This window comes from Limisalsivibrio acetivorans (assembly GCF_000421105.1).
GTDB lineage: Bacteria > Chrysiogenota > Deferribacteres > Deferribacterales > Geovibrionaceae > Limisalsivibrio > Limisalsivibrio acetivorans.
The window spans coordinates 749728-1211100 of the sequence record NZ_ATWF01000001.1 but is presented as its reverse complement, the minus strand read 5'-3'; the positions used below and the strand labels follow the sequence as shown (position 1 = coordinate 1211100).

434 protein-coding genes and 9 tRNA genes (1 of these 443 only partly in view) are annotated in these 461373 nt (G+C 49.2%); 319 read left to right on the top strand and 124 right to left on the bottom strand.

Translation table 11 applies throughout. The features are described from left to right. Positions 1-40: 40 nt before the first annotated feature. The gene (locus tag K300_RS14735) at positions 41-1330 is read right to left on the bottom strand and encodes a TIGR04013 family B12-binding domain/radical SAM domain-containing protein (RefSeq protein WP_022850726.1); all 1290 of its coding nucleotides are present in this window, start codon (positions 1328-1330) and stop codon (positions 41-43) included. A gap of 48 nt (positions 1331-1378) precedes the next feature. Further along, on the bottom strand, positions 1379-1993 hold the full coding sequence (locus tag K300_RS0105800; protein ID WP_022850725.1) for a protein-L-isoaspartate(D-aspartate) O-methyltransferase: 615 nt from the start codon (positions 1991-1993) through the stop codon (positions 1379-1381). A gap of 83 nt (positions 1994-2076) precedes the next feature. Here K300_RS0105800 and K300_RS16050 point away from each other — a divergent pair, with 83 nt between their 5' ends. The 6 genes from K300_RS16050 to K300_RS0105770 all read left to right on the top strand — a co-directional run bounded on the left by K300_RS16050 (position 2077) and on the right by K300_RS0105770 (position 10228). Beyond that, on the top strand, positions 2077-3732 hold the full coding sequence (locus tag K300_RS16050) for a sensor histidine kinase (RefSeq protein WP_022850724.1): 1656 nt from the start codon (positions 2077-2079) through the stop codon (positions 3730-3732). Positions 3733-3735: 3 nt separating this feature from the next. Further along, a complete protein-coding gene (locus K300_RS0105790; RefSeq protein ID WP_022850723.1) occupies positions 3736-5097 on the top strand; it encodes a sigma-54-dependent transcriptional regulator in 1362 nt (453 codons plus the stop codon). After that, positions 5094-5996 carry an ABC transporter substrate-binding protein gene (locus tag K300_RS0105785; RefSeq protein WP_022850722.1) on the top strand — a complete coding sequence of 301 codons (903 nt, stop codon included), beginning with the start codon at positions 5094-5096 and terminating at the stop codon, positions 5994-5996. The genes K300_RS0105790 and K300_RS0105785 overlap by 4 nt, the downstream gene beginning before the upstream one ends. A 174-nt stretch (positions 5997-6170) precedes the next feature. Further along, positions 6171-7172: a TAXI family TRAP transporter solute-binding subunit gene (locus K300_RS0105780; RefSeq protein ID WP_022850721.1), complete on the top strand. Its 1002-nt coding sequence runs from the start codon at positions 6171-6173 to the stop codon at positions 7170-7172. Between the two features lie 68 nt (positions 7173-7240). Further along, entirely contained in the window at positions 7241-9310 is a 2070-nt protein-coding gene (locus K300_RS0105775) for a TRAP transporter permease (protein WP_022850720.1), read from the top strand. A 120-nt stretch (positions 9311-9430) separates the two neighbouring features. Beyond that, positions 9431-10228 (top strand): DUF362 domain-containing protein, encoded by a 798-nt coding sequence (locus tag K300_RS0105770; RefSeq protein ID WP_022850719.1) that lies wholly within the window; start codon positions 9431-9433, stop codon positions 10226-10228. 32 nt (positions 10229-10260) lie between these two features. On the opposite strand, the gene K300_RS14725 is transcribed toward K300_RS0105770, so the two are convergent. Then, on the bottom strand, positions 10261-11823 hold the full coding sequence (locus K300_RS14725) for a 4Fe-4S dicluster domain-containing protein (protein WP_022850718.1): 1563 nt from the start codon (positions 11821-11823) through the stop codon (positions 10261-10263). Beyond that, positions 11820-12719 carry a DUF362 domain-containing protein gene (locus K300_RS0105760; protein WP_022850717.1) on the bottom strand — a complete coding sequence of 300 codons (900 nt, stop codon included), beginning with the start codon at positions 12717-12719 and terminating at the stop codon, positions 11820-11822. Before K300_RS0105760 ends, K300_RS14725 begins: the two co-directional genes overlap by 4 nt. Before the next feature lie 225 nt (positions 12720-12944). Here K300_RS0105760 and trhA point away from each other — a divergent pair, with 225 nt between their 5' ends. The 3 genes from trhA (at position 12945) to K300_RS14720 (ending at position 16329) form a co-directional block, all read left to right on the top strand. Further along, positions 12945-13619: a PAQR family membrane homeostasis protein TrhA gene (gene trhA, locus K300_RS0105755; protein ID WP_022850716.1), complete on the top strand. Its 675-nt coding sequence runs from the start codon at positions 12945-12947 to the stop codon at positions 13617-13619. 51 nt (positions 13620-13670) lie between these two features. Continuing rightward, the gene (locus K300_RS0105750; RefSeq protein ID WP_022850715.1) at positions 13671-14294 is read left to right on the top strand and encodes a cyclase family protein; all 624 of its coding nucleotides are present in this window, start codon (positions 13671-13673) and stop codon (positions 14292-14294) included. 88 nt (positions 14295-14382) lie between these two features. After that, positions 14383-16329 carry a copper-translocating P-type ATPase gene (locus K300_RS14720; RefSeq protein ID WP_022850714.1) on the top strand — a complete coding sequence of 649 codons (1947 nt, stop codon included), beginning with the start codon at positions 14383-14385 and terminating at the stop codon, positions 16327-16329. On the opposite strand, the gene K300_RS0105740 is transcribed toward K300_RS14720, so the two are convergent. From K300_RS0105740 to K300_RS0105730, 3 genes are all read right to left on the bottom strand, one after another. Then, positions 16326-17084, bottom strand: coding sequence for a sulfite exporter TauE/SafE family protein (locus tag K300_RS0105740; RefSeq protein ID WP_022850713.1), 759 nt, complete (start codon positions 17082-17084; stop codon positions 16326-16328). The genes K300_RS14720 and K300_RS0105740 overlap by 4 nt on opposite strands. 110 nt (positions 17085-17194) lie before the next feature. Continuing rightward, entirely contained in the window at positions 17195-17641 is a 447-nt protein-coding gene (locus tag K300_RS0105735) for a sll1863 family stress response protein (protein ID WP_022850712.1), read from the bottom strand. A 25-nt stretch (positions 17642-17666) separates the two neighbouring features. Next, positions 17667-17954 carry a sll1863 family stress response protein gene (locus K300_RS0105730; protein ID WP_022850711.1) on the bottom strand — a complete coding sequence of 96 codons (288 nt, stop codon included), beginning with the start codon at positions 17952-17954 and terminating at the stop codon, positions 17667-17669. A 214-nt stretch (positions 17955-18168) separates the two neighbouring features. Here K300_RS0105730 and K300_RS0105725 point away from each other — a divergent pair, with 214 nt between their 5' ends. The 5 genes from K300_RS0105725 to K300_RS16045 all read left to right on the top strand — a co-directional run bounded on the left by K300_RS0105725 (position 18169) and on the right by K300_RS16045 (position 22254). After that, positions 18169-18564 (top strand): PA2779 family protein, encoded by a 396-nt coding sequence (locus tag K300_RS0105725; RefSeq protein WP_022850710.1) that lies wholly within the window; start codon positions 18169-18171, stop codon positions 18562-18564. Between the two features lie 6 nt (positions 18565-18570). Next, on the top strand, positions 18571-19512 hold the full coding sequence (locus K300_RS14715) for a PA2778 family cysteine peptidase (RefSeq protein WP_022850709.1): 942 nt from the start codon (positions 18571-18573) through the stop codon (positions 19510-19512). After that, positions 19493-19612, top strand: coding sequence for a desulfoferrodoxin (locus K300_RS16515; protein WP_022850708.1), 120 nt, complete (start codon positions 19493-19495; stop codon positions 19610-19612). The genes K300_RS14715 and K300_RS16515 overlap by 20 nt, the downstream gene beginning before the upstream one ends. Before the next feature lie 110 nt (positions 19613-19722). Further along, positions 19723-20679, top strand: coding sequence for a YitT family protein (locus tag K300_RS0105710; protein WP_022850707.1), 957 nt, complete (start codon positions 19723-19725; stop codon positions 20677-20679). A gap of 60 nt (positions 20680-20739) precedes the next feature. Further along, complete coding sequence (locus K300_RS16045) at positions 20740-22254, top strand: sensor histidine kinase (RefSeq protein ID WP_022850706.1); 1515 nt, start codon at positions 20740-20742, stop codon at positions 22252-22254. Here the strand turns inward: K300_RS16045 and K300_RS0105700 are convergent. Then, entirely contained in the window at positions 22220-22591 is a 372-nt protein-coding gene (locus K300_RS0105700; protein WP_022850705.1) for a YbaN family protein, read from the bottom strand. The two genes, K300_RS16045 and K300_RS0105700, sit on opposite strands and share 35 nt — an antisense overlap. 121 nt (positions 22592-22712) lie before the next feature. Here K300_RS0105700 and K300_RS0105695 point away from each other — a divergent pair, with 121 nt between their 5' ends. Then, positions 22713-23117: a hypothetical protein gene (locus K300_RS0105695; protein ID WP_022850704.1), complete on the top strand. Its 405-nt coding sequence runs from the start codon at positions 22713-22715 to the stop codon at positions 23115-23117. Here the strand turns inward: K300_RS0105695 and K300_RS0105690 are convergent. Continuing rightward, positions 23114-23905, bottom strand: a complete 792-nt coding sequence (locus tag K300_RS0105690; RefSeq protein ID WP_022850703.1) for a 4Fe-4S dicluster domain-containing protein — start codon at positions 23903-23905, stop codon at positions 23114-23116. The two genes, K300_RS0105695 and K300_RS0105690, sit on opposite strands and share 4 nt — an antisense overlap. A 250-nt stretch (positions 23906-24155) precedes the next feature. Between K300_RS0105690 and typA the strand changes: the two genes are divergently transcribed. The 5 genes from typA to proX all read left to right on the top strand — a co-directional run bounded on the left by typA (position 24156) and on the right by proX (position 29905). Next, positions 24156-25994: a translational GTPase TypA gene (gene typA, locus K300_RS0105685; RefSeq protein ID WP_022850702.1), complete on the top strand. Its 1839-nt coding sequence runs from the start codon at positions 24156-24158 to the stop codon at positions 25992-25994. 301 nt (positions 25995-26295) lie between these two features. Then, positions 26296-26748: a MarR family transcriptional regulator gene (locus tag K300_RS0105680; protein ID WP_022850701.1), complete on the top strand. Its 453-nt coding sequence runs from the start codon at positions 26296-26298 to the stop codon at positions 26746-26748. 20 nt (positions 26749-26768) lie between these two features. Further along, positions 26769-28001, top strand: a complete 1233-nt coding sequence (gene proV, locus K300_RS0105675; protein ID WP_022850700.1) for a glycine betaine/L-proline ABC transporter ATP-binding protein ProV — start codon at positions 26769-26771, stop codon at positions 27999-28001. Between the two features lie 2 nt (positions 28002-28003). Continuing rightward, complete coding sequence (locus tag K300_RS0105670; protein ID WP_022850699.1) at positions 28004-28840, top strand: ABC transporter permease; 837 nt, start codon at positions 28004-28006, stop codon at positions 28838-28840. 30 nt (positions 28841-28870) lie between these two features. Further along, positions 28871-29905 carry a glycine betaine/L-proline ABC transporter substrate-binding protein ProX gene (proX, locus tag K300_RS0105665; protein WP_022850698.1) on the top strand — a complete coding sequence of 345 codons (1035 nt, stop codon included), beginning with the start codon at positions 28871-28873 and terminating at the stop codon, positions 29903-29905. A 63-nt stretch (positions 29906-29968) separates the two neighbouring features. On the opposite strand, the gene K300_RS14705 is transcribed toward proX, so the two are convergent. After that, positions 29969-30307: a carboxymuconolactone decarboxylase family protein gene (locus tag K300_RS14705; RefSeq protein ID WP_022850697.1), complete on the bottom strand. Its 339-nt coding sequence runs from the start codon at positions 30305-30307 to the stop codon at positions 29969-29971. Between the two features lie 106 nt (positions 30308-30413). Between K300_RS14705 and K300_RS0105655 the strand changes: the two genes are divergently transcribed. The 6 genes from K300_RS0105655 (at position 30414) to K300_RS0105630 (ending at position 35192) form a co-directional block, all read left to right on the top strand. Continuing rightward, the gene (locus tag K300_RS0105655; RefSeq protein WP_022850696.1) at positions 30414-31253 is read left to right on the top strand and encodes a LysR substrate-binding domain-containing protein; all 840 of its coding nucleotides are present in this window, start codon (positions 30414-30416) and stop codon (positions 31251-31253) included. A gap of 87 nt (positions 31254-31340) precedes the next feature. Further along, the gene (locus tag K300_RS14700; protein ID WP_022850695.1) at positions 31341-31790 is read left to right on the top strand and encodes a Fur family transcriptional regulator; all 450 of its coding nucleotides are present in this window, start codon (positions 31341-31343) and stop codon (positions 31788-31790) included. Positions 31791-31986: 196 nt separating this feature from the next. After that, entirely contained in the window at positions 31987-32325 is a 339-nt protein-coding gene (locus K300_RS14695) for an ArsR/SmtB family transcription factor (RefSeq protein WP_022850694.1), read from the top strand. Positions 32326-32655: 330 nt separating this feature from the next. Continuing rightward, positions 32656-33057 (top strand): rhodanese-like domain-containing protein, encoded by a 402-nt coding sequence (locus K300_RS14690; RefSeq protein WP_347336504.1) that lies wholly within the window; start codon positions 32656-32658, stop codon positions 33055-33057. A gap of 238 nt (positions 33058-33295) precedes the next feature. Beyond that, a complete protein-coding gene (locus K300_RS0105635) occupies positions 33296-33628 on the top strand; it encodes a YegP family protein (protein WP_022850692.1) in 333 nt (110 codons plus the stop codon). Positions 33629-34085: 457 nt separating this feature from the next. Beyond that, positions 34086-35192, top strand: coding sequence for a tyrosine-type recombinase/integrase (locus tag K300_RS0105630; RefSeq protein ID WP_022850691.1), 1107 nt, complete (start codon positions 34086-34088; stop codon positions 35190-35192). Positions 35193-36814: 1622 nt separating this feature from the next. Here the strand turns inward: K300_RS0105630 and K300_RS0105625 are convergent. Together K300_RS0105625 and K300_RS16040 are read right to left on the bottom strand one after the other, a co-directional pair. Next, positions 36815-37255, bottom strand: a complete 441-nt coding sequence (locus K300_RS0105625) for a WYL domain-containing protein (protein WP_162139855.1) — start codon at positions 37253-37255, stop codon at positions 36815-36817. Positions 37256-37367: 112 nt separating this feature from the next. Next, positions 37368-37796 carry a helix-turn-helix domain-containing protein gene (locus K300_RS16040; protein ID WP_022850689.1) on the bottom strand — a complete coding sequence of 143 codons (429 nt, stop codon included), beginning with the start codon at positions 37794-37796 and terminating at the stop codon, positions 37368-37370. 210 nt (positions 37797-38006) lie between these two features. Here K300_RS16040 and K300_RS0105615 point away from each other — a divergent pair, with 210 nt between their 5' ends. From K300_RS0105615 to K300_RS14640, 44 genes are all read left to right on the top strand, one after another. Next, positions 38007-38261: a hypothetical protein gene (locus K300_RS0105615; protein WP_022850688.1), complete on the top strand. Its 255-nt coding sequence runs from the start codon at positions 38007-38009 to the stop codon at positions 38259-38261. Positions 38262-38347: 86 nt separating this feature from the next. Further along, positions 38348-38821: a helix-turn-helix domain-containing protein gene (locus tag K300_RS0105610; RefSeq protein ID WP_022850687.1), complete on the top strand. Its 474-nt coding sequence runs from the start codon at positions 38348-38350 to the stop codon at positions 38819-38821. Continuing rightward, the gene (locus K300_RS0105605) at positions 38818-39000 is read left to right on the top strand and encodes a hypothetical protein (RefSeq protein WP_022850686.1); all 183 of its coding nucleotides are present in this window, start codon (positions 38818-38820) and stop codon (positions 38998-39000) included. Before K300_RS0105610 ends, K300_RS0105605 begins: the two co-directional genes overlap by 4 nt. 1 nt (position 39001) lies before the next feature. After that, a complete protein-coding gene (locus K300_RS14680; protein ID WP_022850685.1) occupies positions 39002-39328 on the top strand; it encodes a helix-turn-helix transcriptional regulator in 327 nt (108 codons plus the stop codon). Positions 39329-39489: 161 nt separating this feature from the next. After that, positions 39490-40164 (top strand): hypothetical protein, encoded by a 675-nt coding sequence (locus K300_RS0105595; RefSeq protein WP_155827565.1) that lies wholly within the window; start codon positions 39490-39492, stop codon positions 40162-40164. A gap of 235 nt (positions 40165-40399) precedes the next feature. Further along, on the top strand, positions 40400-41857 hold the full coding sequence (locus tag K300_RS0105585; RefSeq protein WP_022850682.1) for a primase-helicase family protein: 1458 nt from the start codon (positions 40400-40402) through the stop codon (positions 41855-41857). Beyond that, positions 41857-42225 carry a hypothetical protein gene (locus K300_RS0105580; RefSeq protein ID WP_022850681.1) on the top strand — a complete coding sequence of 123 codons (369 nt, stop codon included), beginning with the start codon at positions 41857-41859 and terminating at the stop codon, positions 42223-42225. Before K300_RS0105585 ends, K300_RS0105580 begins: the two co-directional genes overlap by 1 nt. Continuing rightward, positions 42215-42886, top strand: a complete 672-nt coding sequence (locus K300_RS0105575) for a hypothetical protein (protein WP_022850680.1) — start codon at positions 42215-42217, stop codon at positions 42884-42886. The genes K300_RS0105580 and K300_RS0105575 overlap by 11 nt, the downstream gene beginning before the upstream one ends. Further along, positions 42883-44781, top strand: a complete 1899-nt coding sequence (locus tag K300_RS0105570; protein WP_022850679.1) for a terminase gpA endonuclease subunit — start codon at positions 42883-42885, stop codon at positions 44779-44781. The genes K300_RS0105575 and K300_RS0105570 overlap by 4 nt, the downstream gene beginning before the upstream one ends. Then, positions 44762-44980: a helix-turn-helix domain-containing protein gene (locus K300_RS17155; protein ID WP_081646892.1), complete on the top strand. Its 219-nt coding sequence runs from the start codon at positions 44762-44764 to the stop codon at positions 44978-44980. Before K300_RS0105570 ends, K300_RS17155 begins: the two co-directional genes overlap by 20 nt. Then, a complete protein-coding gene (locus K300_RS0105560) occupies positions 44964-45530 on the top strand; it encodes a helix-turn-helix domain-containing protein (RefSeq protein WP_022850677.1) in 567 nt (188 codons plus the stop codon). The genes K300_RS17155 and K300_RS0105560 overlap by 17 nt, the downstream gene beginning before the upstream one ends. Then, positions 45530-45781, top strand: coding sequence for a hypothetical protein (locus K300_RS0105555; RefSeq protein WP_022850676.1), 252 nt, complete (start codon positions 45530-45532; stop codon positions 45779-45781). The genes K300_RS0105560 and K300_RS0105555 overlap by 1 nt, the downstream gene beginning before the upstream one ends. Further along, the gene (locus tag K300_RS14670) at positions 45778-46800 is read left to right on the top strand and encodes a DNA-methyltransferase (protein WP_022850675.1); all 1023 of its coding nucleotides are present in this window, start codon (positions 45778-45780) and stop codon (positions 46798-46800) included. The genes K300_RS0105555 and K300_RS14670 overlap by 4 nt, the downstream gene beginning before the upstream one ends. Before the next feature lie 159 nt (positions 46801-46959). After that, a complete protein-coding gene (locus K300_RS0105545; RefSeq protein ID WP_022850674.1) occupies positions 46960-47148 on the top strand; it encodes a hypothetical protein in 189 nt (62 codons plus the stop codon). Next, positions 47132-48025, top strand: coding sequence for an SDH family Clp fold serine proteinase (locus tag K300_RS0105540; protein WP_022850673.1), 894 nt, complete (start codon positions 47132-47134; stop codon positions 48023-48025). Before K300_RS0105545 ends, K300_RS0105540 begins: the two co-directional genes overlap by 17 nt. Before the next feature lie 295 nt (positions 48026-48320). After that, positions 48321-48527 carry a DUF6148 family protein gene (locus K300_RS0105535; protein WP_022850672.1) on the top strand — a complete coding sequence of 69 codons (207 nt, stop codon included), beginning with the start codon at positions 48321-48323 and terminating at the stop codon, positions 48525-48527. After that, complete coding sequence (locus tag K300_RS0105530; protein WP_022850671.1) at positions 48527-49960, top strand: phage portal protein; 1434 nt, start codon at positions 48527-48529, stop codon at positions 49958-49960. Before K300_RS0105535 ends, K300_RS0105530 begins: the two co-directional genes overlap by 1 nt. Continuing rightward, positions 49953-51122: a S49 family peptidase gene (locus tag K300_RS14665; RefSeq protein WP_022850670.1), complete on the top strand. Its 1170-nt coding sequence runs from the start codon at positions 49953-49955 to the stop codon at positions 51120-51122. The genes K300_RS0105530 and K300_RS14665 overlap by 8 nt, the downstream gene beginning before the upstream one ends. Then, complete coding sequence (locus tag K300_RS0105520; RefSeq protein WP_022850669.1) at positions 51119-51469, top strand: head decoration protein; 351 nt, start codon at positions 51119-51121, stop codon at positions 51467-51469. The genes K300_RS14665 and K300_RS0105520 overlap by 4 nt, the downstream gene beginning before the upstream one ends. A gap of 10 nt (positions 51470-51479) precedes the next feature. Then, entirely contained in the window at positions 51480-52511 is a 1032-nt protein-coding gene (locus K300_RS0105515) for a major capsid protein (RefSeq protein WP_162139854.1), read from the top strand. Positions 52512-52513: 2 nt separating this feature from the next. Beyond that, the gene (locus tag K300_RS0105510; RefSeq protein ID WP_022850667.1) at positions 52514-52723 is read left to right on the top strand and encodes a hypothetical protein; all 210 of its coding nucleotides are present in this window, start codon (positions 52514-52516) and stop codon (positions 52721-52723) included. A 48-nt stretch (positions 52724-52771) separates the two neighbouring features. Beyond that, positions 52772-53035, top strand: coding sequence for a hypothetical protein (locus K300_RS0105505; protein WP_022850666.1), 264 nt, complete (start codon positions 52772-52774; stop codon positions 53033-53035). 10 nt (positions 53036-53045) lie between these two features. Next, positions 53046-53504: a YcbK family protein gene (locus K300_RS14660; RefSeq protein WP_162139853.1), complete on the top strand. Its 459-nt coding sequence runs from the start codon at positions 53046-53048 to the stop codon at positions 53502-53504. Positions 53505-53515: 11 nt separating this feature from the next. Then, positions 53516-54073 carry a hypothetical protein gene (locus tag K300_RS0105495; RefSeq protein WP_022850664.1) on the top strand — a complete coding sequence of 186 codons (558 nt, stop codon included), beginning with the start codon at positions 53516-53518 and terminating at the stop codon, positions 54071-54073. Then, positions 54070-54393: a hypothetical protein gene (locus K300_RS0105490; RefSeq protein WP_022850663.1), complete on the top strand. Its 324-nt coding sequence runs from the start codon at positions 54070-54072 to the stop codon at positions 54391-54393. Before K300_RS0105495 ends, K300_RS0105490 begins: the two co-directional genes overlap by 4 nt. Next, positions 54390-55022, top strand: a complete 633-nt coding sequence (locus K300_RS0105485; RefSeq protein ID WP_022850662.1) for a phage tail protein — start codon at positions 54390-54392, stop codon at positions 55020-55022. Before K300_RS0105490 ends, K300_RS0105485 begins: the two co-directional genes overlap by 4 nt. Next, positions 55019-55501, top strand: a complete 483-nt coding sequence (locus K300_RS0105480) for a hypothetical protein (protein WP_022850661.1) — start codon at positions 55019-55021, stop codon at positions 55499-55501. The genes K300_RS0105485 and K300_RS0105480 overlap by 4 nt, the downstream gene beginning before the upstream one ends. 14 nt (positions 55502-55515) lie before the next feature. Beyond that, a complete protein-coding gene (locus K300_RS0105475) occupies positions 55516-55809 on the top strand; it encodes a hypothetical protein (RefSeq protein WP_022850660.1) in 294 nt (97 codons plus the stop codon). A 59-nt stretch (positions 55810-55868) separates the two neighbouring features. Further along, positions 55869-57254 carry a phage tail sheath family protein gene (locus K300_RS0105470; RefSeq protein WP_202898560.1) on the top strand — a complete coding sequence of 462 codons (1386 nt, stop codon included), beginning with the start codon at positions 55869-55871 and terminating at the stop codon, positions 57252-57254. Positions 57255-57263: 9 nt separating this feature from the next. Then, complete coding sequence (locus K300_RS0105465; RefSeq protein WP_022850658.1) at positions 57264-57770, top strand: phage major tail tube protein; 507 nt, start codon at positions 57264-57266, stop codon at positions 57768-57770. 11 nt (positions 57771-57781) lie between these two features. Continuing rightward, a complete protein-coding gene (locus tag K300_RS0105460; protein WP_162139852.1) occupies positions 57782-58033 on the top strand; it encodes a phage tail assembly protein in 252 nt (83 codons plus the stop codon). Between the two features lie 352 nt (positions 58034-58385). After that, complete coding sequence (locus K300_RS0105455; protein WP_022850656.1) at positions 58386-61127, top strand: phage tail tape measure protein; 2742 nt, start codon at positions 58386-58388, stop codon at positions 61125-61127. Beyond that, positions 61120-61326: a tail protein X gene (locus K300_RS0105450; RefSeq protein WP_022850655.1), complete on the top strand. Its 207-nt coding sequence runs from the start codon at positions 61120-61122 to the stop codon at positions 61324-61326. Before K300_RS0105455 ends, K300_RS0105450 begins: the two co-directional genes overlap by 8 nt. Then, entirely contained in the window at positions 61323-62330 is a 1008-nt protein-coding gene (locus tag K300_RS0105445) for a phage late control D family protein (RefSeq protein WP_022850654.1), read from the top strand. Before K300_RS0105450 ends, K300_RS0105445 begins: the two co-directional genes overlap by 4 nt. Further along, positions 62331-63038: a phage baseplate assembly protein V gene (locus K300_RS16035; protein WP_022850653.1), complete on the top strand. Its 708-nt coding sequence runs from the start codon at positions 62331-62333 to the stop codon at positions 63036-63038. Beyond that, the gene (locus K300_RS14650) at positions 63035-63478 is read left to right on the top strand and encodes a phage tail protein (protein ID WP_022850652.1); all 444 of its coding nucleotides are present in this window, start codon (positions 63035-63037) and stop codon (positions 63476-63478) included. Before K300_RS16035 ends, K300_RS14650 begins: the two co-directional genes overlap by 4 nt. Continuing rightward, a complete protein-coding gene (locus K300_RS0105430) occupies positions 63475-63786 on the top strand; it encodes a GPW/gp25 family protein (protein WP_022850651.1) in 312 nt (103 codons plus the stop codon). Before K300_RS14650 ends, K300_RS0105430 begins: the two co-directional genes overlap by 4 nt. Continuing rightward, the gene (locus K300_RS0105425; RefSeq protein WP_022850650.1) at positions 63776-64894 is read left to right on the top strand and encodes a baseplate assembly protein; all 1119 of its coding nucleotides are present in this window, start codon (positions 63776-63778) and stop codon (positions 64892-64894) included. The genes K300_RS0105430 and K300_RS0105425 overlap by 11 nt, the downstream gene beginning before the upstream one ends. Then, positions 64887-65552 carry a phage tail protein I gene (locus K300_RS0105420; protein WP_022850649.1) on the top strand — a complete coding sequence of 222 codons (666 nt, stop codon included), beginning with the start codon at positions 64887-64889 and terminating at the stop codon, positions 65550-65552. Before K300_RS0105425 ends, K300_RS0105420 begins: the two co-directional genes overlap by 8 nt. A gap of 1 nt (position 65553) precedes the next feature. Next, positions 65554-66054, top strand: coding sequence for a phage tail protein (locus K300_RS14645; protein ID WP_022850648.1), 501 nt, complete (start codon positions 65554-65556; stop codon positions 66052-66054). Next, positions 66054-66359: a hypothetical protein gene (locus tag K300_RS0105410; protein ID WP_022850647.1), complete on the top strand. Its 306-nt coding sequence runs from the start codon at positions 66054-66056 to the stop codon at positions 66357-66359. Before K300_RS14645 ends, K300_RS0105410 begins: the two co-directional genes overlap by 1 nt. Further along, complete coding sequence (locus tag K300_RS0105405) at positions 66359-67324, top strand: Kelch repeat-containing protein (RefSeq protein WP_022850646.1); 966 nt, start codon at positions 66359-66361, stop codon at positions 67322-67324. Before K300_RS0105410 ends, K300_RS0105405 begins: the two co-directional genes overlap by 1 nt. Next, positions 67324-67827, top strand: coding sequence for a hypothetical protein (locus tag K300_RS0105400; RefSeq protein WP_022850645.1), 504 nt, complete (start codon positions 67324-67326; stop codon positions 67825-67827). Before K300_RS0105405 ends, K300_RS0105400 begins: the two co-directional genes overlap by 1 nt. A gap of 64 nt (positions 67828-67891) precedes the next feature. After that, positions 67892-68089, top strand: a complete 198-nt coding sequence (locus K300_RS14640; RefSeq protein ID WP_022850644.1) for a hypothetical protein — start codon at positions 67892-67894, stop codon at positions 68087-68089. A gap of 166 nt (positions 68090-68255) precedes the next feature. Here K300_RS14640 and K300_RS16690 read toward each other — a convergent pair whose 3' ends face one another. The 4 genes from K300_RS16690 to K300_RS16880 form a co-directional block, all read right to left on the bottom strand. Further along, positions 68256-68465 carry a hypothetical protein gene (locus K300_RS16690; RefSeq protein ID WP_155827562.1) on the bottom strand — a complete coding sequence of 70 codons (210 nt, stop codon included), beginning with the start codon at positions 68463-68465 and terminating at the stop codon, positions 68256-68258. Between the two features lie 76 nt (positions 68466-68541). Beyond that, positions 68542-68841, bottom strand: a complete 300-nt coding sequence (locus tag K300_RS0105380; protein ID WP_022850641.1) for a HigA family addiction module antitoxin — start codon at positions 68839-68841, stop codon at positions 68542-68544. 9 nt (positions 68842-68850) lie between these two features. After that, complete coding sequence (locus tag K300_RS0105375; protein ID WP_022850640.1) at positions 68851-69150, bottom strand: type II toxin-antitoxin system RelE/ParE family toxin; 300 nt, start codon at positions 69148-69150, stop codon at positions 68851-68853. A 71-nt stretch (positions 69151-69221) separates the two neighbouring features. Then, positions 69222-70028, bottom strand: coding sequence for a hypothetical protein (locus tag K300_RS16880; RefSeq protein ID WP_022850639.1), 807 nt, complete (start codon positions 70026-70028; stop codon positions 69222-69224). 409 nt (positions 70029-70437) lie between these two features. Between K300_RS16880 and K300_RS0105365 the strand changes: the two genes are divergently transcribed. Next, positions 70438-70731 carry a hypothetical protein gene (locus K300_RS0105365; RefSeq protein WP_022850638.1) on the top strand — a complete coding sequence of 98 codons (294 nt, stop codon included), beginning with the start codon at positions 70438-70440 and terminating at the stop codon, positions 70729-70731. A gap of 59 nt (positions 70732-70790) precedes the next feature. On the opposite strand, the gene K300_RS0105360 is transcribed toward K300_RS0105365, so the two are convergent. Then, positions 70791-70874, bottom strand: a tRNA-Leu gene (locus tag K300_RS0105360). A gap of 434 nt (positions 70875-71308) precedes the next feature. On the opposite strand from K300_RS0105360, the gene K300_RS17055 reads away from it, so the two are divergent. The 55 genes from K300_RS17055 to K300_RS14615 all read left to right on the top strand — a co-directional run bounded on the left by K300_RS17055 (position 71309) and on the right by K300_RS14615 (position 108070). After that, entirely contained in the window at positions 71309-71737 is a 429-nt protein-coding gene (locus K300_RS17055; RefSeq protein ID WP_022850637.1) for a type IV pilin protein, read from the top strand. Between the two features lie 270 nt (positions 71738-72007). Further along, entirely contained in the window at positions 72008-72451 is a 444-nt protein-coding gene (locus K300_RS17050; RefSeq protein ID WP_022850636.1) for a type IV pilin protein, read from the top strand. Positions 72452-72512: 61 nt separating this feature from the next. Next, on the top strand, positions 72513-73373 hold the full coding sequence (locus K300_RS14625; RefSeq protein WP_022850635.1) for an ABC transporter ATP-binding protein: 861 nt from the start codon (positions 72513-72515) through the stop codon (positions 73371-73373). After that, entirely contained in the window at positions 73373-74173 is an 801-nt protein-coding gene (locus K300_RS0105340) for an ABC transporter permease (RefSeq protein ID WP_022850634.1), read from the top strand. Before K300_RS14625 ends, K300_RS0105340 begins: the two co-directional genes overlap by 1 nt. Continuing rightward, positions 74170-75000, top strand: a complete 831-nt coding sequence (locus K300_RS0105335; protein WP_022850633.1) for a tetratricopeptide repeat protein — start codon at positions 74170-74172, stop codon at positions 74998-75000. Before K300_RS0105340 ends, K300_RS0105335 begins: the two co-directional genes overlap by 4 nt. Positions 75001-75145: 145 nt before the next feature. After that, positions 75146-75218, top strand: a tRNA-Thr gene (locus K300_RS0105330). Positions 75219-75333: 115 nt separating this feature from the next. Continuing rightward, positions 75334-75416: transfer RNA gene (locus tag K300_RS0105325), tRNA-Tyr, on the top strand. 24 nt (positions 75417-75440) lie between these two features. After that, positions 75441-75514 (top strand) — tRNA-Gly (locus K300_RS0105320). A 57-nt stretch (positions 75515-75571) separates the two neighbouring features. Continuing rightward, positions 75572-75645: transfer RNA gene (locus K300_RS0105315), tRNA-Thr, on the top strand. A gap of 26 nt (positions 75646-75671) precedes the next feature. Next, positions 75672-76862 (top strand): elongation factor Tu, encoded by a 1191-nt coding sequence (gene tuf / locus K300_RS0105310; protein WP_022850620.1) that lies wholly within the window; start codon positions 75672-75674, stop codon positions 76860-76862. Positions 76863-76872: 10 nt separating this feature from the next. Then, positions 76873-77022, top strand: coding sequence for a 50S ribosomal protein L33 (rpmG, locus tag K300_RS0105305; protein ID WP_026836312.1), 150 nt, complete (start codon positions 76873-76875; stop codon positions 77020-77022). 15 nt (positions 77023-77037) lie between these two features. Next, positions 77038-77113: transfer RNA gene (locus tag K300_RS0105300), tRNA-Trp, on the top strand. Between the two features lie 26 nt (positions 77114-77139). After that, a complete protein-coding gene (secE, locus tag K300_RS0105295; RefSeq protein WP_022850631.1) occupies positions 77140-77319 on the top strand; it encodes a preprotein translocase subunit SecE in 180 nt (59 codons plus the stop codon). 14 nt (positions 77320-77333) lie between these two features. Next, positions 77334-77858: a transcription termination/antitermination protein NusG gene (gene nusG / locus K300_RS0105290; protein WP_022850630.1), complete on the top strand. Its 525-nt coding sequence runs from the start codon at positions 77334-77336 to the stop codon at positions 77856-77858. A gap of 13 nt (positions 77859-77871) precedes the next feature. Then, the gene (gene rplK / locus K300_RS0105285; RefSeq protein ID WP_022850629.1) at positions 77872-78297 is read left to right on the top strand and encodes a 50S ribosomal protein L11; all 426 of its coding nucleotides are present in this window, start codon (positions 77872-77874) and stop codon (positions 78295-78297) included. 101 nt (positions 78298-78398) lie between these two features. Beyond that, entirely contained in the window at positions 78399-79100 is a 702-nt protein-coding gene (rplA, locus tag K300_RS0105280) for a 50S ribosomal protein L1 (protein ID WP_022850628.1), read from the top strand. Positions 79101-79217: 117 nt separating this feature from the next. Further along, on the top strand, positions 79218-79736 hold the full coding sequence (rplJ, locus tag K300_RS0105275; protein WP_026836311.1) for a 50S ribosomal protein L10: 519 nt from the start codon (positions 79218-79220) through the stop codon (positions 79734-79736). Between the two features lie 11 nt (positions 79737-79747). Beyond that, entirely contained in the window at positions 79748-80128 is a 381-nt protein-coding gene (gene rplL / locus K300_RS0105270) for a 50S ribosomal protein L7/L12 (RefSeq protein ID WP_022850626.1), read from the top strand. Between the two features lie 104 nt (positions 80129-80232). Continuing rightward, a complete protein-coding gene (gene rpoB, locus K300_RS14620; RefSeq protein WP_051135315.1) occupies positions 80233-84240 on the top strand; it encodes a DNA-directed RNA polymerase subunit beta in 4008 nt (1335 codons plus the stop codon). A gap of 2 nt (positions 84241-84242) precedes the next feature. Beyond that, entirely contained in the window at positions 84243-88313 is a 4071-nt protein-coding gene (gene rpoC, locus K300_RS0105260; RefSeq protein ID WP_022850624.1) for a DNA-directed RNA polymerase subunit beta', read from the top strand. Positions 88314-88710: 397 nt separating this feature from the next. After that, positions 88711-89082: a 30S ribosomal protein S12 gene (gene rpsL / locus K300_RS0105255; protein WP_022850623.1), complete on the top strand. Its 372-nt coding sequence runs from the start codon at positions 88711-88713 to the stop codon at positions 89080-89082. Positions 89083-89092: 10 nt separating this feature from the next. Further along, on the top strand, positions 89093-89563 hold the full coding sequence (rpsG, locus tag K300_RS0105250) for a 30S ribosomal protein S7 (RefSeq protein ID WP_022850622.1): 471 nt from the start codon (positions 89093-89095) through the stop codon (positions 89561-89563). Between the two features lie 11 nt (positions 89564-89574). Then, complete coding sequence (fusA, locus tag K300_RS0105245) at positions 89575-91650, top strand: elongation factor G (RefSeq protein WP_022850621.1); 2076 nt, start codon at positions 89575-89577, stop codon at positions 91648-91650. A gap of 20 nt (positions 91651-91670) precedes the next feature. Continuing rightward, on the top strand, positions 91671-92861 hold the full coding sequence (tuf, locus tag K300_RS0105240; RefSeq protein WP_022850620.1) for an elongation factor Tu: 1191 nt from the start codon (positions 91671-91673) through the stop codon (positions 92859-92861). 15 nt (positions 92862-92876) lie between these two features. After that, positions 92877-93185: a 30S ribosomal protein S10 gene (gene rpsJ / locus K300_RS0105235; RefSeq protein WP_022850619.1), complete on the top strand. Its 309-nt coding sequence runs from the start codon at positions 92877-92879 to the stop codon at positions 93183-93185. A gap of 17 nt (positions 93186-93202) precedes the next feature. Further along, on the top strand, positions 93203-93835 hold the full coding sequence (gene rplC, locus K300_RS0105230) for a 50S ribosomal protein L3 (RefSeq protein WP_022850618.1): 633 nt from the start codon (positions 93203-93205) through the stop codon (positions 93833-93835). Between the two features lie 17 nt (positions 93836-93852). Then, positions 93853-94476 (top strand): 50S ribosomal protein L4, encoded by a 624-nt coding sequence (rplD, locus tag K300_RS0105225; protein WP_022850617.1) that lies wholly within the window; start codon positions 93853-93855, stop codon positions 94474-94476. A gap of 2 nt (positions 94477-94478) precedes the next feature. Continuing rightward, positions 94479-94757 (top strand): 50S ribosomal protein L23, encoded by a 279-nt coding sequence (locus tag K300_RS0105220; RefSeq protein WP_026836310.1) that lies wholly within the window; start codon positions 94479-94481, stop codon positions 94755-94757. A gap of 11 nt (positions 94758-94768) precedes the next feature. Next, complete coding sequence (gene rplB / locus K300_RS0105215; protein ID WP_022850615.1) at positions 94769-95596, top strand: 50S ribosomal protein L2; 828 nt, start codon at positions 94769-94771, stop codon at positions 95594-95596. 12 nt (positions 95597-95608) lie between these two features. Next, on the top strand, positions 95609-95890 hold the full coding sequence (rpsS, locus tag K300_RS0105210) for a 30S ribosomal protein S19 (protein ID WP_022850614.1): 282 nt from the start codon (positions 95609-95611) through the stop codon (positions 95888-95890). A gap of 2 nt (positions 95891-95892) precedes the next feature. Next, a complete protein-coding gene (rplV, locus tag K300_RS0105205) occupies positions 95893-96231 on the top strand; it encodes a 50S ribosomal protein L22 (RefSeq protein WP_022850613.1) in 339 nt (112 codons plus the stop codon). Beyond that, complete coding sequence (gene rpsC, locus K300_RS0105200; RefSeq protein WP_022850612.1) at positions 96232-96891, top strand: 30S ribosomal protein S3; 660 nt, start codon at positions 96232-96234, stop codon at positions 96889-96891. It begins immediately after the preceding gene. Continuing rightward, complete coding sequence (rplP, locus tag K300_RS0105195) at positions 96892-97314, top strand: 50S ribosomal protein L16 (RefSeq protein WP_022850611.1); 423 nt, start codon at positions 96892-96894, stop codon at positions 97312-97314. Then, positions 97311-97514: a 50S ribosomal protein L29 gene (gene rpmC / locus K300_RS0105190; RefSeq protein ID WP_022850610.1), complete on the top strand. Its 204-nt coding sequence runs from the start codon at positions 97311-97313 to the stop codon at positions 97512-97514. The genes rplP and rpmC overlap by 4 nt, the downstream gene beginning before the upstream one ends. An 11-nt stretch (positions 97515-97525) precedes the next feature. Then, on the top strand, positions 97526-97813 hold the full coding sequence (gene rpsQ, locus K300_RS0105185; protein ID WP_022850609.1) for a 30S ribosomal protein S17: 288 nt from the start codon (positions 97526-97528) through the stop codon (positions 97811-97813). Further along, complete coding sequence (gene rplN / locus K300_RS0105180; RefSeq protein ID WP_022850608.1) at positions 97810-98181, top strand: 50S ribosomal protein L14; 372 nt, start codon at positions 97810-97812, stop codon at positions 98179-98181. The genes rpsQ and rplN overlap by 4 nt, the downstream gene beginning before the upstream one ends. A 10-nt stretch (positions 98182-98191) precedes the next feature. Continuing rightward, entirely contained in the window at positions 98192-98521 is a 330-nt protein-coding gene (gene rplX, locus K300_RS0105175; protein WP_022850607.1) for a 50S ribosomal protein L24, read from the top strand. A gap of 14 nt (positions 98522-98535) precedes the next feature. Continuing rightward, on the top strand, positions 98536-99093 hold the full coding sequence (rplE, locus tag K300_RS0105170) for a 50S ribosomal protein L5 (protein ID WP_022850606.1): 558 nt from the start codon (positions 98536-98538) through the stop codon (positions 99091-99093). Beyond that, entirely contained in the window at positions 99083-99268 is a 186-nt protein-coding gene (locus K300_RS0105165) for a type Z 30S ribosomal protein S14 (RefSeq protein ID WP_022850605.1), read from the top strand. The genes rplE and K300_RS0105165 overlap by 11 nt, the downstream gene beginning before the upstream one ends. 13 nt (positions 99269-99281) lie before the next feature. Then, positions 99282-99680, top strand: coding sequence for a 30S ribosomal protein S8 (rpsH, locus tag K300_RS0105160; protein WP_022850604.1), 399 nt, complete (start codon positions 99282-99284; stop codon positions 99678-99680). 11 nt (positions 99681-99691) lie between these two features. Continuing rightward, positions 99692-100231, top strand: a complete 540-nt coding sequence (gene rplF / locus K300_RS0105155) for a 50S ribosomal protein L6 (RefSeq protein WP_022850603.1) — start codon at positions 99692-99694, stop codon at positions 100229-100231. An 11-nt stretch (positions 100232-100242) separates the two neighbouring features. Then, positions 100243-100608, top strand: coding sequence for a 50S ribosomal protein L18 (rplR, locus tag K300_RS0105150; RefSeq protein ID WP_022850602.1), 366 nt, complete (start codon positions 100243-100245; stop codon positions 100606-100608). 12 nt (positions 100609-100620) lie between these two features. Beyond that, on the top strand, positions 100621-101112 hold the full coding sequence (gene rpsE / locus K300_RS0105145; RefSeq protein WP_022850601.1) for a 30S ribosomal protein S5: 492 nt from the start codon (positions 100621-100623) through the stop codon (positions 101110-101112). Positions 101113-101125: 13 nt separating this feature from the next. Then, complete coding sequence (gene rplO, locus K300_RS0105140; protein ID WP_022850600.1) at positions 101126-101575, top strand: 50S ribosomal protein L15; 450 nt, start codon at positions 101126-101128, stop codon at positions 101573-101575. Between the two features lie 6 nt (positions 101576-101581). Further along, positions 101582-102895 (top strand): preprotein translocase subunit SecY, encoded by a 1314-nt coding sequence (gene secY, locus K300_RS0105135; RefSeq protein ID WP_022850599.1) that lies wholly within the window; start codon positions 101582-101584, stop codon positions 102893-102895. Continuing rightward, complete coding sequence (locus K300_RS0105130) at positions 102892-103539, top strand: adenylate kinase (RefSeq protein ID WP_022850598.1); 648 nt, start codon at positions 102892-102894, stop codon at positions 103537-103539. Before secY ends, K300_RS0105130 begins: the two co-directional genes overlap by 4 nt. A gap of 2 nt (positions 103540-103541) precedes the next feature. Further along, positions 103542-104294, top strand: coding sequence for a type I methionyl aminopeptidase (gene map / locus K300_RS0105125; protein WP_022850597.1), 753 nt, complete (start codon positions 103542-103544; stop codon positions 104292-104294). Further along, positions 104291-104515: a translation initiation factor IF-1 gene (gene infA, locus K300_RS0105120; RefSeq protein ID WP_022850596.1), complete on the top strand. Its 225-nt coding sequence runs from the start codon at positions 104291-104293 to the stop codon at positions 104513-104515. Before map ends, infA begins: the two co-directional genes overlap by 4 nt. A gap of 12 nt (positions 104516-104527) precedes the next feature. Further along, positions 104528-104641: a 50S ribosomal protein L36 gene (gene rpmJ / locus K300_RS16495; protein ID WP_081646890.1), complete on the top strand. Its 114-nt coding sequence runs from the start codon at positions 104528-104530 to the stop codon at positions 104639-104641. A gap of 10 nt (positions 104642-104651) precedes the next feature. Continuing rightward, entirely contained in the window at positions 104652-105020 is a 369-nt protein-coding gene (gene rpsM / locus K300_RS0105115) for a 30S ribosomal protein S13 (protein ID WP_022850595.1), read from the top strand. Positions 105021-105036: 16 nt separating this feature from the next. Then, positions 105037-105426 carry a 30S ribosomal protein S11 gene (gene rpsK / locus K300_RS0105110; RefSeq protein ID WP_022850594.1) on the top strand — a complete coding sequence of 130 codons (390 nt, stop codon included), beginning with the start codon at positions 105037-105039 and terminating at the stop codon, positions 105424-105426. A 15-nt stretch (positions 105427-105441) separates the two neighbouring features. Next, positions 105442-106068: a 30S ribosomal protein S4 gene (gene rpsD, locus K300_RS0105105; RefSeq protein ID WP_022850593.1), complete on the top strand. Its 627-nt coding sequence runs from the start codon at positions 105442-105444 to the stop codon at positions 106066-106068. A 29-nt stretch (positions 106069-106097) separates the two neighbouring features. Continuing rightward, entirely contained in the window at positions 106098-107102 is a 1005-nt protein-coding gene (locus K300_RS0105100) for a DNA-directed RNA polymerase subunit alpha (protein ID WP_022850592.1), read from the top strand. A gap of 1 nt (position 107103) precedes the next feature. Beyond that, positions 107104-107457: a 50S ribosomal protein L17 gene (gene rplQ, locus K300_RS0105095; RefSeq protein ID WP_022850591.1), complete on the top strand. Its 354-nt coding sequence runs from the start codon at positions 107104-107106 to the stop codon at positions 107455-107457. A gap of 49 nt (positions 107458-107506) precedes the next feature. Beyond that, complete coding sequence (locus tag K300_RS14615; RefSeq protein ID WP_162139851.1) at positions 107507-108070, top strand: class II aldolase/adducin family protein; 564 nt, start codon at positions 107507-107509, stop codon at positions 108068-108070. Here K300_RS14615 and K300_RS0105085 read toward each other — a convergent pair. Beyond that, on the bottom strand, positions 108063-108821 hold the full coding sequence (locus K300_RS0105085) for a hypothetical protein (protein WP_022850589.1): 759 nt from the start codon (positions 108819-108821) through the stop codon (positions 108063-108065). The two genes, K300_RS14615 and K300_RS0105085, sit on opposite strands and share 8 nt — an antisense overlap. Then, the gene (locus tag K300_RS0105080) at positions 108818-109405 is read right to left on the bottom strand and encodes a hypothetical protein (RefSeq protein ID WP_022850588.1); all 588 of its coding nucleotides are present in this window, start codon (positions 109403-109405) and stop codon (positions 108818-108820) included. Before K300_RS0105080 ends, K300_RS0105085 begins: the two co-directional genes overlap by 4 nt. Positions 109406-109611: 206 nt before the next feature. On the opposite strand from K300_RS0105080, the gene K300_RS16680 reads away from it, so the two are divergent. Together K300_RS16680 and K300_RS0105070 are read left to right on the top strand one after the other, a co-directional pair. Continuing rightward, positions 109612-109761: a hypothetical protein gene (locus K300_RS16680; protein ID WP_022850587.1), complete on the top strand. Its 150-nt coding sequence runs from the start codon at positions 109612-109614 to the stop codon at positions 109759-109761. A 120-nt stretch (positions 109762-109881) separates the two neighbouring features. Next, positions 109882-110565 (top strand): flagellar brake protein, encoded by a 684-nt coding sequence (locus K300_RS0105070; protein ID WP_155827561.1) that lies wholly within the window; start codon positions 109882-109884, stop codon positions 110563-110565. On the opposite strand, the gene K300_RS0105065 is transcribed toward K300_RS0105070, so the two are convergent. The 3 genes from K300_RS0105065 to mnmA are packed head-to-tail and all read right to left on the bottom strand — an operon-like array spanning position 110562 to position 112907. Beyond that, on the bottom strand, positions 110562-111182 hold the full coding sequence (locus K300_RS0105065; protein ID WP_022850585.1) for a 3'-5' exonuclease: 621 nt from the start codon (positions 111180-111182) through the stop codon (positions 110562-110564). The two genes, K300_RS0105070 and K300_RS0105065, sit on opposite strands and share 4 nt — an antisense overlap. A gap of 2 nt (positions 111183-111184) precedes the next feature. Next, entirely contained in the window at positions 111185-111889 is a 705-nt protein-coding gene (locus tag K300_RS14610; RefSeq protein WP_022850584.1) for an adenine nucleotide alpha-hydrolase family protein, read from the bottom strand. Next, positions 111873-112907, bottom strand: coding sequence for a tRNA 2-thiouridine(34) synthase MnmA (mnmA, locus tag K300_RS0105055; protein ID WP_022850583.1), 1035 nt, complete (start codon positions 112905-112907; stop codon positions 111873-111875). Before mnmA ends, K300_RS14610 begins: the two co-directional genes overlap by 17 nt. Positions 112908-113008: 101 nt before the next feature. On the opposite strand from mnmA, the gene K300_RS14605 reads away from it, so the two are divergent. The 4 genes from K300_RS14605 to K300_RS0105035 are packed head-to-tail and all read left to right on the top strand — an operon-like array spanning position 113009 to position 116153. After that, on the top strand, positions 113009-113605 hold the full coding sequence (locus K300_RS14605) for an HAD family hydrolase (RefSeq protein ID WP_040463049.1): 597 nt from the start codon (positions 113009-113011) through the stop codon (positions 113603-113605). Positions 113606-113628: 23 nt separating this feature from the next. Beyond that, complete coding sequence (locus K300_RS0105045) at positions 113629-114177, top strand: hydrolase (RefSeq protein WP_022850581.1); 549 nt, start codon at positions 113629-113631, stop codon at positions 114175-114177. Then, entirely contained in the window at positions 114167-115252 is a 1086-nt protein-coding gene (locus tag K300_RS0105040) for a PAS domain-containing sensor histidine kinase (RefSeq protein ID WP_022850580.1), read from the top strand. The genes K300_RS0105045 and K300_RS0105040 overlap by 11 nt, the downstream gene beginning before the upstream one ends. Before the next feature lie 19 nt (positions 115253-115271). Further along, positions 115272-116153, top strand: coding sequence for a DMT family transporter (locus K300_RS0105035; RefSeq protein ID WP_022850579.1), 882 nt, complete (start codon positions 115272-115274; stop codon positions 116151-116153). Here the strand turns inward: K300_RS0105035 and K300_RS0105030 are convergent. After that, a complete protein-coding gene (locus tag K300_RS0105030; protein WP_022850578.1) occupies positions 116125-116619 on the bottom strand; it encodes a hypothetical protein in 495 nt (164 codons plus the stop codon). The two genes, K300_RS0105035 and K300_RS0105030, sit on opposite strands and share 29 nt — an antisense overlap. 129 nt (positions 116620-116748) lie before the next feature. On the opposite strand from K300_RS0105030, the gene K300_RS0105025 reads away from it, so the two are divergent. The 3 genes from K300_RS0105025 (at position 116749) to K300_RS16025 (ending at position 121074) form a co-directional block, all read left to right on the top strand. Then, positions 116749-117747 carry a hypothetical protein gene (locus K300_RS0105025; RefSeq protein ID WP_022850577.1) on the top strand — a complete coding sequence of 333 codons (999 nt, stop codon included), beginning with the start codon at positions 116749-116751 and terminating at the stop codon, positions 117745-117747. Between the two features lie 13 nt (positions 117748-117760). Then, complete coding sequence (locus tag K300_RS16030; RefSeq protein ID WP_022850576.1) at positions 117761-120520, top strand: fibronectin type III domain-containing protein; 2760 nt, start codon at positions 117761-117763, stop codon at positions 120518-120520. Between the two features lie 113 nt (positions 120521-120633). After that, positions 120634-121074 carry a GNAT family N-acetyltransferase gene (locus K300_RS16025; RefSeq protein WP_022850575.1) on the top strand — a complete coding sequence of 147 codons (441 nt, stop codon included), beginning with the start codon at positions 120634-120636 and terminating at the stop codon, positions 121072-121074. A gap of 184 nt (positions 121075-121258) precedes the next feature. Here the strand turns inward: K300_RS16025 and K300_RS0105010 are convergent, their stop codons facing one another. Genes K300_RS0105010 through K300_RS0104995 form a run of 4 tightly spaced genes read right to left on the bottom strand, consistent with a single transcriptional unit; the run spans position 121259 to position 124455 of the window. Beyond that, the gene (locus K300_RS0105010; protein WP_022850574.1) at positions 121259-121966 is read right to left on the bottom strand and encodes a succinate dehydrogenase iron-sulfur subunit; all 708 of its coding nucleotides are present in this window, start codon (positions 121964-121966) and stop codon (positions 121259-121261) included. A 16-nt stretch (positions 121967-121982) separates the two neighbouring features. Beyond that, positions 121983-123752, bottom strand: a complete 1770-nt coding sequence (gene sdhA / locus K300_RS0105005; RefSeq protein WP_022850573.1) for a succinate dehydrogenase flavoprotein subunit — start codon at positions 123750-123752, stop codon at positions 121983-121985. Between the two features lie 25 nt (positions 123753-123777). Next, positions 123778-124086: a succinate dehydrogenase, hydrophobic membrane anchor protein gene (locus K300_RS0105000; protein ID WP_022850572.1), complete on the bottom strand. Its 309-nt coding sequence runs from the start codon at positions 124084-124086 to the stop codon at positions 123778-123780. 12 nt (positions 124087-124098) lie between these two features. After that, the gene (locus K300_RS0104995; RefSeq protein WP_022850571.1) at positions 124099-124455 is read right to left on the bottom strand and encodes a succinate dehydrogenase, cytochrome b556 subunit; all 357 of its coding nucleotides are present in this window, start codon (positions 124453-124455) and stop codon (positions 124099-124101) included. A 280-nt stretch (positions 124456-124735) separates the two neighbouring features. Here K300_RS0104995 and K300_RS0104990 point away from each other — a divergent pair, with 280 nt between their 5' ends. The 9 genes from K300_RS0104990 to K300_RS0104950 all read left to right on the top strand — a co-directional run bounded on the left by K300_RS0104990 (position 124736) and on the right by K300_RS0104950 (position 135931). Beyond that, positions 124736-127153, top strand: coding sequence for a FapA family protein (locus K300_RS0104990; RefSeq protein ID WP_022850570.1), 2418 nt, complete (start codon positions 124736-124738; stop codon positions 127151-127153). Positions 127154-127164: 11 nt separating this feature from the next. Next, positions 127165-127716, top strand: a complete 552-nt coding sequence (gene amrA, locus K300_RS0104985) for an AmmeMemoRadiSam system protein A (RefSeq protein WP_022850569.1) — start codon at positions 127165-127167, stop codon at positions 127714-127716. A gap of 86 nt (positions 127717-127802) precedes the next feature. Next, positions 127803-128963, top strand: a complete 1161-nt coding sequence (locus K300_RS0104980; protein ID WP_022850568.1) for an aspartate aminotransferase family protein — start codon at positions 127803-127805, stop codon at positions 128961-128963. Continuing rightward, entirely contained in the window at positions 128960-129895 is a 936-nt protein-coding gene (argF, locus tag K300_RS0104975) for an ornithine carbamoyltransferase (protein ID WP_022850567.1), read from the top strand. Before K300_RS0104980 ends, argF begins: the two co-directional genes overlap by 4 nt. A 28-nt stretch (positions 129896-129923) precedes the next feature. Then, on the top strand, positions 129924-131135 hold the full coding sequence (locus K300_RS0104970; RefSeq protein ID WP_022850566.1) for an argininosuccinate synthase: 1212 nt from the start codon (positions 129924-129926) through the stop codon (positions 131133-131135). A gap of 49 nt (positions 131136-131184) precedes the next feature. Beyond that, positions 131185-132054, top strand: coding sequence for a glycine--tRNA ligase subunit alpha (gene glyQ / locus K300_RS0104965; protein ID WP_022850565.1), 870 nt, complete (start codon positions 131185-131187; stop codon positions 132052-132054). Positions 132055-132181: 127 nt separating this feature from the next. Beyond that, positions 132182-133114, top strand: a complete 933-nt coding sequence (locus K300_RS0104960; RefSeq protein WP_022850564.1) for an AAA family ATPase — start codon at positions 132182-132184, stop codon at positions 133112-133114. Then, positions 133111-134016, top strand: a complete 906-nt coding sequence (locus tag K300_RS0104955) for a DUF58 domain-containing protein (protein ID WP_022850563.1) — start codon at positions 133111-133113, stop codon at positions 134014-134016. Before K300_RS0104960 ends, K300_RS0104955 begins: the two co-directional genes overlap by 4 nt. Then, positions 134009-135931 carry a transglutaminase TgpA family protein gene (locus K300_RS0104950; RefSeq protein WP_022850562.1) on the top strand — a complete coding sequence of 641 codons (1923 nt, stop codon included), beginning with the start codon at positions 134009-134011 and terminating at the stop codon, positions 135929-135931. Before K300_RS0104955 ends, K300_RS0104950 begins: the two co-directional genes overlap by 8 nt. Here the strand turns inward: K300_RS0104950 and K300_RS0104945 are convergent. Further along, on the bottom strand, positions 135919-136467 hold the full coding sequence (locus K300_RS0104945) for a DJ-1 family glyoxalase III (RefSeq protein ID WP_022850561.1): 549 nt from the start codon (positions 136465-136467) through the stop codon (positions 135919-135921). The genes K300_RS0104950 and K300_RS0104945 overlap by 13 nt on opposite strands. Positions 136468-136572: 105 nt before the next feature. Between K300_RS0104945 and K300_RS0104940 the strand changes: the two genes are divergently transcribed. From K300_RS0104940 to uvrC, 22 genes are all read left to right on the top strand, one after another. Next, complete coding sequence (locus K300_RS0104940; RefSeq protein ID WP_022850560.1) at positions 136573-137922, top strand: TrpB-like pyridoxal phosphate-dependent enzyme; 1350 nt, start codon at positions 136573-136575, stop codon at positions 137920-137922. After that, the gene (locus tag K300_RS0104935; protein ID WP_022850559.1) at positions 137919-138485 is read left to right on the top strand and encodes an epoxyqueuosine reductase QueH; all 567 of its coding nucleotides are present in this window, start codon (positions 137919-137921) and stop codon (positions 138483-138485) included. The genes K300_RS0104940 and K300_RS0104935 overlap by 4 nt, the downstream gene beginning before the upstream one ends. Continuing rightward, positions 138485-138697 carry a DUF2905 family protein gene (locus K300_RS0104930; RefSeq protein WP_026836306.1) on the top strand — a complete coding sequence of 71 codons (213 nt, stop codon included), beginning with the start codon at positions 138485-138487 and terminating at the stop codon, positions 138695-138697. Before K300_RS0104935 ends, K300_RS0104930 begins: the two co-directional genes overlap by 1 nt. Positions 138698-138716: 19 nt before the next feature. Next, complete coding sequence (locus K300_RS0104925; protein WP_022850557.1) at positions 138717-139136, top strand: secondary thiamine-phosphate synthase enzyme YjbQ; 420 nt, start codon at positions 138717-138719, stop codon at positions 139134-139136. Between the two features lies 1 nt (position 139137). Then, entirely contained in the window at positions 139138-139989 is an 852-nt protein-coding gene (locus K300_RS0104920; RefSeq protein WP_022850556.1) for a DHH family phosphoesterase, read from the top strand. After that, a complete protein-coding gene (yihA, locus tag K300_RS0104915; protein WP_022850555.1) occupies positions 139979-140554 on the top strand; it encodes a ribosome biogenesis GTP-binding protein YihA/YsxC in 576 nt (191 codons plus the stop codon). Before K300_RS0104920 ends, yihA begins: the two co-directional genes overlap by 11 nt. After that, positions 140532-141089: a phospholipase D-like domain-containing protein gene (locus tag K300_RS0104910; RefSeq protein ID WP_022850554.1), complete on the top strand. Its 558-nt coding sequence runs from the start codon at positions 140532-140534 to the stop codon at positions 141087-141089. The genes yihA and K300_RS0104910 overlap by 23 nt, the downstream gene beginning before the upstream one ends. Next, a complete protein-coding gene (locus K300_RS0104905) occupies positions 141086-141775 on the top strand; it encodes a DUF554 domain-containing protein (protein WP_022850553.1) in 690 nt (229 codons plus the stop codon). Before K300_RS0104910 ends, K300_RS0104905 begins: the two co-directional genes overlap by 4 nt. Before the next feature lie 32 nt (positions 141776-141807). Beyond that, a complete protein-coding gene (locus tag K300_RS0104900) occupies positions 141808-142044 on the top strand; it encodes a c-type cytochrome (RefSeq protein WP_022850552.1) in 237 nt (78 codons plus the stop codon). 8 nt (positions 142045-142052) lie between these two features. After that, entirely contained in the window at positions 142053-142556 is a 504-nt protein-coding gene (locus tag K300_RS0104895) for a flavin reductase (protein ID WP_022850551.1), read from the top strand. Between the two features lie 23 nt (positions 142557-142579). Next, the gene (locus K300_RS16675; protein ID WP_155827559.1) at positions 142580-142750 is read left to right on the top strand and encodes a hypothetical protein; all 171 of its coding nucleotides are present in this window, start codon (positions 142580-142582) and stop codon (positions 142748-142750) included. Next, complete coding sequence (locus K300_RS0104885; protein ID WP_022850549.1) at positions 142747-143886, top strand: HD-GYP domain-containing protein; 1140 nt, start codon at positions 142747-142749, stop codon at positions 143884-143886. Before K300_RS16675 ends, K300_RS0104885 begins: the two co-directional genes overlap by 4 nt. Positions 143887-143918: 32 nt before the next feature. Beyond that, the gene (locus K300_RS0104880) at positions 143919-144659 is read left to right on the top strand and encodes a lipoprotein intramolecular transacylase Lit (RefSeq protein WP_022850548.1); all 741 of its coding nucleotides are present in this window, start codon (positions 143919-143921) and stop codon (positions 144657-144659) included. Between the two features lie 23 nt (positions 144660-144682). Then, entirely contained in the window at positions 144683-145834 is a 1152-nt protein-coding gene (locus K300_RS0104875) for an MFS transporter (RefSeq protein ID WP_022850547.1), read from the top strand. A 276-nt stretch (positions 145835-146110) separates the two neighbouring features. Next, positions 146111-147595, top strand: coding sequence for an anthranilate synthase component I family protein (locus tag K300_RS0104870; RefSeq protein ID WP_022850546.1), 1485 nt, complete (start codon positions 146111-146113; stop codon positions 147593-147595). After that, on the top strand, positions 147579-148127 hold the full coding sequence (locus K300_RS0104865) for an anthranilate synthase component II (RefSeq protein WP_022850545.1): 549 nt from the start codon (positions 147579-147581) through the stop codon (positions 148125-148127). The genes K300_RS0104870 and K300_RS0104865 overlap by 17 nt, the downstream gene beginning before the upstream one ends. 1 nt (position 148128) lies before the next feature. Next, a complete protein-coding gene (gene trpD, locus K300_RS0104860) occupies positions 148129-149115 on the top strand; it encodes an anthranilate phosphoribosyltransferase (RefSeq protein ID WP_022850544.1) in 987 nt (328 codons plus the stop codon). A 1-nt stretch (position 149116) separates the two neighbouring features. Further along, a complete protein-coding gene (locus tag K300_RS0104855) occupies positions 149117-149866 on the top strand; it encodes an indole-3-glycerol phosphate synthase TrpC (protein ID WP_022850543.1) in 750 nt (249 codons plus the stop codon). Further along, entirely contained in the window at positions 149857-150399 is a 543-nt protein-coding gene (locus K300_RS16020; RefSeq protein WP_022850542.1) for a phosphoribosylanthranilate isomerase, read from the top strand. The genes K300_RS0104855 and K300_RS16020 overlap by 10 nt, the downstream gene beginning before the upstream one ends. Beyond that, complete coding sequence (trpB, locus tag K300_RS0104845) at positions 150389-151537, top strand: tryptophan synthase subunit beta (protein WP_022850541.1); 1149 nt, start codon at positions 150389-150391, stop codon at positions 151535-151537. Before K300_RS16020 ends, trpB begins: the two co-directional genes overlap by 11 nt. Next, the gene (trpA, locus tag K300_RS0104840; RefSeq protein ID WP_022850540.1) at positions 151534-152226 is read left to right on the top strand and encodes a tryptophan synthase subunit alpha; all 693 of its coding nucleotides are present in this window, start codon (positions 151534-151536) and stop codon (positions 152224-152226) included. Before trpB ends, trpA begins: the two co-directional genes overlap by 4 nt. Positions 152227-152301: 75 nt before the next feature. Next, positions 152302-154101, top strand: a complete 1800-nt coding sequence (gene uvrC, locus K300_RS0104835) for an excinuclease ABC subunit UvrC (RefSeq protein ID WP_022850539.1) — start codon at positions 152302-152304, stop codon at positions 154099-154101. 346 nt (positions 154102-154447) lie between these two features. On the opposite strand, the gene K300_RS0104830 is transcribed toward uvrC, so the two are convergent. Beyond that, positions 154448-157891 carry a pyruvate carboxylase gene (locus tag K300_RS0104830; RefSeq protein ID WP_022850538.1) on the bottom strand — a complete coding sequence of 1148 codons (3444 nt, stop codon included), beginning with the start codon at positions 157889-157891 and terminating at the stop codon, positions 154448-154450. Positions 157892-158270: 379 nt separating this feature from the next. On the opposite strand from K300_RS0104830, the gene K300_RS0104825 reads away from it, so the two are divergent. Beyond that, positions 158271-158864: a LolA family protein gene (locus tag K300_RS0104825; protein WP_022850537.1), complete on the top strand. Its 594-nt coding sequence runs from the start codon at positions 158271-158273 to the stop codon at positions 158862-158864. Between the two features lie 6 nt (positions 158865-158870). On the opposite strand, the gene selB is transcribed toward K300_RS0104825, so the two are convergent. Then, positions 158871-160697 (bottom strand): selenocysteine-specific translation elongation factor, encoded by a 1827-nt coding sequence (selB, locus tag K300_RS0104820; RefSeq protein ID WP_022850536.1) that lies wholly within the window; start codon positions 160695-160697, stop codon positions 158871-158873. Further along, positions 160694-162043 carry an L-seryl-tRNA(Sec) selenium transferase gene (gene selA, locus K300_RS0104815; RefSeq protein WP_026836303.1) on the bottom strand — a complete coding sequence of 450 codons (1350 nt, stop codon included), beginning with the start codon at positions 162041-162043 and terminating at the stop codon, positions 160694-160696. Before selA ends, selB begins: the two co-directional genes overlap by 4 nt. 73 nt (positions 162044-162116) lie before the next feature. On the opposite strand from selA, the gene K300_RS0104810 reads away from it, so the two are divergent. The 7 genes from K300_RS0104810 to K300_RS0104780 all read left to right on the top strand — a co-directional run bounded on the left by K300_RS0104810 (position 162117) and on the right by K300_RS0104780 (position 170679). Beyond that, the gene (locus tag K300_RS0104810) at positions 162117-163232 is read left to right on the top strand and encodes a M20 metallopeptidase family protein (RefSeq protein WP_202898559.1); all 1116 of its coding nucleotides are present in this window, start codon (positions 162117-162119) and stop codon (positions 163230-163232) included. 4 nt (positions 163233-163236) lie between these two features. Beyond that, positions 163237-164346 (top strand): DNA-processing protein DprA, encoded by a 1110-nt coding sequence (gene dprA / locus K300_RS14585; protein ID WP_022850533.1) that lies wholly within the window; start codon positions 163237-163239, stop codon positions 164344-164346. After that, on the top strand, positions 164339-164755 hold the full coding sequence (locus K300_RS0104800) for a DUF494 family protein (RefSeq protein ID WP_022850532.1): 417 nt from the start codon (positions 164339-164341) through the stop codon (positions 164753-164755). Before dprA ends, K300_RS0104800 begins: the two co-directional genes overlap by 8 nt. Before the next feature lie 19 nt (positions 164756-164774). Next, on the top strand, positions 164775-167126 hold the full coding sequence (topA, locus tag K300_RS0104795) for a type I DNA topoisomerase (protein WP_022850531.1): 2352 nt from the start codon (positions 164775-164777) through the stop codon (positions 167124-167126). Beyond that, entirely contained in the window at positions 167123-168427 is a 1305-nt protein-coding gene (gene trmFO, locus K300_RS0104790) for a methylenetetrahydrofolate--tRNA-(uracil(54)-C(5))-methyltransferase (FADH(2)-oxidizing) TrmFO (protein ID WP_022850530.1), read from the top strand. The genes topA and trmFO overlap by 4 nt, the downstream gene beginning before the upstream one ends. A gap of 2 nt (positions 168428-168429) precedes the next feature. Beyond that, complete coding sequence (locus tag K300_RS0104785) at positions 168430-169335, top strand: tyrosine recombinase XerC (protein WP_022850529.1); 906 nt, start codon at positions 168430-168432, stop codon at positions 169333-169335. Between the two features lie 63 nt (positions 169336-169398). Further along, positions 169399-170679, top strand: coding sequence for a diguanylate cyclase (locus tag K300_RS0104780; protein ID WP_022850528.1), 1281 nt, complete (start codon positions 169399-169401; stop codon positions 170677-170679). 836 nt (positions 170680-171515) lie between these two features. On the opposite strand, the gene pckA is transcribed toward K300_RS0104780, so the two are convergent. Continuing rightward, positions 171516-173105, bottom strand: a complete 1590-nt coding sequence (gene pckA / locus K300_RS0104770; RefSeq protein WP_022850526.1) for a phosphoenolpyruvate carboxykinase (ATP) — start codon at positions 173103-173105, stop codon at positions 171516-171518. A 176-nt stretch (positions 173106-173281) separates the two neighbouring features. On the opposite strand from pckA, the gene K300_RS0104765 reads away from it, so the two are divergent. The 7 genes from K300_RS0104765 (at position 173282) to K300_RS0104735 (ending at position 186247) form a co-directional block, all read left to right on the top strand. Further along, the gene (locus K300_RS0104765) at positions 173282-173593 is read left to right on the top strand and encodes an HNH endonuclease (protein WP_022850525.1); all 312 of its coding nucleotides are present in this window, start codon (positions 173282-173284) and stop codon (positions 173591-173593) included. Then, positions 173590-176220: an alanine--tRNA ligase gene (gene alaS / locus K300_RS0104760; RefSeq protein WP_022850524.1), complete on the top strand. Its 2631-nt coding sequence runs from the start codon at positions 173590-173592 to the stop codon at positions 176218-176220. The genes K300_RS0104765 and alaS overlap by 4 nt, the downstream gene beginning before the upstream one ends. Next, positions 176213-176773, top strand: coding sequence for an NUDIX hydrolase (locus K300_RS14580; protein ID WP_022850523.1), 561 nt, complete (start codon positions 176213-176215; stop codon positions 176771-176773). Before alaS ends, K300_RS14580 begins: the two co-directional genes overlap by 8 nt. A gap of 47 nt (positions 176774-176820) precedes the next feature. Then, positions 176821-177288 (top strand): chemotaxis protein CheX, encoded by a 468-nt coding sequence (locus K300_RS0104750; protein WP_022850522.1) that lies wholly within the window; start codon positions 176821-176823, stop codon positions 177286-177288. A 295-nt stretch (positions 177289-177583) separates the two neighbouring features. Further along, entirely contained in the window at positions 177584-182290 is a 4707-nt protein-coding gene (locus K300_RS0104745; protein WP_022850521.1) for an NAD-glutamate dehydrogenase domain-containing protein, read from the top strand. Positions 182291-182337: 47 nt separating this feature from the next. Beyond that, positions 182338-183573 (top strand): M16 family metallopeptidase, encoded by a 1236-nt coding sequence (locus K300_RS0104740; protein ID WP_022850520.1) that lies wholly within the window; start codon positions 182338-182340, stop codon positions 183571-183573. Positions 183574-183589: 16 nt separating this feature from the next. Beyond that, positions 183590-186247: a tetratricopeptide repeat protein gene (locus tag K300_RS0104735; RefSeq protein WP_022850519.1), complete on the top strand. Its 2658-nt coding sequence runs from the start codon at positions 183590-183592 to the stop codon at positions 186245-186247. 102 nt (positions 186248-186349) lie between these two features. Here K300_RS0104735 and feoB read toward each other — a convergent pair whose 3' ends face one another. The 4 genes from feoB to metH form a co-directional block, all read right to left on the bottom strand. Continuing rightward, the gene (feoB, locus tag K300_RS0104730; RefSeq protein WP_022850518.1) at positions 186350-188470 is read right to left on the bottom strand and encodes a ferrous iron transport protein B; all 2121 of its coding nucleotides are present in this window, start codon (positions 188468-188470) and stop codon (positions 186350-186352) included. Further along, the gene (locus K300_RS0104725; protein WP_022850517.1) at positions 188467-188703 is read right to left on the bottom strand and encodes a FeoA family protein; all 237 of its coding nucleotides are present in this window, start codon (positions 188701-188703) and stop codon (positions 188467-188469) included. The genes feoB and K300_RS0104725 overlap by 4 nt, the downstream gene beginning before the upstream one ends. A gap of 192 nt (positions 188704-188895) precedes the next feature. Beyond that, a complete protein-coding gene (locus K300_RS0104720; protein ID WP_022850516.1) occupies positions 188896-189285 on the bottom strand; it encodes a class II SORL domain-containing protein in 390 nt (129 codons plus the stop codon). Positions 189286-189413: 128 nt separating this feature from the next. Continuing rightward, entirely contained in the window at positions 189414-192764 is a 3351-nt protein-coding gene (metH, locus tag K300_RS0104715) for a methionine synthase (protein ID WP_022850515.1), read from the bottom strand. 84 nt (positions 192765-192848) lie between these two features. On the opposite strand from metH, the gene phrB reads away from it, so the two are divergent. Beyond that, positions 192849-194171 carry a deoxyribodipyrimidine photo-lyase gene (gene phrB, locus K300_RS0104710; protein WP_022850514.1) on the top strand — a complete coding sequence of 441 codons (1323 nt, stop codon included), beginning with the start codon at positions 192849-192851 and terminating at the stop codon, positions 194169-194171. A gap of 106 nt (positions 194172-194277) precedes the next feature. On the opposite strand, the gene K300_RS0104705 is transcribed toward phrB, so the two are convergent. After that, positions 194278-196206 carry a M3 family metallopeptidase gene (locus tag K300_RS0104705; RefSeq protein WP_022850513.1) on the bottom strand — a complete coding sequence of 643 codons (1929 nt, stop codon included), beginning with the start codon at positions 196204-196206 and terminating at the stop codon, positions 194278-194280. A gap of 73 nt (positions 196207-196279) precedes the next feature. Here K300_RS0104705 and K300_RS16490 point away from each other — a divergent pair, with 73 nt between their 5' ends. Further along, positions 196280-196468: a uracil-DNA glycosylase gene (locus K300_RS16490; protein ID WP_081646885.1), complete on the top strand. Its 189-nt coding sequence runs from the start codon at positions 196280-196282 to the stop codon at positions 196466-196468. Here K300_RS16490 and K300_RS0104700 read toward each other — a convergent pair. After that, positions 196443-197108 (bottom strand): Crp/Fnr family transcriptional regulator, encoded by a 666-nt coding sequence (locus K300_RS0104700; protein WP_022850512.1) that lies wholly within the window; start codon positions 197106-197108, stop codon positions 196443-196445. The genes K300_RS16490 and K300_RS0104700 overlap by 26 nt on opposite strands. A 227-nt stretch (positions 197109-197335) precedes the next feature. Here K300_RS0104700 and K300_RS0104695 point away from each other — a divergent pair, with 227 nt between their 5' ends. After that, positions 197336-197833, top strand: a complete 498-nt coding sequence (locus K300_RS0104695; RefSeq protein WP_022850511.1) for a hypothetical protein — start codon at positions 197336-197338, stop codon at positions 197831-197833. 1 nt (position 197834) lies between these two features. On the opposite strand, the gene K300_RS0104690 is transcribed toward K300_RS0104695, so the two are convergent. The 3 genes from K300_RS0104690 to K300_RS0104680 all read right to left on the bottom strand — a co-directional run bounded on the left by K300_RS0104690 (position 197835) and on the right by K300_RS0104680 (position 203031). Beyond that, positions 197835-200399 (bottom strand): putative bifunctional diguanylate cyclase/phosphodiesterase, encoded by a 2565-nt coding sequence (locus tag K300_RS0104690; protein ID WP_022850510.1) that lies wholly within the window; start codon positions 200397-200399, stop codon positions 197835-197837. A 153-nt stretch (positions 200400-200552) separates the two neighbouring features. Next, entirely contained in the window at positions 200553-201611 is a 1059-nt protein-coding gene (gene ispG, locus K300_RS0104685) for a flavodoxin-dependent (E)-4-hydroxy-3-methylbut-2-enyl-diphosphate synthase (protein WP_022850509.1), read from the bottom strand. After that, positions 201604-203031, bottom strand: coding sequence for a phosphomannomutase/phosphoglucomutase (locus K300_RS0104680; protein WP_022850508.1), 1428 nt, complete (start codon positions 203029-203031; stop codon positions 201604-201606). The genes ispG and K300_RS0104680 overlap by 8 nt, the downstream gene beginning before the upstream one ends. A 67-nt stretch (positions 203032-203098) precedes the next feature. On the opposite strand from K300_RS0104680, the gene K300_RS0104675 reads away from it, so the two are divergent. Together K300_RS0104675 and K300_RS0104670 are read left to right on the top strand one after the other, a co-directional pair. Beyond that, the gene (locus K300_RS0104675) at positions 203099-203911 is read left to right on the top strand and encodes an ATP-binding protein (RefSeq protein WP_022850507.1); all 813 of its coding nucleotides are present in this window, start codon (positions 203099-203101) and stop codon (positions 203909-203911) included. Next, complete coding sequence (locus K300_RS0104670; protein ID WP_022850506.1) at positions 203911-204723, top strand: MBL fold metallo-hydrolase; 813 nt, start codon at positions 203911-203913, stop codon at positions 204721-204723. The genes K300_RS0104675 and K300_RS0104670 overlap by 1 nt, the downstream gene beginning before the upstream one ends. A gap of 302 nt (positions 204724-205025) precedes the next feature. Here K300_RS0104670 and K300_RS16015 read toward each other — a convergent pair whose 3' ends face one another. Next, positions 205026-206213, bottom strand: coding sequence for a GGDEF domain-containing protein (locus K300_RS16015; protein WP_081646883.1), 1188 nt, complete (start codon positions 206211-206213; stop codon positions 205026-205028). Positions 206214-206749: 536 nt separating this feature from the next. Between K300_RS16015 and K300_RS0104660 the strand changes: the two genes are divergently transcribed. From K300_RS0104660 to K300_RS16010, 11 genes are all read left to right on the top strand, one after another. Further along, positions 206750-207172 (top strand): F0F1 ATP synthase subunit B, encoded by a 423-nt coding sequence (locus K300_RS0104660; RefSeq protein WP_022850504.1) that lies wholly within the window; start codon positions 206750-206752, stop codon positions 207170-207172. 9 nt (positions 207173-207181) lie between these two features. Continuing rightward, the gene (locus tag K300_RS0104655; RefSeq protein WP_022850503.1) at positions 207182-207760 is read left to right on the top strand and encodes a F0F1 ATP synthase subunit B; all 579 of its coding nucleotides are present in this window, start codon (positions 207182-207184) and stop codon (positions 207758-207760) included. Further along, positions 207757-208296 (top strand): ATP synthase F1 subunit delta, encoded by a 540-nt coding sequence (gene atpH, locus K300_RS0104650; protein ID WP_022850502.1) that lies wholly within the window; start codon positions 207757-207759, stop codon positions 208294-208296. The genes K300_RS0104655 and atpH overlap by 4 nt, the downstream gene beginning before the upstream one ends. 39 nt (positions 208297-208335) lie before the next feature. Further along, the gene (gene atpA / locus K300_RS0104645) at positions 208336-209847 is read left to right on the top strand and encodes a F0F1 ATP synthase subunit alpha (protein ID WP_022850501.1); all 1512 of its coding nucleotides are present in this window, start codon (positions 208336-208338) and stop codon (positions 209845-209847) included. A gap of 13 nt (positions 209848-209860) precedes the next feature. Further along, positions 209861-210724 (top strand): ATP synthase F1 subunit gamma, encoded by an 864-nt coding sequence (gene atpG, locus K300_RS0104640; RefSeq protein WP_022850500.1) that lies wholly within the window; start codon positions 209861-209863, stop codon positions 210722-210724. A gap of 101 nt (positions 210725-210825) precedes the next feature. Beyond that, positions 210826-212232, top strand: a complete 1407-nt coding sequence (gene atpD / locus K300_RS0104635) for a F0F1 ATP synthase subunit beta (RefSeq protein WP_022850499.1) — start codon at positions 210826-210828, stop codon at positions 212230-212232. Positions 212233-212234: 2 nt separating this feature from the next. Further along, the gene (locus tag K300_RS0104630) at positions 212235-212651 is read left to right on the top strand and encodes a F0F1 ATP synthase subunit epsilon (RefSeq protein ID WP_022850498.1); all 417 of its coding nucleotides are present in this window, start codon (positions 212235-212237) and stop codon (positions 212649-212651) included. A gap of 63 nt (positions 212652-212714) precedes the next feature. Then, the gene (locus tag K300_RS0104625) at positions 212715-213422 is read left to right on the top strand and encodes a tRNA1(Val) (adenine(37)-N6)-methyltransferase (protein ID WP_022850497.1); all 708 of its coding nucleotides are present in this window, start codon (positions 212715-212717) and stop codon (positions 213420-213422) included. Next, positions 213419-214600 carry a class I SAM-dependent RNA methyltransferase gene (locus K300_RS0104620; RefSeq protein ID WP_022850496.1) on the top strand — a complete coding sequence of 394 codons (1182 nt, stop codon included), beginning with the start codon at positions 213419-213421 and terminating at the stop codon, positions 214598-214600. The genes K300_RS0104625 and K300_RS0104620 overlap by 4 nt, the downstream gene beginning before the upstream one ends. Positions 214601-214766: 166 nt before the next feature. Beyond that, positions 214767-216482 carry a methyl-accepting chemotaxis protein gene (locus K300_RS0104615; RefSeq protein ID WP_022850495.1) on the top strand — a complete coding sequence of 572 codons (1716 nt, stop codon included), beginning with the start codon at positions 214767-214769 and terminating at the stop codon, positions 216480-216482. 9 nt (positions 216483-216491) lie between these two features. After that, complete coding sequence (locus tag K300_RS16010) at positions 216492-219254, top strand: sensor domain-containing protein (protein ID WP_155827558.1); 2763 nt, start codon at positions 216492-216494, stop codon at positions 219252-219254. A 4-nt stretch (positions 219255-219258) separates the two neighbouring features. On the opposite strand, the gene K300_RS0104605 is transcribed toward K300_RS16010, so the two are convergent. Both K300_RS0104605 and K300_RS14565 read right to left on the bottom strand, forming a co-directional pair. Further along, positions 219259-220224, bottom strand: coding sequence for an SLAC1 anion channel family protein (locus K300_RS0104605; protein WP_022850494.1), 966 nt, complete (start codon positions 220222-220224; stop codon positions 219259-219261). A 63-nt stretch (positions 220225-220287) separates the two neighbouring features. Next, positions 220288-220674 carry a hypothetical protein gene (locus K300_RS14565; protein ID WP_022850493.1) on the bottom strand — a complete coding sequence of 129 codons (387 nt, stop codon included), beginning with the start codon at positions 220672-220674 and terminating at the stop codon, positions 220288-220290. A 139-nt stretch (positions 220675-220813) separates the two neighbouring features. On the opposite strand from K300_RS14565, the gene K300_RS16005 reads away from it, so the two are divergent. From K300_RS16005 to K300_RS0104575, 5 genes are all read left to right on the top strand, one after another. After that, positions 220814-222850 (top strand): PAS domain-containing sensor histidine kinase, encoded by a 2037-nt coding sequence (locus tag K300_RS16005; RefSeq protein WP_022850492.1) that lies wholly within the window; start codon positions 220814-220816, stop codon positions 222848-222850. Positions 222851-222895: 45 nt separating this feature from the next. Further along, on the top strand, positions 222896-224116 hold the full coding sequence (locus K300_RS0104590) for an HDOD domain-containing protein (RefSeq protein WP_022850491.1): 1221 nt from the start codon (positions 222896-222898) through the stop codon (positions 224114-224116). 249 nt (positions 224117-224365) lie between these two features. Continuing rightward, positions 224366-225472 (top strand): class II glutamine amidotransferase domain-containing protein, encoded by a 1107-nt coding sequence (locus K300_RS0104585; protein ID WP_022850490.1) that lies wholly within the window; start codon positions 224366-224368, stop codon positions 225470-225472. Continuing rightward, positions 225460-227103 carry a glutamate synthase-related protein gene (locus K300_RS0104580; RefSeq protein ID WP_022850489.1) on the top strand — a complete coding sequence of 548 codons (1644 nt, stop codon included), beginning with the start codon at positions 225460-225462 and terminating at the stop codon, positions 227101-227103. The genes K300_RS0104585 and K300_RS0104580 overlap by 13 nt, the downstream gene beginning before the upstream one ends. Positions 227104-227115: 12 nt before the next feature. Then, positions 227116-229446: an FAD-dependent oxidoreductase gene (locus K300_RS0104575; protein WP_022850488.1), complete on the top strand. Its 2331-nt coding sequence runs from the start codon at positions 227116-227118 to the stop codon at positions 229444-229446. A 180-nt stretch (positions 229447-229626) separates the two neighbouring features. Here the strand turns inward: K300_RS0104575 and K300_RS0104565 are convergent, their stop codons facing one another. Beyond that, the gene (locus K300_RS0104565; protein ID WP_022850487.1) at positions 229627-229944 is read right to left on the bottom strand and encodes a nitrous oxide-stimulated promoter family protein; all 318 of its coding nucleotides are present in this window, start codon (positions 229942-229944) and stop codon (positions 229627-229629) included. A 65-nt stretch (positions 229945-230009) separates the two neighbouring features. Here K300_RS0104565 and K300_RS0104560 point away from each other — a divergent pair, with 65 nt between their 5' ends. From K300_RS0104560 to K300_RS0104545, 4 genes are all read left to right on the top strand, one after another. Then, the gene (locus K300_RS0104560; protein WP_022850486.1) at positions 230010-230621 is read left to right on the top strand and encodes a trimeric intracellular cation channel family protein; all 612 of its coding nucleotides are present in this window, start codon (positions 230010-230012) and stop codon (positions 230619-230621) included. An 88-nt stretch (positions 230622-230709) separates the two neighbouring features. Further along, the gene (locus K300_RS0104555) at positions 230710-232398 is read left to right on the top strand and encodes a 2-oxoacid:acceptor oxidoreductase subunit alpha (RefSeq protein ID WP_022850485.1); all 1689 of its coding nucleotides are present in this window, start codon (positions 230710-230712) and stop codon (positions 232396-232398) included. Then, complete coding sequence (locus tag K300_RS0104550) at positions 232395-233228, top strand: thiamine pyrophosphate-dependent enzyme (RefSeq protein WP_022850484.1); 834 nt, start codon at positions 232395-232397, stop codon at positions 233226-233228. Before K300_RS0104555 ends, K300_RS0104550 begins: the two co-directional genes overlap by 4 nt. A gap of 124 nt (positions 233229-233352) precedes the next feature. Beyond that, a tRNA-Pro gene (locus tag K300_RS0104545) sits at positions 233353-233426 on the top strand. Positions 233427-233780: 354 nt separating this feature from the next. On the opposite strand, the gene K300_RS14555 is transcribed toward K300_RS0104545, so the two are convergent. After that, positions 233781-234215, bottom strand: coding sequence for a DUF3795 domain-containing protein (locus K300_RS14555; protein WP_022850483.1), 435 nt, complete (start codon positions 234213-234215; stop codon positions 233781-233783). 451 nt (positions 234216-234666) lie between these two features. Here K300_RS14555 and K300_RS0104535 point away from each other — a divergent pair, with 451 nt between their 5' ends. The 12 genes from K300_RS0104535 to K300_RS0104480 all read left to right on the top strand — a co-directional run bounded on the left by K300_RS0104535 (position 234667) and on the right by K300_RS0104480 (position 252494). Next, complete coding sequence (locus K300_RS0104535; RefSeq protein WP_022850482.1) at positions 234667-235728, top strand: cytochrome c; 1062 nt, start codon at positions 234667-234669, stop codon at positions 235726-235728. Further along, a complete protein-coding gene (locus K300_RS0104530) occupies positions 235725-236621 on the top strand; it encodes a formate dehydrogenase subunit gamma (protein WP_022850481.1) in 897 nt (298 codons plus the stop codon). The genes K300_RS0104535 and K300_RS0104530 overlap by 4 nt, the downstream gene beginning before the upstream one ends. Next, the gene (locus tag K300_RS0104525; RefSeq protein ID WP_026836299.1) at positions 236618-237451 is read left to right on the top strand and encodes a hypothetical protein; all 834 of its coding nucleotides are present in this window, start codon (positions 236618-236620) and stop codon (positions 237449-237451) included. Before K300_RS0104530 ends, K300_RS0104525 begins: the two co-directional genes overlap by 4 nt. Before the next feature lies 1 nt (position 237452). After that, positions 237453-238304, top strand: coding sequence for an NHL repeat-containing protein (locus K300_RS0104520; protein ID WP_026836298.1), 852 nt, complete (start codon positions 237453-237455; stop codon positions 238302-238304). Further along, positions 238304-241417 (top strand): cytochrome c3 family protein, encoded by a 3114-nt coding sequence (locus tag K300_RS0104515; protein WP_022850479.1) that lies wholly within the window; start codon positions 238304-238306, stop codon positions 241415-241417. Before K300_RS0104520 ends, K300_RS0104515 begins: the two co-directional genes overlap by 1 nt. Next, positions 241414-242223 carry a hypothetical protein gene (locus K300_RS0104510; protein WP_022850478.1) on the top strand — a complete coding sequence of 270 codons (810 nt, stop codon included), beginning with the start codon at positions 241414-241416 and terminating at the stop codon, positions 242221-242223. Before K300_RS0104515 ends, K300_RS0104510 begins: the two co-directional genes overlap by 4 nt. After that, positions 242220-243200, top strand: coding sequence for a cytochrome c3 family protein (locus tag K300_RS0104505; RefSeq protein WP_022850477.1), 981 nt, complete (start codon positions 242220-242222; stop codon positions 243198-243200). The genes K300_RS0104510 and K300_RS0104505 overlap by 4 nt, the downstream gene beginning before the upstream one ends. Before the next feature lie 3 nt (positions 243201-243203). Then, complete coding sequence (locus tag K300_RS0104500) at positions 243204-245363, top strand: cytochrome c3 family protein (RefSeq protein WP_022850476.1); 2160 nt, start codon at positions 243204-243206, stop codon at positions 245361-245363. Next, entirely contained in the window at positions 245363-246586 is a 1224-nt protein-coding gene (locus K300_RS0104495; protein WP_022850475.1) for a hypothetical protein, read from the top strand. The genes K300_RS0104500 and K300_RS0104495 overlap by 1 nt, the downstream gene beginning before the upstream one ends. Before the next feature lie 22 nt (positions 246587-246608). Then, a complete protein-coding gene (locus K300_RS16000; RefSeq protein WP_022850474.1) occupies positions 246609-247175 on the top strand; it encodes a cytochrome c3 family protein in 567 nt (188 codons plus the stop codon). Positions 247176-247188: 13 nt separating this feature from the next. Further along, positions 247189-248202 (top strand): cytochrome c3 family protein, encoded by a 1014-nt coding sequence (locus K300_RS0104485; RefSeq protein WP_022850473.1) that lies wholly within the window; start codon positions 247189-247191, stop codon positions 248200-248202. Between the two features lie 893 nt (positions 248203-249095). Further along, complete coding sequence (locus K300_RS0104480) at positions 249096-252494, top strand: DUF7151 family protein (RefSeq protein ID WP_022850472.1); 3399 nt, start codon at positions 249096-249098, stop codon at positions 252492-252494. A 1718-nt stretch (positions 252495-254212) separates the two neighbouring features. Here the strand turns inward: K300_RS0104480 and K300_RS0104475 are convergent. Continuing rightward, positions 254213-255166, bottom strand: coding sequence for a 4Fe-4S binding protein (locus K300_RS0104475; protein ID WP_022850471.1), 954 nt, complete (start codon positions 255164-255166; stop codon positions 254213-254215). Between the two features lie 132 nt (positions 255167-255298). Between K300_RS0104475 and K300_RS0104470 the strand changes: the two genes are divergently transcribed. The 3 genes from K300_RS0104470 to K300_RS0104460 all read left to right on the top strand — a co-directional run bounded on the left by K300_RS0104470 (position 255299) and on the right by K300_RS0104460 (position 259650). Then, entirely contained in the window at positions 255299-257413 is a 2115-nt protein-coding gene (locus K300_RS0104470) for a VTT domain-containing protein (RefSeq protein WP_022850470.1), read from the top strand. Continuing rightward, on the top strand, positions 257414-258091 hold the full coding sequence (locus K300_RS14545) for an endonuclease/exonuclease/phosphatase family protein (protein ID WP_022850469.1): 678 nt from the start codon (positions 257414-257416) through the stop codon (positions 258089-258091). A 71-nt stretch (positions 258092-258162) separates the two neighbouring features. Beyond that, positions 258163-259650 carry a hypothetical protein gene (locus K300_RS0104460; RefSeq protein WP_022850468.1) on the top strand — a complete coding sequence of 496 codons (1488 nt, stop codon included), beginning with the start codon at positions 258163-258165 and terminating at the stop codon, positions 259648-259650. Positions 259651-259775: 125 nt separating this feature from the next. Here the strand turns inward: K300_RS0104460 and thpR are convergent, their stop codons facing one another. The 3 genes from thpR to K300_RS0104445 all read right to left on the bottom strand — a co-directional run bounded on the left by thpR (position 259776) and on the right by K300_RS0104445 (position 262064). Further along, positions 259776-260318, bottom strand: coding sequence for an RNA 2',3'-cyclic phosphodiesterase (gene thpR / locus K300_RS0104455; RefSeq protein WP_022850467.1), 543 nt, complete (start codon positions 260316-260318; stop codon positions 259776-259778). Next, positions 260315-261439, bottom strand: a complete 1125-nt coding sequence (locus tag K300_RS0104450) for a pyridoxal phosphate-dependent aminotransferase (RefSeq protein WP_022850466.1) — start codon at positions 261437-261439, stop codon at positions 260315-260317. The genes thpR and K300_RS0104450 overlap by 4 nt, the downstream gene beginning before the upstream one ends. 274 nt (positions 261440-261713) lie before the next feature. Beyond that, positions 261714-262064, bottom strand: a complete 351-nt coding sequence (locus K300_RS0104445) for a hypothetical protein (RefSeq protein ID WP_022850465.1) — start codon at positions 262062-262064, stop codon at positions 261714-261716. A 101-nt stretch (positions 262065-262165) separates the two neighbouring features. Here K300_RS0104445 and K300_RS0104440 point away from each other — a divergent pair, with 101 nt between their 5' ends. Both K300_RS0104440 and K300_RS0104435 read left to right on the top strand, forming a co-directional pair. Beyond that, the gene (locus K300_RS0104440) at positions 262166-263071 is read left to right on the top strand and encodes a sensor domain-containing diguanylate cyclase (protein WP_026836296.1); all 906 of its coding nucleotides are present in this window, start codon (positions 262166-262168) and stop codon (positions 263069-263071) included. Between the two features lie 68 nt (positions 263072-263139). Then, on the top strand, positions 263140-263418 hold the full coding sequence (locus tag K300_RS0104435; protein WP_022850463.1) for a hypothetical protein: 279 nt from the start codon (positions 263140-263142) through the stop codon (positions 263416-263418). A 2-nt stretch (positions 263419-263420) separates the two neighbouring features. Here the strand turns inward: K300_RS0104435 and K300_RS0104430 are convergent, their stop codons facing one another. Next, positions 263421-264689, bottom strand: coding sequence for an NAD(P)/FAD-dependent oxidoreductase (locus tag K300_RS0104430; protein WP_022850462.1), 1269 nt, complete (start codon positions 264687-264689; stop codon positions 263421-263423). A 90-nt stretch (positions 264690-264779) separates the two neighbouring features. On the opposite strand from K300_RS0104430, the gene K300_RS14540 reads away from it, so the two are divergent. Next, entirely contained in the window at positions 264780-265406 is a 627-nt protein-coding gene (locus K300_RS14540; RefSeq protein WP_022850461.1) for a YkgJ family cysteine cluster protein, read from the top strand. On the opposite strand, the gene K300_RS0104420 is transcribed toward K300_RS14540, so the two are convergent. From K300_RS0104420 to K300_RS0104410, 3 genes are all read right to left on the bottom strand, one after another. Beyond that, the gene (locus tag K300_RS0104420) at positions 265377-266609 is read right to left on the bottom strand and encodes an MgtC/SapB family protein (protein WP_022850460.1); all 1233 of its coding nucleotides are present in this window, start codon (positions 266607-266609) and stop codon (positions 265377-265379) included. The genes K300_RS14540 and K300_RS0104420 overlap by 30 nt on opposite strands. A gap of 139 nt (positions 266610-266748) precedes the next feature. Beyond that, positions 266749-267576 (bottom strand): CRISPR-associated endoribonuclease Cas6, encoded by an 828-nt coding sequence (gene cas6, locus K300_RS0104415; protein WP_162139850.1) that lies wholly within the window; start codon positions 267574-267576, stop codon positions 266749-266751. A gap of 151 nt (positions 267577-267727) precedes the next feature. Then, on the bottom strand, positions 267728-269704 hold the full coding sequence (locus K300_RS0104410; protein ID WP_022850458.1) for a methyl-accepting chemotaxis protein: 1977 nt from the start codon (positions 269702-269704) through the stop codon (positions 267728-267730). A gap of 382 nt (positions 269705-270086) precedes the next feature. On the opposite strand from K300_RS0104410, the gene K300_RS0104405 reads away from it, so the two are divergent. The 4 genes from K300_RS0104405 to K300_RS0104390 are packed head-to-tail and all read left to right on the top strand — an operon-like array spanning position 270087 to position 276590. Continuing rightward, entirely contained in the window at positions 270087-271355 is a 1269-nt protein-coding gene (locus K300_RS0104405) for a hypothetical protein (RefSeq protein ID WP_022850457.1), read from the top strand. A gap of 2 nt (positions 271356-271357) precedes the next feature. Continuing rightward, the gene (locus tag K300_RS0104400) at positions 271358-271801 is read left to right on the top strand and encodes a hypothetical protein (protein ID WP_022850456.1); all 444 of its coding nucleotides are present in this window, start codon (positions 271358-271360) and stop codon (positions 271799-271801) included. Between the two features lie 3 nt (positions 271802-271804). Further along, entirely contained in the window at positions 271805-273421 is a 1617-nt protein-coding gene (locus K300_RS0104395; protein WP_022850455.1) for an FtsZ/tubulin family protein, read from the top strand. A gap of 16 nt (positions 273422-273437) precedes the next feature. After that, on the top strand, positions 273438-276590 hold the full coding sequence (locus K300_RS0104390) for a cell division protein FtsA (RefSeq protein WP_022850454.1): 3153 nt from the start codon (positions 273438-273440) through the stop codon (positions 276588-276590). Here the strand turns inward: K300_RS0104390 and K300_RS15995 are convergent. The 5 genes from K300_RS15995 to K300_RS0104365 all read right to left on the bottom strand — a co-directional run bounded on the left by K300_RS15995 (position 276587) and on the right by K300_RS0104365 (position 282877). Next, on the bottom strand, positions 276587-279574 hold the full coding sequence (locus K300_RS15995) for a cache domain-containing protein (RefSeq protein WP_022850453.1): 2988 nt from the start codon (positions 279572-279574) through the stop codon (positions 276587-276589). The genes K300_RS0104390 and K300_RS15995 overlap by 4 nt on opposite strands. Then, positions 279575-279964, bottom strand: coding sequence for an STAS domain-containing protein (locus K300_RS0104380; RefSeq protein ID WP_022850452.1), 390 nt, complete (start codon positions 279962-279964; stop codon positions 279575-279577). A 61-nt stretch (positions 279965-280025) separates the two neighbouring features. Then, complete coding sequence (locus tag K300_RS0104375) at positions 280026-280997, bottom strand: sodium:calcium antiporter (RefSeq protein WP_022850451.1); 972 nt, start codon at positions 280995-280997, stop codon at positions 280026-280028. Between the two features lie 3 nt (positions 280998-281000). Next, entirely contained in the window at positions 281001-282233 is a 1233-nt protein-coding gene (locus K300_RS0104370; RefSeq protein WP_022850450.1) for a glycerate kinase type-2 family protein, read from the bottom strand. Further along, the gene (locus K300_RS0104365) at positions 282230-282877 is read right to left on the bottom strand and encodes a Crp/Fnr family transcriptional regulator (RefSeq protein WP_022850449.1); all 648 of its coding nucleotides are present in this window, start codon (positions 282875-282877) and stop codon (positions 282230-282232) included. The genes K300_RS0104370 and K300_RS0104365 overlap by 4 nt, the downstream gene beginning before the upstream one ends. A gap of 76 nt (positions 282878-282953) precedes the next feature. On the opposite strand from K300_RS0104365, the gene hcp reads away from it, so the two are divergent. Beyond that, positions 282954-284579: a hydroxylamine reductase gene (gene hcp / locus K300_RS0104360; protein WP_022850448.1), complete on the top strand. Its 1626-nt coding sequence runs from the start codon at positions 282954-282956 to the stop codon at positions 284577-284579. A gap of 174 nt (positions 284580-284753) precedes the next feature. Beyond that, the gene (locus K300_RS14530; protein WP_022850447.1) at positions 284754-285143 is read left to right on the top strand and encodes a response regulator transcription factor; all 390 of its coding nucleotides are present in this window, start codon (positions 284754-284756) and stop codon (positions 285141-285143) included. A gap of 318 nt (positions 285144-285461) precedes the next feature. Here the strand turns inward: K300_RS14530 and K300_RS0104350 are convergent, their stop codons facing one another. From K300_RS0104350 to K300_RS0104330, 5 genes are read right to left on the bottom strand one after another with little or no spacing between them, the layout of a single operon-like run. Continuing rightward, positions 285462-286145 carry a TIGR04283 family arsenosugar biosynthesis glycosyltransferase gene (locus K300_RS0104350; RefSeq protein ID WP_022850446.1) on the bottom strand — a complete coding sequence of 228 codons (684 nt, stop codon included), beginning with the start codon at positions 286143-286145 and terminating at the stop codon, positions 285462-285464. Further along, the gene (locus K300_RS0104345; protein ID WP_022850445.1) at positions 286142-286807 is read right to left on the bottom strand and encodes a TVP38/TMEM64 family protein; all 666 of its coding nucleotides are present in this window, start codon (positions 286805-286807) and stop codon (positions 286142-286144) included. Before K300_RS0104345 ends, K300_RS0104350 begins: the two co-directional genes overlap by 4 nt. Next, positions 286804-288237: a dihydrolipoyl dehydrogenase family protein gene (locus tag K300_RS0104340; protein WP_022850444.1), complete on the bottom strand. Its 1434-nt coding sequence runs from the start codon at positions 288235-288237 to the stop codon at positions 286804-286806. Before K300_RS0104340 ends, K300_RS0104345 begins: the two co-directional genes overlap by 4 nt. After that, positions 288221-288895, bottom strand: a complete 675-nt coding sequence (locus K300_RS14525; RefSeq protein WP_022850443.1) for a TIGR04282 family arsenosugar biosynthesis glycosyltransferase — start codon at positions 288893-288895, stop codon at positions 288221-288223. The genes K300_RS0104340 and K300_RS14525 overlap by 17 nt, the downstream gene beginning before the upstream one ends. Next, positions 288892-289407, bottom strand: a complete 516-nt coding sequence (locus K300_RS0104330) for a YqiA/YcfP family alpha/beta fold hydrolase (RefSeq protein WP_022850442.1) — start codon at positions 289405-289407, stop codon at positions 288892-288894. The genes K300_RS14525 and K300_RS0104330 overlap by 4 nt, the downstream gene beginning before the upstream one ends. Positions 289408-289567: 160 nt before the next feature. On the opposite strand from K300_RS0104330, the gene K300_RS0104325 reads away from it, so the two are divergent. Beyond that, positions 289568-290473: an AEC family transporter gene (locus tag K300_RS0104325; protein ID WP_022850441.1), complete on the top strand. Its 906-nt coding sequence runs from the start codon at positions 289568-289570 to the stop codon at positions 290471-290473. 42 nt (positions 290474-290515) lie between these two features. Next, positions 290516-292633, top strand: coding sequence for a Tex family protein (locus K300_RS0104320; RefSeq protein ID WP_022850440.1), 2118 nt, complete (start codon positions 290516-290518; stop codon positions 292631-292633). Between the two features lie 143 nt (positions 292634-292776). Here K300_RS0104320 and K300_RS16670 read toward each other — a convergent pair whose 3' ends face one another. The 11 genes from K300_RS16670 to K300_RS0104265 all read right to left on the bottom strand — a co-directional run bounded on the left by K300_RS16670 (position 292777) and on the right by K300_RS0104265 (position 305477). Then, positions 292777-292935, bottom strand: coding sequence for a hypothetical protein (locus tag K300_RS16670; RefSeq protein ID WP_022850439.1), 159 nt, complete (start codon positions 292933-292935; stop codon positions 292777-292779). Between the two features lie 350 nt (positions 292936-293285). Continuing rightward, the gene (locus K300_RS0104310; RefSeq protein ID WP_022850438.1) at positions 293286-293606 is read right to left on the bottom strand and encodes a hypothetical protein; all 321 of its coding nucleotides are present in this window, start codon (positions 293604-293606) and stop codon (positions 293286-293288) included. Between the two features lie 225 nt (positions 293607-293831). Then, on the bottom strand, positions 293832-296738 hold the full coding sequence (locus K300_RS0104305) for a PAS domain-containing hybrid sensor histidine kinase/response regulator (protein ID WP_022850437.1): 2907 nt from the start codon (positions 296736-296738) through the stop codon (positions 293832-293834). 65 nt (positions 296739-296803) lie between these two features. After that, positions 296804-297790: a tRNA dihydrouridine synthase gene (locus K300_RS0104300; protein ID WP_022850436.1), complete on the bottom strand. Its 987-nt coding sequence runs from the start codon at positions 297788-297790 to the stop codon at positions 296804-296806. Beyond that, positions 297765-298748, bottom strand: coding sequence for a tRNA (adenosine(37)-N6)-threonylcarbamoyltransferase complex transferase subunit TsaD (gene tsaD, locus K300_RS14520; RefSeq protein WP_022850435.1), 984 nt, complete (start codon positions 298746-298748; stop codon positions 297765-297767). The genes K300_RS0104300 and tsaD overlap by 26 nt, the downstream gene beginning before the upstream one ends. A 1-nt stretch (position 298749) precedes the next feature. Beyond that, complete coding sequence (locus K300_RS0104290; RefSeq protein WP_022850434.1) at positions 298750-300024, bottom strand: divergent polysaccharide deacetylase family protein; 1275 nt, start codon at positions 300022-300024, stop codon at positions 298750-298752. Continuing rightward, positions 300017-301261, bottom strand: coding sequence for a S41 family peptidase (locus tag K300_RS0104285; protein ID WP_022850433.1), 1245 nt, complete (start codon positions 301259-301261; stop codon positions 300017-300019). The genes K300_RS0104290 and K300_RS0104285 overlap by 8 nt, the downstream gene beginning before the upstream one ends. 10 nt (positions 301262-301271) lie before the next feature. Continuing rightward, positions 301272-302447, bottom strand: a complete 1176-nt coding sequence (locus tag K300_RS15990) for a murein hydrolase activator EnvC family protein (RefSeq protein ID WP_022850432.1) — start codon at positions 302445-302447, stop codon at positions 301272-301274. Further along, positions 302437-303333: a cell division protein FtsX gene (locus tag K300_RS0104275; protein ID WP_022850431.1), complete on the bottom strand. Its 897-nt coding sequence runs from the start codon at positions 303331-303333 to the stop codon at positions 302437-302439. Before K300_RS0104275 ends, K300_RS15990 begins: the two co-directional genes overlap by 11 nt. Next, positions 303330-304025 (bottom strand): cell division ATP-binding protein FtsE, encoded by a 696-nt coding sequence (ftsE, locus tag K300_RS0104270; protein WP_022850430.1) that lies wholly within the window; start codon positions 304023-304025, stop codon positions 303330-303332. The genes K300_RS0104275 and ftsE overlap by 4 nt, the downstream gene beginning before the upstream one ends. A 135-nt stretch (positions 304026-304160) precedes the next feature. Further along, a complete protein-coding gene (locus K300_RS0104265; protein ID WP_022850429.1) occupies positions 304161-305477 on the bottom strand; it encodes a GGDEF domain-containing response regulator in 1317 nt (438 codons plus the stop codon). Between the two features lie 309 nt (positions 305478-305786). Here K300_RS0104265 and argS point away from each other — a divergent pair, with 309 nt between their 5' ends. From argS to elbB, 5 genes are read left to right on the top strand one after another with little or no spacing between them, the layout of a single operon-like run. Then, positions 305787-307436, top strand: coding sequence for an arginine--tRNA ligase (argS, locus tag K300_RS0104260; protein ID WP_022850428.1), 1650 nt, complete (start codon positions 305787-305789; stop codon positions 307434-307436). Between the two features lie 2 nt (positions 307437-307438). Further along, positions 307439-308146 (top strand): SPOR domain-containing protein, encoded by a 708-nt coding sequence (locus K300_RS16665; RefSeq protein ID WP_022850427.1) that lies wholly within the window; start codon positions 307439-307441, stop codon positions 308144-308146. Continuing rightward, positions 308143-309315, top strand: coding sequence for a poly-beta-1,6-N-acetyl-D-glucosamine N-deacetylase PgaB (locus K300_RS0104250; RefSeq protein ID WP_022850426.1), 1173 nt, complete (start codon positions 308143-308145; stop codon positions 309313-309315). The genes K300_RS16665 and K300_RS0104250 overlap by 4 nt, the downstream gene beginning before the upstream one ends. 3 nt (positions 309316-309318) lie before the next feature. Further along, the gene (hemG, locus tag K300_RS0104245; protein WP_022850425.1) at positions 309319-310680 is read left to right on the top strand and encodes a protoporphyrinogen oxidase; all 1362 of its coding nucleotides are present in this window, start codon (positions 309319-309321) and stop codon (positions 310678-310680) included. A 46-nt stretch (positions 310681-310726) separates the two neighbouring features. Next, positions 310727-311389: an isoprenoid biosynthesis glyoxalase ElbB gene (gene elbB / locus K300_RS0104240; protein WP_022850424.1), complete on the top strand. Its 663-nt coding sequence runs from the start codon at positions 310727-310729 to the stop codon at positions 311387-311389. Positions 311390-311496: 107 nt separating this feature from the next. On the opposite strand, the gene K300_RS0104235 is transcribed toward elbB, so the two are convergent. Beyond that, entirely contained in the window at positions 311497-312243 is a 747-nt protein-coding gene (locus tag K300_RS0104235; RefSeq protein ID WP_022850423.1) for a flavodoxin family protein, read from the bottom strand. A 137-nt stretch (positions 312244-312380) separates the two neighbouring features. Here K300_RS0104235 and K300_RS0104230 point away from each other — a divergent pair, with 137 nt between their 5' ends. Next, entirely contained in the window at positions 312381-313184 is an 804-nt protein-coding gene (locus tag K300_RS0104230) for a TOBE domain-containing protein (protein WP_022850422.1), read from the top strand. Positions 313185-313261: 77 nt separating this feature from the next. Here K300_RS0104230 and K300_RS0104225 read toward each other — a convergent pair whose 3' ends face one another. Then, the gene (locus K300_RS0104225; protein WP_022850421.1) at positions 313262-314614 is read right to left on the bottom strand and encodes an FAD-dependent oxidoreductase; all 1353 of its coding nucleotides are present in this window, start codon (positions 314612-314614) and stop codon (positions 313262-313264) included. 201 nt (positions 314615-314815) lie between these two features. On the opposite strand from K300_RS0104225, the gene K300_RS0104220 reads away from it, so the two are divergent. From K300_RS0104220 to K300_RS0104180, 9 genes are all read left to right on the top strand, one after another. Continuing rightward, a complete protein-coding gene (locus tag K300_RS0104220; protein ID WP_022850420.1) occupies positions 314816-315730 on the top strand; it encodes a tetratricopeptide repeat protein in 915 nt (304 codons plus the stop codon). Between the two features lie 96 nt (positions 315731-315826). Further along, complete coding sequence (gene surE / locus K300_RS0104215) at positions 315827-316594, top strand: 5'/3'-nucleotidase SurE (protein ID WP_022850419.1); 768 nt, start codon at positions 315827-315829, stop codon at positions 316592-316594. Then, complete coding sequence (locus K300_RS17045) at positions 316581-316709, top strand: hypothetical protein (protein ID WP_022850418.1); 129 nt, start codon at positions 316581-316583, stop codon at positions 316707-316709. The genes surE and K300_RS17045 overlap by 14 nt, the downstream gene beginning before the upstream one ends. Next, positions 316706-319369, top strand: coding sequence for a tetratricopeptide repeat protein (locus K300_RS0104205; protein WP_022850417.1), 2664 nt, complete (start codon positions 316706-316708; stop codon positions 319367-319369). The genes K300_RS17045 and K300_RS0104205 overlap by 4 nt, the downstream gene beginning before the upstream one ends. A gap of 10 nt (positions 319370-319379) precedes the next feature. Next, the gene (locus K300_RS0104200) at positions 319380-320003 is read left to right on the top strand and encodes a MotA/TolQ/ExbB proton channel family protein (protein ID WP_022850416.1); all 624 of its coding nucleotides are present in this window, start codon (positions 319380-319382) and stop codon (positions 320001-320003) included. Next, positions 320000-320401 (top strand): ExbD/TolR family protein, encoded by a 402-nt coding sequence (locus K300_RS0104195; RefSeq protein ID WP_022850415.1) that lies wholly within the window; start codon positions 320000-320002, stop codon positions 320399-320401. The genes K300_RS0104200 and K300_RS0104195 overlap by 4 nt, the downstream gene beginning before the upstream one ends. A gap of 3 nt (positions 320402-320404) precedes the next feature. Further along, on the top strand, positions 320405-321115 hold the full coding sequence (locus K300_RS0104190) for a hypothetical protein (protein WP_022850414.1): 711 nt from the start codon (positions 320405-320407) through the stop codon (positions 321113-321115). Then, on the top strand, positions 321115-322239 hold the full coding sequence (locus K300_RS0104185) for a class I SAM-dependent methyltransferase (RefSeq protein ID WP_022850413.1): 1125 nt from the start codon (positions 321115-321117) through the stop codon (positions 322237-322239). The genes K300_RS0104190 and K300_RS0104185 overlap by 1 nt, the downstream gene beginning before the upstream one ends. A 95-nt stretch (positions 322240-322334) precedes the next feature. Further along, entirely contained in the window at positions 322335-322802 is a 468-nt protein-coding gene (locus K300_RS0104180; protein WP_022850412.1) for a hypothetical protein, read from the top strand. Here the strand turns inward: K300_RS0104180 and bioD are convergent. Beyond that, positions 322799-323389 (bottom strand): dethiobiotin synthase, encoded by a 591-nt coding sequence (bioD, locus tag K300_RS0104175; RefSeq protein WP_022850411.1) that lies wholly within the window; start codon positions 323387-323389, stop codon positions 322799-322801. The two genes, K300_RS0104180 and bioD, sit on opposite strands and share 4 nt — an antisense overlap. After that, positions 323386-324714, bottom strand: coding sequence for an adenosylmethionine--8-amino-7-oxononanoate transaminase (gene bioA, locus K300_RS0104170; RefSeq protein WP_022850410.1), 1329 nt, complete (start codon positions 324712-324714; stop codon positions 323386-323388). The genes bioD and bioA overlap by 4 nt, the downstream gene beginning before the upstream one ends. A gap of 59 nt (positions 324715-324773) precedes the next feature. On the opposite strand from bioA, the gene K300_RS0104165 reads away from it, so the two are divergent. Genes K300_RS0104165 through K300_RS0104155 form a run of 3 tightly spaced genes read left to right on the top strand, consistent with a single transcriptional unit; the run spans position 324774 to position 327230 of the window. Further along, a complete protein-coding gene (locus tag K300_RS0104165) occupies positions 324774-325919 on the top strand; it encodes an aminotransferase class I/II-fold pyridoxal phosphate-dependent enzyme (RefSeq protein ID WP_022850409.1) in 1146 nt (381 codons plus the stop codon). Between the two features lies 1 nt (position 325920). Then, complete coding sequence (locus tag K300_RS0104160) at positions 325921-326487, top strand: alpha/beta fold hydrolase (protein ID WP_022850408.1); 567 nt, start codon at positions 325921-325923, stop codon at positions 326485-326487. Next, positions 326484-327230, top strand: a complete 747-nt coding sequence (locus tag K300_RS0104155) for a methyltransferase domain-containing protein (RefSeq protein WP_022850407.1) — start codon at positions 326484-326486, stop codon at positions 327228-327230. The genes K300_RS0104160 and K300_RS0104155 overlap by 4 nt, the downstream gene beginning before the upstream one ends. On the opposite strand, the gene def is transcribed toward K300_RS0104155, so the two are convergent. The 3 genes from def to K300_RS0104140 all read right to left on the bottom strand — a co-directional run bounded on the left by def (position 327217) and on the right by K300_RS0104140 (position 329713). Then, the gene (gene def, locus K300_RS0104150) at positions 327217-327750 is read right to left on the bottom strand and encodes a peptide deformylase (protein WP_022850406.1); all 534 of its coding nucleotides are present in this window, start codon (positions 327748-327750) and stop codon (positions 327217-327219) included. The two genes, K300_RS0104155 and def, sit on opposite strands and share 14 nt — an antisense overlap. A gap of 90 nt (positions 327751-327840) precedes the next feature. After that, positions 327841-329403: a sodium:solute symporter family transporter gene (locus K300_RS0104145; protein ID WP_022850405.1), complete on the bottom strand. Its 1563-nt coding sequence runs from the start codon at positions 329401-329403 to the stop codon at positions 327841-327843. Positions 329404-329419: 16 nt separating this feature from the next. Next, complete coding sequence (locus tag K300_RS0104140; RefSeq protein ID WP_022850404.1) at positions 329420-329713, bottom strand: DUF485 domain-containing protein; 294 nt, start codon at positions 329711-329713, stop codon at positions 329420-329422. 635 nt (positions 329714-330348) lie between these two features. Here K300_RS0104140 and K300_RS0104135 point away from each other — a divergent pair. After that, positions 330349-332238, top strand: a complete 1890-nt coding sequence (locus tag K300_RS0104135) for a putative nucleotidyltransferase substrate binding domain-containing protein (RefSeq protein WP_022850403.1) — start codon at positions 330349-330351, stop codon at positions 332236-332238. On the opposite strand, the gene K300_RS0104130 is transcribed toward K300_RS0104135, so the two are convergent. Continuing rightward, entirely contained in the window at positions 332229-332633 is a 405-nt protein-coding gene (locus K300_RS0104130) for a MarR family winged helix-turn-helix transcriptional regulator (RefSeq protein ID WP_202898558.1), read from the bottom strand. The two genes, K300_RS0104135 and K300_RS0104130, sit on opposite strands and share 10 nt — an antisense overlap. A 139-nt stretch (positions 332634-332772) precedes the next feature. On the opposite strand from K300_RS0104130, the gene K300_RS0104125 reads away from it, so the two are divergent. The 4 genes from K300_RS0104125 to K300_RS0104110 all read left to right on the top strand — a co-directional run bounded on the left by K300_RS0104125 (position 332773) and on the right by K300_RS0104110 (position 336408). After that, entirely contained in the window at positions 332773-333213 is a 441-nt protein-coding gene (locus tag K300_RS0104125; RefSeq protein WP_022850401.1) for a hypothetical protein, read from the top strand. Continuing rightward, positions 333210-333716, top strand: coding sequence for a DUF2269 family protein (locus K300_RS0104120; RefSeq protein WP_022850400.1), 507 nt, complete (start codon positions 333210-333212; stop codon positions 333714-333716). Before K300_RS0104125 ends, K300_RS0104120 begins: the two co-directional genes overlap by 4 nt. Positions 333717-333787: 71 nt before the next feature. Next, positions 333788-335053 (top strand): flippase, encoded by a 1266-nt coding sequence (locus K300_RS0104115; RefSeq protein WP_022850399.1) that lies wholly within the window; start codon positions 333788-333790, stop codon positions 335051-335053. Then, on the top strand, positions 335050-336408 hold the full coding sequence (locus K300_RS0104110; protein WP_022850398.1) for a hypothetical protein: 1359 nt from the start codon (positions 335050-335052) through the stop codon (positions 336406-336408). The genes K300_RS0104115 and K300_RS0104110 overlap by 4 nt, the downstream gene beginning before the upstream one ends. Here K300_RS0104110 and K300_RS0104105 read toward each other — a convergent pair. Further along, complete coding sequence (locus K300_RS0104105) at positions 336399-337274, bottom strand: DUF6731 family protein (RefSeq protein WP_022850397.1); 876 nt, start codon at positions 337272-337274, stop codon at positions 336399-336401. The genes K300_RS0104110 and K300_RS0104105 overlap by 10 nt on opposite strands. Before the next feature lie 114 nt (positions 337275-337388). On the opposite strand from K300_RS0104105, the gene K300_RS0104100 reads away from it, so the two are divergent. The 5 genes from K300_RS0104100 (at position 337389) to K300_RS0104080 (ending at position 342043) form a co-directional block, all read left to right on the top strand. Next, the gene (locus K300_RS0104100; RefSeq protein ID WP_022850396.1) at positions 337389-338474 is read left to right on the top strand and encodes an ABC transporter substrate-binding protein; all 1086 of its coding nucleotides are present in this window, start codon (positions 337389-337391) and stop codon (positions 338472-338474) included. 12 nt (positions 338475-338486) lie between these two features. Further along, the gene (locus K300_RS0104095) at positions 338487-340664 is read left to right on the top strand and encodes a PAS domain-containing sensor histidine kinase (RefSeq protein WP_081646878.1); all 2178 of its coding nucleotides are present in this window, start codon (positions 338487-338489) and stop codon (positions 340662-340664) included. Positions 340665-340726: 62 nt separating this feature from the next. Beyond that, positions 340727-341026 (top strand): MTH1187 family thiamine-binding protein, encoded by a 300-nt coding sequence (locus K300_RS0104090; protein WP_022850394.1) that lies wholly within the window; start codon positions 340727-340729, stop codon positions 341024-341026. A 137-nt stretch (positions 341027-341163) separates the two neighbouring features. After that, a complete protein-coding gene (locus K300_RS0104085) occupies positions 341164-341346 on the top strand; it encodes a hypothetical protein (protein WP_022850393.1) in 183 nt (60 codons plus the stop codon). A gap of 292 nt (positions 341347-341638) precedes the next feature. Next, complete coding sequence (locus K300_RS0104080) at positions 341639-342043, top strand: hypothetical protein (RefSeq protein ID WP_022850392.1); 405 nt, start codon at positions 341639-341641, stop codon at positions 342041-342043. 165 nt (positions 342044-342208) lie between these two features. Here the strand turns inward: K300_RS0104080 and K300_RS0104075 are convergent, their stop codons facing one another. The 5 genes from K300_RS0104075 to K300_RS17040 all read right to left on the bottom strand — a co-directional run bounded on the left by K300_RS0104075 (position 342209) and on the right by K300_RS17040 (position 345707). Next, positions 342209-342901: an RES family NAD+ phosphorylase gene (locus K300_RS0104075; RefSeq protein WP_022850391.1), complete on the bottom strand. Its 693-nt coding sequence runs from the start codon at positions 342899-342901 to the stop codon at positions 342209-342211. Further along, on the bottom strand, positions 342895-343293 hold the full coding sequence (locus K300_RS0104070; protein WP_022850390.1) for an antitoxin Xre-like helix-turn-helix domain-containing protein: 399 nt from the start codon (positions 343291-343293) through the stop codon (positions 342895-342897). The genes K300_RS0104075 and K300_RS0104070 overlap by 7 nt, the downstream gene beginning before the upstream one ends. A 151-nt stretch (positions 343294-343444) precedes the next feature. Then, on the bottom strand, positions 343445-344569 hold the full coding sequence (locus tag K300_RS0104065) for a metallophosphoesterase (protein ID WP_022850389.1): 1125 nt from the start codon (positions 344567-344569) through the stop codon (positions 343445-343447). A 137-nt stretch (positions 344570-344706) separates the two neighbouring features. Beyond that, positions 344707-345588 (bottom strand): ribosome small subunit-dependent GTPase A, encoded by an 882-nt coding sequence (gene rsgA / locus K300_RS14510; RefSeq protein ID WP_283804757.1) that lies wholly within the window; start codon positions 345586-345588, stop codon positions 344707-344709. Continuing rightward, a complete protein-coding gene (locus K300_RS17040; protein ID WP_283804752.1) occupies positions 345585-345707 on the bottom strand; it encodes a hypothetical protein in 123 nt (40 codons plus the stop codon). The genes rsgA and K300_RS17040 overlap by 4 nt, the downstream gene beginning before the upstream one ends. A gap of 239 nt (positions 345708-345946) precedes the next feature. Between K300_RS17040 and K300_RS0104055 the strand changes: the two genes are divergently transcribed. Further along, positions 345947-346174, top strand: a complete 228-nt coding sequence (locus K300_RS0104055; RefSeq protein ID WP_022850388.1) for a DUF2188 domain-containing protein — start codon at positions 345947-345949, stop codon at positions 346172-346174. A 3-nt stretch (positions 346175-346177) separates the two neighbouring features. On the opposite strand, the gene K300_RS0104050 is transcribed toward K300_RS0104055, so the two are convergent. The 5 genes from K300_RS0104050 to K300_RS0104030 all read right to left on the bottom strand — a co-directional run bounded on the left by K300_RS0104050 (position 346178) and on the right by K300_RS0104030 (position 354848). Then, positions 346178-347281 carry a radical SAM protein gene (locus K300_RS0104050; protein WP_022850387.1) on the bottom strand — a complete coding sequence of 368 codons (1104 nt, stop codon included), beginning with the start codon at positions 347279-347281 and terminating at the stop codon, positions 346178-346180. Then, entirely contained in the window at positions 347281-350235 is a 2955-nt protein-coding gene (locus K300_RS0104045) for a UvrD-helicase domain-containing protein (protein ID WP_022850386.1), read from the bottom strand. The genes K300_RS0104050 and K300_RS0104045 overlap by 1 nt, the downstream gene beginning before the upstream one ends. Further along, the gene (locus tag K300_RS0104040) at positions 350232-352835 is read right to left on the bottom strand and encodes a PD-(D/E)XK nuclease family protein (RefSeq protein ID WP_022850385.1); all 2604 of its coding nucleotides are present in this window, start codon (positions 352833-352835) and stop codon (positions 350232-350234) included. Before K300_RS0104040 ends, K300_RS0104045 begins: the two co-directional genes overlap by 4 nt. Before the next feature lie 23 nt (positions 352836-352858). Continuing rightward, complete coding sequence (locus K300_RS0104035) at positions 352859-353758, bottom strand: sensor domain-containing diguanylate cyclase (RefSeq protein WP_022850384.1); 900 nt, start codon at positions 353756-353758, stop codon at positions 352859-352861. A 97-nt stretch (positions 353759-353855) separates the two neighbouring features. Next, a complete protein-coding gene (locus K300_RS0104030) occupies positions 353856-354848 on the bottom strand; it encodes a glycosyltransferase family 9 protein (protein WP_022850383.1) in 993 nt (330 codons plus the stop codon). Between the two features lie 236 nt (positions 354849-355084). Here K300_RS0104030 and K300_RS0104025 point away from each other — a divergent pair, with 236 nt between their 5' ends. Next, the gene (locus tag K300_RS0104025) at positions 355085-356353 is read left to right on the top strand and encodes a cytochrome ubiquinol oxidase subunit I (RefSeq protein ID WP_022850382.1); all 1269 of its coding nucleotides are present in this window, start codon (positions 355085-355087) and stop codon (positions 356351-356353) included. A gap of 14 nt (positions 356354-356367) precedes the next feature. Continuing rightward, a complete protein-coding gene (locus tag K300_RS14505; RefSeq protein WP_022850381.1) occupies positions 356368-357504 on the top strand; it encodes a hypothetical protein in 1137 nt (378 codons plus the stop codon). A 100-nt stretch (positions 357505-357604) separates the two neighbouring features. Here K300_RS14505 and K300_RS0104015 read toward each other — a convergent pair whose 3' ends face one another. Both K300_RS0104015 and K300_RS0104010 read right to left on the bottom strand, forming a co-directional pair. Beyond that, on the bottom strand, positions 357605-358417 hold the full coding sequence (locus K300_RS0104015; RefSeq protein ID WP_022850380.1) for a ZIP family metal transporter: 813 nt from the start codon (positions 358415-358417) through the stop codon (positions 357605-357607). 83 nt (positions 358418-358500) lie between these two features. Continuing rightward, positions 358501-361341 carry a PKD domain-containing protein gene (locus K300_RS0104010; protein ID WP_162139849.1) on the bottom strand — a complete coding sequence of 947 codons (2841 nt, stop codon included), beginning with the start codon at positions 361339-361341 and terminating at the stop codon, positions 358501-358503. A gap of 241 nt (positions 361342-361582) precedes the next feature. On the opposite strand from K300_RS0104010, the gene K300_RS0104005 reads away from it, so the two are divergent. From K300_RS0104005 to K300_RS0103975, 7 genes are all read left to right on the top strand, one after another. Beyond that, a complete protein-coding gene (locus K300_RS0104005; RefSeq protein ID WP_022850378.1) occupies positions 361583-362653 on the top strand; it encodes a hypothetical protein in 1071 nt (356 codons plus the stop codon). Next, complete coding sequence (locus K300_RS0104000) at positions 362650-363528, top strand: PfkB family carbohydrate kinase (RefSeq protein WP_022850377.1); 879 nt, start codon at positions 362650-362652, stop codon at positions 363526-363528. The genes K300_RS0104005 and K300_RS0104000 overlap by 4 nt, the downstream gene beginning before the upstream one ends. Next, entirely contained in the window at positions 363521-365683 is a 2163-nt protein-coding gene (locus K300_RS0103995; RefSeq protein WP_022850376.1) for an HAD-IIB family hydrolase, read from the top strand. Before K300_RS0104000 ends, K300_RS0103995 begins: the two co-directional genes overlap by 8 nt. Then, on the top strand, positions 365667-368048 hold the full coding sequence (locus K300_RS0103990; protein WP_022850375.1) for a sucrose synthase: 2382 nt from the start codon (positions 365667-365669) through the stop codon (positions 368046-368048). The genes K300_RS0103995 and K300_RS0103990 overlap by 17 nt, the downstream gene beginning before the upstream one ends. Positions 368049-368088: 40 nt before the next feature. Further along, entirely contained in the window at positions 368089-369918 is a 1830-nt protein-coding gene (locus K300_RS0103985; protein ID WP_081646874.1) for a sensor histidine kinase, read from the top strand. Further along, positions 369899-371185: a sigma-54-dependent transcriptional regulator gene (locus K300_RS0103980; RefSeq protein WP_022850373.1), complete on the top strand. Its 1287-nt coding sequence runs from the start codon at positions 369899-369901 to the stop codon at positions 371183-371185. Before K300_RS0103985 ends, K300_RS0103980 begins: the two co-directional genes overlap by 20 nt. A gap of 183 nt (positions 371186-371368) precedes the next feature. Beyond that, positions 371369-373291: a cytochrome c3 family protein gene (locus tag K300_RS0103975; RefSeq protein ID WP_022850372.1), complete on the top strand. Its 1923-nt coding sequence runs from the start codon at positions 371369-371371 to the stop codon at positions 373289-373291. 175 nt (positions 373292-373466) lie between these two features. Here the strand turns inward: K300_RS0103975 and nifA are convergent, their stop codons facing one another. Continuing rightward, positions 373467-375125: a nif-specific transcriptional activator NifA gene (nifA, locus tag K300_RS0103970; RefSeq protein ID WP_026836285.1), complete on the bottom strand. Its 1659-nt coding sequence runs from the start codon at positions 375123-375125 to the stop codon at positions 373467-373469. Between the two features lie 312 nt (positions 375126-375437). On the opposite strand from nifA, the gene fdxB reads away from it, so the two are divergent. Both fdxB and K300_RS14500 read left to right on the top strand, forming a co-directional pair. Then, positions 375438-375722, top strand: a complete 285-nt coding sequence (gene fdxB / locus K300_RS0103965) for a ferredoxin III, nif-specific (RefSeq protein ID WP_022850370.1) — start codon at positions 375438-375440, stop codon at positions 375720-375722. A gap of 8 nt (positions 375723-375730) precedes the next feature. After that, positions 375731-376051, top strand: a complete 321-nt coding sequence (locus tag K300_RS14500; protein WP_022850369.1) for a nitrogen fixation protein NifZ — start codon at positions 375731-375733, stop codon at positions 376049-376051. Here K300_RS14500 and K300_RS0103955 read toward each other — a convergent pair. Next, positions 376045-376833, bottom strand: a complete 789-nt coding sequence (locus K300_RS0103955) for an NAD(+)--dinitrogen-reductase ADP-D-ribosyltransferase (RefSeq protein ID WP_022850368.1) — start codon at positions 376831-376833, stop codon at positions 376045-376047. The genes K300_RS14500 and K300_RS0103955 overlap by 7 nt on opposite strands. Before the next feature lie 34 nt (positions 376834-376867). On the opposite strand from K300_RS0103955, the gene draG reads away from it, so the two are divergent. From draG to K300_RS14495, 9 genes are all read left to right on the top strand, one after another. Beyond that, positions 376868-377761, top strand: a complete 894-nt coding sequence (gene draG / locus K300_RS0103950) for an ADP-ribosyl-[dinitrogen reductase] hydrolase (protein ID WP_022850367.1) — start codon at positions 376868-376870, stop codon at positions 377759-377761. A gap of 139 nt (positions 377762-377900) precedes the next feature. Next, complete coding sequence (gene nifH / locus K300_RS0103945) at positions 377901-378773, top strand: nitrogenase iron protein (RefSeq protein WP_022850366.1); 873 nt, start codon at positions 377901-377903, stop codon at positions 378771-378773. A gap of 15 nt (positions 378774-378788) precedes the next feature. Continuing rightward, entirely contained in the window at positions 378789-380252 is a 1464-nt protein-coding gene (gene nifD / locus K300_RS0103940) for a nitrogenase molybdenum-iron protein alpha chain (protein ID WP_022850365.1), read from the top strand. Then, entirely contained in the window at positions 380252-381772 is a 1521-nt protein-coding gene (nifK, locus tag K300_RS0103935) for a nitrogenase molybdenum-iron protein subunit beta (protein ID WP_022850364.1), read from the top strand. The genes nifD and nifK overlap by 1 nt, the downstream gene beginning before the upstream one ends. A 9-nt stretch (positions 381773-381781) precedes the next feature. Next, a complete protein-coding gene (gene nifT / locus K300_RS0103930; RefSeq protein WP_022850363.1) occupies positions 381782-381988 on the top strand; it encodes a putative nitrogen fixation protein NifT in 207 nt (68 codons plus the stop codon). Positions 381989-382229: 241 nt separating this feature from the next. Beyond that, positions 382230-383600, top strand: coding sequence for a nitrogenase iron-molybdenum cofactor biosynthesis protein NifE (nifE, locus tag K300_RS0103925; protein WP_026836284.1), 1371 nt, complete (start codon positions 382230-382232; stop codon positions 383598-383600). Further along, the gene (gene nifN / locus K300_RS0103920; protein ID WP_026836283.1) at positions 383597-384919 is read left to right on the top strand and encodes a nitrogenase iron-molybdenum cofactor biosynthesis protein NifN; all 1323 of its coding nucleotides are present in this window, start codon (positions 383597-383599) and stop codon (positions 384917-384919) included. The genes nifE and nifN overlap by 4 nt, the downstream gene beginning before the upstream one ends. After that, positions 384916-385287 (top strand): nitrogen fixation protein NifX, encoded by a 372-nt coding sequence (nifX, locus tag K300_RS0103915; protein WP_022850362.1) that lies wholly within the window; start codon positions 384916-384918, stop codon positions 385285-385287. The genes nifN and nifX overlap by 4 nt, the downstream gene beginning before the upstream one ends. A 4-nt stretch (positions 385288-385291) precedes the next feature. Then, a complete protein-coding gene (locus K300_RS14495; RefSeq protein WP_022850361.1) occupies positions 385292-385756 on the top strand; it encodes a DUF269 domain-containing protein in 465 nt (154 codons plus the stop codon). A gap of 47 nt (positions 385757-385803) precedes the next feature. Here K300_RS14495 and nifV read toward each other — a convergent pair whose 3' ends face one another. After that, the gene (gene nifV, locus K300_RS0103905; RefSeq protein WP_022850360.1) at positions 385804-386946 is read right to left on the bottom strand and encodes a homocitrate synthase; all 1143 of its coding nucleotides are present in this window, start codon (positions 386944-386946) and stop codon (positions 385804-385806) included. A 217-nt stretch (positions 386947-387163) separates the two neighbouring features. Between nifV and nifB the strand changes: the two genes are divergently transcribed. The 7 genes from nifB to K300_RS0103870 all read left to right on the top strand — a co-directional run bounded on the left by nifB (position 387164) and on the right by K300_RS0103870 (position 393943). Continuing rightward, complete coding sequence (nifB, locus tag K300_RS14490; protein ID WP_022850359.1) at positions 387164-388093, top strand: nitrogenase cofactor biosynthesis protein NifB; 930 nt, start codon at positions 387164-387166, stop codon at positions 388091-388093. After that, complete coding sequence (locus K300_RS0103895; protein WP_022850358.1) at positions 388090-388374, top strand: hypothetical protein; 285 nt, start codon at positions 388090-388092, stop codon at positions 388372-388374. The genes nifB and K300_RS0103895 overlap by 4 nt, the downstream gene beginning before the upstream one ends. 60 nt (positions 388375-388434) lie before the next feature. Further along, positions 388435-390654: an ammonium transporter gene (amt, locus tag K300_RS14485; RefSeq protein ID WP_022850357.1), complete on the top strand. Its 2220-nt coding sequence runs from the start codon at positions 388435-388437 to the stop codon at positions 390652-390654. Between the two features lie 124 nt (positions 390655-390778). Further along, positions 390779-391873 (top strand): ABC transporter substrate-binding protein, encoded by a 1095-nt coding sequence (locus K300_RS0103885; RefSeq protein WP_026836281.1) that lies wholly within the window; start codon positions 390779-390781, stop codon positions 391871-391873. Next, the gene (locus tag K300_RS0103880) at positions 391848-392909 is read left to right on the top strand and encodes a FecCD family ABC transporter permease (protein WP_022850355.1); all 1062 of its coding nucleotides are present in this window, start codon (positions 391848-391850) and stop codon (positions 392907-392909) included. The genes K300_RS0103885 and K300_RS0103880 overlap by 26 nt, the downstream gene beginning before the upstream one ends. After that, entirely contained in the window at positions 392909-393667 is a 759-nt protein-coding gene (locus K300_RS0103875) for an ABC transporter ATP-binding protein (RefSeq protein ID WP_022850354.1), read from the top strand. The genes K300_RS0103880 and K300_RS0103875 overlap by 1 nt, the downstream gene beginning before the upstream one ends. A gap of 75 nt (positions 393668-393742) precedes the next feature. Beyond that, positions 393743-393943, top strand: a complete 201-nt coding sequence (locus K300_RS0103870) for a YjfB family protein (protein ID WP_022850353.1) — start codon at positions 393743-393745, stop codon at positions 393941-393943. A 48-nt stretch (positions 393944-393991) separates the two neighbouring features. Here the strand turns inward: K300_RS0103870 and K300_RS0103865 are convergent, their stop codons facing one another. Then, positions 393992-394459: a YajG family lipoprotein gene (locus tag K300_RS0103865; protein ID WP_022850352.1), complete on the bottom strand. Its 468-nt coding sequence runs from the start codon at positions 394457-394459 to the stop codon at positions 393992-393994. A 136-nt stretch (positions 394460-394595) separates the two neighbouring features. On the opposite strand from K300_RS0103865, the gene K300_RS15985 reads away from it, so the two are divergent. Next, complete coding sequence (locus K300_RS15985) at positions 394596-395252, top strand: YdcF family protein (protein WP_022850351.1); 657 nt, start codon at positions 394596-394598, stop codon at positions 395250-395252. Between the two features lie 353 nt (positions 395253-395605). Here K300_RS15985 and K300_RS0103855 read toward each other — a convergent pair whose 3' ends face one another. Together K300_RS0103855 and K300_RS0103850 are read right to left on the bottom strand one after the other, a co-directional pair. Continuing rightward, positions 395606-395959, bottom strand: coding sequence for a cupin domain-containing protein (locus K300_RS0103855; protein WP_026836279.1), 354 nt, complete (start codon positions 395957-395959; stop codon positions 395606-395608). Beyond that, the gene (locus K300_RS0103850) at positions 395959-396417 is read right to left on the bottom strand and encodes a hypothetical protein (protein WP_022850349.1); all 459 of its coding nucleotides are present in this window, start codon (positions 396415-396417) and stop codon (positions 395959-395961) included. Before K300_RS0103850 ends, K300_RS0103855 begins: the two co-directional genes overlap by 1 nt. A 77-nt stretch (positions 396418-396494) precedes the next feature. Between K300_RS0103850 and K300_RS0103845 the strand changes: the two genes are divergently transcribed. Together K300_RS0103845 and K300_RS0103840 are read left to right on the top strand one after the other, a co-directional pair. Further along, positions 396495-396662, top strand: coding sequence for a hypothetical protein (locus K300_RS0103845; protein WP_162139848.1), 168 nt, complete (start codon positions 396495-396497; stop codon positions 396660-396662). Between the two features lie 71 nt (positions 396663-396733). Then, positions 396734-397135, top strand: coding sequence for a thioredoxin family protein (locus tag K300_RS0103840; protein WP_022850347.1), 402 nt, complete (start codon positions 396734-396736; stop codon positions 397133-397135). A 35-nt stretch (positions 397136-397170) separates the two neighbouring features. Here K300_RS0103840 and K300_RS0103835 read toward each other — a convergent pair whose 3' ends face one another. Together K300_RS0103835 and K300_RS0103830 are read right to left on the bottom strand one after the other, a co-directional pair. After that, positions 397171-397689 (bottom strand): hypothetical protein, encoded by a 519-nt coding sequence (locus K300_RS0103835; RefSeq protein WP_022850346.1) that lies wholly within the window; start codon positions 397687-397689, stop codon positions 397171-397173. A gap of 89 nt (positions 397690-397778) precedes the next feature. Further along, positions 397779-399407: a multiheme c-type cytochrome gene (locus K300_RS0103830; RefSeq protein WP_022850345.1), complete on the bottom strand. Its 1629-nt coding sequence runs from the start codon at positions 399405-399407 to the stop codon at positions 397779-397781. A gap of 175 nt (positions 399408-399582) precedes the next feature. Between K300_RS0103830 and K300_RS0103825 the strand changes: the two genes are divergently transcribed. From K300_RS0103825 to K300_RS0103815, 3 genes are read left to right on the top strand one after another with little or no spacing between them, the layout of a single operon-like run. Then, positions 399583-400272 (top strand): response regulator transcription factor, encoded by a 690-nt coding sequence (locus tag K300_RS0103825; RefSeq protein ID WP_022850344.1) that lies wholly within the window; start codon positions 399583-399585, stop codon positions 400270-400272. Next, positions 400269-401801, top strand: a complete 1533-nt coding sequence (locus K300_RS0103820) for a sensor histidine kinase (protein WP_022850343.1) — start codon at positions 400269-400271, stop codon at positions 401799-401801. Before K300_RS0103825 ends, K300_RS0103820 begins: the two co-directional genes overlap by 4 nt. Positions 401802-401855: 54 nt before the next feature. Next, positions 401856-404255, top strand: coding sequence for a cache domain-containing protein (locus K300_RS0103815; protein ID WP_347336503.1), 2400 nt, complete (start codon positions 401856-401858; stop codon positions 404253-404255). A 193-nt stretch (positions 404256-404448) separates the two neighbouring features. Here K300_RS0103815 and K300_RS0103810 read toward each other — a convergent pair whose 3' ends face one another. After that, entirely contained in the window at positions 404449-404919 is a 471-nt protein-coding gene (locus K300_RS0103810; protein WP_022850341.1) for a hypothetical protein, read from the bottom strand. Between the two features lie 211 nt (positions 404920-405130). After that, a complete protein-coding gene (locus K300_RS14475; protein WP_022850340.1) occupies positions 405131-408481 on the bottom strand; it encodes a chemotaxis protein CheB in 3351 nt (1116 codons plus the stop codon). A gap of 112 nt (positions 408482-408593) precedes the next feature. Here K300_RS14475 and K300_RS0103800 point away from each other — a divergent pair, with 112 nt between their 5' ends. From K300_RS0103800 to K300_RS0103790, 3 genes are all read left to right on the top strand, one after another. Continuing rightward, complete coding sequence (locus tag K300_RS0103800) at positions 408594-410000, top strand: PAS domain-containing sensor histidine kinase (protein WP_162139847.1); 1407 nt, start codon at positions 408594-408596, stop codon at positions 409998-410000. 84 nt (positions 410001-410084) lie between these two features. Then, positions 410085-411077, top strand: coding sequence for an aldo/keto reductase (locus tag K300_RS0103795; protein WP_022850338.1), 993 nt, complete (start codon positions 410085-410087; stop codon positions 411075-411077). Positions 411078-411252: 175 nt separating this feature from the next. Beyond that, a complete protein-coding gene (locus K300_RS0103790; protein ID WP_022850337.1) occupies positions 411253-412221 on the top strand; it encodes a calcium/sodium antiporter in 969 nt (322 codons plus the stop codon). 128 nt (positions 412222-412349) lie between these two features. Here K300_RS0103790 and K300_RS0103785 read toward each other — a convergent pair. The 4 genes from K300_RS0103785 to K300_RS0103770 form a co-directional block, all read right to left on the bottom strand. Next, positions 412350-412420, bottom strand: a tRNA-Cys gene (locus tag K300_RS0103785). Positions 412421-412437: 17 nt separating this feature from the next. Continuing rightward, positions 412438-412510: transfer RNA gene (locus K300_RS0103780), tRNA-Gly, on the bottom strand. Between the two features lie 130 nt (positions 412511-412640). Beyond that, a complete protein-coding gene (locus K300_RS15980) occupies positions 412641-415190 on the bottom strand; it encodes a hybrid sensor histidine kinase/response regulator (RefSeq protein ID WP_022850336.1) in 2550 nt (849 codons plus the stop codon). Continuing rightward, positions 415191-416015, bottom strand: a complete 825-nt coding sequence (locus K300_RS0103770) for a phosphate/phosphite/phosphonate ABC transporter substrate-binding protein (protein ID WP_022850335.1) — start codon at positions 416013-416015, stop codon at positions 415191-415193. A 119-nt stretch (positions 416016-416134) separates the two neighbouring features. Between K300_RS0103770 and K300_RS0103765 the strand changes: the two genes are divergently transcribed. From K300_RS0103765 to K300_RS15975, 6 genes are all read left to right on the top strand, one after another. After that, positions 416135-416704 (top strand): hypothetical protein, encoded by a 570-nt coding sequence (locus K300_RS0103765; protein WP_022850334.1) that lies wholly within the window; start codon positions 416135-416137, stop codon positions 416702-416704. Positions 416705-416824: 120 nt separating this feature from the next. Further along, positions 416825-418780 (top strand): monovalent cation:proton antiporter family protein, encoded by a 1956-nt coding sequence (locus K300_RS14465; RefSeq protein ID WP_022850333.1) that lies wholly within the window; start codon positions 416825-416827, stop codon positions 418778-418780. 8 nt (positions 418781-418788) lie between these two features. Continuing rightward, on the top strand, positions 418789-419055 hold the full coding sequence (locus K300_RS0103755; RefSeq protein ID WP_022850332.1) for a hypothetical protein: 267 nt from the start codon (positions 418789-418791) through the stop codon (positions 419053-419055). Between the two features lie 4 nt (positions 419056-419059). Beyond that, positions 419060-419443, top strand: coding sequence for a diacylglycerol kinase (locus K300_RS0103750; protein ID WP_022850331.1), 384 nt, complete (start codon positions 419060-419062; stop codon positions 419441-419443). 128 nt (positions 419444-419571) lie between these two features. Beyond that, the gene (locus tag K300_RS0103745; RefSeq protein ID WP_162139846.1) at positions 419572-425250 is read left to right on the top strand and encodes a choice-of-anchor D domain-containing protein; all 5679 of its coding nucleotides are present in this window, start codon (positions 419572-419574) and stop codon (positions 425248-425250) included. A gap of 16 nt (positions 425251-425266) precedes the next feature. Then, a complete protein-coding gene (locus tag K300_RS15975) occupies positions 425267-428146 on the top strand; it encodes a response regulator (RefSeq protein WP_022850329.1) in 2880 nt (959 codons plus the stop codon). Here K300_RS15975 and K300_RS15970 read toward each other — a convergent pair. From K300_RS15970 to K300_RS0103725, 3 genes are read right to left on the bottom strand one after another with little or no spacing between them, the layout of a single operon-like run. Further along, positions 428143-430866: a PAS domain S-box protein gene (locus tag K300_RS15970; protein ID WP_022850328.1), complete on the bottom strand. Its 2724-nt coding sequence runs from the start codon at positions 430864-430866 to the stop codon at positions 428143-428145. The two genes, K300_RS15975 and K300_RS15970, sit on opposite strands and share 4 nt — an antisense overlap. After that, complete coding sequence (locus K300_RS0103730; protein WP_022850327.1) at positions 430856-431479, bottom strand: hypothetical protein; 624 nt, start codon at positions 431477-431479, stop codon at positions 430856-430858. The genes K300_RS15970 and K300_RS0103730 overlap by 11 nt, the downstream gene beginning before the upstream one ends. Before the next feature lie 6 nt (positions 431480-431485). Next, a complete protein-coding gene (locus K300_RS0103725) occupies positions 431486-431851 on the bottom strand; it encodes a response regulator (RefSeq protein ID WP_022850326.1) in 366 nt (121 codons plus the stop codon). Positions 431852-432030: 179 nt separating this feature from the next. Here K300_RS0103725 and K300_RS15965 point away from each other — a divergent pair, with 179 nt between their 5' ends. The 8 genes from K300_RS15965 to K300_RS0103685 all read left to right on the top strand — a co-directional run bounded on the left by K300_RS15965 (position 432031) and on the right by K300_RS0103685 (position 440345). Beyond that, positions 432031-434238 (top strand): bifunctional diguanylate cyclase/phosphodiesterase, encoded by a 2208-nt coding sequence (locus K300_RS15965; RefSeq protein WP_022850325.1) that lies wholly within the window; start codon positions 432031-432033, stop codon positions 434236-434238. 102 nt (positions 434239-434340) lie between these two features. Beyond that, complete coding sequence (locus K300_RS0103715) at positions 434341-435684, top strand: Na(+)-translocating NADH-quinone reductase subunit A (RefSeq protein ID WP_026836276.1); 1344 nt, start codon at positions 434341-434343, stop codon at positions 435682-435684. Then, entirely contained in the window at positions 435684-436883 is a 1200-nt protein-coding gene (locus tag K300_RS0103710; RefSeq protein ID WP_022850323.1) for an NADH:ubiquinone reductase (Na(+)-transporting) subunit B, read from the top strand. The genes K300_RS0103715 and K300_RS0103710 overlap by 1 nt, the downstream gene beginning before the upstream one ends. Next, entirely contained in the window at positions 436873-437655 is a 783-nt protein-coding gene (locus tag K300_RS0103705; RefSeq protein WP_022850322.1) for a Na(+)-translocating NADH-quinone reductase subunit C, read from the top strand. Before K300_RS0103710 ends, K300_RS0103705 begins: the two co-directional genes overlap by 11 nt. Then, on the top strand, positions 437648-438262 hold the full coding sequence (locus K300_RS0103700; RefSeq protein WP_022850321.1) for an NADH:ubiquinone reductase (Na(+)-transporting) subunit D: 615 nt from the start codon (positions 437648-437650) through the stop codon (positions 438260-438262). Before K300_RS0103705 ends, K300_RS0103700 begins: the two co-directional genes overlap by 8 nt. Then, positions 438263-438871, top strand: a complete 609-nt coding sequence (nqrE, locus tag K300_RS0103695; protein ID WP_022850320.1) for an NADH:ubiquinone reductase (Na(+)-transporting) subunit E — start codon at positions 438263-438265, stop codon at positions 438869-438871. Between the two features lie 12 nt (positions 438872-438883). After that, the gene (nqrF, locus tag K300_RS0103690; protein WP_022850319.1) at positions 438884-440110 is read left to right on the top strand and encodes an NADH:ubiquinone reductase (Na(+)-transporting) subunit F; all 1227 of its coding nucleotides are present in this window, start codon (positions 438884-438886) and stop codon (positions 440108-440110) included. Position 440111: 1 nt separating this feature from the next. After that, positions 440112-440345, top strand: a complete 234-nt coding sequence (locus K300_RS0103685) for a hypothetical protein (RefSeq protein WP_022850318.1) — start codon at positions 440112-440114, stop codon at positions 440343-440345. Between the two features lie 265 nt (positions 440346-440610). Here the strand turns inward: K300_RS0103685 and K300_RS14445 are convergent, their stop codons facing one another. The 6 genes from K300_RS14445 to K300_RS0103655 form a co-directional block, all read right to left on the bottom strand. Beyond that, entirely contained in the window at positions 440611-440976 is a 366-nt protein-coding gene (locus K300_RS14445) for a response regulator (protein ID WP_022850317.1), read from the bottom strand. After that, positions 440963-443341 carry a PAS domain-containing sensor histidine kinase gene (locus K300_RS15960; protein WP_022850316.1) on the bottom strand — a complete coding sequence of 793 codons (2379 nt, stop codon included), beginning with the start codon at positions 443339-443341 and terminating at the stop codon, positions 440963-440965. Before K300_RS15960 ends, K300_RS14445 begins: the two co-directional genes overlap by 14 nt. Positions 443342-443457: 116 nt before the next feature. Then, positions 443458-444957, bottom strand: coding sequence for an MASE1 domain-containing protein (locus K300_RS15955; RefSeq protein WP_022850315.1), 1500 nt, complete (start codon positions 444955-444957; stop codon positions 443458-443460). A gap of 76 nt (positions 444958-445033) precedes the next feature. Beyond that, entirely contained in the window at positions 445034-446827 is a 1794-nt protein-coding gene (locus tag K300_RS15950) for a sensor domain-containing protein (RefSeq protein WP_022850314.1), read from the bottom strand. A 110-nt stretch (positions 446828-446937) separates the two neighbouring features. Next, complete coding sequence (locus tag K300_RS15945; protein WP_022850313.1) at positions 446938-447672, bottom strand: PrsW family intramembrane metalloprotease; 735 nt, start codon at positions 447670-447672, stop codon at positions 446938-446940. Next, a complete protein-coding gene (locus K300_RS0103655; protein ID WP_022850312.1) occupies positions 447627-448112 on the bottom strand; it encodes a L,D-transpeptidase family protein in 486 nt (161 codons plus the stop codon). Before K300_RS0103655 ends, K300_RS15945 begins: the two co-directional genes overlap by 46 nt. Before the next feature lie 203 nt (positions 448113-448315). On the opposite strand from K300_RS0103655, the gene K300_RS0103650 reads away from it, so the two are divergent. Continuing rightward, on the top strand, positions 448316-448678 hold the full coding sequence (locus K300_RS0103650) for a response regulator (protein WP_022850311.1): 363 nt from the start codon (positions 448316-448318) through the stop codon (positions 448676-448678). 495 nt (positions 448679-449173) lie between these two features. Here the strand turns inward: K300_RS0103650 and K300_RS0103645 are convergent, their stop codons facing one another. From K300_RS0103645 to K300_RS0103630, 4 genes are read right to left on the bottom strand one after another with little or no spacing between them, the layout of a single operon-like run. Beyond that, positions 449174-449860: a tRNA (5-methylaminomethyl-2-thiouridine)(34)-methyltransferase MnmD gene (locus K300_RS0103645; RefSeq protein WP_022850310.1), complete on the bottom strand. Its 687-nt coding sequence runs from the start codon at positions 449858-449860 to the stop codon at positions 449174-449176. Beyond that, a complete protein-coding gene (gene nadB / locus K300_RS0103640) occupies positions 449832-451391 on the bottom strand; it encodes an L-aspartate oxidase (RefSeq protein ID WP_022850309.1) in 1560 nt (519 codons plus the stop codon). The genes K300_RS0103645 and nadB overlap by 29 nt, the downstream gene beginning before the upstream one ends. Next, on the bottom strand, positions 451391-452113 hold the full coding sequence (locus K300_RS0103635; RefSeq protein WP_022850308.1) for a hypothetical protein: 723 nt from the start codon (positions 452111-452113) through the stop codon (positions 451391-451393). Before K300_RS0103635 ends, nadB begins: the two co-directional genes overlap by 1 nt. 39 nt (positions 452114-452152) lie before the next feature. Continuing rightward, a complete protein-coding gene (locus K300_RS0103630; RefSeq protein WP_022850307.1) occupies positions 452153-453445 on the bottom strand; it encodes a radical SAM family protein in 1293 nt (430 codons plus the stop codon). A 114-nt stretch (positions 453446-453559) separates the two neighbouring features. Between K300_RS0103630 and eno the strand changes: the two genes are divergently transcribed. The 3 genes from eno (at position 453560) to K300_RS0103615 (ending at position 457111) form a co-directional block, all read left to right on the top strand. Continuing rightward, on the top strand, positions 453560-454846 hold the full coding sequence (gene eno, locus K300_RS0103625) for a phosphopyruvate hydratase (protein ID WP_022850306.1): 1287 nt from the start codon (positions 453560-453562) through the stop codon (positions 454844-454846). A gap of 76 nt (positions 454847-454922) precedes the next feature. Next, a complete protein-coding gene (locus tag K300_RS0103620; RefSeq protein ID WP_022850305.1) occupies positions 454923-456020 on the top strand; it encodes an aminopeptidase in 1098 nt (365 codons plus the stop codon). A gap of 2 nt (positions 456021-456022) precedes the next feature. Continuing rightward, positions 456023-457111, top strand: coding sequence for an iron-containing alcohol dehydrogenase (locus tag K300_RS0103615; RefSeq protein ID WP_022850304.1), 1089 nt, complete (start codon positions 456023-456025; stop codon positions 457109-457111). Here K300_RS0103615 and K300_RS0103610 read toward each other — a convergent pair. Beyond that, on the bottom strand, positions 457108-457695 hold the full coding sequence (locus K300_RS0103610; protein WP_022850303.1) for a lytic transglycosylase domain-containing protein: 588 nt from the start codon (positions 457693-457695) through the stop codon (positions 457108-457110). The two genes, K300_RS0103615 and K300_RS0103610, sit on opposite strands and share 4 nt — an antisense overlap. 79 nt (positions 457696-457774) lie before the next feature. Here K300_RS0103610 and metF point away from each other — a divergent pair, with 79 nt between their 5' ends. The 4 genes from metF to K300_RS0103590 form a co-directional block, all read left to right on the top strand. Next, positions 457775-458623: a methylenetetrahydrofolate reductase [NAD(P)H] gene (gene metF / locus K300_RS0103605; RefSeq protein WP_022850302.1), complete on the top strand. Its 849-nt coding sequence runs from the start codon at positions 457775-457777 to the stop codon at positions 458621-458623. Beyond that, positions 458623-459504 carry a radical SAM protein gene (locus K300_RS0103600; RefSeq protein ID WP_022850301.1) on the top strand — a complete coding sequence of 294 codons (882 nt, stop codon included), beginning with the start codon at positions 458623-458625 and terminating at the stop codon, positions 459502-459504. The genes metF and K300_RS0103600 overlap by 1 nt, the downstream gene beginning before the upstream one ends. Positions 459505-459506: 2 nt before the next feature. Next, positions 459507-460133, top strand: a complete 627-nt coding sequence (locus K300_RS0103595; protein WP_022850300.1) for a phosphorylase family protein — start codon at positions 459507-459509, stop codon at positions 460131-460133. A 288-nt stretch (positions 460134-460421) separates the two neighbouring features. Next, positions 460422-461373 carry the 5' portion of an acyl-CoA carboxylase subunit beta gene (locus tag K300_RS0103590; RefSeq protein ID WP_022850299.1) on the top strand. The gene runs 593 nt beyond the window's last position, so the window shows 952 of its 1545 coding nt (coding positions 1-952); its start codon is at positions 460422-460424; its stop codon lies beyond the right edge, outside the window.

Below are 461373 nucleotides of genomic sequence, written 5' to 3'. Positions count from 1 at the left end.
TTCCTACCATGATAGAAGGATAACTTCAACAGAATGAGGTTCAGAGGATAGAGCTCACCTCTTCTGCGTAGGCTTTGGAGGCGTGTGTATCTCCTGTTTCAAGGAAACGTTTGCGGAAGTGGTATATCATGCTGGCGGCGTTCCTCTGTCTTCTCCATTGGCCAAACTCAAGCCCCTTACCTGTGAGTCGGTTAAGCGCCTTGAGCGTTTTTTCAGAGAAAACCGGCGGCGGTGAATGGGAGAGCGGGGTGCCGGCCAGCGGCATAAAGGCGTGGGCGTGGATCCTTGCACCCATGGTGGTGAGCTCCTCCATAAGTTTGAGACTGAGTATTTCGTCCTCTTCGGTTTCCCCCGGGAGTCCGAAGAGGAAGTCCACATTGGTTATATAGCCCGCTTCCCGTATTATCCTCACTGCGTCTATGACATCCTGCACCGTGTGCCTGCGGTGGAGGTGTTCAAGCATCCTTTCGCTGCCCGTCTGGGCTCCGATTACGATGTTGCTGTTGGCGCAGTATCTTTTCAGTAATCCGATCCCCTCTCTGCTCACCGAGGCGGGCCAGATCTCTGCGGGGAAGGTTCCCATATAGATGTTGCGATCTTTGGCGGTTTCGCTCATCGTTTCCAGAAGCCTTTGAACTATGTCCAGATCGGGGCTCTCCCCTTTATGGACGCCGTAGGAGAGGCAGTCGGGGGTGGAGAATCGGATATCCTTCATCCCCACATCCACAACCCTTTTGAGGTGGTAGTTGATATTTTCGATGCTCCTGTGCCTGTAGCTGTTTCCGAAAAGGTAGCTGGCCTGACAGTACCTGCATGCGGCGGGGCATCCCCTTGTTATTTCGATATATGAAAAGTTTTTAGGCCGGACAGGAAAGGGTGCGTGCTTATCGAGTTCAACCTTTGGGGAATAGCCGCTAATCACCGCCTCGCCGTTTCTCCAGCCGCTCACCCCTTTTACGGAGAGGGGGTCGTCCCCTCTTATGAGCGAGTTTATGAACCCGGGGAAGCTTATCTCCCCTTCACCACGAATAACATAGTCCGCACCGAGCCTGAGGGTTTCTTCCGGTTCAGCACTGGGGTGGGCGCCCCCTGCGATTATGGTTATCTCCTCACCGCACCGTTCCCTTATGGAGTGAACCGCCTCGGCTGTCTCTAATATATTAAGCGTTGTGAATGATATTACAGCAACGGAGCCGGCGGTGATCTCCTCCGGTGTTTTTGCATAGGTGAAGGGAACCTCTGAGGTTAACGGGTTCTCCTCCATTGCGGCGGCCAGAGCGGACACGCTGGCACGGTTATGTTTGGTTACAAGGAATATAACGTTCGGCATGGGTGGAATATATCGTCTAAAACGGAAAAGTGGAATAGCAAAATGCCGCTACGGAGTATGCCCCATGATCCGTCCTGTCATAGGCACGAAACGGACATAGCCAGCCGTGAAGTGCTTGAGTTTGCCGTCCTTTTTGATGGTTATCACAAGCTCCTGAACTCCCCCCTGCTTACCCAGAGGGTACACCATCCTGCCTCCGTCCTTGAGCTGATCCAGAAGCTCATCGGGGAACTCGGGGGCGGACGCCGTTATGAGTATTGCATCGAAGGGGGCCTCATCGATCCAGCCGTCGTATCCGTCGGAATGCTTCACGTGCACGTTGTCATACCCAAGCCTTTCGAGCCGTTCCGAAGCCTCTTCGGCGAGATCCTGAATGATCTCTGTGGTGTATACCTCGCCGAAAACCTCACCAAGGATTGCAGCCTGATAACCGGAACCTGTGCCGATTTCAAGAATCTTTGCCTCCGATCTGGGGAGGGTGTACTGGGTCATCATGGCCACGAGCGAGGGCTGGCTTATGGTTTGATGGGAGCCGATGGGGAGGGGGCCGTCATAGTACGCACTCCCCTTAAGCTCCTCGGGTACGAAATGCGCTCTGTCCACTCGGTTTACGGCATCGATGACCCTCTGGTCCTCAACGCCTGAAAGGTCATAGCTCCACATAACCTATTTTATCAAATACCGTTCTGAAAATTCCAGTCTATTTTATGTTTTCCAAAAATCATGATTCGTGCTTATATTAACCTATGGGAGTAAACAGCCTTTCATTCAGAGCCCGAATTCTGCTTTTCTACTTCATCTTCGGATTCCTTCCGATGCTTATCATATCGTATTTCTCATTTACTGCGGCATCGGGTTCCATCAGCCGAATCACTGAGAAACAGCTTACGGAGCTCGTGCAGAGAATCTCTCAGCAGACCGAAAGCTCCTACGAGAAAACGAGGGGGGACATACTTGAACTCTCGAATAACCCTCTTATACAGCTCTCATTCCTCCAATTCTCCTACGGCCAGAGGATGGAGGCGGTTTACAGCAAGCTGAACGTTTACAGGGCAAACTCCGACCTTTTCAGCGGGATCAGCCTTTATACCCCCGATGGTCAGGCGGTTATGTCCGTTCCGCCGGACAGAGAGCCCGAACACCTCAAAACCACGGTTCTCGACGGCTTTCAGGATGACTTCACCGTAAAACAGCAGTTCGGACGTGATAAGATACTTATGATGAAGCGTGTTTACGATTTCGAGGACGAAACCGTTCCCGTAGGCCTGCTTGTTTTTGATATACCGCTGAATGTTTTTACAGAGTTTGTTGATTCCGCAGACCTCGGCGAGGGGATCCATAAGCGCATAACATCCGGAGAGGGTGCTGTTGTTTATGATAACGGCGAGGTTTTTGAGAACTATGAGAAGGAGATAAAGGTCTACCGCACCGAGATCCTCCCCCTTGACTGGCAGGTCTCCATAGAGATCCCCGAACGTGTCCTTTTCAAGGATATATACGCCCTGCGTGAGAAGAGCATCCTCTTTGCGATGATAATCGCCGCCATCGCCCTCGGTGCGGCATTGATGTTCGTGGGGAGGATCCTCACCCCTGTCCGTTCCATCCTTGAGGGGATACGTCGTTTCTCCAAAGGGGATATGGATTACCGCATAAAACTTCGCACAGGTAAGGAGATGCGGATGCTTGCCGATGCCTTCGACCAGATGGCGGAGGATCTGCAGAAACGCCAGAACGAGCTTATGCAGGCGAACAAGCTCGCCTCCCTCGGGTTGATGTCCGCAGGTATCGCCCATGAGATCAAGAATCCGCTGGCCGGCATAAAGACGAGTATTCAGGTTCTGCTGAAGCGAATACGCACCGAATCGAATGTGTCCCTTGCCACAGGCGTTCTTGAGGAGGTGGACAGGCTGAACAAGATCGTAGGTGATCTGCTGAATTTCTCCAAGCCGGGGCCCTCCAACAGGATCGAATACCCCTTGAAGAAGATTACGGACAACTGTATACAGCTTATGAATAAAGACCTTAAGGATAAAGAGGTTACACTCTATGACGAGGTGGAGGAGATAAACGTTAATGTGGATCCCTCCCAGACACACCAGATAATCGTGAATCTCCTGCTGAACGCCCTTGCCGCCGTCGAAAGAGGGAAGGGGAAGATATGGGTGAAGAGCTGTATGGATCCGGAAACGGGGAGGGCGTGTCTGAGTATCAGGGATAACGGCAAAGGTATCCCCGAAGACAAGCTGGACAGGGTATTCGACCCCTTCTTCACCCTCTCAAGCGAAGGTACAGGGCTTGGGCTCTCGGTGGTTTTCACGCTCCTCAAGCAGAACGAGATATCCTATAAACTTAAAAGCAGAGAGGGGGAGGGGACGGAGTTCCGCCTCCTCTTTAAGGAATAGATAATGCCCCATATAGCTATTGTTGATGACGAAAAGGTTCTTGTTAACTCCCTGAGCATAGCCCTCACCGATGAGGGATACTCTGTGCAGAGCTACCATAACGGAACTGATTTTTTGAGCGCACTCCCCGGCATATCACCGGATATAGTCCTGCTCGATCTCCGTCTACCCGATATGAGCGGCCTTGAGATATTGGACAGGCTGGACACCTCCACAATGCAGGTGATCATGATCACTGCCCACGGCGATATGGACTCCGCCATAAATGCAATGAAATCAGGAGCCTACGACTTCATAAACAAGCCCTTCGAGCTTGATGAGATAATCCTGCTTGCGGAGAAGGCGTATCAGGAGATGCGGCTCACCAGCGAGGTGGAGCATCTGCGCAGGCGGAATGTGGAGGGACTTCATCAGATTGTGGGTGAGAGTACACCCGTTGCCGAACTCCTTTCCCAGCTGGAGAGGCTGGGGAATATCCCCGAATGCACCGTTCTTGTACGTGGGGAGAGCGGAACTGGTAAGGAGCTGGTTGCCAAGGCTGTGCACACCCTCGGCGGCGGCGAGGAGACACCGTTTATAGACATAAACTGCTCCGCCTTTCCAGAGCATCTTCTTGAGAGTGAGCTTTTCGGCCATGAGAAGGGAGCCTTCACCGATGCCAAAGAGAAGAAGGTGGGGCTAATTGAGATGGCGGATGGCGGAACACTCTTCCTCGATGAGATAGGTGAGTTTCCACTCCCTCTGCAGGCTAAGCTTCTCCGTTTTCTGGAATCGAAGACCTTCCGGCGTGTGGGGGGGAACCGTGAGATAAATGTGAGCGTGCGCATAGTGGCCGCCACAAACAGGGATCTTGAGCGTTCTATCCGTGAGGGGGAGTTCCGTGAGGACCTCTATTACAGGCTGAATGTAATCCCTGTTTTTGTTCCCCCTTTAAGGGAGCGGGAAGGGGATGTGCTTCTTCTGGCGGAGCATTTTCTGCAGGAGTATGCGAAACGCTTCGGGCGTGAGAGGCTTATCCTCTCCGGCGGCGTTAAAAATATATTCTCAAACTACGCCTGGCCGGGTAACGTTCGTGAGCTTAAGAACCTCATTGAGCGGCTTGTTATAATGTCTGCGAACCATGTTATCGATGTGGGACAGCTCCCGCCGGAAATGCAGAAGAGCGCTGTCTCCGAGCCTTCGGTTAAAAGGCCCTTCAGCGCAGATATGAACCTTGATGTCTATCTGGCTAAGATCGAGTACGAGCTTATTCAGGATGCAATTATAAAAGCGAAGGGTGTTAAGTCCGAGGCGGCCAAGCTTTTGGGCATAAGCAGGCATTCCCTCAAAAGAAGGCTCCAGAGGCTGGGTCAGGAGGATGAATGATTATCCGAATACTTCTCTTCTGCCTCCTCCTGAGCTTCAGTGCCCATGCCAAGAACTTCCTTCTCTTCTCTTGGGAGAACGACAGCCTGATAGAAAAAGGCTTTCGTGACGGCATAATACGTGAATTCCCCGAGGCGAGGTTCTACACCTTCGGTTGCAACCGTGACGAAGAGCTTATGGAGCAGTATCTGGATTACGCCGTAACCATACCGGATCGTTTCTACCTCGCCAGCAGTCTGGAGGCTATCAAGGCTGTGCGCCGTAAGGATCCCGATGCGCCGAAGGTGTTTGTGATGGTGCAGGACCCTGTGGAAGAGGGGATCGTGGCAAGCCGTAAACAGCCCTCCGCAAAGGCCACGGGTGTCAGTACGAAGATCCCCATTCAGGAACAGCTCAACGCACTCAGGAATATAACAGACTTCAAAACCCTCGGCATCCTCAAGCAACTGGAGGATCATGATTATCTTTACAGCCTCTCCGAGCTTGAGCGTCTATCGGACTTCCTCGGCTATCATGTGGTGGAGATACCGTATCCCTACTTCGGCAACGTGAACGAGCGTCTTGAGGAGTATAAGCCGGATGTGGTCTATATACCGGGGAGCGTCAGGGTTAGCAGTGAGGTGCTGGCGAGTATACACGCCAAGGGGATACCCACCATATCCGAGAACGCCTCCCTAGTGGAGAAGGGCGTTCTCCTTGCACTCGTTATAGACCAATACCGTGCCGGACGCTTTGCCGCAAGGCTCAGTACAGAGGTAATCAACGGCAACCCCATAGAGGAAACCCCCGTTCTTGCCATCGAGCATTTCATGGTTGCCCTCAACATACGCACAGCCGAACGCATCGGCCTGAATATCCCCATATCCCTCCTGATTATCGCAGACCGTATTATCCGCTGAATGAATCTTTTGTTCATCTCCGCCAAAGAACGTTTGGGATAACATCCATGAGCGGTATCCGCTCATGGAGCGGTTAAGGCTCACTCTTCTGATCCCTGCATCCTGTATTATCAGTGGTTTGTGATCTGGCATTATAATTGCGTTTGAAAATCCAGATTAATTAGGAGGAACGTTATGCTTAAAAGAATTGCCGCATTTTTACTGGTTTTCTGTATGGCAGTGGGCTTCACTGTCTCACAGGCTAAGGCGGATGAGAAAAACCTTATTATCGCCACAGCCACAACAGGCGGAACCTACTATCCCGTAGGTGTTGCCATTGGAACACTTATCAGCATCAAGCTTGCAAAGAGCAAGAACATCACAGCCACTGCAATCAACTCTGCAGGTTCCGGCGAGAACATCCAGATGCTCAAGAACAGCGAGGCGGACTTCGCTATCCTTCAGGCTCTTTTCGGACTTGAGGCTTATAATGGAACAGGTAAATACGAAGGCAAGCCCGAGAAGGACTTCCGCTCGGTTACAATGCTCTGGAAGAACGTTGAGCATTTTGCCGTTCTTCAGGATGCTGTTAAATCCGGCACCGTTACAGACCTCAAAGGTCTCGACGGCAAGTTCTCCATCGGTAAAAGGGGAAGCGGTACCGAAGGTTCCGGACGTACTATCCTAAAGGCACTCGGCATAGATCCCGAAAGCCTCAGCCTCGAATACCTCGGCTACAACCCCTCTGCTCAGGCTATGATGGACAAGCGTATTGTCGGCGCAAACATCCCCGCAGGAACTCCCGTTGCAGCTATCACTCAGCTCTATGCACAGCTCGGCGAGAAGAACGTTGAGATCCTTGATTTCAGCGATGAGCAGCTTGCAGAGATCCAGAAGGAATACCCCATCTGGACCAGAGAGGTTATCAAGGCTGGTGTATACCCCGGTCAATCCAAGGATATCAACACCATCGCCCAGCCCAACCTTCTTGTTGTACGCAAGGATGTACCCGAAGAGGTTGTTTATCTCGTAACCAAGACTATCTATGAGAACCTCCCCTTCCTTAACAACATCCACAAGGCGACCAAGGTTATGAACATCAAGGAAGCTGTAAACGGTCTCCCCGTTCCGCTTCATCCCGGCGCCCTTAGATACTACGAAGAAGTGGGTCTCGATATACCCGCACACCTTAAGTAAAAAAACAAAACTGTCCGGGAGGGGGTTACTCCCCTCCCATTTTTTGACCTCTGGTAAGGAGAACTGAAATGAGCAAGGAAGAATTAAACATAGTTCCGGACAACAGCCTGCAGGAAGAGGACAGCGGGGAGGTTCTTGTCGCCCAGCGCGACCTGAATCAATGGCAGACCAAACTGATATACGGTTTCGGTATCCTGACATCACTCTTCCACCTCTGGATTAATACGGTCGGCATCATGCCCGAGATCCAGAGAAACGCAGTACACTTCGGACTCATTCTTTTCATGGGTTATATCCTTTATCCCATTAATAAAAAGGTTGAAAAGAAGACTTTGCCGCTGGATTACATACTCTCACTGCTTTCATTGGCGGTGGCATTCTATCTCGTATTATTTGAAGACGCTCTGCATGCACGTAATGAAGTGACAACAACCGTGGATCTTGTATTTGCCGGTATCGCCATAGTGCTGATGCTCGAGATAACAAGGCGAACCACCGGCTGGCTCATACCCACGTTATCCATATTATTCCTCTCATACGCACTCTATTTCGGTCAGTTTTTCGGTGGGATGTGGAACTTCCCCGGCGTAACTGTGGACCGTATGCTCTACCGTATGTATTTTGCTCCCGACGGCATATTCGGAACCATCGCAACGATATCATCGACCTTTGTGTTTCTCTTTGTGCTGTTTGGAGCGTTCCTCATAAAGTCCGGAGCTGGTGATTTCATCATCAAGCTCGCAGTGTCCCTGCTCGGGCACACCACCGGGGGACCTGCAAAGATGGCGGTATTTGCCAGCGGTATGATGGGCTCCGTATCGGGAAGTGCCGTTGCCAACACCGTTGGAACCGGTTCCATCACCATCCCGATGATGAAGAAGATAGGATTCAAGCCTAAATTCGCAGGTGGTGTTGAGGCTGCAGCGAGTACGGGCGGACAGCTTATGCCCCCGATTATGGGTGCGGGAGCCTTCATCATGGCCCAGTGGACGCAGATATCGTATCTTGTGATCATCGGCGTTGCGCTCATCCCCGCCCTTATGTACTTTCTCTCGGTAACCTTCTTTATCCATCTCAGGGCGAAGAAGAGACGGATTCAGCCGATACCCAAAGAGGATCTCCCTCGATTCAGGGATGTTATAAAGGAGGGGTGGAACTTCTTCATCCCCATAATTGTTCTGGTAACACTGCTTATGAAAGGCTTCACACCCACTTTTGCGGCAAGCCTCGGTATACTCTCCATCATCGCCGCAAGCTGGGTAAACAAGAATACACGCATGAGCTTCCGTGATGTTATGGACGCCCTCGCCCTCGGTGCAAAGAACATGGTTACCACAGGTGTAATCCTTCTCTGTTCCGGTATCGTTATCGGCGTTGTTCTCATGGTGGGAATGGGTATCAAGTTCTCCATGATGATCACAACCATCGCAGGGGGCTCCATATTCCTCACCATCGTTCTCATCGCCCTTGCCTCACTCGTTCTCGGTATGGGTCTTCCCGTTACCGCATCCTATATCGTACTTGCGGTTCTTGCGGCTCCCTCCCTCGTATCCCTTATGATGAAGGACTACATCATTGCAAATATGGGCATGACAGCGGAGATGCTCGCCAATCCGCAGGTGTTGCAGAATATGACGGCTCTAGTGCCGAACGAGGTGGCCCAAGGGGCCCTGCTGGCGGCGCATCTGTTGATTTTCTGGTATTCCCAGGATGCGAACGTTACGCCACCAGTTTGTCTGGCCGCCTATTCTGCGGCGGGTATTGCGGGGAGTAAGCCCCTTGAAACCGGTGTTGAATCTTGGAAGCTGGCCAAAGGGCTTTATATCATCCCCATCATGTTTATCTTCGAGCCTGCTATACTCTTCCAGGGCCCGCTTATTGAAACGGTGGAGTTTGTCATTGCGGGGGTGCTGGGCCTTTTTGTGTTTGCCATATTCTTCGAAGGCTACTTCGTGCGGGATCTGAACTGGATGTTCCGCATATTCTTTGGAATAAATGCATTCTTCCTGTTCTGGCCCTCTCATACGATGAACTTCATCGGTATAGGAATATTCATCGCACTTTTTGTCTTCCTTAAGTTCACCAATAAGAAGGTGAACGGAGAGGGGAGGGCTGGTGAACCGGCATATAGTGAGTAACAAGCCTCCTATAGATGTTTGTACCCTCTATCTGAATCTGCGGCGGGCCCTGGTGCCCGCCTTTTTTTGTGTAAATTCGCCGCCTTGAAAATGGAATACAGATGCTGTAGTTTAGTAATTATGAGCAAAGTATACGTGGAAAAATTCGACAACTGGCACGACACCGTGGAGCGTCTGCTCGATAAAACAGACGTGGTTAAGCAACTTCAAAACAGGCGGATTCTCCTGAAACCGAACCTTGTGGAGCCCAGAAAACCGCCGATAACAACCCCGGCTGAGCTTGTGGGGGAGGTTATAGACTACCTGCGCAGGACGGTGGAAAATTGTGAGATTATCATAGCCGAAGGTACAGGCTCGGCCAGTAACGAAACAGCGGATGTATTTCGTGAACTCGGATACGAAGAGATGGCCAAGCTTAAGGGTGTCCACCTGATGGATCTGAATCATGAGGAGTGCATAACACTGGAGAAGCCCGAATGTACACGTTGGCCGGAGATGACCCTTCCGAAGATACTTTTTGACAGCTTTATATTCAATATCCCTGTCCTCAAGGCGCACACTCTGGCGGATGTTACCCTATCCATGAAGAATATGATGGGTGCCGCACCACCCTCCCACTATCAGAAAGGGGGGCACTGGAAGAAGGCGGAGTTCCATAAGGGAATGCACGAGGCTGTGTTCGACCTGAACCAGTACAGACAAGCCGATTTCACCCTCCTTGACGCAACGGTGGGGATGCAGGAGGCGCACCTATACGGGCCGGAATGCGACCCGCCGAAGAACAGGCTTGCGGCATCCTTCGATCCCGTTTCCATCGATGCATGGGGTGCGGATCTACTCGGATTCGGCTGGAAGACTGTTGAGCATATTAAGCTTGCCAACGGAGTCCTCGGCGAGGCTGAATATACAGAATATTAGACAGTACGCCCCTTGGAAGAGGGGCTTTTTTATTATCCGTAGGGACTTCCTGAGGGCATCTCGAAATCGGGGAGCATACGGTTGTCCGGATCCCTCGTTTCACCAACGGATGTTACGTATATGGCCGGGCTGTCCACAACGGGGCACTTCGCCTGACATATGGCACAGCCGATGCAGAGGTCGGGGACAATCACAGGCTCCTTTATGACCTGCCCGTCCGTTGCTTTCCTGTCGGTTTCACGGAAGATGATCGCCTTTTCAGGTGTGGGGCAGTGTTCCTCGCAAACTATACAGTTACGGTCGAAGGCGAAGGGGAGGCACCTGCCCGGGTCGATAAAGGCTGTTCCGATGGAGATCTTTTTCTTTTCCGCAACAGGATGGAGTTCTATGGCACCGGTGGGGCATACCTCGGCGCATATGTTGCAGCTGTATTCGCAGTATCCGGTGTTGCCGTTGCCAATGGGTGTCCAGAGACCCTCAAGCCTCCCCTCAAGGAGAGCGGGCTGTAGAAAATTCTCCGGACATACACGTATACACGCTTCACACCGGACGCATCTATCAAGGAAATCCTTCTCCGCAAGAGCTCCGGGGGGTCTTATAAGTCCTGGTACGGGTCGAGTATCATGGAGCCCCAGACGGAAGAGAGGAGCGGCTGCAAACCCAGCGAGAAGAGCGGTTCCAGTATGCCGTTTACTGAGATCTATCTTTGCAGGCTTTGTCTCCATACCCCACCCTATGGCGCTTTCAGGGCATGCCTCCAGACAGTTAAGAACCATAAGACACTCCTCCGTACGCACATCCCCCATGGGGTCCGCCGCACCCTCGCAGTCGTTCAGGCACTTACCGCAGGAGGAGCAGGGGGCGGATTTAATCCTGAAAAGGGAGAACTTCGATATGAGCCCCAGCAATGCCCCGAGAGGGCACAGAAATCTGCACCAGAAGCGTCTGTGGATAAAGTTCATACCGAGAAGGGTGAGGAATATAAGGCCGATGAGAAAGGCCTGTCCAATATATACGTAGTCCGTGCCGAAAACGTGGTCCGCAAGATAGAACATCATAGGATCCGCATTGATGCCGGCGGTACCTAATATGTTGTGAAGCCCCTCCGCACTCCACTGTAAGAGAGGTATGAAGAAGGAGCCGAGGGAGCGGACAAGCAGGGACAGGGGATCCATGTATCCTGCCAAATTAACACCCATGATTGCAGAAACCAGAAGCGCAACAAGTATATAGTATTTTAGTCTCTGCTTTGGGGAATAGGAGTATGAGGGGGAGAAGCCCATCCGCTCTGCCAGCTTGCCTGTGATATGGTGGAGTGTGCCGAAGGGGCAGAACCATCCGCAGAAAACACGGCCAAAGAGCAGTGTTATCCCCACTGTGATTAGCGAAAACCACAGCAGAGGGAATACATCCCCTGCGGAGAGGAGGGTTGAAACAGCGTGCAGAGGATCTATGGCGAAGAACGCCTTCATGTTGCTTTTGAGGCTCACCGCACTCGTGAAATCACCCGTGTCCAGGCGGGTTTGCAGAAAGATATATACGAATAGAATCAGGACTGTGAGCTGGGAAATCCTTCTCAGATTACGTAGATTCATACCTTCTCTTGATTGATATTAATCTCGTCCAGATTCATCGTGCCCAAACCTTTCTTTGTTGCATAACGTAGGAAATCGATATCTTCCGGCTTTGCACCGAGCAGTTTAGCCGTTACAGCATCCAGAGCAACGGGGTCAAGGGATGCCATAACCATATCGAGCCTGCGGACATCATCCAGATCACCGCCAGTGGGGCCCCCCTGCATCAGAACCCTTGTGCAGTCGATAATGGTCAAGTCCGGCTTGAAGAAGGCGGCGAGGTCTGCAATGCATCTATGTATGTCCTGATGCATAAAGCCCCGGTTGCCCCCCACTGCACCGAGCCAGTTCTTCATCCCCGCAGTTATCCGGGAGGAGCCGTGCTGTTTGGCTATGGGTATGTTAATGAGAACATCCGCCTCTATGACAGGTTTCATGACCTCCCATTCATCGACGAAATCTCCGTTGATGCGCATCTTTTCATAATGCTGTCTTCTGGGGTAAAACACCTCTGCACCAGCGTTTGCCGCTGCTTCGGCGATGCCGCTTATGGAGTACACGCTCTTCATGCTGTTGCAGGAGTTGTCGGTAACCTGTACCTTTCCCGCTCCAGCCTCAAGGCAGAGCTTCACCACAGCCGCCACGACATCGGGGTTAGTGTTCGCCGCATACTCCGGAGCTCTGGACCATGCCATATTAGGCTTGAGCAGAACTGTATCACCTTTCTTAACGAAAGCACTCATTCCGCCCAGTTTGTTCATAAGTGCTCTTATAGACTTTTCAGTGTCCTTCGATTCAATGACGAAAACATCAGCCTTCTTTTCAGCCGCCGAGGCTTTAACCAGTCCGGAACTGTATGCACCCACCGTTAATCCGGCGGCCAGTCCGGCCTTAAGGAATCTTCTTCTGTTAATCATTTTTGTTCCTCACAATGCAATTATACAGTACTCATGGAGTCAGTCAAATCAGTGTCACAATTATGGATAAATTATATCAAAGAGTAATATCAATGACAACAGTATGTCATTATGACAAGGATAATTCGTAATAATGTTAGAAATTTAGCAAATATGCGAAAAACTGTTTATTATTGAAGCACGGGTGATATATTTAGGATCACAACACTAAAGAGGGCAGCAGTAATGGAGAATAAAACAAGAGCAAAAGCTATTCGATTCAAGGAACCTGTGAGCGGTTTTTCCCATCTCGTGGGAGCGTTTCTTTCGCTTACAGCTTTAACGGTGCTTGTGGCTATGTCCGTATACCGTTCTACGCCTTGGCACACAGTATCTTTCTCTGTTTATGGAACCTCTATGACACTCCTCTATCTCGCCAGTGCGCTTTATCATCTGCTCCCGTTGAATGAGAAAGGAACGAGGCTCCTGAAGCGTTTCGATCATGTAATGATATTTCTTATGATTGCGGGAACCTATACACCCTTCTGCCTTGTTCCTCTAAGGGGTGCATGGGGATGGAGCATCTTCGGCGTTGTGTGGGGGCTTGCCGCTGCAGGGGTCTTTTTCAAGATTCTCTGGATAACCGCCCCCAGGTGGTTCTCCACGATAATATATCTCCTTATGGGCTGGGTGTGCATCGTTGCTATATATCCCATAGTTCAGACAGTTCCACTCGGCGGTGTTATATGGCTCGCTTCGGGGGGGATGCTCTACAGTGTCGGTGCAGTAATCTACGGCATGAAGAAGCCGAACCCCTGGCCCGGAATCTTCGGTTTCCATGAGATATGGCACTTCTTTGTTCTGGGCGGGAGCTTCTGCCATTTCATGGCAATACTGCTCTATATTCTTCCCATGGCATAATATTGACAATATGCAATCCTCGCATTAAAGTATCTTTTTTGCGAGGATGCGATGATTGACCTGACACATATAATTTCCCCCTCCATGCCCGTTTATCCGGGCACAGAGGCTCCTGTTTTTATCAAAGAATGCGCCTATGAAGATGAGGGCTTTGTGGAAACAAGGCTTAATCTCTTTTCACATACCGGAACCCATGTTGATGCACCATACCACCTTATAGAGGAGGGAAAGCGGCTTGAGGAATATCCGCTCTCCCATTTTACAGGTAAGGCTTTTATCTGTGATGTTCCGGCCAATACCCTTGTTATCACCGGAGATATGCTGAGAAGCCTTGATCTCTCCGATATCGATTACTTCATCCTTAAAACCGGATGGGACTCAAAGTGGGGGCGTGATGAATACTTTGAAAACTTCCCTGTGATGGATGAAGATTCGGCAGGCATACTCGCAGCGGCGGATCTCAAGGGTGTCGGTGTTGATGCCATATCCGTAGACCCTGTGGATACTAAAGATTTTGCAGTTCATAAAATCCTGCTCGGCTCTGGGATGGTTATTGTGGAAAATCTCAAAAATCTTAATGAAATATCCTCTCCAGTGTTTGACTTTTACTGCTTTCCGTTAAAATTTGATGATTCAGACGGTGCGCCAGTACGTGCCGGAGGAATTTTTCGCTGATTCACCCTTGATGAATACTTCTATCCTCCTATTCATATGAGTATGATTCCTACCCCGATGAGGGGTATTTGACTGTGAGGAGGATAAGATGGCACACGGCGGTCATGAACATCATATTCAGATGTTCAAAACACGTTTTTGGATAAACCTTGTTCTGACAATACCCGTACTTTTACTTTCAGATTTTATACAGAAGCTGACACTCGGTCAGGTTCTGCATATACCCTTTGCACCTTGGATTCAGGGTGCGATCGGTGTATTCATGTATACATACGGGGGCTTTCCCTTTACCAAAGGGGCGCTTGATGAGCTCAAGTCACTCCGCCCCGGAATGATGACTCTGATATCCCTGGCAATTACTGTGGCCTTCGTCTACTCGGTTGTATCTCTTTTTATCCCCAATGTGACACCCTTCTTCTGGGAGCTTGCGACACTGCTTGATGTTATGCTCCTCGGTCATTGGATCGAGATGCGCAGTGTAAGCTCCGCATCCTCAGCCCTTGAAGAGCTTGCAAAACTGTTGCCGGATGAGGCACATAAACTTGATGGGGATGATGTTAAGTCGGTATCAGTAAACGATCTAAAGAAAGGGGATACGGTTCTTGTGAAGCCCGGTGAAAGCATCCCTGCGGACGGTAAGATCGTTAAAGGGGAATCGGAGGTTAACGAATCCCTCGTATCCGGTGAATCAAAGCCCGTTGCCAAGGGGAAGGGTGATGAGGTTGTGGGTGGTTCCATAAACGGTAACAGTTCCATACATGTTAAGATCACCGGTGCCGGAGAGGAGAGCTTCCTCAACAGTGTTATTGAGTTGGTCGAAAAGGCACAGGAGAGTAAATCAGATAGACAGCTATTTGCGGACAAGGCAGCCGCCTTTATCTTCTATCTGGCTCTTGGTATATCCATTGCCGCCTTTGTTTTCTGGGCATCTTTTACAGGTCTTGAGACAGGGCTTTCAAGGGCGGTTGGTGTTCTTGTTATCGCATGCCCCCATGCCCTTGGCCTTGCCATACCCCTTGCAGCATCCATTGCAACATCCAGAATGGCTTCTGAAGGGGTTATCATTCGAAACAGAGAGGCCTTCGAAGCGGCAAGCGAACTTAAGGCGGTTATCTTCGATAAAACGGGAACCCTTACCACCGGTGAGTTGAGCGTTGACGATACTTACTTTCCGGAGGATGAGGATGAGAATCTGCGCATTGCCGCCTCCGCAGAGAAGGGCTCTGAGCATGGATATGCCGCCGCAATACTTTCCCACACTAAGGAAAAGGGGGTTAGCCCCTTGGATCCGGACAGCTTCGAAGCTGTCTCAGGTAAGGGTGTGAAGGCCTCCGTTGACGGGAAAGAGGTGCTTATCGGTAAGATGGACTTCGCCGCAGAGAATGCAGGAGAGGAGTTTCTGTCCCATTCGGAGGAGTGGGGGAATGCGGGTAAAACCGTAATCGCCCTTAACGTGGATGGTTCTGTGAAAGGGCTTTTTGCCGTGGGTGATACCATCAGAGAGGATTCCTACGATGCTGTATCAAGCCTTAAGAATATGGGTATAAAGGTTATCCTGCTTTCGGGGGATTCCGAGGATGTCAGCCGTGATGTATCCGATGAGCTTGGTATAGATGAATATTTTGCAGAGGTACTACCCGATGAAAAAGAGGATAAGGTGAAGCGTGTTATGGAGGAGGAAGGAACCACAGCCATGGTTGGTGACGGTATCAACGATGCACCATCATTAGCTACAGCGGATATCGGTATCGCTATTGGCGCTGGAACGGATGTCGCCGTTGAAAGTTCAGATATCGTTCTCAGCGAGAACAACCCTTCAAAGATGGGGAGAATCATTGACTTCTCAGGTAACACAGGCTCCAAGATGGTGCAGAACCTTTGGTGGGCGGCTGGATATAACGTTGTGGCTATGCCCTTGGCCGCAGGTCTTGCAAAGCCGCTTGGTATTGTTATTACGCCGGCATTCGGTGCGGCTGTTATGTCGCTGAGCACGGTTATAGTCGCCCTTAACGCCCAGCTTCTGAGGAAGGCCTAGCGCATATCGAGTAGTAGAAGAACTGCAAAGGATATTACGGCTACAACAACGAATCGCTGGATGAATTTGTTCCCCTTCTTCACGGAAAGTGATGCTCCGGTATGGGCACCGAGGACGCTTCCCACTCCCAGTACGAGACCGAGGAAGAAATTTACCTTGCCGCTGGCTATGAAGATTATCAGCGAGAAGGTGGTGAGCACCAGAACAACGAACATCTTGAGTGCGTTACCCCTGAGCAGGTCGTAGCCTGTTATGCTCATGGCGGCGAGGAACAGGAAACCGACCCCGGCCTGTATGAATCCGCCGTAGATGCCAACGATGAACATCGCAACGGTGAGAAAGACCCACTTAGCAGGACTTATGGGAACATCCCTGCTCTCGAGCATCTTTCCCGGGTTAAGGAACGTAAGCAGGGTCATAAGGACCATGAAAACGGCCAGATACTTCTTAAAGGCGACATCGCTCACGATGGTGGCCATGTATGCCCCCATGAGTGCACCGACGGTGGCGGGTATCGATATTATGAGCCCGAACTTGAGTGGGAGAACCTTGTGCTCACGGAACTTCCGAAGGCCGGAAAGGGACTGCATGAACACCGAGAGCCTGTTTGTGGCGTTGGCAACTGTCGGGGGAAGACCTAAAAAAATAAGTATGGGTATTGTCAGGAAGGAGCCCCCGCCGGCGATGGTGTTTATGATCCCCGCAATATAACCGGATACAAAAAGAAGAATCAGCTTAAGAATATAGAAGTCCATACTGCGTTATATTTCTATTTCGGCGACTTGTCCATTATTTATAAGAGATAGGGGCATAAAAAAGGCCGGATAATCACCCGGCCCTGGTTATTCATAGTAACAGATTGTACCTAGAAGTTATCGGCAACATCCTCTGCATACTCCTTGGTATCCTCGTAGGAATCGGCAATGCTGCCTTTTACATCTTCCCAAGCTTCACCTGTGGAATGTTTCAGCTCGCCTATCCATTCGGATATCTCATTCTGCTGGTGTCTCAGCTGGCGCATCTGTTTGCGGTATTTTGTCTTAGCGTCCGAGGACATATTGTCCCATTCCTCATCCGCTCTATTCTCCAGCGTATCAATTCGCCTGTCGATATCCTCCCTGAGTTCTCTGGCTGTTTCCACAGCCTCACCCTTATGGGTCTCGGAGTATTCCTTAAGAGCTTCGTACTTCTGCTCTATTTTATCATCATAATGATTGTCTGCGTATGCTTTCTGCGGTCCTGCTGTTAAAAAAGCAGATGTTATCATAACCGCAAAGGTGTACATAAACGCATATTTCAAGATGGTTCTCAAATGAACCTCCTTGTAAGGCACTGCCTTACTTATATTTTTCGTAGGCGTTGGCTACTGCATTCTTGAGGTCGTTCCAAGCCTGCTCTGTTCCAACTTTGAGCTCTTCCCAGGCACTGGAAGTGGATTTGTTCAGATCCTCCAGCTTAATGCGCATTTCATCACGCTTTGCCTCAAGCCTTCCCATTGCCTGCTCAAACTCTATCTTGGCATCGGCTGATTTGCCCTCACCCTTTGCCTTGAGTTTATCGATTTCTGCCTCAAGCTCTCTAAGCTTGGCTTCCAGTTTTTCGATGTAAACGCTTCTTTCTTCCATTATTTTTCCTCCTCTTAAATAATAGTTCATATGTGAATCTTCGTGGTTCTCAATATAACTTAAATGGTATGATTATCAACCCTGTGTACAAAAAAAACTTAGGTATCCGTTATTTAACCGTATTAAACATGAAAGGTTGAAATAGGAGGGGGGAGGGCTTATCATTCAAGAGGGAGACATTTGACCCTGTTATTATATTATTATGGAGGAAAGTATGATTGCATTTAAGAACTGGATGCTGGCACTTTTTATGGCCGCAGTGATGTTCTCTGTTTCGGGGCCTCTTCAGGTTGCTTCGGCGGGGATGGTTAGCACTTCCGAGTTTTCCATGTCTGTGAAGGCGGAGGAAGCCAGGGAGTATGTATCATCCGTTATGGCGAGGGATGATTTCAGGAATGAGCTGATGAGTATGGGAGTTGCACCTGAAGAAGCTGAGAAGAGGGTTCAGGGACTAAGCGATGCTGAGGTTATAGCACTTTCGGGCAAGCTTAAGAATGCACCCGCAGGTGGCGATCTCGGCGGTATAGTCGGCGCACTTGTTCTCATCTTCCTTGTACTTCTTTTCACAGATATCATGGGTTATACAAACGTTTACAAGTTTACAAGATAAAGAGAATTGGAAACATCAAGCTTTAAGGCGGCGCTCTTATGCGCCGTCTTTATTTTTTTAAGCGCCTGTACGGCGAAGGTAAGCCCTGTTTGGGAGAGTGAGGTAACCTCTTCTGTAAGTGTGGAGAACGTTCCCTTCTATCCGCAGGAGGAGTACCAGTGCGGTCCAGCCTCTCTGGCGGCTGTGCTCGACTATAGCGGTGTTGATGTTCAGCTGGATAACCTCACCGGTGCAGTGTACACCCCTTCAAGAAAAGGGAGCCTGCAGACGGCGATGCTCTCCGGAGCCAGACGTTTCGGACGTGTTCCCTATAAGATAGGCACTCCCGCAGAGCTGAGGGATTCCCTTGCTATGGGCTATCCTGTGGTTGTTCTGCAGAATAACGGGCTCAGGTTCGCCCCTGTATGGCATTACGCCGTGGTAACTGGGCTCTATCCCGATGAGAAAAAGGTTCGCCTGCACTCCGGTCTGGAGAAGGATCTTATCCTTGATGAAGCCACCTTCGAGCATACCTGGAACCGTGGGGGGAAATGGGGCTTCATACTCCCTGAGCCCTATGGTATACCCGGTTTTGTGTCAACGTCATCCTATGTGGATTCCGTAACAGCCTTTGAAAAAGTTGGAGGTGACCCTGCGGAGTACTACAGAGGGGCGTACAGTGAATGGAGTGATAATCCCCTTGCAGGCATGGCCTATGCGAATTATTTGTATGGGGAGGGTGAGCTTGCTCATGCTGCAGAGGTATATGAGAACCTTGTGGAAGCAAACCCCGATAGGGGAGTTCTCTGGAATAATCTGGCAAATATTCTTCTGGAAACGGGGGATTACGATAAGGCATTGGATGCCGCCGAGAGAGCCGTGTCCCTTGGGGGAAGGTTTAGTAAACAGGCGGGGCAAACATTAAACGAGATAAAGGAAGAGGTGCAGAATGGCCACAAAGAAGAATGAGATCTACAAGTGCAAGGTGTGCATGGCAGAGGTTAAGGTGGAGCAGGGGGGAAGCGGCGCCCTGATGTGCTGTATGACTAAGATGGATAAGATAGGCTAGTCTTTACTGATTTAGTAATTAACTCTGATTTATTATTGTAATCAGCCCGCAGGTCATATATGTAGTTTCGGGACATTATTGATGCGGTCTTATTTGAAGGGGGTGCGCAGGTGAAGGGAAAAAATGAAAAATCTGTTCCTGTAAACGGAAGCAGGAGAAGACTTAAATACCTGATCCCCAAGTGGCAGCTTGTTACAAGGTTTTTATCACAGCAGTCCGGTATTGTGATAGGTAGTGCCCTTGCAGCTCTGGGATATGTTTTGTTCCAGCTCCCTTTCCAGATCGCAGCCGGTGGTATAAGCGGTCTTATAATTGTTATAAATAACTATATTCCCGTATCCGTCGGTCTCCTCTACATGCTGATCAATATTCCCCTCATTATATGGGGTTATTACTCCCTCGGCGGGTTGAGGTTTATCTTCTCCACATCCGTATCCGTTGTGAGTTTCTCTGTGTTTTCCGATATATTTGTAAGGTATCTGCCTGATATGATGCGGAGATATCCCGTTTCCGAGGATCTGTTGCTTAACACCATATACGCAGGCGTTGTGTTCGGATTTGGTGCCGGACTAATATACAGAGCGGGTGGAACAATCGGCGGAACGAGTATCCCCGCCCGTATCCTCCAGAAACATACCGGCTTTCCCCTCTCCCAGTCCTACATGGTTACGGATATGGCGATCATCCTTCTTGCTGGATTCGTTTTTAGCTGGGAAAAGGCTATGCTCGCAACACTGGCCCTGCTCCTGGGCGGTATGGTTTCCGACTTTGTCCTTGAGGGCGTTAGTCAGGTACGTATCGCCATGATAATAACCGAGCATCCTAAGATGATGAGCCACACGCTGATGAACGAGCTCCAGAGGGGGGTCAGCACATGGTCTGTCACGGGAGCTTATACCGAACAATCACGCTCCATGCTCTACTGCACGGTACGGAGATCCCAGGTTTCGGATCTTAAATATATCGTCTCTGCCGTTGATGAGAAAGCGTTTCTGGTGATAGGAAATGCCCAGCAGGCATACGGGGGGTTCGGGTTCACACACCTGAAACCAGCTAAGAAAACATAGTCTTTGCCCAAGGCTTCTTTTTTGTGATATTATCAGGAATATCCAAGGAGGCCTTGTTTAATGGTATTTTCAAAATATCAGGAAGAGACTAAGGTTAGTAAAGCATACAGCTCTTTGTTCTGGCTGTTTACTCTGGTTGCGCTTTTCTTTTCCAGCAGATATAACTATCTCCTGTTCCACAGCCTTTCAGAGCTGTTCAGTATAGTCATTGCAGGTGGTATCTTCCTTATCGGCTGGCACTCGCGCAGCTTCATAAAGAATAATTACCTCCTCTTCATCTCCGTTCCCTATCTTTTCATCGGGCTTTTGGATATGCTGCATACGCTAAGCTACCCGGGGATGGAGATATTCACCGATTATGACTTTTACGCAAACCAGCTCTGGATTGCGGCAAGGTATATGGAGAGCATAACTCTCCTCATCGCCTTCTTTGTTATCAAGAAGGAAGAGAATGTTGATGTCTTTAAGCTCTTTGTAGTCTATTTCATCATAACAGGGCTTATCATCCTCAGTATATTTGTTTGGCGCATCTTTCCTGTCTGTTTTATTGAAGGAGAGGGGCTTACCACCTTCAAGAAGGTGAGCGAGTATATTATCTCCGCTGTTATACTCTTCTCCATCTTTCTGCTCTATAAACGCAGGGAGTATTTCGATTCCTACGTTTACAGGTATATGATGTACTCCTTCTTTTTCACCATAGGTGCGGAGCTTGCCTTCACCTTCTATATCGATAATTACGGCATATCCAACCTTATAGGGCATTACTTCAAGCTTTTCTCCTTCTACTGCATCTACCGTTCTGTGGTTCGAACCGGGCTGGAGGAGCCGCATAGGATAATCTTCCACGAGCTTGTGACCAAAGAGAGAAGGCTGCAGGAGGCAAACGCCACAAAGGATAAGCTCTTCTCCATACTCCTCCATGACCTAAGAGGACCCATCGGAGGTCTTGCATCCTTTCTTGATGTGTTTAAGAACGATTTCGACAGCTACGACAAGGACTTCCTGCGTAAATTCATCATTCAGGCGCAGAAGGATACCCAGAACCTCTATGAGCTTCTGGAGAATTCATTCTCATGGGCCAGGGCGCAGACCGGACTAATTAAGCCGAATATCCGTGATGTCGATACCATGGACCTGCTTAAGGACACAGCTGATCAGTTGTCTGTTCTGGCCGTTAAAAAAGGAATCCAGATGGATGTTGACGGCTCACCCTGCGGTAGGGTGAAAACGGATCCGGATCTTCTTATAACCATCGTGAGAAACCTGGCCGGAAACTCGCTGAAGTACACCCCGGAAGGGGGAAAGGTGACTCTGGCATGCGGCAGGAAAGGGGAGTCTGTTTTTGTTAGTGTTATCGATACCGGAATGGGGATGAGCGAGAAGAAGCAGGAAGGTCTCTTCGATATCACAAACAAGGAATCCAGACCCGGAACCGATGGGGAGAAGGGCACAGGACTTGGTCTTGTTATATGTAGGGAGTTTGCGGATCTTCTCGGCGGAAGTTTGAAAGTTGAAAGCGAAGAGGGTAAAGGGACAGCTATTACACTCTTTCTTCCCGTTTCACAGGAAGCCTGAGTATATAAATACTAACCCCTGTGCCTATGCAGAAGAGTAGGACAGGGAGCCATATCCTCTGATACGTTAAGGCTGAGGAGAGGGCTATGGAGAGCCACAACATAGCTATTGCCCTCTTTTTAACGCCCATAGGCAGGCCTTCGCCAGCTGAATAGCTCTTTATGTATCCGCCGAATCTGGGATGCTCCAGAAGCCATTTGTGGAATCGCTCCGATGAGCGGGCAAAGAAGAAGGATGCCAGCAGAATAAGGGGTACGGTGGGGAGTACGGGTAGAAACATCCCCGCAACGCCCAGCCCGAGGGAGATAAAGCCCGCTCCCGTGAGGATCAGCTTCATCAAGTCCAGCAACCTCTGCGGCGATATTTAAATCGTTTTGTTCGTTCACTTACCCCGATAAACCCTTTCATTTTATCTCCGTTTCAGCTATTAAATCATATTCCCAACACAGGAGGAACCTTTGGAAGCTCTTCTGAGACTTGCGATACTGTTTATAGTCGGAGTACTGCTCTTTGCGGCATCAATCCCCGTACAGGCATTTGTGCTCAGGATAGTTGCAAAGATCGCCGCCGGCTTTGCGCCCGGCTATAAAAACATGATGGTAATAACACTTATGACATGGGTGTTCAGCTTCCTCACATGGGTTACCGTAATCTCCTTCTGCAGGGCATTCAATATAAATATGCTCTTTTCCATCTATCTATCAACAGCTCTGGCCGCATGTATACCTCCGCTCACCTTCGGGCGGATGATTAAACCCACACCTAAAGATCCACCTATAGGTATATGGCGGGGTGCGGCAATGTTCATAATATACATGACGATCCTTACAGCATCATTCTATGCGGCTAAACTGATAGTTTAGAAGTATATCTCGGGCTCTTTCCTATCTGCGCAGTTCTCATGGAGCCATTTTGACCACTGCTTTACCTGCGGTATATCAAGGTATCTGGCACCCGTGGGGCATGTTTTCACACATGCGTTGCAGAGTATGCACCCCTTTGGGCGGGACTGTGCGGCATCCCTCATCATTATTATATTAACCGGGCATCTATCTGCGCATTTGCCGCACTTCGCACAGCGGTTATAGTCGGTATCCGGAGATACTCCTGCGGGGGTTTTACGCTCCTTGTAAGGTCTGTTCCCGGGGACTTCGGGATCCGCATCCTCCGGGGAATCGAGCTCGCCAGCTCTGGCCATGAGGCTTCGACCGTACTCCACAGCCTTCTTTTTGTCCTCTTCATCGGGTCTCCCTTGGGCTATGGGTGTTTCCTCGGTGGAGTATGAATGCTCGCCGATGAAGGCAGCGGCGGATATTACATGAAAGCCGAGCTCCTCCGCAAGGTCTTCCAGCTCCACAAGGGCATCATCGAACTCCCTGTTGCCGTAAAGGCATACAACCGCACAGGGGGAGCCGTGGGCGGTTATGTCTTTGAGCCTGTTCACAGCTGTCTCAGGTACCCTGCCTGCATATACGGGCACCCCTATTATCGTCAGGCTGTCCTCGGGTATGCGGTAGTTTTCGTTAACCGGGTTTGTAAGATCGATTTCTATGGTGTCCCCGAGGGGTATACCCTCTGCGGCGGCTTGCAGTACGCTCCGGGTTGTTCCTGTGGGTGAGAAGTATATGATAACGGTCCGTTTTAAAGTCATGGCTCCTCCATATTATAATCGTTGAGTTATTTTTTAAGGATATATCGTTGAAGGAAAATCTTCAATAGGTTAAAAGCTGTATATTAGCAGGATGATGGGTGTTTTTATCCCCCCTTTGTGCCTTGCAGGCAGGGCTTTTCTCAAGAATATTTAACACATAAACCAGTAACAATTCCTTTACTTTTGTGCAAAAGACTACTAGAAGATTCAGTCCTCCCTTATACAGTAACAGAATCCGGAGAAAATTATTATGGCTCAGACTAGAAATCAGCGGCTGAGAAATATTGCCGTTATAGCCCATGTTGACCATGGGAAAACAACCCTTGTGGACGCCCTGTTCAGGCAGAGCGGACTTTTCAGGGAGAATCAGGAAGTGGACGACCGTCTTATGGACAGTATGGACCTTGAACGGGAACGTGGTATCACCATCGCCGCCAAGAACTGCTCCGTAAACTGGCAGGATATAAAGATTAACATCCTCGATACACCCGGCCACGCCGATTTCGGCGGTGAGGTGGAGCGAGCTCTGTCTATGGTTGATGGCGCTATCCTCCTTGTGGATGCCTCCGAAGGACCCCTCCCCCAGACACGATTTGTTCTCGGAAAGGCGTTTGAGGCGGGCTTGAAGATTATCGTTGTTGTAAACAAGATCGACCGTGCCGATGCCCGTGTAGATGAGGTGTTGGATGAGATATACGACCTCTTTATCGATCTCGGCGCAGATGACGAGCAGATCGAGTTCCCCGTTCTTTACGCCATCGGCAAGCAGGGTATCGCTAAGGAAAACCTTGAAGACGAGGGAACGGATCTCCGACCCCTCTTCGACAGGATCGTCAGCGAGATTCCCGGGCCCGCCTACGATGATGCGGAACCCTTCCAGATGCTGGTAAGCGATCTGGGATATTCCGACTACCTCGGCAGGCTCGCCGTAGGTAAGGTTATCAACGGCTCTGCCAAATCGAACGAGACGCTTGTCCGTATCGGGAAGGAGAACGACCTCCAGACACTTCGTGTGAGCAAGCTCCAGATATACGAAGGTATGGGTATGGTTGAGGTGAACGAGGCGGAACCGGGGGAGATCGTGATCGTCTCCGGCCTTGATGATATAACCATCGGTGATACCATTTGCACCAAGGATGCGCCCAAGGCTCTCAAGCGTATACAGGTGGATGAGCCCACGGTCTCCATGCGCTTCTCCACAAATACAGGCCCCCTTGCAGGAAAAGAGGGGAAGTTTGTTCAGGCTTCCAAGATCAAGGAGCGGCTCACCAAAGAAACGCTCATGAACGTCGCCGTTAAGTTCGAGGAAACAGAAGATAAGGATTCCTTCGTTGTTAAAGGTAGGGGTGAATTCCAGATGGCTATCCTCGCCGAAACCATGCGCAGGGAGGGTTTTGAGCTGTGCATCGGAAGGCCGGAGGTTATCTTCAAAGAAAGGGACGGCCAGCTCTGCGAGCCCATCGAGAGCCTTTATGTGGACTGCGAGGAGATCTTTGTGGGTGTTGTTACCGAGAAGCTTTCCCTGCGTAAGGGCAGGCTCACCAATCTCATAAACAACGGTACCGGCCGTGTCCGCATGGAGTTCTCCATACCCAGCCGGGGGCTTATCGGCTACCGTGATGAATTTCTCTCTGACACAAAGGGAACCGGCATCATGAACTCCCTCCTTGCCGGATACGAACCCCACAGGGGTGAGATACCCTCAAGGTTCACAGGCTCCATCGTATCCGACAGGGCTGGTAAGGCTGTTACCTATGCTCTTTTCCACCTTGAGCCCAGGGGTAATTTGTTCACAAGACCCGGCGATCCGGTATACGAGGGTATGATTATCGGCGAGTATAACAAAGAGAATGATATGAATGCCAACCCCTGCAAAGAGAAGAAGCTCACAAACGTTCGTGCTTCGGGCAAGGATGAGGCTGCTGTTCTCACACCCGTTCCCCCCATGACGCTGGAGAAGGCTATTCATTTTATCGCAGAGGACGAGCTGGTGGAGGTTACTCCTGAGTCGATTCGCCTCAGAAAACAGGTTCTTTCAGCCCAGGAAAGGCACACCAACAGGGCGAAGAAACTTTCAGGTAAAAACTAGTTGATACACCAAATAGAAATATAAATTTCACCAAGGCGGTCTTTTCAGGGCCGCCTTTTTTATTGTCTGTACCATAACAGAGCCAAGGTTTTGCAACTGTCTGATATAAATTGTAACTAATTGCTAGAATGTAGAAAACAGGCTCAGGAAAACTGTTTTCGTTCCATTAGAATAGATAATTCTGCAAAAATGTTTTGCAATTATTTTAGATATGAAATATAAATATATAAGTAATACATGCTAAGAATATATAGGCAGGAATGATTGATGCTGAAAAAGCAAATAACAAGGGGTATTTCAGGTGGAAAATATTGATGCAGTAATCGGTTCACTTGAGCAGATAACCCGGATCTTTAAGCAGTTTGAATCTCAGACAGTTGAGGTGGACGGGTACAAGCTGAGTGCTACCCAGATGCTTTTTTTGAAGATTATTAACGAAGAAGAGTGCATTTATGTCGGCAGACTTGCCCAGATGATGGGACGTTCCGCCGCCTCGCTTACAGCCATACTCGACAGGCTCGAGGAGCGGGGTCTGGCTGTGCGTGACAGAAATAAGCCCGATAGAAGAAAGGTTTTTGTTAGGCTGACAGAAACCGGTAGGATCGTTGTCGAAAAGCTCCCTGCCACTTCAAGAGACGACTTTCTTATGGAGTTTTCAAAACTTGATGATGATAAAAAGAAACAAATCAGCCTATCTATGCAACAGGTTATTGAACTCATGCAGAAAAGTCTGGACTACCGTACAGACGACTAAGTTTAAAACAGAGGAGACAAATGGAAAACGTTGAAAAGATCAGGGTTGAAAATCTGTTTAAGGTTTTTGGTCCTAAACCTCAAAAAGCTATAGAGCTTACTGAGGAGGGTTTCAGCAAGGAAGAGATTCTTGAAAAAACTGGCTCCACTGTGGGTGTTTGTGATGCATCATTCACTGTGAATCAGGGTGAGATCTTCGTTGTTATGGGGCTTTCCGGATCAGGAAAATCAACCCTTGTCAGGATGCTCAACAGGCTTATTGATCCCACAGCCGGGCATGTTTACATAGACGGTGAAGATGTTGCATCCATGCCCAGGGATGAGCTTGTGGAGATTAGAAGACACAAAATGAGTATGGTATTTCAATCCTTTGCACTGCTCCCCCATATCACAGTTCTACAGAACGTAACCTTCGGCCTTGAGCTAGGTGGAATAGATAAACAGCAGCGTGAGGAGAGGGCGATGAAGGCTCTGGAGCAGGTTGGGCTCGATGCCTGGGCTTCCAGCATGACAAACGAACTCTCTGGGGGTATGCAGCAGAGGGTCGGCCTTGCACGTGCACTGGCGGTGGATCCGGACATTATGCTCATGGACGAGGCGTTCAGCGCCCTTGATCCCCTTATCCGTACAGAGATGCAGGATGAGCTTGTTAAGCTGCAGGCGAAATCAAAAAGAACCATCGTCTTTATCTCCCATGACCTGGACGAAGCTATGCGTATTGGTGACAGGATCGCAATCATGGAAGGTGGACGTGTTGTTCAGGTTGGAACGCCGGAGGAGATACTTCAGAACCCCGCAGACGACTACGTTCGGGCATTCTTCCGTGGTGTTGACCCCACAAATATCCTCACAGCAGGGGATATCGCCAGCAAAACTCAGGTAACCATCCTCAGACACCCCGGGGAAGGACCCAGAGGGGCTCTGCAAAGACTTATCTCCCACGACAGGGAGTACGGCTATATTGTTGATGCTGATCAGAAGTTTATTGGAATGGTCTCCGCAGATTCACTCCGTGAAGTTTTGGATAAAAACGAGAAAGCTTCAATCGATGAAGCGTTTATCGATATGACACCCGCAGGGGCAGGGGACTCAATGCAGGATATCCTCCCCGAAGTGACAAACAAACCTTTCCCCATTCCCGTCCTCGATGAAGAGAGCAGATATATGGGAGTTATTTCAAAGAACAGGTTCCTCAGAACGCTCCATAGAAGCAACGAGCAGGCTGAGGAACAGCAGCAAGAGGGGGTTAAATAGTAATGGAATGGCTTAACTTTGACAAAAGACTGATCCCCATGGACCAGTGGATCCAGCAGGCCGTTGACTGGCTTGTTATGAACTACAGGGACATCTTTCAGATTATAAAGCTTCCTGTGGAAAAAACACTCGACAGTTTCGACTGGGCGCTTAATACCGTACACCCGCTTATCATTATAGCGTTATTCGCCTTTCTCTCATGGAAGTTCTCAGGAAAAAGGCTGGCGGTGTTTACGGTGTTTACCATGTTTCTCATAGGTTGGCTTGGCCTCTGGGAGGATGCGATGACAACCCTTGCCATGGTGCTCTGTGCGGTACTCTTCTGTGCTATTGTGGGAGTCCCCCTCGGGATTGCCTCAGGAAGGAGCGATAAGTTTGAGTTTGCGCTCCGGCCAGTTCTGGATGCGATGCAGACAACCCCGGCATTTGTTTACCTCGTTCCGGTGGTAATGCTTTTCAGTATCGGTACGGTTTCGGGTGTTCTTGCAACGATTATCTTCGCCATGCCCCCCATAATACGCCTTACCAGCCTTGGTATCAGACAGGTTCACCCGGAGCTTGTGGAGGCGGCGGAGGCCTTCGGCGCAACATCATGGCAAACTCTGCGCAAGGTGCAGATTCCGCTGGCCATGCCCTCCATTATGGCAGGGCTTAATCAGACGATCATGATGTCACTCTCCATGGTTGTTATAGCCGCCCTCATTGGTGCGGGCGGGCTTGGAACCCCCGTGTTCCAGGGACTTAATACGCTTGATATAGGACTTGCGACCATAGGCGGTCTTGCCATCGTTCTTATGGCCATGGTTCTTGACAGGATTACCCAGGGACTGGGTAAATAAAACATAGGAAAATATGATTAGGAGGATGTTATGAAAGCACTTTTACGTTTAGCAGCAGTTGCAGTACTCGCAGCAGCTCTCGCAATCCCCGCGATTGCAGACAACCACATGAAACCCGGAAAAGGGGTAGATGTGAATCCCGCAAGGGCAACATGGAACACAGGTTTCTTCCAGGCAAAGCTTGTCAGGATGGGACTTGAGGAACTCGGGTTCGACGTAGGAAGGAATAAAGACCTTCAGAACCCCATCTTCTACAAGACCGTTACCCTTGGCGATGTTGATTACTGGCCTAACGGCTGGTTCCCCATCCACAACGCTCAGCTCCCCTCAAATTTCTATGATCACGCTGACACCTACGGATACGTAGTTAAGGCCGGTGGTCTTCAGGGTTACCTTGCCTCCAAAAAGTACGTTGAGCAGTATAACATCAAGTCCCTTGAGGACTTCAAAAGGCCCGAAGTCAAGGAAGCCTTCGATGCAAACGGCGATGGCAAAGCTGATATGGTAGCATGCCCTCCCGGATGGGGATGTGAAAAGGTTATCGCTTTCCATATGGACGCATACGACCTTCACGACCACGTTAACCTTATCAAAGCTACATACGAGGCGAGCATGGCAGATGCCCTTGCACGTCATCAGAATGATGAGCCCGTTCTCTTCTACACCTGGACACCTAACTGGACCGTGTTCAAGTTCAAGCCCGGTGAGGACGTTCTCTGGATTAACGTTCCCGAAATCGTTCCCACAGACGCTCAGAAGGGAAGCGAAGACAAGATGGTTGCTTCCGGTGTTAAAGGTACCGTTACCGATCCCCTTAAGTTCGGTTTCATCGCCAGTGACATCCGTATAGTTGCAAACAAAGAGTTCGCAGAGAAGAACCCCGCAGCTAAGGTATTCTTCGAGAACTTCAAGCTTACCCTTACAGACATCGCCGCTCAGAACACTAAGATGAACAACGGCGAGAAGTCCGAAGCTGATATCGAGCGCCACGCTAAAGAGTGGATCAAGGCTAATCAGGATATGTGGGACTCATGGCTCGACAAGGCCAGAGCTGCAGCTGAGTAATTAAGCCTTTTACCTGAAACAAGTTAAACACAGGGGCGCATCCTTTAAGGGTGCGCCCTTTTTTTACATCATCCCCTTTTCCTTCATGAGCTGAATAACAATGGCTATCTTAGAGCCGGCCATGGTTCCGCCGAGGGAGAAAGCCACGGAGCATGCCTCAAGCACCTCCTCCTTTGTTGCCCCATTCTCGATAGCCTTGGAAGCCTGCCCGAGTATGCACCCCTCACAACCGGCAGCCAGTGCGCCGACCATCGCCATAAGGCGCTTTGTTTTTGTGTCGAACAGGCCCTTCTCGTAGGTTTTTGAATAATGCTCTTTAAATAGGGGCCCCTTGTCATTCTCCTCTTCAAGGTATCTCCAGAATGCGGATGATATTCCTTCATACTTCTCTGTAATTGTCATATGCACCTCCTTTGAAATTGACTTCAAGATGATTGTTGTATATTCTCGCCCATTAGTCCAGCGAATAGATGTGATGAGTACTATGAATATAATTGATGGGTGAGTGATGAACCTCTCTATAGAGAACCTGAGAACCTTTGTAAGCATTGCGGAAACAAAGAATTTTACTAAAACATCCCGGCTTATGAATATGTCTCAGTCTGCTGTGAGCATGCAGATGAAAAGGCTTGAGGAGGAGATAGGGAGGCCGATTTTCCGAAAAGAGGGGAGGAGCCTTGACCTGAGTGAAACAGGAAAGGTACTTCACAATCATGCACTCCGTATACTGAAGGCCCACGACAGTGCATGCTCTGAGCTGAACGAACCGGATATGCAGGGGACGATAACAATCGGAACATCGGAGGATTATTCAACACTCCTCCTCCCCGAAGTTCTGGGGAGGTTCGCAGAGATATATCCTCATATAAGGGTAAATACCTATTGTGACAGCAGTCATATACTGCGGGATAAGGTGGAGGAGGGACTTTTGGATCTTGCTGTTCTGTTTGGGCACTTTGAAGGGGGACGCCACGTATGCAGCGAAAGGATCGTCTGGATAAGCTCAAAAAACTTTGTACATACAGAGAATGAGCCTGTTCCGCTTGCTCTTTATCCAGACTACTGCGCCTGCAGGAATGCCGCCATGGACAGCTTGAACAAGACGGGACTGGATTATCGGATTGCCTATGAAAGCCCGAGTACTTCTGTTCTCAAGGCCGCTGTTAAATCAGGTCTGGCAATTGCGCCGGTCGCTGAAAGGATATACAGCGAGGAATTCAAAAAATTAGGCGCGGAATGTGACCTGCCGGAGCTTCCGTATATACCTGTATCTATCCATGTTAGAAACAAAAGCAGGGTAGCGCTTAAGCTGGAAGAGTATATTGTAGAGGCTTTTAGAAAGGAATAGTCATAAAATAGGATTCTTAGTGGATTTTACCTTTAAAATTAAGACAAGATTGGTATACTAAACAAATCAAGCTGAAAAAGGTGAAATATGAAGCTGTCAGATAAGTCTGATATATCGATGCAGGAGAGTGTTAAGAGGCTCGAGAAAGAATGCAGCAGAGCAGGACTGAAGCTTACGCACCAGAGAATTGAGATATACCGTGCCCTGCTTGCCAGTGATGAACATCCCACTGTTGAGATGCTCCACAAAAGGTTCAAGGAGACCATGCCCAGAATCTCATTTGACACCGTATATAGAACGCTCGTTACCTTCTCCGAGGCTGGTATTGCCAGAAGGGTTTATACATCGGACAGCCAAGCCAGGTATGAGGTTGAATCGGTAAGGCACCACCATCTTGTCTGTTCAAAGTGCGGCAGTATAACGGATTTTATTCCGGCAGAGGATCCGGAAACACCTGCTGGTGTTGAGAAATGGGGGGACGCCTCGAGGGTGTGTCTAGTGGTTGAAGGTGTCTGTCACGACTGCAGTGCAGGATAATCAATTCTGTGTTTTACTGTTCTGAAATAAAGCAAAATGACACAAATGAGTCGTCTAGATATTAAGTTTATTTATTATTATAGTGAGCAAATACTCACATAAAAATAGTCCGGTAATAAGTTTTATTCCAGTCTGGATGAAATAGAACATTAAAATAGTAATTGCTCATTTTTAAAGAAAAGCGTATAAAAAAAATATGGCACTTAGAGACTGCAACGAAGAAGAGATAGATAACCTGTTGGAGCTGTTTAAGGCTCTTTCAAATCCGCTCAGGCTTAGAATAGCCAGGGAAATCTGCAAGAATCCGAAATACAGCTTTGAATTGGAAGAGCTTTTCAATTGCGATCGTTCCAATATTACCAAACATTTAAACATACTTAAGGATGCCGGCGTCATAAAGCCGTATAAAGAAGGGCGCAAAACCCTTTATGTTATGCAGGCTAAGTATGTTAAATCACTTCTCAACTGTCTGGACCAGGAAAGATATCTGCAGTTTCGAAAGGAAGCCGAAGAACAAAGCTCTGATGTAATATGACTAAAGGTCAGTAAACGCCTTGATGTCATAAGCTTTTGTTCATATTTACTATTTGTACCCAGTAGTCATTTTAACCTAAATTTTACCTTCCAATGTTTTCAGAAAAATAATAACTTTGAATACTAGTGGTATAGTAGAATAATGACATGTGGAACCATTTAACAAGTGAGCAAAACTTCACCTTATAGTTGGCATTGTTGTATCATGGGAGCTATTTTTCTATATGCAATTAATTGGAGGTAGTAAGGAATGAAAAAGCTTACGGTATTTATTTTCGCAGTTGTATTTGTTGTTTCCAGTCTGACAGCGTTTGCGGCATAGCCCGTATCAATCGGTACAGCTCGTGATGCCCTTGTAGCAGAAGCACTTAAATGTATTACAGAGGTAAACGTAGATGATGTTCAGTCTATGATGGATAAGGGCGAGGATTTCGTTCTCCTCGATATCAGAGAAGCTGTTGAGCAGGGCTTTGTTATAGCTGGCGGGGTTGTTAAGCGCATCCCCAGAGGCCTCCTTGAGTGGGTAGCCGGCAAGCAGATCGGCCTTGATGAGAAGGTAGTTGTATACTGTAAAACCGGCCTTAGAGGCGCCTTCGCAACTAAGAGACTTCAGGAACTCGGATATAAGAACGTTGTAAACCTTAAAGGCGGAATCGTTGCATGGATGGAAGCTGGCAAGCCCATCGCTACCTATATCGGCAACGTAGTTCCCAAGGACTATAGCTTCAAGTAGAACACTCCAATATAAACACGCATTACACCAAATTACGCGCAAGACCTCTAACAAAAAAAGGCACCGAAAGGTGCCTTTTTTTGATCGTGACAGTTTTAACCGGATGAAATCTTTTAAGCTCATTTACCAGTTACAAAATACTAATTATGCAGTATTGCAAAATGTGGACAATGATAACATTATGTAATGATGCGTTACTGTATGTAGCGTAAATATAATATTATGGAGAGATGCAGTTATGCCTGGAAAGTTCGTAATTCAAAATTCAATTGATGGGCAAGTCTACTTTGTCCTCAAGGCCGCTAATGGGGAAGTGATACTCAATAGTGAAACATACCGTTCAAAGCAGAGCTGTAAAGACGGTATTGAGTCTGTAAGAGAGAATTCGCAGTATATAAGTAATTTCGAGAAAAAAGTAAGCATAAGAAATGATCATTATTTCAATCTGAAAGCAATGAATGGGCAGGTTATTGGGACAAGTGAGATGTATACCACCAGTGCTGCCAGAGATAAAGGAATTAGTTCTGTAATGAATAACGCACCTGATGCCAGCATTTCTGACGAAACCTGAGAGCATAAAAATTGTGCCCCAGCCTTAGCTGGGGCAGATTTATTTATTCTGCTAGTCATTTCTGAACAGCTGCAATGATTATTGGGAATCGCTTTTTCCTCCCAAGCATCGTGCTTGCTCGTCAAAAGGCCAGTGAATTTGCTTCCGCTCACGTCCTGTTCGCTCTTCCTCGCTTTTCGCTCGGCGCAAATTCCCGTTCGATTCCCGCTACATCCGTGATATTAAAAAACCCGGCAAAAGCCGGGTTTTTTAATATGCCGAAGGGGGGAATCGAACCCCCACAGTATTGCTACTAACGGATTTTGAGTCCGTCACATCCATTTTTATATTGTTTACCTCGTTTTACTAGCAAGCACATTCTTACTTATTAACAATGTATTACGTGCTATAAGTTGACAAGCGTGTTACCCATGTTTACACTTGTTTATTACTTTACGAGTGTAAAACGAGTGTAAAAATGATACTGATTAAGACACAAAAACAAGGAGTATACTACTACGAATCAGCTAAAAAAAAATACAAAGGGAAGCCGGATCGTTGCTTTTACATAAAATACTACTATAAGAATAAGCAGATACAAGAGAAAGTAGGTTGGTTGTCAGACGGGTACTCAGCTTTATATGCTTCGCAGAGACGTTCCGAAAGATTACTGGGTAGTGTCAGAAAGGTAGATGTACTGACAGTAGAAAAGGCATCAGAGCTATATGTTATTAACGCAAAAGAAAATAAATCTTCATGGATAGATGATAAAAGAAGACTGGGTCTGTTTGTGAAAATGTATGGTTCTCTTCATATTGATGAAATAACTCCGCGTGATATTGAGATATTTATTACAAAAGTCAGAGCGAGAACGCACACAAGGAAGGGAGGAGGGACAGTTGCTCCGGCGACTGTTAGGCAATACAAGCAAGTTGTGCATCGCATGTTTAACTATCTTGCGGAAAATGAACTCTATAATCAGCGTAATCCAGCTTCTTTAGTGACTGTGAGTGTCCCAGATAATACAGTCGTTGAAGCGCTTACAGATGAAGAGTGCGCTGCTCTTGTTCAAGCATGCACACAGAATGAGTATAGGGATAACGGTGGCGAGCTTATACTTCTCGCATTATACACTGGGCTAAGGCTTTCATCACTCTTTAGGCTTAAATGGTCAGATGTAAATTTGGCAAAAAATACTCTTACTCTTGGGGAGACAAAGAATCGTCGTAAAGATTATGTATTGCTCTCTAAGAAAGCATTGAGAGTGCTTGAGAAGGTAGGAGAGAAAGGGGATTGTGAGTATGTATTTCCTTCGCGTATGGGGGGGCAGAGAAAGGATATAAGGACTCTCTGGGCAAGAGTTAAGAAGGATGCAGGTATTCGTGAACATGTCAGGTTTCACGACATTAGACATACATTTGCGACAAAAATGCTTGAGGCTGGGGAATCACTCACTGTAATCTCGAGGCTACTGCATCACAGCAGCGTTACTGTGACACAGAAGTATGCACACATTAGAGATCGGCAGCTACAGGCAGCAGCAGCAAGGGTTGATTCAATGTTCAGTGAGACAGAGAACACGTAGTGACGTGATAATAAGAGAGCCGGCTTGTTGAGTCGGCAATGCTTCACTGTAGGTAGTTGTTGGTTGCTGCAACTGCCGGCTCACATCAGAATATACATTTTCTGACCGCTTTTTTTCCTGACGAAGTTGGTTCTCGCCCTTATTTTGTAAGGGTAACATTACACATCGTTTTAATTTAACACCATAATCGGGTGACGGGTCCTCTGCAGGGGGGTATGCCCTGTAGCGGGACGCAAGACACGCGGGTTTTGCGTGTTTTTGCAGTTGTTTTTCCGTTGCGGTGCAGGTTGATAAGGGTTATCAGGCAATTAGCCGGATAGCCCTTTTTTTGTAAGGTGCCGGCGAATGTCTGATAGAATACGGCAATATGGGGTGCTTTGCCATCTGCTTGGCGGCGTTGGGTGGGTTGCCAAGCAGATGGCAATTCTAATCTCGGTTAAAAAAAGGCGTTTACGCTTCCAGGCAGGACGTAAGTTATTGATGATTGTTTGAGCTAAGAGGAGAACAGCCCCAAAACAGCCTCAAAACAGCCCCAAATTTCTGATTGTGTCTGTGGGGTTAATACACTATGTATCAGTAATATTAAAGGTTTTATAACGGTGTTTTCGGCTCAACAGCCCAAAATTTTCGAGCCTTGCCAAATTATTTTCTGGGAATTTTAAAAACACTCGATTTGGCGCTGTTGAGGCTGTTATTTTTGTGAAAATTGCTTAAAATTAATCTATAAATAATTGATAATCAGTACTGTTTACTTGTACAAATTTGTTATTTTAATCTATACCTTTTGGGGCTGTTTTGAGGCTGTATAAAATAAGGCAATATTCATTATATATCATGTAAGTGATTTTACAATATATGAAATTTAATAAGGCAATATTCTTTTATTTGAGGCTGTTTAAATGTATGCATGCAATAAGTAGTGTATTAACAATAATATATGATAGAATTTATAATGCTTTAAATGTTTCGAAAAAGTACGAAATAAGCTTACTACCTGCAATTTACAGCAACATTTAGACAATCATAGTTGGGGCTGTTTGAAAATCAACGTTGTGCAATACAATTAATAAAATAATTATAGAAAATACATGGTAGTAAGCGATAAAATGAATAATCTTAAATTATAAGTTTATGTTTAGTGAATAATAAAAGGGGGTTGAAATTGGTACTTTTGCTTATAGTTAAAGGCTAAAAATGCATTCATGAGTGTATCTGATGTTCTGTATTAGCAATTTGCCTTATATTATAAGGCTAACATGACTATGAACGTCGAAATAATGACGGTCATATTGCATAAAACGTCTAGAATTGAGCTCGTAAATTTACCAAGCAGATGGCTATGAGAAAATAAGTTAATCATTAGAAAATACAGAATCCAGAATATAGTACTATAAATAACACGTGTAGAATGCAATAAGGGATTCAGTAAGCAGTAAACAGATATAGCATATCAATGCTTATTCAGTCTTATAAGTGTATGAAGTATAGATTGTTAACAAGCATAAATAGTATGTTTAATGCATTTATGCCAAGAGGTGTCAGATAGCACGATTGGTGTGATAGGATTGAACCCTGGAGGCAATGTGTTATTCTGTCTGCATATTAAAGAACTGTGCCGGCACTTATAGGTTTTTGTAGATAAGCATCTGTATCCACTCTGTGGGTTCAAAGACTTCGCCTGTATTGAGGTCTATGATTTCACCTATGATACTGTTAATTTTGAAAGTTCTCATGTCATTTCTTAGCTCGCAGAATGTGTTGATATAATAGAAGTCTGTGCGATATACATAAACATCTCTTTCGGTAATTTCTCCATGATTAGACCTATACTTAAAGTGGATGTGTTCTTTAAGTCCATGCAGGCTTTCAATACCAATGTCAGGCGGTAAATCAAAATCATATTCAGGAGGTAATTCATTACTGGACCAGTCACTAGATTCGTTCTTGTTATTGTCTATATTGTTCTTGGTATTGCTTGAATTGATAGGGTTAAGAAAAAATGCAATTATGAAAGAGGCAATGGACAACAACCAGCTCTTATTGAAAAGAAATAGAACGGCCATAATGAATAGGAAAGTCCCGCTTACGATGCGCAGTTTGTACATAACATTACCCTGCATGATAATTGATTATATATAACATTATGTAACAATATACCACACTTTAGAGATATGGCTATAGATTGTAGTTCTTTTTTATTTCGAGGAGTCTGTCTTTGATTTGCTTGACCATAGTCGGCGGTGCGTAATCGTTCAGCAGCTGAATGAGTTCAGCGACATCTTTTCTCATCTCTGGCTCTTGTCCAGCTCCGTTTATGTTGATTGTGTTTGAGCCGCCGGCTTCCATCCGGTTATTACTACCGATTGATACATTATTATTAGCATTGAGATCTTGGGAATATATTTCTCCTTTCCCTGTAATGAGCCATTCTTTGTTTACTTTGAAAAGTTTGCACATCTTATCGATATCACGCTTAGGTGGCTTTGACTTATTAGCTTCCCAAAACTGAACAGCTGTGTGAGTTTTATTGAAAATATCTGCAAATTGAGACTGTGTTAACTTGCTATCATTCCTGATAAATTTGATTCTCTGCCCGAAGTTCATAATATCCTCTTGCATGATCTACACAAAACAATGTTGACATATGCATAATGAGTGCATAATATCTACATTATAGATTATATAACATTACACATCATACAGAATATGGTTGGAATGAGCAATCCAATACTATGAGTATAGGTATATCAACTTGAGTTCTGTATGCCCCGGGCGCTGATGTAAGTACATGAGCAAGATAAGAGGAGCTGAACAGTGAGAAAGAGAGCGAGACTTTTGCGTGAGCGTATTCCTGCCCTGCAGGCACGGATAGCAAAACTTGAAGAATATCTAGGCTGCGGATTCAGCCAGGCGGACCTTGCTAGACGTACTGATGTGCCTACTCCGCATGTTAGCCTGTATTTCAGCGGAAAACTCGACAGCGAGATGCTCGAAGCTGCAATAGAAGAGATGATATCAGAGAAGAGGGAGAGCAGTGATGCTGAAGAAGATCTTGAACATGTTTCTTAGACCGAAAGAGAGACCAGTGCAAAGGGTAATGGAGCTAGATGGGCAGCGAACCGTGTTGGGGTGTCGAGTAGTGGAGGTTGATAAGAATGATATCGGTTAAGAAAAGGACATGCGAACAGGTGATGAGGCTTTTGATGTTTGAGCTTTCCGCTGCAGGGCATAAGCACAAAGATATTGCCGAGATGCTTGGCGTATCTGTAAGCGCAGTAAAAAAATACAGTCTTGGCGAGCAGACGCCGAAGCTTGAGTCATTCCTCCATCTCATCAGAGAAGTACATCCCCGCGAGACATTAGAGAAAATAGCTGCAATTGGAGGTGGGCTCTATATCCCTCTTCCAGCCTATGAGGGGGAGACTGCTGCTATCATGAGCTGTATGAGCGACTTGGGGAGGGAGTTCTCCGATGTAGTTGACCATGTATCAAAAGCTGTACACCCCGATTCAGACGGCGGAACAAATGTATCCAGAAAGGAAGCTACTGAGCTCCTTAGAGAGATAGAGGATGTACTCGAAAAAACGCTGTTGATGAAGCAGATAGTAGAGGAGGCAAAGAAGTCATGAACATTCAGTTCGACTGCATGTATCTGGTATACAAGAATAAGAGGCTTCATGCGAAGAAGAAGGTGAGAGTATCTGCAGAGACCTGCAAAGAAGCAGAGACAGCTTGTATACGAGCTGGAAAAAGACTCTATCCTGAATGCTATATCGACGTGAGAAGTATAAAAACTGCGGGGTACTGAGATGTCCGGAAGCATAGACAGTTATATTACAGCAGCGGTATCAACAGCTTTGAAACCTGTTATAGAGGACCTGACGAAGCAGATCGATTTGCTTGTGTATATATCAACTCAGGCATCGGAAAAAAAGTACAGTGATGACCAGCTTCTGGATGACCGGGAAGTGGCCAAACTGACTGGGATGTCGACATCGACATTGAGGAACATGCGAACTGCGAAAACAGGTATACCCTACACGAAGGTAGGCAACAGTGTGCGGTATCGAATGGGAGATATACGAAGGTACGTTGCCGGCAACTTACAGCGTGTTATAGGCGACGAGGCATTGTGATGCGTCTTTCTGTATCAACGGATATTACATATCGCTTTAAAGAAGTGAATGTCCCTTTTTTGCGGCTGCATGAGATAACTTCTAGCGTGAACTATTCCGTAGGTATTTTTGAGGGGGGGCATCGTCACCGTGATCATATGAAAGGTGTGTCTGAGTTGTTTATGTTTGATTTCGATGACGGATATCCTCTTGAAGAGACGCGCAAACGAATGCTGTCACTTGGTATTACATCTCTGGTAGTAACGTCAAAGAGTCATCAGAAAGAAAAAAAAGATAAGCCGTCATGTGATAGATATCGTCTTCTTATTCCCCTCACATCTCCTGTGAACCTAGAGTTTGGGGAATACCAGCTATTTTATGACTATCTCGCTGATTTGCTCGGGATACTGCAGAATATAGATAAGACAAAGGATCCGACACGCTTTTTTTTCCCTAACCCTAACCAGCAAGTACATTATTTGCTGACTGGGAAAGTACTTGATTTTCCCGTGTTATATAAAAACTTTGGTGCTGTGCAAGAAATGAAACAAGCAGAGGAGTGCAAGCAGCAGAGGAAAATTAAAAAGAGATATAAGAAGGAGACGGGCAGAACTGCCGGGCTAAAAAGGAATGAGCTCCCCCGAACGACATTGATAGAGGTAAAAAAGGGTAGAGGGCTTGAGTCTGTGCCTTTCGAGGATCTTGAGTACATAACAAGCGAACGGGTCTCTGTGCGGTGTCCTAGTCCTACTCATCCTGACAAAGATCCATCGGCCTTTGTAGCCAGGCATAAAAACGGGTCACTTATGGTTAAATGTATGTCCTGTGATTATCTCGCATATATCGGGGATGTGTGATGTATAGAGTCTTTATCCCAGTTCCGGAGAGTTGCATTGAGATAACAGACCAAGCGGTAGTGCGGTATCGGCTCCAAGAAGGATCATGCTATGCATTGTCTTATGACACTATATCACTTCCCGATTACTTTAGCGAACTAGGTGTAATATCCTTCGATGGACTTGAGAGATACTCGATACGGGAAGGGATTAGTATTGAGCAGATAGCAAAAAACATACAGAGCAGGGATGAGCTATGAGCGAAGAGAAGCCGAAACTCAAGGATGAGCTGCTGCCTCTTGAAAGGGAAAAAAAATACATACTGGACACGAAAAACAGGCCTGACTACCGCAACTTCATAGAGAATAACTGGGTACGTGAAGTGATTGAATCACATAAGAAAATCGAAGATATCGAAAACAGAGCAATAAAAAAGATATATCAGGCGGGTGCAGCTATATGGCTATCACCCCAGGGTAGGGTCGTATATCGCAGAAATGTCGAAGCTGATCCCACTGAAATAGCAGATGACGAGAAGGTAGGCCGGGTTCTTTGTTCCGATTTTAAGCTCGATAAGATACAGCTTTTCCGCAACAAAGGCTCCGGAGATACGTTTGTGCGAGCTGACATAGCAGCGAAGGATCTGCTTGTTGTACACGAGGATTTCACCCCTTTTGCCCCTTCCGAGTTTTATTATCATAAGGGGATTTGGAGACGTACAAGCTTTCGCCCAAGTGAGTATATGAAGGTATCCCTCCAAGGGTACAAGCGCAAGCAGCATCTATGGATTGAAAAGCTCCTCATAAATCTGGCAAATGAGAATCACGACTATTTTGAGTGGATCGAGAACTGGTTAGCCGGTTTTTTTCAGACACTTGAAAAGAGCAATGTAGCATTAGTGCTAAGAGGGGACCAGGGCTCCGGTAAATCGATGTTTTTTGAATATGTCTTGAAGCCACTATTCGGAGAGCGACATTGCGTTGTAGTGGACCAGAGCAGGATTGAATCTCAGTTCAAAAGCTGGGTCAACGAGATGCTTTTCTTTAATTTGAACGAGGTTGCAGTAGATATGAAAGGGCGGAAGCATCACAAAAACTTTCTAAAGCAACTCGTGACTGACCATTCTATTCAGCTGGAAGAGAAGTTTACTGATGCAGAACAGGTGCAGGTTTACGGGAATATATACATTACATCGAACGAAGCTTTGCCGGTTGAGATCGAACCTACAGACAGGCGATTTACTGTACTAAAGACAGGCGGACCGATTAAGGAGAAGCTTAATACATTTGAGCTTGTGGAGAATATCGAAAAAGAGCTGGAGAATTTTGCGAAGTATCTGAAAGCTTACGATGTCGACTGGGAGATGTATCACACTGCTCTTGACACCCCTGAAAAGCGAGCGATTGTCAGCGGAACGAACAGCAAGCTTAGTATGTATGTGAAAGCAATACTAGAGCGGGATCTTTCGCTTCTGATTGAGTTAAAAGACAGCGACCGTGGCGGGTTATACCACTCAATTGTTGCAGATTTTGAAAGGGATGAGATAGCACAGACTGATTTAATCGAAGCGTATAAAGTTATATTTGATGTAGACCACAGCTCGAGGAAAGTAATGGAAAGCATCAGAATGATAGAGCCGACAATATTTTCGAAGGAAAAGATGCAGAAAGGAATGGGCGGCCAGAGAAAATATAAGCTGCCGAAGGTGCGCTAATGAACAAGCTTGAGCAAATAGCAGCAGATTTCTGCACAGAGCTGATGAATGATACATCGGCAAAGGAGTATTTATTCCGGATGTTTAATGCTGACTGTCGCTGCCCCCAGTGCGGGAAAACCGCCCCGGATAGATTTGAGACACTTAATGCTGGCAAGAAGATATCGTGTGCCAGCTGTGGAAAATGGTACAGCTGGAACTCAGGGACCCCTTTGGCAGGGTCAAAGTTACCTCCGAGCTCCCAGCTGCTGCTGCTGGCATTGCTGGGGGCAGGAACTACCGATGAGAGTACCGCAATGCTTACCGGTGTATCTGAAGAGACTGTACGCATCTGGCGCTACAAAATGGAGATGGAAGATGACGCTTGAAGACAAGGTACTTGAGATAATCGACAATCTTGAACTTGAGGAGTCTGAGCTCCTGCAACTAGCGCTTGAGTCATACATGAGTGCGAAGGAAGAGGCAAGGGCAGAGAAGACGCAGCGTGCCCTCAAAGCAGCTGAGAGCGCAAAAAGGCATCTTGAGTCCACGCTTGTGAAATATAAAAAGAATGCTGAAGAAGAATCGTTCAAAACCATCGTTAGTGTACATAAATATCTGACCGGAGTGGGTTATAAAGTATCCGAACGCACAATTTCTAACCATATAAAAAATGGGTATTTTTCCCCAAGGGATGGGGTATATCGACGCACAGACGTAGACGCATACGCAGAGAAGCATCTCCAGCAGATGGATGATGACGGCTATGTCGGTGAAAAGATGAAAGCTGATATACACCAGAAACATTTACGCTCTCAGATGCTCGAAGTTGAGCTACAGCGAAAGCGAGGGGAGCTCATTGAGCGAGAAAAGGTAGGGCGTGAATTTGCTGCGAGAATAGTTGCTCTCCGCCAAGACCTTGATGATGTTTTCAGCACACTGCCAGACCAGCTTGATGGGAAGTCGAAGAATGAACAGAGGCAAATACTGTCAAAGCAGAAAAGTTTTATACTCGCCCGCTATGCCCGAGCTCTAGAGGCAGTCAAATGAGAGTGCTTGCTGAAGATGCGGTACTGAAAGATGTTTATTTGCAATTCCCTTCTCTTGCTGATGCTGATCTGAGTATTGAAGAATACTTCGAGATTGAGTATGTATCAGCTCTACCTTCTGACAGTCTCACTTGCTCAGAATGGGCGGCTAAGTATCGTATTTTGACCTCGCAAACAACGAGTGTCGCAGGCCCCTGGCGAAAAGACCTCTTCCCGCATACGAACGGGATAATGGATGCTATGTCGTCCGGAGCATGTGCTGAAATCATTATAGTCGGGGGGACGCAGGTTGCAAAGACAGAGTCGTATCTAAACGGCATAGGGTACTTTATACACAAATCTCCTGGACCGATGGGGCTACTTGCTCCTAATGAGGCAAAAGCAGTCGAGCTGTTTAATGACCGTGTTCTACCGATGATTGAGAATACTCAGGGGGATATACTCAAGAAGATATGTACTGCCGAAGGTCGTAAAATCCGCAAGAAGGACCTCTCTTTTGTTGGCGGAAAAATGTACCTGGCCTGGGGCGGTTCCGAGAATACTTTGTCATCCCGCCCCCTAAAGATTGTCTTTGTTGATGAAGAGGATGATATGCCGGCCCTCAGAAAATACGGCAGTGTTATATCTCTGATAAAAGAAAGGGTTAAGGGTTTTATTAATTCTCTCATCGTTAGAGTTGGCAAGCCGATGCATGAGGGGGGGATATGTGATGATGCAGAGAATGCAGACTATGTATTTTATCCTTATGTGCCTTGCCCAGATTGCGCTGAAGAGTTTGTTTTTGACAAGAAGCATCTGCACCCCAAAGATATTGAGCCTGATGACGCTAGGGAGCTTGCATATTATGAGTGCCCTGCATGCTCATACCGTATCAAAGAGAAATCGAGGCGACAGATGCTTGCAAGTCTCGTGTGGAAGACACGCAAAAATGAAGAACTCTACAGTGTGCTCGAAGCCGGCGAACGACTTGTAATATCTTTTCGTGTCAGTAGTTTCTACAGCCCTCATGTCACATTCGGTAAGATGCTTTACGAGTATATCATTGCAAAAAGAAAAGGGGCAGACGCTTTGCGCGTGTACTACAACGGCTACCTGGCTGAGCTCTACAAGCCGTCGGTAACCGTTGAAGAAGAACAAATAGCAGCAATACGCCGGAATCTCGGGTCATATAGCCCTGAAGAGAGGCTTCCTGTCGGTGTATGCGTGCTTACAGCTGCTGTAGATGTGCAGAAGGACAGGTTGGAAGTGTTGGTACAGGGTTGGGGAGTAAATCTACAGAGATGGCATATTCAGCATCGTGTACTCTACGGGAGTCCCTTGTCGGATATACCATGGAATCAGCTTGACCATGTTCTATCTAAGAAATACACCCACCCATCTGGTGCATCACTGCCTATTATTTGCACTGTTGTGGATTCCGGTTATGAGACAGAAACAGTCTACGCATATACAGCGAAAAGGGAAGCGCTAGGTGTGTATGCGATTAAGGGAGCTAGTACAACGAAGGCTCCGATGATAAACGGCCCGACTCGAAAAGGCCTGGCGAAAGCTCAGCTCTATACTCTGAATGTACATATACTCAAAAAAACAGTCCAGGCATGGCTGAGCGAAACTGGAAAAGTACTGATAGAAAGAGAGTCATCAGAAGGCGCAATCGGTTATATGCATTTTAACGAAGAATGTGATGAGAGTCATTTCCGGCAACTTACGGCGGAAACGCTTGTGAACGAAGGAAAGAAGGATGAGCATTTTGAAATAGAAGAGCACGCACGGAACGAAATATTTGACCTGTATGGTTATAACTATGCAGCACTGCATATATCACGTGTGAATATCGATGAATGGGCAGAAGGATTAAGAGAATTAATGAATAAGAATGGGGGCAGTGATGACTAGAGATGTAATGTATACAGTCAAAGAAGTGGCTGACTATTTAGGTGTAAGTGCGAGCAGTGTGTATCGCTACATTAATGAAGGTTATCTTGTAGCGAGAAAGAATCCTGGAGAAAAGGGCTCTTACAGCATTACGAAGGTAGACCTGCAGCGCTTTGTCAGCAGCTGTATTTGTGGAGGTGAGCATGCTTCTCAGAAGTAGCTGCCCTGTTTGCAGTGCATATATTGAAATAAAAATAGACGGAGAAATAGAGAAAAGCGGCAGTCTTAAAAGGTTGGAAGAAGTCACCTGCGAGTGCGGTATGAACCTTATACTGAAGGCGAGCGCTAGGCTGGTTTCAGAGGTGTACACACCGGGAATAATTAAGACCTCTCGACTGGTAAAAGAAAGACAGCCTGTATTGACTTCTGAAGCAGATGCTTCAGAGAGGCAACAACCAAAAGCTCCTACTCAACACTGCGAGGAGCTTAAGCCTGGAGAGGTTGCCGCAAAGATGACATATACCAACAGAAGAACCCTAAAGCCTACTGCGCAGGCTGTCTCAATTTTTGAGAGGCTCAGAGCTAAATCTCAGCTTAGCACAACAGACCTTGAAGCGAAGACGGGTGTAAGTCGTCAAAAAGTAGCGAACTGGAAAGCGCTGATAGCTGGTATGTCTAAAAAAGATTTAGAGGCGCTTGGTAAGGTGCTTGGATTCACAATAGTTGGGTCTGAGCTGCGAGCAGTACCACCGGAAAGCGGAGTAGCATAATGTGTAGAACTTACGAAAAGCAGTTTGCAGAAAAAATTGCGAGCGGCAAGTTTACAAGAGAACATTATGCTCAACTTTATGTGGAAGCGATGTATTTTGACGTAGCTCAAAAGCATAAGAAATCAAAGCGAGTTGATTTCAAAATGATAAATCAAGAATTGTTAAAGCGTTATGCCCCCAGCGGGCTGGAGTATATAAAAGAACTGGCTTGGAGGATTGTATACAAAAAAAAAGGGGGGGGAGTGAAGTGAAGACATATTACAGTTCAGCCCTGGGTGAGCTATACAACTGTGATGTTCTTGAGGGGTTACGAAACCTCGAGGACTCCAGTGTTGATCTTATCGTAACGAGCCCTCCGTATTGGGGGCTACGAGATTACGCTGTAGATGGTCAACTTGGTTTAGAAGAAGTATTCGACTGTAGAGTTCATACCTGCGGAGAGTGTTTTATCTGCCGGCTTGTATCTGTATTTTCAGAGTTGCAAAGAGTGTTGAAAGAAACAGGGAGTCTCTATCTTAACATAGGAGACTGTTACCTACAGCAGCAGGGAAAAGGATTTAACGGCAACAAACGGCTAGATGAAGGAAGCCGGAATATAAAAGTAAAAAGGCCGATTCCGCATAAGAGTACATTGGGACAACCCTGGCGCCTTGCATTTGCTCTGCAAGATGCAGGCTGGTTGCTCAGGCAAGAAATAATCTGGCACAAGCCCAACCCCGTTCCAGAGTCAGTTAAAGACAGGTGCACAAAGGCTCATGAGCAGGTGTTCCACTTTGTAAAAACTCCGAACTATTTTTATGATACAGATGCAGGAAAAGAGCCATACACAGAAAATACACATCAGAAAACATGTGCTCAGGATAATCGCAAATATAGAGGATACCCTGCCGGTGCACCTTCTCGAGGAGGATATGGAATTCCTGGATCCCACGATAAAATGGCCAATAAACGCTCGGTGTGGAGCATACCTCCCCAGAGAAATATCGAAGGTCATTTTGCAACCTTTCCTGAAGAGCTTGTTGACTATCCAGTCCGTGTTGCTTGTCCCCCAGGAGGGACTATCCTTGATCCGTTTTTTGGTTCTGGCACGGTCGGTGTAGTTTCGGAAAGGCACCAGAGGGTCTGGAGGGGCATTGAGCTAAACCCTGAATACTGTAGCATAGCTGTCCGCCGCCTTAAATCTAGTAACGGAACCGAGTTCGTAGTATATAAAGGAGAGGTATACGAGCAGCCGTCTATTGAAGACTTTTTAAAAGAGCCATCTTTTTAGAGCAATATGTAAAATATTGTAGCATATTTGTTCTTCCATTGTTGTATGTTTGGCATGAGCATTGCAAGTTGAACTATAAAGAAAATATTCCCATTTGTGTAACACGATGTTGCTTATGTTACATATATGGTATATGTTTTGACATGACAGGAGGACGGTATGGAATACAGGAAGACAGAGGAAGAGATTAGAGACTATATCGCTGAAAGAGCTGATTCGACATTATTTATTAATCCTTTTGAAACCGAAGAACTCAAAGAGCAAACCGCTGTTATTGAGTTATCAAAGAGTGAAAAAGATGTTGAGTATACTTCTTATGCGAGTGAGTTAAATGCCTACATGGGATGAGATACTGCAAAACATCGCAAAGCCTTACCATGAGAATTTATTGAAGCAGTATGTAAAAGACATGTCAGACTTGACGGGTCATACAACAATTGCTTATATATCTGCTTTTACTCTATCTAGACCAAGAGTACCATCTAATAATATTTCTATTGTTGACCAGGATATGCAGGGCTTTATGACATGTGCAAATGGTGTCACAAAAGAGAATCTCGATCTGATAATTCACACGCCTGGCGGTGAATATGAGGCAACAAAGAGGCTTGTAAGCTACCTTCACCGTATTTTCGGAAGAATAAGAGTTTTTATCCCTCACCTGTGCTTCAGCGGGGGGACTATTATTGCATGTTCTGCAGATGAAATATATATGGGTCCTTATTCTAGTTTAGGCCCTACAGATCCTCAAATATTCAATGATGGCGCAATGGTACCAGTAGGGGCACTAATAAGTGAATTCGAGGAAATATTTAACAAAGTAAAAGCGGATCCGGCCACAGCTCCCCTTTGGAACGAGAGATTAAAGTCTGTAAAATTCGGTGTATATAATTCGGCTTTAGGCCTCAAGGAAAGATCCGAAGAGGAGCTAGCAGGTCTGCTCCAGCAACGAAACTGCAAAAATAAAGAGAAGGCTGAAGAAATCGCAAAGTATCTAAATTCTCATGATAAGCACTCTACTCATGGTAAAGGTATAAACCTTGAAAAAGCTCAAGAACTGGGTCTTAATGTGTATGACTTATCTGAAAACAAAGAACTCGAAGATAAGGTTCTAAGTATATATCACGCTGCTATAATAACATTTCAATATTCGCCCAACACTCATAAGTTTATAATGAATAATCAAGGTAAGTCATACTTCTATAACTTCCAAGTCCAACAGTAAGGTTTATGGACTAACTAGTTCTCATCTGCATAGCTTTGATAAGTTTTCAAAATCTTCAATTGCTCTATCTTCTAAGAGTTCAGTAGCAGATATGTATGTATTATTGCTAATGAACGGTTTAACACAAATCAAGTCACCATCTTCTCGCCATCTTCATTGATAACACCAGTCCATGCATTAGACATACGACACCTCCGCTTACTATATTTACTATTATCACTAATATTTCCAGTATCTCCAGCATCGCTGGAGTAATCCATAATCATAGGTATCTTCTGAAAAAAGGAGATATTGCATGACACTACAGACAGCAGAAGAGTTACTCAATTTGTGGATTGCAGCCGACAAAGCGGTGGCGCTTGGACAAAGCTACAAAGTCGGCAGCAGAGAAGTTACGAGAGCAGATGCTGATATAATCACAGAAAAAATCAACTATTACAGTTCGATAGTGCGTGCTCTTTCTGCACCTCCTTCTCCCAGAGCCCGGACAGTGGTGTATTGATGGCAGATGTTGTGCACATCTCAGACTACTTCAAAGGCTCATCATACTCAGACTCTGCAGGCAGGATGTGGGTTACGCCTGATCTCACCGCAGAAGAAGAGATTGACAACCATCTCCCTACTTTAATATCCCGATCGAGAGCTCTGTGCCGCAACGATGTTGCCGGCGGCATTATCGAAAACATAGTCACAAATGTAATAGGAACAGGGCTAACTCTTGATGTAACGCTCGATGCAGAGCTATTGAATATTACTGACGAACAGGCGAATAGCTGGGCCCGTGCAGTAGAGCGCAGGTTCAAACTTTGGGCAAAATCACAAGATGCCGATAATGAAGCTAGAAAAAGCTTTGCTGCGCTACAGCAGCTTGGATTTACGTCACAGCTGAGAGACGGTGATGCATTTGCACTGCTGACAAATTATGACCGCCCCGGCAGCATATCAACGCTCAGAGTAGGGCTTATAGATGCATCCCGAGTTGGCGGTGCATACAGCATATATACATCATCCTCGGGGTCAGGGATAATCAAAGATAAAAACGGAACTCCTGCATATGTGCAGATGGTTACCCCCGAAGGCAATGAGCGAAAAATAAAAATACATCAGAAAGAAACAGGCCTTAGAAATATTGTGCACTCATATGTAGAATTGCGCCCCGGGCAGCCCAGAGGGCTGCCTTTCATAACCTCAATAATCCAGAAACTTAGGAAGCTTGAAAAATACAGTGATGCAGAACTTGGTGCCGCTGTAATATCTGCATTCTTTGTTCTGGCTTTCAAGAAGACCCCGTCAAAAGGAGGCCCAACACCTCCTTCATTTAAAGACATTATAGGTAATACCAAAGAGACAGATAATCCGACGACGGGCAGCAAAAATTTACACCTTGAGGAAGGTCAACAGGTAGACCTGGAAGAAGGTGAGGAGCTTGATTTTGTGCGCTCTGACCGCCCCAATTCTGGTTATTCTGCGTTTATCGAGGCGATGTACAGAGAAGTCGCGATATCACTGAATATCCCGTATGAGCTGCTTGTGAAACAATTCGGTCGGTCATATTCAGCATCCCGTGGTGCAATACACGAAGCCTTCAAGTTTTTTTTGAAGCTACGAGAAAATTTTGCTGATGAGTTTTGCCAACCGATATATGAGCGATGGCTCTACGAGGAGGTTGCTGAAGGAAGAATTTCAGCCCCCGGCTTTTTTACAGATCCACTTATCCGGCGCCTCTGGTGTGGTACCCGATGGATTGGCCCACCCAAGGGCATACTCGACGAATATAAAGAAGCAAATGCATCGAAAGTGCGCATAGAGACAGGTATAAGCACTCGTAAAAAAGAAGCTGTAAACTATGACGGCGGAAATATCGAAGACGTGCACAAGCAGCAGAAAAGGGAGAAGGAGATGAAGAAAGAGCTTGAGGAAAATATAGATGAGTAGGGCGATAACAGCAATTATGGCAACGTCTTGGGCGATTAAACAGGAATCGCTCGAATCGATGTATAAAATAGCTGACCGCAGAGATATCACAGAGGCATTACAGACACGCTCTGGGGAACCAGTGGCTGAGTCTATGACAGTAGAGAAGAGGGGGAATGTCGGCATTGTGCCGATCAGGGGTCCGATATTCCGCTATGCGAACGTATTGACAGATCATTGCGGGGCAACATCTCTACAGCGCCTGGCGAAAAATCTGCAAATTCTTGCTGATGATGAATCTGTAGACACAATAATCCTCGAAATAGATTCGCCTGGCGGACAAGTGGACGGCATCAGTGAGGTTGCTCGGCATATAAAGTCTATGAGAGCCGCAAAGAAAGTTGTTGCATATGTCGGCGGGTCGGGGTGTTCCGCAGCTTACTGGATAGCATCATCTGCAGAAGAGATTGTCATTTCTGATACTGCAGAGCTCGGCTCAATCGGCGTCGTAGCGACGTATGTGAAAGAAGATGCTGCGAACGAAGTGCAGATAGTCTCGTCTATGTCACCGAATAAGCGTCCTGATCTTGAGACTGATGAGGGCCGTAAGATTGCACAGGCGAATGTTGATGATCTTGCTGAAGTATTTATAGCAACCGCCGCTGCGAACCGTGGGCTTACATCAGAAGAGATGGTTGAGGCGGGCAACAAAGGGGGGCTCCGTGTTGGTAAAAAAGCTGTAGATAGCAAGCTTGCTGACCGGCTTGGAACATTAGAATCACTTATAGCTGAATATAAAAAAGAAACTACGGAGGAAAACATGGATATTGAGACCCTGAAAAAAGAGCATTCTGAAACTTATGCGGCCGCTGTCGCAGATGGTGTAATGAGAGAAAACAAGAGGGTGAGTGCAATTATCAAAAAAGCAAGTCTGCCTGGTTACGAGTCTATTGTTCAGGAAGCCCTCACTGATCCAAATACTTCTCTCTCGGATGTACTCGAGAAAGTTGTTGAAAAGCAGAGAACAGAAAACGCATCTGCATTGAAGGATCTTAAAACCGAAAGTGAGGCCCCCATCCCTGGCGGCGACACCTCTCCCGGAGATGAAGAGAAACACAGAACAAAAGTGTCTGCTGTAGCTGCTGAAGTCCTTAGCGAAATGACAGGAGGTATCGAGAAATGAGCATGAGCTTGTATGAAAACGATACTCTCGTATCTGCACAGCGTATCCCGATTATGAGATCAGTTGTAATAGCCTCTGGCGAGGTCCTTGAAAAGGGAAGCGTTCTCGGCCGCATTACCGCTACCGGTAAATATGTGCTCTCAGAGAGCGCCTCCGCAGACGGTAGTGAATCACCGGATGTTGTGCTTGCATCCGCTGTCGATGCCTCAACGGGCGACACCGCAGCGGATGTATACATTGCCGGTGCGTTTATTGACAAAGCTCTGAAATTCGGAGCAGGGCACACAGCAGAAAGCACATGGCACGGCTTGAGAGCAAAATCAATCTATATAATGAGAGGTGTATAAAATGGAATACATGAGTATAAGAGCGCTCTCTGAAGTTATTTCAGCTCGCACAAGAAAGAGTACGTTTCTTGCAAGGAAATACTTCGGATACGCTACCCCTCGGATAAAGCGTGTTACAGCAATCCGTATCGACGTAAAGAAAGGGAGTGAAAGGCTTGCTCCCCTTGTAAATCCTCTTTCAGGGAACCCGGTGTTTCAGCGTGATGGCTACAAGAGCATAAATATTGATATCCCCTTAATCGGCGGTGCAGTAGAGACTTCTATCGAAGAGATGTTCCGCTCGATGGAAGGGCAGCCTGAGGTTGTAAAAGATGACATCAGAGATATCTACAATACATTCCTTGACGAAACATCATTAATAGATGATGCGATCACAAGGACGGAAGAATACATGGCTGCACAGCTACTTAAGACTGGAAAATGTGTAGTAGAGGGTGTCGGGCCAGAAGGTACTAGAATACAGTTCGAGTTCGACTTCCAGCGTGATGTAAATCATCGTCTGATTCTTACATCAGGTTCCCAGTGGGGCGAATCTGATGTATCTCCATTTGATGACATCAAAACCGCAAGAATAGCATGTAGTGAGACGGGGGGCTTACTGCCCAATGTTGTCACAATGGGTGATACTGCCGTTGAGCACTTCCTTGCTGACCCGAAAGTTGCTAACCGTCTTGATAACAGAGGAATGGACTACGGTAAGCTTGCTCCTCAGGAACTCGACAACGATGTAACATACATCGGTTATGTAAGAGAGATCGGGCATATCTACACGTATGTAGCAAGCTATACTGACACCGACGGCTCGACCCAACGCTATATCCCTTCAAACGGTGTCGTACTGGGCAATGACAAAGCAGAAAACCGTACATACTACGGTGGTGTTGCTGTCAACCAAAACGATAAACCTGTCATCAAAAGCGGTCGCCGCATTGTAACTCCCTACATATCAAAACGCCAGCCCGTTACTCAGTCTGTTGATGTGAATTCCCGGCCCATGCTTACGCTGTCTGAGCCTGATACGACTTTTTATATGGAGGTGTAATCATGATCAGAGCTAAGTGCAGAGTTCGTATAAACAAAAAAGAATACAAAGCTGGCGCAGAAATACCTGGAAAGATTAAGCCGGCTGACAAGGAAAAGCTCCTCAAGGCAGATGCTATCGAAGTAATAAGATCTGTAGAAAAAGCCTCAGCTGAACCGGAAGAACCTGAAAATACTAAAGGAAAGGAACAAGAAACCCCTGTAAAGAGCTGAAGCTCATAACCCCTCCTAGCCGCCCCTGCGGGGCGGTGTGGAAAGCTTATGAGAGGTGAAACAGTGGAGATAGTGCAGATATTTCTGATGATTATACAGCTCACCGCCGCCGTTGTGCTTTTCCCCATCTGGCGGGCTATAACACGCCTGCAAGAGAGCATCGGCGAGCTGAAAGTCTTGCTTGCAAGAGACTACGTTACGAGAAAAGAGCACGATGCCTTGACTGAGAAAGTCTCAACTGAGTGGCGCCGTCTCTATGCGAAGATAGACGAGACGAGCTGTGACACATGCAAGAATTTCGAGAGGCGCTAACATGCTTACAGTGAGCCCATTTTTTGACGCAAAGATAGTCCAGCACTTTTCAGATACCGACTGGGACGCAGACCGCTGGCCGGACTTCTCCCCGGTCGAATTTGCATGTTCATGCTGCGGGGAGCTGTACTATGCACCTTATTATTTCGACTGCTTCCAAGCCCTCCGCTCCCGCCTCGGCGAGCCTGTGCGACTGAACAGCGCACACCGCTGCCCTTTACACAACGCACGTGTCGGTGGCGGGCTACGCTCACAACACAAGCGCCTCGCCGGCGACATTAGCCTCCGCTCCCTCTCAGACCCTCATAAACTTCTCCGCCTTGCATTAGAGACGGGCTTTCGGGGGTTCGGCTTCTACGGAACATTCCTGCATATAGATATGGGTCGCCCCCGGAAGTGGTGGAGTGATAGCGCCGGGCAGACATGGGGAGAGACCCCGTACACCTTTACCCCCCGCCTGGCGGCATAGGAGTAATAACGATGGAAGTGATGGATATAATAAAAGAGGGCGTAAATATCGGCGGAAACGCCATCGCCGGCGGCATATTCGGAGTTATTGGCGCCGTATTTACGGGTTTTCTTGAGTACTTGACACGCAAGCAGAAGCTCGAAGAGAAACGCCTGGATCACGAGCACAGGATGCAGATGCAGGACAAAGAGATAGAGATGTATAAACTGACGAGAGAAGCGGCAGATGACGAGCACGAACACGAGCTTGAGATAGCCGCCTCCGCCGCCTCCGCCGCCGGTATGACACTCGCATATAAAGACCAGATGACAGCCGGGAAGAGCTACAGATGGGTAGAGGCTGTAAAAACTCTTTTCCGCCCGGCTGTAACGCTACTACTCATCGCCGGCACATTCTACACGCTCTACAGCATAGTAACATGCCGTGCCTGGGTGAATGTACTCTCCGGCTCGACCGTCTCCGCCATTGCCGTAACTATCGTTGAATCAAACGTGTTCCTCGCAGCGACAGCGGTCGGCTGGTGGTTTGGCGACCGGGGTATGAAGCATACAAAAGGGGGGGTCAGATGACACTGAAAGACTTGATTAAGCACGATACAGCTTCGCTGATGAACACCTCCGAGTTTGCAGAGACAATAGACTGGAACGGCAAAGAGATTACAGTCGTATTTGATACAGACGAAGGAAACCCGCTCAAGTCTCTGAACGACATGAGTTCTCACGGCATAGTAAGCCGCAGAATCCGTCTCTATACCCCCGCCGACTCTTTTGATGAGAAGCCGGCGGAGCGCACGGCAGTGCAGATAGACGGTCGTTATTTCTACGTTGAAGCTGTCATCGAGAACATGTCCATGCTCGAAATCGAGCTGAAGATCGAGGAAGGGAGATGAACGTTAGAGACAAAGCCCTCCAGCTGAGGCTTGACGAAAAGGAGCTGGATCGGTTCCAGGCACTCATCGATAAATACCCCGAGCGTGTCACGAAAAGCACAATACGTGCTCTAAACCGTGCTGGGCAGGGCATAGTTACCGACACTAAGCGTGCGGTATCAAAAGAGTATACTGTCACATCTAAGGTAATCAAAGAGTACAGCGACTATAAAATCAGAAAAGCGAAATCTACAGAGCTCGAATACGAAGTACAGATAGGACGCAAAGGGCGGGCACGCAGAATCCCGCTTATCCTTGCAAAACACTACCCCCGGGGCGTGCGGAGAGGAAAGAACGCCCCTCCCATTGGCCTCACAGTAGAGTGGAAGAAGGGGCAGAAGTACAAGATCCCCGGGTCATTCACCGCCGATACCCCCGTCCGGGGGCTGAACATCTTCTCCCGTCAGCATGAGCGTGCAAGCCAAAGAGCTCACGGCAGAGAGCATATATACAAGCTTGTCGGGCAGTCGGTAGCGCAGATGATAAGCGGGAATATTGCTGATAAAGCGATGGAGAATGCCCGCACTCGTTTCGATAAAGAGTTCCGCCACAATATGGAAAAAGGGCATAAGTACGGGGGGAGCAAATGACTGTGTGGCGCCTTCTCACTGGGCTAAAAGAATTGATAGAAGAAGAGTTCGCAGACTGCGAGCTTTATTTCTATGACGAAAACTCAGGTGATAAAACAGCGACACTCAACGTGCACATTGGCACACTCAGCGAGCGTGACACAGACAGAGACTGGCCCCATGTGATAATCGGCCTCCCCGACGATGCAGAAGAGGGGGAAGAGACACACGATATTCCCCTGGTCATCGCCTGTGGAGCTTGCTCAGAGCCGCAAGCTGGCGACAAGGAGGGCGCTCTCTATGAGGCATTGCGTCTTGTCGAGCGTGTCAAGCTCGTGCTTATGCGTAATCTCATCGTTGCAAACTCCTTCCGCCTCCAGCTCCCCTTAAAATGGGGAGTAGAAGATATATCAAGCAGAACAACCGGCTACGCCCTCGCCGGCATCGAAGCAAAGTACAGAAGCGGGTCGAGCTATCCCGCTCTTAATACAGCAGAATAAAAACGGAGGAATAAATGTCTAAAACAGATGAAAAGAATGAAACGGCTAAAACATCAGCCAGGGCGAAGCCCAGACCTTCCGCTAAGGCGCCTGAGAAGGTCGTATATATCGGGCCGTCCCGCCCCGGCATCATGAACGGCAGTGCGCTCATCGGCGGGTACACGCCGGCGGCGCAGCGGCTCATCGATGCGGACAAGCGCCTTAAGCGGCTTTTTGTCCCCGTCTCCGGCGTGGCCAAGGCAAGGCAGGATATCAAAAAAGGCGGAGCGCTTAGTGAGCTCTGCAAAATCGCCCAGGGGGTTGAATAATGGCAGGGTATAAACACGGTATATACGTATCTGAAGAGCAGACGAGCCTCACCCCTCCGGTGACTGTCGATTCGGCAATGCCGGTAGTTTTCGGCACAGCTCCGGTCACCCTTGGCAACAGAGATAACGTTAACAAGCCCGTCATTTGCTACAGCTTCGAAGAAGCGGTTAACGAGCTTGGTTATGTAGATAAGTTCGATGCAGGCTACACGCTCTGCGAGATGATGTACGCTCAGTTCCGGCTCTATAATGTAGCGCCGGTTGTGTTCGTCAACGTCCTCGACCCTGTATCACACACAGCAGACGTAACCGGCACAGACTACACCCTGGCCGGCGGCGTTGCCACAGTCGAAGCTTACGGCATCATGCTTGAGACGGTCACAGTAAAGAGCTCTGATGAAGTCACTACATATGTGCTCGACACAGATTACTCTCTGAGCATCGACTCCGACGGATATATGCTCGTTACAGCACTCGACGGGGCTATAGCAGACACAGACACTGTAAAGATAGCATACACAAAGCTTGACCCCTCAGCTGTAACATCGAGCGATGTTGTCGGCGGTGTCGATGTGTCGACCGGCAAGAAGACCGGCCTCGAGCTTGTTGATGAAGTATTTCCCCGCTTCCGCATTCCCCCCGGCCTTTTACTCGCCCCCGGATACAGTCAGGACCTCGAGGTCGCTGTAATGCTCTCTGCGAAGGCAGAAGGGATAAACGGTGTTTTCCGGGCAACTGCGATAGCTGATCTTGATGATGTGTCTATTGAGAAGTACTCAGACCTCCCCGCTTATAAGCAGACTAACGGCCTGGTCGATGAGGACCTCGTGCTCTGTTGGCCTAAGCTCGCCGTCGGCGGGCGTGAAATGTGGTACTCGACCCACCTTGCCGGGCTCATCGGCTACACTACTGCGCAGGATGACGGCGTACCGTATCGATCTCCGAGTAACCAGAACCTCAGCATCACCGGCGCAGCACACCACGGCGCTGAGGTTATCCTCACGCCCGAAGAGGCAAACTATCTCAACGGTCAGGGCATTGTAACAGCGCTGAACTGGACAAACGGCTGGGTTGCGTGGGGCAACAGGACAGCGGCATACCCTGGTATTACAGACCCGAAGGACACGTTCATCCCCGTCCGTCGCATGTTCAGCTGGAACACAAACGTCATAACGCTTACGTACTGGCAGCATGTAGATTTCCCAATCCGCCGGCGTGACATAGAACGCATAGTCGACAGCGAGCAAGTGAGGCTTAACGGCTTGACGTCAAGGGAGTTCATCCTCGGCGGGCGCATCCTCTTCCGCCCCGAAGAGAACCCCATTACTGATCTCATGGACGGAATCATTCGCTTCCGTCTCATGCTCGGCATAGCGACACCGGCACGTGATATCGAGTTCATACTCGAATACGACCCCGGCTACCTCGAAACCCTTTTTGCATAAGGAGATAAAATGGAAAGAGTAACAGCATTCAAAGTATATGATAAAGGCGATGAGCTTCTCGGCGTCGTCGATGCAACACTGCCCAGCGTTGAGGCGATGAGCGAAACTGTCAAAGGCGCAGGCCTCGCCGGCGAGATAGATACACCCTCCGTCGGACTCTTCGGCTCGATGACGCTTGCGCTGAACTGGCGTACTGCTGAGAAGCAGGCGGCAAAGCTCAACGAACCGAAGACCCAGGAGCTCACCCTCCGGGGCTCTATACAGGACTTCGACAAGGCGACCGGCGAATACCGCCATGTCCCGTATAAAGTGTATGTGAAGGGCCAGCCGAAGAAGCTGGAAGGCGGGAAGTTCGAGCCTGGGGCATCGATGGATGTACCCCAGGAATTCGAGGTCATCTATGTCAAGAAAGAACTCGACGGCGTCGAAACCCTCGAGCTTGACAAGTACAACTATATATACAGGGTAAACGGCGTTGACTATCTCGCAGACATCCGCACAAATCTGGGCATGTAGGGGGTAAGATGATGGCAGAAGTAATCAAGCTTGAGCATCCTGTTGTTGTCGAAGACAAGACGATAACAGAGATTAGTATCAGGCGGGTAAAAACTGGGGATGTAATAGCGACAAAAGATGCCGGAGATGAAACAGACATCACATTCGCACTGGCTGAACGCATTACGGGACTCAAAACTAACGAGCTTGCTGAACTCGATATCGCAGACTACAGCAAGGTCTACAAGAGGCTTTCCGATTTTTTGGCACCGTTGATGGCATAGAGAGGGGTTTCTTCGGGCTCGTTACAGCTGATATCTGTGACGAGCTTCTGGAGGCTCTGCTTCGTCTCTCTATGCTTACTTACACAAGCGCAGAGTTCTACGCAGATATGACTCCGGAAGGCTTTAGGAAATCGCTTGAGATATGTTCTATTGCTTTAAATCGTTGACCCCTTCAAGGAAAAAGTAAATTGCATGTAAAGGTATCGAAAGACAGGGGAATACAAGTAATGCTGAGAAAAAGGCTCCCAAGGGTATTAAGTGCAACGGTGTTACATTGTCTGTGTGGTTAATAAGAAGGGCGCAGAGCGCAATTATATAGCTGAAAAAGTAGATAAGATAAGGATTTGTGAGAATGGAAAATCTTTCACTTACAGTAGCCATAGGCGCCTCCGTGGGCGGTTTTATTAAAAATATAAGCCGGGCGGGACGCTCTGTCAAGCAAATGGGCTTCGACATTGACAAGCTGAAAGACAAGCGTCTTGATATCGATAGATATCGTGATCTCGGAAGCTCGATACAGAAATCAAAGCACAAGATAGCCGACATGGTGGCAGAGCACGCTAAGCTCACAGCTGAGATCAAAGGGGGCGGACGTGTCACGATGTCGCAGATAACTAAACAGAAAAAGCTATCGCGGGAAATCGGCGACACTAAAAGAGAGGTAGAGAAAAAGAAAAACGAGCTCAACGAGCTTACTGCGTCGATGAAGAAGAACGGCATAAGCGTTGATAATCTCGATAAAGAGTACGACAAGCTCGGCCGGAGTGTAAAAGATCTTGAGGTTAAACAGAATCTAAAACTTGAAAAACAGCAGTTCGGCAAGGATCTGCGGGCGGAGCGTGAGAGCATTCTCAATGATGCATTCTCGCTCGGCGCTCTTGCGATGACAGTCTCTGCTCCTGTCAATTTATCTATAGACAAGCAGGAGTGGATGAATGAAATCGGCAAAAACGTAAAAGGCCTGGACACAGAGAAGGATGTAAAGCAGATGGAGCTCGCAGTCCGTGGGATAGCGACGGAGTCGATACTCTCAGCCCAGGCTGTGGCCCGTCTTGCATCAGAAGCGGGCAAAATCGGGATGGGAAAAGACGAAGCTCTAGAGTTTGCGAATGTTGCCGGCAAAATGGCGGTAGCGTTCGATCTCACAGAAGATCAGGCAGGGAGCTCAATAACAAAGATTATTTCAACGATGGGGCTTTCTATAGACGAAGTTTCAGAGCTGGGCGATGCAATCAATCATGTCGGCGATAATACCGGCTCAAATGCAGCAGAAATAACAAAGATAATACAGCGTAACGGAGGGCTCATACGTTCTACGACGGGCCTTGCGGCCAACGAGATCGCCGCCCTTTCCGGCGCCTTTGGAGCCGCCGCTCCGAATACTGAAGCCGGCGCAACAGCGCAGAAAAACTTTGTACTTGCTCTTACTTCAGGCTCCTCGGCTACTGCTGCACAGCAAAAAGCACTTGAGCAGCTTGGTTTCAGCGCAGAAGGCATGGCGAGCAGGATGCAGAATGACGCAAAGGGAGCTATACAAGATCTTCTATCGAGTCTTTCTGCACTTGACGATAATCAGCGAAGTGCTGTCATGTCAGACATGTTCGGCAAAGAGAGTGTTGCGCCTATTGCCGGCTTAGTGTCAAATCTCAGCGAGCTTGAAAAGACCTTCGGGCTCGTGTCGGATGAAGCGTCGTACGCAGGGAGCATGCAGGGCGAGCTTAACAGAAAAAACTCTACAGCTGCTGCAAGTATCGCTAAGCTTAAAAATAATCTAACAGAGCTGGGATACATAATCGGCGATGCTTTTCTGCCGGTTCTCAATAAAAGTGTAAGTGCACTAAAATTTTTCATGAGCATTGCACAAGATACATTAAACAAAATGCCTCTTTTCTCAAAAGCTTTTGTTGTCGGCGCAACAGCGCTTCTTGCTTTCAAAACAGGAGCACTGGCCGGGCGAGTTGCGGCAAATCTTTACAAAGAATCGATTAATGCAATCAAATCAACTATGTATCTGACTGGCAAAGCATATGCTGTACTATCTTCTAAGCAGACATATCTCACAGCAAAGACATGGCTCGCTACAGTTGCGATAAAAGCACAGAATATTGCACTCAAATTTGGAGGCTGGGTAAAAGCAAGCACACTCATGAGTGTGTATCGTGCCAAGACTGTTACTGTAACAGCTGTGACAAAGGGTCTTACTGCCGCCCAGCGCATGCTGAATTTTGCTATCCTCTCAAGCCCTATCGGATGGGTTGTCGGCGGTATAGCCGCCCTCGCCGCCGGCATCGTCTACGCTTACAAGAAGTTTGATGTATTCCGAAGCTTCATAAATTCAACATGGGAGCGCATCAAATCCTTCGGTGCGGGGATAAAGAACCTGGCCGGCATAATCTGGCAGTATCATCCGGCCAATCTACTGATGATAGGCTTTGATAGAATGAGGGAATTTATATCTAGTATCAACTTGTTCGAATCCGGCAAAAAGATACTATCTACACTCACCGCCGGCATTAAATCGACTCTTTCCGCACCTATTGATGCAGTTAAGGGTGCATTCGGCAAGATGCGTGAGTTCCTTCCTTTTTCCGATGCGAAGAAGGGGCCCTTATCAGATCTCACGGCCTCCGGCTCATCGATACTTTCGACCATCGCTGCCGGCATGGAGAAAAAAGCCGGTGTGCTCCCCGTCATCTTGAGCAAAGCATTCACAGCAATAGAGAAGGCCGGACTTGATATTGAGACGCCGCTTTCCGCCGTTTTTAACAAGAATGTCACGGAAGAGCGGAAATACAGCAATACAGAAGAACATATATCAAGACATACAGAAGAGCTGAAAGAGAAGCATATAGAAGAGCAGCAGAGTGTATCACCTCGTTCCCTCCCCCTCGCCGTGCCCCCTTCTCGGGGGCACGGTGCCTCTTTTACGGTGAACTATTCCCCGCATATTACAGTAAGCGGCACGGCAGAGAAAGAGGATATCACAGCGGCTCTTATAGAGAGTGAAGGACGCCTCAAAGGCGTGCTCCCCGAGCTTATCAGGAAGCTGATAGCAGAGATGGAGATAGACACGGAGAGGCGCAGCTATGCGTAGTGTAATCACCTCTGCGGGTGAAACGTGGGATATCATAGCCCGCCGTGAGCTCGGCTCAGAAAAGCTAATGCACAAGCTTCTGGAGGCAAACCCTGAACATGCAGATACAGCCGTTTTCTCCGGCGGCGTTCAGCTGCGCATCCCTGAGGCATCCCTCCTCCCATCTACTCCAGTCCTCCCCCCATGGAGGAGAAAATGAGGAGAGTAAGGGTACAGCTGAAGTATGACAACAGCGATATCACAGCAGACATTGCACCGATGCTGCTGTCTTTTACTTATACTGACCAGGCTTCCGGTTCTGCCGATGATATCTCTATCACCCTTGAAGATACCGCCGGCCTCTGGCGCAACGGTTGGTTCCCCGAAAAGGGCGCAACGCTCACTGCCGGCCTGCACTGTTTTGAGTGGCTCCGCAACGGTGACGATGCATATCTGAGCTTCGGCGAGTTCAGCATCGATGACATCACACTCTCCGGCCCTCCCTCTACTGTACAGATAAAAGCTGTTTCGGCGCACATCGACAAGTCATTCAGAACAGAGAAAAAAAGCAGTTCACACGAGCAGATAACGCTAAAAGAGATGGCCGGGAAATACGCCGCAGAAAGCGGTTTTTCTCTATTCTACGATTCAGAGTATAACCCTCGCTTCGAGCGCATCGACCAGCGGAGTGAGAGCGACCTCGGCTTTCTCGATAGAGTCTGCCGGGCAAACGGCCTGAGACTGAAAGTAACAGAGAAGCGTATAGTCATCTACAGCGCCGCTCTCTACGATGCCCGCTCGCCGGTCCTCATGCTTTCCCCTTCTCACCCGCTTACCGGCTGGAGCTTTCGGAGCAAAGCACATGACGTGTATTCAGCATGCGCAGTAAAATATTGGGATGCTGAAACAAAGTCATCAAAGTTCCATACCTTCACCCCCTCCTCCCCGCCACCGGTGGGGAGTACGTTGTATGTCAACGCCAGGGTCGAATCCCTGGCCGAGGCGGAGCAGAGAGCAAAGAAGGAGCTCAGAGCAAAGAATAAGGAAGAGGTCGCAGGAGACATCAAAATGATAGGCGAGCCTGCGGCGGCCGCCGGGCAGAACGTTCAGTGCGCCGGCTTCGGTGCATTCGATGGAACATACTCTATTGAGAAAGCAGTGCACTCTGTAACACGTTCTGGCTACACGACAAGCTTAAGCATCAAGAATACACTGGAGTATTAAATGGATACAGATACACGCAGGCGCATAGAAGAGCTTGAATCACTTGTAAAGAATATAGCCCGCCCCGGGCGTGTGACAAACATATACCCGGCAAAAGGTACGGTGCGGGTTGAGTTCGCAGAAAGCTACGGTCTTCTCAGCTACGAGCTCCCCGTTCTCGTCGGCAAGACGCAGGACGACAAGCACTATCATATGCCTGACATCGGCGAGCATGTCCTTTGTGTTTTCCTCCCCTCGGGGCTTGAGCAGGGCTTTGTCATCGGCTCCTTCTACTCATCTGTAGACACTCCCCCCGCCGCCACGGAGAACAAGCATCATATACGGTTCAGTGACGGCACATGGCTTGAGTACGACCGTGCGTCTCATCATCTGCGTGCAGATGTTGTCGGAGATGTAACGATACGCAACGATGGCAACACTCTTGTAGACTCCGGCGGAGATATAACCATGAAAAGCCCGTCTCTCGTTACTATAGACGCCCCTGAAACTGTAACGACAGGCAAACTAAGGGTGGAAGGCCTTCTAGAGTATATGGCGGGGATGATGGGCTCCGGCGTGGCCGCCACCGGCGCACTCGGCCCCGTCTCTGCCAAGATAACAGGATATCTTGAAGCAACAGAGATAAACAACGAAGAGGGCCTCGTATTCAGCCAGCACCGCCACGGCGGTGTAATGTCCGGCGGTGATGAATCAGGAGGGCCGGTATGATAGGCAGTCTCGGCGATGTAGTCTTTGAGGTCTCATCAACCCGTGTGCGCACTTTCGATGCTCTGCGCAGAGAGCACTCTGCGAAATATGCGAAACACGAAATCCTCTCCGGCAAGCCCGTGCTGGAGCATACCGGTGGCGGCAATACAAAGATAAGCTTTACGATGCAGTTTGTATCCTCCCTGGGTGTGAACCCCATCGATGAACTCGCCCGCCTCCGCTCCCTCCTCGATGCCGGCGAACCACTCCCTCTGTTCTTCGGTGATAAGCAATACGGAAAGTACTGTATCGAGAGCATCTCAGAGACTCATAAGACGATAGACAACCAAGGGCGTACTCACACGGCAGAGGCGCAGGTGTCGCTCATCGAGCACACAGAGACAGTCATCAAGTCCCGTGCAAAGGGAGACGACGAATACATAGACGGATGGAGACGATGAAAGAGATATCACGCTTCAGCATCAAAGATATAGCGTTCTTTCCGGGCGGCCATCACGATATATTCCAAAACGTTGCCACGATTATTACGACAACTAAAGGGTCGGTTCCACTCGATAGAGATTTCGGCATCTCGGGAACTTTCCTCGATTCACCCGCCCCTGTCGCACAGGCAAAACTCCGGGGGGAGATCGTCTCAGCTATAGAGATGTACGAGCCCAGGGCGTATGTAACCGGCGTGTCGTTCCGGGGGGATGATGACGGCCGGCTCTGGCCGGTCGTACAAATAGGAGTGAAAGATGAATATTAAGGACCTGACAGATATAACATTCTGCGAGACTAATCCCGGGGAGATAGAGAAAGAGATAATCAGCACATTTGAGCAGCTCGCAGAGTCTACGCTGTACCCCGGCGACCCCGTCCGCCTCTTTCTCGAGGGACTGGCATACGTCATTACTCAGCAGAGATATCTGATAGACGCCACAGCGAAGCAGAATCTTCTTGCGTATGCGGGGGGTGATAATCTTGAGCACCTGGGCGCATTTCTCGGCGTCTCCCGCCTTCCTGAGGCCTTCGCAGAGGTCGATGTAGAGTTCAGCAAGAGCCCGAATTACGCCGGCGCTGTCACTATCCCCCAGGGCACGAGAGTATCGCCGGACAATCAAATATTCTACGAGACAATCGAGTCCGGGGAGATAGCAGCAGGTGAGAGTACTGTCACACTCCGCTGCCGCTGTCAGATGCCCGGCAGTGCGTATAACGGCTTCTCAGCCGGACAGATAGCTCTGCTTGTCGATCCCGTGGCATACGTTGCCTCGGCAGTGAACACGACAACTAGCCTGGGCGGAGCGGACGCAGAGACAGATGAGCATCTGCGTGACAGAATACGCATCGCCCCCGAGCAGTTCAGCAACGCCGGCCCTACCGGCGCATACGTATATTATGCAAAATCTGCACACCCCGATATTGTTGATGTTTCTGTCACATCCCCTTCCCCCGGGGTGATCAACGTTTATCCCCTAAAAGCCGGCGGCGAACTGCCCGATGCGGCTGTTATCTCCGCCGTTGAGGACCTCCTCTCCGGCGAGAAAGCCCGCCCCCTGACAGACAGTGTATCTGTGCTTACGCCGACAGCCGTGAACTACGATATCGATGTCACATACTATATAGAGACCTCAAAAGCAGGGCTCACAGAAAGCATCACAGCCGCCGTTGAAAAAGCGGTAGACAAATACGTTGAGAATCAATCAGAGAAGCTCGGACGAGATATCAACCCCACTGAACTGATATACCGGCTCTATTCCGCCGGCGTTAAGCGTGTCGAGGTAACATCGCCTGTATTTGCGATTCTCACAGCTGAGCAGGTAGCCCAGCTCGGCACACGTACGGTAGCTTTTGGGGGCTACGAAGATGAGTAAACGACACACTGAAGTGAGCCTCCTCTCCCTTCTCCCCGGCTCTATTCGCCGTGACGGAAGAGTAAGCGCCGCCGCCTCTGCCGTTGAGCGGCTCTTGAAACAGACGGGGGCGGATATCTCTGCTGTCAGCATCTATCCGGCAATTGACAGTCTATCAGAAGAGGTCCTCGACTATCTTGCGTGGCAGTTTAATCTGTCCGGCCCCGAAGGCTGGTCCCTCGCCCTCGATGTCGAGCCGAAGCGCAGGCTCATCAAAGAAGCAATCGAGCTGCACCGACACAAGGGGACACCATACGCTGTCCGGCGTGTCCTCGAGATCCTCGGTCTCGAGGGGCGGATAGAAGAATGGTTCGATTACGACGGAGAGCCGTACACATTCAGAGTGCATATAGACGTCAGCGACAGGCCGTACACCGAGGAGCTGGACGCAAAGCTCGATGAGCTCATCACGGCGCTTAAGAACGTCCGCAGTTGGTACACAGTGCTTGTCTACGTCACATCCCGCTCATCTGCATTCTTCGGTAGTGCGCTCATCGGCGGGGAGGCTGTAACAGTCTGGCCATGGATCGCTGCCGGCAAAAGCGTTCAGAGCCCGCTTTATTTTGGCGCAGAATTTATAAGCACAGAAACAACAGCGGTTTACCCGCCGGGAGGATAATATGTCATACTACACGATTTTAACAGATGTCGGCCGGGCTAAGATAACAAACGCCCACGCCACCGGGGGCTCAGTCGTCATCACAGAGCTCGCCCTCGGCGATGGGGGCGGAAGCTACTACGAGCCTGCAGAGACGCAGACAGCTCTTGTCAATGAAGTACACAGAGGCACAGCGTTGCTCACAGTCGATGCTGAGAACCCGTCCTGGCTTATCGCAGAGCTTGTAGTCCCCGCCGGGACGGGCGGCTTTACCGTCCGGGAGGCGGCCATATTTGATGATGCCGGGGATATGCTCGCCGTCGGCAAGTACCCCGAAACTTACAAGCCGACGCTTGATGAAAACAGCGGTAAAGACCTGCACATAAAGATGATAATCGAAGTTAGCAATACATCGAATATCACGCTCAATATCGACCCGTCTGCGATCTTTGCGACTGTCGAGTATGTTGATAACAGAGATAATGAACTGATAAGCCGTATATTTTACGCAGGAGGTAGATGATGGAAAAAATATTAGGACAAGTCCGTCCGGCGGCGGATACTGACACAACGCTTTATACGGTACCGGCTGGAAATAAAGCGCAGGGTGATATCTTTGTAATAACGACCGACGGAGGCGGGACTGTATCTATTGCGCTTGTACCGTCGGGTGAGTTATTGAGCGATAAGCACTGGATAGCTTACAGTGAGCCGGCATCTGAGTTAAACGGCATTTCAAGAGTATGTCTCGGCTCGGGGGACAGCGTTGTCGTGCATGCTAGTACAGATACTATATCTGTCACCTTGTGCGGCCTGGAGATGTCATAATGAGTATAATAAAAGCACCCGCCGGCGGCGGAACTTTCAGATATATCAAGAAAAAAGATTACGACCCGGTAAAGCATATACTTTTTGATCTATCTACTCTTGGTCTCTCAGCAGGAAATCTGCACAATTACGCATGGCAGAAGAACGGCTCTGTGCCGACGACTGCACCTCACCCCCTCGCCGCATCTGTCAATGATAAGTATTATCACATCAGGCAGGCGACCGGCGATCTTGAAGAATACGACCCACAAACTGGGGTTTGGGCAATTAGAGCAAGCATGCCATCTCCCAGCGATGGCTGTGCTGCCTGTGCCCTTGGTGATAAGATATACGTCTCAGGCGGCTTCGATGACAGAAATGCAATGCGTATCTATGATACATCGACAGACACCTGGACTATCAACTCTACAGCTCTCGACAAAATGCGTATGGAGCATACTATGGCAGCTGGTAGTGACGGCAGACTATATCTGTTCGGACACTATCATCTTGATGCAGAGGATATTAACAATACTGTCTACGACCCGACTACTGACACATCGTCAGCTATCGCTCCGCTCCCGATTAGTAGTGATATACGTTATTCTGCCGCCGTCTCAATCGGAGACGATATATATATCGTCGGAGGCGAAGGGTCGAGTAATTCGAGCTTATATGCTTACGTCTGGAGATATGCCCCCACATCGGACACTTATGAAACAGTATCTGCGATGCCGGGAGCAAAATACCAGCATGCGCTTGTTGCCGTATCCGGTAAATTAATTGCGATCGGCGGTGTAAGCACATCTGATGTCTATGAGTATGACCCGGCTGGAGATCGATGGATAAAGGCCTCAAGTCTAGTGAGCGCCGGCACAGAGCATGCAGCTGCAGTTATCGCTGATCGTATATATATGACAGACAGCTCAGGCTCATTCTACGAACACGATTCTGAGCGAAATATATTAGTAATGGAGGTCGCATAATGTACACATATACAATTGATGCTCAAAATCAGATACACATATCAGGCGCAGTTGAAGCGGTTATACCTAAGGACCCTGGGACCGGTGATTTTTTCGCAGATGCGGCATCTGCCCAATCCTTCGCTGAGGACTGGATTGCGGCTCGTACGCCTCAGCCCAGGCCGGCGCTTGTTGTAACTTCTGTCAGTTCTGATGATTCAAGCGCTCAGGTGGAAGAGGGAGAAATCACTATTTTACAGGGGCATTCTGTCACTGCAGGTGTCGAAATACAGCTGTCCGGGGCTCTCTACACAAACTTCTCCGGCACTTTTCGGATGCCGGTGCGGACTAAAGACGGCAGGGAGATGTTTGCGCTTGTCAGTATTTCTGCCGGGACGGGACAAGTGACGATACCTTTCGACTCATCAGGGCACTACGAAATTACAGAAGCAGGGATAAACGAGCGGCTTCCGGCGTCTCAACAGCTCTCGTTTGAAGGCTTCTCTGTATACGTAGTAGTCTAATATCACGCCCGCTCAGCTCTTCGCTGAGAGGTTCTGAGCGGCTCAAAAAAGGAGTAATATAATAATGAATGTCAATGTAATGATACCTGTTCTTATCTTTATCGCCGGTGCTGCGCTTCTTGTTTCTGTCGCCCTGGCTGTGCTCAAAACAACCGGTGTTATCGCCGCCGGCTGGGCCTGGGTTCTTATGCCCTTTTTATCGGCATTCTTTCTGCTCGTGCTGTACTTCGGCGTCGCTGTCTTGGTCGGAAGGAGGCGGTAACTATGCGGGTTCTTATCGTCTTCGCTTTTATGTTGTCAGTGCTCCTGAGCGCAGTATTTGCCGGCTTTAAACTTGCCGGCACGCTGCCGCTCTGTTGGGGGTGGGTTCTTATGCCGGCAGTCGCCGGCTGGCCCTTTGGCGCTCTCATCGTGCACAGCGCGAGGCGTTAGCGATGAAGCAGACGCTCATCGCTCTCGATCAGTTCATCAACACGCTCATCCCCGGCGGCTTCGCAGACGAAACAATCTCTGCCCGCTCCTGGCGTCTCCGCCGCCGCCCCGGCTGGGGCCTCCTCCGCCTTTTCATAGACGGTCTGTTCTTCTGGCAGGATGAGCACTGCAAAGCATCGTATCTTGGCGAGCGCATGCGTGCACACTTCCCGCCGGAGTACAGAGAACGGTTGCGGAGAGAACAGCGGCTTAATTAGCAAGATAGGTATCCATCAGGGAAGGCTAAACCGCTGCCGGCTTTATATGACTTGTGTCGACTGAGCGTTGCGCCTTCTGAAGATCATAAGACATCTGGAGGTTAAGCCATAGCTCAGGGCTTGTACTGAAATACTTTGCAAGCCTTACAGCCACTTCGGGGGTTATCCCTCTGCGCATGTTGCATATCTGGTTAACAGTGCGGAATGAAACGCCTATGGATTCTGCAAGTTTTTTCTGCGACAGCCCTTCTGTTTCATCTATATACAGCTCTTTCAAGATTTCGCCGGGGTGGCTTTTGGTTCTATTCACTTTTATACGCTCCATATCAGCCTCCTAATGATAGTCAATTATCCTTACATCCAGGGCGTTCTCGTCCTCAAAGCGGAATATAATCCGCCACTTTTTATTTATACTTATGCTCCAGAAACCCTGAAGCTCCCCCGACAGCTTATGAAGCCTTCGCCCTCCCAGGGCGCCAAGGTCTTCCACCACAGATGTCTCATCTAAAAGGTCAAGCAGGAGCAGTGCCTTTCGTATAATCTCCTGAGGAAACTTCTTGCTGTAACCGTCAACATAGAGCTTCCTTGTTTCTTTATCGGCAAAATTGACTATCATAAGTAAAACTATAACCATACAGGTTATATGTCAACAGGTATCCGGAGACAAAGAAGGCTCCCTTATAAGGAGCCTTCTATCTCTATACTTCAGCCTAAGAGGTCACTCTTAAACAGCAGGATGAGCCCGTCGTCTGTTGTCACCATTGGTTTTAGCCTGCCGAAGGAAACCTCCCTGAGGAGCTCCGCCATGCTCTTCCCTGTGGCCTCCGCCGCCTCTGCAAGGGTAAGAATCTCTTCGCCCTCCTTCCGTCCGTATGCGTCAGCGATGTCCGAGTATATTTTGTTAATTATTTTGTCTCTCAGGTGGGGAGATGTGCACTGGTCGATGAAGTAATGGAGCTTGCGCAGCCTTTCGGGGGACTGTCCGAGATACTTGCTGTAGTCGGGTTTCGGCGCATCGGGCAGAGGACCTCGCATCTCTTCGGAAATGGGGGCATCATCTCGTCTCAGGATGGGCTCCATGTATTCCCTCATGCCGGGATGGCAGCTCTCCAGAAAAGCATCCACAGCACTCTGCCCCCGCCTAATAACAAATTCATCTTTATTCTTCGATTCCAGCTTGTTCAGCACCAGATCGGCGGCAAACTTGCGGAACTCTTTCGCACGTTCAGACTTGATGAAAAAGCCGAGATAGATTACGCCGAGTTTTGTCCAGTAGGTGAACTTTCTTGAAGGTATCTTTCCTGCGTTTGATTTTGTTGCGCAAGATATAAAATGGATACCTTCAGTTAATTCATCTTTGTGGCGGATCTTTTGGTTTCGAATATTGCTAGGGGCTACCCCATAACCTTTAGCCACTTCTTTAGTTGGCATCAGGTACGTATGCTGCTGATCTTTGATAACGTTAAGGTCGATACTTCCGTATGATACGGTGATAGGGCTGGATTCTCTCATATTGAGCCTCCTACGTGATTTAATCCGGAGGCTCATCTGCTTGTCAGACAGAAAAAGCCCCGGTGTTGACAATGGCCTCACGTAGGAATAGCCACCCCGAACCTTACGGACACGGGACACCGGAGCATCTTTAACCCTGATTTTAATCAGGGGTAACTTGGCAAATGTCGTTTTGAGCTGCCGTAAGGAACGGAAACGGCATCCGCCTACGTGAAGGTTTTTGTCACCCTCAGTATATGCGGAAATAATTATTCATGTCAAGAATACTTCACGAGGCGGCTCAGCACCAGATCGGCGGCAAACTTCCGAAACTCCTTTACTCAAATACAGCAGTATTTCAATACTGACTTCTTTCAGGTATTTACATAAAGGAGTTAGATGCTTGTAAACTATATCTGGAGGGTCGCAAATGAACGCTGACAGCATCAATACAATAGTGCGTATATTCAATGACAATAACATCACAAGCAAGGGGAATATCACAATTAATATCTATGCTAACACATCAAGGTGTAGTAAAGCCCAGCGAATCATAGATGATATCAGGGCACACCTGGACAAAATCGGCCGCTCAGAACTCTGGCTTCGCGAGTTCTGGCAGAGAGAGTCAGGTGAGCTTTACCCTCCCCTTGAGGCATGCTCATACGACGAGCTATGTATACTCTACTCGTTCGCTACATCATTCCAGCGGCACGATATTTAAGTGTAATACGAGTGTAAATCATGTGTGCAAGTGTAATGTCATGTTCTTTAAATTACTAATGCCGAAGGGGGGAATCGAACCCCCACAGTATTGCTACTAACGGATTTTGAGTCCGTCGCGTCTACCAATTCCGCCACTTCGGCTCCAAGGAAAAGCATTCTATGTTCCTCTTATAACACTGTCAAGAAAAAGCAACTTATCTCTAATTATATATGCTTAGATAAAACGTATGCTATAATAACATACATATTAACTGTAAAACTTGAGAGCGCTAAATACCTATTCGAATGACAACAATGTTACATTTAGACTGTAAACCGGAAAGTTAGTCAATATATGCAGGAAATAATATTTATTCAATTACCACAAGAAATTAACATAAATTTTTATGGCACTCAAACCCCTGATATGCAAGGGATACAGAGCAGTGTAGCACGCTTGGTTAAAATTACCTTGAATAAGCTGTGCGAAGGGCTTAGAGTTATGTTAGAGTAAAAGTAGAGAAGTTACTCTTTTTTAAGAAAGCGCATTTATCGTGCTAAAAAAATACTAGACGAATATCTTTAGGAGGTTCCTTATGATGAGGACAAACAAAAAAGGCTTTACGCTCATTGAACTTCTTGTGGTTGTAGCGATCATTGGTATACTTGCCGCAATTGCTATCCCTCAGTTCTCCAAGTACCGTACAAGAGCTTATAACTCTGCAGCTAACTCCGACCTTAAAAACCTTCAGACTGCCTGGGAAGGTTTCTACACAGACTATGCTCAGTATCCTGATGCTCAGGCTGTAAACGACAAAGCTTACGATAACGCAGACTTTTCACCCTCAGCAAACGTGTTGTGGGGTAGCACTGCCGGCGCTAACAACCAGTCTTATGGTGCTGCTGCTAAGTCCACTCCCGGCGACATTCTTTATGATGTTACTTCAGATGACTCTATTATCGGCTCCACTGACGACACTAAGGGTGATAAACTTGTAGCCGGCGATATTCCCGCTGCTCCCTAATCGTAACTTTATCAACATGCTAAACAAACCGAGCCGGGCTTTATGCCCGGTTCTTTTTTTATACTTATTCAATTGATAATAATTATCATAAGGTAAGCCGCAATAACTGTGTTATTATTTATATAAGTATCCAAATATCGAACTTTAACTACTATCTATATACCAGACCGTCCGGTTACTCTGAACCTTATCTGAAGCATCTATCTGTGCGGGTGTGTATGTACCGTGTTATCAACAACTATCCGGCTTATAGCCTTCAGGAGGCAGAGTATGTTTGCTAAATCTAAAGGTTTTACACTTATTGAACTACTTGTTGTAGTTGCTATAATCGGCATTTTAGCAGCCGTTGCAATACCCCAGTATGCCAAGTTCAGGGCAAGAGCGTATAACACAACTGCAAAATCCGACCTCAGTAACTTCCGTACTGAAGTTGAATCCTTTTTTGGTGAGCATGACAGGTATCCCGATCCCTTCGCCCCTGCCGCAGGAACATTGACACTCACCGACGGTGTTAATTCTTCTGAGTTTGTGGCATCAAGCGGCACCTATATCGGTATGAAGACTGCGAACAGCAACCAGTCCTGCGGTGTTGGCGTTAAGAGTATGAGAGGGGATTATATATTCACCTATAAAACTCCCAGCCCTGCAATCACCGAAACAGCATCGCTGATAGGCTATGTTATTCAGAATATCGACGTTCCGGATCCGTCATAATTATGTAGATTAGAGTTTCACAGGCTTTTGCAAGTGTAGCTGATTGGTGTATAATATTCTCATGATAAGGATAGAATCGCTGAAGAAGCGCATTAAAAAGAAGACGGTTGTGGACGGTCTGGACCTTCATGTGGGGAAGGGCAAGGTTTTCGGCCTCCTTGGGCCGAACGGAGCGGGCAAGTCCACAACCATTAAAATGATCCTGGGATTTCTACGCCCGGATGAGGGTACACTTGAGGTTGGACAGGCTAAGATCGGCTATCTGCCCGAGAATCCTTATTATTACGACCATCTAACCATGCGGGAACTGCTCATGTTTTCCGCAGAAACCTTCAAGATACCCCGAAATGAATGCAGAGAGCGCGCCGAATCAATGGCAGAAAAGGTGGGGATGGCTGAGAATCTGGATAAGAAACTCCGCAGTTTCTCCAAGGGTATGGTGCAGAGGAGCGGTATCGCAGCAGCGCTGGTGCATTCCCCTGAGCTTGTTATCCTTGATGAACCGATGAGCGGGCTTGACCCGCTGGGGCGCAGGATGGTTGCCGGGCTTGTGGACGAGCTCCGCAGGGAGGGGCGGACCATACTGTTCTGTTCCCACATACTCAGCGATGTGGAAAGGCTTTGCGATGAGGTGGGTATAATGCACAAGGGTAAGGTGCGCAGACACCTCTCCAGTGAAGAGCTGGGTCTCGCCTCAAAGAATATAGAGATATATCTGGACAAGGGGACCGACCTAGGTTCCCTAAGTGATAAATATGAGATACGCCAGTATGATAAAAGCATCGGCCTCCTTGTTTCCTCCGATGAGCTTTCCCATGTGCTGGATACTCTTAACAGCGATGGTCTCAAGCCAGTTAATATCAAATCATCGGATACCGCTCTGGAGTCGATATTTGAGAAGACCGTAAAGGGGGAGCAGTAATGTGGGCAGTGGCCAGAATAACCTTCCTTGAGGGCCTAAGAAACCGTGTGCTTCATTCTATCTTCGTCTTCGCCCTTATTATAATGTTCATGAGTATTGTATTTACAAACTTCTTTATGCAGGATCTTGGCAAAGTGGCGGCGGATTTCAACCTCAGCGCAATCTCGCTGGCGGGCCTGCTCATATGTTTCTCCATATCGGTTAATCTTATCTCTAAGGATCTGGACAGACGTACTATCTATTTCGTCCTCGCTAGACCCCTCAAGCGTAGTCATTATATATACGGCAAGTTTATAGGCCTTATGTTTATCCTCGCCTGCGCCTATGCTCTTCTGTTTGTTATGACGCTGATACCGCTCATCGCGCTGAAGATGCAGAGTGCACAGTACTTCAGAAGCTTTTCATGGACAGCTTATTTTACGGCAGTATTGGCAGATTTTGTGAAGGCCGGGATGCTGAACGGTGTGATTATATTCTTCAGCTCCTTCGTAACGAACGCCTTCACTGCCCTGATATTTTCCATACTGGTCTATATAACAGGGCAGTCCATCGCCGAGGTGGTGCAGTATATCTCCATACCCTCCATTGCGGAGAAAACGGCTGGTACTGTGAGCGTTACGATGGATGTGGCTAAATATATTATGCCGAACTTCTCCGTATTTGACATTAAGGTGAGGGCGGCAAACGGGATTATGCCCCCAGCCGGAGAGCTTACCCTGATGTTCTCCTACGGCGCAGTCTACACCATTATCATGCTTATCATTGCCGGAATAATCTTCGATAGAAGGGAGTTTCCATGAGCATTATCCGCTATGGCCTTATCGTACTCCTCATACCCGTCCATATCTGGCTTACCCAGGCAAGCGTTGAACTCACGGGTGGAGACATTGAGCGGGGTGCCCATGGAATGAGCGGAAAGCTTATCAGCCTTTTATCCCTTGATTTCAGAGGACTGGCGGCGGATTCCAAGATGCTCGATGCCGTTTTCTATGTGGGGGGTAAGATCGGCCGGAAAGAGACGCTCACCGAAAGTGACTGGGACTACTACGGCCATCTTATTAATGCTTCACTGGAGATAGACCCTTACTTTTTCGATGTCTACTACTTCGCCTCCTCCATGCTCGCCTGGGAGGCAAAGAGATACGAAGAGGCGGTGGCTGTATTGGAGAAAGGCGCAGAGAAGCTCCCTTCAAACAAGCGTATCCTGTTCAATCTTGGATTCATACATTACTATTTCCTCGGTAACAACCTAGAAGCGGCTAAATATATAGGTGAAGCGGCAAAGCTTCCCGGAGCCCCTCCCCATTATGCAACCCTTGCCTCCCGCCTTGCGTATGACTCCGGTTCTCATCAGATGGCGATGGGTATGATTTCTGAGATGCTCGACAGAACATCGAACGAGTCCGTGCGAAGATACTACATGAAAAGGCTTACTGCTCTTGACAGAGCCGTTACACTTGAGAAGAAAGCACATATATATAGAGAGAGAAACGGTAGTTTCCCCGAAAGGCTTTTGGAGCTGAAAAAAGCTGGACTTATTGATGAAATACCCGCCGATCCCTACGGCGGTGAGTACTATATTAATGACAGGGGCAGAGTTTACAGCACAAGCAAATTTGTTGATTGACAAATCCATGATCCTTAGTTATTATTTCGCTCCCGATTGAGGGAAAAGCAAAGTCTACAGGTGACTTAGGGCACTTAAACAGTTCTTGACAAAAAGTGCTTGACAATTGATGGTCTCTTGTATACTATCGCTACTCGCTCAAGACGCTGGTGTAGCTCAATTGGTAGAGCAACTGACTTGTAATCAGTAGGTTGTGGGTTCAATTCCTATCACCAGCTTATAGCCGGGTCTTCGGGCCCGGCGTTATAAAGAACGGCTAAGAGGCCCTACTTCGCTGGTACATGTGTCGGCGGAAGCTGTTGTTGTTCTGGTTCTACAGTTAAAAATATTTAAGGGGAGATACCCAAGCGGCCAAAGGGGGCAGGCTGTAAACCTGTTGTCGTTAGACTTCGGAGGTTCGAATCCTCCTCTCCCCATATATAATGCTTCTTTTAACAAATGCGGGTGTAGCTCAGTTGGCTAGAGCATCAGCCTTCCAAGCTGAGGGTCGCGGGTTCGAATCCCGTTGCCCGCTTTTGAAAATTAACGAGGCGGCAAACCCATACCAGTTTGCCCCTTTTTTTGCGTTTTTGCCCACGTGGCTCAGGCGGTTAGAGCGCGTCCTTGGTAAGGACGAGGTCAGCGGTTCAAGTCCGCTCGTGGGCTTTTCATCACTCAGGAGGAATACCAGAATGGCCAAAGAGAAGTTTACCCGTTCAAAGCCCCACGTCAACGTGGGAACGATTGGTCACGTAGACCATGGTAAGACAACGCTTACAGCAGCAATAACAAACGTTCTTGCTCAGTCCGGCGGTGCGTCATTTGTTGATTACGGCAACATTGACAAGGCCCCTGAGGAGCGTGAGCGTGGAATTACAATCGCCACCGCACACGTAGAGTACGAGAGTGCAAACCGTCACTATGCACACGTAGACTGCCCCGGACACGCAGACTATGTAAAGAACATGATCACCGGTGCAGCACAGATGGATGGAGCAATCCTTGTTGTAAGCTCCGCAGACGGTCCCATGCCCCAGACCCGTGAGCACATCCTGCTCGCTCGTCAGGTAGGCGTGCCCTGCATCATCGTATTCATGAATAAGGTAGATATGGTGGATGACGAAGAGCTTCTCGAGCTTGTAGAGCTTGAGGTAAGAGACCTTCTTTCCGCCTATGAATTCCCCGGCGACGATCTTCCCGTAGTAAAGGGAAGCGCCCTTAAAGCTCTTGAGAACCCCACCGACGACCAGTGGGCAGGAGCAATCCACGAACTCGTACAGGCAATGGACGACTACATTCCCGAGCCCGAGCGTGATATCGACAAAGAGTTTATCATGCCTATCGAGGACGTGTTCAGTATATCCGGTAGGGGAACAGTAGTGACCGGCCGTATTGAGCAGGGTAAGATCAAAGTTGGTGAGGAAATAGAGATAGTTGGAATCCGCGACACAATCAAGACAACGGTAACAGGCGTAGAGATGTTCCGTAAGATCCTTGATGAAGGCGAGGCGGGTGACAACGTAGGAGTACTTCTCCGTGGAATCAAGAAGGACGACGTAGAGCGTGGTCAGGTACTTTGCCGCCCCGGCACAATCAAGCCTCACAACAAGTACAAGTGCGAGGCTTACATCCTGACTAAAGAGGAAGGCGGACGCCACACACCTTTCTTCAGCGGTTACCGTCCTCAGTTCTACTTCCGTACGACGGACGTTACAGGCGTAATCACTCTTCCCGAGGGAACCGAGATGGTAATGCCCGGTGACAACATCAGCGGTGAAGTAGAGCTTATCACTCCTGTTGCCATGGAGCCCGGTCTTCGTTTCGCTATTCGTGAAGGCGGACGTACAGTCGGTGCAGGCGTGGTTACAGAGATAGTTGAGTAAGGAATATAAAATGAGAGATAAGATAATACTTGCTTGTACCGAGTGCAAAAGACGTAACTACAGCACGACCAAGAACAAGAAGACCATGACTGGTAAGCTTGAGCTTAAGAAGTACTGCAAGTGGGACAGAAAACATACTCTTCACAAAGAGACTAAATAATATATTAAGAATCGCAGGCCAATAGCTCAACTGGCAGAGCATCGGTCTCCAAAACCGAAGGTTGGGGGTTCGATTCCCTCTTGGCCTGCCATTTTTTTATACTCAGGACGTGTTTTAATGGGAAATCTTTCCAACTTCCTTGGTGAAGTAAGAGAGGAACTGAACAAAGTTGTATGGCCCAGCAAGGACTCCACCGTAGGAACAACAATAGTTGTTATCATTATCTGCCTGCTGTGCGCTCTTTATCTAGGAGTCGTTGATTTCGGCCTCTCCAAGCTCACTCAGTTCATATACTAGGATAGGCGATTTATATGGCGAAAAAGTGGTATGTTGTGCATACCTATTCAGGTTTTGAAAAACGGGTAAAGACCCTCCTTGAGGAGAAGGTCCGCAACTCTAATCTTCAAGATCAGATAGACGATGTTCTTATCCCCACAGAGGATGTGGTAGAGCTTAAAAAGGGTAAGAAGAAAGTCAGCAAGAAGAAAACTTTCCCCGGTTATATCCTTGTACACATGGAGATGAGCACCGAGAACTGGCACGTCGTAAAGAATATCCCCAAGGTCACCGGTTTTGTCGGAGGTATCAACCCTGTACCGATCCCTGAGGATGATGTTAAGGCGATGATCGATCTTGCCAGGTCACAGGCGCCCAGAATCGTTGCTAAGTATGTTAAGGATGACAGGGTTGAAGTTATAGACGGACCCTTCAACGGCTTCACTGGAACCGTTGATGAAGTGAACCCGGAAAAAGAGAAGGTCAGGGTTGTTGTCAGCATCTTCGGCAGACAGACACCCGTTGAACTGGATTACCTTCAAGTTAAAAGAATCGGATAACCGGAGGTTATAGATGGCCAAGAAAGTATCAGGGCAGCTTAAACTGCAGATCCCTGCCGGTAAAGCAAATCCCTCCCCTCCTGTTGGTCCCGCGCTCGGTCAGAGAGGAATCAACATCATGGAATTCTGCAAGGCTTTCAATGCAGCTACGCAGAACGTGGGAGACTTCAAGGTTCCCGTAATCATCACCGTTTACGAGGACAGAAGCTTTACCTTTATCACAAAGACTCCCCCCGTGTCAGAGCTTATTATGAAAGAGATCAAGCTCAGCAAAGGGAGCAGCAGCCCCAAGGCTGAAAAGGTGGGCAAACTCAACAGAGAGCAGATCGAAAGGATCGCCGAGGTTAAGATGCCCGACCTTAATACAAAGGAAATGGAGCAGGCTATCAAGATTGTAGCAGGTTCCGCCAGAAGTATGGGAGTTCAGGTTGAGCTCTAAGCTCAATCTTTGAGCACTGTAAATTTATGTCATTGCAAAAAATGTTGGTCAGCCCATAAGGCTCTCCAACATTTTTTAGTCTGAAAGACAGGAGACGTCAAATGGCTAAAAAAGGGAAGCTGTACCAGGCAGCTCTCGAGAAAATCGACAGAACCAAGCTTTACGACCTGGAAGAGGCCGTAGGTCTCGTTAAAGAAACAGCATTCGCCAAGTTCGATGAAACTGTGGATATAGCTGTTAAGCTTGGTGTCAACCCGAAACACGCAGACCAAATGGTCCGTGGTTCGGTGAGCCTCCCCAACGGAACCGGTAAGGATGTCCGTGTACTTGCCTTCGCTAAGGGGGAAAAAGCGAAGGAAGCTGAGGAGGCTGGTGCAGACTTTGTTGGAGAAGACGATATGGTCGAGAAGGTGCAGGGTGGCTGGTTCGACTTCGACAAGGTAGTAGCGACTCCCGATATGATGGGAAGCGTTGGTAAACTCGGCCGTGTACTCGGCCCCAGGGGTCTCATGCCCAACCCCAAAGTGGGCAGCGTAACAAACGATATCGGCAAGGTTGTCGGCGAACTCAAAGCGGGACGTATTGAGTTCAGAGTAGACAAGAATGGAATAATCCATACCGTTGTCGGAAAGAAGAGCTTCGATGCAGACAAGCTTACACAGAACATCAGAGCACTTCTTGATACCCTTATGAAGCTTAAGCCTTCCTCAGCGAAGGGTCAGTATGTTAAGGGAATCTATGTGTCCACAACGATGAGTCCCGGCGTTAAAGTGGATCACCAGAAGCTGGTAAACGAACTTTAAAGTACGAAAGCAATCTGGTTAAAGAAGCAGGTGCTCCGTTTCGATTCTTCGACTCGGGCGTAAATCCTGCGGAGATCGGTTGATACATATACCTCAACCGGAAAAATGGAGGGCAGCGTGACAAGAGAAGAAAAAGAAGCTTATGTCAGTGGTCTCACAGAAGAGATTAAGGAGTCCGATGCGCTGTTCTTGGCTAACTATAAAGGACTGACCTTCCCGCAGCTTACGGCTATCCGCTCTGCGGTGAAGGAGAAGGGCAGCGATTTTAAAGTCGTCAAGAACACGCTTGTTAAAATCGCCCTGCACAACAATGAAATATCCGAGCTTGATGAATTTCTCAAGCAGCCTACGGCCTGCACCATCGTAAGCGGCGACCCCGCAGCTGTAGCCAAAGATATGAAGAATTTCGCCAAGGATTTCGAAAAGCTCGAGATCAAGGCTGGCTTCCTCGACGGCTACATGCTTTCAGCGGGAGACGTTGAAAAACTGGCGGATCTTCCCTCTAGGGATGAACTCCTCGCCAAGGCTCTCGCATCGATGAATGCACCCGTATCGAACTTTGTATCACTTCTGGGCAACATCCCCCGCAGCCTGCTGAATGTGCTTACAGCAATTAAGGATCAAAAAGAAGCTTAATGGAGGACGAAATGTCTGTTACTAAAGAGCAAGTTGTAGAATTTATCGAAAACATGACCGTTATCGAGCTTGCAGATTTCGTTAAAGAGCTCGAAGACAAATTCGGCGTATCAGCAGCGGCTCCCGTTGCAATGATGCCCGGTGCGGCTGCTGGCGGCGAAGCTGCTGCGGCTGAAGAGCAGACTGAATTTGACGTAGTGCTTACTGGCGCTGGCGATAAGAAGGTTCAGGTTATTAAAGTAGTTAGAGAAATCACTGGTCTTGGTCTCAAAGAAGCGAAGGCTCTCGTTGACGGCGCTCCCAGCCCCGTTAAAGAAGGCATCCCCAAGGAAGAGGCTGAAGAACTTAAGACCAAGCTTGAAGAGTCCGGTGCTTCTGTAGAAGTTAAGTAAGTACCTCTCATAATAGCAAAAATTGTTAGAATTACACAGGGGGAGTTTCTATGCTCCCCCTGCCTTCATATATAATTGGATATATATCCGCGCAGGTGATAAATATGGATTCAACCAGGAAACCCGTTGAAAGAGTAAGCTTCTCAAAGATTCCCAAAGTAATCGATATGCCCGACCTCATTGAGGTACAGAAGAGCTCATACGTTGAGTTCCTCCAAGAGGGAATATCCGAAGAGGACCGCACGGTCAAGGGTCTTGAGGAAGTATTCAGGGAAATATTCCCTATAACTGATTTCAACGAAACTTCAGTGCTCGAGTATCTCAGCTATACCCTCGAGAAGCCTAAGTACACCCCGAGGGAGGCAATCGACCGAAGCACGACCTTTGCTGCTCCGTTAAAAGTAAAAGTTCGACTTGTAAACTATGACGTTAACGAAGAAACAGGTGAAAAACTGGTCGTTTCCGCCAAAGAATCCGAGGTATACCTCTGCGACGTTCCATTGATGACCGACAGAGGAACTTTCGTAATCAACGGTGTTGAAAGGGTTATCGTAAACCAGCTCCACCGTTCACCCGGAATCTTCTTCGAAGACATTACTGCGTCGAAAAGTGTTGTCGAAAAGCACCTTTTCAGTGCAAGAATCATACCCTACAGGGGTTCATGGATAGATTTTGACTTCGATGCGAAGAACATCATGTATGTCCGCATCGACAAGAAACGTAAGATACCGGTAACCGTTCTACTCAAAGCCCTCGGTATGAGCGAGAAGCAGATCCTTGAGACCTACTACGATATGGTACATATAGTAGTGGCCCAGGACGGTTCCATGACTAAGGAATTCAACCAGGAGAGGCTGATTGGTCAGCGTAACTCTCTGGATATTAAAGACGAAAACGGCGAAATCGTTGTTAAGGCAAATCATAAGATAACGAAGGCCGCAAGAAAACGTCTTATAAAAGCAGGCATCTCCCGTATCCCCGTACAGTTCGAGGATATCCAGCACACCTTCTTCTCCGATGATCTTGTTGATTCGGACGGCGAGGTTGTTATCGAATCAAACTCTCCTGTTACAGAGGAAGCGCTTGAGAAGCTTGCGGAAAGCGGAATCAATGAGTTCAGACTGCTTTTCATTGATAAAGCTACAGCGGACAGTGTAATCCGCGACATCCTCGCCACTGACAAGGTTAAGAGCGAAGAGGATGCTCTCATTGAGATATATAGAAAGCTCAGACCCGGAGAACCCGCCACTGAGGATACCTCCAGAGCACTCTTCGATAACCTCTTCTTCAACCCTAAAAGATACGACCTTTCAAGGGTTGGTCGACTTAAGATCAACAAGAGGCTCGGCCTTGATACAGACCTCGACCATACAACGCTCAGCAAGGATGATATCGTGGAAACGGTACGAGTCCTTGAGAATATCCGTAAGGGCACAGACAACGTTGATGATATCGACCACCTCGGCCACAGACGTGTTAGGGCAGCGGGCGAGCAGCTTCAGAACCACATCCGCATCGGACTCTCCAGAATGGAGAAGACGGTTAAGGAGCGTATGAGTATCCAGGATATCGAGGATCTTACTCCCCAGGACCTTCTCAATGCGAAGCCCCTTTCAGCCTCCATTAAGGAGTTCTTCGGAAGCTACCAGCTCTCGCAGTTCATGGACCAGACGAATCCGCTGAGTGAGATTACCCATAAGAGAAGGCTTTCAGCCCTCGGACCCGGCGGTCTGAACCGTGATAGAGCGGGCTTCGAGGTACGAGACGTTCATACATCTCACTACGGACGTATCTGTCCCATTGAGACACCTGAAGGACCGAACATCGGTCTTATTACGTCCCTTACAACCTTCGCCAAGATCAACGAGTTCGGTTTCATCGAAACCCCTTACAGGAAGGTTGAGGACGGCCACGTAACCGAAGAGGTTGTGTACATGTCCGCCATCGAGGAAGAGGATTACACCATTGCTCAGGCGAACGCCCCCCTTGATGAAAACCGTAACTTCATTCGTGAGTACGTAGCGGCGAGACATAAGGGTGAATCACTCCAGACGCCCAAGGAAAATATCGACTATATGGACGTTTCTCCTAAGCAGATTGTATCCGTATCTTCGGCTCTTATCCCCTTCCTTGAGCACGATGATGCGAACCGGGCACTTATGGGTTCAAACATGCAGCGTCAGGGTGTTCCGCTCATCCGCACAGACTCCCCAATAGTGGGAACGGGCCTTGAGCGCAAGGTTGCTGTGGATTCCGGTGCGGTTGTTATTGCAGACCACGAAGGTGTTGTGGACTATATTGATGCTGTTAAGATTGTTGTTCGATACGAGGACGGCAGGGACTTCGGTGTTGATGTCTACGACCTCGTAAAATACAGAAGATCCAACCAGGACACATGTATCAACTTCAAGCCCATCGTGGACAAGGGTGAGCATGTGAAGAAGGGAGCCATACTTGCAGGCGGGCCCGCCACTCAGGGTGGTGAGCTTGCCCTCGGCAAGAACGTGGTCCTCGCCTTCATGCCCTGGATGGGATACAACTATGAGGACTCCATCCTCATATCTGAGAAGCTTGTTAAGGAGGATGCATACACCTCCATTCATATTGAGGTATTCGAAGTTGAGGCGAGAGACACCAAGCTCGGACCCGAAGAGATTACCTCGGATATACCCAACGTAAGTGATGAAGCACTCAAGGATCTTGATGAGAGCGGAATCATCCGTGTGGGTGCAAAGGTACGCCCCGGCGACATCCTCGTGGGTAAGGTTACGCCCAAGGGTGAAACACAGGCCACGCCAGAGGAGAAGCTCCTCCGTGCCATCTTCGGTGAGAAGGCCGGCGATGTTAAGGACGCTTCCCTCAGAGTTCCCCCGAGCATAACTGGAACCATCGTTGATGTTCAGGTTATGACCAGAAGGGGCATCGAGAAGGATGGCCGTACCGAAGAGATCGAAAACCACGAGCATGAGGATCTGAACAAAGAGTACGAAAGGATGCTCAACTCCCTTGAGAAGGCTAGAAAGTCGAGGATTATACACCTTCTGGCCGGCCGCAAGGTCACCGAGGACTACACCTCCGGCGACTGCTCCATCAAGGAGGGCACAGTTCTTGAGGAGGATTTCCTCACAGAGCTCGACTACTCCGACTTTATGAACCTCCCTGTGGAGGACAAGCGTTCCTTTGAGGAAGAGCTTGTTACTATTAATAACGTATATTTCGAAAAGGTCAGGGACACCGAGGATCTGTACAAGGACAAGAAGAAGAAGGTGGAGAAGGGTGATGAGCTCCCCGCCGGCGTTCTTAAGTCCGTAAAGGTGTATGTTGCTATTAAGCGTAAGCTCAGTGTTGGTGACAAGATGGCGGGACGCCACGGTAACAAGGGTGTTGTTTCTCGAGTACTACCCGAAGAGGATATGCCCTATCTTCCCGATGGCACACCCGTTGAGATAGTGCTCAACCCCCTCTCGGTTCCCTCGCGAATGAACATCGGACAGGTTCTTGAAACCCACCTCGGCTGGGCTGCGAGGGCTCTCGGCTTCAAGGTTGCCACCGAGGTATTCGATAGCGCAAGGGAGGAGGACATCAAGGAGATGCTCGCCCGTGCCGGATTCCAGGAGGACGGACAGACCATCCTCTACGATGGAAGAACCGGAGAGCGTTTCGACCAGGAAGTTACGGTGGGAATCATGTACGTGCTTAAGCTCCACCACCTCGTTGATACGAAGATCCACGCACGTTCCACCGGACCATACTCACTCGTAACCCAGCAGCCCCTCGGCGGTAAGGCCCAGTTCGGAGGCCAGCGTCTCGGAGAGATGGAGGTTTGGGCGCTTGAGGCATACGGCGCAGCCAACATACTCCAGGAGATGCTCACCGTTAAATCCGATGACGTCGAAGGAAGAACAACGGTGTACGAGGCAATAGTTAACGGCAACTTCAGCTTCTCACCCAGCATGCCCGAATCGTTCAACGTTCTTATCAAAGAGCTTCAGGGTCTTGCCCTTGATATAGAGCTCAAGACAGGAAAGGACATTGAGGAAGAAGAGGCAGCGGCTAGTGAGGAAGATGACATTGATATCGATGTAGACGCTTCTGGCAGGGAGGACGTATAGGTATGAAGACTAATCCTATAGATGATAAGACCCCGGTATTCTTTGATGCAATCGCAATACGCATAGCATCACCGGATAAGATAACAGACTGGTCCTCCGGAGAGGTTACAAAACCGGAAACCATAAACTACAGAACATTTAAGCCCGAGCGTGACGGCCTCTTCTGCGCCAAGATCTTCGGCCCCGTTAAGGACTGGGAGTGCCTCTGCGGTAAATACAAGCGTATGAAGCACAGAGGAATAGTCTGCGAGAAGTGCGGTGTTGAGGTTATCCAGTCCAAGGTAAGAAGGGAGAGGATGGGGCATATCGACCTCGCATCCCCCGTTTGTCACATATGGTTCTTCAAAGGTACGCCCAGCCGTATCGGCTCGCTCCTTGACCTCAGCATTAAAGATATTGAAAGGATCATTTACTTTGAATCATATATAGTGACCGACCCCAAGGATACACCCCTCAAAGAGAAGGAACTTCTCACAGAGGATCATTTCCGCAGGGCGGAGGAGGAGTACGGTCCTGCATCCTTCACAGCGAAGATCGGTGCAGAGGCGATTAAGGACCTCCTCAAAAAGGTAGACCTTGATATACTTCTCCTCGAACTCAAGGAGGAACTCAGGGACACCACCAGCATGCAGAAGAAGCTTAAGCTTGCTAAGCGTCTCCGTGTTGTGGAGGCCTTCCGCAAGAGCGGAAACAAGCCTGAGTGGATGGTTCTGGACGTTGTACCGGTTATTCCGCCGGAGCTTCGCCCCCTTGTTCCCCTTGATGGAGGACGTTTCGCCACAAGCGACCTGAACGATCTCTACAGAAGGGTTATCAACCGTAACAACAGACTTAAGAAACTCATGGAGCTCTCCGCTCCCGAGATCATTATACGAAACGAGAAGAGGATGCTCCAGGAATCCGTGGATGCGCTCTTCGACAACGGAAGAAGGGGCCGTGTTATCCGCAGCTCCAACAAGCGTCCGCTTAAATCCCTCTCCGATATGATCAAGGGTAAGCAGGGACGTTTCCGTCAGAACCTTCTCGGTAAACGTGTGGACTATTCCGGACGTTCGGTTATCGTTGCCGGTCCCCATCTTAAGATGCACCAGTGCGGTATCCCCAAGAAGATGGCTCTGGAGCTCTTCAAACCCTTCCTTTACTACAAGCTAGAGAAGGAGAAGGGTATCGCATCCACAATCAAGCAGGCTAAGCGCATGGTTGAGGAGCAGCGTTCCGAGGTATGGGATGTATTGGAAGAGGTTATCCAGGAACACCCTGTGATGCTCAACCGTGCACCTACGCTCCACAGGCTCGGTATCCAGGCGTTTGAACCGATGCTCGTTGAGGGTAAGGCGATCCAGCTCCATCCCCTTGTCTGCCCCGCTTTCAACGCAGACTTTGATGGTGACCAGATGGCCGTGCATGTGCCCCTCTCCTATGAGGCGCAGCTTGAGGCGAGAACTCTCATGCTCGCATGCTACAATATACTTTCACCCGCCCACGGAAAGCCGCTCGCCGTACCTACACAGGATATGGTTCTTGGTATCTACTACCTCACAAGGGGTATGATAAACGCCATGGGTTCCGGCAAGACATACTCTTCACCCGAAGAGGTGCGTATTGCATACGATCAGGGGAGGCTCGATCTCCACGCTGAGATAAAGGTTCGAATCAACGGCAAGATGTACGATACTATCACAGGCCGTGTGGTTCTCTACGAGATAGTTCCCGAAGGGATCGAGTTCGACGCAGTGAATCAGGTATTCACCAAGAAGGACCTCGTTAAGCTCGTTGACTATATATATAAGCAGCTCGGAAACTGGTACACAGTACGCTTCCTTGACGACCTCAAGGACCTCGGCTTCCGTCAGGCATGCTCCGCAGGTTTCTCCATATGTGTGGATGACCTTATAATCCCCGATGCAAAGTATACACTCATCGATGAGGCTATGCAGAAGGTCAGGGAGATCGAGGAGCACTACCGTGAGGGTGCCCTGACTGCGGGAGAGCGCTACAACCAGATCATTGACGTATGGTCGACCACCAACGACAACGTTACCGGCGAACTTATGAAGACCATCGAAGGTCAGGGTGGCGATAAGTCAAAGGATTATAAGCGTGACCGCTTCTACAACTCAATCCATGTAATGGCGCACTCAGGTGCGAGGGGTTCAAAGGCTCAGATAAGCCAGCTTGCCGGTATGAGGGGTCTCATGGCGAAGCCCTCCGGTGAGATTATCGAAACACCTATTACATCAAACTTCCGTGAGGGTCTTACGGTTCTGCAGTACTTCATCTCCACCCACGGTGCGAGGAAGGGTCTTGCGGATACAGCCCTTAAGACGGCGAACTCCGGTTACCTCACAAGAAGGCTCGTGGACGTTGCCCAGGATGTTATCATATCCGAAGAGGACTGCGGTACGATCAGGGGTATTGAGATATCTGCACTCATGGAGGGTAGCGAGGTTGTTGAGCCCCTTGGTGAGAGGATATATGGAAGATACACCCTTGAGGATATCTTCGACCCCGTTACCGATGACCTCATCGTGGAATCCAATGAGCTTATCACAGAGGATATAGTTAATAAGATAGAGATGGCCGGTATCGACAGGGTGAATGTACGTTCGGTTTTCACCTGCGAGAGCGACCACGGTATATGCCGTAAGTGCTACGGTCTTGACCTTGCAACCAGAAGGGTTGCAGAGGTTGGCGAAGCTGTTGGTATCATCGCTGCCCAGTCCATTGGTGAGCCCGGTACACAGCTTACGATGAGAACGTTCCACATCGGTGGTGCGGCCTCATCCTCCGCCGAACAGTCCAGTCTTAACGCAAAGTACGGCGGAACAATCAAATTCCATGATATGAAAGTGGTTGTGAACAGACACGGTTTCCCCGTTGTTCTCAACCGTAACGGCTCCCTCCAGATTCTCGATTCGAGCGGAAGGGTGCTGGAAAAATATAATATTACCTACGGAACCAAGCTGATAGTAAACGAGGGTGATGTTGTTAAGCAGGGTGACCTCATTGCAGAATGGGATCCCTATGCGGCGGTAATCCTTACAGAATATGAAGGAACCGTTGCCTTCGGCGACATCATTGAAGGTGAGACACTTAAGGAGGAGATCGACCCCATTACCGGTCTTTCCCAGAAGGTTGTCATCGCAAATACCCGTGGTAAAAAACAGCCCAGAGTATCCGTAAAGGGTGAAGACGGCAAAACCATACAGCGTTACGTCCTGCCGGTTGCAGCCATGTTGATGGTTGAAGAGGGGGACGAGGTTAAGCCGGGAGATATCGTTGCAAAGATCCCCAGAGAAACCCAGAAGACCAAGGATATTACGGTTGGTCTTCCTAGGGTTGCAGAGCTCTTCGAGGCGAGAAAGCCGAAGGAGCCTGCAGTAATTGCGGAGATCGACGGTGTTGTTAGCATCGAGAACACAGCGAGAGGAATGAGAAAGCTTACCATCGAAAACATTGAGACAAAGGTTAAGAAGACCTACAGCATCTCTGTCCAGAGATACATCAATGTTCACGAAGGCGACAGGGTTAAGGCGGGTGAGGCACTCATCGACGGCCTTGTGAATCCCCACGATATCCTCTCGGTTCTCGGAGAGGAAGCACTCCAGCGTTACCTTGTGGATGAGATCCAGGAGGTTTACCGTAAGCAGGGTGTTTCCATCAACGACAAGCACATCGAGATCATCGCAAAGCAGATGCTGAAGAAGGTTATTATCGAGGATCCTGGTGAATCCGAGTTTATGCCCAACGAAGAGGTTTATAAGCACGAATTCCAGGAAGCCTACCAGCAGTGCCTTGCAGAGGGAATTAACCCCCCTGCGGGTAAACCGATTCTTCAAGGAATCACGAAGGCGGCCCTTAATACGCAGAGCTTCATCTCTGCAGCGTCCTTCCAGGAGACCACAAGGGTTCTCACCGATGCCGCATGCTCCGGTAAGGTGGATAATCTCAGAGGACTCAAGGAGAACGTTATCATGGGTAAACTTATCCCCGCGGGAACAGGCTCCAAGCATATCCAGACCGCCGAGTATGAGTTCCTTAAGCCTTCCGAGGCGGAAGCAGGCGCAGAGTAAACGTATACATTATATATAGGGTGCGGGTCGTAAAGGCCCGTACCCCATTATGTACTTAACGTTTATTTTGCAAATAATTTTCTGCAGATCCCATCCTGGGAGATCTAACTTCCTGAGAACAGAACGTTTTCAGGTCAACGATCTTTTCATGTCCTCTCCCCTGAAAGTGCTTGACATACTTGTAAAGCATTGTTAGTATTTTTGCTCGTTTCGCCTATTTATAAGTGCGCCCAAATCCGCACAATTCGGGAGTTTCGGCAGTTTAGGAAGCCCCGTTTGCATAAATCGGAAACCGCATTGTGGAATAGAGCACACGGCAAGAAAAAAAGTTGGCCGGTGCGATTTTTAAAGAATTAACAGGGACAAAGAATCCCTCAAGAATTTTGGAGGTGCTAGGTTGCCCACTTTGAACCAGCTGGTGAGAAAAGGAAGAAAGAAGGTCACCAAAAAGACCAAATCTCCTGCACTGCAGAATAACCCCCAGAGAAGGGGCGTTTGCACTAGGGTTTATACAACAACCCCCAAGAAGCCCAACTCGGCTCTTCGTAAGGTTGCGAGAATCAGGCTTACTTCAGGAATCGAAGTAACTGCGTACATCCCCGGTATCGGACATAACCTTCAGGAACACTCCGTTGTTCTCGTTAGGGGCGGAAGGGTGAAAGACCTTCCTGGTGTTCGTTATAAGATCGTAAGGGGCGCACTCGATTCCGAAGGTGTGCAGAACAGGAAACAGTCACGCTCCAAGTACGGCGTGAAGAAACCTAAGTAAGGTGTAGAAAATGGCTAGAAGAAGGGTTGCAAAGAAGCGTGTAGTGATACCGGATCCTGTATTTAAGGATGCGGTTGTTACCAAGTTCATAAATGCGCTTATGCTCGACGGCAGAAAGTCCGTCGCAGAAAGATTGTTCTACGAAACAATTGAGATCATCGGTCAGCGTACCGGTGAGGATGGTATTGAGGTCTTCAGAAAGGCGGTAGAGAATGTTAAGCCCACCCTTGAGGTTAAGTCCAGAAGGGTTGGTGGTGCTACATACCAGGTTCCCGTTGAGGTCAGACCGCTCAGGAGACAGGCTCTCAGTATAAAGTGGCTTATAACCGCTGCAAGGGCCAAGAAAGAAAGAACTATGGTGGAGAGGCTTGCAGGCGAGATTATGGATGCCGCAACTAACAAAGGAACCTCCATTAAGAAGAAGGAAGACACCCACAGAATGGCTGAAGCCAACAGGGCTTTCGCACACTTCAGATGGTAGGGGAGGCTTAAGTGGCAAGAAAAGTAGCTTTGGAGAAACAGCGGAATATCGGTATCATGGCTCACATCGATGCCGGAAAGACTACGACGACCGAGAGGGTCCTTTTCTACACCGGTATCAACTATAAGATCGGTGAGGTTCATGACGGCGCAGCCACCATGGACTGGATGGAGCAGGAGAAGGAACGCGGTATCACCATCACTTCCGCTACAACCCAGTGCTTCTGGGGCGACTACAGGATTAACATCATTGATACTCCCGGGCACGTTGACTTCACCATTGAGGTTGAGCGTTCCCTGAAGGTACTTGACGGTGCCGTTGCGGTATTCTGCGCAGTGGGCGGCGTTGAGCCCCAGTCTGAAACCGTATGGAGACAGGCGGATAAATACAAGGTTCCCCGTATGGCCTTCGTTAACAAGATGGACCGTACTGGTGCGGACTTTTTCAACGTTGTAAATCAGGTTAAAGAAAGGCTTCGTGCAAAGCCCCTTCCTATCCAGATTCCGATTGGAGCCGAGGACAAATTCGAGGGGATTATCGACCTCGTTGAGATGAAGGCTTATATCTGGAAGGGTGAGGAGCTCGGCGCTAAGTTTGATATAACTGATATCCCCGAAGATTACGTGGACCAGGCTAACGAGTACAGAGAGAACCTCATCGAGACCGTTGCAGAAAGCGACGAAGAACTCATGAACAAGTATTTCGAAGGTGAGGAGATCACCAACGATGAGCTTATCATGGGAATCCGTATGGGATGCCTCAACCTCGAGTTTGTTCCTATGCTCTGCGGAACAGCGTTTAAGAACAAGGGTGTTCAGCCCCTCCTTGACGCTGTAGTAAACTACATGCCCAACCCCACTCAGGTTCCCGCTGTTAGAGGAACCGATATGAATGGTGAGGGCGAGATCGTTAGAAAGTCCAGCGATGATGAGCCCTTTGCAGGACTCGCATTCAAGATTATGACCGACCCCTACATGGGTCAGCTCACATACTTCAGGGTTTACTCCGGTAAGCTCGAGTCCGGAAGCTATGTTCTTAACTCCACTAAGAACAAGAAAGAGCGTGTGGGCCGTCTTCTTAAGATGCACGCAGATAAGCGTGAGGAGATTAAGGAGATCTACGCAGGTGATATCTGCGCCACCGTTGGTCTCAAGTACACCACAACCGGCGATACCCTCTGCGCAGAGGACAAGCCCGTTATTCTTGAGTCCATGGAGTTCCCCGAGCCCGTTCTTTCAGTTGCTATTGAGCCCAAGACCAAGTCCGACCAGGACAAGCTTACTGTGGCTCTCGGCAAACTCGCTTCCGAAGACCCCTCCTTCCGTGTGAAGGTGGATGATGAAACAGGGCAGACGATCATCTCAGGAATGGGTGAGCTTCACCTTGAGATCATCGTTGACCGTCTCCTTAGAGAGTTCAAGGTTGAAGCGAACGTTGGTAACCCTCAGGTTGCTTACCGTGAAGCATTCAAGAAGACTGTTAAGGGAGAGGGTAAATACATCAAGCAGACAGGTGGTCGTGGACAGTATGGGCACGTATGGCTTGAGCTTGAGCCCCTTGAAGCGGGCAGCGGTTTCGAGTTCGTAAACAAGATTGTCGGTGGTGTTGTTCCTAAGGACTACATCCCCGCAGTTCAGAAGGGTGTGGAAGAGGCAATGGAGAGCGGTGTATCCGCAGGATTCCCTGTTGTTGACTGCCGTGTAACCCTTTTCGACGGCTCATACCACGATGTTGACTCCAACGAGATGGCATTCAAGATCGCCGGCTCCATGGCTTTCAAAGATACCATGAAGAAAGCTGATCCTATCATCCTTGAGCCTATCATGAAGGTTGAGGTTGTTTCCCCCGAGGAGTACACAGGGGATGTTATGGGCGACCTTAACTCAAGAAGGGGCCGTGTTGAAGGAATGGATATGAGAGGCGGAGCACAGGTTATCAAGTGCTGGGTGCCACTCAAGGAGATGTTCGGTTACACCACTACACTTCGCTCAATTACACAGGGTCGTGCTACATCAACCATGCAGTTTGACCACTACGAGCAGGTACCGAACAACATCGCAGACGAAATAATGAAATCTAACGCATAGAGAATCAGGAGGAATCCAGAATGGCTAAAGAGAAGTTTACCCGTTCAAAGCCCCACGTCAACGTGGGAACGATTGGTCACGTAGACCATGGTAAGACAACGCTTACAGCAGCAATAACAAACGTTCTTGCTCAGTCCGGCGGTGCGTCATTTGTTGATTACGGCAACATTGACAAGGCCCCTGAGGAGCGTGAGCGTGGAATTACAATCGCCACCGCACACGTAGAGTACGAGAGTGCAAACCGTCACTATGCACACGTAGACTGCCCCGGACACGCAGACTATGTAAAGAACATGATCACTGGTGCAGCACAGATGGATGGAGCAATCCTTGTTGTAAGCTCCGCAGACGGTCCCATGCCCCAGACTCGTGAGCACATCCTGCTCGCCCGTCAGGTAGGCGTGCCCTGCATCATCGTATTCATGAACAAGGTAGATATGGTGGATGACGAAGAGCTTCTCGAGCTTGTAGAGCTTGAGGTAAGAGACCTTCTTTCCGCCTATGAATTCCCCGGCGACGATCTTCCCGTAGTAAAGGGAAGCGCCCTTAAAGCTCTTGAGAACCCCACCGACGACCAGTGGGCAGGAGCAATCCACGAACTCGTACAGGCAATGGACGACTACATTCCCGAGCCCGAGCGTGATATCGACAAAGAGTTTATCATGCCTATCGAGGACGTGTTCAGTATATCCGGTAGGGGAACAGTAGTGACCGGCCGTATTGAGCAGGGTAAGATCAAAGTTGGTGAGGAAATAGAGATAGTTGGAATCCGCGACACAATCAAGACAACGGTAACAGGCGTAGAGATGTTCCGTAAGATCCTTGATGAAGGCGAGGCGGGTGACAACGTAGGAGTACTTCTCCGTGGAATCAAGAAGGACGACGTAGAGCGTGGTCAGGTACTTTGCCGCCCCGGCACAATCAAGCCTCACAACAAGTACAAGTGCGAGGCTTACATCCTGACTAAAGAGGAAGGCGGACGCCACACACCTTTCTTCAGCGGTTACCGTCCTCAGTTCTACTTCCGTACGACGGACGTTACAGGCGTAATCACTCTTCCCGAGGGAACCGAGATGGTAATGCCCGGTGACAACATCAGCGGTGAAGTAGAGCTTATCACTCCTGTTGCCATGGAGCCCGGTCTTCGTTTCGCTATTCGTGAAGGCGGACGTACAGTCGGTGCAGGCGTGGTTACAGAGATAGTTGAGTAATCAAGGAATCAGGTGATGGAAAGTCAAAAGATTCGTATCAAGCTCAAGGCATTCGATTTCAAAATTCTCGACAAGGCAGTGAAGGATATTGTTAGCACTGCCATGAGGACAGGGGCAAAGGTCGTAGGACCTATCCCCCTTCCCACCCGTATAGAGAAGTTTGCAGTGCTTCGTTCTCCGCACGTCAATAAGAAGGCCAGGGAGCAGTTCGAGATCAGGACCCACAAGCGTCTTATAGATATCTTCGAACATAACCCCCAGACTATTGACGCGCTGATGAAGCTAGAACTCTCAGCCGGCGTAGATGTCGAGATAAAACTTTAACTTGAAGGTTTAACGAGATGGCAAAAGCGATAATCGGAAAAAAAGTAGGGATGACACAGGTATTTACCGAAGACGGTACAGTCATCCCTGTCACAGTGGTTCAAGCTGGACCTTGTGTAGTAGTGAACAAAAGAACCGTAGAGCAGAACGGTTACAGTGCCATCCAATTGGGATTTGAAAAGATCCTGAAGGAAAAGAGAGTCAACAAACCGATGGGTGGCTACTTCAAGAAACTGAACGTTGATCCCCACAGATATCTCAAAGAGTTTCGTCTTGATAACGAAGCGGATTACGAGATTGGGCAAGAGCTTAACGTTCAAGTATTTGAAGCTGGCGACAAGATAGATGTTCAGGGAACATCGATCGGTAAAGGCTTTCAAGGTGCAGTGAAGAGATATGGTTTCGGCGGCGGACCCAAGACACACGGTTCGCACTTCCACAGAGCCCCTGGTGCAGTGGGCATGTGTGAGTTTCCGGGTGAAACGCCTAAAGGCAAAAAGATGCCCGGAAGAATGGGCGGTAAGACAGTTACCGTTCAGAAGCTCGATGTGGTTAAAGTAATCCCTGAAACAAATCTTCTTCTTGTAAAAGGTGCGATTCCCGGTCACGACGAATCTATCGTGTACATAAGGGAAGCGGTTAAGAAGTAAGGCTGACAGAGGAAAAGATGGCATCTTTCGAACTTAAAAACGTAAAGAATGAGAAAGTGGGAGAGGTGGAGATAAACGATTCCATCACGAGCTATCCCGTCAAGCCCGAGCTGATGCATGAGGTCGTAACCATGCAGCTCGCCGGCAGAAGAGCGGGAACCCACGCAACCCTTAACAGGGCAAAGATAACGGGCGGAGGAAAGAAGCCTTACAGGCAGAAAGGAACAGGCCGTGCGAGAGCCGGTACTATCAAGTCCCCCTTGTGGCGCGGCGGTGCGACCATTTTTGGTCCCCAGCCTAGGGACTACTCCTACTCAATGCCTAAGAAAAAGGTTAAGAACGCCCTCAAATCAGCAATCAATGCTAAGCAGGAAGATGGCAGCCTTGTTTTTGTTGACGAGATAACCGTTAAAGACGGTAAGACCAAGGAAGCGGTTGAAATTCTTAAGAATTTTGACGCTAACAGAAAGGTTCTCGTTGTATACAAAAACCTTGATGAAAAGGTTGTCAGGGCTTTCAGGAATATCCCCTATGTGGATCTGCTTAATGTGAACGGTCTTAATGTTTACGACCTTATCAACTCCCGCAAGGTGATCGTTGTTAAGGACGCAATCGACCGTATAGAGGAGGTTTTAGTATAATGATAACAGTATATGACGTTATAAAAAGACCCCTTGTCACAGAGAAGGCAGTAAGCCTCAAGGAAGATGAGAACAAGATCAGCTTCGCAGTTGATCCCAGAGCCAACAAGCAACTCATCAAACAAGCTGTTGAGAAGCTTTTTGATGTGAAGGTTTCATCAGTTTCGACCATGAATTTTAACGGCAAGAAGAAAAGGTTTGGCACTCGCTACGGCAGACGTCAGGACTGGAAGAAAGCTGTTATAACTCTGGCCGAGGGTGAAAAACTCGAGTTCGTATAAGAGAGGCTTAAATGGGAATGAAGAAATATAAACCCACCTCCGATGGTGTTCGCTTCAGAACAGGAAGCGATTTTGCGGAGGTAACCACCGATAAACCGGAGAAAAGCCTGGTTGAGCCCATAAAGAAGAAGGGCGGAAGAAACAACCATGGCCGTATAACGGTTAGACATAAAGGTGGCGGACAAAAAAGAAAGTACCGTCTTATTGATTTCAAGAGGAACAAGGAGGACGTTTCAGCGAAGGTCACTACCATTGAGTATGACCCCAACAGAAGCGCCCGCATCGCTCTTGTAAACTACGAGGACGGCGAGAAAAGATATATCCTTGCACCTGTCGGCATTAAGGTCGGCGACGTTGTACTCAGCGGCAAGAGTGCGGATATCAAACCTGGCAACGCCAAGATGCTCAAAGATATGCCCGTGGGTACTGTTATCCACAACGTAGAGCTTCGCCCCGGAAAGGGTGGTCAGCTCGCAAGATCAGCCGGAACATATGCCCAGCTCCTGGCAAAAGAGGGCACATACTGCCACCTTAGGCTTCCCTCCGGCGAGATCAGGCTTGTCAAGGCCGAGTGCAAAGCAAGCATCGGTCAGGTGAGCAACCCCGAGCATGAGAACAAGAGTATCGGTAAAGCGGGTAGAACCCGTTGGATGGGTGTGCGTCCCACCGTTCGCGGTGTGGCAATGAACCCCATCGATCACCCCCATGGCGGTGGTGAAGGTAGAACTAGCGGTGGTCGTCACCCTGTTACCCCCTGGGGTAAGCCTACTAAGGGTTACAAGACCAGAAGCAAGAAGAAGCCTTCTAACAAATACATAGTTTCCGCCAGGAAGAAGTGATAGGAGGAAAGCGTGCCTAGGTCATTAAAAAAAGGACCGTTTATAGATGAACACCTTGAGAAGAAGGTCACCGCAGCGGCTGAAACCGGTGATAAAAAGGTCATCAAAACATGGTCAAGAAGAAGCACAGTTATACCCGAGATGATCGGCCTCACACTGGCGGTTCACAACGGTAACAAATTCATCCCCGTGTATGTGACTGAGAACATGGTTGGTCACAAGCTGGGCGAGTTCTCCCTCACAAGAACTTTCCGCGGACACAGGAAGGATGACAAAAAGGTTAAGGGTAGATAGAGATGGATGCAGTAGCACGTGCCAAATACGTCAGGGTTACACCCAGAAAGGCGCGCCCTGTGGCCGACCTTGTCCGGGGCAAAAATGTAGACGATGCGCTTGCCCTGCTGAAGTTCACTCCCAAGAAAGCGGCCGACTTCATTTACAAGGCCATTAAATCCGCAGCGGCTAACGCTGAGGAAAACAACGACTACAGGGATGTGAGCAAGCTTTTTGTAAAAGAGATCAGGATCGATGAAGGTCCGTTCTGGAAGAGGTACAGACCCAGAGCCTACGGCCGGGCCAGCCTCATCCGCAAGAGGACCAGCCACATCACGGTCGTCCTTTCTGAGGAGGTTTAAGTGGGACATAAGGTACACCCCTACGGATACAGACTCGGCGTAAACAAGAACTGGAGTTCAGTCTGGTTCGCCGGTAAAAAGACATACAGGACACAGGTTCTTGAAGATATCAAGATCAGAGAGTTCCTTAAGAAAAGGCTTTTCCAGGCCGGTATTGCAAACATCGGCATTGAGCGCATGGGAGCAAGGCTCCGCATTACTCTCAACACCAGCAGACCCGGTATCGTCATCGGTAAGAAAGGTGCTGAGATCGAAAAGCTTAAAAAGGAACTCAAGAAGTTTACGGACTCTGAGGTTCTTCTCGTAATACGCGAAGTGAAGAAACCCGAAATCAATGCCCAGCTCGTTGCTGAGAACATCGCCATGCAGATTCAGCGCAGGATCGCATTCAGAAGAGCGATGAAGAAAGCAGTTCTCCAGGCTATGAAATCCGGAGCTCTCGGTATCAAGGTTGCTTGTGCCGGTCGACTCGCAGGTGCTGATATGGCCAGGACAGAGTGGTACATCAAGGGAAGGGTTCCCCTTCAGACTCTCAGGGCAGATATAGACTACGGTACAACCGATTCGCTCACTACCTACGGAATCATCGGTGTCAAGGTCTGGGTCTTCACAGGCGAAATCGTTGAAGAGCGTAACAGGAACGCCGCAGGAGTTGAGTAAATGTTGATGCCCAAGAGAATGAAATACAGAAAGCAGTACAAGGGGCGCATAAAGGGCAAGGCTCATAAGGGTAACTACGTTGCCTACGGAAGATATGGCCTCCAGTCCACAACAAAGGGTAAGATCACCAGCCGCCAGATTGAATCTGCGAGGATTGCAATCAACCGCTACATTAAAAGAGGCGGTAAGGTTACAATCAGGATCTTCCCCCATAAGCCCGTTACCAAGAAACCCCTCGAAACGAGACAGGGTAAAGGTAAAGGTGCTGTGGAATACTATGTTGCTCCTGTGAAGGAAGGGACAATCCTTTACGAAATAGACGGTGTTAGTGAAGAGCTCGCAAGAGAGGCTTTCCGCCTCGCAAGCCACAAGCTTCCCGTTAAAACAAAGTTCGTATTCAGAAAAGAGGAGGTTGATCAGTGAAAACTTCCGAATTCATAGAGATGAGCACTGATGAGCTTATCGCCAAGCAGAACGAGCTTCGTGAGGATCTTTTCAGAGCAAGATTTAAGCTTGCCACAGGAGATCTTGAGGATACATCAGTACTGAAGAAGATGAGGAAAGATATCGCAAGAATCAAAACCCTCCTTCATCAGCGCGAAACAGAAAAGGCTGAGAACTAAGAGGACTTAAGATGAACGAAAAAGGAAGAACAAAAGTAAGAAGGGGCGTTGTTGTCAGCGACAAGATGGATAAAACCGTTGTTGTCAAGGTTGAGAACCTTAAGCTCCACCGCAGGTATCAGAAGTTCATCAAGACCAGCAAGAAGTTCAAGGCTCATGATGAATCAAACGAATGCAGAATCGGCGATACTGTGGAAATCTTTGAAGTAAAGCCCCTCAGCAAGGACAAGTGCTGGATGCTTAAACGCATCATCGACCGCTCCGAAGAGGTGGCAGCAGAGCAAGAGGTTAAAGGATGATACAGGTTGAATCACGGCTTAAGGTCGCTGACAACTCAGGGGCAAGAGAGCTCCTTTGTATTAAAGTACTCGGCGGTTCTAAGAAGAGATACGGCTCCATTGGCGATGTTATAGTTGCCAGTGTTAAAGAATCTGCACCCGATGGAAACATCAAGAAGGGTCAGGTTGTTAAGGCAGTCGTTGTTAGAACAGCCAAGGAAAACCGCCGTAAGGACGGTACATACATCAAGTTTGATGATAATGCAGCCGTACTTCTTAATAAGAACAACCTGGAGCCGATAGCTACCCGTGTATTCGGACCTGTTGCTAGGGAACTCAGGGGGAAAGGCTTCCTCAAGATAGTTTCCATGGCTCCCGAAGTGCTCTAGGAGGATGGCGATGCAGGCAAAATTTAAGATAAAGAAGGATGACAAGGTTATCGTAACCACTGGTAAGGACAAGGGCAAGGTTGCCCGCGTGCTTAAGGTGGACAGAAATGGCGGTAAGGTCTTCCTTGAGAACACAAACGTCGTAAAAAGGCACACAAGGCCCAACCCCCTCAACCCCGAGGGTGGGATAATCGAGAAGGAGATGCCCGTTGATATCTCCAACGTTATGTACTACTGCGATAGCTGCAAGAAAGGTACAAGACTCGGTATTAAGGTTCTTGAGTCCGGCAAGAAAGCCCGGTTCGCCAAATGCGACGGCGAAGTCATCGATAAGGATTGACGGAGAATTGTCAAATGGCTGAACTGAAAGAAAAATATCAGAAGGAGATTATCCCTCAGCTGAAGGAAAAGTTCTCCTACAAAAACGTTATGCAGGTACCCAAGGTCGTTAAGGTTGTAGTAAACATGGGTCTTGGTGAAGCTGTAACCAACTCAAAGTTAGTTGAGCACGCAGTATCCGACATGACGAAGATTACCGGTCAGAAGCCGGTGGTAACCAGAGCTAAGAAGTCCATTGCTACGTTCAAACTCAGAGAGGGGATGCCCATCGGGTGCAAGGTTACTCTCCGAGGTGAAAAGGCCTACGAGTTTCTCGAGAGGCTTATGAACATTGGTCTTGCCCGTGTTAGAGACTTCAAGGGTGTTAACCCCAAGTCCTTCGACGGCAGAGGAAACTACGCGCTTGGTCTTAAGGAGCAGATTATCTTCCCCGAGATTGAGTTCGACAAAATCGACAAGATCAGAGGCATGGACGTGATCATCGTGACTACAGCCGATACTGATCATGAGGCGAAGGAACTTCTCCGCGCCATGGGAATGCCTTTCGCTGAGGAGGGTTCTGGTGGCAACTAAAGCAAAGTACAACAGTGCTTTTAAGAAGAAAAAGTTCAAGGTTAGAGAATATAACCGCTGCCCCATATGCGGCAGGCCCAAGGCCTTCATCAGAAGGTTCAACATGTGCAGGGTATGCTTCAGGAAATTCGCCCTTAGAGGCGAGATCCCGGGCGTGAGAAAATCAAGCTGGTAGAAGGAGAACGGAAATGAGTGTAACAGATCCCATAGCCGATATGCTTACCAGGATGCGCAACGCCCACATGGTTAACAAAACTGAGGTTGTTGTACATCATTCCAAGATGAAGGAGGCGATAGCCGCCCTTCTCAAGGAAGAGGGCTACGTAAAGAACTACCGCGTAGTAGCAGACGGCAATTTAAAGAAGGTTATCGTATACCTTAAGTACACTGAAGACGGCCAGCCCGTTATCAGAGGACTGAAAAGGGTGAGCAAGCCCGGCAGAAGGGTATACATAAACACGAAGAAACTTAAGCCCGTGCTTGGCGGTCTCGGAAACGGAGTTATCTCCACATCTCAGGGTGTTAAGACCGTTAAGCAGTGCATTCAGGAAAAGATCGGCGGAGAATATATCTGCCAGGTCTGGTAGAGGAGTATCAAATGTCAAGGATAGGCAAACTTCCTATAAAAATACCCTCCGGTGTGAATGTTTCGCTCAGCGGAACTGTATGCAAGGTAGAGGGTCCTAAGGGTAAGCTTCAGCAGAACATCCATACCAAGGCTGAAGTTAAGATTGAAGACGGTGTTGTAACCGTTTCCAAGAAGGATGAAACGATCCTTGCCCGTCAGATGTACGGGCTTACCCGTACGCTTATCAACAACATGGTACTCGGCGTAACCACAGGTTATGAAAAGAAGCTTGAGATACAGGGTGTGGGTTACAGAGCTGTTATGAAGGGATCGAATCTCGATCTCTCCCTTGGCTACTCTCACCCCGTTGTTGTTGAGCCCCCCGAAGGTATCGAGTTCGCCGTTGAGGGTCAGAACAAGATCGTTGTGAAAGGTATAGACAAGCAGCTTGTCGGTCAGGTTACAGCGGACATCAGAAAGCTCAGAGCTCCCGAACCTTACAAGGGTAAAGGAATCCGCTACGATGGCGAGCACATAACCAGAAAGGCCGGTAAGGCTGGTAAGAAGTAAAGGAGTGCCAAGTGAGCAGGTTTGATAAACGCACTGCTATTAGAAGAAAACACGCCAGGGTAAGAAGAAAGGTTTCCGGCACAGCCGCAAGACCTAGACTGGCAGTGAATAAAAGTAATAGCTACATATATGCCCAGGTGATCGACGACGAGACCGGAACAACCCTCGCTGCCGCCAGCTCTCTCGAAAAGGACTTTAAAGCCAAGTTCAAAGGCATCCTCAACAAGGAAGCCGCTCAGGAAGTTGGCAAGGTTCTTGGCGAGCGTGCCAAAGAGAAAGGTGTTGAGGCAGTCGTATTCGACAGAGGCGGCTACATATACCACGGCAGAGTGAAGGCTCTTGCAGATGCCGCTCGCGAAGCCGGCCTGGATTTCTAAGGGAGGTATGTTTTGAACGGTAACGAACGTCAACTCGTAGATAAGGTTGTACATATTGGTAGGGTTACCAAAGTCGTTAAGGGCGGAAGGATCTTCAAATTCACCGCAACTGTAGTTGTTGGTGATTATGAAGGAAACGTCGGAATCGGCTATGGTAAAGCCAGGGAAGTGCCGGATGCCATTAAAAAGGCTCTGGAGTTCGCCAAGAAGAACATGGTGAGCGTACCCGTTGTTAACGGTACTATCCCCCACGAAATAATCGGAAAATACGTTTCCACTGAGATTATCATGAAGCCCGCTGCCCCCGGTACGGGTATCATTGCAGGTAGTGTAACCCGTTCTCTGCTTGAGCTTGCAGGTATCCAGAATATCCTCTGCAAGTCCACAAGAAGCAGAAACCCCTACAACTCCCTCTTTGCAATCATGGACGGATTCAGAAATATCCGTACCCTTGATGAGGTTGCTGCGGTTCGTGATAAATCCATTGAAGAGATAATCCGCTAAGGAGCTGGTTGATATGGAACTTCATGATCTTAGACCCGCACCCGGGTCCAAAAAGAATAAAAAGCGTGTAGGTCGAGGCAGCGCCAGCGGTCTCGGTACAACTGCAGGCAGAGGAACAAAGGGACAGAAGGCCAGAAGCGGAGGCGGGGTTAGACCCGGTTTCGAAGGCGGTCAGATGCCCCTTACAAGAAGACTTCCCAAGAGAGGCTTCAACAATGCTCGTTTCGCAACTGTTTACGAGATCGTCAACCTCACTGACATCGAGAAGAAGTACAGTGATGGTGAAGAGGTAAACATCAAGACCCTCAGTGATAAGGGTCTTGTAAAGGTGAAGAGCAATGGTGTTAAAGTTCTCGGAAAAGGCGAAATCACTAAAAAGCTGAAATTCGAGGTTGAGAAGGTGTCCGGCTCAGCGGCAGAGAAGATTAAAGCCGCAGGCGGAGAAATCGTAACTCCGGAGTAATCTGATATGCTGCAAAAGATCGAAGACATTTTCTCGATACCCGAACTGAGGAAAAGGATACTGTACACCCTCTTTTTCCTGTTTGTTTACAGGATTGGTGCACATGTTCCTACCCCAGGAATCGATGGCGGCGCACTGGCAGAGTTCTTCGCCCAGCAGTCTGGAAACCTTCTTGGTTTCTTCGACATGTTCACAGGCGGAGCCCTCTCCAGACTCACCGTCTTCGGGCTGGGTATCATGCCCTACATTTCTGCAGCGATTATACTGGAACTGCTCACCGTAGCAGTTCCCCACCTTGCCGAGCTTAAAAAGCAAGGCAAGGAGGGCAGGGATAAGATCACCCGCTACACAAGATACGGAACCGTACTCATCAGCTCCATACAGGGTATGGGTATCGCCATCGGACTAGAGGCGATGACCTCCCCCAGTGGAGCTCCCGTTGTTATGTTCCCCGGTTGGGGATTCCGTCTGGTTACCATGATAACCCTTACAACCGGTACCGTATTCCTTATGTGGCTTGGTGAGAAGATCTCTGAGAAAGGTCTCGGAAATGGTATATCAATTATCATTTTCGCCGGTATCGTGGCAAGCTTCCCTGCTGCTGTGAGCAAAACTGTTACACTGATGAAAACAGGGGAACTGCAGATTATTACACTCATCCTCGTTGTAGCGATTATTCTCGCAGTGACGGCAGCGATAGTGTTTATGGAGACATCCCAGCGAAGGCTACCCATCCAGCATGTTAAGCGGGCGGGTACCACCATAAGAGGGAACGCAGGTTCATCCTACCTCCCTCTCAAGCTGAACCCTGCGGGTGTTATCCCTATCATCTTTGCGATGTCGATCCTTGCAGTGCCCAGTACGCTCGCTACTTTCTCCACCAATGATCTGGTGCAGAAGATAAGCTTCATGTTCTCACCGAACAGTGCATTCTATTATCTTCTCTCAGTGGCAACCATTATATTCTTCACCTATTTCTATACATCCATCATCTTCAACCCGGATGACATAGCGGAGAATATCAATAAAGGCGGCGGTGTTATCCCCGGAAAACGCCCCGGTCAGGCCACTGCGGATTTCATCGATTATACACTGTCAAGGCTCACCTTCGTTGGAGCTATCTACCTTGCGGCTGTGGCGATTCTTCCCCAGCTTATCATCAAGGGATTCAACGTTCCGTTCTACTTCGGTGGAACAAGTCTTCTCATCGTTATCGGTGTTGGTATGGATGTTATTAATAAGATTGAGACCCATCTCGTTTCCCATAACTACGATGGTTTTCTCAAGAGCGGAAGAGTTAAAGGGAGAAGCCTGATATGATAAATATGGTTTTCCTCGGTCCTCCCGGGGCTGGGAAAGGAACACAGTCAGCATATATAATCGAAGACTACGGTCTTGTTCAGATCTCAACCGGCGATATCCTCAGGGCTGCCGTTAAGGCGGGTACTGAGCTCGGCAAAGAGGCGAAGGTATATATGGATGGTGGACAGCTCGTTCCCGATGAGCTCATCGTCGGCATGATGAAGGAACGCCTTAAGCAGGATGACTGCAAAAACGGCGTAATCTTCGATGGCTTCCCCAGAACCATAGCCCAGGCGGAAGCCCTTGATAAGATGCTCAATGAAGATCTTAAAACAGAAGTGACTCACATAATCAGCCTTGATGTGGCGGATGAACTCCTTGTGGAGCGTGCCGTGGGAAGAAGAAGCTGCCCCGAGTGCGGAAAGGTATACCACATCAAATACAACCCCCCGAAAACCGGTGGTGTTTGCGATGCTGATGGAGCAACACTTATACACAGGGACGACGACCAGGAAGATACCATCAAAAACCGTCTTAAGGTTTACCATGAAACCACTTCTCTCCTTAAGGGATATTATAATGAGAGCGGAAAGTTCCATGAAATTGATGGTGAGGGCGATCCCAAAGATGTATACAAGAAGATCAAGGGTATTCTCGGCTGATTATGGTTATCCTTAAATCACGCAATGAGATAGAGCAGATGAAGGTCCCCTGCGGAATCGTATTTGAGGTTCTGGACAGTTTACGGGAATTCATCAAGCCCGGAATTACCACAAAAGATATTGACAAATTTGCGGAAGACATTATACACTCTCGGTCTGCTGTGCCGTCCTTTAAGAATTACAGAGGATTTCCAGCATCTGTTTGTTCTTCCGTAAACGAAGTAGTTGTTCACGGCATCCCCGGAAACAGAGCCCTCGAAGAGGGAGATATAGTAACTGTGGATGTCGGTGCATATAAAAACGGCTTTCACGGTGATGCTGCGAGAACATATCCTGTCGGCGTCATCAGTGAGGAAACCGAAAGGTTGATAGTAGTTACGGAAAAATCATTCCACGACGGAATCAGAAATGCAAAGGTGGGTAACCGCCTTGGCGACATCTCACATGCCGTTCAAAAAACGGTGGAGGAGAACGGATTCGGCGTTGTACGGGATTTTTTCGGCCATGGTATTGGCAGGGAAATGCACGAAGAGCCCACCATACCCAACTTCGGCCGCCCCAACAGAGGGGTGAGGCTGCGGTCAGGTATGGTTATTGCCGTTGAACCCATGGTTACTGCCGGCTCTTATGAGATTCGAACCCTCTCTGACGGCTGGACTGCAGTTACCGCGGATGGCAGTCTGGCGGCACATTATGAGAATACCGTTGCCATAACGGATAACGGGCCGGAGATACTTACGATAGGGAGTATATGAGCAAAAAGGACGATGTAATCGAGATCATCGGTACTGTGAATGAGGCGTTGCCGAACGCTATGTTTAAGGTGGAGCTGGAGAATCAGCATGAAATACTGGCCCACCTTTCTGGTAAAATGAGGATGCATTTCATCCGTATCCTCCCTGGAGACAAGGTAACCGTTGAGCTGTCCCCATACGACCTTTCAAGGGGCAGGATAACCTATCGTCACAAGAAGTAACGGAGTAGAGAGATGAAAGTAAGGGCTAGCGTTAAGCCTATGTGCGCAAAATGCAAAATTATCAAAAGAAAAGGCATTGTCAGGGTTATCTGTGATAATCCCAGACATAAGCAGAGACAAGGCTAAGGAGGAGTAAGTGGCTCGTGTTGCAGGTGTAGACATACCTAACAATAAAAAAGTTGAAATCGGCCTTACTTATATCTTCGGAATTGGCCGCAACATCGCCGTTGAGATCGTTGAAAGCACAGGCGTAGACCGCAATAAGCGTGTAAGCGATCTCACAGAGCAGGAGATCTCCTCCATCAGGAACTATATCGATGACAGGCTCGTTGTGGAGGGTGACCTTCGTAAGGAAGTTTCACTCAACATCAAGCGTCTCATGGAGATCAACTGCTACAGAGGTCAGAGGCACAAGATGCACCTCCCCTGCAGAGGCCAGAAGACCAGAAGCAATGCAAGAACCAGAAGGGGTCTTGCAGGTAAACGCGGTATCAAGAAGAAGTAAGAGGGGTTAACGAGTAATGGCTAAAGCAAGAAGAAGTAATAAAAGACGTGAAAAGAAGAATGTACCCAAGGGTATAGCTCACATCAGCTCAACCTTCAACAATACCGTCATCACATTTACAGACCTTAACGGAAACGCCCTCTGCTGGTCCGCTGGCGGATGTGTTGGTTTCAAGAACTCCCGTAAATCCACACCCTTTGCCGCACAGCTCTCCTCAGAGGCTGCTGCTAAGAAGGCACTGGATAACGGCATGAGAGAAGTGGAAGTAAACGTGAAAGGACCCGGTTCCGGACGTGAGAGCGCCATCAGGGCGATCGTGGCTGCCGGAATCAAAATAACTCTTATCCGTGACGTTACACCCGTTCCCCATAACGGTTGCAGACCCAGGAAGAAGAGAAGAGTATAGGATTGGAGGTCGAAGTTGGCTAGATATACAGGCGCAGTCTGCAAGCTTTGCAGGCGTGAAGGTATGAAGCTCTACCTCAAAGGTGAGCGGTGCTACAAAGATAAGTGCGGATTCGAGAAAAAAGGATATCCCCCAGGCCAGCATGGTCAGGGTAGGAAGAAGGTCAGTGACTACGGCCTTCAGCTCCGTGAGAAGCAAAAGGTAAAGAGGCTTTACGGAGTTCTTGAGACTCAGTTCCGCAGGTATTTCGATAAAGCGACAAGAATGGAAGGCATTACTGGTGAGAACCTTCTCCAGCTTCTTGAAAGAAGACTGGACAACTTTGTCTACCGTGCAGGCTACGCAGGAAGCCGCAAGGAAGCAAGGCAGATGGTTCGCCACTCCCACTTTATGGTGGACGGCAGAAAGGTAAACATACCTTCTTTCCTTGTTAAGCCCGGTATGGTTGTTGAGCTTCGTGAGAAGTCCGATAGCCATCCCAGAGTTGTTGAGTGCATAGAAACTGCTGAGGGGAGAGGCATTCCTGAGTGGATAAGCCTTGAGAAGGAAAACAAAAAGGCTTCCATACACAGACTCCCTGAAAGGGGTGATGTCCAGTACGAGATTCAGGAACACCTCATAGTGGAGTTGTACTCCAAGTAGTAGTTAGAGTTAACCGGAGGCAGTTCGTTATGATCATCATGAACTTTCATGAAATAATAAAGCCCAAGAAGATCGAATCGGTCGGCGAAGTAACCAGCAGGTTCGGCAAGTTCGTCGCTGAGCCCTACGAGAAGGGTTTTGGTATCACTGTGGGCAACGCCCTGCGCAGGGTTCTCCTCTCATCCATAGAGGGAACAGCGGTAGTAGGCGTTAAGATAGAGGGTGTTAGCAACGAGTTCAGCACTCTTCCCGGAGTGTATGAGGACATCGTTGACGTTATCCTCAATCTTAAAACCCTGAACCTTAAACTCCACGTACACGAGGAGAGAAGGGTATACATCAAGAAGAAAGGGGAAGGCCCCGTTACAGCTGGCGATATCCAGGGTGATTCACAGCTTGAGGTTATGGATCCCGACCAGGTTATCTGCACAGTGACCGATCCCGAGATCGATTTCTATATGGAGCTTCTTGTTAAGAGAGGCCTCGGCTATGTCCCCGCTGAAGACTTTGAGGCAGATTACGACGAGGTGGATCTCATCCCCGTAGATGCTATCTTCTCCCCTATTAAAAGGGTTAACTACTCTGTGGAGAACGCCCGTGTCGGTCAGAGTACCGATTACGACAAGCTCATCATGGAAGTTGAGACAGATGGTTCTATCAAACCGGATGACGCAATTGCCTTTGCTGCCAAGATAGTTAAGGACCACATGAACCTCTTCATCAATTTTGAGGAACCCGAGGTTGAAGTGGAATCGGAAGATGAGGCCGGAAAGCACGACCAGCTCTTTGATATGCTCGATAAGAGCATTGAGGAGCTTGAGCTCTCCGTTAGGGCATACAACTGCCTTAAGAACGCCAACATCAAGACCCTCGCCGAACTTTGCAGCAGAACCGATGCGGAGATGCTGAAAACCAAGAACTTCGGACGCAAGTCCCTCGAGGAGATCAAAAAGGTTCTCAACGAGCTTGGACTCAGCCTCGGCATGGACTTAGAGGCGATCGGCTACGCTAATTCAGATTCGGAGGAAGAATAAAATGCGTCATAGAAAGAAGGGAAGCAAACTCGGAAGACCCACGGCGCACAGATACTCCATGCTTAGGAGTATGGCTGGTTCTCTCGTGGAGCACGGCAGGATAGAAACTACCGTGACAAGAGCAAGAGCTCTTCGTTCCTTTATAGAGCCCCTTATAACCCTCGGAAAAGATGGAGACCTCTCCTCAAGAAGGCTTGCAATGCGCAAACTTCCTAACAAGCAGGTCGTCCATAAGATTTTCGATGAAGTGGCTCCCAGATTCAAGGAGCGTCCCGGCGGATACACTCGTATCATTAAGACGAATATCCGTAAAGGTGACCAGAGCCAGATGGCGATTATAGAATTTGTAGACTAACAAACGAAGGGGAGCTGAAAGGCTCCCCTTTTTAGTTTCAGGGTGGATGATGGACGAAGCCAGAAACGATATCGTGAGATTCGGCAGGAAGCTCGTGGAACGTGGGATGACAACATCCTTCTTCGGTAATCTCTCTGCAAAATACGAAGACCGTCTTTTCATAACAGCAACAGGATCCATGCTGGATGAGCTGGAGGGTGATCAGGTTGTGGAGGTTCCGCTCCATGGCGAGGGTGAGAACGACAGCCGTGCTTCAAGCGAGCTCTGCGTCCACAGGTTAATCCATCAGAATGTCGACTGCACATCGGTTATGCATGCCCACACAGTTTATTCAATTCTTTGCGGCGAGCTGTTCGATAGTGCCGCTTCATTCGCTGTTGCAGAGGTACTGCCGTTCCTCGAGTATGTGCCTGTGGTAACAGGTAAAAGCGGTTCGTTGGATCTTGCAGAGAACGTTACTGAAGGATTGAAAAGGAACAGAGTGATCATAGTGAAAGACCACGGTGTGTTCGCCGCCGGGGAAACTATGAAGGAGTGCTACATATACGTCTCTAGCCTTGAATTTCATGCCAAGGAACTCGTCCTCAAGCGAATCTTGAACTCATCTAAGTAAAATATATAAACAGCATAAGCAGAACAAGTGCACCCACCACATTAAGCAGAATGCTTATGAACTTATCCTTGTCCATTACATCCATATACTTTTCCTGCCGGTTGTGTACAGCAGTCTGATTGCGCAGTCTGTCCTCCATCTGATAGCGCTCGATGAGAAGCTGGCGGATAAACATAGCTATATCTAGCTCGTCCACTTTTGTACGGTTGTGGTGTTCGTGGAGGTTGAGGGCGAGTGGGACGTTAAAGCGCCCCTTTTCGTTACTCCCTTTGTCGAATTCGAAGCGGAAACCGAAATTTTCCAGAAATCGAACAGCACGCTCACGCGCTGATTCGGTGGGAACATCCAGGAAATTCAGGTGTATGGAGTCTATGAGATAGTTTGGGTAGCGCATAATCATCCAGCGAATGATCTCGTTGAAAGCAAAAGTTCCGATGCCGTATCCTCTGATGTTCTCGTTAAGCATCATCTTGGCGCCGTGGGTTATGGTTATGATCTCCGAAGCGTAGTCCGCCCTTGCGGAGAAGCGGTTTACGTGTTTCTCCCTGTTGAATTCCTCCTGCTGGGTTTTCTCGCCGAACTCATCGTTATTAGAGATCAGCTCATCCTTTACAATGGGAAGGATCTCCACTGATATGGATTCAGAACGTTCCATCTTCTGGGTTACTGTAGTGATCATGCAGTAGGCAAAAACCCTCTCCCTGTCGCCGGGGAGTTTCTGTTTCGCCCTTATCAGTTTTGTGGTTTTCATCTTCTTTTAAAGAGCCTTTTCATCCTTCCGGTGATTGAAGCATCGCCGAATTCTATGGGTATCATTAGATTACGGAGCTCATCATTCTTGCGGATATCGAAAACAGTTGTAGAAACAGCATTCAGGTAGTGCATTGCAAGGGAGCTGTCCAGCCTGTTTGTACTGACACCCTTCTCCATGAGCTCGCAGATGTACTTCTTGATTATAGCACTTAAGAGCTGAAGATTTTTACTGTTTTCATCAATAATAATATTTAGATTCTGCTTATTGGTGAAAAACTGCCTGAGGTGTTTGTTTTGGAGATATTTCTTAGTATGTGACTTGAAGCGGCCCGGAGCATGCCCGAGAACGTTGTTCATGAGAAGGTTGAAGTAGGATATATAAAAAAGCTTCCTGAACAGTGCCATAGGGTCAGTTTCTGCACTGTTGTAGACCGAGGGGAGATCCGGCTTATCGGGCAAGGCCTTCATCGCCTCATCCTCCAGGACATCCCAAAGATATTTTGCAAAATCACTAAGGGTCATAAGGACTTCGGTGTCCAGCATATCGTCAAAATCGAATTCGTAACCTGCGTTGATACTCATCAGCACCTCAAAAAAACTCGTTATGGGAGATAGAAAAGTTAGTTTCAAAGACGGGTAAAGTCAAGCCCGTAATAAGCGTTGCCGAAGCATACACCCCAATGGGGGTGTCTCATCTATATTTCATAACAGTTATTATATACTTCATGGGCAGAAGTGGAATTAATATTTTCGAAAAATGTACGATAATTTTAGTACAGGAGGATCTTATGAATGTCTCCGATACAAAGAAACTGGAAGTAATCCTCTCACTATGCGCACTGAACGACTTTATCTCCTGCTGTTCAAAGCAGTTCCAGGAGAAGCAGGCCGCAGAAGCCAAGGATGGAGCGGAGGAACAAAAAACTTCCAAGGGGTAGAAGGTTTTGGGATTCGCTGAAAAGGTGTTGAGCATACGGAGGAAACCTCGTACATTAAAAAATGAAGGGGCTGTTGATAAATATATCAGCCTTATTACTGGCGATGCGGGGAAAGACTCTGTGGCAGAAAAGATAACAGACATTGAGAAGGTTCTAACCGTAAACACGAAACTGAGCATGGGCGTTCCCGACGGCGATTATGCCGGCATGTACGATTCCCGTGTGGAGGATTTCGATCGTGACGGTGGTATCCTTACAGCAATGCCTTCAGACAGCGGGGTTCCGATACCTCTTCTTCCTGGAACCGTTGTGGATGTGAGCTTTGTTGGTGGAGAAGGGCGCTTCCGCTTTATGAGCCGTGTTGAGGGGAGGGTTCGTTCGGGCAAGGTACAGATGCTGAAGATCGCCCGTCCCGCTGAGATAAAGAAGGAACAGCTGCGTGAGTTCTTCCGTGTGTCCACCAGGTTTAAGGCCGGGTTGATCGTGTATTACTCCAAGGTACCGGATAATAACCTCAAGATCCCCCATGAAAACCATACTGCTACACTGATAGATATCTCCGGCGGCGGATGCCGTCTGCTGACCAACGCAAAGGTTAGCGAAGGACAGCAGGTCGCCGTTGACCTTAGTGAGAAGGTAGAGATGGAAAAGCCTGTTCAGGCAAAGGTAGTGCGCATTTTCAAAAATCAGGAATCGAAGAATGAGGTCAGCTTGGAGTTTCTTATAAAAAAGGAATCAGAGCGCAATCCGATAATAAAGTACGTCTTCCAGAGGCAGATAGAGCTTCGTCAGCTGAGGGGCTAGCGCAGGAACTCCGTAAGCTCACCGAGAAAGTAGCACCGCTCCTCAAAAACCTTTCTTATCATAATACGAAAAGCATTCGCCGTACTCTCTGCATCGAAGAGCGCCCTGTGGCGTGAGAAGCGTGTGGAGCTTTTGAAGTTGAACTGTTCGTTTATGGCATCGAGGTTATGGCTCTTCCAGTGGGGGTAGAGCATGCGGGAGAGCTTGAGGGTATCTATGGATATCTCGAAGGGGTTTCGGATGGAGTAATCCCTCATCTCACGGCGCAGGAAGGCCATATCCTTGGGGGCATCGTGGGCTACGAGTACCGTTCCTCTGGCGAAATCGAAGAAGTCGTATAAAACACTGCAGGAATCGGGTGCTCCGCTGATATCCTGCTGGGTTATGCCGTGTATCCCTACGGAACGCTCGGGTATGTCCACACCGGGATCTATGAGGCTCTGAAACTTTTCCTTCCGGTCTATTCTGAAGCCTGGCTTAATCCTCACAGCCCCCAGCTCGATGACACGGTCACCCCCTTCGGGGTTTGTTCCTGTGGATTCGGTGTCGAAAACTGTATATGTAATCTCGTTCAAAGGAGCGTCGATAAGCTCCAGTGTCTCCTTCGAGTATCGCATTGTTATCCTTTAATTCTTTCGAGTGCATCGCCTATATCCGTAAAATCGTCAAGTTTGAGTGCCATAGGTTTTTTGAACCGGACGAAGGTTCCATTCTCTCCGGTTTTAAGGCGTATGCCGGGGAACCGCTCCCGAAGGGCATCCTCCTCCCGCTCGATACGCCTTAGCATGGGGATATCCGCCATACCCTCGACCCTTGTGGCGATGCACGATTCATCGTGGAAGGATAGATCGGCCTCTTCGGCAATCTTTGCCGCTTCTTCTATGACAAACTGATCACCCAGATTGTTCTCAAGCAATGGGGAGCGTATACCGTATTCCTCCAGAGCCTTCAGCCCGGGGCGGTGTTCGGAGGTGTCATCGATATTGGTTCCGTCGAAGACTGCATCGTAACCCCGCTCGATGGCAAGCTCGGTGAGGGCGTGCATCATCGCTCTCTTACAGAGATAGCACCGCTCCGGTGTTCCGGCGAGTATCTCTGCATCATCAACGGGGAGCTTCCTGTTCTCCCATTTGATGTCGAGATGTCTGGCCAGTTTTCTGGCGTTCTCTGTCTGATACCAGAAGATGTGGGGGGCTTCAAAGGTTACGGCGAGAACATTTTCCGCACCAAGGTGCTCAGCGGCGAGTTTGGCAATAACAGCGCTGTCCGAGCCTCCGCTGAGGGCGATTATGCAGTTTTCATACCTTTTAAAATACAGATTCAATAAAGCCGCCGCCAATTACTCTCTCCTTGTCGTATATTGCGGCAACCTGCCCGGGTGCTGGTGAGAACTGCGGTTCGTCAAAGAGCAGGACCGCCTTGTGTTCGGGTAGAATCTCCACACTGCAGGGTGCGTTCTTCATTCTGTAGCGAAGCCTCGCCTCCGCTCTGCGCATGTGTTTTGTGCTGTCTGCGAAAACCGCATCCTTGAGTTTGACTCCCTTGAATGCGGCCTCCTCCTTACGTCCCAGGGTTATGTCACCGGATTTCGGGTCTATATGTTGTACGTAGAGTGGTTCGTGGTAGCCGATATTAAGCCCCCGCCGCTGGCCTATGGTATAGAACACGATCCCCTCGTGCTCCTTAAGCCTCTTGCCGTCGAGTATGAACCATCCCTTCCTTATATCGCTATCTTTAAGCTTTTTGGATAGAAACTCCCGATAGTCATTCCCCATGAGAAAGCATACGTCCTGGCTGTCTTTCTTATCGGCAACCGATAGGCCGTGTTCCCGGGCAAGCTCACGAACGTCATCCTTGCGCATGGCACCGAGGGGGAAGTTAAGAACCTCGATCTGGTAACGCTCCATAAGGGAGAGGTAGTAGGACTGGTCCTTGGTTTCATCAAGCCCTTTGGCAACGTATTTTAAGCCGTTATGTTCGGTTATCCTGGCATAGTGCCCCGAGACGACCTCTTCACAGCCTGCGGAGCACATCTCCCTGTACAGGTAGTTAAATTTTGCCGTATGGTTGCAGTGACAGCAGGGGTTTGGGGTTTTGCCCAGTTTATAAGTTCTAATGAAATAGGATATGACATCCTCGCTGAAAAACTTGCGACAGTCCGCCACATACCACTTGATCCCCAGCTCATCGGCCACCCTCTCCGCTCCGGCCAGCATCTCCTCCTGACCTTCGAAGAGCTGGAGTGTAACTCCTGTGACATCATGCCCCTGTTCAAGCATCAGTTTGGCACAGAGCGTGCTGTCCACGCCGCCGCTCATAGCGATTAATAGCTTCTTCTTCATCCCGACTTTGTACCCCGAATACACATGTTTGTAAACTGTCCGCTTTACTTTTGCCCCCCGGGATGGTAGCAAATATTCATAATTCCCGTTATGGAGATGATATGATTACCACAGTTATATTCGATTTCGGCGGCGTTATAGCCGAGGAGGGCTGGGCAAAAGGTGTTCGTGTAATTGCAGAAAAATGCGGGCATGAGCCCGAGGGCTTCTTTAAGTTATGTGTGGATACACTTTTCGAAACCGGCTTTGTGACTGGAGCGGTCCGGGAGGAGGAATACTGGGAGGCTGTCTCAAAGAAGACGGATCTCTGCATGAGCGTTGCCGAGATGAAGAATGAGATCCTCGGCCGATTCGTTGTACGCCCCGAGGTTATCGAGCTGGTTAAGGATATCAGAAAACATTACACCACCGTAATCCTGAGCGATCAGACCCACTGGCTCGACGAACTTAACGAGCGTGACGGCTTCTTCGAGAACTTCGACCATGTTTTCAACTCCTACCACGACAGAAAGAGCAAGAGGGACGAATCCTACTTCACCGACACATGCAGAAAACTGAACATTAGACCGGATGAGGCTGTCTTTATAGATGACAACCCGGGCAACATCGAGCGTTGTGTTAAGATGGGGCTTTACGGGATACTTTGTACAAACTTTGCCGATGTGAAGGAAAAGCTCGGCACTATGATCAGAATATAAACTTAGCTATCTGGAGGTTGTTTATGTATCAGCTTAAGGCATATGAAAGCGCCCTTGTTGTTGTTGACGTACAGGAGAGGCTTGCTCCCGCCATGGACAATAAGGTCTATGAGAGGATAAAGCAGAATATAATCAAGCTTATCAAAGGGTTCAATATCGTAGATGTACCCGTCTTTCATACCCAGCAGTACAGCAAAGGGCTTGGGAACACAGTGCCCGAGATCGCTGAACTCATCGAAAACCAGCATTTCGAGAAAGTGACCTTCTCATGCTGCGGTGAGAAGAGCTTTATTGAGGAGCTTAAAAACGCCGGTGTAAGCTCTGTTGTGCTCACAGGTATGGAAACCCATGTCTGCGTTCTTCAAACAGCCATAGACCTCCTTCAGGAGGGCTTTAAGGTGCACATAGCCGCCGATGCAGTATGCTCAAGGGCAAAGTTCAACTGGGAGATAGGTTTGCGCTACATGGAGAAGGCCGGAGCCATCGTTACTGTAACCGAAACCGTTCTGTTCCAGCTTCTGGAAAAGGCGGGAACAGACGAATTCAAGCAGGTATCAAAGCTTGTCAAATAAAGACTGGAACGCCGCAGAAGCCGAAAGCTTCTACCATTACCGTTGCCTTGTGCAGAGTGTTGCCGAGGCTATAGTCACCACCGATGCCCGTGGAAGTATCATCGATGTGAATGACGGTTTCTGCAGGATGTTCGAGTACTCCGAGGACGAGGCTCTTGGTCTTAATATAATAGAGATGATGCCCGAGCGGTTCCGTGAAAGCAGGCGTGATTATATACGCAAAGCCGCAGAAACAGGTGTTATGGATATACACAGCAGAACTATCGTGGCCTCAGGCAGAAGGATCGATGGTACAGAGTTTCCTATGGAGATGTCGCTGACCCAGTGGGAGCGTGAAGGGAATATTCTTTTCACAGCGGTCATACGTGATGTAACCGAAAGGGAGCGCTACGAAAAGCTCCGTAAGGATACCGAGCGTATTGTCCGCCATGACCTGCGCTCACCCCTTAATGGCATACTTGGGGGCGCCGAGCTTCTTTCCCTTGAGGAGGGGCTCACAGAAGAGCAGCGTGAGTATGTGGACTATATAATGCGTAGCGGCAAGCAGATGCTCAGGCTCATTGAGCACTCCCTTGATATTATAAGGATGGAGGAGGGGACCTACGAGCTAAAGCCCGCTCCCTGCAACGTTTGCGAACTCCTTGGGGATCTCTCTAAGGAGTTTGAGAGGCTCGCCGGGAAAAAGGGGTGCCGCATCAACTTCCTTATAGACGGAATCCCACTTGGTGAGGCTCCATGCCCCGTTTTCAGGGGTGAGTATGAGCTGATCTCCCTTATGATGGCAAACCTTATCAAGAACGCTGTGGAGGCCTCTCCGGAGAGGTGTGACATTACGGTTAAAACCTTTGTCTACAGGGATGTACGTCGTTTTGAGGTACATAACTTCGGCGTGATCCCCGAAGAGGTTCAGCCCGTTTTTTTTGAGAGGTACTCAACCTCCGGCAAGGAGGGGGGGACAGGGCTTGGGACCTATTCCGCAAAATTGATGGCAGATGTCCATGGTGGCGAGATAGGTTTCGAGAGCACCATAGAGAGGGGAACCACCGTATGGGCGGAGATACCCCTTAACCTTTAATATTTGAGGACATTATAATATGAACAATACCCTGCTTCTGCTCCTAATGCCCGTTGTTATGCTCTCCTGGGGAGGTTCATGGGTAAACGGGAAGATCCTGGTGGATTTCACCACCCCAGAGGAGCTTGTTTTCTGGCGTTTCTTCCTTACAGCATTAACATTTCTCCCTGTTATGTTATGGCTGAAGGAGTCGTTCAGGTTTCGCCTCCCCGGCTTTCTGGCTGCTCTTGCGGGGGCGGCTCTACTTATCATATACAACGAGCTTTTCTTCACAGGCCTTCGAACGGGGCTTGCAGGGGCTGGAGGTGTACTAGTCACAACCCTTGTGCCTGTTCTGACTTTCCTGATAAATGCTTTGATAACACGAAAGAATCTTCGCTTGCCCGACTATATGGGTCTGCTTATGGGGGTTACGGGTGCGCTTATAATCCTTCGAATCTGGGATATGGATATAGCTACACTCTACCAGAGCGGAAATATCTTCTTTCTTCTGGCTGCACTGACATGGGCTGTACTCACAAACCTGAGTGCAAGGGTTCGCAGTGTGATGAGCCCCATGGCATTCAGCTTCTATCTTTTTGCCTTTACGGCGCTTCTGGACTATGTCTTTGTGCTCGGCGGCGAGCTATCAAACCCTGCGGAGTTCGGCGTACTGTTCTGGAGCAACGCCCTGATGATATCACTCTTTGCCACGACCTTCGGAACATCCGTATACTTCCTCTGCACCGACAGGCTTGGTTCCGCCAAGGCTAGCAGCTTCATATTCATGGTTCCCGCCAGCGCACTTTTTTTGAGCTGGTTCTTCATAGGCGAACCGGTTCATATGAGCACAGTTATCGGTGGGCTTACAGCAATTACAGCGGTATACATCATCAATAGGCGGCAGGCTTTACGCCGTTGAGGCATTCATCCCTCACCAGTTCAACGGCCTCCTCCACGATCTCTTCCCTCGCCTTTAAGGTTTTGCCGTGGTGTATGTTCAGCATGAGGTATTCCTCATCTATCTGATACCCCTGGGGGTTGAAGAGCTGAACAGCTATCTCAATGGATCCCCTTCCCGCCATGCCCAGTGAGAGTTTATTTGTGTATTTTGACGGGTCGGAGTACGTAACGCACTCCATCTTCACTATCAGGTCTATCTCTTCAGCATTCTCTCCCCTCGTTACCCTGTAGCTGGGGAACTCCTTTTTCAGCGTCTTTTCCATATCATATTCGAGGGCTGTGAGGAAGGGGACACCTGCCGAGGCATCTACTCCGTAATGTACTGGTACGATATGTAAGTTTTTGGAAAGACTGCATGTTTTTGCTTCTGAACATCCGATGATAATTGGTATCAATAACACCATTATAAAAAGTGAAAATCTCACAGCATATCCTCCATATGAGTGTTAGAATATATATTAGATTAGCAAATACCAGGGAGCAAATCAAAGTTTATAAAAAGATATAGCACAATGTTATATCTTTGTTAACAAGCATGGAACCAGGAGGATTTGATGAAGCGTTTTCTTTTTGCAGCACTCTGTTTTGCCCTCCTCTCTACTCAGGCCTTTGCCGGTGATCTGATAGTCAATCTGGATTATTCAGACGGTGATGTCAGCCAGCATGAGTACGAAGGGGGAACGGACGAACTCGTTTACGGCGGTGACGACATTAACACCGGAGTTATCTCCGACCAGCCTTACTTCGAGGATGATGAGGCACAAACAGGAGATGGAAACACCGTAGAGGTAACGCCCCAGTACAACAGGGGTAGCATTGCCCTTAACACATTTATTACTCCCAATACACAGATTATCTCTGTGCCCGTGTCCTATAAGCTTGTACCCAGATTCAAGCTCAAGGCATCCTTCCCCTACGTAAGGCGTACTATTGAGGATGATGACGGTGAAGAGTACACCAGAAGCGGAATTGGAGACATATCCGCAGGCTTCAGCTGGCTCTCCTATAAAACCAGCAAAACAGAATCCGTAACCGACCTGATGGTAACCCTCCCCACCGGCGATGCAGACGGTGAGGACAGCGAATTTGCCGTTCCCGTGGGCTCAGGTGGATACTCCTTGTATGTTTCGCAGAAGCTGAGCCACAGAGTTGGGACAAGCAGGTTTACCATCCTTGGTGATGTTGCTTACAGGCACTTCTTCAGCTCCGACTACGCAATCGGCGACACGGATCAGGAACGTGAAAGGGGCGGACAGATAACCCTTTCCGGCGGAACCAGATATAAATTCAACGACCGCATAAGGGCAGCGGCGAGGATACGCTATCTTCGTGTTGCAGAGGGTCAGATAAAGCAGGGTGATGGCGACTGGGAGGATTCAGACGACTACATGGCCGCTACGGATCTCATTCTCACCGTGCAGACAAGGTTCTATAAAAGGAACTGGTTTGTGGCAGGAGTGGTTATCCCCGTTGCCACGGATTACGATGATGATGTCGAGGATGAAGAGGGCAGAAAGTGGGCCTTCCTCGCCTCCGTATCAGCACCTTTCTAAGGGGGACTGAAGCATGATTAAATATACTAAAGCATTGATAATGGTAGTCCTTTCCCTGTTCCTTCTCACAGCGTGCGGAGGGAGCGGCGGAACGTCCGATTCGGATAATAAGGCGCAGTCGCTCAGCATAAGCCTGAACTTTGAACAGCCGGAGCAGAGGCTCATTGAGGAACTACACATCCTCAATTTCGAGGTTCTTCCCGCCTCGCCCGATCTCTCACCCCAGACCATCGATATCCTCTCCTACTTCAACGAGGGGAAGAGCAGCTTCACCGTTGAGGATCTTGTAGACGGAGAAGAGTATTACTTCAAGGTGAAGGGATACGATAATGAAATGGTTCTGGTTTATATCGGCTCCGGTAAGCTTACCATCCAGCCGGGGAACAACTACCTTGATCTCATGGTCTATGCGAACGAGAGCGAGTATAAGCTGCCTTCGCCAAGTATAGGCTCCCTTCGTGAAGGTGAGACGGGTGAGTTTATGGTTTATGCAGAGTGTACAGATTCAATCGATAAATTCTACATTTACGAGTCATCAAATACTGGTACTTTTATCGATGGCGATGATAATGAGGTTCAGTTCAATAACGGCTATTCTGTACCGGTAAGCGATTTTAAAAAGTATCACTATCAGGACTTTACACCCAGTGATACTTTAAGTATCGGCGATACATTCAGTGCCAGGATACACTTTACTAACACATTCGGTCAAAAGGACATGTTCGATGCAGAGTTCAGTATTGGAACGATCTTCAGCCAGTATCCTGAGTTTATAACAGAGTTCTCAACCCTTGATCCTGGCGTTGAAACTACTTTCCAGTGGACACTTCCTGAGAATACAGGGGTTAATTCCTTTGATACCCTCTATTTTGAGGTTATTAATAAAACTTCGGGTGCGAGAGAGAAGAAAACTATCGGTGTATCCGATACCTCCTATACGATTCCCGCAGATCAACTTAGCCACTCTAGTACTTACAGGGTGAGAGTTACAGCAGCAAGCGGTGATGACCTCTCCAATGATAGTTTTATGTTCACCACAACAGGCGAGCCCGTTGCCCCCACAGCTCCCCAGAACGTTTTCGCCAGCGGCGGCGGAAGCACGATCTACATAAGCTGGGATACGGTTCAAGATGCCTCCACCTATAACATCTACTGGTCTACATCCCCCGGGGTGACAACCTCCAACGGAACGAAGATAAGCGGTATAGTGAACCATTACTATGAGCACACAGGGCTCGAAAGCGGAACAACATACTACTACATCGTGACCGCAGAGAACGCCCAGGGTGAGAGCCCTGCTTCCTCTGAGGCTTCTGGCTCAACGCTGGGTTCAGTCCCCCCCGTAGCACCCATTAACGTATCGGCTGCAGGCGGTCATGGCGAGATTGGCGTGTTTTGGGATTTCGTTGACAATGCAACATCCTACAACGTTTATTACTCCACAAGCTCCGGAGTAAGTACTGAAACGGGAACCAAGGTTGCCGGAATAACGAATCACTACTATTACCATACTGGCCTCGCTGATGGCGCGACCTACTACTACATCGTCACAGCGGTTAATGCTAATGGTGAAGGCCCTGCTTCCGTTGAGGTTTCAGCAACGACTGATGACAACTTCCTCCCCGCAGTACCGGCAAATCTTTCGGCAACGGGGGGTGATCAGCAGGTGAACCTCAGCTGGGACAGCGTTGCAGATGCAACCTCTTATAACGTTTACTGGAGCATAAGCTCGGGGGTTACTACTACAAACGGTAACCAGATAAGCAGTATAACGGATACTATGTACACCCACAGCGGTCTCGATGCCGGAACAACCTACTACTACATCGTTACGGCCGTTAACGGAAACGGTGAGGGTATGCCCTCTGCAGAGGCGAGTGCATCGACCACAGCTGTAACACCCCCAGCCTATCCGGCCAATTTCGATGTGGACAGTGGCGATACAGATATGCAGATGTCATGGGACAGCGTTGCGGATGCGGACAGCTATACCATCTACTGGAAAGAGGGAACCGGTGTAACCGATGCTGACAATGCCATAACGGGCATAACCGATACCCTCTATACACACAACGGCATCAGCAACGGACCCGTATACTGCTACGCCATTGCAAGTGTTAACGCCGGCGTAACGGGTCCCCTCTCTGCGGAACAGTGCAACGTGGCATACCCCAAAACCGCCATGCTGAGCTACTACAGCTTCGATGGAACAGATTCGAACTTTATTGTTAATGCAACACCCACAACGGATCAGTTCGGTACCGCAAATGAGGCTTACAGTTTTGACGGATCAAGTGAGTACATTGGTTTCACCAACGACCATAACATCGGAGCCATGGGTAATGAGCTCACAATAGCTTTCATGATAGACCCTTCAAGCAACGGGGTTATCATAGACCATGCGAATGGCTCGAAGACAAGCTACGAGGCCTTCCTTGAGCCCGACAACTCTATCTACTTCTTCATCGATGACGGAACAAACCACGACTACATGTTCTCCACCTCCAAGCTTACCCCTGGGGTGTGGGCTCATGTTGCTGTTGTGTATACGCCCGGTACGATGGAGGTTTACATAAACGGAGCGCTTGACAATACAAAGACCGTTACCCTCACAGGGCTTGCCTCCGTAACGGATGGTGATACCACCCTTGGCTCATATATGGGTACGTCAAGCTTTATGGGCGGCTCCCTTGATTCGCTCATGATGTACTATACAGCCGTTGATGCGGCGGGTATCCAAGCAATATACAACTACACAACGCTTGACAAATAAGCCGATAAAAACCTAATATTTCAAGGCCCCCTTTTGGGGGCCTTTTTTTATTTCAGTAGCTCAGCCGATTGAATATGATATGATCCATATATCAGCACAAGGTGGAATATAAGATGATAACCGTAGATGAGATGGGTCCGTGTGAAGCGGAGAATGTTTCGGAGCTGATCCAGAAGGTTTTTAAGGAAGAGGTTGCCCCCCTTTTTCCAGAGGAGAGATGGGGAGAATTTCTTAGCCAGAGCCCCAGCCACGAGATACTTTCGAGGCTTGAAGAGGATAGTCGTATGTTCGTTGCAGTGGACGGCGATGATATTGTTGGAGCGGCGGAGCTGAAAAAACCGTCACATATCAGTCTAATATACTCAGCCAGAAAGGGTGAAGGTGTTGGGAGTGCTCTTCTCAATAAGATTGAAGAGGAGTCCGAAGGGGAGGAACTTGCCATTGTTGCAACGGAGAACTCTAAGGGCTTCTTCGAGAAGCATGGGTTTGTTCCGGCCCAAGAGGCTAAGGACGGATGCGTACTCATGAAAAAGAGCCTCGCAACGGGGAGCTAGTCCTGAAGTTTTCCAGTGAGATATAGTACTTGCGGGCAATCTTCCTCTTTTTTGGGTTTGAGATCAGTTTGTTTTAAATCGATGTGATTAACCGCACTGCCTGATATCAGAGATACAGCTTAATCAATAAAAAAAGCCGCCCAAAAGGGCGGCTTTCTCTTTATAAGGTCATTCCAAGGATTTCTTAGAACTGGGTGTCCAGAAGCATCTTTCTTATCTTCACGATGGCATCGGTGGGGTTGAGTTCCTTGGGGCATGCCTCTACACAGTTGTAGATTGTGTGGCATCTCCAAACACCGTGCTGGTCGTTGAGGATGGGAAGACGCTCTTCTGCACCTTCGTCTCTGGAGTCTGCAAGGTATCTCCATGCTCTGAGGAAAGCGTTGGGGCCGAGGTACTTCGCATCCGCCCAGTAGGAGGGGCAGGAGGAAGAACAGCAGCCGCATGCGATACACTCATAGAGGCCGTCAAGGAGCTTTCTGTCCTCGGGGGACTGATAGAATTCCTTGTCGGGAGTGGGAGACTTCCTTATAAGGTAGGGCTTAACGGTGATGAACTTGTTGAAGAAGTCATCAACGTCTGTAACGAGGTCTCTCATAACGTTCATTCCGGGGAGGGGCTGAACGATGATGTGGTCGCTGTTAAGATCCTCTACCTTTGTCATGCAGGAGAGCATGTTAACACCGTTTACGTTAAGACCGTCTGAGCCGCAAACACCTTCGCGGCAGGAACGGCGGTAGGTAAGGGTGGGGTCCTGCTCCCATTTGATCTGGTTGAGGGCATCGAGCATAAGGTAACCTGCTCTGCGTATCTCAACCTCGTATGTCTGATAGTACGCCTCGTTATCTTTGTCGGGGTCGTACCTGAATATTTCGAATGTTACCTTCTTCATCTGTCGTGTCCTCCCGTTAATATACTCTGGGTTTAGGCGGGAAAGTTTCCACAGTGAGCGGCTTCATACGCACAGGTCTGTGAGTAACTCTGGGGTTCTTTCCGTCTTCTTCAAGGTAAACCTCGGTGTGCTTCAGGTATTTCTCGTCATCCCTTTCAGGATAGTCGTCCCTGTAGTGACCACCGCGTGATTCCTTTCTTTCCAGAGCAGCCTTTGTGGCGGCCTTGGCAACGAGAATCATGTTGTTAAGCTCAAGTGCTTCGATGAGGTCGAGGTTGTAAACGGTGGACTTGTCCACAACTTTGAAGTCGTCCATCTTAGCTTCGATTTCATCAAGCTTTTCAATCGCCTCTGTCATGAGCTCCTCGGTTCTGAACACGCCCACGTTTTTCTGCATGATGTTTGTGAGCTCGTTCCATACAGTACCGAAGGTGTGGGTTCCGTTAGCGTTGGCGAACTTCTCGAGAAGCGCCTTGCCTTCCTTGCCCGCATCCTCTTCAAGCTCAACGAAGTTGTTCTCTTTGGCGTATTTAGCGGCCTCTTCGCCGGCTGTACGTCCGAAAACAACGAGGTCGAGAAGGGAGTTTGTTCCGAGACGGTTAGCACCGTGTACTGAAGCTGATGCGCACTCGCCTGCGGCGAAGAAACCGGGAACGAGAGCCTCGCCGTCCATATCCCCTTTGATAACCTGAGTAAGGTGGTTTGTGGGGATACCGCCGTTCTGGTAGTGGGCGGTGGGAACAACGGGGATGGGCTCCTTAGTACAGTCAACGCCTGCGAAAACGAGTGCAAGCTCGTGGATACCGGGGAGTTTCTCAAGGATAGCGTCCGCACCGATGTGGTCGATCTTGAGGAGGATGTGATCAGCGTTGGGGCCTACACCTCTTCCCTCGAGGATCTCCTTCATCATGGAGCGTGAAACGATATCTCTGGGTGCGAGGTCCTTAATAGTGGGTGCGTAACGCTCCATGAAGCGCTCGCCGTCTTTGTTAAGGAGGATACCCCCCTCACCGCGGACACCCTCTGTGATAAGGTTTCCTGCACCGTATATGCCGGTGGGGTGGAACTGGAAGAACTCTGCGTCACTCCAGCTCATGCCCTTTCTCATAGCGAGGGCAAGGCCGTCACCGGTGTTGATGTGTGCGTTTGAGTTGGTCTGGTAGATACGGCAGTTACCGCCTGTGGCGAAGATGATGGACTTCGCATGGAAGACGTGAAGACCGCCGTTCTGGATGTCGTAACAGATAACGCCGTTTACGTGTCCGTCGTTTTCAAGAAGCTCAAGGGCATAGAACTCGCTGTAGAAGTGAGTACCCTGCTCAACGGACTTCTCATAAAGGTTTTGAAGCATAGCGTGGCCGGTTCTGTCGGCTGCGTAGCATGCTCTTTTTACGGCTCTTTTACCGAACTCCGCTGTGTGTCCGCCGAAGGGACGCTGGGCGATCTTGCCCTCGGGAGTACGGCTGAAGGGGAGACCGATGTGCTCAAGGGCGATGATCATCTCAGGCGCCCTTCTGGTCATGTATTCACATGCGTCCTGGTCGGCGAGGTAGTCGCTTCCCTTGACGGTATCGAACATGTGCCAGTGCCAGTGGTCTTCTTCAAGGTTTCCGAGTGAGGCGGAGATACCGCCCTGAGCGGAAATAGTGTGGCTTCTTGTGGGGTAAACTTCGGAAACGACAGCGGTTTTAACGTGCTGAGACGCTACCTGCGCTGCGTTGAGGCCAGCACCGCCAGCTCCCACAACAACCACGTCGAACTTATGATATTCTACATTAACAGACATAGGTTTAACCTCTTGTTCTTTTTTCTCAGATTACCTTGAGGGCGAGCAGTGCGAGAGTTACACCTGCAACCCAGTATACGCCAAGGAGAATTCCTCTCCAGCCGGAGCTAGAGACGTAGTCGTCGGTTATCATCTTGAAACCATTAAAAGTATGGAAGAATCCGAAGGCGATTACCGGAGCGAGAACGAGCTGCATCATTCCAAGAGCTCCACCCTTCAGCATAGAGAAGAAATGGATGAAGACGGCAACGATGAGAACGATGCCGGATATTCTCTGCATGAGCCATGAGAGGGTTCCGGTATTGCTTGCGCCCATAAATTTGTAGTTATTCATCTTCGTGCCTCCTTAGGATGAGAAGATCGGAATTGCGCCGATTACTGCGATAACGACTGTTATGAAAACAACCGCCATATAGTACTTCGAGAAGTTCTCCCTCTCTGCGCCTGCGCCGAACTCCATAAGAACGATCCTAACGCCGTTAAAAGCGTGGTAAGCGAAGCTTACGAGGAACAGAGCCTGAATCACAGCACTCCCTGTTACGGCAAGGAGGGGTGAAAACGTACCGGAAACGCCGAGAACGTGCATAATGAGATAAGCACCGATTATAACGCCAGTTATTCGGTGCAGCAGCCATGCGACCATCCCGGTGTGCTTGCGGTACCCGGTTTTCTTCGGGTAGGTTACAAGGTCTTTCCTTGGCATTTGACACTCCTGTGTGTTTTTTTAAAACAAACATTGTTAAATTATTCCAAAAATTATCTATCACAATTACCATTCCATGTCAAACATATTGTATACAATATACATTGGCAAATCATAATGTTCTGGAAGAAAATGCGATTTTTTCTAAGCCGAAGTTCAGCTCAAAAATGAAAACCCTGTTATATTGCGATTTTAGACGCCGTGTTATTATTGTCCTGTTGCCATACATTATAGCTTTAGTTTATGCTGATAAAAAAGAAAAATGGATTAATCTATAATTATGGCAAGAAGGCTTAAGGACAGGTACCTCCTCGGAGGCTACATTGCAAGAACTCCGGGCGGTGGAGCTTACGAAGGTTTCGACTCAAAATTTGACAGAAAAACAATAATCCGGATCGTCGAAAACGGAGCCTCCGGCGACCTCAACTCCCGCTTTGTCCGCTTCATGAAAAGTGCCGGACGACTTGGGCATCCGGGGATTCTCTCGGTTCTGGATTACGGCACCGACGGCGATGATGCCTTCAGCGTCCATGAATATATCGATACCCCTGACAGCGTCCTCTCCCTTTCGGCTGTGGAGGATCTCGAACCGGAGGAGAAAACGGGGATAGTCCGCAGTATGCTCGATATCCTTTCCTATGCCCATTCCGCAGGGATTCAGCACAGAAACCTTTACACCGATTCCGTTTATATCCTCGATGACGGCCGTGTTAAGCTCGACTTCTTCGATCTGCGCAGATACTTCGTCAAGGAGGCCCTGCTCAGCGAGTTCGGTTTCTCCAGTGAGGCGCCCCTTTTTATAACACCCGAAGAACTGCGTGGAAGGCCCGATGCGAAGAAGGGGGATATCTTTCAGTTCGGTTGCTGCGCCTATATGATTCTTACAGGGACAGTACCCTTCAAGGGGAAAAAGGTGGAGAAGACTATCCGCAACATCCTCAGCGGAGAGCTCGTTAAGCCCGATTATATCTCCCCCGAGGCGGGCAAATACTCCCATATCCTTGAAAAGTGTCTCAGCATAGCACCGGAAGACAGGTACGCATCCTTTGATGAAGTGATAGACGACTTCCGCCTTGCGGACTCCGGAGGGAGACAGAGGGTCAGTCACAGAGCCCCCTATAAGTTCGAGATGCGGGATGATGAGGCGTACATGACCATCAGCCCCATCATGGCCTCCAAGGCAAATATTGAGGAGATAGAGAAACGCTTCCTCGAGGAAAACATCTTCAACTACGACCTGGAGCGCATCGCCGATTGTATACGCCATGCGGACGGCAAGGCGCACCCCGTGGGGCTGGCCTTTAAGAAATGCGATCCGGTTTCACTCAGCGATATAGATATCGAGGTAACGGCGGATTCCATGGAAGCGTACCTTAAGTTTTCCATACTCCCTGCCGTGAGCGTTGACGAGGCTGTATTCCATCTCAAAAAGAACGGTGTACGTTTCGGGATAGACCGGCAGGCCGTTAGACAGGTTCTCGATACAGGCAGGCAGGATATACCTGTTGCCAGAGGTGTTAAGCCCGTGGACGGCGAGGACGCATGGATACACTACTTCTTCGAGAAGGAGAACCTCCTCCGCCCCAAGGTTCTTGAGGATGGGGACGTGGATTTCAAGGAGATCCACTCCATTCAGGAGAGTGCGGCGGGTGATGTGCTCTGCCTTAAGATACCAGCCACAGAAGGTGCACCTGGCAAAACCGTTTTCAACACACCCATTGAGGCGAAGAAAGGGCGTGACAAAAAGCTCCCCATCGGCGCAAAAACCTACGTTTCCCAGGATGGCCTTAAGCTTCTCGCCTCCATAGACGGGCAGATTATGATGGAGCACGGCAAGGTCCATATCAAAGAGCTTATAATAATAAACGGCGATGTGGACTACAGCACAGGCAATGTCCGCTACCGTGGTGATATCATCATACGAGGCAACGTCCTCCCCGATTTCATGGTATCCGCCGGGGGGGATATAAAGGTCCATGGAGTTGTGGAAGGAGCATATGTGGAGTCCTTGAGAGGCTCTGTATTCGTGAAGTCCGGCGTGTTTGGTAAGGAGAAGGGGGAGATCCACGCCCTCAGGGATATAAAGGCGGATTTCCTGCAGGACGTAACCGCCGAGGCGGGGAGAAACATCACCGCATTCAACTATATACGAAATTCCGATGTGAAATGCGGGCGCCACCTGAAATGCAAAACCGGAAACGGGAGCGTTGTGGGCTCGACCATACAGGCGGGAACTTCAGTTGAGGTGAATATAGCCGGGACTAATCCCTACGTAAGAACATCCATAACCGTGTTGGTAAGGACTGCATTGGAGCTTAAGCAGAGAATGGAGGAGCTCCAGCACCGTAATGAAGAGACGGAGGCGGCTCTGGCATCTGTTAAGCGGCAGATGAAGCAGATCGTGATACGGTGCGGTTCCGAGGATAACGCCGCCGATGACAGGGAATACAGGCTGTTGACCGATAAGATGAAGCACCTTGAGGAGTATATAGCCGAAACAGAGGTTCGCCTTGAGAATGTTACGGCGGACTACGACGAACGGGATGATGATTTTCGTGAGACTGTAAAAGTACGCAGGTTTCTCTACGGCGATGTGTCTGTTAGAATAGGTAACAGTGTTTTCGTTTCAAAGGAGGAGTACGAAGGGAAGATGGAGTTCTTCTCCGATGGCGGAAAGGTTGTTATCAAAGGTATATAGGAGGCTGTTCAATGAAATTTACACTTTCGGATGAAAGCAGAAAGGTACTTCTAAAAACAGCCCGAGAGGCTGTTTCCGCAGAGCTGGAGGACAGAAAGCCGGAATATCCGGAGGTTCCCGAAGAGCTGGGCTTCAACAGCGGCTGTTTCGTAACCCTCCACAGGGACGGCCGTCTCAGGGGATGCATAGGCAACTTCCGGGACGATATTAAGATAGACCAGAATGTAAAGGAGATGGCGTATCAGGCTGCCTTCTCCGATCCCCGCTTCCCCTCTTTGGAGGCGGATGCACTTCCATTCATAGATTTCGAGATCTCTGTACTCAGCCCTATGATGCCCTTAAACTCTGTTGAGGATATCCACGTGGGGCGTGACGGCCTTTATGTGGTAAAGGGTCATAGCAGAGGCGTTCTGCTCCCCCAGGTTGCTATTGAGCAGGGGTGGGATGCAGAAACCTTCCTCTCCCAGACATGCGTCAAGGCGGGGCTGTCACCCGACACATGGAGGAATGAGACGATCGAGCTCTTCCGATTCGAGGCTGTGGTTTTCGGCGAAAACGACTGAAACAGCCTGCGCAGAGGGCATCCAATAACCTCTTGAAGAAATCTTTGTAATATGCTTTTATACTCTTTTGCCCGGGGGTAATATATATGTCTCAACTTATAGGCAATTACGGCAGATACGGCGTATCCTTCGTAAAAGGCGAGGGGTGCAGGCTTTATGATGAGCAGGGGAGCGAGTATCTCGACTTCGGCTGCGGTATCAGTGTCGTGAATCTTGGGCATTCCCATCCGGCGGTTTCAAAGGCCGTTGCGGAGCAGGCGGGAACGCTCATCCACACCTCCAATCTATACGGGAACCCGCTTCAGGAGGAGCTCGGCAGACGTCTGTCAGAGCTATCCACCGGCGGACGTGTTTTCTTCTGCAACTCCGGAGCGGAGGCGAACGAGGCGGCGATAAAGCTGGCCCGCATTTACGGAAACCGCAGATACGAAGGCCTGCGACACCGTGTAATCACCATGAAGAACTCCTTCCACGGCAGAACCTATGCGACACTTTCCGCCACCGGTCAGGAGAAGATACACGAAGGCTTCCGTCCCATTGCGGACTTCTTCACCCATGTGCCGATGAACGATTTCGAATCCGTGCGCCGCATTGCGGACAGCGGAGATGTAGCCGCCATTATGGTGGAGCTGTGGCAGGGTGAAGGGGGCGTTATCCCCATAGAGAGGGGCTTCCTTGAGAGGCTTCGGGCATACTGTACCAAGAAGGATATACTCCTCATCTTTGATGAGATACAGACCGGCATAGGAAGAACCGGAAGGATGTTCGGTTATGAGCATTTCGGTGTTGAGCCGGATATAATGACCGTGGCGAAGGCACTCGGCAATGGTGTGCCCATCGGTGCGGCTGTTGCTAGGGGTGATGTTGCGGAGTATTTTATCCCCGGAACCCACGGCACAACCTTTGGCGGGAATTATCTCGCCTGTGCGGCGGGTATTGCTGTTCTGGATGCTATGGATGAGGATTTTCTTAAAGGTGTTCGTGAAACGGGCAGATACATGAAGGACAGGCTAAAGGAGATTTTCCCCTCACCGAAATTCACCGTTCGTGGGGAAGGGATGCTTCTGGGTGTTCAGTTTGAGGAAAGAATGGCGGACTTCGTCAAGGCCTGCATGGAGGAGAAGCTCTTGGTTCTCCCCGCAGGGCATGAGACTATGAGGGTCTATCCGCCTCTTAATATAGACCGCAGGGATCTTGATGAGGGTCTTGCCCGTATGGAGAAGGTCCTTGCCGGAGGAGAGTTTTGAGTAAAAGAGATTTTTTAACCCTTAAGGACTGGAGCAAGGAGGAGCTTAAGAAGCTCATCGATGATGCTGTGCGCCTTAAGAAAGAGAGAAACGAGGGCGTTAAGCATCACCACCTCGAGGGGCAGAAGCTTGCGCTGATATTCGAGAAATCATCCACAAGAACAAGGGTCTCCTTTGAAGTGGGATTCTATGAGCTTGGGGGATATCCCCTTTTCCTCAGCAAGAACGATATACAGCTGGGGCGGGGAGAGACTGTTGCAGACACAGCCCGCACACTCTCCCGTTATGTGGACGGGATTATGATACGTACCTTCGAGCACTCCAAGCTGGAGGAGCTTGCAAGGCATGCCAGCGTGCCTGTGATAAACGGTCTAAGCGATGATTTCCACCCCTGCCAGGTTATGGCGGATGTTCAGACTATATACGAACGCTTCGGCACTTACGACGTTAAGGTCGCCTACCTGGGCGATGGAAACAATATGGCGAACTCATGGCTCTTCGGTGCGGCAAAGTTCGGCATCGATTTCGCAGTGGCAACCCCCAAGGGGTACGAGTGCCCCGCTGGTGTTGTGGAAGAGGCGAGGAAGGAAGCGGAAAAGAACGGCTCCGTGATAATGACCACCAACGACCCCCTTGAGGCGGTTAAGGATGCGGATGTTATCTACACCGATGTCTGGGCGAGCATGGGTCAGGAGGATGAGGCGACTGAAAGGGTCAAGGCATTCTCCGGCTTCACCGTGGACAAAAAGCTCATGGAAGCCACAGGGAAGAAGAAAACCGTTTTTATGCACTGCCTCCCCGCACATCTCGGCGAAGAGGTGAGCGAAGAGGTTTTTGAGTCTGAGCAGTCGATTGTCTTTGATGAGGCGGAAAACAGGCTCCACGCACAGAAAGCTATCATGGTTGAGCTTATGGCTCAGCGCAGTAAGTGATATACTCAACTTTGGAGGAAATAAAGTTATGAGCAGGGAAAAGGTTGTTCTCGCCTATTCTGGCGGCCTTGACACATCTGTAATTCTCAAGTGGCTTCAGCTCAAAGGTTATGACGTTGTGGCCTATGTGGCAGACCTCGGTCAGATAGATGATCCCGAACCAATCAGGGAGAAGGCAATGAGCTCCGGAGCAGTGGATTTCCACTGCCTCGATCTTAAAGAGGAGTTCGTGAAGGATTTCGTTTATCCTTCCATCAAATTCAACGCACTCTACGAGGGTCGCTACCTTCTGGGTACATCCCTCGCAAGGCCTATCATCGCCAAGGGTATGGTGGATGTCGCCCACAAGACGGGCGCCAAGTACCTCTCCCACGGTGCAACGGGCAAGGGTAACGACCAGGTTCGCTTCGAGCTTTCCATGGCTGCACTCGATCCTGAGCTTGAGTGCATAGTTCCGTGGCGTATCCCCGAATTCTTCAATAAGATCAAGGGTCGTAAAGAGGCTATGGAGTTCGCGGAGGAGCACGGTATCCCCGTTAAAGCCACAGCCGAACAGCCCTGGAGCAGTGACGACAACCTCATGCACATCAGCTTCGAGGCAGGCGTCCTTGAGGACCCCGCAAAATGCCCCCCCGAGGAGATGTTCGAGTATACAACGGACCCCAAGAAGGCCCCCGATGAGGCTGAGGTTATCGAGCTTGAGTTCGATAAGGGTGAGGCCGTTAAGCTTAACGGCAAGGCTCTCTCCCCCGCAGATATGCTCACAGAGCTTAACCGCATTGGCGGCAAGCACGGTGTGGGCAGGGTTGACATCGTTGAGAGCAGATACGTGGGCATGAAGTCCAGAGGCGTTTATGAAACCCCCGGCGGAACCATCCTCATGGCCGCCCACAGGGATCTCGAAGGGCTCACCGTTGAGGGAAGCCTCATCAACCTCAAGGACACCCTTATGCCCAGATTCGCCCAGCTCGTTTACAACGGATACTGGTACTGCAGTGAGATGGACTGCCTCATGGCGTTCCTCAACGAATCCCAGAAGTTCGTAACAGGAAAGGTGAAGCTCGAGCTTTACAAGGGGAACATCACCTGCACAGGAAGAGAGAGCGAGCGTTCCCTCTACGACATGATGGTGGTTTCCATGGATGATGATAAGGGCGCATACGACCAGACCGATGCGAACGGTTTCATCAAACTCCATGCACTACCCCTGAGAACCCACGCCCTCAGGGCAAAAAAATAAACAGCTAGGGGAGGACTATCTCCCCTTTTTCTTTAAATAAGGAGCAGATATGTACTTTCAGGACGTAATACTGAATCTGCAGAAATTCTGGAGCGAAAACGGCTGTGTCCTTTATCAGCCCTACGATATAGAGGTGGGCGCAGGTACATTCAACCCCGCAACCTTCCTCTACTGCCTCGGCCCCGAGCCATGGAATGTGGCATACGTTGAGCCCAGCAGGAGACCCACAGACGGACGCTACGGCGAGAACCCGAACCGTCTTCAGCACTACTACCAGTTTCAGGTTATCCTCAAACCCTCACCGGACAACATTCAGGAGCTTTATCTGGAGAGTCTGCGCTACCTCGGCATCAAGCCCGAGGAGCACGACATACGCTTCGTTGAGGATGACTGGGAATCCCCCACCCTCGGCGCATGGGGGCTAGGCTGGGAGGTATGGCTGGACGGAATGGAGATCACCCAGTTCACCTACTTCCAGCAGGCAGGCGGTATTGATCTCAAGCCCGTTTCAGGTGAGATAACCTACGGCCTTGAGCGGATCTGCATGTACCTGCAGGGTGTGGAATCGGTGTTTGACCTCCAGTGGAACAAAAACGTTACCTACGGCGATGTTTATCACCGCAACGAGGTGCAGTACTCCGGCTACAACTTCGAGATAGCCGATACGGATATGCTCTTCAAGCTCTTCGATATGTATGAGAAGGAGTGCCTCCGTGTGGTGGAGCAGGGCTACCCTCTGCCCGCCTATGACTACTGCCTCAAGTGCTCCCACACCTTCAATCTTCTGGATGCGAGAAACGCAATCAGCGTTACCGAGCGTACCGGCTATATCGGCAGGGTGAGAAACCTTGCGAAGAGCTGTGCCGAGAGCTATCTGGAACTTCGGGAGAGCATGGGCTTCCCCCTCATAAAGAAATAAGCGAACAAAAATATCCCGGAGCCCTCTTTCTAGGAAGAGGGCTTTTCTATTCCCCCTTTAACTCATTTTCATTTGTCTTAAATTTGTGTTTATACATGTTAGAATTATCGAAAGGGGGAATCCGCCAATGAGCATACATAATCAGAAGATAAACTCCATAATGCAGTTCCTCGGCCAGTATCTACACGGGAAGGACGAAGGGTTGCGCCTTTCCCTGCTCACCTTCTTCACCAGAGGACACCTTCTCATTGAGGATTTGCCCGGTCTGGGGAAGACGACTCTGGCCATCGGCATCGCCAAGTCGCTGGGGCTGAGCTTCGGGCGTATCCAGTGCACCAACGACCTTCTCCCCACAGATGTTACGGGACTTTCCGTATTCAATAAAGATACCAGCAGGTTCGAGTTCCAGCCCGGACCCATATTCCACAACATTGTCCTTGTGGACGAGATAAACAGAGCCACCCCCAAAACCCAGAGTGCTCTCCTTGAGGCGATGGGTGAGAAGCAGGTTACAGTGGAGGGTATAACCCACAAGCTCCCCAGCCCTTTCTTCGTTATCGCCACCCAGAACCCCCTTGATCAGTTCGGAACCTTCCCGCTGCCGGAATCACAGCTAGATCGTTTTATGATGAAGATAAGCCTCGGCTACCCCGGCAGGGAGGCGGAGCGGATAATCCTCAAAGGGGGGAGCAGGCGGAGTGATCTTTACGGGATAGAGCCGATGACAGCCCTTGAAGAGATTCTGGAGACCCAGAAAGAGATAGAGACAGATGTGGATCTTTCGGATACGATGATGGACTACATCCTCGATATCGCCGATGCCACAAGGGGGAGCAAGTTCCTCCGTGCGGGGCTTTCCACAAGGGCGACGCTGTTTATGACACGTCTGGCAAGGGCAAATGCATGGTTTCAGGGGCGTGATTACGTTATCCCCGAGGATATCAAGGAGCTTTGCACCAATATCATAACCCACAGGGTTCTGTTCAGCGATGAGTTCACCGGTCAGAGCCGTGAGAATTTCATAAAAGCGCTGGTGGACGAGGTGGAAATACCCGTATGAAGAAAAGGGTGAAGAAGCCCGGAGCCCCCGGTGTTATACGGATAAAGAAGGCAGGGTGGATATATATTACCCTCACCATCATAATGGGCTTCGGAGCTGTTAACACCGCCAACAACCTTGTTTATATAATAGTTGCCATAATGCTCGGCTTTATGGGTGTTTCCGGTTTCTTCGGGGTGAACAACCTTAAGGAGCTGGAGATAGAGCTTATCTTCCCCGATGAGGTCTATGCAGGAAGAAGCACACCCGTGGAGGTTCGTCTCAAAAACAACCGGAAGTTCCTCCCGGTTTTTCTCATACGCATCCATGTGAACGATCAGAATGTCCTCTTCCCCTTTGTGGAAACGGGTGCATCCGATTCCCGGTTTATGGAGCTTAACTTCGAAAGAAGGGGGGAGGTGAAGCTCCATGATGTCTGGATATCTTCGGTTTTTCCTTTTAACTTCTTTATAAGGTTTAAGAATTTCGATGATGACTCAAAGCCCTCCGCTCTGGTGTTCCCCGCTCCCGTAAGCTGTCCGGTTCCGGCGGATGCCCGCTGGAAGAGGGAGGAGAAGGGTGAGACAGATTCAGAGACAAGGGGGTTTGACTCCGAACTGCTGTCCATAAGGGATTACATCTCCGGCGATCCCCTACGTTATATCCACTGGAAGGCGACCGCCAGAACAGGGGTTGTTAAGGTGAAGGAGCTTTCAGCCCTCACGGTTCCCCCTGTAATCATTGATTTCTCCTCGATTATGGGGGATCTGGAGCACAAACTCTCCTGCGCCGTATGGATTATAAACGGACTGAGCGCAAAGGGTACACCTGTGGGGCTCAGGATGCCTTCGAAAACCTTTCCCCCCGTTTCAGGGAGAACCCACAGGCTGAGCATGCTCAAGGAGCTGGCACTCTATGATTGAGGCTTCAAGGATAGTCTACCTCCTTACATACATGATCGGCGCAGTATCTGTAATACCGCTGATACCACACGTTAACGCCGTCTATACGGTGATATTCTTCTTCTGCCTCGGCCTCTCTGCATGGCTTACGGAGCTCGGCAGAACGGTGCTACCCCGCTATCTGCTTAACACAATCTCCGTAATCGTTATCGGTTTCACTCTGCTGCGGATCAATATGGACAACATGGTGCTTCCATCGCTAGAGGCGCTCATACTGATACAGGCGGTGAAGTTCATAGAGACGGACAAGAAATTTCGTGACTACATGCAGATATATATGATCGCAGTATTCATGCTTGCCGGTTCCGCCCTTGTAAGCCTTTCTATCATGTTCATTATCTATCTGGCTGTGGTTTTCTTCCTCGTCTCCGCAGCCGTGGTTTTTCTCACATATATGGCCGAGGATGTGCGAATAGCTCTGAGAAAGGGGGAGGTTATGCGGATTATCCTCAGAACCCTTCCAATCCCCCTTATATCCATCCCCGTAGCGGCGCTCCTCTTCGTTGTACTCCCCAGAACGAACTACCCGCTCATGAATTTCCTGAACAACAAAGGCGCCGGCATGACAGGCTTCTCGGACAGTGTGGGGCTTGGAGATGTATCGGATATACAGGATGATTCAAGGATCATCATGCGTGTGAAGATGGATAAGACAGCCAATAATGATCTTTACTGGCGGGGTGTTGTCCTTGATGAGTATGACGGCATCAACTGGAAATCCTCCGGCGGCAGAGGGGGGATAACCCTGCGAAGCCCGAAGAGGGTAGTTGAGCAGAAGGTTTATCTAGAGCCCTACGGGGAACGTTACCTCTTCGGTCTCGACAGACCTTATACGATGGTGATCGCCCACCGTAACCGCTCCCACGACCTTACTTTCATAAACAGGCGTGAGATAACGAGGCGGATCGAGTACGACGTTTTTTCGTCTCTGGACAAGTACCTCCCAGACGAAAATATTGACAATGAGAGGTACACCGCACTCCCCGATACCCTCAGTGAGGATGTACGCACCTTTGCCCGGAAGGCCGCCGGCGGCAGGAATGGTGAGGAACTTATAAAGCACGTGCAGAGCTATTTCATAAGGAATGGCTACGAGTATGCCACAAGGGATCTCCCCTCCGGCTATAATGCGCTCAGCTCCTTCATCTTCGATGCAAAGAGGGGCAACTGTGAGTTCTACGCCTCCACAGCGGGCCTCATCCTCCGCAATGCGGGCGTTCCCACAAGGCTCGTCGGGGGTTACCGGGGTGGAACATACAACGAGGCCGCCGGATACTATATCGTCCCCCAGAAGAACGCCCACGTCTGGGTAGAGGCTTATGTTAAGGGCAAAGGGTGGCTCAGGATAGACCCCACCCCCGCATCATCGGAGGTCTTTACACCCAATATAGACCGAAGCATCCTCCAGCGCATAAAGCTGATGATGGACAGCATAAACTACTACTGGAACGCATTTATCATTAACTACGATTTCGGCAAGCAGCTGGCACTCATTCGTGAGGCCGCCTCCATCATCAAGGATCCTGAGATAAACCTTAAGGGGGGTGCTGTACGGTTTCTTATAGTTATCACCGGAGCGGGGGGAGCGGTTGTGTTGGTGCTCTTCGCCCTCAGGCGCCGAAGGGGGCGCAAAAGTGCGGAGAAACATCTGGCTGATGCCTTCGCATCGAAGGGCGCTAAGCTGGGTTATATCAGGGGTAGAGGTGAAGGTTTAAGGGAGTATGCTCTCAGGCTGGACTCCGAAGGAGCCTTGATGATAGCTGACAGGCTGAACGCCTCGGTATATGGAAAGGATAAGCTTACCCAGGATGATGAGCGGGAGATAAGGGAGCTTATAAAATCCCTCTCCCCCGCAGATATTAATCAGGATTCGTAGAGCATTGCCTTTTTGAGGGTATCGCTCATCCTTCTGTCCACCATCCTCTCGGCTATCTTGAAGCCGAAGTCGGGTGCTGTGGCAGGTCCTCTGCTGGTGATGACGTTGCCGTCCTCAACCACAGGATCCTCCAGATATTTTGCGTTAACGAGCCTCTCCGCATAGGCGGGGTAGCATGTGGCACGCTTTCCGTCGAGGATTCCCATATCCGCCAGAATGAATGGAGCGGCGCAGATCGCGCAGACAAGCTGGTCCGCATCATAAAACCTCTGCAGAAGATCCCGCACACGCTGATCCGCACTAAGGTTGTCCGCACCGGGCTGGCCGCCGGGGAGGATTATGGCCGCATAATCCTCTAGCTTGACGTCATCGATAGAAACATCTGCTATTACCCTGACACCGCGGGCGCTTTCCACATAGCCGTCACGGATGGCGGCTGTTTTGATGTCGATCTTGGCCCTTCTGAGGATATCGATCACGCTCAACGCCTCGATCTCCTCAAAGCCGTCCGCCAGAATTATTACTGCTTTCGCCATGACTGCCTCCTTTTTCAGAAGGGTATAATATATTGAAAACATTATCAAGTTAACCTACAATGGCGAAAAGTGTAGCGCACACAACTAATCGGAGGTATCAGATACATGGAACGGATCTATCTGGATAAAAACGAAATTCCCAAGCAGTGGTACAATATAATGGCGGATCTCCCCGAGCCTATGGTTCCCCCCATAAGCCCCGCAACGGGTCAGCCCGCAACCTTTGAGGAGATGCAGGCTATCTTCCCCCCCGCACTCATAGAGCAGGAGATGAGTACCCAGCGATGGTTTGATATCCCCGAAGAGGTGATGGACATCCTTTCTATCTGGAGACCCTCACCCCTGATGAGAGCCACCAGACTGGAGAAGCTCCTCGGCACTCCCGCAAAGATATATTTTAAATACGAAGGCGTTTCCCCCGCAGGAAGCCATAAAACCAATACAGCCGTTCCCCAGGCATACTATAACCTAAAGCACGGCATCAAGAAGCTCTCCACCGAGACCGGAGCAGGGCAGTGGGGTAGTGCACTCAGCTACGCATGCGCCCAGTTCGAGATGGAGTGCCGTGTGTTCATGGTTAAGGTAAGCTATCATCAGAAGCCCTATAGGAAGAGCTTCATGAAGATGTTCGGTGCCGAGGTTATCCCCAGCCCCTCCGAGCTTACAAACGCCGGACGTGCAATGCTCGCAAAGAACCCCGACAGCAACGGAAGCCTCGGTCTTGCCATCAGTGAAGCTGTGGAGGAGGCGGCCAGCCGTGCGGATACCAACTACGCACTCGGTTCGGTTCTCAACCACGTCTGTCTGCACCAGACTGTTATCGGCCTTGAGGCGAAGAAGCAGCTCGAGAAGGTTAATGAATACCCCGATGTAGTGTACGCCTCCTGCGGCGGCGGTTCAAACTTCGCAGGCATCGCCTTCCCCTTCGTTCAGGACAAGATTAACGGTAAGGATATCGAGGCGATAGCCGTTGAGCCCTCAAGCTGCCCTACACTGACAAAGGGTCAGTTCGCCTACGATTACGGCGATGTGGCGAAGCTTACCCCCATCATGAAGATGTACACCCTCGGACACGACTTCGAGCCCCCCGCCATCCACTCCGGCGGTCTGCGCTACCACGGCGATTCCCCCATTGTAAGCCATCTTTACAAGCACGGCCTTGTGGGTGCCCAGAGCGTTCCCCAGCTTGATGTGTTCAAGTATGGAACCATGTTTGCCAAGGAAGAGGGTATAATCCCCGCTCCCGAATCCGCCCACGCAGTGGCAGCTGTGGTCCATGAAGCTCTCAGGTGCAAGGAAGCTGGCGAGGAGAAGACTATACTCTTCTGTCTCAGTGGACACGGACATTTTGATATGACATCCTACGAATCATACATGGAAGGCAAGCTCGAGGACTACGAGTATCCCGAAGCCGCCATTAAGGACTCTCTGGAGCGTCTGCCGGAGGTTAAATGAGGATTCTCCTCCACCAATGCTGTGCCCCGTGCTCGATTTATCCTGTAAGGATGCTTAAGGAGGCGGGGTTTGACATTTCGGCATACTTCTATAATCCGAACATCCACCCTGTGCAGGAGTTTTATGCACGTCTGGAGCAGGCGGCGGATTTCAACGAAGAGGAGGGGATAGGCTCAATTATTGATGAGACCTACGGCCTTGAGGAGTTTGTCCGAAACGCCGCATACAGAGAGAAGAGCAGATGCCTGTACTGCTATGCCGTCCGCATAGAGCAGGCGGCAAGGACGGCGAAGCGGGGGAAGTTCGACTGCTTCACAACCACCCTTCTCTACAGCAGGTATCAGGATCACGATCTCATGGTCTCCCTCGCCGAGGAGATGGCGAAGAAGTACGGCGTCATGTTCCATTACGAGGACTACCGTGAGGGATGGAAAGAGGGTATAGAGGTATCCAAGGCAAAGGGTATGTACCGCCAGCAATACTGCGGCTGTATCTACAGCGAAGAGGACCGCTACCTCAAACAGCTCTCGGGCAGATTCAATAAGCGCATGGAGAAGGCATGATGGAGGATATGGGAAGACTACTTATCATCTTCGGGGCGGTCATTGCCCTCGTCGGCTTTGTTTTCATTTTCGGATCCAAGTTTGGTCTGGGCAGACTCCCCGGCGACATTTCCATAGAGAAGGAGAACTTCTCTTTCCATTTTCCTGTAGTTACCTCCATTATTATCAGTATTGTTGTAACTGTTATACTTAATATCTTTTTCAGAAAATAATATCAGACGGGAGGCGGATATGAAGTCATTCAGAAAGGAGCTCTGGTTCAACACTAAGGAGCGCATGGAGTTTGTCAACATAACCCCCGATGTGGAGGATGCTCTCAGGGAGAGCAGGATTCGGGAGGGACTCTGCCTCGTTAACGCAATGCACATAACCGCCTCTGTTTTCATAAACGACAACGAACACGGCCTGCATCAGGATTATAAGGAGTGGCTGGAGGAGCTTGCTCCCCATGAACCGCTCACAAGATACCGCCATAACCTCACCGGCGAAGATAACGGAGACGCCCACCATAAACGGCAGATCATGGGAAGGGAGGTTGTTGTGGCCATATCCGATGGAAAGCTCGACTTCGGCCCGTGGGAGTGTATCTTCTACGGAGAGTTCGACGGGAGAAGGCGCAAGCGTGTTCTTGTGAAGATAATAGGAGAATGATTTGCTTCTGCATATAACCCATAACGATCTGGACGGGGTAGGCTGCGGGATTCTTGTTAAGAAGTTCCTCGGCGATGTCCAGACCGCATACTGCAACTATAACGATGTGGATCCCACGCTTGATGAGGCCTATGGTCAGGTGAACAGCGTACTCATCACCGACCTTGCCCCTTCTGAGAGGATGTACATGAAGGCTGTGGGAGAGGTGGACATCACCGCCATCGACCACCACCCCTCCTCCGAATGGATGAAGGAGCACCACAGCGTTATCCACGACACCACCCGAAGCGCAACCCTGCTGACATTCGAATGGCTCAGGGAGCAGGGGTACGATGTTGAGCCCTATCGTAACTTTGTGGACTGCGTCAATGATTTCGATATGTGGCATATGCAAAGGAAAGACAGCCTGCGAATGAACGTACTGTTTATGAAACTCGGTATTGATCGTTTCGCTAAACGTTTTATGGATAAGCCCTATCAGGGATTCGACGATACCGAGGAGATGATCATCTCCATGGAGGAGGACAGGCGTGACCGCTACATACGAAACGCCGCCGCATCCGGTTTCCAGTTCACAGACAAGGATGGTCTCAAGGGGTTCTTCGTCTTCTGCGAAGAGTATAACTCCGAGCTGGGCAACTATATCACCGGTGAATACAACACAGATTACGTTATCCTGATGAACGCACAGAAGAAGAAGGTTTCCCTCCGCTCCAGAAGAGGGATAGACATAGGCTCCCTCGCCGTGGCAAACGGAGGAGGGGGGCATAAGAACGCCGCAGGGTTCAGCACAGATTTCGACTTCTGTGTCAGTGAGTTTCTGCGTGAGATAGGCGTAATTGATGAAAGCTGAATTTGTTAAATCTGCAGTATATCCGGTGGACTATCCCGATGAGGGGCTTCCTGAGATAGCCTTTGTGGGGCGGAGCAACGTGGGGAAATCCTCCATGATGAATAAGCTCATAAACCGTAAAGGGCTTGTTAAGGTGAGCGCAACGCCGGGGAAAACCAAGACGATAAACTTCTTCCGTATAGATGACCACATAATGCTTGTGGATCTTCCCGGTTACGGATATGCCCGTGTTTCCAAGAAGGACAGGGCGATGTGGAACAAGGCGATCGGTGCTTATCTGGAGAAGAGGGGGATCCTTAAGGCGTGCGTGCTTATCCTCGACATGCGGCGAAAGCCCTCCGAGGAGGATCTGGACATGCTCCAGATGCTTGCCGATTTCGGCATAAGCACCCTTATCGCAGTGACAAAATCGGATAAGCTCTCCGGCAATCAGCGAAAGAAACAGATGGCGATTATAGCCGAGGAGCTTGAGCTTGAGGTGGAGGATCTTTTCGAGTTCTCCGCCGAAACGGGTAAGGGTAAGGATGCGCTCTGGCAGACGCTTGAAGAGATCGCACTTTCATAGAGTCCTCTTTATATCCCTTCTTGCGGGCGTTTTTATATATGCAAACGCAGTTTCCGGCGAGAAGGAGTACGAGGCAAAGATAAGCCTGCTCTCGGGGAAAGAGCTTCTGGCTCCGGTTCTGCGTGATATTGGGAACGCAGAGGAGGAGATCCTCTGCGCCATATACATGTTTAAAACCGATGACGGCAGGGGAGGGGATACGAACCTGCTCCGGCGTGAGCTTGAGAGGGCGGTTGAACGGGGCATTCGTGTGCGCATACTCTTCGATGTGGAGGACAGGTCCGGCTCCATCGTAAACCGCTTTAATAAAGATACGGGGGAGGAGCTGGCCGAGGCCGGGGCGGATGTTCACTATGATGATCCGGAACGAAGACTCCACACCAAGATGATGGTAATTGACAGGAAGGTGACCTACACCGGGAGCCATAACTATACCTACAGTGCATTCAACTTCAACGATGAGGTGACTGCGAGGGTTGTTTCCCAAGGCTTTGCCGAAGAAGCGGCGAGACATATTGAGGATATGATGGAATGATAACAGGAACGGTGGTGAATACAGCCGCAGTGGTCGCAGGAACGGTTCTGGGGCTGACGGTGGGAAAAAGGGTCAAGGAGGAGCACAAGGACGGCGTCATCAAAGCGATGGGGCTTGCCGTCATAGTCCTCGGCATAAAGATGGCCTTTGAGGAGCACGACTTCTTTCCTGTCATCGTCTCCATAGTAATTGGAACGTTTATAGGCGAACTGGCAGATATTGAGGGTAAACTGGAGGGTGTCGGCGAACGGATAAAGAAGAGGATGGGGAGCGATTCAAGTACCTTTGTGCTCGGGTTTGTAACAGCATCCGTACTCTTCTGTGTCGGTTCGCTTACCATCATCGGCTGTATAAAGGACGGCTTGATGAATGATCCCAGCGTTCTTTATGTAAAGAGCCTTCTGGACGGTGTATCCTCCATGATCCTTGCCTCAATGCTCGGTGTAGGGGTTATATTCTCGGCGGTTATAATCTTTGTATATCAGGGGCTTCTGAGCCTGTTAGCCTTTAATCTGCGGTTTTTGCTCGATGAGCCTGTTTATATGAACGGCATCTCCGTTGTGGGGGGTGTTCTTATCGTGGGCATCGGGATCAGTATGACTGGTATAATGCGTTTCAAAAGTGCAAATATGCTCCCCGCCCTGTTCATAATACCTTTGTATGATTATCTGGCTGGTATATTATAGATAAGATGTTATATTTCTAGCAGGAGGAATGTATGAGACTTCTTGCGGTTATCTTCATGTTTGCATTCGTTATTACAGCCTTCGCCGCCTCAAACGGCGAGGAGACATTCTATAAAAAATGTTCATCATGCCACGGCACATCCCTTTCTCTCAGCAAGGACTATTCAAAGGGTCGCTGGAAAAGCGTTATCAAGAGGATGAAGGGGCACGGGCTCGACATAAGCCGTTCGGAAACCGATTCAGTGGCAGAATTTCTTTCTGAGAGGTAGATACTGATATGGAAAACTTTATGCAGTTCGGTGTTGAAGACATAACCGACAACCCCTTTAAACTGATCAATAAGGACTGGATGCTCGTTACTGCGGGTGACATTAATTCATGGAACACGCTCACAGCAAGCTGGGGAACCCTTGGTATCCTCTGGCACAAGCCCGTTGCTACCGTTTACATCCGTCCCACTAGACACACCTTCGAGTTCACCGAAAAGAATGAAATATTCACCATGTCATTCTTTACAGAGGAGCACAGGGACGCCCTCAAGTTCTGCGGAAGCCACTCGGGCAGGGACTACGATAAGGCGGCTGAAACCGGGCTTACACCCGTTCAGGCACATGGAGGCGTTGCCTTTGCAGAGGCGAGGCAGGTTATCATATGTCGTAAGCTTTATGCAGAAGATATAAAGCCTGAACTCTTTCTGGATGAGAAGATAGAGGAGCTTTACCCGAAAAAAGACTACCATAAAGCTTATGTAGGCGAGATAATAGGCGTATACAGAAAGTAATTCAGCTTATAGAGGTATGCCGGGTGGATAGATTGATCCCCTTTGCGGCTCTTCCTGAGAGGGTGGAGAACGCCCACAGACATTTCGCCAATTCAGGCCTGACCATGGGTAAAGCACTGCTCATTGGTGCTGTGGGGGCCGTTGTTGTCGGTTTTATCGTTTACCTGTACATTCGTTCAAGGAATATGAAATGAGTCAATCGTTTGAACCCAGACCTGAGCTAACTGCAGAGGATCTTGTTAAATCGATATTCAAGTATATCGGGCTCATCGCCCATGAGCACGATGTTGAGAAGATGCTCGTTATCCTCGCAGATATGGGCAGGGATCTTGTTGCGGCGGACAGATGCACCGTCTGGCTTATCGATGAAAGATGGGGAACCCTCTGGACGAAGGTTGCCCACGGGGTAGACAGGATAACCATTCCCGTTGGTGTCGGCATAGCCGGTGCGGCGGCGGAGAATGACGAGGTTATCATCATAAACGATGCATACTCCGACCCTCGCTTCGATAAATCTGTGGATAAACAGACCGGCTACGTCACAAGGAATATTATCGCCATCCCCTTTTACGATCCGGCGGGGAAGGTTATCGGTGTGTATCAGGCTATCAATAAGATGACACGCTCAGGCGAGTTCAGCGAAGAGGATGTGGAACACCTTATGCTCGCCGCCACGTATACCGGCAAAGAACTCTCCGCTGTTATGATGCAGCAGGAGATAGAGAAAACCCAGAAGGAGATCATCTTCACCATGGCAGAGGCCGGCGAGATGCGCTCCAAGGAAACGGGAAACCATGTTAAGCGTGTTGCGGAGTATTCCAAGCTTCTCGCCCTTGGGTATGGATTGAGTGAGGAAGAGGCGGAAATGTTGAGAATGGCCTCACCGATGCACGACATCGGCAAGATCGCCATCCCCGATTCGGTTTTGCTAAAGCCGGGGAAGCTTGATGCCGATGAATGGGTTATAATGAAAAGCCACACCGAGATAGGGCACAGGATGCTGAGCCACTCGGAAAGACCCATACTCAAAACGGCGGCGGTTGTCGCCTATGAGCACCATGAGAAATGGAACGGCAAAGGGTATCCACGGGGTCTGAAGGGTGACGATATCCACATCTTCGGGCGGATAACGGCCATTGCCGATGTTTTCGATGCCCTCGGAAGCGACAGGGTGTATAAGAAAGCATGGGATCTGGACAGGATCCTGAGCCTTTTCAAGGAGGAGAAGGGGGAGCATTTTGACCCCGGCCTCATCGATGTTTTATTTGAAGAGCTGGATAAGATTCTCGAGATTCGAGACAAATATCGCGATAACTTTGAGGAGAGCTGACATCAAATTCAATCAGGGAGTTTTTATAGCACATGGAGTTTAACTGGAAGCGTCCTCTTCTTAATGTAATTCTCTTCTTCTGCATATTCTATTCGTCCATGTTCTTTTCCTGGGCAGTTTTGAGTAACTTGAATTTCGGTTACTCCTTCCTTTATGAACAGATAAATATCGAAGAAACCATAAAGAAGTTTTCCGTTCGTAATGAGGATAAAGCTAAACGTGGCTTCTACAACACAGATAAGGACCAGCATGTTGAGATATTCCGTGAGATTAACGAAGCAGTTAACAATGCAGGTATGGGGCTTGATAAGATAACCTTCTACGATCAGGGTAGGAAAGAGACCGTTAGTTTCCTTACAACCGATGAGACACTCCATCTCTTCGATGTTGCGGGATTGGTTTTTGTGTTTGAGTTCAGTTCGTATATGTTTATGGTAATAGGCCTGTTTGCCATTATTTTCATGGCGAACCAGCGTGTGAGGATGTATTCACTGAAGCTCGTGTTCCCCGTCAGCATAGTTTTGATAGGGGTTCTAACGGGCATCGTTATGCTCATTGGCCCGAGGGATATATTCTACACACTGCATAAGATTGTTTTCACCGAGCATCAATGGTTCTTCTACTACGAGGAATCACTTATGGCCATTTTGATGAAAGCTCCTGTTATATTTGGATATATCAGTGTTTTTCTTGTCATTCTCACGATACTTTTCTATATTGGAATTGCGGCCTTTATCAGAGCACTTTTCAAACTTAACAAGGGATTACAGTAGGTCACTCCCGGGAAGATAGGTATTTGAAACCGTATCAAATCGGTGTAATTGTTTTTTCCACCATTCTCACATTCTCTGCCCTTTATGCTCCCCAGCCGCTCCAACCCCTTTTGATGGAGGAGTTCGGCGTATCACAGGAGAGAAGCGCACTACTTACCACTGTAACCATGCTCCCCCTCGGTCTTGCTCCCATAGTGTACGGCTACATGCTGGAATCCTTTTCTTCCCGCCGTCTGCTCCGGTTCGCACTGCTTGCCCTTGCGGTCCTGCAGTTTCTCTTTTTTCTGAGTCCATCGTTTAATGTATTGATAATACTTCGTTTCTTTGTTGGCCTTGCAATCCCCGCTGTGCTCACTTCTTTGATGACATACATCTCCAACATGTCCGAAAAAGGTAATGTCCAGAGGCTTATGGCATTCTACATATCCTCCACGATCATGGGTGGGTTTGCCGGCAGGTTCTTCTCCGGTCTCATTGCGGCAACGCTCGGCTGGCGGATGAACTTCCTGTCCCTTTCCATAGCACTCCTCCTCTCATTCTTCCTTACAGCATCACTGCACGAGGCGGAGCTGAAGGTGTCGAAATTCAGTCCGGCGGCGGTCATTGAGGTTATAAAAAGACGCCGGTTCGGTGCTGTCTATCTGCTTATATTTGCTACGTTTTTTATGTTTGCGGCACTTTTGAACTTCCTCCCTTTCCGGATGCGTGAGCTGAACGAGGCCTCCTCCTCCCTCACTATCGGCGTTATGTACACGGGCTATATTATGGGTATTGTTATGTCTCTTAACTCCTTGAGGATAGTCCGCTTTCTCGGCGGTGAGATGCGAACGGTCTTCACAGCACTCAGTTTCTACTGCCTGACACTCTTCTTCTTCACCTTCGACAGCGTAGCGGTTATGTTTGCGGGGATGTTCTTTTTCTGCTGCTGTATGTTTCTGGCCCATTCTGTGGCATCGGGCTACCTCAATAAGATTGCCGAGGACAGGAAGGGGATAACCAACGGTCTCTATGTATCTTTTTATTATATTGGCGGAACCCTTGGCTCTATCCTCCCCGGGTTTGTGTATTCCGGTTTTGGGTGGAAGGTATTTCTGCTCAGCATCGGTTTGGTGATGGCATCGGCGGTGGTAATAGGACGCATAACCCTTGGAAGGCTGTATTACAACGATCTATGATTTTCTGCTTGACTCCCGATAAAAATAATCTATAGTAAACGTATGAACGGAACAGGTATATCTATAAACAGAAATCTTTGGTGGTGGTGGACTCCTATTAGCTAGTGGTAGTCTGCCGGTAAATGATAATAATAGAGCCGCGCGGTACTGCCGCGCGGCTCTTTTTGGTTACGGGGTCTGAGAACCCCGGTACAAAAGGGCCGCTTCGAGAGAAGACGGCCCTTTTTTTATGCGGTTTTAATGGATTTTATAAATATAAATCGGAGGTTTTGTACAATGATCTTTCCCGAACTTGAAGAATTCAAGGCGATAGCAAACGGGGAGAAGGACGGAAGGCGATACGGGCGTATAACCATCTACCGTGAGGTGGCTGGTGACACATTTACCCCTATTGCACTGCTTCGCAACTTCTCCAATGAAAAGCATATCTTCCTGCTGGAGAGTGCAAATCTGGACAAAAGCTTCTCACGTTACTCCTTCTTCGGGCGCAAGCCGAAGCGTACGGTTCTTTTCCGTAAGGGTAAGATAGTCGAGGAGAAGAACGGCAAGAAGACAGAGATCATGATGAACCCGATGGACTACCTCGGCAAGGAGTTTGCCGGAAACGAGGGGTACAACGATGGCCACTTCGGCGATTTCGCCGGAGGATTCGTGGGCTTCTTCGGTTATGAGTCCGCTAACTATATGGGATTTTTGAGGAGCAGGCTCAAGGAACCGGAGGATGAGAACCTTATAGGTTTCTTCGAGGCGGAGGAGTTCTACGTCTTCGACAATCATCTTGGCAGGCTCTATGCGGCATGCTCGGTAAACCCCGGTGATAATCCCGAGGAAGCCTACGAGAAGGGTATTAACCGCACTGCAAAGATGGCGGGAGAGGTGCACGGGATGAACTTCGATATGCACGAGTCGAAGCTCACTGACCCTGAGCCGGAGTACACGCCGGATGAATACATGGGCTATGTAAACAAGCTTAAGGGGGATATCACCGACGGCGAGGCAATTCAGGTTGTCTTCTCCAACAAGCACGAGGTACATGGAAAGGTGAATCCGGTCAACTTCTATCGAGCGCTTCGCAACGTAAACCCTTCACCTTACATGTTCTTCCTCAAGTTCGGCGATGAGGTGCTATGCGGTTCATCCCCCGAGATTCACCTTAAGATTCTCGAAAGAAAAGCAACGCTCAAGCCCATCGCTGGCACATACCCCATAAACGGCAACCCGGAGAAGGCGTGTCAGGATCTTCTCAAAGACCCGAAGGAGCTGGCGGAGCATCTGATGCTTCTGGATCTTGCACGCAACGACCTCTACGCAGGTTGTACCCCCGAATCCGTTGAGGTTACCCAGGAGTTTCAGGCGGAGGTTTACTCCCATGTGGTGCATATAGTGTCCACCGTAGAGGGTGAGCTTGTGGAGGGGAACGAGCCCCTTGATGTGTTTATGAAGACCTTCCCCGCTGGAACAGTCAGCGGTGCGCCCAAGGTTCGGGCGATGGAGCTTATTAACGAGTATGAGAAATCCCCCAGGGGCTTCTATGCGGGCTGTGTTGGCTACTTCGGCTATAGCGGCAACATCGACACCTGTATAACAATAAGAAGCGCAATGATAAAGAAGGATAAGCTCATACTTAGAGCGGGCGGCGGGATCGTATACGATTCAAGCCCCGAGGGGGAGCTTGCCGAGGTTCGAAACAAACTCAACGCACTTTTCACTGCCTGCGACAGGCTCAAAAATCTGGAGGGGAAAAATGTTTTTGCTGGTTGATAACTACGATTCGTTCACATATAACCTCTACGCCCTTTTCCGTCTTAACGGTCAAGAGGTCAGGATAATCCGCAACGATGAATACATAGATGCGGAAAAGTACGAGGGGATAATCATCTCCCCCGGCCCCTCTAATCCCCTGAACTCCGGTACGAGCATGAAATACCTTGAAAACTACACGGGCAAAAAGCCTATCTTCGGCGTATGCCTCGGTATGCAGTGCATAGGACATCATCTCGGTTACGAAGTTTCCCACGCGAAGAGCGTTATGCATGGCAAGACGGATACCATAACATCTCAGGACAGCCTGATACTTGGTGACGGCGAGTTTACGGCGGTGCGCTACCACTCCCTCTCTGTTAAATGCGGCGATGATCGGATGAGAGCCAGGGCGGTTTCCGACGGCGAAGTGATGGCCATAGAGGACCACTCAATGAAGCTATACGGCGTGCAGTTCCATCCCGAGTCGATCAAGAGCGAGAGAGGGGATAGTATGGTTACTAACTTTGTGAAAGCAGCAAAGGGGGCTTGATATGAGTCTGGTTAGAAAAACGGCGATGGGCGAGAAACTATCCATGGAGGAGGCCGGAGCACTCTTCGATGATATAATGCAGGGCAAGCTTGAGGAATCGGAGATTGCGGCCGTTCTCATAGCTATGAGGATAAGGGGTGAAACCCCCGAAGAGGTGGCGGGAGCGGCCGCCGCCATGAACAGAGCAAAGGTAAGGCTCGATAAGGGTGAGAGAACTGCCACAGACACCTGCGGAACTGGAGGTGACGGCAAGTCCACCCTGAATGTTTCAACGGCTGTATCCCTTGCGCTCAACGCCTGCGGGCTGGATATCGTTAAACATGGAAACTCCGCCCAGAGCGGAAAGGTGGGCTCTGCGGATATACTTAAGCTTCTGGGGATCCCCGTGGAATTTGAAAAGGGTGGTGAGCAGGAGTACTTTAGGAAACACGGATACGTTTTTCTATTCGCACCCCTCTTTCATCCTGCGATGAAGTATGCGGGGAAGGTGCGCAAAACTCTGAAAGTACCGACTATTTTCAATATGCTGGGCCCCATGGCAAACCCTGCGGATCCTGAATATCAGGCGATCGGTATACCGAGCAGTGAGAGCATGGAGCTTATTGCAAAGGCTGTCAACCTTCTCGGAAGGGAGGGGGTTTGCGTGTATTCCTCCAGAGACGGTTACGACGAGGTTTCAAGCAGTGCACCCACGGACTGTATTATGATTGAGAGCGGTGAACTTAAACGCTTCACTATAGACCCTGCGAATTACTTCGACACCTTTGATATGCCCGTGGTTGAGGATGATGCCCACGCTGTTAAGCTCTTTGTGGATGCGGTTTCGGGGAGTGAGGAGAAGCTCACGAACCTTCTGGCGATCAATGCAGGTCTTAACCTCTATAACTCAAAAGAAGTTCAGGATGTGCGTGAGGGGTTCGAAAAGGCCAGGGATGCTATCAAGAAAGGCTCTGTTCTTGAGAGACTTAACAGCCTGAAGGGGGAATAGAATGCTTGATGAGATATTGGCCCACAAGCGTGAGGAGATAAAGGGGATGACCCTTATCGACTCGAAACGGATGAAGCCTGTTATAGATGCCGTTGCATCACTCCGGCAGAAGCCCATAATAGCCGAAGTGAAGAAGGCCTCGCCATCTTTGGGTAACATAAATATCGGTGCGGATCCGGTGGCACAGGCAAAGCTTTATGAGTCCTGCGGGGCTGGTATGGTTAGCGTGCTAACGGATAAGAAGTATTTCAGCGGCGACATGCAGTATCTGGCGGACATCGCCGCAAGTGTGGAGATTCCGGTTCTATGCAAGGATTTCATTCTCTCCGAGGTTCAGATAGAGAACGCCTACAGGAGCGGTGCGGACTGTATCCTTCTCATGGCTACGGTTCTGAATAGGGATGAGATTGAGCGTTTGGCGAAATATGCGAGGGAGCGGGGTCTTGAGATACTCTTTGAGATTCATGCACTCTCCGAGATGGAGCGTCTTACAGGTGTTGAGCCGGCACTCCTCGGGGTGAACAGCAGAAACCTTAAAAACCTTGAGATCGATCTCAACGTGGGAGCCGGAGTGTTAAAGGCCCTTGAGGGGAACTACATAAAGGTAGCGGAAAGCGGTATGAAAACCCCTGTGGATGTGGCATTCATGAAGGATGCAGGTGCGGATGCCTTTCTCATCGGCTCCGGTCTGATGGCTGCGGAGAATACCGAGGAGCTCCTAGGCTCCATGCTGGAGGCGGCATGTTCGTAAAGGTTTGCGGAGTAAGTGACAAAGAAACCATAGACAAAGCTATTGAGCTGGGTTATGACGCCGTTGGCGTTGTCCTTTACCCGCCAAGCAAAAGGTACGTCCCCGATGCAGAGGCTGTGAAATTAGCTGAACATGCGAAGGGGAGGGTATCTACCTTTGTTGTTAGTGTCTTATACACAGAGGTTATGAAGGTTGCCGGGTATTTCGATTATGTTCAGGTCTTTGAGAATGCTCCGGTGCCGAACCTTGTGTACGCAACGGCTGAAAAACCTGAAGGGAGCAAATTTCAGTATCTCCTTTACGATGCTAGCAGGGGGAGCGGAAAGTTCGGCGAGTTTCCCGCATGGCTTACTGAATACAGGGAGAGGCTTATAGTTGCAGGAGGGCTTAACAGCGTTAATGTTGCCAAGGTTATCAATGATTTAAGACCTTTCGGCGTTGATGTGTCCAGCGGAGTTGAGAAGGGTGGCAAGAAGGATTATGACATGATGAAAGATTTTATAGAATCAGTGAGGGATAATGATGAATTTTAAAGGATTCTTCGGAAAATACGGAGGACAGTTCGTGCCGGAAACACTTATCCCGGCGCTTGATGAGCTGGAGAGGTGTTTTTTTACAGCCAAAGAGGAAAAGCTATTTCAAGATGAGTTTGCAGACTATCTCAGAAGATATGTAGGCAGGCCTTCACCTCTTTACCATGCGAAAAACATGAGCAAGGAGCTTGGGCTTGAGCTTTATCTTAAGCGTGAGGACCTTAACCATACCGGTTCCCACAAGATAAACAACACCATCGGGCAGTCTCTGCTTGCTGTCCGGATGGGCAAAAAGCGCATTGTGGCAGAGACTGGGGCTGGACAGCACGGTGTCGCCACTGCCACAGCTGCCGCACTTCTTGGACTTGAGTGTACCGTTTATATGGGAGCTGTGGATGCCGAGAGGCAGAGGCCGAACGTTGACAGGATGAAGCTTCTCGGTGCGGAGCTTTCTGTTGTGGATGAGGGAACCAGAACCCTGAAGGATGCCACGAACGCCGCCCTGCGTGACTGGGTGCGCACAGTGGAGGACACACATTATATCATTGGTTCCGTTATAGGGCCTTACCCCTTCCCGGAGATGGTGGGCTACTTCCAGAGTGTGATAGGCGAGGAGGCGAGCGAGCAGTGTGAGGAGCTCGGTTTTGCGCCGGACTGTGTTGTCGCATGTGTCGGCGGGGGGAGCAACGCCCTCGGGATATTCAAAGGATTCCTGGATTCAGGGATACCCCTCATCGGTGTGGAAGCTGGGGGATTGTCCGATGAAACGGGAGAGAACGCCATGGCCATAGGTGCAGGCAGGGATGGAATACTCCACGGATGCCTCACAATGCTTATGCAGGATGACGGCAATCAGGTTGCGCCGGTGCACTCCATAGCCGCAGGGCTGGATTATCCCGGAATTGGGCCTGAACATGCATATCTTGCGGAAGAGAGCAGGGCTACCTATTCCTTTGTCAGGGATGATGAGGCTGTTGCGGCCTACACGATGCTTGCGAGGAAGGAAGGTATCGTACCCGCCCTTGAATCAAGCCATGCGCTCGCCTACGTTATAAAGAACAGGGATGAGCTCAAGGGGAAAAAGGTGCTTGTAAATCTCTCCGGCAGGGGTGACAAGGATTCAGAGAGGGAGATATGAGAGGGATATATATAGTCGGAAACTACCCCGACAAGGAAACTTTTATCAAGTGTTTCAATGCGGTTCGTGATGCGGGTTTTGACTTCGTTGAGATAGGCGTCCCCTTCAGCGAACCCGTGGCGGACGGGCCTGTTATTGCTGGAGCTATTCAGAAAGCACTCGATTCCGGCATTACTGCAAATGATGTGTTGAAAACCATCGCTGATCTTGAGCCGGGTAATATGAAGGTATACGTTATGACCTATTCGAACATAATATACGGCTACGGAGCAAAGGCCTTTAGTGATGATTACAAAGGGCTTGTTAGCGGGCTTATTATTCCTGACCTCCCCAACCGTCTCCACAGCTGGGCGAAGGGGCAGGGTCTTGAGATACCTGTGATACCATTCGTTACTCCCGAATCAAGGGATGAGGATCTTGAGCACATAAAGGAGACCGATGCGGACTTCATCTACATGATCGGCATTCGCGGCATTACCGGACAGGGTGGCGGTGGCGATATATCGGGCATGGTTAGCGACCTGAGAAGATTCACCGATAAACCCGTTGTCCTCGGTTTCGGAATCAAAACGCCTGAGGATGCGAAGAAGGCGTATAAGGCGGCAGGGGGATTTGTTGTAGGTACTGCGGCTGTAGAGAAGCAGGAAGATCCGCACGGATATGCTGAGTATGTAAAGTCACTTATATAGAACAATGGAGCCCTTTATTGAGGGCTCCATTTATTTACCCCTGCCAAAATTTTATCTTTTTATTATAATAGCCTGATGGAAAAGTACCCTCTGCACGAAATCCCCGAGAATCCGGGTGTTTATCTCTTTATCGGAAAGAAGGAGGAGATCCTTTATGTGGGCAAGGCGAAGAGCCTGCGATCGAGGGTGTCATCCTATTTTGTCGACACGGACAAGCCGGTAAAGATACGCAATATGGTTGCGGCGGCGGAGAATCTGCGCTTTGTGGTCACATCTAATGAAGCGGAGGCGCTTCTCCTTGAGGCAAACCTTATAAAGACCGAAAAGCCCAAGTATAACGTCCGGCTTAAGGATTCCAAAAGCTACCCCTACATCCGCATAACGAACGAGGATTACCCCCGCATGCACATTACGAGGGATACCAAGGCGGAGAAACACACCTACTTCGGCCCCTTCGTTAACGTTAATGATCTCAGGAGCGTGGTTAATGAAATACTGCGTGTATTCCCGCTGAGGTCATGCACAGAAAGGAAGTTCAAGGAGGGCAAGCTCTGCCTTAAGTATCAGATAGGCAAGTGCCTTGGGCCTTGCGAGGGGTTGATAAGCTATGAGGATTACGCTGCCCTCGTGGAGCAGATCAAGAACTTCTTTAAGGGCGAGATGGACGAGGTGAAGGAGCGTCTGCAGGAGGATATGCAGAGGTATTCCGAGGAGATGGCCTTTGAGAAGGCGGCGGTTCTACGTGACCGTCTGCGCTCTATGGACAGGCTTTTCTACCGTCAGTCCGTTGTGCTCGATGAGGAGCGGCGATCTCTGGATGTCTTTGTTCCGCACACCTTCCAGAACCTCCCCGGCATAACCAAGATGTTCGTCCGCAACGGAAGGCTTATCGGGAGCGAGACCCTTTTCTTTGAGGGTGAGGACACCGGGAATATCATCGAAACCTACATCATGCAGTTCTACACCACTACCCGTCAGTTCCCCCAGCTTGTGGCTGTTTTCGGAACGGAGGATACTGAGAAGCTCGCCGAGGCGCTTACGAAGATGGCGGGTAAAAAGGTTACCGTGCGAACGAGGGGCTACGGAAAGCTGAAGAAGATGGCGCTAGAGAATGCGGAGATACAAACGGATATGTATATCCGCCAGCTCGTGCGGCGGAAGGATGTTGGTGAACGTCTTAGGCGCATGATCAAGACGGAAAGGGATATCAAACGCATAGAGTGCATAGATATCTCCCACATATCGGGTAATTTCACTGTGGGGGTTTCCGTTGCGGCTGAGGATGGAAGCTTTGACAAATCCACCTACCGTAAATACAGGATTAAATCCGTTGAAAATGACGACTTCTCATCGATATACGAACTTTTCACCCGGAAGCTGGAGAATGTGGCGGAGGGGGAGGAGCCTGCGGCGGATCTTTATATAATAGATGGGGGTATAGGACAGCTGAATGCCGCCACCAGAGCGGCTGATGAATATGGCTCCGATGCGCTTTTTATATCCATATCCAAAGGGCGGAGTATCAAGTTTATGAAGAACCAGGGTGAGGAATCCATCGAATCGATACACCTTCCGGGGCGAAAGAACCCTGTAATTTTGATTAAGAATGATCCTCTGCTTATCTTTGTGCAGAAGATGCGGGATGAGGCGCACCGCTTTGCCATTAGCTTCTCCAGAAAGCTCGCCCTGAAGAACTTCACCAAGTCCCCCCTGCTTGAGGTTGAGGGGCTGGGTGAGAAACGCTGCAAGAAGCTTTTGGAGACGTTTCCGGATATCTATTACAGGAAGGATCTCACGGCGGAGGGTATTGCGGAGGCAACTGGGATACCCGTTAAAACCTGTGAAAACGTTCTCTCATTCCTCGCCAGAAAATGAATAAAGTTAGCAAGCTAATTAAATATGGTGCAAGATAATAAAAGCTACAATGGAACCGTAGAGAGCAATTTGACCGTTGATTAAGGATCTTCCTATTGATTAGAGATTATGCACATTTCAGCAGTATAGATAATCATTTTTATTATGATATGCGAGAGTTATTCTAACTTGAGCCTGCGGCAGGTGTCAGTGCCGATGTTATTTTCGGCGTTTCCATAACCCTTCAGCGGGGGCGGAAAACCGCCCCCTTTGCTGGAAGGAACTGAGCCTAACTCTTGGAAGTTGACCCTTGAAACAGAAGAGCCGCCATTCTCGAACCGAAAGTTGAAGGGGGACTTTAGCGGTTCTAGCTCTCCTGCTCCAATCTCATGATAAGATCGCCGGATTCTATCTTGTCCCCCTCGTGGAGGAGCATCTCTTTGACGACACCGTCGATGCTTGCTGCGATCTTAGTCTCTATCTTCATAGCTTCGGTGACTACGAGGATGTCACCCTTTTTAACCTTCTCGTCTTTCTTGGTATTCACCTTGAGGATCGTTCCGGGCATTGTTGCGCAGATATGTTCCGGATTGCCGATGTCCCCTTTCTCGTTGGATTTGATAATGGATGAGAGCGTCTCATCCTTTATGCGGACTGTTCTCGGTTGTCCGTTAAGCTCGAAGTATATCTTGCGGTAGCCTTTTTCATCGGGCTTGCTTTCGCTCAGGTAGCGTATGATGAGTGTTTTACCCTCTTCGATGTCCACCTGTATCTCCTCCTCCTTGTTCATGGGGTAGAAGAAGGAGCGTGTGTCGAAAACGGAGGGGTCGCCGTAGTCTGCAGTGAACTTGATATAGTCTGTAAACACCTGCGGGTAAAGGGCATAGCTGATTGCATGCTCATCTTCGAAATCCATACCGAACTGCTTTTTCAGCTCCACCTTGGCACCTTCGAAATCGTAGGGCGGGAGGGATTCGCCGGGGCGTTCTGTTATGGGTTTATCATCCTTTAGTACTGCACGTTGGAGTTGTGCGGGAAAGCCGCCGTAGGGCTGGCCGAGCATACCCTTGAAGAATGATACCACCGAATCGGGGAAGGAGAGGGTTTCGCTCTTCTCGTAGAGGTCGTCAATGGTAAGGTTGTTGCGGACAAGGAAAAGCGCAAGATCACCAACGACCTTGGAGGAAGGCGTAACCTTGATGATATCGCCGAGTTCGTCGTTTACCTTGGCGTACATGTGACGAACCTCTTCCCAGCGGTCTATGAGGCCCATAGCCTCCACCTGTACGATAAGGTTGGAGTACTGCCCGCCGGGGATCTCATGGTCATAAACCTCAGCTGTGGCGGATTTCAGGCCGCTCTCGAAGGGGAAGTAGTATCTGCGTACACGCTCGAAGTAGTCGGAAACCTTCTGTGCCCAGTCCTTGTCGAGGCTTGAGGCCTTGGGAGTGAAGCGGAGTGCCGCCATAATGGAGTTCAGGTTCGGCTGGCTTGTGAGACCGCTCATGGAAGCAATGGCGGAATCCACGATATCCGCACCCCCCTCCACGGCCATAAGTACGCTTGCCTCACCGTTTCCGCTGGTGTCGTGGGTGTGGAAATGTACGGGGAGTCCTGTTTCCTCCTTGATAGCTTTGACGAGGATCTTTGCCGCATAGGGTTTCAGCAGGCCTGCCATATCCTTGATGCCGATGATGTCCGTACCCGCCTCGGCGAGCTCTTTGGCGAGACCTGTGTAATACTTGAGTGAGTATTTTGTTCGTCTAATATCTTCGATATCGCCGGTGTAGCAGATTGCCGCCTCGGCGATTTTATCGTTCTTTTTGACCTCTTCAATGGCGGGAATCATCTGATCCGTCCAGTTGAAGCAGTCGAAGATCCGGAAAACATCCATTCCACTTTCAGATGCGTGCTGGATGAATTTGCGCACAACGTTATCGGGGTAGTTGGTGTAACCTACGGCATTGGAGGCTCTGAGGAGCATCTGGAAAAGGATGTTGGGAACTTTCTCACGCAGAAGCCTGAGCCTGTCCCATGGCGATTCCTTGAGGAAGCGGTAGGCAACATCGAAGGTCGCTCCACCCCACATCTCGAGGGAGAACAGCTGGCTGAGGTGCTTTGCATAGGCATCGGATATGTTGAGCATATCTATAGTCCGAACCCGTGTGGCGAGGAGAGACTGGTGGGCATCCCTGAAGGTGGTGTCGGTGAAGAGCACCTCCTTTGAGTTGCGCAGATGATCCATTACACCCTGCACCCCGTTGCGCATGAGGATATCCTTTGTGCCGGTGGGTATCTTTTCGCCGAAGGGGCTTTCGGGGGCCTCGATCGTGGGGAGTATAATGTCATCGGTGAGCTTAACCCCCGAGGGGTTGTTGACGATGTTGTTTGCCAGAAACATCATCGCTTTTGTGGCTCTGTCACGTCTATGCTTAAAATCGAAGAGTTCGGGAGTGGTATCCACAAACTCGGTGCATATCTCGCCATCAAGAAATTGCTTATGGGTTATAACCTTCTCAAGGAAGGGGATATTTGTTTTTACCCCACGGATCCTGAACTCGCTGAGTGCCCTGTGCATCTTCCTTGCCGCCTGATCAAAGCTCAGGGCATGGGTTGAAACCTTCACGAGAAGGGAGTCGTAATGTGGTGATATCTTCGCATTTACAAAGCCGTTTCCGGCGTCCAGACGGACGCCGAATCCGGCAGCTATACGGTATGCCTCAATCTCTCCGGTGTCGGGCATGAAGTTGCTTTCCGGGTCTTCAGTTGTCACCCTGCACTGGATGGCATAGCCGCTTTTTTGAACCTCTTCCTGGGAGCCTATACGTATATGTTCGCCGGCGAGTTCTTCGCCGGAGGCTATAAATATCTGGCTCTGTACAATATCTATACCTGTGAGCAGTTCTGTTACGGTGTGCTCAACCTGTATCCTCGGATTAACCTCTAGGAAGTAGTAATCGTTGTTTTTATCAACGAGGAATTCCACAGTGGCGGCGTTGCGGAGTTTGCTTGCCTTGCCGATGGCTATGGAGGAGTCGTACATCGCCTGCAGGGTATCCTCCGGGATGTTCAGCGAGGGTGCGATCTCGATGAGCTTCTGGTGGCGTCTCTGGACGGAACAGTCCCGCTCGAACATGTGGACGATATTGCCGTACTTGTCTGCAAGGAGCTGAACTTCCACATGCTTGGGCTTTTCGATATATTTTTCGATTATGACATCGCCGTTGCCGAAGGCTTTGAGCGCCTCACTGCGGGCTGAATCGAAATCGTCCTTTAGGTCCTTGTCGCTTCTGGAAACACGTATGCCTCTTCCCCCGCCGCCGGCCACTGCCTTAAGCAGGACTGGGTAGCCTATCTCCTCTGCGGTTTTAAGAGCCGTTTCCACATCGTTCACAACACCTTCGGAACCTCTGATGATCGGAACACCGCATGATTCGGCGAGTTCCTTTGAGTGTTTCTTGTCCCCGAAAATCTCTATGGTATCGGCGGAGGGGCCGATGAATATGATGCCAGCCTCTTCACATGCCTTTGCAAACTTGCTGTTCTCTGCAAGAAAGCCGTATCCGGGGTGGATTGCGTCTATATTCTTATTGAGTGCGAGGTCGATTATTTCTTCAATATTCAGGTATGCCGCAACGGGGTCAAGCCCTGCGCCTATATGGTAAGCCTCATCCGCCTTGTACCTGTGGAGGGAGTACTGGTCTTCGGTGGAATAAACGGCAACTGTTCGTATGCCGAGCTCAGTACAGGCACGGAAGGTGCGGATCGCAATTTCACCTCTGTTGACAGACATCAGTTTTTTAATTCTCATACTCTCCCTCTCTATCTTTCTTTATCTTGTATAAGATAATAGAATAATATTATATGGCTGTCAATCGCTGTTTTACAGTAGTTTATGCGTATTTTTGCATCATGTAAGATATTGTAACGGCGTATGAATTATGAAAACGTATAAAAACAATGTTATGTTGTATGAATAGTTAATATATTAAACTAAACCTTAAAATGGATAGAAAAATATAATAACAAAATAAAGACTAGCATGTTATTATGTATAAATATCTCATAAATAGTCATATAATTAGTAATAACAATCATGTGCGCTGTGTGGACGCTTATGTGTATTATACAAAACCTTTGACAGCTCCACCTGTCATACATGATATTGGTTCACACACGGAGGTTAGGTTATGAAACGCTTTCTGATTCTAATAATGCTTATTGTTCCGGCATTTACTGTCTACGGAGCAACAATCGATGAGGTTTTGACATCCTTTAAAAGCCTTGAAACATACAGCGCAGATTTCACACAGACCACCGAAATAGAGGGCTTCGGGAGTGATGAATACTCCGGCAGCTTTTTTATAAGAAACGGTGAGAAGGCGCTCTGGGATTACGATTACCCCTACAAGCAGTTCTATCTATTCACTAAAGATGGTGTCGACTACTACGACGGCGACCTTAAACAGCTCGTACGCCAACGCTCCATGGAAGGTAACCAGAACGCCATAACCATGCTTATGATAGATATCGGCAACATCAGGAAAAGCTTCGATGTTGAGATGACCGGAGAGAAGAGCATGCGCCTTAACCCGAAGCAGGATATCGGCGTTAAGTATATCGATGTTCTTTTCGAGGGGAACGAGGTTCTCGGTATAGTCAGCGAAGACAATGCAGGGAACAAGACCAGCGTAAGCTTTAAGAACATCAAGACAAACAAGCCCCTCCCCGAAGGCGTATTCACCCCTGAGATACCCGAAGGTACTGAGATATTTGAGTATTGAAAGAGGCTATTTAAGAAAGCGTTTTTTATCCCGTGTTATGAACATCCCGGTTTTATCAAGCTGATCCATGAGTGGAACGAGGAGCTTGCGGGGGAGATCGAAGTGCTCCCGCATATCCTTAAGCTCGATGGATCCCTTAGATTCGGCCTCCTGCACCCCCTTTGATACGAAGGAGTTAAGTAGTTCGGCCGTGACGTACACCTTGTCTGCCAGGCGTATAACCAGCTCCCTGTTTGTTAGATAAACAAGGTACTTCTCCGCCGTTTTCTCATCGGTTCCAAGCCTTTCAGCCAGCAGTGACCTGTTTGAGAGGAGTGGATCACTCCTCATTATATCAAGGGCTCTAAGGGCCTCCTCTTCAAAGGGCTCCAGCTTCTCCCGCTTAAGCCTTCCGTTTTTGAAGACGTATCCGTCAGCCTCCACCTTTCTGAGGAACTCCTCCTTAACGGGTTTTTTTAAGGAGCTGTGAAGTATGGACAGTTCATCATTTATTTCGCTTTCGCTGAGCTCACTTGAGGTTCTCAGTTTATCAGTTAGCGAGCTTATGATACCCGATACCAGTGTGTCTGATACGCACAGTTTCCCGTATGTAAGAATGCCGGAAACGGAGATGTCTGTTTCGTCACCGAAGAGCTGTATGGGCGGAGGCAGCCTGAAACCTTCGGGACGCTTTTCCGATATGAGGCTTAGCGCTTCTTTGAATGAACCATTATGGATGAGCTCGAGGATCTCTCCAGCCACCTTTCTCTCAGGGATAAGGCTCCCCATGGCGAGAACCTTTCCCCCCGCTATGGTTATCTGTGGACTCAAACCTCTTATAAGAAAACGTTCTGCAAAAACTGGTGTGTATCTCCTGTTGAGCCGGACGAAAACAAAGAGCTCCTCCCCGCTTCGTATCCTTCCGCCGCCGGGGATAATTATCTTCCCCTCGAGGGCTTCTGTTCCAATATATACTGGGTACGTTCTGTTATGCTTGATATCGGCGGGTGAGGGTAGTCGGTCGAATACCTTCAGACTGGCATAGAAACCCTCTTCGCTGGAGAGCTCTGCCTCATCCGAGAGGATATCACCCCTGGAAGGCTCACTGGCATCGGGAACATTCAGCGCAACCCGCTGGTGTGCCTCGGCCCTTTGGCTGTCATTATCATGTACCTGAATATTTTTCACCCGGACCCGCTTGCCAGCGGGATAGTGAATAAGCTCATCACCCCTGTTCAGAACCCCCGAGACGGCCGTTCCGGTAACGACATTTCCGAATCCTTTTACCGCAAAGGCTCTGTCCACTCTAAGCATGAACCTGCCCTCCAGCCTGTTTCCTGGGAGCCTTTGGGCAGTTGCGGCGAGTTCATCTAGAAGGGATGCGTAGGTCTCGGGGAGATCTCTCTGAACCTTCACATAACTTATATCCTCCAGGAGGCTGTCACCAAAGAAAAGCTGAATGTTCTCCATGGAGGAGCAGAGCTCGCTTTCGTTAATCAGGTCGGTTTTTGTCACTGCGACAACTGCGTGTGTAATACCGAGGGTCTCTATTATATTAAGGTGTTCTTCTGTCTGAGGCTTTATGCCTTCGCATGCGTCAACGGCGAAGAGTGCGCCATCGATTCCGGTCGCACCCGCTATCATATTCTTAACGAGCCTCTCATGCCCGGGAACATCCACAAAGGATATAAGCATGCCGTTATGCTCGAGCCCCGCAAAGCCGAGATCAACGGTTATCCCCCGCTCCTGTTCTTCACGCAGGCGGTCTGGATCCTTGCCGGTAAGGTTCCTTACTATTGTTGATTTGCCGTGGTCTATATGTCCTGCTGTACCGAAAACTACGCTTCTCTTCATACTGTTTTGTTCAAAACCTCTGCAATTGCCGGAATCTCCCCTTCGTCCACCGTGCGCATATCGAAGAGGATCATGTTATCACGGATCTTCGCAATGATCGGTGTATCGGAGTTCCTTAGCTTTTTTTCCAGCTCGTTGGGTGATGGTGTCTCTAATGCAACGCTCCATGAGGGGAGTTCAGCCCCGGGGCAGCTTCCGCCCCCTATCTCGGATCTATCTTCCACAGTTTTGGCAGGTATGCTGAGCATGCTTACCAATCTTTCTGCTCTGTTTTTGATATGCTCAGCGGGCTCGCTCAGCATCCGGTAAACGGGAATCTTTTCGTACTCACCATTAATATAGAGCCTTAGAACAGCCTGAAGGGATGCGAGGGTGAGCTTATCCACCCTGAGCATGCGGAGTAGCTGATTTTTTTTAATCTTATCTATCAGGCTTTTACGTCCGGCTATGATGCCCGCCTGAACTCCGCCAAGGAGCTTGTCGCCGCTGAAGCTGATAAGATCAACACCCGAGCAAACCAGCTCCGACACTGTCTCATCACCGCAGATCCTTTTCTCAAAAGGGAGTTTAATTATACCGCTACCCGCATCGTAATAGGAGATAACACCCTTCTCCCGGGCTGCCCGGGCAATATCGCTTACTCCGCACTCCTCGGAGAAACCGACGATGGAGTAGTTGCTTTTGTGTACCTTCATCATCATGGCGGTTTTATCCGAGCATGCGTCCCTGTAGTCCTCTATGCGTGTTCGGTTGGTTGTTCCAGCCTCGTTCAGGATAGCTCCGCTCCTCTGCATAACATCTGGTATACGGAAGCTTCCACCAATCTCCACCAGCTCCCCCCTTGAGACGATAACCTCTCTGCCGGGTGCGAAGGTGTTCAGTATTATAAAGACTGCGGCGGCGTTATTGTTTACAACGAGGGCATCCTCGGCTCCGGTCAGATGCCTTATATAGCCCCTGAGATGATGGTAGCGATCCCCTCGTTTGCCTGTGGCAAGGTCGTATTCGAGGTTGGAGTATCCCGATGCAGCTCTGCGGATCTCATCAAAGACAGCATCGGGGAGGGGGCTTCTGCCGAGGTTGGTGTGGATTACAACCCCGCAGGCGTTGATTACGGGGCGGAGACTCCCATCTTCGAATTCCTCGATCCGTTTGATGATTCGGGAGGCAATGGCATCGATATCCGTATCTGTATCAGAGCCTTCTATGATCCTTTTGCGCATCTCCTCAAGCTCGTCACGTATCCCTTTAAGAACTATACCAGGGCCTTTGGCTGTGATAAGCGGGTGTTTTTGCAGTTTGTCAACTTTAGGAATCTGCCTTAGCAGTTCGTTTTGTCTGTCCACTTTTCCCCTTGCCCCTTCTTTTTTGAGAAAGTAACATATACAGGATGCATTTGCAATAAACCGGGAGGAGTATGTGAAGAGTATAACCCCCTCTGAGAGGGAAACAGCGCTCAAAGTGATGGCTGAATTGGCCGAACTCGCCGAGCCCTCGTTCAAAGAATTCAAGACCACGGCATATATAAAGGAGTTCCTCGAATCCATAGGTATAACCCCCGACAACGTTTACGAAACGGGGATCTGGGGCACTGTGGATAACGGCTCTGATAAGACCGTTGCCCTCCGTTCGGATATAGATGCTCTCCCCTTCAATGAGGATAAGACGGAGTATCGCCACCTCTGCGGCCACAACCATAATATGACAGCCGTTCTGATGGCCCTCAAGTGGATTATGGAGAACCGAGACAGCCTGAATGTAAATATTCGCTACATCTTCCAGCCAGCCGAGGAGATGGTGAGCGGTGCATCCACAATGATAGAGCGTGGTTGCCTTGAGGGCGTTTCCTGCATATACGCCATGCACGCCGAGAATGAGATACCCGTGGGCAGGGCGGGTGTTGTAAGGGGGCCCTGCATGGCTGGCTCCAACCATTTCGATATAGTTTTCAAAGGGAGTGCCACCCACGCCGCATTACCCCATAAGGGTACGGACACGGTTTCAGCGGCGGCGTATTACATAAACAACGCCCAGACTATCGTTGGAAGGCTCTGCAACCCGACCATGCCCGCCCTTATCTCCTTCGGGAGCATAAACGGAGGGAGTGCGGCAAACATTCTGCCTGACAGCGTAAGGGTTATGGGAACCTTCCGGCATTTCCATCTGGAGATAAAAGAGGCCCTCGTTGACGGTATGCAGAGGCTGTGCGCCAGTGTTAAGGAACTCTTCGGCGTAGAGGCTCATCTTACTATCAAAGATGGAACGCCCCCTGTGGTGAACGACCGTGAGCTGGCAGAGGGGATTATCGAGCGTCTTGATGCGGATCTCCGCTTCAGCTTTGACAAGCCCTCCATGGGGGGTGAGGATTTCGCCTTTTATCTTGAGCATGTTCCGGGAGTTTTCATCTGGAGCGGTGCCAACGAATCGGGGAGCCACCCCCCGTTGCACTCGCCGGATTTCTATGTTCCCGATGAAACGGTAGTAACCTCCATGCGCATCATGCGCTGTGTACTCGACGGCTATATGAAGGGGTGAAGCCTTGAAAATCCGCCTTGCATACACCTACCTCGCCCTGAAGAATATCGCAGGGATCAGCGATGAAACCATATCCAGGGCCCTTGGAAAGCTCGGCACGCTGGACGGTGTTTTTGACCTGAACAAAACCGCCCTGATGGAGTCGGGCTTCAATGAGAAACAGGCCTCTTCCATAATAAGCCGCAATCTGGACAGGGGCTTCGTTGAGGATGAGATTCGCTACGCAAGGAATAACGGAATAAACATCATAACCCTCGAGGAGGGGGGATACCCCGCCATGCTCAGGGAGATTTATGCACCCCCCGCACTCCTGTATTTCAGGGGGAGGGAGGAACCGCTGCGGATGCCCTCCATTGGTATCGTGGGCTCACGCAAGGCGAGCAGGGTGAGCATGAACTACACCCGAGAGATAGCCGCAGACCTGGCAGAACTGGGCTTTAATATTGTTAGCGGATACGCCCTCGGAGTTGACATAAACGCACATCTGGGTGCTGTCTCGGCAGGTTTTACCACTGCTGTGCTTGGGAACGGGCTCAGGCATGTCTATCCAGACAGCCACATTAAATATATGGACGACATCCTCGGATCGGGCTGTTTCCTGAGCGAATTCCCCCTTGAGGAGCCTCCGATTGCCAAGAACTTCCCCATACGCAACAGGATAATAAGCGGTATGTGCCACGGTATAGTTGTGGTGGAGGCCTCGAACAAAAGCGGCTCACTCATTACGGCGAGGCTTGCCAACGAGCAGGGGAGGGAGGTTTTCGCCGTACCCGCCGCCCCCGAGTTTGCCCACCGTGCCACGAATGAATTAATTAAAAACGGTGCAAAGCTTGTGGAGAGCTATTATGACATCGTTGAGGAGTTCTCCCGCCTGCTCCCCGGAGGAAAATTCATTGACAAACGTAAAGCGGGGGCTATAGTCTTTGACTGTCCGAAAAGGCAAAACATTTTCGATAACTTAGGTCAGGGTCCTCTCAGCCGGGACGAGCTTTGTATTAATACCGGCCTTTCTGTGGAGGATATGATGGTGCTTCTGGCGGAAATGGAGCTGGAGGGCTATATTGTGAATGACCTTGACGGCAAATACAGAGTCAACGGAGGTATAGGTGGATAAAATTGTAATGGCCTTAAACCTCGTCATCGACTACATCGACACCTCAAAGCAGATAAGCGAGAAGGATATCTCAGACTATCTCCTTAAAACCGGATTCGATGACAACGATGTCAGGCAGATCCTGACAGTTCTAGATATAAACGGTTTCGACAGCGGAGCCTTTCGTGTTTTCACCAAGAAAGAGAAGAAGGTGTTCACCGAAGAGGCGATGAACTATATACAGAAGATGAACATATCCGGGATACTTGATATGATCTCTCTCGAAACGGTTATAGAGGCTGCTTCCGAAGAGGACGGCGGTTATAGGGTTGACATAGAGCAGGTTAAAAACCATGTTCTCTATGCACTTATGGAGCGCAACTCATTATTCTCGGAAGAGGACGAACCACGGGATGAATATGTTAATTAAAGGACAATTCTGATTAGATATGGCTAAGAATCTGGTTATTGTAGAGTCACCCGCAAAGGCAAGAACAATCGAAAAGTATCTGGGTAGGAACTATAAGGTTCTGGCCAGTGTTGGGCATGTTAAGGATCTTCCCAAGAACAAGATCGGTGTGGATGTGGAGAACGGCTTTCAGCCGGAATACATAACCATACGGGGGAAGAAGAAGGTTCTGGACGAGCTCAAGAAAGAGGCAAACAGTGCGGAGCAGGTATACCTCGCACCCGACCCCGACCGTGAAGGGGAGGCGATCGCATGGCATATTGCCTCGGAGCTTGGCAAAAAGAACCAGGCGAAGATAAGGCGTGTCTGCTTCAACGAGATCACAGAGCGGGGCATTAAGGATGGTATATCCAAACCCACAGAGATAGATAACGAAAGGGTAATGGCCCAGCAGTCCAGGCGTATTCTGGACAGACTGGTGGGCTACCTTGTAAGCCCACTCCTCTGGAAGCCGCTAAAGTACGGTCTTTCTGCCGGACGTGTTCAGTCGGTTGCCCTCAGGCTCATCTGTGAGCGTGAGGAGGAGATCGAGAAGTTCAAGCCAGAGGAATACTGGACCATTGACGGCTTCTTCCACATGAACGGCAACGCCGAAGAGGAGCTTAAGGCCAGGTTAGAGAAGAAGGACGGTAAGAAGTTTAAGATAGGCAACGAGGAAGAGGCCACAGGCGTACTCGATGCCCTTAAAAAAGCGGATTTCGAGGTTTCCTCCGTTAAGAAGAGGCGTGTAAAGCAGTCCGCACCCGTTCCCTTCACCACCTCCATGCTCCAGCAGGAGGCGAGCCGTAAGCTCGGTTACTCCGCAAAGAAGACTATGATGACCGCCCAGAGGCTCTATGAAGGTTTGGAACTAGGCAAGCAGGGTCCTGTGGGTCTTATCACATACATGAGAACGGACAGCACCCGTGTTTCCGAGGATGCCGTTGACGATGCCAGAGGCTATATCTCAGGTGAATACGGCGACAAGTTCCTCGGTAAGGGTAACAAGAAGGGCAAGTCCAAAGGGAATGTCCAGGACGCCCACGAGGCTATCCGCCCCACGTCCGTTGCCAACTCTCCGGCGAAGGTTAAGCAGTACCTCTCCAACGAGCAGTTCAGGCTTTACAAGCTCATCTGGGAACGCTTTGTTGCAAGCCAGATGGCGGATGCGGAATACGATCAGACAACGATACTCATCAGTGACGGAACATACGAGTTCAAGACCCAGGCAAAGGTGCTTGTGTTCGCAGGTTTCCGTCAGCTCTACATAGAGGGTGACGAGGAGAAGCAGAAGGATCCCGATGCTATCCTCTTCGATGTTGCAGAGAAAACACCTGCCAAGGCGGCTAAGTTTGATCCCAAGCAGAACTTCACCCAGCCCCCGCCAAGGTATACCGAGGCGACCATCGTTAAAACCCTTGAGGCGGAAGGGATCGGAAGACCCTCCACCTACGCCTCCATCATATCCACCATTCAGGACAGGGAGTATGTGGAACTCAGCGAGAAGCGTTTCCGCCCCACCGAGCTTGGGCGAATCGTGAACAGGCTCCTCGTGAGCAACTTTCCCCACATCTTCGAGATAAAATTCACCGCAGGCCTTGAGCAGGATCTTGATAAGATCGCCGAAGGTGAGGCGGAATGGAACCAGGTCCTTGAGCAGTTCTTCGGAAGCTTTAAACCCGAGCTTGACAAGGCGGGAGAGAAATTCAGCGTCGACCTTAAACTCGATTCCGAATGCCCCAAGTGCGGCGGCGAACTTGTTATCAAATATGGCCGTAACGGCTCCTTTGCCGCATGCTCCAAGTATCCCGACTGCGACTTCTCCTCCGATTACGAGAGGCAGGAGGACGGAACCGTTAAGCTTGTGGACAAGCCCAAGGATCAGCCCACGGGTATCGAATGCGACAAGTGCGGTAAAGAACTAGTAATCAAGAAAACCCGCTTCGGTGAGATGCTGGCATGCCCCGGCTATCCCGAATGCAAGAATATAAAGAACTTCGTACGCCTGCCCGACGGGAACGTTAAGGTGATCGGCAAGGACGAACAGCTCAAAACACCATGCCCTAAATGCGAAAAGGGGCTGGTGGTCAAGTCCGGCAGAAGGGGGATGTTCATCGCATGCTCCGGCTATCCGGACTGCGACTTTACTGCGAACATGAAATCAGACGAAAACGGGGACATCGTTCCCGAGATCATAAAGGTCGATGATAAGGTGGAATGCGACAAGTGCGGCTCCAAAATGGCTCTCAAAAGAGGCCCCAGGGGGCAGTTCTTCGCATGCACAGCCTATCCCAAATGTAAAAGCACCAAACCCATCAAAACTCTGGAAGACGGAACAATCACTTCAAAATGAATAACTTTATAACGATAATCGGGGGCGGCCTTGCTGGATGTGAGGCCGCTCTTCATTTAGCCCGCAGGGGGCATTCCGTTCGTTTGTACGAGATGCGTCCCCATGTGAACACTCCCGCCCATGAATCGGCGATGTTCGGTGAGCTGGTATGCTCAAACTCCCTTAAGGCCGAAGGCCTGGACACGGGAGCGGGGCTTCTCAAGGCGGAGATGGAGATGATGGACAGCCTCGTTGTCCGTGCGGGGAAGGCCTGTCGTGTGCCTGCAGGAGGCTCCCTCGCAGTTAACAGGGATGCCTTTGGGGAGTATGTCACAAATGAGATCGAAGGGTGTGCCAATATTGAGGTTATACGAGAAGAGGTTACCGATATCCCCTCCGACCGTCCTCTTATTATGGCAAGCGGTCCGCTGACATCCGATACCCTGGCAGAGAAGGTCAAAGGGCTCTTCGGCGGCGGCCTGTATTTCTTCGATGCCATTGCACCCATTGTGGATTTCGAATCCGTTGACCTGAATAAATGCTTCTTCAAGAGCCGTTATGGTAAAGGGGATCCTGATTTTCTAAACTGCCCCCTCACTGAGGATGAATACAACGCCTTCTACGATGCCCTTATGGAAGCGGAGAAGGTTGAGTTCCGTGACTTTGAGAAGATGAACGTCTTCGAAGGGTGCATGCCCGTGGAGGAGATGGCCTCCCGTGGGCGGAAGACCCTTGTTTTCGGACCGATGAAGCCCGTGGGGCTTGAGCATCCGGAGACAGATAAGCGTTACTATGCAGTATTGCAGCTGCGTAAGGAGAATGACGAGGGCACAGCCTATAACCTTGTGGGCTTTCAGACCAAGATGAAGATCGGCGAGCAGAGGCGTGTGTTCAGGATGATTCCCGGTCTTGAGAATGCAGAGTTCCTCCGCTACGGCTCTATCCACCGCAATACGTACATTCATGCACCTGGAAATCTGGACGATAGGTTCAGGTACGAAGAGGGCTTCTACTTCGCAGGGCAGATGACCGGCGTGGAAGGATATCTCGAATCCGCCGCATCGGGGATTATAGCCGCATTCGATCTGGCAAACCGCTTGGAAGGCAAGGATTCCCTTTCCTTTCCGGAGGATACTGCGCTCGGTTCCCTCGGCAGGTTCGTTACGGACAGGTATGCGCAGAAGCGTAAGAAATATGTGCCCAGCAACTTCCATTTTGGCATGCTCCCACCCCTGCCCGAAAGAATAAAGGATAAGAAGCTTAAAAAACGCAAAGCAGCGGAGCGGGCCATAGAGAGCCTGAGCAGTTTCATCGGAGGATAGACTTGGATACGGAGAGAGGGGTTGCGGATTTCCTTAACTTTCTCAGAAACGAGAAGGGCTCCTCTGAGCACACCATAAAGGCATATTCCGGCGACCTGGCCGAACTTCTTAATTACCTCGATGATGAAAAGATAAATGACACCAAGAATATGGACTACTTCACGCTGCGGGGATTCATGGCCGAACTCTACGACAGGGGACTGTCAAAATCCACCATTGAGCGCAAGCTCTCCTCTGTGAAGTCCTTCTGTACCTTCCTGTCAAAGAAAGGTATTCTGGAAGAGAATCCCGCCCGTATGCTTAAATTCCCCAGAAAAGACAAAAAACTGTTCCAGGTATTTAATATAGACGATGTTGTGGCCTTGCTTGATCTTCCCGATCAGAGCGAACCCTCAGGGCTTAGAGATGCTCTCATGCTGGAGCTTATGTACGGTACAGGGGTTAGAGTCTCTGAGCTGGCGGGAATGGATATATCCGACTGCGATCCCGGAGGGAAGCGGATTCGTGTGCGGGGAAAGGGTAAGAAGGAGCGGATAGTTCCGCTGGCCGACCTTCATGTGGATATGATTAAGGAATACATTTCTGTGCGACCCGATGTGGCGGCAGAAGGTCGGTATCCCCTTGATGATGCACTGTTTATCAATCGTTTAGGATCAAGGCTCACCGACCGTTCCATCAGGCGTATGGTGGATAAATACCTCAAACAGGCAGGCCTTCCCCTCGATTTCTCCCCCCACAGCTTCCGGCATTCCTTTGCAACGCATCTTCTGGAGGGTGGAGCGGATCTCAGAACCATACAACAGCTGCTTGGGCATGAATCACTCTCCACTACCCAAAAGTATACCCATCTTAATTTGTCTGATTTATTAAAAATCTACGATGAAACACATCCAAAGGCCAAGCGTTAGACTTGTCTAAAAATTACTCTTTAGGTATTATTCTTAAAAACCACACACAAGAGGCTTTATTAGATGGAATACGCTCTGATCATTGACGACAGCAGACTGGTACGTAAAAACATCAGAAACGAGCTTGAAAGTCTTGGATATACAGTTACCGAGGCGGAGGATATTGAAACTGCCCGTGAATCACTATCAGAGCTTGTTCCGGATGTTATAACCCTTGATATGCACCTGCCGGACGGCCTTGGTCTTGACCTTTGCCGTGAGATTAAGGAGAATCCAGCATTCGAAAAAACTATAGTAATGATAATCACTTCCGACAATAATGAGGAGGTCCGCTCCAAATGCTTCCAGGCGGGGGCCTTCGGTTTTTTCCATAAAAACACTGTTAAGGAAGGGCTTGGAACCTTCCTTAAAAATATAACAAACTTTGCCAAATCTTCTGAATTTGCAGGGATGAAGGCCTGTGTTATAGAGGACAGCAAGCTGCAGCGCAATTTTATTATAGGCCTGCTGAGGCGCATAGGGCTTGATACAGTGGGCTACGGATCCATCGAAGATGCAATGACCTGCATGCGTGAAGGTAAGCGAAGGCCAGACATCTTCTTTATAGACTACTTCATGGGCAAGGGTGCAACAAGTGCAGACCTTGTGGAGGAGATACGCAGTACCAGAGGTCTGGAATCCTCTCCGATAATAGCCCTCACTGTGGCCGATGACAGGGAGGTTCGCAACCGCCTTTTCTACATGGGTGTTAACGATTTCTTCCGTAAACCTTTTGATGTAGAGGAGTTTTTCCTGCGCACTAGGGCGCATCTGCTCAACAAAAAGCTCATCGACTCCATGGAGGAGAAAAACCGGCTCCTCAAGGCACAGGCCATAACAGACGGTCTGACCGGCCTCTTTAACCGCCGTTACTTCTACGAGGCGATCAGCAAGGAAGAAGGGAGGTTCAAGAGGAACGGTACGGAGTATGCTGTGATTATGTTCGATGTGGACCATTTTAAATCGATAAACGATGACTACGGTCATAAATGCGGCGATGATGTTCTTAAGGGTATATCAGAACTCGCAAAATCATCCGTTCGCAGTGCGGATACCCTCGCAAGGTATGGTGGCGAAGAATTCGTTATACTGCTCCCGGATACCGGTATTGAAGGGGCCCAGACCCTTGCTGAAAAACTCAGACTCACCAAAGAAAACCACAACTTCCGTTGTCTCGACAGATGCCTTACCAGCAGCTTCGGCGTGGCTTCAAGGAACGAGGTGGACGACTACGAGAAGCTTGTCACTCTCGCAGATGACCGTCTTTATCAGGCGAAGAAAGAGGGGCGGAACAGGGTTGTGTGATTATATTCATTCCATTGTTGTTCGAGCGGGGGAAGCCTGCTCTCTCGTACTTCCGGCTGCGATATATCTGGGAAATTCTCAGGATGATGAATTTCCCAGATTCATTTAGATTTCGTGCTAAAGCACGCCATACTTTTGGCGCAAAAGTATGCAAAACCTTTCCCTCAGGGTTTTACAGCTCCCATTGTTACTCATTTATATTCATAAATTCGTAAGTGATGGCGGTGCCCTCATTTCACTCTTTTTCCACCTGAAGTTTTGCTGATGCTGAGGAGTGTAACCGCACTTCACACATTAAAGTGTTCAGCATTTAATATTAACTCATCTGTCACGTGCGGCCAAAACTTCCGGGCGGTTCCAAAAGAGTTCATTCGGCTGTAAAACATTCGGGGAAGATTAAGAGCATTTGTGACAAAACTGGTTGTGGGCTACTAGTAGCCATCTAGTCGATACACCTTTTCACGTTTCACGTTGTTTTCTCTTGAGTGTAAACATTATAGCCAGCTCGATTCAATCCTGACGATGAAGGTTGCTACCTAATAGGCTCCCACGGATGGGAGCCCTGAAGTGAAGAATATGGAGCTAAGCTTCATATTCTGTAACGGAAGTAAGCGAAGCGAAGGCTTTGCCAAGCGTAGCGGCAGGGAAATTCTCAGGATGATGAATTTCCCAGATAAAAATAGGCTCCCACGGATGGGAGCCCTGAAGGCGAAGCTGAATTGGGCTTTGCTCAATTCACATAGCCGGAAGTGCGAGAGAGCAAGGTTTCCTTGCTCGAACAACAGAATAATTTCCATGGATGGGAAATTATTCAAATAGTTCAAATATTATAGCCATTAAAGGGTGGGTCCGCCTTTGAGGATCTCGGGGTCCATTCCCTCTTCGAATCGTTTGATATTCTCTGCGAACTTGCCGGCAAGTTCCTTGAGCTTAGCATCGTAGTCCGCTCTGCTAGACCATCCGTTACTGGGGTCGAGTGCTTCCTCGGGAACGCCTGAGATATGCTCGGGTATGCCGAACCCGAACTCGGGGTCTGTGGTGAACTTTCCGCTTGCGAGTTCGCCGCTGAGGATAGCCTTGATGATAGCTCTGGTATACTTGATGGCAAAACGTTTTCCAACGCCGTAGGGGCCGCCTGTGAGGCCTGTATTAACCAGCCAGCACTGGGCCCCCTTCGCTCTCACCTTCTCGCCGAGGAGCTTTGCATAAACAGAGGGGTGCCAAACCATAAAAGGTGCTCCGAAGCATGCGGAGAAAACAGCCTTGGGTTCGGTAACTCCCTTCTCAGTACCGGCAACCTTGGCTGTGTAGCCTGATATGAAGTGATACATCGCCTGCTCGATGCTCAGTTTGGAAACAGGGGGGAGAACGCCGAAGGCATCATAGGTAAGGAAAATGATGTTGTCGGGGTGTCCACCCTTGCCGCTCTCCACAATCTTGGGGAGATGGGTGATGGGGTAGGAGGCTCTGGTGTTTTCTGTGAGGGAGTCATCATCAAGGTCGATGCTTCTGCCTCTGGAATCTACCATGACATTCTCAAGGACTGTGCCGAATTTCCTTGTACATTCATATATATCGGGCTCTGCTTCTGCGGAGAGTTTGATAACCTTCGCATAGCATCCACCTTCGATGTTGAAAACGCCGGATTCATTCCAGCCGTGTTCATCATCCCCGATGAGATATCGCTCGGGGTCGGTGGAGAGGGTTGTTTTTCCTGTTCCGGAAAGGCCGAAGAAGATGGCTGTGTCGCCCTCTTCGCCGATGTTTGCGGAGCAGTGCATGCTCATTACATCGTTCTTGGGGAGAAGGTAGTTCATAACGGTGAAGATAGATTTTTTGATCTCCCCCGCATAGCTTGTTCCGCCGATTATAACCATTCTGCGCTTGAAGTTGATTATGATGAAAGTTTCGGAGTTGGTGCCGTCGGTTTCGGGGTCGGCGTGGAATCTGGGGCAGTCAACAACGGTGAAATCGGGCTGGAACTCGTCAAGCTTGTTTACGTCCTTCTCACGGATGAACATGTTTCTGGCAAACATGCTGTGCCATGCGTTTTCTGTTACAACCCTGACCTTAAGCCTTGTGTCCTCGTCTGCTCCTGCGTAGCATTCCTGAACGAAGACCTCTTTTGTCTGCAGGTATGAGGCCATCTTGCCGAGAAGCTTGTCGAACTGTTCCTCGGTGAACTTTTTGTTCTCCTTGGACCAGTACACATCGTTAGTTGTTTCCGGCTCGTCCACAACGAACTTATCGTTGGGGGAGCGTCCTGTGTGGTGTCCTGTGCGGACAACCACGGGTCCGAGATGAGCGAGCATTCCTTCATTACGATTTATGATCTGCTCATAAAGTGCAGGTGTGGGCAGGTTCCAGTGGATACGGGAAAGGTTCGTGAACCCGTACTCCTCAAGCCCTGTGCGCTCAGTTTTCATATACCCTCCAGAAATTGCTTGTTGCTGTGCTTTTAAGCAAATGAATACTAAATGAATTTAGAACGATATTCCATAAAAAATGACAAAAAATGTGTAGAAAATATGTAATTCTTTTGCATTATTGTATTGATATTGAATATTCTGTATCCTATACTCTACGGTCACCGGAATAGGTTATGGATTCAATATTCTTTGATGCTGCGGACGATAAACACATAAAAAAAGAGAAGGAAAAGGCCAGGCTTCTGCGCCGTAAACAATGGTGGAAACAGAAGGTCGATGCTGGTGTGTGCCATTACTGCGGATGCAGTTTCAGACCAGATGAGCTTACGATGGACCATGTCGTACCCCTCGCCAGAGGCGGAACAAGCACAAAGGGGAATGTTGTACCCTCCTGTAAGGAATGCAATTCAAAAAAGAAATATATGCTCCCCACTGAGTGGGAGGAGTACCTTAACGCCCTTGGAAATGAGGAGAAGGAAGAATGACAGGAAGCGATATAAGACAGAAGTTTTTAGAATATTTTCAGAGCAAGGGGCATGAGATTGTTCCCTCCTCCCCCCTTGTACCTAAAAATGACCCCACACTGCTTTTCGCAAACGCAGGGATGAACCAGTTCAAGGATACCTTTCTCGGAAGTGAGAAGAGGGAATACTCAAGGGCCACCACATGCCAGAAGGTTGTGAGAGCCGGCGGGAAGCATAACGACCTTGAGAACGTGGGCAGAACCTCCAGGCATCACACCTTCTTTGAGATGCTCGGCAACTTCTCCTTCGGCGACTACTTCAAGGAGGACGCCATTAAGTTCGGCTGGGATTTCCTTGTGAACGTTGTGGGGCTTCCTGCGGATAAGATGTTCGTTTCCATATATAAAGACGATGAAGAGGCCTTTGAGATATGGCGTGATGTTATCGGCGTGGCCGAGGAGAACATCGAAAGACGGGGGGAGAAGGACAACTTCTGGTCCATGGGTGATACAGGCCCCTGCGGCCCCTGTTCGGAGATCCATATTGACCAGGGCGAGCATACTGGATGCAGACGCCCCGAATGCGACCGTGACTGCGAATGCGATCGCCATCTCGAGCTTTGGAACCTCGTTTTCATGCAGTTCAACCGTGATGAGAGCGGTGAGATGACACCCCTGCCCAAGCCGAGTATTGATACAGGGATGGGGCTTGAGCGTATAGCCTCCGTTGTTCAGGGGGTCACAAGCAACTACGACACGGACCTCATAAAGCCTATTATCGAGTTTACGGCGGAACTCGCCGGCATAAAGTACGGCGCAGATACTGACAACGACGTCTCCCTGCGTGTTATAGCGGACCATTCAAGGGCTGCAACCTTCCTCATCGCCGACGGCGTAATGCCCTCCAACGAAGGAAGGGGCTACGTCCTCCGCCGTATTATGAGAAGGGCGATGCGCCACGGCAAGATGCTCGGTTTCGAAGGAACCTTCTTCCATAAGGTGTGCAGTTTCGTTATCGACTTCATGAAGGGTCACTACATCGAGCTTGCGGACAAGAGAAGCTACATCGAAAAGGTTGTTACCAGCGAGGAGGAGCAGTTCGGGAAGACCCTCTCCATCGGTATGAAGCTCATCGCCGAGCTTTTCGAGAAGTACGGCGAGAAGAAGGAGATCCCCGGTAATGAGATCTTCCGCCTTTATGATACCTACGGCTTCCCCGTGGACCTCCTTGAGGATATGGCGGAGGACTCAGGCTTTGCCCTTGATATGACAGGTTTCAACAAGGAGATGGCGGAACAGCAGGAGCGTGCGAAGAAGTCATGGAGCTCCGCTGCCTACGAATCTGTTTCCGGTGTGTACAGCGATATCGCCTCCGAGCTTAAGCAAACCCCGTTTATCGGGTACAGCGACCTTGAACGTCAAACGGTGGTGAAATCTATCATCGTAAACGGTGAGAGGAGCGAAAGGGCCGATGGTGAGGCTGAGCTAGTCCTGGAATCTACTCCCTTCTACGCAGAAGGTGGAGGACAGGCCGGAGATATCGGAACCATAAAGACAGAAAACGCCCTTTTTAGGGTTAAGGATACAAAGAGATACGGTGACGGGCTCATCGTTCATACGGGTAAAATAGAGCTTGGAAGCATTGCCGTGGGTGAAGAGGTAACAGCCAGTGTGGACGAGGAGGCGAGAGCCGCCACCGAGCGCAACCATACGGCGACCCACCTTCTCCATAAGGCTTTGCAGACAGTCCTCGGCGATCATGTTCGTCAGGCGGGCTCCCTTGTTTCACCGGACAGGCTCCGGTTTGATTTCACCCATTTCGCTCAGGTAACCCCCGAAGAGATCGAGCGTATTGAGGCACTTGTGAATGAGCGTGTTATGGTAAACAGCGGCGTTGCTGCCACGGAGGAGAGCATCGAATCCGCCATGGAGAAGGGTGCTATGGCGCTCTTCGGTGAGAAGTACGGCGATACTGTGCGTGTGGTGGAGGTTCCCGGTTTCAGCCTTGAGCTCTGCGGAGGATGCCACGTCGACAGAACGGGTGACATCGGTCTTTTCAAGATAATCTCCGAAACCTCCGTTGCCTCTGGTATCAGGCGTATAGAAGCACTCACAGGCAAATCGGCTGTGGATTATGTCATGAAGAACGACCGTGTCCTTAAGCAGCTCTCCCTATCACTCAAAAGCTCTGTGGACAGCGTTGAGAACAGGGTGGACGAGCTTAACGAAACCATCAGGAAACAGGAGCGTGAGATAAGGAAGCTTAACGACAGGCTCAACTCCTCCAAGGCGGATGACCTGCTCAAGAATGTTATTGAGGTTAAGGGTGTTAAGCTCCTGACTGCGAGGATGGACGGAGCGGACACCGATGCGCTTCGCAACTTCATAGATACGGCGAGGGATAAGATGAAGTCCGGCGTTGCTCTGGCGGCATCCGCCGATGAGAATAAGGTTACCTTTATCTGCGGAGTTACAAAGGATCTGACCGATAAGATAAAAGCTGGTTCCGTTATCAAAGAGGTTGCCTCCATTGCCGGCGGCGGCGGTGGCGGACGCCCCGATATGGCCCAGGCGGGTGGTAAGAAGCCCGAAAAAACCGATGAGGCTCTTGGGGCGGCACCTGCAATAGTGGAAGGTATGCTTGGATAGGGACAGCATAAGGCGTGCTGTGGGGGGCTACCGAAGGGTTGAGCTCCCCCGCACAGAAACCTGCGCCTCGGTATTCCTCCCCGTTGTTACGGGGGAATCTGGTGCAGAGGTCCTCTTTACAAAGAGACCCGAAAGCCTCAACAGCCACGGTGGAGAGGTTTCATTTCCGGGGGGTGTTGTGGATGAGGGTGAGAGTACCCTTGACGGCGCCCACCGTGAGGTTTATGAGGAGATCGGTGTGCCAGCTTCACGTATCGAAGTTGTGGGTACCCTCGATGATGAGATCTCCAAGGCTGGTTTCCGTGTTACCCCGTATGTGGGTCTTCTCAGCGAACCGCTGAATCTGGTCCTCTCCCCCGATGAGGTGAGCGCAGTATACCGTATACCGCTGGAGACGTTGGCGGATCCTGAACTTCGCTGGACAGAGAACTGGGTCAGGCGTGGCGAGAAGGTTACGGTCTATTTCTTCCGCCATAACCATGATATAATCTGGGGGCTCACAGCCCGCATACTTTATAAATTTCTTGTCACTCTAAAAATGTTGGACAACTAGGTATTATTTAGTTAATCTCAGTGTATGAGCACTGGAGGACTCTTAATATGAAAGCTGAATTTGTTAATCCCTTTATCTCTTCCACCCTTTCCGTTTTCAAAACAATGATAGGCATGGATCCCGTAAAAGGGGATCTCTATATCAAATCCGATGAAAAGCTTTTCTATGATGTTTCCGGTGCCATCGGCCTTGTGGGCGACTTTGTGGGCTATGTTTCCATTAGCTTTCCCGAAGATCTCGCCCTTGAGGTAGGCAGCCAGTTCCTCGGCGAGGAGATCACAGAGCTTAATAACGAGCTCGGCGATGCTGTGGGTGAGATTATCAACATGGTCACTGGCAGTGCAAAGAAGCATTTCTCCGACAAAGGCAAGAAATTCAACATATCCGTTCCCAATGTTGTTGTGGGCAAAGGGCATACCATACAGCGCCCTGCGAACATAATCTGCATCGGTGTCAAATTCCATCTCAACGATAAGATCTTTGTTGTTGAGGTTGCCATGAAGGAAAAAAAGTAGTTTAGCCTTTTAGTCTAAGGAAATAGAAGGCTGTTTCCTTTGAGAATGATCCAGAGTTAAACCCTTTACCTTAACAACCCTCTATCTGCGTCTTCATTTAACCTTTTGTTTCAAAACAGTTTTTTTTGTGTTATTCTTCATAAGTCAATCTCCGAATGTTTAAGGCTGGTTGAACTTTGTTAATTAATTATTTCAAGAAGTGCACACATTCCGAACCGTTTTTTACCCGCATTCTATCTGTTTGCGGTATCCGTATAAATCCAGATAATTTCAGTAATATAATAGGGAGGCTCTAATGCTCAATCTCTCCTGTATTTCCTGCCTTACCAGGACGGATTTCAACAGGTTTAAAGGAACAAGCCTTGATGATCGCCATAAGGAGATCTTCAAGAATTACGAAGAAAAGCCGCTTTACAACTTTGCACGCATAATGATGCGGCATCTTCCAGTTAACCTCGTCAACTTCCTCTCCGATGAGGATATGGTGGAGCTTTATAAGTACCTTTTTGACAAGGTTGAGAAGAGGAAGAAGAAGAAACTTTCCGTTGATATCGATACAATGGAGGAGCTCCCTTTCTTTGTTGGTAATTTCTGCATCGCCTCCATAGTCACCGATGACCGCCCCTTTATATACGATTCACTCTGGGAGTATTTCGGCTCCCTTGATGACCATAAGCTTTTTGTTGTCCACCCTATTTTCGGCATTAAACGTGACAGAACCGGAAAGATAACCGAGATCGGCGACAGCCATGTGGGGGGCGGAAACGAAAGCTTCGTTGTTATCTTCATGGAGGACATCCAGAAGTCTGAGGTTAAGACCATAAAGAGTGACATCTCAGAGATCTACAGCAACGTTATGGCGGCTGTGGACGATTTCCAGTCTATGAATGAGGTAATGCACAACCTCGCCATGGAGTTCCGTGAGAAGGACAGCGATGTTAGCAAGTTTATCCACTGGCTTATGGATGAAAACTTCATATTCCAGGGAACTAGGGTTGTGGAGATAGATGAACAGAGCGGTGAGAGACATTTTTCCGATCTCGGCGTATTTAACCTGTATACCCTGGAACCGAACTACAGCATGCTTCTGGAATCGGTGAAGGAAGGGAAGTTCAATACGGTAAACGGCTACCCCGTTGTGGTTGATAAATCATTGAAAAAGAGCCTTGTAAAGGAGCGTTCCCATTTCGACAGGATCATCTTTATAGATAATGAGGGTCCGAAAACAAGGCTTGTGTATCTTCTGGGCCTCTTCTCAAGTGTGGCCCATAAGGCTGCTCCCCACGAGATCTCCATCGTTAAGGAGAAGGTTAGAGATACCCTTGACTACTTCAACTTCGTTCCCGGCTCCCACGACTATAAGTGGATACGTGATATTCTCGATCACTTCCCGAAGACGGAGATATTCAATTTCGAGAAGGAGGCGATTGCGGAGATACTCGAGCTTATCCTTTCCATGCAGGGTGCGAACCAGCTCAGGATATGCTACAGGGACTTCAGGCCGTTGAAGAATATCTTCTTCTTTATTGCGATGCCCCTTGCACGTTTCTCCACCGAGCTTGTGGAGGAGATCCGCTCCTTCCTCGAACTTTTCTTCAACGCCACCACTCTGGATATATCCATAAGGGACGACCAGCATAAGAGAAGTTTTCTCCATTTCCATCTTATAGTTAAGGATGCCTCCATCCTTGATAATATCGATGAGGCGGAGATAAAGGCCGGCATAATGTCCATGCTTAAGGACTGGGATACATATCTTTACGATATGCTCAGAGAGAGGCTTGGCGGTGGCGAATGCGATCAGGTATTTAAGCAGTATTCACCTCACTTCAACGAGGCGTATAAGAGTAAAAACACCCCTGCGGAGGGTTATCTCGATATAATCCGCCTTATGAAGCTTAAGGGTATAAGCTCTGTCCTCCACAGCGAAGGGGATATGGCCATACTGCGCATCTATTCGGAGAAGCGCCTCCTCCTCACAGAGCTGATGCCTATCCTCGACAACCTCGGCCTAAAGGTTTTCGAGCAGGATATTTATGAGATCGAGCTTGAGAATAGAAGCCAGTATATCAACGTTGTGTACTTCGCAGATATTGCGGATCCGGAGGTCTTTGCTGCAACATACCAAAAGAACATCCCCGAACTCGTTACGGCGATACTGAGCGGAAAGGTGGAGAACGACCGTGTTAACGCACTGGCCGTTTCCGAAAAACTCACTTGGCGTCAGATAGATATCCTGCGCGGTCTTCGCTATTTCATAAAACAGATCGATTCAAGTTTCTATGTGAAAACTCTGAGCATGGCGCTCATCGATAACAACGAGATCGCCGCCAAGCTTGTTCAGTACTTTGAGCTTAAGTTTAACCCCTCCGGCAAGAAGAAGGACACCACGGATATAGAGAAGGATATCCGCAGCATGATCGAGAGTGTTGAATCCGCCAGTGAGGATAAGGCTCTGCGCTATTTTCTCAAGGTTATACAGGGGATCGTCAGGACGAACTACTACATGGAGCCCCAGCGTGAGTACATATCCTTCAAGATCAAATCGAAGGATATGCCTATTATAAGTGAACCTAGACCTATGTTTGAGATATACGTACACAGCGCCTCCATGGAGGGTGTTCATCTCAGAGGGGGGAAGGTTGCCAGGGGCGGAATCCGCTTCAGCGATCGTAACGACGACTTCCGTACGGAGATCCTCGGCCTTGTGAAAACCCAGATGGTGAAGAACGCAGTGATCGTCCCCGTGGGCTCCAAGGGGGGCTTCATCGTGAAGCAGCGTTTTGCAGAGAGGAGCGAGGACAGGGAGAACATCGTCAACCAGTACAAGAACTTTATCAGCGGCCTCCTTGACATCACCGACAACTACAAAGGTACGAAGGTTGTCCATCCCAAACGTGTACGCATCTATGACGAGAATGATCCCTACCTCGTTGTGGCGGCGGACAAGGGTACGGCGACATTCAGTGATATAGCAAACTCCATCTCCGTTAACTACGGCTTCTGGCTCGGCGATGCCTTCGCCTCCGGCGGCAGTACGGGGTACGACCATAAGAAGGTGGGTATCACAGCCAAGGGTGCATGGGAGAGCGTTAAGCGACACTTCCGTGAGCGTGGCAAGGATATCCAGAACGAGGAGTTCACCGTGATCGGCATCGGCGATATGTCCGGTGACGTCTTCGGAAACGGTATGCTCCTTTCCAGAAAGATAAGGCTTAAGGCGGCCTTTAACCATATGCACATATTCCTCGACCCCAACCCCGATGCAGAAACGAGTTACAAGGAGCGTCAGCGGCTTTTCCGCAATCCCCAGATGAACTGGAAGGATTACGACATCAAGCTGATCTCAAAGGGTGGAGGCATATTCGACAGGGCGGCTAAACGTATAAACCTTACCCCTGAGATAAAGGAGATGCTCGCCACATCCGAGGATACCCTTACCGGCGGAGAGCTTATCCAGTGCATCCTGCGCATGGAAGCGGAGCTCCTCTGGAACGGCGGCATCGGAACATACGTCAAGGCCTCTTTCGAGACGGACAGGCAGGTTGGAGACCCCTCCAACGATGATGTGCGAGTGGATGCGGATGCTATCCGTGTGAAAGTGATAGGCGAAGGCGGAAACCTAGGATTCACCCAGCTTGCAAGGATGCAGTTTGCCGAGCTTGGCGGCCATGTTTATACAGATGCTCTGGACAACTCCGGCGGCGTTGATATGTCCGACCATGAGGTAAACCTGAAGATTATCTTCAACCACTTCGTCGAGCAGAACCTGATGAAGGATATGAAGGAGCGCAACAGCTATATACGGAAGATAACCCCCGAGGTTACTGATCTTGTGCTTAACGGAAACTACAGCCAGTCGATGACAGTGAGCAGCGATCTTATGCGCTATTCCGAGAATCCCGTAACCTACCGTGAAACGGCTAGGTTTCTGCGTGATGAAGGGCTTCTCGATTTCCGCATAGAGCATATACGCTTCACCGATGCAGAAAGAACCGCCACGGCTCCTGAGCTTGCGATTCTGTTGTCCTATGCAAAGATACACCTCTACAATCATGTGGAGGGGATGCTTAACCTTGACAACCCTCTGGTATATAGAGAATATAACGACTACTATCCGAAGAGCGTAGTGGAGAGATACGGTAAAAAGCTGGATGGTCACAAGCTGATGAGCGAGATAACCGCAACGGCCATTGTGAATAGAATAATGAACCAGACGGGCTCTACATTTTTCTATGAATTATCTAAGAGCACAAACCGCCCCTTTGAGGAGCTTGTGGAGAACTATCTCCTTGGCGAGGAGCTCTTTGGGTGCAGAGAGATAAGGGCCGATATAAGGAGGCTCGATAACAGAGCACAGGCAAAGGCCCAGTATCTGGCACTTATGGAACTGGAGAAAACGATTAAGGTTTCTGTGGAATGGCTTATACTCGATGAAAACCGTGAATTGCTCAAGGGTAAGGAGGACCAGCTTCAGGAGGTCTTCAAGCTCCTGCCTAGATATATGACCGATGACATGAAGGATAAGTACAACTATCTCATCAAGGAGCTTACGGACTGCGGTATCCCCAAAACCCTAGCGACGAAGGTTTGCAGGATACGCTACAACAAGCCAGCCTTTGATGTCTTCCGCATAGTATGCCGGACCGGAATGCCCGTTAGGGATGTTCTCAAGCGCTACTATGAGATAGGCCGCCGTTTCGAGATCAATACCCTTACCCAGAAGATGAAGGGAATTAAGATCAAGAACGAGTGGGAGAGGGTGAATAAGGAGACGATGCTGATAAAACTGAAGCGCATCCAGATGGTTCTCTCCACCAGCTTCTGCATGCGTGACAGAAACTGGCTTCATAATCTCCTTGACACGGAAAGCGGTTTTATCGAAAACTACGACAGGTTCATGGAATCCGCCAGAAACGAAGAGATTGATTCTCTGGTTCCCTTCAACGTAATAATAGAGATGTTTGCCACAGTGGCGGACAGATACGAGGTAAAGGGATGAGAGTAATCCTCCTGACGTTCTGGCTCATAATTTTAACGGGGTCTGTATTGAACGCGTCAGTGGAAAGATTTGAACTGAAAAACGGAATTGATGTTGTTTACCGCAATATGCCGGATATGAAGGTGGCTTCTGTTCAGGTATGGATGAAAACAGGTGCGGTGAATGAGAACGATAAGAACAACGGGATCTCCCATTTCCTTGAGCACATGGTTTTCAAGGGAACGAAATCCTTCGAACCCGGTGATATAGACAGAACGGTTGAGAGCTCCGGCGGAAGCATGAACGCCGCCACCAGCAAGGACTACACCTTCTACTATATCACTATGCCATCAAAGAACGCCGAGACAGCCTTTAATGTCCTCAGCGAGATGCTGTTCGATGCGAAGTTCCTTCCAGAGGAGATCGAGAAGGAGAAGCCCGTTGTTGTTCAGGAAATAAAGCGCAAGTTTGACAGGCCCACCTATGACATGTGGGTCTATCTTTACAGGGAGCTTTTCAAGTCCTCCCCCTACGAGCGTGAGGTTATCGGAACCGAGGAGAACGTGCTCTCCTTCACAAGGGAACAGCTCCTTGATTACTACAATCACTACTACCATCCGGAGAACATGACACTCGTTATTGCGGGTGATATGGATAAGAAAGAGGCCCTCAAGCTCGCCGTTAAATACTTTGAAAGGGATGATAAGGAGGGGGCCGGCAGTCGCTACTCCGGCGAGGCGAACAGGGGACTGCAGGGTAATATCGTAAAAACCTTCGAGCGTGGTGTTAGCCAGGAGTATGGTGTTGTGGCATACCCCGCACCCGATGTTGAAACGGATATGCTCTATTCCTTTGAGGTGCTCTCCGAGATTATCGCTGGTGGTGAATTCTCTGTGCTTAATTCAAAGCTCAAGCACGAGCTGGGCATCGTGAACTCCATTAATGCAGGCTATCTGGGCCTTAAGCATGGGGGTTCATTCATATTCACCTATACCTGCAGTGAAGGGAAGAGTGACGAGGTTGTTAGGTATCTGGATTCCTTTATTCCGGAACTCGGGGAATATATAGGCGAGAAAAGCATAGAGAGAGCTAAGAACAGGCTGAAGAGCCAGACAGCCTTCCAGAGGGAGCGAAGCTCCAGCGAGGCAAGGGATATCGGATATTCCTACACCCTCGGAATCCCCGCCTACTACCATGATTTTCTGGAAAAAATCAGTTCTGTGGAGAGTGGGGATATACTAAAGGCGGCAAATAAGGTATTCTCAGGTAAGTATATCGATGTAAGAACCCTCCCCGGGGGTTAATAAGGATAGACTACCGATGGAATCGCCGGCATTTTTCAAGCTTTATGCACAGAAATTCTTCGAGATGCTCCCCGAAGGGGGAGTCCTTGCCGTTAAAGGTGAAGAGGGGAGCGGAAAAAGCACCCTTCTTAACCATCTGCGGGAACGTCTCGCAGATGAGCGCGCAGGTACGCCCAATGTGTATCTCGATTTTGCGGTACCCTCCGCCACCGATCAGGAGATGGCTCTGCTCGCCCTGAGGGGTGAGCTTATCAAAAGATTCAAGCTCGGCTTTCCATCCTTCGATATAGGCTACGCCCTCTATCTAGTTAGAACCAATTCAAAGAAGAAGTTGGACCGGAACCTAAGGCTCTGCTCCACCAGTCGTGTGCTCACCCAGATCCTCGGCATGCCCGGAACCAGCGGAAGCGAGTTCGTTGCCAAGGTATATTCCGCCGTTGAGAACAACCGGAAGGATGTAGAGAACTGGTGGAAAAGCGGCGGTGGAGAGCTCTTCAACGCTATGCTTGAAAAATCACCGGAACAGCTCAGGAAGAGCCTTCCGTCTCTATGGGCAAAGGACCTCCAGAGATCCCTTGACGGTTCCGAGGCTGTATTCTTCATAGATTCTGCGGAATATCTTTACGATGAGGACTCAAGCCCTTCCAGGGCAAAGCGTGGCCGCTGGCTTATGGAGCTTGCCGAAAGGCTCCCTGGAGTGCTCTTTGTTATCGGCGGGCGTGATGTTTTCCAGTGGAAGGAGTCCGGCTTTGAGGGACCCTTTGAGCTGTTTAATATGCCTCCTCTTAACGAAGCGGAGGCCTCTGCAGTCCTCAAAGAGAAGGGGCTGAAGGGGGGCGAACTGAAGAAGGCGATATTCGCATCCTCAGCCGGCAGTCCGCTTCTTCTCAACGTTATTGCGGACACTCTCAGATTAATGGCTGAGGGAGAGGGGAGAGAGCCCGAGCCCGATGATGTGGAGCATGGAAAGAACGAGATACTTATGCTCTACACAGCCGTTTTCATGGACTACGAAGCAGAGCTTGCAAGGGTTCTCTCCGTTGCGGGGTGTTTTGATAAGGAGCTCTACAAGTATATGATAGATGAGTTCATACCCGAGGGTGTGGGCTTTACCTTCGAGGACTTTCTGCGTCTCCCGGTTGTTAAGGGGGATGCGGGTCTTGGCTATTCTGTCATAAACCGGACATTCAGCGAGGAGATGTACGCCGGAATGAACGGCGATCAGAAGGACAACATCCATTTCTCCCTCTTCAACTACTACAACAAAAAGCTGGAGAAGCTTAACCCCGGCTTTCTTAACGAGGAATTCTTCGTGACATTCCGTGAGGCCTACACCCATGCAAAGTCAGTACTGGATGGTGAAGGCTTCACCGAATGGTTTCTGGACCACCATGAAAAGTTCTTCTCCGGCGACAAGATGGGCTTCTGGATAACCCTGCACAGGGATATTGTGGAGTACCTCAAGGGGATCATGGGTCTCATACACCCCTACACCGCCAGAAGCATCGAAAGGCTCGCCAGAATGTACTTCCATGTTGAGGAGTATGACAGCGCTGAGCCCCTGCTTAAGCGTGTGGTAAACATCAAGGAGAAGCTGAACGGGCCTGAGGATGATGAAACCCTCAAGACACAGAGCCGCCTTGCCTCCCTATATGCCGCACAGGGTGATTATAAATCCGCTAAGGAGTTGATGGAGAAGACCATCGAAACCAAAGGGGATGCCGATGGGCCGGATCATCCCGATACACTCAAGCTGCTCCAGAAGATGACGGACCTCGCCATAAAGAGCGGTGATCTCGAGGAGGCAAAGGTCGTTGCCGAGCGAAACGCAAGGCTTCATAAACAGAGGCTCGGAGATGACCATAAGGATACGCTCAAAGCGATGGAGGATTACGCAGGTGTCCTTGAGAAGCTGAAGGAGTTTGACGAGGCTGAGGAAGTCTACAGAGAGATACTGGAGACCAACGAGAAGGTTCTCGGAGGGGACCATCCCGATACAGCCAGAAGCATAAGCAGGCTTGCCTTCTTCTTCTTCCGTAAAGGTGATTACGACACCGCAGAACCCCTTTTCCACAGAGCGTTAGAGGCTAAAGAGGGTCGAGAGGGTGAAGGGCATCCGCTGACTGCCGCCTTCTATAATAACCTCGGCTACGTGCTTTACTGCAAAGGTGAATACGAAAGGGCTGAGCCCCTTTACGAAAAGGCTATTGAGATTAAGGAGAAGACCCTAGGAAAGCTGCACCCCAGCACCCTTACTGGTCTGGCAAACCTCGCCTCCCTCAAGTTTCGCAAAGGGGATTATGATGAGGCAGAGGAAATCTTTAGAGGCGCTCTAGAGGCTAGTCTGGCAAGCCTTGGGGATAAACATCCCGAAACAGCAACGGAGATGAACAACCTCGCCTACGTCATAAGCAGGAGAGGGGAATTCGCCGAGGCGGAGAAGCTTTACAGGGAGGCTCTGAATATCCGTGAGGAGAGCCTTGGTGAGCACCCTGTAACTGCAACGAGTCTTAATAATCTTGGCGAGGTTCTTTACAGAAGGGGTGAGACAGAGGAGTCCGTATCCCTCTTTGAAAGGGCTCTGGAGCTTATCGAAACAAGCCTAGGTGAGGACCATCCCAACACAAGGCTAGTTATCCGAAACCTTGAGAAAGCCCGCAGTATGCTCGCCTGATTTTTTTGTACTATCCGTCCAGCCTTTTCTATTAAAACTCAGCATAAAAAAAGGGTGCCCCCCGCAGGAAGCACCCCATTCTATTAATTGAGATCCTCTAAACTATGAGAATACAGAGTACACCGCAACTGCGCCCACATAAGCTATGACCGTGTAGCTCACTAATGTAAAGGCTGGCCAGCCCCATGAACCGGTTTCCTTCCTTATGGCGATAATCGTGATGAAGCAGGGTGCATAGAGCATTACAAACACCACGAGCGCGAGGGCGTTTGCACCTGTCCAGTCGGGGTCGTTCTTAAGCTTTTGGGAGAGTGATGTTGATTCCTCCATATCGACCTCACCGAGGGAGTGCGCCGTTCCAAGGGTGGATACGATAACCTCTTTGGCTGCAATACCACCTATGAGTGCGATGTTGGTTTTCCAGTCAAAGCCTGCATACTTTGTTACGGGTTCCAGGCTGGAGCCGATGGTTCCCGCAACGGTTCCCTTGAGCTCCTCTCTGGACATCTCCCTGTATACTTCTGTCTGCGCCTCTTCGGTCTGTGCTGCTGCGGCTCTTGTTTCATATTCCTGAACTTTGTCCTCTGGGAGGCCAGGGAAGGTCATCAGTGCCCAGAGTAGTATGGATATTGCGAGGATAAACGTACCCGCCTTCTTGATATACATCCAGGTACGCTCCCATGCGTGGATCAGCAGACCTCTGAGTGTGGGGAAGCGGTACGGGGGCAACTCCATAACGAAGGCGGAGTTCTCACCCTTGACCACGGTTTTGCTCAGCACGAAAGCGGAGATGAGTGCAAGGAGCCAGCTGAGCAGGGTTATGCCGAGCATGGCGAGCCCCTTGTCTCCGGGGTAGAATGCTCCTATGAGAAGGGCGTAAACGGGTATCTTTGCACCGCAGGGCATGAAGGGTGCGGTGAGTATCGTCAGGAGACGCTCCTTGTCACCCTTGATGGTTCTGGCCGCCATAACACCGGGTACTGCACATCCGCCTGCGATTCCGCCCGATACTATATAGGGAACAACGGAGCTTCCCTGCATGCCGAAGGAGCGGAAGACACGGTCGAGCATGTATGCGATACGGGACATGTAACCCGAATCCTCAAGAATGGCGATTACAAAGAACATGAAAAGTATTAGGGGGGTGAATCCCAGAACACCGCCGACACCGTCTATAATCCCCGATACGATGAGCGACTGTAAAAGGCCGTCGGGCAGAACCCTGGTGAAGAAGTCCCCCATCCAGCCGAAGATCGTTTCCAGCCACCCCACGGGGTATTCGCTCGCCGTGAAGGTGAATTTATAAATACCGTATATAATACCGAGCATGATGATAGGACCGAAGAGGCGGTGGGTGAGAACCCTGTCCACCTTGTCGGAAACCTCCACTCGGTCGAAGGTGTTGTTGTCCCGCTTTATTACATCGCGAAGGGCAGCGTTTACGAAGCCGTAGCGGTAGTCCGCAATAACAACCTCGGGGTATGTATTCAGCGTTGTTTTGAGGTGTTTTTCAACCTTTGCTGTGATCTCCTTGAGTTTCTCGTGCACTTCCGGAATGGCCGCACCCCTCTCAAGTACCTTTTCATCCTCTTCGAGGTACTTAACAGCTGTCCATCTGGCGGGGTAAAGATCCGTAAAGAATGAGTTTTCCTTTATGAGTGCGACCATATCATCGATGGCCGGGTCGAGGTCCGGCCCGTAGGATATCTCGAAATCCTTCCGGACACCGGTGTTGGAGGACTGCATAATAGCTTCAAGCAACTCCTTTTTCCCGGTTCCATCCTTTGCCACGGTGCGTACAACAGGAGCACCGAAGGCTTCGCTCAGCTTCTTGTCATCTATGGTTATATTCCGTTTCTCAAGCATGTCCACCATGTTGAGTGCGAATATTATGGGAGCTCCAAGCTCAAGGAGCTGAACGGCGAGGTACAGGTTTCGTTCAAGGTTAGAAGCATCCAGAACATCAACAACAACATCGGGGCTGTCTATGGTTATGAAGTCTCTGGCCACAACCTCTTCGAGGGAGTATGCCGTAAGTGAGTATGTTCCGGGGAGGTCTGTGAGTATAATCTGACAGTCTTCCTGAGAGATGGTAGCTTCCTTCTTCTCCACGGTGACGCCGGGGTAGTTTGCAACATGGTATCTTGTACCAGCAACGGCGTTGAAGAGTGTGGTTTTCCCTGCATTGGGGTTGCCTGCCAGTGCAGCTTTAATGGTTCTCATAACTCTGCATCCTCCACAAAGATGTAATCAGCCTCGTTATTGCGGAGGGTGATCGTGTTGTTATTCACCTTTATTGCAACAGGATCCTTCAGGGGAGCCCTGCCCACTATCTTAACAAGACAACCCACGCCTACACCCATATCTCTGATCCTGCGTGCGACTTCACCATGTCCTTCAATTCTGCTTATCCTTCCTTTTTCGCCGGACTGCATAAGCCTGAGACACTTATCCATTAAGTTCCTCCATAAATGAAAATGTTTATCTTTAGCGCTCTGAAGATAGTTAGACGTATAAAACTTTTGGCAACGGGTGTCAATATAAAAATACTAGGTATTTTGTAGCATATGAACATATGCTCGATTTAGGTATAAAAAAAGGCGGGTGTTATCCCGCCTTATCAATCATATATAAATTTTATTGAAATATTAGAATTTAACTTCCGCAGAGCCTTCCCAGAGACCGTGGATGTTACAGTAGCTAACAGCAACGAGGGTACCGGGCTCATCGAGCTTGATCTTTGCTACGGAGTAGGGCTCAGTGTGAGCGGGGCCTTCGTTTGCACCCTTTGTGCTTTCGCCGTGGGCCATATAGTCGAATTTTGCGAGATGGCTAACAACGCCGCCGTCAGCGGGCTTGAAGTAAAGAGAGATCCATGCGATGAAGTGCTCGGTGGTGTTTGGGTGAGCGATCTCTTTACCGATAGAAACGGTTACATCAAAGGCCTCGCCCTTCTTGACGCCTGCGGGAACCTCTACAACGGGTACGTGTTTTTCACTTTTGAAATCAGCAGTTTTTACAAAATCTCCAATAGCCATAATGTATCCTCCTTTTTGGCTTAATCATACTCTATAAGTATAACACCTCAAAAACACACTTCAACCTATCTAAAGATTTTTTACAAGTCAATACATATTAAGACTATTCTGGTCTTTTTAATATACATCTACCTTACGTTAAAGTATCTTGCGGCATCATTATGTACGATAATTGCCGATGTGGAGAATTCGGGAACCATCTCGCCGTTCTCTGTCACAGAGATTCCGAGGATATCAGCCTCAAGCATCTCGGCTATGTCTGCATTACCCATAAGATCGGGGCAGGCGGGGTATCCGAAGCTGTAGCGCTTCCCCTGATACTGCATGCCGATTATACCGTCGGGGGTCTTTGCGTCCCTCTTGTCTATATCCATCTGGGAGCGCATAACCTTATGCCAGTATTCCGCAAGCGCCTCGGTGAGTTCAACAAACAAGCCGTGGTATATGTAGTACCGCTTGTAGTTGTCCTCTTCGTACAGCTTTTTGCAGAACTCCTCGGGCTTTCTACCTATGGTTACCAGCTGGAGAGGGAGCAGATCAAAACTATCAGGGGAGAAGTAGTCCGCAAGGCAGAGCTCGGCGCCCCCCTTCTGACGGGGGAATTCGAAGGTTTTGATCACCTCTGACTTGTCTTCGGAGTACACATCAAGGCTGTCCCCCCTTGATTTGCAGGGGAAGTATCCGTAGGTGACTGCGGGGTTCAGCAGGGATTTCTCCATTACGGTCTTCCACGCCTTATCAAACTCAGGCATTATCTCCGTATCCATCATATCTGCATACTGTTCTGTGCTGAGCCCTTTCTTCTTGTATGACCAGCGTGAGGAGAAGAGGAGTTGCCGGTTTAGGTAGCGTCCCACTTCATGGGGGTCTATATCAAACTCCACCTTCGTTCCTAGAAAGGGGGCTTCGGGTATCTGGTCGTGATGTATGGGCGTTTTTTCCGCAGCCGCCGATGGTGGTTTGGGGTATGATTTCTTCTCAGGCTTCGGTGCGGCTTCTGCCGAGCCGTCCAGCACCTTGAGGGCATCGAAGGCATCACGGCAATAGAAAACCTTGCCGGGCATAACCGTATCGCACTGATCCTCGACAAAGTTCTTAGTCAGTGCCGCACCGCCGAGCATTATCTTTGTATCAAGCCCCTGACGCTTAAGCTCCTCGATATTCTCCTTCATGATAACCGTGGACTTAACTAGCAGACCGCTCATGCCGATGGCATCCGCACCTTCCTTGATTGCGCTTTCGATCATTTCCTCCACGGGAACCTTGATGCCCAGGTTATGCACCGTGTAGCCGTTGTTGGAGAGGATTATCTCCACGAGGTTCTTACCTATGTCGTGGACATCACCCTTCACAGTGGCGAGGACAATCTTACCCCTCGTGTCCCCTTCCTTGCGTTCCATGAAGGGTTCAAGGTGTTTGACCCCCTGCTTCATGACCTCCGCGGACTGGAGAACGAAGGGGAGAAGCATCTTACCCTCACCGAATAGATCCCCGATCTTCTGCATGGCGGGGAGCATAAGGTTGTTGATTATATCGATGGGGGGATGGGTCTCCATGAGGGTATCCAGAACCTCTTCGAGTCCTTTCTTTTCCCCTCCCATTATTTTCCTTTCGAGTCGCTCCTCATCGCTGAGATCTTCGGGCTCCGCCTCTTTAACGATCCCCTCACGGTTCTGGAAGTGTTCTATGAATTCTGTGAGCGCATTATCCTCACCGTTTATGAGGGCTAGGGATAGTTTTCTGTCCTCATAATCAATGGCGGCGGGGGGTAGAATCTTGCTGGCGTGCACGATGGCCATATCCAGCCCGGCCTCAACGGCCTCATGGAGGAATACGGAGTTAAGCACGGGGCGGCTCTCCTTGGAGAGGCCGAAGGATACGTTGCTAAGCCCGAGAACCGTCTTTGCACCGGGGAGTTCCGCCTTAATGCGTCTTATCGCCTCCAGTGTCGCCAGAGCCGCATTCTTAAGCTTTTCGTCCCCGCTTCCTATGGAGAAGGTTAGGGGGTCTATTATAAGATCCTCCGGCGGGAGGGAATATTCTCCGGTCCATACATCGTAGAGGCGTTTCGCTGTATCGAATTTCTCGTCGGCAGTCATCGCCATACCCTCTTCGTTTATGGTGAGGGCGATGCTTGCAGCGGGCATGCGTTTTATAAGCTTGAGGATTGTGTGCAGTTTTTCTCCGCCGTCCTCGTAGTTTATGGAGTTTATGACAGGTTTTCCGCCATAGAGCTTCATGGCGGTTTCAAGCACATCAGGCTCTGTGGAATCGATAACAACGGGTACGGTTACGCTCTTGTTCAGATCGAACATGAAGCGTTTCATATCCTTCGCCTCATCCCTACCAGCGTAGGCTACGCAGGCATCGATGAAGTGTGCTCCCTCCGCCTCCTGATTTCTTGCAACGGCGAGCATGCCGTCGAAATCCTCGGCCAGAAGAAGCTCACGGAAAGCCTTGCTTCCGTTGGCGTTGGCACGCTCCCCTATGAGTCCGGGGGCTGGTGACTGGCTGAGGTTCATGGCGGAGTACAGGCTTGCACATGTTCCCTGATAGTCTATGGGCGAGGGCTCGTTCCGTCTGCGTCCGTTCGCCATCTTGCGGAGTGCCTGAATATGTTCCGGCGTGGTTCCACAGCATCCGCCGATTATGTTTACGGGGTATTTGTCCATGAGCTGGGATACTATGGTTGCAAGCTTTTCCGGTGTCATGCTGTAGACGGTTTTTCCGCCGATATTCTCCGGCAGGCCTGCGTTGGGTATGCAGGATATATCCCTGTCCCAGCCTTCGGATATGGTTTTGAGCGGCCCGAACATCATATCTGGACCCGTTGCGCAGTTAAGCCCCACGGAGTAGAGGGGGTAATCACGCAGAACGGCGCAGACAGCGGTAAGATCCGTTCCCATGAGCATGCTTCCGGTGCTCTCAACGGTTATGGATACCATGACGGGGAGATCGCTTCCCATACTTTCTTTGGCATCCATCGCTCCGTTAACCGCCGCCTTGATCTGTAGAAGATCCTGACAGGTCTCTATAATAAGGAGGTCCACACCCCCCTCTATGAGCTTTTCGCATTGCCGGCCGTACATCAAGCGCAGATCATCGAAGCTTATCTGACCAAGGGAGGGGAGCTTCGTTCCGGGGCCTATGGAGCCGGCACAGAACTTGCCGAATTCGTCCGCCACACGCCTTGCGATCCTGGCGCCCTCAAGGTTCAGCTCATCGACACGATCCTCGAGGCCGTATTCCTTCATAACAAGCTCGGTTCCGCCGAAGGTGTTTGTCTCCACAACATCGGCACCCGCCTTGAAGTAGCTCCGGTGTATTGCTTCGACGATCTCCGGTGCGGCCACGTTAAGCCATTCGCTGCACCCCGCCTTGTCCTGCCAGACGGAATCGTCTATATCAAAATTCTGGATCGATGTTCCCATCGCTCCGTCGAAGATAACAATATTCTCTGATGCGTACTTTCTGAACATAATCCCAACCTTTTAATTTTGTGTGGAGTAATCTACACTGACACAGCCCTTTCGGCAACGGTTTATAGTCCTTCAGGAGGCTTTATGTCTGGAAAAGATCGGATTCAGGTACTTAATAAAGGTGAAATGAGCGGAAAATACGTCCTTTTATGGATACAGCAGTCCCAGAGGGCGCATTTCAACCACGCCCTCGAATATGCCGTCCATCAGGCCAACTCGAAGGGGCTTCCCGTTCTGGCGGTATTCGGGGTTACGGAGAACTTCCCCGGGGCAAACATGAGGCATTATTCCTTTATGCTTGAGGGGCTCATGGAACTCGAAGCGGCATTGAAGGAGAGGGGTATCCCCCTTGTGGTTAGGCTTGGTTCCCCCGATGAGGTGGTTCTGAGCTTTGAGGATGAGGCAGCGATGATAGTCTGCGAGCGTGGTTATCTGCGCATTCAGAGGGAGTGGCGAAGGAACGTTGGGGATAGGGCCGTCTGTCCGGTGGTGCAGGTGGAGAGCGATGTTGTTGTGCCCGTGGAGTCCGCCTCGGGTAAGGAGGAGTATGGAGCCTACACCATTCGCCCTAAGATTAATAAACTCCTCGACTATTTTATGGAGAAGCCCCCAGTTATTGATTTGAAGAACCCTTTTGATGGTAACGATTTTGATAGCGAGCACCTTGATGGACTGCTGGACACGCTCGAGCTTGACAGAAGCGTAGAGCCAGTAGCGGGTTGTAAGGGTGGATACTCCCATGCGAAGGAGAGGCTCGATTATTTTATTGAGAATGTACTGCACCAGTACGATGAAGAGCGCAACGATCCGAATTCCGGTGCTGTGAGCGGGCTTAGCCCATACCTGCACTTTGGCCAGATCTCTCCCCTCGAGATAGCCCTGGAAGCGAAGGGGAAAGAGGGTTCACCAGCATTTCTTGAGGAGCTCATAGTTCGCCGTGAGCTGGCTGTGAACATGGCATTCTATAATCCAGACTACGACAGCCTTAATGCTCTACCGGGGTGGGCTCAGGATACCCTCAAAGCACATGAGGGGGATATGCGGGAGTACCTGTATACCCTCGAACAGCTGGAGAACTGCGACACCCACGATCCCGCATGGAACGCCGCCCAGCTTGAGATGAAGCGTACCGGAAAGATGCACGGCTACATGCGTATGTATTGGGGTAAGAAGATAATCGAATGGAGTGAGTCCGCCGAAGAAGCCTATAAAGCGGCCATATACCTCAACGATAAATACCATCTGGACGGGCGTGATCCCAACGGGTTCACAGGCGTTCTATGGTGCTTCGGCAAGCATGACCGGCCGTGGAAGGAGCGGGAGATCTTCGGCAAGGTCCGCTATATGAACTACAACGGTCTAAAGCGAAAATTCGATGTGGATGCCTATATACGTTCTCAGGGGTGAGGGTTAATTGCGATAATGGTTATAACGTTCTTTCCCTTGCCGTAGTGCCGGAAAAGACGATAAGTCGAGGGGGCCTTAAGCCCCCCCGTTGTTATCTTATTCAGTGTTATCTTATTCCGTTAACCTCAAGGAGTGCATCGCTGCTCGGCTCCCTGCCTGTGAACTCCTTGAAGAGCTTCATAGCGTTGTCGCTTCCACCCTTCTTGAGGATATGCTCGTAGTATCCTTCGGCCAGCTTCGGATCCATGATTCCTGCCTTCCTGAACTGCAGAAATGCATCTGCACTGAGCCTTTCCGCCCATTTGTAGCTGTAGTAGCCTGCGGCGTATCCGCCGGCGAATATGTGGGCAAAGCCGTGCTGAAACTTGTTATATGCAGGGGGTTTGATTGGTGCAGTGTGTTCCCTGATCTTATCGAGTACTTCCTGTATATCCCCCTGGCTGTGGGGCTTTTCGTGTATCGCCATATCGAAGAGACCAAACTCTATCTGGCGCACCATCTGCATGGCAGAGTGGTAGTCCCTTACGGCCTTCAGCTTCTCTATCATCTCCGGTGTGATGGTTTCACCCGTTTTGTAATGCCTGGCAAATATCCTGAGTACCTCCTCTTCATAGGCGAAGAGCTCTAGGAACTGGGAGGGGAACTCCACAGCATCCCACTCAACTCCGTTAACTCCGCTTACGGAGGCCTCATCCACCTCACTGCAGAGGTGCTGGAGGGCGTGACCCATCTCGTGGAAGAGGGTGACTACATCCCTGTGGCGCAGGAGTGAGGGGCTGTCCCCCTTGGCAGGGGGGAAGTTTGCAACGACCACAGCAGTCGCCGGAACGGTTTCGCCATTGTATGTGTGGTGCGTCTGCCAGTTGTTCATCCAGGCACCGTCACGCTTCTCCTTCCGTGATTCGAGATCAATGTAAAGTCTTGCGAAGGGTTTTCCGCTTCGTACAAGGTCGTAGACGAGCACGTTTTCATGCCATACGGGTACATCCGGCTTTGTGAAGCCGAGACCGAAAAGTTTCTCAAGGAAGGTGAAAAGCCCTTCAACAACATTGTTCTTCTCGAAATAGGGTCTGTACTCCTCCTCATCGAAGCTGTACAGGTGCTTCTTGTACTTCTCCGACCAGTACATGGCATCCCATGCGGAGAAATCCTCGAGCCCTGAGAACTTTACCATATCACCCGCCTCGTTGAACGCCTGCTCCTCGGATCTTGAGAGGAGGTAGCGGAGAAATTCCACCACATCTGCGGGCTTCTCCGCTGTTTTCGTGGCAAGGGAGAACTCACGGTAGTCGTTAAGGCCGATGAGCTGGGCGAGCTCGTGGCGCAGTGTGAGGATCTCCTCAATGATGTCGCCGTTCTCGGGTGCTCTTGTGGTGTAAGCTCTGTAGAGCTTCTCACGCATCTTACGGTTAGGGCCGTAGGTCATATATGCCAGGTAACTGGGCATCTGGAGTGTGAATACCCATCCGTCATCACATTTTGCGCTCATCAGCTCGCTCTCGGGCATACCTTCCACGTTTTCAGGATCCGTCACCTTCATCTCAAACTCGCCAGTGGCGTTGAGGAGGTTCTGGAAGAAGCTGTTGCCAAGCTCGCTGAGGCGAAGCTTTATATCTTTGACACGCTTCTTCTTCTCCTCGGGCAGATCAACGCCCCCAAGCCGGAACTCTGTGAGCATGTCGTCGATAACCTTTTTACGGGAGGGGGAGAGATCCTCGTGGATAGCCACCTCCTTAACCCCCTGCATGATCCCAGAATGCTGGGTGAACCATGTGGAGTAGTCGGTGAGAAGGGGGAGAGCCTCTGCGTATATCCTCTGGCTCTCTTCATCGTTGTTTACCGAGTTAAGATGGGATATGGGGAAGAACAGCTCGTTAAGCCTTGCCCCACGCTCCTCGAGAGGTTTAATAAAGTTGTCGTACGTCTTGTTTTCCATTAGCCAGAGCTGTTCCGCTTCTGCCTTGGCCTCTTCAATCTCTGCAGGAAGCTTTTCAGCTGCCGCTTTATGCATATTGTCACAGTATTCTGCAAACATTCCTTACCCCTTGATTTTAGTTATCCGAATAAATAATATACATGTGTGTTAAGCAGACTTCAAGGGTGCGAAATTGGAAAGGATAAACTGTTATAGATGCGTACACTACTTTGTTACATGGGAGCCGGAGATGCCCCACGGCTGTGACAGGCTTGGCTTTAAGTCAAAGGCGATGCCTTCTGTGGAGGTTTTTAAGAGCTCGGGCATACGCTGTCTGCACTTTGAGGAGAAGAAGTTCAGTAAAGGTGACAAGGCTCCTTAACGTAGAAGGAATCACCTTTGATCTTTATCATCCCTTCGATATTAAGAATCTTGAGACATTTGGTAACCGATTCCCTTGAGGCGCCGATCATGGAGGATATCTCCTGATGGGTGAACTTGCGAATGCGGTAATACTGCCCCGCTTTCTCTCCGGAATCGAGGGCAAACTCATACAGCTGTTTCATTATCCGGTCTTTGACGTTGAGGAATGCCAGGGATTCTATGAGCTCATCCGCCTTGCGTAGTCTCTCTGTCAGAACGCACATCATGGCTATGGCGAGCTTCGGTTCCTCGTGAACCATACGGAAAAAGGGCTCACGCCCTATCTTAAGAAGGATTGAATCCTCATCGGCGATTATGTTTCCGGCCCTTTCCTTTTGGTCTATGAGACTGAACTCACCGAAGAAATCGTACTTACGGAAGCGGTATAGCAGAATCTCGTCCCCGTCCTCATCTATGAGAACACCCCTGAAAGAGCCGTTTAGCACGATGCAGAGATCCGTTCCCGGATCCCCCTTGTAAAGAACCGTTTCCTCTTTTTCATAGGACTTGGTTTTGAGGTTCTTGGCAAGCTTTTCGATCTTGTCCATCTGTATGTCTCTAAAAAGGCTTACGTTTTTAAGCTCGGAGGGAATGTTCATCTGTATACCTCATACCTTGTTTAAATGTGTGCCAATGATAGCTTTTATCGTTTGTTTTTTCAATGAAATAGTTTTTTAAAAAAACCTTAAAGATCACCGCCGTGATCGTCGATAGGATCGATCGCCGCAGGGGAAAAGCCCGTTTCGGCGCGGTTTCGGGATCTCCCTCTTAATAAATGCGGCAGGGGAATTTGACAGTATTTCCGATATGGAACACGAGGTGTGTTATGGATATGAGGATACCCCCTCTTAACAGTACACCTGACTCCTTACAGGAGAACAGGAAGCCGGAAAAAACAGACGAGGCCTCGGGCTTTGATGAACTACTCTCCATGGCTGTGGGGGATAAGGATATCCTGCGTGATCTCGCAGGGCAGACTTCCCGCATGTTCCTGGAGCAGGCAGAGGCATGGAACCGTTACGAAGAGCTCGAAACAGGGGATATGGACGGCTTCTCCTTCGGCGATGGCGATGAGCTCAGCATGGAGGAGGAGATGGACAGGGCCGCAGAACAGGTTCTATCCGGCGGGTATTTCAGCGTTGAGGAAACATCGGACAGGCTGATGGATCTTATAGAGGATCTTTCCCCCTCCGGCTCGGAAAACCAGAGGCTTATAGCGGCTCTAAGCGAAGGGCTCAGGTTGAGCGAGGAGAGCGGAGAGAGTATCCCAGAAGCGGTTTATGATACCTACGAACACCTTATGGATAGGCTGAACAGGGCTTAATTCAGCAAAGTTCCTTTTTTACCGTACCCGTGGCAAGGAGTTCAGGCATCGGTTTATCGATATAGAATCCCTGGGCGTAGTCAACGCCCATATCGTGGAGCGATTTCAGAATCTCAGCATTCTCCACGAACTCCGCCACGGTCTTGATATTAAGCTCCCTTGCCAGGGTCAGCGCACTCTTCACAAACGCCATATCAACTTCATCGTTTAGAAGGTTTTTAATGAAATCACCTTCGATCTTAATGTAGTCGATGGGGAACATCTTAACGTAGTGGAAGGAGGAGAAGCCGGAGCCGAAATCGTCTATGGCGAACATGAAGCCCTCCTTCTTGAGATCCAGAATAAACTTCTGCAGAGAAGAGATGTTGCGCACTGTTTCCCGCTCGGTTATCTCAAATACTATCTTGGATTTATCAATCTCATACCTATTGACAAGATCAAGGATGTTGGGAACGAATTCATCAATAACAAGGGATTTGGGTGAAAGGTTTATGAAGAGCAGACCCTTGTAACCGCACTCATTTATTTTTACAAAAGCCTTTTCCATAAGGCATATATCAAGCCTGTGCATAACGCCCATGCTCTCTGCATCGGCGATGAACTCCCCCGCAGCCATAATCTTGTCCCCCACGGGTATGCGCATAAGAAGCTCATGAACCTGAACGCTCATGTCTCCAAGGAGCATAATCGGGTGGAAATAGGGTATTAGTGTATTCTTTTCAAGGGCTTCGAGTATAATCTGGTTCTTTTCACCCTCCTGCTTGAGGGCATCCATAATATCATCGCCGGTGGGTATGGATATCCTGTTTTTCCCCTCACGTTTTGCTTTGTACATCATATTGCTGGCAACGAGGAAAAGCTTCTTATCCTCACCTGCGTGGGAGGGGTATGAGGCGATACCGATGGAGGTAGTAGCCTTGATATGCTTCCCGTCCGGGGCAGTTACCGAGACGGTGTCCAGGCTCTCCTTTAGTCTTTTTACAACGGTGTAGGCCTGATCACTGTCGGTTTCTGGGAGCATCAGCGTGAACTCGTCGCCCCCGTACCTAGCCATTATGTCCTCTTCACGGCTGCAGCTTCTTAGGGTTTCAGCAAACTGCTGGAGGAGTTTGTCTCCGAAGGCATGGCCGTAAACATCATTGATGAGCTTGAAGTTGTCAAAATCTATAACTACGAGGGAGAAACATGTTCCATGCCTCTCCGCACGCTTCGTTTCCGCACGGAGGAGATCCCAGAACATCCTCTGGTTGTGTAGATTGGTGAGGGGATCCCTTGTGGCGTAAAACTCGACATCCCTCGTGTAACTGTTGATAGCCCTTACTGAGCCGATTACGTTCATAAGTGTGCTGAGTGTGCTTTCTATGATAAGGGCACGGTCGTGGTTTTCTATTAGGGGGCTGTATATTCCAGCTCCGATAATGTTTCCGACCCTTTCTTCTATGAATGACTGGGTGCTGAGCTGTTTTACAATAGTTCCCTTGTCGGCATAGGGCATGTTTTCGGATATCTCAACGACGTGATGCCGTATGGTTTTATCCTTAAGCTGCTCTATAAGCTCCTTTCGGATACATACCTCGTATATGGACTCCTCAAGGTTCGTGCGAAGCTCACGGGTGGGGTTTTTCATCCAGAACACGTTCAGTTCATACCCGTCCCCATGCTTGAATGCGGCGAAAAGAGCCGAAATCTCAACTACTTCGTTCAGCTCCTTCATAAGCTCCTTGATGTACCCCTCCCAGTCGGAGATAGATTCCGCCGTTATCACCAGCTTCTCCATGAGCCTTATCTGGAACTGCAGGAGGGTTTTATCGGTTGCAATGCTTCGAAGACGTTTGGCAAGCACCTCAAGCTGATCCATTATGAGGTTTATCTCCTTAAAGCCCTCGCTATCGTTCTTAAGCTTGAGATTTTCGAAGTCCTCCATGGAGGAGATGCTCTTTATTGCGTTGTGGAATGTATTGATGGAACTGTGTATTTTATTATTCAGAACCCAGGAGGAAGCGATTCCCGCTATGAGAGGGAGTGGAAGAACGGCCAGGAGGACGAAGAAGAAGTTTTCCATCGCTTCCTTATTAAGGCTCTCAAGGCTCTGCTCGGTGCGGATTACTCCGAGGACATCGCCGACCTCGGCATCGTTATGGCAGACAAGGCACTCCTGCTCTGCCTTAACGGGGAGTACCTCAACTATAAGATTGTTCCTGTTTATACTGGTGGATCTGCCCGTTTGCATCGCAGTGCTCACAGCGTTATCCGGCTGGGGTTCGGCTATCTCGCCAAACTGCTTTTCGACGGGTTTTCCACGGTATATCTCTATGGCTATACCGGTTTCGCTGTAACTCTCGGTTATCCCTTTGACGATATCTTCAAGTTCAGAGCGTGTGAACCCTCTTTCCATACCCATATATAGGGCATTGAAGGCCTGCCGCATAAGGATATTTGAGGTTTCCTCGGCATAGTTTACGAGCATACGGTTATAAAGGGCTGCGGCAAGACCGTAAACACCTGCAAACATTAGAAGACTTGTCAGAATGGATGCAGCGATTACGTAATGCCTGATGCTTTTCATAGGTACAGAAACACTCCTGAGGTTGTCATAATATGAGCTAATGAATTGGGCAGAGTATCATTATTAATCAAGCGATGCCAGAGAAAAATTGCAAAACAATGTCAGACAATACTTATATTCCGATAAATATATAATTGTTGACGGTGAATACTTTCAGCTGAGGCCTTCAGCTTTTAACATATCGGTCAGAGACTCCAGAAGCCTCCCTTCGGGAACCTTACTTATGATATTTCCTTTCTTGAAGAGGAGTCCCTGCCCTTTGCCTCCTGCTATGCCGTAGTCCGCTTCCTTCGCCTCGCCGGGCCCGTTTACTGGGCAACCCATAACGGCAACGGTGAAGTAGTCTCTGAACTCTTTAAGACTCTCCTGCACGTTCTCTGCAAGGGTTATGAGGTCTATCTCAGCACGTCCGCAGGTGGGGCACGAAATCACCTCAGGGCCCCTTCTGCGAAGTCCCATACTCTTGAGAATCTCCCATCCCACACGGACCTCCTGAACCGGATCCCCGGTGAGGGAAACACGCAGGGTATCCCCAATACCTAGGGATAGGATGGCGCCGATGCCTGCGGATGATTTAACTGTCCCTGAAAAGAGTGTTCCGGCCTCGGTTATCCCAATGTGCAGAGGGTAGGGGTATTGTTCGGCAAACTGCCTGTACGCCTCAATACTGAGGGGGACGTTACTCCCTTTCAGAGAGACCTTGAAATCTGTGAAACCGTGTTTCTCGAAAAGCTCTACATGCCTAGATGCAGATATAACTAGGGATTCTGCGCACACGCCGTACTGCTTTACAAGCTCCTTCTCCACCGAGCCGGAGTTTACGCCGATGCGAATGGAGCTTCCGTTTGCTCTGCATGCGTCAAGAACACGCACAACCTTCTCTTCGCTTCCAATATTGCCGGGGTTTATCCGTATGCAGTCCGCCCCGTTCTCGACGGAGGTCAGGGCGAGTTTATGATCGAAATGAATGTCCGCGATGAGGGGGATAGCTATATTGTCCCTTATGGTGCGTATACGGCCGGCAGCCTCCATATCCGGCACGGCCACACGTATAATCTCGCATCCCGCATCCTCAAGGGCGTGTATCTGTTTTAAGGTAGCTTCGGCATCCCTTGTGTCGGTGTTGGTCATAGACTGGATACTGACGGGTGCGCCTCCGCCAACGGCTACTCCGCCCACATTTATCTGTTTTGTTTCTTCTCTCTTATACAATCCTGCGCTCCGCTTCTTTCTCAAAGAGGGCAATATAGTTATTGAGGCTTTCTTCGTCCAGTGCTTCGAAACGGAAGACGATAACCGCCTGGGTGTTGCTTGGTCGAACAAGCCCCCAGCCCCTTTCGAAGCGTACACGGATACCGTCCACACAGTTTACCTCACGAATGCCGTTCCATTCCTGAAAGCTTTCATCTGTGAAGACCCGCTTCAGCTTTTCGGTGATCTCAACCTTCTCCTCTTCACCACACTCGAGGCGTAGTTCAGGAGTGTTGACATATTTTGTTAAGCCCTCCAGAAGTCCAGAGGCATCAGACACTTCGCCGGAGCTGAGGGCGTTTACGTAGATCTCCAGAAATCGCAGGGATGCATAGACGGCGTCATCGAATCCGAAATACCTGTCGCCGAAGAATATATGGGCGCTGGTCTCGCCGGCTAACAGTGCCTTCTCCTCACCCATCTTCACCTTTATCATCGAATGCCCCGATTTCCACATGATCCCCCTGCCTCCGCAGTCTGCTATCATATCATATAGGGCATCGGAGGCTTTTACATCTCCAACAACAGCAGAGCCGGGTTCCTTCCTGAGGAGATCCCTTGCGAAGATACCAAGAAGAATGTCACCCCTTATAACTTTGCCGCCGGGGAGGGCGATAACTATGCGATCCGCATCGCCATCATAGGCGGCGACGAAGTCGGCATCTTCTTTGTCCATGATTTTAACGGCATCTGCCAGATTCTCGTCCACTGTGGGGTCTGGGTGGTGGTTAGGGAATGTGCCGTCCTCCTCGCAGTATAGGGGTACAACGTCACAGCCGGTTCTCCTGAATACCTCCGGGGCTATCCTTGAGGCGGCTCCGTTCCCTGCATCGAGAACAACCTTCGGTTTTCGGCTCAGCTTGGATATGTCTGATTGGAGCTTACGGAAGTGTTCCTCGCACCAGTCGGCGTAGTCCTTTGTTATGTCGATGCTTTTCTGGGTTCCGGTGAATCTTTCCTTGCGGTGGCCGAGTGTGATAATATCGTTTCTCAGGTTTAGTATTGCGTCTGTATGATAAACTGTATTTACGCTTCCCAGCTTTATGCCGTTGTATTCAGGGGGGTTGTGGCTTCCGGTTATCATGATGTAGCCGTCGAGTTTATGGTAATGGGCAGCGAAGTAGGTAAGTGGGGAGGGGCATACGCCGAGTTTAAGGGCATCGCAGCCGGCGTCCAGTATACCTTTTACGGCACTGTCACGCAGTTCGGGTGATGTTGGTCGTACATCCATACCCACGGCAAGGGTACACTTGCGCCCTCCGAACTCCTCTCTCAGCTTATGGGCGAAGGCGTTTGCGATAAGAACTGCGTCCTCCGGGGAAAGATCCCCGGGAACCTTCCCCCGGATGTCGTAATCCCTGAAAATTGTTCTGCTTATCAAAAACAAACTCCATTGCTTTGAAATTAATTTTTATTTATTTCTAAGAAAACTATGCTATACTCCATCTATGAAGAAGATAGCATGTTTTATTAATAATAGCAACTTCTTGGAGAGGCTGAGGGATTTTTGCGAAGAGGAGCGTTTCGAGCTTGTGGACTATATGGGCAGCTCCTTTGAGTACGATGTTTCTATAGTTGTATTTATTACTGATGAACTTGATAAAACAAAGGACAGCAGTCTGCGTGATACACCGGTTTGTTATATCGCCTCTGAAGAGAACTCAAAGCTTGACGATCTGATGGTTGTGGACGGGAGTTTTGACCATATCCAGCTCCGCTACCTTGTGGATGCTGTGTGCCATGGCGGTGTACTTGAAAACTGCCTGCCTTCGGTCCGGCCTGTTCATATGGACAAGGTTTTTCATATAAGCAATGATATATTTAATGTAGAGCGCATCGTTTATATATTGACGAAGGAGTTTGTGTACTTCCTCGATTTTCAGTCGCTTGAAAAGATCAGGATAGGGCTTGCGGAGATGCTTACAAACTCCATTGAGCACGGTAACCTGAACATATCCGGTGATGACAAGTTGAATGCCACCGAGGAGGGTACATACTACGAGCTTATAAACGAGAGGCTGTCGGATAAAACAATTTCCGGCAGGAAGGTGATTTTTACCTACAGTATCAGCTCCGAAGGTGTCAGAATATCCCTTGAGGACGAGGGGGGCGGTTTTGATGTGGACACAATCCCCGATCCCACCATGCAGGAGGGTCTGTTGAAACTCCACGGCAGAGGGATCCTCATAACGAGAATGTACTTCGATGAGGTGAACTACAACTCATCCGGCACAAGGGTGGAGCTCATTAAGAGGTTCTAATGATTCGTTTTCTCGGAACAAGGGGCACACTCCCGGTTTCCGGCAGCAGATACGTAAAGTATGGCGGCAACACACCCTGCCTCACAGCTCCTGTGGGGGATGACCGCTGTATTGTCATAGATGGCGGCACTGGCCTTTTCCAGCTTAACACTCATCAGAATTTCAAAGAGTATCATATATTTCTAACCCATCTTCATTGGGATCATATAGCCGGACTTCCGATCTTCACCCCTTTCTATAACGAGAACAAGACGATCTTTTTGTATTTAGAGGATAAAAGCACCCTTCACAGCAAGGACTTTCTGAAGGTGCTGTTTAATCCGCCGTTTTTTCCCATTCCCCGGTCTATGCTAAAGGCGACCATACGCATAAACCTTATCAGGGGAGGGCACTGCTTCCAGTTCGGCAATGTTAAGATAACAAGCGCCGAGGGGAATCATCCTAACGGGAGCCTCATGTACAAGATAGATGATGGTGAAAGGGTTACTCTCTTCGCCACGGACTATGAGCACGGAACGGACGTGGACGACTTCCTTGTGGAGTTTGCATACAAGTGCAACAACTTTATCTTTGATACCACATACCTGCCGGAGGACTACGAAGGAAACCGTGACGGTATTCCCAAGGAGGGGTGGGGGCACTCCACCTATGTCCAGGGTGCGGAGTTTGCAAAGAGAGCGAAGGTTGAGAATCTGATACTGTACCACCATAATCCGGACTATGACGATGTTCTTTTGGATGAAATGAATATCAGGGCAAAGAGGGAGTTTTCCTCAGTAATCTGTTCCAGGGACGGTATGGTAATCCGCTGAGTATTCTCTGTAGGAAGAGCGGCCTGCCCCTTCAGTAAACGAGGTCGGCACTGCATATATCCCTCGTGGTCAGACTGGTATAGTCGTTGTCAGTCACGTGTCTCAATTCGCATGCATCCCTAGAGAGTAGTCTTCTTGGCTAGCTTGCAATCTCAGCTGTGGTCAGTAAACGAGGTCGGCACTGCATATATCCCTCGTGGTCAGCCCACATATTCTGAGTTATCACGTACAGCCCAACCAGCGTGCGTTGCGCCTCATTCAACCACTGAGGTATCCCTGCCCAGCCCCCGAGACCAGCCCCCTTAGCCGATTACTTTGTTTTTACCGCTCTGCTTCCCCGCATAGAGGTTTTTGTCCGCCCTGTCCAGAACGGACTCAGGTTCTTCATCCTTCTGGTATTGAGCAACCCCCATGGTTACGGTAACGTTGAAGCTGTTGTCCTTTATTGCGAAGTTTGTGGATTCAACCTTCTCTCTGATCTGCTCGGCTATCTTGCATGAGTTCTCAAGGTTTGCGTTCAGCAGCATGAAGGTGAACTCTTCGCCTCCGTAGCGGAATGCGAAATCGGTCTTGCGCACGGATTCCTTAACGATTCGGGCAATATGCTTAAGCACCTGGTCCCCGATGAGGTGACCGTAGGTGTCATTAATATGCTTGAAGTCATCGATATCGAGCATAACCATGCAGAAGGGCTCACCGTGACGCCCGAAGCGTTCCGCTTCTTCGCTCAGCTTAATCTCAAGGTACTTCCTGTTAAACAGCCCAGTGAGATGGTCGGTAATCGATTCTGTGCGGTATTTCTGGAGGTGATTTTTGAGCTTGTCCACTTCGTGCTTGTACGCCTCAAGCTCCGATTCAATGTCGTTGAGGTCCTTATTCAAACCCTCAAAATGCTCCTGTTTTGTGTCTACCTTGCTGTCATAGGTTTTAAGGAACTTGTCGAAGGATTCCTTGATGCTGTCGAAGCCTTCATCGGTATCAAGGAGGTTTTCGATATCCTTGGCCTCGCCGAGGATGACTCTGTCGCTGCTTATATCGTTTTCAACGAACCGGATATTATCTGCGAGGCTGATAGTCATTTTATCTTGTGTTGAGAGTAGCTTTGTGAAGAGCTTTTCCATAATGACATTAAGCTTGTTCATTCTGTCGCCGGTTTTGAAAATATGTCTGCTAAGCAGGTTCAGGAGCTCGACAACAACCTCGTCAAAGGGTGTCTGCTTGTCGAAAAGCATCTTCTCTACGCGGTTAATATCCTGTTCATGGACGTAACCTTTCAGGGGAGCCAGATATTCGAGGATCTCGGTTTTATTACCGAAGTCCGTAGCGCATGGTATCTCATCTATAAGGTTGCGGAAGGCTGTGTCGTCATAGAGAAACTCGTGGAGGTTCTCCTTTGTGAGGCTAACCTTCCTGTCCGCCATTCTGCGCAGGAGCGATTGTATTATTGTGCTTAACTTCGACGATACATCGTCCAGTCTTTCATCGGCCATTATAACTACCCGGAATCATATTATTTTATAGAGGCTTCTAGTTCTTTAATATTGATTATAACAGAAAAATTATTAAAATGTTCCTGATCGTTTTTGCAAAGCCTGTTGATAAGATATTACCTTGACTGAAGTGGCGTATCAATACCCATCTTACTGGTATTCTGTTTAAATAATTTTGGATTTTACAATATAGTTGTATGGTGGTATGTTGTCATGCTTGAAGGGTCTTAGAAAGGCTCCCGCTCTGTTTTAAATTTGAAATCATAAACATATATTTGGAAACAAATTTTACATATTCCTTTTAGTTCACCAATGGGGAAAAAATTGTAAAGACTGATGAAATTTCATAGGCAAAAGTATTAATGAAATAAGATAAAATTATAACACTGGTTGGAAGTCGTTTTTCTGCGTAATAAATTGTATTGACAAGGGAATCAAGTTTTGATACCTTCCATCGAGCTGTACACTGTATACAGTTTTGGTGTGTTAAAACTCCTCATTCCATAAGGGTTATAAACTTTTCTAAGAGGTCATAAATGGTATACGTCGACTTTACTGTTGTCATTCAGATCGTTCAGTTTCTGCTCATAGTCTTTCTTGCAAAGAAGATGATTATCGACCCCACCATAGCCACCGTTGAAAAACGTGATTCCAAGGTGAGCTCTCTTGTTGGGGAGGCTGAAAGCCTTCGTGCAAAGGTAGAGAAGAGCAAGGCTGAATACACTGAGAAGATGAATGAAATGAGGGCGGAGCTTGCTGAGCACCACCGCAAAATCCGTGAGGAAGCTTCCAAAGAGGCTGCCGAAAGGATTGAGCAGGCGAAGAAAGAGGTTGATGCTAAGATAGCTTCAGCCGCCGAAGAGCTTGAGGCTGAGAAATCCAAAGCCAAAGAGCAGGTGGACGGCATGGTTGCCGAGCTTTCCGAACTTATTGTAGATAAAGTACTTAAATCCGCTTAGGGGGTTCATGTGAAAAGGACTTTTCTGATCCTTGCGTTACTGCTTGTCATGACCACTGGCGCGGCTTTTGCGGCCACAGGTGGAGATTCCCACGCTGTGGACTGGGGGGCTCTCTGGGCTAACTTTTTCCAGAGGCTGCTTGTTTTCGCTATATTTGCCGGGGTTTTAATATACCTGCTTAAGAAGCCCCTGCTTAACTACCTCGATAAGAGAAGCGAGGAAGTGGAAAAAAGCATAAAAGACGCAGAAGAGGCCAGTGAGAACGCCAGGACCGAGATTACCAACTACGAGATCAAAATGAAAGGCTACGAAGCGGATCTGGAGAAGATGAAGCAAAACGCACTCCAGACAGCCGAAGCCGAGAAGAAGGAGATCCTTGAGGATGCTGAAAAGCAGATAAGCAAGATGCAGGAACTTGCTGAGAAGAGGATCGACTCAGACATTAAAAAGGCATCCCAGGAAATAAGAAAGGATGCAGTTCTCGCCGCTCTCGAAGCTGCGCAGGCAAAGATAGGCAAGGAGCTCAGTGCTGCAAAGCAGAAGGAGATCCTTGACTCATACATTAAGAAGATAGAGGTGAGCAATTGAAAGCGAATGTAATTGCCAGACGCTATGCTTCGGCTCTATTCCTTGAGGCAAAGGAGCAGGGGAACACAGAATCTGTTCTGGAAGATCTCTCTGGTATTGTTAGTATAAAGAAAACCAGCAGCGATTTTGAAGCCTTTCTTAAAAATCCCCTCATATCCAAAACCGAGAAGATGGCTGTTGTTGACAGTATCAAGGATAAAGGCGGCCTGAGTGAGTTTGCTCATACCTTCCTTAAGCTCCTTGCTGAGAAGAACAGGCTCGAGTTCATCGAGGAGATCAGGGACCATCTTAAATATATAATCATGGATGAAAAGGGTGAGGCTGCTGCATATATCCGCACAGCGGCAGAGCTTGATGAGGATTCCAGAAACGGCCTCAAAGAGGCTCTAGGCAAAGCGGCAGGCAAAAAGATAAGCCTTGAGGAAACGGTTGATGCAGAAATCATCGGCGGTGTGATTGCCAAGATCGGCAGTACGCAGTACGACGCAAGCATCAAAGGACAAATGGATAAACTCAGAGATCAATTGATCTCCTGATAAGAATATAGAAGATAAACATTTTAAGGAGTTTGGCTGATGCAGATCAAAGCTGAAGAAATAAGCCAGATCATAAGGGACCAGATCAAGAATTTCGACCAGAAGGTCGAGATGGAAGAAGTTGGTACCATCATCTCCGCAGGTGACGGTATCGCAAAGGTTTATGGTCTTGAGAATGCTATGGCTGGTGAGCTTGTTGAGCTTCCCGGAGGGGTATACGGAATCGTCTTCAACCTTGAGGAAGACAACGTTGGTATCGTTATTATGGGTGACTATGACCACATCGGTGAGGGCGACACCGTCAAGCGTACGGGCAACATTGCCTCAGTACCGGTTGGCAAGGCCCTTGTGGGACGTGTTGTTAACCCCCTTGGACAGCCCATCGACGGAAAAGGACCCATCGAAGCGGAGATGATCGACCAGATCGAGAAGATCGCTCCCGGTATCGTTGACAGACAGCCTGTTCACGAACCTCTCCAGACTGGTATCAAAGCTATCGACTCTATGATCCCCATCGGTAGAGGACAGAGAGAGCTTATCATTGGTGACCGTCAGACGGGTAAAACAGCCGTTGCCATCGATACAATAATAAACCAGAAGGGACAGAACGTTATCTGCGTTTATGTCGCCATCGGTCAGAAGCGCTCCACCGTTGCAAGGGTGGTAGACGTACTCGAGAAACACGGCGCCATGGACTATACCATCGTCGTTTCCGCTTCCGCTTCCGACCCTGCACCTCTGCAGTTCATCGCTCCCCTTGCAGGAACATCCATGGGTGAGTATTTCAGAGACAGAGGCGGCCACGCACTCTGTATATATGATGACCTTTCCAAGCAGGCCACTGCATATCGTCAGATGTCCCTGCTTCTTAGAAGACCTCCCGGTCGTGAAGCATTCCCCGGTGACGTTTTCTACCTTCACTCACGTCTCCTTGAGCGTGCGGCGAAGTTCAGTGATGCGAAGGGTGGCGGTTCACTCACAGCGCTTCCTATCATCGAAACCCAGGCGGGTGACGTTTCTGCGTACATCCCCACAAACGTTATTTCAATTACAGACGGACAGATATATCTTGAGACCGACCTCTTCTATTCCGGTGTAAGACCTGCGGTTAACGTTGGTCTCTCCGTTTCAAGGGTTGGTGGTTCTGCACAGATCAAGGCTATGAAGCAGGTTGCAGGACGACTCAGGCTTGACCTCGCCCAGTACCGTGAGCTTGCGGCCTTCGCCCAGTTCGGTAGCGACCTTGACGCAGCCACCCAGGCACAGCTCAAGAGGGGTGAGCGTCTCGTTGAGATTCTCAAGCAGGGACAGTACGTTCCCGCAGATGTTGTTGAGCAGATTATCGGAATCTACGCCGGTGTTAACGGCTTCCTTGATGATATCAAGGTTGATGATATCGGCAGATTCGAGAAAGAGCTTGCAAACTACGTTAAGAGCAATAAATCAGAGATCGTCGATGAGATTAGAGAGAAGAAGAAGCTCTCCGACGAGCTCACAAAGAAGATTGAAGAAGCAATCGAAGAATTCAAGAAGATCTTCTCCGCAGGCTAAGGGGGCCTTTTAAATGGCTGGAACCAGAGATATTAAACGAAAAATAAGCTCTGTTAAAAACACCCAGAAGATCACCAAGGCGATGAAGATGGTGTCTGCGGCGAAGATGCGCCGTGCTCAGGATGCCATGGAGTCTGCCAAGCCCTTCGCTAAGAAGATCGGAGAGATGGTGGACAACGTCTCCAAAAGGACTAATCCCGAGCTCCACCCCTTCCTTGCGGAAAGGGACGGAAACGGGCCCGTCTGCCTCATTGCCGTGACAAGCGACAAAGGTCTCTGCGGTGCTTTCAACAGTAACGTTATTAAAGCGGCTCAAAGGTTTGTGGAAAAATATCAGGGCAGGGAGATTAAAGTAATCTGCATTGGTAAGAAGACCTTCGAGTTCTTTAAGAGAAAAGAGCACGAGATTCTGGACAAGCATATTGATCTTGCGGGCAAGGTACTTTTCAGCGATGCGAAAAACATCGCCGAGGTTGCCATGGACAATTACCTGAACGAGAAGGTAGACGAGGTTCACCTCCTCTACAACGAGTTCCGTTCAACGGCTCTTCAGGTTCCCGTTACAGAGAAGCTCCTCCCCCTTGGTGTTGAAGAATCCAAAGAGGAAGAGCAGCTTGTTGAGTACATCTACGAGCCCAAGCCAGAGATGCTTCTAAACGAACTGATGCCCAGATACATCCGTTTCAAGATATTCAGTGCACTGCTTGAATCCGTTGCAGGAGAGCACGGTGCGAGGATGATGGCTATGGACAACGCCTCCAGAAACGCTTCCGAGATGATCGGAAAGCTCACGCTTACTTACAACAAGGCACGTCAGGCGGCCATTACCAATGAGATTCTGGATATCGTTAACGGTGCAGAGGCACTCAACGGTTAATAAGAAAGGGCTGATAAAAAGTTTACGAAAGGGCTTATACAGGCCTTCTCAAATGAATATAGGGCGCAGAGGCGCCCGTAAAAAATTGGGGTGAATTTAACATGGCTGAGAATGTAGGAAAGATAGTACAGGTTATCGGACCTGTAGTTGACGTGAAATTCGAGCCGGGCAAGATGCCCGAAATCTACAACGCCCTCAGCATCACCAACAAAGAGGGCGTTGAGATCATCTGTGAGGTCGAGCAGCACCTCGGTGAGGACACCGTAAGAAGCGTTGCGATGACATCCACAGAGGGTCTTACAAGAAATATGAAAGTTACTGATACAGGAAAAGCTATCACTGCTCCCGTGGGCAAAGGCGCCCTGGGCCGTATCATGAACGTTGTTGGAGCTCCCGTGGACGAGAAGGGTGAAGTGCAGGCCGATGACCATTGGCCCATCCACAGACCCGCACCCGCCATGGAAGACCAGGATACAAGTTACGAGATCCTCGAGACCGGAATTAAGGTTATCGACCTTCTTGAGCCCTATACCAAGGGTGGTAAGACAGGCCTCTTCGGAGGTGCCGGTGTTGGTAAAACAGTTCTTATTATGGAGCTTATCAACAACATCGCAAAGCAGCACGGTGGTTACTCCGTTTTCGCCGGTGTTGGTGAGCGTACGAGAGAGGGTAACGACCTTTATCTTGAGATGGAGGAGTCCGGCGTTCTTGACAAAGTTGCACTGATCTACGGTCAGATGAACGAGCCCCCAGGGGCAAGGATGAGGGTTGCTCTCACAGGCCTCACCATCGCAGAATACTTCCGTGATGTTGAAGGTCAGGACGTTCTTCTCTTCGTTGACAACATCTTCCGTTTCTCCCAGGCAGGTTCTGAGGTGTCCGCACTTCTCGGACGTATGCCCTCAGCGGTTGGTTACCAGCCCACACTCGGTACAGAGATGGGTGAGCTTCAGGAAAGGATTACATCCACAAAGAAAGGTTCTATTACATCCGTTCAGGCCGTATACGTTCCTGCGGACGACCTTACTGACCCCGCTCCCGCAACAACCTTCGCACACCTTGATGCAACTACGGTTCTTTCACGTCAGATTGCAGAGCTTGGTATCTACCCTGCGGTGGATCCCCTCGACTCAACCTCAAGGATCCTCGACCCCAACATCGTTGGTGACGAGCACTACGCAGTTGCAAGGGGTGTTCAGGAGGTTCTCCAGAGATATAAGGAACTTCAGGATATTATCGCAATCCTTGGTATGGAGGAACTCTCCGAAGAGGATAAGCTCACAGTTGCAAGGGCAAGGAAGATTCAGCGTTTCCTCTCCCAGCCCTTTCACGTTGCAGAGCAGTTCACCGGTATCTCCGGTAAATATGTGCCTCTGAAAGAAACTGTTCAGGATTTCAAGAAAGTGCTCGAAGGCGAGTGCGATGAACTCCCCGAGCAGGCTTTCTACCTCGTAGGTAACCTCGCCGAAGCTTACGAAAAGGCGGAGAGCATGAAGAAGGGTGAATAATCATGGCTGATACCATTAGGCTGGAGCTTGTTACTCCTGAGCGTCAGCTCCTCTCTGAGGATGTGGAAGAGGTGATCGTGCCCGGTGTAGAAGGTGATCTTGGTATCCTTCCCGGCCACGCGGCACTCCTTTCCGCTCTTCGTGTGGGCGAGATGGCGTATAGGAAAGGCGGGCAGCTGGAATATATTGCCATTGAAGGTGGCGGACTCATTGAGGTCAGCGCCGACAAGGTTATTGTTCTGGCAGACGCAGCGGAGCTCGGCCGTGAGATCAACCTTGAGGAAGCTATCGAAAGAAAGCTTAATGCCGAAAAGGCTCTGAAGGATGAGCGTCAGCAGGACGCAGAGAACTTCAGAAACATGGAGGTAAAACTCAAGGTGGAGCTTACCCGTATCGATATCGCCGAGCGCTACAAGTAATAATAAACTTAGCAAATATATCGGGGGAGGGTCTGATGGCCCTCCCTTTTTTTTAGAGCTTAAATGAACAGAACGCTCACATCCATCATCAAACCAGAACTGCTCATCTGCCAGCCTGAGAGAGGCTACAGGTTCTCTGTGGACTCCCTGATTCTGGCTGATTTTGTATCTTCATCCAGAGACAGCAGAATAATCGATATCGGCGCAGGAAGCGGTGTTATCTCCGCTGTGCTGGCTTCCATTTACGGTTATACGGATATCATCTCCCTTGAGCTCCAGAGTGGTCTTTACGGGTGTCTTGAGGAGACAGTTAGAGTTAACGGGCTTGATGGTATAGTGAAGACCGTGCAGGGTGATGTCAGAGACTACGTCCCGGATGAACCCTTCGACGCTGCAGTGTGCAATCCCCCTTACAGAGATCCCTCCACTGGAAGGGTTCCGGAGGGTGAAGAGGAGCTGAAGGCAAGGTTCACAGTATCCATGGAACCGGCGGATATCTTCCGTTTTGTCCGAAGCAGGCTGAGGAACAAAGGAAGCATGTTTATCTGCATAGATGCGGATCTGTTGCCCTACATGTTTGTTATTGGGCGGGAGAATAATCTCGAACCGAAAAGGCTCAGGCTTTGTCATAACAGTATCGATACCCCTGCTGTGCTTGCTCTGATAGAGTTTCGCAAGGGGGGCAGGCCGGAGCTCAGGGTTGAGCCTCCGTTGATCCAGCGTGAGAATGGTGTATACACATCTGAGATGAGGAGGATACTCGGGGAATGAGATTCACAACAGACATAAGAGATACTGCCTACGGCGGGTATGGCGTGGGTGAACTCCCCGACGGCAGAGCCGCATTTATACCTTTCACCGTTGAGGGTGACAGGGTTGAAGCTGAGGTTATCGAGGAAAAGAAGAAGATGGCTTTCTGCCGTCTGATAGATGTTGTGACACCCTCGGATAAAAGGGTGAAAGAGCCCCACTGCCCCCATGTAGGGCGGTGCGGCGGGTGCCTCTTCGGCCATATCGACATAGAGGAACAGCGCAGAATAAAGATGCGTTTCATCAGGGAGGCCTTCGAGAGGGGCGGGCTTGAGATCCCCGAGATAGGTTCATACACGGGGGAAGATCTCGGCTACCGCTGCCGGATAACCTTCAAGGTTCAGGATGGGCGCATAGGTTTTTACGCCTTTCGCACCAACGACTTTATACCCATTGATGACTGCCCCGTTACCAAAAGCGATCTAGTGCAGAAAGCGAAGCTTTTCGCCGAGAAAAACCGCTGTTGCGGTGATTATGATCTTTACGCCGTGGAAAACTGCGAGGGTGAGACCATCGCCCATATGAAGGGGACCTGTACCCACGATATCGTCTTCTGCGCCTTTGACGGCATCGTTTTCAACGAATACCGGATGGGAACCGATCTCCTCGATATAAATACCCCCATGGGGAGACAGAGGGCCGGTTTTGAAACATTCCTCCAGAGCAATGGCATACTGGGTCTGCATCTCCAGAAGGGGGGTGTTGAGGCTGCAGGAGAGGGTGAGAGAGCCCTTGAGCTCTTCTGCGGGTCTGGTTTCTTTACCCTTGGACTTGCGAAGAACTACAGGCATGTGGATGCCGTAGAGGTTTCAAAGGAGGCTGTACGCCTTGCCAGGACCACAGGGCTTGAAAACGTAGAATGGACAGCTTCGGATGTGGACCGTTTCTTGAACAGGTACAGTGAAAGGCCGGACACGATCTTTGTGGATCCTCCCAGGACGGGACTGAGCCGAAAAACCCTTGACTACATTAAAAGATCAGGTGCAAATAGACTTGTTTATGTATCGTGCAACCCCGCAACTATGGCGAGGGATGCAGGACGTCTGAGGGATTTATACACCATAGAGTCCATGGATTTCTATGATATGTTTCCCCATACCTACCATGTGGAGAGCCTTGCTGTTCTCAAAAAGAAATAGAACTTTCGTTTGTGTGATGGTGATAACGCTGGTAATATCATATTAACGGAGTGTTTCGGTTCTCTTTTATTTATCCGTTATTTTATCGTTAGATATGGATAGCACACACTTGTTATTTCGGACGAAGGTGCTAGAATATCCTATCTTAACGAATCCGGGGTAAGGTATGAAAATAAGCCATAAAATCTCCCTCCTTATATCTTTAACTGTCCTCATAGGCATGAGTATTCTTTTCCTTGCAAACTATTACAAGCAGAAGAACGACTGGATAACACTGGAAGTAGACAAGGCGAGAGCCCTTGTTGTAGAGGCCGAAGGTGTTCGTGAGATTGTCTCTGAGATGACGAAGAAGGGTATCTTCGATTTTGAAGAGGCGATGAGTGATATTGATGACAAGTTCCTCTACACAGTGCCCATCGCCGTCTCCATGGCAGTTCTAAGGAACAAGGCGGAGGAGATAGGGGTTAACCTTAAGGTTCCAAAGATATCCCCCAGAAATCCTGTGAATACCCCCAACGAGACGGATCTTAAAGCACTATCCATACTGAAGGAGAGGGATACGGGAAGCGGGCCTACCCCTGAACACTATATTATCGATAAAGAAGAGAACGTTATCAGGTATTACAAGGCTGTGCGCCTTACGGAGGAATGCCTCATCTGCCATGGCGATCCGGCACGCTCCGAAGAGCTTTGGGGGAACTCCGAGGGGCTTGACCCCACAGGGGTTAAGATGGAGAACTGGAAGGCTGGAGAGGTGCACGGAGCCTACGAGATCATCCTCCCCATGGACAAACTGCTCGCTACGGTACGTTCCCAGGCCATTAGCAGTTATATCGCCCTGCTGGCGGTTATAGCCGTTCTTATTATTCTACTCATATACATAAACAACCGCTTCATCTTCCACCCCCTCCATGGTGTTAACGATGTACTTGAAAAGATGGCGGACGGTGATTTCAGCGAACGTTTGCCGGTGAAAAAACATGACGAAATTGGTGAAGTACGTAAGAATATCAATAAGATGAGCGAAGATGTCAGTGAAGCGCTTAACAAGGTTGTGGAATCCATAAACAACCTCGCCTCAACATCCGCAGAGCTCTCTAGCACATCGGAGCATATAGCCAAGGGGGCTGAGGATCAGGCGGAACAGGCGGCCAGCACAGCTTCTGCAGTGGAAGAGGTTAACGCAACTGTGGCAGAGGTCGCCCAAAACGCAGGAAACGTAAAGCAGAATGCGGACGGAGCAAGGGATTCTGTCCTTGAGAGCCACCGTATAGTTGAAGAAACCAGAGAGATGATGCAGCGAATCGCCTCCACTGTTACCGAGGCTGAGCAGACCGTGCGAGAGCTTGGGAAATCCAGCGAACAGATAGGCGAGATTATTAAGGTAATCGATGAGATAGCGGACCAGACAAACCTTCTTGCGCTCAATGCCGCCATAGAAGCTGCAAGAGCGGGTGAACACGGCCGTGGCTTCGCAGTTGTTGCCGATGAGGTTCGCAAGCTTGCAGAGAAGACAGTGACCGCCACCAAAGAGATCACAGAGATGATCCAGAATATACAGGCGGATACCGGCGGTGCGGTTGCGAGTATGCTGGAGGGTGTCGAGCAGGTCGAAGAGGGGCAGAAGAAGGCGGAGCTTGCCAAGATCTCCCTTGATGATATGCTGTCAAAGAACGAAACTGTTACTAGTGAGGTAGCCCTCATCGCCAGAGCAACGGATGAGCAGGCCTCCGCAACTGCGATGATGACAGAGAGCATCGAGAATATATCACAGGTTACTAAGGATAACTCAGTAGCCGCTTCCGAGTCCGCAGAGGCTGTGGAGCAGCTCTCTGTACTTGCGGCAGAGCTTCAGACCATAGTGAATAAGTTTAAGCTTTAGGAGAATTCTTTGCAGGGAAGAGAGCATCATCTAAAACGAATGAAAGAGCTTATGGAGAGTATACCCGCCCCCGCCTTTGTGATGAGTGCGGAGGGTGTGTTCCTCGGCGGGAACTCACGTTTTACTGAGCTTGCCGAAACAAACGGGGATTCTTCGGATAAGCCTGTTTATGATGTCCTCCCCCCCTGCATGGCGGGCGTATTCAAGGAGAAGCTGAGCAGTGGCAGTTTAGAAGAGCTCTTCGGCGGCAGATATGTATTCCATAACTGTGACGGACGATACTACGAACTTCTTAACAGTACCCATGATGCCGGCTACATTGTATACATACACGATGTAACACGAAGGATCCTTGCCCAGAAACAGCTCGAAGAAATGAATGAAGAGCTGGACAGGCTTGTTGATGAAAAGGTGGGTGAAGCGGAACGTTCCCTTGAGGAGCTGAGCGCAGTTTATGAAGGGATATCCGACGGTCTTGCCCTTGTGGACAGAGCGGGCAGACTCATAAGAACAAATTATAATTTCAAGGTACTTTTTGCCATTGATGAAGATCCTGGAACTATTGAAGTAGAAGATCTTTTTCATCATGAGGAGTGGGGGAAGCTTGAGAGATTTTTCCAGAACCCCGCCTCCCGCAGTTTCGCACTCAGCGATGTAAAGTGTCTCGGCAGTAACGGCAAGATCTTCTATGCGGATCTGAATATAAAAGAGGTGGACTGCAGGGAGAACACCTACAGGCTGTTTGTTGTTCGTGACGTTAGCGAAAGGCGGAGCCTGATGCACCAGCTTGAGATACTCGCACGATTCCCCGAAGGAAACCCGAATCCCATCATGCGGATAAACACTGCGGGGAAGTTGAACTACAGCAATCATTCAGGCAAAGATCTCTTGAATAAGATCGGCCATCCCGAAGATAAACCACTGACAATATTTGATAACCGTCTCCTTGAGGCATCCCTGCGAGATGGTAAGAGCCGCAAGGATGAGATTGAGGCCGGAGATAAGGTGTACTCCTGCAATATAGTTCCCATGAACGACCTTGGGGAGCTCTATATATACATGGAGGATATAACGGATAACAGGCTCTACCAGAGCTACCTCCGCCTAGCCGCCGATGTCTTCGAGAACAGCAGTGAAGCTATCATGATCACCGACAAGAAAGGGGATATTGTTGATGTGAACCGTGCTTTCACGGAGATTACAGGGTATGCCAGAAGCGAGATCATAGGTCGCAATCCTCGAGTAATGAAGTCTGGAAAGCACGATCAGGAGTTCTACCGCCGAATGTGGGATGCTGTGCTTAAAGAGGGTCATTGGCGTGGCGAGATATGGGACAGGCGCAAGGATGGTAAGCTCTATCCTAAATGGACCTCCATAAGCGTTGTTCGTGATAAATACGGTGAACCCACAAACTTCATCGGTGTGTTCAGCGACATAACAAAGATGAAGGAGTCCGAACAGTATCTGCAGTATCTTGAGCATTACGATACGCTTACGGACCTGCCCAATAGAACCCTGCTCAATGAAAGGCTTACCCTGGCCATTGAAGAGGCGGAAGCCGAATCCCTTTGCATTGCCGTTGCCTACCTTGATCTGGACGGGTTTAAGTATATAAACGACAACTTCGGCCACTCCCAGGGGGATGCCGTTATCAAGGAAGCCGCAGGGCGGATGCTTGGTATGATGAAGAAGTCGGATACCGTTGCGAGGGTGGGCGGTGATGAGTTTGCCTTTATCATGAAAAGGGTGAAGGACCCTACCGATGCCGCCACCAGGATGAAGGGTGTCCTTGCAAGCTTTGATAAAAGCTTTGTTGTTGATGACAACGAGGTGTTTCTCACTGCAACTTGCGGCATAACCATGTACCCCGATGATGGCAAAACCGCAGACAAGCTTTTTGTAAACGCCGATACAGCGATGACCTTTGCAAAAGACAGCAACAGGGCGGGTCTTGGGTTCTTCAGTGCGGATATGAACCAGAAGGCAGTGGAGAGGCTAAAGCTTGAAACAGCACTCAGGCGTGCAGTGGAGAAATGCGATGAGTTTGTTCTTCACTACCAGCCGAGGGTGGATTCTGCCACGGGCCGGATCAAGAGCGTTGAAGCTCTCATAAGATGGATAAGCCCAACTCTGGGCTTTGTTTCTCCGGGGGAGTTTATACCCCTTGCGGAGGATAACGGTATGATAATCCCCATAGGTCGATGGGTTGTACGCCAATGTGCCAGGGATCTTTATGAGTGGTGCGCCATGGGGCTTGAGGATATGCGTGTATCGTTGAACCTCTCCGCAAAGCAGTTCAACCATGAGAATCTGGGTAAGCTTATCTCCGATGAGTGTCTCAGGAACGAGGTAAGCATGAAGATGATCGAGGTTGAGATAACCGAAAGCACTGTTATGCAGAACCCCGAGAGTGCGGCAAAGACCCTCCTTAAGCTTAAGGAGATGGGGATAAAAGTTGCCGTGGACGACTTCGGAACGGGCTATTCCTCCCTCAGTTATCTTAAACGCTTCCCCATTGACACGCTTAAAGTGGATAGATCCTTCGTTATGGATATCCCAAACGATAACGATGATATAGCCATAACCAGAGCTATAATCTCCCTAGCGCTCAGCCTGAACCTTAAGGTTACAGCAGAGGGTGTGGAAACGGCGGAGCAGGCCCAGTTTCTCCGTGGTGAAGGGTGCCACGAGTTTCAGGGGTACTACTTCAGCAAACCCATGCCCAGGCCTGCGATCGATGATCTCCTCCTGAAGGGCTCCATAACCCCCTAACAGTCTATTCCGGAACACATATCTCACCACGCACCGCCGCTCTTGCGGTTTTTGCCAGAACCACCAAAATCACAGATATCGTTATAATAAGGAAAACTATCGCAAGGTATTTGAAGAATACCAGCTTGGTCACCTTAAACATCAGCAGTGTGGAGATTGTTGCCGCATCCATGGGGAATGTGTATGCCCACCATGAAACAAAGAAGGGGATCCTTGTTATGTTGCGGAACATTGTGAAGAGCATGAGTGTGGTGAACAGGCCGAAGTAGTATAGTATCCTTGAGAAGGGGTCAAGGGATGATGTCAGTTTTATATATGCGATGAAGCCCACAGCGGGGGGTGCTATCAGAATGAAGAGTGTGGGCATGAACTTCGCCATAAGCTGTTCATGGAATACTATCCTGTATATGGTGATGGCGAGGAGAACTATCCACAGCACGAGACCTATGGAGAAGAAAAACCAGCTGATCTCCGGGCTGGCGTGATTCACTCCGGCTATGGGAACGAGAATGTTTCCCACCACGGGGATGAACCATGCGGGGTTCTTTGTCTGGAGTTTGAAATCCTTGAAAAACCAGATGTTAAGTATGGTCATGGTGAAAATGATGTGTATTATGCTTCCGGAGTACCACAGAACAGAGCTGAAGCTGTCCGAAACACCCTCGTATCCGATGCTCAGAAGCAGGAGCGATATGGATATGGTGGGGAAGAAGTTTATCTTTATCGGATGGGCAAACTCATGCTTAACCTCTTGGGGATACTTTGAAAGCTTGAGCAGGTATACGAAAAGAAGGAAGAAGAACCATACTGTTATGAGGTATAGAAGCGGTTTTCCGGCGTATGTCTGGATATGCAGGATGTGTTCGAACCGCAGTAGCGCAATGGCAAGCCCCGTTAGACCCATAACAGTGGCAAAAAGGGTTATGGGGAAATTCTGGAGTCTGTTGGGCGTTTCGCATGCTTCATTCATAATGACCCTCCGTTCGTTATGTTTAATATTCAGCATTCCTTATATATTGATTTATGTAAAATGTCATGTGAATTCTTTATTGAGTATCATCGGCCATCGGTGGTGGATGTGTGCAAACTCCTGTGGAGTGGGGACTGTGATAATGTAAGCGGTGTTCCTTGTTTCCTCCCTTATAAGCAGGGCCGCTATGTACTCTTTCTCTGCCAGCTCGAACCAACATGAGTTCTTTTGTGCATCCTTTTCCATGTAGCTCAGCGGTTTAATAAAGATCTTTTCAGGCTTGAAGCGGTTCCATTTCCCCTCTTTAACGCTCTCAATCCTCGCCCATCCTGTAACGGGTATGGAGGACCTCTCCATCTCCTCCCTGTTCCTTCGCCCCCAGGCTGCTTTGCCGGAGCTTCCACTCTGGTCGATGTAGAGAACAACAGCCTTAGGATTGGCAAAATACACTGTAAATGCATCTGAATTTTGTCCGTTTTTAAAATGCAGTCCTGCGCACATGGTTTTATGTTAGCATATAATTTTGAAATCATTAATATTTCGGTGTATTATCGGTTCATAGGATAATTTGATAACGGAGCGGATTCCCATGCCAAGCGAGAGGATTAAGGCACTTTCCAAGGAAGTTTTTTACGAACTCGACCCACAGGGGAGGATAACATCTGCAGACGGCGGTATAGAGCGTCTTCTTGGTGTTGCCTTCGAAGAACTGGAGGGGAGGCATATTTCATCCCTCTATCAAGACGAATCTAGGTGGGACTTTATCCGGAAGAAGTGTGAGAGCGGCATTGCGGAGGAGATACCGAATGTTCTGCTGTGCGGCAGCTATGAAGAGGTTGCCGTGGATGAAACCCTCGCCGCCGAACGTGATAAAACCGGCCGGATAGTAAGGTATGAAGGGATCCTGCGTGAGCGTGATACCCATAGCCAGTACTCCGCAGATCTTTCCTATTCCAGGCTTCTTCAGATGGTTCTGGACAGGCTTCCGGCGGCCATAGCCTGGAAGGATACGGACCTGTGTTATATGGGGTGCAACCGGAGCTTTCTTGATCTCATCGGTGTCCGGGATTTTTCATGGATAATCGGCAAGAAGGACGAGGACATCTTCGGCGAAGAGGAGGTGGAGCGCAACACCAGAGGTGATATCGAGCTTCTGGGGGGGAGCGTTCCGCGGGTAAGCTTTGTGGAGACCGTATTCATCAATTCCACGGGGGAATTCCGCTGGTTTGATGTAACAAAGAGCACCCTGCGCCGGAGCGAGGATGATACCATCGGCATACTCTCCGTCTTTAACGATATAACAACATGGGTTAATGCTGAACTCGATATACAGAACCGCCTCTGGTTCGAACAGCAGATAATGGAGATCTCCGCTGGGTTTATAAACCTCTCCTCCGATGAGATCGACAAGGGTATGAGCCGTGCCATGGAGAGTGTGGGAACCTTTGTGGATGCGGACAGGTGCTGTGTATGCCGGGTAGACTGGGGCAACATGCGTGCCTGGATAACCCATGAATGGTGCAACGAGGGGACAGGCTCCATTATGGAGAAGCTCGATAATTTCTCGCTGCGGGAGATGGAGCTGTTCCGGCGCAAGCTGGACAGGCGGGAGATAATAAACATGTTTTCCGTTGAGGAGTACCGGATAGATTCAGATTACGAGAGGGAATTCATACGTCAGCTGGGCATATCCTCCTGCGCTGTTATCCCCATGATCAAGGAGGGGGAGAGCAGCGGTTTTATCATATTATCCTGCGAAAACAGGGAACGGAGCTGGGATGATGATATTATCTCCCTGCTCACCGTAGTGAGCGAGATCTTCGTAAACGTTCTGGACAGGCAGGAGATGCAGACGGAGCTTATGAAGCTCTACAGCGATATGGAGGAGCGTGTGCGGGAGGAGGTATCCCGTAACATGGAACAGAGCAGGCTCCTTATACAGCAGAGCAAGCTCGCTGCCATGGGGGAGATGCTCGGAAACATCGCCCACCAGTGGAGACAGCCACTTAATGCTCTTAATCTTGCATTCTTTGAGCTGAAGTATATCCGTGATGCTGGTGAGCTCAGCGAGGAGAAGCTCGGGGGGATCATTAAGCGGGTGGAGAAGCTTGTGGGGCAGATGAGCTCCACAATAGACGATTTCCGCAACTTTTTTAAGGAGAACAAGGAGAAGCAGGAGTTCCTCGTTATGGACGCTGTTCAGCAGGCCCTCTCCCTTTTGCAGTCCGACTTTGAAGAGAACCATATATCCATAGATGTCCAGGCCGAAAGGGATTTAAGAACAGTGGGTTACCCCAGCGAGTATTCCCAGGTGATCCTTAACATTCTCAGCAACTCCAAGGATGCGTTCCAGTCCACAGGTATAGATGGTGCAGGCATAAGTATCAGGCTTTTTTACGAAAACCGTATGGTAGTTGCTGAGATTGAGGATAATGCCGGCGGGATACATGACGATATAATAGACAGGATCTTTGAACCCTACTTCACAACAAAGGAGGAGGGGCAGGGAACCGGTATCGGGCTTTATATGTCCAAGGTTATTATAGAGGGGAGCATGGGCGGCTTCCTCAGAGCGAAGAATACCGAAAAAGGGGCTCTTTTCCGAATCGAGCTTGAAGGTATCTGAATACATCTTTCTGATAAGTAAATAAACACAACCAGGGTTTGATGAATGGCAACGAAATCACTACTGATCTGCTCAGACAGGAAGGTACTTAATTATTACAGCGCAATGCTTGAGCTGCTGCGAATCGACCATGAACCCTTCTCTTTTTTCACAAGGGGGTTTCGCAGGCTGATGGAGACTAGAAGCATAAAGAACGTCTTTGTGGTTCTTCTGGATCGCAATGAGTTCCTCGGCTTCCAGAAGCTCAGCTACACCATCGACGAGGATAAGCAGGACCTTTTTATGATCCTGGGTGATCGTGATCTGGATAAGTATTTTATGCATAAAAACTACGAGATCATGTACCACGGTCAGCTTATCCGCCCCTTTGAACAGGTTATGGTTGCAAACCGTCTGTGCAAGTCCCTAGAGGCGGCGATGCGGGATGAGAGGCCTAAGGAGCCGATCTTTGATTATATAAAACGTATCCTCGAAAAGGGGGATATCATTCTGCCTATAAAGCGGGATATCGCCTTCCAGATGCTTCCGGCCCTTGAGGAGGATGATGTCAGCCTGCAGGAGATAGCCCTTATGACAAGGCTTGATCCGGGTATCCACGCTGGTCTCATAAAGATGTCAAACTCGGTTCATTTCAGCGGAGTATACGGGAATATCAAGGATATAGAGAGCGCCATAGTCAGAGTGGGCACTGTGAATATCAAGATGTTCCTTATTAACTATATCAACCGCTCCCTGGCAAATAATAAAGACCTTCTTTACCATGAACAGATCAATCAGGCAGTGGAGGATTCACTCCGTACAGCCTCCATAGCCCATGTTGTTGCCGATACGATGAAATCAGCATCAAACGGTCTGATGTTCTCCATCGGTATGATCCACAAGCTGGGGCTTATCTTCCTCCTTGCGATCATCTCCGATTACCTCTCCGATGAGGAGATGGGGGAGGGTATGATGGAGGAGAACCTGAAGCTGGCTGAGGCGAATCAGAAGAGCGCCACCGTTGCCATGCTCAAGAAATGGAAGTTCAAGCCGGAGTTTTATCTCCCCGTTCAGTTTCAGGATGAGCCTGCAAAATGCAAGTACCCTGTGGAGGCGAGAACCCTGCGTATGGCTAAGATACTTCACAGGTATTACAGCATGGAAAATGAGGATGCGGCGCAGACATTTCTGAAGAAGTCCGGCCTTGAGATGAACGCCAGTCAGATAATGCGTATCAAGGCCCTGGCCGATGAGCACTATCAGCAGACCCGTCTCCTTCTAGGATAATAAGGCTATACGCCCTTAAAATCTAGGATTAACATTTATATTACGTTTATTACCTGTCATTCTGAGTATTGACAGGCGGCCTGTCTTATATTATAAGGTATAAGTTTAATATAAAACATTATGCTCAATCGTTTCACAAAATCTTAATAAACTGCGTATAAATCCCTGATGGATAAGCGGTTACTTTTTTTGAGGCTGAGGACCCGGAAGGGGCATTGCGGGTTTTTTGGTCTCCTGGGAGGTTGAACTATGTGCAGAATCGGAGCTATCAAATCGAAGGGATTTATACACCCTTCAAAGGCTCTCACTCTAATGCGTTCGCAGCAAAAAGGGCATGACAATTCAGGCTTCGCCATGGTCATGCAGGATCTTGGAGGGCGTTTCGAAGATTATAAGGAACTCCCCATATTGTCCATGGCCTGTACCGATGACGGTATGGCTACGGCGGAGGAGATCCTCCACAAAGAGGGTTTTATCCGCTCCATGCAGTGGTCCCCTGAAATCAATGACAGGCCCGGGCTTAATATCGAGCCCATGCCGAACTACGTTTTCCAGATACTTCAGTACCCCAAGAGCTACAAATACGCTCCCCAGGAGGAGAAGGAACAGCTCCTGGTGGACACAAGGCTCAAGATCCGTGAGGCCCTTGAGGAGCAGGAGGCAGGGTATATCTATTCCTTCTGGCCCGATGTTATAACCCTTAAAGAGATCGGTGACCCCACCGACATCGGCGAATACTTCGGCCTCTGGGAGGAGGACGAGGAGTTCACGGCGAGGATCATAACAGCCCAGTGCCGTCAGAATACGAACTACGACATCGTCCGCTATGCGGCCCATCCCTTCTTCCTTCAGGGCTATACAGCTCTCGCAAACGGAGAGAACACCTTCTACGAGAAGAACATGAACTTCCAGAAGGGGCTCAATAAAGGGTACATTGGCTTCGAATCCGATTCCCAGTGCTTCCTGTACACCCTTCACTATATACACAAGGAGCTCGGCTGGCCCCTTGAGTATTTCAAGCACACCATAACACCCCTCCCCTTTGATCAGCTTGAGGGGAGAGAGGATTCAGACGTCCTCCTCAGGATCCGCTCATCACTGGCGCATCTCGAGATAAATGGTCCCAATACGATCATCGGCGTTCTCCCCGATGGAACCGTTTTCAACACCTGCGATGCGAAGAAGCTTCGCCCCGTGGTTGTGGGTAGAACGGATGATACCGTCATAATCACCTCCGAGGTAACAGGCATCAACGAGGTCCTTCCCGACAGGGAGTGGGATAAGGATATCTACACCAACGAGCGTGAGACGGTGGTTGTAACGAACGATCTGGAGGTGCACAGATGGCAACAATGAAGGTAAACCAGATCTCCAGAGACGATCTGGACTGGCAACTGGATTATAACACAGAGCGCTGCACCATGTGCGGCAGCTGTGTTGCGGCGTGCCCCTTTGAGGCGATCCACGCCGGTATAGAGAAGCGAAGAAAGGTGGTGAGCGACCATCTCACCCCCGAACCGAAGGTTGAGTTCAAAGCGATACCCATCATCAAGCAGACGGTGGATACATATAAATACTGCCGCGGTTGCGGTATCTGCGAACGTGTCTGTCCCAACAGCGCCATCAAGCCTGTTAGAAACGAGGACAGCCGTTTTGCCATAAAATACAGGGGCGCACTGGCGGACCCATACAAGAGGGGAGGGCGTGCGAACCTCTCCACCGGTGAAAGGACCCTTGACAAGATCAGGGTGGGGCGCATCTCCCAGATGACAGACCCCTCACTTGACGCCTCAAGGCACACCTTCGATATGCTTGCACCCTTCGGGCGTGTTCTCCCCCCCGGAGAGCTTCCCATTAACGTTAAGGACGGCAAGCTCACCCTTGATAAAACGATGCTTCCCCCTGTTAACTGGATATACCCGATCATCATCGGTGATATGTCCATCGGCGCACTCTCATGGCGCATGTGGGAGGCTATGTCCATCGCCACAGCCTATCTCAACGAGGAGGCTGGCATACCGATCAGGATGTGTAGCGGCGAGGGGGGTGTCCCCGTGAGACTGCTTCAGTCGAAGTACCTTAAGTATACTATCCTGCAGATAGCCTCCGGCCACTTCGGCTGGAACCGGATCATCAACGCCATGCCCAAGATGACTGAAGATCCCGCAGGGGTTCTCATCAAGATCGGGCAGGGTGCAAAGCCCGGTGACGGAGGTCTGCTTCAGGCGAAGAAGGTGGCGAGCCACATCCAGGAAATCAGGGGCGTTCCGAAGGCAGATCTACTCAGCCCCCCCAACCATCAGGGGCTTTACTCCATTGAGGAGAGTGTTCAGAAGATGTTCCTATCCTTCAACTCCGCCTTCCGCTTCAAGGTTCCCGTGGCAATCAAGGTTGCCGCAAGCTCCACAAGCGTATCGGTGTACAACAACCTCCTCAGAGATCCCTACAACATCGTGGGTGGTTTCTTCCTGGACGGTATATCCGGCGGAACGGGTGCGGCAAACGAGATATCCCTCGACCACACCGGTCATCCGGTTATATCCAAACTGCGTGACTGCTACAATGCGGCAACCCATCAAGGTAAGCAGTCCCAGATACCCCTTTGGGCGGCTGGCGGAATGGGGCAGAACTGGAACCTCGCCGCAGATGCCTTCAAATCCATCGCCCTGGGTGCAAACGGAATCTTTACAGGAAAGCTCATGCTCCAGCTCGCCGGATGTGTTGGTAACGACAGGGGCAAATGCAACGCCTGCAACACCGGCCTTTGCCCCGTGGGGATCTGTACCCAGAACCCCACCCTCGTTAAGAGGCTGGATATAGACAAGGCCGCTGAGAATATTGTGAACTACTTCCTCAGCGTGGATTATGAGCTTAAAAAGCTCCTCGCACCCATCGGAAACAGCTCCCTACCCGTGGGACGTTCGGACTGCCTTATCAGTGAAGACAAGGCGGTGGCGGACAGGCTGAATATCCAGTATGCGTGCTAAGGGGGTGACAGTATGAGTAATAAAGCAGAAATCAAAGGAATTGTTGACGGAAAGAGGCTTTCCACCCAGAAGCTTCTTTACAGCATATATGACGAGCTGGACAAAGGTATAACCGAGCTCGGTGTTGACGCCTCAGGTCAGCACAACATCGGCGGTCCCCTGTGGACAGAGGACGGAACCAAGCTCACCTTCCGTGTTAAAAACCCCGGTCAGCGTCTCGGCTCCATGGGTATGCCCGGAACGGAGATCGTTGTGGAGGGCTCCGCCCCTGCGGATGTGGGCTGGCTTAATGCAGGAGCCGACATCATTATAAAGGGTGACGGCGGAGATACCACGGCGCACTGTGCGGCGAGCGGTAAGATATACGTCTCCGGTCGTGCAGGTACACGTTCCGGCGCACTGATGAAATACGACCCGAAATTCTCCGCACCCGAGTTCTGGGTTCTCAAGAAGGTCGGCTCCTTCAGCTTCGAGTTCATGGGTGGCGGTATCGGTGTCGTCTGCGGACTCGGTTACGAGGATGCACCCTCCGTACTCGGCGATAGAAGCTGTGTAGGTATGGTGGGTGGGACCGTTTACGTCAGGGGTAATGTAAAAGGTCTTTCCGATGACGTTTACATGCTCGATCTCGACGATGCGGACAAGGACTACCTTCTGAAAGGTCTTCCGGTCTTCCTTGAGAAGATAGAGAAGACGGAGCACCTTGAGACACTGAGCGATATGGACCAGTGGAAGAAGATCGTTGCCAAGACCTATGAGGAGAGAGCAACACAATCCCTCATGCCTATCAAGGATTTCCGTCAAGGAAAATGGGTCGAGGGAGGAATCTTCGGCGATCTCATTGCAGAGGACTACCATGTGGCGGATTACGTGGAGAACGGCGACTACAGGCTCAAGTTCCCCGAGTGGAAGAACGCCCGCTACTCCGCACCCTGCGAATATAACTGCCCCGTTTACATACCCACCCAGAAGCGTGTGGCACTACTCCGTCAAGGTAAGATAGAGGAGGCGCTGAGGCTTGTTCTCGATTACAGCCCCTTCCCCGCCTCCGTCTGCGGTCAGGTTTGCCCGAACCTCTGTATGGACGAGTGTACAAGGCTCCATGTGGATGCGCCTGTGCGTATCAAGGAGCTGGGGATAATGAGCCGTGACATCCCCGGTTTCACACCTCCTGAGGACAACGGACGCAAGGTTGCCGTTATAGGTTCCGGTGCTGCCGGCCTCACAGCCGCTTGGCATCTGCGCATGAAGGGCTACACCGTTGATATCCACGAGGCGGACGATGTTATAGGTGGCAAGCTGCGTCAGGTTATCCCCGAAGACAGGCTCTCCAGAGAGATACTGGAGACCGAGATAAAAAGAATACTCGACACCGGCATAAACGTTCACACGAAGAGCCGCGTCAATGCTGATAAATTCAAAGAGCTCCAAAGCGGTTACGACGCAGTTGTGGTTGCAGTAGGAGCCCATAATCCCGTTGTTATCCCCTTTGAGGGGCATGAAAGGCTTGTTAAGGGTCTCGATTTCCTCAAGGAGATCAACAAAGGGAAGAAGCCGGCAATCGGCGATAAGGTTGTGGTTATCGGAGCGGGTAACGCCGCCATGGATGTAATTATAGGAGCCTATCAGGTTGGAGCCAAAGAGGTTACAGCCATTGATATACAGAAGCCCGCCGCCTTCGACCATGAGATTGAGCACGCTAAAAAGCTTGGTGCAAAGATACTCTGGCCCCGATTTACCGAGAAGGTTGACGAAAAGGGTGTTCACCTCAAGGATGGCACGCTCCTCGAGGCGGACACTGTTATCATCTCCGTGGGGGATCGCCCGGATCTCTCCTTCCTCGACAGAAACTATCTGGACGAGAGGGGTATGATGAAGGTGAACGAGCGTCTACAGGCACCCTCAAATCCGAAGGTTTTCGTCACCGGAGATACCATAAAGCAGGGTCTTTTCACCCACGCACTTGGTGACGGACGCAAGGTTGCTATGAATATCGATAAGCTTTTGAACGGCGAACCCCTTGACGATTTTGCCAAATCACCCATCATCCCCCAGGATAAGGTGAGGAATGAGTACTACCACCCGATGAACGTGGAGAGCGTTCAGGAGATGGAGGCAGAGGACGAGGACAAGCGTTGTATGAGCTGCGGTTTCTGCCGTGACTGTGCTTTCTGTAAGGATGTCTGCCCAACTATGGCGATCAGCAGGATAGAGAATCCGGACGGAACATTCGAGTACCGTAGCAATCCCGACAAATGTATAGGATGCGGCATCTGTGCCGGTGTCTGCCCCTGCGGCGTCTGGGAGATGTACGACAATCTCCAGAAGTTTATGGAAAGCTAAACAGATTTGATATAACGACTTACGGCCGCCTTTATGGCGGCCTTTTTTATTGGGTGAATGCGCCGAAGAAGTAGGCCGCAAGAGCCATGGCGAGGATTGTCATAATGATGAGAAAGCCGTTGTTCATGATGTTCACTCCTATAGCTGTAAAATAAGCTGTTCAGGAGTGTTTACAATGTTTTATAGAAAATAGTGGATAAGCCAGTCCACCCGCCCCCGTTTGATATGGTATATCCCGCTGAACTTCATTACCTCTTTGATCCTTGAGCGCATCTCCGGCTTGTAGCAGTGTACGTGGCAGTCCTTGCACTTCGGCTTCGGGTCAAGGGGGCACTTCTCGTTCCTTTTCAGGGCGTAGGTGAGCAGCTCGGCGCATTCGGCGCAATAGCCCCGCTCTCTCTCCGCCGTTCCTCGTTTAAGGTGGTTTTCACGGCAATATGTATGGATGAACCTGCGGAGGATCTTCTCATCCTTCCTGATTCGCTTTTCCTTTTTCATAAAAGATAATATACACTGTTTTCATCCAAAAGGATTGAGCGGGATCAATATTTTCGGAGAAAGCTATGAGCCTATTTTATTTTCTGGATATGATCGGAACCGTGGCCTTCGGTGTAACGGGGGGCCTTGCGGGGATTAAGAAGAGGATGGATATCTACGGCGTTGCGGTTCTTGCCATAGTTACGGCTGTTGGTGGCGGAACGGTGCGTGATGTTCTTGTGGGTGATGTACCTCCGTTCTTCTTCGAGGATTACAACTATATACTCGTTTCTGTCACCTGCGCTGTCCTCGTTTTCAAGTTCCATGACAAGTTCGAGAAGAAGCTTAAGCTTTTTCTGGTCATGGATGCTGTGGGGCTTGGGGTCTTCACCGTAACGGGTGTTTCCGTCGGCATAGCCCACGATGTGGGGTGGCTCGGCTCCATCATGCTTGGCGTTATAACAGGAACCTTCGGAGGTATGATCCGTGATGTTCTCCGTCAGGAGATTCCACTTGTTCTCACAAGGGAGATCTATGCTCTGGCATCGATTGCGGGCGGGTTTCTCTACTGTGTCCTCTATGAAATAGGCGTTACAGAGTGGCTCACAGGGATAGTAACCGCCTCTGTGGTGTTCTCTTTACGTGTAACGGCGATAATTAAAAACTGGAGCCTTCCAAGTGTTGATCTTGAAAAATAAATATATGTGTTACAATAGTGTTGTGATTTAAATCGAAAGTTATTCTGCAGACGTTTATTAGGCAATCTGCACAAAAAAAGGAGTAACCATGAGCAAAGTTTACACATGGAGAATCGGAGGACCGGCAGGAACAGGCATTATGTCCGCCGGACCTATGTTTGCCCGTGCTCTCAAGAAAACGGGATACAGGGTACACGGCTACCCGGAATATCCCTCGCTTATCCGGGGGGGATACAACTGCTACCAGATAGCCTTCGGTGAGGATGATGTTTATTCTCCCTACCAGAAAAAGGATATCTATGTTGCTCTTCACGATGTCTGTTTCGAGCGTGAGGAATTCGATGACGAAACCTTTGTCATCGGAGATTTCGACAACCTGAAAAAGGCAGATGATGCAGGGGGCAAAAAGGTTAATGTTCCCCTTAAGGAGATCGTCAAAGAGATAGGCGGACCGGACATTATGCAGAACACGGTCGCCCTCGGCGCCGCTGCGGCTGTTCTGGGACTTGCCTTTGATGACCTCAAGAAGCTCATAAAAGAGGCATACAAAGAGAAGATCGCGGATATGAATATAGATGCCGCCAAGAAAGGCTATGACTCCGTAAGCGAGCGGTGTGAGATAACCTGCGGCAAAAACCCCACCGAGGCGGACAGGGGCCTTTTCATGAGCGGAAACGACGCCTCTTCCATAGGTGCCATCGCAGGGGGGGTAACCTTCTACAGCACATACCCCATGACTCCCGCAAGCTCCATACTCCACTACTTAGCAAAGGCGGCCAGGGATTATGGAATAGTCGCCAAACATACAGAGGACGAGATAGCGGGCGTTAATATGGCCATCGGTGCTGCCTTTGCCGGCGCCAGGGCTATGACAGGAACCTCCGGCGGCGGTTTCAGCCTCATGAACGAAGGTCTCGGCCTCGCCGCTATAACTGAGGTTCCGCTGGTTCTCGTTGTATCCCAAAGACCGGGACCCGCTACGGGAATGCCCACATGGACAGAGCAGGCGGATCTCAAATTCGTCCTCAACGCATCACAGGGCGAGTTTGTCAGAGCTGTTTTCACTCCCGGCGACCTTGAGGAATGCTACAAGTTCACCTTCGATGCATTCAACATTGCGGAGAAGTATCAAATACCCGCATTCATCGTACTGGATAAGTTCATCTCCGAATCCCACTATATGGTGACGGATATGCCCGATCTTGGTGATATGGACAGGGGATTCATCTTTGAAGGTGATGAAAAGAACCCTAACGAGTACCACGCTAGATATAAGGAGAAGGAGAACGGTATAGGTGTGCGCAGTATCCCCGGAACCCCGGGCGGATTGTACATCGCCGCCTCCAACGAGCATTCTGAGAAGGGCTTTGTTACGGATAAATCCCATGAGAAAACAGCCCACACCGAGCGACGTTTCCGTAAGCTGAACACACTTCCCGATGAGATGCCCCATCCCCAGCTTATCGGCAACATGGATGCACCCATGACCTTCGTTACATGGGGCTCTGTTAAGCTCTCTCTCCTGGAGGCTATGAAGCATACGGACAAGTTCAACTTTATCCATTTCCCCAGCGTTTATCCCCTTGATTGGGAGAAGGTTAAGGAGATGCTTAAGCATAAGAATGCATACGTTATGGAGAACAACTATACCGGCCAGCTCGCCTCCATAATATCCGAATTCACAGGGATTCAGATTGAGAAAAACTTCCGCAAGTATGATGGAAGGCCGTTCTTTGTGGAAGAGATACTCGAGTTCGTTGAGGAGGTGACTAAATGAAACCATTGGATTATAATACCGGAGTCGTCCCCTCCTGGTGCCCCGGGTGCGGGAACTTCGCCATATGGAACAGTATAAAGAAGGCCCTCTCCGAGTCCGACAGACAGCCCTATCAGACAGCTCTGGTATCGGGTATCGGATGTTCGGGGAAGATGAGCAACCATGTTAAAGCGTATACACTCCACGGTCTGCACGGGCGTACGCTCCCAGTGGCTACCGGAATAAAGCTTGCAAACCCGGAGATGACAGTACTTGTAAACGGCGGTGACGGCGACGGTTACGGTATGGGTGTCGGGCATTTTGTCCACGCCATGCGCCGTAATGTTGACCTCACATACATCGTGCACAACAACCGTGTCTACGGCCTCACAACGGGTCAGGCATCACCCACAAACAAGGAAGGCGTTGTCACAAAGTCAACCCCCTTCGGCGTTGTGGATGGTGAGATGAACCCCCTTGCACTCGCCCTTGTAAGCGGTGCGACATTTGTTGCAAGGAGCTTTTCCGCAGATTCAGACCAGATGGCGGAGCTTATCCAGCAGGCTATGGACCACAAAGGCTTTGCCTATATAGATGTTCTCCAGCCCTGCGTCACCTTCGGCGGTAAGTTTCAGTACGATTACTACCACGAGAAGGTCTACCACATCGATGAGAAGCATGACACATCGGATATGGGTGCAGCGATGAAGTTGGTATCCGAGAGTGAGAAACTCCCCCTCGGCCTCTTCTACAAAGAAGAAAAGGATGACTACAACTCACGTCACCCTGAGATTGCCAAGGCAAAGGTTGAAAAGAGAGATGTTCGTGATCTGCTGAACTCTCACAGATAAAATACCAGACTATTAAAGCTATAAGCCGGGTTTGATGCCCGGCTTTTTTTATGCCACCAGAACCATAGGGAATTCATAAATATTGACATAAGCCCGTTGGGGCTGTATAAGTTCAGTTCACGTTCGGGGCGTGGCGCAGCTTGGTAGCGTGCCTGTTTTGGGCACAGGTGGTCGCTGGTTCAAATCCAGTCGCCCCGATTACAAAAAACCGGCCTTTTTGGCCGGTTTTTTTGCGTACATACTCTAAATTCGAAATAATTAGTAACTTATTTCGAATGTGATTATGTATGGAAAAGACTTAAGGGGTGCTTTTTAGGAACAAACCACCCCTTAACAACCCCTCAAAAACTCACATTGTAGATAACTATTAAGGTTGATATACAAAAGGCTTCCAAGGATGGAAGCCCTGAAGGCGTAGTTGAATTGGGCTTTGCTCAATTCACGTAGCCGGAAGTGCGAGAGAGCGGGGTTTCCCCGCTCGAACAACAATGGAATTTCCATGGATGGGAAATTCCATAGATTAAATCAGCCATGAAAATTCCATAGATTAAATCAGTACATAACGTTATTGAAATCCATCGTCTTGGAGAAGTAATCCTGATAAACCTTCTCACCCATCTCATCGGCCCATTTCTCTGCGCCATGCTTTTTAATGAGACAGAGGTTGTAAACCTTAGTGTTATGAGGGAGGAAATCGGCCTTATCCGCATAGGGTTGAAAACGCTCACAGGGGAATTCATCGCAGTATGAACAGAAATCGACACCTTTATCCTTGGCACAAGCATATATCTGACACTGCTGATTGGGGTTAATAACAGGATTGTGCCCCTCGTGGTTGCGGCATCCGTCACATTCTGCCTTCTCTTTCGGAATACCAAGCTTGTCAGCTACCATCGTCCTGATCTTGTCATCGAATTTTGCAAGATGGATAACACAAGCGAAACAGGGGAGCCCGCAGGGTGAGCTCATCTTAACTTTTTCATTCATAGTAATACCTCCATACTGTTGTTTGATCCTATTAAAACATCGCGGATAAAAAATAACCAGGTTAATAAATGGGTATTTTTATGTAGATAACGATTCGGAACTGTGTAATCGCATTTCATCTTTAATTAACTAGGCAAGAGTGTTGAAATGTCAGGCGGGCCTCCACCAAACCCCTGCTCAGGGCAGTTTATGTGTGCAACTAAATTAATATCATGAACTCTAAACAGTTATATGATTTATACATGATTCATAAATATCATAGGTGCATTAATATTATAACACAGTTATTTTGTATAATTTAACAGTACTAGGAATATATAACTTTCTATATATCTAGTCATACAGGGAATTTTCAGTCGCTTTCCGTTGACATTGCAAATATTACATATTAACCTATTAGGAAAATAGTAATTAACTTAGAAGCTTTTTATTTTATACATTGGAGCGGCAGATGAGGTTTATTAAATCATTATTCATTACGGCTCTCCTTATATCAGCAGTTACCGCAGGGGCCCAAACTTTCACCCCCGATGACGAAAACTGCATGATGTGCCACAAATACCCCGGGCTCAGCAGGGTTAGTGACGAAGGGGAACTGCGTGTCTTCTATGTGAACTCCGAAAGATACGACCACTCGGTTCATACCAGGGTCAAATGTTCCGGATGTCACACAGATATCAAAGAGATACCGCACAAGGAAGCCGAACCTGTAAACTGTACCACAGAGTGTCACATCACTGAGGCGGGCTCGGCCAAGCCATTCTCCCACAAGCAGGCGGAAAAGGCACTTATGGAGAGTATCCATAACCCGGAGAACCCCAATGTCCGGGCTAAGATTGTTGAAGATTTTCCAGACTGCAAGGACTGCCACAACAACCCTGTTTTCCGGTTTAACCCCGATGAAGTTTATGAGATAAGCGATTCGAGGGACCCTTCAGAGATCTACAACAAATGCGAGACCTGCCACGAAGACAACATAGACTATAAATACTTCTTCAACCATGTAAGCCATAGGATGAAAAACCTGAAGCACGATGAATCGTCGATTGCAACGTGTAGCGAGTGCCATTCCAAACAGGAGATGGCGGAGAAACACAAGCTCAAGAATGCCGCAGGAACCTATCTCGACACATTCCACGGCAAGGCCATCGGCTTCGGCTTCGAGAACGCACCCACATGTATCGACTGCCACGTTAAAACCGGCGATTCGGTCCACCGCATTATGAGCCAGAAGAACCCCGAAAGTGCCATCTTCGAAGGAGAGCGGTACAAGACCTGCCAGGACCCAAGATGCCACCCCACAGCAAAAAAGGGCTTCGGCGAGATACGGATGCACGTTGCGATAGACAAGGACCTGTACCCCATCGAGTTTTACGTTGCTCTTGCCTTCACTGTGCTTACCCTCGGCGTATTCTTCCCGCTCGTGGGTCTGCTCATACTTGAACTTATAAGGGAGATCTTCCCGAACTTCAGCCTGAGACGCAAAGGCAAGCAGAAGGGGGATTCAAAATGACAAGAAGATACCCGATGATAAAGATAAAGAATGGTGAGCGTCATTACAGGAAGCTCACGGTTTCCCAGAAGAACCAGCACTATATACTTATGACCACATTCCTTCTTCTGGTTTTCACAGGCTTCCCGCTCAAGTTTCACTATTACGACTGGGCGGAGCCAACAATCCGCCTCTTCGGCGGACTTGCAAGCACAAGGCTTATTCACAGGGTAGCCGGTGTGATTATGGTCGGCCTGTTCTTCTACCACTGGTACTACCTCTTTAAGAACCTTTTCAGGCTGTACATTATACCAGCAAAGAAGACATCAAACTTCTCCATAAAGGAGATGATCCAATTCATATACTACTCACCGACCTTCCCGAGGCTCAAGGATATCAAAGACTTCCTTGACTTCGTAAAGTTCGCCCTCTTCATTACGGACCAAAGACCGAAGCACGAGCGGTTTTACTGGAGAGAGAAGTTTGACTACTGGGCGGTTTTCTGGGGTATTCCCGTACTCGGGCTCACAGGTCTTTTCCTCTGGTTCCCCGAGGAGACGGCGATGTTCCTCCCCGGCTGGGCTGTCAATATCGGCTACATCGCCCACTCGGACGAGGCTATGCTCGCAGTGAGCGTTATCTTCGTATGGCACATGTACAACGCCCACGTAAACTACGACAAATTCCCCGCTTCCCCCCTCTTCATAACCGGATACCTGCCGGAGCATATCATGAAGCATGAGTACTACCTCGAGTGGGAGCGGATGAACTGTATAGCTGAAAAAGATCCATCCCAGATAGTGGATCTGGACAAGATGAAGGAGGCGGAGCAGTTCACCAATGAACAGAAAGTCAAGATGGTGCGTGATCAGATAGAGTTTCTCAAGAGCAAGCAGTTCGGGAGTGACGAATGAGCAGAAGAAGCAGATTCCTTAGAATAATATACAGCCTTATCGGTATAGTGATCCTTCTTTACTCCGCCTATCTTGTGAACATCCTTGTTATGCACCTTTGGCATAAGGCGGACCATGGCGAGCATCACGCTGAACCTAAGGGTGCAGCCCAGTATGAGGCGATGATGCACGGTACGGATATGCAGAAGCAGGATGCGGGTTATGGGAATTTCACCGAAGCGCACCCTAAATACACCTTCCATGAGTTGGAGGAAGCCAAACTGAATGACAGCTACAACCTCTGCGTATCATGCCACGGCGATATCCCCCACAGTACAAAGAAGGAGACGAGAGCTTTCCTTAATATGCACTCCTACTTCATGGGATGCGAAACATGCCATATCAAGGTCGATAACGGCCAGAGGGCAAACTTTGAATGGTACAGCAAGATCACCGGCGAACGGAAAACATCTATGGATGTAAAGGCCTTCCTCGGCGATCCCGAGTACAAGATCATCCCTGTGCAAAACGAGGCGGGCTCAAATATCCTTTACTCCTCCGACAGCATGAGAGATACAGCTTCGGAATTGATCCAGGGAGCGGAAAGTCTCTCCGGCAATGAGAAGTCCTCCATGCTTGATGAGCTTCATGCGCCTATGAGCAAGCTGGAGAACAGCGTTACATGCAAGGACTGCCACACAGGACAGTATGAAGAGGCGTACCTCCCATATAAAAAGCTCGGCTACGCAGAGAGGAGGATAGACCAGCTCATCGGAAACGAAGTTGTAGGAATGATCAATAAATACGAGAAGTTTATAATCCCCGGATTCCTTGCACCCAAAGGTGAATAACGTGAGAAAAACAGTACTGACGGCAGCGGCTTTACTTTTCGCACTAAGCACCTATGCGGCGGACTACTCCGCAAAGCTCATAAAAACCATAGAGCTTGGGGAGAAGAGTGCCCCCGCCGATGCCGTTTTCGAGAGCAACGGTCTCGGTGTTTATGATGCCTTCGACGGCTCATACACCGTATATTCAGATAACGGCAAAGAGCAGAAAGCCACCCTTGAAAGGGGGGGGAACTGCCTAGTAAGGCAGGGTGATTTCTATATGCTCTGTGCGGATGAATCACTTGAGATTCTTAACAGCAGTCTCAACACGATTGCCAGCTACACCGCAGGTGAGAAGTTTGACCCCACCGATGCCGCCCCATACGAGGGCTCGGTGTACGTTCCGGATAATGACAACCACAGCCTTATCCAGTTTAATCTCTCCACCGGTGAGGTGGTCAAGAGCCTCGGAAAATACGGAAGGGACAGGCTCAATTTCTGGTATCCCTACTCCGCGGCCTTCGATAAGAAGGGGCTTCTCCACGTATCCGAGGTCATCAACACCCGTGTGCAGAAGATCACTGCGGATCTCAGGTTCTACGAGTTCGTAGGGAGCTGGGGGATAAAAGCGGGTGAATTCTACCGCCCAACGGGTATAGCTCTGCAAGGAAACAATCTTTTCGTTGCGGACGGATTTACGGGTGTGATCCAGTACTTCGATGAGGATGCGGACTTTGCAGGTGTATTGAAGGATTCTTCAGGAAACCGTCTCGAATTCGGCTCCCCGACACATATTAGGATAAAGGGTAACAGCCTTGCGGTTGTGGATCCCTATGAGAAGAAGGTTCACCTCTTCCATCTGGAGGTGAAATAATGAAACGTGTATTTGTATTATTATCAATAATTACAATTATATTCACAACGGCGGCATTCTCCGCCTCCAAGCCCGATTCCTCGAAGGAATGCGCAGTCTGTCACTACGAATGGATGCCCGAATTCCTGTATGACCTCAAAGGGACCGAGCTTGTAGACTATCAGAAGGAGAAGCTGGTCGCCGCCGATAAGATGTGCTTCAGCTGTCATAACGGTACAGTTGAGGACAGCCGTGTCAAGGTATGGTCCGGCGATATGCATAAGCTTGCGGAGAAGATCCCCGAGCACATGAACATCCCCGAGAGGCTCCCCCTTGATGACGGCAAGCTAAACTGCCGTACATGCCACACACCCCACGCCACAGAGGATCCTACGGGTGAAGATATAAATACAAGCCTCTTTTTGAGGATGGAGAACCCTAATTCAGAGCTCTGTAAGGCTTGCCACGAGGACCAGACAAAGAAATCGGGTAACCACTCCATGAAGAAGCCGGAGGAGAACGAAGCCGCCATCAGGTCAATGCTTGAGAAAACCGGCGGAAGGATGGGTAAAAACGGCGAACTTATCTGCGAAAGCTGTCACGCAAACCACTCCCCCGGCGGCGAGAAGATACTTATCGAGAAACTCGGTAACTCCGCAGTATGCGCAGTCTGCCATGAGGATAAGATAAGATACAAGGACACCGAGTACGTAAAAGGCGTCCTCACGCATCCGGTCAATGTCAAACACGATGACCCCGCAAAGGTATACGAGATAAAGAAGTTGGGCGGCGTATACGGCGAACAGCATAACCTCACATGCTCAACCTGCCATTCTGCCCACAAGGGTAAAACGGATAACCTTCTCATAAAGAAGGGTGCGGACAAGACCATATGCCTCGAATGCCACAGCGAGCAGGAGAAGGTTCTGGATACCCCCCATAATATGGAGAAGATCAAAAACTTCCGCACCAAGGATGGCAAAACCGCCGCAGAGAAGGGTGTTTGCGAAAGCTGTCACGGCCCCCACGGCTGGTCAATGGAGCTCCCCGCCGGCGATGAAGATATGCTCACAAAGGCGTGCCTGAGCTGTCATAGCGACCAAAACCTTGCGGATGATACATACTTCAACAGCAGAATGTTCCACCACCCCATTGGTGATGAGATAAAGGATAAGCAGGATAAAGACTACGGCGATCTCCCCATCTTCGGTCTGCTGGACAGATTCCTTTCCACTATCCTTGCTAAGGACAGCATGGAGAAGGATATAAACTGCTCCACATGCCACGATGTGCATTCGAAAGAGAAAAACTTCCTCCGTCAGGATACTAAGAACGGCGAACTCTGCATAACCTGCCACAAAGAGCAGAGGATGATAGAGAAGACCCTCCACGGAAGCAAGGAGCTTGATAAGAGCTGTCTCTCCTGCCATCAGGTGCATAACAGCACAAACAAGCGTCTGCTCGTGAAAAAAGAGGATGATGGATGCCTCGACTGCCACAGAGAGGGGGGAAGCGCAGAGAAGATGCTCATAGGCGAGCACTCCCACCCTGCAGATGTAGTGCCCGAGGATAAACTCCCCGAGGCGTTCAAGCTTAACGAGGATGGAAAGTTCACCTGTATCAGCTGTCACAACCCGCACACCCCCTCAAAGAAGGAAACCATCGACCGTGATTTCCTGCGCGGTGAATACTCCGATTTCGACAGCTTCTGCTCCGCATGCCACGAGAACCAGAAGGATGTTGCAGGCACAGACCACGATATAAGAGAGAAGAAGACCGATCCCGCCTGCCAGTCCTGCCACGCAGTGCATAAGGCGGAGACGGAGAAGTACATCATGTCCATCAAGTACACATATAAAGAGGACAAGGATTACTGCAATGTCTGCCACAGAGAGGATGGAAGCGGCAAGAAGAAGATCATTTCCGGCGGACACACCACCGGAGTAATCGAACATCCCGAAGGCTATGAGGATATGCTAACCGAACATGAGGGTGAATACCGCCTCGACTGCGGAACCTGCCATAACGTCCACAAGAACGGCCCCGCAAAGGGTGACGAGGGTGATTTCCGCAACAGCTTCCTTGAGGATAAGCTCCTGCAGGAGAAGAACCCCTGTATAGCCTGCCACAAGGATATGAAGGACTTCGCCGAAACTAAACATAACCCCGAGAAGTACGAGAAGAAGGCCGGTTATGAAGAGATTCTGGCTGAGCAGAACACATGCGGCGCATGCCACAGCGTTCACAACAGCGGTTACTACCTCTTCGATAAGAAGTACGGTGAAGACTTCGACAAGATCTGCAAGAGCTGTCATACGGAGGGCGAAACAGCCTCCGAGACAGCGATAAATACAAGCCATAAGATGAACATAGAGGATGAGAAGGCATCGGAACACGACCTCTTCCTCCAGAACGGCAAGATTGTATGCTCCACGTGCCACGAGCCCCATTCAGCGGATAGAGGCATGCTCAGGGAGAGCGGTGACGAAAACCTCTGCTTCACCTGCCATGCGGACCAGAAGGATTCGGCATTCAGCGAGCACAACATGGCGAGGATCGAGTATATCGATGAAAAAACCGCTAAACTCGCCGAGCAGAATGCATGCTACGTATGCCACAAGCCCCACAACTTCAATGAAAATACAAAGCTCATGTGGCCCTTTGAAGTGGATGAAGACAAGCCCTTCGCCGAAAGGATTTGCACCGACTGCCACAACAGAAACGGACTCGGCGAGAAGAAGATTCCCGAGATTGCGGAACACAGCAGTATCTTCAAGATATTCCCCTTCAAGGTTATGATTAAGGACTGGCTGTATGACGACATGGGCGAGAAGTCCGTAAACGGGAGTATAACGTGCCAGACCTGCCACAACCCCCATGTGTGGAACGAGCAGGATAAGGGTACATACCCCGGAAACATCGACGGCGACCATAAGAACAGCTTCCTCATTCAGGAAACGAGGGATAACTTCTGCGGCATATGCCATGGTGAGCGATCCGAGGAGCTGTTCAATAAATACCACGACGAAAAATACCGTAAGGAGCGCAACAAGAAGCTTCTGGAAAGGGAAGTGTTGCAGAATATGCTGATAATTCAGAAGAACCTGCAGAAGCTTAAGGAGGAGAAGAAGTGAGACTAGCCACCCTTCTGTGCCTTATACTTATGACCGTCCAGACGGCTTTTGCACAGCTCCCCGCTGCAGAGCCTCTTCTCGGGGACTACTCGATGCCTGAGGGGAATAAGGGTGTGCTCATATTCAATAGCTCCAAGCGCTTCGACCTCAACCTGCTGGCGGAGTTCGATTCGGAGTGCTCCTCTCACCCCCATGTACCCTGTGTTTATATCGACACAGCACCCATGGATGAGAGCAGGGAAATCTTCGAAGATGCAGTTCTCAGCGGGAAGCTTTTCCACGCTGAAGATGTTCAGGGTGAGCTCCCCAGAGCGCTGTTCATCAAAGACGGCGATGTTATAGGCGAGATAACATCCAGCATAACCCTTATGACAGGGATCCATCTGGGCTACCTGAGCGGAGGTCTTAGCCCCCGTGAGTTTAAGGACGCCAGAGAGAAGGCGCTCCAGAGCGAACAGTTCCGCAGGATAGTTCCCAAAATGAATTTTGTCCTTATGCTCGCCAAGAAGGGTGAGCGGATGAAGGCTCTGGAAGAGCTGGATAAGATCGAGGTGGGCAAGCTTAATGACAAGGGGCTTCTCCTTCTCGGCCAGACCTACCTGCGGCTTAAAGCCCCCGACAGGGCGGAAAAGGTTCTGGATAGTTGCAGTTCAAACGTAGAATGCCGGTTTTTCACAGCGATCTCAGTATACCTCCAGGGGGATGCGGAAAGGGGTGCTGGTATGCTGGAATCTATGAAGGAAGAGTATCCGGACAAGGAAAGGCTTGAATACTATCTCAATAAGATGCAAGGGGAGGGTAAATGAGGTTTGGCATACTTATTACAGCTATGTTGATAACCGCATTCACAGCTGCCACTGCCGTTGCTGAGCTTGAGATATTCTTTCCCAGAGAGGGTGAAACCACAGCTGTGAGCGATGTCCATGTTGTCGGCCGCTCCGATTCAGGCGATGATGCAGTTATAAGCATAAACGGCGTTGAATACAATAAACGTATGATTCCTTTTTTCTCAGACAATGAGACTCGTTCCTTCATGCTTATGAGTATCCTCAAACTCTCCCAGGGTGAAAACACCATTAGAGTAATCCAGGGGGATTCAGAAAAAATTCTTAAGATCAACAAGGTAGCATCACCGCAGGTTATCGGTGACTGGACAGAGGAGCTGAGCTCCTTCCATGAAAGCCCTGAACGTGAGGAGATTTGCAGCCGCTGTCACCGTTTCCAGAATATAAACGACTGTGTGAACTGCCACAGAGACAAGTTCATGGGGCAATGGGTGCATACACCGGTTAAAGAGGGGAAGTGCTTCACCTGTCATACAAAGGAGAACAGCCTCAAACCCGTTGAGCCCTTTGCGGACACCTGTCTGAACTGCCATAAAGACTTTAATAAAGAAAAGAAGAATGCAGAGATTGTCCATATGCCCACAGCGGAGGGGTATTGCACCATATGCCACTCCCCCCATAAATCAACCCAGAAGACCCATCTGCGCAACCCTGTGGAGGAGCTCTGTGCCCAGTGCCACTTCGCCGATGATCCGGAATACGGCTACCACGCCCAGAGCTACATACGCTTTCACCCGGTGGACAACGTTACCATACCCGGAACGGATAACGAACTCGACTGTGCGGACTGTCATCTTACCCACTATTCAGACTTCGAAGGGCTTCTTGATGTAGCAACAAACAACAGGGAAGACTTCTGTAATAAATGCCACGATGAGGAAAGCACCCCCTACCTGCTTGAGTTTCTGCTGGAACAGCACAAAGGGGATGGAGAATAGAATATGAAACTGCTGCACAAAGGTTTATTAACAGCCGCAGGCCTGCTTATTCTTACCGCCTGTTCAGGGAGTGACGACCTGAAACCCTCCATAACGGAGGAGGATGAAAACGTCATCAGTGTGTCCGTGCCGGATAACGGCACTCTAAGCTACACCGGTTCCGGAGCATTCGAGGGCTTCTCCCTCAATGGGAGTTTTGATGCGGACACAATCTATATCAAAAAGACCGAAGCTGACTACGCCGTAAAAGGCTACAACGCCGTTTCCGATCGATATGTAGTAAGCTTTAACAGCAATTTTGACACTCAGACCAATACCTTCGCCGATGCCGAGGTAAGCATACCCTACAGTGAGGAGATGTTCCAGAACGAGGGGGGGAGCTACAGCAGGCTGGGGATAGCAGGAATCCTGAACGGCAGTCCTGTTCCCTACCATTCCGAGAGGAACGGGAACACACTCACGGCTGAAGCAGATATCCCTATGGAGTTCTTTGCGGGTTATCGTATGGAGAGGGTGAGCATACCGGAGAAGAGTATAATCTCCCTCGGCTATGAGGGCTATGCATCGGCCGGGGAAAGCTTATACGATGGCGCAGGGAACATAACCCCCGACAGATACAGGGGAATATCCTCTGTTCAGGCCGGAGAGAAGGTTGTGCTGAATATAATGGACAGCTCATACACACTGCAGGACTGGGAGCTGGTTTCATACCCCGAAAACTCCTATACGGAGATGGTCCTCAGCGGAGACAGCTGTTCCTTCATCCCAACATCCCAGGGTCTTTACACCATCAGGCTCACAGCCGTTGACGCCGCAGGTGATGTTTACAGCGAGGATAAGAGGATACACGCCCTCTCTTACTCCTATGCGAAACACAGCGGAGATTCCTTCTGCTACGGTCAATGCCACGACGGCACCCTGAACGTTGATGACTTTGGCGATGACTTCGGCAGGCAAACACTAAGAAACCTTGCGGACACCGTAGAAGCCAGTGCCCATGGGCAGGCTTATGCGGCTGTGGCGGGTTCGGACGATCCCGAGTGCTACCGCTGTCACACCACTGGTTTCTTCTTTGTGGACAGGAACGCCGATGCCCTCGATGACCACCCGAACACCTACGGCCACGATGACCTCATAGCAGACTGGTCCGAGCCGGATAATACAACACACACCCACACTAGGGGCGTCACATGCGAAGCGTGTCACGGTCCTGCATTCACCTATGAAACCGATATCGAAGGCTCCGCAGAGCTCACCCACGAGCCAGAGGTTTCTCCAGGTTCCGGCGCATGCCTCGTGTGCCACGACACGGGTAACGAAGTGCAGGGGCACTTCTTTGAATACTCCGATTCCCACGACAAAGCACACCTCGCAGAGGGTTCCGCACAAAACGACAGCTGTATAGAATGCCATACTTCCCAAGGGTTTAAGGCGGGTATCTACGGCACGGACATTGCACCGTCCGATATAGAACAGCCCAAAGGGGTAAGCTGTGACACATGCCACGATCCCCACGGCGAAAGTGATAATCCTCACCAGCTCCTTGCCTACGGCAGCACGTCTGTGGCAGGAGAAACCGTTGATGCGGGTGCATCCGCACTCTGCTACGAATGCCACAGAGCAACGGAGGAAACCCTTCCTGCTGTGGGAAACATCGTGCACAATTCCCAGGCGGAGATGTATGAGGGAACGGGTGGATACGAGTACGGCGATGATCTTGGCAACCTGCGCTCCTTCCACAAAAAGTCCGGCACAACATGTACCGACTGCCATATGAAACGCCTCGAAGGCACCACCCACGCCTCCTTCAGTGACGACTACGAAGGGAGAGCGGATTACTGCAACGATGTCTGCCACAGCATCATCGTGGATGAGATAACCGCCGATGGCTACATAGACTATGCAGGGCAGACCGATATGCTCAACTCGAAGATGGCTGAGCTTAAGGTGGCTATTAATACAGAGGCAGGCCTTTCAACAGACACCGCAGTCAAGGGTGACTATGCGGCGGAAGGTGTCGAAGGTGGAACACTTCTCTCCCTTAACAGAGCGGCTTACAACTACAACTTCATAAAGAACGACCGCAGTGGCGGTAACCACAACTTCGACTACGCTGTAAAACTCATCGAGCTGTCGCTGGCGGATCTCAAGGGGGCTGAATAATGAAGCGCATACTGATACCGCTGATTATACTTCTAAGCCTCAGTGCCCATGCAATTACCTTCAACGGGGAGTATTCCACAGGTCTGGAATTCCAAAGCGGCGATGAGAATGAAACCTCATGGGAAAACTATCTGCGCCTCGATAGCACAGAGCTTGCAGAGCCGTATCTCGATTTCAACTTCTTCGGGCGCTACGCCGTTGAGGATGACGAGGACAGAAGCGACATATACTCAGCCTATTTTCACTATAAAGGCTTCGAGGATGCAGTCTCTTTAAAGCTCGGCCGATTCCCCTATTTCGGCGAAAGCCTTCTTACCCTTGATGGATTTGAGGCTGAGATAAAGACCGAATACTACTTTGGTGCAACAATATTTGCCGGCTCACCGAAGTATTACGATACGGATAGAAGGCACATCAACGAAACCTTCCGTGACACTGGGGACAGGATGTACGGAGCAAAGCTCTTCCTGAATGGTGTTAAGGATACAAACGGTTTCATCTCCTACACAAAGGAGGAGACGGACGATAACGATGTGGTTCAGGAGCTCGCAGGGATAGGGCTTTCAAGGCACTTTTCCCTCAACAAAGGGATGCTCCTCACCGCCGGAGCGGATGCGGAATACGACACAGACAGGAACGACCTCTACCGTGCAAACTTCCGTACAGCACTGCGCAACCCTAAATTCGGCATCATATACCGCTTCAGCAGATACAACGTTGAGGAGGGTAAGGACTACGACCGTGAGCTTATCATAACAAACTTCTCCACAGGAAAAGAGGACCGCTACAGCCTCAGTCTCCGCTATAAGCTTACCCCCAACGTATCCCTCTATCAGACAACGGTACACACCCTCATCGAGTACCCCAGCGGCGAATGGATATCCGGCGATATCATCAAGCTGGGTGCAGAGGCGAACTACTATAAGAAGATAGGTGTAACCTCCACCATCGAAGGCTACAGCTACGAAAGCAAGGTCTCCGATGCAAAGGGATTCAGCTTCTCCATTAACTGGAACCTTACCAGAGAATTCCGCCTCTCATTCCAGAAAGAGATTGTTCAGCTCGAAAACTGGAAGGAGGAGGACACGGTGTACTCCCTCTACACAGAGGCGGAGTACATGTACAAGGACAATATGCGTTTCAACCTTTACGCAGAGCAGAATGGAGAGACAAGATACCTCCCCGATTCGAGGCTAGGCGTTAAGGCATCCATAGATTTCTAAAGAGAGGAACGGTGGTTTCGCTATGAAAAAAAGGACTTTACTTATACTGACAGCTTTTATTATTGCGGCGGTGGGATGCTCCAAGTTTTATTACCGCACCCCCTATCTCGCATTTAACCATGAAAAGCACGTGGACATTCTCTTCCAGCAGGAGAAGGACTGCTTCTACTGCCATAAACTCCCCGATCTTGAGAGCTTCGCTTTCCAGGGGCAGGACTTTAAGATCGACGCCGAACTTAAGATAGACGGTAAATGCCACGATTGCCATAAGGACGAAACCACAAGGGTTGCTAAAGCGCCCGGCAACTGCAAGGTATGCCATGACAACCTTAAGACAATGAAACCGGATGATCATCAGGCGGATTGGACAAAGCTCCATGCAGTTCCAGCCAAGCTTGATAAAAGCTCCTGTGAGAGCTGTCACAGCGACTGGTACTGCGAAGACTGCCACAGCAAACAAAAATCCATAGAGGATCTGCGCCACCCCAGAGCCTATAAACTAACACACTCCATGGATGCCATGATAGACCCCGGCTCCTGTGATGTATGCCACAGAACAGGCTTCTGTATCGAATGCCACAGCAGGTAACTAAGAGGTAATTATGATGAGATTTATTACATACATACTGGTAATTACAGCGGCGGTGATAATAACAGCATGCGGGGGAGGTTCCGGTGATTCCGGCTCACCCCTGAGCGAATCAAGAACCACAGCCCCCCAGCTTAACGAACCTGCAGCCCACGGCGGCGGGATAGGCTGGGAAAGCGATAACTGTATGCTCTGCCACCCGGCTGGCGACCTTAAAGATATCCACGAATACTCAAGAACTCTGGGGGATTCCTTCACAGAGATAGACGGCTACGATACCGGTGTATGCTTCTACTGCCACGGCTCCAACGGCGTTGAAGGTATCACGGCGGGAACTTACAGATGCACCCACTGTCACACGGACAGTAAGCTCACCCGTTCCGCCGATCTGTTCGATGGACATATGTTCCACGATGTTAACGGTGACGATGAATACAACAACGAAGACTGCCTTGTCTGTCACGACTTCTCCGACATGGACGGCAGGATCGAGATGGATATCGACTTCACTCAGTCCGGCTCAAAAGCTTCCAGCACAACGGAATTCTGCCTCAATTGCCATGACGGAAACGGTAATTTCGGTGTTATCCCCCCATCTCCAGAACATGGGGATGACAACATTTATAATACTTACATAGGAACGGGAGAGACCGAGGAAGAAAAACGCTACACAGCCGATGCCCACGGCTTCGGAATCAGTTCAGGGGCAGGTTTCGGCGAACTGAGGGGGACATACTCCGCAGATATGGAGATACCCTGCACAGCCTGCCATGAGGTACACACATCCCCGAACAGCCATATCCTTTCAGAGAATGGCTCTAATGCAGAGCTGACAGACGACACAGCCTCCGTAGCAGATATATCCGTGTATGAAAACAACTACACCGAGCTCTGCTCAGTCTGTCACTTTACCGAAGGGGGCGCGGAGACTGGAAACGGTCTCGTAGAGGTTGTGCATGATGGACCTTACTCCTCAAACTGTTCCGACTGTCACTATCACGGCTCGGGGGATTCAGGACTCTTCTAAATCATTTCTGCGGGGCAGGTTAACTTTTCATAAGTTATTGATAATCTGCCCCGTATTTGTCGTATTATGCCCACGTATCAATATTATTCAATTCTGGTATAATTCCTGTCAATACGTTCTTATGTTCATGCCATACGGCTGGTTGTGTAGTAATAAAGCTCTAGACACAAATGTCTACTAATACAAACCCCCATTCGTTCATAATCTTGTCTGTTACAATGGTCTATGCTGTAAAAAACTATACATATATGATTAGAGTTTATCCGTTTGATGTTAACTGACAAATGGTCTTTATCTATAGATATTGCTAATGATGTAGCAGGATAAAGGTAGAAACTTTACATATTTTACTCATGATACAAAAAGGTTGGAAGGGCTATAATCGGGAGCTCACAATATGGAAACAATGTTATAAAGAGCTCGAGGCCGAGTATTGCATTATCCGCATATAGCTATAGATATATTTTTTATTGTACACAAGGAATTTACATTGAGAAAAAACAAAAAAAAATCGAACTTTTTCGTTTGTGCGCATCTTTACAAACCCTTTCTTGTCTTATTTTTAGATTTAACATAATGAGTTCAGCTATCCCTTTGGTTTTACTTTAATTTAACCTGGTGATTGCATTATACAACGTTGTTCGTTTATGCACTTATGCTAGTTAGGCATGTAAAACTTACTGTGGCTCAAGTGTTTTATGGAACATTAATTAGCGCTTATAGGGGTATATAGAGTAGACATAGCATTGAAGTCTGGTATACTTTGTAAAATATAGCAATATGCTATGGTTTGTTACAAAATTAATTTATTTAACAGCAGTGCCAAGCATTGCTAAGTTTCACCCAATTTTGTGTCCGCCTGCTTGCTGGCGGATGCGAAGAAAGGAGGATTTATGCGCAAGTTTTTGATTGTTCTCGCGATTCCGATCCTTTCACTCATGCTCTATGCATGCGGCGGAAGTTCAGGAGGCGGAGACAACAATGTCACCGATCAGGGGACCCACAGTACGGTTGCAAACACAGAGATCATCGAGCCCGGTGAAACCTGTGCCAACGGTGGTATCCTGGTACAGACCGGTATCGACCTGAACGGTAACGGTCTGCTGGACGAGTCCGAAGTAAACGCAGAGCAGGCTGTCTGTAACGGTAATGACGGAAATGACGGAGCCGAATCCCTCATCGAAATCGTAACCGAAGAGCCCGGCGATAACTGTGAATACGGCGGACAGAAGATCACAGCCGGTATCGATTCCGACGGCAACGGTGTTCTTGATGAAAGCGAAATCACTGAGACAGAGTACATCTGTAACACAACTAATTTCGCAGATCACGCACAGGGATGCTCACAAGGGCCCTTCCACTGTCACAGCGACCTCGTGGAAAGCACCAAGTACCTTGAAAGCGTTCACGTTACCCACAGTGATCACATCACGCAGGATTCACCCAAAGAATGTCTTGCATGCCACGACCCCTTCGACGAAGGCTACCAGTTTGAAAACTTCGTAGAGGAAGGCGTTGCAGTTGTTTCATGTTCAGCATGTCACATCGACCTTCAGTCTGGTCTCCTCAAGAAAGAGCCCGATGCTTCCGGTTGCTCACCCGAGGACGAGGACGGAAACAAGCTCTGCCACACCAAGTTCGAAGGACCCTCAGCTGGGCACTTCACATATCATCCCTTTGCAGACAACATAACCGGCCTCTATGAGGACAGTGCACACGGTATGATGGAAGGACACGAAACTGGCAGATGTTCAGTATGTCACAGTGATGAAGGCTTTAGAGAGTATGCAGACGATTACAGAGGCATGGGAAGAGAAGACTTCCGTGCACAGTGGGATGCTGACTCACCTGTAGAGGTTGGCGAGAGCAGAGTTCAGTGTCGTACATGTCACGAACCTCACTCCACCGAGCTTCGTACTGATGATGTAACTCAAACTGAGACACTTTCAGACAACTCCACAGTGGAAGCAACTCTCTACTCCGCAGAGTTCCAGCTTTGTACTACTTGTCACCAGGTATTCCTCGACGCAACCTATGATGAGGACGCCAACAAGTATGACTACGCACTCAGCTCTGACTACGAGAACCAGAGAGAAAACACCTTCTACCACTACAACAAAGACTACAGAGACATCGCAGATACCCACTTCGCAGGTAACTATGCAATGCTTGACGACAACGATACTGTAACCTCCGTTGAAACACTTGACGGATACCAGATCGACGCAGCAAGCCCCTACGCCTGCCGTCAGTGTCACGATGTTCACGCCGCCAGCAAGTTCGACCATATGGTTGGATGGCACAGAGGCGGACACTCTGAGTATAAAGCAGAATCTTTCAACCACTGGGAAGGCGGCGACTCTGATGACGCAGAATGCTTCGCATGCCACTCCGGTATCGAATTCGTTAAAGAAGTTGTAGGCGGACATGCCGGCTACAATAACACTTCCGGTAACGTTGTCGGCTGTGTAGCCTGCCACGACCTTCAGGCTAGAAACGCAGACTACGATCCCGAAGTTGACGGTAGCGAACCCTTCGAGCTCGGACCCAGAAGAGAGTTCGTAGACAACCACACATTCCCCTCAGACATTACTATGACGCCTGAGCAGCTCGGCGAAGACCAGCTCTGCCTCAGCTGCCACAGCGGTAGAAATGCAGGTAATGATGTAGATACCTACATTGCTGAGAACCCTGGAACATTCAACTTCGCAAGAATCAACCCCCACTACTTTGTAGCTGGAAGTACGCTTTATGGTACACTTGCGCAGATCGGTTATCAGTACGAAGGTAAGATGTATGCATCCAAGTTTGAGCACGTTGCAACCAACGACTCCTGCGTTGAATGTCACAGCCCGCACAGTACAGACCTTGCTATAACCAAGAACTATGCTGGCGACATCGACGGAGACGGAGTTGACGCTAAGACTTGTAACGAGTGTCACACAGCAATGACCGAGAATGAGGACGCCAGAGATATCCGTATGACAGGCTCCAACCTTGACTACGACGGTGACAGCAATGTAACCGAAGGTATGTATGCAGAGGTTGAAGGTCTCAAGACGCTTCTCTACGACGAACTCATCGCTCAGGGCGTTGTTGATGTAGGCCACTATCCCTACTGGAGCAACATCACAACTGAAGCTCAGTTCAAGGCAGCATTCAACTATAAGGTAGTAAGCAACGATCCCGGTATGTATGCTCACAACTCAGCTTACGCTATCCAGCTTCTCTACGATTCAATTGAGGATCTCGGAGGAGATGTAAGCGGACTCATCAGAGATGACGAAGCCCACTTCGATGCATCATCCGAAGCTTTCCGTCACTGGGATGAGGATGGCGAGATGAGCACTTCATGCGCAAGATGCCACTCTTCCGAAGGTGCAGAGCTTTATTATGCAGATAAAGAAGCTCACTACGACCTCGAAGATGGTACTCTCATAAGCGATGAAAGCTTCAACCGCAAGGATACCATGGGTATATCCAGCCACCTCGCATGCCAGGTTTGTCACGAGCTCGATGAAGACTCCGTGATAACTCCCGACAACGCAGAGGTTGTTGAAGCAAGTGCTTACACCACATTCTACAAAGACCAGCACACAGGTGCACAGGTAACTCTTGCCGACAAGGGACTCTCCAACCTCTGTATCAACTGCCACGGTGGTAGAGACAGAAGTGCCTACGACCAGGTACTTAACAACACCCTTGACGGCAGCCTCAGAGGACCCCACTACTTCGTAGCCGCAGGCACAATGTTCAACAACGTTGCCTATGAGTTCGATGGTAAAGACTACGGTACTAACTACCACCTCGGTCTCGGCGGTTCCGATAACGGTCCCTGTATCTCCTGTCACATGACTGGTACAGAAGCAACAGACAAGCACGCATTCGGTATCGACTTCGCAACTAACGACACTTGCTCTTCATGCCACAGCGCACTCTATCCCCAGAACCAGGCTCAGTTCGACGAGGTTAAAGCTGGATACGAGAACGCCTACAAGGCACTTGAGGACATGGTTATCGCCAAGTTCGACCCCGAAATCAGCCACAGAGTTCCCGCTCCTGAAGGCGGCTGGGGCTCTACAGAGAATATGGGTGCGGTATACAACATGCTCTACCTCCATGGAGAGCCGGGTGCATTCACACACTCACCCACGTATACCAAGCGCATTATTTTCGACTCGCTTGACTGGCTCGACAACGGTGCTCTTGATGGAAACATCGACCTCACAGGCTACGCTCAGGCAGCTGCCTGGATGGGTGCTGGTGATGCTTCCTCAGTATCAAGACCCTAGTAAGACCTAAACCCTATTAAATCAGAGGCGGCTCCTTCGGGGGCCGCCTTTTTTATACCTGGCGTGTTAACCTGGGAAATTCATCATCCTATTTAATCTATGGAATTTACCATCCATGGAAATTCCATTGTTGTTCGAGCGGGGAAACCCCGCTCTCTCGCACTTCCGGCTACGTGAATTGAGCAAAGCCCAATTCAACTACGCCTTCAGGGCTTCCATCCTTGGAAGCCGTTTTGTATCAAGCACTCTATTCATCCTAAGGATGGGTTTTTAAGGGGATCATAAGGGGAAAGTTTTCCCTAAAAATTTCCCCTTAGTCTTTATTATATTTATGGAATTTACCATCCATGGAAATTCCATTGTTGTTCGGGCAAGGAGACCTTGCCCTCTCGCACTTCCGGCTTCGTCAGACCAGCAAAGCTGTGCTTCCTTTCGCCTTCAGAGCCAACATCCATGTTGGCTTATTATATATCAACCTTCATCGTCAAGATGGAATCAAGTTGGCTATAACGTTTACACTTAAGACATAACAACGTGAGACGTGGAGAGGTTTTCCAGTTAGATGGCTACTAGTAGCCCACAACCAGTTTTGTCATAAACGCTCTTAATCTTCCCCGAATGTTTTACAGCCGAATGAGCTCTTTTGGAACCGCCCGGAAGTTTTGGCCGCACGTGACAGACGAAGTAATCCTAAATATTGAATACTTTCACGTATGATATGCGATTACACTCCTCAGCATCAGCAAAACTTCAGGTGGAAAAGGAGTGAAATGAGGGCACCGCCATCAATTACGAATTTATGAATATAAATGAGTAACAATGGGGGCTGGAAAACCCTGAGGGAATAGTTTTGCATACTTTTGCGACAAAAGTATGGCGTGCTATAGCACGAAATACATAAATTAGTGACTTATTTCTAATTTAAGTATGAAAGCAAAAGATCGCAGGGAACTTTTTAGGGAACAAAGTTCCCCGCACCCCTCAAAAACCCATTTTGAAGATAATAATTAAGGCTGATATATAATCAGCCAACATGGATGTTGGCTCTGGAGGCGAAGCTGAATTGGGCTCTGCTCAATTCACGTAGCTGGAAGTAAGCGGAGCGAAAGCTTTGCCAAGCGAAGCGGCAGGGAAATTCTCAGGATGATGAATTTCCCAGATATTAATAGTAACTTTCCTTCTTACTTACGCGAGCGAGCTTTCATCCATGAAAGCTTTCGCTAATCATACAATCATGGTTGATATGCAACAGGCTTCCAAGAATGGAAGCCCTGAAGGCGAAACTAAATTGAATTGTATTCAATTTATGTAGCCGGAAGTGCGAGAGGGCAGGGTTCCCCTGCACGAACAACAATGGAATTTCCATGGATGGAAAATTCCATAGATTAAATTGGAACCGCCCGGAAGTTTTGGCCGCACGTGACAGACGAGGTAATCCTAAATATTGAATACTTTCACGTATGATATGCGATTACACTCCTCAGCATCAGCAAAACTTCAGGTGGAAAAGGAGCGAAATGAGTGCACCGCCATCAGCAGGTGATTTATTAACATAAATCATCTGCCAAGGCGGCTGGAAAACCATGAGGGAATAGTTTTGCATACTTTTTTAAAAAGTATGTGGCGCATAAGCGCAAAACAAATAAGTTAGTCACTAATTAATATGTCTTGCTCTTATGCGCCAAAAGTAAGTCGTGCTTTAGCACGAAACACAAAAATCAATGACTTATCTCCCCCAGCCTCATGAGCCATGAACGGTAAACCTCGATTGGCACACGAGATTCCCAGAGTCCGGCAACCATGGCGGAGATTATAAAAACCGTTACCATAGCTATTATCAAAAGCCCCACATGCCGGTAAGAGACATCCTTCGGTACCATTTTCAGGCATCTTTCGTTATCCCTGACTCGAAGGCAGTCGTGGCATCCTATACAGTCGGGATGGAGCACGGTGCTCTTTTCATGGACAGAGATCCCGCCAGGGCAGACAGCGGTGCATTTACGGCAGTTTGTACAGCTCATCTCGTCCCTTACGATTCGCATGGGAGATATGATTCCGGGGATTGCCATAAGCGCACCGTAGGGGCACAGGAATCTGCACCAGAAGTTGCGGACAATCAGTGTGAGGAATGCCAGCACGAGTATGACCACGCCCGTAGTAACAGATGGATTGGTGAAGAAATGGAGCATTTTTGCATCCGCTACAATGTTGTACGGGGATGATAGGAACGCATCTATGCTTCTGGCCGACATACTGCTTATGACAAACAAGAAATATCCGAGGATGAGATACTTTATAGATGATAGAGGGATAGATATCCATTTCGTCAATCTGCGGCTCATTCCGGCAGAGCTTACGCATTCGCTTAGCAGGCCTATGGGGCATATATACCCGCAGAAGCCCCTGCGAAAAACGAAGCTGACTGCGAGGAAGGTTATCAGCAGTGTCAGCCCAGCAGGATGGATAAAGTCATAACTACCTGTTGTTACGAGTTGTTTAAGCCCCATGAATGCGCTTATTGGGAGATAGGCCTCAACTCCTCCCGGTTTTGTAACATCCAGCTCACCGAGCTTAAGGTTGTTTAGATAAAAAGCAAAACGCACTCCCGCATATACTGAAACCAGTGCAAAGAGAAGTTGAATTAATCTTCTGTCCCAGCTTGTTCTGAACATTCCAATCTCCGAAATTTTCAAAGAATCGTACCCCCTGGCTTGGTATAAATAATTGATCCCGATCAATTCGGGCAATTTATGTTAAGTAATTTATGCTTAAAAATATTGGAGAAGGTGTTATATTCGGTAATTATGATTGAAGATAAGAATGATTTTAAACCTATATCCGGCATTGAGGGTAACTGCTGGAAAACCGTTAAAACCGACAAGCTTATACCATTGATTGACGGTGAAGAATACTACCGTGCCGTGGCGGAGCTTGTGCTGAGTGCCAAGCGAACCGTGTTCATTGCCGCATGGGATATAGACAGCCGTATCCGCCTAATACGGGGAGGGGATAAAGAGGTAACCCTTGAGCAGGTGTTGACCGAGGCTGTGATGAAGAATCCCGATCTTGAGATATTCATACTTTCATGGGATTTTGCAGTCCTTTATGCCCTTGAGCGAGAGAAGCTTCCGACCTTTAAGTGGAGGTTCGGGACACCTGAGCAGATCCATTTCGAGCTTGATAACACCCACCCCATAGGTGCTTCGCATCACCAGAAGATGGTAATCGCAGATGATGCCGTGGCGATTAACGGTGGTATGGATATCTCAAACGTCCGCTGGGACACAAGGGAGCATCTCCCCGAAAACCCGCTTAGAAGCGACCCTATGGACAAAAAATACCCCCCATATCACGATACGATGCTCTGTGTGGATTCCGATGCGGCGGAGGCGATGGGGGAGCTGTTTCGTCAACGCTGGCGTGACGCCGTGGGTGGAGAGCTCCCCAGGGCGGATAAACCAACGGAGTACAGACCGAAGAACGGTAAAGCACTTGTAGAGAATGTGGATATCTCTATCTGCCGTACGTTTCCCCAGTTTAGAGGAAGGGAAGAGGTTCGGGAGATTGAGCGGGTCTACATAGAGATGATAGAACGTGCTGAAAAGTGGATATACATTGAGAACCAATACTTTACATCCTATTCTGTCTTTGAGGCTCTCCAGAAAAGGCTGGAGGGGGAGAATCCCCCCGAAGTTGTGATGCTCCTTCCAAGAAACAGCCCCGGCTGGCTGGAGGAAGCCACTATGGTCAATATCCGTTCGGTCCTGCTCAGGCGGCTTGTTGAGTCGGATAAGCGGAAGAAACTACACATATACCGCCCGCATATAGGTGTTGGGGACGGAGGATTCCAGGAGATCCATTCCAAAACGATCATCGTGGACAGGGACTACCTCTTCCTCGGCTCAGCAAATACCAGCAACCGGAGTATGGGCTTCGATACAGAATGCAATCTCCTGCTTGAAAGTAACGGTGAGGAGAGGATCAGCAAAGGTATTGAGGATATGATGACCGATCTCATTGCAGAGCATCTATCCACGGAACAGAAGAAGGTTATCGAGCTTCTGAACGAAACCGGATCCCTTGCAGAGACTGTTCAGCAGCTGAGGGGTTACGGAAAAACAATGGTTCCCCTTGAGTTGAAGGATGTGAGAACCTTTGAGAGGCTCATTCCGGACGGCAGACTTCTTGATCCTGAAAAACCCAGCCCCCTAGATATAGCGGCGGATAGCATCGAGGAGACGGAGGAGAAGAAGAGTTTCGTCAAGGTGCGTTTGGCGGGTGTTGCTGTATTCTGCATCGCCATGGTACTTCTGTGGAAGTTTTCACCGCTGGCTGAAATTACTGATAAGGAAACGCTTACTACTGCGCTCTCCAGCATTGAAAACAATGTTTATGCCCCATGGATTATGATTGCATCGTATGTTGTGCTGGGCTTTTTTGTGGCTCCTGTAACTCTCCTCATAGGTGTTACAGCCGCAGTATTCTCACCGGTTACTGCCTTTTTCGTATCCCTTGCGGGAACAACCCTGAGCTCAGCGGCACTCTATGGTGTAGGGCGTGCCATAGGGGGTGAGGCGCTGATAAACCTTCTCGGCAAGAGGGGTGAGAAGTTCCGCAAGACCATGGAGAACAGGGGGATCTTGACCGTTGCAATCCTGCGTATTGTGCCAGTGGCACCGTTTACGGTTATCAATGCAGTCGCCGGAGCATTCAGGATCGGCTTCAAGGATTTTGTTATCGGAACCTTTATAGGTATATCACCGGGGATATTCGCCATAACCGTTTTGACCGAGAGCATTAAGCGATCCCTTATTCAGCCTGATCCAATGAATATTGCATTATTTGCCCTATTCCTCGCTTTCTTTGTTCTGCTTGGATGGTATGTGAGAAAGACCATACTGAAGAGGAGGCGGAGCTGAATGCGGCTGGTCACCTATAATGTCCACGGCTGGGTTGGTAGAGACGGCAGTAAGAACCCTGAGCGTGTGCTGGGTGTTTTGAGGGATCTGAGTCCGGACTGCGCCGCACTGCAGGAGGTTGTCTTGGATGCTGTACCCGGTGGTGCAGATGCAAAGGCCTTTATTGAGGATTCTACTGGTATGTATGCCTTCTTCGGTCAGACGATGCTTCGGGAGGATTCCGGTTACGGCAATGTCTTTCTGAGTAAAAGGAAGCCGCTTAAGGTATCGACCCATAATATATCATGCTCCCTCAAAGGCTGCGAGCCGAGGGGGCTTATTATCGCAGAGATGGAGTGCTCGGGGAGAGTTCTTACGATCTTCGCCACCCATTTCGGCCTCAAAAACCGTGAACGGCTCCAGCAGGCGGAGGAGATAGCCGCCATAGCCAGCAGAACAAGGGAGCCGATGGCGCTGATGTGCGACTGCAACGAATGGAGAAAGGGAAGGGCATCCAGAGTGCTCGATGAGGCCTTTAACGGCTGTTGCCGCATAAGGAGTTTCCCCGCACGCTTCCCCCTTTTTGCTCTGGACAGTATAAGGGTCAAAGGTGTTGAGGCAGAGCATTTTATTAGCAGGGAAGGGGGAGCGAAGACAGCTTCTGACCATCTTCCCCTCTGCGCAGAACTGAGTATTTGAAACAGACTTCTTGAGGATTTTCTCAGGATATAGTAAACATCTAAGTATAATAGTTATCTTTGAGGTGACAGATGTCTGTTTCAAGGTTTATTGTATTTCTTGCCCTTCTCCAGCTTTCTGCCGTATGCGCCTTTGCCGGTGTTACTGTGGATGCCGACGGTCCCGATGATTATCATGATGCCTATTCCATAGCCGTTGAGGCTTATTCAAAGAATCAGATCCTAGCTTCCGATAAGGCTGTTCAGGTATTTTACGAGCCTGAATATGAGATCTCTTCCGTTGATGTCACCTTTACCCTGACCAACGCCGCCTTTCTCCTTGAAGACGATGCGGGGAACAGGGGTGATTTCTACTGTCTGGCTGAATGGGTGGATTCGAACTCCAACGGTTTTGTGGATGCCGGAGAGTACGGTGCGGACAGCGCAGGAAACGGTGACGGCATTATGGATGCTGGCGAGCAGAGAAAGGGGTATGAGATGACCCTCTCCAGTGGGATCCTAAGCATCTCCGGTCATGACTTCAAGAATGTACATTCGAGTATTGACGGCTATGTATTTCTGCGTGAGGTGGACGGCAACTCAACGGCATGCGACGGCAATGTAGCAGACACTGTGGCGCCAGGAATAAGGATGCTCCTTTTTCCGGGCCTTGAATCGAACCAGCACCTCAGTATAAAATCAACATCAGACTATGCTGTTACCACCGTTACAGACTCCGCTACCCTCGCCATGTTCAGCAAATATTATGAATTCAGCGTCTCGACTCCCCTTGATGCGAAAGCGGATGTGGAGGAGGATGTCCTCAAGTTCACCGGCGGTGCAGTGCAGGATCAGCTTGTTGTTGACTATACGCTTGGGAGCAATTTCATACTTTCACCCACTGGTGCCGTTATAAACAGCTTTGCATACAGCATTTGCGGCAGGAACTTTTCTGCCATTGAGTCGGTGGACGATGCCGATGAAACCGGAGGAGGCGTTCAGGAGCTTTCATACAATAGCGGTAGCGGATGCTGGGAATATACCGATGAAAACAAGGACGGCTCCATCACCTTCAATTTCAACGTAACTGGTGAGGATGTTATCCGGGCGAACCTTTTCAGCCTTAACGTCTTTGGCAACCCTGCAGAAGATTATGAAGGGAGATACTACGCCGAAGAGATCGAAGCTGGTGAGTGGAGGAGTAACGGTGCTGTTCTTATAGCCCCCTACATGTTCAATACCTCCTCCAACTGGGTGCGCATATCGAACGAATCACCCGATAGGAGTGCACAACTATACCTCGACCTCTTCGACGAGAGCGGTAATAACTACGTTTACGATTTTCAGGTAGCGGGCTTCGAATCGATACCACCGTCAACCTCTGTTGTTATAAAGGCGGATGACATTATCGCCGGAGCGGAGCAGGCCTTCCCTTCATTTGTATTAAATTCAAAGCGTTTTACATCAGTCTTCTACGCCACAAGGGATAAGGACGATGTCCACGGTATCAGTGTTCAGGCGATTCCCGGCGGTGTGGACAGGGTTATGCCCCTGCTGGACGACAATACATGGAGCCAATAACAGGAAAAGGTTTGTGGAAGGGAGGGGCAGTAAGAACACTCCTAATCAAGGCTAGTGTGTATGTGCGGGGAAGGTCCTGTTGAATTACGGCAGGATTAGCTATGTTTGCAGAGTTCTTTTGTTTTTCAGCTGAGGGTGATACTCTTCAGGGGTGTGTAGCAGACCCCTTTATCATTCATATCGCTTCTGTACAGGGTTAGGGAGGGGAGTGTGAATGATGATGGCTCAAAACCTTCGGTAATTCTTTGCAGCTCATCCATAAAGCCCTTTCGGGCATCTATGCTTCGCACTCTGGCAAGTGTGGCGTGGGGAACAAAGGGCTTTTTATCCGGTGAGAATCCCTCGGTGTGGAGCAGCTTTCCCAGTCTTTCCCTGTATTCTGATAACCGCTCTGATTCACCCTCAACAAAGACCACAGAGGGCTTCTTCTGTTTGGTGAACCACGACACTCCGCTAAGGTTTACTGCGAAGCTCTCAGGCTCAGCCCCCTCCATGCACGCTCCGGCGATGAGTGCTTCGTCTTCGTCTATCTCACCCAGAAAGAATAGAGTGATATGGATATTCTCTCCCCTGACAGGTGATATGCGTCCATAGCGTTTTAGCCCCTTAACATCGGGGAAAGTCTTAACGGTTTCCTCGGGAATGTCCGCAGCGATGAATGCTCTCATCGGTTTTTGAGGTACTCCTTCAGCCTTCTTATACCCTCTGCCATGTGGTCGATGTTGCGGGTGTAGGCGAAGCGTATGTATTTATTTGTCTCGTTGGAGCCGAAATCCACCCCGGGGGTGACAGCGACGCCTGTTTCCTCCAGCAGTTCCATGCAGAAGGCGTAGCTGTCGTTGGAATATTCGGATATGTCCGCCCATATATAGAAGGCTCCCTGTGGCTTCGCATCGATGGGGAACATTTCCTTAAGCTCCCCGTAGAGGTAGTCCCTCCTGCGGCGGTACTCCTCCTTGTAGTCTCTTAGAAAGATCTCGTCGAAGGCTCCCATGGCGCCCAGTTGACTCAGCACTGGTGCGGAGATAAAGAGGTTTTGCATGACTATCTCCGCCCTGCGAACGAGTCTTTCGGGCATTATCATCCATCCGAGACGAATCCCGGGCATGCAGAAGTATTTACTGAACCCGTTTATTACAATGGCCTCATCGCTCAGCTCAAGGGCTGTGTGCTCCGGTTCGTCCTCGTATACCAGCCCGTGGTATATCTCGTCGGAAATAAAGGCTATACCATTCTCATCGCAGTATTTTGTAAGCTCCTTCAGGTTTTCGCCGGTGTATATGTTACCTGTGGGGTTTGCGGGTGATGAGATCTGTACAGCCTTGATGTTCTCCTTTTCCTTGAGCATATCTACCGTGAGCTGGTAGTTTGTCGAGCTGTCCACGGGTATCATCACCGGCTCTATGTCCATGATATTCGAGAAATTTTTGTAACAGGGATAGGATGGATCGGTGAAGGCGAGGCGGTCACCGCTGTTCATCAGTATGGAATAGGCGATAAGGAATGCGCCGGAGGTTCCCACGGTGAGCAGAATCCTGTCGGGGGACACATCAACTCCGTACCGGTTTTTGTAGAAGCCTGCGATCTTCTCCCGAAGTGGGCGAATGCCGAGGCTCTCAGTATATGGGAATGAGCGTTTTTCAATCGCCTCATGCAGTGCGTCAAATACCTTTTCCGAAGGGCTTATGTCGGGCTGGCCCACTTCAAAGTGGATCGCATCCTCAATCTCACCCGCTTTGCGGACGATGTCCATAACGATGAATGGTGTAACATTTTCCAGTCTATCCATAGTTTTACCTCTTTAATAAAGGGTTTTAGTATCGCAGATCTCCCCCCTGATTTCAATAACTGTGTTCAGGTGTAAAAGCTGTGTAAACCATATTTCAAAAAGGTGAGTGATACATTTTAATCAGGAGGTGCCAACGAAGGTCGATGAGAATACCGAACTGGTGACCTCAAACTTGGATATCAGAACAGCGGCTTGCAGGATTGCTGATATGGTCGCCCCCGCAATAAGCCACAGTGGGATGAAGCTCAGCGCAATCTGCCGTCGTGTGCATGGATCAAAGTGTCAGGAGTGCCCCTTTTGAGTAAACCACAAGGAATCGGCGAAGGGAAACAAACTCCGCACCTTCGGCTTTCCAGCTGGAAAAACCACTGTCCATGGAGTGGAGAACGAGTTTCCCCAGGTTCTTCTCATCCTCCTTTCCAATGCGAGGGATGTCATTGTGGAGTTCGTCCTGGATGATAAAGATGGTGGATATGAGGGTAGGATTGATATATGCTTTGAATTGTACAGTAAATGCGTTGGTATAACTGGCGGAGATTCTTCCTGATATCTTCGATAATGAGTTTACGACCAAGGCCCACAATGAAGGCTCGTGGATCGGGCTCAACATAGCAAAGAGAACCATAGAAGCCTCCAACACTCCATGGAGAGCATCCTTGACCCTTTGCATACCAGGCCAGAGAACAGCGGCTACTGTGCAAAAAAACAATGAAAAGGTTTGACTATATGTCTGATTTTAAGAATATCCATGAAAGTCTTCTTGAAAACCTCTATGACGGCGTATACTACGTGGACATGGATATGAGGATAACCTACTGGAACAGAGCTGCTGAAAGGATTACCGGATACAGGCGTGATGAGGTTCTGGGCAAGAGGTGCTCCGATAACATACTTCGCCATATCGACTGCCGAGGTGTGGAGCTGTGTGTTGAGGGCTGCCCTCTCGGAGAGACCCTTAAGGACGGAGAAACAAGAGAGGCAAACGTAAGCCTGCACCATAAGGCTGGGTATCGTCTCCCCGTGGCGGTGCGTATCTCCCCTATGCTTGATGAAGCAGGGAATATAGCCGGTGCTGTTGAGATATTTACGGACAGTTCCAGACAGATGGATCTCCTCCTTGAGGTGGAGAAGCTGAGGGATGAGAATGTTCGTGATCCCCTCACGGGTGTCGGTAACAGGAGATACGCTGATATAATCCTCAACTCAAAGAGGGATGAATACCTGCGCAGTTCGGTTCCCTTCGGTGTGCTTTTCATAGACATAGATCATTTCAAAAGTGTGAACGATACATGGGGGCATGATACAGGCGACTGTGTCCTTGAAATTGTGAGCAGCTCCATGAGCTACGCCCTGCGGGAGATGGATGTACTATGCCGCTGGGGGGGCGAGGAGTTTATTGCGATTATCCCAAATGCGGACGATTCCGTCCTTGGAAACGTTGCAGAGAGGCTCCGTTTCTCTGTGGAGAAGAGCTGGCTCGACATGCCAGATGACTCTTTACTTTTTGTTACCGTATCCATTGGGGGAACTATCTACAGGAAGGGTGAGGAGCTCTCTGATACCCTTAAAAGAGCGGATGATGCTATGTATTCCGCCAAGGATAGTGGACGCAACTGCATAAAGATCATCTAGGTGCTTAATGCCGTAACAATACCATAGAGCTTCCGGGTGTATAACATCCCTGCAGCAAGGGGGTGAATATGCTTGAAACAGTTGCGGTTATTCTGGGCCTTATACACACAGCGGCTATGCTGGTTTTCGTACCCATATGGAATATCCTTTCCAGACTAAACAAGAATATCAGCGGCATAGGCGATGCCCTCGGTGAACTAAGGCTACATATCTCCGAGAAATACTCCACCAAGGATGATTACTACCGCCTTGAAAGGCACCATGAGGAATGCGTTCGAAGGATCCATGAAAGGCTGGACGCCAAGGACAGCCTGTGCCTCGCCTGCCAGAACTACAAACCCAGATAGGTCTATTTGTAGAAACGCCAGTCCTTGCCGAGGATGAGCCTGGCTCCCCTGCGGAAGGTGAGGTAGGACCATGCCCACTGGGATACCACGGCGAAGCGGTTTCTGAATCCTGCCAGATAGTATATGTGAACCAGAAGCCAGGCGGCCCATGCGCTGAATCCGGTGAGCTTGATTCTGCCCATCTCCGTTATGGCACGGCTCCTTCCTATGGTGGCCATCTGCCCCTTATCCTTATAGACGAAGTTCCTTCGTTTCTTACCGTCGAGTTCGCTTATAATCAGCTCACCGAGATAGTTCCCCTGTTGCATGGCAACGGGTGCTATGCCGGGGAGAGGTTTTGCGTTCTCGCCGATGCAGGAGGCCATATCCCCGGCGGCGAATATGTTCGTATGCCCCGGTATGCTCAGATCCGGGTTAACCTTCACCTTGCACGCCCTATCCACCTCAAGCCCCGCATTTCTGCCAAGCTCGCTCCCTGAAACGCCAGCCGCCCAGAGGACCGTTGCGCATTCGATACGCTCATTACCTACGCTGACTCCCTCCTCATCGATGCAGGTAACCATGCTCTTCGTCCATACCTGAACACCCAGCTCCTCCATGGCCCGAACGGCCCATGATGTAAGCTTCGGGCTGAAAGAGGGGAGTATGCCGTCACCCCCCTCCAATAGTATGACCCTTGTGAGCTTCGCATCGATATTACGGAAGTCTCTGGCGAGTGTGTAGCGGCTCATCTCGCCGATGGCTCCGGCAAGCTCAACACCCGTTGGACCTCCGCCTACCACAACAAAGGTGAGCAGTCTGCGCTGTTTATCCCTGTCGTCGGTCTTCTCCGCCTCCTCAAATGCGCTGAGCACTCTTCGGCGTATCTCCGTGGCTTGCTCAAGGGTCTTTAGTCCGGGTGCGTTCTTCTCCCATTCGTCATTGCCGAAATACGAATGCCTCGCACCGCAGGCGAGGATAAGGTAATCGAAGTAGTATGCGCTCCCCTTTGTCTCCACCTTCGAGTTCTCTCTATCTATACCAGTAACCTCGTCCTGAATTACCTGTATGTTTCTATGTTCTGCCAGAATACTGCGTATGGGTACAGCTATCTCAGCAGGACTCAGCCCTGCCATGGCAACCTGGTAAAGGAGGGGCTGGAAGAGGTGATGATTCTTTTTGTCTATGAGAGTAACCTCAACATCATTTCTGCCGCCAAGTATTTTGGCCGCATTAAGCCCCACAAAACCGCCGCCGACTATAACCACTTTCTTCACGCTTTTTTCTGACATAATAAGACTCCATATATCCTAATTATCTCACCGATAATCGGATAATATCATTTTGCAGTCAAGTTTTTTCTCCGGATGGTACAATAGGGTATGGACAGATACAGAAGGCTTAGAGAGACAGCACTGGTGCTATTCAGGAAATGTCGTGAGAGCGAATGCCTTAGCATGGGTATGCGCAGTTATGCGGACCTCGCCGATGAGCTTAAACCGGCAGGAGGGGAGGGGAAGCCGGACTGTAGGAAGGGGTGTTCCCACTGTTGCGTTGTCCATGTCACAGTTCTTGTCCCGGAGGCTTACTCCCTCGCTTCATGGGCCCATGAAAACTGCGGTAGAGATTTTTATGAAAAGCTCAAGGAGCAGGCGGCGAGGCTTCGCTGGGTGGAGGAAGAGGACAGGCCCCTTATGTACACACCCTGCATTTTCCTTGGAGAGGAGGGTGAGTGTACCGTTCATCCCATAAGGCCTCTGCTCTGCCGTGGTGTCACCTCATTGAGCGAGAAGATGTGCAGGGACGCCATAGCGATGTCCGCCCTTGGTGAGCCTATCTCAGTAGTGATGGATCTGGTTCAGAGGGAGCACTACGACAAGGCTTTCAAGTCCGCAGCCGAAGGGATAGAAAAAGCTGGCGGTGATGCCAGGGGCTATGAGCTTACCTGGGCCGTCCTTAAGGCATATGAAGCAATCCTTTCAGAAAAAGAGGACAACACTCCCGCCTAGAAGCAGGGATGCGGTGAATACGCCCAGAACCCTGAGCCCCATCTCCTTACCCCCTATGAAAAGAACGAGAAGACCCTTCACAAGCGTATTGGTAGCCGCCGCTATCATGATTGCGAATGTGGCTGTTCTGTGGTCAATGGATTCTATGGACATCTTGGCCACCGAAAGGGTTATGGCGTCTACATCTGTCAGCCCTGAAAGGAAGGAGAGGATATAAAGACCCGTTTCACCAAACCATTGTGTACTCGCCTCGGAGAGCAGCATTATAAGGGCAAGCAGGGCGGCGAACTGAAGTGCGGGTGCTATCTGAAAAGGGTTGTGAAGGGGGATGTCCTCATCCTCCGCCTTCTTCGACCTTGTACCCGAAAAGGCGAAAAGGAGCATACCTGCATATATCCCTACACCGGTAACCACCAGTGCGGGTACAACCTTGGGCAGAAGGGCTGTGTTAACCACCGAAACCTCAATGATCATCCTTGGGAACATCGTTCCGCAGGCTATGAGTACCCCTGCGGCTAAGACATTCTTCAGATTGTACTTTCTCCCGAGTCTGGCAAAGCTCAGTGTTAATGCTGTGGAGGAGACGAAGCCTCCCAGAAGTCCGGTTATGAGAAAACCCTTCCCGGGACCGGCAATGCGAACAGCGAAATATCCCGCAAAGGATATGCCCGTTATCAGGACAACAAGGAGCCACAGCTCATATGGATTGAGGGCGTTCCATGGTCCGTAGCCTTCGTTCGGCAGAACGGGGAGCAGAACAACGGATATGAGAAGCATCTTCATGGCGGCGTGTATCTCCGCCGCTTCGATCTTTTTCACTATGTCGTAGAGGTAGGGTTTAACACTCAGCAGGACCATAGTCAGCACTGCAAAGGCGGATGCCTCGGTGGTGTAGCCCATGGGGGGCAGGATGCCGAGGGTGAAGGTTACAATGGCGGCCATGGAGGTTGTAAGCCCTATTTCGCTGTCATGGCCGCACTCCTTGAAGTGGGCAGCTATGATAAGGATTATGAAGGCTGAAAGACCCAGTCCGGGTATAAGCGGGCTGTTGTGTATCTCGCCCAGAAAGCCCGTCAACCCGCCGAACAGACCTATAAGACCAAAGGTGCGGATCCCCAGAATCGGATAATGCTCGTGTTCGCTTATCTCCTTCCATCCACGTTCCAAACCTATCAGCAGACCGAGGGAGAAGGAGAGGAGCACAGGAAAGAAATCTATGATGGCTCACCCCCTGCGAAGTGTTGTCTTATTGTTAGGATAGTGTCAAGAAACGGTTAAGACAACAGAAAACAGCGGTGGTGACTGAGGTTAGCTTGTATTTGACGGGATTATTTCTGTGAAATCAGCCTGCTGCCGGCTCCACCATGCCGAAGCCCTGCACGGTTCTCACACCCACGCCCATATCCATAAGAACAGAGAGGTCCTTCGGATCCCCCTTGATGGTGAATGTTCCGCTCAGCCCCGTTATCATCATGAGGGGTTTGCCCGTCTCCTTCCGGAAGGAGCCGAGGGTATGCTTAACAACGGACTTCTTCACTTTCAGGGGGGCAAGTTCAAAGGGGCGGGAGGGTTCAACGCCGCTATATGAGGCAAGTCTGTGGGCACAGCTGTTCCCGAAGGCTTCGGAGTATTCGCTGAGGGATACCTTATTGAAGAAGTCTATATCTTCGATATCGGGTATGAGCGGTTTTGAGCCAGTTTCAGATTCCAGAACAACGGGGCTGTGGGTCTGGATAGTGATAACATCGTCCTGAATCTGAAGGTCACGGCGGACAATGCTTATGTCACGTACTATGAGCTCAAGCCTTTCTCCGTTCACCGTCATGCCGGTATCGGTGGAGAATGGGAAGCGTTCCATGGTGCGGAAGCCGTCGTAGAGGTGTATAAGAAATTCATGGTCGGGGCTTGATATGTAAAGACTCACAGGCTTTTCATCCACCATATAGACACATTCGTGGATGATGAACTGGTCGTCTATCTTTATGTCGCATTCGGTGCGTCTGTTTTTGGGGAAGGCGACATTGAATGTGTAATAACGGTACTGGGGGGAATCGCCTTCAGGGAAATATCTGTTGTATGTACTTAATGAGCTGGCACGCAGGGCGGCCTTAATCATGGCTCCGAAACGGTGGCGGTAGATAACCGGAAGAGCCCGAATTCCTAAATCCACGCGGATAAGCATCTGTTCACCTCAACAATACAAGATTACCCCTTTTTTTAACCGGGGTCAATCTCTGGTGAACAAATACTATATTAATGGGTAGTCAAATATAATGAGATTCCTTATCAGTGTGTGATAGAGGTAGTATCCTGGTTGTTAACTAATCATCCGTTTTGAATCTGGAGACAAGGCTTGTGAGCTCCTCGGCATCCTTTGCGAGGCTGTCAGAGGATTTGGCAACCTCCTGTATGGATAAGTTTGATTCATCTGATGAGTCAGCCATTTCCCGGATATTACTGTTTATATCTCCGATGGCCGTAACTTCCTGGTTTACGGCAGCCGAGACGTTCGTTGCCGCCTCAAGTATTCTGTTTCCTGCATCCACAATCTTATCCAGAACAACGAGGGAATCCTCACCCAGGTCCGCTCCTCTGCCCACTTCTTTGCTAACCTTTTCCATGGAGCTTGTGGCATGGGTTGTTTCATTCTGCAGTGTGCTTATGATCCCTGTAATCTCCTGTGTTGCAGTGGATGTTTTCTCCGCCAGCTTTCTCACCTCATCGGCGACTACGGCAAAGCCTCGTCCGGCTTCACCCGCTCTAGCGGCTTCGATGGCGGCGTTGAGTGCGAGGAGGTTTGTCTGGTCTGCGATATCGTTAATAACATCAAGAATATCGCCTATCTTATCCGTGGAGCTGTTCAGCTCGCTGATTATGCGGGAGAGGGAGCCCACCTCATCCTGTATGGAGTTCATACCATCTATGGTTTTGCGGATTATCTCCCCACCTTCCCGTGTGTTCTCAGAGGCGTTTTTGGCTAGGTTCCTCGTTTCGTCCACCGATGAGCTGATACTCTCCGATGTTCTGGAAAGCTCCTCAAGGGCGGCGGCTATGGACTGGGTTTGCGCATTAGTGTTGTTGAAGACGGTGGAGAGTTCCTCTGTTGCAGCGGAGATCTCCTGGGATGATGAGCTGACGTTCAGTGCGTTATGCTTAACCTCAATGACGAGGTGGTTTATCTTGTCTACGAATTTGTTGAAGGAGAAGGCAAGGTCTGATATCTCATCGTTGCGCTTTACCTGAAGACGGTTTCTCAGATCTCCTCCACCCTCTGCGATGTCCTCTATCATATTTTTGAGACGTATGATCGGCTTTGTTATGCGCATGGAGACGTAAAGGGCTATGAGGGCGAAGATTCCCACAAGGAGAACCCCTGTTAAGGCGTATGTTAAGGTGACCCTGTTGATGACCGACTTTATCTCAGAGGACTCTATGAGGCCGATGAACTTCCAGCCCAGTTCGGGTGATGTGTATATGTTTGCTTCATACTCTTTGTCACCCAGGCTGACTCTGTAATGCCCGTTTGAGGAGCTGCTCAGGGTGTTGTATCCTTCACCCTCAAGTTCTGTGAGTTTCTTGAAGTTGTTAGAGGCTTCGGAAGGGTCGGCAAGGACTGTACCATCATCCTGAACGAGCATAAGGTATCCGGTTTTACCGATAGTTATGCTTTTTATCATATCTGTAAGTCCTTTAAGGCTTACATCCATGCCCTGTACTCCGATGAAGTTTCCTCTGCTGTCCTTAATGTTTGTGACAGTGCTCACGATAACGACATCATCGGCTGCGAAGTAGTAGGCGGGTGTGCGAGTGGTTCCGCCGGCATTTACAGCCGCTTTGTAGAAGGGTCTCTTTCTGGGGTCGTACTTCGCTCCCGTTGTTCCTTCGGGCCATTGGATGTAGCCGCCGTGTTTTGTGGCCATGTATACGTAGGCGAGATCCTTATGTGTGGAGGCGAAGCGTTCATAAACATCGTAGATATCTTCTTCTATTCCTCCGTTGGAGGAGGGGGTCATCTTGTTCTCTGTATTAGTGTCGTAGTAGGTAGTTATGGAATCATCCGCCTGTTTGACTATGGGGTGCTTCGCCATGTATTCAACGTTTTCACGCACCCCTTTGAAATGGATCTCAATGGAGTTTTCTATCTGACGTATCTCCCGCTTTGTGGAGTTAGTGAAATTTTCGTAGGTATCTTTGCGGATTTTATTGATAGATAATAATGAAAGTATCAAAACAGGAATGAGGATAGCACCTAGGAGTGAGATTATAACCCTCATCTTGATTGTGAATCGCATTCCCATATTAGCCCCCGGAAGTTTGAGTGTGATATATTATATTTGCATTGATTATTGAGTTTAAATGTCAAGAAAGTGTGAGTCAATCTTTAAATAAGTATGCAGTTATGGTGAAGCCGGGGTTAACCCTTATTGTAGAAGATAATCAGTATCTATGAGTATATGAGGGTATTATACATATAAATATCTAATGTAGCGTAAGTGATTCTGTAAATTAGATGCTGTTTTCCATAAGTTTTTAATGAATGCAAACTAAAGCGTTATGTTCGATTGTGATCTCAAACGGCTGTGATCAAAAGAAATTTGTTTGACACGACATGTTATGTGATCTATATATACGTTATGTGTATATAGTTTCCTTTTTAGAGCTTAAAGGTAGGGAAAGACAATGAAGTTCGATTTTAACTTTTTTCGTAGAAGCGGGGATGATGAACTGTATGGAGCTCAGTTTCAGGGTGCTCCTTCAAATAGCCGCCTTATTGTGTTCATTACCGTAGGCCTGCTGGTTATTATACTGCTGGCCTTATTATTAGTTAACGATAATAATAGTGACAGCACCTCTTCTGACGCATGCGATAAGTATATTAATACGTACAGTCAGGAAAACAGTGTCGTACTTTATTTTGACTCCTCAGCTTCTATGAAGGGCTACCTCAATACCAGCTCCAGGTATAGAAACTATCTTAGTAACCACATATCTACCTTTGCAGTATCTAACAATATCGAAATACACATGTTTAATGACAATTTGAGCAGATCAGCCGTGGAAGATGTTTTAAATGCTGACAATTACAGAAGCTACAGTTATTACAACGCCCCCTTTCAGGATATTGCGGAGAAAATGCCCCGTTCTTTCGCTGTGGTCGGAGACTTTGTGCTCAGTGAAAGGGAGAACAGTAACGGGTTAAGGCAGAATATGCTGGATGCCATCGCTCTGATCTCCAGTAAGGGTTATAAATTCAGACTTTACATGATGGAGACCGATTTCGAAGGCACCGCCTATTCTGAAATGAACGGTGGGGGCCCAATAGGGCAGGTGAGCACGAACAGGCCAATATTTGTCCTTCTTGGTGCAAAAAACATAGATGCTCTGAATACCATGACCAGCACAAACGCACCCTTTAATAACACTTTATTTCAGAATAGCTACGACTTCTTCAGAAATGTAAATATTGAAGTAAAGGATATACAGGTTAAGAACCAGTCTCAATATCGCAGAATATCAGAGAATTCCAAATGTGCTACGATCCAAAACAGAGCAAACCTCGAGAACAAGCCACTTGAACTCCAGTTAAGCTATGAAATCCCCCCCACGCACTATATATCTAGAATACAGGTGTGGAAAAGCATGGATGCATCGTTTTCCCGCTCTGAGAGGCACAACAGCATGCCGGATAACTCCGCTAGAAATGGTACCTATGAGGTATCCATCCCCAGAGAGGCTGGAAGTAACTACAGCGTTGTTTATTACAAGCTGAACATGAAGTTGGAAAGCGCACAGCCGAGAATAATCTCCAACTGGGTGAGGGACGTCTCAACGAATAATGACACGGATAGCGACGACTACAACAAAGTCTACAGGTTTGAAAGCCTTGTTTCATCAATCAATAGAATAATTGGTGAATGGTCGCCCTATTTCATAGAGGTTAGGGATTAATTATGGAAATTATTATAGCTAAACTTGCGGATATTGGTTTTGCTCTGTTTATTAAGATATTTACAGACTACATAACTAGAGTTGATGTAGATATTCCTCAACAGAATATCCTAGCGATCGGAACTATTCTACTTTTTCTTTTTAATGCAATTATCTGTTATTTATCAATCCGAAGGCCTGATTACAATACCCTAACTATCTTAAAAGGGCGTGATTTGCTTCGTGTTCAGGATCAGGTGAACAAGGCATTGGTTAAACGATCGACAATAATATTTGGGTTATCCTCGGTTGTAAACTTAGGAATACTCACTTATTTCATCTATGGAAAAGCAGTTCCCGCCGCGATTATTTCATTACTCTTAACATTGCTATGGCTATCTTTAGCATATCTGACCAGGAATTCTGGTATGACCACGCCAGTTCAACTGCTTATGAGGAGGGGGTAGAGTATGAGTCTGATAATATCTATAGGCGGTACAGGCTCTAAATTTCTGGAAGCCTTCTTATTCTATAGTGCCATAGGCGGTTTTTGTACCGGATCTGGTAATGAAAGGAGCAAACTCAAGGTACTTAATATAGACCCGGATAAAGCAAACGCAAACTTCCAGCGTGCAGATAAGGTTGCCGGATACATGAATACATTAAGCAAGAATACAGGCAACTTTAAGTATATGTTTCCCGAAAATATTGATTATCTCATACCGGAAAAAACCTACCACTCTCTTCCTATATTTGATTCAAATGATGGAACGCATTGCTCCACGATGAATGAGTATTTCGGACCCCAAAAGCTGCCGAAACTTCTTTTTGCAGAGAAGGCCAGGAACGAAAACATGGATATAGGCTTTAAAGGGCGTGCATCTGTGGGTTCCGCTGTTATGGCGAGCCTGTTTGACATAGATCGCAAGCCGTGGAATGAGATCCAGAACCACCTGGGCAAAGGTGGGGAAAGCGGAAAGGTGTTCCTGTGCGGTTCTGTCTTTGGTGGTACAGGCGCATCCATATTCCCAACGCTTGCAAGGCTTATCAAAACTAGTATGGGGCTCAATCCCGAGAAGGTTGAGGTCGGCGGTGCCCTGATCTTTCCCTATTTTGACTTCAGACGTGCTAAGGGGGGCGCACATCAGCATTTTGTTGATCCGGATAACTTTCTCAGCAAGTCAAAGCTTCATATGGAGTATTATTATTCACTCCAGGGCTCAAACCCCATGAGCCGCGTATATATGATAGGGGAGCAGTATACCAAGGAGATCCCCCTTGGGGTGGGTGGTCAAACCCAGAACAACCCTGCACACCATGTTGAGCTTTTGGGGGCAATGGCTCTGTATGATTTTCTTAACAGACCAAAGCAGACCGACCTGAAAACCGACTATATGTATCTGACAAGGGAACACACCAAACAGGTTTCCTGGAAGGATATTGAACTCATCGGTGCTAACGGAGGCTTCAAACCCGTTAACACTGTAAAGGGGAAGTTCCTCACAGCTTTGATATGCTCGACCACTTTTCTCCTTTATTGGAACCCGCTACTGCGCAATGATGATTTTAGGCGTACAAAGCTTTACATTACATACTTTAGCGGCATTGACACTGACTTTCTGAATGCGTTGAAGGACTTCTATTGTGATTTCATACTGTGGGTTTTGAGTATGCAGACCGGAGATATCGAGCAGGTTGATGAAAGCTATTTTGGCACGATTCTGAACGCAGGCGAGGACACGAACGTTAAGTTTGTGAACTACGCTAAGGTTAAGGAACTTCTAAAACTTGCCAGGGAGGAGAATCTGGACTCACTACTGGAAAAGGAACCGGCAAAGTTTATATCCTATATTCTTCATCATTCTGAGAAGATCAGAGAAGAGAACTCCATGAACCACATCTATAATGATGCAATTTACTATTTGTCAACCAACAAAAAGCTTGCAGAGAGAGATGGAGCTCCTAAACAGGAGGGAATCCCAGATGAACTCAAGCTTCACACATACGTTGATAGCCCAAATTGCAGGCTGATGGATATGATCTATTTTTCAAGTGCCATGGCTGCAAATAGAATGCTTAGTAGTTAAAAGGAAGGTCCAGGATATGTCTATAAACTCATTCCTCCCAAAGATTGAAAGTATAAGAAATCAGGAGATCAATGGTGCTGACGGCTACAGAACTGAGATCCAGTCTGACCAGAGCTACTCTCACGGATGGAACTACTTCACAGATATAAGAAGTGATTTTGTGGATAATATCGATATCGGTTTGATTAACCAGCAGGAGCTTTCATCTTTCATACCGAATATATGGTCCCGGGTTATTCTTGCAAAAATCTCTGATACAACCCACGATGAGACCATAAGCAATATCCTCACCGATGAGCTGAGGGGGCTCTACGCTGTTATAATCCTAAGGAACTACTACCCCCACCTTGATATCAGGTTTGAAGAGTACACCTTTTCTTCGGCTGAAGAGGAGTGGGAGAAGAAAAGGATTGTGGACAGCATTGCCAAAAATCTTTACAGCACCTCCATTACCTCACTGCATTTCTTATATGTGAATAATCAGATAATGGGTGGGCTTATCCAGAGTGATTACTATACAGGCCTCTTCCCTGCTGCTGAATATCCGGACAGCATGAGCTCTGCTGTGATCCCATGGTTCAGCGATGAAGACAGGATTCTCAAAGATCCCTTAGACTGTGATTATATGTGGCCCCTTTCCCTTAACAATGTGAAGATGATACTCAACTTCTGGACGCAGGAGGTTTATCCCAGTTGCGGTAATATGAGTCCCTGGATCTTTTCCAAGTGGCAGGTTGAAAAGAAAAAGAGTGAGCCATACGATCAGCATGAACTCAAAAGGGTTCTCCCTGAAAAGAAGCTTCTGCACGATGAACATTCATTATCCTATCTTAACTACCATGTTGCTATGGACATAAACCCCAACGAGCTCTTCAAGGATCTGTCGAGTACTCTGTACCGTTCTGTAGATCACGATCATGCGCCCCTTATGCCGATCATGAAAGATGGTGTGAGCAGGATTTATAAACACTGCTTCACAGGACGAAGGCGAAAAGAGTTCAGTATGGATATCAACAATAACACAATGGAACTTACCATTGATAAACTTACTTTCCGCCATGAATTTACATCATCCCAGGATGTGAAGCTCCCTGTGGTTTGTTCATGGCCCGATTTCCACTCCGATGAATGGCATGAGTATTACATATGGGTGGTTAAAAAGGATGATTTCGAGATTACCCCCATTGTCGATGGCGATACCCAGCACACCGAAGGCCGGTTTGCCATTACCTGGACTATGAGCACTCCCCCCACAGGGGTTTCTGTGAAGTATAAGGGTAGAGAGATAGGTGTTCTTCTGATGCCTAAGATCCTTAATAATATCAAAGGAACACAGCCGGGGAAAAAGACTAACATATCCGTAGATGTGGGAACATCTCACATTGCTGTTATGGAGAACGATCCTGAGAAAGACACAATAGAAGGTTTTAGGATCAAGAACCGGCTTCTTTGGGTTACTGTTCCAGAGGACAAGGCAGGGTATCTTGATTATAACAAAACTAATGTTCCGATTGATTGTTTTGTCAGCAAGGACTTCATGCCCTACTACAGGAATGATAGTGAGGGAACTCTGTCTTCTGTCCCTGTTCTGATGAAGCTGAGGGTGCCGGATCATGAATTGAAAGGCCATTCTGTCCTTGATTCTGTTGCTATTGTTTCCATGAACAACAGTATTCCACCATTTGTTGAGGACGGAGTGCTTAGTGATGAGGATTTTGAAAGGATAGCATCAAGATATAAAGAACGGGTTAAGTGGGAACACAGAAGCAACCGAAGATATCTTGGTATGTATTTGAGGCATATATCAACCCTTATCCGGGCAGAGCTTTTCGAACGCAGGATAGGCGTTCAGGACCTTAATGTTTATACATCTCTTCCCATGGGAGAGGATGGCGACAGGGAGGAGCTCTTAAATAACATCTTTGCAAATGTTGGTGTAAAGCTTGTGTCTGAAAGCCTTGCCATAGCAAGGGCGGAGGAACTCATGCTCGGTTCGTCCGTGCCCGTGGTTACGGTGGATGTGGGCGGAGGAACAAGCGATTTCGCTGTATGGAGAAAGCAACGTCTCTATATTGAAACCGTGGTCAAGTTTGCCGGAAACATAATGAACCAGTACTTTATGGAGAACCCCAAGATCCTCTCTTACAAGCTGGAGTGGTTCGGTAGCAAGTATAGAAGCAGGTTCGACAATATCCATCGTGCTATGGAGTCGATAAACGAATCCACGCTCTCCCTTCTTTTTAAAGCAGGTGGGACAAGGTTTATTGACAGACTTGTTAACGCTGGCCCGAGCGCAGTTGTAGAGCTCAGGAGTGCCCAAAGTCTGGCTATCTTCTCCTACTCGGCAATTATGTTCTATGCGGGTATGTCTCTCAAGAGGTGTAAGCAACTGAAGGGTGCTGATTTTGAACTGGGCATTTGGAATGATGGAGAAGATAAAAAAAATATCAGGCTAACTCTCTTTTTGGCAGGAAACGGGTGGGGATATCTGGACCTACTTTTCGGTAAGAGTCATTCTGGCGCTTTTGTCAAAAAAGTGATGGAGGTTCTTCAGAGATCATTCAACTGCGGGTATGGCTCTAATGATCTGCGGATCGAACTGAAACGTTCTTCAAACCCGAAAACTGAGGTTGCTAAAGGTCTTCTGAAAGACATCTATAGTGAGATCCATAATATTGAACCGGAAACGAAATTCCCTATTGTGGGTGAAAACGGATTTTATGAATCTAGTAGTGACACTGGCAAAGATAATGAGAACGGCAGAGAAGGTACAGGAGATACCCAGTCTACCGGAAACGCTCCAGAGGAGCTGAACCAAGAATCGACAGATGATACCCAGTCATCCCCGTGTTCAAGCAGCTCTATTACTGACACGGATAAAAAGTTGGAAGGTGACAATATCGAACACCTGAAAACGCTTTTTGAGGTCGACGGCTGTGAGAAACAGTATGATTCAGTAAAAGAATACAAACAGTATAACAGATTTATAGAGTGTTTTGAGGAAAAGTGGAAACCGTTCCCTGATTTCAATGATGTCTACCCCATCGTTCAGGATTATATGACAAGGAAGGAGGGTGAAGTCGATGAACCGATATTCTTTATCATAATCAAGGCAGCAATACTTCACGCATGGGGACTGGATCTTCTTAACGGGGAGAGCAACAGCTAGATAACGTTAAGCACTACCCTGTTTCTACCCTCGCTCTTTGCCTTATAGAGTGCTTCATCCGCAATGCGGTATATTGTATCTGTATCATTAACATCGCTGCCGGACAGGTCTACGCATACAACGCCCAAGGAGATCGTTAAATAATCCGATGCGCTGTTTTTAGCGTGGGGTATTCCCGCCTGCTCAACGGCGTTTTTTACCCTTTCGGCAAAGGCTCTGGTTTTATCTCCGTCCTGACCCGAGAAGAGTATACCGAACTCCTCTCCACCTAAACGGAAGGCGAAGTCGCCACCCCTCTGCATCATATCGTCCAGTATCTCCGCCACACGTCTAAGGGCGGTGTCACCCTGTTTGTGACCATAGGTGTCGTTATACTGCTTGAAGTGGTCTATATCTATCATTCCGAAGGATAAGAAGCCATGTTCCCGTTTCATCCGGCGCAGTTCTTCCTGTATGGTTTTATTGAAGAATCGTCTGTTGTAAACCCCTGTGAGTTCATCGGTTACCGAAAGACGCTCAACCATTTTCCGGTCTGTTATATCCTGACGTATGGAGATGTATCCGAAGACATTCCCCTCCTTGTCGTACCTCGGGCTTACATAGGCGGAAACCCAGTATGTCTCACCGTTCTTGCGCTTGTTTCTAAGCTCGCCTCGCCAAGTATTTCCCTTTGTGATGGTTTCCCAGAGCTCATTGTATACACCTTCTTCTGTTTCGTCATGGCGCAGGATCCTATGGTTCTGCCCAATAAGCTCCTCCTTGGAGTAGCCGGAAACTCTGCAGAAGGCCTCGCTGGCGGAGGTGATGTTTCCATCTTTATCTGTTTCTGATGTGATGACATTCTCGTCCACGATACGCACATACTCATTCAGCTTTTCATAGGCTTCCTTAACCTGTTCCTGGGCCTTTCGTATGTTTGTAACATCTTGGACAGTGCCGAAAACACGTCTGGCTTTTCCCTCTTTGTAATCCGCCTTTATGCGGCCATGGACATGCCTCTCGTAGCCGCTCCTTGTTATAACCCTGTAGTCGGCGGAGAAGGGGGTTCCCGTTTTGACTGCGCCATCGAACTTCAATTCCACCATATCCCTGTCCTCCGGATGGATTCTCTCCATCGGATCGTCCACCTTAAGCTCACCCTCGGGTAGATCGAATATCTTCCGGAAAACATCGGAGACCCAGAACCTTCCGTCGGCAAGGTTCATCTCCCAGCTTCCTGTATGGGACACCTCCTGTGCCATCTCCATATTCTCTTGTGCCTTAAGGAATTTATCCTGTAGTTCCTTAGACTCTGTTATGTCTGCAAAGGTTGTTACAATCCTGCTGAGCCTTCCGTATTCATCGATGATCGGAACGGATGTTGCCTGTATCCATACAATCTCCGAACCGGCAAGGACGAAGCCGGTTATATGGTTGCTGATCTTCTTCTTTTTTCTTCTTGCAAGGTTCATAGGATACTCTTCGGGGGGGCAGAAGCTTTTATCCTCGAAGATGATCCTGAAATCGAGTTCGTGGGGTAGTTTGCCGAGGATTTCCTTTTTGTTGAGTCTCAAGATCTGTTCAAAGCTTTTGTTTACATCAAGTATCTTCCCGCGGCTGTCCTGTAGAAGAACACCTTCCTCCATGGTTGAGAATATGGTGTTCAGCCTTTCCTGAATATTCCTGCGCCCCCGTATCTCATTCTCCAGCTCTGCCTGCTTATCCTTGAGGTTGTTTTCGAAGCTCAGCTTCTCATCTATCATCCTGTTTGCCTGCTCTGCAAGGGTTCGGAATTCATCATAGGGAAGTTCATCGGGGTTTATGTGCTCGTAGCTCTCCCTTCCTCTGCGGAAAAACTCTGAGAACTTGGAGAATCCCGCTTCGGTTTTTCGGTATATGACTCGGGATAATAGGTAAAGCAGGATAAACAGTATGCTGAAAACCGCACTCATCTTGATGAAGCTCATTTTCACTTTCTGCCTGAGCTCCTCCTCCTTGGATGCTATGTATTCATCAATATCGTTGGTGTAGGCGCCTGTACCGATGATCCAGCCCCATTCGTTATCCCCGTATACGTATGAGAGCTTAGGCTCAGGATCCTTAGTGTCTATCCTGGGGAACTGGTACTCGAAGAATCCTGAACCCTTCTCCCGAACTATACTCATAGCTTTTCTATAGATAGTGCCTGTATCCTCCCCTCCGGTGCCTTCTCTAGGAACAGGCTCCTGGAAGTACACCCCCCTGCTGGCAAGGATATGCCCCGAATAATCCACAATGAAAATGTAGCCGTCCTCACCAAAGCGGACAGATGCTGCATTCCGGAGCATATCTGTCTTTATTTCCTCCTCGATGCTTTTAGTAAAAATCCCTGCTGCAATATGCCAGTCCAGCTCCGGCAGATGGGTGATACTGTAGATTATTTCATGATTCATGCCGGTTCCCATCCCTCTGTTGCCCCAATAGCCCTTTACGATCCCCCCGCCGTTGTTACTTTTCTCGATCATTTCACGATATAAGAAAGAGCCGCTGCTGTCCTTTTGGGACAGGGCACTTCTACCTTCGTTCTGCCGCTGATTTGTATCAAGGAGGATCGTTCCGTCGGAGGAGATGATCACCCAGTGCTCACGTTTCTTTTCTGATATGAGGGAATTGATATTGTTAAGCGCTATCCTCCGAAGTTTTTGGGCGGTTGTGCTCCTCTCAAACTCACTGTACAGGTTTTTTACCATCAAGGATGCAAGATCCGTCTCCTTGCTTACGGCTGAAACGGATTTCTCTTCAACGGTGGAACGGTTCTGCTCAATTATGTTGCTTATCTCCTGAACGCTGTTTCTGAGCCTGTTCTTAACCGAGCTTATATAATTTGACTTCAATGTATCCGCCTCAAAGCTGAAATAGCGGTAAATATCGTTTATCCAGAAAGCACCTGCAGCGGCGAGCGTAATGAAGATCGATATCATAAAGGAGAAGAATACGGCTGTTGAAAGTTTACGGAAGAAGGGCATCTAGCTATCCTCGTCCTTCTCTGTCTTATATATGGGAACTGAGGGGCCGTGGTAGCTGCTGTAGCTTTTTACGGCGGAATCAACATCGGGGAAGAGCTTGATGATTCGGTCAAGGCTGGTGGTGGAGAAAACATCCCTTATACCTGAACAGAGAGAAGCGAGACGTATATCTCCATCGGCGGAGCGGAAATGTGCTACCCTCTTAACCAGTGAGCCCAGCCCGGAGGAGTCTATATAAACTGATGCACTCATATTGATCACTATCCTGTTGATGTTTTTCATAAGAAGCTCATCCAGAACAGGCTGCAGCTCAATTACGCTGTCCTGATTAACAGTTTTTGGGGAGCAGAGAACCGCTATGCTGTTATTAATACTTTCTATGCTCCACATGCAAGCCTCCCATATAAGGATTATAAACCCTCATAGTTGGAGGTATCAACAGCTTGTGCGGCTACCCTTTGAAATAGACGAATGCGAGGTTAAGTATGTAGAAAAGGGCAAGCGCCCATGAGATCAGTGATATTGAGAGCATCCTGCCACTCAGCTTCTTGTCCACCTCTATACCCAGCAGAAGCAGACCTGCCGCAATGGATGTAAACAGTGCAGAGCCAAGGTGTGCGGCGCTGACATCTGCAAATACCTGAGTTTTGACGTAGAAGGCATCGGCGATGGGGATCACTGTCATGTTGAACACGTTTGAGCCCACAAGGTTTCCGATGGCCATATTTGCCATTCCTGAGCGTACAGCCGGGAAGCAGAAGGCAAGCTCGGGGAGTGATGTTACGAGTGCTAGCAGAAGCGTCCCCACAAATGACCCGCCGAGGCCGGTGTCTGTTGCGATGTAGTCTGCCGATTTGCTGAGGGCAAGTCCTGAAACCACGATTATGAAAGCCGCAACGGCAAAGCCAGTGGCCGCCTTGGAGAGTGTTATATCGCTTGGGGCATCGGGTTCGACAATGTCGTCTTTGAGCCTGTATGCTGTGTACATGGCTATGAGATAGCCGCCTATGATGGCGAAGCTTATCGGGTTCATCCAGCCTATCGTGGGCATATCAAGTATAAAGCCGAAACCGCTTATCATAGTGAGAAGGATGGAGAAGAGGCCAGTGGTTACGTTTGAAGGGCTCACCTTGACCAGAATGCTCCCCTTTCGGTAGACCGCATCAAGGATGAATATAATGAACATGTTGAACATGTTTGAGCCGTAGGCGTTTCCGAAGGCAAGATCGGGAGACTGCACAACGGTGACCGAGCCGATGGATGATATGATCTCTGGCAAGCTTGTGGAGGCGGCAACTAGGGTGAGCCCCACAAAGCTTTCGCCAAGCCCCGTTTTCTCTGCAATGACATCTCCGTAAATGGAGAGTTTAACACCGGCAAATATAACTGCGGCTGCTGCCATAAGGAAGATTATATAGAACAAGGACTACTCCGTTAGTATTAATGCAATATCACAGACATTTGTTCCGGTAGACCCGGTATGCACGAGCCCCCCTGTCTGGCTGAAGAACTCAAAGGAGTTATTCTTATTCAGAAACCTTTTGCTGTCCAGCTTTTTCTCTGAAGCGGTGCGGAATGTATCGTAATCTGCTGCGGCTCCGGCGGCATCGGTGGGGCCGTCCCTTCCGTCCGTTCCGCAGGAGAGTATGGTCATCCCCTTCTTTATATAGGGTAGGGCACCGAGTACAAACTCCTGATTCCGTCCCCCTTTACCGTCCCCCGTTACCTTTACTGTGGTTTCCCCCCCAAGGATGTAGCACATGCGTCCACGCTCATCCCTCTCTGCGATCTGCATCATAACCTCGGCTCCTTTTCTGGATGCCTCCCCAGACAGGTTTCTATCGAGCACGACAGTCTTATAGCCCAGCTCTTCAGCCTTCTCCTCCGCCGCTTTGAGAGCAAAGGAGTTGTCTGCGGCGATGTAGTGGGGGGGTGTTTCAGCAGATTTCTGAGGCATAAGGAGATCCGGATCTACGCTGGCATTCTCAGCAATACGTCTGGGGTCTATGCCTAGTTTGGCAAAGCCCGTTTCCGAAGGCCAGAAAGGGCCGGAGCCGATGGAGGCAGGGTCGTTGTCCATAACATCGGAGATAACCAGAACAATCCCCTGACATGGAGCCGCAGAGGCCAGTCCTCCCCCTTTGATCATGGAGAGGCGTCTGCGTACGGCGTTAATACCGTGTATATCCTCACCGCTCTTGAGGAGACGGTCGGTAATCTCTCTAATATCCGCAAGCCCGAGGGGGTGCACAGGGAGCTCCATCAGGGATGAGCTCCCCCCTGACAGCAGGTATACGTAGAAATCATCGTTTCCCATACCTTTCATGTAATCCAGCATGGATTTTCCGGCCTCAATGCTTGAATGATCCGGTACGGGGTGGGAGCCCTTTATGTGGCTTACAGGACCGATATCGTCACCGCCGGTGTGGCTCACAGCCAGACCGGAGTGCACCTTATCACCAAGGACATCAAGGGCGCCTCTGCACATACCTTCGGCCGCCTTACCGCTTGCGAGCAAGTGAACACGGTTCTTAAGGGTGTATCTGCTTCTGCCCGCTACTAGCTGTATCCCATCCATGCGCAATATACTGCTTACTGCCCTTTCGGGGTGTACAGCATCGAGGGCGTGTCTGAAGATCTCGAGGGCGTTCTCCCTCATTCAATCTCCTCCTGAATGATTATCTTCTTTCCGTCTGTTCGCAGTATACCTTCATCGCAAAGCTTCTTCAGGAGTCGGGAGAATGTCTCAGGCGTAGTGCCTAGAAGAAGGGCGATGTCCCCCTTTGGAACTGGGAGCTCAACAACATTGCTCCCCCGGTTCTCAGCGAGGTTTGCAAGATAGTTCAGAAACCGTCCTCGCACATCCTTGAGGGTGAGGTTCTCTATCATATTCACGAAGTTTTTAATTCTGCGTGAGAGCAGGGCGATTATCCGCATTCCGAGCTTGGGGTCCTGCTCGATCTCTCGGAAGAGGGCGGCGGCGTCTATCTCCAAAAGGGTGCAGTCCTCTATGGCGGAGGCGGTAACGGGATAGCAGCACTCCAGCTGGAGGATGATCTCTGCGAACATATCCCCCGAGTACACGAAATGTACAATCGCCTCTTTGCCTTCATCGTTGGTTTTATAAAGTTTTATGGATCCGCTCAGCAAATAGTAAATATATCTACCCGATTCTCCTTCAAGGAAAAGTATCTCTTTCTGTGATAAATATTTTACACGGGTGATTTTTTCCATCATAGGAACAAGATCACCATCACCGAAGAAGTTGTCGGTGAAATCCTTAACAGCACTTTTTTTGTCCATATTTGATCCTGATCAAGTTATTTCCTAGCTTAAGACTATAGCATAAGAACATCGAAAACAACACAGGAGGAAAATTATGGGAATGTTCTGCTACCAGTGTCAGGAAACAGCTAAGAACGAAGGATGTACGGTTAGAGGAGTGTGCGGTAAGCCGGATGATGCGGCTAATCTAATGGATCTTCTCGTATATGTACTTAAAGGTGCCGCCTTTGCAGGAAAGCACGCACCCGAAGGAAAATTCGAGAAGGAAATGGGACGTTTCACCTTCGAAGCCCTTTTTTCCACAATCACCAATGCAAACTTCGACAAGGCAAGGATCACAAGCCTTATAGACGAAGCTATTGAAAGGAGGGATGCCCTTGCGAAGGAAGCGGATCTCCCCGCTAACCTTCCCGACTGCGTAACATGGAAGCCCTCTTCACCCGAAGAATATGACTCAAAGGGAGCGAGCGTTGGCGTTCTGAACACAGAGCATGAGGATATCCGCTCACTCAGAGAGCTGCTCACATACGGGCTTAAGGGTATCGCAGCTTACGGCGATCATGCGGCTGTTCTCGGCTTTGAGGATGAATCAATATACAGCTTTGCCAAGGATGCACTCGCTGCAGCGGCAGTTTCAAACGATGCAGATGAGCTCCTCGGCCTTGTTATGAAGTGCGGCGAGAATGCTGTTAACACCATGGCGCTTCTCGATAAAGCGAATACAAATACCTACGGAAAGCCCGAGCCCACCAAGGTGGACATCGGTGTCAGGAATAACCCCGGAATACTAATCTCCGGCCACGATCTTAAGGATCTTCAGGAACTGCTCGAGCAGACCGAAGGAACCGGCGTTGATGTCTATACCCACAGTGAGATGCTTCCCGGGCACTACTATCCCGCATTCAAGAAGTACGATCATTTCGCAGGAAACTACGGCGGTTCATGGTGGAAGCAGGATAAGGAGTTCGCCTCCTTCAACGGCCCCATCCTTATGACAACCAACTGCATCGTACCCGTTAAGGACGATTACAGGGAAAGGATCTTTACCACAGGAATGGCCGGATATCCCGGTGTTAAGCATGTGCCCAACAGAGAAGCGGGTAAGCAGAAGGACTTCAGCGAGATCATCGAGCTTGCAAAAACCTGCAATGCACCCGAAGAGATCGAGACTGGCTCCGTTACAGGCGGCTTCGCCCACGATTATGTGGAGAGCATCGCCGGAACCGTTGTGGATGCTGTTAAAGCGGGCGCTGTTAAAGGTTTTGTTGTTATGGCCGGATGCGACGGAAGGCACAAGACAAGGGAACACTACACAGATGTTGCCAAAAATCTCCCCGAAGGCTTTATCATCCTTACGGCAGGTTGCGCCAAGTACCGCTACAACAAGCTCGACCTCGGCGAAATAGGTGGAATCCCCAGGGTTCTTGATGCCGGACAGTGCAACGACTCGTACTCCCTTGCCGTAACAGCACTCAAGCTTAAGGAGGCCTTCGGTCTTGAGGATATCAATGAGCTCCCCATCTACTATGATGTGGCATGGTATGAGCAGAAGGCGGTTACAGTTCTTCTCGCGCTCCTTGCCCTTGGAGTTAAGAACATAAACCTCGGACCCACACTTCCTGCGTTCCTTTCACCGAACGTTGCGAATATCATCGTGGATAAGTTCGAGCTTAAGCCTATGGACAGCGTAGAGGGGTTTGTAAACTCACTTTCTGCGTAAATTGCATAACTGAATAGACATACCGATTTACAGATAATAGCCCGGTCTGCCTCCCTTATTCCTTAATAAGGCACAGCATCCCGTCTCTCAGGCAGGCCGGGATTTTTTCCCCGCTTGACTATATAAAAATCCTGTAGTAATAAATGATTATTAGTATAAACAGAGGAGATTCCCTTGTCCGATATCAAGCTTGAGGATCTTAAGGTTCTTTGTGTTGAAGATGATGAGATCGCCAGACTTTCAATAGTGAATATCATTCGCCGCAGGGTGGGGGAGATATACACGGCTGAAAACGGCGAGGTTGGCCTTTCCGTTTACAGCGAGAAAAGCCCCGATATCATTGTTGCTGATCTGGCCATGCCTATTATGGACGGTCTTGTAATGATAGATGAGATACGCAAAGAGGACACGGAGATCCCCATAATCGTTATCACAGCCTTCCCCGATCAAGCGAGAAAGGTGGATAAGGCGGATTATGTTATGGTTAAGCCTGTGCATAAGGACATGCTTCTGGAAACCCTTGATAAATGCGTTCGCAAACTGAACGAAAGAGGGGCTGAATAGTCCGTTCTCTGCTCACCATACGGCAAATGAGAATCAGTTCAGAGTATTACCATACAGATATCAGGTCTGAATAGTTCGTGTCCTCTACACTCCCCAACCTCAAGGAGAACGGCTGTTTATACAACGAGCCCCTCTCACCACGCCGCAAGTGAGAACCAGAGCAAATGTTTCCACTAAAGTCTTAATTTGATGTGAATACCCAGTCCGGCTTATTATGTCGTTTATTTTGTTCGTTTATTTGTTCAAATAAAAGCTTAAGGGAAGTCTAAAGTGTTTATAAGTATCGATTAAATACTGGTCTTATTTGTTCATTTTTTGCTAATCCACATTAGGACTATATTCCTCGGCAAGTTTTGAAGGGTGGACGCCGTAGTTATACAGCACAGCCAGCTTCCAGTTGCGTAGTGTACATCTGAGGATACCTTCTTTACGCCATCTTCGGGATGAGGTGTAAACGCATCTATCCGAAAAGCCCACGCTGAAACCCTTACCCTTAAGCTCTTTCATGAACGTCACATCCTCCATGATCGGGATGGGTTCAAAGCCGATAGCTAGGGCTGTACCCCTTCGGGTGAAGACAGCCTGATCGCCATAGGGTATCTTTGTGAGCCTTGAACGGAGTGCGGCGGTTTGCTCGATAAACCTGAATGCCGGATGCCAGTCGTCTATTCTTAGATCAAACGCCCCTGCATAGTATTCTCCCAGGATACGGTTAATCTCTGCGGGAGCATCCTGCGGCAGCTTTGTATCCGCATGGAGAAAGAGGCAGATATCCTTCGAAGCGGCCTCCAGCCCCTTCTGGAGCTGTATACCTCTTCCCCTGGCACTGCTAACCTTTATGATAGAATTATCCTCTACTACCTTGAGGGTAGAATCCTCCTGATGGCCGTCGATGACGATTATCTCGAAACAGTGTCCCTGAAAGATAGAAGCCACATGCTCCAGCTGACGGTTTATCGTACTCTCTTCACTGTACACAGGGATAATTACGGAAAAGCTCATCGGCGCAACAGCTTCCTGTAGATTACCGGCGCAAGGCTCAGCAGACCGAGCAGGGCGAGGGCGGCGAGCATTCGTCCGGATACGATGTCTCCGAGATTGTCGATGGTTCCCAGCTGTCTTCCGGCAAAGGCGTATACAAAGCCCCCCGGTGCGATTCCGATTGCCGTTGTCCAGATATATGTGGAGACCCTCACTCTTGTGAGTCCGGCAAAGAAGTTGATTAGAAAGAAGGGGAAAGCTGGAATAAGGCGCATCGTGAGAAGATACATTGCGCCGTTCTGCCGGAAGTCCTCATTGAATCTCTCAAGCCTGTGGGGCCATGTCCTTTGTACCCAGTTCCCCAGCAGGTATCGGGATATCAGAAAGGCGGCCAAAGCACCTATGGTGGCCCCTGCCACAGAGAAGAGCCACCCCTGGGGCATGCCGAAGAGGAAGCCCGAGGAGAGGGTCAGCACAGCCGCACCAGGAAGGGAGAACCCTGTAACAACAATATATAAAAAGATAAATCCCATGGCGCTGAGGGCGTAGTTTGAGTTTACCCGCTCAAGGAGTATCTCACGGTTTTCCTTGAGTGCCTCGAAGGTTATCGCATCCCCAAGGCCGCTGTAGCGAAGGATGAGGATGAGGGTAACAACGAGGGCTAGTATCAGAAGCCTTTTCAATCTCCATCACCCCGGAACCTTTTCGCAAGATTGATGAATGGATTACTCATAAGCGAGTCTATATAGGCGTTCTTGGCGGGTTGTTTTACCACATCGGAATAGGTCGGATATATGTGGATCATGCCGTAAAGCTCCTTAAAAGGCTTACCTAAGCTCTTTATTATCTGAGCCTCGTGGATGAGCTCTCCGGCCCTTGCTCCGAGGATATGGGCACCGACGAGTCTGCCGCCGCTGTCTACGATATATTTGGCGTAACCCGTTTCCGTTCCGTCTGTTTTTCCCCTGTCTGCGCCTGAATAGCTGAATGTGTAGACCTTGATCGAATCCCCGAGCTCCTCTCTGGCTTCCGCTTCGGTTACTCCGATATGGGCGAGTTCGGGGTCTGTGAAGGTGCACCACCCCACATGGGTATAGTCCACACGCTTTGCCGCTATGGGCAGGAGCGCATTCATAACGGCCGTCTTCGCCTGATACTCAGCCATGTGGCTGAACTGGAAGGGGCCTGCAACATCACCTGCGGCGAAGATCCGGTCGTTTGAAGTCTGCAGTTTCTCGTTTACCCGTATCCCTTTATCTGTATATTCAACGCCGGCTGCCTCGAGGTTCAGACCGTCCACGTTTGCCTTCCTGCCGGAGGCGGCGAGGATCCTCTGAGCCTTGAGTATTCTGCGTTCCTTTCTGCTGTCCTCAACTTCCAGGACAACTTGATTACTTCCTATCTCTGCGGAAATGGCCTTTGTGCCCGTAAAAAAGGATACACCTTCCGCTGTAAGCATCTCCTGGAGCCGAACAGACATCTCTTCATCCTCCGGCATAAGGATCCGTGGCATCATCTCCACAACGGTAACAGCAGAACCCAGCCTGTTCATCGCAGAAGCCATCTCCGTACCTATGGAGCCGCCGCCGATAACCAGAAGCGACTCGGGTATATCCGTCTGCTCAAAGAAGTTGGAGTTTGTGAGAAGGTGCTCACTGTCAAACCCTGAAACTGGTGGAACGAATGGGGATGAGCCTGTGGCGATGATAAACTTATCTGCCTCAATAACTTCGCCGTTAACCTCTATGCTCTTCTCATCCCTGAATGATGGTGAGCCGAATATGAGCTCGATACCTTCTTCTTCGAAGGCCTCCGGTCTGTGGCCGTTGTAAACGTTCTGCACCGCATCTCTGGCGTACTGGAAGGCACCTGAGGCATCGGTTACTTCTCCCGATGTTTTAATCCCATACCTGTCGGCGGTTTTAACTGCATGTGCGGCGGAAGCCGCTCTCAGTAAAGCTTTACTCGGTACGCATCCGCTCCATGTGCACTCACCGCCGAGCCTGTTGTTCTCTATTAGAACTACCTTCTTTCCCATTCCGGAGGCGAGCTTGGAGGAAACAAACCCCGCCGCTCCACCACCTATAACTGCGAGATCATACCTTTGTGCCATCTCCATTCTCCATGACGCCTTTAAACGCCTCTACCATTTCGGAGTTTATTCCCTCTTCTTCCATGTATCGTTTCAGATCGTCGTAGTCATCTATGTCTATGAGTTCGGGGAGAACAAAATACTCATACCCCTCCTCCTCAAGCCTTGCCACAGTGTTGCCGGTAACCTCACTGTGGCTCCATGTCATATCGAGAAACGCTTTTTCGGAGAGGGTGTCCTTCTTGAATCCTATCAGGTAATACCCGCCGTCATCTGCCGGTCCTATCACAGCAGAGCTTGTGTGCAGGCTGTCCAGTGCCTCCCTGAGCATCAGGTAGTCTATGGAGGGGATATCTGTACCGATGAGCACGGCCCTGTCATAGCCCATCTCGAATACGGTTTCAAAAGCCTTAAGCATCCTTATCCCCAGATCCTCACCCTCCTGGGGGAGAACCTTCTTCCCCTCAAGGCCGAGGCTGTTCTTAGCGTCGTCAATTTCATCTACGGGGGACACGAATATCATGGTATCCGCACCGGATTTCTCTGCCACAGCAATAGCCTCGCTGGCCATTATCCTATATATGCCGGCAGCTTTTTCATTGCCAACCCCCTCCGCAAGTCTGGTTTTAACCTTTCCCGGAACCGGGTTTTTAACAAAAACGCATACAGCTTCTTTCATATCTTAAGTATCTCCTTTATGTTCGGAAGCATCTCCTCTGAAAAGTTCACAGCCTCATGCCCCCCTTTATTGTAAGCTAATGTTTTCATTCCATTTTTGCCAGCCTCTCGAATAACATTTTCTGCACCGAGAACCTCGTCATCCATGTTGATAAGAACATGGAGATCGCCGTGGGGATTCTCCATGCGCATTGCGTTAAGGCTTTCTCGGCTGAATATGCTGAGCTGTTCGGGGAAGATCTGCTTATGGTGTTCGATACGTTCGGGAAGAAGGAGGGAGGGGTTTATGCCTATACCAGTTATCCCGTATCTTGCGGCTCCCCATAGGGCGAAAAATCCGCCGAAGGATGAGCCGATAAAGGCATCGTATCCATCTGCATCGGGAAGCATACCGGTATGGCTGAACACATCTACATCCAGAAATTTGCTCAGGTACACAAGCTTCGAGCTGTTCTGAAGGTTGATATTGTTTTCTATTACGTGGCTTAGGCCGGCGAAGTAAAGCACTCTCATTGCAATAAACCTTTAATCATATGGGTTATTATAACACATCTGGAAACAGGCACTTGATTAATTTGCCAATTTCCAGTTAAAATCCTGAAGATTTAGTAAAGGATCACTGATTTACCCAGACTATTTTTTTAGTTCATTCTATCCCGGAGGCGGCGTTCAGGTGGGTAATATAATTCTTCTTGTTGTGTGTTTTCTTGCGGGCATGATAATGCGCCGGTCGGGAAGGTTCCCCTCAGGTTCAGCCACGGTACTCAATCAGTTCATTATCAATATCTCGCTCCCCGCACTCGCACTGCTCCATATCCACGAACTCAAGATAGACCTTTCCCTCGCCTTCCCCATAACGATGGCCTGGATAGTCTTTCTTGTGAGCGTTGTGTTTTTCCTCATAGTGGGCAAGGCTATGGGTCTGGGAAGGCAGAGTATCGGATGCCTTATGCTCTCCGGCGGGTTCGGAAATACATCCTTCGTCGGCATACCTATGATTAACGCATACTACGGTGCATCCCTTGTGGGCATAGGCGTTCTGGCGGATCAGGCGGGCTCTTTCCTCTGCCTCTCAACATTAGGGATTTTCACTGCGGCAAAATTCTCATCCGGTAAACTCAGCTTTGCCCAGGTGCTCAAAAAGGTCGCTATGTTCCCCCCCTTTCAAGCACTTGTGGTGGCAGTTTTGCTTAAGCCGGTGGAGTATCCCGAATGGCTTATAATAACTCTGTCGGAGCTCGGTTCCACCATAACACCCCTTGCGCTGGTTTCGGTGGGCTTTCAGCTTCACCTCGGCTATATGAAAGGGGCATTGGGTAAGCTCGGTGTCGGTCTGTTGTATAAGCTTGCAGTGGCACCTGTTGTGATATATATCCTCTTTGTCTGGCTCATGGGGGGCACTGGGGAGATCGTGCAGGTAACCGTCTTCGAGGCAGCCATGGGGCCGATGGTCACCTCCAGCATCGTTGCCATGGACTACGATCTAGACCCTCCGCTAGCCACACTTATGCTGGGCATCGGGATTCCACTTTCGTTTATTACACTCCCCGTCTGGTTTTATCTCCTCGGTGGAGTCTAAACTTTAACAATATATAACTACTTTATGGAAAGAGGATTTGGTATGATTGAAATCGTTGCGTCAGAGTTTTCTAAAAACAAAAAAAGCGTAGAAAACCTCATAGCCCTCCATCAGGATGGAAACACAGTCCCCTTCATAGCCCGATACCGCAAGGAGATGACCGGTGGGATGGAAGCGGAGGATATACGTAACATTATAGAACGGTTCGAGTATCTTGTGGCCTTGGAAAAGCGTAAGGAAGAGGTGCTCGCCGCCATCGATGAAAAGGGCAAGCTCACCGATGAGCTCAAAAAGGCGATCCTCGATGCCACCACCATGAAGGATCTCGAGGATCTTTATGCACCCTATAAATCGAAGAAGAAGACCAAGGCGGATATAGCGAGGGAAGCGGGTCTGCAGCCCCTTGCGGACTGGATCAAGGAGAATGACGATCTATCAGCTCTCGATTCAAAGTGCGCAGAATTCATTGGTGAGAATGTGGAATCCGCCGAGATAGCACTTGAGATGGCAAAGGATATAATCACAGAAGAGATCGGACACGATCCGGATACCAGAACAAGGATAAGGGAGCTTTACCACGAAACTGGCGTCCTCGCTTGCTCCAAGCGCAAGGATGTCACCGAGCGTACATCCTATGAGGACTACTACGAGTTCGAACAGAAGGCGGAAGAGATACCACCGCACAGGGTTCTGGCGATATTTCGTGGCGAACGGGAGAAGATCCTCCGTGTGAAGATAAATCCCGATGAAGAAAAATGTATGGCGGCTATCCTCCGGAACATGGGCGAAAAAGGGATAGTTCAGAACGACGTGACTATGAAATGCGCCTCCGCATCATATAGGAAGACCCTCTCCGTTTCCGCAGAACTGGATCTGCGTGCAACCCTTAAGGACAAGGGTGAGGAAAAGGCGATTGAGGTCTTCGCAAACAACCTTAAAAGCCTCCTGCTTACACCAAGGGTCTCGGGCAGAGTTATTCTCGGGATCGACCCAGCATTCCGCACGGGGTGTAAGTTTGCCGTTGTCAACGATATGGGGGGACTGCTCGATTACGGCGTTATCTACCCCACCAAGCCCCAGGCGGATTACGAGGGGAGCAGGCGCACTGTTACAGATATGGTCAGAAAGTACGGCGTTAACTCCATCGTTATCGGAAACGGAACCGCAAGCCGCGAGACAGAGGAGTTCGTGGCATCGGTTATAGAGGACAGCGCCCTCGAATTAAGCTATGCCATTGTAAGCGAAGCGGGAGCAAGCGTATATTCTGCAGGCAGTATTGCCCAGAAGGAGTTCCCCGATCTGGATGTATCCATAAGGGGTGCGGTCTCCATCGCCAGACGTGTCATAGATCCCCTCGCAGAGCTGGTTAAGATAGAACCCAGATCCATCGGTGTAGGGATGTATCAGCATGATGTTAACCCGAAAAGACTGGGGGAATCACTGGAAAACGTTGTTGAGGATGTTGTGAACAGCGTTGGTGTGGACCTCAATACAGCCAGTGTGTCACTCCTCCAGTACGTTGCAGGGCTTAGCCGCAGTCTGGCTGAAAGGATCGTCAGCACGAGGGAAAAACTTGGCAAATTCATGAGCCGTAAACAGCTCATGGAGGTAGAAGGTATCGGTGAGCAGACCTTTAAGCAGTGTGCAGGCTTTCTTAAGGTCTATGACGGCGAAGAGCCCATGGACAGCATGTTCATCCACCCCGAAAGCTACGAATCCGCCTATCTTCTGCTTAAAAAGCTGAATGTATCGCTGGCAAACTCCGAACTTATCAAGCTGGCACTTCGTAATAAGAACATGAAAGGGCTCGGTAAGGAGCTTGATCTGGGTGAGTTCACCCTTGAAGATATTATAGAAAGCCTCGAAAAGCCGGACAGGGATATCAGGGACGATCTGGATCCACTCCTGTTCAAAAAGGGCGTTGTAAACCTCGAGCAGCTTAAGGCTGGTATGGTATTGGATGGTAAGGTTACAAACGTTGTGGACTTCGGCGCATTTGTGGACATTGGTCTGAAGAATGACGGCCTGGTTCATATCTCGCGTTTGGCGGACAGGTTCGTTAAACACCCTTCGGATATAGTCTCTGTGGGGGACAACGTTAAGGTGAGAGTGCTTGAGGTTGATAAGGAGCGGGGAAGGGTAAGTCTTAGTATGAACTAGGGCCATTTAATCTATGGAATTTCCCATCCATGGAAATTCCATTGCCGCTCCGCTTGGCAAAGCCTTCGCTTCGCTTACTTCCGTTGCAGAATATGAAGCATAGCTCCATATTCTGCACTTCAGAGGCTTCCGTCCTTGGAAGCCTATTTTAATATATGGAAATTCCCGTCCATATAATCTGGGAAATTCATCATCCTGAGAATTTCCCTGCCGCTGCGCTCGGCAAAGCCTTCGCTCCGCTTACTTCCGTTACAGAATATGAAGCACAGCTCCATATTCTTCACTTCAGGGCTTCCGTCCATGGAAGCCTTTTACGTATCGACCTCAAATGTGTGATTAGCATAAGCTTTCATGGATGAAAGCTCGCTTGCGTAAGTGAGAAGGAAGTTTCTTTCTTCGAACGGCAGAATAGTTTTCATGGATGGGAAATTATTCAGATAGATAAAGGAGTTTTTGAGGGGTTGTTAAGGGGTGGTTTGTTCCTAAAAAGCACCCCTTAAGTCTTAATTTATATGGGAAATTCATCATCCTGAGAATTTCCCTGCCGCTGCGCTCGGCAAAGCCTTCGCTTCGCTTACTTCCGTTACAGAATATGAAGCATAGCTCCATATTCTTCACTTCAGAGCTTCCATCCTTGGAAGCCTATTTTAATCTATGGAATTTCCCGTCCGTGGAAATTCCATTGCTGTTCGGGCAAAGGGACTTTGCCCTCTCGTACTTCCGGCTTCGTCAGACCAGCAAAGCTGTTCTTCCTTTCGCCTTCAGGGCTTCCATCCTTGGAAGCCAGACTAATCCTATCTGGGAAATTTATCATCCTGAGAATTTCCCTGCCGCTACGCTTGGCAAAGCCTTCGCTCCGCTTACTTCCGTTACAGAATATGAAGCATAGCTCCATATTCTTCACTTCAGAGCCAACATCCGTGTTGGCTTTATTCGCTTCAACCTCAAACGTATGATCAGCATAAGCTTTCATGGATGAAAGCTCGCTTGCGCAAGTGAGAAGGAAGTTTCTTTCTTCGAACGGCAGAATAATTTCCATGGATGGAAAATTATTCAGATAGATAAAGGAGTTTTAAAGGTGATTCTAAGGGGAAAGTATTCCCTAAAAATTTCTCCTTACCACTTAAATTATTATAAATACATTATTTAGCTTGAACTAGTCTCTAATTATCAGTCTTTTAAGCATAGTTATTTAACACTACCCGAACATCTTTACTGCTTCGAGCAGTTTAACCCTGCTGACCGGCTTTGACAGGTAGAAGTTCATCCCGGCGGCGTAGCAAGCCTCTCTGTCCTCTTCGGAGGCGTGGGCTGTCATAGCTATAATGGGGAGCTGTTCTTTGGTGAAACTCTGGCGTAGTCTTGCCGTTGCTTCAAGGCCGTCCATCTCGGGCATCTGTACATCCATCAGTATGATATGGAAGCCTCCTCTTTCCGCCAACCTGCACGCCTCTACACCGTTCATTGCAGTAAAAACCTCTGCTCCCTCCTTCTGAAGGATAGCCAGGGCGATATTCTGATTTACTATATTATCCTCTGCGATAAGGATTTTATATCCGTTCAGATCGAAGTCTATGTCAAACTCTGAGTCCTCTGCTTCCAGCTGGCTCTGTTCGTCCCCTTTGCTGTTTACGAGAGCGAGCTTTTCCATGAGCATATCCCTGAATATCGGTTTGCTGATTGTCGCTGATGGAGTAAGCGGGAGGTTTTTGTCACCGGAGCTGAGCATGAAGATGAAGCTGTTGTTTTCACGTATATCGTTAATCTGGCTTATATCTAGGCTCTTCTCCAATGATTCGGGGGAGCAGATGATGATACAGCCTCCTGGTATAGAGAGTTCTATGAGTTCGGCATCCGATTCAGCCCTCTCGCAAGGTATGCCGAGGTGTTGGAGAAGGCGGCTTATGCGAAGGGTGAATTCACGGTTTTCGTCAAACAGCACAACCTGCCTGGGGTTTAAAATCTCAGGCTGTTCTTCCGGTTCTTCGTTTTGAATGGGAAATCTGATGATAATACTGAAACAGCTTCCACGCCCCTTTTCGGAATCGAGGCTTATGGTTCCCCCCATAAGCTCCACAAGTTCTTTGGTGATGGTGAGTCCGAGCCCAGTTCCGCCGTATTTTCTTGTGGTTGAAAAGTCGGACTGGATAAAGGGCTCAAAGAGGGCGTCGACCTTTTCTTTTGGGATGCCTATACCGTTGTCCTCTACGTTTATCCGAACCTGAACGGCGTTTGCTGACTTATTGACTAGCTTTGTGCTGACCATGATAAACCCGCCGTAACCAGTGAATTTTGTGGCATTGCTTAGCAGGTTTGAGATTATCTGCTGAAAACGTACCGGATCTCCTATAACAGTGACTGGGATATCCGGATCGCAGTCGGTAAATATCTCTATCTTTTTCTCTTCGGAACGGGAGGTGAAGAGGGTTACGGATTTACGGATGATGGAGTTGAGCTTCATCGGCTTGTTATCCACCTCCATCTTGCCTGCTTCGATCTTTGAGAAATCGAGGATATCGTTTATTATTCCCATGAGTGAGTAGGCGGAGGAGTGGATTATTTTGACGAGATACTCTGTATGACTCGGGAGCTCCTCATTCATCGCCATGTCCGATGCGCCTATGATAGAGTTTATGGGCGTTCTTATCTCATGGCTCATATTCGCAAGGAAACGGCTCTTCGCCGCTGTGGCGGAATCGGCAGTCTCCTTTGCTCTAACCAGTTCGCTGTTTATCTCCTCAAGCTCTGCGGTACGTTCTATAACCTTCCTTTCGAGTTCATCGTACGCCTTACGAAGCTTAAGATCGGACTCCTTCCTCTGCGTCACATCCTCAACAAGGCCTTCATAATAAATTATCTCGTTCTGGCTGTTTCGTACTGATCTTGCCTGAATCATAACCCAGATATCCTTGTTGTCATTCCGTCTTACTCTGACCTCGTAGTCCTTAATCTTTCCGTGGGTTCTGAGTAGGTCGAGGAGTTTCTGTCTGTCCTTGGGGTCGTTGTATAGCTCATCGGTAACCCGGACGTTATTGTCGATTATCTCCTGGGTTGAGTAATAACCAAATATCCTTGCGAGGGAGGGGTTTATGCTTATTATTTCGCCGCTTGTGTTTATCTGGAAAATACCTTCCTGGGCGTTTTCGAATATCTTTCTGTACTGTTCTTCGGACTTTACAAGGGCGTGCTGGCTCTTTGTGTAAAGGAGTATGATGAAAAGCATGACTAGGACAAACAGCCCAGTTACGGAAATTAGATTGGTCTGCAGACTTGTGAGGCCGTCGTGGGGTCCGGCGGGGTACGCTGTGAAAAGATACCAGCGGTTGTCGGGATCTGAGCCGATTTCGCTGATAATGGTTCTGTATTTTATCCCGCTGAGTGATATTATATCGCTGTCAAGTTTCTGGGGGATACTGCCGAGCTTTACCCCTTCAAGGCGCTGGGGCTTCTGAGTGCTCTCATTACTTTCAAAGGCGGTTTTAAAGAGCCACTCCTCAACATTGGAGACGAAGACAACCCCCTCCGGTGTCATCAGTGCGGCGGGGTAGGGGTATCCTTCAAGTACATTTCCGATGCTTTCTGTGGAGAATTTGGCAAAGGCAACACCAACAGGGTCCGGCTCTCCATTATAGAATACCGGTGAAGAGAAGGTAATGTAGCGTTTATCCAGTACACTGTCGTAGTTGGGGGATACAAGCCCGTTACCCTTCATACCCTTTATGAAGAGATCGTGCTCTGACATGGAAGTTTTTATGTATCTGTTTGATTGATCGGCAGCGAATACCTCAAGAGCCCCGCTGTTTTGGATTATCCCAGTAAAGAGTGCACCGGAAAGATCCTGAAAGCTTTTGGTTATGATGTGTATATCGTGAGGGTTTTCGCCGAGTTTCAGGTGTTTCCCTACAGTTTCCAGCGAGGCGAGTTTTGTTATCTCGGAGCGATGTTTTTCAAAGAAGGATGAGCTTATCTTTGTATATGTATAACCTGTAAGCTGGTTATGCGTGTCTTTTGTGTTTGCGATGCGCAAAGTAAGAACAGAATACGCCACAAGCAGGGCCACGGCTGTAACGGAAACCAGACTTGTAAGTATAAGTTTCAGCCTCATATCATATCCAATGAAAATTTAAGTATCGGCTCTTTCAGATTGAAGGCCGTTTATCATATAAAATATTATACCGGATCGCTAGTAAGAAAAAAGTCTTTCATACACTTTTTTAGTGAGGATTCATCACCGCATTTGTACACCCTAGTACGAAAATCCGATGAACCGTGGAAACCCTTGGAAAACCATACGCTGTATTTCTTATAGGCATCGATGAATTTTTTCCCTTCAGCGAATTCTTCGGTGTAGTCGTAGAGCTTGAGAAGCAGTTCATAAAGCTGGGGGCCCGAAAGGTATCCTTCGGGGTTTTTTCCGTTTCGGAGTGATTCGAAGATCCAGGGCATCTTCATAAGCCCCCTGCCTATCATTATTCCGTCGCATCCTGTCTGCTCCATCCTTCTCATGGATTCTACATCCGCAACATTACCGTTTCCAATAACGGAGATGGAGCTGTTGGCTACAGCATCTGCGATGAGTTCATAGTCGGGTACACCTGAGAACATCTCTGTTTTAGTTCTGCCGTGGAGGGTTACAGCGTCTGCCCCTTCCTCGGCGGCAATTCGGATGAGCTCGTTATATATGAGTGAATCCCTATCCCAGCCGAGGCGGATCTTTACGGTGACGGGTTTATCCGTAGCTCTGCGGAGTGCAGAGATTATTTTCCCTGCTCTGGGAAGGTCGCACAGGAGGGCGGAGCCGCTACCCCCTTTGATAACCTTCTTAACGGGGCAGCCCATGTTAATATCGTAGAAATCGGGGCTGCTGCATTCCTCGGCAACACGAACCGCTTCGGGGTATGATTCCGGCTTTCCGCCGAAGAGCTGTATTCCCACAGGGTGATCCGCATCGTTAAGACGAAGGTATTCAAGGGTCTTTGCACCCATGCGTATGAGGCCTTCGACGGAGATCATCTCTGTGTATATAATCCCATCATGGAAATCCCGGAGCATTTTTCTGAAAGGGGGAGTTGTTATTCCGGCAAGGGGTGCGGCGATTAGCCTGTTATTATCAAGGAGCCGGAGTATGGTGTTATCCGATCTCGGGTTGAGTGTCATAAGCTCTTCCTTCGAGTGGGAAGAATCTCCTTCTGTTATAAAATCTTGAGGCGGCATAAGCGATCATATCGCCGTTGTCGGTACACAGGCGGAAGGAGGGGAAGTAGACCTTCTCGCCTTCACTGCAGGCTTCGGCGAAGCTGTTTCTGATATATCCGTTGCAGGCAACACCTCCGGCTACGGTTATCCGCTTTCTGCCGAACCTTCTAGCTATCCGCATGGTTTTGAGAACGAGGGTTTCAGCTGTTGTTTTCTGGAAGGATGCCGCAAGATCCGCTTTGCTGTATTCCCCGGTGTTGTAAGCATTCAGCACGGCGGTTTTCAGGCCGGAGAAGCTGAAGTTGTCATCCTTTTTCATGGCTATGGGGAGCTTTACGGCATCGGAGTCCCCGTCCTTTGCAAGCTTTTCAATGGCAGGTCCGCCGGGGTAGCCGAGGCCGATCATCTTGGCAACTTTGTCGAAGCTCTCCCCTGCGGCGTCATCGAGGGTCTTTGCCAGAAGCCTGTAGTTGAGCGCCTTGTCGACGTCGTAGATGTGGGTGTGACCTCCGCTGATGATCAGTGCAAGGTAAGGGGGCTTCAGCTCCTCGTGCTCTATCTCTGCGGCGAGTATGTGGGCAGAGAGGTGGTTTATGGGGATCACAGGTATGCCGAGGGAATAGCCCAGCCCCTTTGCAAAGCCTACACCGACGAAGAGTGCGCCGATGAGCCCTGGAGCGTTGGTTACCCCGATGCAGTCGATATCGGAGGTACCCAAGCCCGATATGCTTAGGCATTCGTTAAAGAGGCTTTCAAGCTTAAGGATGTGGTTTCTGGATGCTACCTCCGGCACAACACCGCCGAAGCGGGAGTGTATATCCGCCTGGGATGCGGTTTTTGCCGCAAGAATGCCCTTGTTGGTGCAGTATATCGCAAGGGAGGTTTCATCGCAGGAAGTTTCTATACCGAGGAATATCAAATCAACCGCCTACAAGTTCCTTTACAGATACGATCTTAACGCCGGAACGCTCTATCTCGCTCAGGTATGTGCTGAGGACATCCACAGTGCTGTCACGCAGGTGACCGATGGCGATTACGCTTCCGTGCTTTTTCGCATAGTCCGCACTCTCTCTGAGCTTCGATTTGATATACTCAGCATCCGCCTTGTTGTCAAGGAACTTGCGGTTGTGTCCGCATTTGTACCCGGCAGCCACGCATGTTTCATACGCCACGGAGCGGGGTGATGTATAGCTGTCCACGAAGGTGTCGGTGTAGCTCTTCATGAAGGTGAGAACCTGCTGCATCTTCTTGCCGTTCTCTGTGAAGGCGGAGCCCATATGATTATTGAAGCCGTCGATCATCCCTAAAGACTCCACGTTGCGTTTGACCTGCGCCTCAATGAGGGTAGGGGGCATATTCAGCAGTAGTGCACCCTTGCCGGGGTCCGTATCTGGGTAGGAGAGGGGTTCCATGGGCATGTGAAGGAATACGGTTTTGCCGCCACTTCTTGCAAGGTCCGCCGTCTCCCTGTCGTAGGGGAGGTGGGGTAATACGGCCATAGTGACGGGGTACTGAAGGGAAGCGAGTTTTTTTGCAAGTCCCAGGTTATAGCCGCAGTCATCGATTAAAAGAGCCATCTTGGGAGCATCATCTCCAAGCTCAGGCTTTTTCTCGACAGCTTCGGGCTTCTCCACAGGCTTCTCTACCCGCTTCTCCTCGGGGAAAACGAGGGTAACGGAGATCTCCCCGTTGCCCGCCATGAGGCCGCCTTCCTCCTCGCTACTTTTGAGTCCGAGCTTTTCAAAGCTTTCCGATGCAGCTTCCACAAGCTTTTCCTGTTCAGCCTTGTCGAGCTTCATTGTGTAGAAGACTGTGTTCTCGGCACCGGGCATAACGCTTCTTTCGGTAATGCTCTCCTTGGGGATGCCTAGGTTGAACATGGCAAGCTTCAGAGCCTTGTCTATATCTGCATAGTCCGTCTGGGCCACTTCCTCATCGGGCTGTTCACTGGGCTGAACCTCTTGGCTTGCGGATGGGGTCTCATCACCCGTGGCGGCCTTCATCCCAAGGAAAAGGCCTCCGAAAACAGCAAGTGCTACAAGGAGCACACCGCCGAGTATAAGCGCCTGCTTACTTTCAAATATAGGAGTATTCTTCTTCCTCGTGGTCCTTTTGCGGGTCCCCGTGGTTTTTCTTTTATTAGAAGCCGGCTTCTTAGCTGCCGGCTTTCTCTGTGTTCTTTTCTTTTCAGCCATTGCCGAGCATTTCCCTCATCTTGTCAAACGCGGCCTTGAGCTGTTCGTCCTTTTCAAGGTCGAGCTTGGGCTTTGCGGTGTTGGATACGAGTTCAGGGTCGATATCTTCCCCTTCCTGAATATCCATCTCATCATCCTTTTGTTCAACCACAACATCGGGCTTGATGCCTGTTTCGTGAATCATCCTTCCTTTGGGGGTGTAGTATTTTGCAGTGGTGAGCTTCATGGCTGCACCCTCGCCGATGGGGATGATTGTTTGAACAGAGGCTTTGCCGTAGGTGTTCTTACCTATAAGAGTTCCCCTGCCGTGGTCCTGAACGGCGCCTGAGAATATCTCCGATGCGGAGGCCGAGCCTTCGTTCACGAGTACGACCAGAGGCTTCTCCTTCTCCTTTGTGGAGAGCATAGAGGAGCGGAAGTGCTGATCACGCCCGTTTCTGTCCTTGGTGTAAACAACCTCCAGGTTTGCGGGGAGGAAGATGCTGGATACCTTGATAGCCTCGGAAAGGAGTCCGCCGGGGTTATTTCGCAGGTCGATAACAAACCCTTCTGCCCCTTTATTCCGCAGGTCTGTAACGGCAGCTGCTATCTCATCGGATACGTCGTTCTGGAACTGGATTATACGGATATAGCCCACATCGTCCCCTATCATGGAATGCTTGACCGAGTGTATCTTGATGATGTCTCTTGTTATTGTTACATCGAAAGGCTTGTCCTTCGTGTCGCGCATGATGGTTATCGTTACATCCGTTCCCTTCTTCCCTCTGAGCTTCTTAACCGCCTCGTTCAGGGTAATTCCGGCTGTGGAGTTATCTTCGATCTTGATTATCTTGTCACCGGCCTTAATGCCTTTGCGGTAGGCGGGTGTATCCTCAAGGGGTGATATAACGGTGAGTATGTTGTCCCTCATCCCTATGGTTATACCGAGACCGCCGAACTCTCCCTTGGTGTCCACCTTGAACTCGTTGAAGTCTTCGGCGGAGAGGTATGTTGAGTGGGGGTCCAGCTCATGGAGCATACCACTGATGGCACCTTCGATGAGCTTTTTATTCTCAACGGGCTCAACGTAGTTCTGCTCGATAAGGTGCATCGCCTCGGAGAAAAGCTCGAGGTTTTTATATCTTTCATCCTTTGCCGCATGGACACTCCCTGTGCGGATAACAAAGGCGGACGCCGCAATCAGCGCAATCATTGTAACGGCGGCCAGTGCAGGCAGCAGTTTCTTAGTAAAATTCATTTATCTTCTCCTAGAGAGGTTTCAGCCATTCTGCCGGATTAACGGCAACATTATGCCTTCTTATTTCAAAGTAAAGATAGGACTCAACGCCGCCAAGGTCAACTCCCACGGTGCCGATGGCCTGCCCTTTGGCGAGCTCCTGTCCCACTGTTACATTAACCCTGTCCATATTGGCGTACAGAGTGAAGTACGAGTCGGGGTGGCGAACGATAACAAGGTTGCCGAACCCCCTTATAGTGTCAACGTATTTCACTGTGCCGCCGTAAACGGTTCTTATCTCCCCCGATTTTCCGGGGCGTATCTTTATACCTTTATTCTGTATAGTCCCTTTGAATCCTTTGACCTTTTTCGGCCCGAAGTGTTCGATTACAGTTCCCCGAACGGGCCAGTCGAGCTTACCTTTAAGGGAGGCAAAGCCTGAGGAGTCCGCTTTCTTCTCCTCTTCTTTCTCTTTCTCACGTTCGATCTTTTTGCGGATCCTATCGAGCTTGTTTTCGAACTCTTCCTGCTTCTCCTTGAGAAGCCTCATGTATTCGTTCTTGCTCGCTTCATCCTCTTTCATGACTGCCACAAGCTGTTCGAGCCTTGTCTGCTCTGCCTCGTAGTCGTCCATAACCCTGCGCTTTACACGAACTAGATGCTCAAGATCCTTAGCTTTAGCCTCTTTTTCCTCGGTGAGCTGTTCGAGGCGTGTTGTCTTCTCCTTGATGGCGCTTACTTTTTTGATAAGCTGGAGGTTTATGTTCTCAACAATCTCCATATTCTTTATGGTATCTCTAGAGTGTTTGGAGAAGAGAAGGAGTTTTACGTTAACATAGTCTATGTTGTCAATAAGATAGATGTTACTCTGCTCGATGGATTCCCGGAGTTTGCGCAGCTCCACCTCTAGAGTACGCATCTCTTTATCCATCGCCATAACAGCTTCCCTCGCCTCTCTGGATTGGAGGGTAAGCTCACGGATAAGCTTCTTCTGGTAATCTATGGTTTCGTTCAGGTTGTCGATCTTCTCGGCAAGCTGTTTCTTGGTGTTTTCGATCTCCTCAAGCTGTTCACGCTCCTCGTCCAGCTGCTGCTTCAACTCTTTGAGGTAGGAGTTTGTTTCGAGCAGTCTGTCCTCGTTGTAATCGGCCCATGAGGAGAGAGCCAGCAGAAACAGGGTGGCGGTTGCGATGATCTTACGGATCATTGATGCTCTTCACCTTATTGAGGAAAGAGGTTACGCTCAACATACTAGCTATGATGCTCACAAATATGAGGAACAGATATGTTTTTATATAGTAGCCAAGACCGGGAAGAAGGACAAAATCCAGCTCCACAGGGGCGAGAAGTTTGTTGTTAAGAAATAGCATAAAGCCATACACAACAGAGGAGGAAAGCACAAAGCCGATACTTACCTCAACGAAGGAGGAGATAAGGTAGGGCATCTCAATGAAAGAGCGTGTAGCCCCCACCAGGCTGTATATCTGTATATCCTCCCTGTAGCGGAAGAGGCTCAATCGTATTGTGTTGAATATGATTATTCCCATGGAGATAGTGAGGAACATGGTAAGTATTATCATAAAGAGCTTAACCGCTGAGCGGATGTCGCTGAAGTTCTGGACCCATTTCTCACCGTAGCTGGCTACATCGACATTCTCAAAGGCGATTATCTGCCGCTCAAGCTTCCGTATGTAGCCTCCGTCTTGAAACCCCTCCTCAACCTTAACCTCTATAAAGCTGGGGAAGAGATCCTCGGGTATCTTGTCCAGATAGTTTATGTTTACCGTTGTTTCTTGCAGGTGCTTGAAGGAATCCTCGGAGGAGTAGTACACCACTTCCTCAACACCCTGCAGGTCGGCGAAGTCTTTCCTGAGCTCGTCTATGGCGATCTTGTTCTCTGTGCGAAGGTAGACACGTATGGAGTTTACCCTTGTCATTTCCTTGAGGAAGGAGTCCACACTGATGCCGACCACCACAAACATGTTGTATATGAAAAGAACGGTGACAACGGTTATAACCGAGGCAACATTGAGGGTCATCGTTTCACGGAAGAGCCGGAAACCGTGCTGGAGCATAATTCTCAGCCTGTTCATGCCTCGGCCTCCTTTTCTTCCGACTCCTCAGCGCCTGTGTCCTCTTTCACCTTGCCGTACTTGAGGGCGATGGTTCTGGCGGGGTATTCCTGCATGAGTCTGTCGTCATGGGTGGCAACTATAACCGTTGCGCCCTTGTCCCTGTTTTCAAGCAGAAGTTTCATGATGGAATCTGCATTATCGTGGTCGAGGTTTCCTGTGGGTTCATCGGCGAGGATAACACGGGGCTCATTGATCAGCGCCCGGGCGATGGCGACCCTCTGCTTCTCACCGCCGGAGAGCTTTTTCACCGTTGTGTCACGTTTAACAAAGATGCCCAGCTGTTTGAGAAGGGGGTGTATCCTCTCCTGCATAGCCTTTGGATCCATATAGAAGAACTCGAGGGCCATCTTGAGATTGTCGTAAACGGATTTTTCCTCCAGAAGTTTGAAGTCCTGAAAGACAACCCCGATCCGCCGGCGCAGGAATGGTATGCTTTTTGAATCCATATTGCTGACATTCTGCCCATCCACCATAACAACGCCTCTTGTGGGGTAGAGGTCCGCATAGATGAGTCTGAGCAAAGTGGACTTACCGGCACCGCTCTCCCCTGTAATATAGAGGAATTCGCCCGGCTTAACCTTTATGTTAACGCCGTCCAGTGCCTTTTTTTCTCCAAAGAAAGATACGCTGACATTATATAGCTTGATCATAAACCCGCCGGTGTTTACGCTTTTATATCAATAGAACCCTACGATACTTATTCGTCCCGCTTGGTGAATACTTGACCGGAATGTACAACTAAAACAGGTTCAAGGCAAACGGTTTTTACCCGGAAAGGGTGCGGTTTACTTAATGCAGGAGAACCCGCCGGTTCTGAAAACCTCCACCCTGTTTCTGCCGTTTTCCTTTGCATTGTATAGGGCTACATCCGCCTTTTTGACAAAGGTGTCTGAATCATCGTTATGGTCAATCTCTGCAACCCCGAAGCTGCATGTAACACCGCCGCCGTGGGCAAACCTGTACTCCTCGATCTCTCTTCTCAGCCTTTCAGCAATGTCCACAGCTCCCTGTTCGTGGGTTCCGGGCATAAGCAAAGTGAATTCCTCGCCGCCGTATCTGGCAAAGACATCCGTTTTACGAATTGCCCTGCGGACTATTTGGGAGATATCCTGCAGAACCTTATCACCTACCTGGTGTCCGTAGGTATCGTTTACCGACTTGAAATGGTCCACATCAAACATGATAACGCTAAGCTTCTGCTGGTAGCGGTTTACCCTGTCGATCTCCTTGGAGAGTTCATCATAGAACTTTTTACGATTGTATATTCCTGTGAGGTGGTCCTGCAGAGAGAGAACACGGTACAGCTGCTTTTCCTCTTCTATCCTTGTTACATCGCTGAAGCTGAGGAGCCATTCCTCCTGGGAGGGAACCTGGTTTACGGTGAGCATAAAGGTGCTTTTGTCTATATCCTCACGGCTTCTGTTCTGGAAGTCTTTGGTCATAACCACAGAAAGCTGACCGGACTGGTCCTTGATGGCGTAGTTGACCCATTCGGCGAAATTCTTGTTCTTATAGAAGGAGCCCTCCTCTTCAACGAGGAAGTAGTCGATACTGCCGAAACGGTCGCTGAATTCCTCGATACTGGTGCAGCCTATGAAATCCAGGAAAGACTGGTTAAGGTAGCTTATCCTTTCGCCGTCTGTGATGAGGATGAGCTGGGGATTGATGTCGAGAACGGTTTTGATGAACTCGTTCTTTGCTTCGATCTCCTTCTGCTGGATTACTGTCTTTGCAGTGCGCAGGAGGATCTGTATAAACTCTTTGAAGTTGATGGGTTTCTTGACGTATTTGTCTATGCCTATATCAATGGAGCGCAGGAAGAATTCCTCATCGTTGTGGCCTGTGGTGATGATAATCGGGATGTCGTGATCCGCTTCCCGGATCTGCTCTGCCATGCTGAGGCCGTCCATAACGGGCATACGTATGTCGGTAATAACGATGTCCGGCTTATACTCATGGAACATCTCAAGCCCCTCACGGCCGTTTGCAGCCTGATAGAGGGTCTGGGTACGTCTCTGGAGGAATCTGGACAGACGCTCACGTATGGCGTCTTCGTCCTCTACGTATAGTATGGAAAGTTTGTCTATAAAGCCGCTGTTCATCAACCACCAACCTGCAATGAGTTAATAATATTATTCTATCACTGAAATAAGGGTTTTTAATGTGAAACTTTAAGAATTTGAGTGTATTAACACCTACGAACATTTCGCCCCTAAAAAATATACTTAATATATGTATATTATCGGATGGTAACATTCAACTCTTTTTTACCTCTGTAAAACTCTGCTGAAGCATCGGCATGCTTAAAAGCAAATGTTTTTTAAGCAGGTTTTGTGATAAGTATAATATTATTGAATTAGCGGCACCAAGCTGATACTATCCCGGTTGATAATCCCTTGAGGTGAGAAAAGTTGAAAGAAGCTCTTAAGAAAGAACTGGACAAAATACTTGATGATATGATCAAAGAAGCGGAGATTGAATGCGCCCTCCCTGAATATACCGTGGAGATACCCAACAACAGGGACCACGGTGATTTTGCCGCTAACTGCGCACTCAAGCTCGCGAAGGCTTTCAGGAAAAACCCCCTTGAGATTGCAGGGGATATCTGCACACGGATAAACCACCCTATGGTGGAAAGTGCCGAGGCTGTCCGCCCCGGTTTTATAAATTTCAGGATATCAAACTCATTTTTTGAAGATATGATCAGGGACTCAATCGATTCCGACAAGCACTTCCGCTCCGACATGGGTGGCGACAAAAGGGTTATGGTTGAATTTGTCAGCGCAAACCCCACAGGGCCCCTGCATATCGGCCACGGAAGAAACGCCGCCTACGGCGACAGCGTGGCCCGGATCCTCGAGGCAGCCGGATATTCCGTTCAGCGGGAGTATTACGTAAACGATGCCGGCAAGCAGATGCTTAACCTCTCAAAAAGTATTCTCGCACGCTACCATGAGCTCATCGGCGAAAAGTATCCGTTCCCCGAGGATGGTTACAAGGGTGATTACATCATGGATGTGGCTAAGGTCGTATATGCGAATGAGGGGAAAAAGGTTTACCTCATGGGCGAAAACGAGGCTCTGAAGGTCTGCCTGAGCTACGGGCTTGATGAGATCGGCGGCAGTATAAAGGATGATCTCGCCCAGTTCCGTGTGGAATTTGATGAATGGTTCAGTGAGAAATCCCTCTATGATAAGGGGGATGTGCAGGAATGCCTCGACGAGCTCAGAGTGAAAGGGCACGTCTACGATAAGGACGGCGCTGTCTGGTTCGCTTCAACAAAATTCGGCGATGATAAGGACAGGGTTGTGCAGAGGCAGAACGGTGAATACACCTACTTCGCTTCGGATATCGCATACCACAGGAACAAATATAAAAGGGGTGTTCAGACCTCCATCGATGTATGGGGAGCGGACCACCATGGATACGTTAAGAGGCTCGATTCCGCTGTTAAGGCCCTAGGGTATGACGACAGGGATTTTGAGGTTGTGCTCATCCAGATGGTGAATCTTGTTAAAGACGGGGAGCGTGTTTCCATGTCCACAAGGGCAGGGGAGTTTATAACCCTTAAGTGGCTCTTGGACGAGGTTGGTATTGATGCCTCACGTTTCTTCTATCTCATGAGGGATTTTCAGGCGCAGTTCGACTTCGATCTGGATCTAGCAAAGAAGCGAACCTCCGATAACCCTGTTTACTATGTTCAGTACGCCCATGCCCGTGTTTGCAGTCTTTTAAGCAAGGCGGAGGAGCAGGGGGTTGAGTTTAAGAGTGGTGAGAACCTGTCCCTTCTTACCCTCGACGACGAGCAGGCTATTACCAGAAAAATACTTGAGCTCAAGGGTATCGTGGAATCGGCGGCATCACACAGGGAACCGCACAGGATTGTTTATTACCTGCAGGATCTTGCCTCCATGTTCCACTCATACTACTACAATACTGTAATCATCATGCCCGATAACCCCGAACTCACAGGTGCAAGGCTTTCCCTAGCACTGGCAGTAGCTTCTGCTGTTCGTTTCGGGCTTGGTCTTCTTGGTGTTAGCGCACCGGAAAGGATGTAGATTTGCCCGAAAACAAGGATAACTTCGGCAGGAATATTCTTGTAGTATTCATATTCTTTCTGCTTTTCGGCGGAGCGGCGGTTCTAGTTGCGTATGTGGGGAGCATGTTCGGCTCCCCGAAGGGTGACAACCGCACTGCGGGGTTGAAAAAGCCTCTGAATGGAAGTGCTTATACCGATCCCGGCGAAGGGGAGCGAATCCATTATGTTCTCGATGGAAATGGCGATCTCGTTGTACGTGAGGGTGAGCGAGCCCCTGAAGAGAAGCCTGTTCAGACGGCCAAAGCTGAGGATGAGGCAAAGGAGAAGCCGTTGCCGAAACGTGAGGCTAAACCTGAGCCGAAACCTGAGCCTGCGCCTGAACCAAAACCTGCCCCAAAGCCTAAGCCCAAGCCAAAACCGAAGCCAGCTCCCAAACCAAAACCACAACCAAAGCCGAAACCTGAGCCTGTAAAAAAGGTTGATTCGGGTCCTAAATATGTTCTTCAACTGGTTGCCTACAAAGAGAAATACAAGGCAGTGGAGGAGATGCGATCCCTTAAGTCTGTATTTCCTGATGTTTTTATGGTTAGAATAGATCTGGGAAGCAAAGGTGTATGGTACAGAGTGCGCTGTTGTGAGGAACCGGGCTACACGGCGGCAAAGAAGAGGCTTGCAAATGTCAAATCGAGCACAAAATACAGCCCGATCATAGTTAAAACAGACAAATGAGAATACTTTCAATTATCTTTGTTCTTACAGTCCTCGCATCCAATGCGTATTCCAAGGGGGTAACCCTCCTTGAGCGTGAGTATCCGCATCTTACTGGTGCGCAAATATTTGTCCTTGATCCATCCTATAATGGAGATCTGGGCAGGTTCTTCGACGAGGTGCAGGATGCCGGTGCGAACACCGTTTTCCTTCGTGTTTTCCACAACAGCGTCGACAGGTATCATCTGGGTATGGATTCCGAGTGCTCAACTGGTGTTTATTTCCATACTGAGGAAGCATGCGTTGTTGATGATTTGCTCAAGCGTGCAGTTGTTGAGGCTGAGATCCGAGGGATGAAGCTTTACGCATGGATGGCAACCAGAACCCTGTCATTCCTCAAAACACCAGTACTCATGGAGCGGACCTTTATAGACGGCGGAACAAGCGGCGAAGGCTACGGAGCAAGCATATTCAAGCCGGCCGTACGGAGGAAGCTGATAAGGCTTTTCGAGGATCTGGCCGCTTACGATATAGACGGGATCCTTTTTCAGGACGATTTCATCATGCGCTATCGTGAGGGGGCAAGCCTCCCCGCTATACAGCGATACTATGTTGATTCGGGCGTATTCCTCGATTCGGACTCCCTCTTCTCATGTAGCGGCGGGAACAACCGTACCAAGGTTCCCGGTGGATGCAACGATGTATACATCCCTTGGGCGAAGTGGAAAACGGAGATGCTCGCGCAGTTCTTTGGTGAGCTGAGAATGGCGGTTCTTAAACGGAACCCTTCCATCCGTTTTGCAGCAAATGTCTACTACGAAACTCCGCTGGACGATATGATCGGCATGTCGTGGTATTCCCAGTCCATTGACAGGCTGATGAAGGCGGGCTTCGACTATTTCGCCGTTATGTGCTACCACGATCAGATAAAAAACGAGCTTAATCTTTCGGATATCGAAACAAAGAGCTATGTTAACAGTATAGTGAACTCCCTTGTATCTAAGGTTAAGGAGCCTTCAAGGGTGCTTGTGAAGCTCCAGAGGATCTCATGGCAGGACAAGAGCGTCATCCCCGGGGAGGAGATGAAGGGGGTATGCTCTATCCTTGATTCCTATGGTGGTGTGAGCAAGGCTCTTGTGCCCGTTAACCATGCGGATGATATTAAAGGAGACTGCTTTAACGGAGGTTGATTAATGAACATCGGAATTATAGGGGGCGGAATATCCGGAGTGGCTGCTGCATTCTGGCTCTCCCAGATAGAAGGCCTTAATATTACACTTCTGGAAAAGGATAAGAAGCTCGGCGGATGTATCGATACCGCCAGACAAGAGGGCTTCAGCGTTGAGGCGGGTCCCAACGGCTTCCTGGACAATAAGCCCCACACTCTGCAGCTCTTCGAGGACGCAGGGCTTGCGGACAAGCTCTACAGAAGTAACGACAAGGCAAGGAAGCGCTTTATCATGCGCAACGGAAAGCTGGTTCGTGTACCCGAAACTCCACCGTCATTCATGAAGACAGACCTTATATCCTTCGGCGGCAAGATGCGCCTTATGGGTGAAATTCTCGTTTCCAAAAAGAAGGATGACAAGGACGAAACCGTTGCCGAATTCGCCAAAAGAAGGCTTGGCAAAGAGGCGATGGAATACATGATATCACCCATGGTATCAGGTGTTTTTGCCGGAGATGCTGAAAAACTCAGCCTCAAGTCCGCCTTCGGCGTTATATATGATCTGGAGATGACCTACGGCGGTCTTTTCAAAGGTATGCTTAAGAAGAAGAAAAAGAAGAGCGGCCCTGCCGGTCCCGGCGGAGTGCTCACATCATATAAGGGTGGGCTCATAAACGCCATCGAGGATATCGCTTCCCTCAGCAAGGGTGTGGATTTTGTGACAAACTGCGAGGTGAAGGCTGTTCACAAGGGTGAGCGGTTTACCGTGGAGACTAATAAGGATACATATTCATTTGATCAAGTCATAATATGTTCCCCGTCCTATGCCTCTGCGGAGTTTCTCAAGCCCCTTAACGAAGAGCTCGCCAAAGAGATGGCGGATATAGCCTACTCACCCGCATTTGTTGCTGGTATGGGCTTTCGTGCCGAGGATATTGAGGACGAGCTAGATGGTTTCGGCTACCTTATCCCCCGCTTGGAGAATAGAAGAATACTTGGTGGGTTGTTCACATCTTCAATCTTTCCCGAAAGAGCCCCCGACGGCAAGAAGCTTATCCGTGTAATCATGGGGGGGGACACCGAGCGTGGACGCAGGCTCATGGAGCATTCGAGTGATGAGCTCATTACCATTGCCCTTGAGGAGATCAAGGATACTGTTGGCGTAAAGGCTGCACCCGAGGTTGTGCAGTCCTTCCGCTGGGAGAAAGCGATACCCCAGTATTACCCCGGCCACTCCGAGAGGGTTAAGCGTGTGGAAAGCATATGCTCGGATATCGGCGGTATCCACATAGGTGGTAACGTACTTTACGGTATTGCACTCAACGACTGCACCAGAGTGAGCTGGAACATAGCAGAGAGTATTAGAAATACCCTTGAAAAGGGGTAACTGCGCTGTTAGGATCTTGTATAAGAATGATTAAGAGGAGGATCCAATGGCTAAGATAGGACTAGTTCTCAGTGGTTGCGGGGTTTATGACGGCTCCGAACTGCAGGAAACCATAATGAGCGTATACTTCCTTGAGAAGCGTGGTGCCGAGATAATCTATATGGCTCCGAACATCGACCAGATGCACGTTATCAACCATCTCACAGGGGACGTTATGCAGGGCGAATCCCGCAACGTTCTTGTAGAGGCGGCCAGAATAAGCCGAGGAGATATACGTGATATCAAGGATGTAAACGTTTCCGACTTCGATGCACTGATGATCCCCGGCGGATTCGGTGCAGCCAAGAACCTTACCTCCTTCGCCGTTGACGGGCCGGATGCAAAGATAAACGATGACGTCCTTCGTCTTGTGAAGGGCACACTCGATGCGAAGAAGCCCCTTGCGGCGATCTGTATCGCACCAGTCATAGTTGCCAAGGCCCTTGCCGGAACAGGTGTTGAATCCAGCATAACTATCGGTAACGAAGAGGGTGTTGCAGGAGCTCTTGAATCCCTTGGCGCGAAGCACATACAGTGCCCCGTTCAGGAGGCTGTTGTGGATGAGGCGAATAAGATTATCACAAGCCCCGCCTATATGCTGGGTCAGAATATCCTTGAGATATCAGAAGGTATCGAAGCGGCAGTTGACAAACTTTATGCCCTGATGTAATTAGAGATCAGCCAAGCTGATTCTATATAGAATCAATAGGAAGCTCCCCTTTTACGGGGAGCTTTTTTTATGCACGATTAATGTTTCTGTCTTTTGATGATAGGTATTTATCTGTATTCCGGGTTTTCAAAGTCGAACCTGCAACCCGCTTCCCACTCGGTTCTCTGGTTTCCATGGGCAGGGATGCCTCCACTTTTCTGGAGCATGAGAGCCATGTGCATCAAGTTCCATGTCATGAAGGTGGTGTTCCTGTTGGTGAAGTCATTCTCCGGCCCGCCGGAGCCCTCATCCAGATAGGAGGGACCGGGCCCTGCCTCTCCAAGCCATGCGGCATCGCTCTGGGGCGGGATCGTGTAGCCTATATGCTGTAGTGAGTAAAGAATATTCATGGCACAGTGCTTTGCACCATCCTCGTTTCCTGTCACGAGACAGCCACCAGTTCTTCCGTAGTAGTCGTACTGACCCGAATCGTTCAGGTTGCCGGATGTTGAGTAAAGCCGCTCAATCACATTTGCAGCTACGGAAGATTTATCCCCAAGCCAGACCGGTGTGCCGATGATGAGGATATTGGCCTCCATAACCTTTTGATATATCATGGGCCAGTCGTCCTTCTCCCAGCCGTGTTCGGTCATATCGGGGTAAACACCGGAAGCGATGTCATAATCCACAGGGCGCAGGATATCCACCTTAACACCGTTCTTTCGCATTATCTCTGCTGAGATATCTATAAGTCCCCTGGTGTGAGACAGTTCTGGGCTTTTTTTCAGGGTACAGTTAAGGAATATCGCCTTTAAGGAGTCGAAGTTCCATCTGGATGTTTCGCATTGCTTCTTTTGAATATCGTTGAGTGCCATTGTCAATCCCTCCATACTATACCTAAATGCTACCATTCGAATATGATTAAGCAAGCCTGATCAGGGAAGGAGGTTGAGCGGGTTCTTGAAGTGTCTCGGCTTATGGGCTAAAATTTAGATTATCAGGGAGTGCATTTATGGACAAAGATTTCAGCCTGGATGGTGAGATAGGTTTTAAGCTTGCCGGTAAGGGGAGTATAACAAGGAAAAGGATAGAGCTTCTCCGTGCTGTGAGAGAATCCGGCTCGATCTCAAGTGCGGCGAAAAAGGCGGGGATGAGCTATAAGGGTGCGTGGGATTCCATAAACACGATGAACGAGATAAGCCCCGAAACCCTCGTTCAGAGCAAAACGGGGGGCTCCGGCGGCGGTGGTGCACAGCTGACTGAATATGCAGAGGATATGCTGAGGGCCTATGATTTTATCGAGAAACGCCTGTTCACCTTTGTGAAAGAGGCACAGGACAATCTCCACGATTTCGAATCCCTCTACGATGCGCTCAGGAGGCTCAGTATGCGTACAAGTGCCAGAAACCAGTACTTCGGCAGGGTGGTTAATGTATCAAAAGGTGAGGTGAACGCCTCCGTTGAGATAGAGCTGAAGGGGGGTGATACGATTGCCTCTGTAATAACCCTCGGCGGGCTTGAGAGGCTCGGTATTGAGGAGGGGATGGAGGCATGGGCGATTGTGAAATCCTCCAGCGTGATCATCGCCGAACCGGAGCTGAGGGGTAGGCTGAGTGCTCGCAACTTCCTCGAAGGCGTTGTTGAGAGCATTGAAGAGGGGGCCGTGAACACATCCGTAAGGATAAGGCTTAACGGCGGAAGCGAGCTAACAGGGGTTGTGACAAAGGAATCCGCCGAGGCTATGGATATAAAGGTGGGAAAGGCCATCGCTGGTGCTTTCAAGGCTTCCGCTGTGATACTCGGGATAACCGATTAGGAGAGGGAGCCGGTACTGAGCAATACCGGCTCCTTTGGCGTGTGTAGGAGGGGTTCCTCATAAAAAGGAATGTAGAACTAAACCTTCAGGAGATTGTTTTCCTTAAGGGTAAGCATTATCTTTTCCGCCGCTTGAACTATGGCGTTGCTTGCGGGGAAGAACGACTGATAGGGCTGGGCTGAATAGCTGAAAAGGAAGAGTTCCTTTGCGGTCATCCTCTGCTGTATGGCGAGGGTTATGGTGTCTACCCTGCCGGGCACACCTTCGCCTCCAACAACCTGTCCCCCTATAATCCTTCCGCTATCTGCATCAGCAACCAGTTTTACGAATACACGCTTTGCGCCGGGCATCATGGGGAACCTTGTGGTTGTCTCACCCTTCGCTGTTATGGTTATGAAGCCCCTTTTCTTTGCCTCTTCCTCGGTGAAACCTGTTCCACCCATGCGCCAGTTGCCGGATTTTGTAATGGCTCCATTCACAAAGCCGGGATACTCAAGATCCAGCCCGAGGAGATCGTAGGCGGCTATCTTTCCCATAGGAACAGCGTTGGTTGCCAACTTCCCGCCAACGGGCTTTTGGTCTATGAATGAAAAGAAAGATGCACAGTCGCCCACGGCGTATACATCCTCAATATTAGTATGCATCCTTGAATCTGTGATGATGCCGAAGCTGTCCATCTCAAGGGTTGAGTCCGCAAAAATCTCCACATTGGGCTTAACGCCAACGCTGAATATCACCAGATCGTCCTCGCCCAGCTCCATTACGTCGCCATTACTGAAAACAGCCCTGCGGGCATGTCTTTCACCTTGAACGGTCTTCACTGCGGTTCCGAGGCGGAGATCTGTCCCCATCTCCCGAATCTCCTGGGCGGGTAGTTCGGCCATATCCTGATCAAGAAGGTTAGGAAGCACCCATTCCTGCATCTCGGCAAGAACCGTTTCCAGCCCCTTCTGCCTGAAGGCTGCGGCCATTTCTATGCCGATATTTCCGGCGCCCACAACCAGTGCTTTTCTTGTGGTGTCTTTGAGAGCTCCGAGGATATGATCCAGATCCTCTTCGGTCTTGACAGTGAATACGTTGTTGAAGCTTCCTTCACAAACGGGTGGGATAAAGGGTGAGGCTCCTGTGGCGATAACCAGCTTGTCGTAACTGAATTCGCCGTTCTTCTCTGTAATAACACTTCTTTTTCCAAAGTCTACACTGAGTGCTTTGTCCAGAACAAGCTTTGCGCCGGTATCAGTTACCATCTCATTCTTTTTGCGTATAGACTCACGCTTTACGATATCCTCTATTACGTAAGGGAGGGCGCAGTATACAACGCTGTAAGGCTCGGGCCTTATCATCGTAATATCCGCCTCCGGTTTCATTGACTTAACTGTTTTTGTGAACTGAATACCGCCGGGGCCACCGCCTAATACAACGATCTTCATTGAAAGCTCCTTCAGCAAATGCGTGGATTTATTTAAGCATCTCTTAAATATTTTCGCCGCTGCTCGATATATTAATATTTGAATATTGAGTAATGTCAAGGACAAAATGAGCATAAGTTCAATTTGAATGTTTGTGCGAAATGGTAAAATACCTTTGATAAAACTTTTTCATCATGTATTTGTCAGAAGAGGGAGGGCAACATGAAAATTATTATCACGATACTTACTCTCTTTACTCTTATCTCCTTTTCGGCCTTTGCAAATCCCTTTAAGGAGGGTGAGCAGGCGTTGAGATCGGGTAACTATCAGCAGGCGCTGGAGCTTTTAAGTCAGGGTCTTGAGAAACAGCCGGATAACCCTCCCGCACTTGTGGGTAGAGGGATTGCAAAGATGAACCTCGGGGATCCCCAGGGAGCCATTGAGGATTTCCGTCAGGCTGTGAACTACGATCCGCAGAATGCGAACGCCTATTACAACATGGGGCTTGCCGAGCAGAGGATGGGTAACGCCGGTGAAGCGATAGAGCATTACAACAAGGCGGAGAGCATAAACAGCAATATGGCAGGGCTTTACTCCAACCGTGCCGCCCTTAAATATTCCATGGGAAACTACAGCGGTGCGGAGCAGGATGCCTCCAATGCGGTATCAAACTTCCCCAATCAGGCAGAGGGGTATATAAACCGTGCTCTGGCTAAGCTTGGTCAGGGTAAAACAGAGGCTGCGCTTCCGGATCTCGACAAAGCGGCCCAGCTTGCGCCGAACAACTTCGCAGTCTTTATGAACAGAGGAAACGTCTACAAGGCGATGACAATGCCGAAGAAGGCGATTGAGGACTACACCAAGGCGATACAGCTCAAAAGCTCCGAGCCGGCCCCCTGGTACAACAGGGCGCAGACAAAGTTCCTCATGAGCGACTATAGAGGTGCAATTGAGGACTACAAAGAGGCGATCAGCAGAAAGCCGGATTACACCGAGGCGTACTTCTACAGAGCCGCCGCAAGGGACCGCATCGGTGAGGATGGTAAAGCCCTGCAGGATTACAAACGCCATCTTGAGCTTGGCGGTTCCCACAGGGCGGAGGCGGAGAACAGGATAAGGATCCTTGAAAACCGTTGACAAATATATGACACCACAGGGCTTCGCACCACGCTGGGCAAGCTTGAAAAATGCGGGTGTATGGGTTATTCTGCCGTTGGATGAGGTGATTGGAAGATGAAAATACTGCTTACCAACGATGACGGTATATATACCGACGGCATCTATCAGCTATACCTTAAGCTCACCGAGTTTGCTGATGTAACGGTTGTAGCGCCCATTACGGAGCAATCCGCTGTAGGGCATGCCATAACTATATCCGACCCGCTTAGAACCGAAGACTTCTATAAATTCGGCAAGTTTTTTGGTACTGGTATAAAGGGAACACCTGCGGACTGCGTTAAGCTCGCTGTTAGCCATATCATGGACGAAACGCCGGATCTTGTGGTTTCCGGCATAAATTACGGTGCTAATTTATCGACAAATGTGATATATTCAGGGACAGTTTCAGCAGCTACCGAAGGTGCAATGCTGGGTATAAAGTCTATCGCTGTCAGCCTTCCGAAGGCGAAGGGAGCCGATTTTGAGCCAGCGGCTACTGTTGCCGCTTTCTTTGCAAGGAAGGTTCATGCCATGGAAGACCCCCGCAGTCTGCTTCTTAATGTTAATGTCCCGCTCCTTCCTTACGATGAGATAAAGGGGTGGAAGTACTCCATACAGGGGAACACCACCTATCTCGACACCTTCGCCAAAAGGGAAGACCCCAAGGGGAACACCTATTACTGGATGGTGGGGGAAGAGCACAAGCGAGACACCAGAGAGAATTCTGACGATAAGATACTGAACGACGGTTACGTATCCGTAACCCCTCTTATGTATGATATGACATGCCATGACACCTACGGTAAGCTGTGTGAGCAGGAGGACGGCGGTGAGTTTGCTTAAAAAATTCATAATTCTAACCATTGTTGTTGCCTCATTCAGCGGTATATTCGGGTGTGATGGGGGGTGTTCAGATATGAACCCGACTTCACCCGAGGAGAAACAATCCAAGGAATGAGACTCTTTAAAACCTTTTTGTTTATATTTCTGCTGAGCATTTCAGCAAGGGCCGAGGTGCTCGTCCCCGAATTTTCCTTTACCGGGGAAGAGATCGCCGCATTCGATATACGTCCCACATTCATGGACGTATCCCTTAACTTCAACGTGAGCTCCAGCTTTGATACCTATATCAAGCAGGAGCGGTTTAAGCTGAACGAGGGTGAGGGGAAGGACTATGAAACCGATGAACCGGGAGGAATATACTCCGGAGGCTTCGGAACAGGTCTTTCCTCCGTCTTCGTGGGGCCCAAGGCGTACCGTAACAATATCGTGAAGGCGTATCTGAACGGCCGCCACCTTGCCGTTGTTGAATCGTGGAACAAGTATCAGGAAAAGCTTGTAGGTTCCGGCTATCTGCAGGAATCAAAATTCATCGCTGCCCTTTCGGGCATTGAAACGGGAAATATCTCGTCCAGTTTGGCCTCCCTTAAAGAGGTAGCCCTCGAAGGTGGGGAGATAGGCGAGATAGCAGCGGACAGGCTCTATTCGTACTATTTCGGCATAAAGGACTACGACTCTATCATAGAAACGGGGCGTGAGTATCCCGTGTTCACAGACTACTCCCTCTATACATTCCTCTATTCGCTCATGCAGAAAAAGGAATATAATGAGATCATCGAAACATCCCAGAGGCATGAGGCACTGGCGGAGGAGAACCCCTCCCTGTACGACTTCAAGATCATGGCGCACTACTCCCTTGGGGAGCGGGGCAAGGTTATGTCCATGGCGGATAAGGCTACGGAGAATACACGCCCTGTAATCGCTGACACGATGCTTGCAGAGGGGAGGGATGCCGAGGCGGCAGATATCGTAACCAAGATCCCCGAAGGGGAGACGAAGGCTGTTCTCTCGGCAAAGCTCGCCATCCTGAGGGGTAATAATGCGGAGGCCGTTAGTTATCTCGATAAGGTGAAGAGCGATGAGAATCGGCTTAATATATTCTTTTACTACGTCTCCCGGAACTTCCCCGAACTGGATGGAAGCTTCGCCGGAAATCTGGATTTCGACTCAAAGGTGAACTCCGATTACGTCAATTTCTATGTAGGTCTGTCCCGTCTTGCAAAGGGTGAACCGAGAGAAGCGGCGGAGTATCTGGATATGATCATATTCAACAAAAACCTCATAAACACCGCATACTACTATCGGGGGCTCACCTATGTCCGGTTCGACCCTTCACGTGCGGAGTTTCTATTTCTTAAATACATCGATAACGGCGAGGATGAGGAAAAGGTGCGGACAAGCCGGTTCATGCTCGCCCAGCTCTATAACCTTAAGGGGAGACAGAACGATGCCCTAGTCCTAATAGAAGATTGCTTCGAGCCTCACTGCAAGCTTCTAAAAGCTGAGATTTTCATCAGCCGCAAGCAGTACAGTGCGGCGGACGGTCTGCTCACTGGGCTTGAGGGTGATCAGGCGCATATGCTCAGAGGGACTGTGGACTATAATAGAAAGCAGTACGAAGCGGCTCTCAGGGAGCTTACCTCCATCCAGAAGCCGACGGAGGATTCGGACTACCTCCTCATGCTTACCTACCTGAAACTGGGAAGAAACGAGGAGGCATCTGCCGTATTCGAAAGAAACGCCGAAAGCGACCGGTTCTACAAAACCATCGTGGAGAACCTTTTCCTTGCCGGTGAGTATCAGCAGGTACTTAACCTCATCGGCAACAAGGACCGTTCCAGCTCCCGATATATGCTCCTTAAGGCAAAGACCCTCTCCTCCCTCAAACGCTATGACGAGGCGGAGAAGCTTTATTCCGAGCTGATAACAAGAGATTATGAGATGTTCGATTCCGTTTACGGGCTTCTCTCCATATATGCGGCACAGAACGAGAAGGACAGGTTCCTCGAAACGGGCTCACGTATCCTCACATTGGAGCAGCGTTTTGAGAAGAAGGACTTCCTCATCCTGCAGGCGGCCAGGCTCGCCATAGATATCGGCGAAACCGGTCTTGCCACAAGGCTTGTGAACCGCTTCTTCTCCGAGTTTCCCGAGTCCACATACCTTGGTGAGGGCTATCTGCTCAGAGGACGCCTCTTCAAAGAGACGGGCAGGGTTGAGCAGTGTGTTAACGATGCCGAAAGGCTTATCGAGAGGGGGGAGTCACGTGAGGATGCCCTTTTCCTAAAGGCGGACTGCCTCGAAGCTAAGGATAAGAAAGAGTCGCTCAGGATATACGAAGAGCTTGCCTCCGATTCAATGCGTTTCGGCGATTTGGCACACAGCCGCATACTTGAGATTTCCTCAAGCCCAGCCTCAGTTCTGCGTTCCGCCCGTTACTTTATGGGTAAGGATGAGGAGCTGTACTATAGGGGAATTGAAAGATACTTCTCACTCCTTTCGGACGAACAGCTTGTAAATAACGAAGGGCTTGTGCGTGATATGGTTCTCAGCCGCAACGCCCGCATAATGCCTGCGGCATACTTCCAGCTTGGAAGACTTCTTGAGGAAAAAGAGAACTTCAAGGAGGGCGCAAGGTTCTATATGAAGAGCCACTACCTCTTCCCCGATTCCGACTACAGCAAGAGGAGTCTTGAAAGAACGGTGGATATATATAAGAAGCTGGGGCGTGAGAAGGAAGCCTCGGTGTTAGAAAAGAAACTGAAGAGTCTCAGATAAGGAGGGCACGATGTTCGACTCTTTTTTAGAGCTTATAGAGAAGGGAGGGGTGCTTATGTATCCCATTATACTACTCTCCCTTGTATCACTCGCAATATTCCTTGAGAGGATCTTTTCCCTCCGGGCGGAGCGCTATGCACCCGCCGCATTTCTGGAAAAGCTTTATGAATCTCTCGGTAAAAAGGATCTCCAGACAGCGGCAGCCGTTGCCGAGGCGGACAAGAGCGCCGTTGCAAAGATATCAAAGGATATCCTGCACAACCTTGATCTCCCCCTCACAAGGCTCATGGAAGCGGCAGAGGAGTCCGGACGCTACCATTCAAAACAGTTGGACAGATACCTCCCCACCCTGCAGACCATCGCAAGTGTTTCACCTCTGCTCGGTCTGCTTGGTACGGTTATCGGTATGATCAAGACCTTCATCATTATAGGATCCCAGGGTGTGGGTGATGCCCAGGCACTGGCCGGCGGTATCTCCGAGGCGCTTCTTACAACGGCGGCGGGGCTCAGCGTTGCTATCCCCACGATGATCTTCTACTACATCGTCCGTCACCGTTCCGAGAGGGTTACCATGGAGCTTGAGAAATCAACCAGTATGATAGTGAACCTTATATTCAAAGAGGGTGATGCGTGAAATTCAGTAGAAATGACAGAAAGCAGGCTCTTGATATAAACATCACGCCGCTTATCGATGTCGTTTTTCTTCTGCTCATTTTCTTCATGGTTTCCACCTCCTTTATCGTTTCCAGCTCCATCGAGGTGGATCTCCCCCAGGCGAGGGGTGAGAATGTTGAGGTGAAGAAGAACATCCGCATATCTGTTACGGAGGATGGCGGTATCTATATCAACGGCCGGAGGTATGCCCAGGAAAGGGTTCCCGGTGTATTGAGCGACCTGAAAGAGTCCACCCCCAACGCAACTGTTGTTATCGAAGCGGATGAGGGTGTAACCCACGGCAAGGTGGTCTTTGTTATGGACGCAAGCCGTAAGAACGGCTTTGAGAAGTTTGCCATCGCCGTGGAGGAGGAGTAGAGATTGCACAGGATCGCCCTTTTTATGGTCGTATCCATTTTGGCGCATCTTGTTTTTTTCCTGTATCTCCCTGCGTTTGATATAAATCTTTCGGGGAAACAGGATGTGGTTGAGGTGCAGATACTCCCTCCGAAACCTAAAATTCTGCCCAAACCCCCGGTTAATAAACCCGGAAAGCCCGTTAAACCGCCGGAAAATCCCGTTAAGGTTCCAAAGCCCTCCATGGCGTTGCCCGATGTCGATGTTCCGAGGGTGGACGTTAATACGGATGTGGATGTCACAATACCCGATATCCAGAGCCGCAGGCTCAATACGGACAGCGAAGCCCAAGTAGACGAGAAGCTTCTGGCGGAGATCGAGACATCCGAGCATACTGTTCAGGATTCAAGGGCGGGTGAGGGTGAGCCTAGCGATATCCAGAGTGATGAATACGAAAACAGCGACTTCTTCGTTATGGAAAATATCACAAACGTCGAGCGTAAGCTGGCATACATACCCCCCAGACCTTCATTCTCACTCCAGAACGATACGAAGATGACCGTACGTTTCAAGATCGACAAAGAGGGGAAAACCTACGCCGTTATCCCTATCACCAGAACGGACAAGAAGATAGAACAGCTCGCCATTGACTTTGTAAGCAGGCTGAGGTTTAATGCTGTCCGCTATGCGAAGCCTGATCAGGCAGAGATGACACTATACTTCAGGGTGCGGTAATGAACGAATTTACTGATAAAATTATAGAAATGGTGAAGGAGAACAGAATGACCTTCGCCGAATTCATGGATAAAGCCCTCTACGACCCAGAACACGGGTATTACCAGAAGGAGAACCCCTTCGGCATACAGGGGAGTTTTTATACCTCTGTGGATGCCTCCTCATCCTTCGGAAGGACAATCTCCGATGCGATGCGCGACACTGTTAGGCGGCTGAGCCTTCCTGCAAACTTCTGCGAGATGGGTGCGGGGAGTGGAATGCTCGCCTGCGATGTGCTTGACAGGGTGAAGGAAAAGGATCCCGACTTCTATGAGGGGCTCAGCTATACCATCATCGAGAAGAGTGCTTATCTTATCGAGAGGCAGAAAGAGGTGCTCAAAGAGCATGAGGGGCATGTAAAATGGATAGCATTCGAGGAGCTCAACGGCTTCGAGGGTGTTTTCTTCTCCAATGAGCTTGTGGACGCCTTCCCGGTGCACAGGGTAATACGTATAAACGATGAGCTGAAGGAGCTATTCGTGATTCACCACGAAGGAAAGCTTACCTTCTGGCCCGATGATATATCCGATCCCGCCATAAAAGATTATCTAGATGCCATAGGCCTCCGTGTCGCGGAGGGTCAGATTGTTGAGATAAACCTTAATATGCTGGAATGGCAGAAGCAGCTCGCCTCAAAGATCAGCAGGGGCGTTGTTTTCACAGTGGACTACGGCTATCCGGCTGAGCAGCTTTTCGAGTCATGGAGGCGTGACGGCACGGTTACCTGCTATTTCAAACATACACAGAATAACGACTTTTTCGAGCGTGTGGGTTATCAGGATATAACCGCCTTTGTTGACTTCACAAGCCTCGAGAACGCAGGAAAGGATAACGGCCTTGAACCTGCGGCTCTTCTTCCCCAGTGGCTTTTTCTTGTTCAGGCTGGGATCCTCGGCGAGATCGAGAACGCCGGTACGGACCTTGAGAAGGCCTCTATCAAATCACTTATCATGCCCGAAGGTGGGTTTGGCCAGAACTTCTTTGTCCTTGTCCAGCATAAGGGCGTTGAACTGGACGATGATTTCCCCTTCACCCAGAAAGCGGGCAAAACCTTCGACGAGATGCTCAAACGGATGGGGGGCTAAAAGCCTTCCATTTTTTGATCAGGCAATTTCTGCCCGGGATCTTTGGCACGCCGCTTGCGATCTAATACCCAAAACCGTAACAAACGGGGGTAGTTATGATCGTAAACGGAAAAAATATCCAGCTTGAGGCCTACCAGAAGATGTTCAGCAACGAAGGTACTTCGGCGCAGGCAAATGCCGCCAACGGCAGCGGTCTTCTTGAGGCTATTAAGAAAGCGGAGAGCGGCGGTTCCGACAACGGCATCAGCAGTCTTTTCAAGGATACAGTGAACATATCGCCCGAGGCTCAGAATGCCTTGGACCAGGCTACAACGGGCACTTCGGCAGATCCTGTTCTACAGGCCCAGAATAAAGCACTCCAGTCTCTTATGGGAATGAATGAGGACCAGAAAAGCTCCTCAAGTGCCATGACTAACCTTGAAGCTGTAATCGCACAGCTTAAGGAAAGCGGCGAGGCGGGGGAATCTGAAAGCATCCTCGAAGCCGTTGCAGAGGCCAATAAAGAGATGGCAAACGGCGGTTACCTTACGGAGAGCATCAGCAAGGTAAACCTGTTCGGCTAATATCCGCTTAGGGTGTCGCTGAAAAGATAGCGTATGGAGCCGGGCATCAGTTTCTCAATGATCCCGGCGTTTTCGCTGTCGTTGGGGCTTGAACTGAAATGTCTGTTAAGGGCGAAACCGTGGAACTCCAGCCCCTGGCTGTCCATGAACTCTCTGTTCAAAACGGCCTCGTTCACACAGCCGAGCCTGTCGGGCAGGACTGTAATAACCTCAAGCCCGCACTGCCTAGGGATCTCATAGGTCATCTGCTCATAATCCAGAGGAACGGCGATCCCGCCGGCTCCTTCCACAATAAGACAGTCGCATTTCATAGAGTCAACGGCGTCCACAACCTGCTCAAGGGGGAACCTCTCGAAACACAGGCATGGTGCCACCGGCGGCTCCGCTGTGTAGAGCGTAAGTGCTCTGTCATCGGCCAATCCTGCGAACTTCTTAACGAAGGCCGCATCATCATCGGCGGGGTATCCCGTCTGCACAGGCTTTATGTATACGGTGTGAAGCCCTTTCTGCATCATCTGTCTGGCAAGCAGGGCGGAGAATATCGTTTTACCAACGCCAGTGTTTGAGCCGCTTATGAAAAGCTTCATCCGAGTACCTCTTTCAATGATTCCTCAGCTATACCCACCAGCGTGGTTATCTGTTCCTTATTTATAACATACGGTGGCATGAAGTACATCGTATCCCCGATATTCCTCAGCAGGGCGCCACGCTTAACCGCCTGACGGTAAATTTGAAAACCTGTCCTATCCTTCCAGTCAAATGGGATCATCTTGTCCCTGTCCTGCACAAGCTCCACGGCGGAAACGAAGCCGACATGACGAATCTCTCCCACGTTAGGATGCCCCTTGAACGCCTCTTCTATGAGGTTTCGCATATGCCCGTACTTATCCTTGTTGTTCTCTATGACATTCTCATCCTCGAATATCTTCAGCGTTTCAACGGCAAGTGCGCAGGCGAGGGGGTTGCCTGTATAGCTGTGGCTGTGCATGAAGGCTTTGAGTGTTTCGTAGTCGTCGTAGAATGAGTAGTAGATCTCATCGGTGGCCATTACTACGCTTAGGGGCATATAGCCCGAGGTTATCCCCTTGCTGAGGCAGAGCAGATCCGGTGTTACGCCGGGCTGTTCGAGGGCGAACATCGTTCCAGTTCGTCCGAAGCCAGCAGCTATCTCATCGAAAATGAGATGGATATTAAGCTCTTTAGTCAGTGTTCGGAGCTTCTGAAGGTATACGGGAGGATACATCCTGAAGCCCCCTGCACACTGGAGAAGAGGCTCCACAAGGATCGCAGTAAGCCTCTCCGCATTCTCACGAAGCGCCTTTTCGGAGCGTTCGAAGCACTCCGCACTGCAAGTGTGGCGTTCTTTATTGTAGGGGCATCTTGTGCAGTCCGGCCCGGGAACGCAGAGGTTGTCCATCATTATCGGTCCGTATAGGGTTGTGTAGAGCTCCTCATCGCAGACGGAGAGCGCACCGAGTGTTTCGCCGTGGTAGCCGTTTGTTATATATGCGAAGCGGTTCTTTTCCCTTTCGCCGGTGTTGAAGCGGTATCCGTAGCTCATCTTCATTGCTGATTCCACAGCGGAGCTTCCGTTGTCCGCAAAGAAAACCTTGGTAAGCCCTTCGGGGGTGATTCTGAGCAGTCTTTCTGTGAGTTCTTCCGCAGCGGGGTGGGTCGTTCCGGCGAAGATAACATGCTCAAGCTTCTGAGCCTGACGGCTGAGAGCCTCGTTGAGTCTTGGGTTGGCGTGTCCGAAAAGATTTACCCACCATGAGGATACGGCATCTATATAGCTTTTTCCGTTCTTGTCGTAGAGATAGATTCCACGCCCTCTCTCGATCTCGAGCAGGGGGTGCTTCTCCACATCCTTCATCTGGGTGCAGGGGTGCCATATATTCGTAGGGCTCTTCATGTTTTCCTCCGGATTTCAAATAAGTTGACAGGGTTAAAAGGGCGTTTTATGATCCCGCCATGAGAGAGAAGATAGCAAAAAAACTGGAAAAAATCAAAAAAGACGGGCGTTTTCGTGAAATTCCCGAGATGCAGTCAGGGGCAGGGCGGTTTATCCTCAAGGGTGAGCGGATGCTTCTTAATCTCGGCTCCAATAACTACCTGGGGTTGTCTGAGCGAAAAGAGCTGGTTAGCGAGGCTGTTAGCGCAGTTCAGGCCTTTGGGTGCTCCAGCGGTGCATCAAGGGTTGTTACAGGGAATTACTCCCTATACGGTGATCTCGAGCGTGAGACTGCTATCTTCAAAAACACAGAGGATGCCCTTGTAATCAATACAGGATTTACGGCGAACCTGCTTATTATGTCCTCCCTTGCGGATAGAAACACCGTCGTGTTTTCTGATAAATTGAATCATGCCAGTATAATAGATGGCATACGCATGAGCGGTGCGAAGCATGTGCGATACCGCCATAACGACATGGACGACCTTGCCCTCCTCATGGAAAAATACTCTGCAGTTGAGGATAAGATCCTCATAACGGATACTGTCTTCAGTATGGACGGCGACTGTGCCGATCTCGTACGGATAGTTGAGCTCTGCAGGGAGCACGGCGTGTTTCTTATCGTTGATGAGGCCCACGCTACCGGGGTTTTTGGCGAGGGTAGGGGCTATGCCCATCATCTCGGCCTCGCCTCGGAGATAGACCTTCACATGGGCACGTTCAGCAAGGCACTTGGCTCCTTCGGCGCATATATAGCCGGTGACAGGCTTATCCTCGATTATCTGCGCAACACGGGCCGAGCCTTCATATTCACCACATCCCTCCCCCCAGCAGTGATTGGGGCTGATTTTGCCGCCCTCAGCTGGGTCATGAACAATCCGGAAGCGGGGGGAGTTCTCCTCGAAAAGAGCTCAGATCTCCGTAATGTACTTCAAGGGATGGGCTTTGATACGGCTGAATCCGCCACGCAGATCATCCCTGTAATCATCGGAGGGAATGAGGATACTCTCAGGATGCGTGAGCGGCTTGAGGAGCTAGATATTGCGGTGGGTGCTGTTCGTCCCCCCACAGTGCCGGAGGGTTCTGCAAGGCTCAGGCTCTCCATGCGACTCGACCTCACCGAAGAGGATCTGGACAGAATAAAAGATGCCTTCGGGAGACTCTGAAATGCCAGTGCTTATAAACGGGTTTGCCGGAAGCAGGGAGCTTTTCCCCGAGCTGAAAGAGTGGGAGATCATAGAACCCTACGATGAAAAAGCTGTTCTCAAACGTATAGAGGCGGGGGGAGACTTGCTCGCCGGATGGTCCACAGGCGCTCATATAATATTGAAATATATAGATAAGGCTGTGCAAAAATTCGATAGAGTAATCCTGTTCGCCCCCTTTGCCAGCTTCTGCGAACACACGCCGGAGCGGGTTGTTAAGCTTATGATAAGGGGGCTTCGAAAGGATAGGGATAAGGTTCTTGCGGATTTCCTTGATAAATGTTCAGCACCACGGATCCTCCCTGATACGTACACGGAGACACTTGCAGGCTCGTTGGAATATCTCATCCGGAGCAGGGCGGAATCTGTGGGCAGATACCCATCTGTGAAAGTGGTTTCCGGCAGGGGTGATAAGGTTGTTCCCATCTCCGGTGTCCGTGAAGCGGCCGAGAGTATTGGTGCGGAGTTCATTGAGATGGACTGCGGTCATTTCTTCGGCGGTTCCGTGATTGAGGGGTACGCCCGATGAAAGTACACGTACGCAGACGTTTCGAGAAGGCGGCGGGGAGCTATGATTCCTCGGCGGATATCCAGCGTATCGTTGCCGCCGATCTGCTAGATGGGATAGAGTGCAGGGGTGGATTCGCCCTAGAGGCGGGGTGCGGAAGCGGCATCTTTACGGAGATGTATCTCGAGAAGTGCAGACCGGAAAAACTTTGCGCCTTTGATATCTCCCACGCCATGACTGCTCAAACTGCATCCTGCGGCTGCGGGTGCGTAACTGCGGATGCTGAGTATCCTCCGTTCAGACAGAGCTCCTTCGACAGGCTGCTCAGTTCATCGGTTTTCCAATGGCTTCAATACCCTGAAAGATCCATACCGGCAATGATGAAGCTCCTGAAACCGGGGGGTGATTTCCACTTATCCATATTTGCTGACGGCACATTCCCAGAGATGGCGATCCTTAACGGTATGACAGGTTTCGGAAGCGTTTACCCACTTAGAGCCGGTGATGCTTATTCTGAAATACTGAAATGGGAAGGGATTGAGCATACCTTAGAGGAGCGGGAGTACATTATGCGCTTTGCGGACGCAAAGGCATTTCTGAAAAAGCAGAAGGGGACCGGAGCGGTTTACACAGGCAGAAAGAAATCCGCCGGAAAAGAGGCGTACAGACAGTTCTGCGAACTCTACGAGTCTATCTTCGGTGATGGAAAGAGTATCCCCGTAACCTACCGCACAGCCTATATCAGGGGTTCTATGCCTCTTTGAGTATACGTCTTCTGTATTCCTCTTCGGAAAGTATGTCCGAGCAGTCCTCGATCCTTACCGGGAAGAGTATTCCGTCAAGGTGATCGCACTCGTGCTGTACGATCCTCGCCGGGAATCCTTCGAAATCCTTCTCTACAAGTTCCCCTGTAAGCGTCTCGTATTTCACTCTGGCATTGGTGAATCTGGGAACATACCCCCTGAGTCCGGGGATACTGAGGCATCCCTCCCATCCGCTGTCCATAACTCCCCACAGCTCCGTTATTTCGGGGTTTACCATGATTATAGGCTCCATAACTGGTGCGTCTGGGTAGCGTCTGTTCGGTCTGGATTCTACGATTACGAGTGAAACGGGAACCTTCACCTGCGGGGCGGCTATGCCCACGCCGTCGGTGGCACGCATGGTGATAAGCAGAGATTTGGCAAGATCTCTAATCTCAGGATCGGTGGGGTCAAGTATACGTTCAGCCCTTTGATGCAGTATCTTTTCACCCCGGAGTGCAACGGGAAGTTTGTTATCCATCAGTACCTCCGGGGGGTACTATACAAATATTTGACAAAAATAAAAAGGGGGCTTTCGCCCCCTTGATAAAGTTTTTTTAAGAAGCTGTGCTTACTCCGCACCAACTCCGAGATATGTACGAACCTTGTCCTCCTCGAACTTCTCCTGAGCTTCCTTTTCAGGTGCTGTCACAGAGCCGACATAGGCTGCAACAAAGGAGAGGGTCATGGAAACAAGTGCGGGGTTCTTAAGGGGGAATATCGCCTTTTTGAACCCGAGGATGTCAACCCATACGGAGGGGCTGAGGATAATCAGGACCGTTGCGCTTATTCCACCGGCAAGGATAGACCATACCGCACCCCTTGTGGAGAAGTTCTTCCAAAGGATGGAGAGGAATAGTGCGGGGAAGTTTGCACTTGCGGCGATGGCGAAGGCAAGACCAACAAGGAAGGCAACGTTCTGCTCCTTGAAGATGATACCGAGGGCAACCGCTGTTACACCGAAGATAACGGTGGATATCCTTGCTACCTTAACCTGCTCCGCCTCGGAGGCTTCTCCCTTCTTGAATACACTCACGTAGATGTCGTGGGACATTGCGGAGGAAGCCGCAAGGGTGAGTCCGGCAACAACTGCGAGGATTGTGGCGAAGGCAACTGCGGCGATGAAGCCGAGGAAGGGCCTACCGCCGAGGAGTGCGGAGAGAACGGGAGCGGCCATGTTACCACCCTTATCAATACCCAGTATTTCGGGCTTGCCGATGATAACGGCAGCTGCGAAACCAACTATGGGGATAATGAGGTAGAAGTAGCCGATGAATGTGGTTGCATAAACAACGGACTTTCTCGCTTCCTTCGCATCCGGAACGGTGAAGAATCTCATAAGGATGTGGGGAAGACCGAGGAGACCGAACATGAGTGCAAGGCCGAGGCTGAATGCATCAAGCGGTGTTGTGATAAGCTTTCCGGGCCTCATCATGTCATCGTTAGGATATGTCTCTGTAACAGCCGCATAGAGTTCTGCGGGGTTGAAGTTGAACTGAGCAAGGGCGAGAGCAGCAAGGACAGTAACCCCGAAGAGGAGAAGAAGCGCCTTGATGATCTGTACCCATGTGGTCGCAAGCATACCGCCGAAGAGAACATAAAGAAGCATAACAGTACCAACGATAATCTCTGCGAGTTCATAGGGCATACCGAACATAAGCTGAACGAGTTTACCGGAACCAACCATCTGTGCGATGGTGTAACAGAGAACAACAAGAAGACCGCCGACAGCACCTGCGATACGGATGGGTCCTTGCTTCAGTCTTGAAGCAACAACATCTGCAAAGGTGAATTTACCAAGGTTTCTAAGGGGCTCCGCAATGAGGAACATGAGTGCGGGCCATCCAACGAGCCAGCCCACTGCGTATATCATTCCATCGTAACCCTGAAGGGCAACCATACCGGAGATACCGAGGAACGATGCTGCGGACATGTAGTCACCCGCAAGGGCGAGACCGTTCTGGAAACCTGTAACACTGCGTCCTGCAGCGTAGTATTCACTTGTGGATTTAGTTTTTTTCGCCGCAAAGTACGTGATTACCAGTGTACCGATAACCACAAGGGCGAAGAATGCGATGGCAACCGGATCAGGGTTGCCTATACCTAGTTCTGCGATTCTTTCTGCGCTAGTCATAGTTTACAACCCTCCCTTAGTCAATCATCTTAATAAGTTCTTTTACGTCTTTGTCGTAGACCTTATTGGCCCAGATAACGTAAATGATGGTGAGAAACCACGCACCTATAATAACTCCGGTGGCGAATACAACGCCTACAGTTATGTTTTCGGTGAAAGGCTTAACCATGAAGTCCTTGTTTCCGGCGACGGTGAAAACGAATCCGTAGTACATGAAGAAGAGAACAGCCAGCATAATGAAGCTGAAAGTCCAGCGCTTCTTCACCAGACTTTTGAACTTGTCTGAGTTTGTGAGCTCTTTTGCGTCCATTAAGACCCTCCTGTTTGAGCGTTAATAGAAAAACATTAATCAGCGGCCTAACCCGAAGGTTTCGTTTAATCCATATTTAAAACTTATCTAGTAAAAAATTAGAACCGCTTTATAGAATATACGCATTATTAAATTGAAACGGCTGTCTTTGTCAAGCAGGTTTTTATAATCCTTTACTGTGAAAAGGCTTGAAACCCTTTCTGTAAGGGTGAAAAAGGTTAATAATATTAATTGTAAACTCTTGGTTATTTTATGAATAGTTTATGAGACGCTGTTCTTTGATTTATTAGATATAAAATATTTCAAAGGTTGTTTAATTGAATGCGTTGCAGATGTCAAGAATCTTTGTTATTCTATCCACTGTCAGTAAAGACTTTCACTATAAGTTCCAATTTATATCCCCTATGTTTTGAAAGGGTTGGAGCTCTATTTTGTGGTGAGCATAAGTGAACTTTTTTTAACCATTAAAATGTTTATAAACCGTTTCTTCATAAGAATGCCGTGATGTATGTCAGTATTTCATAGGCTGACGAAAGGGCTTTTGCGTATACTGTATACAGTTTTATAAAAACGGTTTATTCTGCATTATATTAAAATATAATATATATTGTTAACTTTTAGTAACGGAGGCTTATATGGAGTTCAACTCCTTTAATGATGACAAGGACATTTTGGAACATGTATCGGGACTTTATATATTTACCGGTATCCCATCGGAGCGTATAGCCCTTGTGCTGAGCAAGTCCGAAACCGTTCATGCCCAGGAGGGGGAGATTATCTTCCGCAAGGGGGAATCCTACCATAAGGGTGTCTACCTTGTTACCTCCGGTCTGGTTGAGCTGATTAACGAAAGCGGCGTCTGCACAGAATCCAAGGACGGCGATTTTGTGGGGCTCTCCAACTTTGTGGGGAAGTCCACCTACCATGTAAGCGCTGTTACCTCAAAGGAAACCGAGCTGATTTTCCTTCCAGAGCTTTGCATATATAAACTGATGGAGGATTATGAGGAGTTCAGGGGGAGGTTCTACGGCCTCGTAACAGAGCGTATCAATATCCTCGCCGGCAGGGAGGGGGCAACCATCGAATCCTCCACATATAAGGCGGTGGCCAGCTATATGACGAGTCCTGTCATAACTGCTGATAAAGGGAGCAGTGTTGTGGAGGCGAGCAGGCTCATGTCAAGCCACGGCATAGGGGCTCTCGCTGTTGTAGACTCCGAGGGCCTGCTTAGCGGTGTTCTTACATCGAAGAACATCGTTCAGAAGTTTTTGTCCGAGCTTGAGCAGAATATAGACAGGCAGCAGATCGAGCTGTATATGGATACGGACCCCATCGTTCTCCCCTCTGAGTTTCCCTTGGTGGAGGCGCTGTCCGAGATGCAGTTCAAGGGGCGGGAGTATGCTGTTGTGGCAAAAAAGGACAGGCCAGTGGGGATCATCTCCAACAACGATATAATGAGGATCCTGTTTAAGAATATCAACGTTTACAACACCCACATAGACGGCATAGCCACCATGGAGGAGCTCAAGAAGTCTTTTGACAATATTTATCTCATCGCCGAAAGCCTTGTTAGCAACACCCGTCTCACCTACGAGATACTCCCCGTTATTACCTCCGTTCACCTTAATATACAGAAGCGTGTCTACAGGCTCACGGCAGAGAAATATCTTGAGGAGACAGGTTTTGACATAACAAAGGTGCGCCACACTCTCATTATTATGGGAAGCGGGGGAAGGCGTGAGATGATGCTGGATCCGGATCAGGATAACGGATTCATCTTCGGGGATGATGTCACCAATGAAGAGATAGATAAGTTTATGGAGTTCGGTGAGCGTTTCGTTGAAAACCTCGATTACGTGGGATATTTCAAATGCCCGGGTAATGTTATGGTCACAAATCCGGATATGTCCCTCCGTCTGTCTGAGTGGAAGCACCAGGTGAAGAAGTGGGTGGATGATTCCCTCGGCAAGAGCATCCTCTGGTCGAATATTGTTTTCGACTTCGATGGCCTTGCAGGGGATGAGAAGCTGGTCTGGGAGCTTAGAGAATACATTAACAGAAAGATCTCCGAAAAGCCCATCTTCCTCATCTATATGCTGGAGAACGACCAGAACATTAAGCGCCCCATAAACCTCTTCGGAAGGTTCCTCACCGAGAAGAGCGGCAAGCACAAGGGGGAGATGAACCTCAAGGTGGCGGCGCTTTCATTTATTGTGGATGTAACAAGGGCGTTTACACTATATAAGGAGCTGAACGACCTGAACACCGTGGAGCGGCTTAAGCACCTCAAACGTAAAAAGATCCTCTCGGAAGAGACGATGCAGGCCACGCTCAACGCCTATGAAACCCTGGTAGATATAGTTCTCAATGAGCAGATCGATCAGGCCAAGACGGACAGGAGCATAAGCAAATATGTAAACCCCGATTCTCTGTCCCTGTTTAATCAGGAGAAGCTCAGGAGCTCGCTGAACCACGTCTCCAAGTATCTGAACACAGGGCTGCGCTACTTCAAGGGTCACCCCTGACGGAAGAGACCCTCCATTCGGGTGAGGACATCGAGTACGGTTTTAAGCTCCTCGCCTGTGAAGTTTGCGCCAAGTTCGTTTGCCCATGGGATCTGAATCTCTTCGGTCTTCCTGACCGTCTCCTTCCCCTTATCCGTCAGGGAAACGAGCTTTGCACGCTTATGCATCGGGTTGTCCGAATACATTAACAGCCCCTCCTTCACCATGGCATCGGTAAGACGCTGAACCCCCTGCCTCGTCTGCCCCATGCGATGGGCTATCTGGGGAACGGTTAGCGGCGCCTCCGCAAGGTTTACAGCACCCAGAACCTTCCATCTCGCACTCGTTAGCCCCAGATCCTTCACAAGGGCATCACCCTCATTAACGACAACGCCGTTTAAGCGAAACAATTCCAATATAATATCAGTGAATAAAGAGCCATTATCCGAATAATTCATAACTCTCTCCAGAAAATATTTGACAACATGTTGCTAATATGTAAATGTGTTGCTATAGAATATATAGTGCGTGCTAAACATGGAGGTCAAGTAATTTATGTTCGTAATTAAGCTTCATGCACTGCTTGGCGGTGTTGCGGTCCTTTGTGTTGCTCTGTTTTATGTTTCCTCAGCTGCTGTGGAGCTTTTCTGTCCGAGGGAGACTGTGGCCCTTGTTAAGCGGCTTATTGTTTCGCCAGGGCTCTTTATTTTGATCCCTTCGGTTATTGGAGCCGGTATGAGCGGAGCATACCTCAGCAAAGGGAGAAAGGGGCGTATAATCAAAATGAAGAGGGTAAGGATGGCTGTTATTGCCTTTAACGGCATATTCATCCTCGTACCCTCAGCTCTTTGGCTCTCCTCCATGGCCGGCAACGGGGAGTTCGGCTCCGTTTTTTATGTGGTTCAGGGGGTTGAGTTTCTGGCAGGGGGGATAAACCTTGCTCTGCTTATAATGAACATGGCGGATGGTTTTAAGCTAAAGAGGAGTCAGATATGAAAAAACTAAGCGGAAACGGCCAGAAGATACTCAAGATAGCACACCTGATAACAGCCTCGTGCTGGGTTGGCGGTGCCTTGTCTCTGGTGATGCTCTACTTTCTCAAAAAGGACATCTCAGAGGGCGCTGTGGTGCACGGTGTGAACCTCAGCACCCATTACCTTGACTGGGCGGTTATCATAATCCCCGGTGCAACGGGGTGTTTTTTGACCGGTCTTATCTATTCGGTGTTCACTAACTGGGGGTTCTTCAAGCACAGGTGGATCACGGTGAAATGGATCATAACGATAACTGCCATCACCTTTGGTACGTTCTTTCTGGGACCTTGGGAAACAAGGATGATGAATCTCACCGGCGAGCTTGGTACACAGGCTCTAACCAACAGTGAATACCTTCTTAACCAGAGCCGGCATTTTATATCCGGCTCCATACAGCTTCTTTCACTTATATTTATGGTTGCGATCTCTGTACTCAAGCCTTGGAGGAAGAGAAAGCAGATCTGACAAGTGGTCCGAAGGGGAGTACCCTATTTGGGTACTTCCCCAACGGGTCAAAATGCTGTAATCTCTCCAGCATGGGAACCGAATGGAAGAGGGTTTTCGGCAACGCCGCCTCACTTTTCAGCCTACAGCTTGTAACCTATGCCATCTCCCTTCTTGCGGTGCCGTATCTTGTGCGTGTGCTCGGTCCTTCCGGTTACGGTGCCGTTGTTTTCGCCCAGAGTGCGGCGATGTATTTCCTGTTTCTTGTGGATTACGGGTTTGACATCTCCGGAACCATGGCGTTGGCGGAGGATCAGGATAACAGCGAACATGTCTCAAGAACCTTCCACTCCGTTATGGCGGCGAAGCTTATCCTTCTGCTGGCCGGATTCGGTGTATTCGCCCTGCTAGTGTATTTCGTTCCAAAGTTCCGTGAGGAATGGGTGCTGTTCATGCTCACCTTCGGTATGCTCGGGGGGCAGTTTATGATACCCCAGTGGTTCTATCGGGGGATGGAGCGGATGAAATTCATCGCATATTCACTCATAGCAGTGAAAAGCGGCTACCTTGCCCTTGTGCTTCTCATTGTGAAGGAAACGGGGGATTATATCCTTGTGCCCCTGGCAAACCTCATCGCCTATAACGTTGTAGGCTTTCTGGCTCTTCGCTCTGTTTATAAAAAATTCGATGTATACTTTGTGTTCCCCTCGTTCTCAGAGGTTGTTCAACGGCTTAGGGAAGGGTTTACATACTTTGCCAAGAGCATAACGGACAACTTCGCAAAGGTTACCAATACGCTCCTGCTCGGCTTTCTCGCAGGGGACGCGGCTGTGGGATACTATGGAGCGGCGGAGAAGCTCATGGATGCAGTTCGGGGGATGCTGGCTCCGGCGTTTCAGGCGATCTTCCCCCAGTCCAAGAAGCACGCTTCAAGATCCTCCACCGATTGGTTCGGCTTCTTTCGTATCATGCTCCCCGCCGCCTCGCTGGCCGGACTTCTACTCTCCCTCGGCCTGTTAATATTTGCAGAGCAGGCGGTTAGCCTGGTTCTTGGAGCGGATTTCGGCGAGAGTGTGGTTATTCTCCGTATACTCTCCTTCTATCTGTTCTTCTTTTCTGTTAATAACCTCCTTGGGATCCAGACCCTCGTCTGCCTCGGCATGGGGGGTGCGTTCCTCCGTCTTACACTTATAGCGAGAGGGGCGGGGCTGGTGTTGAGTATTATTATGGTTCCATTACTTGGTAAAACGGGTGCGGCTATTGCTCTTCTTGGCGGAGAGGGAGCATATACGGCGGCACTTACATTATATATTATAAAAACAGGGCTTATCACTAAAGCCCGCAGGGGTGAGATTTGAAAGCGGCATTTTTAGTAAGCTATCTGCGGACAAAAACATTCCACGGTATCTCAAGATACCTTGATGCTGATATATACTGGATCTCCACGGGTGATCCTTACTGGATAGAATGGCTCAAGGAGGAGGGGGTTCCTGCATCAAGGATACTCGACCTCTCCGGTGATTACCCCGAGCCGGATATGGATGCCCTGGCAGAGCTTGAGATAAATACACCCTTCACCGCTGCAGGTATCATAATGAGCGATCGTATACTCTCCACTAAGACCAGAGACGTCTCATACGCTTATCTGTGCGGTGCCTACAAAAGGGTGAAGGATTTTATCACTGAGAATGAGATAAGGGCCCTCTTCGGCGAGTCCACATGGGCGGCGGAGCTTGCCGCCTCTGCTGCGGCGGAGGCGTGCGGGGCGGTTTATCTGACACCGGCCACAACGAGGATACCTAACGGACGCTTCACCTTCTTCAAGGGCCCACTTCAGGAGAGACTCTTTTTCGATGATGAGCTTACATCCGATGACCTGAAAGAAGGGGAAGAGTTTTACAGAGAGTTTTGTGAACACCGCCCGAAGCCTGATTACAGCAGTACACGGCGTGATTTTCGCCTGCTCTCATGGAGCAACATTGCAAAACTTATGAAGCACTTGAACTACGAGTTCCGCTTCGGCGGCAGGGATATGACAAGGCCTTCCCTTAATATGCTCTTTGAAACTAAGATCTTCCGGAGGAACAACGCCAAGCGCTTCCGCCGGATGCGCCTTAAAACAGATCTCTCCGTGCTTGATGGGTTGAAGTATGCGGTGTACTTCCTCCATGTACAGCCCGAGGCGAGCATAGATGTTCTGGGTGCCTACCATTCGGATCAGTTCGCCCTCATATCCGATATAGCACGCTCCCTTCCATCGGATATGGTCCTCGTGGTGAAGGAACATCCACAGGGTGTTGGGGATCGTGTGCGGGAGTTCTACAATGCACTCATAGGGATGCCGAACGTTATACTCGTGCATCCCGAATCGGATAGCTATGAGCTTATAAGCGGTGCGGAGAGAGTATACACAGTTACCGGCACAGTGGCCTATCAGGCGGGACTTATGGGGATTCCGGCGGTAACGTTCAGCGATATGTTCTTTAACAAACTCCCCATGGTGGAGAGGTGCAGATGCCGTGAGGATCTGATCAACTTCACACCCGTTAAAGGGGGTAACTCACCGGAGAAATGTTCCGCCTTTCTCGCCCGTATAATCAAGAACTCCTTCGAGGGCTCCGTTTACGGCGAAGATGTTTCGGAGACAGGGGAGGATGATTACCGTATGGCCGCCGAAGGATTCAAAAAGGCCATGGAGAGGGTTTACTCGTAACCCTCTTCATCCACCAGGTGCTGTTGATTGTTGTAATAGGCATCCAGAAACGCAGAGCGCATCTCCTCTGCGTTCACGAAGGTTCCCTGAACGCCGACCTCCGAGGTGTGCTTCAGCTTTGCGCTTAGGAGATCGATATTCTCCGCCGATTCCTCCTCGAACCCTTTACCGTATATGTTAAGTTTCTTTGCGTAATTGTCGCTGATGATGGCGTCCAGAAACTCCTTGAGTGCGCCGGAGTTCATGGAGCCCTTGTTGTTGCCCATGCTTATGCTCACATCCAGCTTCATACCCTCGAGGGTTGTGAATATGGAGCCGAGCTCCTGACCGGACCTTGTGTTCATAACCTCGTCCACGAAGTCACCCGTAGGTGCTTCAACGCTTAGCTCCAGCTTGCGGAAGACCTCCCAGTTGCGCACACGCTCGTAGGCGTCCGTTATGAAGATATGCTCTAGAGATGCGGAGGCGTCGTCGGTGAGCCAGCGGAAGAACTCTGCGAAGGCTCCCCTGCCGGCCAGACCTGCCCCTGTGAGCAGGATGCGGTCGTTCGGTCCGGCGAAGCCATAGGTTATATCACCAAGGGTTCCGGCATCGAGGGGAACCTCGGTTATCGCACCTTCACGGTTGTACCAGACGGGCCAGCTCGCCTTCTCCTTCACAAGACCGAAGAGATACCATGGGGATCCGTTTACCTCGACTGTTTCGAACAGCTTGAACATAAGCTCACGGTTTCTCGCCTCGAAGAAGCCGTAGTCCATACCAGCATCAAAGAGGGTGGCGAGTTTTTCGGATAGTGTAAGGAAGAAGGATTCCTCCTGGGATTCGATGTTGTAGAAATTTATATTCACTTTCTTGGTTTCAGCCATAGGGTCCTCGTGGAGTTATTTGATTTGCATACACACATATATGTATTCTATACTGCATTATGAGTGTTTGGCTGGATTATACTTCACCATTCGCAATACCTCAAGGGTGCAATTATGAAACGTTTAGCAGTGTTTATTGTCGTAGTTTGTTCAGCAGTTGTTCTCAGCGGCTGTAAGGATGCAGAGACACCTGTTGTCCGCATCGGCCATGCACCCCATGACCACCATGCCCCCCTGTACGTTGCAGTACAGAACCCTGCATACTTCAAAAAGAAGCTTGGTAAGTATCTTGAAGAGCGGGTCTCCGGTAAGGAGTATGTGCTGATTTCCGAAGGTGAAGAGAAAGGGATCGTAAAGATCCACTCCGGCGTAGGCGGGATGCAGCTTATCAGAAAGCTCCATGAGAAGCAGACGGATGTAACCTTCGGCGGTGTGCCCGCTATCCTTAAAATGATAGACTCTGGAAGTCCTATGAGGATAATAGCTCCTGTTAATACTGGCGGGGCTGCCCTTGTGGGGAATATAGAACTGCCTGTTGAGGACTGGGAAGGTTTTCTGCAGTATATCAAGCAGAGTGAAGAGCCCGTCCGGGTGGGTTACAAGATCCAGTATTCGGTCCAGAATATAATCTTTGAGGAGGCGTTGGAGCTCAACGGAATATCCTTCTCAAGGGATGTTGAAAACAGCGGGGATGAGGTTGTTCTCATGAATCTCCACGGGGCAAAGAATCTGCTCCCTGCAATGAGGAACGGTCTTATCGACTTCTTTGTGGTTATGCAGCCATTTCCTGCAGAGGCTGTGGTTTCTGGTGATGCGAGGATTATATCAAAGCTCACCGAGCTCCCCCCCAAGGATAAATGGAATGAGTACCCTTGCTGTGCATTGGCCTCCAGAGAGGACTTTATCGCTGAAAACCTCGAGATCATTGAGGATCTCAAAGAGATATTCGCAGAGGCGGCAGTCTTCATAAAGGAGAACCCCTATGAGAGCTCTGCCTATGTCTCCAAATGGCTTGGAACCTCCGTTGAGGTGGAGGAGGCATCGGTTCCGAATATAGACTACAGGCAGGGGCTTGATGAGTCCTACATACGTGGTGTGAATATCTGGGCAGAGATTATGGCCGATGACGGGCTCCTTACCGGAACAGTCAAGCGGGCGCTAGATGAGGGGTCCTTGAATGAGATCCTCTTCAGTGAATAGTGTGGAGGAACGATGTCGCTGTCTAGAAAAGTTTTCTGGATTTTCTTTACTCTGACTGCTCTCACATTGTTCTCCTCCTTAAATATCTATGCGGTGTACCGCATGCAGAGTGCGACCCTTGACAGTATGAATCTGGTATTCTCCTTCCGGGATGAGCTTGTTCAGCTTTCTAGGCTCCAGCTTCTGGTTAAAACTGATGAGAAGGGTACTCAGGTTAATGCCCATAGTGCTCAGGCTGTTATTGCAGATGTCAAAGCCTACGCTGAAAAGCTAAGGAACGAGGAACGTTTCAGTGCCCCGGAACTGAAGGAATCCTTCGACAGCTTCAGCTTCCATCTCAAGAACTATGAAAAAGCACTTCTGGAGCTTATAGACCTGAATAGGAATGAAGGTGGACTGAACAAGGCTGTGAACAGTGGTATAGAAAGGCTTCACATCCTTATGCACCATGCTGGGAGTAGTGGTTTACGTGATTCCATTGACAGGCTCACGGACTACTCCGGGTATTTTATAGAGCAAAATGAACTCTCCCTCCTGCCGAAGATTAAGGAGGATTTCATGGCTATAGCAGAGGCTGCTCCAGATAGTGAGATTTTACGGCAGACGGAGGAGTTGGTTAAAAGCATTGAAAAGAAGTACCTTAACCATCTTGCACAGGAGGACAGGGTAAAGTTTATGGAGAGCTCCTCTGCAGGATTCTTTCAGTTTACCGATGAACTTATCGATGACCTCAACGAGCATAACAGACGGAAGATATTTACCATTACGATCTTTTCCTCATTGATAGCACTCTCCGCGGTAGTTCTAGCCCTTGTCTACTGGGCGGGCATCAGAGGGTATTTCAAACGTTTTCTCAAGAACCAGAATGCCGCAATCAAAGCCATTGAGGATGAGACCTACGATTTTGAGGTTATCCACAACAGCAGGGACGAGCTTGGGGAGTTTACCAAAACCTTTCAGAAGACCGCCCATGAGTTAAAAATTAAAACCGCAGAGCTGAGGCTGAGCGAAGAGAAGTACCGCACCTACATCAATAATGCCCCTGACCCCATCTTTGTGGCCGATGAAGAGGGGAGATATATTGAGGTGAATCATGCTGCTGTCAGTGTTATGGGGTATTCAAGTGATGAGCTTACCAGCATGTCTATCCCTGATATCGTTGCCGAGGACTACACAGAACGAGCCCGCAATGCTGCCATGCAGATGATGGAGACGGGGAGTGTTGAGGATACGCTCCGCTTCAAAAGGAAGGACGGCTCATACTTTTATATGATTGTCAGTGCATTGAGGATTCAGGATAATGTCTATATCGGATTCTGCAAGGATGTAACCAGAACCATAGAGATGGAGAGGGAGCTTAAGGATCTGAACGAGAACCTTCAGCGGCGTGTTAAGGAGGAGATGGACAAAAACCTCAAGCAGGAACAGCTCCTTATGCAGCAGCAGAAGTTCTCTGATATGGGCAAGATGATAAACGCCATCGCCCATCAATGGAGACAGCCCCTCAATAATATAGGCCTCCTGCACCAGATACTCTATGATGATAGGCATGAGAAGCTTCTCAATGATGAGGAGATCAGGGAGTATTCCGAAAGCCTTATGTCTATTGTGGGGCATCTTTCAGGAACCATTGATGATTTCAGAAACTATTTCCATTCAGATAAAGAGATGGAGCGCTTTAACCCTGTTATGACCATCAGCGTTATTATGCGCATTCTCCATGCCCAGCTTGAGTTTTACGGTATACGTTATTCCATAAACTGTGTTTGCGATATGAAGGAGTACAACTGCGAAAACTCCTACGAACTCCCCCCATGTATCAACGAGAAAGCCGCACTTTACGGTAATGAAGGGGACTTCAAGCAGGTTCTGCAGAATATCGTGCTTAATTCCATGGATGCTATACGTGAGAGGGAGAGAAAACACGGCATAATAAGCATAAGCACAGAGATATCGGATGAGATGCTCAGGGTCAGCATCTCCGACAATGGCGGTGGGATCACCGAGGAAGCTATGCAGAATATCTTCGACCCCTATTTCACCACGAAGGAAGAGGGGAAAGGGATAGGCCTTGGTCTGTATATTTCAAAACTCATCATTCAGGATCAGTTCAAGGGCTCCATAAGCGTCAGTAACGACGGTATCGGGGCGGTCTTCAATGTAGCTGTACCTATGGAACAAAAGGGCTGATTTTTCTTTAGTCTGCACCATATCGGTAGTAATATCATTAAAAAGCTAAACAGGAGGAGAAAATGAGCGCAATGGCGTATGTATCCATTACACCCCTGGGCAAGGATGAGAGCGTGTCCCAGTATGTGTCCAGAGCTGTAAAGGTTATTAAGGAATCCGGCCTTGGCTGGCGGCTTACCCCCATGGGTACGATCGTTGAGGGGGAGAAGATAGACGATGTGTTCCGTGTTATCGGGCAGGCTGTGGAGGAGCTTAGCGACTGCAACAGGATCTCCGTCTCCGTAAAGGTGGACTACCGGAGGGACAGAGAGCCCGGTATGGACGAAAAGGTTGATTCTGTTATGAAAAAACTTGGGGAATAAAGTATCAGATAAAACCTTCATAGGCCTTTTTATCAGGTAGTTACGGCTGCAGGGCGTGGCATGGTTATTGCAAATCTTTATAATAGCTAAAGAGGTGTTTAATCACGCCGATTGGTAGGACAGCAGGAGAGGATAAAATGGCTGAGAAGAAAAGGGAAACACCTTCAAGTAAGGATCCCGCTCCGCTGGAGAGGCTGGAAGATGTTGCCTCTAAGTGTAGTGAGCTAATCAGCGATAAAAGCGAAAATGCGGCAGTTCTCCGAAGGCTCAAAAGGGATATTGAGAGGGTTTTAAAGAGTGCAAGAACTATGTCTCTCTGAAATAGAAGGGTCTGTACCCTTCGTATACAAAAATAAGCGGTTGGCAGTATTGTCCGGCCGTGTGCGTTCTCAATATGCTTGCGAGGACGGTTATCAATTTCAAGATATTCGGGATCAGGGCAAAGGTTTCTGATCCCGGAAATTCTTTCCTTACTGCAAGTTGCAGATCTTTTCCCCGGGAGTTTGGATCTCCCCGGATCATGGAAAAAACTTCCTTAAAAAACTGGCACGTAACCTGCTCTATTAAGTCCAGAAGCGAAAGAGCTTCTGAATAAGAAATAGGAGCAAGGTTATGAAAGCCGCAGAAGTGCCCGGAAATGTACTTACTGCCGCCGCAGAGGAAAGGAAAGCGGCGAGGATCCCCGCCCTGCGGGAACTGGTTTTCTGCGACAGGGTGTATCGGTTCCCCGATGTTTTCCCAGCCGAGGTTATAGGCAGATTTGTTGAGATGGCCTATGATGAGGATGTGAACTCAAAGGAGATGGACTACCTGTACTTTATCCTTGTTTCGCTCCCAAAGATGGCCGCAGAAGGTGAGACGAAATACGGAAACGTATTCGCAGAACCCGGGCTGAGTTTTGGGGAATATGTCGGATACCAGATGGAGAGGATGAAAAGGCTCTCCGGCAGGGGGGTTACTCCGGTTTTCTGTCGAAGGATACTTGAGCTCCTCTGGAAGTTTCGGGACTTCGAATAGGAGGTTCCACCGAAGGCCGCCTGCTGATTGTTTGCAGGTTATGAACAAACAAGGGCCGGAGGAAAAGCAAACTACGGCGTCGAAAGCGTGATTCTATATCACGAAATACTGTCCTGGGGGTGCAGTGATGCACCCCCTTCCCTATTTTAGGGGGTACTACAGCAACTAGCTCCTGTAGCATATAACCCTAGCACCGGAGATTTCATAGACGTTGGTGATCTTTTTGCCGTCCCACTGATATTTCAGATACTTCAATTCTTTACAATTGTTTATAACACCTTTCGGGCGAAAGACGGCCACATTTGTACCGCCGTCGTATCGTACACTCAAATAGACTATTCCAAATTCACCGGCATCTTTCTGTTCCCTTCCGAATCGCTGTGACTCTCCATAGGAATCCTTGTTGTGATAATCCCCGTATCTGTCAAGATCTCTTATATCAACCAGTGCCCCTTGGATATTTGCCGTATAGACCCGCATTTCGATCTCGCAAGGGGGTTCGTTGATTGACGCAAAATATTGCGCACGGTGATAGGCTGTTTCATACACGGCACATTCTATAGAGTCCGATGCATAAAACGCTCCGAAGGAGCCGTCAGTGAACCTATCACCTTCTGGCTTTATATGAGTGAAAGCCGCCATAATGGGGGAGGTGCCTTCGCCGAATACCTGTTCATCCTTTGAAAGCAGCGTGATATCACCGACTTCTTCGGAAATTCTGGGGTTTGTCATCGATTCGAGCTTGTATAAAGCATCAAACTCTTCTGGATTTGAAACATCCTCGAACAGCCAGATAGAAGGGTAGCGTGAGGGTATTATGCGAAATCCTGTGATGTCTATGCTTGATCTATCTACCATCCTCGTTGACCATCAAAGAACCTTCTTACATGATAGAGATCCATAACACGCCCGCCAAGCATTACATCAAGGGGGCTTTCTCCGTTAAAGAAGTCGTTCTGGATATTTCTTTTAATGACGTTGTACACGGAATCTCCCCTATGGAGTATTCGAAGGCTTTTGTGGATCCCCAGTATGTATGATATACGTTCAAGTTTATCCTTATCCAGATTTAGTTTATCCTGTTTTTTCCAATTATGAAAGGTAGATATGGGTATACCCCCGAGCAGTGTTCTCTGCTGTTCTACGGTTAGCCCCCATTTATCTGTTATATTCAGAAATGCTTTGAAACCGGCAGATGCCATCTCCTTGTTGGTGACAGTATCCTGGTTAGCGTCATTCGCTCTAGCCATAGCGTCCTCCATATGTAGACCATAATAAGAATATAGTCTAATATGAGACAGTAGCAAGTGATTTAGGCCTAGAATGGGAGCTTAAGCGGATAATAGGTGGTTAGATATCAGGTGTACATATGATCAAAACATAAGTGATAGGCAGTTATATTCACTCACCCCTGAGGAGAATCCTCGTTATCTCTGAGTCTACTCCGAGGCGGCAGGAGAAGCCTGCCCAAATGCCTGTGCCGGCGCTTAGGTAAAGCTGTGCGGTATCGCCGGTTCTGTACAGGCCGCCTACGAGGTTTCCGTTGAAATGCCCAACGAGGGGCTTCATGAAGAAAAGGTGGCCGCCGTGGGTGTGGCCGGAGAGTTGCAAATCTACCTTATCTGAATAGAATTCTGGTCTGTGGGCAAGAAGAATTCTTGGAACCTCCGGTGAGCCTTTCAGCGCCTTCTCAATATCCGGGGCAGGGCGGTTGTACCTTGATGCCTTCCTGTCGTTGACTCCGGCTAACACGATCTCCGTACCCTCAACCGGCACAACCTCATGCTCGTTTTCCAGCATTTTGATCCCGAAACCTTCGAATACCGGACCCCAGACAGTGTCATCGAAGTAATATTCGTGGTTCCCGTGAACACCGTAGACTCCGTACTTCGCCCGCAGATCCTTTAGCGGTGCGATATCCTCTGCCAGCTCATCGGGGCTTCCGTCTATAATATCACCCGTAACGGCGATAATATCTGGCTCAAGGGCGTTTGTTTTATCAACAACCTTCTCGAGCCAATCCTTTTTAAGGAGGGGGCCGATATGAATGTCTGTGAGTTGAACGATGCTCAGGCCGTCAAGTTCCGCCGGAAGGTTTTTGATCTTTACCTCCACAGTCTTAACATCCGGAACCTTCATCGAATTATAAGTGCCTAACAGGGCGAGAAGAAACGCCGCCCCGGCGATAACATTATTACGTACAACAGGGCTCACAGCAGGCAGGTTCGAAAGCCCCATATATTTTGCACCCCAGGCTGTAATAAGGTAAATATCCTTTACTACGAGCAGGAAGAGCATGATAACCACAGTCGAATACATTATCTCCATCAGCAGTATCAGGGTTGAAGGGAAATCCGGTGCGATGAAGAAACCGCCAATCTTCTCGTATATAATGAATTTCAGGCATATAAGAATAATGAGTACGCCGGAGAACGCCTTTGTGAGCACGCTGTAGGGCATGAACAGCACGAGGCTGATATATACGTATGAGAACAGAATCAGGAACGTGAACAGGGCGAAGTGCATCGGCAAATCCTTATTATTTGATATGAATCCCTAATATATGCCAAGTGTGTAAAATGTGTTAGAGAAATCGAATAGTCGGGCATGCAATTCTGTTATTAATCGAGGAAGCCCCCTTTCGGGGGCTTTTTATGAATTTTTCAGAATCGTTTCTTGCGTTTGCCCGCCGCCTTAACACGCTTGCTGAGGTTCTTATCCTGTCGCTTCTTCTCTAACCTGTGCTGGGTGCGCAGTGCGTGGTTTTCGCTCTCCCTGCGCAGTCTCATATAGCTTTCGTAACGCTCAGGTTTAATCCGTCCATCGCTCACAGCCTCCAGAACGGCGCATAATGGTTCGTGGCTATGGGTGCAGTCTGCGAAGAAGCATTGGGGGGCGAGGGCCTTTATCTCCTGAAAGGTGTCCTCCACTGCCTCTGTATCATCGGTTATGCCGACCTCTCGAAGGCCGGGTGTGTCGATGAACCATGCTCCCTCTTCGAGCCGGTACATGTGCCTCCCTGTGGTGGTGTGGCGCCCTTTGTTGTCCTTGGAGCGGATGTCTGAGGTGGCGGCGACGCCTGAACCGGCAATCCGGTTGAGCAGGGTGGACTTGCCCGCACCGGAAGTGCCGACGGCGCAGAATGTCTTTCCGGCCGTCATCATAGATTGCAGCCTGTCTATGCCAAGCCCGCTGACCGAGCTGGTTTCGATGACCTCAGCATCGGTTATCTCTTCGATACTGCCGATGTTTACGGCCATATCCACCGGATCGCAGATGTCGGACTTTGTGATTACTATCACAGGACGTACTCTGCCAGATTCGGCTAATACGAGAAATCGTTCGATCCTGCGTATGCTGAACGTTTTGTCTACCGGCGTTACGATGAGCATGAAGTCCACGTTTGCGGCAAGCACATTCTCATCGGATGTTCGCCCGGCGGACTTACGTTTGATCCAGCTGTTTCTGGGCAGGATCTCATCGATTATACTTTCGCCGTGCTGGTTGGGTGTGAAGCGTACAAAATCCCCGACAGCAGGGGTTATGCGCTGGTATAGATGTGTTTTCCACGCAGGACAGCAAGGTATTCCTCACTGCCGCATATTACAGTGTATTTGCCGTGGGAAGCGAAGGATATTCGCCCCTGTTGAAGATCGTAATTCATTATTGCCTCCGTAAAATATTCTTAGTGAACGAATATTAAACCGATAACACGCCTGAAATGCGCATTACCGGCCGGACGCAATCACCTTTTTAGGTTGAGTAGTAAGTTTCAAAAAAACTCCCATTAATTATTCGAGTAATAATTACAGTTCATACGGGATAAAGTCAACATTCAAAAAGTATTTGAAATGTCATGATAAGTGATTAATATATACATAAAATGAATAAAGGTGGTGAAAAATGCCAAAAAGAGATACTCACAGAGTAATGAAGCATCCTGGAGGTTGGCAAGTTAAGCGTGATGGTGATGAAAGACCGAGTCATGTTACTGATACAAAGAAAGAAGCAGAGAATCTTGGCCGTGAAATCAGCAAAAACCAGGGAACTGAACTTCAGGTACATGGTAAAGACGGTAAAATCCAGCGTTCCGACAGCCACGGGAATGACCCTTATCCTCCGAAAGGATAAATTCTATATAAACCGTTTCACCAGTTCCCGAGAGAGGGAGTCAAAATCCGGGTATTGGGATAGAGCCTGCTGTGCGCTTTGTTTCGCATTCTGGTGGATGAGAGGATCCTTCATTGAAGCGAAGCCTGAAACGATGCCGAGTCTGCGGGCAATAATGTAGGTTTGCCTCAGATCCTCGGGTGCGTTGAGAAATCGATCTATGGATTCGAGGATATCTTGCTTATCATCGGGCATGGTTCCCTCTATTTCAGGGAGTAGGTTTAATATATGATCACTCTTGAGAATGAAGTATGATCTGCATTCCTCGATGAATTTTCTTATCTCTCTGACTATTGCCTCATCCGAAGGGCGTGTATATTCCCCACCCTTCGCCATCTCCTCCAGAGGTGTGTCTGGAGGTACTGCCGCAGTGCGAAGTCTGACAAAATCCGGGGTGGATTTGTTAATAACGTCTGCCGACTCTGCGGCATTCTCCATACTGTCTTTGAGTCCGCCAAGGCCAGGCATCCAATAAAGGGATACCTGCATTCCGGCATCCTTTGCGTTTCCAACTCCGTTTATATGATGCTGTTTATTGCAGCCCTTGTTCATATGTGCAAGTATTTTATCTGATCCTGTTTCCATGCCGATATGGATACGGTTCAGTCCCGCATCGGCGAAGGATTTCATATGTTTAGACTTCGCCGCACTTCGGCTTCTTGCGTATGCAGTTATCCGTTCGATAGTCTCAAAGGTTTCCTTTAGATACCGTAGAACGTCTTCCAGCAATTCAGGGTTTGCGTTCAGGCTGTCAGCATCCTGTAGGAATACGCTTTTCATACCTCCAGAGAGCCAGTTGCATGCGGCATAAAACGGATGCTTATCCGCTTCCTTAAGAGTCTTCAAGGTGGCCCTGAGGCTTCCTTCTTCATGGGCAACTGCGGCGGCTGGGAGCATTCTATTAACATTGTCAATGTCCGATTTGATATCAGCAAAAGAGCGTCTTGAGAACTTCTCACCCTTATAAACCGGGCAGAACGCACAGGCATTCCATGGACAGTTGCGAACAACACGTATAAAGAGGCTCTCCGCTTCACTAGGAGGACGGATCGGACCCTGCTCAAACATTATACTTCTATCCAGTTAATTTCGCCGCCGGAGAAGGAGGCAATACTTGTCTCTACGGGAAGGTTATAAACATCCCCAAGTATTACTGCATACTCTTTAAGCTGTTCGGAATAAAGTTGAAGTTTCTGTTCGTCTATCTCGCCGGTTTTGAAATCAATACAGATTATTCTATCATCCTTAACAGCATAGAAGTCTATAACACGATACTTTCCGCCATGCATAAAACCCCTTTCCTGAAAGATCTCAGAGCTATTAATTAATAAAGTGAACAAGTGATCATTGATGATAATATCGAGGTAATCCGCTATCCTTGCCGTGTCCTCGGCTTTTAAGACAGGATAGAATCTGCGCAGAATGAAGTCTTTAATCTCATCGATCTCGTCTGGAGTGAAGGTTGTCATCTTCTGCAAAGCTTCATGCAGGGCGTTTCCGAAGGTTTCACCATGGAGGTCGTCAATGGATTCTGTTACCTCCTCCTCCGGCTCTGCCAAGGGGATAGGTTGTTCCACTGTTTTGGAGGAGGGCTTGACAGCCATTCGGCTCTTGTCCGGAGCTCCTTTAACGCCGCAGATATAGTCTCCTCCAAGCTTCTCTTTGATAATTGATTCCAAGTTGTCCTTTTTATCACCCTCGCTGAGTGATATGTAAAGCTCATCCTCAGCCCTTGTCATAGCCACATAAAGCTGGTTAAGCTTGTCTCTGTAGTAGCCTTTCTCTTCGTGGCCAAAAGCCTCCAGATAATCATTTCCCATGAGTTCGTTGTGTTCCCTGCTCTGCATTATAAAAACCTTGTCGGGAACGGAAGTTCCATCATCTGATCCGAAGAAAAGCTTGGATTTTCTAGAATCCGGCCTCATGCCAATGTTCAGTTCAGGAAGCAATACCACAGGGAACTGCAGTCCCTTGGATTTGTGTATTGTCATTAGTGTTACTGCCTCATTCTGAGAACTGCTCACAAGCTTCTCAACCGCGCAGAGTTTTTCAAGGCGTTCTGCAATAATATCGAGGTTTCTGTATGGCTCTAAGGATGCCGCAATGTCTATAATCTTCAGAAGGTTTGGGTCGTTGTCGAATCTGTCGGCAAGGTTGAGGGCTTCTACTATGCAGGTTATTACAGACAACCCCGCTTTTGTTTCCAGCTCCTCGGATAAAGAATCAAACATAGACACTGTGTTCTTTACATATGCGGGATTGGACACCTGATCACTCATACATTCTGCGGGTGGAAGCATGAGGTATTCATAAAGGCTGAATGGATCTCTTTTGCTTAGATAGGAGAGTGCCGCCCTTAGAACGAGGGAAACCGGACTCTTGTCAAGGGTCGCACTCGATTCACTTCTTGCCTGTATACCAGCCTGCTTAAGTTCGTTTGTTATTGTAGCTGCTTTCTTATTATCCCCCACCAAAATTGCTATGTCGCCATGGGAGTAGCCCGCCTCTATGAGTTCGTGGCATTTGTCTATGCAGTATTCTGTTATGTCTGAATCCTTATCCCTCTCAGTGATTTCAACATATCCTTCGTTCTCACGATGGGAGCTCTGGATAGTATAGCTGAAATCGTTGATACTCGAAAAGAGTTCGTTTACCGCAGTCATAACGGCTCTGCTGCTCCGGTAGTTTACATCCAGCTCCTGCCGTTCGATCTTATCTGGGAAGGAATCGGTTATCCTATCAAAAAGACCCGGCTCACCTCCCCGAAAACGGTAAAGGGTCTGTTTCGGGTCGCCAACGAAGAAGAATGAGCCTGATTCGTCCTTTTGGCCTATACCCGCCATTGCCTCTGAGGCGAGCGGTTCCAGAATCTTCCATTGGGCGAGGCTGGTATCCTGAAACTCATCGATAAGTATATGACGGATCCTGCCGTCCAGACGGAAATAGAGATAGTCCTTATCACCACCAAGGGAGCCTTCCACAAGGAGTTCGTAGGCCTTATCTGTTATATCGGTGAAGGAGAGAGTGTTTGCTTCCTTCTTCTTTGACTCTAGCCGCTCTTTGTATTTGCCGAAGAAATTCACGGCAAGCTTGGTCATTATCTCGTTCCTGAGTTCAAGGAAACGTGTTATGCTGCTATGAATGCTATCATACATGTACATGTGTGCATCATCGAATACGAACTTTTTATAATACCCGCTTTGGATATCTCCGTTCAGAAAAAACTGGATCTTAACCACTTCATTTATGGAGTATAGACGGCAGAATTTGTCTATCTGTTTCTGCTGGTTTTTGTTGAGGGTTTCCTTCTTCATTATTGTGCCGAAGGATTTAACATGCTCCACAGCGGTTCCTGCAACGTGACCCGCATTCTCGCAGATGGCCGCAAGCTCACCTGGTTCTGCATAATACTTTGCGAGCAGGGCCCTGGAGGAGGTGGAGCTTGATTCCAGCTTCTTCACCAGAGTATGCAGAGTCTCAGGGAAGCTTGAAACATTCATATCCAAACCGACAGACGCACTCTCTAGGACGTTTCTGTTCTCCTCACGGAAAACCTGGAACGTTTCGAAAAAGGCCTCCTCCCGCAACTCATCAAGCTCCTGATCAGTTGTAACGGTATAGCCGGGGCGTATATCCGCTTCGAAGGGGAAGAGCGTGAGGATTAGGTTAACGAAGGAATCGACCGTCTTTATCCGCAATGAAGAAAAGTTTTCGAGCACATCATCACGGACACCGGAAAGCTTGGCCTTTAATGCTTCAGAATCCAGTGAGTTTAGCTCCATGAGCACCTTGCCTTCACTGATCATGTCCACAGATGAGCAGTTGATAATATCATCAATATTGCGCAGGATCCTCTCCCTCATCTCATTCGTTGCCTTGTTTGTGAAGGTTATACATAGAAGTTCGTGGGGTCTCGCCCCGTTCATTAGAAGGTTTATAACCCTCAAGGCAAGGTTGTATGTCTTCCCCGTTCCCGCAGAGGCAACGAGGGCAATGTTTTTATCTGTTCTTAATGCTTTCAATTTCTGCTCCTTGCGCAGATGTCTGCGTAGTCGCAATACTGACAACGGCTTGTTTTTTCTGTTTTGGTAAACTCCTGCTGTGCATCTGTCATACGTCCGATTACTGTTTCTATAAAGCCTTTGAACAGTTCAATATCTGCCATGTCAAAGGCCTTCACAAGGTTGTACTTGTTCTTCAGTTCATACCAGAAAACTCCATCGGGGAGTTTACCGTGACGTTTTTCATACAACAGTGCATAGAGGGGCATCTGGATTTCTTTTGGGTTCTCCGGGTCAAACCCCTTTGAGTTCTCATCTTTCTTTGAAAACTTGTAATCAACGATAATAGTATGATCCGCCGACTGATCTATCCGGTCGATGATCCCTTTGAAGGGAAAGCCGAATAGCTCCTCCTCGTATTTCTCTTCAAACTCGATGGTTCTCCACCCCTCCCGTCTTCGCTCTGCCTCATTACGAGCAAAGCTCACCAATCCTTCGGCGGTCATCTCAGACTTGAATTGCTCCACTGGGCTTGCGCTGTAGGCATCGAATCTTGCCATACTTTTGAGAAAGCCCTCCTTTATAAGCTTATGAAGCTCTTCGGGTGAGTAGTCGATATCATCTTTGAAGATATGTTCAAGTAGCGTGTGCAGAGCGTTACCATACTCATACGCTGGTATCTTGTGCAGAGGCTCGGGTGGTGTCCTGAGTCCGTAAAGATATTTAAGGCAGAAGCGGAAAGTGCAATCCAGATAATCCTGAAGCATTGTTGCGCTGATCTTTTTCCGTTTGAGCCTCTCTTTAATATCCTTAACAGGGGGGAGGGTGTCGATATCCTCGTATCCTCTTCTCCCTTTTTTGCCAAACAGGAGAGCCCCGCCGTATGGGCTTTGTATCGTTTCGAGCTTTCTTGATGTTCTCAGCTTTTCGATATATGGGCTTGGGAAGTGGGCATCCCCCTGTTCCCTGTAAATAAGCTGTGCACTTTTGCTCCGCTGGAGGATCTGATCCAGATAGTTTATTGCAAGGTGTTCTCTATCCATGAAGGTGGGGAGCTTAAGGTTCTGCCTGAGCTCTGTATTGAGGTACAGATCCTTTTCACTGACCGGAGGAAAAGTATCTGCATTCATTCCGGGTACGATGACCGCATCAAACTTCATATTCCTCGATTCCAGAAGCCCCATAACGGTTACCGGCCCCCCCGGATGGTGGAAGCGAACGCCTGAGAGGGAGGTAAGTATCTGTCTTATGCAAACATACAGAGGAAAGGTGTCATTAGCGGCGGAATATATGATTCTCAGCCGCTGTAGCTCAGTTATCACTGTATTTGCGTGTTGAATCTCCCTGTCGGAATCGAGGATCTTTTTGAAGGCCTTAATCGAGGTGATCATCATGTATGCCGCCATGGAAAGCTCCGCCTCATCCTCTGCGAAATAGATCCCGATGGTATCATTTACGGCGGGGACAGCCGTCAGATCCTTTGCAGAGACAAAGAGTGCGCCGTTTTCCATCCTTTTCAGAACCCTCTGCTCAATGCCGATGCTTCCGAAAAGTTTGCTGCAAGCGGGCTGGCGAATAATCTTCATCGCCGATTCGATGGGCAGTCCCCTCTCTGTGGACTTCTCCAGGGCCTCGGCGATGGTTTCCGCTATCTGCAGTGGCTCGAAGGATATGGCATCCATACCGGCGGATACGTTGAAGAGGTTGTAGGGGTCGTGCTGTAGATACATCTCTTTCATCGATTCATCGGGGAGGAGTACGGCTATCTTTTCAGGTTCGGTTCCCGATTCCATATAACTGTAAACCGCCGCTATAACCCTTTCGTATTCCTCGGCAGCTGTGGGCGCAGAGGATAGGGTTACAGGGGGGAGGGGTACCTGATCCCTTTCGGGGATCTCTATGGCGAGGGCTTGTTCCGTTTCTTTGTGGTTCCATGTTTTAGAGCCTGAGAAATTAAAAATAATGTGCAGTTCGAGTTGATTTCCGAGCTCTGCAAGGGTTCTGTTTTCGTGTCTGGTGAGATAGCCGGAAATGAGTATGACAGCCTTTTTGTATCTGCTCAGCCAGCGTTCATCGACAACGGGGTTTTCATGTATATCCATATCATCACAAAGCCCGTTCTCTCCGAGGATATCCCTGTAGTGCCCGAGAAGGACGTGGAGGAGCTCGGTTTCACGCTCATAATCTGTGTAAAGGGAGGCTTTGCGGAGATCCTCCGGGGTTATATGTTCTGCGGAAAGCTCACGGAAGAATCGGTGGAAGGTGGTGCCGGTTCCGGTGAAGGATATGAAGTCGTCCATGAAGGAGGGCTCCTCCTTCTTGAAGAGGGCGGTTTGCTCATCCGCCTTGAGTCTTTGGGCGGCTTTACGCAGGTAATAGCTTCGAAGCTCGCTCGGCACGAGGGGTGCGGGTATCTTGAATAGGTATCGGTAAAAGTCGGATATGTTATATATGTCCGGCGAGTCTTTTGAGCTTGATAGCCTGTTTGCGAGTGAGCGGGTGTTTCTTCCTGTGGGAAGAATGCACATGCAGTCCCTTCCCGTGAGGGAGTTCCGTTTGATGTAGTTCGCCGTGTGCCCTATGGGCGAGGCGTCCTGAGGTATTCTGTCTGCGTATATCATTCTGGATGATACACACAGTGTTTTTAGATTACAACTCTGTTTTTACCCCACGCCTTGCCCGAATACAGAAGCTCATCCGCACGTTTAACAAGGGTTTCAGCGGTGTCGTCTTTTGCGGCGAGACATCCTCCAATGGTCGCTGTAACGCTTACTGTCATATCGTCTTTTTCGATAAAGCTGTGTTTGATGAGCAGGCGCATCTTATCGGCTATGGCGTTAAGCTCCTCCTTGTCAACATGGGTTACAACAACAAGGAATTCCTCGCCACCCCAGCGTCCGGCAAGGTCGGTAGATCGGCAGTTTGCGCTCAGGGTTCTTGCCACAGCACGGAGGATATCGTCCCCTGTGTCGTGGCCGAAGGTATCGTTCACCTGCTTGAAGTTATCCAAATCTATCAAGAGTATGCCAAATGGTATGTTGTATCTTTTCATCTCCTCAAAGGAGGTTGAGATCTTCATCTCGAGGAATCTTCTGTTGGCGATCTTGGTGCCCGGGTCGGTGAGTGCGGCGGATTTCAGTTCCTTGATCTGCTTGGATTGCTTAAGGGAGTGGGTGTTGTCACGGAATAGCTCAACGGCACCGATTATCTTTCCCGAATCGTCCCGTATGGCTGTTATGGAGGATTCCACAGGGATGCGCTCACCTTTGCTATGGTGCATGAAAAGCTCGCAGACACGTTTCTCGCCGTCAAGGAGGGTTAAAGCAAGGGGACATCGATCCTTACAGACGTTTCGCCCCTGCCGGTCTATGTGCATAAGTATGTTGTCGCTGCAGTGCCTGCCCAGAACCTCGTCACTGGAGAAACCCGTAAGAGATTCTGCCGCATGGTTCCAGTAAGTTATACGTTTTTCGGTGTCCACGAAATAGACTCCGTCCGCAATCTCATCGAGAAGGGTCTTGTACAGATTATCGATATTATTCAAATACCCGCCCCCTGAACATAAGAGTATTAAAAAGACCTAATTTGTCTGCTTATTGTAAAGTTAATACTCTATCCCGCTTCTGTCAACAAACAAAACGCTATTTTCCTTTCAGTATCTCTTCAATTTGTGCATAGACTGCTTCTTTTGTTATGCCTGTCATGCATTTATGATCGGTTTTCGAGGGAAAATCTCCATCCTTGTAACAGGGGGAGCAGTCCACGTTCAGCCAGATGTAGCGGCTTTGGTGATGGGTTATGGGGTAGAGGTTGTGGGGGTCTGTGGGGCCGAATATGCCGATAACGGGTATGGCGGCGGCTGCGCCGAGGTGCATAGCTCCGCTGTCGTTGGAGACGAGGAGTCGGCACTTTTTAAGTATATGATAGGAGCCTCCCAGAGAAACCTTGCCGCAAAGATCCCTTGTTCGGGATTTATCTAGCGATTTGAAATCGATGAGATCCCTGTCTTCCTGGGCTCCGATGAAGAGAATGTTCATCTCCGTCGTTTCGAGGATGTGCCTTGCCAGCTCGTTGAAGCCGGGCCAGCGTTTTATGTCCATCTTTGTTTTTACGTTTGCGCCGCCTCCTGGAGCAAGGGCGATAACATCCTTATCAAACAGGCCTTCGGTAAGCGTTTCGCTTCTTTTACGGTTTACCTCTGATGCGAACATGTCCATACCATGGCCGTCCGGCTTGAAGCCATCCTTGAGTTTGCAGACTTCAATATAGGAGTCGATCTCGTGGTAGTCGTCTATACTGTATACCGGGTGTGTGAGGTACTTTCCATTCTTGTCCCTTCCGAAACCGTATCTAACAGAGATGCCGGAGAGTCTGGATACCAGGTTCCACATCCAGTGCCTCTGCATCACAAAGATCCGCTCCGCTTTCAGCGACCGCAGAAGGCGAATGAGGTGAAGGGTTTCCTTCACTTTTGCAATCAGTGATCCATTGTAGATGTTTTCATCGCTGAAGGTGAGCAGTCTGTCAATATGAGGGTTCATGGTGAGTACCTTTTCGCAAGACTTACCTATTATGAAAACAAGTTCATCTTCTGGGAATGATTTCCGGTAGGCTCTCAATGCGGGCGTAGTCATCAAAGTATCTCCTATTGCTCCGGCTTTGAGAAAGACAGTCACGGTTTTTTTATGCAAGAGAGCACCCCTGAAAAGTTTTAAAAAGAATCCGATTATCTTTGAAGTTTGATACTGAAATGGTACAATTAAAATGGTTGTTTTTACAAGCTGTATTGCGGACTTACATCGCTATCTGCCTTAATTTCATGAAAAACAGCCGCTTTATGCACAACGCAATTCTTTTAGAGGAGGGTTTTATGGATTATCCACTGTGGTATATCCCGGGGATAGGGGGTGCGATGGTTATTGCCACCATCGCCGTTATCCACGTATTCATATCCCATTTTGCCGTGGGTATGGGTCTTTATATTGTTCTGGCTGAAAAGAAATCTATCAAGACGGGAGATCAGTCGTTTAGGGAGTTTGTGCGCAGGAACGCCCTTATGCTCCTTCTGGTTTCCGCCGTTATCGGAGCACTCACCGGTGTGGGTATATGGTTCAGCATCGCTCTGGTTTCTCCGGCGGGAACATCGGCGCTGATACACATCTATGTATGGGGCTGGGCATCGGAGTGGACGTTCTTCGTCCTTGAGATTGTTGCTCTGCTTATCTATTACTACACATGGGGTAAGGTGAGCGACAAGTTTCATGTTTTTATAGGATGGATCTACTTTATCTCCGCATGGATGAGCCTTTTTATCATCAACGGCATCATCACCTTCCAGCTCACCACCGGAAACTGGGTTGAGACACGTTCCTTCTGGGACGGATTTTTTAACGCAACGTTCTGGCCCTCGCTCATAGGAAGAACCGGCGTAGCCCTTCTCATAGCAGGAATATATGCCGGTGTTGTGGTTGCGCTCACCAAAGACAAGGAAGTAAAGGTCAAGATGGGGCGTTTTACAGGATGGTTCATCGTAGCGGGTACGATAATCGCCTATATCGGCATGTACTGGTGGAGCTATTCCATACCCGAAGAGGTTCGTGCAAACTTCTTCGGAGGTAACGAGACCCTCAGCGGCTTCTATCAGAATGCGGCTCTGTTTACGCTCATAACAGCGGCTCTGGGTGTTTTCTTCAACCTCCTGTTTCCCAAATTTAACCATGTGATAGTGGCTTTTGTCATCATGGCTCTCGGCCTCACAAGCTTCGGCTACTACGAGTTCACCAGAGAGCGAGTGCGTAAGCCCTATATCATAAGGGATTACATGTACTCCAACGGTATCCTTCTCTCCGAGGTGGACAAGCTGAATGAGGAGGGTATCCTTTCGAAGGCGAAATGGGCAAACGTTGAGGAGCATACGAGCACCAAGGAGATAGGTTTTGCCGTATACAAGGCGCAGTGCAACATCTGTCATGATATGTACGATTTCAACGCCCTTGCGCCGCTAATAGAGGGTCTGGAGGCTGCAGATCTCAACGATATGTTCATGTATCTGGATGCCAATCCGCTTATGCCACCCTTTGTGGGAACGGATGAAGAACGTGAAGCATTGGCTGAGTATCTCGCCGATACGGTTAATTAAGGAGGAGCGATAAAATGGAAATGGAAAGAATTCTCTCACTGATACCCGCACCCGATGCGGTTCCGCTCCCCAGCCACACGATGGTCTTCATCTTCTTCTATGTGTTCACATTCTTCCTGCACATCCTTTTTGTGAACCTGACCCTTGGCGGGAGTATACTCCTTGTTCTGGCAAGATTTTTCGGCCGGAATGTGGGGAATGAAAACTATACTAAGATAGCTGGCGAGATCGGATGGGTTAATACCTTCAATATCTCGCTCACGATAACCACAGGGGTTGCACCTCTGCTCTTTCTGCAGGTTATATACGGTCAGTTCTTCTATTCATCCTCGATTATCCTGGGATGGAAGTGGCTCTTCGTTCTGGCCTATATAATTCTGGGCTATTACGGCTACTATGTTTACAAGTTTAAACCGGGCTACCTTAAGCACAGGGTGGACGGAGGCGGCTTCTTCATAACCGCTGCGGCTGTTCTCTTCATGCTTACGGCGTTTATGCTTGTTACAAACACTCTCCTTTCGCTGCAGCCCGAAAAGTGGGCTGCAATCTATACAGGAGAGCGTTCCGCCTTCAGTCTGGATACGATAATACCCCGTTACCTTCACTTCACCTTCGCTTCCATAGCCGTAACGGGTCTCTTTCTTATGATCTATTCTGAGCTTAGAAAGAAGTATACTCCCGAGTTTAAGAAAGAGATGAAGGACTTCGGTGCGAAGGCATTCGTCTGGTCCACATTCATGCAGATCCCCATAGGAATATGGTTCCTTCTGTCCCATGACAGAGACCTGCTTATGCTCCTCATGGGCAGAAGTATGATAGGAACGGCATTTCTGTTTATCGGTATAGTAACAGGGCTTGCCGCTGCTATTATTGTTTGGAAGAACAAGAAGGCGGACACAACACATGTTACCGCTCTTATGCTTGTGGCGATTATTTCCATGCTTCTGGTTCGCAGGACCGTCGAACACGGCTATTTCTCCCGATACTTCGACTACAACGGCCTTATCGTAGATGCCCAGTGGGGTTCCTTCGGTATGTTTATAGCGTTTCTGGTTCTCATGCTTGTTGTTCTTTTTGTGATGTTCCAGAAGCTCTACCTTGAGTTCAAGGGGACAAAGAGCCCAAAGCCTGCCAAAGGTTCGGATAAGTAAAAAGTTTTAAGAGGGGAGTACCTCTCTTGCAACTGATTCAGAATAAAAAAGGGGCCCCAGGGGGCCCCTTTTTTGTTGTAATGCAGTAAGTATTTAATGCTTAGCCGAGTGCCACATCGAGCGTCATCATAACGGCGAAACCGATCATGGTTCCGATGGTGGCTATGTCGGTGTTCTTTTCAAGCTGTGCCTCGGGTATAAGCTCTTCCACAACAACGTAGATCATAGCACCGGCGGCGAAGGAGAGGGCGTAGGGGAGTATGGGCTCCATCATGATAACAGCCGCCGCTCCGACAACCGCCGCAATGGGTTCCACAACCCCGGATAGCTGACCGTACCAGAAACATTTCCCTTTGCTGAGCCCCTCCCTGCGCAGGGGTACGGATACCGCCGTTCCTTCGGGGAAGTTCTGTATACCGATACCGATGGCGAGGGCCACTGCTCCGGCAAGGGCAGCTGAGGGGAGGCCGTGGGCAACTGCACCGAACGCCACACCTACGGCAAGACCTTCGGGTATGTTATGCAGCGTTATGGCGAGCACAAGGAGTATGCTTCTGTGCCAGTTTGTCTCTATTCCCTCTGCTTCCTGCCTCGGAAAACCGAGATGCAGGTGCGGCAGAACCTTGTCCACAGCCCACAGAAAGGCTCCTCCTGTAAGGAAGCCCACTGTTGCGGGTATCCATGGTATACCGCCACTGTTTTCCGCCATCTCAATGGCAGGTGCAAGGAGAGACCAGTAGCTGGCAGCTATCATAACACCTGCGGCGAAGCCGAGCATGCCGTCCAGCACCTTCCGGTTAATTTCGTTGAAGAAGAAAACGAGTGATGCGCCTGCGGCTGTCATCCCCCATGTGAAGAGTGTGGCCAGAAAGGCCTGCAGTATGGGATTGAAGCCGCTGAAAGTTTCTATCATATAGTCCTCCTCTTAATCTCTGACAATATAATTGAATAAAAAAGGGGGCAGGGGCCCCCTGCGTTTATAACAAAGGTTCTGTGTTATTGTAGTATGGAGATTGATATGGTGCTCTCCCCTGTGTTGCCGTTGGAGTCCGTTGCCTGGAACTTCACTGTGTAGGTCCCTGCAGTTGGATACGAGTGAGATGCGTTATAGGTTCCAGCCGTGTTGCCGTCACCGAAGAACCACTGAACGCTTGATATGCTGTCCCCTTCGGGATCTGTGGCCGAGGCATCGAAGTTTATTGTTTCATGGGTGTAGTAGGTGCTTCCGTTGCCGGGCTCAAGTATTGTCACCGATGGAGGAGAGTTGGACTCAATAACCTTAATGGTAACCGAAGCGGTAGTTGTCATATTGTCCTCATCCTCCGCCTTCGCCTGAACGGTGTATGTGCCTGTGGAGTTGAAGGGGTGGGTTGTTTCAGCTCCACTTCCATAGCTTCCATCTCCGAAATCCCATCCTATGGTAACAGCTCCACCATCCGGATCCGATGCTGTGGCTTTGAATGTCACATCCGTTCCTTTGTAAACCTCTGCATTGTCAGTGGGCTCCGTAATGCTTATTGTCGGTGCTGTACCTGAGGAATCAATGGTTATGCTGATACTGTCTGTGCTGGTGAGGTTATCGTCATCCACAGCTGTGAGGCTCACAGTGTAAGTTCCCGGTGTGGTGTACTCATGGGTGGGATCCTCAATGGAAGCTGTGCCGCCGTCACCGAAACTCCAATTGATAGAGCTTACGGTTCCATCGCTGTCCGTTGCAGAACCGTCAAAGGTTACCGGTATGCCTGTGCCGGTTATGGTGAATACGGAGCCGTCTGCGGGTGACAGGATCTCAACGGACGGGGGTGTCTGCCCCTGCTCCACTGTGAGAGTGGTGTAGTCGTATCCGTAGTTTCCGGCTGTGTCGTATGCCTCCACAAGAACGCTGTAAGTTCCGGCGGCGCTGTATGTATGGCTTGTGGGGTTATCCGTTGATGAGCCCCCGTCGCCAAAGCTCCACTGGACACTGCTCAGGCTCTCCCCCTCCACAGGCTGTATGTCTGCATTGAAATATACGCTCTCTCCTGTCTGGAAGCTTCCGCCGTCAGAGGGGTTAAGTATCTCCACAACGAATGGGTTCTGGGGTTCTGTGGCGTTAAGGGATACGGTCGTGGTTCCGCTCCCCTCTGCGTCATCAAAGGCTGTAACCGTCACAGTGTATGTTCCCTTTTCAGAGTATGAATGGGATGCGTGGAAGGTAAGGCTGTTTTCCCTTTGTACGGTCTGGGTTATGTTGTCATCCGATGTTATGACCGTTCCGTCACCGAAGTTTATGCTCCATCCTGTGATCTGGCCGTCTGCGTCATAGGCTGTGGCCACCAGGTCGAAGACAACGCCGGCGGTAACGGTCGGCTCAGCCGGCTGGGATATGCTGACAACGGGGTGTATATTTTCGTATGTGCTTTTGGCGTACCACTTCCAGACTGATGCTCTGCCGCTGCTGTCGAGTGCTACTGTCTTGAAGTATGCGAGCATAGGTGTATCGCTGAGGCTTCCGGTATTAAAGGATACGGAAGCATTGCCGTCCACCCTGAGCTGTTTCCATTCGTCATAGTGTCCGCTTTCGCTGTATGCGGAGAGTTCCGCCTCCATCCTCAGGGGCGTGTAGCCGGCGGGGTTGCTTATCTCCGCAGTGAAGGGGTTGGTGAAGAACTCCGCCGCATCGTGGCTGAGGGTCTCTGACGGCATAGCAAAAAGGGCAGATGTCATTTCACCGGTGGTGTAGGGTCTTGCGCCGATGCTTTCGGTGGTGGATGCCGTAAGGTCACCGTTATTGTCGTATGCGTTGAATGTATACATCGAACCGTCTGATATCTGGGTTATCTGCGTATCCTGCATACGGTAAAGGTTCATGTTGCTGAGATCGGTGTCCGTTGCATTATAGTACTCTGCGATTACAAAACCCTTGTGCTCGTCGTCATAGGTGTTGGGGACGAGTTTAAGCCCACCTTCGGGGAGACCGGCGCCCACAACCATTATGTAGGATATGTCCTTATCCCCCATATTCTCCGCTTCAATGAAAAGACCGGCAAGCTTCACAACGGAATCGTCCGCCTTTGTCACCTTGACGTTGGTACTGCGGACCCATGAGTGGAATGCTTTTCCGTTACCAGCCATGTACCAGTTGCCGTTCTCGTTCTTCACTATTCCCCGCAACCTTTCGGTGGTTCCGTCCTCGTATATTGCCTTTACAACGCCTTCGTATTCAGTATCCGATATCTTCTCCAGCTTTGTTACCTCGGTGTCCTGAAGTGGTGCGGGACCGTTACGGTCGTTATCGTAAACGATCTGATCTATGAAAGTGCTTCTGTCCATTCCGTCCATCATTCCGAAGTCTGCTGCAAGGAACTCACCGAAACCTTCTGTTGTAACCTGTTCGCTGTCCAGATAGCTGAACATCTCAAAGAATAGCGAGGAGATAACACCCTGGTCCTGAAAGGCACAGAGGAGGTCTATCTCTGTAACAGCGTTGCTTTCAACGAAAGCGGTGGCGTTGTCCTCGCATAGAAGATCAGACCCTTTGCCGTATGCTCTGATTCGAAAATCATACTGCGTACCAGAGGTTATCTCTACGCTGACACTTCTCTCACCACGCATCATCGCAGATGTTATATCCGTTCTAACATCCACACTCCCCTCTTTGAGGATGTCCAGATAAACCTTGTCAACGCTCACCGGACCAAGGTTCATATCATCTTCCACAAGCGGGAGAGCATTACCTAAGGCGAGCTGAACGCTTTCTTTCTTGTCCGCAGTGGAGGAACCTCCCCCTCCGCAGCCTGCGGTGAGCATAAAGGTGAACAGAACTGTTATAATAACGGCCAGCAAAGATCTTCTCATAGTGCACTTCCGAAATGTTTTTTGTTTACTTCTGATTTTACCAGAGATTCCCTCCATTTCAAACAGGATAACACTTAAAAAGTCTCTGTTGATAACAGGGTTCGCAAGCTGGTTTGAAAAAGAGAGCTAAAGCTATTATAATTTCCGTATGATTAATAAAAACCGGGCGACTGTTAATAATCAGTTCGCCGCAGTCTTATTCAGCTTTTTGCGGATAAACGCTATTTCTGGGGGAAGGGGTATGATTCGTCCTGCACTGCTTTTAACGGCGGTTTTCTTTTTTTTCTCAACAGCACTTGAGGTGCACTCTGTTATGCCCCCTTCCCATTACCGGAAGACTGCCCAGAAGTCTCCCCTTAAGGCTCTGGTGCGTGTTGTCGAGGTAAAAACACTGTCGAGAGGGAAGTATGCAAACCTTAAGGAGGCGGTGGTTGATGTGCTGGATCCCCTTGAGGGGAGTATAGGCGAGAGCCGTATCTGGGTACGATTTCATAATGTTCCCCCCGGGAAAGAACCGCTCGAAGGTGGACAGATATACTTCGACCTCAAGGAGGGTACGAGGGGGTTTATCACAGCTGATTCCGGATACGTCACAACATGGACACCATATAGCAGACAGCTTGGGAGTGTGGTAGCCTCCGAACCGTGGCGGCTTGACTACAGGATGGGCTCAGCCGTTGTCCTTCCCCATCCCTGCAGCGATAAAAAGCTTACGGATCTCGCCCGTGAGGTTGCAGGAAAGGATTACGACTACGCATCCTACAGCTGTGAGGGTATCGGTGCGGAGCTGGACGGGGAGATGTGGCGTGATGTGATTGTATATTTCGACTTCCACATGAATGAAGGTTTAGACCCGGTTACCGTGGCGTTTGTCATGATAAAGGGGGAACATGGTTTTCTCAAGGCGGGGAAGTGGATTTTCAGAGGTAAGAACGCAGGGCTTCGCTTCCTTACGGAAGATATTGCCGGAGGCCCCGAGGATGAGCTTATAGTTGAAGGGGATATAAGCGGGAACCAGTCAAGCGAAAGCTATCTTGAGATATGGATGCGTTTCGGCAAGGGGTACAGCAATGTGCTTGAGGCTCCTTTGAGTGTGCATTACGGAGGATTTCCCTACTCCTTTGAGGCAAACTGGAAGGCCTCGGGGAAGAATCTTATTATTTATAATATAACTGTAAGTGACGGCAGAGAGGGTGAATGGGTGGAGAAAACACGGACTCTCATGTTCTGGTGGCGAGGGAGAGACTTTGAACCCGATGAACCCATTGAACCTTTTATGAAGCCGCTCAACGATTATAAGGAGGGTTCATGAAGCCGCTTGTATTCGGTGAGGTACTTTTCGATACGTTTCCCGATGGCAAAAAGATTCTTGGAGGCGCGCCATTTAATGTAGCCTGGAATCTGCATAAATTCGGTATGAAGCCTGTCTTCGTCAGCTGCATAGGAGACGATGAGGACGGCAACACTGTTATTAGAACCATGGAATCAGCTGGTATGAACACCAGCTCTGTCAAGGTATTGCAGGACTACCCCACTGGGCGTGTCAGTGTGGGTTTTAGGAACTCACAGCCGGAATATACCATTGAAGAGAATCAGGCCTACGACTATATCGAGCCCGCTGTAAGTGTTGATGCCGCTCCTGTTATCTGCCACGGAACACTGGCTCTGCGCACCGATTTCAACAGGGATTCTCTGTACAGCATGAAAGCGCTCTCCGGAGCGCCCACATTTGTGGATCTTAACCTGCGTGATCCCCATTGGAATGAGGAGCTTATCAAAAGCGTACTCGGTCTTTCCACATACGTAAAGATGAGCGAAGAGGAGCTGACAGTTTCTGCGAAGCTCTCCGGCATCGAAACCGGGAATATCCTGAAAACCGCAAGACAGCTTTTTGACAACTACAACCTGAGCGTTCTTTACATAACCTCTGGAGAGGAGGGGGCTTTTGCGGTTACTGAGAGTGATATGTATATGGAAAAGCCCGACGGGGCGATAGAGATAGAAGATACCGTGGGGGCTGGAGATGCCTTCACCTCCGTTGCGGTAATGGGCATGTTAAAGGGGTGGAGTATGGAGAGCATTCTGAGGCGTGCTGTCCAGTTCTCTGCGGGTGTGTGCACCATAAGGGGTGCAACCACTGAGAGTATCGAATTTTACGATTATTATTTGAGAGGGTGGAATGATTGACGGAAAACTTTATATTGCACTTTTCAGCATCCATGGGCTCATCAGGGGGGAAAACCTTGAGCTCGGGCGGGATGCTGATACAGGCGGGCAGACAAAATACGTGGTGGAACTTGCCAGAGCCCTGGGTAATCACCCCATGGTTGCAAAGGTGGATCTCTTCACGAGGCTGGTGCAGGATCCCAAGGTGGATCTGGATTACTCGAAGCCCGAGGAGGAGATTGGGGATAATGCCCATATAGTAAGGATCCCCTTCGGTCCCAAGAGATACCTGCGTAAGGAGGTTCTGTGGAACTACCTTGACGAATTTATGGACAGAACCCTTAAGTATTTCAGAACGAAGGGGCTTGTGCCCGATATACTCCATGGCCATTACGCAGATGCAGGACTCTGCGCCGCAAGCCTCGGCAATCTTCTCGGTGTTCCCACTATCTTTACAGGGCATTCCCTCGGCAGGGAGAAGAACAGGCTTCTTCTTGATAAAGGGATGAGCCAGGAGGATATAGAGAAGCGCTACAACATCTCCACCCGCATTGAGGCGGAGGAGCAGGCCCTTGACACGGCTATGTTCGTTGTGGCGAGCACCAGCCAGGAGATAGAGAAGCAGTACTCCTCCTATGAAAACTACCGCCCGAAGCAGATGCGTGTTGTGCCTCCGGGGACGGATCTGAAGAAGTTTTACCCACCTAAGAGCAGATGGAAGCTTCCTGCGGTTTTTGAGAAGATCGAAAGGTTCCTTCATGAACCCAAGAAGCCGGTGGTTCTGGCTATTTCCAGGGCGGATGAGCGTAAAAACATCAATACCCTCATACAGGCCTACGGCGAAAATGCTAGGCTGCAGGAGATGGCAAACCTCGTTGTTGTTGCGGGTAACCGAAAGGACATCACAGAGATGGACAAAGGTGCCAGAAGGGTATTGAAGGACATGCTCCTTAATATAGACAAGTTCGATCTCTACGGTAAGGTTGCCTATCCAAAACAGCATAAGCCGGATGATGTACCCGATTTTTACAGAATGGCTGCCCAGCTCAAGGGCGTGTTCATAAATCCTGCACTAACAGAGCCCTTTGGGCTGACACTCATTGAGGCGGCGGCGTGCGGTCTGCCCATAGTTGCCACCGATGATGGCGGACCCCAGGAGATCATAGGAAACTGTGAAAACGGATTTCTCATAGACCCTCTAAACAGGGAGGATATATCTAAACGGCTTATCCAGACACTTGCGGATAAGGATCAGTGGCGCAAATGGTCAAACGCAGGTATCAGAGGTGTAAAGAAGCACTACAGCTGGGAGAGCCATGCGGATAAGTACATAAAAGCGATAAAGAAAGAGGTGGGAGGCAGGAAACTGGCCACCAATATCATACGGTCTAAGAGCGTGCTCCCCACTGTTAAGAAGCTCATAATAACGGATATTGACAACACGCTTCTCGGAGATGAGGGTGCGGCAAAAAGGTTTGTGGAGTTTCTGGAAGAGCACAAGGATACCGTCGGGTTCGGGGTTGCCACTGGCCGTAGTCTTGACAGCGCTGTTCAGGTGCTTAAGGAGTGGAACATTAAAACGCCAGACGTTTATATAACCTCAGTCGGCTCCGAGATCAACTACGGTAAGAACCTTGTGGCGGATACGGGCTGGCGTTCCAGACTCGACTGGCGATGGAAGCCCGATGAGGTGAAAAAGGTTATGGCTGATATTCCGGGTCTTGAGTTTCAGCCAGAGCAAAACCAGCGTGAACATAAGATAAGCTTCTACTATGATCCGAAGAAAACGCCCGGCAAGCGCAGGATCATGCGTATGCTGCGGGAAAAGGATCTTAATGCCAAGATAATCATGAGCCACGGCGAATTTCTGGACATTCTTCCGGTGCGCTCCTCCAAGGGGCAGGCTGTAAGGTATGTATCCATGAAATGGGGTGTGCCCATGGACCATATCCTCGTTGCCGGAGATTCAGGGAATGATGAGGATATGATAAACGGAAACCTCCTCGGTGTTGTGGTGGGGAACCACAGCAAGGAGCTTGCTAAGCTCAAGGGAAGATATAACGTTTATTTTGCCGAAAAGACATATGCGGACGGCATTATTGAGGGGGTAAATTATTACGACCTGTTTGGGGTCGTCAAAGAACATGAATGGGGAGAATATGAAGAGGAAACTTAAAGAGCTTTTTGAAAACCACGGAAACTGCCTGTATACATTTTTCCAGAGCTTCTTTCTTGAGGCGGACAGGCATTTTTTTCTACGTACAGACATCTATAACGCATGGGAGAAATTCCTTGAGACAGAAGGAGGTTCCCAGCTTAAAGGAACCTACGGCGAGGATTTCTTTCCCGGTTGTCAGGAGATGGCGGTAAGAGCACCGTGGATATATGTTGCCAGCAGACCGGCCATCGGCATCTGGGAATACTACCAGATCCACACCGAGGCTATGGAGGGGGAGCAGATCTCCATATCCGACTACCTGAAGCAGAAGGAGCGCCTCGTGGTGGGAGCAAAGGAGAATGCCAACTTCGCCCTTGAACTGGACCTTTTTCCGTTCAGCAGGGAGTTTCCCAGAATGACAGAGAACCGGAGTATAGGAAGGGGTGTTGAGTTCCTTAACCGTACCCTTTCCGGAAAGATGTTCGGCGAGAAGGACAACGGAGGAAACCGCATGCTGGATTTCCTTCGTGTGCATCAGGTATCCGGCCAGCAGCTTATGCTTAACGGTCATATCGAGGATATCCAGCAGCTTCGTGACAGCCTGCGAAAGGCGATAAAATATCTCAAAAGCATCACTAACAGTACGGAGTACAAGGAGTTCAGCGATAGGTTGAAGAATTTGGGATTTGAGCCCGGCTGGGGGAGTAACGCCGGCCGTGTTAAGGAGATGATGAGCATGCTCATGGATATCCTTGAGGTGCCCGATCCTAAAACCCTCGAGCGCTTCCTTGGGCGGATCCCCATGATATACAGCGTTGTTATCGTCTCACCCCACGGCTATTTCGGGCAGGGGAACGTCCTCGGTATGCCCGACACGGGAGGACAGATCGTTTATATCCTTGATCAGGTGAAGGCTCTTGAGGCGGAGATGAAACGCCAGATACAGGCGCAGGGGATCGATATAACACCCCAGATCGTTGTGCTGACAAGGCAGATACCCGAATCGGGCAACACCTCATGCCATGAACCCCTTGAGGATATCATCGGCACGGAGAATGCGAAGATCCTGCGTATACCCTTCCGTGGTGAGCACGGAGAGGTTAAGCAGGAGTGGATCTCCCGATTCAAGGTATGGCCCTATCTTGAGAGGTTCTCCCTCGAGTCCGAGAAGGAGCTTTACGCACTCCTCGGCGGGAGACCGGACCTTATCCTCGGCAACTACTCCGACGGAAACCTCGTGGCTTATCTTCTCTCTAGGCGGATGAAGGTTACCCAGTGCAACATCGCCCACGCCCTTGAGAAGGCAAAATACCTTTACAGCGATCTGTACTGGCAGGACAATCGTGAGAACAATTTCGCATGCCAGTTCACTGCGGATCTTGTGAGCATGAACGCCTGCGACTTCATTATAACGAGTACCTATCAGGAGATAGCCGGCACCGAGGACTCCCTCGGCCAGTACGAAAGCTACACATCATTCACCATGCCCGACATGTACAGGGTTGTGAACGGAATAGACGTGTTTGATCCGAAATTCAACATCGTCTCTCCCGGTGCGGACGAAAAGGTGTATTTCAGCTACAAGGACGAAAAACGCCGAATAACCGATATGCACCCCGAGCTGGAGGAGCTTATTTATGGCGAAACCCACGACTGCAGAGGAACCTTTGAGAATAAGGATAAGCCTCTCCTCTTCACCATGGCGAGGCTTGATTCCGTAAAGAATATCAGCGGTCTTGTGGAGTGGTATGCCAAGAATGATGAGCTTCGTGAGCAGGCTAACCTTCTCGTGGTTGCCGGTAAGGTGGATGTTGAGCAGTCCAGCGACAACGAGGAGCGTCATCAGATCGAGCGTATGCACCAGCTGATGAACGACTATGATTTGGACGGACAGGTTCGCTGGCTCGGCAGACACCTCGAGAAGAACAAGGCGGGGGAGCTTTACCGGTACGTTGCGGACAGGCAGGGTGCCTTTGTTCAGCCCGCACTCTTTGAGGCCTTTGGTCTAACGGTTATCGAGGCTATGGCCTCCGGTCTCCCCGTATTCGCAACCCTTTACGGCGGTCCCCTTGAGATTATCGAAGAGGGGGTATCCGGTTTTCATATAGACCCGGGTAACGGCGAGGCCTCCTCGGAGAAGATGGTTGAGTTTTTCAGAAAATGCAACGAGAACCCCGACCACTGGAATTATATATCCGATGGAGCGATGGCGAGGGTTAAGAGCAGATACACATGGAAGCTTTATGCACGCAAACTGCTCACACTTTCAAGGGTTTACGGCTTCTGGAAGTATGTCACAAACCTGGAGCGCGAGGAGACCGGGCGTTACCTTGAGATGTTCTACGGAACCGTATATCGCAGGCTTGCGGAGGATATACACTAAAGTTTTTGACCGCCGTGTTTTTACGGCGTAATATCTTTACATGAGCAGAAAACTAGCTATGTGGATCAGCGTCCTTGTGGCGCTGGTCCTTCTTCTTTCCACCGGTATTTATTTTGCGCAGTCCCGTGCTGTCATAGAGAGGGAGATAGGCAGGCGTGCCACAGAGCTTCTTGAAGCGGACAGGAAGACTGTTGCGGATTTCCTTTATCACATGCAGAGCGTTACCTTCGGCCTTTTCCATAACCCATACCTTACAATGTATCTCGACTCCGGCGAGGGGAAGGACGAGATAGAAAACCTTTTCATGAACTACTGCGCCAATATACCCGAGATTCAGGCTTTGCGTGTTGTGGATAGTGACGGCGTTATCCGTATATTCATCAGGGAATGCGTAAACCTCACCGGGGAGGAGGGTTACGAGCCCATCGATATCTCCGACAAAGAGTTTATGCAGCCCGCCTTTGAGCTGGAGGAGGAGAGTATAATCTTCTCCAACTTCGAGCGGGGTCACCTCCCAGACGCTACAAGCTTCTGCCCGTCCATGCTGAGGGCTGTTATCCCATTTATGGAGAACGGAGAGAAGAGGGGCTTCCTTGTGGTGAACTTCTGGGGTGAGCGTATCGGCGCAGTTATCGATAAGATGCGCAAAGAAGAGGGTTTCAGCTTCATCGCCGAGATGAATAGGAAGGAGCCGATGCGCCACGGGATATTCCTTTTCCATCGGGATAAAACATATGAATTTGCAAACCAGATGGAGCATAACAAGCGTGTGATTTCGGTTTATGGCGAAGATGTTATGCACGCCTTTGAGAATAACCGCAACGGGCTAATGAAGATTAACAACGGAAAGGATTACCTCGCCTTCACAACTATTTCACCTTACAACGACGTCAGGAGGCAATGGAAGATTGCCGCAGTTCTTAACGGGGATTTCATCTTCCGCAGCCTCTCGGGTCTTAAATACAACTTCATAATTGTAATGGCGGTATCCCTCTTCATGAGCGTGATAACAGCCTTCATATTCTCCGCAAGGTTCCTTAAGCCCATCGGTGATATAAAGTATTCTCTCCAGCAGTACGGCGAGGGGAACCTCGACCATGAGCTTGAGGGGGATTTCACCGATGAACTCAACGATATGGCGGATTCCATACGTGAGATGGCAAGTTCCCTCAAACACCATATCGAGGGTATGAAGGAGAGCAGGCGTAAGATGGAGATAGTGGACAGACTCAGCTCCCTGAGCGTTCTGAGTGCAGGCATATCCCATGAGCTTGCAACACCGCTGAACTCCATTCTGGTGGCCTGCACCCTCATGGAAAAGGAGTACGGAAAGAGCGAGGAGCTTACGGCGGTTCGGGCTCAGGCGGAGCGGTGTGTGGATATACTCTCAGCCATGAAGAGGCTTATGACCGACAGCTCGGCGCAGGATAAAACCAACGTAAACCTTCGTGAAACCATAGAGAACATCATGCGGTTCCTTGAGGTGGATGCAAAGATATCACTAAAAGCAGAGCTTAATGATGTATACATAACAGCTAATGAGACCCTCATATCCCAGGTTGTTCTGAATATCCTGATAAATGCGGTGGATGCCGTTTACCCCGAGGGTGAGGTGAATATTAAGCTATTCTGCATCGACAGCTCTGCGGTGCTGGAGGTTTCGGACACTGGCAGGGGTATGGATGAGAAAGAGATGGAGAATATATTCGACCCCTTCTTCACAACCAAATCACCGGACAAAGGCACAGGGCTTGGTTTGAGTATTGTGCACAGGATTGTCACCGAACACGGCGGACGCATATCCGTGGAATCGGAGAAGGAGAGGGGTACAACCATAAGGGTGGAATTCGATGAAAGTTCTTCTTGTTGATGATGATGTAACGCTTTCCATGCTCCTCAAGAAAAGCCTTGAGGACGAGTTTGATATAGTAACCTTTAATGATCCGCTCAAGGCGCTTGAGCATCTCAGCAAATCGGGGGCGGATGCCGTTATCTCCGATATGAAGATGCCCGGCCTTTCCGGTCTTGAACTGCTGGAAAACGTGAAGAAGGAGAGCCCGGATACGTTCTTCTTTCTTATAACGGGCTTCGGAACCGTGGAGGAATCGGTGCGAGCGATCAAATCCGGCGCATCGGACTACTTCCTTAAGCCTGTGGATGTGGAACTTCTGCGTCGCAAGCTGCAGGATGTGCGCCAGAAGCTGAGCCGGTCCGAGATAGCTGGAACCGGAACGGAGCCTGTTTACACCTCGGACAGCTTCGCCTCTGTCCTTAAGCTTGCAGAGCGGGCGGCACAATCCGATTCGGGAATCCTCATAACGGGTGAAACTGGTGTGGGTAAAGAGGTTCTTGCACGATATATCCATGAGAAATCAAAGAGATATGCGGAGCCCTTCGTTCCGGTGAACTGTGGAAACCTTCAGGAACAGCTGTTTGAGAGCGAACTTTTTGGATACCGCAAGGGGGCGTTTACAGGTGCGGACAGGCACAAAAGGGGGCTTGTTGCCACCGCAGACGGCGGAACCCTTTTTCTGGATGAGATAGGGGAGATGCCCCATCCCGTACAGCCCCGTTTCCTCCGCTTCCTCGAAACCATGAGCTATTATCCCGTTGGCGGTCTGGAGCCGGAGACAGCGAGGGTTCGTGTGCTCTCCGCCACAAACAGGAACCTTGAGGAGGAGACTTCCAGCGGAGAGTTCAGGCAGGACCTCTACTACAGGCTTAATGTGCTCACCATAACGATCCCCCCTCTGCGTGAGCGGCGTGAGGACATCATGCCCCTTGCTCTTCACTTCCTGGAAAAATTCAGTCATATCAATCCCGATGTGCGTGGCATATCTGCGGATGCTGAGGCTTTATTGGGTTCCTATCATTTCCCTGGTAACGTTCGTGAGCTTGCTAACATTATCGAGCGAAGCATGATCCTTGAAACCGGTGAAGAGATAACCCCCGCATCCCTCAGTATCTCATCCCCATCTGCCAGAGCGGCAGGCTCCAGCAGGCTTGAGGATGTTATCAAAAACCATATCCTTTCCACCCTTGATGAGTGCGGCGGAAACAAAACCAAAGCCGCAGAGATCCTCGGAGTGGATGCCTCCACTGTCCACCGCAGGCTTAAGGAGTACGGCGTAAGGTAGTCTTGCATTATGCAAGGGTGCAGTGTTGTATAGTGCAATTCTCCTTGTGTTCCGCTAGGAATTACCCTTCCTTTTTAGTTTGTCTAAAATACTGGTGCAAAGCGAATATTATGCACGTCTTCCCCCTGAGTCTCTTTGGCACACCCCTTGCGTTAAGGGATATTGAGATTACAGGAGGTAGATATGAAAAGGTTTATTTTAACCGTTTTCGCTCTCACGCTTTTAGCTTCCGGCGCATTCGCATACGATAAGGATTCAAGCTGTGTGCAGTGCCATGGAAACGAAGCCGCAATGGAAAAGCTCGGCTATCCCCAGCTTTACCTCGACCCCGATCAGGTTGAGGAAGAGGTAAACATGGGTGATATCAACTGCGTAGACTGTCACCTTGGAAACAACGAGGAGATAGTGGCAGAGAAGGCACACGAAGGAATGCCCAGACCCTTCTATGCCGCTGTGGGTAAAAACCACAAGTATCAGGCTGTGGGCAGAGACATAACCAATTACGACCGTATCCAGCCCAAGGGTGATGTCCGTTTTAAGGTACTTCTCCGCCAGCCCGATCCAGAAAAGGCCAAAGAGAAGGGTATCAAACGTATTATTCAGCTCTTTTACCACGACCGTGACCCCGAAACTATGGCATACAGCCCCGAGATCGCAGAGCAGACCTGCGGTAAGTGTCATATGGGCGAGGTAGAGGACTACAACAAGTCCGGCATGGGTCTTAACAAATACCAGAGGGGATTCACCAGCTTCACCGATTCACCTCCCGGGCCCCAGAACTGCGGTGCATGGTTCGGCGACAACTACGATAAGCTCGAAGAGGACTGCACCAGAGAGTACAAGGAAGAATCCGCCAAGGGTTCTGCAAGAGGGTGCAACAAATGCCACGCAAGCTGTAACGACTGTCACTATCAGGGCTACAAGAAATCCAACGCAAGCCACAAGTTTGCAAAAGAGGTTGAGCCCATGTCCTGTTACGGCAGCGGCAAGGGAACCATCTGCCACGCAGGCCCCAACGACAGAAGAAGGGGTGCGGGCTACATGAGAGAGGAGTTTGCATTCCCTATACATGAGCTCCCCACCGGCGCCCATGCAAAGGCGGGAGTAGGCTGTAGCGACTGCCATAAGATGGAGAGCCACTCCTACGGTCATCTAAGCTCGGAACAGGCCAGAGAATCGTGTAAGGACTGCCACGCCGAGGTGTACGATGCCGTCAAGTCCTCCGATGAACACGGCAGTGTGGACTGCTCATCATGTCACATACAGGAATCAGGTGCATACCAGTTCACCTTCTGGGGCCCTGGAAAGCAGGAAGCGCAGAAGAAGGTATACACCAAGCACAAGCAGTACTATGGCGTAAGAAGCCAGCCCACCCTTGTTAAGCATCCTGAAACAGGGCTCTGGATACCCCTCAAGCCTTACCCCATGGGCGTTATGAATATCAAGAAGGATATGGAGCCTACAGGTCTTATGCTAAGAACCATCGAGAAGCAGACCATCAAAGGGAACAAGGATCTCGGCGAAGAGGACTTCACTGTGGAAAGAAAGGGTGACGAGGTTAACGACATGTACGTAATAAACGGTACATTCAAGAAGAACCTCAAGGAGAACGACAGCATGCTCGCATGGATCCAGATGGATAAGCTCAGCCACGCCCTCGGCGAGCCCAGAAAATGCGACTCCTGCCACTCCAGCCACGATCAGGAAGCTACCACATGGTACACCTACTTCAACGCCACAGATGTTAAGAAGCCCTTCAGCGGAAGCTACAGGGTCAAGGCCACAAAGGACGGTCTCTTCTTTACGGACTGGATGAACGAAACACCCGTTCCCGTGGATGGTCAGAGTGTGGAGAACTTCGCCCCCTATCTCGTAACCGGAAACGTATGGGATGTTAAGGGCGTTGATATGTCCATCCCCTTCGATGAGGACAAGGTGGAGAAGGTTCAGGGTAAATACAACATGCTCTACGGCAAGATCCACAATCTTACCCTTAAGTACAAGAAGGCTAAGAACGAGGATATGCTCGACAGGCTCAATGTAATCAAGGCAGTTCTGCCGCATAACACCGCCAAGGCGGAGAAGATGCTTTCAGAACTGAAGTAACAGTATAATCAAAATCTGAAAGGGGGGGCTTTAATGCCCCCCGCCTTTATATTCTGTGTTTATGCTTGAGGATCCTCAAAAAGGGTCTTTGGGTATCGATGCAGATATGCGCATAGCCTCCAGTTATCGCATCGCAAACGCTCGCCCCGTCTTGACAAGCGGGGCTTTTTTTTGCCTAGAATCTTCGGACGTGGATGTCGTATTTCTTGATCCGGTAGTTCATCTGGCGAACGGTCATCCCGAGCATTCTTGCCGCCTTCGCCTGCACCCAGCCTGATTTCTCAAGGGCATCAATTATGGACTGACGCTCACTCATAGGCTCTTTAATATCCGGTATCGGCTCACTGCTGAGTGATCTCTCCTCCATGGGGGGAGGGGGGGAGTATGCCTCCTGAATCCTTGGCGGATCGGCATCGGGTGGTCTTGGTGCCGGGGTCTCTGCGCTTTGTGCCGGAGCGTCGCTGAACATCGATTCCATAAGGCGGGAGTAGCAGACATCACCCCGCAGACAGCTCACATGCTGGGGGCGTATCTCCTTTGAGCCAATGGCTGAGAGTGCGGCTCTTTCAACGCAGTTCTCAAGCTCCCGAACGTTGCCCGGGTAGTTGCAGTGCATCATTGCATTCAGTGTTTCGGGGGCGAACCTCAGTTCCGTGGCGTATTCATCATTGAATCGCTTAAGCTTGTTTTCAGCAAGAAGGGGTATGTCCTCCTTCCTTTTACGCAGAGGGGGGAGGAATATGGTAACTACGTTGAGACGGTAGTATAGATCAAGACGGAAACGGCTCGCCCGAACCTCTTCCTCGAGGTTTTTGTTTGTGGCCGTGATAACACGTACGTTTACCTCTATGGATCTGGTTCCGCCGAGGCGTTCCACACGCATCTCCTGCAAAACACGCAAAAGCTTGCTCTGGGCCTCGTGGGGCATATCCCCTATCTCATCGAGGAAAAGCGTTCCGCCGTCCGCCATCTCAAACTTCCCTTTCTTCTCCTGGGTGGCACCTGTGAAGGCTCCCTTCTGGTAGCCGAAGAGCTCACTCTCAATGAGTTCCCCCGGTATGGCGGCACAGTTGACGGCGATGAAAGGCTTGTCTGCCCTTTCGCTGTTGTAGTGGACAGTCTTTGCCACAACCTCTTTTCCCGTTCCGCTTTCACCCCTGATAAGCACTGTGGACTTCGTCCTTGAGACCATTGCAACACGCTCAAAGACGGTCTGCATAGTCTTCCCCGTACCGATAAGCCCTTTGAAGCTGAACTTGCGCCTCACCTGATTCTGCAAACGCTCCTTCTCGTCGGAGAGGATCTTCTTCTCCTCCTCGATCTCTCCCGTTTTGCGAAGGAATGAGGCGAGGAGTGTTGATATCATCTTGAGTAGGTCTATCTCGGTTGTGGTGCTGAAAATATCGGCGGCGTTCTTATCCACGGCAAGCACGCCGAAGGTGGTGTGGTCCTCCTTGATTGGGACTGCAAGGAAGCTGAAGGCCTGATTCTGCAGTTCACGTCGCATACGGTTGAGGAAGATAGGTTCCTTGCTTATGTCGGGGATGAGAATCGGCATTCCCAGGCGAAACACCTTGCCCACGATCCCCTCCTCAAGCCTGTAGTAGACCCTTCCACCCTTATCGAGGGTGTTTTCAAGGGATGCTTCGATATATAGCTGTTTTGCGTTCTCATCATAAAGGAGTATGAAGCCCCGCTCCATGCCAAGATTGTCGCTCAGAATGCTTAAAACCTGACGCAAAGCACTCTTGCGATCCTCGGAGGAGTAGAACTCCATGCTTATCTCGTAGATGGTCTCTATGGCAGTTTTGTAATAGCTGAGTTCATTTTTCATATATGACATCGATCGGATTGACGACCCCCCTGTTGCGGGAGGGATCGAAATGCACATTGGGTAAGTAACAATGGACGTGCCAAAAAACGGAGGCGTATTCAGCGGCTTTGAGGGTTTAAAAGTAAATAATTGCTTAAAAAAAGTGCAGTCTCTGTTTCTTTTATGTACGCAGGCAGAATGTGCGCTTTGTAAGGTTTATTACAATGGTGGTGCGTAATGTGACTGTTATTCCGTAACATGTTGATAAAAATGGTTCATCAAGAACGGTACGGGGGTTGCTTATAAGACCGAAACAAATGCGGAGGTAATGATATGGAATATCTTGAAAGTTATAGGAAAGACGGAAGCAAATGGACCCCCAAGTTTATAAAGGATCTTGATCAGGAGAGCTGTATAGGATGCGGAAGGTGCTTCAAAGCCTGTCCTCAGGGAGCTCTCGGCATACAGGAAGAGGAGGACGAGGAGACCGACACCCTCAAGGTTTTCATGGGTATCGAGCGTGAGGAGCGTTGTATAGGCTGCCGTGCCTGTGCGAAGGCTTGTGCGAAGAAATGCTTCACCTTTGAGGAAGTCCCTGCAACCGCCGCCCAGGCGTGAGGTGAGTTATGATATTTAAGCAGAATCAGAAGGTAAGGGTAAAGAAGCTCATAAGGAGTGATGGAACATGTGCAGGATGCTCCAGAGGGAGCAAGGTTGCCGAGATTGGCGATTCCGGATTTGTAAGGGAGATTACGGAGTTCATGTTCAAGCCCGTTATTGTCATACATTTCATGGAATCGGGAAAGATCCTCGGTTTTCGTGAGCAGGAGCTTGAGATTGTTGAGGACTTTAATCCCGATACGGGGGAGTGGACAAAGCTAGATGAGCCCCTCAGCGTGCCTGATGACGGCTGTGTTGAGGCATCCTGCGGGGGGAGCTGTCAGTAGTATCTGATAGTTGTGTCGTACCTGCCGCCGAGGATGATGAATTCATCCTCACCGCAGAAGCTGACTGTGGGCATGGCGGTGGCGAAGAAAAACACCTTTGTATATGGAACCTTCACCTCCAGAATATAGTCTCCGAAGGACTCAGCCACCTCTCTGGATGCTGTGAAGGATACGAGGGAGTTCTGCTCAATGCAGACCTCCCTCTTGCTTTTTCGCTCGATTATCCTGTGTTCCTCGAGGTTGTTGACACCCCGGTAGAGGGTCACATGGGGGGTGTATTCTCCGAAGTAGCCCCCAAGCATCGTCTGTATATATGTATAGAGGAGATCCAGTTGATGAAACATCATATTTTTGTTGTGCCTGCCGTTCATCTTCTCCACCATATAGTCGTAGTATTCCTTACAGTTAATATCCTTAATAATCTCCTTGTGGAAGAAGGGGACAAGCCCGAAGCGGCTCTCCACCCATCCTTTGAGGACAGCCCCCTCAATATTGTTGGAATCGAAAAGCCACCCCTTGAGCAGGCGGAGGTAGCTCCCCACCCGCTTCCCCCTGTGACGAAGGTCGAGATTGAAAAGCTCGGTCATGGCGGATTCGAAGATACGACAGGACTCGGATATATCGCCGCATTCGCTTATGGCTCGAAATATATCGCCGTAGTACTCGTTTACGCCGCTGATATGTATTTCCTGTGCACTCGTATTATATACCCTGCTCGCAAAGAGCCAGGAGGGGATGTTTATCCGGTTTGTGTGGTGGTAGAAGGGTTTTTTGATGTCCATAGCAGTATTTTAAGCAATAAAAAGGCCAATTACCATGGAAGCTGATATATTTGACAGGGCGGAGGGAGCCTATCTCGGTTTCGCTGTGGGGGATGCCCTCGGTGCAACTGTGGAATTCATGACAGAGCGGGAGATAAAGACAACCTACGGTGTCCACAACAGGATCATCGGCGGCGGCTGGCTGAAACTCAGACCCGGCAGGGTTACGGACGATACGGAGATGTGCATCGCACTCGGAAGAAGTATCCTCTCCCAGGGGGGATTCAGTGTTGAGAGTGCGGCGGATGAGTTTGTCCGGTGGATGCGCTCGAAGCCTGTGGATATTGGTTCCACCGTCCGCAGGGGGATACGTGACTATATGCTGAAGGGGCAGCTAATTTCCCCCGAAAGCGAGTTCTCCGCAGGGAACGGTGCATGTATGCGAAACCTCCCCATGATCTTCTTTTGTATGGAGGACTGGGACAGGTTTTCGGAATATACCCTCGCCCAATGTCATATAACCCACAATAACGAACTCTCCGATCTTGCAACCCTTGCCTTCGGCGACATAACAAGACAGCTCCTGCTCACAGGAAACAAGATCAGGGCCCTCGATACAGCCTCCGTATTTATCAGGGAGCATCCCCACTTCTCCTTCTCCAGATATAAAGGTGAATGCAGCGGATATATAAAGGACACCTTCAAAACCGTTATGCATCATTTCTTCGACGGCGTATCCTTCGAGGATATCCTCGTACGCACAGTTAATCAGGGGGGTGATGCGGACACAAACGGTGCACTTGCCGGGATGCTCGCCGGAGCAATGTACGGCACAAGCGCAATACCCCGTAAATGGCTTCGCCGGCTTAGCAGTGATGTGAAAACAGAGATTCGCATGCAGACCTCCGCACTCCTCCGCCTTGGCGCGAAAAAGGGTGGCTCCGTTTGATTATAAAGCTTACAAGTTCATTGTAGCAAACCTTACACAAAAGGGGTCTCTGAGAATAAGTCGTTTTGTACCAGTTGTTTGCATTTTGGCATGCCTCTTGATTATACTGTTTGCGTAATCAAATTAAACGGAGGTTTTTATGTCAATCAGACAGATCGCATTCTACGGAAAAGGCGGAATTGGTAAATCAACAACATCACAGAATACAATCGCTGCTCTTGGAGAGATGGGCAAAAAGGTAATGATAGTGGGTTGTGACCCCAAGGCGGATTCCACAAGGCTTATCCTTCACGCAAAAGCTCAGGCTACTATTATGGAGCTTGCGGCAGAGGCTGGCTCCGTTGAGGATCTCGAGCTTGACGATGTACTCAAGGAGGGCTACCTCGGAATCAAATGTGTTGAGTCCGGCGGTCCCGAGCCCGGCGTAGGTTGTGCAGGAAGGGGTGTTATTACCGCAATCAACTTTCTTGAGGAAGAGGGTGCCTATGAAGAGGATCTGGACTTCGTTTCCTATGATGTCCTCGGCGACGTTGTCTGCGGTGGTTTCGCAATGCCTATCCGTGAGGGTAAAGCGCAGGAGATCTACATCGTTGCCTCCGGTGAGATGATGGCGATGTATGCGGCCAACAACATCTCAAAGGGTATTCTCAAGTATGCAAACTCCGGCGGTGTTCGTCTTGCAGGTATCATCTGTAACGAAAGAAAGACCGACCGTGAGGACGAGCTCATCGCCGCACTCTCCGAGAAGCTCTCGAGCCAGATGATCCATTTCGTTCCCAGAGACAACATCGTTCAGCACGCAGAGTTGCGCAGAATGACCGTTGTTGAGTACGATTCGAAATGTAATCAGGCGGATGAGTACAGAACCCTTGCCAATAAGATCGTCGAGAACGACAAGTTCGCAATCCCCACACCTCTCAGCATGGACGAGCTTGAGGAGCTTCTTATGGAGTTCGGTATCATAACAGACGACAACGAAGATCTCGTGGGTAAATCCAAGTCAGTATCCTGACGATAGGGAGAAATTATGCCTAAACTGATAAAAGAAGAAACTAAGGAATACGTCTCCTCGGTTCTGGCGGAGTATCCGGATAAAACCGAGAAGGACAGGGCGAAGCATATAGAAGTTGTGGATCAGTCGGACGAGAAGTGTTCGGTTGTATCCAACAGGAAATCACGCCCCGGTGTTATCACCATGCGCGGATGCGCCTATGCCGGAGCAAAGGGTGTGGTTTGGGGGCCTGTGAAGGACGTTATAAACGTAAGCCACGGTCCCGTGGGATGCGGCCAGTACTCATGGTCCTCCAGACGAAACTACTACAACGGCGAAACCGGTGTTGATACCTACGGTACGATGCAGTTCACCTCCGACTTTCAGGAGAGGGACATTGTTTTTGGCGGCGACAAGAAGCTCAAGGAGCTCATCCTTGAGGCGGAGGAGCTCTTCCCCCTCAACAAGGGTGTTTCCGTAATGAGCGAGTGCCCCATCGGGCTCATCGGCGACGATATCGAAGCCGTAGCCAGAGAGGCTTCCAGCGAGATCAACAAACCCGTTGTTCCGGTACGCTGTGAGGGTTTCAGGGGTGTGAGCCAGTCCCTCGGTCACCACATCGCAAACGATACCATCCGTGACTGGGTTTACGAGAAGGACGTGGTCGAAAGCGTTGAAATAGAGGACCACCCCCACAACATCGCACTCATCGGCGACTACAACATCGGCGGCGATGCCTGGGCATCCAGAAAGATCCTTGAGGATATGGGGCTCCGTGTGGTTGCCCAGAACACGGGCGATGCATCCATGAGCGAGCTTAAGAACGTTCCCAAGGCGAAACTTGTGCTTCTCCACTGCTACCGCTCCATGAACTACATCTCCAGATATATTGAGGAGAAGTGGGGCGTTCCCTGGATGGAGTTCAACTTCTTCGGGCCGACTCAGATCAAGAAGAGCATGCGCAAGGTTGCGGCTATGTTCGATGAGGAGATCCAGCAGAGAACGGAGAAGATCATCGCAGAGAAGTACGAGCCCAGATTCAACGAGATTCTGGAGAAGTACAAGCCCCGTCTTGAGGGTAAATCCGCAATGCTCTTCGTGGGGGGCCTGAGACCCAGACACACCATGCCCGCCTTCCGTGACCTCGGTGTTGATATAATCCTCACCGGATACGAGTTTGCCCATGGGGACGACTACCAGAGAACCCTCGAATATGTTGATACAACGACGATTGTTGTGGACGACATGAGTGAATTCGAGATGGAGAGCTTCCTCGAGAAGTACAAGCCCGATCTCTTCGGTTCCGGTATCAAAGAGAAATACCAGACACAGAAGAGCGGTATCCCCTTCCGCCAGATGCACTCATGGGATTATTCCGGTCCCTACCACGGAGTGGACGGATTTGCGGTTTTCGCAAGGGATATGGATATGGCGATTAACGGCTACATCTGGAACCAGATAACTCCCCCGTGGAAGAGCGCCGTAAAGGAGGAAGTATAATGTCAGAGATTAAACCCGGAAGGGTAAAAGACCATATAGATCTTTTCGTACAGAAGGATTACGAGGAGATGTTCGAGAGCAAGCGTCAGTATGAAAGCTGCGCCACCAAGGAAGAGGTTCAGAAGGTACTCGACTGGACAAAGACCGAGGAGTATCAGGAGAAGAACTTCGAGCGTAAGCACCTTGTGATCAACCCGCTCAAGTCATGCCAGCCCCTCGGCGGACTCTTTGCCGCCATAGGTTTCGAGGACACCATGCCCTACGTGCACGGTTCTCAAGGGTGTGCGGCATACTTCCGTTCGCACTTCACCAGGCACTTCAAGGAGCCCTTTCCCACCGTTTCCGACTCCATGACAGAGGATGCGGCGGTATTCGGCGGACATAACAACATGAACGTGGGCCTTGAGAACGTTTACAAGCTCTACAAGCCCTCCATGATAGCTATATGTACATCCTGTATGTCTGAGGTTATCGGTGATGACCTCAACAACTTCATCAAAGGCGCAAGGAAGAAGGAAGCGATCCCCGAGGATCTCCCCGTAACCTATGCCCATACACCCTCCTTTGTCGGCTCCCATGTTGTGGGCTACGACAACATGATGCAGGGTATCCTCTCCCAGATGGGTGAGAAGAAGGACACGAAGACGGACAGGATCAACGTAATCATGGGATTTGATACCTATATAGGCAACTACCGTGAGATAAAGCGTATCTTCGAGCTCTTCGGTGCGGAGTGCCTCCTCCTGTCCGACCCCACAGAGAACCTTGATTCACCCACCGACGGCAACTATCAGATGCTCAGAGGGGGAACGCCCCTTGAGGATCTCAAGGATGCGCCCAACTCCAAGGCTACCCTTATCCTCCAGAAGCATTCTGCCACCAAAACTGCCGACTACATCGAGAAGAACTGGGAGCACCCCGTAAAGGTTGTGAACCCCCTCGGTCTTAAGGGGAGCGACGAGCTTATGATGGCTATCTCCGAGCTCACCGGCAAAGAGATCCCCTACGAGATAGAGAACGAAAGGGGACGCCTGGTGGATGCCATGGGTGACTCCTACAACTGGGTGCACGACAGAACCTTCGGAATCAACGGCGATCCGGACATGGCCTATGGCCTTTCCCGCTTTGTGATGGAGATGGGTGGTGAGCCTAAGCACGTCCTCGTGACCAATGCGAACAAGGCGTACAAAAAGTATATTGAGAAGATGCTGGGTGAGTATCCCCAGGGTCAGGAGACGAATGTATGGCCCGGAAAGGATATGTGGCACTTCCGCTCACTCCTTTTCACCGATCCCGTGGACTACATAATTGGCAACTCTTTTGCAAAGTATCTCCACAGGGATACGGAAACGCCCCTTATCCGAATCGGGTTTCCCCTGTTCGACAGGCACCACCTGCACAGGTACTCCACCATCGGATATTTGGGCGGACTAAACCTACTGAACTGGATTGTGAATACGATTCTTGATGAGATAGACCGCAAGACGATGCATACGACCAGTTTTGACCTTATAAGATAGGAACTTAGCATGAAGGTTACATTCAGAAAGACCGATGCCGGCCTCAGTATATATGTTGCCAAGAAAGACCTTGAGGCTATGGTGACTAAACATGATAACGAAGGCGCATGGGGAGGCACCTTCGAGATCGAGAACAGCCTTGTTCTTTATGTACCACCTATGGATGCGGAACCCGACTTCCCGCAGACCATAAACGCTAAGGTTTTGAGTAAATAACAGGCATCTCCTGCCTAAAATATGAGCAAAGGTCCCTGAGGGCCTCTGCCGAAAATAGCCGCGGTTCCTGCCTCGGCATATTGCCCCCGGAGAACCCCGCACTCCTCTCCGGGGGCTTTTTTTGTCCTGCTATTCCCCCGATTGTAAGGTTTCTTACAATATTACAATCCAATCATATCAGTCGTTTACAGAGATGCATCATGGCATGCCCCTTGCATTGTATATAGGCGGAGGTGCGAATATGTCTGCTGATTTAGAGAGACTGTTAAACGAGCCGACCTGCTCGGTGAATCGGAATAAATCGAAGAAGGATAAAATGAAGAAGTGCGCCAAGCCTGTCCCCGGTGCAGCTGCGGGAGGATGCGCCTTTGACGGGGCACAGATCGTCCTTGTACCCATAGCGGATGCGGCCCATCTCGTGCACGGTCCCGCCACATGCGCCGGACTCAGCTGGGGTAACAGAGGAACCCTCAACAGGCACGGTGACTTCCACCGCCTAGGATTCTCCACAGATGTTTCGGAGACGGACATCATCTTCGGCGGCGAGGAGAAGGTTACAAAGATGTGTGAGCGCATAGCAGAGGACTACAATCCCTCCGCCATCTTCGTGTATCTCACCTGCGTAACCGCCATGACCGGTGAGGATATCGATACATGGTGCGACAGGGTGCGCAGAAAGACAGGGATTCCGGTTATCCCCGTTAATTCCCCCGGTTTCATCGGGAGTAAAAACCTCGGCAACAAGCTTGCGGGGGATGCTCTTGCAAAATATGTAATAGGTACAAAGGAGCCGGAGAATCCCACACCGCATGATATTAACATAATTGGTGAATACAACATTGCGGGGGAGCTTTGGCAGGTGGAGCCCCTGTTCAGAGAGCTCGGGATAAACCTTGCCGGAAGGATTACAGGAAACGCCAGATATGAGGATATAGCCTCGGCCCACAGGAGCAGGCTCTCCGTTGTTAGCTGCTCAAGGGCACTACTCTCACTCGCAAGAAGGCTGGAGGAGGACTACGGAATACCCTGGCTCGAGGGGAGCTTCTACGGCATGGGTCAGACAGGCAGAACTCTTATCCAGATAGCGGAGATGCTCGGTGATGCCGACCTTATAGAGCGTACCGAACAGCTCATCATGCGCAAGGAAGAGGAGATGAGTGAGAAGCTCAGACCATATATTGAGAAACTCCACGGCAAAAAGGTTATGGTATACACGGGCGGAGTAAAGAGCTGGTCGGTTATTCATCAGCTCGAGGAGCTGGGGATGGAGGTTATCGGAACCAGCACCAGAAAATCCACCGACGGGGATATTGAGCGTATCGAGAGAGCCTTTGAGGGAACCGATAAGGTTCTTATGCCCAAGGGTGACGGACGAAAGATACTGGCACTCATGGAAGAGAACGGAGCGGATCTCCTTCTTGCCGGCGGACGCAACATGTACACCGCCATGAAGGCGAGGATTCCCTTTGTTGATGTGAATCAGGAGCGGATCAGAGCCTTCGCAGGATACGACGGGATGCTTGTTTTGGCAGAGTGCCTTGTTAACACCCTCGAAAGCCCCGTGTTTGATCTTGCACGCAGTGAAGATCCCTGGAAGGAGGGTGCGAAATGAAGAATATGAGCAAGACCAAGCCCGGCCTTATAAATCCGCTCAAAAAGAGCCGCATACTTGGCTCCACGCTGGTTTTCCTCGGGATAGACCGTTCCATGCCCATGCATCACGGCTCACAGGGGTGTACAGCCTTTGCAAAAAACCTTTTCACCCAGCATTTCCGTGAGATTGTTCCGATGCAGACCACTGCGCTAACGGACATTGCAACGATCATAGGCGAAGACACAAACCTCTTTGAGGGGATTATAAACGTGGCCGAGAAGCACAGCCCCTCCATGATTGGCCTTATGACTACCGGGATAACAGAGACACGTGGGGATGACCTCAAAGGCTCCATCAAAATGTTCCGTAATAAGCACCCCAAATGGAACGAACTTCCCATAGTTCCGGTTCGCTGCCCCGATTTTGAAGGTGATGCGGAGGCGGGCTACGCCGATGCCGCAGCCGATGTTATTGAGACTGTTACACAGATCGGCTCTTCCATAAAGCCTTCGAAGGTAAATCTTTTTCCCGGCATGAGCCTTACCGCCGGAGATATTGACGAGATAACCGAGATGCTTGAGGACTTCGGGCTTGCGGTTACAGTCTTCCCCGATCTGTCAAGATCCGTTGCTGGGGCCACAGGACATTTCTATTCCGTCCCCGAAGGGGGAACCAGCCTTGAGGAGATAAGGAAGCTCTCCGAATCCACAGTTACCATCGCTGTGGGGGAGGAGATGAGGCGCCCCGCAGAGAAGCTGAAGGAGCTTTACGGAGTAGATTACAAGCTGTTCCCCAGCCTTGTCGGTATAAGGAATACTGATACCTTTCTCCTTTATCTGAAGGAGCTCACCGATGCAGATGTACCGGAGAAATATTCACTACGCAGGGCGAGGCTTCAGGATGCGATGCTCGATGCCCATTTCTACTGCGGGGGGAGATACTTCTCAGCAGGATTAGAAGCTTCGGCGCTTTATTGCTATGTGGACTTCCTTACAAAGGAGATGGGAATGAAATGTGAGTGTGCCGTTTCCCCAGCCCAATCCTCCGTAATGGAAAGTTTAGATGCCGAAGAGCTTTTAGTAGGCGATCTTGAGGATTTGCAGGTGAACTGCAGTAAGTCGGATATAGTTATAGGGAATTCCGCCCTTACGCATTTCTGTGGAGAAAAGGGTATCGCCCACTACAAGGCGGGCTTTCCAGTAAAGGATCAGCTAGGACATCATCTCCGCTCAACGGCGGGGTATAGAGGAACAATGAGCCTTGTTTTCAGCATAGGGAATATCATGCTGGAGCGGGAAGAGAATAAGATGTTTGCCAAAAAGGAGGCAGTAATATGAAAGTAGCGTTCTGTACAAACAACAAAACCCACGTGGATGAGCATTTCGGACGCTCAGAGAGTATCGCCATATATGATGTTTCACCCGATGGGCACTCCTTCGATGAGATGCGCCCCATGACCGCAGTGGATTCCTCAAGGGAGGATCACAGCCTTGATACGGAGGCGAAGGCGGAGAAGCTGAGCGATTGCGCAATGATATACATGGAGCAGATAGGGGGACCCGCCGCAGCTGTGGTAGTGCGCAAGGGGATCCATCCCGTTAAGGTGGAGCCGGGAACCGCCATCGATAATATACTTAACAATATCGTCGAGGTACTGGGAGATAACCCTCCCCCATGGCTTAAAAAAGCTATGATGAAGGGGTGATGACATGCGTATGCGGGTTCGGCTCGATAACTCTGATCTCGCCTCTCAGTCGGAGTACCTGCAGACCTTAGCAAAGAAGCTCCGCTCCTTTGACACCTTCGGAACGTGGAAGCGTCTCAGCGATGAGCGTATCCTTGAGAAGTATGTTCTGAGCAGGGAGGATAAGAAGAAGATCTCCACCTCCGGCGCTGTGAAGACGGAGAAGATGTTCTATATCAGAATGTTTTACGAAGCCTCCGCCCAGCTTATCGAGATGAAGACAGGGCTGATGTGCATCGCCGTGGCGGATATAAACCATGAGGGCTTCGGCCGTGTTCTCATTGTCACCGGAGACTACATACTCTCCCAAAGGGTTTTAAGAAATGCCCATAAGTTCGGGTTTGAAAGCCTTGAGGAGATGATGTTCGAGGGTGAGGGGATAGCGGCGGAGGCCGTTCAAAAGGCGGAAGAGCTTAAGATTACTGCATAGAAAACAATTCAGCCGACCGCCCCTTACTCCAAGAGGCGGTCTTTTTTTTAAGCACCCTTGGCCATTTCAGATTCCCTGAGCAGTTTATTGTACATATCCATTAACTCTGCATCATTCAAAAGACGCTTACCCTTGGAGGATACGCTTCGCACCTCGCCAAGGAGCCTGCGTAGAATAAGCTCATCGGGCTTAACGCCCATAAGCATCAGTTTATGCTTGAGGACACCCGTTCCTGAATGCCTGCCCAGAACAAGCTTGCGGCTTGAGCCCACCTCTGCGGGGTCGAAGGGCTCATAGTTTGCAGGGTTCTTGAGAACACCATCCGTATGGATCCCCGATTCATGGGTGAACATGAACTCCCCGATTATGGGGCGATAGGGCTCAATACGCCTGCCCGATGCGGCGGAAACATAATCTGCCAGCTCCTTGAGGCCGGTGGTGTTGAAGGGGTTCTCCATCCCGTAAACGTGTCTGGAGGCCATGATAACCTCCTCGAGGGGGGCATTGCCGGCACGCTCCCCAAGACCGATTACGGTTGTGTTTACGTATCTAGCACCCGCCTTCACAGCGGCAAGGGCGTTTGCCGTCGCCATCCCGAAATCGTTATGGGTGTGTACCTCTATATCGGATCCGGTTTCGTCAATGATAGTCTTCACCATCTCGTAGGTTTTGAATGGATCAAGCACACCCACGGTGTCGCAGAAGCGGAAGCGTGCCCCGCCGTGCTCTTTGATCGTTTTTGCATACTCTATGAGAAACTCCATATCTCCACGGCTAGCATCCTCACCTCCAACGGAGGTATAAAGCCCCTTCGATGTGCAGAAGTCCAGAACGGTTTTGAGCCTTTTAAGCACCCATTCCCTGCTCCTGCCCAGTTTGGATTTTATCTGTATGTCCGAAACGGGGAGGGAGATCTCCACGGAGTCCGCACCCGCATTTATGGATGCCCTCACATCGTCTACCATAGCCCTGTTCCATGCTATTATCCTCGCATCGAGACCTAGATCGAGTATTGCGGAGAACTCCTCTGCCTCATCCCTTCCCATAACGGGTATACCAGCCTCTATCTCCTGAACCCCTATACTGTCCAGCCTGCGGGCTATCTCAAGCTTTTCTTCCCTTGTGAAGCATACTCCGGGGGTCTGTTCACCGTCCCTCAGCGTTGTGTCATCGATGATTATTCCTTTCATGGCACACTCCTTAATAAGCATTGGTTTAAGCAGAAGGTGTGCCAATGAAGTAAGTGCCTGATAAGTTGTGAGTATGCCTCAGTCAGGTTTTGTATTGTAATGTAGTAAACATGCCAATTGTAAGGTTTGCTACATTACACTATGTCTTGTAAGTTATTGATAATAAGAGAAACAGTCTTTGGCACAGCTATTGTTTATACACACGGCGGAGGTGCGTATGAGCAAGGTATTTCTTAATCCCGACGAGGAACTGAAGAAAAAGATAGAGACACACCCCTGCTACTGTGCCGATGCAAAGCACAAGTACGCAAGGATACACCTTCCCGTTGCTCCGGCATGCAACATTCAGTGCAACTACTGCAACAGGAAGTACGACTGCTCCAACGAATCAAGGCCCGGCGTCACAAGTGGTGTGATAACACCCGAAGAGGCGCTTCACAGATACATGTCCACAAAGAAGCTTCTGCCTAATCTCAGCGTTGCGGGTATAGCAGGACCCGGGGACGCTTTGGCGAATCCGGAGAAGACCTTCAAAACCTTTGAGATGATAAAGGGTTTCGATCCTGAAACCCATCTGTGCCTCAGCACAAACGGCCTGAACCTGCCGGACTATATCGATGAGATAAGGGAGCTCGGCATTAATCATGTGACGGTGACCATGAACGCAGTGGATGCAAAAACGGCTTCGCTTATGTATGCATGGGTCAGAACACCGGAAGGAAGGCTTACCGGTGAAGAGGGTGCGGCCTATCTTCTGGAAAGGCAGAAGGAGGGTATCGCAAAACTCGCCGAGGCGGGGATACTGGTCAAAATTAATACAGTGCTGACTCCGGGTAAGAATATGGAGCAGATACCCATGGTATCCCGGGAAATCAGGCGTATGGGGGTTTTCATACATAATGTGATACCCCTTCTCTCCAAGCCGGAATATGGCACAGCCTTTGCAAAAGAAGGGGTTAGAGAACCCTCGGAGCTGGAGGTAGCAGAGGTCAGAAGGCTCTGCGCTTCGGAGATGGGCGGCTTTAATAAAGTGATGCATCACTGTAAGCAGTGCAGGGCGGATGCCGCCGGAATATTGGGCAAGGATCTTAAAGGAAGCTGTAAAGAGAAGAAGATGAAAACTGCAAGCGAGGAGGTTTCAGTATGAATGATCAGATTATCAACGGACACAAAACTAGACTGTTAAAAGGTGTTATCACCGATCTCGATATAGGAAGATCCACCACCAGCGTAACGCTGCAATCGGGCAAAAGGGTGCTTAGTGCGCTGATGCCCTCCAGTGAGGCGCTTAAATCGGGTATTGAACAGAACAGAGAGGCTTTCTGCATGATTGCAGGGAGGGATGTTTACTTCTTCAGGGATGCGAAGGAATTCTTTACGAGGATGAAGAGAGACAACCCGGCACTCGGTTTCGATCTGGTGCTCTAATGTACAGGTCCGTAAGTCAGGGAGGGTCTATGGGCTGAAATCACTTTGCGGGAGAGTGAAATGAACGAGATTCAATCTGTTCAGGCAAATCTGAATACCATATGGGTACTCATAGCGGCATCCATGGTTTTCTTTATGCAGGCAGGCTTTACACTGCTCGAGACAGGGTATGTAAGAGCCAAAAACTCTATAAACATTGCAATGAAGAACACCACAGATTTTGTGGCTGCAACACTGTCATTCTGGATTGTTGGCTTTGCTCTGATGTTCGGCGAGAGTGCCGGAGGCTTCTCCGGTGTGACCGGGTATTTCCTAGAAGGCTTTAGTTCCTCTGAAGATTATGCATTCTTTATATTTCAACTGGTATTTGCAGGTACAGCGGCTACCATTGTGTCCGGTGCAGTGGCGGAGCGTATGAAGTTCATAGGCTATGCCTTTGCATCTGTTGTGATAACAGCCGCCATATATCCTGTTTTCGGCCACTGGGTCTGGAACGGCGATGGATGGCTTGCAAAGATGGGGTTCGTGGATTTTGCAGGTTCCACTGTTGTCCATTCCGTTGGAGGCTGGATAGGCCTTGTGGGGGCGTTTATCCTCGGGCCGAGGATTGGAAGGTTTAACGAAAAGGGTGAACCCTCCGAGATACCGCACTATAACCTTACGCTTACCACCCTTGGTACATTTATACTCTGGTTCGGCTGGTTCGGTTTCAACGGCGGAAGTACGCTCACCGGAGACGGCAGCGTGCCACTTATTATACTTAACACGATGCTTTCCGCCGCTGCCGGTGGAGCGGGCTCATTTATACTTTCCCTTCTCGTGACGAAGAAGGTTCTCGTTGACAAGATGCTTAACGGTATCCTCGGCGGACTTGTGGGTATAACAGCAGGCTGTGCCAACGTTGTGCCTTGGGAGGCTGTTGTCATAGGGATTATCGCCGGAATAGTTGTTTTCCTCAGCGAGCGTGCGCTTATCCTTGCCCATATCGATGACCCTGTGGGTGCTGTACCTGTCCACGGGTTCTGCGGTGCATGGGGCACCCTTGCCGTTGGAATCTTCGCCGCAGATGTATCCCTTACTACTCAGTTTATCGGTGTGGCATCGTGTTTTGTATGGTCCGCAGGGCTTGCCGTACCACTCTTTCTAACCCTTAAGTTCACCGATCTCCTTCGTGTTAAACCCGATGATGAAGAGATTGGGCTTAATATAGCAGAGCACGGCGCAAAGATGTCCTGGTTCAGCACCGTTGATACTATACGTTCGATCATCGGTGACGGAGACCTAACCAAAAGGGTGGAGGTGGAGACAGGAACCGAAGCGGGGGAGGTTGCGAGATGCTTCAACGACCTCCTTGATGAGCTTCAGGATAAGATAACGGTAATGGACGGTGTATCCAAAGGGGATCTGACGCCGGAGGTTTTACCCAAAGGGGAGCAGGATCTGCTCACCAACGCCCTTGCCAACATGGTTGTCTGCCTTCGTGCCATAGTTGAGAAAACCCTTAATGCGATTGGCGTTATTGAGGAGGTCTCCGGAGACCTCGGTGATGATGTGCAGGGCCTTGAAAGGGCGAGCACCGAAATGGAGGGGATGAACCAAAGGGCGATGGAGGACACAATCCCCGAACTTACCAGCGCAAGGGAAACCATGGAACGAATCTTCACCGAAGGGAGTGAGGATATCGAAGCCACCGTTCAGGGTGTTCAGGAGATTTACAAAAGCCTTTCCGCCGTTACAGGAAGGGTTGAGTCCCTGCGAAGCTCCCTTGGTGGAATCAGTGAACTTGTGGGGAATATACGTATGATCTCTGAGCAGACAAACCTGCTCGCTCTCAATGCCTCCATCGAGGCCGCAAGGGCGGGTGAGGCTGGGAGAGGTTTTGCCGTTGTTGCCGATGAGGTTCGCAAACTTGCGGAAAAATCGGATGAATTCTCCGCAGAGATAGACTCCGTTCTGAGCGAACTCCTTAATGAGTCCAACGACTTCATCGATTCTGTCGAAAACACAGCCGGAATTACGGAGAAGAGTATCGAAAAGACGGAGAAGGTATCCGAGTCACTGCGAAACCTTGGAGAGGCGGTGAGCAGTGTCCGTGTATCCGCAGAGAATGTGAGCAGTATATTTGAGACACAGGCCGGGCTCGGCGGTGAGGTTGCAGACAGTGCGACTCACATTAAGAATGTTTCGGAGAAGCTTATAAACGAGGTTTCCGATCTCGTCCAGAGTGTAAAATACTTCAACGTGGGGAATGTCTGTTCCCCCGAAAAAATGCTTGTATAATATTAATCCACAGGGGGTCTATGCCGTCCGGCAGACCCCCTTCTTTTTAATCAATAATCAACTTGCATACCCGGATTTTCTATGGTGTAATACGAATATAATATTTCGTGTTACAGGTGATGACATGAGGATTCTGATACTTTTTCTGACATTGATGTTCAGTGTAAACGCCGCTTATGCCCAGACTATTAAGGATATGAGCGGAAGACAGGTTGAGATTAAGGATGATGTGAAAAACATCACAGCCATAGGGCCGGGTGCACTGCGTATGCTTGCCATGATGGGTCTTATGGACATGGTTAAGGCAACTGAGAATTACGAGCACGACAGGCTCAATATACCGATGCGGCCATACGCCGTTGCATATGCAGACTATATAGCCGGACTCCCAGAGATTTCCCAAGGGGGTCCCGGCAAGATGCCATATGCAGAAAAGCTCGCCATGAGCGGTGTGGATGTTATCTTCGCCATCGGACTAAGCGGCAGAAACGCTGACAAGATAACGTCCTCCACAGGCATACCGGTTGTTCTGCTCTCCTACGGCAAGCTGGGGGTATTTCGTGACAGAGCCTTCGATTCACTGAGGCTCATTGGCAGAATCACAGGTAAAGAGGGGAGGGCGGATGCCATCGAGGCCTATCTCAAAAAGCTTGAGGAGGACCTCAACAGCCGCACAGCCGATTTGCAGGAGCGATATTCCGCCTATGTCGGGGGTATAGCCTTCCAGGGTGCTAGGGATATAAACAGTACCGAGGCGGGCTACCCTGCGCTCGATATGATAAATGCAGTGAATGTGGCTGATAGAGCTAACAGGAGCGGGCACCTTGAAAGCGGGCACCTTGAAGTGGACAGGGAGCAGATTATCGTCTGGAATCCCGACTTCCTCTTCATAGACCTCATGAGCCTCGGCAACATAAAAAAGGACTATATAAGGAACAGGGACTTCTTCCGTACGCTTCCCGCTGTACAGAAGGGTAGCATCTACACGGTTATGCCCTACAACTATTACAATTCAAACATCGGAAGTGTTTATGCCGATGCATATTTCATGGGTAAAGTGCTCTATCCTGACCGCTTCGAAGATATCGACCCCTTCGTCAAAGGGGACGAGGTGTACAACTTTCTCTATGGCAAAGATGTTTTTGATGATATAAGGCGTGCCCTGCCCGTTTTCAAGCGTATGGAGTTTAAGGATGAAGGAATCGGTTTTGGAGGGTAACCCCTCTATAACCCTTAGCGAAGGCTACAAAAAACAGATCGCCGCCAGAACGCTCTTCGGTGTTGTCCTTGCCGCTCTGTTTGTTCTCTTCTTCATGCTTTCCCTCTCCGTGGGGGCGTATTCCATTCCCCTTCCGGAGGTTGTCTCAGCCCTTTTCGGACGCATTGAAAACGAGGGAATGGCGGGGATTATATACAATATACGCCTGCCAAGAGCCTTCGGTGCGGCGGTGTCTGGTGCATCCCTTGGACTTGCCGGTCTTGCTATGCAGCACCTTCTGCGCAACCCTCTTGCATCACCCTTCACCACAGGGATATCACAGGGCTCCATGTTCGGGGCGGCCTTTGCTTTTATTATACTCGGAGCGGGGAGCGCCGCAGGTGGTTCCGCCTATGTTGTCACACTCTGTGCCTTCGGCGGTGCCATGGTAGCGACACTTCTCATACTCGTTCTCTCTGGCTATTTCAATATGCGTCCGGAATCGATAGTTTTAACGGGTATTGCGCTCAGTGCATTCTTCGGTGCGGGGACCATGCTTCTGCAGTATTTCGCAAACGATACGGAGGTCGCCGCCACTGTACACTGGAGCTTCGGTGATCTCGGTAAACTCCGAACAGGCGAAGCCTTCCTCCTCCTCGGTGTACTGGTGCCTGCCCTTGTTTACTACTTCCTCTCCAGCTGGAATTACAACGCCTACAACTGGGGGGATGACGTTGCAAGGAGCCTCGGGGTAAACACGTTCACAATGAAGTGCATAGGTCTTGCCGCCGCCTCGCTCCTCGTGGCCGCCACGACTGCCTTTGTGGGGATTATCGGCTTCGTCGGGCTTGTGGCGCCTCATATAGTTAAGGTTTTTATCAAAGGTGACAATCGTTTCCTTGTCCCGTACTCCGCCATGTTCGGTGCGGTTCTGCTCCTCTTTGCAGATGTGCTTGCAAGAAAGGTTATGACACCCGCCATACTTCCTGTTGGTATCGTAACCTCCTTTGCCGGTGCGCCGCTTTTTATCTATCTCCTTATGAAGAAGGGGAGATAATGCTTCGCGCGGATTCTATAGAGTTCTCATACAGTAGTGAAAAAAAGGTTCTTAAGGGTGTCGGCTTTGAGGCGGAGCGTGGTGAGATCGTTGCAGTCCTCGGTCCGAACGGCTCGGGGAAGACTACGCTTCTTAAGAATATTAACCGTGTGCTCAAGCCCAGTGCTGGCATTGTAAGCCTTGGCGGACGTGATGTTTCGTCTATACCCGGCAGGGAGGCGGCGAAGGTTTTCGGATACATGCCCCAGAGCAGCTATGAGAACCCTGTAAGCGTCTATGAAGCCGTTCTAGTGGGTAGAAAGCCTTGGATGAGCGGGGGAAGCATGACAAAACACGACCATGAGGTGGCTGAGAAGGTTTTGGATAGGTTGGGGCTTGCGCCCCTTGCATTCCGGTATACCGATGAGCTGAGCGGCGGGGAGCTCCAAAAGGTTGCCCTCGCCAGAGCACTGGCGCAGGAGCCGGAGGTTCTGCTCCTCGATGAGCCTATAAATCATCTGGATATAAGTAATCAGGTGCTTGTTATGAATGCTGTTCTCAACCTGACACGTGAGACCGGCATCATTGCTGTCACCGTGCTCCACGATATAAACTTTGCCCTCAGAGCTGCATCTAAGCTCGTGATCCTGAAAGATGGAGAGGTTGCCGCCTCCGGAGCACCTGATATCCTCACAAAGGAACTCGTGAGAGAGGTTTACGGTGTGGAGGTATGTTTTGCCGAAACATGCGGGCACAGGGTTATGGTGAATATTCTCTGATTTGCCCTAAAGTTTTCACCCTTTTGGACGATACGCCGTGATAGGCGGAACTTTAATGCTCCGAAGGAGGTGCCAATGGATCTGAGCAGTTTAGCCGGAACTTTTACCGGCATGAAACAGGCAGAATATGCTCAGCAGGCCTCTGTTGAGGTGGCTAAGAAGTCACTTGACCTTGCGGAAAAGCAGGGAGAGGCAGTTTTGAAGCTTATGGAATCAGCGGAGATGCCTAAGAATACCGGAGGCAGAACGGGGAATATCCTCGATGTCAAAGGCTGAGCATATAGAGTTATGAAAAAAGTTAAGGGGCTCCTTTGAGCCCCTTTTTTATTCCAGTTTCCTTGTCTTCGAGTAGTTGAATGTGAATTTGCCTATCTTTGTGTGGGCGAAAATCTTTCCATAGACCTTCATCTCAAGGTTCTTTGTTATAAAGCCCTTAAGAAACTCCTGCCCAGCCTTCTTCGGGTGTGCCTTCATATCGAAGACGATCCGCTTGCCGCTCTTTGCACCGATCATGAAGCTGTCCCTGTCGGAGTTTTTGCCGGTGGCTACCAGCGACTTGCCGACTACTGCGTTATATGTAAGCCCCGTTACATAGATGGGAACCATATTGTCATTCCGGATGAACATACCCACGGAAAGGTCAACCTCTTTGAAACCGTCTACCTTGTTTACCTTGATATCCGTTATGTCGACGCTCAGATTGTTCACAAAAACCGATGAAACTGTGGCGCACCCTCCGAGAAAGATAAGGAGTGAAGCCAGTATTAGGAATACTGCGAATCTGTTTTTCATAGGAACCTCCATGAAAGCCTGAAAAAGAATATCCAAGGGCGGATGAAAATGCAAGATTGTATTGACTCAGCCCACAAATTCTTTCTGTGGAAATAGTTAGGTCCAGGTATTATTCTTTATAAGAGGAGGAGTTCCGATGCGTATAGCTTTGAATATCGTAATGGTTTTGATCGCCCTTGGTGCTTTTTTATACATGAATGCGGACAGAATGCTCACCGCTTACGGCTCCATGTTTATCGTGGATAATCCGAAAAAGAGTGAAAGGATGCTCATTCTGGGGGGAAGTGTCTTTAACCGGACAAAGAAAGCTATGGAACTCTATCGCCGGGGCTACGGGGAGAGGGTTCTGCTAACAAGGGTTAACGATATTATGTATCCTGAGTGGGTTAAGGAGCGCCATCCTGATATGGTCATGGATGAAAATACCCTCGTCGCCGAGCTTCTCAGGAGAGAGGGTGTTCCCTTTCGTTTCCTCGATACAACGATACAGGCCACAAGCACCTTTGACGAGGCTTGGGAACTTGTTCGTGATGCAGAAAAGCATGACTACAAGAGTGTTATTATAGTTACAAGCGATTATCATACCATGAGAGCCCGGTACGCATTCAGAAAAGTGCTGGATAAAGCGGATACAGATCTTTCAATATCCATGGCCGCTGCGCCTAATGACATCTTTGATGAGACGAACTGGTGGAAAACCGAGGCAGGACTTAAACGTATAGTAGTAGAGAGTTTTGCCTATATCTTCTATCTCTTTCATTCATCCACAGTTGACATTGTGAAGCCTCACTGAATAAATTCTCACTGAAGCATCCACCAATGTACACAAAAAATATGAACTGATAGTGATATACCGGCTGTATACAGTATTTTTAAGCCTGCCGATTAAAAAACATAATATCAACTATTGGAAATTGCTTGCAATCCTGGACAACAGGAGTATACCGGAGATAGTTGGTCGACGAAAAAAACTGCTTACAGGGAATTTACTATTCGCCGGCAGGGAGAAAATTATGGCTCAATTCTATGGTTTAGGACTTTTTACAGCTGTCGGCTGTGCGGTCATTATATCATTTATCTGAATTTTATAATCAGAGCTTCCTTTAAAGGGGCCGGATCTTCTCTTGGGTCGAGGGTCCAGCCTTTTTATTCAAGGGTTACAAAAATCGAGTCCCTTGGTTCGTTGTTCACTGCCCGGCTTATGTGACCCCCGCCGTGGGTGTCCTCCACAAGGAGAATATCCCCTGTGGTGAAGGTTCGTGTTTCGCCGCTTCCGGCGGTTATCTCCACTCCACCCTTTTGCATAATAATAAACTGCCGCCTCGGAGCGTTGTGCCAGTCGTAGTCGTAATCGCTTTCCGTGCGTCGGAATATGATGGATTTCACCGGAAAAGCCTCTGACAGCAGGCCTATATCGCCCCCGTCCTTGAGGGGTATGTCTATCTCTTCGAAATATGATTTCCCCTCTTCGTCCACGCCTATACGTGTTATCCTGCGCATCATTTCAGTTCGTCACTTACCTTCTGCCAGTCGAGGTTGAAATCGTAGGGGTAGCTTCCGTAATCGATCCTGTAATCCAGCTCGAAATGGTAATCATCAACGATGACGGCATACTTGTTTGTAACATTTTGGTTGCCGACGGCGTAGAAGTTGTTGAAGGTGTCGTAGGCGACATTCCAGTTATTGGTCTGGTCGTAATAGAAGCTTACGGTGTTCAGGCGAAGATCCATAACGATGGTGTCGTTGTCCAGATCTATGTGCATTCTTCCGCCGCTTTCAAGTACGGTAGTATCGTAACCGAAGGCGCTCACGAGTTCATAGGTTCCATGGAAGCTTGCAGTATCGCTCAGCTTCGTAGTGCCGCTTTCGGTGTCCGCATCATCGTAGTCCGTTGTGCCTATGCAGGCTGTCATGACGAAAAGGAGTGAAATTAATGCGATGGAATTGATTATTCTCATTTGTAATATTCTCCTGAAAAGATAATATTTACTATACAGCAAAGGGGGTCTTCGGCGCAATGTGGATGAAGGCAGTGATGAGGTTAGCCGCGTTTATAATTCTGAACACCCTTCTGGGAAGGCGATTTCTAGAGAAGGGCGTTAGCTTCTTTTACGACCGGTTCTCCACCGGGCAGTACCTTTTTATAGCGGGTATCTTCATCGCAGGTGCTGTACTTATTTTTGCCGCAGTACATGGGCTCTAGCTGTTGATGAACCCTTGCTTGAAATCGCTTTTTTCTGCTAAAATCATCGAAAAACAATAAGGAGACCCCATATGAAGAAGATGCTGGTTCCGGTGGCGATATTTGCCGCCGCTGCTATTGTTATAACTTTCTCAATGATGCCCGCAGCCGGAGGTGGTATGAAGCCGGAGGAGCTTTTGGCGATGGCGGGTGCTTCGGAAAAGCCCCTTGTTATTCAGCTCAGTTCCGATGGATGTGTTACCTGCCGCAGGATGCAGCCAACCTTCGAAAAGCTCACCGGTGAGTACGCCTCCGATTACCGTTTCGAGGTGATTGATGTGGATGCTAATCCAAAGATAGCAGGAGCTTTTCAGATAACGGCTGTGCCGGTTCAGGTTATCCTCTCAAACGAGGGGGATGTTCTTCTAAAACACCACGGTTATTTCGGTTACAAAGAGTTCAGCGAGTCGCTGGAAAAGATCAAGAAGGGATAAAAAAAAGGGAGCCGTTTAAGGCTCCCTTATTGTTTTCAGCCGTTATAGTTAATATCGTGTTTACTTCTCAACTTTGTAATAAAGTCTTTGAAAAGTTCCTTTCTCTGGTTTGTGATTATGTGGTTCTCCGCATCCTTAATGGTTCCGAAGCCACCTTTAGCAAACATATCCTTAACGTCCTGCTCGGTGTATTCAACCTTATCGTTCACGGCCTCCTTGAGTGCCGCTGTGATGAGAACTGTGTCCTTGTCTCCTGTTGAGGAGATGTGGTTCTTGATAAAGGGTTTATCTGTGTCCACGTTCTCTTTGGCGTATTCGAGGATTATCTGCCTGTCTATATAATAGCCGGCAAGCTTTCTGAGTCCTTCCCCATCCTTAAGAAGGTGCTCATACCTTTCGCCGAGCTTCTTGTTTACGTATTCAGTAAGTTTTGCCTTTGTGATCTCTTTTCCGTCCAGTGTCGCCACAACGTTCTGAGCCATAACCGTTTGAAAGCTCAGGATAAGAGCGAACGCTGTGAGAAACAGTATTCTTGCCGCTTTGAACTGCTTCATGTGAGTTTACCTCCGAATCATTGATAGATTGATAAAATGGAGGGGCCCGTAAAGGCCCCTCCGGTTGGTATCGCGTTTTTTCGCCTAGCTTACTTTATCTTCTCTGAAGCGGGTGTGGGTGAGGGTAGTCCTACACCAACCGCCTGAGAGAGAGGTGTGCTGGGGTCGCTAAGGTCAAGCTCCATCTTCTGGCGCTTCTTGTACTTCTCGAAGATGGGGTGAGCATCGTAGTTCTTGCCGAGATACTCGTCCCTGTTTTCGTATCTTTCGAGCCAGCGCATATAGGTTTCCTCGGAGAGCAGACCCTTATTATAGGCCTGGTCAACGTTCGCCTTAACCTTCTCCCAGTAGTTAGGGATAATCTGGTAGAGGGCGGGTACGCTGAACTGCTCTGCGGTAACCACTGAATAGAGTCCGCCGGGTACGTCATAGAGCTTGTAGGTGAAGAACTTGGTGGGTGAATCGGACTTGTAGATCTTCTCCGCTTCTTCAACACCGTGCTCTGCACCCCATGCGATCATTTCCTGAAGGTTATGCTGGAGTTCCCAGATACCGTGCCACTGTACGTAGTCTGCTGCGCCCATGGCGGAACCCATTCTGAAACGGCGTCCTTCATGGTGCCAGCTGTTGTACATAAGCTCGGATGCTGTGGTGTACCAGCTGCCGTTGATAACAGTACCGGAGAAGGTCTTCTCGGTTCCCTGGATAGTCTGGTCCTTGAGAACTTCGATGAGACCAAGCTTGGTGTAAAGCTTAATCCACTTAACGAACTGTCTGCGGATTTCGTTGTACTGAAGGTTTACGAGGTCGTACATCAGGTAGTGATCCTTTACGAAGGAGGGTGCGTGACAGTTATAGCAGACCGTCTTCATCCTTTCTTCCTTCTCTTCCCATGTACCGAGCTCCTCTTCGAACCAGATGGTTCTATAGGACCAGGGTGCCTGGGATTCCCATGCAAGTCTTTCACTTACATTGTGGGTGGACTTAAGTCCGGGTGAAGCATCCATGTGACATGTTGTACAAACGGGTGCTTCATGGGGGATTTCGTCCATTTCGCTTGAGTGATAGTCGAGATCCCAGTTGTCCCCTTTGGCTGCGAAGATGTTACCATGCTTGGACTCATAGTAGATCTCACGCTGGGGATGGTCGGGTCCGAGGTGGCACTCACCACAGGTGTTGGGGTGGCGTGCAAGCTCAAGATCGAAGCTGTGCTTGGAGTGACATACGTCACACTCGCCCACGGAGCCGTCGGGCCACATGGCGGAGATGTTGTGACAGCTTTCACAACCCTGCTTCGTACCAACGATGGGCTCGAAAACAGCTCTATCCGCTGCGGCATAAAGCCAGAAGGGATAAGCGTGCTTGGACTTGGTGTGCTCTTCAACCTCTTTTTCGTGGCAAGTTGCACAGTCCTTAGGTGTAGGATGGCTGGCTACAAGGGGGCCGCCTTCGTGCTGGTATGCATCGAAGTCGTCCTCCGCTGCCATGTGACATGACATACAGCCGATTCCGTTCTTAGCGTGTGCACTGCTCGCCCACTGGTCGTGAACCTTGGGAGCTACACGCTCATTTTCGTGACAATCGATACAAGCCTTTGTTTCTGCATCAAGATCCATCTCTGCGGACTGCTTGGGGCTGGCGTTTACGCCTGTACAGGCATAAACTACGAGTACAGCAAGCAAACCGAGGAGTGGAAATGACCAAGAGTACTTCTTCATAAAATCAACCTCCCGCAAGTATTTAATCGTAATAATAAAGATAAGAATCAAAAGATGCTGTTAAGTCTGTGTGTGTGATGTTAAAGTTTAGAAGAGTGTTCGTTTACATATTTTACATGTGCCGAAGTTACTGTTTATCTTGCAAAAAAAATGGTGAGGAGTACTAATAGTAATTATGACAAAAACAATACTTGTTGTGGACGACGATCCGGAGATTCTGGATATACTTAAACTTTTATTGACCCTTGAGAAGTACAAAGTTCTCACAGCCTCCTGCGGTGCGGAAGGGCTTGAGCTTGCCAGGAACAACAGTGTTGATCTCATTGTTCTTGACCTCAACCTCCCCGATATAGACGGCCAGCAGATATGCCGTATCATAAGAGAGGAGCTTGAAATACCGATAATGATCCTCTCCGCCAGGGACAATGTCTCCGATAAGGTTGTCTGCCTTGAATACGGCGCGGATGACTACATGACCAAACCCTTCGAAAATATCGAGGTTACAGCCAGAATCAAGGCTATCCTCAGGCGCACAGAGAAGGAGGAGGAGCAGTGTCAGGACGGCGTTGTGGAATTCTTCCATATATCCATCGATAAATGTGAAAGAAACGTTTACATCAATGGAGAGAAAACCAGCATAACCCCGAAGGAGTTTGATCTTCTCCTCTATTTCAGCGAAAAGAAGGGGCAGGTACTTTCAAGGGACGATATTGTAAAGGATATATGGGGGAAGAATACGGTTTACTCATGGTCGAGAAGCCTCGATGTTCATGTTAAGAACCTCAGGCAGAAGGTGGAGATAAACCCCAAGAATCCAGATATTATCAAGACGGTTTCCGGAGTGGGCTACAAGATTAAAAAATGAAGCTTACCTTTAAGCTCGTTTTCAGCATTACTGCGGTTACGGCGGCAGTTACCATCCTGTCGCTGGCATTAATAAGGAACAGCAACCGCAATCTGCTGATGGAGCAGGCACACATACAGGCTCAGACCCTATTTGAGATGGTCGTTATCACACGCCAATGGGTGGCGGAAAACCGTGATGATGTTCGTCCTGTCCCCGCCGTGGTCACCAAGGTCCTTTCTGAATACGCCGATGTTATGTCCGACTTCCGCTTCGGAATAACCAGTACAGAGCTTATAAACCCCGACAATGCCCCCGATGAGTTCGAGATACGTGCACTCTCTGAGCTTAAGAGCGGTCTTAGAGAGTATGAGGAGATCGTGGAGGAGGATGGGAAGTCATACTATCGCTATATGGCCCCCCTTTACGTTAATAAGGCGTGCATGGAATGCCATGTTTATCAAGGGTATCAGGTGGGTGATCTCCGTGGGGGGATATCGATAACAGTTCCCCTTGAAGATATCAAGAAGACTATCAACAAGAGCAATACATATTTTTACATTGTCGGCTTCCTTACATTCCTTGGCGTTTTGGCCACCGTTATTATTCTCCTCAGAAAGCTTGTCCTTGAGAATATAAAGAAGCTTACCGATGCCGCCACAGGGTATAAGTCTGGCGATTTCAACATCAACGCAGATGTAAAGTCTCGGGATGAGATCCGTGAGCTTGCCGATGCCTTCAACCTCATGCGTGAGAGTATATTGATGAATGAAGAGAACCTTAAGCGAAGGCTTAAGGACGTTACGGGCAAATATGTCCTTCTGGTTGAGCAGCTTAAGGAGAATAACGAAGTTCTCAGAACAATGAACAGCTTTAAGACGGAGATCATCGATTCCGTCTCCCATGAAATAAGAACCCCCCTCACCAAGATAATGAGCTACAGCGAGATCCTAGAGCAGCCTGAACTGGAGGATAATGAGGAGCTTAAGAAGAAATCTGTGGAGACGATACGCCGCAATGCAAGGCTTCTGAATATGCTCGTTAACGAGGTTATAACACTCAGCAGACTCGAGCATAAACAGCACGAGTATCACTTCATACCGGTTAATATCACCAGGATGGCTGGGAATGTTCTGGAGATCTTTGAGCAGGAGATACGGGAGAAGGAGCTGGATGTTAAGCTGAATATGCCCGAAGATATGTATATCTCCGTGGACGGAGACATGTTCCGCCATGTGGTGATGAACCTTATTTCCAACGCAGTAAAGTTTAATAAGCAGAATGGTGAGATTATCCTCACCCTTAACAGCACGACAGAACATATCTGCTTTGTATGCCGTGACAGCGGTGCAGGAATACCCGCAGATGAGATAGATATGGTTACACAGCGGTTCTACAGGGCAATGAATTCCAAGCGTGATTTCCCCGGGAGTGGTCTGGGTCTTTCCATAGTGGCAAGGATTATCGAGGGGCATGGGGGGAGAATCGAGATCGATTCAGAGCTGGGCAAATTCACAGAGTTCAGGATTTTCATTCCCAAAAGCCTTTAACAGGCCTTATTATCTTTTCAAAAAGAGTTTCATTTTTGTTCCAAAGCTAGTAAAATAAGTGAAGAAAGTTTAGATAAAATACATACAAACAATTCTAAAATTTTATTAAGAGGTAGCATTATAGACACCAGAAACAAGGCAATTGCCCTGGTTATCTTTATTATTCTTCTCCTGTCCAGTGTATATTTATACATAAATGTCACTGAATACAGGGATAACTACCGCAGAGAGCTATCTGAAAAGAAAACGCTTATCGACACCGTTTTCGAGCGTGAGCTCAACTCCATGAGAAGTGTATATTCATCAAGGATACGAGGATTTTCCAAGACTAATACCGAACTTATAAACGCCTTTGCCGAGGGGGACAGAGATAAACTCTACGAACTGTCCCTTCCTAAATATAAAACACTCCAGAGGGAGAACCCGTATTTTCAGTCCATATTCTATGTAACTTCAAATGCCAAAGCATTTCTTAGGATGCACAAGCCGGATGAATTTGGAGATGATGTAAGCGGGCTGGCATTTATTGATGATGTCATTAATTCCAAAAAGATGGTTTCCGGTTTCGTATACACCAAATCAAGCGTTTTTTACAGGGTTGTAGCCCCTGTTTACAAGGATAGAGAGTTCATAGGGCTCATTGGCTTTTCCATAGATATTGCCCAGATTGGAGACACTGTTAAGCGGTTTGTACGTTCGGAATACGGTATATTTGTCCAGAATACGAGAGAAGCTGATTTCGAGGACTACGAAAGCTTTGGTGACCATGTACTTATTCAGTATAGCTCCACCACCCTGCGTGATATTCCGGAAAACTTCGATTTTTACAGGTACTCTACAGAAATAGAGATAGAAGACAGACACTATGTTTCCATAACGAAGAAGCTTACATCCTACGATGAGAGGGTTCTTGGAAGTGTTGTAATCCTATTAAATCTAACGGAAATGGTACATTCCCATTTCTTTCATATCATGAGCATAATCGGGCTTGCAGTCTTTGTTATAATCCTCAGCTCTTTAATACTTTACATGAGCTTCGGCAATATGATTGGCCGGATGGACAAGCTTAACCGTGACCTTGAGAAAAGGGTGGAAGAGCGGACAACGGAGCTTGTTGCCTTGACTAAGAAACTTCAGGAAGAGGTGGCTGAACATAAGCTTACCTCTGGAGAGCTGTTCAGCTCCAAAGAGGAGGCCGTTAAGCAGAATGAGCTGATATCTGGGCTTTATCAGCGTTTTAAAAATATGTTCCTCGATCATCAGGCTATAATGCTCCTTTATGAGCCTGAAACGGGTGATATTGTCGATGTTAATATGGCCGCCAGCGAATTCTTCGGGTATCCACGGGAGCAGTTCAAGAGGATGAACGTGCGTGATATCAGCACAATGAACAGCTCTACCCTTGAGAACACCTTCAGAAAGATCGACAAAACAGGCATAAAAGGCATTATTGTTAAGGACAGACTTGCGGATGGAGACGTTCGGGATATGGAAGTACACGCCTCTCCTGTCCGTTTTGAGAAGGGGGTATACCATTTTGCCATCCTCCACGATGTTACCGAAAAGATCAAATATGAGCAGGATCTCAGGGATCTAAACGCCAATCTGGAGAAACGTGTGGAGGAAGAGACCTGGAAGAGGAGGGAGCAGGAACAACTCCTTATCCAGCAGACCAAGATGTCTGCGGCGGGTGAGATGCTCTCGGCTGTGATCCATCAATGGCGTCAACCGATGGCGGCGTTGACGGGGTACATTCAGGATATTGAGGATGCCATAGATTTCGACCAGCTTGATGAGGAATACCTCAGGGAGTCTGTGGCTAAATGTATGGGACAGCTTAACTATATGTCCCAGACTATAGATGATTTCAGGAGCTTCTTAACCCCCAGCAGGGTCAAGACCGACTTTAACCTTCGTGAGATGCTCGTGGAGACCGTTAAGATCGTTGCTCCCCAGCTTGAGAAGGACAGGATCCGGCTGCTGATAACATGCAGTGAGAATACCGACCAGGAGGTCTATGGACGTTGCGATCTCTGTCACCACAACATTGAGGAAGCATGTATATTTATCTCAACCTTCGTGAGTGGCTACCCGAATGAGATGAAACAGGTCGTTCTCAATATAATACACAATGCAAGGGAGGCTGTTCTTGCTAATCCTGAAGAGGGGGACTTCAACGGAACAATTCTTCTCAAGATGGAGAAGTACGACCACACAGTTTCGTTGTCCGTTGAGGATACTGGTCAAGGGATCTCCGAGGATAATTTGGGTAAGATATTCCTTCCGTATTTCACCACTAAGGGGAGGGGCGGAACAGGTATCGGCCTTTATATGTCAAAATCGATTATTGAAAATCATATGAAAGGTAAACTCGAGTATCATAGCGGTGAGAAGGGGGCTGTTTTTATAATAACGCTTCCGGAAGCTGGCTATACACTTGATGATAAGGCCTGAGCGTAATTAAAGGATATAAAGCCTCTGCATTTATATAAGACCGAATCTCCGTTGAGCACTACGTCTACTGAATTGGGCATCTTGGCATGAATTAAACCGTACGCATTCAAAACACACCACACTTACAGAAGGAGGCTAATGTTAACCGGACTCTTCATGGGGTTGCTGGGTTGACATGCTAGGGTGGTTTGAGCTAGTGCATCGTTTTGCTGGTTTTATCCATGTATTTGTCCAGCAGATAGAAGGGGCCGGTGTCCCGGTCCGGTTCGATGACTGTGTTTTCCAGTTCTTCCTCTGTCATCCATCCCTCTTCGATATACATCTTTGCCGTGTCGCTTATGTCAGTCAAAAACTCGATATGGGCATCACCATCCTTCTGCCTGTCTACGATGAAGAAAAGATCACCTTTGAGTGTTTTGGATTTGCGCACAAAGCTCACCCTGTCCGAGTTTGCACAGCTTATAAGCTCCCTTCCGCAGAGGCAGTTTATGTGGTTTCTGCACTCAGAGTTCAGACCCCGGAATATGTTGTGGCATTTGGTATTATTAGACTCCGTATCAAAGAATTCGCCGGCTCTTGTGTTCATGTATTGAAGGTAGCCGTTATCGTCAAAGATAAGTACAGGGTAGTCGTATCTTTCAAAGAAAACTGAATCAACTTTCATGAAATGCCCCCGTATGCTGTTTATTTATAACAGTATACATGGGCAACATGAAATAATCGTGAACAAAGATGCTCTATATCATGTTAATTGAAAAATACAGACAAAGTACTAGCGTAGGTAAGTCGTGTTAACATATTGTGATGAGGGGTTTATTGGACAGGATGCCTCCTCCACAATAAGAGAGGGAGGAGGCGTTTGTAGGCATTTCGTGTTACGGCGTATCTTTACTCTTTTTATTCTTCTTTTTCATCATGCACTCATTCCCCGGGTTCATGGAGCTGCATATCTCGCTGATACCGCTGAGATCCATGGCTGTGAAAACAACACCTTCTTCGAGGTTATCCGGGTTTAGCGGAACGGAGGTAAGAAGGATATTTATAAGCTTGCCGCTCTTATTTTTCCATTTAGTGAATACTCGTCCTATCCCCTTCTGCTCAATCTCTCCGTATTTCTCTTCACCCACACGTTCGAACTCTTCGTGATCGGGGTAAAGCATCTCCGCACTATGTCCTACAAGCTCTTCGTCCTCGTAACCGGTGAACTCCCTTAGCTTCTTGTTGATGAATATGAATTCACGGTTTCTAACCATACCAACACCAATGGTTGCGGCTTCGAGGATAGATTTTGTTGTGGCTATGGAATTTGCAAGCTCAGTATGTGTCTCAACCTGTTCTGTAATATCCCTTACAACACCGAGCATCTTAACGGGTTCCCCCTGTTCATCTGTTATAACACTTCCCGTTTCATGCATCCATCTTATCTCGCCATCAGGGGTAATAATGCGGTGCTCCATGTCATACTTGCCTCTATCTTTCAGGCATTTATCAACAGATGCTTCCAGCGAATCCCTGTCATCAGGATGAACAAGTTCAATGAAGCCCTCGTATGTATTGTTGAAGGAGCCCGGCTCCATGGAGAAGATAGGCTCAACGTTGCTCCAGCGAAGTTCGCCGCCATTAAGCATAAGCTCCCATGTTCCTACGCCTGCGGCTTTCTCAGTTTCTAGGAATCTCTGCTGGTTTTCCTCCAGCTGTTTCTGGAAGATCTTAAGCTTGTCGATACCTATGAAGGTGAGTGTCAGTCCTGCATAGGTGTTTGGTGCTACGTTATACGGGATGATACGCATGAGGTACCATTTTCCGTCCGTTGTGTTTACTTCCTGCTCCACAACGTCCCCCACACTGCAGCACTGCTTAACAAGGGCGTATATGTCGCAGTTTTTGATATTGTGGGTTATATCTTCGAGTGAACGGCCTATGTCATTGTCTATAATGCGGAATATATTAGTAAGCAGGGGAGTGAATTTTCTGATGTTCATATCTTCATCAAGGAAGAGCGTGCCTATCTCTGTGGAGCTGAGGAGGTTGTCCATATCGTTATTGAGCTCGGTAAGCTCTGTTATCTTATTCTGGTATTCAGAGTTTACGGTATACAACTCCTCGTTTACAGACTGTAGCTCCTCGTTTGTGCTCTGCAGTTCCTCGTTGCTGGCCAGAAGCTCTTCGTTTGTTGCCTGCAGCTCCTCATTGGAGGTTTCGAGCTCTTCTATGGTGGCCTGCAGATTCTCTTTAGTAAGCTGGAGCTCCTGTTCTAGATCGTTTATCCTCTGCTCCGCTTCGGCCCCCACATCGAAATCCATAATCTTCTGTGAGGATTCACCCCTTTCCTGCTTTGAGATCTCGTCAATAAATATAGCAAGAAGGGGCTCTCTCCCTTTCTTGAGGGGGAGGAATTTGATGCGCATACGATATTCGGCTACGGTGCCTCCGTCCTGCAGCTGGAGGTTGGAGTATCTCACCTCGTCCCTTGATTTTATAGCTTTCTGCAATCCTGTGGCGAGGGGGATTGCCAGTTCCTTGCGGATTATCTTTGTGATATCGTTCGTCATCCGCCCCGGCGGGAAGTGCAGAAAGCGGGCAGTTTCGCCTATGGTGTGCATTATCTCATTCTGCTCGTTTGTTACCAGAACAAGGGACATGTAATCGCCGGCAATGGTCTCAAGCAACCTTTCATAAAGCTTTTCGGATTCGTAGTATTTTAAGGCCTGTGACCCTATATCGAGCCTTGGGGAAGACATTCGCAGGCTATAAGATGATCCGTTCTTATAAGCACTTTCATTCCTCTCCTCAAGGGTTGCTTTCCGTCTGTATTTTGCGAGGTATATCTTCCATTTCGGGTGGACGGTTTCAAAGCAGTCCGAAAGATCCCCTGTGGTCTCACTAGTTCCCAGAAAAAGATAGCTCCCTGTGTTGAGGGCGAAGCTGAACATCTCAAGTACCTTGTTCTGGAGCAAAGGCTGTAGATATATGAGAAGGTTCCGGCAGGATATGAGATCCATCTTTGTGAAAGGGGGATCTTTTATGAGGTTATGCTGTGCGAAGACCACAAGCTCACGCACGTTTCTGTTTATTACAAAGGTATCGTCCTTTCTTGAGAAATATTTCGCCAGGGTGTGGGGGGAAAGATCAGCGGCTATGCTTTCGGAGTATACACCGTTTCCTGCATAGGTCACGGCGTTATTGTCCACATCGGTGGCAAATATCTTAAGCTTGCGCTTAATCCCCATCTGCTCAAGGGACTCAAGGAAGAGTATCGCTATGGAATAGGCCTCTTCACCCGTGGAGCATCCGGCGACCCAGACACGTATCTCCTCGTTTTCATCCTTTTCATGGATGATCTTTTCAACGTATGTTTTAAGGGTATCGAAGGCTTCCTTATCCCTGAAGAAATTAGTGACGCCAATGAGAAGCTCTCTGTAAAGGGCGTTCACCTCGGCCGGGCTTCTTTCCATGTATCTCACGTAATCGTGGGTGTTCATCAGCTGGTTAACGGCTATCCGGCGATCTATTCTTCTGACAACGGTGCTCGGTTTATAGTATGTGAAGTCAACCTTAGTTCGCTCCCTAAGGAGGGCGAAGATCCTTGTCATATCCTCTTCGTTGCTGCTGGTAACCTCCTGTTTGGTAATGTTCGGATGTTTGATAAAGCTCAGGAGTGTTTCGGGCATATCCTCGGGGGGGAGAATAAAGTCTGAGAGCCCTGTGGATATGGCGCTTTTGGGCATACCGTCAAACTTTGCGCTGTCCTCGGTCTGCACCATTACCATTCCTCCGGCCTCCTTTATGGAGCGGATTCCCCGCATGCCGTCACTCCCTGTTCCAGAAAGGATAATGCCCACTGCCTTGTCCCCCTGATCCTCTGCGAGGGAATTCATGAAGATATCTATTGGGAGGTTTATCCCGGCACGGTTTGGTTCATGATCCTTGAGAATGAGCTTACCGTGGAATATTGTAAGGTTTTTCTTGGGAGGGATGAGGTACACCTTGCCGGCTTCAGCGGGGAGCCCGTCCTCCGCACGGTGTACATCCATTTTAGTATGCTTTGATAGAAGCTCGACCATCAGGCTTTTGTGGTCCGGCGAGAGATGCTGGATTACAATGAAGGAGATGTTTGTTTCATGGGGCATATGCTTGAAGAAATTTTCAATTGCTTCCAACCCGCCGGCAGAAGCTCCTATGGCAACATAGTAATCGGGCATTTGAGCATTTTCAGTATCCTTCATGTTTGAACCTCGCTCTTTGGCTGGAATACGTACTTGATACTATGCTATATTAATAAAAGATAAATAAAAAGCTAATCTTTGGAGCTTTGTTATAATGGTCGATGAAACACATATGTCTGAAAAGCTTAAGCAGCTGAGAGAGAGGGCTCACGAACTTCTCAAGTCTAGGGATAAGGATCCTGAGGGTTTTGTTAAGCCTGAAGATGTGCAGAGGCTCTCAGATGAGTTGCTTACATACCAGACCGAACTGGAGCTTCAGTATGAAGAGCTTCTTAACACTCAGGATAAGCTCCAGAGTGAGAAGGATAAATACGAGGTTCTTTTCGAGGAAACACCGGCAGGTTATGTGATTCTGGATTCTAAGGCAATTCTTCGAAGTATTAACAATTCCTTCTGCGAAATTGTTGGTGTTAAAAAAAATATTGCACTCGGTAAACCTTTTATCGTTTATGTTATGCCTGCGTTTCATGCCATTTTCTTTGAGAAGCTGAGCATGACAACATACTATAACCAAGAGGATTTCGAGCTCAAAGTTAAGCTGAAGAACAGCGATTTCCGCTGGGTTAAATGTTCAATTAAATATCATTTCTCTCAGGATGGTGAAAAGTTTTATCTTATGTCCCTTGCGGATATAGATGAGATAAAGTCTCTCCATACAGAGCTTGAACATAAGAACGAGAAGCTTGAGACCCTTAATACATACCTTGAAAAAAGGGTTCAGGAAGAGACAGAGAAGCGTCTGCAAAATGAGCAGGTTCTGTTTGAGCAGAAGAAATTTGCCGATATGGGGCGTATGGTGAATGCCATTGCCCACCAGTGGCGTCAGCCCTTGAACAGCCTTGGTATGCTTGTTCAGGGTTTTTTCTCCGGAGATCTTGACCTTGATGAGCAAAAGGACTACGAAAGGATCGCCATGGAGCTTATCATGCATATGTCCAGCACCATTGATGATTTCCGCAACTTCTTCAAGTCCTCACCCGATGACCTCTGCTTCGATGCCGCTTCCTCCCTGGTTCAGTCCTTCACCCTAATCCAGCCCCAAATGACCAAGGACGGCATAGACTTCAGGCTTATGTTCAAGAAGGATGGGGGCTCCATACTGCACACCGATCCGGACTTTGATACCGGTCATTTCAGCCAGCATAAGATATACGGGAGCTCATCGGAGTTTAAGCAGGTAGTGCTCAACCTTGTGCAGAACGCCGCAGATGCCATAAGGGACCAGAAGCAGTCGGGGCGTATAGATGTAACCGCCTCCTATGATGATGGCTACCTGAACGTATCCTTTGAGGACAACGGGGGCGGAATACCAGTTAAGCCTGTTAACCGTGTCTTTCAGCCTTATTTCACCACAAAGGAGGAGGGCAAGGGTACGGGGATCGGTCTGTATATGTCGAAGATTATTATTGAAAACCATATGAAAGGGCGCATTAGTGTTATGAACACCGCTGTGGGCGCTAAATTTGTTATCACACTCCGCATAGTTGATGATGCTGAGGATGTTTGCTCCAAATCCTGAGATTACCTCCCCCCCCCCGTTGACAGCATAGACATGCTTCTTATGTTTTGAATTGCAGATTATTAATACGGGAGGCGAATTATTATGAGTAACGTTGAAATGACAATTCTAGGCAAGAGCGGAATCGAAGTGAGTAAGGTATGCCTCGGAACATGGGCCATAGGCGGCTGGATGTGGGGCGGATCCGATGAGAAGGAATCCGTTGAATCTATCCGCAAGGCCATCAACAACGGCATAAACTTTATCGATACTGCGCCTGTATACGGTTTTGGCGAGTCCGAGCGGGTTGTGGGCATAGCCGTCAAGGACCATGTGGACAGGTCGAAGGTGGTTCTTGCCACGAAAACAGCCCTTGAATGGACCGATGACGGTGTATTCAGAAACTCCACGCCCGAAAGGATACGCAAAGAGGTTGAGGATTCCCTCAGAAGACTCCAGACAGACTACATAGACCTTTACCAGATTCACTGGCCCGATCCCCTAGTACCCTTTGAGGAGACGGCAGAGACTCTGGATAAGCTCATGCAGGAGGGGAAGATCAGAGCTGCCGGCGTAAGCAACTACTCACCCGAACAGATGGAGGCCTTCACTAAAGGTGTTCCGATAACAAGTGTCCAGCCACCTTATAACCTCTTCGAAAGGGGTATTGAGGATGATGTTCTCCCCTATGCGAAGAATCACGGCATAACTGTTCTGGCTTACAGCTCCATATGCAGGGGAATGCTTTCCGGAAAGATGAGCGAAGGCAGGAACTTCGAAGGTGATGACCTCAGAAAGGTGGACCCCAAGTTCCAGATGCCCCGTTTCCGTCAGTATCTTGATGCGGTGGACGAGCTGGATAAGCTGGCCAGAGAGCACTACGACAAGACCGTACTCGAACTGGCTGTCCGCTGGGTGATTGAGCAGGGTGCAATACCCCTTTGGGGTGCGAGAAAGCCCCATCAGCTCGATAATATCCAGGAAGTCTTCGGATGGTCCATCTCGCCACAGGATATGAAGGAGATCGACAATATCATCGAAAGAAATGTGAAAGACCCTGTAGGGCCGGAATTTATGGCTCCACCCTCAAGGAAATAGGATATATCAATTAGACGCAGAGAGCCGCCTGAAAAGGGCGGCTCTTTTTAGTCGTAATATTGGGAATTCTGTGTATAAGTAAATGATTACTTGATACTCTTGTTGTGTCAGCCGAGGGTCGTAAGGTTTTATATCGGTATTTATTAACTGCTTAAGTCAGGGGTGTTCTTTAGATATGGAAATTGCTTTTGCTGCTGTTATTTTTGGTCTTTTACTGCTTGTTTGGAGTGCCGACCGTTTTGTTGAGGGAGCAGCCTCCACCGCCCGTCATTATGGTATGCCGCCTTTGTTGATCGGCATGGTTATTGTGGGTTTCGGTACATCCTCGCCGGAGATGGTTGTTTCAGCCCTTGCCTCTCTGCAGGGTAACCCGGGTATCGCACTGGGTAACGCTTACGGCTCGAACATCTCAAATATCGCCCTGATTCTTGGTGTGACAGCATTAATAAGTCCTATCGCCGTTCATTCACAGGTATTGCGCAAGGAGCTCCCTATATTGGCGGCTGTTACAGCACTTGCCGGATTTCAGCTGTGGGATGGTGAGATCACACGCTTTGATGCTTTGGTTCTTCTGGCTGTACTCTGCGGACTGATGGCTTGGACTGTATGGCAGGGGCTCAAGAAGAATGAAGATTCGTTAGGTATAGAGGTTGCTCAGGAGCTTACTGAACGTGCAATGCCTCTTCGCAGGGCTTTATTCTGGCTGGTGGCCGGCTTGGTACTGCTTGTCGTCAGTTCACGCATTCTCGTTTGGGGAGCGGTTGAGATCGCAAACGCTTTTGGAGTAAGTGATTTGATAATTGGCCTCACCATCATAGCAGTGGGAACATCTCTTCCGGAGCTCGCCTCGTCCATAATAGCCGCCCGCAAGGGTGAGCACGACATCGCCCTTGGGAATGTGATCGGGTCCAACCTTTTCAATACGCTGGCTGTTGTTGGCATCGCAGGAGTTATCCACCCCATGACGGTTGCGCCGGAGGTTTTTAAGCGTGACATGATGGCGATGGGTGTGCTTACGCTGTCTCTGTTTATCATCGGTTACGGGATAAAGGGGCAGGGGCGCATAAACCGCATAGAGGGGGGATTACTCGTTGCTTTCTACGCCGGCTATACGGTCTACCTTGTGAGTACGGTATTTGCCTAGAAGTATCCGTTTAATTAGTGCTTAAACGCTCACTCCCTGCCCATGAAACACCTGTGTTGTGTCCCAATAGGCTTTTCCTGTGCTAAAGAGAATGATTGCTTCGGTTGATAAAGTTTAGGAAAGATAAAAGGCGACGCCCGGAATCGAACCGGGGTACACGGCTTTGCAGGCCGCTGCCTAACCACTCGGCCACGTCGCCGGAAAATATAAAAAAAAAGCGGGTGACCGGACTCGAACCGGCGACCTCAACCTTGGCAAGGTCGCGCTCTACCAGCTGAGCTACACCCGCGTGAGGGAGATATATATACCTAACAGCTACCTGATTGTCAATAAGTAGTTTCGCTAAAATTTAATATTTTTATGATTTTTTTTAACCACCACTCCAAGACCCGCCTCAAACAAGGGCTAAAGCATTTTCCCTAAACGGAATAAACGACGTTGTCAAGATAGTTTTGAAGCTCCTCTGCCAAAGCGGAAGCACCTGAGTTATCCCTGTTGTCTGCGGCTGTTTCCAATTCTTTGCCTATCCTGCTGATTTCGAGGAACCCGTAGCTTGCTCCGGTCCCCTTCAAGGTGTGCCCAAGCCTTTTCAGTTCCTCAAACTCACCCTCGGAGGCAAGGGTATGAATCTTTGAGCAGTCCTCCTTCCTGCGCTCTAGGTATCCCGGGATCATATCTGCAATCTCTGCATCTACCTTAACCTCAAGCCTGTTCACAGGCTCTTCATCGGGAAACCATGTGTGGGCGGATGCGAACCACTGTATCATGAACTCCTTTAAGTCCTTTTTCTTTAGCGGCTTGGCGAGATATCCATTGAAGCCCATCTTCTCGGCGTTTTCCAAATCCTGCCTGAGTGCATCAGCGGAAAAGCCGATTATCGGCACCTTCTCCAGACCTTTCTCCTCTTCGTATCTCCTTATAGCCTCAAGTGCCTGCATCCCATCCATAACGGGCATTCTTATATCCATGAAGATGAGGTCGAAACTTTTGTCCTTGTATCGTCTGAAGGCCTGCAGGCCGTTCTCAACGGTTGTGAGTTTGACAGGGGTGTCTTTGAGGTAATGCATGAAGATATTTCTGTTGTCAGGATCATCCTCGGCCAGAAGGATCTCGGGTGTTTCGTTCATTATCTCATCAATGGTTTTCTCTGCGGATTCCTGGACCTCCTCCTCGGAAGGTCTTCCGCCTCTGAGGGTGAAGGTAAAAACGCTCCCTTTGCCGGGTGTGCTTGCCGCATTAAGCTCTCCACCCATAAGCTCTACTAGGTTTCGCGATATGGAGAGCCCGAGTCCTGTCCCGCCGTATTTCCTGTTTATACTCGCATCGGACTGGGTGAATGTTTCGAAAATCTTTTTGAGCTTGCTGTTATCTATGCCAATACCTGTGTCGAAAACATCGAAGCGAAGGATATATTCCTCGTCCTCTTCAATGAGAACACCTTCGACGTCGATCCTGCCTCTCTCGGTGAACTTGACCGCATTCCCTACGAGGTTCACAAGTACCTGCCGAAGGGCGTTTTCATCACCTGATATAACCTCGGGGAAATCGGCTGACACCTTCCACGAAAGCTTAATCCCCTTTTGGGCTGATTTATGGCTGAGAAGGGAGCAGACCTCCTTAACAACCTTGGTGGGTGAGTAGTTTCTGTTTTCTACCTCGTATCTGCCGGATTCTATCTTTGACAGGTCGAGGATGTCCCCTATGAGAGCCAGGAGACTGTCGCCGGCACCGCTTATGGTTCTGAGCCGCTCAAGCTTTTCAGGATTCTTTTCATCCTCCTTTAGGACTTCCACCATACCGGTGATGATGTTCAGGGGTGTTCGTATCTCATGGCTCATCATGGCGAGGAAGTTTGATTTTGCCTTGTTGGCATCCTCCGCTTCTTCTCTGGCTTTTTTGGTAAGCTCATCCTGTATCTTCCTCTCGGTTATATCTCTGATTATCCCTGTGAAAAGCCATTCATCACCGTATCTTGCTCTGCTAAGAGAGATCTCTATAGGGAACTCCGAACCGTCGCTCCTTTTTCCCATGATATCCCTCAGCAGTCCGGTTGTTTTAGATTGCCCGGCCTGGGTACTTCTGTCGATAAAATACTGATGATTCTTTGCCACCGAAGGGGGCATCAGTATGGAGATGTTTCTTCTTTTAACAGTGCCCGCTTTGTATCCGAAAAGTTTCTCTGCAGCGGGGTTGAAGGTAACAATCTCACCCTTTCCATTAATAGTGATGATCCCGTCCTCTGCTTTTTCGAGGATATTTTTGAACCGCATTTCGCTTTTTTCGAGCTTCTCTTTTGTGTGTTGAACCTCTTCCAGTGTTCTGCTGAGCTCTTCGTGGCTCTCTTTTACCGTTGAGGACATTCTGTTGAAAGCGTCAGCGGTTCTGCCCAGCTCATCATTCCCTTTAACGGGGATTTGGTATCCGTATTCACCGGAGGCTATCCTCTCCGCACCCGTTCCCAGGTGGAGAACCTGACGTGTCAGAATATGCCCGAGGAAAAAGGAGAGCAGGGCTGTAACGAGGAGTTCAGCTGCTATGAGAGCATATGCTTCCTCTTTAACTTTGTTGAGGGATGCGTTAAGTTCCTCTTTAGAGAAGCCTATCTCTGCTGTTCCGTACTCTGTACCGAAAAGCTCTATTTTTCTTTCCATTCTTATAAGGCTTTCTGCCGGCGTTGTGATAAGCCCTTCCTCGGAGAGGATAAGTCCACGGTTGTTGAATATCCTGGCGTAGGCTATCTCGTTATCCTCTGCTATAAGCCTTGTAAGCGAACGCAGGTTTGCGAGATCACCAGCGACAATATCATCCAGAGCGCTCTGGGCGTAGAGCTTTAAGGTAAACTCCGCCCTGTTTTCAAATGAAGAGTTCTGCGTATTTGAAATAAGGTTTAAGATAAAGGCGTTCATGCTCAAGAGCAACAGAGCCTGAACAATAAGTATGCCAGCAGCGGTTTTTAGGCGGAAGGACATCTACTTCTCCAGCAAAGATTTGAGATTATTCTTACCAAGACTGCGTATATCGTTCCAGTCCTCATCGGAGGCGGATATGAACCCTGCTAGTCCTGCATTATCCAGAAGTTTACGCCCCTTTATATCCATGTGGAAACTTAGCATCGCACCCTTCAAACTATCAAGCAATTCCTCTTTGGTATCACCCCTGGCTGCGAAGGCGTGGGGGGTGAAGCTTTTAGTCTCTGCAAGTATCCTGAGTTCGCCGGAAACAGATGCATCGACCTCATTGAAGGTTCTTCGAATCCCCCCTCCTGCGTCATGGATACCCCCTGCCACCGACAAATACACGGAGTCGTGGGAGCCGACGTAGTCTGAACTGTGCGGGATTCCCATTTCACTTAGCATGGAGCGTACGAGCATGCTGGCGGCAAATGCTCCTGTGGAAGGGAATGCCAAGTTTTTTTCTTTGAGATCATGCAGGCTGTTGTAGGGCGAATCACTGGGGACAACCACAATACCAACGATACTCTTGTCCCTTTCCCTGGCGAAGGCTCTATAGCCTGATATCTCGTGGTAGGTGATGTAATGGTAGGGGTTCATGTACGCAATATCGTATCCGCCTTCGGCGAGCCGCTTTTCGAATTCCGGTATGCTCGGGGCGGTTTTCAGTGTCAGCTTAACCCCTGAGCGGGTACTGAGTTCGTTGATGAGGGGTGTCCATTTCTTCAGGATTGTGTATGTGCTCTGCTGGGGCACAACACCGAAGCTCAAAGCGTTTTCACCCCATGCGCAGGAGAAGCCGATAAGCATTACGGTTATCAAAATAAAGCACATACGTTTCATATCCATTCCTGTTAAAGCTGTTTTCAGGATAAGTATATCAGTTATGGATTAAAACTTGTAACACGATTGCCTCGGGTTATAATAGATAGAGATACAAGTTTTGCACGAGAGGTAGTTTGATGAACGTTATATATAAAGTTGACAGTGATGCAGTGATACAGGATATAGGCGGTTCCTGGGATTTTTTCGCAAAGGAGAACGAAGGTCCGCATCTGCTCAGCAGTAATGTTGTGGGCACATCCTTGTGGACCTACATTATCGATTCATCCACTAGGAAGTTGTATCAGGATATAATCGTTCGTGTTCTTGACACCGCAGAGCCTGTGAACTTCCGTTACAGGTGCGATTCCCCCGGCATGAAGCGTTTCATGAATATGAATATAACCAAGGAAGGGACAGGGGTTCTCTTCAACAGCTCCGTGGAAAGGGTTGAGACGAGAAGCCCAGAGGTTTATTTCAGCATTAAGAGTAAGTCCCTCGCAAAGATAATTAAGAGGTGCAGTATATGCACTAAGCTTAATGACGGTACTGGGTGGAAGGAGATAGGTCCCTGGCTGAGCGAAGGAAATTTTGATAACGATGACATAAACTTGAGCGTTATGTACTGCGTATGCGAGAAATGCTCCCGCTCTATCAGGACAATCCCCGGCAGGCAGACCCTCTATACGGGTGTGGATTCCCGTAGATAATTCAGTCCTGTTAATTTTTTAGCGTTGTTTGCACCCCGAGGGGATGTTATTATATACTCCGAAGGTGATGAGCCGCACTGATGTTTTAATGCGGTAATAAATCTGTCATTCGGAGTGAACATGCATATCCCGATTCTTAATGATATAACGATAATCTTCCTTTTTGCCGCCCTCAGTCTGCTTATCTGCAGCAGGGCAAAGATACCTGAGATACTTGGATATCTGGCCACTGGTATCCTTGTGGGGCCGAACGGACTCGGACTCATCCATGCCGTTCATGAGGTCGAGATGATGGCGGAGATAGGTGTTGTACTCCTTCTCTTCACCATCGGCCTTGAGTTTTCCCTCGCTATGCTTATCTCGCTTAAGCGTCCGGCACTCTTAGGCGGTTCGCTACAGGTGGGGCTCACCATGGGACTTGTGACAGGGGGAGCTTACTTCTTCGGCATGGATTTCCCCCTCGCTCTGTTCATGGGTATGATGGCCTCCCTCTCCAGTACTGCCATAGTGCTTAAGGCACTGGCCTCCAGGGGTGATATCGATTCCCCCTACGGAAGGATATCCGCCGCAGTTCTTATCTTTCAGGATATTGCTGTTATCCCCATGATGCTCGCTGTGCCTATGCTTGCGGGGCAGGGTGGTTCCGGTGCTGACATGGGGCTTCTTCTCCTCAAGGCTGTGGGGATCGTGATCCTTCTCTTCTTCGGCGCAAGAACCATAGTGCCGAGGCTCCTTTACCATGCCGCCTCCTCAAGGAACAGGGAGCTTTTCCTGCTCACCGTTGTCCTTGTCTGCCTCGGCGTTGCGTGGATAACCTCCTCTGCGGGGCTTTCATTGGCACTTGGCGCCTTCCTTGCGGGAATAGTTGTGAGCGAATCGGGTTACGGCCAACAGGCCCTTGGGGATGTTGTGCCCTTCAAGGATGTCTTTACCGGTTTCTTTTTTGTTTCCATCGGTATGCTGCTTGATCCCGAAGTGGTTATGGCAAAGCCGGTTATAATAATCGCCGCAACAGCAGGAGTTGTCCTGATTAAGTTTATTATCATGGGGGGCGTTGTTAACCTGATAGGCTATCCGTCCAGGGTCGCCGTTCAATCCGGTGTATCCATGGCGCAGGTGGGTGAATTCTCCTTCATCCTCGGTGCGGCTGGCGCTGCTGCCGGACTCCTTGATGACAACCTTTATCCGGTTATAATCGCAGTTACGGTTCTCTCCATGGCGGTAACCCCCTTCCTTATGGATTTTGCACCCCGCCTTGCAGAGCTTTCCCGTAAACTCCCCATCCCTTCCAGCCTGCAGAAAGGGTTTTTCTATAACCCCGAGGATGCGAAGGAGCATTTGAGCGACCATCTCATAATCGTCGGTTTCGGTGTAAACGGACGTAATATTGCGGAAACAGCCACCAAGGCAGGCATAAAATACATGATCATTGAGATGAATCCCGACACCGTCCGCAAGGAACAGGAGAACGACATACCGATATTCTTCGGCGACGCCTCCCAGCCTGCTGTGCTGGAGCATGCGCATCTGGAGAGTGCAAGGGCCATCGTAATAACGATACCCGATCCCGTTGTGGTTCGAAGAACCGTGGAGACGGCGAGGAGGGAGAACAGCACCATACATATCCTTGCTAGAACACGCTATCTTTCCGAGGCGGAACCGCTCAGGGAGCTTGGAGCGGATGAGGTTGTTGTTGAGGAATTTGAGACATCCGTTGAGCTGTTCAGGCTTATCCTGCGCAAGTATCTTGTTCCGAGAGAGGATATAGATCAGCTCATCTCAGGGCTTCGTCAGGAGAACAGATCCAATGCAAGCTCACCCGAGGACGGAGCCACATGTATAAACCTTGCGGGCATGGATGTGGAGAACATTACTGTTCCTGTCGGATCCCAAAAAACGGGAAGAAGCGTGCGTGAGCTTGATATTCGATTCAAGTTCAAGGTGAACCTGCTTGCTGTACGCCGGGGGGGAGAGATTATCCCCAATCCGGGAAGCGACTTCATTCTTGAGGATCGGGATGTCCTCGTTCTTCTCGGCGAGCCGGAGCATCTGACCAGATTCGCAAAGACCCTCTAGAGGATCATATGGATGTTAACTCGATTCTTATCTTTCTCAGCGGTTTCCTCTTCGGTGGTGTAGCCTGCACAAGGATAGAGGGGTGGCTTATCATAAAGAAGCTTGGTGAGAATCCCGATCCCGAAGAGGGGAGAGCCTTCTATTCCAAGCTTAAGCATGGGGGCGTGTTCATCTCCGTATTCTTCCTTACGATCCTTTATTTCCTGTACCCGTCACCATTCCTTTTCGGACTGTTTGCAGGGTACGGCTTCTTTGCGTTTAAACCGGGGGCTTGAGACCATGGCAAAGGAAACACTGAAGAAGAACGGCGGCTTCAATTTCTTCAAAAACTTCTCCTACGCTCTGCAGGGGCTGGCGGAGGTTGTAAAAAACGAGACCTCCTTTCGTGTGGAGATAGTAGTCTTTCTCATATTTCAGGCGGGTGTTTTTATTGCCCCCCTGTCCTTTATTCACACTGCTCTTATGAGCACATCCCTTTTCATTCCCATCGTTGCCGAGCTGGGCAACAGCGCCGTTGAGCGAACTGTGGACCTTGTCACACAGGACTACCATGATCTTGCCAAGAAGGCCAAGGATGCGGCGAGTGCCATGGTTTTCATGAGCATTGTTTTAACCACGGTTATATGGATTTGGGTCCTTGCTGATATAGTTATTAATAGTTAGGGGCAATTTACCTTTATTTACTTAACCCGGGTGGTATTATAAGAATAAGTAATATTATCCTGAGGTAGCATACCATGGAAAATCGTAAAAGAATCAGTAATGTCAAATATATAGCATTGTTTATCTGTATGTTTTTTATTTTAACTGCCTGTGGCGGCGGTGGTTCCGGAAGCTCATCGGGCAAGGATGTCTCCGTCTCGCTAAGCATAGGAAAGCTCTTCCCCGATAAAGATATAAGGGATACGAGGGCGAATGTTGGAGGGTACGAGGTTGAGGAGCTTATCCTTAAGGTTAGCGCTCCTGAGTTTGAGGGAGTTCGTCTTGATCTCACCCAGGCTCTCAATGAAGGTGATCAAGAGGTTGAGCTCACCCTCACAGCCGGCATCACATATCTTTTTACCATAGAGGCTTACGGTGCCGAAAACCTGCTTCTCTGTTCTGGGAGTGAATCTGTTTTTGTTGCGGCGGACTCCATTGTGGAACTCACCCTGCTTTGTGCACTCCGAATAGAGTCGGAGCTTGATGAGGATGATGTTGAGATCCTCATGGAGTTTGTTCAGTTCGAAAACCTTCAGGAAACAAAGGATGTTATGAAGGATACGGTGGACGCAGTTAAAGCCGGACTGAGCCTTAGCGATATAAAGAAAGCCGTTGCCGAGGCGAAGCTGCTCGCCGCACAGAGATATCCTAGAGTTGCGGATCAGGCCGCCTACAACAGACTTGTGCAGAGCCTGATCAAGCTTTTCCGTGCAAGCCCCGAGGCGCTCACTGCGTTCAGCAACTTTGTAGACAGCTTAGACAACACCGCCGAGCTAGAAGCGGCTGCTGAGATAATAGAGAACATCGATGAAGAGGGTCTCAAACCGGAGATTTTTACCGAGCCCCAAAGCTCGCTCAGCTTTAATGATACCTACGCAGGTGAAAACACCCAGCCCTCCACGGTCATAGTTTATAACAGCGGAAACTACCGACTTGACGTTTCCGGCATAACCCTTTCGGATACGGTTAACTTTGTCCTGAACCCTGACGGCGGGGTCAACCCCTGCGGTGATGGTTCTTTCAGATTGATTCCCGGTGAGAGCTGTACGTTCAGCGTTACCGGCTCACCCCAGAGTGTCGGCTCCTTCAGCGGATCCGTATCCATATCCTCCAGCGATGCTACCAACCCGAATCACACCATATCCCTCAGCATGAACGGTCTCCAGCCCCCCGATTCGGATATAGTTACTAATCCTGCATCTATAGATTTTGAAGCTATCTATGAGAACACCGAAGCTGAGGAGACATTAACTCTCAGGAATGACGGCGCACAGCCGGGAACCATCGAGAACGTTATAACGGATACCGGAGTATTCAGTGTCTCCGGCTGGGAAGGGTGCGGAACCCTTGAACCGGGTGCGGAGTGCAGTTTCGATGCTGTATTTGCCCCTGAATCTGTCGGTACATATACAGGCAACCTCATTATAACCAGCCGTGGGCTTGAGGTTCAGACGATTAATGTTGCACTGCGTGGTGTGGCAGAACCCACACCCCTGCCTGAGATAGTTCTGGAACAGAGTTTCTACGATTTTGGTCAGGTGAAGGCGACCCTCTCCGACACAGCACAATTCAGACTCAACAACACAGGAACGCTTGCGGGGAGTGTAACAGATTTTATATCGAGCAACAGCGAGGTGTTCAGCGTAACCGATGCTGATAACTGCACTATCATAGAGCCCGGTGACAACTGTACTTTTACCGCAGTATTCACACCCCCCGCTGAGGGAGCGTATACGGGAAGTATAGAGATAATCGCACCCCTTTCCACAGCGGATAATCAAACCCTTAGCCTTGCAGGAGAGGGTCTTCCTGAACCTGCGCCCATAGTATCTGCGGAGCCCATGTCTGTAGATTTCGGACACCTTTTCGCTCATGAGACCGCCACGGATAACATCACCCTCAGCAATATTGGAGATGCACTCCTTAAGGTTGACAATATAACAGCAGACAGCGAGAACTTCTATGCGGATAACATCTGCCCCGAGGTACTCCCCGGGGATAACTGCACATTCCCCGTTGCCTTCGCACCAGAGCATGCGGGTAATTTCACCGCCATACTCAGCATAAGCTCAAACGACCCCCTAAACCCTGTTTTCGGGATAAACCTTGAAGGAAGCGCTGAAGCCTCCCCTTACCCTGACATCTTTGTGGATAACAGGACACTGGACTTCGGCACTGTTCGTGTTACAGAGAGTTCAACCCTCCCCCTTGTAATTGAGAACGTAGGCAAGGAGGAGCTCAGCATCTACGGTTATCAGATAATCGACAACGGCTCCTTTTCCTATGATGCGGAGTGCTCTCTGATCCTCCCCGGTGAATCTTGCACAAGCCACATAACCTTCGCACCGCAGGAGATCGGCGATAAAGAGGGTGAGCTTATCATAAGCAGTAACGATAACAGCGACGGCGAATACAGTATAAGCCTTTTCGGTTATGCGGATGAGCCCCCTTCTGGAAAGCTGACACTGTCGCCTCCGGAGTATGATTTCGGTGAAGCGGCTGTGGGGAGTTCTGTAGACCATACATTCGAGATCCGAAACGACGGCGAGGCACCTTTTAACGTTACCTCGATCGCCTTTACCGGAGATTTCTCTGCAACACACAACTGTACGAACCTTCCCGTATCCTCAGCCTGCTATGCGGTTGTTTCCTTTGAGCCCTTAACAACGGGGGCGAAGACGGGAACAATGACGGTGAGTACGGATCTTAGTGACAACGGAACGGCTGTCTCCAACCTTTACGGCACTGCAACGGATCAGCCCGCCTCGATATTCACAGTCTCCCCTGCGTCCATGGATTTCGGTACGGTGGGGGTTGAAACAACCCATACCCAGAACGCTACAATAACCAACGACGGCAACGACAATCTTACCGTAAGCTTCGACAATACGGATCTCACTGTATTCACCCCGTATGACGGCGGAAACTGCGCAGAGGAGATACCCCCGTCCGGTTCATGCACCTTCAGCGTGGACTTTGGTTCCAGTACCGAAAACACATACAGCGAGACCTTGTACATTCATACGAATGATCCCGATAACGCCATCTTCAACTACGCTCTTTCCGGTGCTACAGACAACGGACTTGACCCCAACATAAGCGTTAGCCCTGTAAGCTACGACTTCCTGTCGGTTAAAACAGGAGACACCTCTGGAGGAAGCATAAACGTAACAAACTCCGGCAATGACGATCTCACCGTTTCCAGTGTAAGTATCGCTGGCTCATCGGACTTTACATACTCGGACAACTGCGATGTTCTGATACCAAGTGAAAGCTGTGTGATAAGCGTTACCTATGAACCTGTTGGGACAACGGGAGCGAGGAGTGCCACTGTAAGCATTAACTCCGATGATCCTGATACGCCAACATCCACGGTATCCCTTGACGGTTATGCGGTGGAGGCCGGGACATTCACTGAGTTCGTCTTGGGTGAGAGTAAAGAGATAAACGTACTATCCAAATCAGGCATAGCGGCATGCAACAACGGTCTTGCCCATGCAGTTTACGGCGGTCAGGGTGTTATGCACGCCTACTTCCACAGTGGAACGTGGTATACCCAGGATATCGGTGCAACAGTACCATCGGGATACTATATCGGTTATACGGCCATCGCTGTGGACTCAAAGTGCTTCCCCCATGTTGTCTATCAGGTTACGAACGGCTCCGACGGCGATGTTTTCTATGCCACAAACAGGACAAACTCTGGTCTTTGGGAGCATCATACCGTGGAGAGTGACGGAGATGTGGACGGGGCGAGTGTAACCGTACAGGTTGACAGTTCCGGAGGCATACATGCGGCCTATCAGGATGCCACCAGCGGATTCCTTAAATACTCCTTCTCCACTGATTCGGGCGCATCCTTCTCTACCGAGATACTCGATGACAACACCGATGCAGGTGCCACGGGTGTTGATGTGCAGATGGACATCGATTCCAGTAACGTCCTGCACCTGACCTACAGCACCGGTTCGCAGGTTAAATACCTCTTCGGAACAAGCGGATCATGGAGCACCGGACAGGTACTTACGTCTACGGGAACATGCCCCTCCATAGCTGTAGAGGGAACGGATAACATGTACGTGGCATGGCGGGATACCGTCACCGATTACATTAAATTCTCCTCCAGCGCAACGGGGTGGATGAATGGAGATATAGATGTATCCGGTTCCTACGGATGCCCGGCCCTTGCCGGAGGTAACCTTGTTCATGTTGCTATGAGTGCCCTGGACCACAGCCTTATAACCTATAAGAAATACGACTCGGGTACGTGGGGCAGCGATTACAACCTGTCCTCCGCAGGACCGCTCTTCTCCTATGCAGGGGATGTATCCGGCATAGTCGCAGCGAGCAATATCGATGATGTTTATACCTTGTATATTGATAAGGCGGATCTGAACAGCGAGAGCTACTACTCCGCAGCATGGCAGGCGGAGGAGAGTGTGGACAAGATGCACAAGTATAATGAAAAAACCCGTGTATCTGTGGATGTTAACGATGCTCTTGATGAGGTGTATGTCCTTGCCAGCGACCAGATCTCTCCCGACAATATAAGGGTAATGGAAACGAACAATGTGAGCGGTAACGAGTATACATCGGAGTATCTTCTTCATAACTCCAGCTCATCCGAGCTCAAGAGCCTGGCTATGAAATTCGACGGAACGGGCATTGATGCATGCACTGTGATAACAGACGGCTCCTCGGCGAGCTGGCTTAGCTATATTGAAAATACCGGTGATAAATCGATGAATTTTACATCTGTAGACGGGTTTCCCTATTGTGATATAGCGTCAGATGGAGCCGCAGGGAGTGTTCTGGCATACGTTGGAACAGGCTCAGTTGTCAGCAAGGCGGAATGCAGCGGTATCAACTGCAATGCGACTGGTCTTGCTCTGGTTGCGGGTGCTAACAGTCAGGTGAGCATTGTGAGGGGGAGTACAAAAAACTATATTGGATACTATAACAATTCCAGTACGCTCTCCCTCGCCGATACCGTAGACTCGTTGACAAATGTGATAGCATCAACGAGTGGCGATGGTATTGATAACTCTATGACCGTCGGCTCCGGCGGTCAGATAATGGCAGCTTTTACTAATGCATTGAATGAATCACTGTACTTCTATGAGTGCCCTGTAGGAGGATCCTGTGCCTCTACGCTTTTGGCAACTCCTTCGACGGTTATAACAGGCCCCAAGATCGATAGAGACGGTTCAGATTTCTACCACGTTGCCTTCTATGATAACGGGGTGCTTAAATACGCCACAAACTCGGACAACTTCGCCTCTGCATATGTGGGCACACTTTCGAACAAGGCTGTCAGCAACGGTTACTCCATGTACGATCTGGCGGTAAATGCCTCCTCAAACACCGTACATGCAGCCTATCAAGACGGTAAGTCGGTTATCTACTCTACGGATGCCCTTGTGCCTGTGCTCGGTCTTTCGCATATAACAGCAGCCTTCGGCCCCGTTCCCCAGTATTCATCATCGAACCCGCTGGAGGTTACCATTTCCAACAACGGAGTCAACGACATGAATGTGAACATATCCCTTGAGGATTCAACAGAGTACGGCATGGAGACCGGGTATTCCTCAAGTGCATGCGATACAAACAGCTTTACTCTGAAACCCCAGAAATCATGCACGGTTAAGCTGAGATATAATCCAAGTCTGGCAGGGGGAGCGCACCCTACCAGGTTTGTTGTGGATACCGATGCACCCTTTGGTGCAAAGGGGTACATTAACCTCTACGGCGTTGCGACATCTATGTAGCATGGAATAGGTTTATATGAAGAAAAGCCTCATTGTTTATCTGTTGTTTACCGTTGTACTAACATCATTCTGTGTTGCAGGGCTTGGTATATATGAGACAGGAAAGCGCAACCAGAGGCTCACCGAGGGGATTATAACGGACATAACCCTTCAGGTGGGTAGTAAGTTCAAATCATTCGACATCCTGCTTTCTAAAAGTGAGGAAAAGATAAACGAACGCATAGAGGAGAACCTGCCAAAGGTTTATGACAGCCTTAGTAAGCTTCAGGGCTCACCTAGTGATATACCGGAGAAAACCCTGAGAAAAACTGCGGCGGAATATGGTTTTGATGAGGTATACCTTGTTAATCGTAAAGGGTTTATCGTAAACACAACGTTCCGCAAGGATATGGGGCTTAATCTATTTGAGGTGTCCGCTCCGCTCAAGGCACTTCTCACATCCATTTTCGGTACGGGCAGGATCCATATAGATACCTACGGTGTATCCTCCCTCACCGGAACCCTCAATAAATACGCCTATTACGGCCCCTCCAGATGGGACTATATTATCGAAGTCTCCGTCCGCATGCGTGAGTATATCCGCCGAACCTTCAGTGAAAGCTACAGGGATTACCTCTTCAAGGACTACTTCAACGAACTTATAGAGATGAACACATACCTGCAGGAGCTGGACATATACAGCTTTAATAATGTAGGACAGTGGTCACTCCTTAACGAAAACAAGCCTCTGAGCCCCGAAATAAAAGATGCTGTTCTGAAGGAAGGGGAGTACCGCTTATATGAAGACGGTATAGTTCACGTATATACACTTATGAATCCCGCCGGGCTGCAACGCTCAACACTGGCACGTGAGGGTATATGTATCTATACCGTGTTTGACTTTTCTCCCATCTCTGCCGCAGTGGCATCAACGGTGGCCAAGCAGGCGGCTGTCGCCATTATTCTCTGTCTGTTACTCATTCTTCTGAGCTCAATATTCATCAAGAAATACTTCATGGATAGGATCGTGGCCCAGAAAAAGCTCCTTGAGGATATCGCAGGGGGAAGCTATTTCGTAGACGATCTACCCCCTTCGGGTAATGATGAGATCTCCAGTATAACAAGGCTTATCCACGAACTGAGCGAAAAGATTCGAGAGCGGGAAGCCGCACTCAGGAGAATGAATTCGGAGCTGGAGATAGAGGTAAAGGAGAAAGAAGAGGCAGAACGCAAGCTCTTGTACGATTCAAACCTGCAGAGAATACTCGCCCGCATTCGCTCCGTTGAGCCCGAACAGGGGGAGGCGAAGCTCTGGGAAACCTTTCTGCAGAGCACCATTGATATCTACGGCTTCGTTATGGCCTGGTACGGTAGATACGAAGATGGGAGGGTAACACCGGAGTACACCGCCGGAAAGGGGGACAAATACCTCAATGGGTTAATCCTTGAGATAAAGGAGCCCGAATCGGAGGATGCGAAGTGTGCCATGAGCAGGGCGATTCTTGATCAAAAGCCCTTTACATATGCCAATCTTGCTGAGGACCCGGGTTTTGCCAAATGGAGGGATTATGCCATTGAGCTTGGGTATGCTTCCAACTCCGCCATACCATTCACTATTAAGGGGGCGTCCGAGGGAGGAGTGATGTTTTACTCCGACAGGAAGGAGACCTTTACGCCAGAGCTTTTGAAAGCCCTTGAGTATCTCTGCATGGAGCTTGGCCGGATCGTTCAGTATTTCAGGGAGCATAACTCGGCGAAAGAGGAGCTTATTGAGGCAAAGGAGACTGCAGAGCAGGCTAGCAGAGCCAAATCCGAGTTTCTGGCGAATATGAGCCATGAGATAAGAACCCCCATGAACGGCATTGTGGGGATGCTTGGTCTTCTGAGTGAGACACAGCTCGATGCCCGACAGAGGGAGTACACCGGTTATATCCGAAGCAGTTCAGACCAGCTCCTCTCAATCCTGAACGATATTCTGGATTTCTCTAAGATCGAGGCTGGAGCCATGGAGATAGAGAGGGAACCATATGTTCCGGGGCATATCCTGCGTGATATTGTGAAGATGATGCGCTTTAAGGCAGCGGAGAAAGGGATAGAGATCACACTTCAGCTTTCCGAAGAGCTGGAAAAGGTTTATTCCGGTGATGCAAGACGTTTGTGGCAGATACTCCTAAATCTCACCGGCAATGCTGTAAAGTTTACCGAAGAGGGCTCTGTGGCCCTTGATGCAAGGCTGGACAGGAGGAATGGTGCCCAGTATCTCCATGTAGAGGTAAACGATACGGGGATCGGCGTTCCTGAAGGGATGGAGGAGGATGTCTTTGAGATGTTTACCCAGTCGGATACATCCCATACAAGACGGTTCGGCGGAACAGGTCTCGGTCTTGCCATATCCAAACAGCTTGCTGAGATGCAGGGTGGAAGCATAGGCATGAAGAGGCTTGAGAACGGCTCATGTTTCTGGTTTGAGGTTCTTTTGGAGGAATGTGATAGCCCCGTTGAAGATAAGCGGGTTGTTAAATCTCCATTAACTGGTAAAGGGGAGGGGCGTATACTTGTTGCGGAGGATAACGCTGTGAACCGTAAGCTGTTCCTTTTGTTGCTGGGTAACATGGGCTTTGATGTTATCACGGCGGAGAATGGTAAGGAGGCTTTGGAAGCCTTTATTAATGACAGCTTCGACCTGGTACTTATGGATGTACAGATGCCCGGAATGGACGGCTACGAGGCTACCGCTAAGATAAGGGAACATGAAAAAAACAACGGACTCCCCCACTGTCCGGTGGTTGCGGTAACAGCACACGCCATGAACGGGGATCTTGAAAAATGCCTAAACGCATCGATGGACGACTACATAGCCAAGCCTGTTGAACAGGCGGGGCTTGAGAAGGTTCTCTCAAAGTGGCTTGGTCTTTAATCCAGAGGGAACTTTATGGTGAAAAGAGCGCCTTTATCGGTGTTATGAGCAGATAACTCCCCTCTCATCTTCCCCTCAACTATCATCTTTGACATATAGAGGCCTATCCCTGTGCCTTCCTCACCTTTGGTTGTGAAGTATGACTGGAATATGTTCTCAAGGGCATCTTCGGGTATTCCTCCACCGTCATCTGAAACCCTTATAAAGCCTTCGTTACCTTCTTTCTCAATGGTTATCTCTACTCTACCCACGTTTTTACGCTCTCTGGGGGGCATCTGGAAACGTTTGGATAAAACGGCGTCCTTTGCGTTTGTGAGAAGGTTCAGGATAACCTGCTTAAACTCGTTGGGGTATCCTTTAACCGTCAGGTCGTTTTCCGGTGATGATAGCACGGTGTCGATCTTTGTTTTCTCAAACTGTGGTGCAAGCAGTGCGATAACGTCCTCAACGGCCTTGTTTATATGGAAGGACACCTCACTCTTCCCCGGTGTGAAGAAGTTTCTGAAATCCTCTACCGTATGGGCCATAAAGGATATCTGCTTCATGATTTCCCTGACGTATCCGCTCAGCTTCTCCTTTGTGAGTTCTTCGAACTCGTAATCATCTTCTATGAGCTGGGTATAGAGACTTGCGGAGTTAAGGGGCTGTTTCCACTGATGGGCGATGGCGCCGATCATTTCACCAAGTGCGGCAAGCTTAGACTGTTGTACGAGGAGCTGTTCCTGCTCCCTCTGGAGCTTTTCAACGCTGTTTTTTTCTGTTATGTCTGCGAAAGAGTACACTGTGATATGCCCGTCCTCCTCCAGGTTAAGCTCTCCGAAACTTACGAGCAGATCGGCACTCCTCCCATCCTTCATGGTAACGGCCCATTCAACAGAGGATGTGTTTTCGTCCACAGCCTTTGTTTCGTGGATCGTCATAACCTCTTCGAGGCTCATGCCGGTGAGCTTCTCTTCGTTTATACCGGTGATGTCACAGAAAGTTTTGTTAACCCTCAGGAATCTGTTTGATGTGTCAGTCAGGCATACGCCGAAGGCGGCGAAATCGAAAACAGAGGAGAGGAGACGTTCGTTTCTGCGAACCGCAACCTCAGCCTTTTTTATCTCCGTTATATCGTGGAGTGTGCCGATAATTCTAGGTTCAGCGTTCTCCGTGCCGGGGAAAAACCGGCTCTGTATATGCAGTATTCTTTTCTCGCCTTCGGCTACATTTAACTCAGCATATATATCTGTGCCGGAGTCCTCCCCGCTGGAGTGAGAGAATGCCTTTGAGATCCTTTCCCTGTCTGCCGGGTCGAAGAGAGCGAGTAGCATTTCCCGTTCGATTATATTGTCGTTGCAGTTTTCTAAGCCGGTGATGTTGAATACCTCTTCCGAAGCCCGCAGTATGGTTTCATCCTGTACTATCTCCCAGCTGCCGATACCGGCGATCTCCTGGGCAAGGCTAAGCTGTCTGCTGCTGCTCTCAAGCTTGTCGTTGGTTTTCTGCAGCTCTTCGGTTCTTTCGCCGACGATTATCTCAAGAACACGGTTCGCATCACGCAGTATCTTCTGGTAGTTCTCCATGTCTGTGATATCGGTGAAGGAGACGATATACTCCCCCGCCGTCATCGGGAGGATCCGGAAATCGATTTGGTAGGTTCTGATAGCTCCATCCCTTGCGGAGCGCATCTTGACCTTGCTATCAAGACCTATGGAATAATTCTGGAAGACCTCTTCCAACCATCCTTCCCGTGTTTCTCCGGTAATAGTGTTTTCGTCCGGCTCGAAGTAGTCCGTAATGACACTGAGGTTATTGCTGTAGTCTTCCAGTGACTCATAACCGGTGAACTCCAGAAAGCTTCGGTTGCAGTTGAGTATCTTTTCACCATCCGTAACAACGATGATGCTAGCCTGGAAATCGAGAACCTTCTGGAGGTAGTCCCTGTTCTTCTCAAGCTCTTCGTATATGCGTTTATTCTCTGTAATGTCTTCCACAGTGGCTATGCAGTAAACCGGGTTTGCGTCTCTGTCCTTGATGAGGGAGGCCCGCATTGTTCCCCAGAAGCTTTTGCCTTCGGGCGGAGTAAACAGAAGCTCTTCGGTGAAGTTTTCTATCTCCCCACTAAGAAGGCCTTTGTGGAGCTCAAGGCATTTCTTTTTATCTTCATCGGAAAGGAAGCTGTCGAGCCTCGTACCTGTCACCTCGTCTGCACCGAGCTGGAGCATATCCTGGAAAGCTCTGTTGGATATAAATATATTCTTGTCCATATCCATAACAACGATACCGCTTATGCTTCTGGCGAAGACAGCACGCAGGAATGATTCGTTCTCCTCCAGCATCTTCTGTGTTTCGAAGAGGGGGGTCTGGTCATATATCATTATCAGTGCGTGTTTCATTTCCTCATCTATAGGGGAGATTACAACATTCTGCTTCATGTACTCATAGACGGAGTTGGTGTATTTTGCAGATTTGATCTTGAGAAGGTATCCGTGGGAGCCGGCATCGTAGTATGTATGGGACTTAAGAGCCCTCATGGAGCGGATCTTACGTTTGAGCTGGTTTACATTAATCTCAGGAAAAAGCTCCTGAAGTGCTTTGCCCGTAACTTCACTTCTGTCCATGGAGGTGTGCGCCTCCATCCATTTGTTCCAGTAGCACACCTTAAGCTCATCATCAAGGATGAACGCCCCGTTGTGTATGGAGTCCAGAAAGTATTCGGGATCAGCTTTAAACTTCATAATTCTCGATAAAGTTATCCAGAGCCTCGGTGAGGCACTGGAATGAGCCCTCCTTCATGAGGAAAATGAGGAGTCCTTTCACCTTTTCCTCCTCAAAGTCCATGACCGTTTCTACAACTATAACCTTTGAAAACTTGTCTGTCTTGTATTCTGCAACCTTTGCACCCTTTTTTATCTCAACTTTCGGGGGGTGAAAGAAAACATCAAGCTCAAGGAGTTCAGCAAGCTTGCCTATGCAGGCTGAGGTGAGGATATTCGAAAGCTCATGGATACAGCTCCTTACATCATCCTCATTTTCAATCTCAATATCATCGAAGTTCATGAATATGGAGGCTACATTCTTAGAAGAGGTTTCATCGATCATAAAAATGCTTTCGCCGTCCATCCTGTTCAGGAAAACCTGTATGGATACATAGTACCTGGAACCGGGGTCTGTCTTGCTGTTTATGAACTCCGGGAGTTCGTCCACGTCAAGTACCTCGATCTTTGGTACATGGAGGGTTGCCTGGGTTTCGATGCTGTCTGAAATGATTGAGGTGGCAAGACCATAGGAGATGTTCATGATCTCACCGAGGGCATCAATATGGTCTTCGCTTAGGTTGGTTTGGTTCATCTGATCTCACTGTGTGTTTAAGGAGTTAAGGGCTTCTTTCAGCTTTTCCGCTGTGATCGGCTTGTTGATAACAACATCTGCACCGAGGAGAACAACCTCCTCCTTTGTTTTCTTCTGTATATCCGCTGTTATTACTATGACGATACTCTTGATTCCACTGGATTTGATATTCCCCAGAACGTCCTGTCCCCGAATTCCAGGAAGGGTAAGATCCAGGAAAACGAGCTCTGGCTCCTCCCTTTTATGGATCTCTAAGGCGGTTTCGCCGTTATCAGCTTCGAAATGGGTAAATTCGCCGTTAAATATGGAAGTAAAGTGTTTAAGCACACCCCTCCTGGCAAACTTGGAATCATCAATAATAAGTATCTTCATTTACAGTCCTGGTTTCATGATAATATTTATTGTATCCCTTTGATCATATGACACAGCAATGAAAAGTCAAGCAGTATGTCACCACAGAAAAATACCATTTTGGTCTATTGCCATAATCTAAGAAAAAAGTTATAATAAAAGATATTTATCAAAGTGATAATACCTGCTCGGGAGAAGATATGACCATAAAAACGAGGGCGATGCTTTTAATCTTTATTGTGATGTTGTCGCTTTCGGCTGTCTTTCTCTTTGCCGGTCAGTTGTTTCAAAAGAAGTATGTGAACTACTCCTTTCGCAGGTTTGACCTTCAGCTGCAACATGCCTATAGGGAAGGGCTCAAGGACATTTACAGGAAGTATTCCGGCTACGCTGAGAAGCTTATTAACGACGAGTCGGCCATGGAGGCTTTGTATAGCTCTGAAAGGAAAGACCTTCTCCTTGAGGTTCTCCCGTATTACCGCAAATGGAGGAGCGAGAACCCCCATATGCGTGTTCTGCACTTTATAGACCCATCCAATACCACCGTGCTCCGGATGCATAAACCGGATATGTTTGGCGACAACCTTACGGAGATCCGCCCACTGATGGCCGAGGCCAATAAAAAGAGGGAGCTCGCAACAGGGTTTGAGGTGGGTAGAAACGGCGTTTTTTTCAGGCTCGATGTCCCCTCCTTTTATAAGGGAAAATATGCCGCGATCACAGAATTCGGTATCAGCTCGGAGATGCTCACCGACACAATAAGCACAAACCTGGGCTTTAAAAGTGCTATATATATCAAAAGTGAATCCCTGAAGAATACCAGAACCGCTCACAAATACCAAAAAATGGGGGATTACACCCTAGTTACCTATAACGATCCTGTATTCGAAAGCCTGGGTAAAACCTATAAACCCGCCGCAGGAACGATTATGGAGAAGCATGCAGACCGCTATTACAGCCTTCACACTGGCCTTACACTCAAAAACCACAGAGGTGAGGCCGTTGCCTGGCTTGTGGTTGCACAGGATGTAACCAGTGAGATGCTCGACTTCCGGCGGGCTCAGATGTACCTTGTTCTTGTTGTCTTCACTTTTATGGTTGCTGCGGCTGTTATCCTGAACTACAGCTTTCAGGGGATGCTCAGGGCGATCGAGGAGGGGAAACGCTCCCTTTCTAGGCAACAGAGGACCGATACCCTAACATCCCTCCCCAACCGTAACGCACTGATCAAGGATCTGGACAGCTCTGTTAACCCTGTTCTCATTCTCATAAATATTGATCGTTTCAAGGATATCAACGAAGTTTTCGGTATAGGGGCTGGGGACCATGTGCTCAAGGTCTATTCCGAAAGGATCCTGAATTACCTGCAGGAACTCGCCGAGAAGGACCCGACTGTTCCCGTGGCAGGAGTTCTTTACAGGCTCGGAAGGGATGAGTTCGTTATATTCATGGACAGGCTGGACGGCATAGAAGAAAACATAGCAGACTACATATCCATGCGTACAGATGCGGAGCCTGTGGAGTATCAGGGTATAGAGATCTCACTGAGCGTAAGCATAGGTGTTGCAAAGCAGAGGGATAAGCTTCTGCAGTGCGCTGATACAGCCCTTAAATACTCCAGAGACAGAAACAGAAGCTATGCTGTCTTTGATGAAACGATGGAGTTCAGCCAGCACCAGACAAACAACTTTTTCTGGATTAACAAGGTTAAGCAATCCGTGAAAGAGGACAGGATAGTCCCCTACTACCAGCCTATTATGGATAACAAAACGGGCAGGATAGAGAAATACGAATGCCTCCTCCGTATGCTTGAACCGGACGGCAATGTGGTTTCACCGGGTCTGTTTCTACCCATTATAAAGAAGACAAGGCTTTATCCTGAGCTTACAAAGATTATGATAGGGAAGTCTGTGCGCTATTTTAAAGGAACGGACTATGAGTTCTCTATAAATATCTCCACCGAAGATATCCTGAACAAGGATATTGTGAACTTTGTGCGGAACACCCTTACATCTGTTAGCTACGGCGGAAACATGACCTTTGAGATCCTCGAAACAGAGAATATAGGCAACTACGAGGATGTCAGCTCCTTCATTAGAGAGGTGAAGGGGCTTGGATGCCGTGTGGCCATCGATGATTTCGGTACGGGGTACTCAAATTTCACACACCTTATGAATCTCGATTTCGACTATATCAAGATAGACGGAAGCCTTATACAGAACATGATCCACGATGATCATGCCCAAAGGCTTGTTAAGAGTATTATAGGATTTGCAGAGTCTATGGAGATCTCCACCGTTGCTGAGTTTGTCAGCAGTGAGGATATCCAGAAAGTTGCCGAGGAGCTTGGGATAGACTACTCCCAAGGCTACTTTATCGGAAGACCGGAGAAAACCGCCGGGATTTAATTCTACCTTTTTAATCACATTATCTTGACAGTCTATCTATATAGATTATCCTTTGATTGTGAGTGCATTTAATTCTGTTTGGGAAGGTAGTTTTATTTGATTATGAAAAAGATACATATAAATAAGGGTCTTGATATTCCCATTGGGAGTGCCCCTTCAAAAAAGATAATCGATGCTCCTGAGCCAAGCCGTATAGCTGTCCTTGGTGATGACTATATCCGCATGAAACCCTCCTTCAATTTCAGGGATGGTGATTCGGTGAAAAAGGGGGATGTCCTCTTTACCGACAAGAAGATGGATGGTGTCAGGTATATCTCCCCAGCCTCTGGAAAGATTATCGCCCTTAACAGGGGGGAGAAGAGAAGGTTTCTATCCCTTGAGATTGAGCCCGACGGCTATGACGGTGCTGAGTTTCGTACCTATAACTCAAAAAGTCTGGAATCCCTTGATGAAGAGATCCTCCGCGAGTATCTCATGGACTCAGGCCACTGGGTTTCCCTCAGAGCGAGGCCGTTCAACAAAACAGCAAACCCCGCCCATAAGCCGGACAGCATCTTTGTAACCGCTGCGGAATCACGCCCCCTCGGGTTGTCCGCTAAGCTAGGTCTTGAGGGGAGGGGGGATGAATTCCTCCTCGGTGTTAAGGCTCTGTCAAAGCTTGCCCAGAGGGTTTATGTGTGCGTTTCCGATGAGAATGATGTCCCCGTTGAGGATATCCCCGGGGTTGAGTACGTCTGTTTCACAGGGAAACACCCCGCAGGACTCGTCGGAACCCATATGCACTTCCTCCGACCCGCTCACAGAAACAGGATAATTTGGCACATAAACTGGCAGGACACTGCTGATATAGGCTATACGATGCTTAGCGGCAGGATGCCAGATAAGCGGATAATTGCCGTTGGCGGCAAGGGTGTTAAGGAGCCGTGCTACATGCGAACCTACATAGGCGCAAGTACAACGGACATCCTTAAAAACCGTCTGGAAGAGGGTGAGCAGAGGGTTATCGCCGGTTCCGTTCTATACGGCAGGAAGGCGGAAGCACCCGTAGACTACATCCATAGATACATACCTCAGATAACCGTTATTCCCGAAGGGCGGGAGAGAAAACTCCTCGGCTGGGCGGGACCCGGTTTTGATATGCATTCCCAGAAAAGGATCTTTGCAACGGCCTTCGGGCTCGGGAAACCCGATTTTGATACATCCCTTAACGGCAGCCACAGACCGATCATCCCCGTGGGCAACTATGAAAGCGTTATGCCCCTGGATATAATTGCGACCTATCTTCTTAGGGCCATCTCCGTGCAGGATGCGGAAACAGCCCAGAAGCTCGGGTGTCTTGAGCTGGACGGAGAGGATCTATCCCTTTGTACCTACGTTTGTGCAGGAAAGAACGATTACGCTCCTATGCTGGAGCAGGTTCTTGAAACCATAGAGAAGGAGAGCTGATGAGCTTTCTAAAGGACTTTTTTGAGAGTAAAGAACATCTCTTTACGAAGGGTGGGAAATACGAAAGGCTTTATCCTGTCTTTGAAATGGCGGATACCTTCATGTTTACCCCCAGAACGGTTACTGAGGGGCATACTCATATACGTGACGGCATAGACCTTAAAAGGATAATGACCTTTGTTGTTTATGCGCTGATCCCATGCGTTCTGATGGCTTTCTACAACACCGGATTACAGGCAAACCTGGCCATAGCCGGCAGCGGTGAAATACCCGACGGGTGGCGCACAGCTGTAATAAACTTCCTTGGCAGCGGTTTTAATCCCGACAGTCTTATCTCCAACGCTGTACACGGGGCGATGTATTTCCTGCCTCTGTATATTGTAACCCTTGCGGTTGGGGGCTTCTGGGAACTATTATTCAGCGTTGTTCGCAGACATGAGATCGGAGAGGCATTCCTTGTAACATCCCTCCTGTTCCCCCTTATACTCCCCCCCACAACACCCCTGTGGCAAGCAGGCGTTGCCATATCCATTGGTCTTGTTATGGGCAAGGAGGTGTTTGGAGGAACAGGACGGAACTTCGTTAACCCGGCTCTCATATCAAGGGCTGTATTATTCTTCTCATACCCCGCAACCGCCACGGGGGATACTATCTGGGTGGCTGCGGATTCGTACACCTATGCAACGCCTCTAGGGGCAAACGCCCTTGAGGGTGGCTCGATAAACGTAAGCTTCATGGATGCCTTCCTGGGGTTTATACCCGGCTCCATGGGTGAAACCTCCGCACTGGCGTGTCTCATCGGTGCGGCATTCCTTATAATAAGTGGTATCGGGTCATGGCGGGTTATGCTGAGCAGTGTTGTGGGTCTCGTGCTAACAGTATTGATGTTCAACGCCATCGGGAGTGAAACCAACCCGATGATGAACCTCAGTCCCGCCTGGCACATGGTTCTAGGCGGATATGCCTTTGCCACAGTATTCATGGTGACAGACCCCGTCTCTGCGGCGATAACGCGCCCGGGGATGTATATATACGGCTTCATGGTGGGTGCTCTTACCGCCATGGTAAGGGTGGTGAACCCCGCCTTTGCCGAGGGTGCGATGCTGGCCGTTCTGTTCGGCAACGTATTCGCACCGGTTATTGACCAGTACGTTATCAAGGCGAATATGAAAAGGAGAGAGCGCAGATATGCAGACTGACAGCAGAAAGAATACCATAATTGTTGCGCTGGTGCTTTCGGTGGTCTGCTCCGTACTCGTTTCCGCCACGGCAGTTCTGCTAAAGCCTATGCAGGATAAAAACCGAAGCCTTGAGAGGAAGAAGAACGTTCTTGCTGCTGCCGAGCTGCGTAGTGAGGGGGAGTCGGTGGACGATGCCTTCGAGAAGGTCACCGTCTATTTCGTGGATATAGAAACCGGCGAGTTTGAGAAGGGGGGTGATGATGCTAAGTATTTCCGTGATTTCAACTCCATCACCACCGAGCCGGAAACCAGCATAAACCTTACCAAGAAAGAGGATATAGCCGGAATAGGGCGTATCGCAAAGGAGATCCCCGTCTATCTGGTGTTCAATGACGGAGAGCTCGAGCAGGTTATTCTCCCAGTATACGGCTCAGGTCTCTGGTCCACCATGTTCGGCTTTATGGCTGTGGAGGGTGATCTTGAAACCATCAGCGGACTTACATTCTACGACCAGCAGGAAACCCCCGGACTTGGCGGTGAAGTTAGCAATCCCAGATGGCAGGACCAATGGGAAGGCAAAAAGATATATAACGAAAAGGATGAAGTCGCCATACAGCTGGTAAAAGGGGGTGTGGACCCCTCTAAGCCCGGCTCGGAGCATAAGATAGACGCACTTTCCGGAGCCTCGCTTACAAGTAGAGGCGTTGAGAACCTCGTCAAATTCTGGCTGAGTGATAAAGGGTTCGGAACCTTCCTGGACAGGCTTAAGGAGGAGGGCATAGATGGCTAATTACTGGAAGACTTTTTCGGAGCCGATCTTCGAAAACAATCCCATCGCCATTCAGGTGCTTGGGATATGCTCGGCTCTTGCCGTTACCTCCAAGATGGAAACCACGGTGGTAATGTGTCTGGCTGTTATATTCGTTCTCGGTCTTTCGAGCATGTTTGTCAGCTTAATCCGAAGCTATATACCATCGAGCATTCGTATCATCGTGGAGATGACCATTATCGCATCTCTCGTTATCATAGCGGATCAGATAATCAAGGCTTTCATGTTTGAGATAAGCAAACAGCTCTCCGTATTCGTGGGGCTTATTATTACAAACTGTATCATTATGGGAAGGGCAGAGGCCTTTGCAATGAAGAATCCGCCACTTATAAGCACCATCGATGCTGTTGGCACAGCAGCAGGATACAGTATTGTCCTTATCGTTGTGGGCTTTTTCAGGGAGCTGGTCGGTTCAGGACAGCTTTTCGGATATCAGGTTCTTCCCATCGCCACCGAAGGGGGCTGGTATACGCCTAACGGCCTGTTTCTGCTGGCTCCGAGTGCGTTCTTTCTGATCGGAGTTATCATTTGGGGCATGCACGCCCTTGTTAAAAAGGAGGAGAGGTAGATGGAAGCTTATCTCGGTCTCCTTGTTAAATCGATATTCGTTGAAAACATCGCTCTGGCGTTCTTTTTGGGGATGTGTACATTCCTCGCCGTATCCAAGCAGGTAGAGACCGCCACGGGACTTGGCATCGCCGTTGTTGTTGTGCAGACCATCACTGTTCCGGTGAACAACATCATTTACCGCTACGTACTGCGTGACGGCGCCCTTGAATGGGCAGGTTTTCCAAATATTGATCTCACATTCATAGGCCTTGTTACCTATATCGTGGTTATTGCAGCCATTGTTCAGATTATGGAGATGGCTCTGGATAAATACGTTCCTGCACTATACAACGCTCTTGGTATCTTCCTGCCGCTTATAACGGTGAACTGCGCAATACTCGGCGGAACGCTGTTTATGGTTCAGAGGGATTATACCTTTACCGAGAGCGTTTTTTACGGCTTTGGCTCCGGTACGGGGTGGGCTCTGGCTATTATCGCCCTTGCGGGGATCAGGGAAAAAATGAAGTATGCCGATGTTCCAAAGGATCTGGATAACCTCGGCATCGTTTTTATAACAGCGGGGCTGATGGCCATCGGCTTCATGCTGTTTTCAGGAATTCAGCTTTAAGCGGGGTTTGCATTGATAGAGATACTGTTAGGTTCAGCTGTATTTACGCTGGTTATCATACTTCTTGTAATTGTTATCCTTTTTGCCAAATCGAAGCTTATGCCCTCGGGGAGTGCAGATATTGTTATCAACGGTGACAACGAGGGTGCCATAGAGACCCCTGTGGGTGGGAAACTCCTCGGTGTACTGGCAAATAATGGCATATTCATATCCTCCGCCTGCGGTGGCGGCGGTTCCTGCGGCGAGTGTAAGGTTAAGGTGCATGAAGGGGGCGGCAGCCTCCTGCCCACTGAAAAGACTCACATCAACAAGAAAATGGAGAGGGAAGGATACAGGCTTTCATGCCAGCTCACAGTGAAGGAGGATCTCAAGATAGAGGTCCCCGAAGAGGTCTTCAGCGCCAAAAAATACGAGCTCACCGTTGAATCAAACGAGAATGTGGCCACCTTCATAAAACAGCCCGTACTGAAACTCCCCGAAGGTGCTGATTTCGATTTCAAGGCGGGTGGATATATCCAGGTTCAGGCACCCTCCTATGAGGCGGATTTTAAGGATGTGCATGTAACAGAGGAATACAGAGACGAACTTAGGGATGCGGGCTTCTTCGATCTTAAGGTTAAGACCGAAGCGAAGGTATCAAGAGCATATTCAATGGCGAACTACCCACTTGAGAAGGGTGTTCTTAAGCTTAACGTGCGTATAGCAATGCCCCCCAGAGATAAGCCTGATGCACCACCAGGAAAGGGCTCTGCATATGTGCACAGCCGTAAGCCGGGTGATAAGATCACCATAACAGGACCCTTCGGCGACTTCTACGCAAGGGAGGGGGATTCGGAGATGGTTTTCATCGGCGGCGGTGCCGGTATGGCGCCTCTGCGTTCGATAATCTTCGATCAGCTTAAAAGGGTTAATACCGACAGAAAGATATCATTCTGGTACGGGGCAAGAAACCTTAAAGAACTTTTCTATAAAGAGGATTTTGACAAGCTCGAAGAGGAGCATGAGAACTTTAAATGGTTTGTTTCCATGAGTGACCCGAAGCCTGAGGATAACTGGGATTCATACAAAGGCTACATACACACCATAGCCAGAGATAAATACCTGGCAGAGCATCCTGCACCGGAGGACTGCCAATACTACCTCTGCGGTCCACCCCCTATGCTGGCTTCTACCATGGATATGCTTGACCAGCTGGGAGTTGAGCCTGAGAATATTTTCTTTGACGATTTCGGGAGCTGATATGCAGTTATTTATAGTCGGCGTTATTGTGGCCCTTGCGGCCTTTGGATTCTTTTTTATGACCCTGAAGAAGGGTAAGACAGGCTCCTGCGGATGCGGGGGCACCTCCTGCTCCGAAGGGAGCCATGACGATGAAGGCTCCTGCGCCTGCGACCCTGATAAAACAGGTGGATGCTGTGCGGAGGAGTACATCGATGAGAAATACAATGAGCATGATGAGGATAAGAGGGGCTGACTGTTGTGCCTTGGTATAGCTCAGTTGTTAAGTTGATTGCTAAGCGGTTTTAATGCCAACTGCTTGGTATAGCTTCGTTATTAAGCTGACTGTTGAGCGGTTTTAGTGCTGTCGACTTGGCTAGCTCCGTTGTTAAAATGCCCCCAAAAGGACCGATGAGCTGTGGTGCCGGCTACTGCCGCACCTGCTACATTATAGAGCCCCTCTTGTTTCAGCTTTCAGCCCACCTGCAGCTTGATTAAGAATGCATTTATTAAGGTTTGTTTCAGACCTTGGCCGCTGATTTATTAAGAAGCTCTATGAGGTTCTCCTTCAAAACAGGTTTTATAAGAACAAAGTCTGCCCCCTCTGCGAAGTCTGCCTGATCCCTGAAAGCAGTGATTATTATGATAGGTGTGTCCTTGTCATTTTTCCGGATCTCTTTAATGAGCTCAAGGCCGTTCATCACAGGCATTTCAAGGTCTGTGAGTATTATATCGGGTTTTGATTCATTGTATTTATCAAGTCCGTCCATTCCATTATCTGCGATGGTAAGGCTCCCGATACTTTTTGAGGTTATCTTTGTGATAGCCTTCTGCATAAACTCTTCGTCTTCTACATAAAGCAGGTTTAAATCCTTAAGTTCCGCCATTGTCAGATCCTCTTATGTGTTTATTGATTTCTATTATGAATTTCGCACCATCCTCAACATTAACTGCGCTGAGGCTTCCTCCCATCTTATCCACAACTATTGTTTTGGACATATAAAGGCCGATTCCCGTTCCTTCCCCTTTTGTGGTGAAGTAGGGCTCAAAAAGCCTTTGAAGAACGGCAGGGGGTATACCTCCGCCGTTGTCTGTAATACCTATTTCGTATGATGAATCAAGCTCCTCAACGGATGAGCGTATAACACCGGGTATGTCCCGGGGCATATCCCCCCGCTCTCTACGTTCCAGGATCGCATCCTTCGAATTTGCCATGAGGTTAAGAATAACCTGTTTAAACTCATTGGGATACCCTTCGGCAAGGAGATCACTGTGCTTATCCCAAGACTCATCAAGTTCTATATTAATGTAGTTTGATTTGAACTGAGGTTCAAGCAAAAGTGAGACATCTTTTACAGCATCAAGCAGATTAAATTCCCGGCTCTCTCTGGAGGGCTTGAAGAATCCCCTGAAATCATCGATGGTATCCGCCATGAAGTCCACCTGTTTCATTATCCCTGTGACATGCTCCTCGACCAGCTCTTCGCTGAGTTCATCGAATTCGTAATCATCGGCAATGCATTGAGCTATGAGGGCTATGGAGTTCAGAGGCTGTTTCCATTGGTGTGCGATGGCTCCTATCATCTCCCCCATGGCGGCCATCTTCGACTGCTGTACCAGCATCCTTTCCTGTTCTTTCTGTTTTGATATGAGGGAGTTTTTCTCTGAAATATCCGTATGGGTAACAACAAGAAAGCGCCCGCCCCCTTTTATGTTCACCCAGTCTGAGGTTATAAAAAGCTCCATCATTAAGCCGTCATGCCGGGTCAATGTCCATTCGGGGCGAAGGCTATCCAATGTGCCGTCTCTGTATTCCATAAAGATCCTGGTGAGATCATCGGATATTTCGGGGTGGTATACTTCTGTGAAATGACGCCCTGTGAGGGTGTGCATATCAATTTCGTACATTTGGCAGAAGTGCCTGTTCATCTTTATGAGTACACCGTTGGAGTCGATAAGAGCGATGCCAATATCAGCTGTATTGAAGATTGCAGACAGAATCATCTCGCTGGAAGCGAGTTTCTTGTAGCTCTCCAGCAGTTCCCTGCTCTTCTTATCTACCTTTTCCTCAAGAAAAATGTTTGTATCCTCAAGAAGTTTCTTCTGGATCTCCATCTCTGTTACATCTGTGAAAGATATAATATACCGTTTTTCTTCGCCGGGGAGTTCGTGGGCATCAAGGAGGAAAACCCGGTTTTCATTGATTTTCCTGTCGTATAGAATGACCTTTGTATCTATGTTGAGCCTTTCATTATCGAGGGCTTTTTTGAGCCAGACCCCTCTGCGTTTCTCGCAGAAGTATCCTTCGAGCTCCTCAAAGAACTCGCATACGCATTCATGCTTCTGTTTAAACTCCTCCAGTGAGTTGAACCCGAAGAAATCGAGCATGAAGAGGTTTGCGTTTATCATAGTTTTGCCGTCGGAAACTATGATGATATTCTTCTGGAAGTCGAGGAGGTTTTGAAGGTGCCTTCCGCTTTCGGCGAGCTGGTTTTCAAGCACCTTCTGGCTGGTTATGTTCTCTATGAAGATCAGTGTGTACAGGGGGATGCCGTCGTTATCCCGAATTAGCGATGTTGAGCATAGCAGCCAAACGGGGTAGTCTGTATTCCCGGCCAGAACCGATTCGCTTGTGAAGTAACTGATCTCGCCATTGAGGAGCCTCGTGATAAAATCTTCACGTGAACCCGAGGTATTATGGAGAATATCACCCGGTTTTTTGCCCTCAACTTCATCGTTATCCATTTCGCAGAGATCGAGAAAAGCACGGTTAACCTGTACTATCCTGTCATTAAGATCCGTTACGATTATTCCGTTTGCGCTCTGCTCGAATACAGCTTTTGTAAAAGATTCATGCTCCTCAATTTTATCCTTGCCATCGATTCTTTCTGCTACTGAAAGAAAGGTTTCGGGCGAATTTGTGAAGAGGATTGTTTTAAAGGAGAAAACACCCGTATTTGTTTCCAATATGGTCTCTGCCGAACCTTTATCCCGACAGTTTTCTATGTGGATTTCCAGCCTTTCGCATGATTCTGTAGTTAACAGTGAGCAAAGGTTGATGCTCAATCCGGGTGCTGCGAAGCAGCCAAGTATTTCCTGTGCTTTTATATTGATATCAATTACTGTTTTGCTGTTGTCGAAGGTGAGCTGGGGGGCAGGGGAGAACTCAAAGATATTGTGTAGATTTGTCAGTATCTTCTGCTCTTCGCAATAATTGCTGTTTTTGCCGGAATTATCCGGATTCCTCTGCATTACCCACCTCGTATTCAGCAATTATATCCATAAATGTAATTATTATGCAAATCAAGAGTTAGGGTGTATCTGTGCTTATGAACGTTGGATGATTGGCTCAGGTGTGTTGTTAAAGATTAATCACTAATGTCTCTGTATTTTTCACATATGCTGCGAACCTCTTCCCTGTTATTAAGAAAAAGTTCCACAAGGACAGGGTCGAAGTGTCTTCCTCTTTGGGAATGGATAAATTCGAGCGCATTATCGATGCTCCATGGTTCTTTGTAGGGTCTTTTGCTTGTAAGCGCATCGAAGACATCTGCAATGGCAACAATTCTTCCGGCTAGTGGTATATGCTCCCCATGGAGCCCTCTGGGATAACCTGTTCCGTCGTATTTTTCATGGTGGGTGTATGCAATCTCTGCCCCTGCCTGCAGGTATTTGCTGTCTGAGCTTTTTAGGAGCTGGTGTCCGATCCCGCAGTGTTTCTTCACCTCTTCAAACTCCTCCGGAGTCAACTTTGCAGGTTTAAGTATAAGGCTTTCGCTTATACCGATTTTGCCGACATCGTGTAAAGGCGCTGAATTATATATAAGCTCCTGAAACTTTCCAGAGGTTCCGAGTGCCTGGGCAATCAGTTTAGAGTACCGTGCAACCCTGGTGATGTGTCTCCCTGTTTCTGAGTCGTTATATTCCGCTGCCTTGCCAATAATACCAAGGGTTTCCTCCTCCCTGTTGTTCATGCCCCTTGTGGCGGCTTTAAGGAACAGAAAGGTGGATATTATGACGGCGAGAAAAAGCTGCAGGAGAACTATGGAGGTGCCCGCAGGGTATACGGAGAATGGGCCGTGTCCGTTCACAGTACCCAGTATGGAGATAGCTGAGGACAGGAATATAACCAGAACAAAACCGTGTGTCTGGAGTCGGAAGGAAGCCCATACCATGAACGGGGTATACACGAAGGGGAGGGCATGGAGTATGATAAGGTTGCTGTAGTCTCTCCAGAAAACAGCCCAGCCGAAGAAGACTATACACCCCAGAATGAAGTAGGTCTCCTTGTTCATAAGGTCGTTTCCCTTTCTGCGGAAGTTTCTGGAAAAAACAATAATCAAGGGTGCGATAACCATTGTTCCTGTTACATTGCTGAGAAACCATGACCACCATACGCCTGAATACATAGTCTTTAAAATTATTCCGGCGGCCAGCATTGAAGTGACACCGATAACTGATGAGATGAGCGAGGGGAGTATACACCCCGTTCCAATGAAAACAGATGCCCCCGGCGGGCTTTCGAAGATTTTAATTTTTCTGAGAATCTTCTTCATTACATAAACGCCAGTCATGTATGCGGCGGTGTTTCCTGTGGATATTACAATCGTGGCGGTGGAGAAGTCCATGTTGATAAGGCTTGCTGCAAAATCCCCTATCCATATGCCGGGGAACATTTTAAGACCCCATATGAAAAGGTAGCCCACAGAGATTCCGGCGGGTATCCATACCGAGGCGATCTCGTCGGAGAATGAGGAGAGACGTAAACTCATGAATACGGATGCAAAGTAAAGAATTCCGGTGATTGAAACCCTGAAGAGGTATCTCTTGATTTTTTTTGACGGAATCGTCTCTAACATCTCCTTCATAGGACATATAATACCTTTGTGGGTGCAGTAATTGTTATGAGGAGATTAAATAGATATTAAATCTGGTTATAAATAGCTAATTCTTTGCGTAGGCTATTCCGTTCTTTGTGCTCTTTTTTATGGTATACATAGCCTTGTCTGCCAGCACTAGGAGCTCGTCCAACGAGTTTGAATCGTCGGGCCAGATGCTTATGCCTATACTGGCTCCGAGGGTTATCTTCTTGTTATCAATGACGAAAGGGGCAAGAAGAGAGTTTTGTATCCTGGAGGCAATATTTAATAAAGGGCTGTTATCCCCAATATCGTGGATAACCGCAACGAACTCATCTCCACCCACACGGGCAGCTGTATCAACACTCCGCATTTCATTCTTTATCCGGTCTGCCGCCTGAATGAGTGTTTTATCCCCAATTCTATGTCCGAACTGGTCGTTTACGGGTTTGAAGTTATCCAGATCGATGAAAAGAACAGCGGTTTTCGTTCCATTGCGCTTGCTTCTTTCTATGGACTGTTCCAGTCTGTCCATTAAGAGCGCTCTGTTGGGAAGCCCTGTCATGGGATCATGCATTGCCAGGCGCCTTATCTCTTCCTGCTGTATTTTCAACTCGGTAATATCTTCGGCTGTGCCGGCTAAGCGGTAGCTTTTCCCTTCGCTGTTGGGGATCGTGAAGGTTTTTGCCCAAATCCATCGTATATCACCATCTGGTCGTATTATCCTGAACTCTTCGTCGAAAATACCTCCCAATTTCTGCCTTTCTATGGCCTCTTCAACAGCCTTTAGATCATCAGGATGGATGCTCTTTATGAAAGAGTTCGGATCCTTGTACAGCTCCGCAGCCGGTCTGCCCCATATCTCTTCGTAGGCAGGGCTGACGTATAGGTGTCTTCCTGTTTTAAGGCATCTGAGCCAGAAGACGCTCGATATGTTTTCCATAAGCTGGTTGAATATAAGGTCTCTGTCCCTTAGATCCTCTATTGTTTTTACGTACTCGCTCATATCCCGGACGGACACGAGGATAACCTTAACCCCCTGCAGAGTGATCAGCCTCGCCTTAATATCCGCTGGATAACTTTCTCCGCTCTTACGAAGATTCCTTGCGCCGATGTCCATACTGCCGTCCATGAGTATCCTGTTAAGGTTTTCCCTTAGCTGCGGCCTGAAATCCTCGGGTACGAGTTCGGATGCGTTCATCCCTATGAGCTCCTCCCTTGAATATCCCGAAATTCTTTCTGCGGAGCGGTTGCAGTCGATAATCTCTCCTGTGATGCTCTCTATGAATACAGCGTCGGGGGCAAGCTGATACATCGCCATGAAGGTTTCTGTGGCTTCGTGGAGGTTTCTTTCAGTACGCTTCCTCTTATCTATCTCACTCATGAGGGCCTTATTCGTCTGGTGAAGCTCCGCTGTACGTTGATTAACCTTTTGCTCAAGTTTTTTATTCGATTCCCCCAGTAACCCCTCAGCAAGCTTTTTCTCTGTAATATCGTTGAGCATGATTACGAAGTAGTCGATCTCCCCGTCATCCTTTCTGTACGCCTTAACGGATGTTTCGCAGTGGACAACGGCTTTGTCTTTGCGGATATACCTTTTCTCAACAGTAAATTCATCAATATCCCCATCATAGATCCGTTGGAGCTGTTCGGTACTCATGGAGAGGTCATCGGGGTGGGTAAGGCTCTGGAAGTTGACAGACTGAAGCTCATCTTCGCTGTAGCCGAGTATGCTTGTGAATTTCCTGTTGTACTCCATCCAGTTGTTTTGGGCATCAGCGATGGCAAAGCCCGCCAGCGGCAGGTTGAAGAGCATATCAAACCGCCTGTGGTAGTATTCCTCTTCCCTCGCTTTGCTTGTATCTTTGCCGGGTATCATAGTCTCCCTCCGAATTAATACAAAAAATATCTCATTTTAACTGATTGTAAATGGGAATATTTAGAACGATTTTATATAGTTTGGATGTGATAAAGATTATCACTACACTGCTATGTACTTAGAGCCTCGAGTCTTTTCAGAATAAAAAACATAAAACTCACTGTCATTAGTATTATGACACCTGCGAATACGTACGAGTAGAGTGGATCGGGTGCAAAGATTACTGCGTAATTGTAGAATGCATGGAGTATTCCAGCGAGGAGGATATAGGGGGTAGCGTTTCTGATGTAGCCCCCGTAGGCGAACTTACCCTTGGCTATCCCCAGTGCCCAGATGGAGGCGAGGGAGATATGCAGAGGCATCGATGCAAGGGAGCGTTCGAAGAGAACGGCTGAGCCGTAGCGTACGGCGTAGTCCGCATTCTCAAATGCGGCGAAGCCTATGGCTGTGGAAACGGCATATACAGCGGCGTCCACAGGCTCGTCGAACACCTTCGCATCCTTTATGATAAGCAGGGTGAAAAGCGCTTTGAAGAACTCCTCATTAAGCCCCATAAGGAAGGTTATCTTAACGGCCGAAGCGGTGCTCAGCATAGGATCGGCAAAGCGAAAGCCTGTGAGCTCTTCAAGGACAGCGTTGGTGTACCCCGCTGTGTAGTAGCTCCCCACACCGCCGATTATGACCATGCTGACAACGGCAAGCATCGGTTCCGGGTGCACTTTGTCGTATCTTCTGAGAAGTATTACCCAGAAGGCGGCCGTAAGGAGTACTACCCCCCATATGCCTGCGGTTTCAGAGTCTATGGTTCTATCCTCACCTTTGTATTGACCGGGGTAAGCTCCCAAATCTCTTCTATATCTCTGTTTGTAACGGCAATACATCCAGCTGTCCAGTCAATTAGCAAGTGCAGCCTCCTCGCCCAGCTGTATTTAGGAGGCAAGCCGTGGATCATGATATCACCCCCCGGCGGGCATCCCGCCGCCATGGAGGCTCTTCTGTCATCTTTGTTGGGGTATGAGATCCCGAGGGACAGGTGATAGCTGCTCATGGGGTTCTTGACGCTTATTCTGTACAGCCCCTCTGGCGTCTTACCGTCACCTTCGCAAAGCTTGGCACCCTCCGGCTCAAAACCGAGGGATATAGGATAGCTTCCGATGGCCTTTTCACCGCTGTACAACGTCAGTCTGCGTTTACTTTTTTCTATGAGAATAAGATCTGCCGATTCCGAATAGACCTGGACGGAGATGAGCATAAGCAGCAGTATGGCAGGGACGAGGAGTTTCATAAGATACCTTTGTTCAAATATTGACCATTATATCCTTTCTGAATCCTATGTACAAGGGTATGGACGTGGTTCTGGTTGGTGAAGCCGGGATCACCGGGTGTATCGTTTCGGCTAGTTCTCATTGTAAATATGTATTTCAGTTTGAAATAGAGCCGGTATGCTATATTCTATAAACAGAATAAAGATCGATACGGAGTTTAGATATGAAAGAGCTTTCACAGCTTAGTATTCTCTACGTGGATGATGATGACCTCATGCGCTTCTCCCTTCCAAGGGTTCTCGGCAAGCATGTGAAGGAGATAACGGTGGCGGAGAACGGTCTGCAGGGGCTTGAGCTCTTTGAAAAGTGCCGCCATGATGCTGTGATTACGGACCTTGAGATGCCGGTGCTTAACGGTGTTGAGTTTATGAAACGTCTGCGGGAATACTATGGCGATGTTCCAATTATCGTGCTCACAGCCTTTGAGGATCAGGCTGAGCTTGCAAAGGATGCGGATGTTGTTCTGGCTAAACCGCTTCTTATTAAGAAGGTGGTGGCAGCCCTCGGGGAATGTGCTAAGAAATAAGGCCCCCGAAGCGGGAACTCCGGGGGTTTTGCAGGGATTAAATTGTTTACTTTGCAAAGCCGCAACCCGTGTTACGGCTCTGCCTATGTAGATCTAATATCATTAAGAACTTCCTCTTTTTAAGTGCCGATTACCATAGTATCCATTAAGTGGTTTATAAAAGAGTTATTTCTTTTTACTGGCCAATCCTGTTAATCCTGTGATTATTCTTTTACCATCAATTAAGTATGACAATAAAACATGTTTTGCTGTGAATGCGTAAAATACGAACAAAAACTTCTTGTTGTTTTATATTTTGTTGATGTTATCTTCTGATTATAGATAGATACATTTGCTGATATAGCGAGTGTTGATAGGTACTTCGGCCCCGAGCCGTAAAATGCCCGAAAAAGGGAGGTTTATTATGCACACTGCACTCGGAATAATATGTTTAAGTGTTTTTGCCGGATACTGGACACTAGTTTACGTAAAAGGCAATAAATAGAACCCATTAAGTCAATCAGGTTTTATAGCCACAGTTCCTGACTGAAAACCGTTAGGCAGGCGGGGTATGTCTGAGACGGCAAACCCCGCCTCCTGAAGGTCTCTTCTTACACCTTTTCCGCTGGAATAGGTTACAAGCATACCCTTATCCCCAAGCAGTCTGTACATATCGCCGAACACCTCCGGCGTCCACATCTCGGGGTTCATCCTTTTGCTGAACGGATCGAAGTATACGATATCAAATGGCGGTTTTAGCCTCTTAAAGGTGTTCACCGCATCACCCACAGCCACATCAAGACCGTAGTTGCGCACCCTTCCTTCCATGAGAAGCTCACGGAGCAGGGAATACCCCCTGAGCGGCCAGAAACCTTTATTATCGAGGATCAGTTGAACCAGCGAAGGGTCCTTCTCCACGCTTGTTATCTCAAGGGAGCCTTTAGCGCCAGCCTTTTCGCACTCTTCTAAGGTTACCGCCAGATTAGCACCCAGACCGAGGCATATATCGAGCAGACGCACATTTCCGGTCTTCAACCTGCTGACTATATCCGTTGTGACAACGTATTTATGAAGGCTCTCGGTGTATGCACCGATACTGCGGGCGTGGTAGGACTGTTTGTACTCTTTGCTGTAGTACGAGAGGGAGCCATCCCCCGTAAGCACCTCGACCCTGTTATCGGATACGGGGATTATATTCGGCATCGCTGAAGTATATGTGTGTATTCTCACTCATCCGTTCGGGGAGGTCATCCCTGTAGTGTCCGCCTCTGCTTCCGGGTCTTGCGAGTGCGGCCTTTGCCATCATAAGCCCCACTTCGGCGAGGTTGCGCAACTCCGCTGTCTTTCTGTCCGCAGGACGTTTCCCTTCGAAGTGGACAAGGTAGTTTTCAAGGAAGTCTATCGCCTTTTTCAGCCCCTCTTCGTTGCGTGAGACACTTACATAGAGCCACATGGTGTTCTGTATATCCCTGAGTGCCTTTGTGTAGTCCTCCTCTTTAATGAGGGGTCTATCCTCCGGCTCTGTCTCTAGTATGTCAAAACCGTTGCATTCACGCACAGCTGCCTTGGCACTTCTTCCGCCGTATACGACACCTTCGAGGAGCGAGTTGCTAGCGAGCCTGTTTGCACCGTGAACACCGGTGCAGGCCGCTTCGCCGCAGGCGTAGAGCCCTTTGAGAGCTGTTCTGCCTTCGGTATCGGTCTTGATTCCACCCATGTAGTAGTGTGCGGCCGGACTAACTGGGATAAGGTCGAGCGTTATGTCTATGCCGTATTCAAGGCAGGTGGAGTGTATCTTCGGGAAGCGGTTCTTGACAAAGTCCTTGTCGAGATGGGTTAGATCCAGGTACATGTGATCGGTATTAAGCTCCTGCATCTCAAAGAATATGGAACGGCTCACCACATCTCGGGGTGCAAGCTCGCCGTCTTCATGGTATTTGGTGCAGAATCGTTCATTATTCTGGTTCTTGAGGTATGCCCCCTCTCCACGCATGCTTTCGCTAAGGAGGAATGCGGGAGCGCCGGGGAAGTGCAGGGCTGTGGGATGAAACTGGTAGAACTCCATATCCTCGAGTTCTGCGTAGGCCCTGAAGGCCATAGCCGCACCGTCCCCTGTGGCAACCTCGGGGTTGGTGGTTCTGTTGAACAGTCTGCCAGCTCCTCCAGTGGCGACCACGACGGCCTTGGAGTAGTAAGCGAACTGCTCACCCGTCTTCTCATCCACGGTGAGAACACCCGTAACCCTTCCGTCCTCAACGAGGAAGTCAATGGCGTACATGTACTCCACACGGTAGATGTTGAGGAACTTGCCAGCATGCTCCTTGAGCGAGCGGACTATCTCATGCCCCGTTGCATCCCCTTGGGCATGTATGATCCGGTTAACGGAGTGGGCCGCTTCTCTGGTGAAGGAGAGATTACCGCCATGCATATCGAACTGGGCGCCCCATGCGATGAGTTCCCTGATATATCTGGGACCCTCTTCCACGAGGGTAAGAACGGCATCACGATCGCACAGGCCGTCACCCGCCTTGAGTGTGTCGTCTATGTGAAGGAAGATGTCGTCATCATCGTTGAGAACAACGGCAACGCCCCCTTGGGCGTACTCCGAACTGCTTTCACCGAGAAAGCACTTTGTTATGACTGCGACGTCGCCGTGGGCGGCCAGTTCAATAGCCGCCCTCAGACCGGCAACGCCGCTGCCGAGAACTATATAATCGAATTTTTTATGCTGCATCAGAAACGGAAACCTGCCTTTAAGCTGAACTGTGTTATGTCGCTGAAACCAGCCTCTGCGTTGATGCGGAGGAAGGGGAAGGGCACGACCTGAAGACCGACGATTCCCTTATATGTAACCTCGCTTGCAGAATCGAGGTCCACTTTGTCCGAATCCTCGCTCATGTGTGTAAGACCTGCGCTCACACCGCCGTAAGGCTTAAGCATGAGGAATCCTTTGCTTATGAATGCTCCCACAGAGCCGTTGTATGCGCTGAGGTCGTCGTTACCCATGAGCTGGGAGTATGTACCGCGAACGGAAAGGGCGGGTGTTGCAACGGTTCCCTCTAGGATAGCATACTGAAGTGATACGCCGATGGTCTGGAAGTTGGAGTTGACTGCCTTGGAGTACATTGCACCTATGTCAAACTTGCCGGGCAGACCCTTGCGTACATGGAGCCTGTAGGTGAGGATGCTCTGGGAGGCATCGCCGCCGTCGGTTGCGTTCACCCAATGATCGGCGTCATCATCGACGATGTTCAGCGTGGTTTCGACGTTAACGTCGAAGCCGATAGTACCGAGGGGATCCGCCGGAGCGTTGGGGTCGAAGGTTATCATGGAGCCGATGTGTCTGGTGAGGTTTTCGAAGTCCTCCTGATCCATGGCCGCCTGAAGCTCAATATCCTCGGCCGAAGCCGCCGTGAAACATGCGAACGTTAATAGCAGAACGAGAAGCTTCTTCATTGTCTTTCTCCTGTTTGCGAAAGGATGGCCGAAGGGCTCTTATCCCCTTTTCTTAAGGTCGGGATAGCCGAAGTCCTTGTGGAAATCCTCTCTGGTTCTGTTGAAGTACCCGAACTTTATATTCTTATACTTTCTTTTTATCAGCTTGAGCATGTTTTTTAAACCGAGAATTTCCTCAGTTTTAAACTTTAGCTTAGAAAAAAGGAAGTCCGGATCTATGTTTAGGTTGCGCATCTGGATAAGATCAATGCTGTACGCATCGAGGAAATCCATAAGGGTGTTTATCTCCCCCTCACGGTCGTTCACCCCCGGTATGGTGAGTAGGTTCAGTGATACATAGGCGTTGTACCTGTTTGCCAGCTCGATACTCTTAAGCACATCATCAAACTCGTAGTTCACCGGGTTGTAGTATGACTCATAGGTAGAGTGGACGGCGGAGTTCATGCTTACTCGAATGCTGTCCGCTCCGGCATCCAGGATCATCTTCATCTTCTCCGGATTACTACAGTTGGAGTTGAAGTTAACGGTAAGGCCGGGGGCCTTCTTTTTGATTACACGTATGGCCTTGGCCGCTGTTTCCGCCTCCGTAATGGGGTCACCTTCGCACCCCTGACCGAAGCTCACCACAGCATTCCCCGCTGTTTCATGGTGGTTCAGCGCAATCTCGATTATCTCCCTTGCCGAAGGTACGAAATCGAGGCGTGACTGGGGTGCGGGGCAGCATTCTGCGGGCTGTTGGGATATACACCCTATACAGCGGCTGTTACAGCTTGGTGCCACGGGGAGGGGGCACTCCCATCTACCCTCAAAAACGTTCTTTGCCGCCGTGCAGTGATACTCAAGGGCACATTTGGCGAGCTGTTTATACAGCCTGTTCTTGGGGTATTTCTCCAGGACGGCGTGCACCTTTGGTGCGAAATTATCCGTGAAGTCATAAAGCCCGGGGTTCCACCGGCTGTCATCGTCGATCTTTATTGCGGGTACAACAAACTTGCCGTTCAGCCAGCCCACAGCTGTATAGGCGAAGAGGGGGAGAAGGGTTTCATTCTGCTTCTCCATCGCCGGGAGGAAAAGCCTCAGATATCCCGGGGCAAGGAATGCGCTAACCGCACTCCCCCCTGTGAAGGTCTCCATATTGGAGGTCTCTTCGTTGTATGCGATGGGGTGTGTTTCGGGAACAAAGAACAGCTTCGAATGCTCCGGCAGTTCTATAAGTTCGGTTTCATAGGGTACGAAGTTGAAGTTTTCACTCCGTACGGTCATCTTAAGCGTGGGGTGATCGTATATATTTCCCTGTCTGTCAGCAAACAGGAGATTCGGTATCTCGTACATATAACCTCTTGGTCAATTCTTGCGTCAACAAATGATATTGTATTTTATAGATTTTTCAATATATACTTGGGTGTTTGCGATCAAAAAACAACAAGATAACAACAGGAGAGGGAAATGACCGACATTATCGAAGTTTACGCCAGAGAAATCATGGACTCAAGGGGCAACCCCACCGTTGAGGTTGAGGTTGTCACAAGCGGAGGACACGTGGGGAGAGCCGCAGTGCCTTCGGGAGCTTCCACAGGTGAATTCGAGGCTGTGGAACTCAGAGATGCCGATGCGACAAGATACCTCGGCAAAGGGGTACTCAAGGCAGTTCAAAACGTTAATGAGATCATCGCCGATGAGCTTGAGGGTATTGACGTTACAGAGCAGAAGCTCATAGATGAGCTTCTCATTGAGATGGACGGAACAGACAACAAAAGCAAGCTGGGAGCAAACGCAATACTCGGCGTTTCCCTTGCATGCGCCAAGGCCGCCGCAGAAGCAGTTTCACTCCCTCTTTACAAATACATCGGCGGTTCCTTTGCACATACACTCCCCGTCCCCATGATGAACATCATCAACGGCGGAGAGCATGCGGACAACAACGTGGACATTCAGGAATTCATGATCATGCCCGTTGGGGCGGAAACCTTCCGTGATGCCCTGCGTATGGGTGCAGAAACCTTCCATAACCTCAAGAAGGTTCTCAGCTCCAAGGGGTACAACACCGCTGTGGGTGACGAGGGTGGATTCGCCCCCAATCTTCAGTCCAACGAAGAGGCCGTTGAGGTTATCCTCAAGGCTGTGGAAAATGCGGGATACAAGCCCGGCGAGGATATCATGATCGCCCTTGATGCTGCTTCCAGCGAATTCTACAAGGACGGCAAGTACACCCTTAATGCGGAGAAAAACCCCGTTAAGGATGTTGATGAGATGGTGGAGTACTACAGCTACCTCTGCGGAAAGTTTCCCATAATCTCCATTGAGGACGGCCTTGATCAGGATGACTGGGAAGGGTGGAAGAAGCTCACCGATGCACTCGGCGACAAGGTTCAGCTTGTGGGTGACGACCTCTTCGTTACCAACGTTAAGAGGCTTGAGAAGGGTATTCAGGAGGGGGTTGCAAACTCCATCCTCATTAAGCTCAACCAGATAGGCTCACTCACAGAGACCCTTCACGCCATCGAGCTTGCCAAAACCGCATGCTACACCAACGTTATCTCCCACAGGAGCGGAGAGACCGAGGATACCACAATTGCAGATCTTGCCGTTGCCACCAACGCAGGCCAGATCAAAACAGGCTCCACCTCCAGAACGGACAGGGTTGCGAAATATAACCAGCTCCTTCGTATTGAGGAAGAGCTTCTGGACCAGGGAGTTTACAAAGGACTTGCGGCCTTTTATAATATCGGCTAACTGATTACAAACTAACAAATATTATCATGGGGGAAGTCTTCGGGCTTCCCCTTGTTCGTTATAAGGAGATCGATTTATGCAGTTAGAAAAGAAGATGGCGGAACTCATATGCGGATACAGCCTTAACCTTACGAAGGGGGATATACTCCTCATACGTGCTGAGTCCTGCTCGGAGCCCCTTGTTAAGGCGTTATTCGAGAAGGCTTTGCAACTCGGAGTTAAGCCTGTTCTGCGCATGGCCTTTAAGGGTCAGCAGGCGAGCTTCTTCAAATTTGCCGAGAAGGAGCAGCTCGAATTCATCCCCCACAGCGTAATGGCGGATGCGGAGAATGTAACGGCATCCGTATTCATTGATGCCACAGCAAACACCAAAGAGCTCACCAATGCGGATAAACAGAAGGTTACAACCTACAGCAAATCGATGCGCAAGGTTCGTGATATCATGATGGAGCGTGAATCGAAGGGTGAATTCCGCTGGTCGCTATGCCCCTATCCCACAGCCGCAATGGCGCAGGATGCGGAGATGTCTCTGGATGAATACGCTGAATTCGTTTTCAGGGCTTGCAAGCTCCACATGGATGACCCCGTTGCCGCATGGCAGGAGGTGGATGCGTATCAGAAGAAGGTTATCGGCATCCTTGACGGAAGCAAAGAGGTCCGCATTGTGGGGGACAGGACGGATATAACCTTCAACGTGGAGGGGCGTAAATGGATAAACTGCAACGGCCACCACAACATGCCCGACGGCGAGGTCTTCACCAGCCCCGTAGAGGATGGAGTTGACGGCGAGATATTCTTCGATGTGCCCACATCCTATCTTGGTGTGGAGGCTGGGGGAATCAGCCTCAAAATTGAAAAGGGTAGGATTGTTGAGGCCTCGGCGCAGAAGGGTGAGGCATTCCTGAAATCGATACTTGAAACCGATGAGGGCTCGAAACTGATCGGCGAGGTCGCCTTCGGCCTGAATGAGACGATAACAAAGGCAACCAAGAATATACTCTTCGATGAGAAGATAGGGCGCAGTATCCACATGGCCGTGGGTGCATCCTATCCCGAAGCCGGCGGAAAGAACAAGTCGGGCATCCACTGGGATATGATAAAGGATATGAAGAACGGCAAGGCGTACGTTGACGGTGAGCTTGTGTACGAAAACGGTTATTTCAAAGGGGTGTAGGTATGGAAGGCTTTGTATTTCGCAGTCCGGTAAAGGCGCATTTCGGCTTCGGCGCCATGGAGGAGATCAAGGGGATCCTTGAGCCCTATAAGAGCGTCGGCGTTGTCTCCGGTAAAACAGCCATCGAGAAGACCGGCTTTCGTAGCTTCCTGGAGGAAACCTTCTCAGGAAGCAAGAACCTGAGCTTTTACTCACAGGTGGAGGAAAATCCCTCCATCAATACGATTATCCGTGGGGGGAAGTTCATGCGTGAATCGAAGTGCGATGTTATCCTCGCCTTCGGCGGCGGAAGCCCCCTCGATGCGGCTAAGTCCATAGCCGCCTTTGCCACAAACCATGAGGGATTCTACGATCTGCACTATAAAAAGGAGCTCCCCAAGCCTCCGCTCCCTGTACTTGCAGTGCCCACCACATGCGGAACGGGTAGCGAGATGAACGCATACTCCATCATTACCGATACGGAGAAGCTCGATAAGATCAACTTCAGCAAGGAGGGGATGTTCCCGAAATGGGCGGTGCTGGATCCCGGCCTTCTCCGCACGCTGGATGAAAAAACTCTCCTCGCAACGGTCTTCGATGCCTTTACCCACGCCATGGAGGGCTTTATCTCAACGAAGGCGAACCCCTTCAGCGATATGGCTGCGATGACATCCATGGAGCTTATAGCAAGCACCCTTGCATCCACAGACGACCTGACCTCCGATGACGCGCTCATGAACTTCATGTACGCATCCTCCCTTGCCGGTGTTGTGATACTGCATACGGGAACCACCCTCCTGCATGCCCTCGGCTACTACCTTACCAACCGGAAAGGTATCCACCATGGAACGGCAAATGCCATGCTACTTGAGGGATACATGCAGATGCTTTCGGATAAGTCCGTTCAGAAGTTTGGTGTTGTTCCCGCTGTTTTCAGTAAGCATGGTTTTGATATGCAGAAGTGGCTGGACAGGCTGGGTGCTGAAAGCCTTGATAATACGTTGAGCGATGATGAGAAGCTGGAGATGGTTAAATACGCTTTGGCAAAGCCGAACACAAAGCTCACCCCCTTCACTGCGGATGAGGATTTCGTTCTGGAGAGGCTGGGCTAGTTCCCTTTGGGGCGGTAGCGCCCCATTATCTTTTTGACGTAGTGCTGTGTTTCGCCGTAGTCCGGTATGCGGTTGCCGAAGGAGGTGACCGTAGTCGGGCCGGCGTTGTATGCCGATAGTGCCAGCTCCGTATTACGGAAGCGTGCAAGCTGCTGGGTGAGATATTTGATGCCTGCCCGCAGGTTGTCCTCCATGAGGAAGGGGTCTCCGTCACTCATATCGTTGAAGGTGGCTGGCATTAACTGCATAAGCCCCATGGCGCCGGTTCTGGATATGGCAAACTTGTTGTACTCCGATTCAACATCGATGACTATCTTAACAAGCTCCGGGTCTATGCCGAACTCCTCGGAGAGTCTCACAGCCTTTTCATTCACAACCTCCCTTGGTATGGGACGGAAGGCTATCCCCGAAACCAGTATGACGTGGCGTGTGAGATGATATACACTGATGGTCCTGTTTCTTATATGGAAGGGGTTCAGAAGCTGTTTCGGGTTAAAGGTGGTCAGAAAGGTGAGGGTGTTCAGCAGAAGAACGTATGCTATGAAGGCGGTAAGTATTCTTTTATATATCTTTTCGGCTGTCATCAAAGGATATATCCCACAATTATCTGTTGCAGTCAATCGCTATTAGGGTAATAATCCACCACATGATTCGGGAGAAGCTATGAAGATTATAGACATACTAAAAAAGAAGAGAACTGTATCCTTCGAGTTCTTCCCCCCCAAAAAAGAGGAGGGGGAATCGGTTCTTTTTGAAACCATTGAAAAGCTTAAAGGATACGATCCCGATTTCGTCTCTGTAACCTATGGAGCAGGTGGCGGAACCCGGGATAAAACCATTGAATGGACGAGAAGCACCCACATAGACTACGGCCTTGAGGCTATGATGCACCTCACCTGTATAGCCGCCACAAGGGAGAGCATCGCCGGTATAGTCCGCCAGATTCGTGAGATAGACATCGAGAACGTCCTCGCTCTCAGAGGGGACATACCCCTTGATGTTCCGCCGGAGCTTTGCAGCAAGGTATTCAGAAACGCATCGGATCTGATCCCATATCTCAAGGAACAGGCGGATCTCTGTATAGGCGTTGCCTGCTATCCCGAGGGGCATCTAGAAACAAGGGATATCGACAAAGAGATAGAGCACCTCAAGCTTAAGGAATCCCTCGGTGCGGATTTTGCCATAACCCAGCTGTTCTTCACCAACGACTACTTCTACAGATTTATGGAAAGGGTTAGAGCTGCCGGTATAAAGATGCCCGTAATCGCAGGCATAATGCCCATAACGAACATAAAGCAGGTTATGCGCTTCACCCAAATGTGCGGCGTGGAGGTTCCGAAGCATATCATCGAAAGGATGGAGAATGCGGAGGAGAAGGATATGTTCGAGATTGGTGTGGACTATGCCGCAAAGCAGTCCAGCGACCTTTGGGAGCAGGGTGTTGAGGGGCTTCATTTCTATACCCTTAACCGTTCCGGAGCCACAGAGGAGGTTCTGGGGAGGGTGTTCTGATGCCGCTTCCCAGCTATACCCAGCCCCTGTACAGACCCCCCAGCGAGGCGGACAGCCTCATATTCCAGATAACCGAAGGGTGCAGTTACAACGGCTGTGCCTTCTGCGGTATGTATATCAACAAACCTTTTCGTGAAAAGCCCGTGGATGAGGTCTTCGCCGAGATAGAGGGGATACCAGAAACGGCCAGAGGGCGGATCCACAGGGTATTCCTTGCGGACGGAGACGGCGCTGTCTATAACTTCGACGGCCTTGTGCGTATCCTTGATAAGCTGAATGAGACCTTTCCGAACCTCCGCCGGATCAGTGCCTATGCCGGGCCGCAGGCTCTTCTGAAGAAGAAGCCGGAGGAGTGGAAGACCCTGCGGGATAAGGGTCTGCGTCTGCTGTATTTCGGTCTGGAAAGCGGCAACGATGAGGTGCTAGCACTAATGAACAAGGGGATGAAAGCGGGTAAGATCCTGCCCCGCATAAAAGAGATACAGGAGCAGGGGATCGATTTCTCCATAATGGTAATCCTCGGAGGCGGCGGAAGGAAGCTATCCGCCGAGCATATGCGGGATACAACGGCTTGGCTGAACGAGGTTAACCCGAAATATGCGAGCCTGCTCACCCTTTTCCTCAGACGCAAAAAAGACTACTTCGACTCACTCGAAACTCCCCGCATAGGCGACTTTCTGGAGGAGGCGAGAATGTTTGTGGACGGCGTCAGAGGCACGAACATCGTTTTCCGTTCCAACCATGTATCCAATTTTCTCATGCTCAAGGGGATCCTCGACCGTGATCGTGAGCGGCTTCTGGCGCAGATCGATTCCGCCATTGAGGACGCAAAGAAGAGAGGTGTCTATGAGGATTACCCCGATTTCTACGAGGAATTCTGAGTATGCTAATCATCTTCCCCACAAAAAAAGAGGCGAAAGCCTCTATTCCGAATATCACTCTCAAGGGATGGGAGCTCGGCATCCTCAGAGGTGAGTATAGGGGGTATGATGTTATTGTCACAGGCGTTTCCAAAACGAACGCCGCCTTCGCCTCAGCCATAGCCATTGACAGGCTTAAGCCTCAGAAAGCGTTGCTGGCGGGGATCTGTGGGTCATACAAAGGGAGTGGCTATTCACCGGGGGACCTCCTGTGTCTTGAGCGGGATTACTTCGTGGACGAGGGTATGATGCTCCCCGACGGTATAAGGCTCATCGGCGAAGAGGGGTTCCCTGTAACGGAGGGGAACTGCGCTGAGTTCAGGCCATGGCCTAAACTTCCCCGCACAGAGGGGAATACAGTATCCTTCCTCTCATCCTTCGACTACCTCGCCTCGGCTTACAGGAAGAAGACCGGAGCCTCCGTGGAGAGCATGGAAGGCGCATCTGTCGGGCTTGCGGCACAGCGTTTCGGTGTAGAGTGTTTCCATGTGAGAGCTGTTTCAAACTACTGCGGTGAGAGGGAATCTCAACAGTGGGATATCAAAAAAGCCTTCTCTGCTTTATCCTCATTTTTTCAAAGTTCTTTATAAAATCACCTAATCTCCTGATAAGAAACTATATATAAATCCTTGAATATCCTGAAAACCGCTCCATATGAGTGCGACAAGTTGTCGCTCCTGTTCTAAATTGCCTTTATTGTGTGTTAAATATGGCTTTGACAAAATCTCGTTATGAAATGAATATCGCTATAAATAACTGTAGATTATCTTGAAAAATACGGTATGCCCGTGATAATCTATACTTATATTGCTTATTGACAGGCAGAATAAATTATGTTTTTATAATTTGCCATCTAAAGTTTCAGAGGGGGACAAACCATGGAAGAAAAGATTGCACAACTGAAGGAACTGAACAGCCAGGCCGAACTTGGAGGCGGGCTAGACAGAATCAAAAAGCAGCATGAGCAAGGCAAGCTCACTGCAAGGGAGCGAGTCGAAAAGCTCCTCGACAAAGGTACTTTTGTAGAACTCGACAAGTTCGTAGTTCACCGCTGTTCCAATTTCGGAATGGACAAGAGCAAGATTCTCGGTGACGGCGTTGTAACCGGATACGGTAAGATCAACGGTCGCACAGTCTTCGTTTTCTCACAGGACTTCACAGTCTTCGGCGGTTCTCTTTCCGAGATGTTCGCTAAAAAGATCTGCAAGATTATGGACAAGGCTATTGAGCTCGGCTGTCCGGTTATCGGTCTTAACGATTCCGGCGGTGCGAGGATTCAGGAAGGTGTGCACTCCCTCGCCGGATACGCAGACATATTCCTCCGCAATACCCTTTCCTCCGGTGTTGTTCCCCAGATTTCCGCAATCATGGGACCCTGCGCAGGTGGAGCCGTTTACTCCCCCGCACTCACCGACTTCACCTTTATGGTCAAAGACACCAGCTACATGTTCATCACAGGCCCCGAGGTTGTTAAAACCGTTACCAGCGAAACGGTAACCAAAGAAGAGCTCGGCGGAGCCATGACCCACAACACAAAGAGCGGTGTTGCTCACTTCGCAGCGGAGAACGATGAGGACTGTATCCTCCGTATCCGTGAGCTTATGGGATACCTCCCCGCAAACAACATGGAGGAGCCCCCAATCGGCGCAACCAAGGATGACCCCAATAGGACCGATTCCAGCCTTGAGCAGGTTGTTCCCGTTGATGCAAACAAGCCCTACGACATGAGGGATGTTATCACCAAGGTTGTGGATGATGGAAACTTCTTTGAGGTTCAGGAGCACTACGCAAAGAACATGCTCATCGGTTTCTCAAGGCTCAACGGCAGAA

Coding starts and splice junctions, on each gene's coding strand:
- K300_RS14735 (WP_022850726.1), bottom strand. CDS start 1,330: ATGCCGAACGTTATATTCCTTGTAACCAAACATAACCGTGCCAGCGTG.
- K300_RS0105800 (WP_022850725.1), bottom strand. CDS start 1,993: ATGTGGAGCTATGACCTTTCAGGCGTTGAGGACCAGAGGGTCATCGAT.
- K300_RS16050 (WP_022850724.1), top strand. CDS start 2,077: ATGGGAGTAAACAGCCTTTCATTCAGAGCCCGAATTCTGCTTTTCTAC.
- K300_RS0105790 (WP_022850723.1), top strand. CDS start 3,736: ATGCCCCATATAGCTATTGTTGATGACGAAAAGGTTCTTGTTAACTCC.
- K300_RS0105785 (WP_022850722.1), top strand. CDS start 5,094: ATGATTATCCGAATACTTCTCTTCTGCCTCCTCCTGAGCTTCAGTGCC.
- K300_RS0105780 (WP_022850721.1), top strand. CDS start 6,171: ATGCTTAAAAGAATTGCCGCATTTTTACTGGTTTTCTGTATGGCAGTG.
- K300_RS0105775 (WP_022850720.1), top strand. CDS start 7,241: ATGAGCAAGGAAGAATTAAACATAGTTCCGGACAACAGCCTGCAGGAA.
- K300_RS0105770 (WP_022850719.1), top strand. CDS start 9,431: ATGAGCAAAGTATACGTGGAAAAATTCGACAACTGGCACGACACCGTG.
- K300_RS14725 (WP_022850718.1), bottom strand. CDS start 11,823: ATGAATCTACGTAATCTGAGAAGGATTTCCCAGCTCACAGTCCTGATT.
- K300_RS0105760 (WP_022850717.1), bottom strand. CDS start 12,719: ATGATTAACAGAAGAAGATTCCTTAAGGCCGGACTGGCCGCCGGATTA.
- trhA (WP_022850716.1), top strand. CDS start 12,945: ATGGAGAATAAAACAAGAGCAAAAGCTATTCGATTCAAGGAACCTGTG.
- K300_RS0105750 (WP_022850715.1), top strand. CDS start 13,671: ATGATTGACCTGACACATATAATTTCCCCCTCCATGCCCGTTTATCCG.
- K300_RS14720 (WP_022850714.1), top strand. CDS start 14,383: ATGGCACACGGCGGTCATGAACATCATATTCAGATGTTCAAAACACGT.
- K300_RS0105740 (WP_022850713.1), bottom strand. CDS start 17,084: ATGGACTTCTATATTCTTAAGCTGATTCTTCTTTTTGTATCCGGTTAT.
- K300_RS0105730 (WP_022850711.1), bottom strand. CDS start 17,954: ATGGAAGAAAGAAGCGTTTACATCGAAAAACTGGAAGCCAAGCTTAGA.
- K300_RS0105725 (WP_022850710.1), top strand. CDS start 18,169: ATGATTGCATTTAAGAACTGGATGCTGGCACTTTTTATGGCCGCAGTG.
- K300_RS16515 (WP_022850708.1), top strand. CDS start 19,493: ATGGCCACAAAGAAGAATGAGATCTACAAGTGCAAGGTGTGCATGGCA.
- K300_RS16045 (WP_022850706.1), top strand. CDS start 20,740: ATGGTATTTTCAAAATATCAGGAAGAGACTAAGGTTAGTAAAGCATAC.
- K300_RS0105700 (WP_022850705.1), bottom strand. CDS start 22,591: ATGAAGCTGATCCTCACGGGAGCGGGCTTTATCTCCCTCGGGCTGGGC.
- K300_RS0105690 (WP_022850703.1), bottom strand. CDS start 23,905: ATGACTTTAAAACGGACCGTTATCATATACTTCTCACCCACAGGAACA.
- typA (WP_022850702.1), top strand. CDS start 24,156: ATGGCTCAGACTAGAAATCAGCGGCTGAGAAATATTGCCGTTATAGCC.
- proV (WP_022850700.1), top strand. CDS start 26,769: ATGGAAAACGTTGAAAAGATCAGGGTTGAAAATCTGTTTAAGGTTTTT.
- K300_RS0105670 (WP_022850699.1), top strand. CDS start 28,004: ATGGAATGGCTTAACTTTGACAAAAGACTGATCCCCATGGACCAGTGG.
- proX (WP_022850698.1), top strand. CDS start 28,871: ATGAAAGCACTTTTACGTTTAGCAGCAGTTGCAGTACTCGCAGCAGCT.
- K300_RS14705 (WP_022850697.1), bottom strand. CDS start 30,307: ATGACAATTACAGAGAAGTATGAAGGAATATCATCCGCATTCTGGAGA.
- K300_RS0105655 (WP_022850696.1), top strand. CDS start 30,414: ATGAACCTCTCTATAGAGAACCTGAGAACCTTTGTAAGCATTGCGGAA.
- K300_RS14700 (WP_022850695.1), top strand. CDS start 31,341: ATGAAGCTGTCAGATAAGTCTGATATATCGATGCAGGAGAGTGTTAAG.
- K300_RS14695 (WP_022850694.1), top strand. CDS start 31,987: ATGGCACTTAGAGACTGCAACGAAGAAGAGATAGATAACCTGTTGGAG.
- K300_RS0105635 (WP_022850692.1), top strand. CDS start 33,296: ATGCCTGGAAAGTTCGTAATTCAAAATTCAATTGATGGGCAAGTCTAC.
- K300_RS0105630 (WP_022850691.1), top strand. CDS start 34,086: ATGATACTGATTAAGACACAAAAACAAGGAGTATACTACTACGAATCA.
- K300_RS0105625 (WP_162139855.1), bottom strand. CDS start 37,255: ATGGCCGTTCTATTTCTTTTCAATAAGAGCTGGTTGTTGTCCATTGCC.
- K300_RS16040 (WP_022850689.1), bottom strand. CDS start 37,796: ATGAACTTCGGGCAGAGAATCAAATTTATCAGGAATGATAGCAAGTTA.
- K300_RS0105610 (WP_022850687.1), top strand. CDS start 38,348: ATGATATCGGTTAAGAAAAGGACATGCGAACAGGTGATGAGGCTTTTG.
- K300_RS0105605 (WP_022850686.1), top strand. CDS start 38,818: ATGAACATTCAGTTCGACTGCATGTATCTGGTATACAAGAATAAGAGG.
- K300_RS14680 (WP_022850685.1), top strand. CDS start 39,002: ATGTCCGGAAGCATAGACAGTTATATTACAGCAGCGGTATCAACAGCT.
- K300_RS0105595 (WP_155827565.1), top strand. CDS start 39,490: ATGTTTGATTTCGATGACGGATATCCTCTTGAAGAGACGCGCAAACGA.
- K300_RS0105585 (WP_022850682.1), top strand. CDS start 40,400: ATGAGCGAAGAGAAGCCGAAACTCAAGGATGAGCTGCTGCCTCTTGAA.
- K300_RS0105580 (WP_022850681.1), top strand. CDS start 41,857: ATGAACAAGCTTGAGCAAATAGCAGCAGATTTCTGCACAGAGCTGATG.
- K300_RS0105575 (WP_022850680.1), top strand. CDS start 42,215: ATGACGCTTGAAGACAAGGTACTTGAGATAATCGACAATCTTGAACTT.
- K300_RS0105570 (WP_022850679.1), top strand. CDS start 42,883: ATGAGAGTGCTTGCTGAAGATGCGGTACTGAAAGATGTTTATTTGCAA.
- K300_RS17155 (WP_081646892.1), top strand. CDS start 44,762: ATGGGGGCAGTGATGACTAGAGATGTAATGTATACAGTCAAAGAAGTG.
- K300_RS0105560 (WP_022850677.1), top strand. CDS start 44,964: ATGCTTCTCAGAAGTAGCTGCCCTGTTTGCAGTGCATATATTGAAATA.
- K300_RS0105555 (WP_022850676.1), top strand. CDS start 45,530: ATGTGTAGAACTTACGAAAAGCAGTTTGCAGAAAAAATTGCGAGCGGC.
- K300_RS0105545 (WP_022850674.1), top strand. CDS start 46,960: ATGGAATACAGGAAGACAGAGGAAGAGATTAGAGACTATATCGCTGAA.
- K300_RS0105540 (WP_022850673.1), top strand. CDS start 47,132: ATGCCTACATGGGATGAGATACTGCAAAACATCGCAAAGCCTTACCAT.
- K300_RS0105535 (WP_022850672.1), top strand. CDS start 48,321: ATGACACTACAGACAGCAGAAGAGTTACTCAATTTGTGGATTGCAGCC.
- K300_RS0105530 (WP_022850671.1), top strand. CDS start 48,527: ATGGCAGATGTTGTGCACATCTCAGACTACTTCAAAGGCTCATCATAC.
- K300_RS14665 (WP_022850670.1), top strand. CDS start 49,953: ATGAGTAGGGCGATAACAGCAATTATGGCAACGTCTTGGGCGATTAAA.
- K300_RS0105520 (WP_022850669.1), top strand. CDS start 51,119: ATGAGCATGAGCTTGTATGAAAACGATACTCTCGTATCTGCACAGCGT.
- K300_RS0105515 (WP_162139854.1), top strand. CDS start 51,480: ATGAGTATAAGAGCGCTCTCTGAAGTTATTTCAGCTCGCACAAGAAAG.
- K300_RS0105510 (WP_022850667.1), top strand. CDS start 52,514: ATGATCAGAGCTAAGTGCAGAGTTCGTATAAACAAAAAAGAATACAAA.
- K300_RS0105505 (WP_022850666.1), top strand. CDS start 52,772: ATGAGAGGTGAAACAGTGGAGATAGTGCAGATATTTCTGATGATTATA.
- K300_RS0105495 (WP_022850664.1), top strand. CDS start 53,516: ATGGAAGTGATGGATATAATAAAAGAGGGCGTAAATATCGGCGGAAAC.
- K300_RS0105490 (WP_022850663.1), top strand. CDS start 54,070: ATGACACTGAAAGACTTGATTAAGCACGATACAGCTTCGCTGATGAAC.
- K300_RS0105485 (WP_022850662.1), top strand. CDS start 54,390: ATGAACGTTAGAGACAAAGCCCTCCAGCTGAGGCTTGACGAAAAGGAG.
- K300_RS0105480 (WP_022850661.1), top strand. CDS start 55,019: ATGACTGTGTGGCGCCTTCTCACTGGGCTAAAAGAATTGATAGAAGAA.
- K300_RS0105475 (WP_022850660.1), top strand. CDS start 55,516: ATGTCTAAAACAGATGAAAAGAATGAAACGGCTAAAACATCAGCCAGG.
- K300_RS0105465 (WP_022850658.1), top strand. CDS start 57,264: ATGGAAAGAGTAACAGCATTCAAAGTATATGATAAAGGCGATGAGCTT.
- K300_RS0105460 (WP_162139852.1), top strand. CDS start 57,782: ATGGCAGAAGTAATCAAGCTTGAGCATCCTGTTGTTGTCGAAGACAAG.
- K300_RS0105455 (WP_022850656.1), top strand. CDS start 58,386: ATGGAAAATCTTTCACTTACAGTAGCCATAGGCGCCTCCGTGGGCGGT.
- K300_RS0105450 (WP_022850655.1), top strand. CDS start 61,120: ATGCGTAGTGTAATCACCTCTGCGGGTGAAACGTGGGATATCATAGCC.
- K300_RS0105445 (WP_022850654.1), top strand. CDS start 61,323: ATGAGGAGAGTAAGGGTACAGCTGAAGTATGACAACAGCGATATCACA.
- K300_RS16035 (WP_022850653.1), top strand. CDS start 62,331: ATGGATACAGATACACGCAGGCGCATAGAAGAGCTTGAATCACTTGTA.
- K300_RS14650 (WP_022850652.1), top strand. CDS start 63,035: ATGATAGGCAGTCTCGGCGATGTAGTCTTTGAGGTCTCATCAACCCGT.
- K300_RS0105430 (WP_022850651.1), top strand. CDS start 63,475: ATGAAAGAGATATCACGCTTCAGCATCAAAGATATAGCGTTCTTTCCG.
- K300_RS0105425 (WP_022850650.1), top strand. CDS start 63,776: ATGAATATTAAGGACCTGACAGATATAACATTCTGCGAGACTAATCCC.
- K300_RS0105420 (WP_022850649.1), top strand. CDS start 64,887: ATGAGTAAACGACACACTGAAGTGAGCCTCCTCTCCCTTCTCCCCGGC.
- K300_RS14645 (WP_022850648.1), top strand. CDS start 65,554: ATGTCATACTACACGATTTTAACAGATGTCGGCCGGGCTAAGATAACA.
- K300_RS0105410 (WP_022850647.1), top strand. CDS start 66,054: ATGGAAAAAATATTAGGACAAGTCCGTCCGGCGGCGGATACTGACACA.
- K300_RS0105405 (WP_022850646.1), top strand. CDS start 66,359: ATGAGTATAATAAAAGCACCCGCCGGCGGCGGAACTTTCAGATATATC.
- K300_RS0105400 (WP_022850645.1), top strand. CDS start 67,324: ATGTACACATATACAATTGATGCTCAAAATCAGATACACATATCAGGC.
- K300_RS14640 (WP_022850644.1), top strand. CDS start 67,892: ATGAATGTCAATGTAATGATACCTGTTCTTATCTTTATCGCCGGTGCT.
- K300_RS0105380 (WP_022850641.1), bottom strand. CDS start 68,841: ATGGAGCGTATAAAAGTGAATAGAACCAAAAGCCACCCCGGCGAAATC.
- K300_RS0105375 (WP_022850640.1), bottom strand. CDS start 69,150: ATGGTTATAGTTTTACTTATGATAGTCAATTTTGCCGATAAAGAAACA.
- K300_RS16880 (WP_022850639.1), bottom strand. CDS start 70,028: ATGAGAGAATCCAGCCCTATCACCGTATCATACGGAAGTATCGACCTT.
- K300_RS0105365 (WP_022850638.1), top strand. CDS start 70,438: ATGAACGCTGACAGCATCAATACAATAGTGCGTATATTCAATGACAAT.
- K300_RS17055 (WP_022850637.1), top strand. CDS start 71,309: ATGATGAGGACAAACAAAAAAGGCTTTACGCTCATTGAACTTCTTGTG.
- K300_RS17050 (WP_022850636.1), top strand. CDS start 72,008: ATGTTTGCTAAATCTAAAGGTTTTACACTTATTGAACTACTTGTTGTA.
- K300_RS14625 (WP_022850635.1), top strand. CDS start 72,513: ATGATAAGGATAGAATCGCTGAAGAAGCGCATTAAAAAGAAGACGGTT.
- K300_RS0105340 (WP_022850634.1), top strand. CDS start 73,373: ATGTGGGCAGTGGCCAGAATAACCTTCCTTGAGGGCCTAAGAAACCGT.
- K300_RS0105335 (WP_022850633.1), top strand. CDS start 74,170: ATGAGCATTATCCGCTATGGCCTTATCGTACTCCTCATACCCGTCCAT.
- tuf (WP_022850620.1), top strand. CDS start 75,672: ATGGCCAAAGAGAAGTTTACCCGTTCAAAGCCCCACGTCAACGTGGGA.
- rpmG (WP_026836312.1), top strand. CDS start 76,873: ATGAGAGATAAGATAATACTTGCTTGTACCGAGTGCAAAAGACGTAAC.
- secE (WP_022850631.1), top strand. CDS start 77,140: ATGGGAAATCTTTCCAACTTCCTTGGTGAAGTAAGAGAGGAACTGAAC.
- nusG (WP_022850630.1), top strand. CDS start 77,334: ATGGCGAAAAAGTGGTATGTTGTGCATACCTATTCAGGTTTTGAAAAA.
- rplK (WP_022850629.1), top strand. CDS start 77,872: ATGGCCAAGAAAGTATCAGGGCAGCTTAAACTGCAGATCCCTGCCGGT.
- rplA (WP_022850628.1), top strand. CDS start 78,399: ATGGCTAAAAAAGGGAAGCTGTACCAGGCAGCTCTCGAGAAAATCGAC.
- rplL (WP_022850626.1), top strand. CDS start 79,748: ATGTCTGTTACTAAAGAGCAAGTTGTAGAATTTATCGAAAACATGACC.
- rpoB (WP_051135315.1), top strand. CDS start 80,233: ATGGATTCAACCAGGAAACCCGTTGAAAGAGTAAGCTTCTCAAAGATT.
- rpoC (WP_022850624.1), top strand. CDS start 84,243: ATGAAGACTAATCCTATAGATGATAAGACCCCGGTATTCTTTGATGCA.
- rpsG (WP_022850622.1), top strand. CDS start 89,093: ATGGCTAGAAGAAGGGTTGCAAAGAAGCGTGTAGTGATACCGGATCCT.
- tuf (WP_022850620.1), top strand. CDS start 91,671: ATGGCTAAAGAGAAGTTTACCCGTTCAAAGCCCCACGTCAACGTGGGA.
- rpsJ (WP_022850619.1), top strand. CDS start 92,877: ATGGAAAGTCAAAAGATTCGTATCAAGCTCAAGGCATTCGATTTCAAA.
- rplC (WP_022850618.1), top strand. CDS start 93,203: ATGGCAAAAGCGATAATCGGAAAAAAAGTAGGGATGACACAGGTATTT.
- rplD (WP_022850617.1), top strand. CDS start 93,853: ATGGCATCTTTCGAACTTAAAAACGTAAAGAATGAGAAAGTGGGAGAG.
- rplB (WP_022850615.1), top strand. CDS start 94,769: ATGGGAATGAAGAAATATAAACCCACCTCCGATGGTGTTCGCTTCAGA.
- rplV (WP_022850613.1), top strand. CDS start 95,893: ATGGATGCAGTAGCACGTGCCAAATACGTCAGGGTTACACCCAGAAAG.
- rplP (WP_022850611.1), top strand. CDS start 96,892: ATGTTGATGCCCAAGAGAATGAAATACAGAAAGCAGTACAAGGGGCGC.
- rpsQ (WP_022850609.1), top strand. CDS start 97,526: ATGAACGAAAAAGGAAGAACAAAAGTAAGAAGGGGCGTTGTTGTCAGC.
- rplN (WP_022850608.1), top strand. CDS start 97,810: ATGATACAGGTTGAATCACGGCTTAAGGTCGCTGACAACTCAGGGGCA.
- rplX (WP_022850607.1), top strand. CDS start 98,192: ATGCAGGCAAAATTTAAGATAAAGAAGGATGACAAGGTTATCGTAACC.
- rplE (WP_022850606.1), top strand. CDS start 98,536: ATGGCTGAACTGAAAGAAAAATATCAGAAGGAGATTATCCCTCAGCTG.
- rpsH (WP_022850604.1), top strand. CDS start 99,282: ATGAGTGTAACAGATCCCATAGCCGATATGCTTACCAGGATGCGCAAC.
- rplF (WP_022850603.1), top strand. CDS start 99,692: ATGTCAAGGATAGGCAAACTTCCTATAAAAATACCCTCCGGTGTGAAT.
- rplO (WP_022850600.1), top strand. CDS start 101,126: ATGGAACTTCATGATCTTAGACCCGCACCCGGGTCCAAAAAGAATAAA.
- secY (WP_022850599.1), top strand. CDS start 101,582: ATGCTGCAAAAGATCGAAGACATTTTCTCGATACCCGAACTGAGGAAA.
- K300_RS0105130 (WP_022850598.1), top strand. CDS start 102,892: ATGATAAATATGGTTTTCCTCGGTCCTCCCGGGGCTGGGAAAGGAACA.
- map (WP_022850597.1), top strand. CDS start 103,542: ATGGTTATCCTTAAATCACGCAATGAGATAGAGCAGATGAAGGTCCCC.
- infA (WP_022850596.1), top strand. CDS start 104,291: ATGAGCAAAAAGGACGATGTAATCGAGATCATCGGTACTGTGAATGAG.
- rpmJ (WP_081646890.1), top strand. CDS start 104,528: ATGAAAGTAAGGGCTAGCGTTAAGCCTATGTGCGCAAAATGCAAAATT.
- rpsK (WP_022850594.1), top strand. CDS start 105,037: ATGGCTAAAGCAAGAAGAAGTAATAAAAGACGTGAAAAGAAGAATGTA.
- K300_RS0105100 (WP_022850592.1), top strand. CDS start 106,098: ATGATCATCATGAACTTTCATGAAATAATAAAGCCCAAGAAGATCGAA.
- rplQ (WP_022850591.1), top strand. CDS start 107,104: ATGCGTCATAGAAAGAAGGGAAGCAAACTCGGAAGACCCACGGCGCAC.
- K300_RS14615 (WP_162139851.1), top strand. CDS start 107,507: ATGGACGAAGCCAGAAACGATATCGTGAGATTCGGCAGGAAGCTCGTG.
- K300_RS0105085 (WP_022850589.1), bottom strand. CDS start 108,821: ATGAAAACCACAAAACTGATAAGGGCGAAACAGAAACTCCCCGGCGAC.
- K300_RS0105080 (WP_022850588.1), bottom strand. CDS start 109,405: ATGAGTATCAACGCAGGTTACGAATTCGATTTTGACGATATGCTGGAC.
- K300_RS16680 (WP_022850587.1), top strand. CDS start 109,612: ATGAATGTCTCCGATACAAAGAAACTGGAAGTAATCCTCTCACTATGC.
- K300_RS0105065 (WP_022850585.1), bottom strand. CDS start 111,182: ATGCGATACTCGAAGGAGACACTGGAGCTTATCGACGCTCCTTTGAAC.
- mnmA (WP_022850583.1), bottom strand. CDS start 112,907: ATGAAGAAGAAGCTATTAATCGCTATGAGCGGCGGCGTGGACAGCACG.
- K300_RS14605 (WP_040463049.1), top strand. CDS start 113,009: ATGATTACCACAGTTATATTCGATTTCGGCGGCGTTATAGCCGAGGAG.
- K300_RS0105045 (WP_022850581.1), top strand. CDS start 113,629: ATGTATCAGCTTAAGGCATATGAAAGCGCCCTTGTTGTTGTTGACGTA.
- K300_RS0105035 (WP_022850579.1), top strand. CDS start 115,272: ATGAACAATACCCTGCTTCTGCTCCTAATGCCCGTTGTTATGCTCTCC.
- K300_RS0105025 (WP_022850577.1), top strand. CDS start 116,749: ATGAAGCGTTTTCTTTTTGCAGCACTCTGTTTTGCCCTCCTCTCTACT.
- K300_RS16030 (WP_022850576.1), top strand. CDS start 117,761: ATGATTAAATATACTAAAGCATTGATAATGGTAGTCCTTTCCCTGTTC.
- K300_RS16025 (WP_022850575.1), top strand. CDS start 120,634: ATGATAACCGTAGATGAGATGGGTCCGTGTGAAGCGGAGAATGTTTCG.
- K300_RS0105010 (WP_022850574.1), bottom strand. CDS start 121,966: ATGAAGAAGGTAACATTCGAAATATTCAGGTACGACCCCGACAAAGAT.
- sdhA (WP_022850573.1), bottom strand. CDS start 123,752: ATGTCTGTTAATGTAGAATATCATAAGTTCGACGTGGTTGTTGTGGGA.
- K300_RS0105000 (WP_022850572.1), bottom strand. CDS start 124,086: ATGAATAACTACAAATTTATGGGCGCAAGCAATACCGGAACCCTCTCA.
- K300_RS0104995 (WP_022850571.1), bottom strand. CDS start 124,455: ATGCCAAGGAAAGACCTTGTAACCTACCCGAAGAAAACCGGGTACCGC.
- K300_RS0104990 (WP_022850570.1), top strand. CDS start 124,736: ATGGCAAGAAGGCTTAAGGACAGGTACCTCCTCGGAGGCTACATTGCA.
- amrA (WP_022850569.1), top strand. CDS start 127,165: ATGAAATTTACACTTTCGGATGAAAGCAGAAAGGTACTTCTAAAAACA.
- K300_RS0104980 (WP_022850568.1), top strand. CDS start 127,803: ATGTCTCAACTTATAGGCAATTACGGCAGATACGGCGTATCCTTCGTA.
- K300_RS0104970 (WP_022850566.1), top strand. CDS start 129,924: ATGAGCAGGGAAAAGGTTGTTCTCGCCTATTCTGGCGGCCTTGACACA.
- glyQ (WP_022850565.1), top strand. CDS start 131,185: ATGTACTTTCAGGACGTAATACTGAATCTGCAGAAATTCTGGAGCGAA.
- K300_RS0104960 (WP_022850564.1), top strand. CDS start 132,182: ATGAGCATACATAATCAGAAGATAAACTCCATAATGCAGTTCCTCGGC.
- K300_RS0104955 (WP_022850563.1), top strand. CDS start 133,111: ATGAAGAAAAGGGTGAAGAAGCCCGGAGCCCCCGGTGTTATACGGATA.
- K300_RS0104950 (WP_022850562.1), top strand. CDS start 134,009: ATGATTGAGGCTTCAAGGATAGTCTACCTCCTTACATACATGATCGGC.
- K300_RS0104945 (WP_022850561.1), bottom strand. CDS start 136,467: ATGGCGAAAGCAGTAATAATTCTGGCGGACGGCTTTGAGGAGATCGAG.
- K300_RS0104940 (WP_022850560.1), top strand. CDS start 136,573: ATGGAACGGATCTATCTGGATAAAAACGAAATTCCCAAGCAGTGGTAC.
- K300_RS0104935 (WP_022850559.1), top strand. CDS start 137,919: ATGAGGATTCTCCTCCACCAATGCTGTGCCCCGTGCTCGATTTATCCT.
- K300_RS0104930 (WP_026836306.1), top strand. CDS start 138,485: ATGGAGGATATGGGAAGACTACTTATCATCTTCGGGGCGGTCATTGCC.
- K300_RS0104925 (WP_022850557.1), top strand. CDS start 138,717: ATGAAGTCATTCAGAAAGGAGCTCTGGTTCAACACTAAGGAGCGCATG.
- yihA (WP_022850555.1), top strand. CDS start 139,979: ATGAAAGCTGAATTTGTTAAATCTGCAGTATATCCGGTGGACTATCCC.
- K300_RS0104905 (WP_022850553.1), top strand. CDS start 141,086: ATGATAACAGGAACGGTGGTGAATACAGCCGCAGTGGTCGCAGGAACG.
- K300_RS0104900 (WP_022850552.1), top strand. CDS start 141,808: ATGAGACTTCTTGCGGTTATCTTCATGTTTGCATTCGTTATTACAGCC.
- K300_RS0104895 (WP_022850551.1), top strand. CDS start 142,053: ATGGAAAACTTTATGCAGTTCGGTGTTGAAGACATAACCGACAACCCC.
- K300_RS0104885 (WP_022850549.1), top strand. CDS start 142,747: ATGAGTCAATCGTTTGAACCCAGACCTGAGCTAACTGCAGAGGATCTT.
- K300_RS0104880 (WP_022850548.1), top strand. CDS start 143,919: ATGGAGTTTAACTGGAAGCGTCCTCTTCTTAATGTAATTCTCTTCTTC.
- K300_RS0104870 (WP_022850546.1), top strand. CDS start 146,111: ATGATCTTTCCCGAACTTGAAGAATTCAAGGCGATAGCAAACGGGGAG.
- K300_RS0104865 (WP_022850545.1), top strand. CDS start 147,579: ATGTTTTTGCTGGTTGATAACTACGATTCGTTCACATATAACCTCTAC.
- trpD (WP_022850544.1), top strand. CDS start 148,129: ATGAGTCTGGTTAGAAAAACGGCGATGGGCGAGAAACTATCCATGGAG.
- K300_RS0104855 (WP_022850543.1), top strand. CDS start 149,117: ATGCTTGATGAGATATTGGCCCACAAGCGTGAGGAGATAAAGGGGATG.
- K300_RS16020 (WP_022850542.1), top strand. CDS start 149,857: ATGTTCGTAAAGGTTTGCGGAGTAAGTGACAAAGAAACCATAGACAAA.
- trpB (WP_022850541.1), top strand. CDS start 150,389: ATGAATTTTAAAGGATTCTTCGGAAAATACGGAGGACAGTTCGTGCCG.
- trpA (WP_022850540.1), top strand. CDS start 151,534: ATGAGAGGGATATATATAGTCGGAAACTACCCCGACAAGGAAACTTTT.
- uvrC (WP_022850539.1), top strand. CDS start 152,302: ATGGAAAAGTACCCTCTGCACGAAATCCCCGAGAATCCGGGTGTTTAT.
- K300_RS0104830 (WP_022850538.1), bottom strand. CDS start 157,891: ATGAGAATTAAAAAACTGATGTCTGTCAACAGAGGTGAAATTGCGATC.
- K300_RS0104825 (WP_022850537.1), top strand. CDS start 158,271: ATGAAACGCTTTCTGATTCTAATAATGCTTATTGTTCCGGCATTTACT.
- selB (WP_022850536.1), bottom strand. CDS start 160,697: ATGAAGAGAAGCGTAGTTTTCGGTACAGCAGGACATATAGACCACGGC.
- topA (WP_022850531.1), top strand. CDS start 164,775: ATGGCTAAGAATCTGGTTATTGTAGAGTCACCCGCAAAGGCAAGAACA.
- trmFO (WP_022850530.1), top strand. CDS start 167,123: ATGAATAACTTTATAACGATAATCGGGGGCGGCCTTGCTGGATGTGAG.
- K300_RS0104780 (WP_022850528.1), top strand. CDS start 169,399: ATGGAATACGCTCTGATCATTGACGACAGCAGACTGGTACGTAAAAAC.
- pckA (WP_022850526.1), bottom strand. CDS start 173,105: ATGAAAACTGAGCGCACAGGGCTTGAGGAGTACGGGTTCACGAACCTT.
- K300_RS0104765 (WP_022850525.1), top strand. CDS start 173,282: ATGGATTCAATATTCTTTGATGCTGCGGACGATAAACACATAAAAAAA.
- alaS (WP_022850524.1), top strand. CDS start 173,590: ATGACAGGAAGCGATATAAGACAGAAGTTTTTAGAATATTTTCAGAGC.
- K300_RS0104750 (WP_022850522.1), top strand. CDS start 176,821: ATGAAAGCTGAATTTGTTAATCCCTTTATCTCTTCCACCCTTTCCGTT.
- K300_RS0104745 (WP_022850521.1), top strand. CDS start 177,584: ATGCTCAATCTCTCCTGTATTTCCTGCCTTACCAGGACGGATTTCAAC.
- K300_RS0104735 (WP_022850519.1), top strand. CDS start 183,590: ATGGAATCGCCGGCATTTTTCAAGCTTTATGCACAGAAATTCTTCGAG.
- feoB (WP_022850518.1), bottom strand. CDS start 188,470: ATGAGAACCATTAAAGCTGCACTGGCAGGCAACCCCAATGCAGGGAAA.
- K300_RS0104725 (WP_022850517.1), bottom strand. CDS start 188,703: ATGGATAAGTGTCTCAGGCTTATGCAGTCCGGCGAAAAAGGAAGGATA.
- K300_RS0104720 (WP_022850516.1), bottom strand. CDS start 189,285: ATGGCTATTGGAGATTTTGTAAAAACTGCTGATTTCAAAAGTGAAAAA.
- metH (WP_022850515.1), bottom strand. CDS start 192,764: ATGTTCAGAAAGTACGCATCAGAGAATATTGTTATCTTCGACGGAGCG.
- phrB (WP_022850514.1), top strand. CDS start 192,849: ATGTCTGGAAAAGATCGGATTCAGGTACTTAATAAAGGTGAAATGAGC.
- K300_RS0104705 (WP_022850513.1), bottom strand. CDS start 196,206: ATGTTTGCAGAATACTGTGACAATATGCATAAAGCGGCAGCTGAAAAG.
- K300_RS0104700 (WP_022850512.1), bottom strand. CDS start 197,108: ATGAACATTCCCTCCGAGCTTAAAAACGTAAGCCTTTTTAGAGACATA.
- K300_RS0104695 (WP_022850511.1), top strand. CDS start 197,336: ATGGATATGAGGATACCCCCTCTTAACAGTACACCTGACTCCTTACAG.
- K300_RS0104690 (WP_022850510.1), bottom strand. CDS start 200,399: ATGAAAAGCATCAGGCATTACGTAATCGCTGCATCCATTCTGACAAGT.
- K300_RS0104675 (WP_022850507.1), top strand. CDS start 203,099: ATGAAGAAGATAGCATGTTTTATTAATAATAGCAACTTCTTGGAGAGG.
- K300_RS0104670 (WP_022850506.1), top strand. CDS start 203,911: ATGATTCGTTTTCTCGGAACAAGGGGCACACTCCCGGTTTCCGGCAGC.
- K300_RS16015 (WP_081646883.1), bottom strand. CDS start 206,213: ATGGCCGATGAAAGACTGGACGATGTATCGTCGAAGTTAAGCACAATA.
- K300_RS0104660 (WP_022850504.1), top strand. CDS start 206,750: ATGGTATACGTCGACTTTACTGTTGTCATTCAGATCGTTCAGTTTCTG.
- atpA (WP_022850501.1), top strand. CDS start 208,336: ATGCAGATCAAAGCTGAAGAAATAAGCCAGATCATAAGGGACCAGATC.
- atpG (WP_022850500.1), top strand. CDS start 209,861: ATGGCTGGAACCAGAGATATTAAACGAAAAATAAGCTCTGTTAAAAAC.
- atpD (WP_022850499.1), top strand. CDS start 210,826: ATGGCTGAGAATGTAGGAAAGATAGTACAGGTTATCGGACCTGTAGTT.
- K300_RS0104630 (WP_022850498.1), top strand. CDS start 212,235: ATGGCTGATACCATTAGGCTGGAGCTTGTTACTCCTGAGCGTCAGCTC.
- K300_RS0104625 (WP_022850497.1), top strand. CDS start 212,715: ATGAACAGAACGCTCACATCCATCATCAAACCAGAACTGCTCATCTGC.
- K300_RS0104620 (WP_022850496.1), top strand. CDS start 213,419: ATGAGATTCACAACAGACATAAGAGATACTGCCTACGGCGGGTATGGC.
- K300_RS0104615 (WP_022850495.1), top strand. CDS start 214,767: ATGAAAATAAGCCATAAAATCTCCCTCCTTATATCTTTAACTGTCCTC.
- K300_RS0104605 (WP_022850494.1), bottom strand. CDS start 220,224: ATGAATGAAGCATGCGAAACGCCCAACAGACTCCAGAATTTCCCCATA.
- K300_RS16005 (WP_022850492.1), top strand. CDS start 220,814: ATGCCAAGCGAGAGGATTAAGGCACTTTCCAAGGAAGTTTTTTACGAA.
- K300_RS0104590 (WP_022850491.1), top strand. CDS start 222,896: ATGGCAACGAAATCACTACTGATCTGCTCAGACAGGAAGGTACTTAAT.
- K300_RS0104585 (WP_022850490.1), top strand. CDS start 224,366: ATGTGCAGAATCGGAGCTATCAAATCGAAGGGATTTATACACCCTTCA.
- K300_RS0104580 (WP_022850489.1), top strand. CDS start 225,460: ATGGCAACAATGAAGGTAAACCAGATCTCCAGAGACGATCTGGACTGG.
- K300_RS0104575 (WP_022850488.1), top strand. CDS start 227,116: ATGAGTAATAAAGCAGAAATCAAAGGAATTGTTGACGGAAAGAGGCTT.
- K300_RS0104565 (WP_022850487.1), bottom strand. CDS start 229,944: ATGAAAAAGGAAAAGCGAATCAGGAAGGATGAGAAGATCCTCCGCAGG.
- K300_RS0104560 (WP_022850486.1), top strand. CDS start 230,010: ATGAGCCTATTTTATTTTCTGGATATGATCGGAACCGTGGCCTTCGGT.
- K300_RS0104555 (WP_022850485.1), top strand. CDS start 230,710: ATGAGCAAAGTTTACACATGGAGAATCGGAGGACCGGCAGGAACAGGC.
- K300_RS0104550 (WP_022850484.1), top strand. CDS start 232,395: ATGAAACCATTGGATTATAATACCGGAGTCGTCCCCTCCTGGTGCCCC.
- K300_RS14555 (WP_022850483.1), bottom strand. CDS start 234,215: ATGAATGAAAAAGTTAAGATGAGCTCACCCTGCGGGCTCCCCTGTTTC.
- K300_RS0104535 (WP_022850482.1), top strand. CDS start 234,667: ATGAGGTTTATTAAATCATTATTCATTACGGCTCTCCTTATATCAGCA.
- K300_RS0104530 (WP_022850481.1), top strand. CDS start 235,725: ATGACAAGAAGATACCCGATGATAAAGATAAAGAATGGTGAGCGTCAT.
- K300_RS0104525 (WP_026836299.1), top strand. CDS start 236,618: ATGAGCAGAAGAAGCAGATTCCTTAGAATAATATACAGCCTTATCGGT.
- K300_RS0104515 (WP_022850479.1), top strand. CDS start 238,304: ATGAAACGTGTATTTGTATTATTATCAATAATTACAATTATATTCACA.
- K300_RS0104505 (WP_022850477.1), top strand. CDS start 242,220: ATGAGGTTTGGCATACTTATTACAGCTATGTTGATAACCGCATTCACA.
- K300_RS0104500 (WP_022850476.1), top strand. CDS start 243,204: ATGAAACTGCTGCACAAAGGTTTATTAACAGCCGCAGGCCTGCTTATT.
- K300_RS0104495 (WP_022850475.1), top strand. CDS start 245,363: ATGAAGCGCATACTGATACCGCTGATTATACTTCTAAGCCTCAGTGCC.
- K300_RS16000 (WP_022850474.1), top strand. CDS start 246,609: ATGAAAAAAAGGACTTTACTTATACTGACAGCTTTTATTATTGCGGCG.
- K300_RS0104485 (WP_022850473.1), top strand. CDS start 247,189: ATGATGAGATTTATTACATACATACTGGTAATTACAGCGGCGGTGATA.
- K300_RS0104480 (WP_022850472.1), top strand. CDS start 249,096: ATGCGCAAGTTTTTGATTGTTCTCGCGATTCCGATCCTTTCACTCATG.
- K300_RS0104475 (WP_022850471.1), bottom strand. CDS start 255,166: ATGTTCAGAACAAGCTGGGACAGAAGATTAATTCAACTTCTCTTTGCA.
- K300_RS0104470 (WP_022850470.1), top strand. CDS start 255,299: ATGATTGAAGATAAGAATGATTTTAAACCTATATCCGGCATTGAGGGT.
- K300_RS14545 (WP_022850469.1), top strand. CDS start 257,414: ATGCGGCTGGTCACCTATAATGTCCACGGCTGGGTTGGTAGAGACGGC.
- K300_RS0104460 (WP_022850468.1), top strand. CDS start 258,163: ATGTCTGTTTCAAGGTTTATTGTATTTCTTGCCCTTCTCCAGCTTTCT.
- thpR (WP_022850467.1), bottom strand. CDS start 260,318: ATGAGAGCATTCATCGCTGCGGACATTCCCGAGGAAACCGTTAAGACT.
- K300_RS0104450 (WP_022850466.1), bottom strand. CDS start 261,439: ATGGATAGACTGGAAAATGTTACACCATTCATCGTTATGGACATCGTC.
- K300_RS0104445 (WP_022850465.1), bottom strand. CDS start 262,064: ATGGTTCTCTTTGCTATGTTGAGCCCGATCCACGAGCCTTCATTGTGG.
- K300_RS0104440 (WP_026836296.1), top strand. CDS start 262,166: ATGTCTGATTTTAAGAATATCCATGAAAGTCTTCTTGAAAACCTCTAT.
- K300_RS0104435 (WP_022850463.1), top strand. CDS start 263,140: ATGCTTGAAACAGTTGCGGTTATTCTGGGCCTTATACACACAGCGGCT.
- K300_RS0104430 (WP_022850462.1), bottom strand. CDS start 264,689: ATGTCAGAAAAAAGCGTGAAGAAAGTGGTTATAGTCGGCGGCGGTTTT.
- K300_RS14540 (WP_022850461.1), top strand. CDS start 264,780: ATGGACAGATACAGAAGGCTTAGAGAGACAGCACTGGTGCTATTCAGG.
- K300_RS0104410 (WP_022850458.1), bottom strand. CDS start 269,704: ATGGGAATGCGATTCACAATCAAGATGAGGGTTATAATCTCACTCCTA.
- K300_RS0104405 (WP_022850457.1), top strand. CDS start 270,087: ATGAAGTTCGATTTTAACTTTTTTCGTAGAAGCGGGGATGATGAACTG.
- K300_RS0104400 (WP_022850456.1), top strand. CDS start 271,358: ATGGAAATTATTATAGCTAAACTTGCGGATATTGGTTTTGCTCTGTTT.
- K300_RS0104395 (WP_022850455.1), top strand. CDS start 271,805: ATGAGTCTGATAATATCTATAGGCGGTACAGGCTCTAAATTTCTGGAA.
- K300_RS0104390 (WP_022850454.1), top strand. CDS start 273,438: ATGTCTATAAACTCATTCCTCCCAAAGATTGAAAGTATAAGAAATCAG.
- K300_RS15995 (WP_022850453.1), bottom strand. CDS start 279,574: ATGCCCTTCTTCCGTAAACTTTCAACAGCCGTATTCTTCTCCTTTATG.
- K300_RS0104380 (WP_022850452.1), bottom strand. CDS start 279,964: ATGTGGAGCATAGAAAGTATTAATAACAGCATAGCGGTTCTCTGCTCC.
- K300_RS0104370 (WP_022850450.1), bottom strand. CDS start 282,233: ATGAGGGAGAACGCCCTCGAGATCTTCAGACACGCCCTCGATGCTGTA.
- K300_RS0104365 (WP_022850449.1), bottom strand. CDS start 282,877: ATGGACAAAAAAAGTGCTGTTAAGGATTTCACCGACAACTTCTTCGGT.
- hcp (WP_022850448.1), top strand. CDS start 282,954: ATGGGAATGTTCTGCTACCAGTGTCAGGAAACAGCTAAGAACGAAGGA.
- K300_RS0104350 (WP_022850446.1), bottom strand. CDS start 286,145: ATGAGCTTTTCCGTAATTATCCCTGTGTACAGTGAAGAGAGTACGATA.
- K300_RS0104340 (WP_022850444.1), bottom strand. CDS start 288,237: ATGGCACAAAGGTATGATCTCGCAGTTATAGGTGGTGGAGCGGCGGGG.
- K300_RS14525 (WP_022850443.1), bottom strand. CDS start 288,895: ATGAAAGAAGCTGTATGCGTTTTTGTTAAAAACCCGGTTCCGGGAAAG.
- K300_RS0104330 (WP_022850442.1), bottom strand. CDS start 289,407: ATGAGAGTGCTTTACTTCGCCGGCCTAAGCCACGTAATAGAAAACAAT.
- K300_RS0104320 (WP_022850440.1), top strand. CDS start 290,516: ATGATTGAAATCGTTGCGTCAGAGTTTTCTAAAAACAAAAAAAGCGTA.
- K300_RS16670 (WP_022850439.1), bottom strand. CDS start 292,935: ATGGACGGAAGCCCTGAAGTGAAGAATATGGAGCTGTGCTTCATATTC.
- K300_RS0104310 (WP_022850438.1), bottom strand. CDS start 293,606: ATGAAAGCTTATGCTGATCATACGTTTGAGGTTGAAGCGAATAAAGCC.
- K300_RS0104305 (WP_022850437.1), bottom strand. CDS start 296,738: ATGAGGCTGAAACTTATACTTACAAGTCTGGTTTCCGTTACAGCCGTG.
- K300_RS0104300 (WP_022850436.1), bottom strand. CDS start 297,790: ATGACACTCAACCCGAGATCGGATAACACCATACTCCGGCTCCTTGAT.
- K300_RS0104290 (WP_022850434.1), bottom strand. CDS start 300,024: ATGGCTGAAAAGAAAAGAACACAGAGAAAGCCGGCAGCTAAGAAGCCG.
- K300_RS0104285 (WP_022850433.1), bottom strand. CDS start 301,261: ATGAATTTTACTAAGAAACTGCTGCCTGCACTGGCCGCCGTTACAATG.
- K300_RS15990 (WP_022850432.1), bottom strand. CDS start 302,447: ATGATCCGTAAGATCATCGCAACCGCCACCCTGTTTCTGCTGGCTCTC.
- K300_RS0104275 (WP_022850431.1), bottom strand. CDS start 303,333: ATGAACAGGCTGAGAATTATGCTCCAGCACGGTTTCCGGCTCTTCCGT.
- ftsE (WP_022850430.1), bottom strand. CDS start 304,025: ATGATCAAGCTATATAATGTCAGCGTATCTTTCTTTGGAGAAAAAAAG.
- K300_RS0104265 (WP_022850429.1), bottom strand. CDS start 305,477: ATGAACAGCGGCTTTATAGACAAACTTTCCATACTATACGTAGAGGAC.
- K300_RS0104250 (WP_022850426.1), top strand. CDS start 308,143: ATGAGAATACTTTCAATTATCTTTGTTCTTACAGTCCTCGCATCCAAT.
- hemG (WP_022850425.1), top strand. CDS start 309,319: ATGAACATCGGAATTATAGGGGGCGGAATATCCGGAGTGGCTGCTGCA.
- elbB (WP_022850424.1), top strand. CDS start 310,727: ATGGCTAAGATAGGACTAGTTCTCAGTGGTTGCGGGGTTTATGACGGC.
- K300_RS0104235 (WP_022850423.1), bottom strand. CDS start 312,243: ATGGCACTCAACGATATTCAAAAGAAGCAATGCGAAACATCCAGATGG.
- K300_RS0104230 (WP_022850422.1), top strand. CDS start 312,381: ATGGACAAAGATTTCAGCCTGGATGGTGAGATAGGTTTTAAGCTTGCC.
- K300_RS0104225 (WP_022850421.1), bottom strand. CDS start 314,614: ATGAAGATCGTTGTATTAGGCGGTGGCCCCGGCGGTATTCAGTTCACA.
- K300_RS0104220 (WP_022850420.1), top strand. CDS start 314,816: ATGAAAATTATTATCACGATACTTACTCTCTTTACTCTTATCTCCTTT.
- surE (WP_022850419.1), top strand. CDS start 315,827: ATGAAAATACTGCTTACCAACGATGACGGTATATATACCGACGGCATC.
- K300_RS0104205 (WP_022850417.1), top strand. CDS start 316,706: ATGAGACTCTTTAAAACCTTTTTGTTTATATTTCTGCTGAGCATTTCA.
- K300_RS0104200 (WP_022850416.1), top strand. CDS start 319,380: ATGTTCGACTCTTTTTTAGAGCTTATAGAGAAGGGAGGGGTGCTTATG.
- K300_RS0104185 (WP_022850413.1), top strand. CDS start 321,115: ATGAACGAATTTACTGATAAAATTATAGAAATGGTGAAGGAGAACAGA.
- K300_RS0104180 (WP_022850412.1), top strand. CDS start 322,335: ATGATCGTAAACGGAAAAAATATCCAGCTTGAGGCCTACCAGAAGATG.
- bioD (WP_022850411.1), bottom strand. CDS start 323,389: ATGAAGCTTTTCATAAGCGGCTCAAACACTGGCGTTGGTAAAACGATA.
- bioA (WP_022850410.1), bottom strand. CDS start 324,714: ATGAAGAGCCCTACGAATATATGGCACCCCTGCACCCAGATGAAGGAT.
- K300_RS0104165 (WP_022850409.1), top strand. CDS start 324,774: ATGAGAGAGAAGATAGCAAAAAAACTGGAAAAAATCAAAAAAGACGGG.
- K300_RS0104160 (WP_022850408.1), top strand. CDS start 325,921: ATGCCAGTGCTTATAAACGGGTTTGCCGGAAGCAGGGAGCTTTTCCCC.
- K300_RS0104155 (WP_022850407.1), top strand. CDS start 326,484: ATGAAAGTACACGTACGCAGACGTTTCGAGAAGGCGGCGGGGAGCTAT.
- def (WP_022850406.1), bottom strand. CDS start 327,750: ATGGATAACAAACTTCCCGTTGCACTCCGGGGTGAAAAGATACTGCAT.
- K300_RS0104145 (WP_022850405.1), bottom strand. CDS start 329,403: ATGACTAGCGCAGAAAGAATCGCAGAACTAGGTATAGGCAACCCTGAT.
- K300_RS0104140 (WP_022850404.1), bottom strand. CDS start 329,713: ATGGACGCAAAAGAGCTCACAAACTCAGACAAGTTCAAAAGTCTGGTG.
- K300_RS0104135 (WP_022850403.1), top strand. CDS start 330,349: ATGGAGTTCAACTCCTTTAATGATGACAAGGACATTTTGGAACATGTA.
- K300_RS0104125 (WP_022850401.1), top strand. CDS start 332,773: ATGTTCGTAATTAAGCTTCATGCACTGCTTGGCGGTGTTGCGGTCCTT.
- K300_RS0104120 (WP_022850400.1), top strand. CDS start 333,210: ATGAAAAAACTAAGCGGAAACGGCCAGAAGATACTCAAGATAGCACAC.
- K300_RS0104115 (WP_022850399.1), top strand. CDS start 333,788: ATGGGAACCGAATGGAAGAGGGTTTTCGGCAACGCCGCCTCACTTTTC.
- K300_RS0104105 (WP_022850397.1), bottom strand. CDS start 337,274: ATGGCTGAAACCAAGAAAGTGAATATAAATTTCTACAACATCGAATCC.
- K300_RS0104100 (WP_022850396.1), top strand. CDS start 337,389: ATGAAACGTTTAGCAGTGTTTATTGTCGTAGTTTGTTCAGCAGTTGTT.
- K300_RS0104095 (WP_081646878.1), top strand. CDS start 338,487: ATGTCGCTGTCTAGAAAAGTTTTCTGGATTTTCTTTACTCTGACTGCT.
- K300_RS0104090 (WP_022850394.1), top strand. CDS start 340,727: ATGAGCGCAATGGCGTATGTATCCATTACACCCCTGGGCAAGGATGAG.
- K300_RS0104085 (WP_022850393.1), top strand. CDS start 341,164: ATGGCTGAGAAGAAAAGGGAAACACCTTCAAGTAAGGATCCCGCTCCG.
- K300_RS0104080 (WP_022850392.1), top strand. CDS start 341,639: ATGAAAGCCGCAGAAGTGCCCGGAAATGTACTTACTGCCGCCGCAGAG.
- K300_RS0104075 (WP_022850391.1), bottom strand. CDS start 342,901: ATGGTAGATAGATCAAGCATAGACATCACAGGATTTCGCATAATACCC.
- K300_RS0104070 (WP_022850390.1), bottom strand. CDS start 343,293: ATGGCTAGAGCGAATGACGCTAACCAGGATACTGTCACCAACAAGGAG.
- K300_RS0104065 (WP_022850389.1), bottom strand. CDS start 344,569: ATGCACTTCGCCCTGTTCACGTTCCTGATTCTGTTCTCATACGTATAT.
- K300_RS17040 (WP_283804752.1), bottom strand. CDS start 345,707: ATGAATTACGATCTTCAACAGGGGCGAATATCCTTCGCTTCCCACGGC.
- K300_RS0104055 (WP_022850388.1), top strand. CDS start 345,947: ATGCCAAAAAGAGATACTCACAGAGTAATGAAGCATCCTGGAGGTTGG.
- K300_RS0104050 (WP_022850387.1), bottom strand. CDS start 347,281: ATGTTTGAGCAGGGTCCGATCCGTCCTCCTAGTGAAGCGGAGAGCCTC.
- K300_RS0104040 (WP_022850385.1), bottom strand. CDS start 352,835: ATGATATACGCAGACAGAATACCTCAGGACGCCTCGCCCATAGGGCAC.
- K300_RS0104030 (WP_022850383.1), bottom strand. CDS start 354,848: ATGACTACGCCCGCATTGAGAGCCTACCGGAAATCATTCCCAGAAGAT.
- K300_RS0104025 (WP_022850382.1), top strand. CDS start 355,085: ATGGATTATCCACTGTGGTATATCCCGGGGATAGGGGGTGCGATGGTT.
- K300_RS14505 (WP_022850381.1), top strand. CDS start 356,368: ATGGAAATGGAAAGAATTCTCTCACTGATACCCGCACCCGATGCGGTT.
- K300_RS0104015 (WP_022850380.1), bottom strand. CDS start 358,417: ATGATAGAAACTTTCAGCGGCTTCAATCCCATACTGCAGGCCTTTCTG.
- K300_RS0104010 (WP_162139849.1), bottom strand. CDS start 361,341: ATGAGAAGATCTTTGCTGGCCGTTATTATAACAGTTCTGTTCACCTTT.
- K300_RS0104005 (WP_022850378.1), top strand. CDS start 361,583: ATGATTCGTCCTGCACTGCTTTTAACGGCGGTTTTCTTTTTTTTCTCA.
- K300_RS0104000 (WP_022850377.1), top strand. CDS start 362,650: ATGAAGCCGCTTGTATTCGGTGAGGTACTTTTCGATACGTTTCCCGAT.
- K300_RS0103995 (WP_022850376.1), top strand. CDS start 363,521: ATGATTGACGGAAAACTTTATATTGCACTTTTCAGCATCCATGGGCTC.
- K300_RS0103990 (WP_022850375.1), top strand. CDS start 365,667: ATGAAGAGGAAACTTAAAGAGCTTTTTGAAAACCACGGAAACTGCCTG.
- K300_RS0103985 (WP_081646874.1), top strand. CDS start 368,089: ATGAGCAGAAAACTAGCTATGTGGATCAGCGTCCTTGTGGCGCTGGTC.
- K300_RS0103980 (WP_022850373.1), top strand. CDS start 369,899: ATGAAAGTTCTTCTTGTTGATGATGATGTAACGCTTTCCATGCTCCTC.
- K300_RS0103975 (WP_022850372.1), top strand. CDS start 371,369: ATGAAAAGGTTTATTTTAACCGTTTTCGCTCTCACGCTTTTAGCTTCC.
- nifA (WP_026836285.1), bottom strand. CDS start 375,125: ATGAAAAATGAACTCAGCTATTACAAAACTGCCATAGAGACCATCTAC.
- fdxB (WP_022850370.1), top strand. CDS start 375,438: ATGGAATATCTTGAAAGTTATAGGAAAGACGGAAGCAAATGGACCCCC.
- K300_RS14500 (WP_022850369.1), top strand. CDS start 375,731: ATGATATTTAAGCAGAATCAGAAGGTAAGGGTAAAGAAGCTCATAAGG.
- K300_RS0103955 (WP_022850368.1), bottom strand. CDS start 376,833: ATGGACATCAAAAAACCCTTCTACCACCACACAAACCGGATAAACATC.
- draG (WP_022850367.1), top strand. CDS start 376,868: ATGGAAGCTGATATATTTGACAGGGCGGAGGGAGCCTATCTCGGTTTC.
- nifH (WP_022850366.1), top strand. CDS start 377,901: ATGTCAATCAGACAGATCGCATTCTACGGAAAAGGCGGAATTGGTAAA.
- nifD (WP_022850365.1), top strand. CDS start 378,789: ATGCCTAAACTGATAAAAGAAGAAACTAAGGAATACGTCTCCTCGGTT.
- nifK (WP_022850364.1), top strand. CDS start 380,252: ATGTCAGAGATTAAACCCGGAAGGGTAAAAGACCATATAGATCTTTTC.
- nifT (WP_022850363.1), top strand. CDS start 381,782: ATGAAGGTTACATTCAGAAAGACCGATGCCGGCCTCAGTATATATGTT.
- nifE (WP_026836284.1), top strand. CDS start 382,230: ATGTCTGCTGATTTAGAGAGACTGTTAAACGAGCCGACCTGCTCGGTG.
- nifN (WP_026836283.1), top strand. CDS start 383,597: ATGAAGAATATGAGCAAGACCAAGCCCGGCCTTATAAATCCGCTCAAA.
- nifX (WP_022850362.1), top strand. CDS start 384,916: ATGAAAGTAGCGTTCTGTACAAACAACAAAACCCACGTGGATGAGCAT.
- K300_RS14495 (WP_022850361.1), top strand. CDS start 385,292: ATGCGTATGCGGGTTCGGCTCGATAACTCTGATCTCGCCTCTCAGTCG.
- nifV (WP_022850360.1), bottom strand. CDS start 386,946: ATGAAAGGAATAATCATCGATGACACAACGCTGAGGGACGGTGAACAG.
- nifB (WP_022850359.1), top strand. CDS start 387,164: ATGAGCAAGGTATTTCTTAATCCCGACGAGGAACTGAAGAAAAAGATA.
- K300_RS0103895 (WP_022850358.1), top strand. CDS start 388,090: ATGAATGATCAGATTATCAACGGACACAAAACTAGACTGTTAAAAGGT.
- amt (WP_022850357.1), top strand. CDS start 388,435: ATGAACGAGATTCAATCTGTTCAGGCAAATCTGAATACCATATGGGTA.
- K300_RS0103885 (WP_026836281.1), top strand. CDS start 390,779: ATGAGGATTCTGATACTTTTTCTGACATTGATGTTCAGTGTAAACGCC.
- K300_RS0103880 (WP_022850355.1), top strand. CDS start 391,848: ATGAAGGAATCGGTTTTGGAGGGTAACCCCTCTATAACCCTTAGCGAA.
- K300_RS0103875 (WP_022850354.1), top strand. CDS start 392,909: ATGCTTCGCGCGGATTCTATAGAGTTCTCATACAGTAGTGAAAAAAAG.
- K300_RS0103870 (WP_022850353.1), top strand. CDS start 393,743: ATGGATCTGAGCAGTTTAGCCGGAACTTTTACCGGCATGAAACAGGCA.
- K300_RS0103865 (WP_022850352.1), bottom strand. CDS start 394,459: ATGAAAAACAGATTCGCAGTATTCCTAATACTGGCTTCACTCCTTATC.
- K300_RS15985 (WP_022850351.1), top strand. CDS start 394,596: ATGCGTATAGCTTTGAATATCGTAATGGTTTTGATCGCCCTTGGTGCT.
- K300_RS0103855 (WP_026836279.1), bottom strand. CDS start 395,959: ATGCGCAGGATAACACGTATAGGCGTGGACGAAGAGGGGAAATCATAT.
- K300_RS0103850 (WP_022850349.1), bottom strand. CDS start 396,417: ATGAGAATAATCAATTCCATCGCATTAATTTCACTCCTTTTCGTCATG.
- K300_RS0103845 (WP_162139848.1), top strand. CDS start 396,495: ATGAGGTTAGCCGCGTTTATAATTCTGAACACCCTTCTGGGAAGGCGA.
- K300_RS0103840 (WP_022850347.1), top strand. CDS start 396,734: ATGAAGAAGATGCTGGTTCCGGTGGCGATATTTGCCGCCGCTGCTATT.
- K300_RS0103835 (WP_022850346.1), bottom strand. CDS start 397,689: ATGAAGCAGTTCAAAGCGGCAAGAATACTGTTTCTCACAGCGTTCGCT.
- K300_RS0103830 (WP_022850345.1), bottom strand. CDS start 399,407: ATGAAGAAGTACTCTTGGTCATTTCCACTCCTCGGTTTGCTTGCTGTA.
- K300_RS0103825 (WP_022850344.1), top strand. CDS start 399,583: ATGACAAAAACAATACTTGTTGTGGACGACGATCCGGAGATTCTGGAT.
- K300_RS0103820 (WP_022850343.1), top strand. CDS start 400,269: ATGAAGCTTACCTTTAAGCTCGTTTTCAGCATTACTGCGGTTACGGCG.
- K300_RS0103810 (WP_022850341.1), bottom strand. CDS start 404,919: ATGAAAGTTGATTCAGTTTTCTTTGAAAGATACGACTACCCTGTACTT.
- K300_RS14475 (WP_022850340.1), bottom strand. CDS start 408,481: ATGAAGGATACTGAAAATGCTCAAATGCCCGATTACTATGTTGCCATA.
- K300_RS0103800 (WP_162139847.1), top strand. CDS start 408,594: ATGTCTGAAAAGCTTAAGCAGCTGAGAGAGAGGGCTCACGAACTTCTC.
- K300_RS0103795 (WP_022850338.1), top strand. CDS start 410,085: ATGAGTAACGTTGAAATGACAATTCTAGGCAAGAGCGGAATCGAAGTG.
- K300_RS0103790 (WP_022850337.1), top strand. CDS start 411,253: ATGGAAATTGCTTTTGCTGCTGTTATTTTTGGTCTTTTACTGCTTGTT.
- K300_RS15980 (WP_022850336.1), bottom strand. CDS start 415,190: ATGTCCTTCCGCCTAAAAACCGCTGCTGGCATACTTATTGTTCAGGCT.
- K300_RS0103770 (WP_022850335.1), bottom strand. CDS start 416,015: ATGAAACGTATGTGCTTTATTTTGATAACCGTAATGCTTATCGGCTTC.
- K300_RS0103765 (WP_022850334.1), top strand. CDS start 416,135: ATGAACGTTATATATAAAGTTGACAGTGATGCAGTGATACAGGATATA.
- K300_RS14465 (WP_022850333.1), top strand. CDS start 416,825: ATGCATATCCCGATTCTTAATGATATAACGATAATCTTCCTTTTTGCC.
- K300_RS0103755 (WP_022850332.1), top strand. CDS start 418,789: ATGGATGTTAACTCGATTCTTATCTTTCTCAGCGGTTTCCTCTTCGGT.
- K300_RS0103750 (WP_022850331.1), top strand. CDS start 419,060: ATGGCAAAGGAAACACTGAAGAAGAACGGCGGCTTCAATTTCTTCAAA.
- K300_RS0103745 (WP_162139846.1), top strand. CDS start 419,572: ATGTTTTTTATTTTAACTGCCTGTGGCGGCGGTGGTTCCGGAAGCTCA.
- K300_RS15975 (WP_022850329.1), top strand. CDS start 425,267: ATGAAGAAAAGCCTCATTGTTTATCTGTTGTTTACCGTTGTACTAACA.
- K300_RS15970 (WP_022850328.1), bottom strand. CDS start 430,866: ATGAAGTTTAAAGCTGATCCCGAATACTTTCTGGACTCCATACACAAC.
- K300_RS0103730 (WP_022850327.1), bottom strand. CDS start 431,479: ATGAACCAAACCAACCTAAGCGAAGACCATATTGATGCCCTCGGTGAG.
- K300_RS0103725 (WP_022850326.1), bottom strand. CDS start 431,851: ATGAAGATACTTATTATTGATGATTCCAAGTTTGCCAGGAGGGGTGTG.
- K300_RS15965 (WP_022850325.1), top strand. CDS start 432,031: ATGACCATAAAAACGAGGGCGATGCTTTTAATCTTTATTGTGATGTTG.
- K300_RS0103715 (WP_026836276.1), top strand. CDS start 434,341: ATGAAAAAGATACATATAAATAAGGGTCTTGATATTCCCATTGGGAGT.
- K300_RS0103710 (WP_022850323.1), top strand. CDS start 435,684: ATGAGCTTTCTAAAGGACTTTTTTGAGAGTAAAGAACATCTCTTTACG.
- K300_RS0103705 (WP_022850322.1), top strand. CDS start 436,873: ATGCAGACTGACAGCAGAAAGAATACCATAATTGTTGCGCTGGTGCTT.
- K300_RS0103700 (WP_022850321.1), top strand. CDS start 437,648: ATGGCTAATTACTGGAAGACTTTTTCGGAGCCGATCTTCGAAAACAAT.
- nqrE (WP_022850320.1), top strand. CDS start 438,263: ATGGAAGCTTATCTCGGTCTCCTTGTTAAATCGATATTCGTTGAAAAC.
- K300_RS0103685 (WP_022850318.1), top strand. CDS start 440,112: ATGCAGTTATTTATAGTCGGCGTTATTGTGGCCCTTGCGGCCTTTGGA.
- K300_RS14445 (WP_022850317.1), bottom strand. CDS start 440,976: ATGGCGGAACTTAAGGATTTAAACCTGCTTTATGTAGAAGACGAAGAG.
- K300_RS15960 (WP_022850316.1), bottom strand. CDS start 443,341: ATGCAGAGGAATCCGGATAATTCCGGCAAAAACAGCAATTATTGCGAA.
- K300_RS15955 (WP_022850315.1), bottom strand. CDS start 444,957: ATGAAGGAGATGTTAGAGACGATTCCGTCAAAAAAAATCAAGAGATAC.
- K300_RS15950 (WP_022850314.1), bottom strand. CDS start 446,827: ATGATACCCGGCAAAGATACAAGCAAAGCGAGGGAAGAGGAATACTAC.
- K300_RS0103655 (WP_022850312.1), bottom strand. CDS start 448,112: ATGAAACTCCTCGTCCCTGCCATACTGCTGCTTATGCTCATCTCCGTC.
- K300_RS0103650 (WP_022850311.1), top strand. CDS start 448,316: ATGAAAGAGCTTTCACAGCTTAGTATTCTCTACGTGGATGATGATGAC.
- K300_RS0103645 (WP_022850310.1), bottom strand. CDS start 449,860: ATGCCGAATATAATCCCCGTATCCGATAACAGGGTCGAGGTGCTTACG.
- nadB (WP_022850309.1), bottom strand. CDS start 451,391: ATGCAGCATAAAAAATTCGATTATATAGTTCTCGGCAGCGGCGTTGCC.
- K300_RS0103635 (WP_022850308.1), bottom strand. CDS start 452,113: ATGAAGAAGCTTCTCGTTCTGCTATTAACGTTCGCATGTTTCACGGCG.
- K300_RS0103630 (WP_022850307.1), bottom strand. CDS start 453,445: ATGTACGAGATACCGAATCTCCTGTTTGCTGACAGACAGGGAAATATA.
- eno (WP_022850306.1), top strand. CDS start 453,560: ATGACCGACATTATCGAAGTTTACGCCAGAGAAATCATGGACTCAAGG.
- K300_RS0103620 (WP_022850305.1), top strand. CDS start 454,923: ATGCAGTTAGAAAAGAAGATGGCGGAACTCATATGCGGATACAGCCTT.
- K300_RS0103615 (WP_022850304.1), top strand. CDS start 456,023: ATGGAAGGCTTTGTATTTCGCAGTCCGGTAAAGGCGCATTTCGGCTTC.
- K300_RS0103610 (WP_022850303.1), bottom strand. CDS start 457,695: ATGACAGCCGAAAAGATATATAAAAGAATACTTACCGCCTTCATAGCA.
- metF (WP_022850302.1), top strand. CDS start 457,775: ATGAAGATTATAGACATACTAAAAAAGAAGAGAACTGTATCCTTCGAG.
- K300_RS0103600 (WP_022850301.1), top strand. CDS start 458,623: ATGCCGCTTCCCAGCTATACCCAGCCCCTGTACAGACCCCCCAGCGAG.
- K300_RS0103595 (WP_022850300.1), top strand. CDS start 459,507: ATGCTAATCATCTTCCCCACAAAAAAAGAGGCGAAAGCCTCTATTCCG.